The organism is Crossiella cryophila, assembly GCF_014204915.1.
In the GTDB taxonomy this organism is placed as follows: Bacteria; Actinomycetota; Actinomycetes; order Mycobacteriales; family Pseudonocardiaceae; genus Crossiella; species Crossiella cryophila.
The window spans coordinates 1-459,840 of record NZ_JACHMH010000001.1 but is presented as its reverse complement, the minus strand read 5'-3'; the positions used below and the strand labels follow the sequence as shown (position 1 = coordinate 459,840).

At 71.4% G+C, this 459,840-nt stretch carries 419 protein-coding genes, 2 tRNA genes, 1 pseudogene and 2 riboswitches (1 of these 424 only partly in view); of the genes and pseudogenes, 253 read left to right on the top strand and 169 right to left on the bottom strand.

Annotated elements, in window-relative coordinates; genetic code table 11:
- Together HNR67_RS02105 and HNR67_RS02100 are read right to left on the bottom strand one after the other, a co-directional pair.
- A protein-coding gene (locus HNR67_RS02105; RefSeq protein ID WP_185000366.1) for an AfsR/SARP family transcriptional regulator crosses the window boundary here: on the bottom strand, positions 1-1,541 show its 5' portion. 1,675 nt of this gene lie to the left of the window's left edge; only the first 1,541 of its 3,216 coding nucleotides appear in the window; it begins with the start codon at positions 1,539-1,541; its stop codon lies off the left edge, out of view.
- A 60-nt stretch (positions 1,542-1,601) separates the two neighbouring features.
- The gene (locus HNR67_RS02100) at positions 1,602-2,219 is read right to left on the bottom strand and encodes a GGDEF domain-containing protein (protein ID WP_185000365.1); all 618 of its coding nucleotides are present in this window, start codon (positions 2,217-2,219) and stop codon (positions 1,602-1,604) included.
- Between the two features lie 168 nt (positions 2,220-2,387).
- Between HNR67_RS02100 and HNR67_RS02095 the strand changes: the two genes are divergently transcribed.
- The 8 genes from HNR67_RS02095 to HNR67_RS02060 all read left to right on the top strand — a co-directional run bounded on the left by HNR67_RS02095 (position 2,388) and on the right by HNR67_RS02060 (position 8,064).
- Positions 2,388-2,840, top strand: coding sequence for a helix-turn-helix domain-containing protein (locus tag HNR67_RS02095; protein ID WP_185000364.1), 453 nt, complete (start codon positions 2,388-2,390; stop codon positions 2,838-2,840).
- A gap of 13 nt (positions 2,841-2,853) precedes the next feature.
- Positions 2,854-3,372 carry a hypothetical protein gene (locus HNR67_RS02090; RefSeq protein ID WP_185000362.1) on the top strand — a complete coding sequence of 173 codons (519 nt, stop codon included), beginning with the start codon at positions 2,854-2,856 and terminating at the stop codon, positions 3,370-3,372.
- Positions 3,373-3,389: 17 nt separating this feature from the next.
- Complete coding sequence (locus HNR67_RS02085; protein WP_185000360.1) at positions 3,390-4,487, top strand: MAB_1171c family putative transporter; 1,098 nt, start codon at positions 3,390-3,392, stop codon at positions 4,485-4,487.
- A gap of 289 nt (positions 4,488-4,776) precedes the next feature.
- Positions 4,777-5,220 (top strand): 50S ribosomal protein L13, encoded by a 444-nt coding sequence (gene rplM / locus HNR67_RS02080; RefSeq protein WP_185000358.1) that lies wholly within the window; start codon positions 4,777-4,779, stop codon positions 5,218-5,220.
- Between the two features lie 143 nt (positions 5,221-5,363).
- Complete coding sequence (rpsI, locus tag HNR67_RS46090; RefSeq protein ID WP_185009980.1) at positions 5,364-5,837, top strand: 30S ribosomal protein S9; 474 nt, start codon at positions 5,364-5,366, stop codon at positions 5,835-5,837.
- Positions 5,838-5,941: 104 nt separating this feature from the next.
- Positions 5,942-7,279, top strand: a complete 1,338-nt coding sequence (gene glmM / locus HNR67_RS02070; RefSeq protein WP_185000355.1) for a phosphoglucosamine mutase — start codon at positions 5,942-5,944, stop codon at positions 7,277-7,279.
- A 25-nt stretch (positions 7,280-7,304) separates the two neighbouring features.
- Entirely contained in the window at positions 7,305-7,565 is a 261-nt protein-coding gene (locus HNR67_RS02065) for a hypothetical protein (protein ID WP_185000353.1), read from the top strand.
- A gap of 70 nt (positions 7,566-7,635) precedes the next feature.
- Positions 7,636-8,064 (top strand): hypothetical protein, encoded by a 429-nt coding sequence (locus HNR67_RS02060; protein ID WP_185000351.1) that lies wholly within the window; start codon positions 7,636-7,638, stop codon positions 8,062-8,064.
- A gap of 16 nt (positions 8,065-8,080) precedes the next feature.
- On the opposite strand, the gene HNR67_RS02055 is transcribed toward HNR67_RS02060, so the two are convergent.
- The 3 genes from HNR67_RS02055 to HNR67_RS46085 are packed head-to-tail and all read right to left on the bottom strand — an operon-like array spanning position 8,081 to position 10,475.
- Positions 8,081-9,031 carry a beta-ketoacyl synthase N-terminal-like domain-containing protein gene (locus tag HNR67_RS02055; protein ID WP_185000349.1) on the bottom strand — a complete coding sequence of 317 codons (951 nt, stop codon included), beginning with the start codon at positions 9,029-9,031 and terminating at the stop codon, positions 8,081-8,083.
- Complete coding sequence (locus tag HNR67_RS02050) at positions 9,028-10,239, bottom strand: beta-ketoacyl-[acyl-carrier-protein] synthase family protein (protein WP_312986228.1); 1,212 nt, start codon at positions 10,237-10,239, stop codon at positions 9,028-9,030. The genes HNR67_RS02055 and HNR67_RS02050 overlap by 4 nt, the downstream gene beginning before the upstream one ends.
- Positions 10,236-10,475, bottom strand: coding sequence for an acyl carrier protein (locus HNR67_RS46085; RefSeq protein WP_312986227.1), 240 nt, complete (start codon positions 10,473-10,475; stop codon positions 10,236-10,238). The genes HNR67_RS02050 and HNR67_RS46085 overlap by 4 nt, the downstream gene beginning before the upstream one ends.
- A gap of 109 nt (positions 10,476-10,584) precedes the next feature.
- Here HNR67_RS46085 and HNR67_RS02045 point away from each other — a divergent pair, with 109 nt between their 5' ends.
- From HNR67_RS02045 to HNR67_RS02030, 4 genes are all read left to right on the top strand, one after another.
- Positions 10,585-10,857, top strand: a complete 273-nt coding sequence (locus HNR67_RS02045) for a hypothetical protein (RefSeq protein WP_185000345.1) — start codon at positions 10,585-10,587, stop codon at positions 10,855-10,857.
- A gap of 245 nt (positions 10,858-11,102) precedes the next feature.
- Positions 11,103-11,381, top strand: coding sequence for a hypothetical protein (locus tag HNR67_RS02040; RefSeq protein ID WP_185000343.1), 279 nt, complete (start codon positions 11,103-11,105; stop codon positions 11,379-11,381).
- Positions 11,381-14,338 carry a WXG100 family type VII secretion target gene (locus HNR67_RS02035; protein WP_185000341.1) on the top strand — a complete coding sequence of 986 codons (2,958 nt, stop codon included), beginning with the start codon at positions 11,381-11,383 and terminating at the stop codon, positions 14,336-14,338. Before HNR67_RS02040 ends, HNR67_RS02035 begins: the two co-directional genes overlap by 1 nt.
- Positions 14,335-14,922, top strand: coding sequence for a hypothetical protein (locus tag HNR67_RS02030; protein WP_185011796.1), 588 nt, complete (start codon positions 14,335-14,337; stop codon positions 14,920-14,922). The genes HNR67_RS02035 and HNR67_RS02030 overlap by 4 nt, the downstream gene beginning before the upstream one ends.
- Before the next feature lies 1 nt (position 14,923).
- Here the strand turns inward: HNR67_RS02030 and HNR67_RS02025 are convergent, their stop codons facing one another.
- A complete protein-coding gene (locus HNR67_RS02025) occupies positions 14,924-15,760 on the bottom strand; it encodes a dienelactone hydrolase family protein (protein WP_185000339.1) in 837 nt (278 codons plus the stop codon).
- Between the two features lie 97 nt (positions 15,761-15,857).
- On the opposite strand from HNR67_RS02025, the gene glmS reads away from it, so the two are divergent.
- From glmS to tsaE, 8 genes are all read left to right on the top strand, one after another.
- Positions 15,858-17,720 (top strand): glutamine--fructose-6-phosphate transaminase (isomerizing), encoded by a 1,863-nt coding sequence (gene glmS, locus HNR67_RS02020; RefSeq protein ID WP_185000337.1) that lies wholly within the window; start codon positions 15,858-15,860, stop codon positions 17,718-17,720.
- On the top strand, positions 17,717-19,159 hold the full coding sequence (locus HNR67_RS02015) for an NAD(P)H-hydrate dehydratase (RefSeq protein WP_185000335.1): 1,443 nt from the start codon (positions 17,717-17,719) through the stop codon (positions 19,157-19,159). Before glmS ends, HNR67_RS02015 begins: the two co-directional genes overlap by 4 nt.
- 98 nt (positions 19,160-19,257) lie before the next feature.
- Positions 19,258-20,841 (top strand): malate synthase A, encoded by a 1,584-nt coding sequence (aceB, locus tag HNR67_RS02010; RefSeq protein ID WP_185000333.1) that lies wholly within the window; start codon positions 19,258-19,260, stop codon positions 20,839-20,841.
- A 13-nt stretch (positions 20,842-20,854) separates the two neighbouring features.
- Positions 20,855-22,096, top strand: a complete 1,242-nt coding sequence (locus tag HNR67_RS02005) for a DUF6986 family protein (RefSeq protein WP_185000331.1) — start codon at positions 20,855-20,857, stop codon at positions 22,094-22,096.
- 71 nt (positions 22,097-22,167) lie between these two features.
- The gene (gene dctA / locus HNR67_RS02000) at positions 22,168-23,472 is read left to right on the top strand and encodes a C4-dicarboxylate transporter DctA (RefSeq protein ID WP_185000329.1); all 1,305 of its coding nucleotides are present in this window, start codon (positions 22,168-22,170) and stop codon (positions 23,470-23,472) included.
- A gap of 16 nt (positions 23,473-23,488) precedes the next feature.
- Entirely contained in the window at positions 23,489-24,631 is a 1,143-nt protein-coding gene (gene alr / locus HNR67_RS01995; RefSeq protein WP_185000326.1) for an alanine racemase, read from the top strand.
- Positions 24,628-25,734 (top strand): alpha/beta fold hydrolase, encoded by a 1,107-nt coding sequence (locus tag HNR67_RS01990; protein ID WP_185000324.1) that lies wholly within the window; start codon positions 24,628-24,630, stop codon positions 25,732-25,734. Before alr ends, HNR67_RS01990 begins: the two co-directional genes overlap by 4 nt.
- The gene (gene tsaE / locus HNR67_RS01985; RefSeq protein WP_185000322.1) at positions 25,731-26,204 is read left to right on the top strand and encodes a tRNA (adenosine(37)-N6)-threonylcarbamoyltransferase complex ATPase subunit type 1 TsaE; all 474 of its coding nucleotides are present in this window, start codon (positions 25,731-25,733) and stop codon (positions 26,202-26,204) included. The genes HNR67_RS01990 and tsaE overlap by 4 nt, the downstream gene beginning before the upstream one ends.
- Positions 26,205-26,226: 22 nt before the next feature.
- Here the strand turns inward: tsaE and HNR67_RS01980 are convergent, their stop codons facing one another.
- Positions 26,227-28,758: a M14 family zinc carboxypeptidase gene (locus tag HNR67_RS01980; protein WP_185000320.1), complete on the bottom strand. Its 2,532-nt coding sequence runs from the start codon at positions 28,756-28,758 to the stop codon at positions 26,227-26,229.
- A 143-nt stretch (positions 28,759-28,901) separates the two neighbouring features.
- Here HNR67_RS01980 and tsaB point away from each other — a divergent pair, with 143 nt between their 5' ends.
- Genes tsaB through tsaD form a run of 3 tightly spaced genes read left to right on the top strand, consistent with a single transcriptional unit; the run spans position 28,902 to position 31,095 of the window.
- Entirely contained in the window at positions 28,902-29,585 is a 684-nt protein-coding gene (gene tsaB / locus HNR67_RS01975) for a tRNA (adenosine(37)-N6)-threonylcarbamoyltransferase complex dimerization subunit type 1 TsaB (RefSeq protein ID WP_185000318.1), read from the top strand.
- On the top strand, positions 29,582-30,061 hold the full coding sequence (gene rimI, locus HNR67_RS01970; protein WP_185000315.1) for a ribosomal protein S18-alanine N-acetyltransferase: 480 nt from the start codon (positions 29,582-29,584) through the stop codon (positions 30,059-30,061). Before tsaB ends, rimI begins: the two co-directional genes overlap by 4 nt.
- Entirely contained in the window at positions 30,058-31,095 is a 1,038-nt protein-coding gene (gene tsaD, locus HNR67_RS01965; protein ID WP_185000313.1) for a tRNA (adenosine(37)-N6)-threonylcarbamoyltransferase complex transferase subunit TsaD, read from the top strand. Before rimI ends, tsaD begins: the two co-directional genes overlap by 4 nt.
- Here the strand turns inward: tsaD and HNR67_RS01960 are convergent.
- Positions 31,083-31,742: a MerR family transcriptional regulator gene (locus tag HNR67_RS01960; RefSeq protein ID WP_246492445.1), complete on the bottom strand. Its 660-nt coding sequence runs from the start codon at positions 31,740-31,742 to the stop codon at positions 31,083-31,085. The two genes, tsaD and HNR67_RS01960, sit on opposite strands and share 13 nt — an antisense overlap.
- Before the next feature lie 54 nt (positions 31,743-31,796).
- Here HNR67_RS01960 and HNR67_RS01955 point away from each other — a divergent pair, with 54 nt between their 5' ends.
- Entirely contained in the window at positions 31,797-32,735 is a 939-nt protein-coding gene (locus HNR67_RS01955) for a hypothetical protein (protein WP_185000311.1), read from the top strand.
- Here HNR67_RS01955 and HNR67_RS01950 read toward each other — a convergent pair.
- Positions 32,641-33,363 (bottom strand): M50 family metallopeptidase, encoded by a 723-nt coding sequence (locus HNR67_RS01950; protein WP_312986217.1) that lies wholly within the window; start codon positions 33,361-33,363, stop codon positions 32,641-32,643. The two genes, HNR67_RS01955 and HNR67_RS01950, sit on opposite strands and share 95 nt — an antisense overlap.
- 36 nt (positions 33,364-33,399) lie before the next feature.
- Positions 33,400-34,920 (bottom strand): alkaline phosphatase D family protein, encoded by a 1,521-nt coding sequence (locus HNR67_RS01945; RefSeq protein WP_185000309.1) that lies wholly within the window; start codon positions 34,918-34,920, stop codon positions 33,400-33,402.
- Between the two features lie 129 nt (positions 34,921-35,049).
- Here HNR67_RS01945 and HNR67_RS01940 point away from each other — a divergent pair, with 129 nt between their 5' ends.
- The 3 genes from HNR67_RS01940 to groL all read left to right on the top strand — a co-directional run bounded on the left by HNR67_RS01940 (position 35,050) and on the right by groL (position 38,552).
- On the top strand, positions 35,050-36,408 hold the full coding sequence (locus HNR67_RS01940; RefSeq protein ID WP_185000306.1) for a tetratricopeptide repeat protein: 1,359 nt from the start codon (positions 35,050-35,052) through the stop codon (positions 36,406-36,408).
- A 132-nt stretch (positions 36,409-36,540) separates the two neighbouring features.
- Positions 36,541-36,837: a co-chaperone GroES gene (groES, locus tag HNR67_RS01935; protein ID WP_185000304.1), complete on the top strand. Its 297-nt coding sequence runs from the start codon at positions 36,541-36,543 to the stop codon at positions 36,835-36,837.
- Between the two features lie 95 nt (positions 36,838-36,932).
- Complete coding sequence (gene groL / locus HNR67_RS01930; protein WP_185000302.1) at positions 36,933-38,552, top strand: chaperonin GroEL; 1,620 nt, start codon at positions 36,933-36,935, stop codon at positions 38,550-38,552.
- A 132-nt stretch (positions 38,553-38,684) separates the two neighbouring features.
- On the opposite strand, the gene HNR67_RS01925 is transcribed toward groL, so the two are convergent.
- Positions 38,685-38,993, bottom strand: coding sequence for a WhiB family transcriptional regulator (locus HNR67_RS01925; RefSeq protein ID WP_185000300.1), 309 nt, complete (start codon positions 38,991-38,993; stop codon positions 38,685-38,687).
- Positions 38,994-39,311: 318 nt separating this feature from the next.
- On the opposite strand from HNR67_RS01925, the gene HNR67_RS01920 reads away from it, so the two are divergent.
- From HNR67_RS01920 to HNR67_RS01875, 10 genes are all read left to right on the top strand, one after another.
- Positions 39,312-40,172 (top strand): MerR family transcriptional regulator, encoded by an 861-nt coding sequence (locus HNR67_RS01920; RefSeq protein WP_312989487.1) that lies wholly within the window; start codon positions 39,312-39,314, stop codon positions 40,170-40,172.
- Positions 40,169-41,089 (top strand): hypothetical protein, encoded by a 921-nt coding sequence (locus HNR67_RS01915; protein ID WP_185000299.1) that lies wholly within the window; start codon positions 40,169-40,171, stop codon positions 41,087-41,089. The genes HNR67_RS01920 and HNR67_RS01915 overlap by 4 nt, the downstream gene beginning before the upstream one ends.
- Positions 41,090-41,170: 81 nt before the next feature.
- Positions 41,171-41,767 carry a response regulator transcription factor gene (locus HNR67_RS01910; protein ID WP_086781717.1) on the top strand — a complete coding sequence of 199 codons (597 nt, stop codon included), beginning with the start codon at positions 41,171-41,173 and terminating at the stop codon, positions 41,765-41,767.
- Between the two features lie 290 nt (positions 41,768-42,057).
- Positions 42,058-42,630 (top strand): sigma-70 family RNA polymerase sigma factor, encoded by a 573-nt coding sequence (locus HNR67_RS01905; RefSeq protein WP_185000298.1) that lies wholly within the window; start codon positions 42,058-42,060, stop codon positions 42,628-42,630.
- A gap of 2 nt (positions 42,631-42,632) precedes the next feature.
- Positions 42,633-43,610: an anti-sigma-D factor RsdA gene (locus HNR67_RS01900; protein ID WP_185000297.1), complete on the top strand. Its 978-nt coding sequence runs from the start codon at positions 42,633-42,635 to the stop codon at positions 43,608-43,610.
- Between the two features lie 118 nt (positions 43,611-43,728).
- Positions 43,729-44,262: a hypothetical protein gene (locus HNR67_RS01895; RefSeq protein ID WP_185000296.1), complete on the top strand. Its 534-nt coding sequence runs from the start codon at positions 43,729-43,731 to the stop codon at positions 44,260-44,262.
- Positions 44,259-45,398 (top strand): PrsW family intramembrane metalloprotease, encoded by a 1,140-nt coding sequence (locus HNR67_RS01890; RefSeq protein ID WP_185000295.1) that lies wholly within the window; start codon positions 44,259-44,261, stop codon positions 45,396-45,398. Before HNR67_RS01895 ends, HNR67_RS01890 begins: the two co-directional genes overlap by 4 nt.
- On the top strand, positions 45,395-46,261 hold the full coding sequence (locus HNR67_RS01885; RefSeq protein ID WP_185000294.1) for a CPBP family intramembrane glutamic endopeptidase: 867 nt from the start codon (positions 45,395-45,397) through the stop codon (positions 46,259-46,261). Before HNR67_RS01890 ends, HNR67_RS01885 begins: the two co-directional genes overlap by 4 nt.
- The gene (locus HNR67_RS01880; RefSeq protein WP_185000293.1) at positions 46,254-46,907 is read left to right on the top strand and encodes a DUF1345 domain-containing protein; all 654 of its coding nucleotides are present in this window, start codon (positions 46,254-46,256) and stop codon (positions 46,905-46,907) included. Before HNR67_RS01885 ends, HNR67_RS01880 begins: the two co-directional genes overlap by 8 nt.
- 101 nt (positions 46,908-47,008) lie before the next feature.
- Positions 47,009-48,343 carry a metallopeptidase domain-containing protein gene (locus HNR67_RS01875; RefSeq protein WP_185000292.1) on the top strand — a complete coding sequence of 445 codons (1,335 nt, stop codon included), beginning with the start codon at positions 47,009-47,011 and terminating at the stop codon, positions 48,341-48,343.
- An 86-nt stretch (positions 48,344-48,429) separates the two neighbouring features.
- Here the strand turns inward: HNR67_RS01875 and HNR67_RS01870 are convergent, their stop codons facing one another.
- Entirely contained in the window at positions 48,430-48,816 is a 387-nt protein-coding gene (locus HNR67_RS01870) for a DUF5319 family protein (protein WP_247755625.1), read from the bottom strand.
- A 138-nt stretch (positions 48,817-48,954) separates the two neighbouring features.
- Here HNR67_RS01870 and guaB point away from each other — a divergent pair, with 138 nt between their 5' ends.
- The 6 genes from guaB to HNR67_RS01840 all read left to right on the top strand — a co-directional run bounded on the left by guaB (position 48,955) and on the right by HNR67_RS01840 (position 57,130).
- Positions 48,955-50,466, top strand: coding sequence for an IMP dehydrogenase (gene guaB, locus HNR67_RS01865; protein ID WP_185000290.1), 1,512 nt, complete (start codon positions 48,955-48,957; stop codon positions 50,464-50,466).
- 61 nt (positions 50,467-50,527) lie between these two features.
- Entirely contained in the window at positions 50,528-51,655 is a 1,128-nt protein-coding gene (locus HNR67_RS01860; RefSeq protein ID WP_185000287.1) for a GuaB3 family IMP dehydrogenase-related protein, read from the top strand.
- Complete coding sequence (locus tag HNR67_RS01855) at positions 51,652-52,164, top strand: GNAT family N-acetyltransferase (RefSeq protein ID WP_185000285.1); 513 nt, start codon at positions 51,652-51,654, stop codon at positions 52,162-52,164. Before HNR67_RS01860 ends, HNR67_RS01855 begins: the two co-directional genes overlap by 4 nt.
- A 58-nt stretch (positions 52,165-52,222) precedes the next feature.
- Positions 52,223-53,890 (top strand): FAD-dependent oxidoreductase, encoded by a 1,668-nt coding sequence (locus tag HNR67_RS01850; RefSeq protein WP_185000283.1) that lies wholly within the window; start codon positions 52,223-52,225, stop codon positions 53,888-53,890.
- A 163-nt stretch (positions 53,891-54,053) separates the two neighbouring features.
- Positions 54,054-55,598 (top strand): FAD-dependent monooxygenase, encoded by a 1,545-nt coding sequence (locus tag HNR67_RS01845; RefSeq protein ID WP_185000280.1) that lies wholly within the window; start codon positions 54,054-54,056, stop codon positions 55,596-55,598.
- Positions 55,599-55,660: 62 nt separating this feature from the next.
- Positions 55,661-57,130, top strand: coding sequence for an FAD-dependent oxidoreductase (locus tag HNR67_RS01840; protein WP_185000278.1), 1,470 nt, complete (start codon positions 55,661-55,663; stop codon positions 57,128-57,130).
- Here HNR67_RS01840 and HNR67_RS01835 read toward each other — a convergent pair.
- On the bottom strand, positions 57,120-58,577 hold the full coding sequence (locus tag HNR67_RS01835) for an aldehyde dehydrogenase family protein (RefSeq protein WP_185000277.1): 1,458 nt from the start codon (positions 58,575-58,577) through the stop codon (positions 57,120-57,122). The genes HNR67_RS01840 and HNR67_RS01835 overlap by 11 nt on opposite strands.
- Before the next feature lie 27 nt (positions 58,578-58,604).
- The gene (locus HNR67_RS01830) at positions 58,605-59,312 is read right to left on the bottom strand and encodes a phosphotransferase (protein WP_185000275.1); all 708 of its coding nucleotides are present in this window, start codon (positions 59,310-59,312) and stop codon (positions 58,605-58,607) included.
- Positions 59,313-59,390: 78 nt separating this feature from the next.
- On the opposite strand from HNR67_RS01830, the gene guaA reads away from it, so the two are divergent.
- Positions 59,391-60,965: a glutamine-hydrolyzing GMP synthase gene (gene guaA, locus HNR67_RS01825; protein ID WP_185000273.1), complete on the top strand. Its 1,575-nt coding sequence runs from the start codon at positions 59,391-59,393 to the stop codon at positions 60,963-60,965.
- Between the two features lie 113 nt (positions 60,966-61,078).
- Here guaA and HNR67_RS01820 read toward each other — a convergent pair whose 3' ends face one another.
- The 3 genes from HNR67_RS01820 to HNR67_RS01810 all read right to left on the bottom strand — a co-directional run bounded on the left by HNR67_RS01820 (position 61,079) and on the right by HNR67_RS01810 (position 63,948).
- Positions 61,079-62,116, bottom strand: coding sequence for a LacI family DNA-binding transcriptional regulator (locus HNR67_RS01820; protein ID WP_312986203.1), 1,038 nt, complete (start codon positions 62,114-62,116; stop codon positions 61,079-61,081).
- 124 nt (positions 62,117-62,240) lie between these two features.
- The gene (locus tag HNR67_RS01815; protein ID WP_185000271.1) at positions 62,241-62,444 is read right to left on the bottom strand and encodes a hypothetical protein; all 204 of its coding nucleotides are present in this window, start codon (positions 62,442-62,444) and stop codon (positions 62,241-62,243) included.
- Entirely contained in the window at positions 62,434-63,948 is a 1,515-nt protein-coding gene (locus HNR67_RS01810; RefSeq protein ID WP_185000269.1) for a PspC domain-containing protein, read from the bottom strand. The genes HNR67_RS01815 and HNR67_RS01810 overlap by 11 nt, the downstream gene beginning before the upstream one ends.
- Positions 63,949-64,172: 224 nt before the next feature.
- Between HNR67_RS01810 and HNR67_RS01805 the strand changes: the two genes are divergently transcribed.
- Entirely contained in the window at positions 64,173-65,423 is a 1,251-nt protein-coding gene (locus HNR67_RS01805) for an ATP-binding protein (protein WP_246492791.1), read from the top strand.
- Positions 65,420-66,112: a response regulator gene (locus tag HNR67_RS01800; protein ID WP_185000265.1), complete on the top strand. Its 693-nt coding sequence runs from the start codon at positions 65,420-65,422 to the stop codon at positions 66,110-66,112. The genes HNR67_RS01805 and HNR67_RS01800 overlap by 4 nt, the downstream gene beginning before the upstream one ends.
- A 37-nt stretch (positions 66,113-66,149) precedes the next feature.
- On the opposite strand, the gene HNR67_RS01795 is transcribed toward HNR67_RS01800, so the two are convergent.
- A complete protein-coding gene (locus tag HNR67_RS01795; RefSeq protein ID WP_312986200.1) occupies positions 66,150-67,079 on the bottom strand; it encodes a DMT family transporter in 930 nt (309 codons plus the stop codon).
- Positions 67,080-67,161: 82 nt separating this feature from the next.
- On the opposite strand from HNR67_RS01795, the gene HNR67_RS01790 reads away from it, so the two are divergent.
- Positions 67,162-68,067: a LysR family transcriptional regulator gene (locus HNR67_RS01790; protein WP_185000255.1), complete on the top strand. Its 906-nt coding sequence runs from the start codon at positions 67,162-67,164 to the stop codon at positions 68,065-68,067.
- On the opposite strand, the gene HNR67_RS01785 is transcribed toward HNR67_RS01790, so the two are convergent.
- The 6 genes from HNR67_RS01785 to HNR67_RS01760 all read right to left on the bottom strand — a co-directional run bounded on the left by HNR67_RS01785 (position 68,064) and on the right by HNR67_RS01760 (position 74,119).
- On the bottom strand, positions 68,064-69,824 hold the full coding sequence (locus tag HNR67_RS01785) for a serine/threonine-protein kinase (protein ID WP_185000254.1): 1,761 nt from the start codon (positions 69,822-69,824) through the stop codon (positions 68,064-68,066). The two genes, HNR67_RS01790 and HNR67_RS01785, sit on opposite strands and share 4 nt — an antisense overlap.
- 170 nt (positions 69,825-69,994) lie before the next feature.
- Positions 69,995-70,921, bottom strand: coding sequence for a hypothetical protein (locus HNR67_RS01780; protein ID WP_185000253.1), 927 nt, complete (start codon positions 70,919-70,921; stop codon positions 69,995-69,997).
- A 110-nt stretch (positions 70,922-71,031) separates the two neighbouring features.
- The gene (locus tag HNR67_RS01775) at positions 71,032-71,841 is read right to left on the bottom strand and encodes a hypothetical protein (RefSeq protein WP_185000252.1); all 810 of its coding nucleotides are present in this window, start codon (positions 71,839-71,841) and stop codon (positions 71,032-71,034) included.
- 220 nt (positions 71,842-72,061) lie between these two features.
- Complete coding sequence (locus tag HNR67_RS01770) at positions 72,062-72,937, bottom strand: hypothetical protein (RefSeq protein WP_185000251.1); 876 nt, start codon at positions 72,935-72,937, stop codon at positions 72,062-72,064.
- Positions 72,938-72,976: 39 nt separating this feature from the next.
- The gene (locus tag HNR67_RS01765) at positions 72,977-73,714 is read right to left on the bottom strand and encodes a PIG-L deacetylase family protein (protein WP_185000250.1); all 738 of its coding nucleotides are present in this window, start codon (positions 73,712-73,714) and stop codon (positions 72,977-72,979) included.
- Between the two features lie 102 nt (positions 73,715-73,816).
- Positions 73,817-74,119, bottom strand: a complete 303-nt coding sequence (locus tag HNR67_RS01760; RefSeq protein WP_185000249.1) for a hypothetical protein — start codon at positions 74,117-74,119, stop codon at positions 73,817-73,819.
- Between the two features lie 62 nt (positions 74,120-74,181).
- Here HNR67_RS01760 and HNR67_RS01755 point away from each other — a divergent pair, with 62 nt between their 5' ends.
- Positions 74,182-75,288: an arginase family protein gene (locus tag HNR67_RS01755; RefSeq protein ID WP_312986197.1), complete on the top strand. Its 1,107-nt coding sequence runs from the start codon at positions 74,182-74,184 to the stop codon at positions 75,286-75,288.
- A gap of 206 nt (positions 75,289-75,494) precedes the next feature.
- On the opposite strand, the gene HNR67_RS01750 is transcribed toward HNR67_RS01755, so the two are convergent.
- Positions 75,495-75,791, bottom strand: coding sequence for a chorismate mutase (locus tag HNR67_RS01750; RefSeq protein WP_185000248.1), 297 nt, complete (start codon positions 75,789-75,791; stop codon positions 75,495-75,497).
- Between the two features lie 279 nt (positions 75,792-76,070).
- On the opposite strand from HNR67_RS01750, the gene HNR67_RS01745 reads away from it, so the two are divergent.
- A complete protein-coding gene (locus HNR67_RS01745) occupies positions 76,071-76,541 on the top strand; it encodes a hypothetical protein (protein WP_185000247.1) in 471 nt (156 codons plus the stop codon).
- On the opposite strand, the gene HNR67_RS01740 is transcribed toward HNR67_RS01745, so the two are convergent.
- Entirely contained in the window at positions 76,525-77,139 is a 615-nt protein-coding gene (locus tag HNR67_RS01740) for a DedA family protein (protein WP_185000246.1), read from the bottom strand. The genes HNR67_RS01745 and HNR67_RS01740 overlap by 17 nt on opposite strands.
- 139 nt (positions 77,140-77,278) lie before the next feature.
- Between HNR67_RS01740 and pcrA the strand changes: the two genes are divergently transcribed.
- Entirely contained in the window at positions 77,279-79,675 is a 2,397-nt protein-coding gene (gene pcrA / locus HNR67_RS01735) for a DNA helicase PcrA (RefSeq protein WP_185000245.1), read from the top strand.
- A gap of 457 nt (positions 79,676-80,132) precedes the next feature.
- Here the strand turns inward: pcrA and HNR67_RS01730 are convergent, their stop codons facing one another.
- Together HNR67_RS01730 and HNR67_RS01725 are read right to left on the bottom strand one after the other, a co-directional pair.
- Positions 80,133-80,870 (bottom strand): M23 family metallopeptidase, encoded by a 738-nt coding sequence (locus HNR67_RS01730; RefSeq protein WP_312986195.1) that lies wholly within the window; start codon positions 80,868-80,870, stop codon positions 80,133-80,135.
- A gap of 233 nt (positions 80,871-81,103) precedes the next feature.
- The gene (locus tag HNR67_RS01725; RefSeq protein ID WP_185000244.1) at positions 81,104-82,105 is read right to left on the bottom strand and encodes an alpha/beta fold hydrolase; all 1,002 of its coding nucleotides are present in this window, start codon (positions 82,103-82,105) and stop codon (positions 81,104-81,106) included.
- Between the two features lie 140 nt (positions 82,106-82,245).
- Here HNR67_RS01725 and HNR67_RS01720 point away from each other — a divergent pair, with 140 nt between their 5' ends.
- The 8 genes from HNR67_RS01720 (at position 82,246) to purH (ending at position 91,341) form a co-directional block, all read left to right on the top strand.
- A complete protein-coding gene (locus HNR67_RS01720) occupies positions 82,246-83,910 on the top strand; it encodes a hypothetical protein (protein ID WP_185000243.1) in 1,665 nt (554 codons plus the stop codon).
- A 9-nt stretch (positions 83,911-83,919) separates the two neighbouring features.
- A complete protein-coding gene (locus tag HNR67_RS01715) occupies positions 83,920-84,318 on the top strand; it encodes a cobalamin B12-binding domain-containing protein (protein WP_185000242.1) in 399 nt (132 codons plus the stop codon).
- A 104-nt stretch (positions 84,319-84,422) separates the two neighbouring features.
- Complete coding sequence (gene sucC / locus HNR67_RS01710) at positions 84,423-85,592, top strand: ADP-forming succinate--CoA ligase subunit beta (protein ID WP_185000241.1); 1,170 nt, start codon at positions 84,423-84,425, stop codon at positions 85,590-85,592.
- Positions 85,593-85,595: 3 nt separating this feature from the next.
- Entirely contained in the window at positions 85,596-86,486 is an 891-nt protein-coding gene (sucD, locus tag HNR67_RS01705; RefSeq protein WP_185000240.1) for a succinate--CoA ligase subunit alpha, read from the top strand.
- Between the two features lie 162 nt (positions 86,487-86,648).
- Positions 86,649-87,338, top strand: a complete 690-nt coding sequence (locus tag HNR67_RS01700; protein ID WP_185000239.1) for a DUF5336 domain-containing protein — start codon at positions 86,649-86,651, stop codon at positions 87,336-87,338.
- A 139-nt stretch (positions 87,339-87,477) separates the two neighbouring features.
- Positions 87,478-88,983, top strand: coding sequence for a cell division protein PerM (locus HNR67_RS44025; RefSeq protein WP_185000238.1), 1,506 nt, complete (start codon positions 87,478-87,480; stop codon positions 88,981-88,983).
- Between the two features lie 121 nt (positions 88,984-89,104).
- Positions 89,105-89,722, top strand: coding sequence for a phosphoribosylglycinamide formyltransferase (purN, locus tag HNR67_RS44020; protein ID WP_185009963.1), 618 nt, complete (start codon positions 89,105-89,107; stop codon positions 89,720-89,722).
- A 41-nt stretch (positions 89,723-89,763) separates the two neighbouring features.
- Positions 89,764-91,341 (top strand): bifunctional phosphoribosylaminoimidazolecarboxamide formyltransferase/IMP cyclohydrolase, encoded by a 1,578-nt coding sequence (gene purH, locus HNR67_RS01685; protein ID WP_185000237.1) that lies wholly within the window; start codon positions 89,764-89,766, stop codon positions 91,339-91,341.
- A 53-nt stretch (positions 91,342-91,394) separates the two neighbouring features.
- Here the strand turns inward: purH and HNR67_RS01680 are convergent, their stop codons facing one another.
- A complete protein-coding gene (locus HNR67_RS01680; RefSeq protein ID WP_185000236.1) occupies positions 91,395-92,036 on the bottom strand; it encodes a hypothetical protein in 642 nt (213 codons plus the stop codon).
- 341 nt (positions 92,037-92,377) lie between these two features.
- Between HNR67_RS01680 and HNR67_RS01675 the strand changes: the two genes are divergently transcribed.
- The 3 genes from HNR67_RS01675 to HNR67_RS01665 all read left to right on the top strand — a co-directional run bounded on the left by HNR67_RS01675 (position 92,378) and on the right by HNR67_RS01665 (position 99,278).
- Entirely contained in the window at positions 92,378-93,496 is a 1,119-nt protein-coding gene (locus HNR67_RS01675; RefSeq protein WP_185000235.1) for a hypothetical protein, read from the top strand.
- An 818-nt stretch (positions 93,497-94,314) separates the two neighbouring features.
- Positions 94,315-95,985 carry a DNA polymerase Y family protein gene (locus tag HNR67_RS01670; RefSeq protein ID WP_185000234.1) on the top strand — a complete coding sequence of 557 codons (1,671 nt, stop codon included), beginning with the start codon at positions 94,315-94,317 and terminating at the stop codon, positions 95,983-95,985.
- Complete coding sequence (locus HNR67_RS01665) at positions 95,985-99,278, top strand: error-prone DNA polymerase (protein ID WP_185000233.1); 3,294 nt, start codon at positions 95,985-95,987, stop codon at positions 99,276-99,278. The genes HNR67_RS01670 and HNR67_RS01665 overlap by 1 nt, the downstream gene beginning before the upstream one ends.
- A gap of 19 nt (positions 99,279-99,297) precedes the next feature.
- On the opposite strand, the gene HNR67_RS01660 is transcribed toward HNR67_RS01665, so the two are convergent.
- Genes HNR67_RS01660 through HNR67_RS01635 form a run of 6 tightly spaced genes read right to left on the bottom strand, consistent with a single transcriptional unit; the run spans position 99,298 to position 107,543 of the window.
- Positions 99,298-100,206: a glycosyl hydrolase family 18 protein gene (locus HNR67_RS01660; RefSeq protein ID WP_185000232.1), complete on the bottom strand. Its 909-nt coding sequence runs from the start codon at positions 100,204-100,206 to the stop codon at positions 99,298-99,300.
- Entirely contained in the window at positions 100,206-103,256 is a 3,051-nt protein-coding gene (locus HNR67_RS01655) for an alpha-mannosidase (protein WP_185000231.1), read from the bottom strand. Before HNR67_RS01655 ends, HNR67_RS01660 begins: the two co-directional genes overlap by 1 nt.
- The gene (locus HNR67_RS01650) at positions 103,249-104,502 is read right to left on the bottom strand and encodes a glycoside hydrolase 5 family protein (protein ID WP_312989484.1); all 1,254 of its coding nucleotides are present in this window, start codon (positions 104,500-104,502) and stop codon (positions 103,249-103,251) included. The genes HNR67_RS01655 and HNR67_RS01650 overlap by 8 nt, the downstream gene beginning before the upstream one ends.
- 2 nt (positions 104,503-104,504) lie before the next feature.
- Entirely contained in the window at positions 104,505-105,323 is an 819-nt protein-coding gene (locus HNR67_RS01645) for a carbohydrate ABC transporter permease (RefSeq protein WP_185000229.1), read from the bottom strand.
- Entirely contained in the window at positions 105,320-106,237 is a 918-nt protein-coding gene (locus tag HNR67_RS01640; RefSeq protein WP_185000228.1) for a carbohydrate ABC transporter permease, read from the bottom strand. Before HNR67_RS01640 ends, HNR67_RS01645 begins: the two co-directional genes overlap by 4 nt.
- Complete coding sequence (locus tag HNR67_RS01635; protein ID WP_185000227.1) at positions 106,230-107,543, bottom strand: extracellular solute-binding protein; 1,314 nt, start codon at positions 107,541-107,543, stop codon at positions 106,230-106,232. Before HNR67_RS01635 ends, HNR67_RS01640 begins: the two co-directional genes overlap by 8 nt.
- A gap of 198 nt (positions 107,544-107,741) precedes the next feature.
- Here HNR67_RS01635 and HNR67_RS01630 point away from each other — a divergent pair, with 198 nt between their 5' ends.
- From HNR67_RS01630 to mdh, 10 genes are all read left to right on the top strand, one after another.
- The gene (locus tag HNR67_RS01630) at positions 107,742-108,776 is read left to right on the top strand and encodes a LacI family DNA-binding transcriptional regulator (protein ID WP_221489745.1); all 1,035 of its coding nucleotides are present in this window, start codon (positions 107,742-107,744) and stop codon (positions 108,774-108,776) included.
- A 270-nt stretch (positions 108,777-109,046) separates the two neighbouring features.
- Positions 109,047-110,276, top strand: a complete 1,230-nt coding sequence (locus HNR67_RS01625) for a reverse transcriptase family protein (protein WP_185000225.1) — start codon at positions 109,047-109,049, stop codon at positions 110,274-110,276.
- Positions 110,273-110,866, top strand: coding sequence for a pentapeptide repeat-containing protein (locus HNR67_RS01620; protein ID WP_185000224.1), 594 nt, complete (start codon positions 110,273-110,275; stop codon positions 110,864-110,866). The genes HNR67_RS01625 and HNR67_RS01620 overlap by 4 nt, the downstream gene beginning before the upstream one ends.
- Before the next feature lie 4 nt (positions 110,867-110,870).
- Positions 110,871-112,058: an MFS transporter gene (locus HNR67_RS01615; protein ID WP_185000223.1), complete on the top strand. Its 1,188-nt coding sequence runs from the start codon at positions 110,871-110,873 to the stop codon at positions 112,056-112,058.
- 46 nt (positions 112,059-112,104) lie between these two features.
- Positions 112,105-113,349, top strand: a complete 1,245-nt coding sequence (locus HNR67_RS01610; RefSeq protein ID WP_185000222.1) for an MFS transporter — start codon at positions 112,105-112,107, stop codon at positions 113,347-113,349.
- A gap of 47 nt (positions 113,350-113,396) precedes the next feature.
- Positions 113,397-114,365: a DMT family transporter gene (locus HNR67_RS01605; RefSeq protein ID WP_185000221.1), complete on the top strand. Its 969-nt coding sequence runs from the start codon at positions 113,397-113,399 to the stop codon at positions 114,363-114,365.
- A gap of 58 nt (positions 114,366-114,423) precedes the next feature.
- On the top strand, positions 114,424-115,407 hold the full coding sequence (locus tag HNR67_RS01600; protein WP_185000220.1) for a hypothetical protein: 984 nt from the start codon (positions 114,424-114,426) through the stop codon (positions 115,405-115,407).
- Between the two features lie 18 nt (positions 115,408-115,425).
- Positions 115,426-116,277, top strand: a complete 852-nt coding sequence (locus HNR67_RS01595; RefSeq protein WP_185000219.1) for a bifunctional methylenetetrahydrofolate dehydrogenase/methenyltetrahydrofolate cyclohydrolase — start codon at positions 115,426-115,428, stop codon at positions 116,275-116,277.
- Positions 116,274-116,591, top strand: coding sequence for a DUF3017 domain-containing protein (locus HNR67_RS01590; protein ID WP_185000218.1), 318 nt, complete (start codon positions 116,274-116,276; stop codon positions 116,589-116,591). The genes HNR67_RS01595 and HNR67_RS01590 overlap by 4 nt, the downstream gene beginning before the upstream one ends.
- A 185-nt stretch (positions 116,592-116,776) precedes the next feature.
- Complete coding sequence (gene mdh / locus HNR67_RS01585; RefSeq protein WP_312986194.1) at positions 116,777-117,733, top strand: malate dehydrogenase; 957 nt, start codon at positions 116,777-116,779, stop codon at positions 117,731-117,733.
- Position 117,734: 1 nt separating this feature from the next.
- Here mdh and HNR67_RS01580 read toward each other — a convergent pair whose 3' ends face one another.
- Complete coding sequence (locus HNR67_RS01580) at positions 117,735-118,553, bottom strand: alpha/beta fold hydrolase (RefSeq protein WP_185000216.1); 819 nt, start codon at positions 118,551-118,553, stop codon at positions 117,735-117,737.
- Positions 118,550-119,128 (bottom strand): TetR/AcrR family transcriptional regulator, encoded by a 579-nt coding sequence (locus HNR67_RS01575; RefSeq protein WP_185000215.1) that lies wholly within the window; start codon positions 119,126-119,128, stop codon positions 118,550-118,552. The genes HNR67_RS01580 and HNR67_RS01575 overlap by 4 nt, the downstream gene beginning before the upstream one ends.
- 120 nt (positions 119,129-119,248) lie before the next feature.
- Here HNR67_RS01575 and HNR67_RS01570 point away from each other — a divergent pair, with 120 nt between their 5' ends.
- Entirely contained in the window at positions 119,249-120,097 is an 849-nt protein-coding gene (locus tag HNR67_RS01570) for an inositol monophosphatase family protein (protein ID WP_312986193.1), read from the top strand.
- Here HNR67_RS01570 and HNR67_RS01565 read toward each other — a convergent pair.
- Entirely contained in the window at positions 120,078-121,409 is a 1,332-nt protein-coding gene (locus HNR67_RS01565; RefSeq protein WP_185000214.1) for an aminodeoxychorismate synthase component I, read from the bottom strand. The genes HNR67_RS01570 and HNR67_RS01565 overlap by 20 nt on opposite strands.
- 218 nt (positions 121,410-121,627) lie before the next feature.
- Between HNR67_RS01565 and HNR67_RS01560 the strand changes: the two genes are divergently transcribed.
- The 8 genes from HNR67_RS01560 to HNR67_RS01525 all read left to right on the top strand — a co-directional run bounded on the left by HNR67_RS01560 (position 121,628) and on the right by HNR67_RS01525 (position 130,958).
- Positions 121,628-122,437 carry a TatD family hydrolase gene (locus tag HNR67_RS01560; RefSeq protein ID WP_185000213.1) on the top strand — a complete coding sequence of 270 codons (810 nt, stop codon included), beginning with the start codon at positions 121,628-121,630 and terminating at the stop codon, positions 122,435-122,437.
- 250 nt (positions 122,438-122,687) lie between these two features.
- Entirely contained in the window at positions 122,688-124,136 is a 1,449-nt protein-coding gene (locus tag HNR67_RS01555; protein ID WP_312986192.1) for a transglycosylase family protein, read from the top strand.
- A gap of 10 nt (positions 124,137-124,146) precedes the next feature.
- Positions 124,147-125,037, top strand: coding sequence for a 16S rRNA (adenine(1518)-N(6)/adenine(1519)-N(6))-dimethyltransferase RsmA (rsmA, locus tag HNR67_RS01550; RefSeq protein ID WP_312986191.1), 891 nt, complete (start codon positions 124,147-124,149; stop codon positions 125,035-125,037).
- Positions 125,038-125,181: 144 nt separating this feature from the next.
- Positions 125,182-125,273, top strand: a riboswitch (SAM riboswitch).
- Between the two features lie 213 nt (positions 125,274-125,486).
- Positions 125,487-126,509: a methionine ABC transporter ATP-binding protein gene (locus tag HNR67_RS01545; RefSeq protein ID WP_185000211.1), complete on the top strand. Its 1,023-nt coding sequence runs from the start codon at positions 125,487-125,489 to the stop codon at positions 126,507-126,509.
- The gene (locus tag HNR67_RS01540; protein WP_312986190.1) at positions 126,506-127,189 is read left to right on the top strand and encodes a methionine ABC transporter permease; all 684 of its coding nucleotides are present in this window, start codon (positions 126,506-126,508) and stop codon (positions 127,187-127,189) included. The genes HNR67_RS01545 and HNR67_RS01540 overlap by 4 nt, the downstream gene beginning before the upstream one ends.
- 14 nt (positions 127,190-127,203) lie before the next feature.
- Positions 127,204-128,016, top strand: a complete 813-nt coding sequence (locus HNR67_RS01535; RefSeq protein WP_185000210.1) for a MetQ/NlpA family ABC transporter substrate-binding protein — start codon at positions 127,204-127,206, stop codon at positions 128,014-128,016.
- A gap of 130 nt (positions 128,017-128,146) precedes the next feature.
- On the top strand, positions 128,147-129,112 hold the full coding sequence (locus tag HNR67_RS01530; RefSeq protein ID WP_185000209.1) for a 4-(cytidine 5'-diphospho)-2-C-methyl-D-erythritol kinase: 966 nt from the start codon (positions 128,147-128,149) through the stop codon (positions 129,110-129,112).
- A 52-nt stretch (positions 129,113-129,164) separates the two neighbouring features.
- On the top strand, positions 129,165-130,958 hold the full coding sequence (locus HNR67_RS01525) for an ABC-F family ATP-binding cassette domain-containing protein (protein WP_185000208.1): 1,794 nt from the start codon (positions 129,165-129,167) through the stop codon (positions 130,956-130,958).
- Between the two features lie 8 nt (positions 130,959-130,966).
- Here the strand turns inward: HNR67_RS01525 and HNR67_RS01520 are convergent, their stop codons facing one another.
- Positions 130,967-131,977, bottom strand: a complete 1,011-nt coding sequence (locus tag HNR67_RS01520; RefSeq protein ID WP_185000207.1) for an NADP-dependent oxidoreductase — start codon at positions 131,975-131,977, stop codon at positions 130,967-130,969.
- Positions 131,978-132,042: 65 nt separating this feature from the next.
- On the opposite strand from HNR67_RS01520, the gene HNR67_RS01515 reads away from it, so the two are divergent.
- Complete coding sequence (locus tag HNR67_RS01515; RefSeq protein ID WP_185000206.1) at positions 132,043-134,952, top strand: BTAD domain-containing putative transcriptional regulator; 2,910 nt, start codon at positions 132,043-132,045, stop codon at positions 134,950-134,952.
- Here the strand turns inward: HNR67_RS01515 and HNR67_RS01510 are convergent.
- Complete coding sequence (locus tag HNR67_RS01510; RefSeq protein WP_185000205.1) at positions 134,918-135,334, bottom strand: histidine phosphatase family protein; 417 nt, start codon at positions 135,332-135,334, stop codon at positions 134,918-134,920. The genes HNR67_RS01515 and HNR67_RS01510 overlap by 35 nt on opposite strands.
- A gap of 33 nt (positions 135,335-135,367) precedes the next feature.
- Between HNR67_RS01510 and HNR67_RS01505 the strand changes: the two genes are divergently transcribed.
- The gene (locus HNR67_RS01505) at positions 135,368-136,951 is read left to right on the top strand and encodes a fatty acyl-AMP ligase (protein ID WP_185000204.1); all 1,584 of its coding nucleotides are present in this window, start codon (positions 135,368-135,370) and stop codon (positions 136,949-136,951) included.
- A 7-nt stretch (positions 136,952-136,958) separates the two neighbouring features.
- Here the strand turns inward: HNR67_RS01505 and pth are convergent, their stop codons facing one another.
- From pth to HNR67_RS01470, 7 genes are all read right to left on the bottom strand, one after another.
- Positions 136,959-137,537, bottom strand: a complete 579-nt coding sequence (gene pth, locus HNR67_RS01500; RefSeq protein WP_312986189.1) for an aminoacyl-tRNA hydrolase — start codon at positions 137,535-137,537, stop codon at positions 136,959-136,961.
- A 101-nt stretch (positions 137,538-137,638) separates the two neighbouring features.
- Entirely contained in the window at positions 137,639-138,244 is a 606-nt protein-coding gene (locus HNR67_RS01495; RefSeq protein ID WP_185000203.1) for a 50S ribosomal protein L25/general stress protein Ctc, read from the bottom strand.
- A gap of 304 nt (positions 138,245-138,548) precedes the next feature.
- Positions 138,549-139,520, bottom strand: coding sequence for a ribose-phosphate diphosphokinase (locus tag HNR67_RS01490; protein ID WP_185009953.1), 972 nt, complete (start codon positions 139,518-139,520; stop codon positions 138,549-138,551).
- Positions 139,521-139,536: 16 nt separating this feature from the next.
- Positions 139,537-141,024: a bifunctional UDP-N-acetylglucosamine diphosphorylase/glucosamine-1-phosphate N-acetyltransferase GlmU gene (gene glmU / locus HNR67_RS01485; RefSeq protein ID WP_185000202.1), complete on the bottom strand. Its 1,488-nt coding sequence runs from the start codon at positions 141,022-141,024 to the stop codon at positions 139,537-139,539.
- 79 nt (positions 141,025-141,103) lie between these two features.
- The gene (locus HNR67_RS01480; protein WP_312986188.1) at positions 141,104-142,750 is read right to left on the bottom strand and encodes a GGDEF domain-containing protein; all 1,647 of its coding nucleotides are present in this window, start codon (positions 142,748-142,750) and stop codon (positions 141,104-141,106) included.
- 153 nt (positions 142,751-142,903) lie between these two features.
- Positions 142,904-142,974 (bottom strand) — tRNA-Gln (locus HNR67_RS01475).
- Positions 142,975-143,101: 127 nt separating this feature from the next.
- Complete coding sequence (locus tag HNR67_RS01470; RefSeq protein ID WP_312986187.1) at positions 143,102-144,298, bottom strand: alpha/beta hydrolase family protein; 1,197 nt, start codon at positions 144,296-144,298, stop codon at positions 143,102-143,104.
- Between the two features lie 229 nt (positions 144,299-144,527).
- Here HNR67_RS01470 and HNR67_RS01465 point away from each other — a divergent pair, with 229 nt between their 5' ends.
- The 3 genes from HNR67_RS01465 (at position 144,528) to HNR67_RS01455 (ending at position 147,488) form a co-directional block, all read left to right on the top strand.
- A complete protein-coding gene (locus HNR67_RS01465) occupies positions 144,528-145,493 on the top strand; it encodes an acyl-CoA desaturase (RefSeq protein WP_185000200.1) in 966 nt (321 codons plus the stop codon).
- Positions 145,494-145,661: 168 nt separating this feature from the next.
- Entirely contained in the window at positions 145,662-146,261 is a 600-nt protein-coding gene (locus tag HNR67_RS01460) for a TetR/AcrR family transcriptional regulator (RefSeq protein ID WP_185009949.1), read from the top strand.
- Positions 146,262-146,270: 9 nt separating this feature from the next.
- Entirely contained in the window at positions 146,271-147,488 is a 1,218-nt protein-coding gene (locus tag HNR67_RS01455; RefSeq protein WP_185000199.1) for an MFS transporter, read from the top strand.
- Here the strand turns inward: HNR67_RS01455 and HNR67_RS01450 are convergent.
- Positions 147,475-148,647 (bottom strand): PQQ-dependent sugar dehydrogenase, encoded by a 1,173-nt coding sequence (locus tag HNR67_RS01450; RefSeq protein ID WP_185000198.1) that lies wholly within the window; start codon positions 148,645-148,647, stop codon positions 147,475-147,477. The two genes, HNR67_RS01455 and HNR67_RS01450, sit on opposite strands and share 14 nt — an antisense overlap.
- A 102-nt stretch (positions 148,648-148,749) precedes the next feature.
- Here HNR67_RS01450 and HNR67_RS01445 point away from each other — a divergent pair, with 102 nt between their 5' ends.
- The 6 genes from HNR67_RS01445 (at position 148,750) to HNR67_RS01420 (ending at position 156,543) form a co-directional block, all read left to right on the top strand.
- Positions 148,750-148,971: a hypothetical protein gene (locus tag HNR67_RS01445; RefSeq protein WP_185000197.1), complete on the top strand. Its 222-nt coding sequence runs from the start codon at positions 148,750-148,752 to the stop codon at positions 148,969-148,971.
- 80 nt (positions 148,972-149,051) lie between these two features.
- Positions 149,052-152,666 (top strand): transcription-repair coupling factor, encoded by a 3,615-nt coding sequence (gene mfd, locus HNR67_RS01440; protein WP_185000196.1) that lies wholly within the window; start codon positions 149,052-149,054, stop codon positions 152,664-152,666.
- A 65-nt stretch (positions 152,667-152,731) separates the two neighbouring features.
- Entirely contained in the window at positions 152,732-153,733 is a 1,002-nt protein-coding gene (locus tag HNR67_RS01435) for a SurA N-terminal domain-containing protein (RefSeq protein ID WP_185000195.1), read from the top strand.
- The gene (locus HNR67_RS01430) at positions 153,730-154,698 is read left to right on the top strand and encodes a MazG family protein (RefSeq protein ID WP_185000194.1); all 969 of its coding nucleotides are present in this window, start codon (positions 153,730-153,732) and stop codon (positions 154,696-154,698) included. Before HNR67_RS01435 ends, HNR67_RS01430 begins: the two co-directional genes overlap by 4 nt.
- A gap of 144 nt (positions 154,699-154,842) precedes the next feature.
- Positions 154,843-155,646: a lytic murein transglycosylase gene (locus HNR67_RS01425; RefSeq protein WP_185000193.1), complete on the top strand. Its 804-nt coding sequence runs from the start codon at positions 154,843-154,845 to the stop codon at positions 155,644-155,646.
- Positions 155,647-155,679: 33 nt separating this feature from the next.
- Entirely contained in the window at positions 155,680-156,543 is an 864-nt protein-coding gene (locus HNR67_RS01420) for a lytic transglycosylase domain-containing protein (RefSeq protein ID WP_312986186.1), read from the top strand.
- A gap of 7 nt (positions 156,544-156,550) precedes the next feature.
- On the opposite strand, the gene HNR67_RS01415 is transcribed toward HNR67_RS01420, so the two are convergent.
- Positions 156,551-156,937: a CDC27 family protein gene (locus tag HNR67_RS01415; RefSeq protein ID WP_185000192.1), complete on the bottom strand. Its 387-nt coding sequence runs from the start codon at positions 156,935-156,937 to the stop codon at positions 156,551-156,553.
- A 240-nt stretch (positions 156,938-157,177) separates the two neighbouring features.
- On the opposite strand from HNR67_RS01415, the gene eno reads away from it, so the two are divergent.
- The 11 genes from eno to HNR67_RS01360 all read left to right on the top strand — a co-directional run bounded on the left by eno (position 157,178) and on the right by HNR67_RS01360 (position 168,679).
- Positions 157,178-158,470 carry a phosphopyruvate hydratase gene (eno, locus tag HNR67_RS01410; protein WP_185000191.1) on the top strand — a complete coding sequence of 431 codons (1,293 nt, stop codon included), beginning with the start codon at positions 157,178-157,180 and terminating at the stop codon, positions 158,468-158,470.
- 5 nt (positions 158,471-158,475) lie between these two features.
- The gene (locus HNR67_RS01405) at positions 158,476-159,102 is read left to right on the top strand and encodes an FtsB family cell division protein (RefSeq protein WP_185000190.1); all 627 of its coding nucleotides are present in this window, start codon (positions 158,476-158,478) and stop codon (positions 159,100-159,102) included.
- A complete protein-coding gene (locus HNR67_RS01400) occupies positions 159,099-159,623 on the top strand; it encodes a DUF501 domain-containing protein (protein WP_312986185.1) in 525 nt (174 codons plus the stop codon). The genes HNR67_RS01405 and HNR67_RS01400 overlap by 4 nt, the downstream gene beginning before the upstream one ends.
- A gap of 144 nt (positions 159,624-159,767) precedes the next feature.
- Positions 159,768-160,328 (top strand): Uma2 family endonuclease, encoded by a 561-nt coding sequence (locus HNR67_RS01395; protein ID WP_246492441.1) that lies wholly within the window; start codon positions 159,768-159,770, stop codon positions 160,326-160,328.
- A gap of 208 nt (positions 160,329-160,536) precedes the next feature.
- On the top strand, positions 160,537-161,802 hold the full coding sequence (locus tag HNR67_RS01390; RefSeq protein ID WP_185000188.1) for a lytic transglycosylase domain-containing protein: 1,266 nt from the start codon (positions 160,537-160,539) through the stop codon (positions 161,800-161,802).
- A gap of 35 nt (positions 161,803-161,837) precedes the next feature.
- Entirely contained in the window at positions 161,838-162,791 is a 954-nt protein-coding gene (locus HNR67_RS01385) for a Ppx/GppA phosphatase family protein (protein WP_185000187.1), read from the top strand.
- Between the two features lie 246 nt (positions 162,792-163,037).
- Positions 163,038-164,669, top strand: coding sequence for a peptide ABC transporter substrate-binding protein (locus HNR67_RS01380; protein WP_185000186.1), 1,632 nt, complete (start codon positions 163,038-163,040; stop codon positions 164,667-164,669).
- Between the two features lie 71 nt (positions 164,670-164,740).
- Positions 164,741-165,667: an ABC transporter permease gene (locus HNR67_RS01375; protein ID WP_185000185.1), complete on the top strand. Its 927-nt coding sequence runs from the start codon at positions 164,741-164,743 to the stop codon at positions 165,665-165,667.
- Positions 165,660-166,619 carry an ABC transporter permease gene (locus HNR67_RS01370; RefSeq protein ID WP_185000184.1) on the top strand — a complete coding sequence of 320 codons (960 nt, stop codon included), beginning with the start codon at positions 165,660-165,662 and terminating at the stop codon, positions 166,617-166,619. The genes HNR67_RS01375 and HNR67_RS01370 overlap by 8 nt, the downstream gene beginning before the upstream one ends.
- 13 nt (positions 166,620-166,632) lie before the next feature.
- Positions 166,633-167,667 (top strand): ABC transporter ATP-binding protein, encoded by a 1,035-nt coding sequence (locus HNR67_RS01365; RefSeq protein WP_312986184.1) that lies wholly within the window; start codon positions 166,633-166,635, stop codon positions 167,665-167,667.
- Complete coding sequence (locus tag HNR67_RS01360) at positions 167,660-168,679, top strand: ABC transporter ATP-binding protein (protein ID WP_185000183.1); 1,020 nt, start codon at positions 167,660-167,662, stop codon at positions 168,677-168,679. The genes HNR67_RS01365 and HNR67_RS01360 overlap by 8 nt, the downstream gene beginning before the upstream one ends.
- A gap of 56 nt (positions 168,680-168,735) precedes the next feature.
- Here HNR67_RS01360 and HNR67_RS01355 read toward each other — a convergent pair whose 3' ends face one another.
- A complete protein-coding gene (locus HNR67_RS01355; protein WP_185000182.1) occupies positions 168,736-170,244 on the bottom strand; it encodes a S10 family peptidase in 1,509 nt (502 codons plus the stop codon).
- A gap of 89 nt (positions 170,245-170,333) precedes the next feature.
- Between HNR67_RS01355 and HNR67_RS01350 the strand changes: the two genes are divergently transcribed.
- Positions 170,334-171,035 (top strand): uracil-DNA glycosylase, encoded by a 702-nt coding sequence (locus HNR67_RS01350; RefSeq protein ID WP_185000181.1) that lies wholly within the window; start codon positions 170,334-170,336, stop codon positions 171,033-171,035.
- Positions 171,036-171,040: 5 nt separating this feature from the next.
- Here the strand turns inward: HNR67_RS01350 and HNR67_RS01345 are convergent, their stop codons facing one another.
- Complete coding sequence (locus tag HNR67_RS01345) at positions 171,041-171,214, bottom strand: hypothetical protein (protein WP_185000180.1); 174 nt, start codon at positions 171,212-171,214, stop codon at positions 171,041-171,043.
- 101 nt (positions 171,215-171,315) lie between these two features.
- On the opposite strand from HNR67_RS01345, the gene HNR67_RS01340 reads away from it, so the two are divergent.
- The 8 genes from HNR67_RS01340 to HNR67_RS01305 all read left to right on the top strand — a co-directional run bounded on the left by HNR67_RS01340 (position 171,316) and on the right by HNR67_RS01305 (position 178,410).
- The gene (locus HNR67_RS01340) at positions 171,316-171,837 is read left to right on the top strand and encodes an HAD domain-containing protein (protein ID WP_221489743.1); all 522 of its coding nucleotides are present in this window, start codon (positions 171,316-171,318) and stop codon (positions 171,835-171,837) included.
- A gap of 104 nt (positions 171,838-171,941) precedes the next feature.
- Positions 171,942-173,267, top strand: coding sequence for an NAD(P)/FAD-dependent oxidoreductase (locus tag HNR67_RS01335; RefSeq protein WP_185000178.1), 1,326 nt, complete (start codon positions 171,942-171,944; stop codon positions 173,265-173,267).
- Positions 173,268-173,572: 305 nt separating this feature from the next.
- The gene (locus tag HNR67_RS01330; RefSeq protein ID WP_185000177.1) at positions 173,573-174,766 is read left to right on the top strand and encodes an ATP-grasp domain-containing protein; all 1,194 of its coding nucleotides are present in this window, start codon (positions 173,573-173,575) and stop codon (positions 174,764-174,766) included.
- A gap of 122 nt (positions 174,767-174,888) precedes the next feature.
- Positions 174,889-174,962 (top strand) — tRNA-Leu (locus tag HNR67_RS01325).
- Positions 174,963-175,161: 199 nt separating this feature from the next.
- The gene (locus HNR67_RS01320) at positions 175,162-175,881 is read left to right on the top strand and encodes a response regulator transcription factor (protein WP_312986183.1); all 720 of its coding nucleotides are present in this window, start codon (positions 175,162-175,164) and stop codon (positions 175,879-175,881) included.
- The gene (locus HNR67_RS01315) at positions 175,878-176,888 is read left to right on the top strand and encodes a sensor histidine kinase (RefSeq protein WP_185000176.1); all 1,011 of its coding nucleotides are present in this window, start codon (positions 175,878-175,880) and stop codon (positions 176,886-176,888) included. Before HNR67_RS01320 ends, HNR67_RS01315 begins: the two co-directional genes overlap by 4 nt.
- 44 nt (positions 176,889-176,932) lie before the next feature.
- The gene (locus HNR67_RS01310) at positions 176,933-177,769 is read left to right on the top strand and encodes an oxygenase MpaB family protein (RefSeq protein ID WP_185000175.1); all 837 of its coding nucleotides are present in this window, start codon (positions 176,933-176,935) and stop codon (positions 177,767-177,769) included.
- Between the two features lie 38 nt (positions 177,770-177,807).
- On the top strand, positions 177,808-178,410 hold the full coding sequence (locus HNR67_RS01305) for a hypothetical protein (protein WP_185000174.1): 603 nt from the start codon (positions 177,808-177,810) through the stop codon (positions 178,408-178,410).
- 4 nt (positions 178,411-178,414) lie between these two features.
- Here HNR67_RS01305 and HNR67_RS01300 read toward each other — a convergent pair whose 3' ends face one another.
- Entirely contained in the window at positions 178,415-179,098 is a 684-nt protein-coding gene (locus HNR67_RS01300) for a response regulator (RefSeq protein WP_185000173.1), read from the bottom strand.
- 5 nt (positions 179,099-179,103) lie between these two features.
- Entirely contained in the window at positions 179,104-180,303 is a 1,200-nt protein-coding gene (locus tag HNR67_RS01295) for a sensor histidine kinase (protein WP_185000172.1), read from the bottom strand.
- Between HNR67_RS01295 and HNR67_RS01290 the strand changes: the two genes are divergently transcribed.
- Positions 180,302-180,577, top strand: coding sequence for a hypothetical protein (locus HNR67_RS01290; RefSeq protein WP_185000171.1), 276 nt, complete (start codon positions 180,302-180,304; stop codon positions 180,575-180,577). The genes HNR67_RS01295 and HNR67_RS01290 overlap by 2 nt on opposite strands.
- A gap of 297 nt (positions 180,578-180,874) precedes the next feature.
- Here HNR67_RS01290 and HNR67_RS01285 read toward each other — a convergent pair whose 3' ends face one another.
- Both HNR67_RS01285 and HNR67_RS01280 read right to left on the bottom strand, forming a co-directional pair.
- On the bottom strand, positions 180,875-181,837 hold the full coding sequence (locus HNR67_RS01285; protein WP_221489741.1) for a Fic family protein: 963 nt from the start codon (positions 181,835-181,837) through the stop codon (positions 180,875-180,877).
- 208 nt (positions 181,838-182,045) lie between these two features.
- Positions 182,046-183,005 carry an endonuclease/exonuclease/phosphatase family protein gene (locus HNR67_RS01280; RefSeq protein WP_185000169.1) on the bottom strand — a complete coding sequence of 320 codons (960 nt, stop codon included), beginning with the start codon at positions 183,003-183,005 and terminating at the stop codon, positions 182,046-182,048.
- A 144-nt stretch (positions 183,006-183,149) separates the two neighbouring features.
- Between HNR67_RS01280 and HNR67_RS01275 the strand changes: the two genes are divergently transcribed.
- Positions 183,150-184,121 carry an ArsR/SmtB family transcription factor gene (locus HNR67_RS01275; RefSeq protein WP_185000168.1) on the top strand — a complete coding sequence of 324 codons (972 nt, stop codon included), beginning with the start codon at positions 183,150-183,152 and terminating at the stop codon, positions 184,119-184,121.
- On the opposite strand, the gene pqqB is transcribed toward HNR67_RS01275, so the two are convergent.
- The 5 genes from pqqB to pqqA form a co-directional block, all read right to left on the bottom strand.
- Positions 184,118-185,014, bottom strand: coding sequence for a pyrroloquinoline quinone biosynthesis protein PqqB (gene pqqB / locus HNR67_RS01270; RefSeq protein ID WP_185000167.1), 897 nt, complete (start codon positions 185,012-185,014; stop codon positions 184,118-184,120). The two genes, HNR67_RS01275 and pqqB, sit on opposite strands and share 4 nt — an antisense overlap.
- A complete protein-coding gene (gene pqqE, locus HNR67_RS01265; protein ID WP_185000166.1) occupies positions 185,011-186,135 on the bottom strand; it encodes a pyrroloquinoline quinone biosynthesis protein PqqE in 1,125 nt (374 codons plus the stop codon). The genes pqqB and pqqE overlap by 4 nt, the downstream gene beginning before the upstream one ends.
- Positions 186,128-186,412: a pyrroloquinoline quinone biosynthesis peptide chaperone PqqD gene (gene pqqD, locus HNR67_RS01260; protein WP_185000165.1), complete on the bottom strand. Its 285-nt coding sequence runs from the start codon at positions 186,410-186,412 to the stop codon at positions 186,128-186,130. The genes pqqE and pqqD overlap by 8 nt, the downstream gene beginning before the upstream one ends.
- 5 nt (positions 186,413-186,417) lie before the next feature.
- A complete protein-coding gene (pqqC, locus tag HNR67_RS01255; RefSeq protein ID WP_185000164.1) occupies positions 186,418-187,119 on the bottom strand; it encodes a pyrroloquinoline-quinone synthase PqqC in 702 nt (233 codons plus the stop codon).
- Between the two features lie 96 nt (positions 187,120-187,215).
- Positions 187,216-187,305, bottom strand: coding sequence for a pyrroloquinoline quinone precursor peptide PqqA (gene pqqA / locus HNR67_RS01250; RefSeq protein ID WP_185000163.1), 90 nt, complete (start codon positions 187,303-187,305; stop codon positions 187,216-187,218).
- Positions 187,306-187,578: 273 nt separating this feature from the next.
- Between pqqA and HNR67_RS01245 the strand changes: the two genes are divergently transcribed.
- Both HNR67_RS01245 and HNR67_RS01240 read left to right on the top strand, forming a co-directional pair.
- A complete protein-coding gene (locus HNR67_RS01245; protein ID WP_185000162.1) occupies positions 187,579-188,571 on the top strand; it encodes a PQQ-dependent sugar dehydrogenase in 993 nt (330 codons plus the stop codon).
- 87 nt (positions 188,572-188,658) lie between these two features.
- Positions 188,659-189,660 carry a PQQ-dependent sugar dehydrogenase gene (locus HNR67_RS01240; protein ID WP_185000161.1) on the top strand — a complete coding sequence of 334 codons (1,002 nt, stop codon included), beginning with the start codon at positions 188,659-188,661 and terminating at the stop codon, positions 189,658-189,660.
- Here the strand turns inward: HNR67_RS01240 and HNR67_RS01235 are convergent.
- The 3 genes from HNR67_RS01235 to HNR67_RS01225 all read right to left on the bottom strand — a co-directional run bounded on the left by HNR67_RS01235 (position 189,657) and on the right by HNR67_RS01225 (position 192,786).
- Entirely contained in the window at positions 189,657-190,541 is an 885-nt protein-coding gene (locus tag HNR67_RS01235; protein WP_185000160.1) for a DUF6807 domain-containing protein, read from the bottom strand. The genes HNR67_RS01240 and HNR67_RS01235 overlap by 4 nt on opposite strands.
- Positions 190,542-190,608: 67 nt before the next feature.
- Complete coding sequence (locus tag HNR67_RS01230; RefSeq protein WP_185000159.1) at positions 190,609-191,358, bottom strand: class F sortase; 750 nt, start codon at positions 191,356-191,358, stop codon at positions 190,609-190,611.
- Between the two features lie 3 nt (positions 191,359-191,361).
- Entirely contained in the window at positions 191,362-192,786 is a 1,425-nt protein-coding gene (locus HNR67_RS01225) for a hypothetical protein (RefSeq protein ID WP_246492440.1), read from the bottom strand.
- 323 nt (positions 192,787-193,109) lie between these two features.
- Here HNR67_RS01225 and HNR67_RS01220 point away from each other — a divergent pair, with 323 nt between their 5' ends.
- Complete coding sequence (locus tag HNR67_RS01220) at positions 193,110-193,919, top strand: Bax inhibitor-1/YccA family protein (RefSeq protein ID WP_185000158.1); 810 nt, start codon at positions 193,110-193,112, stop codon at positions 193,917-193,919.
- 80 nt (positions 193,920-193,999) lie between these two features.
- On the opposite strand, the gene HNR67_RS01215 is transcribed toward HNR67_RS01220, so the two are convergent.
- From HNR67_RS01215 to HNR67_RS01205, 3 genes are all read right to left on the bottom strand, one after another.
- On the bottom strand, positions 194,000-195,220 hold the full coding sequence (locus tag HNR67_RS01215) for an acetyl-CoA C-acetyltransferase (RefSeq protein ID WP_185000157.1): 1,221 nt from the start codon (positions 195,218-195,220) through the stop codon (positions 194,000-194,002).
- A gap of 33 nt (positions 195,221-195,253) precedes the next feature.
- Positions 195,254-196,207, bottom strand: a complete 954-nt coding sequence (locus HNR67_RS01210) for an SGNH/GDSL hydrolase family protein (RefSeq protein ID WP_185000156.1) — start codon at positions 196,205-196,207, stop codon at positions 195,254-195,256.
- 182 nt (positions 196,208-196,389) lie between these two features.
- Positions 196,390-196,818, bottom strand: coding sequence for a hypothetical protein (locus tag HNR67_RS01205; RefSeq protein ID WP_185000155.1), 429 nt, complete (start codon positions 196,816-196,818; stop codon positions 196,390-196,392).
- 176 nt (positions 196,819-196,994) lie between these two features.
- On the opposite strand from HNR67_RS01205, the gene HNR67_RS01200 reads away from it, so the two are divergent.
- The 4 genes from HNR67_RS01200 to HNR67_RS01185 all read left to right on the top strand — a co-directional run bounded on the left by HNR67_RS01200 (position 196,995) and on the right by HNR67_RS01185 (position 202,189).
- Positions 196,995-198,365, top strand: a complete 1,371-nt coding sequence (locus HNR67_RS01200) for a cystathionine beta-synthase (protein ID WP_185000154.1) — start codon at positions 196,995-196,997, stop codon at positions 198,363-198,365.
- 90 nt (positions 198,366-198,455) lie between these two features.
- The gene (locus HNR67_RS01195; protein ID WP_185000153.1) at positions 198,456-199,583 is read left to right on the top strand and encodes a hypothetical protein; all 1,128 of its coding nucleotides are present in this window, start codon (positions 198,456-198,458) and stop codon (positions 199,581-199,583) included.
- A gap of 90 nt (positions 199,584-199,673) precedes the next feature.
- Positions 199,674-200,813, top strand: a complete 1,140-nt coding sequence (locus tag HNR67_RS01190; RefSeq protein WP_185000152.1) for a cystathionine gamma-synthase — start codon at positions 199,674-199,676, stop codon at positions 200,811-200,813.
- 86 nt (positions 200,814-200,899) lie between these two features.
- Positions 200,900-202,189, top strand: coding sequence for an erythromycin esterase family protein (locus HNR67_RS01185; RefSeq protein ID WP_185000151.1), 1,290 nt, complete (start codon positions 200,900-200,902; stop codon positions 202,187-202,189).
- Here the strand turns inward: HNR67_RS01185 and HNR67_RS01180 are convergent, their stop codons facing one another.
- Together HNR67_RS01180 and hppD are read right to left on the bottom strand one after the other, a co-directional pair.
- Positions 202,190-202,435 (bottom strand): hypothetical protein, encoded by a 246-nt coding sequence (locus HNR67_RS01180; protein WP_185000150.1) that lies wholly within the window; start codon positions 202,433-202,435, stop codon positions 202,190-202,192.
- A gap of 118 nt (positions 202,436-202,553) precedes the next feature.
- Positions 202,554-203,714, bottom strand: a complete 1,161-nt coding sequence (gene hppD / locus HNR67_RS01175) for a 4-hydroxyphenylpyruvate dioxygenase (RefSeq protein WP_185009936.1) — start codon at positions 203,712-203,714, stop codon at positions 202,554-202,556.
- 196 nt (positions 203,715-203,910) lie between these two features.
- On the opposite strand from hppD, the gene HNR67_RS01170 reads away from it, so the two are divergent.
- Genes HNR67_RS01170 through HNR67_RS46080 form a run of 3 tightly spaced genes read left to right on the top strand, consistent with a single transcriptional unit; the run spans position 203,911 to position 205,623 of the window.
- The gene (locus HNR67_RS01170; protein ID WP_407645106.1) at positions 203,911-204,402 is read left to right on the top strand and encodes an Lrp/AsnC family transcriptional regulator; all 492 of its coding nucleotides are present in this window, start codon (positions 203,911-203,913) and stop codon (positions 204,400-204,402) included.
- Between the two features lie 16 nt (positions 204,403-204,418).
- A complete protein-coding gene (locus HNR67_RS01165; RefSeq protein ID WP_185000149.1) occupies positions 204,419-204,766 on the top strand; it encodes a hypothetical protein in 348 nt (115 codons plus the stop codon).
- Between the two features lie 23 nt (positions 204,767-204,789).
- Positions 204,790-205,623, top strand: a complete 834-nt coding sequence (locus tag HNR67_RS46080; protein ID WP_185000148.1) for a CPBP family intramembrane glutamic endopeptidase — start codon at positions 204,790-204,792, stop codon at positions 205,621-205,623.
- Between the two features lie 53 nt (positions 205,624-205,676).
- Here HNR67_RS46080 and greA read toward each other — a convergent pair whose 3' ends face one another.
- On the bottom strand, positions 205,677-206,162 hold the full coding sequence (gene greA / locus HNR67_RS01155; protein WP_374205616.1) for a transcription elongation factor GreA: 486 nt from the start codon (positions 206,160-206,162) through the stop codon (positions 205,677-205,679).
- 179 nt (positions 206,163-206,341) lie between these two features.
- Positions 206,342-206,779 carry a DUF4307 domain-containing protein gene (locus HNR67_RS01150; RefSeq protein ID WP_185000146.1) on the bottom strand — a complete coding sequence of 146 codons (438 nt, stop codon included), beginning with the start codon at positions 206,777-206,779 and terminating at the stop codon, positions 206,342-206,344.
- Positions 206,780-206,906: 127 nt separating this feature from the next.
- Between HNR67_RS01150 and mca the strand changes: the two genes are divergently transcribed.
- Positions 206,907-207,788 (top strand): mycothiol conjugate amidase Mca, encoded by an 882-nt coding sequence (gene mca, locus HNR67_RS01145; RefSeq protein WP_185000145.1) that lies wholly within the window; start codon positions 206,907-206,909, stop codon positions 207,786-207,788.
- A complete protein-coding gene (locus tag HNR67_RS01140; protein ID WP_246492439.1) occupies positions 207,785-208,099 on the top strand; it encodes a hypothetical protein in 315 nt (104 codons plus the stop codon). The genes mca and HNR67_RS01140 overlap by 4 nt, the downstream gene beginning before the upstream one ends.
- Here HNR67_RS01140 and HNR67_RS01135 read toward each other — a convergent pair.
- From HNR67_RS01135 to HNR67_RS01110, 6 genes are read right to left on the bottom strand one after another with little or no spacing between them, the layout of a single operon-like run.
- The gene (locus HNR67_RS01135) at positions 208,096-208,875 is read right to left on the bottom strand and encodes a nucleotidyltransferase domain-containing protein (protein WP_221489738.1); all 780 of its coding nucleotides are present in this window, start codon (positions 208,873-208,875) and stop codon (positions 208,096-208,098) included. The genes HNR67_RS01140 and HNR67_RS01135 overlap by 4 nt on opposite strands.
- Positions 208,872-209,564: a nucleotidyltransferase domain-containing protein gene (locus HNR67_RS01130; protein WP_185000144.1), complete on the bottom strand. Its 693-nt coding sequence runs from the start codon at positions 209,562-209,564 to the stop codon at positions 208,872-208,874. The genes HNR67_RS01135 and HNR67_RS01130 overlap by 4 nt, the downstream gene beginning before the upstream one ends.
- The gene (locus HNR67_RS01125; RefSeq protein WP_185000143.1) at positions 209,561-212,095 is read right to left on the bottom strand and encodes a polynucleotide kinase-phosphatase; all 2,535 of its coding nucleotides are present in this window, start codon (positions 212,093-212,095) and stop codon (positions 209,561-209,563) included. The genes HNR67_RS01130 and HNR67_RS01125 overlap by 4 nt, the downstream gene beginning before the upstream one ends.
- Entirely contained in the window at positions 212,092-213,492 is a 1,401-nt protein-coding gene (locus HNR67_RS01120) for a 3' terminal RNA ribose 2'-O-methyltransferase Hen1 (RefSeq protein WP_185000142.1), read from the bottom strand. The genes HNR67_RS01125 and HNR67_RS01120 overlap by 4 nt, the downstream gene beginning before the upstream one ends.
- Positions 213,493-213,534: 42 nt before the next feature.
- On the bottom strand, positions 213,535-214,875 hold the full coding sequence (gene gabT, locus HNR67_RS01115; RefSeq protein WP_185000141.1) for a 4-aminobutyrate--2-oxoglutarate transaminase: 1,341 nt from the start codon (positions 214,873-214,875) through the stop codon (positions 213,535-213,537).
- On the bottom strand, positions 214,872-216,182 hold the full coding sequence (locus tag HNR67_RS01110; protein ID WP_185000140.1) for an amino acid permease: 1,311 nt from the start codon (positions 216,180-216,182) through the stop codon (positions 214,872-214,874). The genes gabT and HNR67_RS01110 overlap by 4 nt, the downstream gene beginning before the upstream one ends.
- 90 nt (positions 216,183-216,272) lie before the next feature.
- Between HNR67_RS01110 and HNR67_RS01105 the strand changes: the two genes are divergently transcribed.
- Positions 216,273-217,775, top strand: coding sequence for a PucR family transcriptional regulator (locus HNR67_RS01105; RefSeq protein ID WP_185000139.1), 1,503 nt, complete (start codon positions 216,273-216,275; stop codon positions 217,773-217,775).
- Positions 217,776-217,805: 30 nt separating this feature from the next.
- Positions 217,806-219,833 carry a thioredoxin domain-containing protein gene (locus tag HNR67_RS01100; RefSeq protein ID WP_185000138.1) on the top strand — a complete coding sequence of 676 codons (2,028 nt, stop codon included), beginning with the start codon at positions 217,806-217,808 and terminating at the stop codon, positions 219,831-219,833.
- On the opposite strand, the gene HNR67_RS01095 is transcribed toward HNR67_RS01100, so the two are convergent.
- The 5 genes from HNR67_RS01095 to HNR67_RS01075 all read right to left on the bottom strand — a co-directional run bounded on the left by HNR67_RS01095 (position 219,786) and on the right by HNR67_RS01075 (position 223,614).
- Positions 219,786-220,904, bottom strand: coding sequence for a pentapeptide repeat-containing protein (locus tag HNR67_RS01095; RefSeq protein ID WP_185000137.1), 1,119 nt, complete (start codon positions 220,902-220,904; stop codon positions 219,786-219,788). The two genes, HNR67_RS01100 and HNR67_RS01095, sit on opposite strands and share 48 nt — an antisense overlap.
- Positions 220,901-221,647, bottom strand: coding sequence for an ESX secretion-associated protein EspG (locus HNR67_RS01090; RefSeq protein ID WP_185000136.1), 747 nt, complete (start codon positions 221,645-221,647; stop codon positions 220,901-220,903). Before HNR67_RS01090 ends, HNR67_RS01095 begins: the two co-directional genes overlap by 4 nt.
- Positions 221,648-221,650: 3 nt before the next feature.
- Entirely contained in the window at positions 221,651-222,439 is a 789-nt protein-coding gene (locus HNR67_RS01085) for a hypothetical protein (RefSeq protein ID WP_185000135.1), read from the bottom strand.
- Positions 222,440-222,465: 26 nt separating this feature from the next.
- Positions 222,466-222,807, bottom strand: a complete 342-nt coding sequence (locus HNR67_RS01080) for a PE domain-containing protein (protein ID WP_185000134.1) — start codon at positions 222,805-222,807, stop codon at positions 222,466-222,468.
- Positions 222,808-222,933: 126 nt separating this feature from the next.
- Positions 222,934-223,614: a hypothetical protein gene (locus tag HNR67_RS01075; protein ID WP_312986182.1), complete on the bottom strand. Its 681-nt coding sequence runs from the start codon at positions 223,612-223,614 to the stop codon at positions 222,934-222,936.
- Between the two features lie 93 nt (positions 223,615-223,707).
- Between HNR67_RS01075 and HNR67_RS01070 the strand changes: the two genes are divergently transcribed.
- The gene (locus HNR67_RS01070) at positions 223,708-224,229 is read left to right on the top strand and encodes a hypothetical protein (RefSeq protein WP_185000133.1); all 522 of its coding nucleotides are present in this window, start codon (positions 223,708-223,710) and stop codon (positions 224,227-224,229) included.
- 59 nt (positions 224,230-224,288) lie between these two features.
- Here HNR67_RS01070 and trhA read toward each other — a convergent pair whose 3' ends face one another.
- Together trhA and HNR67_RS01060 are read right to left on the bottom strand one after the other, a co-directional pair.
- Positions 224,289-224,969, bottom strand: a complete 681-nt coding sequence (gene trhA, locus HNR67_RS01065) for a PAQR family membrane homeostasis protein TrhA (RefSeq protein ID WP_185000132.1) — start codon at positions 224,967-224,969, stop codon at positions 224,289-224,291.
- Positions 224,970-225,031: 62 nt separating this feature from the next.
- Positions 225,032-225,448, bottom strand: coding sequence for a CoA-binding protein (locus HNR67_RS01060; protein ID WP_185000131.1), 417 nt, complete (start codon positions 225,446-225,448; stop codon positions 225,032-225,034).
- A gap of 40 nt (positions 225,449-225,488) precedes the next feature.
- On the opposite strand from HNR67_RS01060, the gene HNR67_RS01055 reads away from it, so the two are divergent.
- From HNR67_RS01055 to HNR67_RS01035, 5 genes are all read left to right on the top strand, one after another.
- Positions 225,489-226,268, top strand: a complete 780-nt coding sequence (locus HNR67_RS01055; RefSeq protein WP_185000130.1) for an isoprenyl transferase — start codon at positions 225,489-225,491, stop codon at positions 226,266-226,268.
- 29 nt (positions 226,269-226,297) lie between these two features.
- The gene (locus HNR67_RS01050; protein WP_185000129.1) at positions 226,298-227,533 is read left to right on the top strand and encodes a DUF885 domain-containing protein; all 1,236 of its coding nucleotides are present in this window, start codon (positions 226,298-226,300) and stop codon (positions 227,531-227,533) included.
- On the top strand, positions 227,530-228,426 hold the full coding sequence (locus HNR67_RS01045) for a PfkB family carbohydrate kinase (protein WP_185000128.1): 897 nt from the start codon (positions 227,530-227,532) through the stop codon (positions 228,424-228,426). The genes HNR67_RS01050 and HNR67_RS01045 overlap by 4 nt, the downstream gene beginning before the upstream one ends.
- Before the next feature lie 397 nt (positions 228,427-228,823).
- Positions 228,824-230,107, top strand: a complete 1,284-nt coding sequence (locus HNR67_RS01040) for a PhoH family protein (RefSeq protein ID WP_221490289.1) — start codon at positions 228,824-228,826, stop codon at positions 230,105-230,107.
- 145 nt (positions 230,108-230,252) lie between these two features.
- The gene (locus HNR67_RS01035) at positions 230,253-230,438 is read left to right on the top strand and encodes a hypothetical protein (protein ID WP_185000126.1); all 186 of its coding nucleotides are present in this window, start codon (positions 230,253-230,255) and stop codon (positions 230,436-230,438) included.
- 101 nt (positions 230,439-230,539) lie between these two features.
- On the opposite strand, the gene HNR67_RS01030 is transcribed toward HNR67_RS01035, so the two are convergent.
- The 7 genes from HNR67_RS01030 to pdxR all read right to left on the bottom strand — a co-directional run bounded on the left by HNR67_RS01030 (position 230,540) and on the right by pdxR (position 237,053).
- Entirely contained in the window at positions 230,540-231,979 is a 1,440-nt protein-coding gene (locus tag HNR67_RS01030) for a GuaB1 family IMP dehydrogenase-related protein (protein ID WP_185000125.1), read from the bottom strand.
- A gap of 46 nt (positions 231,980-232,025) precedes the next feature.
- On the bottom strand, positions 232,026-232,865 hold the full coding sequence (locus tag HNR67_RS01025; protein ID WP_185000124.1) for an NAD(P)H-binding protein: 840 nt from the start codon (positions 232,863-232,865) through the stop codon (positions 232,026-232,028).
- 138 nt (positions 232,866-233,003) lie between these two features.
- Entirely contained in the window at positions 233,004-233,324 is a 321-nt protein-coding gene (locus HNR67_RS01020) for a DUF4288 domain-containing protein (RefSeq protein ID WP_185000123.1), read from the bottom strand.
- A complete protein-coding gene (locus tag HNR67_RS01015; protein WP_185000122.1) occupies positions 233,321-233,746 on the bottom strand; it encodes a DoxX family protein in 426 nt (141 codons plus the stop codon). The genes HNR67_RS01020 and HNR67_RS01015 overlap by 4 nt, the downstream gene beginning before the upstream one ends.
- A gap of 55 nt (positions 233,747-233,801) precedes the next feature.
- The gene (locus tag HNR67_RS01010; RefSeq protein WP_185000121.1) at positions 233,802-234,125 is read right to left on the bottom strand and encodes a hypothetical protein; all 324 of its coding nucleotides are present in this window, start codon (positions 234,123-234,125) and stop codon (positions 233,802-233,804) included.
- Between the two features lie 13 nt (positions 234,126-234,138).
- Complete coding sequence (locus tag HNR67_RS01005; RefSeq protein WP_185000120.1) at positions 234,139-235,641, bottom strand: ATP-dependent DNA ligase; 1,503 nt, start codon at positions 235,639-235,641, stop codon at positions 234,139-234,141.
- Positions 235,623-237,053, bottom strand: coding sequence for a MocR-like pyridoxine biosynthesis transcription factor PdxR (gene pdxR / locus HNR67_RS01000; protein ID WP_185000119.1), 1,431 nt, complete (start codon positions 237,051-237,053; stop codon positions 235,623-235,625). The genes HNR67_RS01005 and pdxR overlap by 19 nt, the downstream gene beginning before the upstream one ends.
- Before the next feature lie 48 nt (positions 237,054-237,101).
- Between pdxR and HNR67_RS00995 the strand changes: the two genes are divergently transcribed.
- Positions 237,102-238,028, top strand: a complete 927-nt coding sequence (locus tag HNR67_RS00995; RefSeq protein ID WP_185000118.1) for a DMT family transporter — start codon at positions 237,102-237,104, stop codon at positions 238,026-238,028.
- On the opposite strand, the gene HNR67_RS00990 is transcribed toward HNR67_RS00995, so the two are convergent.
- On the bottom strand, positions 237,967-239,364 hold the full coding sequence (locus HNR67_RS00990) for a class II fumarate hydratase (protein WP_185000117.1): 1,398 nt from the start codon (positions 239,362-239,364) through the stop codon (positions 237,967-237,969). The genes HNR67_RS00995 and HNR67_RS00990 overlap by 62 nt on opposite strands.
- A gap of 99 nt (positions 239,365-239,463) precedes the next feature.
- Here HNR67_RS00990 and HNR67_RS00985 point away from each other — a divergent pair, with 99 nt between their 5' ends.
- Positions 239,464-240,459 carry an NAD(P)/FAD-dependent oxidoreductase gene (locus tag HNR67_RS00985; protein WP_185000116.1) on the top strand — a complete coding sequence of 332 codons (996 nt, stop codon included), beginning with the start codon at positions 239,464-239,466 and terminating at the stop codon, positions 240,457-240,459.
- 60 nt (positions 240,460-240,519) lie between these two features.
- Here HNR67_RS00985 and HNR67_RS00980 read toward each other — a convergent pair whose 3' ends face one another.
- The 3 genes from HNR67_RS00980 to HNR67_RS00970 all read right to left on the bottom strand — a co-directional run bounded on the left by HNR67_RS00980 (position 240,520) and on the right by HNR67_RS00970 (position 243,057).
- Positions 240,520-241,158 carry a L,D-transpeptidase gene (locus HNR67_RS00980; protein WP_185000115.1) on the bottom strand — a complete coding sequence of 213 codons (639 nt, stop codon included), beginning with the start codon at positions 241,156-241,158 and terminating at the stop codon, positions 240,520-240,522.
- A gap of 173 nt (positions 241,159-241,331) precedes the next feature.
- The gene (locus tag HNR67_RS00975) at positions 241,332-242,102 is read right to left on the bottom strand and encodes a S1 family peptidase (RefSeq protein ID WP_185000114.1); all 771 of its coding nucleotides are present in this window, start codon (positions 242,100-242,102) and stop codon (positions 241,332-241,334) included.
- 187 nt (positions 242,103-242,289) lie between these two features.
- The gene (locus tag HNR67_RS00970) at positions 242,290-243,057 is read right to left on the bottom strand and encodes a S1 family peptidase (protein WP_185000113.1); all 768 of its coding nucleotides are present in this window, start codon (positions 243,055-243,057) and stop codon (positions 242,290-242,292) included.
- 257 nt (positions 243,058-243,314) lie between these two features.
- Here HNR67_RS00970 and HNR67_RS46075 point away from each other — a divergent pair, with 257 nt between their 5' ends.
- Genes HNR67_RS46075 through HNR67_RS00955 form a run of 3 tightly spaced genes read left to right on the top strand, consistent with a single transcriptional unit; the run spans position 243,315 to position 245,051 of the window.
- Entirely contained in the window at positions 243,315-244,571 is a 1,257-nt protein-coding gene (locus HNR67_RS46075) for a protein-glutamine glutaminase family protein (RefSeq protein WP_185000112.1), read from the top strand.
- Between the two features lie 13 nt (positions 244,572-244,584).
- Positions 244,585-244,842 carry a hypothetical protein gene (locus HNR67_RS00960; protein ID WP_185000111.1) on the top strand — a complete coding sequence of 86 codons (258 nt, stop codon included), beginning with the start codon at positions 244,585-244,587 and terminating at the stop codon, positions 244,840-244,842.
- 14 nt (positions 244,843-244,856) lie between these two features.
- Entirely contained in the window at positions 244,857-245,051 is a 195-nt protein-coding gene (locus tag HNR67_RS00955) for a hypothetical protein (protein ID WP_185000110.1), read from the top strand.
- 54 nt (positions 245,052-245,105) lie between these two features.
- On the opposite strand, the gene glpX is transcribed toward HNR67_RS00955, so the two are convergent.
- The 5 genes from glpX to HNR67_RS00930 form a co-directional block, all read right to left on the bottom strand.
- A complete protein-coding gene (gene glpX / locus HNR67_RS00950; protein WP_185000109.1) occupies positions 245,106-246,143 on the bottom strand; it encodes a class II fructose-bisphosphatase in 1,038 nt (345 codons plus the stop codon).
- A gap of 139 nt (positions 246,144-246,282) precedes the next feature.
- Positions 246,283-246,510, bottom strand: coding sequence for an exodeoxyribonuclease VII small subunit (locus tag HNR67_RS00945; protein ID WP_185000108.1), 228 nt, complete (start codon positions 246,508-246,510; stop codon positions 246,283-246,285).
- Positions 246,507-246,941 carry a hypothetical protein gene (locus HNR67_RS00940; protein WP_185000107.1) on the bottom strand — a complete coding sequence of 145 codons (435 nt, stop codon included), beginning with the start codon at positions 246,939-246,941 and terminating at the stop codon, positions 246,507-246,509. Before HNR67_RS00940 ends, HNR67_RS00945 begins: the two co-directional genes overlap by 4 nt.
- The gene (gene xseA, locus HNR67_RS00935; protein WP_185000106.1) at positions 246,922-248,187 is read right to left on the bottom strand and encodes an exodeoxyribonuclease VII large subunit; all 1,266 of its coding nucleotides are present in this window, start codon (positions 248,185-248,187) and stop codon (positions 246,922-246,924) included. The genes HNR67_RS00940 and xseA overlap by 20 nt, the downstream gene beginning before the upstream one ends.
- The gene (locus HNR67_RS00930; protein WP_185000105.1) at positions 248,184-248,888 is read right to left on the bottom strand and encodes a lipid droplet-associated protein; all 705 of its coding nucleotides are present in this window, start codon (positions 248,886-248,888) and stop codon (positions 248,184-248,186) included. The genes xseA and HNR67_RS00930 overlap by 4 nt, the downstream gene beginning before the upstream one ends.
- Before the next feature lie 140 nt (positions 248,889-249,028).
- Between HNR67_RS00930 and HNR67_RS00925 the strand changes: the two genes are divergently transcribed.
- Positions 249,029-250,003 (top strand): 4-hydroxy-3-methylbut-2-enyl diphosphate reductase, encoded by a 975-nt coding sequence (locus HNR67_RS00925; RefSeq protein ID WP_185000104.1) that lies wholly within the window; start codon positions 249,029-249,031, stop codon positions 250,001-250,003.
- Positions 250,004-250,073: 70 nt separating this feature from the next.
- Here the strand turns inward: HNR67_RS00925 and HNR67_RS00920 are convergent, their stop codons facing one another.
- The 3 genes from HNR67_RS00920 to HNR67_RS00910 form a co-directional block, all read right to left on the bottom strand.
- Positions 250,074-251,009 carry a DUF4436 family protein gene (locus tag HNR67_RS00920; protein WP_185000103.1) on the bottom strand — a complete coding sequence of 312 codons (936 nt, stop codon included), beginning with the start codon at positions 251,007-251,009 and terminating at the stop codon, positions 250,074-250,076.
- Positions 251,010-251,195: 186 nt separating this feature from the next.
- Positions 251,196-252,086, bottom strand: coding sequence for a DUF6542 domain-containing protein (locus tag HNR67_RS00915; RefSeq protein WP_185000102.1), 891 nt, complete (start codon positions 252,084-252,086; stop codon positions 251,196-251,198).
- 178 nt (positions 252,087-252,264) lie between these two features.
- Complete coding sequence (locus tag HNR67_RS00910; protein ID WP_312986181.1) at positions 252,265-253,221, bottom strand: DNA recombination protein RmuC; 957 nt, start codon at positions 253,219-253,221, stop codon at positions 252,265-252,267.
- Between the two features lie 57 nt (positions 253,222-253,278).
- Between HNR67_RS00910 and HNR67_RS00905 the strand changes: the two genes are divergently transcribed.
- Positions 253,279-254,424 carry an exonuclease SbcCD subunit D gene (locus tag HNR67_RS00905; RefSeq protein ID WP_185000100.1) on the top strand — a complete coding sequence of 382 codons (1,146 nt, stop codon included), beginning with the start codon at positions 253,279-253,281 and terminating at the stop codon, positions 254,422-254,424.
- Positions 254,421-257,378: an AAA family ATPase gene (locus tag HNR67_RS00900; protein ID WP_185000099.1), complete on the top strand. Its 2,958-nt coding sequence runs from the start codon at positions 254,421-254,423 to the stop codon at positions 257,376-257,378. Before HNR67_RS00905 ends, HNR67_RS00900 begins: the two co-directional genes overlap by 4 nt.
- Here the strand turns inward: HNR67_RS00900 and HNR67_RS00895 are convergent.
- Entirely contained in the window at positions 257,375-258,139 is a 765-nt protein-coding gene (locus tag HNR67_RS00895; RefSeq protein ID WP_185000098.1) for an alpha/beta fold hydrolase, read from the bottom strand. The genes HNR67_RS00900 and HNR67_RS00895 overlap by 4 nt on opposite strands.
- A gap of 119 nt (positions 258,140-258,258) precedes the next feature.
- Between HNR67_RS00895 and HNR67_RS00890 the strand changes: the two genes are divergently transcribed.
- Complete coding sequence (locus tag HNR67_RS00890) at positions 258,259-259,620, top strand: DNA-3-methyladenine glycosylase 2 family protein (protein ID WP_185000097.1); 1,362 nt, start codon at positions 258,259-258,261, stop codon at positions 259,618-259,620.
- Positions 259,617-260,120 (top strand): methylated-DNA--[protein]-cysteine S-methyltransferase, encoded by a 504-nt coding sequence (locus HNR67_RS00885; protein WP_185000096.1) that lies wholly within the window; start codon positions 259,617-259,619, stop codon positions 260,118-260,120. The genes HNR67_RS00890 and HNR67_RS00885 overlap by 4 nt, the downstream gene beginning before the upstream one ends.
- Before the next feature lies 1 nt (position 260,121).
- Here the strand turns inward: HNR67_RS00885 and HNR67_RS00880 are convergent, their stop codons facing one another.
- On the bottom strand, positions 260,122-260,703 hold the full coding sequence (locus HNR67_RS00880) for a class I SAM-dependent methyltransferase (protein ID WP_185000095.1): 582 nt from the start codon (positions 260,701-260,703) through the stop codon (positions 260,122-260,124).
- A 46-nt stretch (positions 260,704-260,749) separates the two neighbouring features.
- Between HNR67_RS00880 and HNR67_RS00875 the strand changes: the two genes are divergently transcribed.
- From HNR67_RS00875 to HNR67_RS00855, 5 genes are all read left to right on the top strand, one after another.
- Positions 260,750-261,148 carry a MerR family transcriptional regulator gene (locus tag HNR67_RS00875; RefSeq protein ID WP_185000094.1) on the top strand — a complete coding sequence of 133 codons (399 nt, stop codon included), beginning with the start codon at positions 260,750-260,752 and terminating at the stop codon, positions 261,146-261,148.
- A gap of 11 nt (positions 261,149-261,159) precedes the next feature.
- Positions 261,160-262,239, top strand: a complete 1,080-nt coding sequence (ychF, locus tag HNR67_RS00870) for a redox-regulated ATPase YchF (RefSeq protein WP_185000093.1) — start codon at positions 261,160-261,162, stop codon at positions 262,237-262,239.
- 74 nt (positions 262,240-262,313) lie between these two features.
- Positions 262,314-263,450, top strand: coding sequence for a Fic family protein (locus tag HNR67_RS00865; protein ID WP_185000092.1), 1,137 nt, complete (start codon positions 262,314-262,316; stop codon positions 263,448-263,450).
- A gap of 247 nt (positions 263,451-263,697) precedes the next feature.
- Complete coding sequence (locus tag HNR67_RS00860) at positions 263,698-264,393, top strand: CHAP domain-containing protein (RefSeq protein WP_221489736.1); 696 nt, start codon at positions 263,698-263,700, stop codon at positions 264,391-264,393.
- 190 nt (positions 264,394-264,583) lie between these two features.
- The gene (locus tag HNR67_RS00855; protein WP_185000091.1) at positions 264,584-267,526 is read left to right on the top strand and encodes an AfsR/SARP family transcriptional regulator; all 2,943 of its coding nucleotides are present in this window, start codon (positions 264,584-264,586) and stop codon (positions 267,524-267,526) included.
- On the opposite strand, the gene HNR67_RS00850 is transcribed toward HNR67_RS00855, so the two are convergent.
- On the bottom strand, positions 267,527-267,985 hold the full coding sequence (locus HNR67_RS00850; protein ID WP_185000090.1) for an NUDIX domain-containing protein: 459 nt from the start codon (positions 267,983-267,985) through the stop codon (positions 267,527-267,529).
- A 179-nt stretch (positions 267,986-268,164) separates the two neighbouring features.
- Between HNR67_RS00850 and HNR67_RS00845 the strand changes: the two genes are divergently transcribed.
- Positions 268,165-269,325: an alkaline phosphatase PhoX gene (locus HNR67_RS00845; RefSeq protein WP_185000089.1), complete on the top strand. Its 1,161-nt coding sequence runs from the start codon at positions 268,165-268,167 to the stop codon at positions 269,323-269,325.
- Here HNR67_RS00845 and HNR67_RS00840 read toward each other — a convergent pair.
- Entirely contained in the window at positions 269,322-269,618 is a 297-nt protein-coding gene (locus HNR67_RS00840) for a 4a-hydroxytetrahydrobiopterin dehydratase (RefSeq protein ID WP_185009926.1), read from the bottom strand. The two genes, HNR67_RS00845 and HNR67_RS00840, sit on opposite strands and share 4 nt — an antisense overlap.
- Positions 269,619-269,672: 54 nt before the next feature.
- A riboswitch (TPP riboswitch) is annotated at positions 269,673-269,785 on the top strand.
- Positions 269,786-269,829: 44 nt separating this feature from the next.
- Between HNR67_RS00840 and HNR67_RS00835 the strand changes: the two genes are divergently transcribed.
- From HNR67_RS00835 to HNR67_RS00825, 3 genes are read left to right on the top strand one after another with little or no spacing between them, the layout of a single operon-like run.
- Complete coding sequence (locus HNR67_RS00835; RefSeq protein ID WP_185009924.1) at positions 269,830-270,837, top strand: thiamine ABC transporter substrate-binding protein; 1,008 nt, start codon at positions 269,830-269,832, stop codon at positions 270,835-270,837.
- On the top strand, positions 270,813-272,408 hold the full coding sequence (locus tag HNR67_RS00830; protein ID WP_185000088.1) for an ABC transporter permease: 1,596 nt from the start codon (positions 270,813-270,815) through the stop codon (positions 272,406-272,408). The genes HNR67_RS00835 and HNR67_RS00830 overlap by 25 nt, the downstream gene beginning before the upstream one ends.
- On the top strand, positions 272,408-273,439 hold the full coding sequence (locus HNR67_RS00825) for an ABC transporter ATP-binding protein (RefSeq protein ID WP_185000087.1): 1,032 nt from the start codon (positions 272,408-272,410) through the stop codon (positions 273,437-273,439). Before HNR67_RS00830 ends, HNR67_RS00825 begins: the two co-directional genes overlap by 1 nt.
- On the opposite strand, the gene HNR67_RS00820 is transcribed toward HNR67_RS00825, so the two are convergent.
- From HNR67_RS00820 to HNR67_RS00810, 3 genes are read right to left on the bottom strand one after another with little or no spacing between them, the layout of a single operon-like run.
- Entirely contained in the window at positions 273,440-274,318 is an 879-nt protein-coding gene (locus tag HNR67_RS00820) for an ABC transporter permease (RefSeq protein ID WP_185000086.1), read from the bottom strand. It lies immediately after the preceding gene.
- Entirely contained in the window at positions 274,315-275,274 is a 960-nt protein-coding gene (locus HNR67_RS00815) for an ABC transporter ATP-binding protein (RefSeq protein WP_185009922.1), read from the bottom strand. The genes HNR67_RS00820 and HNR67_RS00815 overlap by 4 nt, the downstream gene beginning before the upstream one ends.
- A gap of 23 nt (positions 275,275-275,297) precedes the next feature.
- The gene (locus HNR67_RS00810; RefSeq protein ID WP_185000085.1) at positions 275,298-276,443 is read right to left on the bottom strand and encodes a LolA family protein; all 1,146 of its coding nucleotides are present in this window, start codon (positions 276,441-276,443) and stop codon (positions 275,298-275,300) included.
- Positions 276,444-276,587: 144 nt separating this feature from the next.
- Between HNR67_RS00810 and HNR67_RS00805 the strand changes: the two genes are divergently transcribed.
- Genes HNR67_RS00805 through HNR67_RS46070 form a run of 3 tightly spaced genes read left to right on the top strand, consistent with a single transcriptional unit; the run spans position 276,588 to position 279,517 of the window.
- Positions 276,588-277,286: a response regulator transcription factor gene (locus tag HNR67_RS00805; protein WP_312986180.1), complete on the top strand. Its 699-nt coding sequence runs from the start codon at positions 276,588-276,590 to the stop codon at positions 277,284-277,286.
- A complete protein-coding gene (locus HNR67_RS00800; protein WP_246492436.1) occupies positions 277,286-278,659 on the top strand; it encodes a sensor histidine kinase in 1,374 nt (457 codons plus the stop codon). Before HNR67_RS00805 ends, HNR67_RS00800 begins: the two co-directional genes overlap by 1 nt.
- Before the next feature lie 30 nt (positions 278,660-278,689).
- Positions 278,690-279,517 (top strand): (deoxy)nucleoside triphosphate pyrophosphohydrolase, encoded by an 828-nt coding sequence (locus HNR67_RS46070; protein ID WP_312986179.1) that lies wholly within the window; start codon positions 278,690-278,692, stop codon positions 279,515-279,517.
- Positions 279,518-279,523: 6 nt separating this feature from the next.
- On the opposite strand, the gene trpS is transcribed toward HNR67_RS46070, so the two are convergent.
- Positions 279,524-280,495 (bottom strand): tryptophan--tRNA ligase, encoded by a 972-nt coding sequence (gene trpS, locus HNR67_RS00790; protein ID WP_185000084.1) that lies wholly within the window; start codon positions 280,493-280,495, stop codon positions 279,524-279,526.
- A gap of 315 nt (positions 280,496-280,810) precedes the next feature.
- On the opposite strand from trpS, the gene HNR67_RS00785 reads away from it, so the two are divergent.
- The 8 genes from HNR67_RS00785 to dapC all read left to right on the top strand — a co-directional run bounded on the left by HNR67_RS00785 (position 280,811) and on the right by dapC (position 290,325).
- Entirely contained in the window at positions 280,811-281,119 is a 309-nt protein-coding gene (locus tag HNR67_RS00785; RefSeq protein ID WP_185000083.1) for a YciI family protein, read from the top strand.
- Between the two features lie 390 nt (positions 281,120-281,509).
- On the top strand, positions 281,510-283,426 hold the full coding sequence (typA, locus tag HNR67_RS00780; RefSeq protein ID WP_185000082.1) for a translational GTPase TypA: 1,917 nt from the start codon (positions 281,510-281,512) through the stop codon (positions 283,424-283,426).
- 186 nt (positions 283,427-283,612) lie between these two features.
- A complete protein-coding gene (locus HNR67_RS00775) occupies positions 283,613-285,379 on the top strand; it encodes an ABC transporter family substrate-binding protein (RefSeq protein WP_312986178.1) in 1,767 nt (588 codons plus the stop codon).
- A gap of 110 nt (positions 285,380-285,489) precedes the next feature.
- On the top strand, positions 285,490-287,286 hold the full coding sequence (locus HNR67_RS00770; protein ID WP_185000081.1) for an ABC transporter family substrate-binding protein: 1,797 nt from the start codon (positions 285,490-285,492) through the stop codon (positions 287,284-287,286).
- A 112-nt stretch (positions 287,287-287,398) separates the two neighbouring features.
- Positions 287,399-288,277, top strand: a complete 879-nt coding sequence (mshB, locus tag HNR67_RS00765; protein ID WP_185000080.1) for an N-acetyl-1-D-myo-inositol-2-amino-2-deoxy-alpha-D-glucopyranoside deacetylase — start codon at positions 287,399-287,401, stop codon at positions 288,275-288,277.
- Positions 288,274-288,729 carry a hypothetical protein gene (locus HNR67_RS00760; RefSeq protein ID WP_312986177.1) on the top strand — a complete coding sequence of 152 codons (456 nt, stop codon included), beginning with the start codon at positions 288,274-288,276 and terminating at the stop codon, positions 288,727-288,729. The genes mshB and HNR67_RS00760 overlap by 4 nt, the downstream gene beginning before the upstream one ends.
- A gap of 172 nt (positions 288,730-288,901) precedes the next feature.
- Positions 288,902-289,222 (top strand): ferredoxin, encoded by a 321-nt coding sequence (gene fdxA / locus HNR67_RS00755; RefSeq protein WP_185000079.1) that lies wholly within the window; start codon positions 288,902-288,904, stop codon positions 289,220-289,222.
- Positions 289,219-290,325 carry a succinyldiaminopimelate transaminase gene (dapC, locus tag HNR67_RS00750; RefSeq protein WP_312986176.1) on the top strand — a complete coding sequence of 369 codons (1,107 nt, stop codon included), beginning with the start codon at positions 289,219-289,221 and terminating at the stop codon, positions 290,323-290,325. Before fdxA ends, dapC begins: the two co-directional genes overlap by 4 nt.
- Here the strand turns inward: dapC and HNR67_RS00745 are convergent.
- Entirely contained in the window at positions 290,314-291,213 is a 900-nt protein-coding gene (locus HNR67_RS00745) for a CHAD domain-containing protein (RefSeq protein WP_185000078.1), read from the bottom strand. The genes dapC and HNR67_RS00745 overlap by 12 nt on opposite strands.
- Before the next feature lie 20 nt (positions 291,214-291,233).
- Positions 291,234-292,223 carry a 2,3,4,5-tetrahydropyridine-2,6-dicarboxylate N-succinyltransferase gene (gene dapD, locus HNR67_RS00740; RefSeq protein WP_185000077.1) on the bottom strand — a complete coding sequence of 330 codons (990 nt, stop codon included), beginning with the start codon at positions 292,221-292,223 and terminating at the stop codon, positions 291,234-291,236.
- A 91-nt stretch (positions 292,224-292,314) separates the two neighbouring features.
- Here dapD and dapE point away from each other — a divergent pair, with 91 nt between their 5' ends.
- Positions 292,315-293,394 carry a succinyl-diaminopimelate desuccinylase gene (dapE, locus tag HNR67_RS00735; RefSeq protein WP_185000076.1) on the top strand — a complete coding sequence of 360 codons (1,080 nt, stop codon included), beginning with the start codon at positions 292,315-292,317 and terminating at the stop codon, positions 293,392-293,394.
- A gap of 27 nt (positions 293,395-293,421) precedes the next feature.
- On the opposite strand, the gene HNR67_RS00730 is transcribed toward dapE, so the two are convergent.
- Together HNR67_RS00730 and HNR67_RS00725 are read right to left on the bottom strand one after the other, a co-directional pair.
- Positions 293,422-294,084: a response regulator gene (locus tag HNR67_RS00730; RefSeq protein WP_185000075.1), complete on the bottom strand. Its 663-nt coding sequence runs from the start codon at positions 294,082-294,084 to the stop codon at positions 293,422-293,424.
- Positions 294,081-295,229, bottom strand: coding sequence for a sensor histidine kinase (locus HNR67_RS00725; protein WP_185000073.1), 1,149 nt, complete (start codon positions 295,227-295,229; stop codon positions 294,081-294,083). Before HNR67_RS00725 ends, HNR67_RS00730 begins: the two co-directional genes overlap by 4 nt.
- 135 nt (positions 295,230-295,364) lie before the next feature.
- Here HNR67_RS00725 and HNR67_RS00720 point away from each other — a divergent pair, with 135 nt between their 5' ends.
- Together HNR67_RS00720 and HNR67_RS00715 are read left to right on the top strand one after the other, a co-directional pair.
- The gene (locus tag HNR67_RS00720) at positions 295,365-296,315 is read left to right on the top strand and encodes an ABC transporter ATP-binding protein (RefSeq protein WP_185000072.1); all 951 of its coding nucleotides are present in this window, start codon (positions 295,365-295,367) and stop codon (positions 296,313-296,315) included.
- Complete coding sequence (locus HNR67_RS00715) at positions 296,312-297,160, top strand: ABC transporter permease (RefSeq protein ID WP_185000071.1); 849 nt, start codon at positions 296,312-296,314, stop codon at positions 297,158-297,160. Before HNR67_RS00720 ends, HNR67_RS00715 begins: the two co-directional genes overlap by 4 nt.
- Before the next feature lie 52 nt (positions 297,161-297,212).
- Here HNR67_RS00715 and wrbA read toward each other — a convergent pair whose 3' ends face one another.
- Positions 297,213-297,827: an NAD(P)H:quinone oxidoreductase gene (gene wrbA / locus HNR67_RS00710; RefSeq protein ID WP_185000070.1), complete on the bottom strand. Its 615-nt coding sequence runs from the start codon at positions 297,825-297,827 to the stop codon at positions 297,213-297,215.
- A gap of 118 nt (positions 297,828-297,945) precedes the next feature.
- Between wrbA and HNR67_RS00705 the strand changes: the two genes are divergently transcribed.
- Positions 297,946-298,731: an LOG family protein gene (locus HNR67_RS00705; RefSeq protein ID WP_185000069.1), complete on the top strand. Its 786-nt coding sequence runs from the start codon at positions 297,946-297,948 to the stop codon at positions 298,729-298,731.
- A 1-nt stretch (position 298,732) separates the two neighbouring features.
- A complete protein-coding gene (locus HNR67_RS00700) occupies positions 298,733-299,287 on the top strand; it encodes an LOG family protein (protein ID WP_185000068.1) in 555 nt (184 codons plus the stop codon).
- On the opposite strand, the gene HNR67_RS00695 is transcribed toward HNR67_RS00700, so the two are convergent.
- The 3 genes from HNR67_RS00695 to HNR67_RS00685 form a co-directional block, all read right to left on the bottom strand.
- The gene (locus tag HNR67_RS00695) at positions 299,284-299,823 is read right to left on the bottom strand and encodes a hypothetical protein (RefSeq protein WP_185000067.1); all 540 of its coding nucleotides are present in this window, start codon (positions 299,821-299,823) and stop codon (positions 299,284-299,286) included. The genes HNR67_RS00700 and HNR67_RS00695 overlap by 4 nt on opposite strands.
- A 72-nt stretch (positions 299,824-299,895) precedes the next feature.
- Complete coding sequence (locus tag HNR67_RS00690; RefSeq protein WP_185000066.1) at positions 299,896-300,336, bottom strand: VOC family protein; 441 nt, start codon at positions 300,334-300,336, stop codon at positions 299,896-299,898.
- Between the two features lie 32 nt (positions 300,337-300,368).
- A complete protein-coding gene (locus HNR67_RS00685) occupies positions 300,369-301,946 on the bottom strand; it encodes a CocE/NonD family hydrolase (RefSeq protein ID WP_185000065.1) in 1,578 nt (525 codons plus the stop codon).
- Between the two features lie 130 nt (positions 301,947-302,076).
- Here HNR67_RS00685 and HNR67_RS00680 point away from each other — a divergent pair, with 130 nt between their 5' ends.
- From HNR67_RS00680 to HNR67_RS00650, 7 genes are read left to right on the top strand one after another with little or no spacing between them, the layout of a single operon-like run.
- Positions 302,077-302,694 carry a pterin-binding domain-containing protein gene (locus tag HNR67_RS00680; protein WP_185000064.1) on the top strand — a complete coding sequence of 206 codons (618 nt, stop codon included), beginning with the start codon at positions 302,077-302,079 and terminating at the stop codon, positions 302,692-302,694.
- Positions 302,695-302,704: 10 nt separating this feature from the next.
- Positions 302,705-303,637 carry a glucosyl-3-phosphoglycerate synthase gene (locus HNR67_RS00675; protein ID WP_312986175.1) on the top strand — a complete coding sequence of 311 codons (933 nt, stop codon included), beginning with the start codon at positions 302,705-302,707 and terminating at the stop codon, positions 303,635-303,637.
- A gap of 28 nt (positions 303,638-303,665) precedes the next feature.
- Positions 303,666-304,004 carry a PadR family transcriptional regulator gene (locus HNR67_RS00670; RefSeq protein WP_086783113.1) on the top strand — a complete coding sequence of 113 codons (339 nt, stop codon included), beginning with the start codon at positions 303,666-303,668 and terminating at the stop codon, positions 304,002-304,004.
- Positions 303,986-304,651: a hypothetical protein gene (locus HNR67_RS00665; protein ID WP_185000063.1), complete on the top strand. Its 666-nt coding sequence runs from the start codon at positions 303,986-303,988 to the stop codon at positions 304,649-304,651. The genes HNR67_RS00670 and HNR67_RS00665 overlap by 19 nt, the downstream gene beginning before the upstream one ends.
- 34 nt (positions 304,652-304,685) lie before the next feature.
- On the top strand, positions 304,686-304,997 hold the full coding sequence (locus tag HNR67_RS00660) for a DivIVA domain-containing protein (protein WP_185000062.1): 312 nt from the start codon (positions 304,686-304,688) through the stop codon (positions 304,995-304,997).
- The gene (locus tag HNR67_RS00655) at positions 304,990-305,439 is read left to right on the top strand and encodes an SRPBCC family protein (RefSeq protein WP_312986174.1); all 450 of its coding nucleotides are present in this window, start codon (positions 304,990-304,992) and stop codon (positions 305,437-305,439) included. Before HNR67_RS00660 ends, HNR67_RS00655 begins: the two co-directional genes overlap by 8 nt.
- Positions 305,436-306,002: a DNA-3-methyladenine glycosylase I gene (locus HNR67_RS00650; protein ID WP_185000059.1), complete on the top strand. Its 567-nt coding sequence runs from the start codon at positions 305,436-305,438 to the stop codon at positions 306,000-306,002. Before HNR67_RS00655 ends, HNR67_RS00650 begins: the two co-directional genes overlap by 4 nt.
- Positions 306,003-306,145: 143 nt before the next feature.
- Here the strand turns inward: HNR67_RS00650 and HNR67_RS00645 are convergent, their stop codons facing one another.
- Positions 306,146-306,928: an enoyl-CoA hydratase-related protein gene (locus tag HNR67_RS00645; RefSeq protein ID WP_185000058.1), complete on the bottom strand. Its 783-nt coding sequence runs from the start codon at positions 306,926-306,928 to the stop codon at positions 306,146-306,148.
- Positions 306,929-306,953: 25 nt separating this feature from the next.
- Positions 306,954-307,727: a PaaX family transcriptional regulator C-terminal domain-containing protein gene (locus HNR67_RS46590; RefSeq protein ID WP_185000057.1), complete on the bottom strand. Its 774-nt coding sequence runs from the start codon at positions 307,725-307,727 to the stop codon at positions 306,954-306,956.
- A gap of 162 nt (positions 307,728-307,889) precedes the next feature.
- Here HNR67_RS46590 and HNR67_RS00635 point away from each other — a divergent pair, with 162 nt between their 5' ends.
- Together HNR67_RS00635 and HNR67_RS00630 are read left to right on the top strand one after the other, a co-directional pair.
- Complete coding sequence (locus HNR67_RS00635; RefSeq protein WP_149848953.1) at positions 307,890-308,057, top strand: DUF3117 domain-containing protein; 168 nt, start codon at positions 307,890-307,892, stop codon at positions 308,055-308,057.
- A gap of 138 nt (positions 308,058-308,195) precedes the next feature.
- A complete protein-coding gene (locus HNR67_RS00630; RefSeq protein ID WP_185000056.1) occupies positions 308,196-309,710 on the top strand; it encodes a leucyl aminopeptidase family protein in 1,515 nt (504 codons plus the stop codon).
- Here the strand turns inward: HNR67_RS00630 and HNR67_RS00625 are convergent.
- Entirely contained in the window at positions 309,701-310,618 is a 918-nt protein-coding gene (locus tag HNR67_RS00625) for a LysR family transcriptional regulator (protein WP_185000055.1), read from the bottom strand. The two genes, HNR67_RS00630 and HNR67_RS00625, sit on opposite strands and share 10 nt — an antisense overlap.
- A 66-nt stretch (positions 310,619-310,684) precedes the next feature.
- Here HNR67_RS00625 and HNR67_RS00620 point away from each other — a divergent pair, with 66 nt between their 5' ends.
- Positions 310,685-312,040, top strand: coding sequence for an MFS transporter (locus HNR67_RS00620; RefSeq protein WP_185000054.1), 1,356 nt, complete (start codon positions 310,685-310,687; stop codon positions 312,038-312,040).
- 1,422 nt (positions 312,041-313,462) lie between these two features.
- Here the strand turns inward: HNR67_RS00620 and glgA are convergent.
- Positions 313,463-314,641, bottom strand: a complete 1,179-nt coding sequence (glgA, locus tag HNR67_RS00615; RefSeq protein ID WP_185009908.1) for a glycogen synthase — start codon at positions 314,639-314,641, stop codon at positions 313,463-313,465.
- Between the two features lie 28 nt (positions 314,642-314,669).
- Between glgA and glgC the strand changes: the two genes are divergently transcribed.
- Positions 314,670-315,884, top strand: a complete 1,215-nt coding sequence (gene glgC, locus HNR67_RS00610; RefSeq protein WP_185000053.1) for a glucose-1-phosphate adenylyltransferase — start codon at positions 314,670-314,672, stop codon at positions 315,882-315,884.
- Between the two features lie 201 nt (positions 315,885-316,085).
- On the opposite strand, the gene HNR67_RS00605 is transcribed toward glgC, so the two are convergent.
- Entirely contained in the window at positions 316,086-316,736 is a 651-nt protein-coding gene (locus HNR67_RS00605; RefSeq protein WP_312986173.1) for an O-methyltransferase, read from the bottom strand.
- Positions 316,737-317,029: 293 nt separating this feature from the next.
- Here HNR67_RS00605 and sigE point away from each other — a divergent pair, with 293 nt between their 5' ends.
- From sigE to HNR67_RS00585, 4 genes are read left to right on the top strand one after another with little or no spacing between them, the layout of a single operon-like run.
- The gene (gene sigE, locus HNR67_RS00600) at positions 317,030-317,623 is read left to right on the top strand and encodes an RNA polymerase sigma factor SigE (protein ID WP_185000052.1); all 594 of its coding nucleotides are present in this window, start codon (positions 317,030-317,032) and stop codon (positions 317,621-317,623) included.
- Positions 317,620-318,237, top strand: coding sequence for an anti-sigma factor family protein (locus HNR67_RS00595; protein ID WP_185000051.1), 618 nt, complete (start codon positions 317,620-317,622; stop codon positions 318,235-318,237). Before sigE ends, HNR67_RS00595 begins: the two co-directional genes overlap by 4 nt.
- Positions 318,238-318,295: 58 nt before the next feature.
- A complete protein-coding gene (locus HNR67_RS00590; protein WP_185000050.1) occupies positions 318,296-319,804 on the top strand; it encodes a S1C family serine protease in 1,509 nt (502 codons plus the stop codon).
- 36 nt (positions 319,805-319,840) lie between these two features.
- Positions 319,841-320,239 carry a sec-independent translocase gene (locus HNR67_RS00585; protein ID WP_185000049.1) on the top strand — a complete coding sequence of 133 codons (399 nt, stop codon included), beginning with the start codon at positions 319,841-319,843 and terminating at the stop codon, positions 320,237-320,239.
- Between the two features lie 24 nt (positions 320,240-320,263).
- On the opposite strand, the gene HNR67_RS00580 is transcribed toward HNR67_RS00585, so the two are convergent.
- On the bottom strand, positions 320,264-321,409 hold the full coding sequence (locus tag HNR67_RS00580) for an Mrp/NBP35 family ATP-binding protein (RefSeq protein WP_185000048.1): 1,146 nt from the start codon (positions 321,407-321,409) through the stop codon (positions 320,264-320,266).
- Between the two features lie 121 nt (positions 321,410-321,530).
- Between HNR67_RS00580 and HNR67_RS00575 the strand changes: the two genes are divergently transcribed.
- The gene (locus HNR67_RS00575; RefSeq protein WP_247755861.1) at positions 321,531-322,022 is read left to right on the top strand and encodes a MarR family winged helix-turn-helix transcriptional regulator; all 492 of its coding nucleotides are present in this window, start codon (positions 321,531-321,533) and stop codon (positions 322,020-322,022) included.
- Positions 322,023-322,043: 21 nt separating this feature from the next.
- Here HNR67_RS00575 and HNR67_RS00570 read toward each other — a convergent pair whose 3' ends face one another.
- Positions 322,044-322,610: a DUF1003 domain-containing protein gene (locus HNR67_RS00570; RefSeq protein WP_185000046.1), complete on the bottom strand. Its 567-nt coding sequence runs from the start codon at positions 322,608-322,610 to the stop codon at positions 322,044-322,046.
- Positions 322,603-323,898: a magnesium transporter MgtE N-terminal domain-containing protein gene (locus HNR67_RS00565; RefSeq protein WP_185000045.1), complete on the bottom strand. Its 1,296-nt coding sequence runs from the start codon at positions 323,896-323,898 to the stop codon at positions 322,603-322,605. Before HNR67_RS00565 ends, HNR67_RS00570 begins: the two co-directional genes overlap by 8 nt.
- A 50-nt stretch (positions 323,899-323,948) precedes the next feature.
- Between HNR67_RS00565 and HNR67_RS00560 the strand changes: the two genes are divergently transcribed.
- Positions 323,949-324,788: a PhzF family phenazine biosynthesis protein gene (locus HNR67_RS00560; RefSeq protein ID WP_185000044.1), complete on the top strand. Its 840-nt coding sequence runs from the start codon at positions 323,949-323,951 to the stop codon at positions 324,786-324,788.
- On the opposite strand, the gene HNR67_RS00555 is transcribed toward HNR67_RS00560, so the two are convergent.
- Positions 324,785-325,681: an aminoglycoside phosphotransferase family protein gene (locus HNR67_RS00555; protein WP_185000043.1), complete on the bottom strand. Its 897-nt coding sequence runs from the start codon at positions 325,679-325,681 to the stop codon at positions 324,785-324,787. The two genes, HNR67_RS00560 and HNR67_RS00555, sit on opposite strands and share 4 nt — an antisense overlap.
- The gene (locus HNR67_RS00550; protein ID WP_312986172.1) at positions 325,678-326,013 is read right to left on the bottom strand and encodes a hypothetical protein; all 336 of its coding nucleotides are present in this window, start codon (positions 326,011-326,013) and stop codon (positions 325,678-325,680) included. Before HNR67_RS00550 ends, HNR67_RS00555 begins: the two co-directional genes overlap by 4 nt.
- Positions 326,014-326,128: 115 nt before the next feature.
- Here HNR67_RS00550 and HNR67_RS00545 point away from each other — a divergent pair, with 115 nt between their 5' ends.
- The 9 genes from HNR67_RS00545 to HNR67_RS00505 all read left to right on the top strand — a co-directional run bounded on the left by HNR67_RS00545 (position 326,129) and on the right by HNR67_RS00505 (position 337,164).
- Positions 326,129-327,088, top strand: a complete 960-nt coding sequence (locus tag HNR67_RS00545; RefSeq protein ID WP_185000042.1) for an HpcH/HpaI aldolase/citrate lyase family protein — start codon at positions 326,129-326,131, stop codon at positions 327,086-327,088.
- A 105-nt stretch (positions 327,089-327,193) separates the two neighbouring features.
- Positions 327,194-330,574, top strand: a complete 3,381-nt coding sequence (locus tag HNR67_RS00540) for a patatin-like protein (RefSeq protein WP_185000041.1) — start codon at positions 327,194-327,196, stop codon at positions 330,572-330,574.
- Between the two features lie 98 nt (positions 330,575-330,672).
- On the top strand, positions 330,673-330,837 hold the full coding sequence (locus HNR67_RS00535) for a hypothetical protein (protein WP_185000040.1): 165 nt from the start codon (positions 330,673-330,675) through the stop codon (positions 330,835-330,837).
- 99 nt (positions 330,838-330,936) lie between these two features.
- The gene (locus HNR67_RS00530) at positions 330,937-332,133 is read left to right on the top strand and encodes an acyl-CoA dehydrogenase family protein (protein ID WP_185000039.1); all 1,197 of its coding nucleotides are present in this window, start codon (positions 330,937-330,939) and stop codon (positions 332,131-332,133) included.
- A 67-nt stretch (positions 332,134-332,200) separates the two neighbouring features.
- Positions 332,201-332,722 carry a general stress protein gene (locus HNR67_RS00525; RefSeq protein ID WP_185000038.1) on the top strand — a complete coding sequence of 174 codons (522 nt, stop codon included), beginning with the start codon at positions 332,201-332,203 and terminating at the stop codon, positions 332,720-332,722.
- A gap of 221 nt (positions 332,723-332,943) precedes the next feature.
- Positions 332,944-334,224: an ABC transporter substrate-binding protein gene (locus tag HNR67_RS00520; RefSeq protein WP_185000037.1), complete on the top strand. Its 1,281-nt coding sequence runs from the start codon at positions 332,944-332,946 to the stop codon at positions 334,222-334,224.
- A complete protein-coding gene (locus HNR67_RS00515; RefSeq protein ID WP_185000036.1) occupies positions 334,224-335,123 on the top strand; it encodes a carbohydrate ABC transporter permease in 900 nt (299 codons plus the stop codon). The genes HNR67_RS00520 and HNR67_RS00515 overlap by 1 nt, the downstream gene beginning before the upstream one ends.
- Complete coding sequence (locus HNR67_RS00510; RefSeq protein ID WP_185000035.1) at positions 335,123-335,965, top strand: carbohydrate ABC transporter permease; 843 nt, start codon at positions 335,123-335,125, stop codon at positions 335,963-335,965. The genes HNR67_RS00515 and HNR67_RS00510 overlap by 1 nt, the downstream gene beginning before the upstream one ends.
- A gap of 8 nt (positions 335,966-335,973) precedes the next feature.
- Positions 335,974-337,164, top strand: a complete 1,191-nt coding sequence (locus HNR67_RS00505) for an ABC transporter ATP-binding protein (protein ID WP_185000034.1) — start codon at positions 335,974-335,976, stop codon at positions 337,162-337,164.
- Positions 337,165-338,163: 999 nt separating this feature from the next.
- Here the strand turns inward: HNR67_RS00505 and HNR67_RS00500 are convergent.
- From HNR67_RS00500 to HNR67_RS00480, 5 genes are all read right to left on the bottom strand, one after another.
- Positions 338,164-340,335, bottom strand: coding sequence for a 3-hydroxyacyl-CoA dehydrogenase NAD-binding domain-containing protein (locus tag HNR67_RS00500; protein WP_185000033.1), 2,172 nt, complete (start codon positions 340,333-340,335; stop codon positions 338,164-338,166).
- Between the two features lie 14 nt (positions 340,336-340,349).
- The gene (locus HNR67_RS00495) at positions 340,350-341,564 is read right to left on the bottom strand and encodes an acetyl-CoA C-acetyltransferase (protein ID WP_185000032.1); all 1,215 of its coding nucleotides are present in this window, start codon (positions 341,562-341,564) and stop codon (positions 340,350-340,352) included.
- Between the two features lie 97 nt (positions 341,565-341,661).
- On the bottom strand, positions 341,662-342,513 hold the full coding sequence (locus HNR67_RS00490) for an oxygenase MpaB family protein (RefSeq protein WP_185000031.1): 852 nt from the start codon (positions 342,511-342,513) through the stop codon (positions 341,662-341,664).
- A gap of 16 nt (positions 342,514-342,529) precedes the next feature.
- A complete protein-coding gene (locus HNR67_RS00485; RefSeq protein ID WP_185000030.1) occupies positions 342,530-343,672 on the bottom strand; it encodes an acyl-CoA dehydrogenase family protein in 1,143 nt (380 codons plus the stop codon).
- 506 nt (positions 343,673-344,178) lie between these two features.
- Positions 344,179-345,285 carry a CaiB/BaiF CoA transferase family protein gene (locus tag HNR67_RS00480; RefSeq protein WP_185000029.1) on the bottom strand — a complete coding sequence of 369 codons (1,107 nt, stop codon included), beginning with the start codon at positions 345,283-345,285 and terminating at the stop codon, positions 344,179-344,181.
- Between the two features lie 81 nt (positions 345,286-345,366).
- Between HNR67_RS00480 and HNR67_RS00475 the strand changes: the two genes are divergently transcribed.
- The 3 genes from HNR67_RS00475 (at position 345,367) to HNR67_RS00465 (ending at position 349,440) form a co-directional block, all read left to right on the top strand.
- Positions 345,367-346,101: a MerR family transcriptional regulator gene (locus HNR67_RS00475; protein WP_312986171.1), complete on the top strand. Its 735-nt coding sequence runs from the start codon at positions 345,367-345,369 to the stop codon at positions 346,099-346,101.
- A 41-nt stretch (positions 346,102-346,142) separates the two neighbouring features.
- Complete coding sequence (locus HNR67_RS00470) at positions 346,143-348,473, top strand: ATP-binding protein (protein WP_185000027.1); 2,331 nt, start codon at positions 346,143-346,145, stop codon at positions 348,471-348,473.
- 223 nt (positions 348,474-348,696) lie between these two features.
- Positions 348,697-349,440 carry an STAS domain-containing protein gene (locus HNR67_RS00465; protein ID WP_185000026.1) on the top strand — a complete coding sequence of 248 codons (744 nt, stop codon included), beginning with the start codon at positions 348,697-348,699 and terminating at the stop codon, positions 349,438-349,440.
- Here the strand turns inward: HNR67_RS00465 and HNR67_RS00460 are convergent.
- Both HNR67_RS00460 and HNR67_RS00455 read right to left on the bottom strand, forming a co-directional pair.
- The gene (locus tag HNR67_RS00460) at positions 349,437-350,282 is read right to left on the bottom strand and encodes a chromosome partitioning protein ParB (protein ID WP_185000025.1); all 846 of its coding nucleotides are present in this window, start codon (positions 350,280-350,282) and stop codon (positions 349,437-349,439) included. The two genes, HNR67_RS00465 and HNR67_RS00460, sit on opposite strands and share 4 nt — an antisense overlap.
- Positions 350,272-350,949, bottom strand: a complete 678-nt coding sequence (locus tag HNR67_RS00455) for a metallophosphoesterase family protein (RefSeq protein WP_185000024.1) — start codon at positions 350,947-350,949, stop codon at positions 350,272-350,274. The genes HNR67_RS00460 and HNR67_RS00455 overlap by 11 nt, the downstream gene beginning before the upstream one ends.
- A gap of 70 nt (positions 350,950-351,019) precedes the next feature.
- Here HNR67_RS00455 and HNR67_RS00450 point away from each other — a divergent pair, with 70 nt between their 5' ends.
- The 6 genes from HNR67_RS00450 (at position 351,020) to HNR67_RS00425 (ending at position 357,623) form a co-directional block, all read left to right on the top strand.
- On the top strand, positions 351,020-351,517 hold the full coding sequence (locus HNR67_RS00450; protein ID WP_185000023.1) for a hypothetical protein: 498 nt from the start codon (positions 351,020-351,022) through the stop codon (positions 351,515-351,517).
- A gap of 91 nt (positions 351,518-351,608) precedes the next feature.
- The gene (locus tag HNR67_RS00445; protein WP_185000022.1) at positions 351,609-352,538 is read left to right on the top strand and encodes an SMP-30/gluconolactonase/LRE family protein; all 930 of its coding nucleotides are present in this window, start codon (positions 351,609-351,611) and stop codon (positions 352,536-352,538) included.
- A 92-nt stretch (positions 352,539-352,630) separates the two neighbouring features.
- A complete protein-coding gene (locus HNR67_RS00440) occupies positions 352,631-353,716 on the top strand; it encodes a DUF2332 domain-containing protein (RefSeq protein ID WP_185000021.1) in 1,086 nt (361 codons plus the stop codon).
- A gap of 195 nt (positions 353,717-353,911) precedes the next feature.
- Positions 353,912-355,633, top strand: a complete 1,722-nt coding sequence (locus HNR67_RS00435) for an ABC transporter permease (protein ID WP_185000020.1) — start codon at positions 353,912-353,914, stop codon at positions 355,631-355,633.
- 23 nt (positions 355,634-355,656) lie between these two features.
- Entirely contained in the window at positions 355,657-356,922 is a 1,266-nt protein-coding gene (locus HNR67_RS00430; RefSeq protein ID WP_185000019.1) for an ABC transporter ATP-binding protein, read from the top strand.
- Positions 356,919-357,623 carry an MgtC/SapB family protein gene (locus HNR67_RS00425; RefSeq protein WP_185000018.1) on the top strand — a complete coding sequence of 235 codons (705 nt, stop codon included), beginning with the start codon at positions 356,919-356,921 and terminating at the stop codon, positions 357,621-357,623. The genes HNR67_RS00430 and HNR67_RS00425 overlap by 4 nt, the downstream gene beginning before the upstream one ends.
- Before the next feature lie 322 nt (positions 357,624-357,945).
- On the opposite strand, the gene HNR67_RS00420 is transcribed toward HNR67_RS00425, so the two are convergent.
- The 3 genes from HNR67_RS00420 to HNR67_RS00410 all read right to left on the bottom strand — a co-directional run bounded on the left by HNR67_RS00420 (position 357,946) and on the right by HNR67_RS00410 (position 367,205).
- The gene (locus HNR67_RS00420; protein WP_185000017.1) at positions 357,946-364,476 is read right to left on the bottom strand and encodes a type I polyketide synthase; all 6,531 of its coding nucleotides are present in this window, start codon (positions 364,474-364,476) and stop codon (positions 357,946-357,948) included.
- Positions 364,473-366,227: a fatty acyl-AMP ligase gene (locus HNR67_RS00415; RefSeq protein WP_185000016.1), complete on the bottom strand. Its 1,755-nt coding sequence runs from the start codon at positions 366,225-366,227 to the stop codon at positions 364,473-364,475. The genes HNR67_RS00420 and HNR67_RS00415 overlap by 4 nt, the downstream gene beginning before the upstream one ends.
- A gap of 135 nt (positions 366,228-366,362) precedes the next feature.
- Complete coding sequence (locus HNR67_RS00410) at positions 366,363-367,205, bottom strand: alpha/beta hydrolase (RefSeq protein WP_185000015.1); 843 nt, start codon at positions 367,203-367,205, stop codon at positions 366,363-366,365.
- 17 nt (positions 367,206-367,222) lie between these two features.
- Here HNR67_RS00410 and HNR67_RS00405 point away from each other — a divergent pair, with 17 nt between their 5' ends.
- Entirely contained in the window at positions 367,223-368,425 is a 1,203-nt protein-coding gene (locus HNR67_RS00405) for an MFS transporter (protein ID WP_185000014.1), read from the top strand.
- On the opposite strand, the gene HNR67_RS00400 is transcribed toward HNR67_RS00405, so the two are convergent.
- The 3 genes from HNR67_RS00400 to corA all read right to left on the bottom strand — a co-directional run bounded on the left by HNR67_RS00400 (position 368,382) and on the right by corA (position 372,068).
- Positions 368,382-370,457, bottom strand: coding sequence for an MMPL family transporter (locus HNR67_RS00400; protein ID WP_185000013.1), 2,076 nt, complete (start codon positions 370,455-370,457; stop codon positions 368,382-368,384). The genes HNR67_RS00405 and HNR67_RS00400 overlap by 44 nt on opposite strands.
- 122 nt (positions 370,458-370,579) lie before the next feature.
- Positions 370,580-370,981 (bottom strand): hypothetical protein, encoded by a 402-nt coding sequence (locus HNR67_RS00395; RefSeq protein WP_185000012.1) that lies wholly within the window; start codon positions 370,979-370,981, stop codon positions 370,580-370,582.
- A 4-nt stretch (positions 370,982-370,985) separates the two neighbouring features.
- Positions 370,986-372,068: a magnesium/cobalt transporter CorA gene (corA, locus tag HNR67_RS00390; RefSeq protein WP_185000011.1), complete on the bottom strand. Its 1,083-nt coding sequence runs from the start codon at positions 372,066-372,068 to the stop codon at positions 370,986-370,988.
- A gap of 297 nt (positions 372,069-372,365) precedes the next feature.
- Here corA and HNR67_RS00385 point away from each other — a divergent pair, with 297 nt between their 5' ends.
- Complete coding sequence (locus HNR67_RS00385) at positions 372,366-372,869, top strand: MaoC family dehydratase (protein WP_185000010.1); 504 nt, start codon at positions 372,366-372,368, stop codon at positions 372,867-372,869.
- A gap of 5 nt (positions 372,870-372,874) precedes the next feature.
- Positions 372,875-373,966, top strand: a complete 1,092-nt coding sequence (locus HNR67_RS00380) for a DUF2332 domain-containing protein (protein WP_185000009.1) — start codon at positions 372,875-372,877, stop codon at positions 373,964-373,966.
- On the opposite strand, the gene HNR67_RS00375 is transcribed toward HNR67_RS00380, so the two are convergent.
- Positions 373,963-374,412, bottom strand: a complete 450-nt coding sequence (locus HNR67_RS00375) for an NUDIX domain-containing protein (protein ID WP_185000008.1) — start codon at positions 374,410-374,412, stop codon at positions 373,963-373,965. The genes HNR67_RS00380 and HNR67_RS00375 overlap by 4 nt on opposite strands.
- 140 nt (positions 374,413-374,552) lie before the next feature.
- Here HNR67_RS00375 and HNR67_RS00370 point away from each other — a divergent pair, with 140 nt between their 5' ends.
- The 5 genes from HNR67_RS00370 to HNR67_RS00350 are packed head-to-tail and all read left to right on the top strand — an operon-like array spanning position 374,553 to position 377,364.
- Complete coding sequence (locus HNR67_RS00370; RefSeq protein WP_185000007.1) at positions 374,553-374,714, top strand: hypothetical protein; 162 nt, start codon at positions 374,553-374,555, stop codon at positions 374,712-374,714.
- Positions 374,715-374,733: 19 nt separating this feature from the next.
- Complete coding sequence (locus tag HNR67_RS00365) at positions 374,734-375,294, top strand: PH domain-containing protein (RefSeq protein WP_185000006.1); 561 nt, start codon at positions 374,734-374,736, stop codon at positions 375,292-375,294.
- 19 nt (positions 375,295-375,313) lie between these two features.
- A complete protein-coding gene (locus HNR67_RS00360; RefSeq protein WP_185000005.1) occupies positions 375,314-376,171 on the top strand; it encodes a PHP domain-containing protein in 858 nt (285 codons plus the stop codon).
- 51 nt (positions 376,172-376,222) lie between these two features.
- The gene (locus HNR67_RS00355; protein WP_407645105.1) at positions 376,223-377,059 is read left to right on the top strand and encodes a RecB family exonuclease; all 837 of its coding nucleotides are present in this window, start codon (positions 376,223-376,225) and stop codon (positions 377,057-377,059) included.
- Complete coding sequence (locus tag HNR67_RS00350) at positions 377,056-377,364, top strand: hypothetical protein (RefSeq protein WP_185000004.1); 309 nt, start codon at positions 377,056-377,058, stop codon at positions 377,362-377,364. Before HNR67_RS00355 ends, HNR67_RS00350 begins: the two co-directional genes overlap by 4 nt.
- On the opposite strand, the gene HNR67_RS00345 is transcribed toward HNR67_RS00350, so the two are convergent.
- Positions 377,361-378,191: an NAD-dependent epimerase/dehydratase family protein gene (locus HNR67_RS00345; protein ID WP_185000003.1), complete on the bottom strand. Its 831-nt coding sequence runs from the start codon at positions 378,189-378,191 to the stop codon at positions 377,361-377,363. The genes HNR67_RS00350 and HNR67_RS00345 overlap by 4 nt on opposite strands.
- Positions 378,192-378,424: 233 nt before the next feature.
- Between HNR67_RS00345 and HNR67_RS00340 the strand changes: the two genes are divergently transcribed.
- Positions 378,425-381,220, top strand: a complete 2,796-nt coding sequence (locus HNR67_RS00340; protein ID WP_185000002.1) for an ATP-binding protein — start codon at positions 378,425-378,427, stop codon at positions 381,218-381,220.
- Here HNR67_RS00340 and HNR67_RS00335 read toward each other — a convergent pair.
- The 5 genes and pseudogenes from HNR67_RS00335 to HNR67_RS00315 all read right to left on the bottom strand — a co-directional run.
- Complete coding sequence (locus HNR67_RS00335; RefSeq protein WP_185000001.1) at positions 381,217-381,603, bottom strand: DUF3037 domain-containing protein; 387 nt, start codon at positions 381,601-381,603, stop codon at positions 381,217-381,219. The two genes, HNR67_RS00340 and HNR67_RS00335, sit on opposite strands and share 4 nt — an antisense overlap.
- Positions 381,600-382,448 carry a HipA family kinase gene (locus HNR67_RS00330; RefSeq protein ID WP_185000000.1) on the bottom strand — a complete coding sequence of 283 codons (849 nt, stop codon included), beginning with the start codon at positions 382,446-382,448 and terminating at the stop codon, positions 381,600-381,602. Before HNR67_RS00330 ends, HNR67_RS00335 begins: the two co-directional genes overlap by 4 nt.
- A gap of 10 nt (positions 382,449-382,458) precedes the next feature.
- Entirely contained in the window at positions 382,459-383,346 is an 888-nt protein-coding gene (locus HNR67_RS00325; RefSeq protein WP_407645104.1) for an alpha/beta fold hydrolase, read from the bottom strand.
- A gap of 44 nt (positions 383,347-383,390) precedes the next feature.
- Positions 383,391-385,082, bottom strand: coding sequence for an Rv3212 family protein (locus HNR67_RS00320; protein WP_184999999.1), 1,692 nt, complete (start codon positions 385,080-385,082; stop codon positions 383,391-383,393).
- A gap of 358 nt (positions 385,083-385,440) precedes the next feature.
- Positions 385,441-387,093: pseudogene (locus HNR67_RS00315) on the bottom strand (DEAD/DEAH box helicase); the annotation flags it as partial.
- A gap of 255 nt (positions 387,094-387,348) precedes the next feature.
- On the opposite strand from HNR67_RS00315, the gene HNR67_RS00310 reads away from it, so the two are divergent.
- Both HNR67_RS00310 and HNR67_RS44005 read left to right on the top strand, forming a co-directional pair.
- On the top strand, positions 387,349-388,002 hold the full coding sequence (locus tag HNR67_RS00310; protein ID WP_184999997.1) for a ferritin-like fold-containing protein: 654 nt from the start codon (positions 387,349-387,351) through the stop codon (positions 388,000-388,002).
- A 106-nt stretch (positions 388,003-388,108) separates the two neighbouring features.
- Positions 388,109-388,339 carry a DUF3107 domain-containing protein gene (locus tag HNR67_RS44005; RefSeq protein ID WP_184999996.1) on the top strand — a complete coding sequence of 77 codons (231 nt, stop codon included), beginning with the start codon at positions 388,109-388,111 and terminating at the stop codon, positions 388,337-388,339.
- Positions 388,340-388,413: 74 nt separating this feature from the next.
- Here the strand turns inward: HNR67_RS44005 and HNR67_RS00300 are convergent, their stop codons facing one another.
- Positions 388,414-388,740 carry a DUF4873 domain-containing protein gene (locus HNR67_RS00300; RefSeq protein WP_184999995.1) on the bottom strand — a complete coding sequence of 109 codons (327 nt, stop codon included), beginning with the start codon at positions 388,738-388,740 and terminating at the stop codon, positions 388,414-388,416.
- A complete protein-coding gene (locus HNR67_RS00295; protein WP_184999994.1) occupies positions 388,737-389,489 on the bottom strand; it encodes a TetR/AcrR family transcriptional regulator in 753 nt (250 codons plus the stop codon). Before HNR67_RS00295 ends, HNR67_RS00300 begins: the two co-directional genes overlap by 4 nt.
- A 69-nt stretch (positions 389,490-389,558) precedes the next feature.
- Here HNR67_RS00295 and HNR67_RS00290 point away from each other — a divergent pair, with 69 nt between their 5' ends.
- Positions 389,559-390,464, top strand: a complete 906-nt coding sequence (locus tag HNR67_RS00290) for an AurF N-oxygenase family protein (protein WP_184999993.1) — start codon at positions 389,559-389,561, stop codon at positions 390,462-390,464.
- A gap of 8 nt (positions 390,465-390,472) precedes the next feature.
- Positions 390,473-391,375 (top strand): alpha/beta fold hydrolase, encoded by a 903-nt coding sequence (locus HNR67_RS00285; RefSeq protein WP_184999992.1) that lies wholly within the window; start codon positions 390,473-390,475, stop codon positions 391,373-391,375.
- A gap of 43 nt (positions 391,376-391,418) precedes the next feature.
- Here the strand turns inward: HNR67_RS00285 and HNR67_RS00280 are convergent, their stop codons facing one another.
- Positions 391,419-392,054, bottom strand: coding sequence for a TetR/AcrR family transcriptional regulator (locus HNR67_RS00280; protein ID WP_184999991.1), 636 nt, complete (start codon positions 392,052-392,054; stop codon positions 391,419-391,421).
- A 115-nt stretch (positions 392,055-392,169) separates the two neighbouring features.
- Here HNR67_RS00280 and HNR67_RS00275 point away from each other — a divergent pair, with 115 nt between their 5' ends.
- The 24 genes from HNR67_RS00275 to HNR67_RS00160 all read left to right on the top strand — a co-directional run bounded on the left by HNR67_RS00275 (position 392,170) and on the right by HNR67_RS00160 (position 420,464).
- Positions 392,170-393,168, top strand: a complete 999-nt coding sequence (locus tag HNR67_RS00275) for an alpha/beta fold hydrolase (RefSeq protein ID WP_184999990.1) — start codon at positions 392,170-392,172, stop codon at positions 393,166-393,168.
- Positions 393,168-393,584, top strand: a complete 417-nt coding sequence (locus HNR67_RS00270) for a DUF7878 domain-containing protein (protein WP_184999989.1) — start codon at positions 393,168-393,170, stop codon at positions 393,582-393,584. Before HNR67_RS00275 ends, HNR67_RS00270 begins: the two co-directional genes overlap by 1 nt.
- A 65-nt stretch (positions 393,585-393,649) precedes the next feature.
- Entirely contained in the window at positions 393,650-394,678 is a 1,029-nt protein-coding gene (locus HNR67_RS00265; protein WP_184999988.1) for a DUF3152 domain-containing protein, read from the top strand.
- A 296-nt stretch (positions 394,679-394,974) separates the two neighbouring features.
- Positions 394,975-396,159: an adenylyltransferase/sulfurtransferase MoeZ gene (moeZ, locus tag HNR67_RS00260; RefSeq protein WP_184999987.1), complete on the top strand. Its 1,185-nt coding sequence runs from the start codon at positions 394,975-394,977 to the stop codon at positions 396,157-396,159.
- A gap of 100 nt (positions 396,160-396,259) precedes the next feature.
- Positions 396,260-397,057, top strand: coding sequence for a TIGR02569 family protein (locus HNR67_RS00255; protein WP_184999986.1), 798 nt, complete (start codon positions 396,260-396,262; stop codon positions 397,055-397,057).
- A gap of 111 nt (positions 397,058-397,168) precedes the next feature.
- A complete protein-coding gene (locus HNR67_RS00250; RefSeq protein WP_312986170.1) occupies positions 397,169-399,244 on the top strand; it encodes a molybdopterin oxidoreductase family protein in 2,076 nt (691 codons plus the stop codon).
- A complete protein-coding gene (locus tag HNR67_RS00245) occupies positions 399,241-400,707 on the top strand; it encodes an FAD-dependent oxidoreductase (RefSeq protein WP_184999985.1) in 1,467 nt (488 codons plus the stop codon). The genes HNR67_RS00250 and HNR67_RS00245 overlap by 4 nt, the downstream gene beginning before the upstream one ends.
- A gap of 95 nt (positions 400,708-400,802) precedes the next feature.
- Complete coding sequence (locus HNR67_RS00240) at positions 400,803-402,065, top strand: cytochrome P450 (RefSeq protein ID WP_184999984.1); 1,263 nt, start codon at positions 400,803-400,805, stop codon at positions 402,063-402,065.
- Positions 402,066-402,287: 222 nt separating this feature from the next.
- Positions 402,288-403,559, top strand: coding sequence for a cytochrome P450 (locus HNR67_RS00235; protein WP_184999983.1), 1,272 nt, complete (start codon positions 402,288-402,290; stop codon positions 403,557-403,559).
- Between the two features lie 97 nt (positions 403,560-403,656).
- Positions 403,657-405,180 carry a S1 family peptidase gene (locus tag HNR67_RS00230; RefSeq protein ID WP_184999982.1) on the top strand — a complete coding sequence of 508 codons (1,524 nt, stop codon included), beginning with the start codon at positions 403,657-403,659 and terminating at the stop codon, positions 405,178-405,180.
- Positions 405,173-407,284, top strand: coding sequence for a serine/threonine-protein kinase (locus HNR67_RS00225; RefSeq protein WP_184999981.1), 2,112 nt, complete (start codon positions 405,173-405,175; stop codon positions 407,282-407,284). Before HNR67_RS00230 ends, HNR67_RS00225 begins: the two co-directional genes overlap by 8 nt.
- 2 nt (positions 407,285-407,286) lie before the next feature.
- Positions 407,287-408,708 (top strand): VWA domain-containing protein, encoded by a 1,422-nt coding sequence (locus HNR67_RS00220; protein WP_246492733.1) that lies wholly within the window; start codon positions 407,287-407,289, stop codon positions 408,706-408,708.
- Positions 408,705-409,799, top strand: coding sequence for a hypothetical protein (locus tag HNR67_RS00215; protein ID WP_184999979.1), 1,095 nt, complete (start codon positions 408,705-408,707; stop codon positions 409,797-409,799). Before HNR67_RS00220 ends, HNR67_RS00215 begins: the two co-directional genes overlap by 4 nt.
- Positions 409,796-410,998, top strand: coding sequence for an ABC transporter substrate-binding protein (locus HNR67_RS00210; RefSeq protein ID WP_246492434.1), 1,203 nt, complete (start codon positions 409,796-409,798; stop codon positions 410,996-410,998). Before HNR67_RS00215 ends, HNR67_RS00210 begins: the two co-directional genes overlap by 4 nt.
- A gap of 15 nt (positions 410,999-411,013) precedes the next feature.
- Positions 411,014-411,373, top strand: a complete 360-nt coding sequence (locus HNR67_RS00205) for a CU044_2847 family protein (protein ID WP_184999978.1) — start codon at positions 411,014-411,016, stop codon at positions 411,371-411,373.
- Between the two features lie 121 nt (positions 411,374-411,494).
- The gene (locus HNR67_RS00200) at positions 411,495-412,823 is read left to right on the top strand and encodes a nitrate/nitrite transporter (RefSeq protein ID WP_312986169.1); all 1,329 of its coding nucleotides are present in this window, start codon (positions 411,495-411,497) and stop codon (positions 412,821-412,823) included.
- A gap of 128 nt (positions 412,824-412,951) precedes the next feature.
- A complete protein-coding gene (nirB, locus tag HNR67_RS00195; protein WP_184999977.1) occupies positions 412,952-415,441 on the top strand; it encodes a nitrite reductase large subunit NirB in 2,490 nt (829 codons plus the stop codon).
- Positions 415,438-415,776 (top strand): nitrite reductase small subunit NirD, encoded by a 339-nt coding sequence (nirD, locus tag HNR67_RS00190; RefSeq protein ID WP_184999976.1) that lies wholly within the window; start codon positions 415,438-415,440, stop codon positions 415,774-415,776. Before nirB ends, nirD begins: the two co-directional genes overlap by 4 nt.
- 17 nt (positions 415,777-415,793) lie before the next feature.
- Positions 415,794-416,918: a uroporphyrinogen-III synthase gene (locus HNR67_RS00185; protein ID WP_185009893.1), complete on the top strand. Its 1,125-nt coding sequence runs from the start codon at positions 415,794-415,796 to the stop codon at positions 416,916-416,918.
- Positions 416,915-417,574, top strand: a complete 660-nt coding sequence (locus HNR67_RS00180) for a sirohydrochlorin chelatase (RefSeq protein ID WP_184999975.1) — start codon at positions 416,915-416,917, stop codon at positions 417,572-417,574. Before HNR67_RS00185 ends, HNR67_RS00180 begins: the two co-directional genes overlap by 4 nt.
- A 21-nt stretch (positions 417,575-417,595) precedes the next feature.
- A complete protein-coding gene (locus tag HNR67_RS00175; RefSeq protein WP_184999974.1) occupies positions 417,596-417,991 on the top strand; it encodes a helix-turn-helix domain-containing protein in 396 nt (131 codons plus the stop codon).
- A 76-nt stretch (positions 417,992-418,067) separates the two neighbouring features.
- The gene (locus HNR67_RS00170) at positions 418,068-418,478 is read left to right on the top strand and encodes a VOC family protein (RefSeq protein ID WP_184999973.1); all 411 of its coding nucleotides are present in this window, start codon (positions 418,068-418,070) and stop codon (positions 418,476-418,478) included.
- A gap of 99 nt (positions 418,479-418,577) precedes the next feature.
- Complete coding sequence (locus HNR67_RS00165) at positions 418,578-419,372, top strand: chitosanase (RefSeq protein ID WP_407645103.1); 795 nt, start codon at positions 418,578-418,580, stop codon at positions 419,370-419,372.
- A gap of 102 nt (positions 419,373-419,474) precedes the next feature.
- Positions 419,475-420,464 carry a pirin family protein gene (locus tag HNR67_RS00160; protein ID WP_184999972.1) on the top strand — a complete coding sequence of 330 codons (990 nt, stop codon included), beginning with the start codon at positions 419,475-419,477 and terminating at the stop codon, positions 420,462-420,464.
- Between the two features lie 12 nt (positions 420,465-420,476).
- Here the strand turns inward: HNR67_RS00160 and HNR67_RS00155 are convergent, their stop codons facing one another.
- From HNR67_RS00155 to HNR67_RS00115, 9 genes are all read right to left on the bottom strand, one after another.
- Positions 420,477-420,797 (bottom strand): MGMT family protein, encoded by a 321-nt coding sequence (locus tag HNR67_RS00155; RefSeq protein ID WP_184999971.1) that lies wholly within the window; start codon positions 420,795-420,797, stop codon positions 420,477-420,479.
- A 31-nt stretch (positions 420,798-420,828) separates the two neighbouring features.
- Positions 420,829-423,996: an NACHT domain-containing protein gene (locus HNR67_RS00150; protein WP_184999970.1), complete on the bottom strand. Its 3,168-nt coding sequence runs from the start codon at positions 423,994-423,996 to the stop codon at positions 420,829-420,831.
- A gap of 94 nt (positions 423,997-424,090) precedes the next feature.
- Positions 424,091-425,137 (bottom strand): family 2 encapsulin nanocompartment cargo protein polyprenyl transferase, encoded by a 1,047-nt coding sequence (locus HNR67_RS00145; RefSeq protein ID WP_184999969.1) that lies wholly within the window; start codon positions 425,135-425,137, stop codon positions 424,091-424,093.
- A 1-nt stretch (position 425,138) separates the two neighbouring features.
- On the bottom strand, positions 425,139-426,548 hold the full coding sequence (locus HNR67_RS00140) for a family 2B encapsulin nanocompartment shell protein (protein WP_312986168.1): 1,410 nt from the start codon (positions 426,546-426,548) through the stop codon (positions 425,139-425,141).
- A 55-nt stretch (positions 426,549-426,603) separates the two neighbouring features.
- Positions 426,604-427,764 carry a family 2 encapsulin nanocompartment cargo protein terpene cyclase gene (locus tag HNR67_RS00135; protein ID WP_184999968.1) on the bottom strand — a complete coding sequence of 387 codons (1,161 nt, stop codon included), beginning with the start codon at positions 427,762-427,764 and terminating at the stop codon, positions 426,604-426,606.
- A gap of 7 nt (positions 427,765-427,771) precedes the next feature.
- Complete coding sequence (locus HNR67_RS00130) at positions 427,772-428,644, bottom strand: geranyl diphosphate 2-C-methyltransferase (RefSeq protein WP_184999967.1); 873 nt, start codon at positions 428,642-428,644, stop codon at positions 427,772-427,774.
- A gap of 45 nt (positions 428,645-428,689) precedes the next feature.
- Positions 428,690-429,781 carry a terpene synthase family protein gene (locus HNR67_RS00125; protein ID WP_184999966.1) on the bottom strand — a complete coding sequence of 364 codons (1,092 nt, stop codon included), beginning with the start codon at positions 429,779-429,781 and terminating at the stop codon, positions 428,690-428,692.
- Entirely contained in the window at positions 429,774-430,868 is a 1,095-nt protein-coding gene (locus HNR67_RS00120) for a terpene synthase family protein (protein WP_184999965.1), read from the bottom strand. Before HNR67_RS00120 ends, HNR67_RS00125 begins: the two co-directional genes overlap by 8 nt.
- On the bottom strand, positions 430,861-432,291 hold the full coding sequence (locus HNR67_RS00115; protein ID WP_407645102.1) for a family 2B encapsulin nanocompartment shell protein: 1,431 nt from the start codon (positions 432,289-432,291) through the stop codon (positions 430,861-430,863). Before HNR67_RS00115 ends, HNR67_RS00120 begins: the two co-directional genes overlap by 8 nt.
- A 737-nt stretch (positions 432,292-433,028) precedes the next feature.
- Here HNR67_RS00115 and HNR67_RS00110 point away from each other — a divergent pair.
- Together HNR67_RS00110 and HNR67_RS00105 are read left to right on the top strand one after the other, a co-directional pair.
- A complete protein-coding gene (locus HNR67_RS00110) occupies positions 433,029-436,232 on the top strand; it encodes an ATP-dependent helicase (protein ID WP_184999964.1) in 3,204 nt (1,067 codons plus the stop codon).
- Entirely contained in the window at positions 436,229-439,753 is a 3,525-nt protein-coding gene (locus tag HNR67_RS00105) for an ATP-dependent helicase (protein WP_184999963.1), read from the top strand. Before HNR67_RS00110 ends, HNR67_RS00105 begins: the two co-directional genes overlap by 4 nt.
- Here the strand turns inward: HNR67_RS00105 and HNR67_RS00100 are convergent.
- Positions 439,750-440,244, bottom strand: a complete 495-nt coding sequence (locus HNR67_RS00100) for a hypothetical protein (protein ID WP_184999962.1) — start codon at positions 440,242-440,244, stop codon at positions 439,750-439,752. The two genes, HNR67_RS00105 and HNR67_RS00100, sit on opposite strands and share 4 nt — an antisense overlap.
- A 39-nt stretch (positions 440,245-440,283) precedes the next feature.
- Positions 440,284-440,814, bottom strand: coding sequence for a hypothetical protein (locus tag HNR67_RS00095; protein WP_184999961.1), 531 nt, complete (start codon positions 440,812-440,814; stop codon positions 440,284-440,286).
- A gap of 182 nt (positions 440,815-440,996) precedes the next feature.
- Here HNR67_RS00095 and HNR67_RS00090 point away from each other — a divergent pair, with 182 nt between their 5' ends.
- Complete coding sequence (locus tag HNR67_RS00090; RefSeq protein ID WP_184999960.1) at positions 440,997-441,560, top strand: hypothetical protein; 564 nt, start codon at positions 440,997-440,999, stop codon at positions 441,558-441,560.
- Between the two features lie 8 nt (positions 441,561-441,568).
- Here the strand turns inward: HNR67_RS00090 and HNR67_RS00085 are convergent, their stop codons facing one another.
- Positions 441,569-441,940 (bottom strand): DoxX family protein, encoded by a 372-nt coding sequence (locus tag HNR67_RS00085; RefSeq protein ID WP_184999959.1) that lies wholly within the window; start codon positions 441,938-441,940, stop codon positions 441,569-441,571.
- Positions 441,941-442,002: 62 nt separating this feature from the next.
- On the opposite strand from HNR67_RS00085, the gene HNR67_RS44000 reads away from it, so the two are divergent.
- Positions 442,003-442,794: a zinc-binding metallopeptidase family protein gene (locus HNR67_RS44000; protein ID WP_184999958.1), complete on the top strand. Its 792-nt coding sequence runs from the start codon at positions 442,003-442,005 to the stop codon at positions 442,792-442,794.
- Positions 442,791-443,858: a potassium channel family protein gene (locus tag HNR67_RS00075; RefSeq protein WP_184999957.1), complete on the top strand. Its 1,068-nt coding sequence runs from the start codon at positions 442,791-442,793 to the stop codon at positions 443,856-443,858. Before HNR67_RS44000 ends, HNR67_RS00075 begins: the two co-directional genes overlap by 4 nt.
- A 10-nt stretch (positions 443,859-443,868) precedes the next feature.
- On the opposite strand, the gene HNR67_RS00070 is transcribed toward HNR67_RS00075, so the two are convergent.
- The gene (locus HNR67_RS00070) at positions 443,869-445,212 is read right to left on the bottom strand and encodes a HAMP domain-containing sensor histidine kinase (RefSeq protein ID WP_312986167.1); all 1,344 of its coding nucleotides are present in this window, start codon (positions 445,210-445,212) and stop codon (positions 443,869-443,871) included.
- Positions 445,209-445,895, bottom strand: coding sequence for a response regulator transcription factor (locus tag HNR67_RS00065; protein ID WP_184999956.1), 687 nt, complete (start codon positions 445,893-445,895; stop codon positions 445,209-445,211). Before HNR67_RS00065 ends, HNR67_RS00070 begins: the two co-directional genes overlap by 4 nt.
- A 129-nt stretch (positions 445,896-446,024) precedes the next feature.
- Between HNR67_RS00065 and HNR67_RS00060 the strand changes: the two genes are divergently transcribed.
- Together HNR67_RS00060 and HNR67_RS00055 are read left to right on the top strand one after the other, a co-directional pair.
- Positions 446,025-446,714 (top strand): DUF5666 domain-containing protein, encoded by a 690-nt coding sequence (locus HNR67_RS00060; protein WP_184999955.1) that lies wholly within the window; start codon positions 446,025-446,027, stop codon positions 446,712-446,714.
- 46 nt (positions 446,715-446,760) lie between these two features.
- Entirely contained in the window at positions 446,761-447,234 is a 474-nt protein-coding gene (locus HNR67_RS00055) for a hypothetical protein (protein WP_184999954.1), read from the top strand.
- Between the two features lie 9 nt (positions 447,235-447,243).
- Here HNR67_RS00055 and HNR67_RS00050 read toward each other — a convergent pair whose 3' ends face one another.
- Entirely contained in the window at positions 447,244-448,191 is a 948-nt protein-coding gene (locus HNR67_RS00050; protein WP_184999953.1) for a PI-PLC domain-containing protein, read from the bottom strand.
- A 266-nt stretch (positions 448,192-448,457) separates the two neighbouring features.
- On the opposite strand from HNR67_RS00050, the gene HNR67_RS00045 reads away from it, so the two are divergent.
- Positions 448,458-449,201 (top strand): ESX secretion-associated protein EspG, encoded by a 744-nt coding sequence (locus HNR67_RS00045; RefSeq protein ID WP_184999952.1) that lies wholly within the window; start codon positions 448,458-448,460, stop codon positions 449,199-449,201.
- Positions 449,202-449,203: 2 nt separating this feature from the next.
- On the opposite strand, the gene HNR67_RS00040 is transcribed toward HNR67_RS00045, so the two are convergent.
- Genes HNR67_RS00040 through HNR67_RS00030 form a run of 3 tightly spaced genes read right to left on the bottom strand, consistent with a single transcriptional unit; the run spans position 449,204 to position 452,564 of the window.
- A complete protein-coding gene (locus HNR67_RS00040; protein WP_184999951.1) occupies positions 449,204-450,079 on the bottom strand; it encodes a methyltransferase domain-containing protein in 876 nt (291 codons plus the stop codon).
- A complete protein-coding gene (locus HNR67_RS00035; protein WP_184999950.1) occupies positions 450,079-451,503 on the bottom strand; it encodes a neutral zinc metallopeptidase in 1,425 nt (474 codons plus the stop codon). Before HNR67_RS00035 ends, HNR67_RS00040 begins: the two co-directional genes overlap by 1 nt.
- A 14-nt stretch (positions 451,504-451,517) precedes the next feature.
- Positions 451,518-452,564, bottom strand: a complete 1,047-nt coding sequence (locus HNR67_RS00030; RefSeq protein WP_184999949.1) for a neutral zinc metallopeptidase — start codon at positions 452,562-452,564, stop codon at positions 451,518-451,520.
- Between the two features lie 69 nt (positions 452,565-452,633).
- On the opposite strand from HNR67_RS00030, the gene HNR67_RS00025 reads away from it, so the two are divergent.
- From HNR67_RS00025 to HNR67_RS43995, 5 genes are all read left to right on the top strand, one after another.
- Positions 452,634-454,334, top strand: coding sequence for a DUF2207 domain-containing protein (locus HNR67_RS00025; protein WP_184999948.1), 1,701 nt, complete (start codon positions 452,634-452,636; stop codon positions 454,332-454,334).
- Between the two features lie 18 nt (positions 454,335-454,352).
- Positions 454,353-455,636, top strand: coding sequence for a M16 family metallopeptidase (locus HNR67_RS00020; RefSeq protein WP_184999947.1), 1,284 nt, complete (start codon positions 454,353-454,355; stop codon positions 455,634-455,636).
- Positions 455,633-457,015, top strand: coding sequence for a M16 family metallopeptidase (locus HNR67_RS00015; protein WP_312986166.1), 1,383 nt, complete (start codon positions 455,633-455,635; stop codon positions 457,013-457,015). The genes HNR67_RS00020 and HNR67_RS00015 overlap by 4 nt, the downstream gene beginning before the upstream one ends.
- A complete protein-coding gene (nudC, locus tag HNR67_RS00010) occupies positions 457,012-457,920 on the top strand; it encodes an NAD(+) diphosphatase (protein ID WP_312986165.1) in 909 nt (302 codons plus the stop codon). The genes HNR67_RS00015 and nudC overlap by 4 nt, the downstream gene beginning before the upstream one ends.
- A gap of 4 nt (positions 457,921-457,924) precedes the next feature.
- Positions 457,925-459,840, top strand: a 1,916-nt coding sequence (locus HNR67_RS43995; RefSeq protein ID WP_312986164.1) for an ATP-dependent helicase, incomplete at its 3' end; no start/stop codon positions are given.

The window sequence follows — 459,840 nt, the reverse complement described above, 5'->3', positions numbered from 1 at the left end:
AAGCGAAACAACTGCCGGGCATCCGCGTCCAGGGAATCGTAGGAAAGGTCGAAAGCGGTGCGTACGGCGACCTGCTCGTCGCCGATGACCGCGAGGGCGGTCAAGCGGCTGCCCGCGCGGAGAGCGGCCACCGTGTCGTGCAGAGCCGTCGCGGACGGATCGGTCACATTCGCGGCCGCAATGCGCAGGGCGAGTGGCAGGTAACCGCACAGGCCGGTGAGTTCCCGCGTCGAGTCCGGGTTTGACTCGATGGCGGATCGGCCCAGCATTGAGATCAACAGTGACTGGGCCTCCGGATCGGTGAGCACGTCCAGCCGACGGTGTTCGACATCAGTCAGCCCGGCTGGCTCGTTCCGGCTTGTGATCATGACCGCACAGCCGGCCAGCGGCGGCAACAAGTCTCGGACCTGTTCCGCGGACGCGGCGTTGTCCAGTACGACCAGCACTCGCCGTCCGGTCAGGTGTTCGCGAAGGAGCTTGGCAAGCCGGTCCGGCGCGATGGGCGGCATTTCCCTCGGCATGCCGAAGCCGCGGAGGAACTGGGACAGCACCTCAGCCTGGGGGATCGGTGGGCTTGCCGCGAAGCCACGGAGGTTGACGTAGAGCTGGCCATCGGGGAACTCGCCGCGAACCGTGTGGCCGACATTTGTCGCCAGCGCGGTCTTCCCGACTCCCGGTGGGCCGGAAATGACCACCGACGCCGATCGGCGCAGCAGGTCGGCGAGTTCGGCGCGAAGCCTCGTCCGGCCGACGAAGTCGGGAATGGCCGGGGGCAGCTGCGTGGGTACGGCGGCCAACTGGAACGACCTGGCCGCCCGCGGTGCCAGTGACCGGTCCGCGGTGAGCACCTTCTGGTGCAGCTCGCGCAGCCGGGCACCCGGCCCGGCGCCCAGTTCGGCGGTCAGCACCGTGCCCGCCTCGGCAAAAGCCTCCAGTGCCTCCGCCTGCCGGTCGGCGCGATAGAGCGCCAGCATCAGCTGCGCCCAGAACTCCTCGTGCAGTGGGTTCTCCGTGGTCGCCGCGCGCAGGTCGGCCACCAGGTCCCCGCTGTGACCCAGTTCCAGCTCGGCCGCGAACCGCAGTTCCAGCGCCTGGACCCGGTCCGCTGCCAGCCGGACGCCGTAGTCCGCCCGCAACGAGGCCGATGGCACGTCCGCGAACGGCTGGCCCCGCCACAACCCCAGTGCTTCGCCGAGCAGCCGGGATCGGTCCGCCGCATCCGCCGTCTCCGCCGACCGGGTCAGGTCGCGGAAGCGGAACACGTCCACCGACTCCGGTGGGATGTCCGCCAGGTAGCCGCGGCCCGCGGTCTGGATCACCGTTGGGCCGAGGGACTGGCGCAGGCGTCGGATGTAGGTCTGGATCGCGGCTCGGGGTTGGGCCGGGGGGTCGAACTCCCACAGGTGGCCGGTCAGCTCCTCGACCGGGACGACCTCGCCTGCCCGCAGCAGCAGGCAGGCCAGCAGGATCCGGTGTTTGGTCGCGCCGATCGGGCCTGCTGGGGTCAGTAGTGGTCCGAGCACGCCGAATGCGGGTCTCATCAACAGCCCCCCTGTCGAGATGCTGTGATGCTAACCAGGGTCGGCGCCGGTGGCCTGGGGTCAGTCGCCTGCCAGGGCGATCTGGTCGCGGCCGCTGCGTTTGGCCTGGAGGACCGCGGCGTCGGCGCGGCGGACCAGGGACATCAGGTCGTGGCCCTGGTCGGGGGTGTGGACTGCCACACCGATTGAGGCGGCCATCCCAGTGATCACTACCGGCCTCCCGTCGGTAGAGATCACCGGGACGGCCATTTCCCTGATCTTGGCCCGGATCCGGCGCGCTGCCCTTATCGCCCGTTGCCGGTCGCTCGCCGGGAACAAGACCAGGAACTCATCGCCGCCGTGACCGCCGTATCGCGCCGCGATACCGCTGTCGTGGGCGACAGACCGTAAGACCTGCCCAACCGCCTGGAGCACCGAGTCCCCTGCCAGGTGTCCGTGTTCGTCGTTGACGAGTTTGAACCGGTCCAGGTCGACCACCAGCAGGACGCTTTCCCGGTTGCCCGCGTGGTGCAAGGCCGCTGGCGCCTGCTCGGCCCAGCCCCTGCGGTCGAGCAGGCCGGTCAGCGGGTCCGTCGCCCAGTAGCCGTACGGCTGGCCGCAGGCATGGCAGCTGAGGCCGTGGGCTGTGTCAGCAGTGGTTCCTGAGTACATCGCCGGATCGACCCCCACCGAGTTCATCTCGTATGCCGGGCACGTGTTGCGGTCATCAACCTGCTGGACGACGGTTGAGCTTGGTCACTTCCGAAGTCTATGGTTGGTGTACCAGGGTTTCAACTGAGGAAAAAGCCGTCACCCGGATGGCCCTTTCTATCAGTAAAATATTCGAAGTGGTCTAGTGGAGGCCCCATGGCTGAGCGGGCAGGTCAGAGCCTGGCCGGCAAGCTGAACCACCTCTTCGCCGTGTCGGCGCCGAGGGCGGGGCAGGAGTACAGCAACGAGCACGTGGCAGCTGCCATCACGGCCAGTGGTGTGACGATCTCGCAGAGTTACATCTGGCAGCTGCGCAAGGGAAACAAGGACAATCCGACCTTCAAACATCTGCAAGCTCTGGCAGGTTTCTTCGGAGTTCCTGTCAGCTACTTCTTTGATGACGAGGTTACGGATAGGGTCGATCGCCAGTTGGCCGATCTGAAGGAAGAGCGGCACAGGCTTCGCCAGCTCGCGGGCAGCAGTGAGGCGCAGCTCATGGCCATGCGTGCTGGAGAACTTTCTCCACAGGGACGCCGACAGGTCATGGACCTGCTCGACGTCGTCTACCGGCTCGAACAGGCCGAGCGGGGCGAGAACGCGGGCGGGTGAAAGGGGCGGTCCCGTGCGGGAACGCGATCTACGACGTCGGTGCCGGCGGTTGCTCAACGAACTGGACATCCGGCCACCGCTGGACGTCACCGAGCTGTGCCGTCGCGTGGGTGAGCGGCGCGGCAAACCGATCCGGCTGGTGGCGCACCCGATCCCGGTGCCGGGGCCCTTCGGGGTGTGGATCGCCACCGAGACGGCCGACTACATCCTGTACCAGGAACGCACCACCAAATCCCACCAGAACCACATCATCCTGCACGAACTCGGCCACCTGCTGGCCGGTCACCGCAGTGGTGAGGGGCATGACGACCCGATGCTGACCGCGCTCTACCCGGACATCGAGCCGGACGCGGTGCGCAGGGCGTTGCGCCGCACCAGCTACGACGACTCGCAGGAACTCGAGGCGGAGACCGTCGCGACGATCATCCTGGAATGGGCATCGGTGCTGGACCGGGTCGCGCCCGGGGACTCGGCCGACGTACCGACCAAGCGGATCGAGAACGCGCTCGGCGACCGGCTGGGCTGGTTGTGAACCCGACCACCATCGTCATGACCGTGCTCCAGGGCGTGCTGCTCTACGGCGCCCTGTTCTGGAAGCTCTACCAGTTCAGCCGGGCCCCGCACGACCGCTCACTGCGGATCGTGACGGTCTGCCTGGTGGCCGCCGGGTTCGCCTACCCGCTTGGCCTGCTCGCCGGCAGCACCGCGGAACCGACCATCGCGGTCATCTTCTACAGCTGGGCGCAGTACAGCCTGCTGATGACGGTGATCTACACCCTGGTGCTGTTCTTCATGTTCACCGCGCTGGACCCGGCGCGGGCCAGGGTGCGGGCCTGGTGGCAGGCGCTGCCGTTGCTGGTCTGCCTGGCCGGGCTGGCCGCGGTCACCTTCTCCGCGCCCGCCGACCCTGGGCCCGGCGGCTACTCGATCGCCACCGTGGCCGGCTTCTACCTCTTCGCCGACGCCTACCTGGCCTACGGCGTGGCCGTGGCGCTGCGCTGGACCCGGCGCTACGCCCGCGGCGCCACCGGCAGGCTGCGCACCGGGTTGCTGATCACCTCGATCGGCGAGGTGCTGCTGATCGCCGCTGCGGGCGGCACCTGCCTGACCGTCGCGCTGATGTGGGCCGGCGTGCCGATGCCGGACTGGACCCGCACGCTGTCCACCTTCATCCTCTTCCCCGGCATCCTGATGTTCATCATCGGCGTGAGCTACCCGGGTGTGCTGATGCGGCTGGCCGCCTTCCGGGTGTGGTGGCAGCACCTTCGCGTCTACCACCAGCTCCGGCCGCTGTGGACCACCCTGCACCGGGCCTTCCCGCAGGACTCGCTGACCCGCGGCCCGGTCCGGCCGGTCCGGGACGCGCTGAGCCTGCGCGGGGTGCACCGCCGCTACTACCGGCGGGTCATCGAGTGCCGGGACGGGCTGGTGCGGATCAGCCCCTACCTCGCGCACGTGCGCGCCGAGTCCGAGGCGCTCTCGCTGGCCGAGGCGCTGCGGGCCGGGCTGCGCGCGCACGCCGAGGGCACCGAGGTGGCCCCGCAGGCGATGTCGCTGGCGCTGCCGGCCGGGGACGGGCTGGACGACGACGTGCGCGAGCTGCTCGCGCTGTCCACCGAGCTGCGCCGGGCCCCGGCCACCGTCTGAACCAGCGGTGAACGGCCGGTGACGCTGCTCACCGGCCGGAGCGCCCCCACCCGTCAGGATCATCTCCGGCGTCATCTACACTGGTCGGGCCCGGTCACACCTGTGCAGTCCGGATCACGACGCCCGTTAGCGGCCGTTTTGACCCTACGCAGGGCCAGCGGGTAACCTGATCCGCTGTTGTGCGGTATACGGTGCGACTAGGGTCCGCCGCGCGTTTTCGAGTTGGTCCTCCAGCTGAAACGCATCACCGCAGTGACATCCCGTGATGTGAGGACGACGAGGTAGACCCGTGCGCACGTACAGCCCGAAGCCCGGCGAGGTGAAGCGCACCTGGCACGTCATTGACGCCCAGGACCTGGTGCTCGGCCGGCTCGCCACCCACGCCGCGACTCTGCTGCGCGGCAAGCACAAGCCCATTTTCGCTCCGCACATCGACACCGGCGACTTCGTCATCGTGATCAACGCGGACAAGGTGGCCCTCACCGGCCAGAAGCGCGACCAGGAGTTCGTGTACCGCCACAGCGGTTACCCGGGCGGCCTGCGCAAGCGCTCGTTCGGCGAGATGATCGACAAGCACCCCACCAAGCTGGTCGAGAAGACCATCAAGGGCATGCTGCCGAAGAACAAGCTCGGCAACGCGATGGGTAAGAAGCTCAAGGTCTACGCAGGCCCGGAGCACCCGCACGCGGCCCAGCAGCCGCAGCCGTTTGAGATCAAGAAGGTCGCCCAGTGACCGCGGCCGACGAGAACTTCGAGGAAGCCAGCGTGAGCACTGAAGAGACCGCAGCCGTCGAGGAATTCGACGCTGCCGCCGAGGTCGTCGAGGACGCTGTCGCGCCCGAGGTCGAGGAGTCCGCGGAGGAGGTCGCCGCCGAGGTGACCGAGTCCGACGAGGCTGCCGCCGAGGCGAGCGACACCGAGTCCGACGAGGACGCCGCGCCGGTCCGCACGATCCCCGTGCTGTCCAAGCCGGTCCAGACCGTCGGCCGTCGCAAGGAAGCCGTGGTCCGGGTCCGCCTGGTGCCGGGCAGCGGCAAGTTCCTCCTCAACGGCAAGACCCTTGAGGACTACTTCCCGAACAAGGTGCACCAGCAGCTCATCAAGGAGCCGTTGGTGACCCTGGAGAAGGTCGAGGCCTTCGACATCTTCGGGAACCTGCGTGGCGGTGGCCCCTCCGGTCAGGCAGGCGCGCTGCGCCTGGCGATCGCCCGCGCCCTGATCGAGGTCGACAGCGAGGACCGTCCCCCGCTGAAGAAGGCCGGCTTCCTGACTCGTGACCCTCGGGTCAAGGAGCGCAAGAAGTACGGTCTGAAGAAGGCCCGTAAGGCGCCTCAGTACAGCAAGCGCTGATTTTTCAGCCGCAAGGCAACCAGCGGGAGCAGCCATCCGTATACGGAGAGCTGCTCCCGCTTTTTTGTCATCCGCCGCCCCCAGTTCCCGGAGGACCCCTCGTCATGGCTCGACTGTTCGGCACCGACGGCGTTCGCGGACTCGCCAACGCTGACCTGACCCCGGAGCTAGCGCTCTCCATCGCCGCCGCCGCGGCGCAGGTCCTGGCCGAACACGACCGCTCCCACCGCCCGATCGCGGTGGTCGGCCGTGACCCGCGCGCCAGCGGCGAGATGCTGGAGGCCGCGGTCACCGCCGGCCTGGCCGCGGCTGGCGCGGACGTGCTGCGGGTCGGCGTGCTGCCCACCCCCGCGGTGGCCTTCCTGATCGCCGAGCTGGGCGCGGACCTGGGCGTGATGATCTCCGCCTCGCACAACGCGATGCCGGACAACGGGATCAAGCTGTTCGCCGCGGGCGGGCTGAAGCTGCCGGACACCGTCGAGGACGAGATCGAGGCCAAGCTCGCCGACACCACGGCGGGTCGGCCCACCGGCGCCGGGGTCGGCCGGGTGCGGGACATCGCCGACGCCGGTCAGCGGTACGTGGACCACCTGCTGCTGGCCACCGGTCAGCCGCTGGAGGGCATCAAGGTCGTGGTGGACTGCGCCAACGGCGCCGCGGCCGCGGTCGCCCCGGACGCCTACCGCCGGGCCGGGGCCGAGGTCATCGCGGTGCACGCGGACCCGGACGGCCTCAACATCAACGAGAACTGCGGCTCCACCCACATCGACGGCCTCGGCAAGATCGTGCTGGAGCACGGCGCCGACCTGGGCATCGCGCACGACGGCGACGCCGACCGCTGCCTGGCCGTGGACGCCGACGGCAACATCGTCGACGGCGACCAGATCCTGGCCGTGCTGGCGCTGGCCATGAAGGACGCGGGCGAGCTGGCCGAGGACACCCTGGTCGCCACCGTGATGAGCAACCTGGGCCTGCACCTGGCCATGCGCGAGCACGGCGTCAACCTGCGCACCACCGCGGTCGGCGACCGGTACGTGCTGGAGGAGCTGCGTGCCAACGGCTACACCCTGGGCGGCGAGCAGTCCGGCCACGTGGTGCTGCCGGGGCACGCCACCACCGGCGACGGCCTGCTCACCGCGCTGCGCCTGATGGCCCGGATGGCGCTGACCGGCAAGTCCCTCGCTGACCTGGCCGGTGTGATGCGCCGCCTGCCGCAGGTGCTGATCAACGTCAAGGTCACCGACAAGGCCGCGGTCGCCACCGCGCCCTCGGTGGCCGAGGCGGTGGCCGCGGTCGAGGCCGAGCTGGCCGGCAACGGCCGGGTGCTGCTGCGCCCGTCCGGCACCGAGCAGCTGGTCCGGGTGATGGTGGAGGCGCCGAGTCAGGACGCCGCCCAGGATGCGGCGCAGCGGCTGGCCGGGGTGGTTTCCGCGGTGCGCTGAGTGGTGCACCGCTAGGGTCGCTGGCATGAGTATCGGCGTGCCGGTGTTGCTGTTGCTGGTGATCCTGTTGCTGGTCGGCACGATCGTGCTGGTCATCGTGCTGTCCGCGAGCGCCAAGAAGAAGCGTGCGGCCCAGGGCTACCCGCAGCAGTGGGGGCAGCCTGGCCCCGGGCCGCAGCAGCAGTGGGGTCAGCCCGGTCCGCAGCAGGGCTGGGGTCAGCAGCCGCCGCCACCCGGGCAGTACCCGCCCCAGCAGTACCCGCAGCAGGGGCCCGGTCCGTACTGACGCCGCACGGCGCTGACGGGGGCCGGGTACATTTCTCTCCCGGACGTGGAAAGACCCTGGGGGCCGTGAGATGAGTGTTGAGGACAGGCTGGCCGCCGCGCTGCGGCAGCAGTACGAGGCCACCCGGGAGAACGAGCTGCTCCGGGACATGCGCGAGTCGCAGGTGGCCAAGGCGACCGCCTCGGCCAAGGAGGAGCTGGACCAGCAGGGCAAGGTCACCGACCGGGTCACCGCGCACATCACCGAGCTGGCCAAGCGGCAGCGCCAGGGCGGTGGCTGGGCCACCAAGTCGGTGATGGACCGCGGGGACGGTCAGTTCCGCTTCGGCGGTGAGGACGAGGAGGAGGGCTACCGGCCCCCGCCCGCCTACTCCGCGCCCGCACCGCCGCCGCCTCCGCCCCCGCCGCCGGTGGCGCCCCCGCCGGTGACCAGGCGGGCACCCGCCCGGCGGCCCGCGGACGACGATGACGACTACGAACAGCAGTCCTGGCTGAGCTGACTCAGGGCGGGCTGGTTCAGGGCAGCCGGAGCAGGGCCGCGACCACCGTGTGGTCCTGGTCGACCGAGACCACCACGGCCGGGCCGCCGATCCCGGTGGTGAGCACGCCGATCAGCTGGAACAGGCCGGCCGCCGCGCCGGTGTCGCCGAGCAGTCCGGCCGGGTCGACCACGGTGGCCGCGCCGAGCAGGCCGGACAGCTCGACCGGCGCGCTGACCAGGCCGACCTCGCCGGGTTCGATCCGGTGCCGGGCCAGCAGCCCGCGCACGCAGTCGGCGACCGCCTCCTGGACCGGGTCCCCGGCCACCAGCCGGGAGCCGAAGCCGAGCACCTCGGCCAGCACCGGCCGCGGGCCCGGCGGTTCCAGCAGCAGCACCCCGGCGCCCTCACCGAGTGGGCCTGCCTGCACCGGGTACTGGCCTTCCAGCCACTCGCGTTCCGGGGTCAGCTCCTCGGTGCCGCCGACCAGGGCCCGCGCGCACTGGCCGCCGCCGATCAGCCTGCTCGCGTAGCGCAGTGCGCTGAGCACCGCGGCCCGGCCACCGGCCACGGTCGCGTTCGGGCCGCGCAGCCCGTGCCGGATGGCGCAGATCGAGGCCGGGCCGTTCATCAGCGCGAACGGCACCAGCGAGGGTTCGATGAAGTAGGGCCTGCGCCGGGTCAGCGAACCGCGCACCACGTTGGCCTGGGTGCCGGCGCTGCCACTGGTGGTGCCCAGCACCAGCGCGGTGTCCGGATCGGCCAGGCCGGGGTGGGCGGCGAGCAGTTCGCCCACGGTGAGCACGGCCAGCGCGGCGGCCCGGTCCATCGAGGCGGTGCCCTTGAGCCCGAGTAACGCCTGGATGTCCACCTCCGGCACGGCGAATCCCCCTGGCGCCCGGCCGGTGCGGAGACCGGCCAGCAGTGCCGGGGTGGCCAGGCCGTAGGCCGAGGCGGCGGCGTGCGCGGTGAGCGCGAGGCCGCTCACGAGGCGGCCCCGAGCAGCACGATCGCGTTGTTGCCGCCGAAGGCCAGGCCGTTGCTCTGCACCACGCGCAGCCGGGCGGGCACCGCGGTGTTGGGCACGCAGTCGATCGGGCAGTCCGGATCGGTGACCCGGTGGTTGATCGTCGGCGGGATGAAGCCCTCGGTGATGGCCAGCGCGCAGGCGGCCACCGACAGCGCGGTGGCCGCGCCCATGGTGTGTCCGAGCATCGACTTGAGCGAGATCGTGCGCGGCGGGCGCGCGCCGAAGACCTCGCGGATGGCGGCGGTCTCGGTGACGTCGTTGGCCTTGGTGCCGGTGCCGTGCGCGGAGATCAGGTCGACCTGTGCCGGCGCGATCCCGGCGTTGGCCAGCGCGCGGGTCATGCCGAGCGCGATGCCGGTGCGTTCCGGCGCGACCTGGTGGTAGGCGTCGCAGCTCAGGCCGTAGCCGAGCAGTTCGGCGTGGATCCGCGCGCCCCTGGCCACCGCGGTCTCCCAGGGTTCCAGCAGCAGCACCGCGGCGCCCTCGCCGGTCAGGATGCCCTGGCGGTCGGCGTCGAAGGGGCGGCACACGTCGGGGGAGATGGTGCCGAGGCGGTAGAAGCTGGTGAAGGTGAGCCGGCACATCGCGTCCGCGCCGCCGCACAGCGCGAAGTCCGCCTCGCCCGAGCGGATCGCGTCGAAGCCGTTGCCGATCGCGTAGTTGCCCGCCGAGCAGGCCGTGCCCAGGGTGCACAGCTCGACCTCGCGCAGGCCGAGTTCGGTGGCGATGTCCAGGCCCAGCCGGGCGGCCGGCACCTGCGCCGCCAGCAGCGGGTCCCGGTGCCCGTGCTCGTCCGCCAGATCCGCGGCCACCAGCCGTTCCAGGGTGGGCGCGCCGCCGTCGGTGGTGCCCATCGAGATCAGCCCGTGCCCGGCGCGCAGCCGGTCGAGGTCGGCTTCGGCGTCACGGACGGCCATGGTCGCGGCGGCCGCGGCGAACTGCCCGGCCCGGCCCAGCGCGGCCGGATCCGCCACCCGCAGCCAGTCCGCCGGATCGAAACCGGTGACCTCGCAGCCCATCGTGCGGTCGAAGCCGGTGGTGTCGAAGGCGGTGATCGGCCTGGCCCCGCTACAGCCCGCGCGCAGGCCGTCCCGGAAGGCCCCGGCGCCGATCCCGATGCTGGAGACCACGCCGATCCCGGTGATCGCGACCCGCCGCCCGGTCACGCCTGGCGCGCCCTGGCCAGCACGTCCAGCACCGACCGCAGATCGACCAGGTGCGCCAGCTCGGACTCGTCCACCTCGATGTCGTACTCGATCTCCAGATTGGCCAGCAGCTCGATCAGCATCATCGAGTCCGCGCCCAGCTCGGCCAGGAACGAGGTGTCCGGCCCGACCCGCTCCGGCTCGACCCCGAGCACCCTGCTGATCACCGCGCGGATGCGTTCGACCTGGTCCTCCACGGGGTGTGCCGCCTTCCTCCGATGCGCCGACGTCGGGGCCCATTCAACTACGCCCCGCGCCTTCCCGCGGTAGGGTGCCCGCGCTGACGTCAACAGGGGTGGGGATGAGATGCCGAGGACAACGCAGGTGCTGGCCAGGGTGCTGCCCACCGACGTGTCGGACGTGCTGCTGATGGTGACCACGGCCGCCGCGCTGGGCGCGCTGGTGATCTCCATCCTGGTGCTGGCCAAGCTCGGCAAGACCGGTCGCGTCGGTCAGCCTCCCGTGTCCTTCGGCCCGCCGCCGGGGCCACCCGGACCGGTGGGACAGCCCTTCCCGCCGCAGCCGCAGGCCCACCCCGGCCAGCAGCCCCCACCCGGATGGGGTCAGCCGCAGGGCTGAGTCGACCCGGGGCTCCCTACCCGGAGTACTCGCCCGGTCGGCGGAACCGGCGAACCGTGTGTGCCGGGCAGGCCGGTATGCCACAGTGAGCGTTGGCCCGAGGCGGGCCAGGCGCCGCGTGCGGTGTGCGCGCGCAAACCGTTGACCGCGGCCGGGAACGGCGGGCGGAGCGGCGACGTCTGCGTTGTGAACACTCCAATGGGGAGGAAGGGACCGTGGCAGGTTACGGATCTGATCCGGCGACGATGAACAGGGTCGCCGGCTCCATCGCAGACGGCGCGACCAAGACCAGTGACGGGGTCAAGGACTTCGTGGCCAGCCAGGCCAATCCCGCTGACTTCGGCACCAAGCACCAGGAGAAGGGCGGCCCGTACCGCGACGGCGTGCAGAAGCTGGCCGACGGGGTCAAGGGCATGGTCGAGTCGATGACCGCCTTCTCCAACAAGGTCAAGCAGTCGGCGGGCACCTACCGCGGTTCCGAGTCGAGCAATGCCAGCACCGTGCGTAACTCCGGGGGCAAGTGATGGCCAAGGCCGACTGGAACGAAGTCAAGGCGATCCTGGACAACCCCAACGTCAATCCGGACACCAAGCGCGAGATTCTCGACGAATACCTCGACACGCGCGATGACGACCGGATCGACGACGAGCACAAGAAGTACATCAAGGAATACTCGCCGGGAAACGAACTCGACGATGAGGACGAGAGCGAGTTCGACGGCGACGATGACGACGAGGACGAGGAACAGGAACTCGACGAGGCCGTAGCCAAGGGCAAGCAGGAAGCCTCGGACGCGGACAACAAAGAGGGCAGCGACAAGAAGGCCACCGACGCCAACAACCAGGCGAAGGACAAGATCGGCAAGGCCCAGCCGCCCGCGCTCGGCGGGGTCGGCACCAAGAACTCCAACGAGCTGTTCGACGGTGCGGTCAGCAACCTGGAGATGTTCAAGCGCTATCTGCCAGCCTGGAACATGCGCGGCGTCAAGCACGTCGACTTCCAGTCCGGGATCCAGCTCCGGTGGGAAGAGCAGAAGGGCATCGACTTCCAGAAGTTCCTCACCGAGGCCGATGAGTTCACCAAGGCCAAGGCCGCGGTCGACCAGTACGTGGACGATGTCGACGGCCAGCTGATCGGCCTCTACGGCGCCTGGGACGGCAAGGCCGCCAGCGCCTCCAGCCAGCACTACAGCAGCGCGGTGCGCCCGCAGCTCGACCAGCTGGTCAAGCAGCTCGGCGGCGCGGGCGAGACGCTGTCCAAGGCGGTCGGCGAGATCTACCGGGCGTGCAAGCTCAAGTGCGAGGAACTGACCAACTCCTTCTCGCTGAACATCGGTGGCGCGCCGCCGGAGATGGCCAAGAAGATCGTCACCATCGCGATGCAGGGCCTCACCGGCGACGACGACGCGCAGCGCAACCAGATCAAGGAGGTGGCGAGCTGGCTGGACCGTACGACCGGCAGCGCCACCTCGCGCGCGCTGGACGACGACGACTGCGGTGACCTCGAAGAGTCCACCAAGACGATGGTGCGCGACACCTGCAAGAAGTGGGCCGACGGTCCCTTCGACAAGGAGTTCGGCGGCAGGCTCACCCAGTTCGAGAACTCCTGCAACGCCGCGCTGACCACGGTCAACGCCCAGTGGGACTCGGTCAACAACTTCCTCAAGGGCTACACGCCGAACTTCCCCAAGGACGGCACCGGCGGTGGTGGTGACACCGGCGGCAACGGCGGTGGCGGCACCGGCACCGGTGGTGGCGGCGGGGGCGGCACGGGCTCCGGCGGCGGTGGCGGGGGCGGCATGCCCAAGCCGCCGTCCATGCCGGAGCTGCCCAAGTCCGAGCTGCCGGGCGGGCCGCAGGATCCGTCCAAGCTGCTCGACCAGACCGACCCGTCCAAGGTGCCGGTGCCCAACGACCAGCAGACCGTCACCATCGACGACGGCAGCGGGCGCAAGATCCAGGTGACCGAGCCGACCGATGACGGCAAGGTCAAACTGATGATCACCGGGCCGGACGGCAAGCCGAAGCCCTACGAGATCGACTTCCAGCTGCCGGGTGAGAAGCCCGGTCAGCCGGGGATGCCCGGACAGCCCGGCGGACCCGGTCAGCAGGGTGGCCAGCCCGGCGTGCCGCACGAGCGGCTGGACGTCTCCGGCAAGCCCGGCGGTGAGCAGCCGACCCAGATCAAGCCGGGGCCGGACGGCACCGCCTCCTTCCGGGACGGCAACTCGCTGATCACCACCCAGCTGGTGCCGGGGTCGACCGACCAGATGAAGGTCACCATCGACAACATGGACGGCAAGCCGCCGACCACGTACACGGTGAACTTCGAGGACGAGGCGCCCAAGGGCGGACCGGGCCAGACCGGCCCTGGCGGCCAGGGTGGCGCCGGTGGTCCCGGTGGTCCCGGTGGCCAGGGCGGCATGCCGCGGCCGATGCCGTTGATCGGTGGCGAGCCCGGCGACATCCGCCAGGGCGGGCCGATGCGGGCCGAGCCGATGCCGTTCCAGCAGCAGGGGCCGTACCAGACCGAACCCGCCTTCGGGCGGATGGAACCGGGGCAGCACTTGCCGCCGGGGCAGCACATGCAGCCGGAACCGGCCTTCGGGCGCGGTGGCGAGCCGATGATGCCGCAGGGCGCCCAGGGTGGTCCGCCGCCGGGCTGGCAGGGTGGCCCGCCGCAGGGGCCGCCGCCCGGTTGGCAGCCGCCGCCCCCGCCTGGCTGGCAGGGCGGTCCGCCGCCAGGGTTCCCGCCGCAGGGGCCGCCGATGGGTCCGCCGCCGGGGATGCCGCACTGGCAGCCCGAGCCGATGCCGATGCAGCACGGCGGTCCGCCGCCGCCTCCGCCGCCCGGCTGGCAGCCGCCGCCCCCGCCACACATGCCGCCGCCGCCGCAGTTCGGCCACGAGCAGGGCTGGCAGGGTGGGCCGCCGCAGGGCAGCCCGCCGCCGCCTCCGCCGGGGTGGCAGCCGCCGCCCCCGCCGCCGCCGAACTGGGGTGGGCCGCAGCCCGGCTTCGCCGGCGGGCCGTTCCCGCCGCAGGGCTTCATCGACGGCACCGGGACGGCCTCGGCCGCCTCGGGCAGCTACGACATGGGACACACCACGACCTCGGCAGGCGGCAACCCGTCCGCGGGCAGTGCCTTCGGCAGTGGGCCGGACCAGCCCTCCGCCGGTGGCGCGGGCCTGTCGGACACCAACAGCCCGCAGGCCACCGGTTCCGGTGGCGCCGGGCTGGCCTCGGTGCCCGACGGCGGCGCGTGGAACCAGCAGCAGATGGGCGGTCAGCCCCCGGCAGGCGCGCCGATGGGTGGCGGCATGCCGATGGGCGGTGGCGCGGGCGCCGGTGGCGGCCAGGGCGGCGACCAGGAGCGGCAGGCCAGCAACTGGCGCACGCAGGGCCAGTACTTCTCCATCGACGAGGACGGCAAGCGGAAGTGGGTCAACCCCGTGCTCGGGGATGACGGGTTCCGCGACCGGTGACCGGACCGGTGCCGCAGTGGGGTCAGGCGCCGGGCGGTTACCCGCCGCCCGGCCTCGCCCCGGCTCAGCGGAAACCCTCGCTGGTCGCGGTGGTGATCGCGTTCGTCTGGGTGCTGGTCAGCGCCGGGGTCGAGGTCGGCTTCGGGCTCAGCGCGGCCGGCGGCAGCCGTCAGGGCGGGTTCCACCTCGGCGTCGGCCAGGTGAAGAACGACATCCTGGGCTACTACGCGATCCCCGGCGCGATGCTGCTCACCGTGGTGCTGGCGGTGCTGACCCTGTTCCGGCAGAACTGGGCCAGGTTCGTGCTGCTCGGGCCGTGCCTGGTCTTCGCGGGCGTGCACCTGTGGCGGCTGATCGAGCTGCTGCCGCGCGGGCTGGACGTGCTGGAGCTGGTGACCCGGATCTGGTTCGTGGCGTTCTGGCTGATCGGGCTGCTGCTGTACCTGCTGCCGCCGGTGAACCGGGCGCTGGGCAGGCCGCGGCCGACGGGCTTCCCTCCGCAGCAGTTCGGCGGGCAGCCGGGCTGGGGCGCGCCGCCGCAGCAGCCCCCTGGCGGAAACCCCGGCTGGCCGCCGCCGCGCTGAGTCAGCGGTGCGCGGGCGTGGGCAGCGGGCCGCGGGTGTAGTCGATGGTGCAGCCGCGGACCTCCTCCTCCAGCAGCGCGCTGTAGGCGCGGGTGCCGGTGAGGATGCGCAGCAGGAACGCGGTGGCCAGTGCCTTGGTCAGGCGCTGGGTGGTGTGGTGCGAGCGGCCGTCCAGCAGCAGGTCGCTCCAGTGCCTGCCCTCGGTGAAGGCCAGGTGGGTGGCCTTGGTGATCCCGCGCAGCTGCACCGGTCCGGCCCAGGCCTGGGCGACCGGCTCCACGTGGCCGACGGTGGGCGCGACCAGGTCCTGCGCCGCGGACAGGTGCAGGCCGGGCATGGCGCAGTCGTGCGCGGCGTCCAGCGCGGAGGGCCGGGTCTCGGCCAGCGCCAGGGTGACCACGGCGCGGATCCGGGTGTCCTCGGCCGCGGCCAGCACCGCGGCGCCCGCACCCATCGAGTGCCCGGCCACGGCCAGTCGTTCCGGGTGCACGCTGATGTCGCCCTCGCCGAGGCGGACGCCGGTGCAGACGTCCAGCGCGGTGCGCAGGTCGGCGGCGAAGAGCCGGTGACTGGGCAGCGCGCCGGTGTGCGTGCCGGGGGCGGCGACCACGATGCCCCAGCTCGCCAGGTGTTTGAACAGGCCGAGGTAGCGGCGGGTGGGCTGCAGCCAGCCGTGGCCGAAGGCGACCGCGGGCAGGCCGAGACCTTGCGCCGGGGTGACGATCACGCCGGGCAGGCCGATCAGGCCCAGGTCCCCGCGTAGCACCTTGTGCGGACCGGGGCGGGACAACGTCACCAGCGCCTGCTTGGCCGTCAGGGCCTTGACCGCGCGTGCCATGCCCCGGACGGTAGTGGATACCGGCCAGTCGGGCTGGTGTCGGCCCGAGGTTTGGACCAATCCGACTCCGCCGACGGCAGCGCCTACCCTGTCCCGAGTGTGTGGGATCGTGGGATACGTAGGACATCGGCCGGCCCTGACCGTCGTGCTGGACGGGTTGCGGCGGCTGGAGTACCGGGGCTATGACTCGGCAGGCGTGGCCGTGCTCGACGGTGACGGCGGACTGGCTGTGGAGCGCAAGGCCGGGCCGCTGGTCAACCTGGAGACCAGGCTGGACGAGGTCGGCAGGGACGGCTTCGCCGGGACCAGTGGCATGGGCCACACCCGGTGGGCCACGCACGGCGCGCCGACCGACCGCAACGCGCACCCGCACCGGGACACCAGCGCCAGGCTGGCCGTGGTGCACAACGGCATCATCGAGAACTTCATCGCGCTGCGGGTCGAGCTGGAGGCCGCCGGGATCGAACCGGCCAGCGACACCGACAGCGAGACCGCGGCGCACCTGATCGCCGCCGCCTACCTCGACGGTGCGACCGCCGGTGACCTGGCCGCCTCGGTGCGCCTGGTCTGCCGCCGGCTGGAGGGCGCCTTCACCCTGGTCGTCACGCACGCCGACCACCCAGACCTGATCATCGCCGCGCGCCGGTCATCGCCGCTGGTGGTCGGGGTCGGCGACGGGGAGAACTTCGTCGCCTCCGACGTGGCCGCCTTCATCGAGCACACCAGGGACGCGGTCGAGCTGGGCCAGGACCAGGTGGTCGAGCTGACCCGCGCCGGGTACCGGGTCACCGACTTCCACGGCGAGGACGCGCCGAGCACGCCGTTCCACGTGGACTGGGACCTCGCGGCCGCGGAGAAGGGCGGCCACGAGTACTTCATGCTCAAGGAGATCGAGGAGCAGCCCGACGCGCTGGCCAACACGCTGCGCGGGCACTTCCAGGACGGCCGGATCGTGCTCGACGAGCAGCGCCTGTCCGACCAGGACCTCCGGGACGTGGACAAGGTGTTCGTGGTGGCCTGCGGTTCGGCCTACCACTCCGGGCTGGTCGCCAAGTACGCCATCGAGCACTGGACCCGGCTGCCCGTCGAGGTCGAGCTGGCCAGCGAGTTCCGCTACCGGGACGCCGTGCTGGACCGCTCCACCCTGGTGGTCGCGGTCTCCCAGTCCGGCGAGACCGCGGACACCCTGGAGGCGGTGCGGCACGCCCGCGAGCAGAAGGCCAGGGTGCTGGCGGTCTGCAACACCAACGGCGCGCAGATCCCGCGCGAGTCCGACGCGGTGCTCTACACCCACGCCGGACCGGAGATCGGGGTCGCCTCCACCAAGGCGTTCCTGGCCCAGATCGCGGCCAACTACCTGGTCGGCCTGGCCCTGGCGCAGGCCCGCGGCACCAAGTACCCGGATGAGGTGGCGCGCGAGTTCCACGAGCTGGAGGCCATGCCGGCCGCGGTCGCCCAGGTTCTGTCCACTGTGGACAAGATGCGCGAGCTGGCCAGGGAGCTGGCCGACTCCAAGGCGGTGCTCTTCCTCGGCCGCCACGTGGGTTACCCGGTGGCACTGGAGGGCGCGCTCAAGCTCAAGGAGCTGGCCTACATGCACGCCGAGGGCTTCGCCGCCGGTGAGCTGAAGCACGGGCCGATCGCGCTGATCGAGGAGGGGCTGCCGGTCGTGGTGGTCATGCCCTCGCCCAAGGGCCGGGCGGTGCTGCACAGCAAGCTGCTGTCCAACATCCAGGAGATCAGGGCCCGCGGCGCGCGCACCATCGTGATCGCCGAGGAAGGCGACGAGACGGTGCGGCCCTTCGCCAACGACCTGATCGAACTGCCCGCGGTGCCCACCCTGTTGCAGCCGCTGGTCTCCACCATCCCGCTGCAGGTGCTCGCGGCCGAGATCGCCCGCGCCCGCGGCTACGACGTGGACAAGCCGCGCAACCTGGCCAAGTCGGTCACCGTCGAGTGAGCGGGGTCTGGGGCGCCGACCGGGTCAGGGCGGCCGAGGACGAGGTGTTCAAGCGGGTCCCCGAGGGCGCGCTGATGCGCCGGGCCGCCTTCGGCCTGGCCAATCACGCCATGACCATGCTGGCCGAGCTGACCGGTGGGGTGGCAGGGCGGCGGGTGACGCTGCTGGTGGGCGCGGGCAACAACGGCGGCGACGCGCTGTGGGCCGGGCACTTCCTGCGGCGGCGCGGGGTCGCGGTGGAGGCCGTGCTGCTCAGCCCGGACCGCGCGCACCCGGCCGGACTGGCCGCGCTGCGCCGCTCCGGCGGCCGGATCGCGGCCGACCACCTGGCCGCGGTGCGCTCGGCCGACCTGGTGCTCGACGGCATCGTCGGCCTGTCCGCCCGCGGCCCGCTGCGCCCGGCCGCGGCCGGGCTGGTCGAGCAGGTCGAGGCCCCGATCCTGGCCGTTGACCTGCCCAGTGGCGTGGACCCGGACACCGGCGTGGTCGCGGGGCCCGCGGTGCACGCGGACGCCACGGTCACCTTCGGCTGTCTCAAACCGGTGCACGTGCTGGCCGCCGGGCACTGCGGCGAGATCCACCTGGTGGACATCGGCATCCGCGCCGAACTGGGCGAACCCGAGCTGGTGGTGCTCTCCGACGCCGAGGTCGGCGCCCGCTGGCCGGTGCCCGGACCCACCGACGACAAGTACACCCAGGGCGTCACCGGCATCGCGGCCGGTTCCGCGGTCTACCCGGGCGCGGCGGTGCTCGCCGTCGGCGCGGCCATCCGGGCCACCTCCGGGATGGTCCGCTACGCCGGTGAGGCCGCCGATCCGGTGCGCGACCGCTGGCCGGAGGTGGTGGCCACCGGCTCGGTCACCGACACCGGCCGGGTGCAGTCCTGGGTGGTCGGCCCCGGCCTCGGCACCGGCAAGGCGGGTGCGGAGGTGCTGCGCCGGGTGCTGGCCGCCGGGGTCCCGGTGTGCGCGGACGCGGACGCGATCACCCTGCTGGCGGCCGAGGAATCGCGCTGGGACGACCGCGATCCGGACACCCCCATGGTGCTCACCCCGCACGACCGCGAGTTCGCCCGCTTCGCCGGTGCGGTCGGCGCCGACCGGGTCGCCGCGGCCCGCCGCGCCGCCGCCCGGACCGGCGCGGTAGTGCTGCTCAAGGGCCACGCCACCGTTGTCGCCGCCCCGGACGGCCGGGTGCTGGTCAACCCGGCCCGCTCGGCCTGGCTGGCCACCGCTGGATCGGGTGACGTGCTCGCGGGCCTGATCGGCGCCCTGCTGGCCAGCGGGCTGGACCCCTTGCTGGCGGCCGGTTGCGCGGTGCGCGCGCACGAGGTGGCCGGTCAGCTGGCCGCACGCGATGCGCCCACCTCGGCCTCGGTGCTGGTCGAGGTACTGCCTGAAGCTATTCGAACCCTGCGGCTAGCGGCTGGATTCAGGTAGAAAACCGGCAGTTCGATGACCTTTAAGGGTGCCGAGGGACCCCCGATGTCCATAGGGTGAGCCCAGGTGTGCGGCTTCGGACACAGCGGGGTGAGTGGATGAGTCAGGTCCGCGTCTTGGGCGAGTCGGTGGAGCGGGGCGAGGAGGTGCTCACCCCTGCCGCATTGGAGTTCGTGGCGGGGTTGCACCGGGCGTTCGGGGCGCGGCGGGCCGAGTTGCTCGCCCGGCGGGCCGAACGACGGGCCCAGGCATCCGGGGACCGGCGGCTGGACTTCCTGCCGGAGACGCGGGAGATCCGCGAGTCGGAGTGGCGGGTCGCCGAGGCGCCCGCTGATCTGCGGGACCGGCGGGTGGAGATCACCGGGCCGACCGAGCGGAAGATGGCGATCAACGCGCTCAACTCCGGGGCCAAGGTCTGGCTGGCCGACCTGGAGGACGCGAACACCCCGCACTGGCGCAACGTGGTCTCCGGGCAGGTCAACCTGGCCGACGCGGTGCGCAAGACGATCGAGCTGAGCACGCCGGAGGGCAAGCGGTACGCGCTGCGCGAGGACGGCGAGCACGCGGTGATCGTGGTGCGGCCGCGTGGCTGGCACCTGGACGAGGCGCACCTGCTGGTCGACGACGAGCCGGTGGCGGGCGCGCTGGTGGACTTCGGGCTGTACTTCTTCCACAACGCGGCCGAGCTGATCGCCCGCGGCAGCGGCCCCTACTTCTACCTGCCCAAGCTGGAGAGCCACCTCGAGGCCCGGCTGTGGAACGACGTGTTCACCCAGGCCCAGGCCGAGCTGGACATCCCGCTGGGCACCGTGCGGGCCACCGTGCTGATCGAGACCATCCCGGCCGCCTTCGAGATGGACGAGATCCTCTACGAACTGCGTGAGCACGCCTCCGGGCTGAACGCGGGCCGCTGGGACTACCTGTTCAGCATCATCAAGACCTTCCGGGACTCCGGGCCCGAGTTCGTGCTGCCCGACCGGGACAGCGTCACCATGACCGCGCCGTTCATGCGTGCCTACACCGAACTGCTGGTGCGCACCTGCCACCACCGCGGCGCGTTCGCCATGGGCGGGATGGCCGCGTTCATCCCGAACCGGCGCGATCCCGAGGTCACCGCGACCGCGCTGGCCAAGGTGCGCGCGGACAAGCAGCGGGAGGCCGAGGACGGTTTCGACGGGTCCTGGGTGGCGCACCCGGACCTGGTGCCGGTCTGCCGCGAGGTCTTCGACGCCAAGCTGGGCGATGCCCCCAACCAGCTCGCCAGGACCAGGGAGGACGTGCAGGTCAAGGCGGAGCAGCTGCTGGACGTGGCCTCGGCGGACGGCTCGGCCACGCTGGCCGGGCTGCGCAGCGCGGTGGACGTCGGCGTGCGCTACATCGCCTCCTGGCTGGCGGGCAACGGCGCGGCGGCCATCCACAACCTGATGGAGGACGCGGCCACCGCGGAGATCTCCCGGTCCCAGCTCTGGCAGTGGATCTACAACGACGTCGGCCTCGACACCGGCGAGCCGGTCACCGCGGACCTGGTGCGCCGGGTGCTCGCCGAGGTCACCGCGCACCTGCGCGGGGAGCACCTGGCCAACCTGGACGCCGCGGCCGAGGTGTTCGAGCAGGTGACCCTGGGCAAGGACTACCCGGACTTCCTGACCCTGCCCGCCTACCGGCGCATCGTGACCGGCTAGGGGAGAGTCCACAGTGGACCTGGACGGGATCGCGGGCGAGCTGGACCAGCAACTGTCCACTGTGGACTATGAGCGGGAACAGGCATATCCGGGCGATCCCGGCGGGCGGCAGCCGGTGCACACCGTCTACGTGCCTGCCGACCGGGTCCGGCCCGGCCTGGCCGCCGCCTGGGGCGCTCAGGCCAGGGCGGTGCTGGCCGAGCACGCGCCGGACGGGGCCGCGCTGGCCGCGGCCACCGGCGTGGACGGCGCGGCCGAGCTGCGCGGCCGGGTGCTGGCCAAGCTGACCGCCGAGCCGGTCGAGGACCTGCGGGTGGACCTGGAGGACGGCTTCGGCGCGCCCGGCGAGGCCGAGGAGGACGCGGCGGCCCGCTCGGCCGGGCGGGCGTTGCGCGAGGACCTGGCCGCGGGCACCGCGCCGCCGTTCTTCGGCGTGCGGCCCAAGGGCCTGGAACCGGCGTTGCGCCGGCGTGGGCTGCGCAGCCTGGCGTTGTTCCTGACCGAGCTGCTGGACGGGACCGGGCTGCCCGGGTTCGTGATCACCTTCCCCAAGGTCACCTCGGTCACCCAGGTCTCGGCCGCGGTGTGGCTGTGCGCGCGGCTGGAACGCGAGTTCGGGCTGGCCGATGGCGAGCTGCGGTTCGAGCTGCAGATCGAGACCACCCAGGCCATCCTCGGGCCGGACGGGCGGGCCACCGTCGCGGAGATGGTGCACGCCAGTGAGGGCCGCTGCGTCGGCCTGCACTACGGCACCTACGACTACAGCGCGGCCTGCGGGGTCACCGCGGCGCTGCAGAGCATGGCGCACCCGGTGGCCGACCACGCCAAGATGGTGATGCTGCTGGCCGCGGCGGGCACCGGGGTCCGGCTCTCGGACGGATCCACCAACATCCTGCCGGTGGGCGGGGCGGCCGAGGTGCACGCGGGCTGGCGGCTGCACGCCCGGCTGATCCGCCGCTCCCTGGACAGCGCCTACTACCAGGGCTGGGACCTGCACCCGCACCAGCTGCCGACCCGGTTCCTGGCCACCTACGCCTTCTACCGGGACGCCTTCCCGGCCGCGGCCGCCCGGCTGCGCGCCTACCGGGAGCGGATCGCCGGGACCGTGCTCGACGAGCCCGCCACCGCGCAGGCGATGGCGATCGCGCTGGTCCGCGGCCTGGACTGCGGGGCGCTGGAAGCGGCCGAGGTGACCGCGGCGGTGGGCGCGGACCGGGCCGAGCTGGACGCGCTGGCCCGGCGCCGGGTGGGCTGAGCCACTCCTGCCGACCGGCTGGTTCTCACAGTCGAAACCTGAGCGCAACGTGGGAAAGGCAGGGTCCGCCCATGGCCACTGACACCCCTGTGGAAACCGCTTCCAGGACCCGTCGGATCCTGTCCTCGTTATTCCTCCAGGTGCTGGTGGCCGCCGTGCTGGGCATCCTGGTCGGGGTGCTCTGGCCGGAGTTCGGCGCGGCGCTGAAACTGCTCGGCGACGCCTTCATCCGGGCGATCAAGATGATCATCGCGCCGCTGGTGTTCTGCGTGGTGGTCACCGGCATCGCCAAGGCAGGCGACCTGCGCTCGGTCGGCCGGATCGGGCTCAAGGCGCTGATCTACTTCGAGGTGGTCAGCACCCTGGCCCTGGTGCTCGGCCTGGTGCTGGGCAACCTGGTCCGGCCGGGCGACGGCCTCAACGTGGACCCGGCCACCCTGGACTCCTCGGCGGTGGAGAAGAAGACCGGCGGCGCGGCCCTGCCAGGGGTCGGCGGGTTCCTGCTGCACGTGGTGCCGGAGAGCGTGGTCGGCGCGTTCGCGGACAACCAGCTGCTCCAGGTGCTGCTGTTCGCGGTGCTCTTCGGCGCGGCGCTGGTGCACCTCGGGCCGACGCGGGCGCCGCTGGTGCTCAGCTTCGTCGAGCAGGCGGGCGAGGTGATCTTCAAGATCGTCGGCTACGTGATGCGGCTGGCCCCGATCGCGGTGTTCGGCTCGCTGGCCTACCTGATCGGCCAGTACGGGCTGTCCTCGCTGGTCACCTACGGCAAGCTGATCGGGGTCAGCTACGGCGCGGCCGCCTTGTTCATCGTGCTGCTCGCACTGCTGCTGCGGGTGCTCACCGGGCTGAGCCTGTGGGCCTTCGTGCGCTACACCCGGGCGGAGTTCGTGCTGGCCATCGGCACCGCCTCCAGTGAGTCGGTGATGCCGCGGATGATGGACAAGCTGCGCGCGGCCGGCTGCAAACCGGAGGCGGTCGGGCTGGTGCTGCCCACCGGGTACTCCTTCAACCTCGACGGCGCCTCCATCTACCTCTCGCTGGCCACCCTGTTCATGGCCCAGGCGGTGGGCATCGAACTGACCATCGGGCAGCAGCTCACCGTGCTGCTGGTGCTGATGCTGACCTCCAAGGGCATGGCGGGCATCCCCGGCTCGGCCTTCCTGGCGCTCTCGGCCACCGCGGCCTCGGTCGGGGTCATCCCGGCCGGCGCGGTCGCGCTGCTGCTCGGCGCGGACCGGATCATGGACACCATGCGGGTGGTGACCAACCTGCTCGGCAACTGCGTGGCCACCTTCGTCGTCGCCAAATGGGAGGACGGACTCGACACCAAGGCCGCGCGGGCCGCCTTCGCCGGGAAGCCCGACCGCTCCTTGTGACACCATTGAGGGTGTTATGGCTGACCAGACGCGCGCCGCCCGCGCCGAGACCGTGATCGACACGGACGCGCTGCGGCACAACTACGCCTACCTGTCCGCGCTCGCCGCCGAGTCCGAGGCGGCGACCATGGCCGTGGTCAAGGCCGACGGCTATGGGCACGGTGCGGTCGAGGTGGCCAGGGTCGCGCTCACCGCCGGGGTCACCTGGCTGGGCACGGCCGCCATCGAGGAGGCCCTGGAACTGCGGGCCGCCGGGATCACCGCACCGCTGCTGTGCTGGCTCTACCCGGCCGAGCAGGACTTCACCGAGGCCGTCGCGGCCGACATCGACCTGTCGGTGTCCTCGATGGCCGAGCTGGCCAGGGTGCTCGCCGCGGGCGCGGCGACCGGGCGCACCGCGCGGATCCACCTCAAGGTCGACACCGGCCTGTCCCGCAACGGGGCCGAGCCCGGCCGCTGGCGGGGCCTGTTCGAGGCCGCGGCCAAGGCCCAGGCCGACGGCGCGCTCAAGGTGATCGGTCTGTGGTCGCACTTGGCCAGCGCGGACGAGCCGGACAGCTCGGCAACCGGTCAGCAGTACCAGATCTTCCTGCACGCCTACCGGCTCGCGGTCGAGCTGGGCCTGACCCCGCTGTGCCACCTGGCCAACTCCGCCGCCACCCTGCTGCGCGACGATCTGCACTTCGACCTGGTCCGGGTGGGCATCGCGGGCTACGGCCTCAACCCAGTGCCCGGCCACGGCGGCGAGCAGCTGCGCCCGGCGATGACCTTCCGCTCCAGCGTGGCCAGGGTGAAGCGGGTGCCCGCGGGCACCGGCGTGTCCTACGGCCTGACCTGGACCGCGCCGGTGGAGACCAGCCTGGCCCTGGTGCCGGTTGGCTACGCCGACGGCGTGCCGAGGGCGCTGTCCGGGCGGATGGACGTGCAGATCAACGGCAGGCGGCTGCCGGTGGTCGGCCGGGTCTGCATGGACCAGATCGTGGTGGACTGCGGCGAGGCCGAGGTGGCCGAGGGCGACGAGGTCATCCTGTTCGGCCCCGGCGAGGCGGGCGAACCCACCGCGCAGGAGTGGGCGGACAAGATCGGCACCATCCACTACGAGATCGTCACCGGCATGTACCGGCCGCGGGTGCGGCGCAGCTACCGGGGCCGCGGATGAACCGGATCTGGCGCGCCGTCGGCATCGCGGGCGGCGTGATCGGCGCGGCCGTTGGCGCGGGCGCGGTCGGCGCGGCCACCCAGACCCGCCGGATCAAGGCCCAGCGCGAGGACGGCGCCGAGGACGACCCGTTCGCCGACGAGCCGCTGGGCGAGCTGCGGCCGGACCGGCAGTCCACGGTGGCCGCCGACGACGGCACGCCGATCGTGGTCGAGGAGATCGACCCGGCCGACGGCGGCAAGGCCGAGCTGACCGTGGTGCTGGTGCACGGCTACACCCTTGACCGCCGCTGCTGGCACTTCCAGCGTCGTGACCTGCCCGAACTGGTCGACCCCCGGGTCCGGCTGGTGCTCTACGACCAGCGCTCGCACGGCCACTCCGGCCGCTCCGGCCGAGACCTGGCCACCATCGAGCAGCTGGGCAGGGACCTGGACGCGGTGCTGCGCGCGATCGCGCCCAACGGTCCGCTGGTGCTGGTCGGGCACTCCATGGGCGGCATGACCATCATGGCGCTGGCCGAGCAGCAGCCGGAGCTGTTCGTGCAGCGGGTGCGCGGGGTCGCGCTGATCGGCACCGCCGCCGGCAAGGTGGGCAGCTCCGGCCTGCCCCGCCCGGTGCTGTCCCGGTACAACCCGGTGACCCTGGGCGTCGGCAAGATCGCCGGCACGCTGCCGGGCATGGTCGAGTGGGTGCGCAGGGTGGGCGGCGAGATCACCTGGAGCGTGGTGCGGCGGCTGGCCTTCGGCGACCGCCAGGTGAGCCCCTCGCTGGTCGACTTCATGGACCGGATGATCGATGACACCCCGGTCGAGGTGATGACCGACTTCCTGCCCACCCTGGAAACGCACAACCGGTACGCGGCACTGGCCGGGCTGCGGCACTGCACGGTGCTGGTGCTGGGTGGCGACGCGGACCGGCTGACCCCGTTCTCGCACTCCGAGGCCATCGCGGCCGAGTTGCCCGACGCCGAACTGGTGCGGGCGGCCGGTGCCGGGCACATGGTGATGCTGGAACAGGCCGACCTGGTGACCGGGAAACTGACCGAACTCATCCGGCGCTGCGCCAGCAGCGGCGGCGGAAAGCGCTGGTGGCGAAGGGCATGACCACTGTGGACAGTGCACTGTGGACGATCGAACTGCCTGAAGTGGCCGACACCGAGGCGTTCGGCGCCCGGCTGGGCGCGCTGCTGACCGCGGGTGACCTGGTGCTGCTGGCCGGGCCGCTCGGCGCCGGCAAGACCGCGCTGACCAGGGGAATCGGCGCCGGACTCGGGGTTCGCGGGCAGGTCAGCTCGCCGACCTTCGTGATCGCCAGGGCACACAAGCCGGGCGAGCGCGGCATCCCGCTGGTGCACGTGGACGCCTACCGGCTCAGCGGTTTCGACGAGCTGGAGGACCTCGACCTGGAGACCGACCTGACCAGCTCGGCGGTCGTGGTCGAGTGGGGCGAGGGCGTGGCCGAGGGCCTGGCCGAGCAGCACCTGCTCATCCGGCTGGACCGCCGCGAGGACGAGACCAGGATCGCCACCGTCTCCGGCACACCCCGGCTGCTGGCCGGACTCCGGCAGGGCTGAGCCCCACCGGAGCCCGGATCACTCAGCGGGTCGCCGACCAGTAGATGGCGTTGGCGACCTGGCTGTACAGCCCCTTCGGGTGCGCCCGGAACATCGGCTCGGTGCCGAAGAGCACCACCCGCGCGCCGGACTCGTCGGTGCCCGAGACCACCGCGGCCTGGCCACCGGCCGCCGTCGGGCCGCCCGAACCGTCCTCATTGGACGTCCAGTGCCCCGAGGCGAGCGGGTTCCCGTTGCCGTAGCGCTGTTCCACGCTCACCCCGGCGCCGATCTCGGTGAACCACTGCGGCGAGTAGATGAAGGAGTTGGGCAGCGCCTCGGCGCCGATGACCCCGGCCGCGTTGTTGGTCACCGTGACCACGCCGTTGGCATCGCCCTTGCCCTGCACCGCCTTGACCGGCAGCAGGCCGGCCTGGCTGTTGAACGCGCTGCCGGTGGCGCCGCGGGTGACCACGCCGCCCTTGGCCAGGAACGCCTGCAGCGCGGTCTTCGCGGCCGGGTTGAGGCCGGTGAAGGACAGGCCGGAGGAGGCGAAGAGCACGTCCACCCGGCTCAGGTCGAAGCCGTTGTTGAGCACCGTGGTGGACACCGGTCGCACGTCGAAGCCCATGTCCCGCAACGCGAACAGCTCGTCCGGGCCCACCGCGGCGGCAATGGTCAGCCTGCGCAGCGGGCTGCCCGGCTCACCGGCGGCGGCCAGGCCGAAGCGCACGCCGTGGCGGTCGGCCACCTGGATCGCGTCCACCCGCGCGGCGGCGGGCACGATGATCGAACCGTCCGCGCGGCGGCGCAGTTCGATGCCCCGGCCGAGCAGGTCGTTGACCGCGCTCGCGTCCTTGCCGTCCCGCACGGTCAGCGTGAGGTCCTTGCCCGGCGCGGCGTCCACGCCACCGGTCGGGGAGGCCGCGACCACCGGCTTGCCCTGCACCCGCAGGTCGCCGGAGACGGCCACGTCCACCGAGGCGCCCCAGAGCAGGCGGTGGCTCCAGCCGGAGATGTCGTACATCAGCGGCGCGCGTTCGGAGACGTCCCCGCCCTGCTCCAGCATCACGTTGGCCAGCGCCCGCTTCGGCTGGTGCATGTCCACCACGTAGGAGCCAGCCGGGTAACCGCGGCCGTTGAGCTGGAAGGCCCGCTCGGCCCTGGTCACCTTGACGTCGTGCGCGACCAGGTGGTCCACCAGCCGGGCCGCGGCCGAGCCGGAGCGCTGGGTGCCGCCTGCCGGGATGACGTAGGCGCGCGGGAACTTGGTGCTGTAGCGGTCCTCCGGGCCGAAGCCGGGCACGAACCCGTCCGGGATCGGCCGCAGTGCCTCACCGGCCGCGCCGCGGCGGAAGATCTCGATCTGGTTGGCCACCAGGTCACTCCGGTTGGCCGAGACGTAGTCCAGGGTGCTGCGGATGGTCGACTCGACCACGTCGGTGTTGATCGCGGACCGGCGGCGCAGCTCGCTCACCGGCAGGCTCTGGTACGCGCCGCGGTTGACCTGCAACGGGATCTCGATGGTGTAGGAGACCGCGCCGTGGAACATGGCGTACTGCGCGGTGAACACCGGCGCCCAGCCGTCCCACTCGCCGACCGGGTAGTCCCGGAACGGGATCTGCACGTTCTGCGCCTCGGCGTGGCCGAGCGCCTTGACGCCCTGCTCCATCTTCAGGCCGTTGGCGTAGCCGTGCTTGATGAACAGGTCGAAGTCGTAGTTCTGGCCGTGCGGCGGGCCGGTCGGCTCGATCAGGGTGCCGCCGACGTAGCCGTGCTCGTCCAGCATGGCCACCGGCTGGGTGCGGATCGCGATGTCCCGCATGGCCCGGCCCTCAGGCTGGGAGGAGGTGACGAAGTCCCGGTTGAGGTCGAAGTTGTTCGCGTTCGGCCGCACCCCGGTCACCCGGCCGTCCGGGTTCGCGGTCACGTTGAAGTAGACCCGGTGCGTCTTGAGCAGGTCCAGGGCCTTGCGATCGCCGGTGGTGGCCAGGTAGTCGATCATCCGCAGGGCGCCGTCGGTGCCCTCGTACTCATCGCCGTGGATATTTCCGTTGATCCACACCGGCGCCTTGTACTCCCGGCGCAGCCGGTTGTCCCGAGCCGCCGAGCGCGGGTTGTTCTCGATCTCCTCGCGCCAGGCATCCTGCTGCCGGGTCTCGTGCGCGCGCTCCGGCGCGGTCAGCGTGACCAGGTACAGGTCCCGGCCGAGGCCGGACTGGCCGACCACCTCCACCGAGACCCGGTCGCTGCGCTGCTGGATCTCGTTCAGCTTGGGCGCGATCGAGTGGTACGGGGCCAGGCCGAGCTTGATCGAGGAGTCGCTGGGGTCCTCCGGGTAGACCCGGAGCTGGGTCTGCCGCGGGTACCCGTCCTTCTTGGTGACCTTGTTCTCGCCGAAGGCCCGCAGCCCGCTGCGCCCGGTCGCGGTGTCGGTGGCCGCGATCTCGTTGCGCTCCGGCCCGTTGGCCGGGTCCTCGCCCTTGGTCACCCGCTCCGGCTGGGCGGGGGCGGCGTTGACGGCAGGTGTGCCCAAAAGGGCGGTGCCCGCGGTGAGCACCGCGGCGGCCAACACCGTCAAACGGTGTCTTCTACGGCTTGTCAGCACGAATTCGCCTCCCCAAAGTCCGGATGTCGGGTCGTGCTTAGCCGCTGGCCGATCGGCTGGTCAAGACCTCGGAGGGCCCTCGACACCCAGGTGGTCGTAGGCTTGAGCGCGTGCTCGTGCTCGCCCTGGACACCGCCACCCCCGCCATCACCGCGGGGGTGCTCGCGCTGGCCGGCTCCGGTCCGCGGCTGCTCGCCGAGCGGGTGACCGTCGACCCGAGGGCCGCCGGTGAGCTGCTCACCCCGCAGATCCACCAGGCCGCCGAGGCCGCCGGGATCGCGCTGAGCGAGCTGTCCGCCATCGTCACCGGCGTCGGGCCGGGCCCGTTCACCAGCCTGCGGGCCGGCATGGTCACCGCGGCCGCGTTCGGGCACGCCCTGGACAAGCCGGTGCACCCGGTGAGCACCCTGGACGCGATCGCCGCCGGCGCCGATGCCGAGGCCGGGCTGCTCGTGGTCACCGACGCCCGCCGCCGCGAGCTGTACTTCTCCGCCTACGACACCGACGGCCGCAACGTCACCGGCCCCAGGGTGGAACGCCCCGACGTGATCGCCGAACTGCTCGCCGGGGAACTGGCCGGACTGGGCATCACCCAGGTCGCCGGACACGTGGCCGCCCAGCACGCGGACCTGTTCGGCCTCAAGCCGCTGGACGCCGACTACCCCACCCCGCTCGGCCTGCTCCGCGCCGCCGAGTCCGCGCTCGGCGGTGAGCCAGCTCCGCTGATCCCGCTCTACCTGCGCCGCCCCGACGCGGTGGAACCCGCCGCGCGCAAGCGGGTGAGCCCGGCATGACCGTCCACATCGGACCGTTGCGCAAGCAGGACCTCAAGCGCTGTGCCGAGTTGGAGGCCGAGCTGTTCGCCGGGGACGACCCCTGGTCGGAAGCCGCCTTCGCCGGTGAGATCGACGGCGGGCACCACTACGTCGGCGCCTACGCCGGGGACGAACTCATCGGCTACGCGGGCATCGCGCTGCTGGTCAGCCCACCGCAGGCGGAGGCGGAGGTGCACACCATCGCGGTGCACCCTGACTGGCAGGGCAACGGCATCGGCAAGGCGTTGCTGCTGGACTTACTGGCGCACGTGGCGGAGGTCGAGGCCACCGTGTTCCTGGAGGTGCGCACCGACAACGAGGCCGCCATCGCACTGTACGAGCGGCAGGGCTTCGAGAAGCTCGGTGTGCGCAGGCGCTACTACCAGCCCTCCGGCGCGGACGCCTTCACCATGCGGCGACTGGCCAAGACGGAAACCGCGGGGAGGACCGCATGATCGTGCTCGGCATCGAGACCTCCTGCGACGAGACCGGCGTCGGCATCGTGCGCCGGAGTCCGGACGGCCACCTGGAACTGCTGGCCGACGAGGTCGCCTCCAGCGTCGAGGAGCACGCCCGCTTCGGCGGTGTGGTGCCCGAGATCGCCAGCCGCGCGCACCTGCAGGCCATGGTGCCGACCATGCGCAGGGCACTGGACACGGCGAAGATGTCACTGTCCGATGTGGACGCCATCGCGGTCACCGCGGGGCCCGGCCTGGCCGGTGCGCTGATGGTGGGCGTCGCCGCGGCCAAGGCCTACGCCAGCGCGGCGGGCAAACCGCTCTACGGCGTCAACCACCTGGCCGGACACGTGGCCGCGGACACCCTGGACCACGGCCCGCTGCCGAGTTCCTGCCTGGCCCTGCTGGTCTCCGGCGGGCACAGCCAGCTGCTGCTGGTGGACGACCTGGTCAGCAAGATCACCGAGATCGGCTCCACCATCGACGACGCCGCGGGCGAGGCATACGACAAGGTGGCCCGGCTGCTCGACCTGCCCTACCCGGGCGGCCCGCCCATCGACAAGCTGGCTCGGACCGGCAACCCCAAGGCCATCGACTTCCCGCGCGGCCTCACCGGCCCCAGGGACGCCAGGCACGGCTTCTCCTTCTCCGGCCTCAAGACCTCGGTCGCCCGCTGGGTGGAGAAGCGCGAACGCGCGGGCGAGCCGGTGCCGGTGGCCGATGTCGCGGCCAGCTTCCAGGAGGCCGTCGCCGACGTGCTCACCATGAAGGCGGTGCGCGCGGCCAAGGAACTGGGCGTGGGCACGCTGGTGATCTCCGGCGGCGTCGCGGCCAACTCCCGCCTCGGCGAACTGGCCCGCGAACGCTGTGCGGCCGCCGGCATCGAACTGCGGGTGCCCCGGCCCCGGCTGTGCACCGACAACGGCGCGATGATCGCCGCACTCGGCGCGCACGTGGTGGCCGCGGGCGCGGACCCGTCACCGCTGACGCTGTCCGCCGACCCGTCGCTGCCGCTGGTCTACGGCTCCTGAACCGGCTCGCCTGAGCCGAACCGCCTGGCCGCCTCCTGCTGCTGGGCGAGGCGGCGCAGCGCGGCGAAGAGCGCGTCGCCGAGCACGGTGCCCACCACCGCGGTCTCCACCACCGCCTCCGGACTGCTCAGCCCGTCGAGCTGGTCCAGATCGGCCTTGGCCACGCCCTCGGCCAGCTCGACGTAGCGCTCCAGCCGGTCCAGCAACCGCTCGTGGCCGAGTTCGCGGAAGGTGTTCAGCAGCCCGGCTGCGGTGCGCCCGGCCGGATCGGCCGGATCGATCACCCAGCCCCGGTCGGCGGCGGCCACCCGCAGTCGCTGGTAGGCCCAGTCCGCGTCCTCGGCGGCCGGGTGGGTCAGGCCGTACTGGGCCACCGCCAGGGTGTCGAACAGCCCGGCGCTGTTGTCCAGCGAGTCGACCACCCTGCGCACCTCGGCCACGGAGAAGCCACCGGTCTCCATCAGCGCGCGGACCAGCTTGAGCCTGCGCACGTGCTCGGCGGAGTAGCGGGCCTGGTTCGGGCTGGTCCGCTCACCCGGCGGCAGCAGCTGTTCGCGCAGGTAGAACTTGATCGTCCCGACCGGGACCCCCGATTCGGCGCTCAGCTCCGCCATCCGCATGCCGGTCAACCTACTTGTCAGCGCCATATGGATAGCGTAGCTTTCCAAAACGGAAAGTGAGACTTTCCATTTGGAGGGGACATGACCGGCTGGCACCGACCGTTGTTGATCTGCTCGGCCGCGATGGCGGTGCTGGCGGTGGTCTGCCTGGCCGGGCTGGTCCTGGACGAGCGGACCGTGCTGGGCGCGCCGCTGTGGCTCAAACCGTTCAAGTTCGCGGTGTCCAACGCGCTCTACGGCGTGACCTGGGCCTGGCTGGCCTCGCTGCTGGGCAGGGGTGCGCACCGCTGGTGCGTGCTGGCCGCGGTGATCATGGTCTTCGACTTCGCGATCATCCTCGGCCAGGCCCTGCGCGGGCGGCCCAGTCACTTCAACCTGGCCACCCCGCTGGACACCGTGCTCTACGTGGCCATGGGCCTCGCGGTGGTGGTGCTCTGGCTGGGCACGGCCGCGCTGACCCTGCAGGTGCTGCGCACGCCGATCGCCGACCCCGGGCGGCGCTGGGCGCTGCGGCTGGGCACCGGAATCTCCCTGCTCGGCCTGGCCATGGGCGGCCTGATGGTGCTGCCGAGGACTGGCCAGTCCGTGCCGGGCCCGGTGATCGGCGCGCACAGCGTCGGCGTGCCCGACAGCGATCCAGGTCTGGCGCTCACCGGCTGGAGCAGCACCGGCGGCGACCTGCGCATCCCGCACTTCCTCGGCATGCACGCGCTACAGGCGCTGCCGCTGTTCCTGCTGCTGCTCACCGCACTGGGCCTGCCCGCGCTGCTGCGGGCCCGGCTGGTGCTCGTCGCCGGGGCCGGTTACCTCGGCCTGCTCGCCCTGGTGACCTGGCAGGCCCTGCGCGGCCAGCCGCTGCTGCGCCCGGACGCGCTGACCCTGACCGCACTGGCCGTGCTGGTGCTCGGCCTGCTCGCCGCGGCGGTCACGGCCGCAGCGACCAGCCGTCCAGCACCTCGGCCAGCAGCCAGCTCCCGCCAAGGGCCAGCGCACCCAGCGCCACCAGCCCGAACACGGTGACCCAGAGGATCCCGGGCAGGCCGGTGAGCCGGGCCAGCTGGTCCGCGTCGGAGTCCCTGGCCCGGCCCCGCCGCCGCTTGCGCTGCAGCTCCGGCACCGGCCGCACCCCGCCGATGAGCAGGAACCAGGTCACCAGGTAGGCGAACCCGGCCTGCACCGCACTGTCGGCCAGCACCGAGATCGCCACCAGCGCGCCGCCGGTGACCAGCAGCAACAGTGCGCCGTAGACATTGCGGATCATGATCAGCACCAGCAGCAGCAACGCGGTGCACACCCACAGCAACAGCGTGATCATGCCCGCGCCGAGCAGTGCGGCCAGGCCGAGGCCGAGCAGGGACGGCGCGATGTAGCCGGCCAGCACGGTGAGGATCATGCCGAGGCCGGTCGGTTTGCCCCTGGAGGTGGTCACCCCTGAGGTGTCCGAGTGCAGCCGGATGCCACTCAACCGCCGTCCGACCAGCACCGCGATCAGCCCGTGCCCGGCCTCGTGCACGATCGTCACCACGTTGCGCGCCAGCAGCCACGGCCCGTTGGCCAGCACGACGATCAGCGCGACCAACGCCGTCACCAGTACGACCCACTGCGGCGGCGCCGGTTGCACACTGATCAGCCGTTCCCAGAAGTCCACGCCCCCACTGCTACCAGACGGGGTGGGGATCCTGCCTCAGGCGCGGTGCAGACCGGGCTCCCGGTCCCGCACCACGAAGCTGGCCGCGGTCGTGGCCGGGGCGTCCGGCTTGGTCACGTACGGCAGGGTGCGGAAGTCCGCGCGCAGCTCGTCGGCGGTGAACCTGGTCCGCACGTACCCGCGCCGGTTGCTGTTGAACTTCACGTGCGGGTTCTCCGCGAGCGTGGTCTCGTTGACCTTGTCGCTGCCGTCCCGGCCGCTGGTGATCGAAGTGGTCACCAGCTCGACGCCCGCCGTCCTCGAGGACCCCTCGTCGAAGACCACCGGGATGTCGGCGGCCCAGTGCTGGTGCACGTCGCCGGTGAGCACCACGCCGTTGCGGGTCTGCGCGAGCCCGGCGGCGATCTTGTTCCGGCTGGCCACGTACCCGCCCCAGGAGTCCATGTGGAACCCCTTCTGCGGACCGGCGGTGTAGTCCAGCCCGGCGAAGAAGACCTGCTGGCCCAGCACGTTCCAGCGCGCCCTCGACCCGCGCAGGCCGTCGAGCAGCCAGCGTTCCTGGGCCGCGCCGGTGATGGTGCGGGCCGGGTCCAGCCGGGCCGCGCAGTCCACCCGCACCCCGTCGCCGCAGGCCTGGTCGTCGCGGTACTGCCGGGTGTCGAGCATGTGGAAGTCGACCAGCCCGCCCCAGCGGATCCGCCGGTAGAGCTGGAGGTCGATGCCGTTGGGCTTGGCACCGCGGCGCAGCGGCATGTTCTCGTAGTAGGCCTGGAACGCGGCCGCGCGGCGGGTCAGGAAGTGCGGGTCCGGCTGCTCGGGGACCTCGTCGGCCCAGTTGTTCTCCGTTTCATGATCGTCCCAGACCACCAGGAAGGGCGCGGTGGCGTGCGCGAGCTGGAGGTCCGGGTCGGTCTTGTACTGGGCGTGCCGCTGCCGGTAGCCGGCCAGGGTGGTGGTCTCCGGGCCGAGCACCTGACGGATGTCGCCCGCCTTGCCCTGGTACTCGTACTGGTAGTCGCCCAGGTGCAGGACCAGGTCCGGGTGGTCCTCGGCCAGCCGCCGGTAGGCGGTGAAGTGGCCGTCCTCGTACTTCGAGCAGGAGGCGAAGCACATGGTCAGCTCGGTGCGCAGCACCTCGGGACCTGGCGCGGTGCGGGTCCGGCCGACCGGGGAGATCTCGCCGCCGGTGCGGAACCGGTACCAGTACTCCCGGCCCGCGCGCAGGCCGCCGACCTCCACGTGCACGGTGTGCGCGGCTTCCGGCCGGGCGTGCGCCACCCCGCGCCGGGCGATCCGGCGGAACCGCTCGTCCTCGGCCACCTCCCAGTGCACCGGGACCACCCGGTCCGGCATGCCGCCCAGCCCGTCCTCGTTGAGCGGGGACACCGCCAGCCGGGTCCACAGCACCACGCCGTCGGGGGTCGGGTCGCCGGAGGCGATGCCCAGGGTGAACGGGCCGATCAGCTTGCGGGAGGGGGCGGCCACCGCGGGTAGCGCGGTGGTCAGGGCCAGGGTCGCGGCGCTGCCGAGCAAGGCGGTGCGTCGGGTCACTCGCATGGTGGGAACCTCCGGGTCAGGGAACTTCCTGATCCCATGCCCACGGCGATGACATCCGCCAGCCACGATCGGTAGCCACATCGGCACGGCGAGGTTAATTTCCGGCAACTCCGGGCCTACGGTTGAGCCATGAGCTGGCTGGATGACCGGCTGCGCCGGGCAGAGCGCGACGGGGCCACCGCCATGCAGTGGAACGAACTGGGCATGGCGCTGGCCGACCAGAAGCGCTGGCCCGCCGCGGAGGACTGCTTCCGCCGGGCCATCGCCGCCGGTGGCGAGCACGCCCACTACAACCTCGGCAACGTGCTGCGCCAGCGCTACCTGCCCGGCCGGGACCGCGACCTGCTGCGCGCGGCCGTGCACAGCTACCGCAAGGCCGTGGTGGCCGGCTGCCTGGAGGCGCACCAGGCACTGGGCATGGCGCTGATCGAACTCGGCCAGTACACCGAGGAGGCCCGCGAACAGCTCGCCGTGGCCGCCCGGCTCGGCGACCGGTGGGCGGTGATGGGCCAGGCCCAGCTCGCCGAGGCCGACGGCGAACCCGGTGAGCAGGAGCGGCTGCTGCGCGGGCTGCTCGCCGACGAGGACCCGGTGCTGGCCGACTGCGCCCGCGCCGAACTGGGCATCGTGCTGCGCTTCGACACCCGCGCCGCCGAGGCCGAGACCTTGCTCGCCGAGGGCGCCGCCGGTGGCCAGCGGCACTCCGCCTACCAGTACGCGCTGCTGCTGGACGAGGACTGGCACGCCGCGGACCGGGCCGAACCCGCCTTCCGCCGGGCCATCGACCTCGGCGAGCGGCAGGCCCTGCTCAAGCTCGGCCGCCTGCTCCGCCGCAACCACCGGGCCAGGGACGCGGTCGCGGTCTTCACCGAGGCCGCCACCGCCGGACTGTCCGAGGCCTACGCCCAGCTCGCCCGCGCCCACCGTGACCTGGGCGAACGCCAGGAGATGTTCGCCGCCCTGGACCTGGGCATGGGCCTTGGCGACGCGGAGACCTTCTTCGAGGCGGCCGAGATCGCCGAACTCGACGACCGGCGCACCGAGGCCGAGCAGATCCTGTGGCGGGCGATGGCCGAGCTGGTGCACCCCGGCGACCTGGCCATGGCCCGGGTGCAGCTGGCCGACCAGCTCATCGACACCGGCCGCGAGCCCGCCGGGGTGGAACTGCTGCGCGCGGGCATCGCCGCCGGGGAGAGCGAGGCGGTCAACTCCCTCGGCAACTACTACAGCGAGCACCTCGGCGACTCCGCCGCGGCCGAGGAGATCTACCGCACGGCCATCGCCGGCGGGGACGACCTGGCCCGGTACAACCTGGCGCACCTGCTCTGGGCCGACGGCAGGCTGGCCGAGGCCGAGACCGAACTGCTGGGTCTGGTCACGGCGGGCGAGCCGGGTGCGTATCGTGACCTCGCGGAACTCGCCACGGCCAGGGGGCTGGCAGCGGAGGCGGAGAGATACCGCTCACTCATTCCCAGGGGTCGTCGTTGAGCGTTGGCACTCTCAGGGGTAGAGTGCCAATCGAACGGCGCTTCACCGCCCCGGCACCCGCGACGACGGGATGGTAGGAGCCGTAACTCAACTACCTGCCAACGCTTTCGAAGACCTACGGAGGTCAAACCGGTGAGCGTGAACATCAAGCCGCTCGAGGACAAGATCCTCGTCCAGGCGAGCGAGGCCGAGACGACGACCGCGTCCGGCATCGTCATCCCGGACACCGCCAAGGAGAAGCCCCAGGAGGGCTCCGTCCTGGCCGTTGGGCCGGGTCGCGTGGACGACAAGGGCAACCGAGTCCCCGTCGACGTCAACGTCGGCGATGTCGTCATCTACTCCAAGTACGGTGGCACCGAGGTCAAGTACAACGGCGAGGAGTACCTGATCCTCTCCGCCCGCGACGTGCTGGCCGTCATCCAGAAGTGACGACCTGCTGCTGAGCATGTGATCCGCCCCGGCGGCCCCTTCCGGGGTCACGGGGCGGTTTTACGTGCAGGGCACGAGAAGGAGATGGGAAGAAGATGGCTAAGCACATCAGCTTCGACGAGCAGGCTCGCCGCGCGCTCGAGCGTGGGGTGAACCAGCTGGCCGACGCGGTCAAGGTCACCCTTGGCCCGCGTGGTCGCCACGTCGTGCTGGACAAGAAGTTCGGTGGGCCCACCGTCACCAACGACGGCGTGACCATCGCGCGTGAGATCGACCTGCCGGACGCGTTCGAGAACCTGGGCGCGCAGCTGGCCAAGACCGTGGCCACCAAGACCAACGACGTGGCAGGCGACGGCACCACCACCGCCACCGTGCTCGCCCAGGCCATGGTCCGGGTGGGTCTGCGCAACGTGGCCGCCGGCGCGAACCCGGCCTCGCTGGGCCGTGGCATCCAGGCCGCCTCCGACGCCGTGGTGGAGGCGCTCAAGGCGCGTGCCACCCCGGTCAAGGGCCGCGACAACATCGCCCAGGTCGGCACCGTCGCCTCCCGCGACGAGTCGATCGGCGCGCTGCTCGGCGAGGCCATCGAGCGGGTGGGCGAGGACGGTGTGATCACCGTCGAGGAGTCCTCCAGCCTGCTCACCGAGCTCGAGGTCACCGAGGGGGTGCAGTTCGACAAGGGCTACATCTCCGCCTACTTCGCCACCGACGCCGAGGCGCAGGAGGCCGTGCTGGAGGACGCCTTCGTCCTGCTGCACCGCGACAAGATCTCCGCGCTGGCCGATCTGCTGCCGGTGCTGGAGAAGACCGTCGAGGCCGGTAAGCCGCTGCTGATCGTGGCCGAGGACGTCGAGGGCGAGGCGCTGTCCACCCTGGTGGTCAACTCCCTGCGCAAGACGCTGCGGGTCACCGCGGTCAAGGCGCCGTACTTCGGCGACCGCCGCAAGGCGTTCCTGGACGACCTCGCCGCCGTCACCGGTGGTCAGGTCGTGGCCCCCGAGGTCGGCCTGAAGCTGTCCGAGGTCGGGCTCGAGGTGCTCGGCAAGGTCCGCCGGGTCGTGGTCACCAAGGACACCACCACCATCGTCGACGGTGGTGGCGAGAAGGCCGACCTCGAGGCTCGGGTGGAGCAGATCCGCCGCGAGATCGAGGCCTCCGACTCCGACTGGGACCGCGAGAAGCTCGAGGAGCGGCTGGCCAAGCTGGCCGGTGGCGTCGCGGTGATCAAGGTCGGCGCGGCCACCGAGACCGAGCTGAAGGAGCGCAAGCACCGCATCGAGGACGCGGTCGCCGCCACCAAGGCCGCGGTCGAGGAGGGCATCGTGCCCGGCGGCGGTTCCGCCCTGGTGCACGCGGCCAAGGAGCTGGCCGGCAACCTCGGCCTGACCGGCGACGAGGCCACCGGTGTGGCCATCGTGCGCGAGGCGCTGAACGCGCCGCTGTACTGGATCGCGGCCAACGGCGGGCTGGAAGGCTCGGTCGTGGTGCACAAGGTCCAGGAAGGCGAGTGGGGCCAGGGCTTCAACGCGGCCACCCTCACCTACGGCGACCTGATCGCCGCCGGTGTGGTCGACCCGGTCAAGGTCACCCGCTCCGCGGTGGCCAACGCCGCCTCCATCGCCCGGATGGTGCTCACCACCGAGGCGTCCGTGGTGGAGAAGCGGGACGACGAGCCCGCCGGTGGCCACGGCCACGGGCACGGGCACGGCCACTGACCTTCACCAGGTAACGAAGCACGGCTGACAAACGACAAGGGCGGCACCTCCCGGATCCGGGGGTGTCGCCCTAAGTCGTCAAGAGGTGTTGAGCGGTGGCTGCGCTGGGTGCGGCGGCGGACTTCGGCGGAATCAGGCCGAAGCTGGGGTCAGGGCCAGCTTGCGCCGGCGGTTGCTGATGATCGACTCTCGTTCGGCCTCCGACATACCGCCCCAGATGCCGTACGGCTCCTGGACGGCGAGGGCGTGCCGACGACACTGGGCGAGCACTGGGCACGCCTCGCACACCGCTTTGGCCTTGGCCTCGCGCCGTGCCCTTGCTGGTCCCCGCTCACCGTCGGGGTGGAAGAAGAACGCACTGTCCATACCGCGGCAGGAGCCGCGCAATTGCCAGTCCCACAGGTCCGCGTTCGGGCCGGGGAGTCGCCGGGTGTCAGCCATCGCGACCACCTTCTTGCCGGAGTTGATGTGTCGTCGTGCCGTGGGGTGCCCGGATCTAACCTTGATCAACCGTAGAACCGCGCCAAAACTTGTTCAATCGCTCGGCTCGTCAGACCTTGTTGAACGCCGGGTGATCGAAATGGCATGTCAACGGCCTGCGCCACCTGACTCAGGTTGCCGACCGGGTGACCCCGACCCGAAACTGAACACGTGACGAGATCGACAGGTCCGGGTATACCCCGGCCGACGCGGCAAAATGCCACGTCGCCCGAACTCGTCCCGAGAACTGGCGACGAGGAGTCCTCCCTCCGGTTGACCGTGGCCGCGATGGCCGCCCGGCTCGGCGTGGCCCCGGCCACCCTGCGCACCTGGGACCGCCGCTACGGCCTCGGCCCCGGCGGGCACACCACCGGACGGCACCGTCGCTACGGCCCGGCCGACATCGCCCGGCTGGAGCGGATGCACCGCGCGCTGCTGCGCGGGGCCGCCCCGGCCGAGGCCGCCCGCTACGCCCGCAGCACCGCCGAGGACATCGAGCCGCCCGCCGAGACCCCGCGGAGTTCGGCGCACCGGATCGGCCGCGGCCTGCGGCTGCCCGGGGCAGGCCGCCGGGCCAGGGGGCTGGGCCGGGCGCTGCTGGCCATGGACGCCGCCGCCGCGCAGGAGGTGCTGGCCGAGGCGATCGCCGAGGACGGGGTGACCCGCACCTGGGAGCTGCTGGCCGGGCCGGTGCTGGCCGCGCTGGCCGACCGCGGGCTGCCGCCGGTGAGCCACCTGGCCGGGCAGTGCGTGCGGGCCGCGCTGGCCGCAGCCGAGGTGGGCGCCCCGCTGCCGGTCACCGACAACCCGGTGCTGCTGTTCTGCGCCGACCCCGGCGCGCTGCCGCCGCAGGTGCTGGCCGCCGCGCTGGCCCAGCGCGGCATCCCGCGCACGATACTGCTGGCCGCCTTCCCGGCCGAGGCGCTGGCCGCGCTGGTGCGCAGGCTGTCCCCGGCCGCGATCCTGCTCTGGGCGGGCTGCCCCGAACAGGCCGAGCCGCGCTTCTTCCACCGGACCAAGGGCCGGGTCCCGCTGTTCGCGGCCGGACCCGGCTGGGCCGAGATCGACCTGCCACCCCAGGTGCGCCGGGTGGGCGGCCCGGGTGACGCGGTGCAACGACTGGCAGCATCGCTGGGGTGAACCTGGACCGGGTGCGGGCGGCCGCCTTCGGCGACCGCCCGGCCGACAACGTCTTCGCCGAGGCCGCCGCCGGGGGCTGGGCCGCCTGGTACGCCGCGGTCGCCCTCGGCGGCCAGGGCCACTACGCCGCCGCGCTGACCACCCTCACCCCGCTCGGTCAGGGCCGGGACCCGGTGCTGGCCGCGGCCGCCTGGACCGCGCTGGCCTCGCACCGCCGCCAGCTCGGCGCGCACACCGCGGCCGCGGGCCACGACGGCGAGGCGCTGCGCAGACTGGCCCAAGCGGGGCTTTATCCGCTCACCCAGGACACGATCGCGCCACCCGCGCCCGAGCCACTGCGCTCGGTGGTCGTGGACGTCCTGCTCGGTCTGGCGGCCGACGCGATCGGCCGCGGCCGGCTGACCGCGGCGGCCCGGCTGCACGGCGAAGCGGTTTCGACTCTCGGAAGTGACCCGGACTGGCGGCCGAGGGTCCGGATCGGGTGGGTGGCGGCCGAGATCGCCCTCGCCAAGGGGGACCCGCACCAGGCCCTACCAGCGAGTAAACACGCATGTGACCTAGCTCACACCTCTTCTTCGGTGCGGCATCAAACCAAGTCAGGGCTGGTCCTGGGCGTGACGCAGCACGTTCTCGGGTTACCCACCGGAGTGGATTTTCTACGCAGTGTGATCAAAAACGGGGGTCAGCACGGGCTGCTGCCGCTCGTCTGGCCCTCTGCGTTACTGCTCTCGGAGGCAGAACCCGATCGGGTCGGATATCACCGGAATGGCGCTCGCGAGGCTCTGACCACGGTGTTAGGCCGGACTGACGCGTCCGGACGGCGGTTGGCCGCCCGATCTGCGTGGTTACCCTCGTGGTTGCTCCGTTCTAGTGAACCGGGGGATGCGGCCAGCCGGATGAATTTCTTGACGGATTAAGCACCAGATCGTGTCAAGGTTCCGCCGTCAGCGTCCGATAGGGGAGTTGGAACGTCACTCAGCTGTAGGAAGGAGTCCCCGGTGACGACGGTCTTGATCTGTGATGACCGGCGAAGCGTCCGGGAGGGTCTCACTCGCGTGATGTCGGCCGTCCCTGGGGTCAGCCGCATCGACTGTGTCGGTCACGGCGACGAGCTGCTCGCGCGCTTCTCCCGGCAGGCGGTCGACGTCGTCCTGGTGGGAACCCAGCGCGCGGTGCCGACCGGGGTGGAGGCCACTCGGCGTCTCGTCTCGGCGCACCCGCAGGCCAACGTGATCGTGTTCGGCGCTCCGGACGACGCGGGCAGCATCGCCGCGGCCATCGCCGGCGGCGCCCGCGGCTACCTGCGCTGGGACGCCTCGCGGCCCGAACTGGTCGCCGCGCTGGCGCACACCCTGGCGAGCACCTCGGTGCCCGCTCCCCGGCAGCCCTCCGACCCCGGCGTTCAGCTCACCGAGCGTGAACTCCAGGTGCTGCGGGGCATGAGCCAGGGCAAGAGCAACGGACAGATCGGTCGCGAGCTGTACCTGTCCGAGGACACGGTGAAGACGCACGCGCGGCGGTTGTTCCGCAAGCTCGGCGTCCGGGACCGCGCCCAGGCGGTCGCGCACGGTTTCCGCCGCGGTCTGGTCTCCTGACCGCAGCGGCCACATACTCGCTGACGAAGCAGGTAGCTCGGCGTCTCGCCGGGCTACCTGCTGCCATGCCGGGGTGTGTTCGGCGGACCTCCGCCAGGCACACCCCGTGACCTATTCGCGCGAGGCCAGACCCCCTGGGCGCTGGTCTCGCTTTCCCCACGGTCTGCGCCCCGGCACTCTGTTCTCCGGACCCCGGCGGGTACGGTGAAGCGGACCGGGAGGGCGGGCCACGGTCGGTGAATCGTTTTATGTCAGTCCGCCAGCGCGTAACACCAGGGCTACTCACCACGATGACCAACACGGGGGACGGACTGGACGCCGTCGTAGGCGCCGCGATCGGCGGCGACCGAGAGTCGATCGGCCGTCTGCTGGCGTCGATCCGTCCCTTGGTGGTGCGGTACTGCCGTGCCCGGGTAGGCAGGCAGGAACGTTCGTACGCTTCCGCGGACGATGTTGCCCAGGAGGTGTGTCTCGCCGTGTTGACGGCGTTGCCCAGCTACCGCGACCAGGGACGCCCGTTCCTGGCGTTTGTGTACGGCATTGCCGCGCACAAGGTGGCTGACGCGCATCGCAGCGCCGCCCGCAATCGGTCGGAACCGGTTCCCGAGGTGCCAGACGCCCCGGAGACCGAAGCCGGTCCCGAACAGCGGGCCATGCACGGTGAGCTGTCCGAACGGATGGCCCAGTTGCTCCGGGTGCTGCCCGCGAAGCAACGGGAGATCCTGCTTCTCCGGGTGGTCGTCGGGCTGTCCGCCGAGGAGACCGCGGACGCGGTCGGCTCGACCCCGGGAGCAGTGCGGGTGGCCCAGCACCGGGCACTCGCCAGGCTCCGCAAGACCTTGGCACCGGAGGAGGTGGTCTGAACATGGCCGAGCAGCACAACCAAGGTGACGTCGAACTGGCACGGCGGCGCGCCGGGGCACTGGCGCCCGAGGACCCGTTGACCACCGACCACGGCGAGGTCGACGGCCCGGTCGACCTGATGGCGGTCCGTGCGGACGACATGCTGCTGGACAGCCTGTCCGCCGCGCACCTGGACTCGAATCGCTCCATCGGCGATCAGGAACTCTCCGCACTGCTGCTGTCCTGGCGACGGGACGTGGACGCGGAGCCGATCGGCGAGCTGGTCGACCTGGACACCGCGCTGGCCACCATCGAGGCGGCCAAGACGCAGAGCCGTCGCCGCCACCGTTTTCTCATCCCGCTGGCCACCGCCGCCGCGGTGCTCGCGATCGGGTTCACCGGGGTCGGCCTCGCGGCCCGCTCCGCCGAACCCGGCGACACCCTCTGGGGACTGACCAGGGTGCTCTACGCCGACCACGCCCGGTCGGTGGAGGCCGCCGCCTCGGTGCGCGCGGACCTGGACATCGCCACCAACGCGTTGCGGCAGGGCAGGCCGGACATCGCCAAGGCCGCGCTGGACCGGGCCGCCGCCGCGCTGGCCGCGGTCGCGGCCGAGGACGGCAAGGACACCCTGGCCCAGCAGCACGACACGCTCAAGGAACAGGTCGGCGAGCCGCCTGCGCCGAACACCGGCAACCCGTCCCCGGTGCAGCCGCCGCCGGTGGTCGCGGCGACCACCACCTCCAAGTCGGAGCCACCACCGCCGCCGAGCCCGAGCACCACCACCCCGCCCGCGACCACCACGGTGCCGACCAGCACCACGCCGCCGTCGAGCACCACGAGCACCTCGCCGTCCGAGGCGCCAACCGGCAGCGGCGGCAACAGCAGCAGCGGTGGCGGTCGCAGCACCGAGAACAACCCGCCGCCACCACCGCCTCCGCCGCCACCGGCCACCGCGCCGCAGACGGTCCAGGAGACCCCGGCGGCTGTGGACAACTGAGAAAAGCTCCGCGCACCCCCTGTTCGACTCACTCGAACAGGGGGTGTTCGCGCTCTTGCCGCCGGGCAATCCCGGGTCCACTGTGGAGCGTCTGAATCAGCTGGCTGGGAGCGTGCGGATGACACGATGGCGCGGTCCGGGGTTCGAGTGGCGTGGGCTGTGGGGCGCGCTGGGACTGCTCGCCGGGGTGTTCGGCATGCTGGTCCTGCCGCTGCTGGCCGATGCCGTGCTGGTCGAGCCGACGGTCACCGTGCGTGCCGGGGACACCGTGGACCTGCGTTCGGACGGCGCCGGGAACGCGCGGCTGGACCTGAGTCCGCTGGCCGGGTTCCGGCAGCCGAGCAGCACTCCGCAGGACAGCTTCTCCGCCGGTCAGGACCAGGCAGGCGTCACCGTGGAGCTGAAGACCGGGGTGCTCGACCCGGCGGTGACCTTCGCCAGGATCGCCCGGTTGTACGAGTTGCAGGGGCGGCCGATCACCCCGCTGGGTGAACTACGCACCGCGACCGGATTGACCGGGCTGGCCGGTGAGTTCGGCGGCGGCACGCTGGTGCTGCTGGGCGGGCCGGGGCCGGTGGTGACGGTGTCCGCGCAGGGCCTGGGCGCGCCGGTGCTGCGGCGGCTGCTGGACGGGGTGGTGATCGAGCCGTGACGATCACCTCGCCGGTGGCCCCGCGCTCGGGCTGGACCGTGCTGCTGCGCCGCCCGATGTTCTGGGCCTACCTGATCCTGCTGCTCTTCGGCCTGCGCTCGTTCGCAGCCGGCGATCTCTACGCCGCGGGCGGGGCGCCGATCGCCGCGCTCACCGCGGTGCTGGCGCAGTGCCTGCTGGTGGTGCTGTTCACGGTGCTGATCCGGCGGCTGGATCTGTTCGAGAAGGAACCGCCGGTGCTGCTCGCGCTGGCCTTCCTGTGGGGCGCCTTCATCGCGCCGGCGGTGGCCGCCCCGGCCAACGGCGCGCTGCTCAGCCTGGCAGGCAAGACCGGCGGCGCGAGCTTCGCCGCGGACTGGGGCGCGGCGCTGGCCGGTCCGCTCTCCGAGGAGTGGCTCAAGGGGCTCGGCGTGGTGGCCATCCTGGTGATCGCCCGCGAGCACCTGCACCGGTCGCTGGACGGGCTGGTCTACGGCGCCATGGTCGGGCTGGGCTTCGAGGCGCTGGAGAACTTCGGCTACGCGGTCAACGCCGCGCTCACCGACGTCAACGACGACTTCTCCGCCGCGCTGGGCAGTTCGGTGGCCCGGCTGCTGTTCGGGGTCGGCGCGCACGTGATCTTCACCGGCATCGCCGGGTTCGGCCTCGGCTACGCGCGCACCGCGCTCGACCGCTCCTACGGGCACCGGGTGCTGGTCGCGGCCGGGGCGGTGCTGACCGGGTACGGACTGCACGTGCTGTGGAACTCCCCGCTGCTCGGGCAGCTCGGCGTGCTCGGCGCGCTGGCCAAGTACGCGGTGCTGGTGCTGTTGTTCGCGCTGGTCTACCGGTACACCGCGCGCAAGGAGTTCGCCTGGTTCGCCGCCACCGTGCACGAGGAGGAACCGGAGATCATCACCCCGCACGAGGTGTACGCGTTGCGCACCGGCCGGGCCAGGCGCAAGGCCCGCCGACTGGCCAGGCGGCAGTACGGAAGCGTTGGCGCGCAACGGATGCATCAGCTCCAAGATGCGCAGCTGGCACTGGCCATCGCGCTGGAGAACAGCCCGGACCACGAGCTGGACCCCTCCGTCGACCGGGCCCGGCACGACGTGCGGCATGCTCGTCTCGCCCTGGAGCAGCAAGGAGTCCGATGAGTTCCTTCCTCACCGGTATGGACACCGCGCGCCGTCCGACCGGCCCCTGGCTCGCCCTGGTCGTGGTGGCACTGCTGATGCTGCTGGTCGGTGGCGCCGGCGGGGTGGCGGCCAACCTGCTGCTGACCGGCTCGACCGCGCCGGAGGGCACCCTGCGCGGTCAGGTGGCGATGTTGTTCGGCGGGTTCGCCCCGGTGGCGCTCGTGCTGTGGCTGTGGATCCGGTTCAAGGAACGCCGTCCGTTCGCCACCGTCGGCTTCGAGGCGCCACCGCGCCGGGTGCTGGGCGGGATGCTGGCGGCGCTGCTGACCTTCACCGCGATCGTGCTGATCGCTGTCCTGAGTGGACAGATGGAGTTCGCCGGGCAGCCGAGGTGGTCGCTGCTGCCGGGCGTGCTGATCGCCCTGGCCGCGTACGCGATCCAGGGCTCCACCGAGGAACTGCTCTGCCGTGGCTTCCTGTTGCAGGCGCTCACCCGGCGCTGGGGCGTGCTCGCCGCGGTGCTGGTGCAGGCCGCGTTGTTCGCCGCGCTGCACACCGGGAACGTGGGCGGGCTGCAGGTGCTCGCGGTGCTGAACCTGGTGCTGTTCGGGCTGTTCACCGCGGGGTGGGCGATCGCGGAGGGCGGGCTGTGGGGGGTCTGCGGCTTCCACCTGATGTGGAACTGGGTGCAGGGCAACGTCTTCGGCGCCTCGGTCTCGGGCACCTCGGTGCAGACCGCGCTGCTGAGCCTGCGCAATGGCGAGCCCAGCATCCTCAACGGCGCGGCCTTCGGCCTGGAGGCCAGCGTGCTGACCACGGTGGCGCTCGCGGTCGGCTGCGCGCTGGTGTTCGCCCCGGCCCGGCGGGCGGTCCGTGGTTAGCCCGCGCCGGCTGGTCTACCGCCTCGGCGAGCTGGTACTGATCCTGCTCGGCCTGGCCGCGGTGCTTGGCGAGCTGGTCAGCGTGTCCAGTGTGCTGTTGCTGGCGGTGTGGAACCTGGTGGCCTTCGGTTACGTGCTGCTGCGCTGGCGCCGGGTGCGCGACGCGCGGCTGGGCATGGCCGAGCGGGAGGACGGCTCACCGGCCTGGCTGCGCACGGTCGCCGGGCGGAAACTGGGCTTCGTGGCCACCGTGCTGGCCAGCCTGGTCGGCGTGCTCTCCGGACTGATGATCGTGCTCTACGACCGGTTCGGCATGGACGGCGAGCTGACCTTCCTGATCAAGCTGATCGGCGCGCCGACCATCATCTTCGCCTGGCTGATGCTGCACCTCGGCTTCGCTGAGCGGTACGCACACCTGCACTACGAGCTGGCGGGCGGGCAGGGACTGGGTTTCCCGGACGAGGACGAGCCGAACCTGGCCTACTTCGCCTACTTCGCCTTCACCATCGGCACCTCCTTCGCCGTCTCCGACGTCACCGTGCGCCGCCGCGAGCTGCGCTACGCCGTGCTGGTGCACAGCACGATGTCCTTTCTGTACAACACCGCCCTGCTGGGCATCGCGATCGGCGTGCTGACCGGGCGATAGGGCAGGGCTGCCGCCCCAAGGTGCGGCAGCGCGGGCAGCTGCCCGATTAGTCCGTTTTCGCCGACTAGTTTCCGCTCCGCCAACTTCTTTGGAGGAGTGACGTGAGACAACGGCGGACATGGGCGGCGATGGCGCTGGCCCTGCTGGTGGGCGGCATCGGCCTGGTGCTGGCCAATCCGGCGCAGGCGGTGCCGGTGCGTGGGCAGACCGGCTGGTCGGTGCTGCTGTGCAAGTTCAAGGACAAGGCCCAGGAGCCGCAGAACCCGCAGTTCTTCCGCGATTTCCTGACCCAGGACGGCGCGGGGCAGGGCGGCCTCGCCGACTACTTCGCCGACCAGTCCCGCGGCCGGGTGACCCTGCACGGTTCGACGGTGCGCGGCTGGTACACGATGCCGTTCACCCTGGAGCAGCAGCGCCCGAAGAACCGCTGGGACAAGATCCAGGACTGCGTGAACACCGCCGCCAGCAACGGTTACACCGTGCCGGCCGGGCACCGGATCATCGCCATCCTCAACGACTGGGTGGACTCCGGCGCGGCCGGTGACCGGGTGCTGCTCGACCCAGGCGCCTGGAACGTCGGCTTCGCCGCGCACGAGATGCTGCACGGCTACGGCCTCGGCCACTCCTTCTCCGACGACCCGACCTACCGCAACGTCGAGTGGGCGCAGATCGGCGAGTACGACAACCCGTGGGACATCCAGTCCGCGATGAACATCCACACCTTCCAGACCGCGCGCTTCGGCACCAGCGCGGTCGGGCTCAACGGCTACTTCCGGGACAAGCTCGGCTGGCTGAGCCGGGACCGGGTGTTCACCCTGGGCGCGGACGGCGTGCGCACCCGCACCATCACCCTGTCCGCGTTGGAGACCCCCGGCACCGCGGGCACCCAGCTGCTGCGCATCCCCTTCGACGCCAACGATCCCTACCGCTACTACACGGTGGAGTTCCGCAAGAAGACCGGCTGGAGCGCGGGCATCCCGGCCGACATCGTGATGCTCAACGAGGTGCGCAACGGCACCCCGTACCTGCTGCGCACCCGCGGCGGCGACCGGCACCCGGTGCAGTCACTGGACGCCAACGGCGTGTCCGTGCGGATCAACGGCGTCAGCGGCAACACCGCCACAGTCACCGTGAGCACCAACACCGTGCAGGGCAACACCTACGGCCCCAACGCCTGCAAGAGCGGCTGGGTCTGGCGGGATGCCGACCAGCAGGACTACGTGTGCGTCAGCCACGCGGTCCGGCAGCAGAACGCCACGGACAACAACCTGGCCAACACCCGCTGGTACAACGGCCCCTACGGCCCGCACACCTGCGTGCAGGGCTTCGTCTGGCGGGATGCCTGGCCCGGTGACGACGTGTGCGTGACCCCGGCCAACCGGCAGCAGGCGCGCAACGACAACGCCGCGGCGCACAGCCGCATCGAACGGCCTTGAAAATCACCTTGAAGTGAAAAACCCGATGACCTAGGTCCCGTGTCCCCAGCCCGGGGGCGCGGGACCTGGTCACACCGTGAGCTGAATTACCGCTCGCCCTCGGTGTGAGTTACGCCATCCGCGTAGCCCCGGCAGTACTCCCAGCTCACGTAGCTGGCCGGGTCCGGGTCGTAGGCAGGCTCGTGCGGGCGCATCCGGCCGTCGTCGAGCAGCTGCTGCAGACTGGAGCGCAGCAACTCCCAGTCGTGGTAGTGCGGCTCCCGGCAGTCGCCGCAGTCCACCACGATGCCGCGGAGTCCACGCGGCTCCAGAAGTGCCTGGTAGACGGCCAGATCAGCCAGGTCGGCGAGCAGGTCGGCACGCTCGTCCTCGCCGAGTGGCTCGGCCGTTTCCTCCTCTGCCTCACCCAGCACCAGGGCCGGGTCCTCCGGATCCCCGGCGAAGGGATCGGGCGGCAACGCGTTGTGCGGCACGTGGGCACGGTACCTGGCTCGCGGCCGGAGGTGTTGCCGCCGGTCGGCCGGTTAGCATGTGGTCACCCGTTCCGCTGGCTCCACCGGGCCGGCGGGAACCACCGTGGGACCGGCGCACCAGGAAGGCCGACACCAGTCATGACCAGCGAGCTCACCGCTCACGGCATCCCGCCGAAGTTCGCCATGCTCGGCCTGACCTTCGACGACGTCCTCCTCTTGCCCGCCGAGTCCGACGTCGTGCCCGGCGCGGTCAACACCACCAGCCGCCTCTCCCGCAACATCACCCTGCGGGTACCGCTGGTCTCCTCCGCGATGGACACCGTCACCGAGGCCAGGATGGCCATCTCCATGGCCCGCCAGGGCGGGGTCGGCGTGTTGCACCGCAACCTCTCCGTCGAGGAGCAGGCCGCCCAGGCCGAGGTGGTCAAGCGCTCCGAGGCCGGCATGGTCACCGATCCGGTCACCTGCTCGCCGGAGGACACCCTGGCCGAGGTGGACGAGAAGTGCCGCCGCTTCCGCATCTCCGGCCTGCCGGTCACCGACGAGCAGGGCCGCCTGGTCGGCATCATCACCAACCGGGACATGCGCTTCGAGGTCGACCACACCCGCCCGGTGCGGGAGGTCATGACCCAGATGCCGCTGGTCACCGCGCACGTCGGCGTGTCGGCCGAGGCCGCGCTCGGCCTGCTGCGCAGGCACAAGGTGGAGAAGCTGCCGATCATCGACGGCGACGGCAAGCTGCGCGGGCTGATCACGGTCAAGGACTTCGTCAAGACCGACCAGTACCCGCTGGCCACCAAGGACCCGGACGGCCGCCTGGTGGTCGGCGCCGCGGTCGGTGTCGGCGATGACGCCTACCGCAGGGCGATGTCCCTGGTGGACGCGGGCGTGGACGCGATCGTGGTGGACTCCGCGCACGCGCACTCGCGCAACGTGCTGGACATGGTGGCCAAGCTCAAGCAGGAACTGGGCGAGTCCACCGACATCATCGGCGGCAACGTGGCTACCAGGGCCGGCGCGCAGGCGCTGGTCGAGGCGGGCGCGGACGGCGTGAAGGTCGGTGTCGGCCCCGGTTCCATCTGCACCACCCGGGTGGTCGCCGGCGTGGGCGCGCCGCAGATCACCGCGATCTACGAGGCATCGCTGGCCTGTGCCGCGGCCGGGGTCCCGGTCATCGGCGACGGCGGCATCCAGTACTCCGGCGACATCGCCAAGGCCATCGCGGCCGGGGCCAGCACGGTGATGCTGGGCAGCCTGCTCGCGGGCACCGCCGAGGCGCCGGGCGAGCTGATCCTGCACAACGGCAAGCAGTACAAGACCTACCGCGGCATGGGCTCGCTGGGCGCGATGCAGTCCCGCGGCCAGGCCAAGTCCTACTCCAAGGACCGCTACTTCCAGGACGACGTGCTCAGCGAGGACAAGCTGGTGCCAGAGGGCATCGAGGGCCGGATCCCCTTCCGCGGCCCGCTGTCCAACGTGGTGCACCAGCTCGTCGGCGGTCTGCGCTCGGGCATGGGTTACGCGGGCGCGGCCACCATCACCCAGCTCCAGCAGGCCCAGCTGGTCCGGATCACCGCGGCCGGGCTCAAGGAGAGCCACCCGCACGACATCACGATGACCGTGGAAGCGCCGAACTACACCACCCGCTGAGTCGTCCTGCCGGGACGATCGTGGGTGGACAGTGCATTTCGGACAGTAAGAGAGGATCGACGTGCGGGACCAGGTGGAGATCGGTGCCGGGCGCACCGCGTTGCGTGCCTACGGGCTTGACGACATCGAGATCGTGCCCTCCCGGCGCACCCGCTCCTCCAAGGACGTGTCGCTGGACTGGCGGATCGACGCCTACCGCTTCGACATCCCGCTGATCACCCACCCCACCGACGCGGTGGTCTCCCCGGCCACCGCGGTGCGTTTCGGTGAGCTGGGCGGGCTCGGCGTGCTCAACGCGGAGGGGGTGTGGGCCCGGCACGCCAACGCCGAGGACGCGCTCTTCCGCGTGGTGCAGGCGGCCGAGGAGGAAGAGGACCCGGCCGCCGCGGTGCGGCTGCTGCAGGAGCTGCACGCCGCGCCGATCCGGGTGGACCTGCTCACCGAGGCCATCCGGACCGTGCGCGAGTCCGGCAACACGGTGGCGGTGCGGGTCAGCCCGCAGCACGCCGAGGAGCTGACCCCCGACCTGCTGGCCGCGGGCGTGGAGATCCTCATCGTGCAGGGCACCATCATCTCCGCCGAGCACGTCTCGCGGGACGGCGAGCCGCTCAACCTCAAGCGGTTCATCGCCGACCTGGACATCCCGGTGATCGCCGGTGGGGTGGGCGACTACCGCACCGCGATGCACCTGATGCGCACCGGCGCGGCCGGGGTCATCGTCGGCTACGGCGAGTCGCACGCCAGCACCACCAACCGGGTGCTGGGCATCGGGGTGCCGATGGCCACCGCGATCGCCGAGGCCGCGGCCGCCCGCCGGGACTACCTGGACGAGACCGGCGGCCGGTACGTGCACGTGATCGCCGACGGCGGCCTGGTCTACTCCGGCGACATCGCCAAGGCCATCGCCTGCGGCGCGGACGCGGTGATGCTGGGCGAGGCGCTCACCGAGGCCCAGGACCTGCCCGGCCAGGGCTACTACTGGACCGCGGCCGCCGCGCACCCCTCGCTGCCGCGCAGCGACGTGGCCGGTTACACCAGCGGGCACAGCCTGGAGTCGGTCCTGTTCGGGCCTGCCACCAGCCCGTTCGGCACGCTGAACCTCTTCGGCGCGCTGCGCAGGGCGATGGCCAAGACCGGCTACTCCGACCTGAAGGAGTTCCAGAAGGTCGGCCTGACGGTGCGCACGTGACGGTCAGGGAAATCCTGGCGGAGAACGACCTGGTCGCGCTGGCCGAGTTCGCGGCGGGGGACAAGGAGCTGCTGGACAACGGCAGCGACGGCGCCTTCGACGTGGACCGGGACCAGCGCGAGCAGCTGATCAGCTTCGAGGCCGGGCACGCGGTGGTGGTGGACCAGATCACCGGCGAGCTGGTCGGCGACGTCTCCTGGCACCCGGTCTCCTACGGCCCGTCCTACGCCTGCACGGCGTGGAACTTCGGCATCGCGCTGCTGCCCTCGGCCCGTGGCCGGGGGCTCGGCGTGGCCGCCCAGCGGCTGCTGGTCGAGCACCTGTTCGCCAGCACCGACCTGGACCGGGTGGAGGCGTCCACCGATGTGGAGAACCGGGCCGAGCAGCGCGCGCTGGAGAAGGCCGGGCTGCGCCGGGAGGGCGTGCTGCGCGGGGCCCAGCTCCGGGACGGGGCGCGCCGGGACATCGTGGTCTACGGGATGGTCCGATCGGATCTGCCTTCGTCTTAATCGTTACTTCGGGTAACACCCTCTAGCGGCGGCGACGCGTTCTGCCTACCTTGGCTGCATGACCCAACTCGCCAGTAACAACGACTACGACGTCGTGGTGATCGGTTCCGGCTTCGGTGGCAGCGTCTCGGCGCTGAGACTGGCCGAGAAGGGTTACCGGGTAGCGGTGCTGGAGGCGGGGCGCCGCTTCGCCGACGAGGAGTTCGCCAAGACCTCCTGGGACCTCAAGCGGTTCCTGTGGGCGCCGAAGTTCGGCTGCTTCGGCGTGCAGCGGATCCACCTGCTGCGCAACGTGCTGATCCTGGCCGGGGCCGGGGTCGGCGGCGGGTCGCTGAACTACGCGAACACGCTGTACCGGCCGCTCAAACCGTTCTACCGGGATCCGCAGTGGGCGCACATCACCGACTGGGAGGCCGAACTCGCGCCCTACTACGAGCAGGCCACCCGGATGCTCGGCGTGGTGCCGAACCCGACCACCACCCCGTCCGATCAGGTGATCAAGGACGTGGCCGAGGACATGGGCGTGGCGGGCACCTACACCACCACCCCGGTCGGCGTGTTCTTCGACCAGCCGGGCAAACCAGCGGCCGACCCGTACTTCGGCGGCGCCGGGCCCGAGCGCACCGGCTGCACCGAATGCGGCTCCTGCATGACCGGCTGCCGGGTCGGCGCGAAGAACACCCTGATGAAGAACTACCTCTACCTGGCCGAGCGCAAGGGCGCCGAGGTCTTCCCGCTGACCACGGTCACCGGGCTGCGCCGCCGGGAGGGCGGGGGCTGGGTGATCGGCACCGAGCGCACCGGGTCCTGGCTGCGCAAGGGCCGCCGGACCTTCACCGCCGCCCAGGTGGTGCTGGCCGCCGGCACCTGGGGCACCCAGAACCTGCTGCACAAGCTGCGGGACAACGGCTCGCTGCCGGACATCTCCGGCAGGCTGGGCCAGCTCACCAGGACCAACTCCGAGGCGATCCTGGGCGCCAAGGCGTCCAAGATCGATCCGAGCCGGGACTTCACCAGGGGCGTGGCGATCACCTCCTCCTTCCACCCGGACGAGGTCACCCACATCGAGCCGGTCCGCTATGGCAAGGGCAGCAACGCGATGGGCCTGCTGCAGGCCCCGGCGGTGGCCACCATGCTGCGGCACCCGCTGCTGACCCTGCGCAACCTCTCGGTGCGGGACTGGAGCCAGCGCACGGTGATCCTGCTGGTGATGCAGAGCCTGGACAACTCGATCACCACCTTCACCCGCAAGACCTGGCTGGGCAGGCGCAAGCTGACCTCCAAGCAGGGCCACGGCGCGCCCAACCCGAACTCGATCCCGGCCGGGGTCAAGGCAGCCGAGCTGGCTGCTGACAAGATCGACGGCATCCCGGGCGGGGCGATCAGCGAGATGTTCAACATCCCGATGACCGCGCATTTCCTCGGCGGCTGCCCGATCGGCCTGGACGCCGAGCACGGTGTGATCGACCCCTACCACCGGGTGCACGGCTACCCGGGGTTGTCCATCGTGGACGGCTCGGCCATCTCGGCGAACCTCGGGGTGAACCCCTCGCTGACCATCACCGCCCAGGCCGAGCGGGCGCTCTCGCTGTGGCCGAACAAGGGCGAGCGGGACATCCGCCCGGCCCAGGACGCCCCGTACCAGCGGCTCGCGCCCATCCCGCCGGTCAGTCCGGCGGTGCCGACGGCCGCGCCCGGCGCGCTCCGGCTGCCCATCGTCAGCTGAGGCCGTTCCGCCCCTGGAGATCACGCTCAGTGGGCGGAATGGTGACGATCTCGGCCGTTGGGGTACGGCATGTAGCTGATCCATCACGGAATGTTCCGCGCGAGTGTGACCGCTGGCACAGTGTGGGGATGGATCAGCCGATAGAGGACGTCAGGGAGCGGGCATGAGTGCGGAGTGTGTGCTCGTGGTCGGCGGCGGCCCGGTCGGACTGATGGGCGCGCTGCTCCTGGCCAGGGCCGGAGTGCCGAGCATCGTGCTGGAGGCGGCCCCCCGGCGCTCCGCCGTCGGCAGCCGGTCCATCTGCGTGCAGGGCGATGTGCTGGACATCCTGGAGCGGGTCGGGCTCGGCCAGCGGGTGGCCGAGGCCGGGGTCACCTGGCACACCGGCCGCACCTACTACCGCGAGCACGAGGTGCTCACCGTCCGACTGCCGCACCGGCCGGGCTTCCCGCCGTTCGTGAACCTGCCGCAGACCGACCTGGAACGGCTGCTGGACGAGCGGGTCGCGGCCGAGCCGCTGATCACCGTGCACCTGGCGCACAAGGTGGTCGGACTGAGCCAGAACCGGGACAGCGTCGAGGTCACCGTGGCCGCGCCGGTGGGCGAACGCACCTTCCGCGGCAGCCACTGCCTGGCCGCCGACGGCCCGCGCTCGCTGGTCCGCCAGCTGCTCGACCTGCCGTTCCAGGGCTACAGCTTCCGGGACAAGTTCCTCATCGCCGACATCTGCGCCCCGCTCACCCACGCCGCGGAACGCCGCTTCTACTTCGATCCGCCCGCCAACCCCGGCCGCCAGGTGCTGGTGCACCCGCAGCCCAACGGCCGCTGGCGGATCGACTGGCAGGTGCCGGATGACTTCGACCTGACCGAGCAGCGCGCCAACGGCGGGCTGGAGACGCTGGTCCGCTCGGTGGTCGGGGATGCCGACTACGAGCTGGAATGGGCCTCGGTCTACCGCTTCCACCAGCGCTGCGTGCCCGCGATGCGGATCGGCCGGGTGCTGCTGGCCGGGGACGCCGCGCACGTGATGAGCCCTTTCGGCGCGCGCGGGCTCAACTCCGGCATCGCGGACGCGGAGAACGCCGCCTGGAAGATCGCCTTCGACCGGGCAGGCTGGGGCGGACCGGTGCTGCTGCACTCCTACGACGCCGAACGCCGGGCAGCGGCCAGGGAGAACCTGCGGGTCACCGGCGAGACCATGCGCTTCCTGGTGCCGCGCACCGGTGCCGAGCAGGCCTACCGCCGGGACGTGCTGGAACGCAGTGTGCGCGAGGCCGCGGCCCGCGCCAAGATCGACTCCGGCAAGCTGGCCGAGCCCTTCTACTACCTGGACTCCCCGCTGACCACGCCCGCCCAGCCCACCGAGATCTCCGCCTTCCCGCGTGATCCCGGCGAGGCCAGGCCGCCCCTGCCCGGCGTGCTCTGCCCGGATGCCCCGCTGACCGGCCACGGGCGACTACGCCCGCACTTCGGCCCCGAGTTCCACCTGCTCACCGTGGCCTCCCGGCCGCGCATCCCCAAGGGCCCGCCGGTGCACGTGCAGCCGCTGGAGGAGGCATCCGACGGCGGCGCGCTGGCCGAGGCGCTGCGGATGCCGCCGGGCTCGGCCGCGCTGGTCCGGCCGGACGGTCACCTGGCCGCGGTGCTGCGGGCAGGGGACCTCGGCGCCGGGCTGGTCAGCGCGTTGCGTCGCGCGACCGGGTGGTGACCGGGCTTACACCCAACGCGGGCACCCCATCAGGCGTCTCCTGTACGGCAGGAGGTGAACGGATGGACCGTCGTGGATTCCTGCGGCTGGCCGGGATCGGCGCCGCGGCACTGGCCACCGGCGCGTGCGGCAGCGGTGAGACCGCCCCGATCAGCACCACCACCAGTGGCAGCGCGCCGCCCCCGCCCGGCAGCACCGGCCCGCCCCCGCCGCCGGACTGGGCGGGTCTGCGCGGCAAGGTCAGCCTGCTGCTGCCCTCGGACCCGGAGTTCGGCAACGCCTGGTCCCCGTTCAACTCCGCGCTCAGCCCGGCCCCGCCCGCCGCGCTGGCCCGCTGCGGCACCCCCGAGCAGGTGCAGGCCTGCCTGGACGTGGTCCGCCGGGCCAAGCTCCCGGTGGCCGCGCGCAGCGGCGGGCACAGCTACGCCGGGTACAGCGCGCCTGCCGGCGGGCTGGTGCTGGACGTCTCGCCGATGAACGCCGTGCGGGTGCGGCCGGACGGCACCGTGAGCATCGGCGCCGGCGCCAAACTCGCCGACGTCTACACCGCACTGGCCCGCGCCGGGCGTGCGCTGCCCGCCGGGTCCTGCCCCTCGGTGGGCATCGCCGGACTCACCCTCGGCGGCGGGATCGGCGTGCTGGCCCGGAAATTCGGCCTCACCTGCGACCACCTCCGCTCCGCCCAGGTGGTGCTGCCGGACGGCTCGCTGCGCACCGCCTCTGCCGATTCCGAGCAGGAGCTGTTCTGGGCGCTGCGCGGCGGCGGTGGCGGCAACCTGGCCGTCGTCACCCAGTTCGAGTTCGGCACCGTGCCCGCGCCGGGGCTGACCGTGTTCTCGCTGCGCTTCCCGGCCGGGTCCGGGGCCGCGGTGCTCGGCGCCTGGCAGGACTGGATCACCACCGCCGCGCCCGAGCTGTGGTCGATCTGCCACCTGCTCGGCGGCGCGCCCCCGGTGCCGGTGGTGGCCGGGTGCTACGTCGGCGGCGCGGCCGGGCTGAACCCGTTGCTGGACCGGCTGATCAGCGCCAGTGGAGCCCGTCCTGGCCAGCGGCTGGTGCAGCCCAAGGGCTACCTGGACGCGATGCGGCACTTCGCGGGCAGCGGCGGCGGCAGGCGCGAGGGCTTCGCCGCCGCCTCCCGGATCATGGAACACAAGATCACCGGCCTGGACCAGGTGGTCGGCCAGATCCAGGGCCGCAAGATGGACCTGCTCTTCGACGGCCTCGGCGGCGCGGTCGGCGACGTCGGCGTGGCCGACACCGCCTTCCCGCACCGCAAGGCCCTGGCCAGCGTGCAGATCTACGCCCCGGCCGAACGCGCCGACGCGGCCAGGCAGACCAGCGCGGTCACCGACGTGCAGACCGCGCTGCCCGGCCTGGTCGGCAAGGGCAGCTACGTCAACTACCTCGACCCGGCGCAGCGGGACTGGGCGCAGGCCTACTACGGCCCGAACCTGGCCCGGCTGCGCGCGGCCGCCGCCCGGTACGACCCGGACGGCGTGTTCCGCTTCGCCCAGGGACTCACCAGCTGACGCCGGTGAGCACCACCACCCGCTCCTCGGTGAAATCGGTCATCGTGGTGCGCACGCCCTCGCGCCCGACGCCGGAGCCCTTCACGCCGCCGTAGGGCAGCTGGTCCGCGCGGTAGGACGGCACGTCGCCGATGATCACGCCGCCCACCTCCAGCTCGGTGCCCGCCCGGAACGCGGTCTGGATGTCGTGCGTGAACACCCCGGCCTGCAACCCGTACGCGGAGTTGTTGACCTCGGCGAAGGCCTCGTCCACGCCGTCCACCGCGGCCACCGCGAGCACCGGCCCGAAGACCTCCTCGCACCAGACCTTGGCGTCCTTGGGCACCTCGGTGAGCACCGTCGGCGCCACCGTTGACCCGTCCCTGGTGCCACCGGCCAGGATCTTCGCCCCGGCCTCGGCCGCCTCGGAGATCCACTGCTCCACCCGCTCGGCCGCGGCCACGTCGACCAGCGGGCCGACCTCCACGTCCGGGTCGTGCGGGCTGCCGGTGCGCAGCGCGCCGACCGCGCCGACCAGCCGGGGCAGGAAGTCCTCGTACACCGAGCGGTCCACCAGCACCCGCTGCACCGCGATGCAGGACTGCCCGGCCTGGTAGTTGCTGAACAACGCGATCCGCTTGGCCGCGAAGTCCAGATCCGGCTCGGAACTCCAGTCCCCGCAGACCACCGCGGCCGCGTTGCCGCCCAGCTCCAGCACCACGTGCTTGCGCGGCGCCGAGTCCATGATCGAGAAGCCCACCGGCCCGGAGCCGGTGAAGCTGACCACCGGCAGCCGCTCGTCCTTGACCAGCGCCGCGGTCGCCTCGTTGCCCACCGGCAGCACCGAGAACGCGCCGGCCGGCAGATCGGTCTCGGCCAGGATCTCGCCAAGGATCAGCGCGGTCAGCGGGGTGCGCGGGGCGGGCTTGATGATGATCGGCGCGCCCACCGCCAGCGCCGGGGCGACCTTGTGCGCGACCAGGTTGAGCGGGAAGTTGAACGGCGAGATGCCCAGCACCGGGCCACGCGGGATGCGCTTGATCATCGCCACCCGGCCCTCGGCGGCCGGATCGGTGTCCAGCCTGGTCAGCTCGCCGGTGAACCGGCGGGCCTCCTCGGCGGCCAGCCGGAAGGTGTGCACCGCGCGGCCGACCTCGCCGACCGCCCACTTCAGCGGCTTGCCGTTCTCGGCGGTGATGATCTCGGCGATCTCCTCGGTGCGCTCGGCCAGCCGCTGGGAGACGTGCGCCAGCGCGTTGGCCCGCAGGTGCGCGGGGGAGGAGCGGAACTCGGTGAACACCGCGGCGGCCGCGGCCACGGCGCGCTCGACCTGCTCCGGTCCTGGCACCCCGACGGTGGCGACCTCGCTGCCGTCGAAGGGATGGCGCACGACCAGTTCGGTGACCCCGGGTTCGGCGATGCCGGCGATCCAGGACGGGCGGGGTTTCGGGGGCTCGAGGTCGGTCATGGAATCACCGTAAGCCTGCCCCCGGCCTCAGCACAGGGTGATCCCGGCGATCCGCTCGGCGTCGGCCAGATAGCCCAGGTCGTGGCCCTCGGCCAGGTGCTGGCTGAAGGCCGGGTGACCCGCCGCGGCCTGCTCCCTGATCAGCCCGGCCAGCCAGCGCAGGAAGATCACCACCCGGCCGGGCAGCAGCTCCGGCTCGGCAAGCTCACGCCCGTAGGCCGTGCAGAACAGGTCCGCCCGGTGCGCGAAGTCCGGCAGCGGGCTGAACCGGTAGGCCGAGTAGGCGATGTCCCACCAGCGCGGACCCGGCCGGGCCGTGTCGAAGTCGATCACGCCGACCGCGTCCTGCCCGGCGAAGGCCAGGTTGTACGGCGCGAAGTCCCCGTGCACGATCACCTCGGCCGGGTCCAGCGCCGGGAACTGCCAGCCGGTGTGCGGCAGCCGGTCCACCAGGGTCGCGCTCGCGTCGTGGAACCGCCGCAGCAACCGGGCCGCCGAGATCACCGCCGCCTCGCCGCGCGGGTCGTCGCCGACCTCGCCCGGCACGAAGCTGAGCACCTCCCGGCCCTGCTCGTCGAAGCCCAGCGGCTCCGGCGCCTCGGTGAACCCGGCGGTGCGCAGACCACGCAGCAGTTCGTGCACGGCGGGTGTCCACCCGCTGGCGGTGCGTCGAACCGTGTCCCCGGCCCGCGCGACCTGCGTCACGCCCGCGCCCAGCTGCTGCTCCTGCTCCACCCCCGGACGTTAACCGGGCCCGTGCGGCTGGGAGAATCGATTTCCCCGATCCCGGTCCTGACCTGGAGGTTCGCCACGGTGGCCAGTAACACCGACCGCCCCGTGCTCGTCGTCGACTTCGGCGCGCAGTACGCCCAGCTGATCGCCCGCCGAGTGCGCGAGACCCAGGTGTACTCCGAGGTCGTGCCCTCCACCGAATCGGTGGACGAGCTGATCAAGCGCAACCCGGCCGCCATCGTGCTCTCCGGCGGCCCGTCCAGCGTGTACGAGGACGGCGCCCCGCAGGTCGACCCGAAGCTGTTCGAGGCAGGCATCCCGGTGTTCGGCATCTGCTACGGCTTCCAGGCCATGGCGGTCGCCCTCGGCGGGGCCACCGAGCACACCGGCACCAGGGAGTACGGCCGCACCGAGCTGGCCATCGCCGAGGACGGCGGGGTGCTGCACGAGGACCTGCCCGGCCACCACCCGGTGTGGATGAGCCACGGCGACTGCGTGACCAAGGCCCCCGAGGGCTTCACCGTCACCGCCACCAGCTCCGGCGCGCCGGTCGCGGCGTTCGAGAACGTCGAGCGGCGCTTCGCCGGGGTCCAGTACCACCCCGAGGTCATGCACTCCCCGCACGGCCAGGAGGTGCTGCGCCGCTTCCTGCACGAGATCGCGGGTGTGCGGCCGCAGTGGACCACCTCCTCGATCGTGGACGAGCAGGTCGCGCTGATCCGCGCCCAGGTCGGCGACGGCAAGGCCATCTGCGGCCTCTCCGGCGGGGTCGACTCCGCGGTGGCAGCCGCGCTGGTGAACCGGGCCATCGGCGACCGGCTGACCTGCGTCTTCGTCGACCACGGCCTGCTGCGCGCGGGTGAGCGGGGCCAGGTCGAGCGGGACTACGTGGCCGCCACCGGCGTCCGCCTGGTCACCGTGGACGCGCGCGAGCGTTTCCTCACCGCGCTGGCCGGGGTCACCGACCCCGAGGAGAAGCGCAAGATCATCGGCCGCGAGTTCATCCGGGTCTTCGAGCAGGCCGCGAGCGATCTGCAGACCGAGGCAGGCCAGTCCGGCGAGCACTACGACTTCCTGGTCCAGGGCACCCTGTACCCGGATGTGGTGGAGTCCGGCGGCGGCACCGGCGCGGCCAACATCAAGAGCCACCACAACGTCGGCGGCCTGCCGGAGGACCTCCAGTTCAAGCTGGTCGAGCCGCTGCGCGCGCTGTTCAAGGACGAGGTGCGCCGGGTCGGCCTGGAGCTGGGCCTGCCGGAGGTCATCGTGCACCGCCAGCCCTTCCCCGGACCGGGCCTTGGCATCCGGATCATCGGCGAGGTCACCGCGGCCCGCCTGGACCTCCTGCGCGCGGCCGATGCCATCGCCCGCGAGGAGCTGACCGCGGCCGGCCTGGACCGCACCATCTGGCAGTGCCCGGTGGTGCTGCTGGCCGACGTGCGCTCGGTGGGTGTGCAGGGCGACGGCCGCACCTACGGCCACCCGGTGGTGCTGCGCCCGGTCTCCAGCGAGGACGCGATGACCGCGGACTGGACCCGGCTGCCCTACGACGTGCTGGAGCGCATCTCCACCCGGATCACCAACGAGGTCAACGACGTCAACCGGGTCGTCCTGGACGTCACCAGCAAGCCCCCGGGCACCATCGAGTGGGAATGACCGCCCCATAACGGCCAACACCCCGTCCCACAACGGCCAACACTCCGGCAGCAGCCAAAACCGCCCGGAGTGTTGGCCGTTCTTGTACGGGGTGTTGGCCGTTGTGGGACGGGTCAGGCGGAAGCGCGGCGGATCAGCTCGGTCGGGAGGATCTCCCGGCCGGGCGGGACGTCCTCCCCGGCGACCAGCCGGAGCAGGATCTGCACCATCCGGCGCATCTGCTCGCCGGGGTGCTGCCGGATGGTGGTCAGCGGCGGATCGGCCAGCGGGGCCACCGCGGGCTGGTCGTCGAAGCCGATCACCGCGATCTCCTCGGGCACCCGGCGGCCCGCCGCGCGCAGCACCCGCAGCGCGCCGTCGGCCATCAGGTCGTTCGCCGCGAACACCCCGTCCAGCTCGGGCACCCTGGCCAGCAGTTCCCGCATGGCCTGCTCGCCACCCTGCCGGGTGAACTCCCCGCAGGCGCTCAGCCGCGCGACCCGGTCCTGATCCGCGCTCATCGCCTGCTGCCAGCCGGCCAGCCGGTCCAGCGCGGCCTTCTCATCCGACGGGCCGGTGATGGTCACCACGGTCCGGCGGCCCAGGCCGAGCAGGTGCTCGGTGGCCATCCGGGCGCCGCCCACGTTGTCGTTGTCCACCAGGTGCAGGCCGTCCTCCGGCAGCCACAGCTTGCCGCCGAAGACCACCGGGATGGGCAGGTTGGCCACCGCCTCCGGCAGCGGGTCCCGCTTGTGCGGGGCCAGCAGCAGCGCGCCGTCCACGTGCCCGCCGCCGAGGAAGCGCAGCACCCTGGCGTGCGTGGTCTCGTCCTGGGTCAGCATCAGCACCATCTGGGTGTCCATGGTGGACAGCTCCTCGGTGGCGGTGCGCACCACGGTGGCGAAGTGCGGGTCGTCGAAGACCTTGTTCTCCTTCTCCGACAACACCAGCGCGATGGCCTCGGTGCGCCGGGTGACCAGCGTCCTGGCCGCCTTGTTCGGCACGTAGCCGAGCTGGCGCACCGCCTCCTGCACCGACTCGCGCGCCTCCGGGCTCACCCTGGGCGAGTCGTTGATCACCCGGGACACGGTCGCGCGGGACACACCCGCCACCGCGGCCACGTCCTCCAGGGTGGGGCGGCCGATTCCGTGCAGGGCTGGCGGCGTCTTCACCCCGCTATTAATACAGAGAAGGATCGAAAAAGCCGAATGCGCCGCTCCGGTGGGAAGAAACCACCTGGGCGACGCAATCGGGTCAAACGTGAATTCAGTATCGATTTGATTTCCGGGAGGTCTCCTACCTGCGTGGACGCAGGGAGTTCCCGAGCAGTGCCAGTCCGATGAACAACGCGATGGCGGCGATCGCCCAGCGCACGTCCACGACCTGCCAGATGACCCCGTCGGTGAGCGCGTAGGCGGCGACACCGAGGCCGCACAGCCCGAACAACACCATGAACAGGCTTGCCTTCGGCTTGCGTTCGGTCTGCTGATCAGCCGACACGGTGCACCTCCACGCTTCCCGGTCCCTGTACTTCCGCGCGCAGCCGCAACTTGCCGCCGCCGGGGCCGTCGGCCCCGTTGTCGTCCAACTTGACCTCGCCGCCGCCGTCACGCTCGTTGCCAAGGCACTGGACCGAGCCGATCGCGGACTTGCAGAAGAGGTCGAGGTCCACGTCCTTGGGCACGACCACGTGGATCGTCCCGGCGCCCACCACGATGCTGGTGCTCGCGTTGACCTTGGGGTCGTTCAGGTCCAGCGCGCTCAGGTCCAGGTCGATCGAGCCCGCGCCGAGCCGGTAGTTCGGCTCCAGCTGGCTGGCCGAGGTGACCCGGAAGCTCCGCTCGCCGACGCTCTGCGTCCAGTACTGCGAGGCGGTCAGCCCGATCGCCACGATGGCCACCGGGAAGCCCAGCACCACCAGCAGCCTGCCGCCGCCGCGGAAGGCCCCGACCAGGGTGCCGATGGCCAGCACCGCGACCACCATGCCGACCACGTGCGGCGCGGTGAACCAGGGCACCAGCCCGGCCAGGATGCCGGACACGCTGCCCACGATGAAGGCCAGCGCCAGCGTCACCGAGGTGACCCTGGTCTTGCGCTTGGGTTCCGGCTCGGCCTCCACCTCGGTGGTGCGGCGCGGCTCCGGCAGGTCCCAGGCGAACGGCGCGGCGCCCAGCGGGTCCCACTGCGGCGGGGTGCCGGTGGCCGGGTAGGTCACCGGCGGGAAGCTCGGCGCGGGCAGCTGCTCGCGGCGGGCCTGCGCCTCCGGGGTCTCCGGCGTGCTGACCGACTGGGTGAACTGGGGCGCCCCGGCCGGGTGCTCGGTGGTCACCGGCGCGTCCGCGGCCTGGGTGCTCGTCTCGGCCACCGGCTCGACCCGGCTGGTCACCTGCTCCTGCTGGATGCCCAGGTCGACGGTGTGCGTGGTCTCCGTGGCAGCCGGAGTCTCCGGAGCCTCGGGCGCCGGGGTCCGCAGGTCCATGGTCGGCTGGTCCGGCGCGACCGGGGGCACGGGGTACGTCGTCGTCTCCGGCGCGGGGAAGGGTGGCATCGGCATCGGTGGCGGCACGTAGCCCGTCACCGGTGGCGGTGGCGGCGCCGGCATCTTGCCGCGACTGCGGTGCAGCAGGTAGGCCAGTCCGACCACCATGACCAGCGCGAAGATGCCGCCGATGAAGGTGGTGGCCGCCCAGCCGAAGGCGGGCAGCATGCCGAAGAGCAACAGCAGTGTCAGCACCTTGGGCGTGGCGCTGTGGCCCCGCCCGAGCAGCGACTCCAGCGGGGAGACCCGGTCCTCCGGACCAGGCAGCAACAGCCACCCGGCCAGGTAGACGATCAACCCGATGCCGCCGTACACCGCCGTCACCACGAGTCCGACCCGGATCACGACCGGATCGATCGCATAGCGATTGCCGATCGCGGCGGCCACCCCGGCGATCTTGCGATCGTCCTTGGGCCGCCGTGGCCGCGACGACCACAGGTCGCGCAGCGTCTCCTCGACGCGCATGTTTCCGTCCGTCCCGCTCACGATGAACAGCTTCGGTGATCCGGCCGCTCCGCCACATCAGGGAAGCCCCCCGACCTCACCCCGAGGCCGGGACTCCGGGTTCCGCCCCGATGCGGGCTCCGCTGCCCGCGTGTGACCATGCCATGGTGAACTCCCAGGCCACGTCGGGCAGCACCGACCGCAGCGGCGTGGGCCAGCCGCCCGTGATCACGGGCGAGGCCACCATGGTCCTCCCGCTGCGCATGTACCGCCGCCGCAACGGCCGCATCCTCGCCGGGGTCGCCGGCGGCCTCGCCGAGCACCTCGGCGTCAACGTGCTGTGGGTGCGGGTCGCCTTCACCGTGCTGGTCGCCTTCGCCGGCGCGGGCGTGCTCGCCTACGGCCTGCTGTGGCTGCTGGTGCCGCAGCGGATGGCAGGCGCCGAACCACAGACCGACACCCCGGTGCAGCGCCAGCAGGCCATCGGCGTGATCGCCATCGGCCTGGCCATGGCGCTCGCGCTGAGCATGTGGAGTGGCGCGGTCAGCGGCTGGGTGGTCGGCCCGCTTGGCGTGGCACTGGCAGGCGCCGCCCTGGTGTGGCGGGAGGCCGACGAGGCGCAGAAACGGCGCTGGCGGGACTCGGCCAAGTCCGGGATGCTCGGCCAGGGCGGCCGGATGGCCGTGCTCCGGATGGGCGCCGGCGTGCTGTTCGCCGCCACCGGCATCGTGTTCTTCCTGGTCGGCAGCGTGGACCTGAACCAGGCCCAGCTGGCCGTGCTGGCCGTGATCACCACCCTGCTCGGCGTCGGCGTGCTCACCGTGCCCTGGTGGCTGCGCCTGGTCCGGGACCTGAACGAGGAGCGCCGGGCGCGCATCCGCACCGAGGAACGCGCCGAGATCGCCGCCCACCTGCACGACTCGGTGCTGCAGACCCTCGCCCTGATCCTCAAGCAGTCGGACAACCCGCGCGAGGTCAGCCGCCTGGCCCGCGGCCAGGAACGCCAGCTGCGGAACTGGCTCTACGGTCCGGCTGGCTACGGCCGCGGCGCGGCCACCCCCGAGACCGAGGAACCCGCGCACGGCGTGGCCGGGGAGAGCGTGGCCGACGCGGTGGCCATCGCCTGCGGCCAGGTCGAGGACACCTTCGCCATCCGGGTGCAGCAGGTCGTGGTCGGCGACTGCCCGCTGGACGACCGGATGGCCGCGCTGGTGCAGGCCGCCCGCGAGGCCGCGGTCAACGCGGCCAAGCACGCCGGGGTCAGCGAGGTCAGCGTGTACGCCGAGGTCGAGCCCGAGGTGGTCTACGTCTTCGTGCGTGACAGGGGCGCCGGATTCGACCCGGAGGCGGTGCCTGCCGACCGGCACGGGCTCGCCGACTCGATTCACGGCAGGATGGAGCGCAACGGCGGGAAGGTGCGCGTGCGCACCGCGCCCGGTGAGGGCACCGAGATCCAGCTCGAGATGCCCAGGGCGAGCAAGGAGGCACGGACGTGAGCGAAGAGGTCGAGAACACCGGGACACCGGCGGAGGCCAAGGGGCCGGTCAGGGTCTTCCTGGTCGACGACCACGCGCTCTTCCGCGCGGGCGTGCGCGCCGAGCTGGAGGCGCACGCCGAGGTCGAGGTGGTCGGCGAGGCAGGCTCGGTCGGCGAGGCGGTCGCCGGCATCGGGCACTTCCGCCCGGACGTGGTGCTGCTGGACGTGCACATGCCCGACGGCGGCGGCAACGAGGTGCTGCGCCGCGCCCGCAAGGCCTTCCCGGACGTGGTCTTCCTCGCGCTCAGCGTCTCCGACGCGGCCGAGGACGTCATCGCGGTGATCCGCAACGGCGCCCGCGGCTACGTCACCAAGACCATCTCCGGCCGCGAACTCGTGGACGCGGTCTGCCGGGTGCGCGAGGGCGACGCGGTCTTCTCCCCGCGCCTGGCCGGCTTCGTGCTGGACGCCTTCGCCGACCGGCCGGGCGCCGCGCCGATCCGCGATCCCGAGCTGGACCTGCTCACCCCGCGCGAGCGCGATGTGCTGCGCCTGCTGGCCAGGGGTTACGCGTACAAGGAGATCGCCTCGGAGCTGTTCATCTCGATCAAGACGGTGGAGACGCACGTGTCCAGCGTGCTGCGCAAGACCCAGCTCTCCAACCGCTACGAGCTGTCCCGCTGGGCCTCCGACCGCCGCCTGGTGTGAGTGACGCGGCCCGGCGTCGAGCGCCGGGCCGCCCCGCTCACTTCCCGGCGGTGGCCGCCGCGGGCACCGGCAGTGGTTCCGGTGCGACAGCGGCCACCTTCGGCTGGCGCCGGGCCAGCATGACCCCGGCGAGCACCACGGCCATGCCCAGCACCACCCGAAGTCCGATCTCCTCCTGCAGCACCACCGCACCCAGCAGCACCGACACCAGCGGCATCAGGTAGGCCACCGTGGTCGCGCTGGTCGGGCCCTCATCGGCGATCAGCCGGTAGAAGAAGATGAACGCGATCCCGGTGCCCAGCACGCCGAGCACGGTCACCGCACCCACCGAGGCGAAGCTCAGGTGCACCGGCTGCAGCCCGGCGAAGGGCACCGCCAGCGCGATCAGCGCGGTGGCCGAGATCATCTGCGCGGCCGAGACCACCACCGGCGGCAGGCCCTCACCGGCCAGGAACCTGGCCATGTACAGCGCGCCGATGCCGTAGCTCACCGCGGCCGCGGTGATCGCCAGCGCGCCGCCGAGTTCCGAGGTCGCGCCCTGCCACGGGGCGAAGATCACCAGCGTGCCGGCGAACCCGATCGCCAGCCCGATCGCCCTGACCAGGCTGATCCGCCGTTCCTGGCCGACCACCAGGCCGAGCAGCACTGTCCACAGCGGCACGGTGGCGTTGAGCACGCCCGCCATGCCCGAGTCCACGGTCAGCTCGCCGATGCCGAACAGGGTGAACGGCAGCACGTTGCTGAAGAAGGCGGCCACCACCAGGTGACCCCACAGTCGACCACCGCGCGGCAGCCGGAGCCGCTGCACCCGCACCACCGCGAGCAGCACCAGCGCCCCCAGCCCCACCCGGATCAGCACGATCTGCACCGGGGAGAACCCGGTCAGCGCGAACTTGATCCAGAGGAAGCTGGAGCCCCAGAACAGCGCCAGCAGGCCCAACCGCACCAGATTGCCCTTGGATGTCACGTCAGCAACGGTGCGCTCCGCAACCTGTCAGCACAAGTGAATACTTCTACACGACCCTTTAGCGAATCTGTACAGTCGGGGCATGCTCGACGTGCGCCGGATGCGAGTCCTCCGAGCCGTGGTGACCAGCGGTTCGGTCACCGCCGCGGCCACCAACCTGGGCTACACGCCCTCGGCGATCAGCCAGCAGATCACCGCGCTGGAACGCGAGGCAGGCCTGCCGCTGCTGGAGAAGTCCGGCCGCGGCGTGCGCCCCACCGCGGCGGGCAGGCTGCTCGCCGACCACGCCGGGGTGATCACCGCCCAGCTGGCCGAGGCCGAGCGCTCCCTCGCCGACCTGCGCGAGGGCCGCACCGGACGGCTCGGCGTCAGCTTCTTCGCCACCGCCGGCGCCGCCCTGGTCCCGCCGGCGGTCGCCGCCTTCCGCCGGGAACACCCCACGGTCCGGCTCGACCTGACCCTCAAGGACCCGGAGAGCCCCCTCGACGAGGTGATCGCAGGCCGCTCCGACCTGGCCGTGGTGGTGGTCTTCGACGACGAGCCGGTGGTGCCGGGCATCCAGCTCACCCACCTCTTCGACGACCCCTACCGGCTGGTCCTGCCCAAGGGCCACCGGCTGGCCGCGAAACGGGTCATCGACCTGGCCGACCTGGGCAGCGAACCGCTGGTGGACAGCATGGCCACCAGCGGACCCTGCCGGAAGGCGGTGCTGGAGGCCTGCGCCAGCGCCGGGTTCAGCCCCTGCTTCGTGGTCGAGTCCGACGACTTCCCCACCGCCCAGGGCTTCGCCGCGGCCGGCCTCGGCCTGACCCTGGTGCCCAAACTGGGCCTGGGCGCGGTGCACCCCGGCGTGCTGGTGCGCAAGGTCCGCAACCCGGAGCCGGTGCGCCGGATCTACGCCGCGGTGCGCACCGCCGACGCGGGCCGGCCGGTGCTGCGCGCGCTGCTCGGCGCGCTCCAGGCGGCCGCGCGAACGGCCGCCCGCTAGTTGTTGCCGCCGCCGGTGCGCTGGTCGCCGTTGATCTGCGCCGCGCCGGTGTCCGCGTTGGGGACCATGGTGAGCACCCGGGTCTCGGAGGACTCGTTCTGCTCGCCGTTCTTCTTGGTGTAGGTCAGCTGCACCCGCACCTTGTCCTTGCCCTGCGCGGTGACATCGCCGACCTCGACGTCCTTGATCTCGTCCCAGAACTTCTTGTACGAGGCGAACGGCGTCTTCTGCTGCATGGCAGGGCCCAGCCGCTGCCATGCGGCCTCGGCCCGGTCCGGCAGCAGCGCGTAGTACTTCTTGACCTCCGAGACCATGTCCTCCGGCGCCAGCGTCGGCGCGGCCGAGGTGGTCGTGGTGCTGGTCGTGGTACTGCTGGAGGAGGTGGCCTCGGCGGTGGTCTTCTTCGGCGTGGTCTTCTTCGTCGGCGCGGCGGCGGTCGTGGGCACCAGCACGTCCGAGGTCTGCGGACCCGCGTTGCCGGTGTTGTTGTTGAACGCGTAGTTCGCGATCAGCACGCCGACCAGCGCCGCGACCACCACGGCCGCGGCGGCCAGCAGGATCGTCTTGCGCCGCGAGCGCTCCGGCGGCGGGGGCGGCGCGTTCTTGACCGAGCCGCCTGGACCCCCTGGCCCGATCGGGCCGATCGGGCGGCCGCCGGTGTTGGTGGCCGGGTGCGGGCGCGGCGGCGGGGTGGGCGGACCCACCCTGGTCATCGGCGCGTCCGAGAGCGGTCGCGCGTCCAGCCGGGTCATCGGCGGCTGGTTCTGGATCTGCGGGCCGGAACCCTGATGCAGCCGCGGCGACTGCAACGCCTGCGGGTGCGACTGCAGGGCGGGCGGCATCGACTGGGTCGGCGCGGACGGCCCGTTGGGCAGCTGGGTGGTCGGCGTCACCACGGTGGCCCAGCCGCCCGGAGGCGTGCTGAGCGCGCTCTGCCGCCCCGCGGCCACCGCGGAGAGGGCTTCGCTCGCCTGCGTCATGTTGGGGCGGTCGTTCGGCTGCGGCCGGAGCAGGTGCATCAGCACCGGCGTCAGCGGACCGGCCATCTGCGGCGGCCGGACCACACCGGCGGCCACCGAGTGCAGCAGCGCCAGGGTGTTCTCGTTCAGCCCGAACGGCGGCTCGCCCTCGACCACCGCGTACAGCGTGGAGCCCAGCGAGAACACATCCGATGGCGCGCCCGGCTCGTAGCCCTTGGCCACCTCGGGCGCCAGGTAGGCCGGGGTGCCCGCGAGCATGCCGGTCCTGGTCACCGTGACATCGCCCTGAGCACGGGAGATGCCGAAGTCGGTGATCTTCACCGTGCCGTCGTCGCCGATCAGGATGTTGCCGGGCTTGACGTCCCGGTGCACGATCCCGGCCTGGTGCGCCGCCCACAGCGCCAGCGCGACCTGCGCGCCGATCCTGGCGACCTCACGCGGCGGCAGCGGACCCTCGTCGCTGACCACCGCGGCCAGGCTGCGTGAGGGCAGGTACTCCATCACCAGCCACGGCGCGCCGTCGTCCTCGGCCACGTCGAAGACGCCGATCGCGTTGGGGTGCTGCAACCGGGCCGCGATCCGGCCCTCGCGCATCGCCCGCTGCTTGGCCTCTTCCGCCTCGGAGTGCTCCAGGTTGGGCTGGAGCAGCAGCTGCTTGACCGCCACGACCCGCTGGAGACGTTCGTCCTTGGCCTGCCAGACGACACCCATCGCACCGGCGCCGATCCGCCTGGTGAGTCGGTAGCGCCCGGAGACCAGGCGGCCTTCGTCGCTCACAGCTCCTCCGTCCTGCGCACCGGCAGGATCGGGGCGTGCCAGCGGCGCTCGTCAGCCCGGGTCCCGGTGTCGGTCACGCCACCTAGGTTAGGGGTATCACCCGGACGGGTTGACTTGCGGCTGGTCAACTCGGGTGCCGCCGCTACTGGAGGTAATGCCATCAGTGCTGGTCAACGGCCTTTGCTGGACAGAACCTTGGCGTTGGTGATTTTCCGCTGGACCTTGTCCACGGTCATCCGCTGCTCGACCCGCAGGGTGCGGCCGTCCTTCCAGCGGTAGTCCACGGTCACCACGGCCGCGTCCACGCCGTCGGCCCTGGACTCGGCGACGGTGGCCGATTCGACCCCGGCCCAGTCGGCCTTGAACTCCTCGACGCCGCCGGAGCGCATCTCCGGGCCGAGCATCGCGAATGCCTGCTCGGGCTGGTCGGGCGCCTTGCCCAGCAGACCGAGGATCGGGTCCAGGATCGGGTCCAGGATGCCGCCGCTCTTGCTGCTGGTGGGCGCGGCCGAGGTGGGCTTCGGCGCGCTGGAGGTGGGCTTGCCCGCGCTGGTGGCCGGGACGCCGGTCTGGCTGGTCTGGCCGCCGGTGGGCGCGGGGTCGGTGCTGCCGCCGCCGGTGTTGCCACCCTGCTGGCCGCCACCGTTGCCGGTGCCGCCGTTGCCGCCCTGCTGACCGCCGCCGGTCCCGGCGCCGCCCTGCTGGCCGCCCTGGCCACCCTGACCGCCGGTGCCACCGTTGCCGCCATTGGAGCCCTGGCCGCCGGGCTGGTCGCCACCGGTGCCGCCGCCTGGCTGCTCGCCGCCGCCCTCCTGGCCGGTCTGCGCGTTGATCGCGTTCGGCGAGAGCGCCTTGCCGCCGACGATGCCGGAGAGGTTCTGCTGCGCCGCGGCTGGCGTCTTGGGGCCGTCCTCGCCCGCGGCGTAGGTGATGCCCAGCGCCACCGTGCCGCACAGCACCGCGACACCCGCGGCCGCGCCGAGCACCCGCAGCGCCGTCCTCGGGCGGCGTTCCGCCTTGGGCGTCTGGCCCTCCCTGCGGAGCAGGTCGGTCACCAGGATCTGGGATTCGGTATCCCGTGAACTGCCCTTGCGCACCGCTGTCACCTTCCGGCCGGGGAGCTTCTCAACGGGGTTGAGATACCGGACTTGAGGTGTTGTGTGCCACCAATTCGGGTGAACTTATGCGCAATCTTCGGCCTAATGGCCTAACCGCGCTGGGCTGAAAGCAGCTCCGCGCCGGTGATCCGCATGGGCACCGAGTTCGCCAGTCGGAGCAGTTGCTCGACGTGCAGCCAGCTCCCGTCGGCCTGCTGGAACCGGACCACCGCGAGCACCGAGCCGTCCGGCCGGGTCTCGGTCTCCTTCAGCTCCAGCTGGCGCAGCTCGGTCCAGGACCGGATGAACGCGGCCAGGTCGCCGAGCAGGTTCGGGGTCAGCAGTCCGGCCGCGGTCTCCGGCTGCTTCTGGCCGAGCCGCTGGTAGAACTCCCTGACCACGCCGACCGGGGTGTTGAGCCCTTGGGCAGGCGGCTGGGTGGTCGCGGTGCGCTGGGCCACCGGCGTGGTGGTCACCACCGGTTTGCCCGGCCGCACGGCCAGCGGCGAGCTGGTCGCCTCGGCCACCAGCACCCCGGCCACCGGGGCCGGGCTCCGCTCGGCCGGGGAGCGCTGCGAGGTGCGCGAGCTGACGAGTTCGGCGGTGAGCAGGTCGGGCCGCAGCACCATGGCGCCGGTCAGCTCGGTCGCCCGCTGCACCGGGGCCGGACTGGCCTGCGGGCTGGTCCAGTTGTTCGAGGTGATCGCCGAGGCGGCGGTGACCGCGCCGGTGAGCACGATGGCGCCGATGAGCATGCCGATCAGCCGGGTCGAGCGCTTGGTGCGCTCTACCGGCTGCGGCGGGGCGACCGTCACGGTCGTCTCCTCGCCGAGCAGCTCGTCGACGAATTCCTCGGTCTCGACTACCTCGCGTGGCGGGATCCGGACCGGGCAGGGCTGCTGCCTGATCAGATCCGCCACGGTGACTGATCCGGCACGGTGGTGCCGACGACCAGTCGTCGAACGCTCCACGGTGGTGGCCTCCGTACGTTCTGTGGTCGTCAGGACTCGTACCGTCACATCGGCAGCGGGAGCCAGCGACTGGCCACAGTTCACCCGTTCGAGTCGACAAGCGGTCGAAAAAAGCCAGTCGAACGGATGAATGGTCACTGCGTGCATTGAGTCCGGCTGAGGTCCGGGCTCACCGTTCGGCGGCGGACACCAGCCGTTCGCCGTTGACCAATGGCACCTCGGCCACGGTGAACACAAGCTCGCGTTGCTGGGTGCTCAGCGAGCCGTCCTTGGCCTGCACCTCCACCACCGAGGTGGTCACCCCGCGGCCCGGATCGACCTGGATGGTCTTGACCTCGACCCGCTGGAGGTTGTCGAAACGCTGCTGGAAGGCGGGGAATCCGCTGTCCTTGATCGCCGGTCCGGTCAGCGCCTCGAACGCGCGCTGCGGGTCCTCCGGCAGTGCGGCGAAGAAGGCCATGGTCTGCCCGGCCAGCTTGTCCACCGGGACCAGCGGCACGGCCCGGTCGTTGGTCACCGTGGTCACCGGCGGCTGCGAGACGCTGCTGCCCGGCTTGCTCTCGCCCCCGGTGAGCCGCACCGGCCCGGACGGCGTGCCGGAGGTGCGCGGCGACTTGGGCGCGGCGCTGGGCGTGCGGCTGCCCGCGCGGGCGCCGCCGCTACTGGTCGGCTTCGGCGTGCCGGACCGGCTGCCATCGGGCAGCACCATGTCACTGGGATACCCGGGCAGCGCGTCGAGGCGGTCGTCCCCGCCCGGACTGACCAGCGCGGTGGCCGCGGCGACCAGCACCAGCAGCACGGTGGCCGAGGACAGCCCGGCGAACCAGGCCGCCCGCTTCCAGGTGCGCGGCGGGGTGACCGAGGCCGGGACCATGCCGAGGTCGAACTTGCGCAGACCGGGCGGCGCGGTGTCGGCCACCGGGTCCACCAGGGGTGGCGGCTCCGGCCGCGACACCTCCGGCGTCCAGGACAGTGCGTTGGCTTCCGGGCGGTGCCGGCCGTGGCGTGGCCGGTACCGCTCGGGGGGCCCCTGTCCGCTGTTCATCTCGCTGACCTCTTTCGCCCCAGCAGGGCGGTTTCCCGCCTATGCCGTGTTGACCACCTGGAACGTCTCGGCGAGCCTGCCCTCGGGCAGACCGGCGTAGTTCGCCTGGTTGGCGAACTCGCCGCGGAGCTGCTCCTCGAGCCCCGCCATTCCTCCGGTCTGTGACTGATGCGCGCGCAGGGCCGCCAGCTTGAGCGGCATCAGGTCGGTGATGTCGACGGCGTGGTTGCGTCGTTGCCGGGGCCCGTCGGCCAGCCACAGCTCGCGCACCGTCCAGGGCTGGAGCCCTTCCTGGGTGAGCAGCTCGGGATAGGCGTGCGGGTTGCGGGCGTCCGGGTAGACCGCGGCCAGGGTGGCCTCGCCCGCGGCGCGGTGGTCCGGGTGCGAGGTGACGATGTGGTCCCAGTTGATCTCCGGCGACCAGGTGAGCACCCGGTCCGGCCGGAAGGTGCGGATCACCCTGGTGATGTCGCGGCGCAGCGCGAGTCCCGGCACGACCCGGCCGTCGGGGTGCCGCAGGAAGTACAGGTTGGTCACGCCGACGATCTCGGCGGCCGCGCGTTGTTCCTGTTCGCGCAGGTCGGCGATTGCCGAGCGGGGGGTGGCCAGATCGCCGGTCGCCTCGCCGGAGGTGCACAGGCAGTAGGCGACGTCGACGCCCGCCTTGATCCAGGCGGCCACCGTCCCGGCGGCGCCGAAGTCGACGTCGTCTGGGTGAGCTGCGACGACCAGGGCGCGGGTGATGTCGTGGTCGTCGAGAGCGGGTCCGTGAGCCATCTCACCCAGGGTAGGTGTCCCGCCATCTGGTTGCGCTCCGGGTCCCTCTAACTACCCGGAGTGATACCCGGACGGGTGTATTCCACCCGCCCGGGAGCAAGATCAGCTTGCCTTGCCATACCGCTCGTGAGTGGAGCGCAGCTCCTTGGCCGCGGTGGCCCCGGCTCCGGCGGCGACCACGACGGCCAGCACGTCGAAGATGAACCCGCCGTTGGTCATCAGTAGCGCCAGCACGGCGAGCACGACGGTGATCCCGACCTTGGGCATCCGCTCCTGCACGTAGTGCACAACGGGTTCGCCGCCCGCCCGCTTGGTGGCGGCGGACTTCAGCATGGCCAGGTAGCCGCCGTTCGCCAGCGCGGCGAGCAAGGCGACAAGCGCGACGAGAACAGCGATGAGATGCATAAACCCAGTGTGCGCCGGTAATGCGGCGGCGGCATCGGTGACATCCCTGAAATGCTCCCCCGGTGATCGACGTCTACTGGCACCCGGACTGCCTGGCGCACGACACCGGCACCGGCCTGTGGGAACTGCCCGGCAGCTGGGACTGGCTGGACGAGCCCGAACCACACCCGGAGAACGCGGCCCGCCTGCGCACCTTCCGGCACGCCCTCCGGCACGGCCCGGTCGCCGGAGCCCTGCGCTGGCACCAGGGCAGGCACGCCACCTCCGCCGAGCTGACCGCCGTGCACACCCCCGCCTACCTGGCCGACCTCCAGGCGGCCTGCGGCACCGGCGAACTGGTCGCGATCGAGGAGAACACCGTCGTCGGCCCCGGCTCCTGGGACGCGATCCGCGCCGCGGCGGGCACCGCCGTGGCCGCCACCGAGGCGGTCCTGTCCGGCCGGGCGAACACCGCCTACGCCCTGGTCCGCCCACCCGGCCACCACGCCCAGCCCACCCAGGCCGACGGCTACTGCCTGGTGAACAACGTGGCCGTGGCCGCCGCGCACGCGCTGGCCTGCGGCGTCGAGCGGGTGGCGATCCTGGACTGGGACGTGCACCACGGCAACGGCACCCAGGAGACCTTCTACAACGACCCCAGGGTGCTCACCGTCTCGGTGCACATGCGGCACGGCCGCTGGGGCCAGGCCCACCCGCAGACCGGCGCGCCCGAGGAGACCGGCGCCGGCCACAACGTCAACATCGAACTGTCCCTCGGCGCGGGCGACGCGGCCTATCAACGAGCCTTCACCGAGATCGCCGAACCCGTGCTCCGCCAGTTCCGCCCCACCCTGCTGCTGGGCGCCTCCGGCTTCGACGGCTCCACCTTCGACCCCAACGGCAGGCACAACCTGACCGCCGCCGGCTACCGCTGGATCGGCGGCCGCGTGGCGGCGCTGGCCGACGAACTGACCGGACACGGCCCGGTCCTCACCCAGGAGGGCGGCTACCTGCGCGGCTACGCGGCCCTGTGCCTGCACGCCCTGGTCGAGGGCCTGCTCGGCCACACCGAACCGCTACTGGCCGACCCACTCGCCTACCTGCCGGACGATTCGGCGCGAAACCCCGACCGCACCACAGCCGATCTGGACCTGGTGCGGTCGGCGCTGCGCGAACACTGGGACCTCTAACGCCCCGAGCGGCCGCGGCCCACCCGTTCACTTGTTGCGAAAAGGCGTGGCGCGCCAGCGACACGGCGAGCCGTTCACCAGCGGCGGGGTTGATTTTTCGCGTTGCCTTGTCGTGTGCCCGACGCATCCGAAGCTTGCTTCGCGTGCGGCGGGTGCACGACGAGGCGACTTAGAGCGAAAAATCCCGCGCGCGGAGCGCGCCAATGTCACCGCCCGAGACGGCCGCGGCCGAGGCGGAGCAGGATCATGGCCAGCTCCTTGCCCTCGGGGCCGAGTTCGCGGAAGCGCGCCAGCACCGCCATCTCCCGGCTGTACACGATCTTGGGCCCGCCCGCGGCCATCCGCGCGGCGCCGATGGTCTGGGAGACCTCGGTGCGACGCTGTATCAACCGCAGGATCTCCGCGTCGAGGTGGTCGATCTCCTCGCGCAGCGAACTGATGTCGCCGTCGGTGCTGGTGGGCTGTGAGTCGCTGTCGAGCGCGGCGTTCATGGTGATCCTCATCTGCTCGGGTGGTCTGACCCGGCTATCCCGGTCCCCGCAGCACAAAGCCCCGGGTCCAAGGACTCCGGGGCATCGGTCGTGGTTCGGCTGGCGTCAGCTGACCACGGGTGCCGGAGTCCGGTACCCGTAGAAAAAATAGAACGCGCGGTGAGCCACGTCGCCGATTCTGGCACGATCATCGGCCCGCGTCGACCCGTGTCCCGGATTCCGGGCAACCTGACGCCCCGGTTGTGCGTGAATGTGCTGGGTAGCTAGATCCACTCACTGGGAGGAACCCACATGCGCAAGCTCGCCCTCACCGCGATCGGCCTGACCGTGCTCGCCGTCACGGCGCCGGTCGCCAACGCCGCCCCCGCACTGCAGTGGGACATCGCGATGGCCAGCAACGTCACCGACATCCAGGCATACAACGGGGAGGCGTTCAACTTCGAGCTGACCGTGACCAACCTGGGCACGGAGTCCGGCAGCGTGGGCGCGGTGCACGCGCCCAGGGTCAAGGGCCTGAAGCTGACCGCCACCGGCGAGGGCTGGGACTGCGTGCCCGAGCCCTCGGAGCCCTGGTCGTTCTTCTGCATGAACCAGGTCAACCTGCAGCACGGGCAGAGCCTGCCCAAGATCACGGTGACCGGGGTGACGGACGGCTCCACCTCGCACACCTTCATCCCGGTGACGGCGGACGGCCACCGCCGCTCCGAGCAGAACCACACCAACAACGTGGTCAACATCCAGGTGACTAGCTACGACCACTGACCTCGACCGGCAGGGCCCGGTTGGCGGCCCTGGTGAGCAGGATCCCGGCCACGACCATGCCGGCGACACCCAGCGCCAGGGCCATCAACTGGCTGTCCATCGCCTGGCCGAGGCTGCTGGCGAACAACCCGAGCAGCGCCCACACACTCGACCAGCCGATCGAGCTGACCGCGGCGAGGAAGAAGAACCGGCGCGGCGGCACCCGCATCGCACCGGCCAGGATCGGCGCCAGGGTGTGCCCGACCGCGACGAACCGGACCGCGATCATCATGCTCGGGCCCGCCGCCTTGACCAGCGCCTCGGTCCTGGCCCACCGGTGCTCGCCCAGCTTGCGCCCGGCCCAGCTGTACCTGATCCGGCCGCCGGTGCCGCGGCCCAGCAGGTAGCCGCCGGTCTGGCCGAGCAGTGAGCCCAGACCGGCGGTGATGGCCACCAGCGGGAAGTACTCCGGCCCCAGTGTCACCGCGCCGGCGATGACCACCAGTTCGCCCGGCACCAGGGAACCGATCAGCAGGGTCGCCTCGACCACGCACAGCGCGGTGATGATGAGCAGAACCGTGAGCGGTCCCAGCCCAGCGAGGTCCGGCATCAGGTTCATGACATCCCTACTTACTAGGTCGATCGGACTAGTAGTGATGTTGTCGCTGAACCTGGTGAGAAGAATCGGGGAACGACCCTGGACCGTCCCTGAACGCAAACCCTGGGGTGTCGGTGGCCCCGAGTACCGTGGTCTCCCGATGGACGCCTTGTTCGAACTCCAGGACCCACCCGCCCCCCGCCGCCCGGTCGTCGCCGATCCGGCCGAGCTGGTGCACGGGCTCAATCCACGGCAGCGCGAGGCCGTCGAACACAGCGGGGCGCCGCTGCTGGTGGTGGCCGGCGCGGGTTCGGGCAAGACGAAGGTGCTGACCAGCCGGATCGCCTACCTGCTCGCGGCCCGGGGGGTGCACCCCGGCGAGATCATGGCGATCACCTTCACCAACAAGGCAGCCGCGGAGATGAAGGAGCGGGTCACCGCCCTGGTCGGACCGCGGGCGCGGGCGATGTGGGTGTCCACCTTCCACTCCATGTGCGTGCGGGTGATGCGCCGGGAGGCCAAGTCCGCCGGGCTGAACTCCAACTTCTCCATCTACGACAGCGACGACTCCCGCCGGCTGATCACCCTGGTGGCGCGGGACCTCGACCTGGACCCCAAGCGCTACCCGGCGCGCAACCTGGCGATCCAGATCTCCAACCTCAAGAACGAGCTGCTCGTCCCGGCGGACGCGGCCGAGCGCGCGGGCAACGACCTGGAGCGCCGGGTCGCCGAGGTCTACGGGGAGTACCAGCGCAGGCTGACCCAGGCCAACGCGATGGACTTCGACGACCTGATCATGCGCACGGTGGAGCTGCTGCAGCAGCACCCCGGCATCGCCGAGTACTACCGGCGGCGGTTCCGGCACGTGCTGGTCGATGAGTACCAGGACACCAACCACGCGCAGTACATGCTGATCCGCGAGCTGGTCGGCACCGGGGCGGACGGCATCCCGCCTGCCGAGCTGTGCGTGGTCGGCGACGCGGACCAGTCCATCTACGCCTTCCGCGGCGCGACCATCCGCAACATCGAGGAGTTCGAGCGGGACTACCCGCAGGCGCGCTCGATCCTGCTGGAGCAGAACTACCGCTCCACCCAGACCATCCTGTCCGCGGCCAACGCGGTGATCGCGCGCAACACCGGCCGCAGGGACAAGCGGCTGTGGACCGACTCCGGCGACGGCGAGAAGATCGTCGGCTACGTCTCGGACAACGAGCACGACGAGGCCGCGTTCGTGGCCAACGAGATCGACCGGCTGGTCGACTCGGCCGAGGCGGTCAACGGCGACATCGCGGTCTTCTACCGCACCAACAACTCCAGCCGCGTCTTCGAAGAGGTCTTCATCCGGCTGGGCCTGCCCTACCGGGTGGTCGGCGGCGTCCGCTTCTACGAGCGGCGCGAGGTCAGGGACGCGCTGGCCTACCTGCGGGTGCTGGACAACCCGGAGGACACGGTCAGCCTGCGCCGCATCCTCAACGTGCCCAAGCGCGGCATCGGCGACCGGGCCGAGGCGGTGCTGGCCGCACACGCCGAACGCGAGCGGATCTCCTTCGCCGCCGCCCTGCGCGAGGCGGCCGCGGACCGCATCCCGCTGCTCAACCCGCGTTCCCAGCGCGCCATCACCGGCTTCGTGGACCTGATCACCGAACTGCGTGGCCTGGTCGAGGTCGGCCAGGACGTGGCCGAGGTGCTGGACACCCTGCTGGACAAGACCGGCTACCGCGGTGAGCTGGAGGCCAGCGAGGACCCGCAGGACGCCTCCCGGCTGGACAACCTGACCGAGCTGGTCACCGTCGCCCGCGAGTTCGTCCAGCTCCAGGTGGCCACCCCCGCCGATGGCGAGGACGCCGAGGACACCGCCCCCCTGCCCGAGGACGACGGCCTGCCCGCCCGTGACTCCCTGGCCGCCTTCCTGGAACGCGTCTCCCTGGTCGCCGACTCCGACCAGCTGCCGGACGAGGGCGACGGCGTGGTCACCCTGATGACCCTGCACACCGCCAAGGGCCTGGAGTTCCCGGTGGTCTTCTGCACCGGCTGGGAAGACGGCATGTTCCCGCACCAGCGCGCCCTCGGCGACCCGGCCGAGCTGTCCGAGGAGCGCCGACTGGCCTACGTCGGCATCACCAGGGCCAGGGAGCGTCTCTACGTCTCCAGGGCCCTGATGCGCTCGGCCTGGGGCCAGCCCATGATGAACCCGGCCTCCCGCTTCCTGGACGAGATCCCGGCCGAGTTGCTCGACTGGCGCCGGGTCGAACCCGACCGCGCAGGCCCGGCCGCCGCCACCACCTGGGGCCGCCGCGGCTTCGACCGCGCCGCCAGCAGCAGCCAGACGGTGACCTCGCCGCTGCGCAGCTCCCGCCTGCCCGGCGCCCGCAACTGGCAGAACACCCCCGCCATGCAACTCGACGTCGGCGACCGCGTCAGCCACGACAAGTACGGCCTTGGCACCGTGGTGGAGACCAACGGCACCGGCCCCCAGGCCACCGCCACCATCGACTTCGGCAGCTCCGGCAAGGTCCGCCTGATGCTCATCGGCGGCGTGCCGATGGTGAAGCTCTAACCCCGCGCCTCACCCGTTCGGGAACGCCCCAGTGCCGCCTCGGCAGTGCTGGGGCGTTCTGTTGTGCGCGTGGTGCGGCCGTTTGGCCCAACCTCAGGCAGCCGCTGCCCCTCCGGACATCCAAAACCGCCCCTGACCAATTCCGGCCAACCCCCTGACCTGCGGTTCCATCCCAACAGGAACTCGACAGGCAGCCGTCGACGCGGAGCGGGAAGTTTTGTCGGTGGGGCGGTGTTAGATCGTCATCGGCACCCGATCGGGCGGGAATAACCGGGGAGGACAACGGGTAGTTACCAAGAGACAGAGCTTCGGCGGTTGAGGGCTTGGGCGGCGTGTTTCGGGGGCCGCCGGGTCCGACGGGAGACAACCGGCCGGGGAACTGTGGGGACACGCGCCCGCCCGGGTGCCGCACGTGAATGCGACACCCGGGCGGGTGCGGTACAGGCTTGGGCGCCGGCTACTTGATGAACACGCCGCGCTCGTTCAACCAGGGCAGCGGGTTGATCTTCTTGCCGCTGGGGCTCCAGACCTCGAAGTGCAGGTGCACGCCGGTGCTGAAGCCGCGGTTGCCCATGGTCGCGATCTGCTGGTCGGCCTTGACCTTCTGGCCTTCCTTGACCGTGATGCGGTCCATGTGGCCGTAGACGGTGATGGTGCCGTCCTTGTGCTGCACGCGGACCCACAGGCCAAAACCGCTTGCCGGACCGGCCTCGATGACCTCACCATCGGCGACGGCCACGATCTCGGTGCCCAGTCGGTTGGCGATGTCGATGCCGTAGTGCGTGGTTCCCCAGCGGCCACCGAAGCCGGAGGTGAACACGCCCTTCGCGGGCGAGACGAACATGGGCCTGCGCGCCTCGGCGTCGCGGGCCGCGCGGTCCTGCTTGAGGCGCTCGCTCTTGGCCAGCTTCTGGTACTCGACCGAGGAGTCCGTGGACCGCGCGAGCGGCAGGACCTCCAGGGAGTCGCCGCCGACGGCGGTGAAGTTGGCCGACGCGTCTGCGCCGGAGGCCAGTGGGGTGACCTCGTCATTGGCCGAAGCAGTGCCGTTGCCGGTGCCCAGGGATGACCCTGCGGCGACAAACGCGCCTGCTGCGACTGCTGCTACGACAACCCTGCCACGCATAGCGGAGGACGGCGGCGGAAGCCGGTGCGCGCCACGGGGACGCACTTCGCCCTTCTGCTGGTCGACCACGTCGACAGCGTGGGAGGGATGACCGCCGCCGGGGGAGCGGTGCTGAGTCAATGCCTGCCCTTCCGTCTCGGGGAGTCCGATTGGACGAACCAGGCGGGGGATCCTGGTGGAGCTGGTCGGGGTAACCGGCTCCGTGTCCTCTTGTGATCGGACCGTGACAACGGACCCGGGGACAGTAACGGCGCGGCGCCCCTAGGGGCAAACCCCTGGGCGGAGATTCTGCTGAACGGGGGTTACTGACAAGTCTGAGACTTGCTGAGATGACACTCAGTATCCGTGATCATGTGACCCAGCTCACTTCTATTCGCTACTGGGTGGCGGCTCAATCCATCCGATCGAGTGAGATGTGTGAGCACCGTGTGCACGATCGCGGGATCCACCGGCAACGAGAGGTGCCCCACATCCCGGACCCGGTGGTTGACCACATCCAGGTCGGGGTGCTCCAGGCAAGCAGTCCGCTGCGGGATCATGATCTGGTCCAGCTCGCTCCACACCGCCAGGAACCGGGTCCGGCAGCCGGGTGCGGGCTCGGCCAGCTCGCCGAGCAGCTTGGAGCCCGGCCGCAGCTGCCGGGCCAGCCGGGTGGGCAGCAGGTAGGCGGTCATCGTGCCCGCGTGCGGCGAGCCCAGCGTCACCAGTGAGCGGACCCGGGCGTCCCCGCCCTGTTTCTGCACGTGGTAGCGGGCGATCACGCCGCCGAGGGAATGCCCGACCACGTGCACCGACTCCGCCCCGGTCTGCTCGCAGATCCGCTCCAGGTGCCTGCCCAGGTACTCCGCGGCGGCCCGGATGTCACCGGTCAGCGCGGTCAGCACGCTGTAGTTCACCGCGTGCACCACGCCGAAGCCGCGCCTGCGCAGCGCGGCGGCCAGGAAGGTGAAGATCGACCGGTTGTCGCCGATCCCGTGCACCAGCACGATCGGCGTGCCGGCCGCCTCCAGGTCCGAGCAGACCAGCCCGCGCTGCATCGGCGGCAGCCCGTCGGTGCGGTAGCTGCCGTAGGGACCCTCGGAACGCAGCTGCTCGGTCAGCGCGCCCCACGGGTAGAGCACCGCGTGCGCGGCCAGCCAGGCCGTCTCCATGGTCGCCCCGCGCAACCCGCCAGGGGTCAGCAGCGACCGGACGAACCGCAGCGTCTCCGACGAGACCTCGAACGCCTCGCCCACGCCATGCCGGGCCTGCTGGAGCAGCCCGCTGGCGAACCCCAGTAACCCGGTCGTGGCATCGTTGCCCATACAACTCACGGTAAGTGATCTGGACCATATTCGCCGCCCTCGATCGCATCGTTTTATGTGGGTTCCCACCAGCACGAACCAGGGTTGGCTGGAGATCATTCGCCGCGCCTGGGCCACCCGGCTCACCTACGATCTGCGCAGTGACGTCCGGATCCCCCGTCCCGCCCGCCCGGCTACGCGCCGCGATCGGTGTGGCCGCACTCGCGGTCCCGTTCGCCGCACTCGCTCCGCTGATCGGGTCGGTTTCCCCCGCGATGCCGCCCAGCTACCCATCCTGGCTGCTGTTGGGGCTGGTCAGCGCGCTACCGGCGGTGCTGGCGCTGATCTGGACCCTGCGTGGCGACCACGGCGGGGCGGCCGGGATCCTGCGTGCCGCCGCGATGCTCACGCCCGGACTGCTGCTGGCCGACCTCCAGGTGCTGACCGATCCGTGGAGCGTGACCCGGCCGGAGTTGTTCGTGCCGACCGCGCTGGTGCAGCTCTCCGCGAGCGGGGGCCTCTATCTACTGCTGCTGAGCAGGCTGCTGCTGGCCGCGGCCGGGGTGCTCGCGGGCAGCGGCGGGGAGGTCGAGGCCAGGGAGGCCGCGCGGTCCCGGCCGGGGCTGATGTTCGGCGCGCTGGGCGTGGCCTGCGCGGTCGTGCTGCTGCTGTTCCTGCCCTCCTTCGGCTCCACCGAGCCGTTCCTGCCGGTCCGGGCGATCACCGAGGCCCCGGTGCTGGTGTTCACCGGCACGCTGCTGCTGGCCGGTGCGGTGCTCTTCGCCGCCGGGTACTTCGCCAGCGCGGCCGATCCGGCGGTGGCCAGGGGCGGGCTGATCGGCCTGGTCGCGGCCGTGGCCGGGCAGACGCTGGTGCCGCTGATCTCCGCGCTGGCCACGCCCGGCCTGGAGTTCGACTTCCCGCACGGGGTCAGCGCGCTGCTGACCGCGTTGCTGCTCACAGCGCTGGTGATCTTCGCCTGGGTGGCCGGGCTGCGCCGGGACCTGGTCTTCGAGTTCGGACTGGCCGGGTACCAGAGGCTGCAGCTCGCCGCGGGTGTCCTGGCCACCGTCTCCGGCGTGCTCGCGGTGACCGCCAGCGCACTGCCGATCGCCCGGCTCGCCTCGGGCGCCACCCAGACCGTCGGCTCCTCCCGGATGCTCGCCCCGGCCGGGTTCATCCTGCTCGGGCTGGGCCTGCTGCTGCTCTTCCGGGACACCGCGACCGGCACCCGCCCCGCGCTCGCGGTGGCCTGGGTGGCGGTCCCGGTCACCGGTCTCGACGTGCTGGACACCGCGTTGAGCCAGGTCAACGGGACCTCGGTGGCGGTGCTCGCGGCGGTGCTGGTGATCGTCTCGGTGCTCTGCGCGGCGGTCGCCGGGCTGCTCACCCTGCTCGCGGGCGGGGTGGAGCGGGAGGACACGGTGGACCTGTCCGAGATCAGCGCGGACCGGGTGGTGCTGGTGCCGGCGCTGCTCGCGGCCGCGCTGGGGCTGGCCGCCTACCTGCTGCCGGTGGTGGACAGCCCGGACTTCGCCAGCGGGCTGCTCGGCGACTTCCGCACCGAGAGCTGGGGCCTGCTGCTGGGTGCGGCCGCCGTGGTCGCCGCCGCGCTGCTCGCCCCGCGTGCCCGGCCCATCCGCGGCGCCGCGCTGCTCGCCGGGGCCGCGCTGGTGATCGCGCTGCGGGTGGCGGAACTGCCGATCCGTGGCGGTGGTTCTGCCGGTATCGGGCTTTTCCCGGGGATCTGCGCGCTGATCGCGCTGCTCGCCGGGGCGGGTGTCGCGTGGTCGCGACGCTCGTCAGAAACACGCTTCACGGAGTAGCGTGCCGGCATGAGCGGTCGCATTCGCGTGGTGGTGGCCAAGCCCGGTCTGGACGGCCACGACCGGGGCGCCAAGGTGGTCGCGCGGGCACTGCGGGACGCCGGTATGGAGGTCATCTACACCGGCCTGCACCAGACTCCGGAGCAGGTCGTGCAGACCGCCATCCAGGAGGACGCCGACGTGGTGGGCCTGTCCGTGCTCTCCGGCGCGCACCTCACCCTGTTCGCCAGGGTGATCGAACTGCTCAGGGACAAGGGCGCGGCGGACGTGGTCGTCTTCGGCGGCGGCATCATCCCCGACGACGACCTGCCCAGGCTGCGCGAGATGGGTGTGGCCAAGGTCTTCACCCCCGGCGCGACCACCCAGGAAATCGTGGACTGGGTCCGCGGGAACGTGCCTGCGCAGTAGTGCCGTTGCTCACGGTGACGGACTTCACCGGGTAGGGGCGCGTGTCAAGGGTCTGGTGTCGATAGGGTCTGCCAGTCCGACACCGGCGTCGCAGGAGACTTCTAGTGGACCTGTACGAGTACCAGGCGAAGGATCTCTTCGCCGCCCACGGAGTGCCGGTGTTGCCCGGCAACGTGGCCAGCACCCCTGAAGAAGCCAGCGCGATCGCGGCGGACCTCGGCACGACCGTTGTGGTCAAGGCCCAGGTCAAGACCGGCGGGCGTGGCAAGGCCGGCGGCGTCAAGCTCGCCGAGAGCCCCGAGGACACCAAGGTCAAGGCGGAAGCCATCCTGGGCCTGGACATCAAGGGGCACATCGTGCACCGCGTCCTGGTCACCCCGGCCTCCGACATCGCGGAGGAGTACTACTTCTCCTTCCTGTTGGACCGGGCCAACCGCACGTTCCTGGCCATGGCCTCCGTCGAGGGCGGCATGGACATCGAGGAGGTCGCGGTCTCCAAGCCCGAGGCCCTCGCGAAGGTCCTGATCGACCCGATCAAGGGCGTGGACAAGGCCAAGGCCGACGAGATCGTCGCGCTGGCCAAGTTCCCGGCCGAGGTGGCCGACCAGGTCTCCGAGGTCATCGTGAAGCTCTGGGTGACCTTCGTCGCCGAGGACGCCACGCTGGTCGAGGTCAACCCGCTGGTCCGGGACCCCCAGGGCAAGATCATCGCCCTGGACGGCAAGGTCACCCTGGACGAGAACGCCGACTTCCGGCACCCGGCGCACGCCGAGCTGGTCGACAAGGCCGCCGAGAACGAGCTGGAGGCCAAGGCCAAGGCCAAGGGCCTCAACTACGTCAAGCTCGACGGCCAGGTCGGCATCATCGGCAACGGCGCTGGCCTGGTCATGTCCACCCTGGACGTGGTGGCCTACGCGGGCGAGCAGCACAACAACGTCAAGCCGGCCAACTTCCTGGACATCGGCGGCGGCGCGTCCGCCGAGGTCATGGCGAACGGCCTGGAGATCATCCTGGGCGACCCCGACGTCAAGTCGGTCTTCGTCAACGTCTTCGGTGGCATCACCGCCTGCGACGCGGTGGCCAACGGCATCGTCGCGGCGCTGGGCATCCTCGGTGACGAGGCCACCAAGCCGCTGGTCGTCCGCCTGGACGGCAACAACGTCGAAGAGGGCCGCCGCATCCTGGCGGAGGCCAACCACCCGCTGGTTACCGTGGTGGACACGATGGACAACGCGGCCGACAAGGCCGCCGAGCTCGCTGCTGCGGGGGCATGACCGATGGCTATCTTCCTGACCGAGCACAGCAAGGTCATCGTCCAGGGCATGACCGGTGCCGAGGGCTCCAAGCACACCAAGCGGATGCTGAAGTCCGGCACCACCATCGTCGGCGGCGTGACCCCCGGCAAGGGTGGCCAGACCGTCGACTTCGACGGCACCCTGCTCCCGGTGTTCAACTCCGTCGGTGAGGCCATGGCCGCCACCGGTGCGGACGTCACCGTGGTCTTCGTGCCGCCGAAGTTCGCCAAGGGCGCCGTGGTCGAGGCCATCGACGCCGGCATCGGCCTCGCGGTGGTCATCACCGAGGGCATCCCGGTGCACGACACCGCCTACTTCTGGGCGCACGCCAACGCCACCGGCAACAAGACCCGGATCATCGGGCCGAACTGCCCCGGCGTCATCTCGCCCGGCAAGTCCAACGCCGGCATCATCCCGGCGGACATCTCCGGCCCCGGCAAGATCGGTCTGGTGTCCAAGTCGGGCACCCTGACCTACCAGATGATGTACGAGCTGAGGGACTTCGGTTTCTCCACCGCGGTCGGCATCGGTGGCGACCCGATCATCGGCACCACCCACATCGACGCGCTGCAGGCCTTCCAGGACGACCCGGAGACCGCGGCGATCGTGATGATCGGTGAGATCGGCGGCGACGCCGAGGAGCGCGCGGCGGCCTACATCGCCGAGCACATCACCAAGCCGGTCGTGGGCTACGTCGCGGGCTTCACCGCGCCGGAGGGCAAGACCATGGGCCACGCGGGCGCCATCGTCTCCGGATCCTCGGGCACCGCCGCGGCCAAGCAGGAGGCCCTCGAGGCCGCCGGCGTCAAGGTCGGCAAGACCCCGAGTGCGACCGCCGCGCTGATGCGCGAGATCATGCAGAACCTGGGCTGAGCCCAATAGTCCTTTATGGACGGACACGGCCGGGTGCCCAACGGGGGCGCCCGGCCGTTGTCGTTCCGGGGTCCCGGGGCGTATCACCCGATCGATATCGGCTAGCGTTTCCGGCGCAGAGCCGTCACCCGCGGTCACCTCGAACGAGGAGGACAACCGGTCATGTCCGTGCCATTCGGCGTTCCGCCGCCGCAGCCGCCCCAGCAGCAGCCGGGGCAGCCAGCCGCCGGACCGAACTTCGGCCTGATCCTCGCGCTGGTCGCGGCCGGGCTCGGCCTGGTCATCTTCTTCTGCACCTTCTCCGATGACGTCTCCCGGCTCGGCCTGCCATTCGGCATCGCGCTGATGCTGGCCAGCGCCGTGCTGACCGGGATGACCCTGCTGCCCAAGGCGCCGCAGTTCCTGTGGGTGGCGGCCATGCTGGCCGTGGTCGGCATGCTCGACCTGCTGGTCAACATCACCAACACGGTGAGCGTGGCCGGGCTGTACGTGGTGGTGCTGATCGCCGCGGTGCTCCAGGCAGGCGCGGTCTCCGCGGCGTTGCTGCTGGACATCGGCATGATCAAGTTCGAGCCGAAGCCCTCGGCCCCGGTCAACCCCTACGGCGGCCAGCCCGGTGGCTGGAACCCGCCCTCGGGCGCGATGCCGCAGCAGCAGTCGCCCTATGGCCAGCAGCCGCCGCAGTACGGGCAGCCGCAGCCGCAGCCGGGTCAGTTCGGGCAGCCGCAGCAGTACGGCCAGCCGCAGCAGCCGCCGCAGGCCGGTGGCGCCTTCGGCTCGCCCGAGGCGACCCGGCAGTTCCAGCACCCGGGCACCCCGCCCAGTGGATTCGGCGGCCCGCAACAGAGTTGAGCCACCCGCACCGTCCACAGCGGACAGTGCGACGCCGGGGTGATTCCGAACACTCGGAGTCACCCCGGTGGTGTGCAGATACCTGGTCAGCTCGGCGTGCCTCGGTGAATCGCCCAGGTCGGGGTGCGATGGTGGCCGGGTGACCGTGCTCCGACCGACTACGCACGGCAGCGTTGCGGGCCCCGGCGTTGCCGCGCCGCCCGCCACCGCGGCGCAGCAGGTGCGGGCCGCGCTGGCGGTGTCCCTCGGCGTGATCGCCCTGGGCTACCTGGGATCGGCCGCGGTCATCGCGCTGGTGCTGGCGAGCGCGGACCGCGCGGTGATCTCGCTGGAGGCGGTCTCCTCGGCCGCCGGACCGCTGTGGCTGGCCGCCCACCACGTGCCGCTGACCATTCGCGGCTTCGACCTCGGCGTGCTGCCGCTGCTGCCAACCGTGCTGGTGTTCCTGTTGTCCGCCAAGGCCGCCGGTGGCCTCACCCGCCGGTTGCGGCTGGGCCGCCCCGCCGACGCGGTGCGGGTGATCGCCACCATGGGCGTGACGAACCTGGTCCTCGGCGGGATGCTGGCCGCCTTCATCGATCCGCCCTTCGCCGCCGCCCCGGCCACCGCTTCGGTGGCCTGCGGGCTGATCGCCGCGCTGGCCGCCACTGCCGGGGTGGCCCGTGGCTGCGGGCTGACCGGGCTGGTCCGGCGGCGGCTGGGCGATGGCGTGTGCGCCGGGCTGCGCGCGGCCCGGATCGCGCTGATGTCCTTGTGCGCCATGGGCGCGCTGCTCGTCGCGCTGGCGCTGGCGCTGTCCTTCGGCTCGGTGCGCGGCGCCTTCGCCGAGCTGGCGCCGGGGATCGGCGGCTTCGGGCTGCTGCTGGTGTGCCTGCTGTACCTGCCGAACGCGGTGGTCGCCGCACTGTCCTTTGTGGCCGGTGCGGGGTTCAACCTCGGCGCGGTGGTGGTGAGTCCGCTGCGGGTGATCGGCGGGCTGGAACCGCCGTTCCCGTTGCTGGCCGCGCTGCCGGAGTCCGGCACCCGGTGGTGGCTGGTGTGCCTGCTGCTGCCGATCGGCGCCGGGCTGCTGCTGGGCTGGGCCTGCCGCCGGGCGGATCCGCAGCCGCAGAACCGGGTGCTGGTGGTCGGCGTGGCAGGCGCGGTGGTGGCCGCGGCCGCCTTTGTCGCGGCGGCGCTGACCGGCGGGAACCTGGGCGTGACGAGTTTCCGGATCCAGGCCGGGCTGCTCGCGGTGGCGTTGTTCGTCTGGGTGGCCGGACCGGCCGCGGTGGTGGCCTGGATGGCCGGGCCGCGCGCGGAGACCGACGAGACCGAGGACGAGGATCCGGAGTCCGTCGAGGACGAGGACGCCGAGGCGGCCGAGGATGCCGCTGAGGACGCGGAAACCGACGGCGAGGCCGAGGACGCCGACGAAGTGGCCGCGGCAGCCGACGAGGACGCTGACGAGGCGGAGCCGGTGGCCGGGGACGAGCCGGATCAGGAGCCGGAGGTCGCCGAGTACGAGGCGCCCGAGGCGCCGTCCGAGCCCGAGCCGGTGGCCGAGGAGGTGCCGCCGCCAGCGGGTGAGGAGGCGGACTTCGTCGGCGAGGAGGAGCTGGAACAGGCCCTCCTGGAACCGCCGGAGGAACCGGGGAAACGCTAGGCCGAGCCCTGGCCGCAGGGCCGAACGGGGCAGCGCCTACGCTGGTCGCAGCCCCGGATCCGGCCCGCAGGAGACCACGCTGAGCACTATCGAACCGGACCTCGCCCCGGCAGTCCAACGGCTGCGGTGGAGCGCACCGGTCCGCATCGTCGCCCTCGTCTCCGGCTCCGGCACCCTGGTGCAGGCGCTGCTGGACGCCGCGGCCGCGCCGGACTACCCGGCAACCGTGGTGGCGGTCGGCGCCGACCGGGGCGGCATCGAGGGGCTGGCCCGCGCCGAGCGCGCGGGGATCCCGACCTTCACGGTCCGGCTGCGCGAGCACGCCGACCGGGCGGCCTGGAACACCGCGCTGGCCGAGGCGGTCCAGGCCCACCAACCCGACCTGGTCGTCTCGGCCGGGTTCATGAAGATCCTCGGACCCGACTTCCTGGCCCGCTTCGGCGGCCGGGTGGTCAACACCCACCCCGCGCTGCTGCCGGCCTTCCCCGGCGCGCACGCGGTGGCCGACGCCGTCGCCTACGGGGTCAAGGTCACCGGTTGCACCGTGCACCTGGTGGACGCCGGGGTGGACACCGGCCCGATCCTGGCCCAGGGCGCGGTGGACGTCCGGCCCGGCGAGGGCATTGACGAGCTGCATGAACGGATCAAGACGGTGGAGCGCGGCCTGCTGGTGGACACCATCGCCAGGCTGGCCGCACACGGCTGCACCGTGACCGGACGAGAGGTGAGCATTCCGTGACCGCTGCGCCTGATGCGACGGTTCGACCCACAGAGTCCCCGGTGGACGAACGACGTCCCGTGCGCCGCGCACTGGTGAGCGTCTCCGCCAAGGACGGCCTGCTCGAGCTGGCCACCGGCCTGCACGCGGCTGGCATCGAGATCGTCTCCACCGGCTCCACCGCGGCGCGGATCGCCGACGCCGGCGTGCCGGTGACCCCGGTGGAGGAGCTGACCGGCTTCCCCGAGTGCCTGGACGGGCGGGTCAAGACCCTGCACCCGAGGGTGCACGCGGGGCTGCTCGCCGACGTGCGGCGGCCCGAGCACGTCGAACAGCTCGGCCAGCTCGGCGTGGCCCCGTTCGACCTGCTGGTGGTGAACCTGTACCCGTTCGAGTCCACGGTCGCCTCCGGCGCCGGGCCGGACGAGTGCGTGGAGCAGATCGACATCGGCGGCCCGGCCATGGTGCGTGCCTCGGCGAAGAACCACGCCAACGTGGCCGTGGTGGTCGACCCGAGCCGCTACGGCTGGCTGCTGGAGCAGATCCAGGCCGGCGGCTTCACCCTGGCCCAGCGCCAGCGGCTGGCCGCGCAGGCCTACCGGCACACCGCGAGCTACGACGTCGCGGTCGCCTCCTGGATCGGCAGCACGCTCGCGCCCGACGACGAGGGCTCCGGCTTCCCCGGCTGGGTCGGCGCGACCTGGCAGCGTGCCTCGGTGCTGCGCTACGGCGAGAACCCGCACCAGAAGGCCGCGCTGTACACCGCTGGCCACAGTGGCGGGCTGGCGCACGCGGAGCAGTTGCACGGCAAGGAGATGTCGTACAACAACTACGTCGACTCCGACGCCGCCTGGCGGGCCGCGCACGACCACGAGCTGCCCTGCGTGGCGATCATCAAGCACGCCAACCCGTGTGGCATCGCGGTCTCCACGCTGCCCGACGGTGATCCCGGCGCCATCGCGGACGCGCACCGGCGGGCGCACGCCTGCGACCCGGTCAGCGCCTTCGGCGGGGTCATCGCGGTCAACCGCGAGGTCACCGTCGAGCTGGCCGAGCAGGTCGCGGAGATCTTCACCGAGGTGATCATCGCTCCCGGCTACGCCGACGGCGCGGTGGATGTGCTGGCACGCAAGAAGAACGTGCGCATCCTGGTGGCCGAAGCGCCGAAGCGCGGGGGCATCGAGATGCGCCCGGTCTCCGGCGGGCTGCTCGTCCAGCAGGCCGATGCCATCGACGCCACCGGCGACGACCCGGCGAACTGGACCCTGGCCTGCGGCACCCCCGCGGACGAGGCCACCCTGACCGATCTGGCCTTCGCCTGGCGGGCCTGCCGCGCGGTGAAGTCCAACGCCATCCTGCTCGCCGCCGACGGGGCCACCGTGGGCTGCGGCATGGGCCAGGTCAACCGGGTGGACGCGGCCCGGCTCGCGGTCTCCCGCGCCGGTGACCGGGCCAAGGGCGCGGTCGGCGCCTCGGATGCCTTCTTCCCGTTCCCGGACGGCCTGGAAGTGCTGCTGGCCGCCGGGGTGCGGGCCGTGGTGCAGCCCGGCGGCTCGGTCCGCGACGCCGAGGTCATCGCCGCCGCGGAGGCCGCCGGGGTCACCCTGTACCTCACCGGGACCCGGCACTTCGCACACTGAGCACTTCGCACACTGAGCACTTCGCACGCTGAGTTCCGCCGCGGCGGTCGTGGTCAGCGCAGGGCGTCCTGCGCGATCGCGACCGCCGCGGTTTTCAGGTCATCCAGGTTCGGCTGGCGCTTGCTGAAGGTGCCGACGTCGAAGCCGCTGTAGGTGACCTTGACGAACCCGTTCGCGTTGCGCGCGCCCACCTGGACCTCGATGGTGGTGATGCTGGTGGTGGCCGGCTTCTTCACCCCGAAGTAGGCCTCGTCGCCGAGGCCGTCGAGCTTGTCCACCTGCATGTCGCCGCCCGCGTACCGCTTGGCCAGTTCCAGCCGCTCCACCAGGTCCTCGGCCCGCCGGGTGTCGGTGCTGGTGGTGGAGTCGGCCAGTTCGACCTGCAGGAAGCGCTGGCCCTCGCCGTCCTTGCCCTTGGTCTGCCGCCAGCCGCACCAGGCGATCTGGCTGCCGTTGTCGTACTCGCGCAGCTCGGCCTTGTCCGGGTTGGTGGTCCGGGCGCGTTCCTTGGCCGGGCCGGACACCTTGTCGCACAACGGGTTCGAGCTGAGAGTGTTCGGCGAGGTGCCGTAGTCCTTGTGCGCGTACTGGTACTGGACGTAGGCGAAGATCCCGCCACCGATGATCATCAGCACCAGTACGACGAGCAGGATCACCAGCGGGATGGTGCTGCGATGCCTGCGAGGCTTCGGCATCCCCCAGCCGGGTGGTGGAACCGCGGTCATCAAACCCCCAGAGCGTGACGGTCGAACATCGTTCTGCCCGACAGTGTGGCCCTCGAACGCCAGTTCGAAAAAACGGGTGACGCGACTTGACCTCCACCCTCCAAACCCGATTGAATACCCCCATCGATCGAACACTTGTTCGATTGGATCGGGGAAACCGGCGCCGGGGTCCGGGGAACTCGATCAGCCGACTTCCCGCGGCTTGTGACGTGCACCTGGGTGCGTGCACGTGAGCGTGGGAAGGCGGTGTTGAGGTGGCAGTTGCCTCGCTGGCAGCGCTCGCTGAGGTGGTCACGGCAAATGGGGTTGCCGTGACCACCGGCGATCGCGCCTTGGGGCGGATGCTGCCGGTGCGCGCGGAGCTGGCCGCCATTCTCCCAGGGGGTGGCCTGCGCCGCGGCAGCACCGTAGCGGTGCGCGGGTCGACAGCACTCCTGCTGGGATTGCTGTCGACGGCCACCGCCGCCGGTTCCTGGGCCGCCGTGGTTGGGCTGCCGGGGCTGGGGCTCGCCGCCGCCGCGGAAGCGGGGGTGGCGGTACAACGCCTGGCCCTGGTACCACGGCCGCGCCGGGAATCGGCGGCGGTGACCGCCGCCCTGCTCGACGGCCTGGACCTGGTCGTCCTGGCCAACCCCACCGCCCTCGCCCCAGCCCAGGCCCGCAAACTGGAAGTCCGCGCCCGCCACCGAGGCTCAGTACTGCTCGCCTTCGGCACCTGGCCAGGCGCCGACCTCCAACTGTCCTGCGTGGACACCCGCTGGCACGGCCTGGAAAACGGCCACGGCCAACTAACCCGCAGCGACCTACTGATCGAGGTCACCGGCCGCCGCGCAGCCCCCCGCCCCCACCGCGACTGGCTGAGCCTGGAAGGACCGGGCACGCCCCCACCGGACGAGTTCGGCGAGGTGGGCCTCGCACCAGCGAGTGCCGCGGCAGTGGATGCTGCGACGGGGAGAACCCCCGCAGTGGGCGTCGCGACCCGGCGCGCCGCGGTGAGGAGTGTTCCCGCAGCGGGCACCGCGGCCCGGCGTGCCGCGGCGGAGAATGTTCCCGCAGTGGGCGCCGCGGCTCGGGATACCGCGGCGAGGAGCGTTCCCACAGCTGGCACTGCGCGGGGCGCCGTGGCGGGGAGTGTGTCCGCAGTTGGTGCTGCGCGGAGTGCCGCGGCGGGGAGTGTGCCTGCCGCGAGTGGTCCCGCGGTGGGTGCTGCGAGGGTGAGGGTTGCGGCGCGGAATGCCGTGGCGGTGGGTGTTCCAGCAGTGAGGGTTGCCGCAGCGGATGCCGCGCCGCCGGGTGCCGTGCCGGTGGGTGCCGCGCCGCCGGGGACCGTGGCGGTGGGTGCCGCGATGCCGGGTGTTGTGGCGATGAGTGCCGCGGCGGCGCGCGTTGCGGATGTTGGTGTCGCGGCGGACGTGGCGCTGACGGGCTGATGACGGCGGCCGAACCAGAGGCGGGACAGTCCGGCCGGGGCGGCGGCAGCACGGTGGGAGCCAGGCTGCCCAAGCCCGCGTTGCCCAAGCACGTGTTGCTCAAGCCTGCGCTGTCTGATGCCGCACTTCCCGAGCCCGCGTTGCCTGAACCCGCGTTGCCTGAACTCGCGGTGTCCGAGTCTGTGCCGGTGGCGCCGGAGCCGTCCGGCCAGCGGGGTGGCCGTGGGCCGGAGTGCGAGTCGCTGGGATTCGTGTCCGCGGAGTTGTGGCGGCCTGGCCTGGAGTCCGGCTCGCCAGGACCTGCGCCGTCGGCGTCGGAGTCGCTTGACCGGCGGGGTGGCTGCGGGCCGGAGGCCGAGTCGTCGGGGTCCGTGGTCTCGGAGTCGCGGCGGCCTGGCTTCGGCGACGGAGCTGGACAGGAGTCCGGCTTGCCACGATCCGCGTCGTCGAAGCCCGGCCTGCTCGGCGGTGCCGGGCTGGGGAGCGAGGCAGCCGCGTCGAAGCAACCTGACCAGAACCGCGTCCGCGGTTTGGCGGCCAAGGCATCGGGAGCTGCGCCCTCCCACCCGCGCGGTGGCACCGGGTCGGCGTCAAACCATCCGGGGCCCACGCCACCTGAGCTGGGCCACCCTCCCCGTCCCACCGGCAGTGGCACCAAGGTGACGCCAATCCCGCCGGGATTCGGGCCGCCCGAGCCGGACCATCACCCTCAGCCCATCGACGGCGGTGCCGCGGCGGTGCCAGTCCCGCCAGGGCTGGGCCATCCTCCCCATCCCACCGGCAATGGCACCGAGGTGACGCCAATCCCGTCGAACCCCATGCCGCCCCACCCTCCCCGCCCCACCGGCGGCGGCACCGGGCTGGCGCGCTACGCCGGGCTCGCGCACCGGGTCCCCGAAGCCCAACTACCCGCGATCCCCGCCGGCTACCACCCCCTGCGCCTGCTCGTGCTCTGGTGTCCGGACTGGCCGGTGATCGCCGCCATCGCCGCCGCCGGGCTTGATCCGCGCACCCCCTGTGCCGTGCTCGCCAACGGCAAGGTGCTCGCCTGCTCGGTCACCGCGCGGGTGGAGGGCATTCGGCGGGGGTTGCGGCGGCGGGAGGCTGAGGGGCGGTGTCCTGGGTTGGTGGTGTTCGAGGATGACCAGACCCGGGATGCTCGGCTGTTCGAGCCGGTGGCGTTGGGGATTGAGGAGCTTGCGCCGGGGATTGAGATCGTTCGGCCGGGGTTGGTGGCGTTGCCGGCCCAGGGGCCGGTGGGGTACTTCGGGGCGGCGGGGGCCGCGGAGCGGTTGGTTGACCAGGTGGGGGCGCTGGCGGGGGTGGAGTGCCAGGTGGGGGTGGCTGATGGGTTGTTCGCGGCGACGTTGGCCGCGCATCGGGGGGTGTTGGTGCCTGCCGGGGGGAGTCCGGAGTTCTTGGCGCCGTTGGGGATTGGGGAACTGGACCAGCCCGCTGAGCGGTTGAGTGGGCGGGGGGAGCTGGTGGATTTGTTGCGGCGGCTGGGGTTGCGGTCGTTGGGGGAGTTCGGGGCTTTGCCGGAGCGGGAGGTCGCCTCGCGGTTCGGGGCGGGGGCGGTGCGGGCGCATCGGCTGGCGCGGGGGTTGGAGGAGCGGCCTGCTGATCGGCGGTTGCCGCCCGCGGAACTGTCCGTGGCTCAGGTACTGGATCCGCCGGTGGAGCGGGTGGACGCGGCGGCGTTCGCGGCGCGGGGGCTGGCCGAACAGCTGCACGCCTTGCTGACCGCGCGAGGGCTGGCCTGCACCCGGCTGGGCATCCAGGCCCGGACCGAGCACGGGGAGGAGCTGAGCCGGGTGTGGCGGTGTGCGGAACCGTTGACCGCCAACGGGATCGCCGACCGGGTGCGCTGGCAGCTGGACGGCTGGCTGCGGGCTGGTGGGCCCACCGCCGGGATCACTCTGCTGCGGGTGGAGCCGGAGGAGGTGGTCGACGCGGGGGTGCTCCAGCTCGACCTGTGGAAGGGCGAGGGGGCCGCGCAACTGGCCGAGCGCGCGGGGCGGGCCTTCGTCCGGGTGCAGGGGATGCTGGGGCCGGACGCGGTGTGCACCGGGGTGCTCGGGGGTGGGCGCGGTCCTGGGGAGCGGGTCCGGTTGGTGCCCTGGGGGGATGAGCCGCGGGTTCGGCACGATCCGGAACCACCGTGGCCGGGGCGGTTGCCCGCGCCCTCGCCGACGCTGGTGCCGGAGGAGCCGGTGGCCGCGCTCGTGCGGGATCAGCGCGGCAACCTGATCGGGGTCAGCGCGCGGCAGCGGATCAGCGGCGTGCCGTACGAGGTGACTGTCGAAAGTGGACGGTCGCGGCTGGTGACCGCCTGGGCCGGGCCGTGGACGGTGGAGGAGCGCTGGTGGCTGCCGCCGGAACAGGGGGCGAACCGGGTGGCCCGGTTGCAGGTGCTGCTGGCTGACGGGCAGGCGTTGCTGCTGGCCTGTGTCAACGGGTCCTGGCAGGTGGAAGGGGTGTACGACTAGTGGGCTGGAACAACCCGCCGGTGCGCTGGCAGGAGTTCGAGCGGGCGCTCTCCGGCAAGCCCCGGGACGAGGAACATCCCGGTGACGGCGGGGACAGCCCGGCCTGGACCCGCCGCCGCGCCGCCTACGAACCGGACCTGCCCCCCAGTCAGCTGCCGCCGCGGGTGCCCTACGCCGAACTGCACTGCCACTCCAACTTCAGCTTCCTGGACGGCGCCAGCCACCCGGAGGAACTGGCGGCCGAGGCGGCGCGGCTGGGGCTGACCGCGCTGGCCATCACCGACCACGACGGCATGTACGGGGTGGTGCGTTTCGCCGAGGCGGCCCGTGCGCACGGGCTGGGCACGTTGTTCGGGGCCGAGCTGAGCCTGGGGCTGACCATGCCGCAGAACGGGATCCCGGATCCGGAGGGCAGTCACCTGCTGGTGCTGGCCCGGAACGCGGACGGCTATCGCTCGCTGTGCCGGGCGATCACCGCGGCACAGCTGGCTGGGCAGGAGAAGGGGCGGCCGGTCTACGAGCTGGAAGAGGTGGCCGCGCAGGCGAACCAGGACTGGCTGGTGCTGACCGGTTGCCGGAAAGGCATGGTGCGGCAGGCTTTGGCCACCGGCGGGGTTGGCGCGGCCGGGCGGGAGCTGGACCGGCTGGTGGCGTTGTTCGGGCGGGAGCACGTGGTGGTCGAGCTGACCGATCACGGACTGCCCGGCGACACCACCCGCAACGACCGGCTGGCCGGGCTGGCCGAGCGGGCCGGGCTGCGAGTGGTGGCCACCAACGCGGTGCACTACTCCGCGCCGCACCGGCACCGGCTGGCCACCGTGCTGGCCGCGGTGCGGGCCCGGCGCAGCCTGGACGAGATGGACGGCTGGCTGCCCGCCGCGGGCGCCGCGCACCTGCGGTCCGGGGCGGAGATGGCCGAGCGGTTCCGGCGTTATCCCACCGCGGTGCCCACCGCCGCCGAACTGGGCATCCGGTTGCGCTTCGACCTGCACAGCGTCAAACCGCGGCTGCCGCCCTACCCGGTGGGGCCGGGCCACGACGAGGACAGCTACCTGCGTGAACAGGTCTACCTCGGGCTGCGCAAGCGGGTCGAGGAGGGCGCGGAGTTCCTCGCCCAGCGGCGGCAGGTCGAGCACGAGCTGGCGGTGATCAAGGACCTCGGGTTCGCCGGGTACTTCCTGGTGGTGTGGGATCTGGTGCGGTTCTGCGTCAAGGCGGGGATCCTGTGCCAGGGCAGGGGATCGGCTGCCAACTCGGCGGTGTGCTTCGCGCTGGGTATCACGCACGCCGACCCGGTGAAGTACGGACTGCTGTTCGAGCGCTTCCTCGCCCCGGCGCGGGACGGGCCGCCGGACATCGACCTGGACATCGAGTCCGACCGGCGGGAGGAGGTGATCCAGTACGCCTACCAGAGGTACGGCCGCAGTCACGCGGCGCAGGTGGCCAACGTGATCACCTATCGCGGCCGGTCCGCGGTGCGGGACACGGCCAAGGCACTGGGTTTCTCCACCGGTCAGCAGGACGCCTGGAGCAAGCAGATCGAGCGCTGGGGTCCGATGGAGTCCACTGTGGATGACACCGAGATCCCGTTGCCGGTGCTGGAGCTGGCCGCCGAACTCGAAGGCGCGCCACGGCATCTGGGCATCCACTCCGGCGGCATGGTGATCTCCGACGAGCCGATCGGCGAGACCTGCCCGGTGGAGTGGGCGCGGATGGAGAACCGCAGCGTGCTGCAGTGGGACAAGGACGACTGCGCGGCCATGGGGCTGGTCAAGTTCGACCTGCTCGGGCTGGGCATGCTCTCCGCGCTGCACTACATGATCGACCTGGTGGCCGAGCACCACGACCGGAAGGTCACCCTGCACCAGCTCGGTCAGGACCTGGCCGATCCCGCGGTGTACGAGATGCTCTGCCGGGCCGACGCGATCGGCGTTTTCCAGGTGGAGAGCCGGGCCCAGCTGGCCACCCTGCCCCGGATGCGGCCGGAGAAGTTCTACGACCTGGTGGTGGAGGTCGCGCTGATCCGGCCCGGCCCGATCCAGGGCGGTTCGGTGCACCCCTACATCCGCCGCCGCAACGGCAAGGAGAAGGTCACCTTCGAGCACCCGCTGCTCGAACGGGTGCTGGCGAAAACCCTTGGTGTGCCGCTGTTCCAGGAGCAGCTCATGCAGATCGCGGTGGAGGTGGCCGGGTTCTCCGCTGCCGAGGCGGACGAACTGCGCCGGGCCATGGGGTCCAAGCGGTCCGGCGAGCGGATGGCCCGGCTCAAGGACCGGTTCTTCACCGGCATGGGGCACAAGGGGATCACCGGCGAGAGCGCCCAGCGCATCTACGACAAACTGCTGGCCTTCGCCAACTTCGGCTTCCCGGAAAGCCACGCGCTCAGCTTCGCGCTGCTGGTCTACGCCAGCAGCTGGTTCAAGCTGTACTACCCGGCCGCGTTCTGCGCCGCGCTGCTGCGCGCCCAGCCGATGGGCTTCTACTCCCCGCAGTCCCTGGTCGCCGACGCCCGGCGGCACGGGGTCACCGTGCTCGGCCCGGACATCAACGCCAGCCTGCCGCAGGCCGGCCTGGAACCCGGCGAGCCGGACAAACCCGTGGTGCGAATGGGTTTGGCCGCGGTGCGCACGGTCGGTCTGCCACTGGCCGAGCGGATCGTGGCCGAACGCGCCAAGGCCCCGTTCGTGGACATGGTCGACCTGGCCCGCCGCTGCCGGCTGACCCTGGCACAGCTGGAGGCGCTGGCCACCTCGGGCGCGTTCAGCGGTTTCGGGCTGAGCCGCCGGGCCGCGCTGTGGGCCGCCGGCGCGGTGGCCAGGGAGGGGCCGGAGAAACTGCCGGGCACCACGGTCGGCGACGCCGCGCCGCCGTTGCCTGGCATGGACAAACTGGAACAGGCCATCGCCGACGTGTGGGCCACCGGGGTCTCCCCGGACAGCTACCCGATCCAGTTCCTGCGCGGGAAACTGACCGAGCGCGGTGTGCTCAGCGCCGCCAAACTGTCCACTGTGGACAACGGTCGGCGGGTGGCGGTGGGCGGCGCGGTCACCCACCGGCAGCGCCCGGCCACCGCGGGCGGGGTCACCTTCCTCAACCTGGAGGACGAGACCGGCATGGTCAACGTGGTGTGCGTGCCGGGCGTGTGGGCCCGCTACCGGCGGATCGCGCGACTGTCCTCGGCACTGGTGGTGCGCGGGGTGGTGGAGCGGGTGGGCACGGTGATCAGTCTGCGTGCGGAGCACCTGTCCACACTGGACCTGCGGATCCCGGTGCGCTCACGCGATTTCCAGTGAGCGCACCGGGATGCCGGGTTCAGCGCATGGCCGCGGTGATCTCCTTGGCCCATTCCCACGGGCGGGCGGTGCCGCCGGGGTTGGAGTTGAAGTACTCCCAGCCGTCCACGCCACCGAAGGTCGGGTACTTGGCGACCAGCGCGCGGATGGTGGTCTTCAGCGTGTCCAGTTCCACGTACCCGCCGCAGGAGGCCGGGTTGGTGATCACGCCGGCGACCACCTTGGCCGCCGGGATGAGCTTGCGGTCGATGATGCGGTCGTAGCCGGTGGTGTTGGCCATGCTGCCCCAGCCGCAGTAGAACTGGGCGTTGAACCAGTCGATCTTGCTGCCGCGGTCCCGGTACAGCGTCTCGTAGTTGAAGCCGGAGATGTTGCCGCCGCCATACAGCGCGCTGGCCACCGGGGCCAGGGTGATGATGAAGCCGCTGCCGAAGTCGGTGCGCAGCTGGTCGATCAGCTTGTTGATGCCCGCCTGGGACATCTTCTCCTCGACGTCGAGGTCCACGCCGTTGAGGCCGTAGGTGGTGATCACGTGCTTCAGCAGCGGGTAGAAGGTGCCGAAGTCGCGTTCCAGGTTCGCGTAGGTGCCCTGGGCCGCGCCGCCGACCATGCCGATCACGTTGATGCCGCGGTCCTGCATTGTCTTGAGGTCGCGCCACATCTGGGTGTAGCGCTCGTGTGCGGGCGGGTGGTCGTTGAGGTGCACCGTCTGGTCCGCGTTGAGGTGGATCGCGGCCACGATGAGGTCGGTGACCCCGGTGTTGTTGGTCAGCAACGGCAACGGCGAGACGTAGTCACCGGTGGCCCCGTTGCTGTACTGGGTCTGGTAGTAGACGACGGTGCGCTGGTAGGGCGCGGCCTGCGCGGGCAGGGCCATGGCCAGCAACAGGACCAGCGCCCCGCCCACCGCCGTGAGCAGTTTCCGCATCAGTGATCTCCTTCGGTGACAGGGGTTCGAGGGAGTCGTACGGTGAGGATCTCGAAGGGCCGCAGGCTCAGCTCGAACCCGTTGCCGGTCACCTCGTACTCGGTGGTCTCTGCCCAGCGGCGTTCCAGCAGGTCGGTGGAGTACGCGGCGGCGACCTCCGTGCCGAGCACGAGCCGGGTCCTGGCACGGCAGCCCAGTGCCTCGTAGAGCCGCAGGACGAGGTCGCCGCTCTGGTCCTCGGCGAGCTTGACCGACTCGACCACCACGGCGGGGTTCTCCACCGTGACCAGCGGGCTGATGGCCGTGCCGGAACCGGGGACCACCCGCTCCGGCAGGTTGATCCGGTACCCGGCGCGCACCGCGTCGGCCTTGTCCGCGCCCACCACCAGCGCGTGCCGGAACCGGTGCACGCCGTGGTCGGTCTGCGGGTCCGGGAACCGCGGCGCGCGCAGCAGCGAGGCGCGGATGACGCTGACCGTGCCACCGCCCTCGCGGGCGCTCCGGCTGATGTCGTGGCCGTAGGTGGAGTCGTTGACCAGCGCCACCCCGTAGTCCGGTTCGCCGAGGTGCACCCAGCGGTGCGCGCAGATCTCGAACTTGGCCGCGTCCCAGCTGGTGTTGGTGTGCGTTGGCCGGTACACGTGCCCGAACTGGGTTTCCGCGGCCACCCGGTCGGACTGCACGTCCACCGGGAAGCTCAGCTTGAGGAACTTCTCCGTCTCGTGCCAGTCCACCTCGGTGTCGATCTCCACCGACCGGCTGCCCGCGCGCAGGGTGAGCAGCTGGGTGACGGTGGAGACGGAGAAGGACCGCTCGATCCGGATGGTGGCCAGCTCTGCCGAGTTGGTCTCCACGCTGACCCGCTCGGACCCGGTCAGGTCGGTGACCTTGTTGCGGTAGAAGGAGTCCACGTCCCAGGCGTCCCACATGTTCGGGAAGTCCGGGTGCAGCTGCAACAGGTTCGCCCGCGCGCCGGGGGCGATCACCTCGCGGTCGGCGAGGAGGTCGTGGATCGAGCTGATCAGGCCGTCGCCGTCCACGGTCACGGTGAGGAACTCGTTGCCCAGCACCGTCACACCGTCCACTGTGGACACTGTGACCGGGTGCCCGGTGAACTCGCCGCGGGTGAGCGCGCCGGCGGCCGGGACCTCGGCGTGGGCGTGCGGGGACGCGTTGAACACCACCGGCCAGTTGCCGTCGCCTGCCAGGGCCTGCTGGGCCACCGCGATGATCTCGTTCAGCTCGTCGGCGACCGCGGCGTAGGTCTCCTCGGCCTCCCGGTGCACCCAGGCGATCGAGGAGCCGGGCAGGATGTCGTGGAACTGGTTGGTGAGCACCAGTTTCCACAGCCGGTCCAGCCGTTCGTACGGGTACTCCGCGGCCAGCCGGATCGCCGCGGTGGCCGCCCACAGCTCGGCCTCGCGCAGCAGGTGCTCGCTGCGCCGGTTGCCCTGCTTGGTCTTGGCCTGGCTGGTGTAGGTGCCGCGGTGGAACTCCAGGTACAGCTCGCCCACCCACACCGGCGCGTCCGGGTATTCCTCCTCGGCCTTGCGGAAGAACTCACCGGGTGGCTCGACCGTGACCCGGGTCGAACCCTCCACATCGGACAGTCGGGCCGCCCTGGCCAGCATCTCGCGGGTGGGGCCGCCACCGCCGTCGCCCCAGCCGAAGGGGACCAGCGAGCGGGTGGCCTTGCCCTTCTCCTGGTAGTTGCGCGCGGCGTGCGCCAGTTCCTTGCCGCTCAGCTCGGAGTTGTAGGTGTCCGCCGGCGGGAAGTGGGTGAAGATCCGGGTGCCGTCCAGGCCCTCCCACCAGAAGGTGTGGTGCGGGAACTTGTTGGTCTGGTTCCAGCTGATCTTCTGGGTGAGGAACCAGCGGGAGGCCGAGGCACGCACGATCTGCGGCATCGCCGCGGTGTAGCCGAAGGAGTCCGGCAGCCACACCTCGTTGGTCTCGATGCCGAAGCGGGACAGGAAGTAGTTCTTGCCGTGCACGAACTGCCTGGCCATCGCCTCCGCGCCGGGCATGTTGGTGTCCGACTCCACCCACATCCCGCCGACCGGCACGAACTGGCCGGTGTCGATCTTCTCCTTGACCCTGGCGAAGACCTTCGGGTGGTGCTCCTCGATCCAGGCCAGCTGCTGGGCCTGGGACATCGCGAAGTGGAAGCCGGGGTGCTCGTCCATCAGGTTGGTCACGTTGGACGCGGTGCGCGCGACCTTGCGCACGGTCTCCCGCAGCGGCCACAGCCAGGCCGAGTCGATGTGCGCGTGCCCGATCGCGGAGACCTGGTGCGCGCTGGTGTGCGCGGGGCGGCTGAGCATGTCCACCAGTTCGGCGCGGGCCGCGGTGGCGGTGCCGTTGACGTCCTGCAGGTCCACCGCGTCGATGGCCCGGTCCAGCGCGCGCAGCAGTTCCCAGCGCCGGGCCTCGGTCAGCGGCAGCTCCAGCATGAGCTGGTACAGCACCTCGATGTCCTGCACCAGGTGCCAGACCTGGTGGTCGAACACGGCCAGGTCGGCGCGCGCGATCCGGTACAGCGGCGCGTCGCTGGAGGTGAGCCGGTCGCCCTCCTGGGTGGGCTGGAACGGGATGTAGTCCAGCAGCACCGGGTTGGCCGCGGCCTCCAGGTAGTAGACCACTTCCTCCCCGCCCTGGGCCGGATCGCCCACCGGCAGCCAGGTGTTGCGCGGGTTGAGGCCCTTCACCGGCGAGCCGTCGGCGCGGTAGGCCAGGCCCTCGCACTGGAAGCCGGTCATCTTCTCGTCGAAGCCGAGGTCGAAGACCAGCTCCACGGCCAGCCCGGCCCACTCCGGCGGCACCGTGCCGGTGAGCCGGAACCAGCTGGTGCCCCAGGCCGGACCCCATTGCACGCCAACGGAAGTGGGCTCGTACTCGGCGGCGAGGCCCTCGGCCGCCGGTACCGGCTCACCGGGGGCGTGCCATACGGCGAGGTCGACGCCGACCGAGCTGGGATAGACCGCGGGGCGGATCCGCTCCCGCAGCACCCGCTCGATCCGGCCCTCGATCAGCTTGTGGTCGTCATGCATGCTTGCTACTCCAGACGTCCGGCACGTGCACAACCTCGGAGATGCCGCGGGCGGCAAGGTGTTCGGCGTCGTGTGCGACCGATGCGCGCACGACGGCTGGTCGGGCCCCCTGCCGCGCCAGGCGCAGCCAGGCCTCGAAGAACTCCCCGCCGGGACCACAGGTGGACCTGGCGGGCGCGGTGTGCTCGTCGCCGACGTCGAGCACCAGCGCGGTCTTGCGCGGAATCCGTTGGGCGGGCGCGGTTTTCTGCGCGGCGACCGCGTCCGCGATGGCCTGCCCCGCGGGTTTGCGCTGGTTGTCGTTGGTGAACAGGCCGAGCCCGTACTCCAGCTCCGGGAAGTCGGCCAGCTCCCGGCTCACGTCGTGCGAGCACCACCAGGTGATGCCCCACAGGTTGGGGCAGGACAGCGCGTTGGCCACGGTGGCCGCGGCGAACTCGCCTGCGCGCTCGGCCGGGATGTGCGGGGCGGGCGCGCCGACCTCCTGCAACCACACCGGGTGCGCCGGATCAGTGGCCCAGGCGGCGGCCAGTTCGACCTGGTACTCGGCGTAGTGCGCGGTGGCCGCGGAGTCACCGCCGTAGCGCTGCGCGGTGCCGTTGAACACCCAGGAGTGCACGTTGGTGGCCGCGCCGATCCGGGCCGCGTGCGCCGGGGTGAACGGATGCCCGTCCTGCAACCACACCGCGTCGTAGGCGCAGTGCGTGTGGAACTTCCCTGGCGCGCCGTCCTCACAGGCCGCCAGCAACCGGTGCAGCCACGACTCGGCTTCGTCCACGCCGACGGGATCCGGGTCCGGGTGCGGTTTGTCGGAGAACTGGTTGACCTCGTTGCCCAGCGTCATACCGAGGAAGTTCGGCCGATCGGCCAGCGCGGTGGCCAGCGTGTTGAGGTAGAAGGCTTCCCCGGCAACGACATCCGGGTCGGTGAACATGTTCCGCCGGTGCCAGCTCACCGTCCACGATGGACGGAAGTCGAAGCTGGACAGGTGGCCCTGCAACCCGTCCACGGCCACGTCCAGACCGCGTTCGGCCGCCGCGTCCACCACCGCCAGCAGATCCCGGATCGCGTTGGCGCGCACCAGGTTCCGGTTCGGCTGGAACACCGGCCACAGCGGGAACACCCGGATGTGGTCCAGGCCGAGGCCCGCGATCGAGTCCAGGTCCCGCCGCACCGCGTCCAGATCGAAGTCCAGCCAGTGGAAGAACCAGCCCCGCGCAGGTGTGTAGTTGACGCCGAATCGCACGCTCAACCCTTCACCGCCCCCTCACCGACCCCGCGGAAGAAGTACCGCTGCAGGCTCACGAACATCAGGATCAGCGGCGCGACGGCGATGATGGTGCCCGCCGCGACCAGCCGCTGGTCAAGGGCGAAGGTGCCCTTGAGGTAGTTGAGGCCGATGGTGAGCGTGTAGTTCTCCGGGTTGCTCAGCACGATCAACGGCCACAGGAAGTCGTCCCAGCTGAACATGAAGGAGAAGATCGCCACCACGGCCACCGAGCCCTTCACCGAGGGCAGCGCGATCCGGGTGAACCGCTGCCAGGCGTTCGCCCCGTCGATCACCGCGGCCTCCTCCACCGCCGCGGGCAGCGCGCTGAAGGCGTTGCGCATCAGCAACACGTTGAGCGCGCCGATCGCCCCCGGCAGCACCACCGCGACCAGCGTGTCGGCCAGGTTGAGGCTGCGCATCATCAGGAACAGCGAGACCAGGATCGCCTCACCGGGCACCAGCAGCGCCAGCAGGAAGGCCAGCACCGCGAAGCCCCGGCCGCGAAAACGCATGCGGGACAAGGCGTATCCGGCCATGGCCGCGCCGAGGCAGTTGAGCACCACGTTCGCGCTGGCCACCATCAGCGAGTTCAGCGCGAAGTCCCACACCGGGACCACGTCGGCGACCTTGCCGAAGTTGGCCAGCGTCGGATCGCTGGGCAGGAAGGCGGGCGGGTAGCTGTAGATGTCCTCGCCGACGCCCTTGAGCGAGGTGGACAGTTGCCACAGGAACGGGCCGATGGCCAGCAGCAGCACCGCCACCAGCACCAGGTAGCGGAGCACGAGCCGGATCCTCACGCCTCGTCCTCCTTCCGGTTCAGCCGCAGCACCAGCAACATCAGGCCGAGGGTGAGCACGAACAGCACCAGGCTCAGCGCGGAGGCGTAGCCGAGGTCGCCGTTGAGGCCGGTGGCGGTCTGGCGCATCAGCATCACCAGCGTGATGTCCGCGCCGCCGGGCCCGCCGGAGTTGCCGGAGAGGATGAAGATCTCGGAGAACACCCGGAAGGCGGCCACCGCGGACAGCGCGGCCACCAGCACCATGGTCGAGCGGATGGTGGGCACGGTGATGGAGAAGAACCGGCGGATCGGCCCTGCCCCGTCCACCTCGGCCGCCTCGTGCAGTTCCTTGGGCACGTTCGCCAGCGCGGCCAAGTAGATGATCATGTAGTAGCCCAGGCCCTTCCACACCGTCACGACCATCGCGCTGATCAGCAGCAGCGTCTCGTCGGTGAGGAAGGGGATCGGCTCGGAGATGATCTGCAAACCCTGCAACAGGCTGTTCACCAGACCGCGGCTGTCCAGCAGCCAGGTCCAGATCAGCCCGACCACCACGATGGAGGCGACCACCGGGGTGTAGAAGGCCGAGCGGAAGAAGGTGATGCCCGGCACCTGCTTCTGCACCAGCAACGCCAGCAGCAGCGGCAGGATCACCAGCGGCGGCACCACCCCGACCACGTACAGCGAGGAGTTGGTGATCGCGGTCCAGAACTGCGGATCGTCCAGCATCCTGGCGAAGTTGTCCGCCCCGGTGAACTCTCCGCCGCCGAGCGCGGTCGCGTTGGTGAAGGACAGCAGCACCGTGTTGAGGAACGGGTAGACGCTGAACAGCAGCACCACCGCCAGGCCGGGCGCGAGGAACAGCCAGGGCGTCAGCCACCACTCCCGCTTGAGCGGCTTGCGTCGCCGCGCCCCCTGGACTAGCTCAGCCATTGGGGCGCAACAGCTTGTCGCTCTGCGCGACCGCGTTGTCCAGTGCCTGCTTCGCGGACTGCTTGCCCAGCATGGCGTTGGCGATCTCGTTGCGCAGGATGGTCTTCATCTGGTCGGAGAGCTGCACCGGGGTGTAGTTGACCGCGTTGGCCAGCTGCTTGGCCGCGGCCACCCGGACCCGGCCGACGTCGGTGCCGTCCTCGGCGGTGAAGAAGCCGTCGTCCAGGGTGCCGGCGGTGCTCGGGAAGACCGTGACGATCTTGGCGAAGGCGAGCTGGTTCTTGGCGTTGGTGACGAAGCGGGCGAAGGCGATCGCGGTCGGCTTGTTCTTGCTCTGCGCGGCGATGGACAGGCCCTGCAGGTACATGTTGGCCTTGCCGGTGTTGCTCATCGGCTCGGTGATGCCGATGTTGGCGTACAGGCCGGGCGCGTCGGTGCGGAACTTCTGCAGGTCGTAGGCGCTGCCCGAGGACAGTGCGATCTGCTGGGCGAGGAACTTCGCGCCGGCGCCGGTGTAGGTGGCCGAGAGCGCCTCCGGCAGCAGTGCCTTGGCGTCGTACATGGCCTTGTACAGCTCGAGCAGCTGCACGCCCTTTGTGTCGTTGTAGGTGAACTTGGTGCCGCCCTCGTCCATCAGCGGCACGCCGAAGAGGCCGAAGTCCTCGATGCCGGGGGTCTGGCCGAGCATGGCGACCTTGCCGCCGCTGACACTGGCCAGCCGCAGTGCCTGTTCCTTCAGCTCGTCGTAGGTCTTCGGCGGCTTGTTCGGGTCCAGGCCGTTCTGGCCGAAGAGCTGCTTGTTGTAGAAGTACGGGCCGGTGTTGAGGTACCAGGGGAAGCTCGCGTTGCGGCGCAGCGCCGGGTCGGCCGAGGGCATCACGTACCCGGCCCAGGCGTTGGGCAGGTAGTCCTTCTTCGCCTCCGGGGCCGCGGTGTCCAGGTCGAGCAGCAGCTTCTTCTGGTACAGCGGGTAGGCCAGGTCGGGCGAGAGGTTCATGATGTCGGGCAGCGTGCCCGCGGTGGCGTCCGCGCTCAGCTTGTCCGCGTAGCCGTCCGCGGGCTGGTCCAGCCACTCGATCTTGGTGCCGGGGTGCTGCTTCTCGAACTCGGCGATCAGGCCGGTGAAGTAGTCGCCGAACTTGCTCTTGAGGTTCCAGGTCTGGAAGCTGACCTGCCCCTTGATCTCACCGGTGACCGACTGGTTCCCGGGTTGGGTCCCCGAACCGCCGAGTCCACAGCCGGACAGCGCGAGCACCGCCGCCGTCATCGCGGCCAACACCGTTGTCGACCCTCTGGCAAGGCGCATGACGAGAACTCCTTCGGCGGGTTTCCAGGTGGGGTGAAAATTGCGCTGTCGGTCGGGCTGCGTCAACACCGGAGAGTAGCCCTGTCCACTTTCTTGTCCAGTGCTTGACAGGCCGTGTTCACCCGCGCGACAGTGCCGGAACTAATGCGCTTTATCTCGGAATCGATAAACCGCTTTACTTCGGGAGGTGTCCACCCGGTGGAGGCAGCGGCCAGACGGGTCACCATCAGGGACATCGCCCGCGCCGCGGGGGTCTCGGAGAGCGCGGTCTCGTTCGCGCTCAACAACCGGCCCGGCGTGTCGGAGGAGACTCGCCGCCGAATCCTGAAGGTGGCCGAGGATCTGGACTGGCGGCCGAACAGCGCGGCCCGCGCGCTGTCCGCGGCCAAGACCGACGTGGTGGGCCTGGTGTTCGCCAGACCGGCCGCCACGCTGGGTGTCGAGCCATTCTTCCTGCAGCTGGTCTCCGGAATTCAGACCGCACTGGCCCGCAGTTCCACCGCGTTGCTCTTCCAGGTGGTCGAGGACCTTTCCGCCGAATGCGAGCTGTACCGCCGCTGGTGGGCCGAGCGCCGGGTGGCCGGACTGCTCGTGGTGGATCCCCGGCTGGTCGATCCGCGCCCGGCGCTGCTGGCCAAACTCGGCGTGCCCGCACTGGTGATAGGAGGCCCGTGCCCCGGCGGCACGCCCAGCATCTGGGTGGACGACGCGGCCGCGATGGGCGCCATCGTCGATCACCTGGTCGGCCTGGGCCACCGCCGGATCGCGCATATCGCCGGACTGCCCAGGCTGATCCACACCGAGCGCCGGGTGCGCTCCTTCCAGCAGGCCATGCAGCGGCACGGCCTGACCGCCGAACCCTCGCTGGCCACCGACTACAGCGTGGAGGCCGGGGCAGGGGCCACCCGCAGGCTGCTCACCGCGCCCGAACGCCCCACCGCGGTCATCTACGACAACGACGTGATGGCGGTGGCCGGCATGAGCGAGGCCAGCAAACTCGGCGTGCGGGTGCCTGCCGAGCTGTCCATCGTGGCCTGGGACGACTCCGCGCTCTGCCGCCTGACCCACCCGCAGCTCACCGCGCTGGTCAGGGACACCGCGGCCTTCGGCGCCAGGGCCGCCCGGCGATTACTGGGACTGGTCGGCGGACTGCCCGCGCAGGACGTGCAGGACGAGCTGCCCAGGCTGGAGCCCAGGGGGAGCACCGCGCCGCCTGTCGGGGGTAGCGGCTAGCGTCACCGGGGTGCGGCGGGGCGGGAGCGAGACGAGGGGTGGCCCAGTGCTCGCCCTTCCCTCCGGGGATACCCCGGGGAGCAGTGTTTCAGCTGGTCAGTGCGCCCCGCGTGGATCGGCACGCTCCGCGTGCGAGCCCCACGCGGCTCACGATGGCAGAGGTCGCCCCGTCCCGCCGCACACCTGGCGCCGCCGCTCGGCACCCGCGCCCGACCGCCATCCGCCGCTGGTTGCCGTCGGCCACCCGCGCCCACTTCCGGCGGCCGCCGGATGACCTCCGCCGACCTCCTGCACCTCGCGCGCACCGCCCTCGACGGCGCCTGGACCCGCCCGGCCCTGGCCACCCGCCTGGCCGGGATCTCGTTGCACGCCGCGCCGAACCCCGATCCCGAGGATCTCGCCGCCCGCCTGCTCGACCTGAGCCCCAGCCCGTTCTTCGGCCCGCCCGAAGCCCTGGCCCGCCTGCTCGCCGACCTGCCCCGCCAGGTCGAGCCCGCGGCAGCACCCCGCCCGCGCTGGCGAGCCGACGTCCCGCGCTGGGAGACCCCGGCCGACCTCGCCGCCGCCCTGCGCCTCACCCCCGGCGAACTCGACTGGTTCGCCGACGCCCGCACCTGGAACCGCCGTGCCGCCACACCTTTGCGGCACTACCGGCACCACTGGCTCGGCCACCGCCCCCTGGAAATCCCCAAGCCCCGCCTGGCCGAGATCCAGCGCCGCCTCAACCGCCTGCTGCTCGCCCGCCTCCCACTGCACGAGGCCGCGCACGGCTTCCGGCCCGGCCGTTCCGCCGCCACCTTCGCCGCCCCGCACGCCGGGCAGCCACTGGTCGCCCGGTTCGACCTGGCCGGGTTCTTCACCTCGATCACCGCCGCCCGGCTGCGCGCCTACTTCCGCCACCTCGGCTACCCCGGCAACCTCGCCGTCGCCCTCACCGGCCTGCTCACCACCGCCACCCCGCCCGAGGTCCTGCGGGCCGCACCGCCCGGCGCGCAACGTCACCGCCTGGCCACGCCGCACCTGCCGCAGGGCGCGCCGTCCTCACCCGCCATCGCCAACGCGCTGGCCGCGCGGCTGGACCGCCGACTGGCCGGGCTGGCCGAACGGATCGGCGCGAACTACACCCGCTACGCCGACGACCTGGCCTTCTCCGGTGATCTCCCGGTGGACCGGCTGCGCGCCGGGGTACGCCGGATCGCCGCGGACGAGGGCTTCCGGCTGCACCCCGGCAAGACCCGGATCGCGGCCGCGCACCAGCGGCAGAAGCTGGCCGGGCTGGTGGTCAACGTGCGGCCCGCGGTGTCCAGGGCGGACCACGACCGGTTGCGGGCGGTGCTGCACAACTGCGCGCGGACCGGCCCGGACGCGCAGAACCACGTCGGGCACCCTGACTTCCGCGCGCACCTGCTGGGCCGGATCGGCTGGGTCGGGGCCACCCACCCGGCCAGGGCGGCCCGGCTGCGCGCGATCTTCGACACCATCCACTGGGGGCAGGCGTGACCGAGACGATCACCGGCGAGAGCTACGCGGACGCGGTGCTGGGGCGGCAGAGCTGGACCGGGCGGCACTTCGTGGCCTGCGATTTCACCGAGGCGGACCTGCGCGGGCTGGTCACCGCGAACTGCACCTTCACCGACTGCCTCTTCGCCGGCACCGACCTCGGCGAGTCCAGGCACACCGCCAGTGCCTTCCGCAGCTGCACCTTCCGCGGCACCGTGTTCAGTGAGTCCACAATGGACAACTGCTCGCTGGTCGGCTCCTCCTTCGAGCGCTGCCGGCTGCGGCCGTGGACCCTGCGCGAGACCGACCTGTCGCTGACCGCGCTCGGCGGCGCGGACCTGCGCAGGCTGTCCCTGCGCGGCATCCGGTTCCGCGAGGCCAACCTGGTCGAGGTCGACCTGCGGCACGCCGACCTCACCGGCGCGGACCTGATGGGCGCCCGGATGCAGGGCGCCAGGCTCGGCGAGGCCGATCTGCGTGAGGCAAGGCTGGACGCGCACGCCCTGGTGCAGGCCCAGCTGGTCGGTGCGCGGGTGGACCTGGGCACCGCGGTCGCCTTCGCCGCCGCGCACGGCCTGGTCGTGGACTGACCCGGTGCTCAAGCCCTACCGCGAGTTACTCCGGGTCCCGCACCTGGGACCGATCCTGTTCCTGTCCGTGCTCGGCCGGGTGCACGCCACCGGCGCCTCGCTCGCGCTGACCTTCCTGGTGGTGTCCTGGACCGACTCCTACGCGCTGGCCGGGCTGGTCATCGGCGCGCTCACCCTGGGCAACGGGGTGTCCGGGCCGTGGCGGGGCAGGCTGGCCGACCGCCGCTCCGCGCCCCGGCTGCTCACCACCACCTGCCTGCTCTACGCCGCCGGCATGATCGCCATGCTGAGCCTGCCCGGCTGGGCCTGGCCCGCCGCGCCGGTGCTCGCACTGCTGATCGGCCTGAGCACGCCGCCGGTCGGTCCGGTCGCCCGCGCCGCCTACACCCGGCTCGCCGACGGGAACACCCGCTCGGCGGTGTTCGCGGCCGAGGCCACCCTGTTCGAGCTGGCCGTGATGAGCGGTCCGCTGCTGGCCGCGCTGACCGTCGGCCTGGCCGGACCACGTGCGGCGGTCGGGCTGATCGCCGCGCTCGCGCTGGCCAGCGTGCTCTCCTTCGCCGCCGCCCTGCGCCGGGCCGGACTCGGCGAGCCGGTGCCCACGGCGGCCGGGGCCGTGGTGACCCGGGGTTCGGTGCTGGCGGTGCCGGGGCTGACCCCGGCGCTGGTCGCGGCGATGCTGCTGATGATGGGCTTCTCCAGCGTGAACCTGGTGATCATCGCGGTGGGCCGGGAGCTGGCGCTGCCCGCGGTGGCCGGAGCACTGGTCTCGGTCTGGGCGATCGGCTCGATGATCGGCGGCCTGGTCGCGGGCGGCCGTCCGGGCACACCCCGGTACGTGCTGCGGATGGCCCTGCTCACCGCGGGCGTGGCCATTCTGGTGCCCGCGCTGCCGCCGCTGAGCACGGCCTCACCGCTGCTGATCGGCGTCCTGCTCGCGGTCGGCGGGCTGGCCATCTCACCCACCGTGGCCGCGGCCAACCAGCGCATCGGCGAACTCGCCCCGGCCGACCGGGCCGCCGAGGCGTTCGGCTGGCTGGCCAGTTTCACCACCACCGGCACCGCGCTGGCCGCCCCGTTCGCCGGCTGGCTGCTGGACACCGTCGGCCCGGCCGCCGCGGCCGGGGGCGCGGCGGTGGCGGCGCTGATCGCCACCCTGTCCGCGCTGCTCTCCACCCGACGTAAGCCCTGAGAAAAACCAGGCGCGGAATGTCGGACCCCGTGGCCACACTGGGGCAGTGCTCCGTCCCTACCGGCAACTGCTCGCCGTCCCCCACCTGGCCTCGTTGCTGGTCTGGTCCGTGCTCGCCCGACTGCACGGCACCGGGACCTCGATCGCGCTGACCTTCCTCGTCGTGGCCTGGACCGACTCCTACGCGCTGGCCGGGCTGGTGATGGGCGCGCTGACCGTGGGCAACGGCGCGTCCGGGCCGTGGCGGGGCCGGATGGCCGACCGCACCTCGGCGCCGCGGCTGATCGTGATCAGCGCGCTCTGCTACTTCGCCGGGCTGGTGGTGCTGGTCGCGCTGCCGGCGTCGGTTTGGTACGCCGCACCGGTCATCGCCTTCCTCACCGGGCTGAGCACGCCACCGGCCACCCAGGTGGTGCGCGGCGCGTTCACCCGGATCGAGAACGCCCAGGCGCGCACGGCCGCCTACGGCGCGGAGGCCACCCTGTTCGAGCTGACCTTCATGCTCGGCCCGGTGCTCACCGCCTTCGCGGTCGGCGTGCTCGGCCCGCGCTGGGCCCTCGGACTGGTCGCGGTGGTCGCGCTGGTCGCCAACCTGGCCTTCGCCGTGGTGCTGCGGCGGGCCGGGATGGACAAGCCGGTGCCGCGGCCCGTCCTGCCCGCCGGGACCCGGCGGCGCTCGGTGCTGGCCACCCCCGGCCTGGCCCTCGCGCTGGCCGCCTCGCTGTTCCTGGTGATGGCCTTCACCATGGTCGACCTGGCCATCGTGGCGCTGGGCCGGGAACTGAACATGCCCACCGTGGCCGGTGCGCTGATCGCGGTGTGGGCGGTGGGCTCGCTGGCCGGTGGCCTGATCGCGGGCGGACTGCCGGGGCAGCCGCGGCCCGCGCTGCGGATGGCGCTGGTCGGCGTCGGCATGGCCGCGCTGATCCCGGTGCTGCCGCCGGTGCTGGACCCGACCTCGCCGGTGCTGATCGGCCTGATCCTGGCCATCGGCGGGCTGGCCATCGCGCCCACCATCTCCGCTGGCAACCAGCGCATCGGCGATCTGGCCCCGCCGGACCGGGCCGCCGAGGCGGTCGGCTGGCTGGCCAGCTTCACCACCACCGGCGGCGCGCTGGCCGCGCCACTGGCCGGCTGGCTGCTGGACCGCTTCGGCCCGGCCGCCGCGGCCGCGGGCGGCGCGGTCGTGATGGTCTTCGCCACCGCGCTGATGGCCCGCTCGGTCACTGTGGTCCGGCGCACAGCACCAGCGGCTGACCAGCGCGAACCCCAGGTGCCCAAGGCAGTGTGAGCAAACATGGGATGACCTGGCCACCAACTTGTGTTGGGCTGGGCGTGATGACCACCGCCGCACCGCCCCGGACCAGCCCGCCCCAGGTCAGCCCGCGCGCCAAACTGCTCGGGCTGCTCGGCGCGGCAGGCATCGGCGTGCTGATCGTGCTGCAGTCCCGGCTCAACGGTGAACTGGGCAGGCGGATGCAGGACGGCATCGGCGCCGCGCTGATCTCCTTCGGCAGCGGGCTGCTGCTGGTGGTCGCGCTGATCCTGGTGCTGCCCGGCAGCCGCCGGGCCACCCGCCGGGTCGGGGCGGCCCTGCGCACCGGCGAACTGCGCTGGTGGCAGACCCTGGGCGGACTCTGCGGCGCGCTGCTGGTGTTCTCCCAGGGCGTGGCGGTGGCCGCGCTCGGCGTCGCGGTGTTCACCGTGGCGGTGGTGGCCGGGCAGGCGCTGAGCAGCCTGGCGGTGGACCGCGCCGGCCTCGGCCCGGCAGGCCCGCAGCCGCTGACCGCGACCCGGATCGCCGGCGCGCTGCTCGCGGTGGCCGCCGTGCTGGTCGCGGTGTCCGAACGACTGGGCAACCCCGGCACGCTGGCACTGGCCGTGCTGCCGCTGCTGGCCGGGATCGGCATGGCCTGGCAGCAGGCGCAGAACGGCCAGGTCAAGGAGGTCGCGGGCGCCGCGCTGCCGGCCGCACTGGTCAACTTCCTGGCGGGCACCGCGGCGTTGCTGGTGCTCGGCGTGATCCACTTCGCCGCCGAGGGCCTGCCGGCCGAACTGCCCGGCGACCCGCTGCTCTACCTCGGCGGCGTGGTCGGCGTGGCCTTCATCGCCGGGGCCGCCGCACTGGTCAGGGTCACCGGCGTGCTGCTGCTCGGCCTCGGCTCGGTGGCCGGCCAGCTGCTCGGCGCGCTCGCCCTGGACCTGCTGTTCCCGGCCGCGGACACGCACCTGTCCTGGGTGGCCGTCACCGGCACCCTGCTGACCCTGCTCGCGGTCGGCGTGGCCGCGTTGCCCAAGCGCGGTTGAGTCACAAACCGGTTACGGTGCGTTGCCGCCCGTGGTCGCGGTGTGGGACCACGGAGGTATGAGCCTGAAGGTCGGTGACGTGGTCGAAGTCCTTGGCGCGCAAGAGATTCTGGCGACACTGGACGAACGCGGCGAACTGGACGAGTTGCCGTTCATGCCGGAGATGCTCCGTTACTGCGGGCAGCGGATGACCGTGCACAAGGTGGCCCACAAGCTGTGCGACTCGATCACCCAGACCGGGTTGCGCCGGATGGCCCGCGCGGTGCACCTGACCGGCGCGCGCTGCGACGGTTCCGCGCACGGCGGCTGCCAGACCGCTTGCTCGCTGTACTGGAAGGAACAGTGGCTGCGCCGGATCGAACCCGGCCAGCTCAACCTCCGCAGGCCCGAACCCCTTGGCAAGCCGAACCTGCCGCTGCTGGTCAACGCCACCACCAAGGGCGCCGACCCGGACGGTCAGGCCCGCTACTCCTGCCAGGCCACCGAATTGCTGCGGGCCGCGCCGATCTGCATGCCGGTGCTCAGCCTCGGCCAGTACGTCACCGATGTGCGCACCGGCAACGTCGGCCCGCTGCTGGCCCTGCGCGGACTGCTGGTCGGGGTGTTCAACCGGATCCAGGTGGAGACCCGCAAACGCCTGCCGGCCAAGGTGCTGTTCAAGGGCGGCCGCAACTGGGGCTTCCTCAACGCGGGCCAGCCGGGCAAGACCCCGACGGCCAAGCTCAACCTGCAACCCGGCGAGCTGGTGCGGATCCGGACCAGGGCGGAGATCGAGGCCACCCTGGACGACAACCTGCGCAACCGCGGCATGAGCTTCGACGAGGAGATGGCGCACTTCTGCGGCCGCACCGCCAGGGTGCTGGCCAGCGTGGACCGCTGCATCGACGAGCGCACCGGCCGGATGCTGCACCTGGGCAACCCGTGCATCGTGCTGGAGGGCGTGATCTGCCTCGGCCTCTACAACGGCAACTGCCCGCGCGAGTTCGTCCCGTTCTGGCGGGAGATCTGGCTGGAACGGGTCGAGCAGAGCCAGCCTGCGTGACATGGGATTATTGAGGTCGTGACGGCAACGATCCTGGACGGCAAGGCGACCAAGAACGCCATCTTCGAGCAGCTGCGGCCGCGGGTGGACGCACTGCGTGAGCGGGGCATCGTGCCCGGCCTGGGCACCGTGCTGGTCGGTGACGACCCAGGGTCGGCGATGTACGTGCGCTCCAAGCACAAGGACTGCGCGCAGCTGGGCATCAACTCGATCCGCCGCGATCTGCCCGCCGAGATCACCCAGGACGAACTGGCCAAGGTGATCGACGAGCTGAACGCGGACCCGGACTGCACCGCCTACATCGTGCAGCTGCCGCTGCCCAAGCACATCGACGCGAACGCGATCCTGGAGCGGATCGACCCGGCCAAGGACGCCGACGGCCTGCACCCGGTCAACCTGGGCCGCCTGGTGCTCGGTAAGGAAGCGCCGCTGCCCTGCACCCCGCACGGCATCATCCGGCTGCTCCGCCAGTACGAGGTGCCGATCAACGGGGCGCACGTGGTCGTGGTCGGCCGTGGCATCACCGTCGGCCGGTCCATGGGCCTGCTGCTGACCCGCAAGTCGGAGAACGCCACGGTCACCCTGTGCCACACCGGCACCAAGGACCTGGCCGCCGAGGTCCGCCGGGCCGACATCGTGATCGCCGCGGCCGGTGTGCCCGCGCTGATCACCCCGGACATGGTCAAGCCCGGCGCGGCCGTGCTGGACGTGGGCGTGAGCCGCACCGACAGCGGAGTCTCCGGTGACGTGCACCCCGACGTGCGCGAGATCGCCGGGTTCTTCTCGCCCAACCCCGGCGGCGTCGGCCCGATGACCAGGGCGCTGCTGGTCAGCAACGTGGTCGAGGCGGCCGAGCGAGCGGCGGGATGAGCGTGACCGCCGGCCTGCCGCCCGCCGGGAACCTGCCGCCCGCCCAGGACCGGCGGCCCGGCTGGCTGCGGGTGGTGCCGTTCCTGGTGGTGCTGGCCATGGTGATCTTCGGGTTCGTGCTGATCCTGATGTACCACTGGAAACGCGGCACGGTGACGCTGGCCGGCGGGCTGTTCCTGGCCGCGGTGTTCCGGGCCGCGCTGCCGCCGGAGGTCTGCCTGCTGCTGGCCATCCGGAGCAGGCCGATCGACGTGCTCACCTACGGCGGCTTCGCGACGATGATCACATATGTGGCCATGACCATCGGCCCCTGACGAGAGACGCTGCTCACCGGAGAACTCCGGCTCCCACCGGTGTTGGTAACCTCCGGGAGCCGGGCACTCAGCCCGGTGATGCGGTCCCGCGGTTGTGACCGCCGCCGGAGGCCTTACCGGTCTTTTCGCAGCGCGTCCGTGGACCCACCCCATGGAAGAACATGCGGATCGGAAGGACTTCCCCAGTGGCACGCTCCGGCAAGGTCGCCGTAATCGGCGCCGGTTTCTACGGCTCCACCACGGCGCAGCGGCTGGCCGAGTACGACATCTTCGACACCGTCGTGCTGACCGACATCATCGACGGCAAGGCCGAGGGCCTGGCGCTGGACCTGAACCAGTCCCGCCCGGTCGAGGGCTTCGAGACCAAGGTCGTCGGCCAGACCACCGGTCGCGACGGCAGTGGCTACGAGGCCATCGCGGGCTCGGACATCGTGGTGATCACCGCCGGTCTGCCGCGCAAGCCCGGCATGAGCCGGATGGACCTGATCGAGACCAACGCCAAGATCGTCCGCCAGGTCGCGGAGAACGTCGCCAAGCACGCCCCCGAGGCCGTGGTGATCGTCGTCTCCAACCCGCTGGACGAGATGACCGCGCTGGCCCAGCTCGCCACCCAGTTCCCGAAGAACCGGGTCATCGGCCAGGCGGGCATGCTCGACACCGCCCGCTTCACCAACTTCGTGGCCGAGACGCTGGCCGTGCCGGTCGGCTCGGTCAAGACGCTGACCCTTGGCTCGCACGGCGACACCATGGTGCCGGTGCCCTCGGCCTGCTCGGTCAACGGCAAGCCGCTCGCCGAGCTGCTGCCCGCCGACAAGATCGAGGAGCTGGTCACCCGGACCCGCAACGGTGGCGCCGAGGTCGTGGCGCTGCTCAAGACCGGCTCGGCCTACTACGCGCCGTCCGCCGCCGCCGCCCGCATGGCCAAGGCCGTGCAGGAGGACTCCGGCGCGGTCATGCCGGTCTGCGCCTGGGTCGACGGCGAGTTCGGCATCGAGGGCGTCTACCTCGGCGTCACCGCCGAGCTGGGCAAGGGCGGCATCAAGAAGGTCGTGGAGACCGAGCTGACCGACACCGAGCTGGCCGCGCTCAAGGAGGCCGCCGAGGCCGTCCGCGCCAAGCAGGCCGACGTCCAGAGCCTCTGATTCACCCGCTCTGCCGGGACGCGCCGCCCTCCGCCAGGAAGGCCAGCGCGTCCCGGTAGAACCGGCGGCTCACGTTCACCGCGTGCCCGGCGTCCGGGTAGAGCACCAGCCGCCCGTTCGGCAGCAGCTCAGCGGTCTCGGTGAACAGCTCCGGCGTCCAGAAGTAGTCCCGCGCCCCGGCCACCACCAGCGCCGGGGTGGTGATCTCCGGCAGCCGCGCACGCAGGTCGACCCGATCCTCGGCCTCGATCATCGCCAGCATGTCCACCGGGTTCAGCGGCCACGGTCCGAAGTTGCCGACCGTCCACATCAGCCCGCGCAACACCCGCAGCAGCACCGGGTTCCTGGTGAACCCCTCGGCCAGCAGGTGGTAACCGGGTTTGCGCTCGGCCAGCCGGTGCGCCATCTCCCACTGCGCCTTCCGCGCCACCGGTCCCAGCGTGTACGCGGTCGAGGCCAGCACCACCCGCGACACCACCTCCGGGTGATCGGCGGTGAGCTGCAGCGCCACCGTGCCGCCGGTCGAATGTCCAACCAGCGCAACAGGTTCGCCGAAGTGCGCGCTGATCGCCGCCGCGTGCTCGCCCGCGATCTCGGCCATCGACATCCCGCGGACCAGCCCCGGCCTGCGGTTGACCAGATAGACCCGCCAGCCACCCGAGGCCAGTGGCCGCACCGATCGGATCGCCATCCGCGCGGGCAGCCCGGAGGGGTTCACGTGCTCGGGGGTGAAGCCCGGCAGATAAACCAGTGGCCGCCCGGAACCCACTGCCAGATAAGGGAAACCGCCGGGCAGCGTGCCCACCTCGACGTCCTTCACCTGGTCAGCCCGGTCGCCACGAACTCGATCATCTGCTCCGCCACCTCGTCGTAGACCTCGCCGAACTCGTTGCGGTGCAACGGAAGCAACAGCACCGCGCGCAACAGGCCGAGCACCACCTCCGGCCGCCGACCGGTCAGCCCGGTGCGGGCCAGGAACTCCGCGATCGGCAGCATCGCCTGCCCGTGCAACTCCGCGGCCCGCTCCGGGGACAGCCGCGCGGTCACCGCGGCCAGCTCGGCCGGATGCGTGATCAGCCTGCGGTACAACGGATCCTCGTCCAGCACCGCCAGCACCGCGCGCAGGAACGCGCCGATCGCCGCCCGTGGCTCACCGTCCAGCGTGGCCAGCAGCCGGGTCCGGATGGCGGGCGCGTTGGCCAGCATCAGCTCGCAGTAGAGCGACTCCTTGGCCTCGAAGAAGGCGTAGAAGCTGGTCTTGGCGATCCCGGCGGACGCGGTCAGCTCGGCCAGGGAGGTCTTCCGCAGACCCTGCGCCACGAACAGCTCCCGGCCACTGGCCAGCAGCTCCGCCCTGATCCGGGCCCGGTCCCGCTCGTCGAAGTGGGCAGGCACGACCTCTCCTGTGAATCAATGAACGATCTATTCTTTCGTTCATTGTCCGCCTGATGCTTGCCGCGCGCCAGTACCGGGGTACGAACTAGGGGAGATGCCCGCCCCGAGAAGGAGCCAGCAGTGACCGATGTCGAGCTGACCAGCCCGCGGCGCATCACCTGGCCGGTGCCCGAGCCCGAGCTGCCCGACGCGGTGCACAACGCGCTGGCCGAGGCCGCTCGCGCCGCGGCCACCGCACTGCGTGCCGCCCGGCACCGCTTCGACCGGGAGGAACTGAGCGAGGTCGTCCGGATGGGCGCGGACGGCACGCCGACCCAGCGGGTGGACGACCTGGTGGAGAACGCCATCGCCGAGGCCGCCGCCCGCAACGGGGTCAACCTGCTCAGCGAGGAGGCCGGGTTCCTGGACCACGGCTCCGCGCTGACCCTGGTGGTCGACCCGGTGGACGGCACCGGCAACTCCGCCGCCGGCGTCCCGCTGAGCTGCTTCGCCGGCGTGCTCGCACTGGACGGCCAGCCCCTGGAGGCGCTGACCTGCTGGTTCGACACCGGCCACAGCTGGTACGCGCGCACCGGCGAGCCCACCGCCTACCGCACCACCGGCCGCACCACCCTGGACGGCGCGCAGCTCTGCCTGCAACGCCCCAAGAACAACCAGGACACCTGGTCCAGGGTGGCCGCCAGGGCGTCGCGGGTGCGGGTGCTGGGCACCACCGCGCTGGAGTGCGCGCTGGTCGCCGAGGGTTCGGTGGACGCCTACGTGGACCCGGGCTCGGACACCCACCGGATCATGGACCTGGCCGCGGCCATGGTCACCGTGCCCGCCGCCGGCGGCGTGGTGATCGACGCCAGGGGCCGCCCGCTGGAACTGGACGTGGACCTGACCCGCCGCTGGTCCGGCATCGCGGCGGCCACCCCGCAGCTGGCCGAGGAACTGGCCGCGCTGGTGCTCAGCGAGCCTGCTGGTTGACCGAACAGGGCACGGCCGCGCCGCTGGCCAGCAACCGCTCCAGCGGCGCCGCCTTGGCCAGGCACTCCTGCCACTCCGCCAGCGGATCCGAGTCCGCGGTGATCCCGCCGCCGACCCCGAGCCGCAGCTCGCCGCCCTGGATCTCCAGCGTCCGGATGGCCACGTTCAGCTCCATCCCGGCTACCGGCGAGGCCAGGCCGATCGCCCCGCAGTAGACCTGCCGTGGCTGGTCCTCCAGCTCGGCGATGATCTCCAGCGCGCGCACCTTGGGCGCGCCGGTGACCGAGCCGGGCGGGAAGGTCGCCTCCAGCAGCATCGCGTCGTCCACCTCCGGCCGCAGCTCGCCCTGCACGGTGGACACCAGGTGCCACACGCCCGGCGCGGGCCGCACCACCAGCAGTTCCGGCACGGTGACCGACCCCGGCACGCAGACTCGGCCCAGGTCGTTGCGCACCAGGTCCACGATCATCACGTTCTCCGCCACGTCCTTGGCGGAGCGGCGCAGCCGGGCCGCGTTGCCCTCGTCCTCCGGCCCGCGACGGGGCAGCGTGCCCTTGATCGGACTGGACCGCACGGTGCGCCCATGCCGGGCCAGGAACAACTCGGGGGAGAAGGACACCACCGCGCCCCAGTCCCCGGCGACATAGGCCGCGCGGGCCGGATTCAGCCGGGCCACGCCCTCGGCGAACAGCTCCGCCGGCTCGCCCTCGAACTCGGCGGCGAACTGGGTGCACACATTGGCCTGGAAGATCTCCCCGGCCGCGATGTTGTCCACACAACCGGCCACCGCGGCCTGATGCCTGCGCGCCGAGGCCCTGCGCAACGGCCCGGCCCGCCACGGCCGCGGCGCGGGCTCGCCGCGCGCGGCCACCAGCTCGGCCAGTTCCGCCGCCAGCGCAACGGGTTCGTCCCGGTTGTCCGGTACCAGCGCCTCGAACCACCACTGTCCACTGTGGTCCAGCCGGAGCACGTGATCGGCCCAGCCCCACACCGCGTTGGCCAGTCCACGCGGCTGCGTCCAGGACCCGGGATCGGTGAGCCCGTAACCGAGATAGCCGAACCAGCCCCCACCGACCGTGCCCGGCGGCACCGCCCCGGTCACCGTGGGTTGCAGACAGGGCACCGTTTCCGCCACCCCATCCACCACCGGGTTGACCTGCACCGAGGGCAGCAACACCGCCCGCGACCCAAACCAGTCGCCGGTCAGCGCGGCAGGCGGCGGCAGTCCCAGTTCGTGCGCACGCGCCACCAGCCGCCGGAACACCAGTTCCGGGGCGATGTGCCGGCCAACGGGCCGGGTGAGCACGTGCACGCGCGCATCATGACTGGTGAGCCCGTTTCAGAACAGCAAATGTGGCAAGCCGAACTCACCCCCACCCGGCGTGTTGGCCGTTGTCGTACGCAGTGTTGGCCGTTGTTGTACGCCACGTTGGCCGTTGTCGTACGCCGCCTCGGGCGCCGGGCTTCGTGGACCGTCTCCTAGGGTTGGGCTTCGTGGCTGAGCACGGACGTAAGGGTGACCCGCCGCCGATGCCGGAACCGCTTCCGGTGCCGGTGGTCGACGCGCACACCCATCTGGATGCCTGCGGATTCACCGACCCCGAATCGGTGCGGGCCGCGGTGGACCGGGCCGCCTCGGTCGGCGTGGGGCGGGTGATCACGGTGGCCGACGACCTGCCATCGGCGCGCTGGGTGGTGGAGGCGGCTGGCTGGGATGAGCGGGTGTTCGCGGCTGTCGCGTTGCATCCCACCCGGACCAGTGTGTTCGGCGACGCCGAGCGGACCGAGCTGGAGAAGCTCGCGGCCGCGCCGAGGGTGGTCGCGGTGGGCGAGACCGGCCTCGACTACTACTGGGACTACGCGCCGCCCGCTGCCCAGGACCCGGCCTTCCGGTGGCACATCGATCTGGCCAAGCGGCTGGACAAGGCGCTGATGATCCACGACCGGGACGCGCACGCGGACGTGCTGCGGATCCTGGACGAGGAGGGGGCGCCGGAGACCGTGGTCTTCCACTGCTTCTCCGGTGACGCTGCGTTCGCCCGGAAGTGTGTGGACAAGGGCTATGTGCTGTCTTTCGCCGGTCCGGTGACCTTCCGTAACTCCGCCGACCTCCGCGAAGCGGCCCGGCTGGTCCCGGACGACCAGTTCCTGATCGAGACCGACGCTCCGTTCCTGACCCCGCACCCGTACCGCGGCCGACCCAACGAGCCCTACGCCGTTACCTATACAGCGCGTGTCATCGCGTCACTCAGGGGAGTGGATGTGGCCGAACTCGCCGAGATCACCTCCGCGACGGCCGAACGAGTGTTCCGGCTGGCAGAGCGCTCGGCGATGCAATGAGGACGCTCAGTGACCCCGGTTCGTTGCTGTGCGCCGGATCACAAAACGCCAACGGGGTCTTTGCGCAACCCCCCGGGACTCGTTACTGTCCCGTGATCGTTCCCGGGACACCAGGTTTCGGGAGTGGTTCGCACCAAACAGGGAGACGTGTGTCGGGGCTCGTCGACCAGCCGTGGCGTGCCTTGCATGAAAACCGCCTCCTGGAGGTATCGACCCCGTGACAGGAACCGGCAGACCCCGTGGTGTTGCCGTGGGTACTGGAACGTTCGAGGACACCTCTTCTTCGGACTCCTGGTTTGAGCAGAACCCCGCGCAGAACGTGGCCGTGCTGGACCGGCCTGCGTTCCGGGGCGTCAACCTGGACCACCCCAGCCATCCGTCGATGTCCCTGAGCGTCACCACCGATGACGTGCTCCAGGTCCTCGGTCCGGACGCCTACGCGCTGCTGGACAGCGTGGACGTCGACATCGACGAACTCATCGGCCTGCTCAACGCCGAGACCACCATGCTCCCGGCACTGCGCGATCTGCGGCCGGAGGACGACGCGGACCGCGAGGCCCGCGCCAACGGCGAGGTCCCGCCGGTGCTGGTGGAGGCCGTCACCGACTGGAAGCGCCGCTTCCTCAAGGCCGGTGTGGCCGCCGCGCTGATCACGCTGACCGGCGGCGGTGCCGCGGCGGTCGCGATGGACAAGCAGGTCACCGTCGACATCGACGGCACCCAGCACACCGTGCGCACCTACGCCAGCACGGTCGCCCAGGTCCTGGAGGACCAGGGGCTGTCCACCAAGGCGCACGACGCGCTCAGCCCGTCCCCGCAGGCCTCCATCGCCGACGGCGGCAAGATCGTGCTCGAGCGCGGTCGCCAGCTGAAGATGACCGTGGACGGCCAGCCCACCGAGTCCTGGGTGCGCGCCCGCACCGTCGGCGACGCGCTCAACCAGCTCGGCATCAACCACGACGGCGCCTGGCTGTCCAAGGACCGCACCGCGGCCATCCCGGTGGACGGCCTGGCGCTGGAGATCAAGACCCCGAAGAACGTCACGCTCTTCGACGGCGGCAACGAGCCGCAGCGGATGAAGACCACCGCGCTGACCGTCTCCGAACTGCTCCAGCAGCTCCAGCTCAGCCTCGGCCCGTCCGACGCGGTCAACCTGGGCGCGGACGGCAAGATCAGTGACGGCGCGGAGATCCACGTCAGCCGGACCGGCGTGACGGTGGTGAACAAGAAGGAGACCATCGAGCCCCCGGTCGAGAAGACCGAGGACCCGACCATGATGCGCGGTGAGCAGAAGGTCGAGGACCCGGGCACGCCCGGCGAGCAGATGGTCACCTACCGGGTCACCATGAAGAACGGCAAGGAGACCGCCCGGGAGAAGCTGGGCACCAAGGTCGTCAAGGAAGCCAAGCCGAAGAAGGTCAGGGTCGGCACCAAGCTGCCCCCGGACGGCGCGGTCTGGGACAAGCTGGCCGGCTGTGAGGCCACCGGCAACTGGGCGGCCAACACCGGCAACGGTTACTACGGCGGCCTCCAGTTCAACGCGGGCACCTGGCGGGCCTACGGCGGCGCGCAGTACGCCGCCCTGCCGCACCAGGCGTCCAGGGAACAGCAGATCGCGGTGGCCACCAAGCTGCGCGACGCCCGCGGCGGCTATGGCGCCTGGCCGCACTGTTCCTCGAAGCTGGGCCTGCCCAAGTAGTCTCTGGCGCGTGACTGAAACTCCGGCACCGGCCGGGCCGCAGGGCGTCTCGCTCCTCGGCCCGGCCGATGTGCGTCGGCTGGCCGCCGAGCTGGACGTGCGTCCCACCAAGAAGCTGGGGCAGAACTTCGTGCACGACCCCAACACGGTGCGCCGCATCGTGTGGGAGGCCGGGCTCACCGCCGAGGACGTCGTGCTTGAGGTCGGGCCGGGACTCGGCTCGCTGACCCTGGCGCTGCTGCCCGCCTGCCGCTCGGTGGTCGCGGTGGAGATCGACCCGGTGCTGGCCGGACTGCTGCCGACCACCGCCGCCGAACGCGCGCCCGAGCTGGCGGCGAACCTGCGGGTGGTGCTGGCCGACGCGATGCGGGTGCGGGCCGCCGACCTCGGCGAGCCGGCGCCGACCGCGCTGGTGGCCAACCTGCCCTACAACGTGGCCGTGCCGGTGGTGCTGCACCTGCTCGCCGAACTGCCCTCGCTGCGCACCGGCCTGGTCATGGTGCAGGCCGAGGTCGCCGACCGGCTGGCCGCCGGTCCGGGCAGCCGGATCTACGGTGTGCCCAGCGTCAAGGCCGCCTGGTACGCCGGGATGCGCCGGGCCTCCGCGGTGCCGCGCGCGGTGTTCTGGCCGGTGCCCAACGTGGACTCCGCGCTGGTCGCCTTCACCCGCAGGGCCGAGCCAGAGGGTGCGGACAAGGCCGCGGTGTTCGCGGTGATCGAGGCCGCCTTCGCCCAGCGCCGCAAGGGCCTGCGGGCCGCGCTGGCGAACTGGGCGGGCTCGGCCGACCGGGCGGGCCGGGTGCTGGCCGCGGCCGGGATCGAGCCGACCGCCAGGGGCGAGCAGCTCGACATCCACGCCTTCGTCAAGATCGCCAAGACCGAGGCGGAGCTCGGGGAATAACCACGCTGGGTGCCGTGTTGACCCCAGGGGGTGTGCTCGTCACACCTGCTTGTTCGTTACAGCATGTGATCTGGCGAACGAACCACGGCCGAACGGGCGGACGCACTTGCTTTTCTTCGCCCCGTTCAGCTCTACTGTCCTAGTAATCCATCCCGAGCGGCCGAGAGACCTGGATCTGTGAAGCCGCAGCAACCGCCCAGTCACTGGGCAGGTGCTACCGCCAGGAGCGATGGAGCAGACATGAAGCTCATGCACGTACTTACGCGCCGACGCGTAGTCGATCACGGCCGTCGCACGGTCACCGGTTGTCGATCCTGACCGGTCTGCCGCCCGTCTGACGGCGCGCTCTCCTCCACCAGAACGCTCTACCCGCTTTCTGCCCGGGATTCATCCGGGCGACAGGTGTGCGCGGGCCGCCGAGCGCGGTTCCGCCCTGCCATGGAGACATCGTGATCACAGTTGAGAACCTGACCAAGGCCTACCGGGGCCGCAGTGGCACGACCGTCGCACTCGACGGCGTCTCGCTCCAGGTCCCCGCTGGAACGGTGTGCGGCGTCGTCGGCGAGAGCGGGGCGGGCAAGTCCACGCTCGCCCGGTGCATCGCATTGCTGGAACAGCCCGACTCGGGCGGCATCCTGGTCGACGGCACCGACCTGGTGACCCTGCGCGGCTCCGCGCTGCGCGCCGCCCGCCGCCAGATCGGCGTGGTGCCGCAGAACGACTCGCTGCTGCGCCAGCGCACCGCGGCCGGCAACATCGCGCTGCCGCTGGAGGCCGCGGGCGCGCCGGTGGAGGCCAGGCGCAAGCGGGTGGTCGAGCTGCTGGACCTGGTCGGCCTGGCCGACAAGGCAGGCAACTACCCGGACCAGCTCTCCGGCGGGCAGCGCCAGCGGGTGGCCATCGCCCGTGCGCTGGCCGCCAACCCCTCGGTGCTGCTGGCCGACGAGCCCACCTCCGCGCTGGACCCGGACACCACCGCCTCGGTGCTGACCGTGCTGGACCGGGCCCGCGCCGAACTGGGCGTGACCGTGCTGGTGGTCACGCACGACATGGGCGTGGTGCGCCGGATCTGCGATGACGTCGCGGTGCTCGACCGCGGCCAGGTGGTGGAGCACGGCAAGGTGCTGGACCTGGTCACCCAGGCCGGTTCGCGCACCTCCGGCGCGCTGCTGCCGGGCGTGGAGGACATCGTGCGCGCCGGGGACACCGACGCCCGCTTCGACCGGGTGGCCGACGTGGTGCTGGTCGGTTTCGCCGCGGTCGGCGCGCTGCTGCCCGAGGCGGCCAGCCGCTTCGAGGTGGACCTGAACCTGCTTGGCGGCGGGATGACCCGTCTCGCCGACACCCCCGTGGCCCGGTTCCGGGTCGCGTTGACCGGAGCCAACGCCGACTCGGCCTTCGACTGGATCGCCGAGCGCGGCGCCGTCGTCCGCCGCCGGCCCACCGTGCTCGCTGGAGGAGCAGCCGCGTGAAACAGGCAACACCCTGGGCGGAAGTATTCGACAAGCTCGCCCAGGCGGGGGCCGAGACCGGCCTGATGGTCGGACTCGGCACCCTGTTCGCGGTGCTCGGCGGCGTCCCGCTCGGCGTGCTGCTGCACGCCAGCGCGCCCGGCGGACTACGACCGCAACCGGTGGTCTACCGGGTGCTGGGCTTCATCGTCGACCTGACCAGGTCGCTGCCGTTCATCATCCTGCTGGTCGCGCTCATCCCGCTGACCCGCGCGCTGGTGGGCAGCTACATCGGCAGCGGTCCGGCGACCGTGCCGCTGACCATCGGCGCCATCCCGTTCCTGGCCCGGCTGGTGCAGTCCGCGCTGCGGGAGGTGCCGGTCGGCGTGGTCGAGGCCGCCCTGACCACCGGCGCGAGCAAGCCCAAGATCGTGCGCAGTGTGCTGGTCAAGGAGGCCGGTCCGGCGTTGATCTCGGCCATCGGGGTCACCGCGGTCGCGCTGATCGGCTACTCCGCGATGGCCGGCGCGGTCGGCGGCGGCGGCCTGGGCAACCTGGCCATCACCTACGGGTACCAGCGCTTCGACTCCCGACTGCTCTACACCTCGGTGGCCGCGCTCGCCGCGCTCACCTTCCTCGTGCAATACCTCTTTGATCTTGTTTCGCGCACGGTCGACCGTCGCCGCCAGATCACCGTCTAGATAGGACCAGTTCCATGCGCGTGAGCGCCCTCATCGCGACCGTCGTCACCGCCGCCCTCACCCTGACCGCCTGCGGCGGCGGCGCCGACAACGCCGCCAACCAGGAGGCCACCCTGCGGGTCGCGGTCAGCCCGGTACCGCACGCCAAGATCCTCAACTGGGTCAAGAACAACCTGGCGGCCAGCAAGAACCTCAAGATCGAGGTGGTGGAGTTCCAGGACTACGTGCTGCCCAACACCTCGCTGGTGGACAAGCAGCTGGAGGCCAACTACTTCCAGCACGTGCCCTACCTCACCGAGTTCCTCAAGGAGCGCGGCGGCGACCTGAAGTTCGTCACCCCGGTGCACATCGAGCCGCTGGCGGTGTTCTCCAAGAAGGTCAAGAACATCGCCGACCTGCCCAGCGGCGGCAAGGTGGCGCTGTCCCAGGACGCCTCCAACCAGACCCGCGCGCTCAAGCTGCTGCAGGCCAACGGCGTGCTCAAGCTCAAGCCGGGCACCGAGGCCGGCGCGGCGCTCAAGGACATCGGGGAGAACCCGAAGAACCTCAAGTTCGTCGAGCTGGAGCCTGCCCAGCTGGCCCGCAGCCTGGATGACACCGACGCCTCCATCGTCAACGGCAACTACGCCATCGACGCCGGGCTGGACCCGATCAAGGGCTCGCTCGCGGTGGAGAAGGCGGAGAACAACCCCTACGCCAACGGCCTGGTCACCCGGCCGGAGCTGGCCGAGGACAAGCGGATCAAGGCGCTGGCCGAGCTGCTGACCTCGCAGCAGACCAGGGACTACATCCAGAAGGAGTTCGGCGGCGCGGTCATCCCCGCCTGAACGGCTCCACCTGGGCACTGAGCGCGACCGTCCGGCTCCCGCCCGTGGCACACTTTCGCCAACCGGCAGAAAGTCGTCCGCGGAGCGGGAGCCGGACGTGTTTTGTCGATCGAGCACGTAGGCTGGGAGCGTGCTGGCAGTCGTTCCACCACCGGTCATCGTCCGCGCCCCGGCCAAGGTCAATGTGCATCTTGCCGTCGGGGATGTGCGCAAGGACGGCTACCACGACCTGCTGACCGTCTTCCAGGCGTTGTCCCTGAACGACGAGGTCACCGTCGCGGTCGCCGACGAGCCGGGGATCGAGGTGGTCGGCGACAGCGCGGAGATGGTCCCGGCCGACTTCTCCAACCTGGCCTGGAAAGCGGTGGAGGCGCTGGCCGAGTACGTGGGCCGCGATCCCAAGGACCCCAAGGTCCGGGTGCACATCCGCAAGGGCATCCCGGTGGCAGGCGGCATGGCCGGTGGCAGCGCGGACGCGGCCGCCACCCTGGTCGGGCTGGCCTCGCTGTGGAAGCTGGAGATCGGCAAGGACGAGCTGGCCGACGTGGCCGCCGCGCTCGGCGCGGACGTGCCCTTCTGCCTGCACGGCGGCACCGCGCTCGGCTCCGGCCGGGGCGACCGGCTGGTCCCGGTGCTGGCCAGGCACCAGTTCCACTGGGTGCTCGCGCTCGACCACGAGGGCCTGTCCACGCCCTCGGTGTTCAAGGAACTGGACCGGCTGCGCGCCGAGGGCGAACCGCCCCGCGTCGGCGCGGTCGAACCCGTGGTGGAGGCACTGGCCACCGGCGACCCGCGGCAGCTCGCGCTGCTGCTGGGCAACGACCTGCAGGCCGCCGCGGTCTCGCTGCGTCCCGCGCTGCGCCGCACCCTGCGGGCCGGGGTGGACGCGGGCGCGCTGGCCGGCATCGTCTCCGGCTCCGGCCCGACCTGCGCGTTCCTCTGCCAGGACGGCGAGTCCGCGGTCCGGGTCGCCGCGGAGCTGTCCGGGGTCGGCGTGTGCCGTACCGTGCGAGTGGCACAGGGGCCGGTGCACGGCGCCAGGGTGATGAGCGTCGAGGAAGCCCCTCGTGCCGCTCCGCCCGAGGTGCACGCCTAGGACCTGCTGGTCCTGCGCGGTCGGCAACTCAAGTGGAGAACGCGAACTTCTGATGGTCAACCTGGTCAACCTGGAGTCCGTGTCCAAGTCCTACGGCGTTCGGCCGTTGCTGGACGCGGTCTCACTCGGCGTGTCCCAAGGCAATCGCATCGGCGTGGTCGGCCTCAACGGCGGCGGCAAGACCACGCTGCTGGAGGTGCTCGCCGGGGTCGAACCGCCCGATGAGGGCCGGGTCAGCCGCAGCCGCGACCTGCGGATGGCCGTGGTCACCCAGCGCAGCGAACTCCCGGCCGGGGCCACCGTGCGCTCGCTGGTGCTCGACCCGCTCGGCTTCGCCGCCGAACACGAGTGGGCGGCCGATCCCAAGGCGCGCAACGTGATGGACGGGCTCGGCGTGACCGCGCTCGGCCTGGACAGCCCGCTGGATGAGATGTCCGGTGGCGAGCGCCGCCGGGTCGCGCTGGCCGCGGCGCTGGTCCAGGAGCTGGACCTGATCGTGCTGGACGAGCCGACCAACCACCTGGACGTGGAAGGCGTGCGCTGGCTGGCCGAGCACCTGCTCACCCGGCGCGGCGCGCTGGTGGTGGTCACCCACGATCGCTGGTTCCTGGACACGGTGTGCACCACGACCTGGGAGGTCGTGGGCGGCAAGGTCGAGCAGTACGAGGGCGGTTACGCGGACTGGATCTTCGCCCGCGCCGAGCGCGCCAGGGTCGCGGACACCCTGGAGGAGAAGCGGAAGAACCTGGCCCGCAAGGAGCTGGCCTGGCTGCGCCGCGGCGCGCCCGCCCGCACCGCCAAGCCCAGGTACCGGATCGAGGCCGCGGAGAGCCTGATCGCCGACGTGCCGCCGCCGCGGGACACCGTCGAGCTGGTCAGCTTCGCCCGCCGCCGCCTCGGCAAGACCGTGCTGGAGATCGAGAACGTCGACCTGTCCATCCCGGACCGCGCCCTGCTGACCGACGTCACCTGGCGGATCGGCCCCGGCGACCGGATCGGCCTGGTCGGCGTCAACGGTTCCGGCAAGACCACCCTGCTGCGCCTGCTCGCCGGCGAACGCGAACCCGAGGCGGGCAAACGCATCCAGGGCCAGACGGTCCGGCTGGCCCACCTGTCCCAGGAACTCACCGACCTGCCACCGACCCTGCGCGTGCTGGAGGCGGTGGAGGAGGTCGCCCGCCGGGTGACGCTCGGCAAGCGCGAGCTGTCAGCCAGCCAGCTGGCCGAACTCTTCGGCTTCCCGGCCCAGCGCCAGTGGACCCCGGTCGGCGACCTCTCCGGCGGCGAACGCCGACGGCTGCAGCTCGCCCGCCTGCTGATGGCCGAACCCAACGTGCTGCTGCTCGACGAGCCCACCAACGACCTGGACATCGACACCCTCCAGCAGCTGGAGGACCTGCTCGACTCCTGGCCGGGCACCCTGGTGGTGGTCAGCCACGACCGGTACCTGGTGGAACGCGTCTGCGACCAGGTCGTCGCACTCTTCGGCGACGGCAAGATCGCACACCTGGTCGGCGGCATCGACGAGTACCTGCGCCGGCGCGAGGAAAGCGGCCAGTTGGGCCTGATCGCCCGAGCCACCCTGCCCGTCGAACCCACCGCCCCAGCCCCACCCCCCACCGGCCCCAGCGCCGCCGACACCCGGGCCGCCCGCAAGGAACTCGCCCGCCTGGAACGCCAGTTCGAGAAGCTGTCCAAGCGCGAGACCCAGCTGCACGCCGCCCTGGCCGAGGCCGCGACCGACCCGTCCCGGCTGCTGGAGCTGGACGCGGAACTGCGCACGGTGCTGGCGGAGAAGGCGGACGTGGAGGAGCAGTGGCTGCTGGCGGCCGACGACGCCGAGTAGCCCCGACCTCACCCCGGCAACCGCACCAGCATCTTCCCGGTGTTCGCCCCCTCGAACACGCTCAGGAACGCCGACACGGTGTTGTCGAACCCCTCGACCACCGTCTCCGCGGTCCGCAGCGTGCCGTCCGCGAGCCAGCCCGACGCCTGCCCGAGCCACTCCGGGAACAGGTGGAAGTAGCTGGTCACCAGCATGCCGCGGAGGGTGGCTTCGCGGCTGGCGGCCAGGAACAGGTTGTCCGGGCCGGGGACCGGGGTGTTGTAGCCGCTGATCATGCCGACCATGGCGATCCGGCCGTGTGGGCGGATGGCGCCGATGGCGGCCTGCAGGTGGTCGCCGCCGACGTTGTCGATGTAGACGTCGATGCCGTCGGGGGCGGCCTTGGCCAGCTGGCCGGGCAGGTCGCCGGCGCGGTAGTCCAGGGCGGCGTCGTAGCCGAAGTCGCTGACCAGTTTCGCCGCCTTGGCCGGGCCGCCTGCCGAGCCGATCACCCGGGTGGCGCCGAGTTTGCGGGCCACCTGGCCTGCGACGCTGCCCACCGCGCCTGCCGCGGCGGAGACGAACACCACGTCGCCGGGCAGGACCGGGGCGATCTCCTTGACCGCGGCGTACGCGCTCAGGCCGGTGGTGCCCAGCACGCCGAGGTGGGCCTGCGGTGGGGCCAGGGCGGGGTCGATCACGTTGACCATCGGTGAGGCCGCGTCCAGCAGGGCGTGTTCCCGCCAGCCGTCGAAGTGCACCACGGTGGCGCCGACCGGGATCTCCGGCGCCGCGCTGTGCAGCACCTCGCCCACCGCGTGCCCCTGCAGCGGGCCGCCGACCGGGAACGCCCCGATGTAGCTCTCGCCCGCGTTCATCCGGCCGCGCATGTACGGGTCCACCGACAGCCAGGTGTTGCGGACCAGGATCTGGCCGGGGCCGGGGTCCGGCAGGTCGACCTCGGTGATGGTGAAGTGCTCCTGGCCGGGCGCGCCGGCCGGGCGGGCGGTCAGGTGGATCTCGCGGGTCTTCGTCGTCATGGTCAGGACTGTGGCAGCGGCCGCGCACGGTCCGCTGATGATTTTCTGACGGTTAGCGTGAGCGCATGCGTTTCGGGGTGCTGGGACAACTGGCCGTGTGGACCCGTGCGGGCAGCCCGGTGCGGGTGCCCGAGGCGAAGGTTCGTGCCCTGTTGGCTGCCCTGCTGGCCCACGACGGCGGGCCGGTGAGCGCGGACCGGCTGATCGCCGACCTCTGGCGGGAGCGGCCGCCCGCCAACGCGGCGAACACCTTGCAGACCAAGGTCTCCCAGCTTCGCCGGGTGCTCGGCCGGGACGCGGTGACGCACGAACCGGCCGGCTACCGGCTCCACCCGGCCGAGGTCGACGCGGACACCTTCGCCGAGCTGACCCGCCAGGCCGCCGCGAGCGCCGACCCGCGAACCAGGGCGGGGCTGCTGGCCGACGCGCTCGCTCTCTGGCGCGGGCCCGCCTACGCCGACTTCGCCGACGCGGAGTTCACCATGGCCGCCCGCACCCGCCTGGAAGAACACCGGCTGACCGCGCTGGAGGAACTGGCGCGGACCCGGCTGGAACTCGGCGAGCACGCCCGGCTGGCCGACGAACTCGGCCCGCTGACCCGCGAGCACCCACTGCGCGAACGCCTGCGCGCCACCCACCTGCGCGCGCTCTACCTGGCCGGGCGGCAGCACGAAGCCCTGGCCGCCTACGAGGACCTGCGGCACCGGCTGGCCGAGGACCTGGGCGTGGACCCAGGGCCCGAGCTGACCGCGCTGCACCAGGCGATGCTCACCCAGGACCCGGCGCTCACCCCGGTGCGCCGCGGCGGCAACCTGCCCGCCCCGCTGACCGGGCTGATCGGCCGAACCGAGGCGCGGCAACGGGTCCGGGAGCTGCTCGGCGAGACCCGGCTGCTCACCCTCACCGGGCCCGGCGGGGTGGGCAAGACCAGTCTCGCGCTGGCCGCCGCCGGTGAACTGGCCGCGCCGGACGGGGTCTGGCTGGTCGAACTCGCCGGGCACACCGGATCGCTGGCCGCCACCGTCGCCGCGGTGCTGGGTATCCGGGAGGAGTCCGGTGATCCGGCGCGCAGGCTGACCGAGGCGGTGCGCGGCCGGAACCTGGTGCTGTTGCTGGACAACTGCGAGCACGTGATCGAACAGGCCGCCGAACTGACCGCCGCCCTGCTGCGGGCCGCCCCCGGACTGCGAGTGCTGGCCACCAGCCGGGAACCACTGCGGCTGCCCGGCGAGATCCGGCACGAGGTGCCGCCGCTGGCCCTGCCGGACGCGATCAGCCTGTTCACCGCCAGGGTCGAGGCTTCCGGTGGGGTGCTGGACGATCCGGCCGCGGTCAGCGCGATCTGTGCCAGGCTGGACGGCCTGCCGCTGGCCCTGGAACTGGCCGCCACCCGGGTCCGCGCCCTCGGCGTGCGACTGCTGGCCGAGCGGCTGGACGACCGGTTCCGCCTGCTGGCCAACGGATCCCGCGGCGTCCCGGCCCGGCAGCGCACGCTCTGGGCGGTGATCGACTGGAGCTGGGACCTGCTCACCGAACCGGAACGCCTGGTGCTGCGCAGGCTGTCCGTGCACGCCGACGGCGCCACCCTGGCCGCCGCCGAGGCCATCTGCGCGCAGGACGGTCTGGACGTGCTGGACGCGCTCACCGGCCTGGTCGACCGCTCGCTGCTGCTCGCCCTGCCGGGGCCGCGCTACCGGCTGCTGGAATCCATCGCCGCCTACGCCCGCACCCGCCTGGCCGAGCACGGCGAACAACCCGAGATCCGGCAACGCTTCCTCGCCCACTACACCGAACTGGCCGAACAGGCCGAGCTGCGCGGACCGGACCAGCGGGACTGGCTGACCCGCCTGGACGCCGAGTCCGCCAACCTGCGCGCCGCCCTGGACCTGGCCGAGGAACCCACCGCCACCCGGCTGGGGACCGCCCTTGCCTGGCACTGGTTCCTGCGCGGCCGCTACCGGGACGCGCACACCGCGACCACCGGCTCCTGGCGGGCCGCCTTCGCCCTGCTCACCGACGACCCCGGTACTGATAAGTCCACAGTGGACAGTCCATTGGCGACCTGGTTCCTGGCCTGGGCACACCTGCACCTCGGTCAGACCGCCGCCGCCGAAGCCCTGCTCACCGAGCACCCCGGCGACCGCTGGCTGACCGCGGCCACCCTGGTCGCCAGGGCCAAGCTGGCCGGCTTCCGCGGTGAGCTGGCGGCCACCGAGGCGGCCGGGCGGGACAGCCTGGCGCTGTTCACCGAACTCGGCGACGACTGGGGCCGGTTGCAGGCGATGGACGTGCTGGCCTACGCCGCCGAGGTCACCGGCGACTACCCGGCGGCGGCCGAACTGCACGCCGCCGGACTGCGGATCGCCCAGGACCTGCGGCTGTGGACCGACGTCTCCTACCGGCTCTCCGGACTGGGCCGGATCGCCCTGCTCACCGGCGAGCCCGAGCGCGCCGCCGACCTGCACCGGCGGGCCCGCGACCGCGCCGTCGAGCAGGCCAACCCGTTCGCCGAGACCTTCGCCACCGTCGGCCTCGGCCTCGGCGCCCGCCGCCAGGGCGAGCTGGACACCGCCGAGCGGCTGCTGAGCGCGGCACTGGCCTGGAACCGCGGCCTGGCCCAGCCCTACTACGGCGCGCCGCTGCTACTGGCCGAGCTGGGCTTCCTGGCCGAGATCCGCGGCGACCGGGCGCAGGCCCTGGCCCTGCACCGGGAAGGGCACGCCATCGCCGAGCGCCTGGCCGACCCACGGGCGATCGCGCTGGCCCTGGAGGGCCTGGCCGGAGCGAGTGCGGACCCGGCCGAGGGGGCCAGGCTGCTGGGCGAGGCCACCGCGTTGCGGGCGGCCACCGGCACGCCGCTGCCGGTGGCCGAAGGCCAGGACGTCAGCCGGATCGAGCGGCGGCTGCGGGCCGAGCTGGGTGCGCGGTACGAGGCCGAGTTCAGCGCTGGTGGTACTCGCCGATCTCCGCGCTGAAGTGGGCAGGGTCCTCCGGGCAGGTCCACCTGGCTGACTCGGCGGCCACCGGCGTCACCGGGTGGTCGTGGCCCGGACAGCGCGGCGCGGCGAAACCGCGGTGCTCGCGGACCAGCTGCTGCAACTCCTCGGCGGCCCGCGCGACGAACTCCGGATCCGACTCCGCGGCGCCGGGAGCGTCCCGCCCGACCACCGATTCCCAGCGCTCCGGGTAGAAGGTCACCTCGTACAGGGCCAGGTCAGGGTGGTCGGCCATCAGCTCCGCGTACACCTTGAGGCTGGGGATGCCCTCCTCGGTGACCTCGCTCAGATCGGCGATGACCTTCTTGGCCGTGCCGACCACCAGTTCGGCAGTCTCGGTGGAAGATCGGTTCAACGCCACCAGAGGACGATAACTCGCGCTACTTTCGATGTTGTGAGCCGGTTCGTTGAGACGATGGTGGCCACCGCGGGGAACCCAGTGCGACGTGGCATCACCACGGGCGCCCCGCAGGAGCCGATCCGCCGCACCTGGTCCGAAGTCCACCTGCAGGCCCGCCGGATCGCCGGCGCCCTGCTCGCCGCCGGGGTCTCCCCCCGGGACTCGGTCGGCGTGCTGGCCGCCGACCCGGGCCTGATCGCGCCCGCGGTGCAGGGCATCTGGCTGGCCGGGGCCAGCGTGACCATGCTGCACCAGCCCACCCCGCGCACCGACCTGGTGGCCTGGGCCGGGGACACCGTGCGCACCCTGCGCATGATCTCCTCGGTCACCGTGGTGCTGGACGAGACCTTCGCCGCGCTGGCCGAGCCGTTGCGGGACAAGGGCATCCGGGTGCTGCCGGTGCTGGAGCTGACCGGCGGCGCACCCGCCGAGCCAGTGCACTCCGACGAGGACGACCCGGCGTTGCTCCAGCTCACCAGCGGCTCCACCGCCGAACCCAAGGCGGTGGTGATCAGCCACGGCAACCTGATCGCCAACATCGAGGCGATGACCATCGCGGCCGAACTCGCGCCGGAGACCGATGTGATGGTCTCCTGGCTGCCGCTGTTCCACGACATGGGCATGGTCGGCTTCCTCACCGTGCCGATGACGGTGGGCATGGAGCTGGTCAAGATCACCCCGGTGGAGTTCCTGCGCTCCCCGCTGAGCTGGCCCGAACTGATCACCACCTACCGCGGCACCATCACCGCCGCGCCCAACTTCGGCTACGCGGTCTTCGCCCGCCAACTGTCCAAAGTGGACGATGAGAGCCGGTTCGACCTGTCCCGGCTGCGGATCGCGCTCAGCGGGGCCGAACCCATCGACCCGGCCGTGACCCGTGGCTTCACCGAACAGGGCGCGCGCTTCGGCATGCCAGCCGAGTGCGTGCTGTGCGCCTACGGCATGGCCGAGGCCACCCTGGCGGTCTCGTTCGCGCCACTGCGCACCGGGCTGGTCCTGGACGAGGTGCGCGGCTTCCCGCTGCTCGGCCCGCCACTGCCCGGCCTTGAGGTACGCGCGATCGGCGCGGCCGGAGAGGTGTTGCCCGAGCACGAGATCGGCGAACTCCAGGTGCGCGGCGCCGCGGTCACCGCGGGCTACCTCACCGTGGACGGGCCGCTGGCCACCCAGGACGAGCAGGGCTGGCTCTCCACCGGCGACGAGGGCTACCTGGCCGGCGGTCAGGTGGTGGTCTGCGGCAGGCGCAAGGACGTGATCATCCTGGGCGGCCGCAACATCTACCCCACCGACGTGGAACGCGCCGCCTGCGCCGCCCCGGACGTGCGGCCGGGCAACGCGGTCGCGGTGCGCTGGGACGGCAACGGGCGGGAACGGCTGGCCGTGGTGGTCGAATCCCGCCGCGCGGGCGAGGCCGAGGCGGTACGGCTGATCCGCAAGAACGTGGCCGCCGAGGTCGTGCACGCACTCGGCGTGCGACCCAACGCGGTGGTCGTGCTGCCGCCAGGCGAGCTGCCCAAGACCCCCTCCGGCAAGCTGCGCCGGACCGAGGTGCGGGAGCGGCTGGGGGAGTGGCTCTAGCGGGCGATCACAGGGCGTGGAAGCGGTTCTGCGCGGCCTCCAGGCCGTCGGCGGCCAGTGCCTCGACCGCGTCGGCGCACTGGTCGATCAGCAGCGCCAGTTCCTTGCGCTCCACACTGGAGAAGTCCTTGAGCACGAAGTCGGCCGGGTCCTGGCGGCCGGGCGGGCGGCCGATGCCGAAGCGCGCCCGCAGGTAGTCCTTGGTGGCCAGTGACTTGGAGATCGAGCGCAGGCCGTTGTGCCCGTTCTCGCCGCCGCCGAGCTTGAGCCGGATGCTGCCGTAGGGCAGGTCCAGCTCGTCGTGCACGACCACGATCCGGGCCGGGTCGATCTTGTAGAAGCGCGCGGTGCCGGCGACCGCGCCGCCGGAGACGTTCATGTACTGGCGGGGCTTGGCCAGCACCACCCGGCGACCGCCCAGCCTGCCCTCGGACACGGCCGCGCCGCCCTTGTGCGCCTTGAACTTCCCGCCGATCCGTGCGGCCAGCTCGTCCAGCACCAGGAAACCGATGTTGTGCCGGTTGCCCTCGTACTGCGGGCCGGGATTACCCAGGCCGACCACCAGCAGCAGCTCGTCCTCGGACACGGAACCCCTCCTGAAGAAACCAGCGGCGCGAAGATGCCAACGGCGCGCCACCCCGGGCTGGGGCAGCGCGCCGTTCAAGCATGATGCCCGACGTCGAGGGCTCAGCTCTCGGTGGACTCGGCGGCGGCCGATTCCTCGGCGCCACCCTCCATCTGCTCGGCGGTCGGCGCGGCGACCACGTTGACCACGAGGGCCTCCGGGTCGATCGCCAGGGTGGTGCCCTCCGGCAGGATCACGTCGGAGGCGTGGATCTGGGTGCCCGGCTGGACGCCCGCGATCGAGACCTCGACCTGGTCCGGGATGTTCAGCGCGTCGGCCTCGACCTGGAGCTGGGAGATCTCCTGGGTGATCAGGGCGCCCGGCACGGCGTCGCCGGTGATGACCAGCAGCACCTCGACGGTGACCTTCTCGCCCCGCTTGACCAGCAGCAGGTCGACGTGCTCGATGTAGTTCTTCAGGGGGTGGGTGGTGACGGTCTTGGTGAGCGCCAGCTCGTTGGCGGCGCCGCCCAGGTCCAGGGTCAGCACCGCGTTGGTGCCGTGCTCACGCACGACGCGGGCGAACTCCAGAGCGGGCAGGGCTACATGCTTCGGGTCGGAGCCGTGGCCGTAGAGCACCGCGGGAATTTTTCCAGCGCGGCGGGTACGGCGAGCGGCGCCCTTGCCGAACTCGGTGCGCGGCTCGGCTGCGAGACGGACCTCGGACACGGCGATGCTCTCCTTGCATGACGTCGGGCAGAATAAAACTCAGTCGTGTGTGGTGACCTGCGGCGGCGTACCCAGCGCGGCGGAAAATGACAACACGCGGCGAATGAACGCCGCCGCGTCGATCACGGAGCCGCGAGAAGAACACCCTCGCCGAGGCAACCCAACCAGTGTATGCCTGTACGGGCTCCCGGTCCCAATCGGGGGTACCGCCATCCGGGTTTTACGCCTTGGGGCCCTTACGAAACACGCGCCGGGCACCCCTGGAGCGGGGGGCCCGGCGCGTGACGGAACTGCTACCGCAAGATCAGGCGTGACCGTCGAACAGGCTGGTCACCGAGCCGTCCTCGAACACCGCGTGAATGGCCTTGGCCAGCAGCGGAGCGATGGAGAGCACCTTCAGGCCGGGGAACTGCTTCTCCTCGGGGATGGGCAGCGTGTTGGTGAAGATGGCCTCGCTGGCCCCGGAGGCGGCCAGCTTCTTGGGGGCGTCGTTGCTGAGGATGCCGTGGGTGGCCGCGATGATCACGTCCGCCGCGCCCTCGGCCCGCAACTGGTCGGCCGCCTTGGCGATGGTGCCGCCGGTGTCGACCATGTCGTCGATCACCACGCACAGCCGCCCTCGGACATCGCCGACCACCCGGTTGGCGACCACCTCGTTCGGCTTGAGCGGGTCCCGCGTCTTGTGGATGAAGGCGATCGGACAGCCGCCGAGGGTGTCCGCCCACTTCTCCGCGAGCTTGGTGCGGCCCGAGTCGGGGGAGACGACCGTGATGTCCCGTCCCGCGTACTTCTCGCCCACGTAGTCGGCCAGCAGCCGCATCGCCAGCAGGTGGTCGACCGGACCGTCGAAGAAGCCCTGGATCTGCGCGGTGTGCAGATCCACGGTCATGATCCGGTCGGCCCCGGCCACCTTGAACAGGTCGGCGATCAGCCGGGCCGAGATCGGCTCCCGGCCGCGGTGCTTCTTGTCCTGCCGCGCGTACGGGTAGAAGGGCATGATCACGGTGATCCGCTTGGCACTGGCGCGCTTGAGCGCGTCCACCATGATCAGCTGTTCCATCACCCAGGTGTTGATCGGTTCGCAGTGGCTCTGGATGACGAACGCGTCGCACCCGCGCACCGACTCCTCGAACCGGACGAAGATCTCCCCGTTGGCGAACTCGTACGCCGACTGCGGGGTCACCGTCACGTCCAGGTGCTTGGCCACCTCGTCGGCCAGCTCGGGGTGGCTGCGCCCGGAGAAGAGCATCAAGCTCTTCTTGGGGGTCGCCGACATCGCGCTCACGGTCATTTCACTCCCCGTTTGGCTGGTGTTTGCCCCCATCATCGCTGGTGACAGCGAGTGCTCGCGCGGCAGCATCCGCGGCGGCGGTGCCGGGACGCTTGCGTTCCACCCAACCGGGGATGTTCCGCTGCTTGGCCCTTGCCACCGCCATGGACCCCGGCGGCACGTCGTTGGTGATCACCGATCCGGCCGCCGTGTAGACCCCATCGCCAATGGTCACAGGCGCGATGAACGTGTTGTCCGAGCCGGTCCGGCAGTGCGCGCCGATGGTCGTGTGGTGCTTGCTGACGCCGTCGTAGTTCACGAAAACTGAAGAGGCGCCGATGTTGGAGAACTCGCCGATCGTGGCGTCGCCCACGTACGTGAGATGCGGCACCTTGGACCCCTCGCCGATGCTGGCGTTCTTGGTCTCCACGAAGGTGCCGATCTTGCCCTTGACCCCCAGCCGGGTGCCCGGCCGCAGGTAGGCGAACGGGCCAACGCTGGCGTTCTCGCCGATCACCGCGCCGGTGCCGTGCGTGCGGATCACCTTGGCGCCCGCGCCCACCTCGGACTCGGCCAGCGTGGTGTCCGGGCCGATCTCCGCGCCCTCGCCCACCCGCACGCCCGCGCGCAGTTGCACACCGGGGTGCAGCAGCACGTCCCTGGCCAGCTCAACATCCGCGTCCAGCCAGACCGAGGCCGGGTCGATCACCGTGACGCCCTCGCGCATCCAGCGCTCCAGCAGCCGCCGGTTCAGCTCCGCGCCCAGCCGGGCCAGCTGCACCCGGTCGTTGACCCCCTCCACCAGCCAGGCGTCCGCGCTGACCAGCGCGCCCACCCGCAGCCCGTCGCCGCGGGCGATGGAGAGCACATCGGTGAGGTACAGCTCGCCCTGGGCGTTGTCGGTGGACAGCCTGCCGATCGCACCCCGCAGCACGGCCGCGTCAAAGGCGTACACGCCGGAGTTGATCTCCTGGATGGCCCGCTGCGCCTCGTCGGCGTCCTTCTGCTCCACGATCGCGGTGACCACGCCGGTGGCATCGCGCACGATCCGGCCGTAGCCGGTCGGGTTGTCCACCTTCGCGGTGAGCACGGTGACCGCGTTGCCCGCGTGCGAGTGCTCGGCGAGCAGGCCGCGCAGGGTCTCCGCGTCCAGCAGCGGCACATCGCCGTAGGTCACCACGACCACCCCGGCCAGCTCGGCTGGCAGCGTGTCCAGCGCGCAGCTGACCGCGTGCCCGGTGCCGTTCTGCTGGTCCTGCACGGCGATCCGGATCTCCCGGTCCAGGGCCTTGCCAACGGTGTCGAGGTGGTCCCGCACCGCCTCCCTGCCGTGCCCGACGACCACCGCGAGGTGATCGGGGCCCAGCTCGGCCGCGGCACGCACCGCGTGTTCGACGAGGGTGCGGCCGGCCAGCCGGTGCAGCACCTTCGGAGTGGCCGAGCGCATGCGAGTGCCTTCGCCCGCGGCGAGCACGATCGCGGTGATGGGGCCGACGTCGCCCTGGAGCATGGGGTTGCTCTCCCTGCCTGCCGTCTGGTGGAAAGTCCGAGCGCGGACCACCCCGCGACGGGGGCCGCGCCCGCCGATCCTACGGGGCCAGTGGCGGGAGCAGTCCGGGGCCGCTCAAGCTCTCCAGACCTGCCCCGGCCGGGCCGCCGTAGACCCGGTTGCCGCCCTCGCGCTTGGCGCAGTACATCGCCGAGTCCGCTCTGGACAGTGCCTGGCCTGGGCTTTCCTGCGGGAACACGGCGACGACGCCGATGGAGAGGGTGACCCCGCGGGACAGGTGCACGGGCAGCCGATCGACCGCGTCCACCGCGCGGTTGAGCGCGGCGTCGGCGGCCGAGATCGGCGCGCCGGGCAGCAGCACCACGAACTCGTCGCCGCCGTAGCGGGCCACCAGGTCGTCGCCGCGCAGCGCGTCCCTGATGGTGCTGGCCACCGCGCGCAGCACGTCGTCGCCCTCGGCGTGCGAGTGCCGGTCGTTGACGCCCTTGAACCCGTCCAGGTCGATCAGCGCCACCGACAGCGGGTAGGCGCCGGGGGCGTTGAACAGGGTGTCCATCCGCTCGTCCAGCGCACGCCGGTTCGGCAGGCCGGTCAGCGGGTCCTGCAGCGCCTGCTGGGCCATGGCGCCGTGCTTGCGGGTCAGCCGCTCGTGGTCCAGCCGGGTGCGCAGGGTGGACTCACGGGTGCGGGCCAGGCCCCACAGCTCGTTCTCCAGCTCGTTGGCGTACTCCGAGAGCGCGGTGTTGGTGGCCCGGCTGTCCGGCCCGGACAACCGGGCGAACTCGCGCACCAGGCACAGCCGCAGCGAGGGTTCGGAGCTGTCGTGCTCCAGCTGCATGCGCACCTTGGTCAGCGCGGACAGCGCCTCCTCGTGCCGGTCGCCCTCGGCGAGGCAGCGGGCCAGCGCGATCGAGGTCATGATCATCTCGGGTGGGTACATGGCCTGGTCGAGCAGGTCCTTGAGCCCCTCCACGTGTTCCATCCCCGGCCGGGCCAGCGCGTGCGCGGCGCCGAGCACCGGCACCTGGGCGGCCGCGGGCAGATCGGTGCGGCGCGGGAACAACGACTCCCGCCACGGGCCCTCCACGGCGACCGCTATGGCCGAGGCGGTGGCGAAGCGGTCCAGCGCCGCCTCGTCCCGGTCCACCCGTTCCAGCCGCAGGCCCCAGCCCAGCTGCAGCCGGACCCGGTTGATCAGGTGCACCGCGATGTCGTGCGGGCCGCCGGAGTGCCGGATGTGCTGGTTGGCCTTGGCCAGTTCCCGGTCGGCCATGTCGTAGACGCCGAGCTGGGTGAGCACCAGGCCGATGTCGACCAGCGCGGAGACCAGCAGCCGGTCCCAGGCGCGGCGCGGCAGCAGCGCGTCAGGGGCGGGGTCGTCGTCGAGCATGGCCAGTGCCTTGGCGATGGAGGACAGCGCCGCGTCCTCGCGGTCGGCCATCAGCGCGCGGCGGCCGGAGAGCGCGTGCGCGTCGGCCTCCAGCACCAGCAGACCGTGCCTGCGGGTGTGCGCGATCATCTCCTCGAGCAGTGGTTCCGCGTCATCGGCGATGCTGGGGGTGACCAGGCGGACCACCGCGGCACAGCGCAGGATCTCGCCGACCATCCAGGGTTCGCCGCGCCGCTGCGCCTCGGTGAGCAGCTCGTCGGTCTCCTCGGCGGCGTTGAGCTGGATGCCCAGCTCGCTGTTCTGCGCCACCGCGGCCAGTTCGCGGGCACGCCCCACCAACCACGCTTCGGATAGTTCAGACCGCGTGGGCAAGGGGCCGTCCCGCCTGTCGACCGTTTCCGAGGACAGTGGCGCACACCCCCTTACTGACGTGTCGCATAGCCGCCGGTTGTCCACCGTTCGGGTTGGACCCTCCCCGAGTCCGCACCGCTCCGCCGCCAGGATTCGAACCTGGACCATCGGAACCAAAATCCGAGGTGCTGCCGTTACACCACGGCGGATCACGGACACCGGCTGCGCGTCCGCCCGGACATCGTTACATATCCGGGCACCGGGCAGTGACATCCGGCTGGGTTTGGCACTCCGGAACGTCGCGTTGGCGACTTCCGGCCGGTCTTCTCCTGCCGGTCAGGACGGGCTCAGCAGCAGCATCCGGGTGAGGTAGTTGCTGATCAGCTGCTCGTAGGCGGCCGGATACAGGTTCCACGCGGCCACGTGGTCGGCGCCGGGGATCTCCACGTACTCCACCGGCCAGGCCAGCCTGCGGGACTGCTCGGCCAGGTCCCTGCTGGCCTGCACCGGCACCGTGCCGTCGGCCGAACCGTGGATGAGCAGGGTGGGCGGCTTGCGGGCAGGCGGGTGCTCGATCAGCTCCATGCGGTCGAAGTCGATGCCGGAGCGCCAGCTGGAGACGGTGGTCGCGATGGGGGTCAGGAACTTCGGCAGGCCGCGCTCGCCCGCCTGCCAGTCGAGGGTCTTCTGCCAGCTCAGCACGGGTGCGTCCAGGACGACCGCGGCCACCTGCCCGGCCAGTTCGGAGCGGGCCAGGAACTGGCCGATGATCGCCCCGCCCATCGAGTAACCGAACAGCACCACCCGGCGGGCGCCGCTCTGTACCGCGAACCGCACCGCGGCTTCCGCGTCCCGCCATTCCGTGTCACCCAGGTGATACAGCCCATCGGGTGAAATTGGCGCACCTTTGTCATTGCGGTAAGTAATCGAAAGGTTTGTCAATCCGAGTTTCCGGATCGTCGGGATCACCCGCAGCGTCTCGTCCCGGCTGGCGCCCCTGCCGTGCACCTGCACCGCCCACACCCCGGTGTCCCCGGCGCTGTCCGGCCGCACCAGCCAGGCGGGCATCGGGCCCAGCTCAGAGGCGATCGGCACCTCGGTGAAGTCCAGCCCGTGCGCCTGCTTCGGATCGCCGTCGAACACGTCGTTGTCGAAGCGCACCTTGGTCCCGGCGGTCACCGTGCCGGTGCCGATCAGCTTCCGCTCGACCTGCTCGCCGGAACGGCGCACCACGTCCCCGACCCTGGTCGCGCCACCCGGCCAGACCAGGGTGAACGTGCCCGGCTGGCGGGCGTTCTCGGTGTCCTCCAGGGTCACCGTGCTGGTGCTGGTGGCCACCACCAGGTCCCGGAACTGAGGTTCACCCGTGTAGGGGACGAGCAGTTCCCCGCTGTAGTACCAGCCGATGCCGCCGGCGCCGAGGGTCAGCACCACCAGGACGGCCACCACCGCGGCGACGATCCGCCGTCCGGTGCGGCGGCGGGGCCGGGCGGGTGCGGCTGGCGGGTCGATCCGGACCGAGGTGTTCTCCACCAGCGCATTGTCCTGATCATGTCCAGCACCCGCCGTCCAGGTGGTCGTCAGGCCGGTTCGGTTCAGTTCGGTGTGAACCGACACGCCCGGGGAAGCCGAAACACCGAGACCTGTGCCACGGGGTCTGGCTAGTTGGGCTGACCTTACTTACGCTTGCGTAAGTTACGGTGCCGTAAGTTGGACCGAGACCAGCCTCGACCTTCCCCCACATCGCTGAGGTAGCTATCGAATGACGACCACTGTCGAGACTCCCGCTCCCACCGAGGAGACCCCGCGCGGCCCCAAGCCCATGCTGGGCGAGCCGCGCTCCACCACCGCGCACATCACCATCTGCGCCTTCGTGATCATCCCGACCCTGGTGCTGATCGCGGCGGTGCCGCTGGCCTGGGGGTGGGGGCTTAGCTGGGTGGACATCGGCCTCGCCGTGTTCTTCTACTACCTGTCCGGTCTCGGTGTGACCATCGGCTTCCACCGGCACTTCACACACGGCTCGTTCAAGGCCAAACGCCCGGTCCGGATCGGGCTGGCGGTGGCCGGGATGATGGCCGTGCAGGGCTCGATCCTGCACTGGGTGGCCGACCACCGGCGGCACCACGCCTTCTCCGACAAGGAGGGCGACCCGCACTCGCCGTGGCTGCACGGCACCACGCCGTGGGGTCTGACCAAGGGCTTCTGGCACGCGCACATGGGCTGGACGCTCAACCGGGACAAGACCAACGCCGAGCGCTTCGCCCCCGACCTGCTCGCCGACAACGACATCAAGCTGGTCGACAAGTACTTCTCGCTGTTCACCGTGGCCACCTTCGTGCTGCCCGGTGTGCTCGGCGGCCTGATCACCTGGTCCTGGTGGGGCGCGCTGACCGCGTTCTTCTGGGCTGGCATCGTCCGGGTGGGCTTCCTGCACCACGTCACCTGGTCGACCAACTCGATCTGCCACCTGATCGGCGACCGCCCGTTCAAGTCCAAGGACAAGGCGGCCAACTTCTGGCCGCTGGCGATCCTGAGCTTCGGCGAGTCCTGGCACAACCTGCACCACGCCGACCCGACCAGCGCCCGCCACGGCGTCAAGCGCTGGCAGCTGGACACCTCGGCCCGGATCATCTGGATCTTCGAGAAGTTCGGCTGGGTGCACTCCGTGCGCTGGCCCTCTGAGCAGCGCCTGGCGCGCATCACGGTCACTGAGGCGGCGCACTGAATTTCCGGCAGTTTTCGCCTCGGCGGCCCAGTTCACGTGCGGCGTGAGCTGGGCCGCTGGCATATTGCGGTAGGAAAAGCATCTAGGGTGGGGGAGATGGCAGCACGACGACGCGAGCGGGCGCAGAGCGAAGTCGCCGCAGCGCGCCCGCCGGTGCCGCGGGTGCGCATGACCGGCAAGGAGCGGCGGCAGCAGCTCCTCGACGTCGGGCGGGCGCTGTTCGCCGAGAAGGGCTACGACGCGGCCAGCATCGAGGAGATCGCGCACCGGGCCGGCGTGTCCAAGCCCGTGGTCTATGAGCACTTCGGCGGCAAAGAGGGCCTCTACGCGGTGGTCGTGGACCGTGAGATGGACCTGCTGCTGGAAGGTGTCATCAGCGCCCTCTCCGGTGCCACCCACCCCCGTGAGCTGCTGGAACGTGCCGCCACCGCGTTGCTGGACTACATCGAGGAGTCCGCCGACGGCTTCCGGATCCTGGTCCGCGACTCGCCGGTGGCCAGTGCGACCGGCAGCTTCTCCAGCCTGCTCAACGACATCGCCAGCCAGGTCGAGCACATCCTCGGGCTGCAGTTCTCCTCCCGCGGCTATGACCCCAAACTGGCCGGGCTCTACGCGCAGGCGCTGGTGGGCATGGTCGCGCTCACCGGGCAGTGGTGGCTGGAGGTGCGCAAGCCCAAGAAGGAAGAGGTGGCCGCGCACCTGGTCAACCTGTCCTGGAAGGGTTTGTCACACCTGGATCCGGCACCCAAGCTGCGCATCTCTCGATAACTTGACCGGGTGCTCGCACCCCTGCGGTATCCCGCCTTCCGGCTGCTGACCGTGGGCCGGGTGATCACTCAGGTGGGTGATTCCGTCGCCACCATCGCACTGGCCTTCGCCGTGCTCGACCTCACCGGCTCGGTGGTCACCCTCGGCCTGGTTGTCGGCCTGCGCTCGATCATGTCCGTGCTCTCGCTGCTCTTCGGCGGGGTGATCGCGGACCGGTTGCCCCGGCATCTGGTGCTGGTCGGCAGCAGCGCGGTGAGCGTGCTCAGCCAGGCCGTGCTGGCCGCGCTGGTGATCACCGGCACCGCGACCGTGCCGGTGGTGGCCGTGCTGGCCGCGATCAACGGCACCGCGGTCGCCTTCTCCTGGCCAGCCTCCTCCGCGATCACCCCGCAGACTGCGCCCGAGGAGTCCTGGCTGCAGGCCAACGCGCTGATGCGGCTCGGGCTGAACGGCAGCAAGATCGTCGGCGCCTCGGCAGGCGGGCTGCTGGTGGCGGTGGTCGGGCCCGGCTGGGGGCTGGCGCTGGACGCGCTGACCTTCGCGGTGGCCGGGGTGTGCTTCTGGCTGATCAAGGTGCCGGCCGGGGTCACCGGCGGGCCGCGCACCAGCATGATCCGCGAACTGGTCGACGGGTGGCGGGAGTTCGTGGCCCGGCGCTGGGTGGTCGTGGTCGTGGTCGGGTTCATGTTCCTCAACGCAGCCGTGGTCGGCGTGCTGCAGGTGCTCGGCCCCGCGGTGGCCGATGCGACCATCGGCCGCTCCGCCTGGGGCCTGGTGCTGGCCGCGCAGACCGCGGGCATGGCGGTGGGCGCGGTGATCGCGATGCGGTTGCGGGTACGCAGGCTGTTGCTGGTCGGGTGCGCGTGCATGCTGCTGGACGCGGTGCTGCCGCTGACCCTGGCGATCAGCCCGCAGACCACCACGCTGGTGCTGATGGCCTTCCTGGCCGGGGTCGGGCTGGAGCAGTTCGGGGTGGCCTGGGAGACCTCGATGCAGCAGCACATCCCGGCCGACCGGCTGGCCAGGGTGTACTCCTACGACGCGATCGGGTCCTTCCTCGCGGTGCCGATCGGCGAGATCGCGATCGGCCCGGCCGCGCACGCCTTCGGGGTCACCGAGACCCTCTACGCCGCGGCCGGGGTGATCGCGCTGGCCACGCTGTTCATGCTGGCCAGCCGTAGTGTGCGCCGGCTGGAGAACACCGCGCCGACGGTCAGCGGCGGGTGATCCGCAGCAGCTTGTCGCCGGTGCCGTTGGTGGTGGTCACGTACAGCGCGCCGTCCGGGCCGCGGCGGGCCGCGCGCAGCCTGCCGTGCGTGTCGTCCAGCTCCCTCGGCGCGGAGACCGACTTCACCGCGCCGGTCGCGTCCAGGCTGAGCAGCAGCAGTTTGCTGCCCTTCAACGTGGTCATGGCCAGCACGCCGTCCAGCTCGCCCCAGTTCGCGCCGCTGAGGAAGTCCACCGCGCAGACCGCCTCGGTGGAGGAGCCCGAACTCCACACCGCCGGCACCGCGTCCGGGAACCGCTCGGTGTCGGTCATCGGCACGCTCTCGTCATAGCTGGTGACCGTGCCGCCCTGGGCCGGGTCCCAGCCGTAGTTGGCGCCCGCCTTGAGCAGGTTGACCTCGTCATCGCGGGTCGGCCCGTGCTCGGCGGCGAAGACCTGGTCCCCGCCCGGCCGCACCGCCAGCCCCTGCACGTTGCGGTGGCCGAAGGTGTGGATCAGCCGCTCCCGCGCGTCGCCGGAGGTGGCGAACGGGTTGCCCGGCGCGGCCGCCCCGGTGTTCAGGTCGATCCGCAGCACCTTGCCACCCAGCCCGTGCCGGTCCTGCGCGGCCGCGGCCTGCGCCGCGTCCCCGGTGCCGACCAGCAGCGCGCCGTCAGGGGCCAGCTGCAACCGGCAGCCGGAATGCCGCCCGTTGCTCACCGGCAGCCCGGTCAGCAACGGGTTCGGGCTCCTGGTCGCACTCCGGCCGTCCGCGGCCAGCGTCCAGGTGATCAGCCGGACGTCGACGGGCCGGTCGTCCTGCTGGTAGGTCTGGCAGGTGGTGAACCTGCGGCTGGTGGCGAAGTCCGGGTGCACCACCATGCCGAGCAGCCCGCCCTCCCCGCGCACCAGCACGTCGGCGAAGTCCGCGCGCACCTCGGTCACACTCGCCCCCGGCCTGGACCCGGACAGCAGCGCCAGCCTGCCGGGCCGCTGGCTGACCAGGACCTGCCCGTCCGGCAGGAAGCCGATCTCCCAGCCGTGCGTGAGCTTGTCGGTGACCACCTCCACCGCCAGGCTGGGCGAGGGACTCGTGGACGGCGCGCTACCGCCCACCCCACCCGCACAACCCGCCGTGAGCAGGACCGACACCCCGATGATCGCGAGCCGCGAGTACATGTTCTCCAGAGTGCGGCATCTGATGTGGTCTCGCCGTGAATGTCCGGATCACCGGAGGAAATCGCTGGGGCGCGCGGGGCCTGGCGTGGCACGCTGCGCGTGATGAGAGCGAGCCTGGCGGGAAATGTGCGGCGGATCGGGCGTTCGCTCGTCCGCCGCTGGTACCGGATCCCGGTGCTGCTGGCCGTGCTCGTGGTCAGCTTCTGGCTCAACGAGTTCCACTGGGGCTGGTTCAACCCCGGCCTGCTCATCGGCATCGCGGTGGCGCCGGGACTGCTCGACTGGTGGGTCGCGGGCGATGAGCGCGCGGCCGACGTAGGCTGACTGACGAGACCCCTCTCCGGGGCGATATCCCGGGCAGAGGTCTGTCTCGCGTTCGAACATCGAGGGGATCGCACTCCGTCATGACCACCTCCGCACCGCTGGCCGGTCTGCTGCTCGCCACCGCGAAGTCCGAGGCCCTCCGCAAGGTCGTCAGCGCGGTCGGCGCGCATGACCTGGAACTGGAAGGCCCGGCCTCGGCCCGGCCGCTGGTGGTGGCCACCCTCGCCGCGCCCGCCCCCATCGGCGCGGAGCGGATGGCGCTGGTCATCACCGCCACCGGGCGGGAGGCCGAGGAACTCGGCACCGGGCTGTCCGACCTGCTCGGCGCGGACACCGTGGCGGTCTTCCCGTCCTGGGAGACGTTGCCGCACGAGCGGCTCTCGCCGAGGGCGGACACCGTCGGCGGGCGGCTGTCCATCCTGCGCAGGCTGGCCCACCCCGAGGAGTTCGGGCCGCTGCGGGTGGTGGTGGCCACCGTGCGCAGCCTGATCCAGCCGATGGCGCCCGGCCTTGGCGAACTGGAGCCGGTGCGGCTGCGGGTCGGCTCCGAACACGACTTCCACACCCTGGTCGAGCGGTTCGTGCAGCTGGCCTACGTGCGGGTGGACATGGTGGAGAAGCGCGGGGAGTTCGCCGTGCGCGGCGGCATCCTGGACGTCTTCCCGCCCACCGCCGAACACCCGGTGCGGCTGGAGTTCTGGGGCGATGAGGTCACCGAGATCCGCGCCTTCGCCGTGGCCGACCAGCGTTCGCTGACCGAGGCGGTGCCCGAGCTGTTCGCCCCGCCCTGCCGGGAACTGCTGATCACCGACGCGGTCCGGGCCCGTGCGGCCGCCCTTGGCGCGGAGCACCAGGGCGATCCGCAGCTGGCCGAGATGCTGGACAAGATCGCCAACGGCATCCCGTGCGAGGGCATGGAGGCGTTGCTGCCGGCGTTGCTGCCCGGTCAGCTCGAACTGCTCACCGACGTGGTCCCGGTCGGCACGCACGTGCTGGTGGCCGATCCGGAGAAGGTGCGCACCCGCGCGCACGACCTGGTGCGCACCGGCCAGGAGTTCCTGGAAGCCTCCTGGATGGCCGCGGCCAGCGGCGGCAAGGCCCCGATCGACCTGGGCGCCTCCGCCTACCGCAGCCTCTCCGACGTGGCCGAGCACGCCCGCGAGACCGGTCGTCCCTGGTGGTCGCTGAGCCAGCTCACCACCGACGACGTGGACGGCGAGCGCCGCCCGATCCGGCTGGACATCCGCCAGGTCGAGGCCTACCGCGGCGAGGTCGAGCGGGCCTTCGCCGACCTGCGCGCGCACGCCGCGGCCGGCGGCGCCGCGGTGCTCGTGGTGCCCGGCACCGGCACCGGCCAGCGCGCCTGCGAACAGCTCGGCGAGGCCGAGGTGCCCTGCCGCTGGGCCGAGGACGGCCTGCCGGAGGCGCCGGCACCCGGCCTGGTCACCGTGGTCCGCGGCGCGCTGGAGGACGGCTTCGTGCTGACCGACCCGGCGCTGGTGGTGCTCACCGAGACCGACCTCACCGGCGGCCGCGGCGGCACCTCCACCAAGGACATGCGCCGGATGCCCTCGCGCCGCCGCAACGCCGTGGACCCGCTCGCGCTCAAGCCGGGCGACTTCGTGGTGCACGAGCAGCACGGCATCGGCAAGTACGTGCAGATGGTGCAGCGCACCGTGCAGGGCGCCACCCGGGAGTACCTGGTGCTGGAGTACGCCTCCGGCAAACGCGGCCAGCCCGGCGACCGGCTGTTCGTGCCGACCGACCAGCTCGACGACGTCTCCCGCTATGTCGGCGGCGAGCTGCCCGCGCTGAACAAGCTCGGCGGCTCGGACTGGAAGGCGACCAAGGCCAAGGCGCGCAAGGCGGTCAAGCAGATCGCGGCCGAACTCGTGCAGCTCTACGCGGCCAGGCAGTCCGCGCCGGGACACGCCTTCGGCGAGGACACCCCGTGGCAGCGGGAGCTGGAGGACGCCTTCCCGTTCACCGAGACCCCCGACCAGATGGCCGCCATCGACGAGGTCAAGGCCGACATGCGCCGCCCGGTGCCGATGGACCGGGTGATCTGCGGCGACGTCGGCTACGGCAAGACCGAGATCGCGGTGCGCGCGGCGTTCAAGGCGGTGCAGGACGGCAAGCAGGTGGTGGTGCTGGTGCCCACCACGCTGCTCGCCCAGCAGCACCTCAACACCTTCACCGAGCGGATGCGCGCCTTCCCGGTCACGGTCAAGGGCATGTCCCGGTTCACCGACCCGATGGAAGCGGAGAAGGTGCTGGCCGGGCTGGCCGACGGTGGTGTGGACGTGGTCATCGGCACCCACCGGCTGCTGCAGAAAACCGTGCGCTACAAGGATCTCGGCCTGGTCATCGTGGACGAGGAGCAGCGGTTCGGGGTCGAGCACAAGGAGCACATCAAGTCCCTGCGCACGCACGTGGACGTGCTCACCATGTCCGCCACCCCGATCCCGCGCACGCTGGAGATGAGCCTGGCCGGCATCCGCGAGATGTCCACCATCCTCACCCCGCCGGAGGAGCGGCACCCGGTGCTGACCTACGTCGGCGGGCACAACGAGAAGCAGGTCGGCGCGGCCATCCGGCGCGAGCTGTTGCGCGACGGCCAGGTCTTCTACGTGCACAACCGGGTCAGCACCATCGAGAAGGCGGCCCGCTCGCTGCGTGAGCTGGTGCCGGAGGCCAGGGTGGTCACCGCGCACGGGCAGATGAACGAGGACCGGCTGGAGAAGATCATCGAGGGCTTCTGGGAGAAGGAGTACGACGTCCTGGTCTGCACCACCATCGTGGAGACCGGCCTGGACATCTCCAACGCCAACACCCTCATCGTGGAGCGCGGCGACCTGCTCGGCCTCTCCCAGCTGCACCAGTTGCGCGGCCGGGTCGGCCGGGCGAGGGAACGCGGCTACGCCTACTTCCTCTACCCGCCGGAGTCCCCGCTCACCGAGCACGCGCACGACCGGCTGGCCACCATCGCGCAGAACTCCGAGCTGGGCTCCGGCATGGCGGTGGCCATGAAGGACCTGGAGATCCGCGGCGCGGGCAACATCCTCGGCGCTGAGCAGTCAGGGCACATCGCCGGGGTCGGCTTCGACCTCTACGTCCGGCTGGTCGGCGAGGCGGTGGACGCCTTCCGCAAGCAGGCTGGCGCGGGGGACGGCGAGGCCGAGGAGACCGAGCTGGCCGACGTGCGGATCGAGCTGCCGGTGGACGCGCACATCCCGCACGAGTACGTGCCGGGCGAGCGGCTGCGGCTGGAGGCATACCGCAAGATCGCCGCGGCCGGCAGCGCGGCCGACCTGGACGCGGTGCGCGAGGAGCTGACCGACCGCTACGGCCCGCTGCCCAAACCGGTGGAGCACCTGCTGGCCGTCTCCACCCTGCGCCAGACCTGCCGGGAGCACGGGGTCACCGAGATCGCCCTGCAGGGCAGCCAGATCCGGTTCGCCCCGATGGACCTGCGCGACTCGCAGACCATCCGGCTCAAGCGGCTCTACCCCAAGGCGCTGTACAAGCCGGGCACCCACCTGATCAACGTGCCGCGGCCGACCGAGGGCCCGGCAGGCGGGCGGATGGGCGCGCCCGCGCTGCGCGACGATGTGTTGCTGGACTGGTGCGCGCAGTTCCTGCGCAACCTCGCCGGAGCCACTCCGGGTACCCCCGTTGGGGCGGGAAGGGCCTGATGGGCAAGACTCGTGACGACCTGCGCCACCCGATCGTGAGAAGGTACGGAGCTGTGACGAAGGCCATGACTCGCACCCGCCTGGTCGCCGTGTCGATCACCGCGGGCCTGTTCCTGACCGGCTGTGCCGGTGGCCCCAGCAAGATCGGCAGCGCGGCGATCGTCGGCGACACCGCCATCCCGCTGGAGACCGTGCAGCAGCGCTTCGACGCCTGGCTGGCGGCCTACTCGGACGGCTCCGGGGAGCAGCGGGAGCGGCAGGGCCTGGCCAACCTGGGCCGGGCGCAGGCCAGCGTGCTGGTCAGCCGCGAACTGGTCCGCCAGGTCGCCAAGGCCGAGGGCGTGACCTACAGCGAGGAAGAGGTCCAGGCGCTGATCAAGCAGGTGGGTGGTTCCACCGAGGCGGCGGCGCAGACCCTGGAGACCCCGGCCAACTACCACCAGTCGGTGCGGGCCCAGCTGCTGGCCGCCGCGATCGGCCGCAGGCACATCCAGAACCTGCGCATCACCATGGACTTCACCACCGCGACCAGCCGCACCGAGGCCGAGCGCAAGGCCAAGGAGATGGCGCAGAGCGAGCAGGCCGCGACCGCGCTGGTGCGCAAGGACGTGGCGGGCATGCCCGCCAACCCGCAGACCGGGCAGACCGCCGAGCAGAGCAGGCTGAACCAGACGCTGCCGGTGACCAACTTCCTCGGCCAGCAGACCCCGCGCGCGCTGATGTCGCTGTTCACCGTGCCGGCGGGCACCGTGGTCGGGGTCTCGCTGAACTCCGGCCAGCAGGGCGGCGGCGCGCAGCAGTGGATCGTGGCCAGGGTGAAGAACCGCTCCGACCAGCCGACCTCGGGCACCTCGCCGGGTGAGGTCGCCGAGCAGGCCAGCCCGTCCCAGCTCGAACTGGTCGGCCAGGCCGTGATCTCGCACTACGCCTCGACCAAGACCATCGAGATCAACCCGCGCTACGGCGTCTGGGAGCCGACCTCCACCGACACCCAGGCCCGGATCACCGGCCCCGGCAACCCGGCCCCCACCTTCAGCATCCCGGCGCGGACCGAAGTCCAGAAGTGACGCCGGTGCGTCAGGGCTGCGCCGTCGTCCTGCTCAGCGAGCGCCTGGGCGCGGTCTTACCGCTGGCCGCGGTGCCCGCGGTGCGCACCGCGGCCGAGGTCTACGCCGACCCGGCCGAGCTGGGCTTCCCGGTGCCGCCCCCGGTGGCCGAGCTGCTCGCGCTGGCCGAGCAGGCGCCGGTGGTGCTGCTGACCCTGGACGCCGAGGGCCCGGCCGCGGCCGCGCTGGTGCGGGCCGGGGCCAAGCTGATCGGCACCCCGGAGCCACGCGGCGCCGGGCTGGTCGAGGCGGCCCAGGTGATGCACCGGCTGCGCTCGCCGGGCGGCTGTCCCTGGGACGCCGAGCAAACGCACGACTCGCTGCGGCAGTACCTGGTCGAGGAGACCTACGAGCTGCTGGAGGCGATCGAGGACGGCGACCGGGCCGCGTTGCGCGAGGAACTCGGCGACGTGCTGTTGCAGGTGCTCTTCCACGCCAGGGTGGCCGAGGAGGACGGGGCGGACCCGTTCTCCATCGACGAGGTGGCCGCCGAGCTGGTGGCCAAGCTGGTCGGCAGGCACCCGCACGTCTTCGCCGAGCACGGTGACCCCGCGGTCCGGGACAGCCACACCCAGCAGCAGCGCTGGGAGGAGCTGAAGCAGGTGGAGAAGCGCAGGGAGTCCGCGGTGGACGGGGTCGCCCTCGGCCAGCCCGCGGTGGCCCTGGCCGCCAAACTCGCCCAGCGTGCCGGTCGCGCCGGGGTGCCGGTCGACCTGCTGCCCGGCGGCGGCGACCCGGGTCAGGCCCTGTTCTCGGTGGCCGCGCTGGCCAAGCTCGGCGGTGCCGACCCGGAGTCCGAACTGCGTGCGGTGGCCCGTGGTTTCGGGCTCACCCTGCGCGCGGCCGAGGCCGCCGCCCGCGCCGACGGCGCCGACCCGGCCGCGCTGGACGCGGACGGCTGGCGCCACTACTGGCCGAAGAAGTAAGGCCCGTGTTAACCCCCGGCGATAGGTTTTCCGGCTGAACGGGGGAGATGGGCTACCCCTGATTGGGTTAATCGGAATGAATTCGTGACCCGCCGTGTGGGTTGACGATGACCTTGAGCGCGTTCCCAGGCACACTGGGTGGCGATGAACGCCGACGGCCACACCCGAAGCGAACGATGCTGGGCCTTCCTGTTGCTCGGGGCCACCGGAGCCGCGCTGGCCACCCTCGGCGCGGTGGTGGTGCGCGGCGAGCTGGCCGCCACGCCCGCGTTGCGGCAGCCACCGGTCGCCGAGTTCAAGTTGCCAGCCGCCCTCGCCCCGCCGAACGCGGGCGCGGCGCTGCCCGAGCTGACCCCGCAACCACCAGGCGCCCGCCCGCAGGCCCAGCTGGCCGGCTGGGCCGCCCAGTACTCGAACAAGCTCAACGTGCCCAAGGGCGCGCTGGAGGCATACGGCTACGCCGCCGCGCTCACCGCGGCCGAGCGGCCCGCCTGCCGGATCACCTGGACCGCGCTCGCCGGGATCGGCCAGGTCGAGTCCAACCACGGCCGGTTCAACGGCGCCCGGCTGGACGCCTCGGCCCGCCCCACCAGCGATATCCGCGGCATCCCGCTCGACGGGCGGCCGGGGGTGAAGGCGATCAGGGACACCGACGGCGGCAGGCTGGACGGGGACACCGTGTGGGACCGGGCGATGGGCCCGCTCCAGTTCATCCCGACCACCTGGCAGGCCTGGGGCGCCGACGCGGACACCGACGGCCGCACCGATCCGGACGACCTCGACGACGCCGCCCTCTCCGCCGCCCGCTACCTGTGCGCCAGCGGCGGCGACCTGGGCACGCCGGAGGGCTGGTGGCGTGCGGTGACCACGTACAACGAGAGCCGCCGCTACGGCCAGGAGGTGCTGGACCGGGCCGATCACTACGGCCGGGCCAGCCGCGAGAACTGACCCGCCCGCGCCGGGTGTGCGTAGCCTGGTCTGGTGGTCACCCCCGCAGCACCGTCACTGCCGACGCCCACCCCCGAGCCGCCGCGCCGCCGTGCCGGGCTGGCCGGGAGGCTGGTCATCGCCGGAGTGGTGGTCGGCGTGGCCGGGGCGGGCATCTGGGCGCTGACCCAGGTCACCGAGCCGGACCGGACCCCGCGCCGGGTGGAGCCGCCGATCGTGGCGGTGCCGGTGGAACCCGGCTCCGCGGTACCCGGCGACGTGCTGCCGGACCGGCAGCCGCCGCCGGATCGCAAGCCGCCGCCAGCGGCCCAGGGCGGTCAGGCGCCGGACCCGATCGGCGAGTGGGCCAACCGGGTCAGCGAGACCATCGAGGTCCCGGCCCGCGCCCTACGCGCCTACGCGGTGGCCGACCTGACCCTGCGCGCGGAGAAGCCGCGCTGCCGGATCACCTGGGCCACCATCGCCGCGATCGGCCGGATCGAGTCCAACCACAACCGCTACGGCGGCGCGACCCTGCAGGAGGACGGCCGCCCGTCCAAGCCGATCATCGGCGTGCCGCTGGACGGCTCACCCGGCTTCAAGGCCATCCCGGACACCGACAAGGGCCAGCTCGACGGCGACACCCAGTGGGACCGGGCGGTCGGCCCGATGCAGTTCATCCCGGGCACCTGGAAGCGCTTCGCCGCCGACGGCGACGGGGACGGCAAGGCCGATCCGCAGGACATCGACGACGCCGCGGTGGCCGCGGGCCGCTACCTGTGCTCGGCCAACCGGGACATGGGCACCGGCAAGGACTGGTGGGCGGCGACCTTCACCTACAACAACTCGGTGGAGTACGGCCAGAAGGTCTTCGGCCTCGCCGACCGGTACGCCCGCGGCAGCCTCGGCCAGCGCTGAGGCCGGTTCAGGTGCCGGTGTCCTTCTCCCGCAGCATCATCCGGGCCCTGACCTCGTTGACCGCTTCCAGGTAGTCCGGCTTCGGGTTCATCGCCGCGGCCATCCGCAGCTGGGTGATCGCCTCGGACAGCCTGCTCTGCCGTTGCAGGGTCCGGCCCAGCGCGAAGCGGGCGTAGTGATCGGTGGGATCCAGCTCCAGCACCCGCCGGAAGGACCGCTCGGCCCTGGTGAACTGGGCCGAGTGCAGATAACACCTGGCGGCCAGCAGATGAACACTCGGCAGGTCCGGATTGGACTCCAGGACGGGCTCCAGCCAGCGAAGTGCGTCCAGTGGCCGGTTCGCGGCCAGGAGCGACTCCGCCCTGCGATACGCCTCGAAGGTGCCCTCGGTCATAGTCACCCCACGGTACGACGTCTTCGCCGATCGCGCGCCCGCCATCCGGGCCATGATCCACACCCCACTCCACCGTGTTGGCCGTTCTCGTACGGTGTGTTGGCCGTTTTCGGGCGGTAGCCGTACCAGTGTGGCCAACACTGCGTACGAGAACGGCCAACACTGCGCACGGGTGACTCGGGGGTCCGGCTAGGCTCGGCAGTGGTCAAGTCCCAGGCTGGGTGATTAAGGAGAGCGCACGTGGCGGTCATCGAACAGGTAGGCGCCCGCGAGATCCTGGACTCTCGCGGCAACCCCACCGTCGAGGTCGAGGTGGCACTGGATGACGGCACGCTGGCCCGCGCGGCCGTGCCCTCGGGTGCGTCCACGGGCGAGCACGAGGCAGTCGAGCTGCGCGACGGCGACAGCAACCGGTACCTCGGCAAGGGTGTCGAGAAGGCCGTGACCGCGGTGCTCGACGAGATCGGCCCCGAGCTGGTCGGCATCGAGGCCGTGGAGCAGCGGCTGGTCGACCAGAAGCTGGTCGACCTGGACGGCACGCCGGACAAGTCCCGGCTCGGCGCGAACGCCATCCTCGGCGTCTCGCTCGCGGTGGCCAAGGCCGCGGCCGAGTCCAGCGGGCTGGAGTTGTTCCGCTACGTCGGCGGTCCGAACGCGCACGTGCTGCCGGTGCCGATGATGAACATCATCAACGGTGGCGCGCACGCCGACAGCGATGTCGACATCCAGGAATTCATGATCGCGCCGATCGGCGCGGAGAGCTTCCGCGAGGCGCTGCGCTGGGGCGTGGAGGTCTACCACGCGCTCAAGTCGGTGCTCAAGGCCAAGGGCCTGGCCACCGGTCTCGGCGACGAGGGCGGCTTCGCGCCGAACCTGCCGAGCAACCGGGACGCGCTGGACCTGATCGTGCAGGGCATCGAGAAGGCCGGTTTCCGGGTGGGCCGGGACGTCGCGCTCGCGCTCGACGCGGCCGCCACCGAGTTCTACCAGGACGGCTCGTACCACTTCGAGAAGTCCAAGCGCAGTGCCGAGCAGATGACCGGGTACTACACCGAGCTGATCAACAACTACCCGCTGATCTCCCTTGAGGACCCGCTGTCCGAGGACGACTGGGACGGCTGGGTGCAGCTGACCAAGGAGGTCGGCGACCGGGTGCAGATCGTCGGCGACGACCTGTTCGTCACCAACCAGGAGCGCCTGGAGGAGGGCATCGCCCGCCGTGCGGCCAACGCGGTGCTGGTGAAGGTCAACCAGATCGGCACCCTGTCCGAGACGCTGGACACGATCAGCCTGGCCCAGTCCTGCGGCTACCGCAGCATGATGAGCCACCGTTCCGGCGAGACCGAGGACACCACCATCGCCGACCTCGCGGTGGCGCTCAACTGCGGTCAGATCAAGACCGGCGCGCCCGCCCGGAGCGAGCGGGTGGCCAAGTACAACCAGCTGCTGCGGATCGAGGAGACCCTCGGCGACGCGGCCCGCTACGCGGGCGAGCTGGCGTTCCCGCGGTTCACCCCGGACACCCAGGGCTGAGCCCGATGGCGGGGCGCGAGCACGACAGGGAGCGGCGGCGCAGGCGGACGGAGAACTCCTCCGCCTCCTCGGCGCGCCGGCCGGAGCGCGCGCGCCGCAAGTGGCAACGACCGGACCGGACCGGCGCGGCAGCGGCCTCCTCGAGCACCGAGGAGGTCCGCTCCGCCCGGGACCGGTCCGCGCGGGACCGCAGTGAGACCACCCGCCGCGGCACGCCGGGCACCCGCTCGCGCAGGCCGACCGCGGGACCGGGCGGGGCGTTCAAGCTCTCCTCCACCCGGCGGGCCGCGCTGCTGGCGATCATCGCCTGCGCGCTGACGCTGTCCATCGCGGTGCCACTGCGCAACTACTGGAGCCAGAAGTCGGAGATGCAGGCCGAGACGGAGAAGGTCAAGCAGCTCAACGAGGTGGCCAAGCAGCTCGAGGAGCGCAAGACCCAGCTCTCGGACCCGACCCAGATCGAGGCCGAGGCCCGGCGCAGGCTGCGGTACGTCCGGCCGGGTGAGACGCCGTACGTGGTGCAGCTGCCGCAGCCGAGCACCCCGGCCGCGCCCGCGGAGTCCGAACAGCGCAAGAACGACAAGCCTTGGTACGACCGGCTATGGGACTCGATCACCGGGAGTGGTTCGTGAGCAAGGAGAAACCGTGCCTGGGACTGGACGTCCCGCCGGTGCGGGAGGAGCTGACCGAGGCCGATCGCGCGGCGGTGACCGCGCAGCTGGGCCGGTCACCACGCGGTGTACGGGCGGTGGCGTACCGCTGTCCGTGTGGCAACCCCGCGGTGCTCCAGACGAACCCCCGGTTGGACGACGGCACCCCGTTCCCCACCATGTACTACTCGACCTGCCCCCGGGTGAACTCGATGTTGGGGACGCAGGAGGCCTCCGGTCTGATGAAGGAGATGACCGACCGGCTGGAGACCGACGAGGGCCTTGCTGACCAGTACCGGAAGGCGCACGAGAGCTATCTCGCCGAGCGCGACGGGATCGAGTCGCTGGGCACCGGGGTCACCGCGGGCGGAATGCCGGACCGGGTCAAGTGCTTGCACGTACAAGTTGCACATGCACTTGCCTGTGGGCGGGGAGTGAACCCTTTTGGTGACGAATCGGCCGACCGGCTGACGGACTGGTGGCGCTCCGGTAGCTGCGTGTAGCCCACGCTGGGCTCTCTGGGGAACTCGCGGTCTTCGGCTGCACCGGTCGAGTCGCTACACTCGCGTATCTCGTGCTCAGCACCGGGGTTCGGCCAGGTCACCGCCTCGCAACGAGGGTGGAATGCAAGCGGGAGGGCAGCCACCATGGGTAGTGTCCCCGCGCTTCCCTACGGCAGGCCACTGACGCGGCTGGACCTGGAGGCGATGCCTCATGACGGTCATCGCTACGAGATCGTGGACGGGGTGCTCACCGTGAGCCCCTCACCCCGCCCACTCCACCAGCGCGCCATCCTGCGACTGATCATGGCGCTGGAACCGCACTGCCCGGAGGAGCTGGAGATCCTGCCCGCCCCGGTGGACGTGGTGCTGGCCGAGGACACCGTGCTGATCCCGGACATCGTGATCGCGCGGACGGTGGACTGGACCGATCGCGGGCTCTTCGGCCCGCCGGTGCTCGCGGTCGAGGTTTTCTCGCCGAGCACCCGGCGATTCGACCTGGAACTCAAGCGGGCGCGTATGCAGGCGGCCGGATGCCCGAACTATTGGGTGGTCGATCCGGACGAACCGGCGTTGCGCTGCTGGCATTTGCGTGATGACCGCTATGTGGAGGTCGCATTCGCCCGCGGCACCGAGTCGGTCACGCTGAGCGAGCCGTTCACGGTCACGCTCTCGCCGGCGGATCTCGTCTCGTTGCGCCGCCGATAAGCGCGCGTGATGACCCGGTTCAATTCAGTTGGACAGGTTCCGGCCGTGTTACGTGACATTCCTGGTACCCGCTCGTTGTGCTCAGTACGGTGAGAACCGGTGACACGGCTTCGCTGATCAGGCAGGCTTGCGGCGGCCCGGTGCGGTACGGGCCTGGGGGAGGCACGGCCGTCGACCGGCCGCGGGATGTGGTGAGGAGAGGTTGCAGGTGGGTGCTCCGAACGGGCCTGGCTTCGTGGCGGCGACGACACGAAAACGGCGCAAGGGTCGGAGACTGATCGCCGCGGCCACCGTCAGCGCGGCCCTGGTCGCCCCCGGCCTGCTGGCCGCGGGCGGCGGCGCGCTCGGCATCCTCCCGGCGGCCGACATCACCAGCCTGGATACCCCGCGCCCCGGCAACATCCTGGCCCTGTTGCAGGACAACAGCGGCGTCGGCGTGAACGGCGCGCTGCCCAGCGCGGACTCGGTCAGCCCGGAACTGGTCGCCGCGCTGCGCGACCCCAGCCAGCAGCCCCCGCCGGACCCGTTCGACCCCGGTTCGGCCGTGGAGGGCATCCCTGGCGAGGTGCTCAAGGCCTACCGCAGGGCCGCCGAGATCCTGGCCGGCACCACCCCCGGCTGCCGGCTGCACTGGTCGCTGCTGGCCGGTATCGGCAAGATCGAGTCCAACCACGCCCGCGGCGGCAAGGTCGACATCAACGGCAACGCCAGCCCGCGCATCCTGGGCCCGCAGCTCTCCGGCGGCCCCGGCTTCGCCGCGATCAGGGACACCGACAACGGCGCGCTGGACGGCGACACCGCGTGGGACCGGGCGGTCGGCCCGATGCAGTTCATCCCGAGCACCTGGCGGGGCTACGCCGCCGACGGCAACGCCGACGGCAGGTCCGACCCGAACAACATCTACGACGCGGCCCTCGGCGCCGGGAACTACCTGTGCTCGGGCGGTCTCGACCTGAGCAACCCGACCCAGCTGGCCGCCGCGGTGTTCCGCTACAACCACTCCAACGTCTACGTGAAGAACGTGCTGACCTGGATGGAGCGCTACGCCAAGGGCGTCACGATCCTGCCGGACGACCCGCTGGTGCCGACCGATCCGAACCTGACCCAGCCGCCGCCGCAGGGCGGGGTCACCCCGCCGCCGCAGAACCCGCCGCCGCCGGGCCCCGGCAACCCGACCAGCTCCAGCTCCAGCTCGAGTCCCAGCCCCAGCCCGAGTCCCAGCCCGTCCTCCTCGGTCTCACCGACGCCGCCCTCCAGCAGCACGCCCCCCTCGAGCAGCACCAGCCCCTCCTCGAGCACCTCGCCGACGCCGACCTGCACCACCCCGCCGCCGTCGAGCACCTCCCCGTCCAGCACCTCGCCGACGCCGACCAGCAGCTCCGGCCTGCCCGCCTGCGTCACCCCCACGCCCAGCTCCACCAGCAGCACCCCACCGCCGGTGGCCAAGACGGGCACGGTGCAGGCCCCGCAGTAGGGTTGCCGCGGACGTTTTCGAGGGTGGGGTGGGCGATGCCACGGGTAGGCGCGATCGACTGCGGGACGAACTCGATCCGGCTGCTCGTCGCCGATGTCTCCGAGCGCGAGGACGGCAGCCGCTGGCTGCGGGACGTGCACCGGGAGATGCGCATCGTGCGGCTCGGGCAGGGCGTGGACGCCACCGGCGTGCTCGCGCCGGAAGCCCTGGAGCGCACCAGGATCGCGCTGGCCGACTACACCGCCATCCTCCGCCGCAAGGGCGTCGAGCGGGTGCGGATGGTGGCCACCTCGGCCACCAGGGACGCGGCCAATCGCGAGGACTTCTTCGGCATGGTCCGTGAAACGCTCGGAGTGGACGCGGAAGTCATCACCGGGGACGAGGAGGCGACCCTCTCCTTCACCGGCGCTGTGGGCGATCTGGAGCCCGAAGAGGGGCCCTTCGTGGTCGTCGACCTGGGTGGCGGGTCCACCGAGGTCGTGCTGGGTGACTGGGACGGTGTGCGGGCCACGGTCACCGCGGCCAGGTCGGTGGACATCGGCTGCGTTCGACTGACCGAACGCTGCCTGCCGGACGACCCGCCCACCCCGGCCCAGCGCGCCGAGGCCGAGCGGGTCATCGCCGAGGGACTGGCCGAGGCATTCGCCGCGGTGGACGTCAGCAAGGCCCGCACCTGGATCGGCCTGGCGGGCACGATGACCACCATCTCCGGCATCGCCAAGGGCCTGCCGAGCTACGACTCCGAGGCCATCCACCTGTCAAGACTCCAGATGGGCGAGCTGCACGAGACGATCGAACTCCTGCTCACCCTTTCGCGCGCCGATCGGGCCGCCCTGCCGGTCATGCACCCGGGCCGGGTCGACGTCATCGGTGGCGGTGCGTTAGTGGTGGCCAAGATCGCCGAAGAACTGCGCGAACGGGCTGGAATCACCGAGCTGGTCGTCAGTGAGCACGACATTCTCGACGGCATCGCGTTGTCGACCGTTTGAAGGACACTCCGTCAATCGATTGACGGACATCTTTCCGTGAAGAATCCGGTCACGTTGCGTAGTTGTAACTTGTTATTCAGTTGACAAAATTGACGATCGTGACCGCTTTGTGACCGTACCCCGGTGTAGTTCGTTGGGTTGAGCCGATTACGGTCCCTCTCACGGTTCGGGAAGGGTTCCCGTGGCCGTTTGGGTGGCGCTCACGAACTTCATCGTGAGACGCGCCGTGTAGGTGGGAGGACGTACATGCGGAAGGGACGCGCGCTGTCCTTGATCGCGCTGCCGATCGCGGCTTCGCTGGTCTTGACGGCCTGTGGCGGCGGTGGCGGCAGCCAGTCGGGCGGCAACGAGAACACCGAGGTGAGCATCTTCGGCACTGAGCCGGAGAACCCCTTGGTGCCCGGCAACACCACCGAGACCGGTGGCGGCAAGGTGGTGCAGGCGATCTTCACCGGTCTGGTGAAGTACTCGAACTCGTTCGAGGTCAAGAACGCCATGGCCGAGTCGATCGAGCTGACCAAGCCCGACCAGTACACGATCAAGCTCAAGCAGGGCTGGAAGTTCCACGACGGCACCGACGTCAAGGCGAAGAACTTCGTCGACGCCTGGAACTACACCGCCTACTCGCCCAACGGGCAGCAGTCGGCCAGCTTCTTCGAGCAGATCAAGGGCTTCCGCGACGTCAACACCGTCGACCCGGACGGCGCCAACGGTCCGCAGAAGGCTCCTGAGCCCAAGGCCAAGGAGATGTCCGGCCTCAAGGCCGTCGACGACTACACCATCACGGTGGACTTCACCGAGCCGCACGTGATCTTCAAGGTCAAGCTCGGCTACTCGGCCTACATGCCGCTGCCCGACGCCTTCTTCAAGGACGCGAAGGCCTTCGAGGCCAAGCCGATCGGCAACGGCCCGTTCAAGTTCGTCTCCCGCACGCCCAAGCAGGACATCAAGCTTGAGCGTTACGAGGAGTACAAGGGCGACGACAAGCCGAAGATCAAGAAGGTCAAGGTCGCCATCTACACCGGCACCGAGGCCGCCTACGCCGCGGTGAAGGGGAACCAGCTCGACTTCCTCGACACCATCCCGCCGTCGGGCCTGGCCGGCAACCTCTGGAAGACCGACCTCAAGGGTCGCTCGCAGTCCTTCCAGGGCCTGTCCGTGCAGATCCTGAACTTCCCGGTGTACGACAAGAAGTACCAGAACGCGGACTTCCGCAAGGCGATCTCCATGGCGATCAACCGCAAGGAGATCACCGAGAAGATCTTCGAGGGCTCGCGTAAGCCCACCGACGGCTACGCGGTCGACGGTGTGACCGGCTGGAGCCCCGGCGGCTGCGGCGAGCTGTGCCAGCACAACCCGACCGAGGCCAAGCGGCTCTTCGACAAGAGCGGCTTCACCGGCAAGCTGGAGATCACCTCCAACGCCGACGGCGGGCACAAGGAATGGATCGAGGCCGCCTGTGGCCAGATCAAGGCAGCCCTGAGCCTGGAGTGCACCTTCGCCCCGGTCGCCACCTTCGGTGAGATCCGGAAGAAGATCAACGCGCACGAGATGACCCAGGTCTACCGCGGTGGCTGGCTCGCCGACTACCCGTCGGTGGAGAACTTCCTCAACCCGCTGTACCGCACCGGTGGCTCCTCCAACGACGGTGGCTACTCCAGCCCGGCCGTTGACGCGAAGCTGGCCGAGGCGGACCGCGCCGGCACCGAGGCGGAGAGCTACAAGCTCTACCACGAGGCCGAGAAGCTGATCGCGAACGACATGCCAGCCATCCCGCTGTGGAGCACTCCCAGCCAGGCCGGCTGGTCGAACCGCCTGAAGAACGCGACCATGAGCGCGTACCGCGAACTCGACCTGTCCACGGTCGAGGTTGCCTGATCATTAGCAACGAGGGGCTGGCCCACAACGTCGTGGGCCAGCCCCTGTCGCGGTAGAAGGAGTTCGCTTCCATGGGCCGCTATGTCATTCGGCGCCTGCTACAACTCATTCCCGTCTTCCTCGGCACCACGTTCCTGATCTACGTGCTGGTCTGGACACTCCCGGGTGATCCATTCGCCAGCATGTGCGGAGAGCGTCGGTGCCCAGACGCGTTCGTCGCGGTGATGACGGAGAAGTTCAACCTCAACGACAACATCTTCATCCAGTACATCAAGTACCTGGGTGGCCTGCTCCAAGGCGACTTCGGGGAGACCTTCAACGGCACCTCGGTCGGTGAGCTGATCTCGCTGCGGTACCCGGTCTCGGTCAAGCTCGCGCTGGTCGCGGTGCTGATCGAAGCCGTCATCGGCGTCATCGCCGGTGTGCTGACCGGTCTGCGCGGCCGTGGCTTCCTGGACAACCTGGTCCTGGTCTCCACCCTGTTCCTGATCTCCCTGCCCACCTTCGTCACCGGCTTCGTGCTGCAGCAGGTGCTGGGCTTCCAGCTGGAGATAATCCCGACCGTGGTGTCGGAGGATCCGACCTTCGCCGAGCTACTGGTGCCGGGCTTCGTGCTCGGCAGCCTGTCGATGGCCTATGTCACGAGACTCACCCGCACCTCGATCGCGGAGAACAAGCGCGCCGACTACGTCCGCACCGCGGTGGCCAAGGGCCTGCCGCAGAGCCGGGTGGTCGGGGTGCACCTGCTCCGCAACTCGGTGATCCCGGTGATCACCTTCCTCGGCACCGACCTGGGTTCGCTGATGGGCGGCGCCATCGTCACCGAGGGCATCTTCGGCATCCGAGGGATCGGCGGTCTGGTCTACGAGTCGATTCTCCAGAAGGAGGGCATCACCGTCACCGGTGTGGTCGTGCTCCTGGTGATCGTCTTCCTGATCGTCAACCTGTTCGTCGACCTGCTCTACGCCGTGCTGGACCCGAGGATCCGTTATGACTGACCCGTCTGCTGCCGCCGCCGGCTCCACCATCGAAGCGCACCAGATGGTGTCGGACGCCGAGCACGCTTCCACCACACAGGACAAACCCCGCAGTCTTTGGTCTGACGCGTGGGGCGACCTGCGCCGCAGGCCGCTGTTCATCATGTCCGCCACCGTGATCCTCTTCCTGATCATCGTGGCCGCCTTCCCCTGGCTGTTCACCTCGGTGGACCCGGACGCGGGCGACCTGCAGCGATCCCGGCTCGCGCCCTCGGCACAGGCCTGGTTCGGCTATGACACGCAGGGCAAGGACATCTTCGCCAGAGTCGTCTACGGCACCCGCTGGTCGATCCTGGTCGGCGTGATGTCCACCCTGGTCACCGTGCTCATCGGCGGGATCATGGGCCTGCTCAGCGGCTTCTTCGGCGGCTGGGTGGACGCGATCCTGTCCAGGGTGGCCGATGTCTTCTTCGGTCTGCCGTTCGTGCTCGGCGCGATCGTGATCCTCTCCGCCTTCCTCTCCGGCGGTGGCTCACCCGGCGCGTTCACCATCGTCAGCCTGGTGGTGCTCTCCATCGCGCTGCTGTCCTGGCCGGTGGCCATGCGGATCATGAGATCGGCCGCGATCACGGTGAAGCAGCAGGACTTCGTGAAGGCCGCGCGCGCCCTGGGCGCCAGCAACAGCCGGATCATCGTCAAGCACCTGCTGCCGAACTGCCTGGCGCCCGTGCTGGTCTACGGCACCATCGCGCTGGGCGCGTTCATCGGCGCCGAGGCGACGCTGTCGTTCCTGGGTCTGGGCCTGCGGGCACCGGCGGTGTCCTGGGGCGTGATGATCGCCGACGCGCGCGACTACATCCGGATCGCGCCGCACCTGCTGTACTTCCCCGCCGGTTTCCTGGTGATCACCGTGCTCGCCTTCGTGATGCTGGGCGACGCGGTCCGGGAAGCACTCGACCCCAAGCTTCGTTAGGAGGCAGTTCACAGTGTCGCAGAACGAGTCCACTGTGGACCCGACCGCCGGCAGCACAGCCGACGGCGAACCCCTGCTGGTGGTCGAGGACCTGCACGTGGAGTTCCGCACCAGGGACGGCGTGGCCAAGGTCCTCAACGGCGTCAGCTATCAGCTCGACGCCGGTGAGACCCTCGCCGTGCTCGGCGAGTCCGGGTCCGGCAAGTCCGTCACCGCCCAGACCATCATGGGCATCCTGGACATCCCGCCGGGTCACATCTCCCAGGGGTCCATCCGCTTCCACGGCGAGGACCTGCTCACGGCCAGCGACGAACGCCGTCGCGAGGTCAGGGGCAGCGGGATCGCGATGATCTTCCAGGACGCGCTCTCCGCGCTGAACCCGGTCTTCACCGTCGGGTTCCAGATCGAGGAGCAGCTCCGGGTCCGCAACGGGATGAGCAAGAAGGACGCCCGCAAGCGCGCGATCGAGCTGCTGGACCTGGTCAAGATCCCCAACCCCCAGGGCCGGGTCAAGCAGTACCCGCACGAGTTCTCCGGCGGTATGCGGCAGCGCGCGATGATCGCGATGTCGCTGGCGCTGGACCCCGAGGTGCTGATCGCGGACGAGCCGACCACCGCGCTGGATGTCACCGTGCAGGCCCAGATCATGGACCTGCTGCACGAGATCCAGCGTGAGCGGAACATGGGCATGATCCTGATCACCCACGACCTCGGCGTGGTCGCCGAGGTCGCGGACCGGATCGCGGTCATGTACGCGGGCCGGATCGTGGAGAAGGCGGACGCCAACTCGCTGTACAAGCAGCCGGGGCACCCGTACACGCTGGCCCTGCTCGACTCGCTGCCCCGGCTGGACCAGAAGGGCACCGCGCTCAACACCATCAAGGGACTGCCGCCGAACCTGATGCGGGTGCCCCCGGGCTGCCCGTTCCACCCGCGTTGCCCGCGGGCGCAGGACATCTGTTCGCAGTCGGTCCCGGTGCAGGTCCCGCTCGGCCTCGGCCGGGTCAGCGCCTGCCACTTCGCGGAGGAGGTGGTCAGCGGTGGCTGACACCGACAACGTGCTTGAGGTCCGGGATCTGGTCAAGCACTTCCCGGTCACCCAGGGCATCCTGTTCAAGAAGACCATCGGCCAGGTCAAGGCGGTGGACGGGGTCTCATTCGACCTCCGCCGCGGCGAGACGCTCGGCATCGTGGGCGAGTCCGGCTGTGGCAAGTCCACGCTGGCCCAGGTGCTGATGCGGCTGGAGAAGCCGACCAGCGGGTCGGCCAGCTTCAACGGCCGGGACATCTTCAAGATGCAGGGCGGCGAGCTGCGCAAGCTGCGCCGGAACATCCAGATCGTGTTGCAGGACCCGTACACCTCGCTGAACCCGAGGATGACGGTCGGCGACATCGTCGGCGAGCCCTACGAGATCCACCCCGAGGTCGCCCCCAAGGGCGAGCGGCGGAAGAAGGTGCAGGACCTGCTGGACGTGGTCGGGCTCAACCCCGAGCACATCCACCGGTACCCGCACCAGTTCTCCGGCGGCCAGCGGCAGCGCATCGGCATCGCCCGCGCGCTCGCCCTGCGCCCCGAGGTGATCATCTGCGATGAGCCGGTGTCCGCGCTGGACGTCTCCATCCAGGCGCAGGTGATGAACCTGCTGGGTGACCTGCAGACGGAGTTCGGGCTCTCCTACGTGTTCATCGCGCACGACCTGTCCGTGGTGCGGCATCTCTCCGACCGGGTCGGCGTGATGTACCTCGGCAAGATGGTCGAGCTGGGCACCGAGGAGCAGATCTACGAGCACCCGACGCACCCGTACACCCAGGCGCTGCTCTCCGCGGTGCCGGTGCCGGACCCGTCGCTGCGTGGTCGTCGCGAGGTCATCCGCCTCACCGGTGACGTGCCAAGCCCGGTGAACCCGCCCTCGGGCTGCCGGTTCCGCACGCGCTGCTGGAAGGCGCAGGACATCTGCGCCGAGGAATCGCCACTGCTGGAGATCCGGCTGCCCGAGCCGGGCGCCGCGCACCCCAGCGCCTGCCACTTCGCGGAGGAGAAGCCGCACGTGGTGGTGTGATCGTCTGATGTGGACAGTGGCGGGGCACGGGGATTTCCGTGCCCCGCCACTGTCTTTCAGTCCTGCGGCACCGAGTCGCGGATGAACTGGGCCAGGTCGGCCGACTGCTGGATCCGGCTCGGCTCGTGCACGTACATCATGTGCCCAGCCGGGTAGTGGCGGGTCTCGATGTTGGCGGCCAGCTCGTCCGGGATGGCCAGGTGGGCCAGCACGTGCTCGGAGGCGTAGTAGGGCGTGGCCCCGTCGTGGTAGCCGCAGGCCACGTGCACCCTGAGGTGGTTGTTGGCCCGCATCGCCTCGGCCAGCCGCCCGGCCACGTTCACGTGCGCGCCCTCGAACTCCTTGTAGGACCAGGGATGCACGTTGCCGGTGAGGATCTCGTAGGGCAGATCGTTGGCGTAGCCCAGTTCGGCCCGCACGTACTGGTTGAGCGCGGCCGAGTACGGGCCGAGGATGGCCGAGTAGGACGGGTCTTCGGCGAAGTGCTCGCCGCCGGAATCCGCGTCATGGCCGGCGAACCGGCCGTCCAGCCTGCCTGCCACCCGGCGTTCCGGGCGCAGCAGCTCGGCGAAGAAGCGCAGGTGCTCGATCCGCAGCCGCACCCGGTCCACGTAGTCCTCGGTCAGCCCGGTCAGCCGGGCCAGCTTGGCCACCGCGGTGGCCCGTTCGCCTGCGGTGAGCCGGTTCCCGCGGGCCAGCGCCCACGGGTAGTCCCGCTCGGCGTACTCCTCGGCCTCGGCGAGCACCTCGGCCAGCGGCCGGTCGCCGTGGCGGCCGTGGTGGTGCGCGATGGCCGCGTAGGTGGGCAGGAACAGCGGGTAGGGCAGGTCGTTGTCCTCGGTGAACCGGATGGTGCCCATGTCCAGCACCGCGGAGATCAGCATCAGCCCGTTGAGGTACATCCCGTGCCGGGACTGCAGGTGCTGGGCCAGCCCGGCCGCGCGCAGCGTGCCGTAGGACTCCCCGGCCAGGAACTTCGGCGAACCCCAGCGCCCGTTGCGCGAGGTCCACAGCCGGATCATCTCCCCGACGGACTCCAGGTCCCCGGAATAGCCGTGGTACTCCCCGGGCTTCTCGCCCTGCACCGCCCGGGAGTAGCCGGTGGAGACCGGGTCGATGAAGACCAGATCACTGTGCGCCAGCAGGGTTTCCGGGTTGTCGGCCAGCCGGTAGGGCGGCGCGGCCAGCGCGCCGGCGTCGCCGGTGAGCACCCGGCGCGGACCGAGCAGCCCCAGGTGCAGCCACACGCTGGAGGAGCCGGGCCCGCCGTTGAAGGCGAAGGTCACCGGCCGGGTGGCCGGATCGGCCTCGTCGAGGGTGTAGGCGGTCACGAAGACCTCGGCCTTGGCCGTGTGCCCGGTGAAGGTCCCGTCGGTGTGCACCTCCTGGCGGAGGACTATCCGGCCGGTGGTGGCCGTGTAGGAGAGGGTCCGCTCACCGGTGGAAAGCTCGTGGTGCGTGGTGACCAGGTCGTCGACCGGCTCCGGCCGTGGGACGACCGCCCCGTCGCGCTCCCCGGTTCCCCGCGCCGACTCGCCGTCGAGCGGCGTGTCCGTGACTGCCATGTGCGCACCCTAGACGGCGATTCCCGCACAGAAGGCACAACCCGACAACTGTGTTCAACACTTGGATAACACCGCCCCCAGGAGCCGCCGTGCGCACCCTTGCCGACCTTGACCGCGAGGTCACCCGCTGCCGCCGCTGCCCGCGCCTGGTCACCTGGCGGGAGGAGGTGGCCACGGTCAAACGCGCCGCCTTCCGCGAGCAGACCTACTGGGCCCGCCCGGTCCCCGGCTTCGGCCCACCGGACGCCGCGATCTCCCTGGTCGGCCTGGCCCCGGCCGCGCACGGCGCCAACCGCACCGGCCGGATGTTCACCGGCGACCCCTCCGGCGACTTCCTCTACCAGGCCCTGCACGCCACCGGCCTGTCCTCCAGCCCGGTCTCGGTCTCCGCCGACGACGGCCTGGAACTGCACGGCCTCCGGATGACCGCCCCGGTCCGCTGCGCCCCACCGGAGAACAAACCCACCCCGGCCGAATGCGACAACTGCCGCCCCTGGCTGACCACCGAACTCACCCTGCTCCGCCCCACCCTGCGCGTGGTGGTGGTGCTGGGCGCGTTCGGCTGGCAGGCCCTGCTCCCGGTGCTGGCCGCCGCGGACTGGCGGATCCCGAAGCCGCGCCCCAAGTTCGGCCACGGCGTGCGGGTGGACCTGGCTGGCCAGGAAGATCAGGTGTTGCACCTGCTGGGCTGCTATCACGTGTCCCCGCACAACACCTACACCGGCCGCCTGACCCAGGCGATGCTGCAGGAGGTGCTGACCCAGGCCAAAACCCTGGCGGGTGTGAGCTGAGGTGTTCATCGACGCCGCCGCGGGAGCGTGCGGAAGAACTCGGCCAGCGCGCGGATGATCGCGGGCCGGTCCGCGGGCGCGGCACCCTTCAGTGCGATGCCGAGCGCGAGCAACCGGCACACGCCGGTCACCGCGGCCACGGCCAACAAGGCCGGGACCACCTCTGCAATCACGAGCATGTTCCCGTCCTCTCCACAGACCGCGTGTTCCCCCTCGTCCACGCGGTCCCGGATGACCGGAACAAGCCCGACCTTACGCCCGTCCTGCCATGCTGGCCAGCATGCGGCCGCTGGTGCTCCTCGACGTCGACGGTCCGCTCAACCCCTTCGCCGCCAAGGCGGACGCCCTCCCGGAGGGCTACCGCGAACACCGCCTGCGCCTGTCCCGCTGGCGCCGCGAACCCCAGCTCCGCCTCTGGCTCAACCCCGACCACGGCCCGCGCCTGATCGAACTGGCCGGGCACGCGGGCGCGGACCTGGTCTGGGCGACCACCTGGGAGCACCGGGCCAACAGTCAGCTCGCCCCACTGCTCGGCCTGCCCGAGCTGCCGGTGATCTACTTCGGCGAGCCGGTGCTCGACTCGGTCTGGAAGTACCCGGCGGTGGCCAGGTACGCGCACGGCCGGACCCTGCTGTGGTTCGACGACGACTTCGACCTCTACCCCAGGGCCAGGGACGAGTTCCTCGCCGGGCGCGGGGACACCCCGACCGAGCTGGTCAGGGTCAACCCGCGCACCGGGCTGGGCGAGCCCGACTTCGACCACGCGCGGGAGTGGCTGGCCGGGGTGCGCCGGCCGGGGTGAGGTGCTGCGGCGTGTCGGAGAACACGGCCCGAAACGCCGCACTGCGGCGCAGAACACCCCGGTTCCGGTAAGCGGTCATACCTGGTGGGTGCGACGATTCAGGTATGGCTGCTGTGAAGTCGCAACCGACCCGGATCCTGGTCGTCGGTGGGGGCTACGTCGGTATGTACACGGCCTTGAAGCTCCAGGCCAAGCTGCGCGCGAGTGAGGCGTCCGTGACGGTCGTCGACCCCCAGCCGCACATGACGTACCAGCCGTTCCTCCCCGAGGCCGCCGCTGGCTCGATCGAGCCAAGGCACGTCGTCGTGCCGCTGCGCCGGGTCCTGAAACGCTGTCACGTGCTCACCGGGCGCGTGACCGAGATCAACCACGCCGACAAGCGAGCCACCGTCGCCTCGCCGACCGGCGACCTGGAGTCCGTGGCCTACGACGTGCTCGTCGTGGCCCTCGGCTCGGTCGCCCGAACCCTGCCGATCCCCGGTCTGGCCGAACGAGGCATCTCGTTCAAGACCGTGGGTGAGGCGATCTACCTGCGCAACCACGTGCTGTCCCGGATGGACCTGGCCTCCACCACCGATGACCCCGAGCTGCGCAAGAAGCTGCTGACCTTCGTGGTCATCGGCGGCGGCTACGCGGGCATCGAGGCACTGGCCGAGCTGGAGGACATGGCCAGGTACGCCACCCGCTACTACCGCAACGTCAAGCCCGAGGACATGAACTGGGTCCTGGTGGAGGCGGCCGGGCGGGTGATGCCCGAGGTCAGCCCGAAGATGGGCGTCTACACCGTGGAGACCCTCGAGGAGCGCGGCATCAAGTGCTTCCTGGACACCAGGGTCGAGTCCATGGTGGACGGGCACGTGGTGCTCAGCGACGGCACCGAGTTCGACGCCGAGACCATCGTGTGGACCGCCGGGGTCAAGGCCAACCCGGTGCTGGAGCAGACCGACCTGCCGCGGGACGCCCGCGGCCGGGTGCGCTGCACGGCCAGCCTGCAGGTCGAGGGCATGCCGGATGCCTGGGCGGCCGGGGACAACGCCGCGGTGCCGGACCTGTCCCAGACCGAGCAGGATCCCAACGCCACCTGCAGCCCCTCGGCACAGCACGCGGTGCGCCAGGCCATGCGCCTCTCGGCCAACATCCTGGCCTCGCTGCGCGGCAAGCCGCTCAAGCCCTACCGGCACAAGTACGCCGGTTCGGTGGCCAGCCTTGGCCTGTACAAGGGCGTCGCGGACGTCATGGGGATCAAGCTCAAGGGCTTCCCGGCCTGGTTCCTGCACCGCACGTACCACGTGAGCCGGATGCCCACGTTCAACCGGAAGTTCCGCGTCGTGATCGACTGGACCCTTGCGCTAGTCTTCCGGCGCGAGGTGGTGTCACTCGGTCAGATCAATGATCCGAAGGCCGAGTTCGCACGCGCCACAGCGAGTTGAGCAACCAAGGGTCAAAATTCCATACTTCGGGCGTAAGAGTTACTCCGTCTGGAGTTCCTCGACACAGCGACGTACGGAATGTAACTTGAGGTTGTCTTGACATTCTGTGAGTTGGAACTTGAGACTACGCCCGGTGCCGCACCTGAACGTGTGAAGCATCACACCGAAGAGAGGTGACCGCCATGTCGATCGAGGAGCTGGCCGCCCTGGTACGCGAGGGGAAGGCCAAGGACAGCGCGCTCGCCGACTACGCCGCGGAGTACGCCAAGGCGCGGAAGGTCTTCCGCAAGAAGGACGACTGACACGTGACCGCCGCCGGACGGGGGCAGGAGGCAGCACCAAGGCCACCTGGTCCGCCTGCCGCCACCGAGGTGATCGACCCCGAGTCGACGCCCACCGAGGTGACGCCTGCCGCCGTCCCGCTCCCGGCCAGTCCGTCCAGGACCACCCCGCTGCTGCTGCAGGGTCAGGACTACTACTACCGCTCGCCCAGCACCTGCCTGGACTTCCAGGAGCGGGTGCACGAGATGGGCCTCGTCGAGGAGGACGGCGGCGATCCGCTGCCCTGCGTGCTGGTGCTGGCCAGGGCCGCGGACATGGAGATGAACGAACTCTCCCTCGCGCTGGCCGAACGCGGCATCCGGATGGTCCGCATCGACGCCGACCGCTGCCTCAACCTGCCGCTGACCATCTACACCGACGCCCCGCTGGTCGAGCTGGATCTGCGGCTGCTGCGCCCGATCCTGGTCTGGCGGCGGCACTTCGACATCTCCGCGGTCCCGGTCGACCAGCGCACCATCAGCGGCGCCTACGCCGCCGACCAGTGGCGATCAGTGATCAACTGGCTGGCCCAGCGCACTGACTGGGAGCACGTCAACCCGACAAGGGCCACCTGCCAGCTCGACCGGCTCACCCAGCTCACCGACGCCGCCGCGTTCGGGCTCAGGGTGCCGCGCACCGCGGTGACCACCCAGCCCGGCCGCACCAGGCCCGGCGGCGGCCGCTGCATCGTCAAGACCGCCGGTCAGCACCTGCTGGAGCCCCGGCCGGGCGCGCTGCACGGGCTGTTCCCGCGTCCGCTGGACACCAGCAGGGCCAGTGACAGCCCCGAGTCCGCGCCGGTGATCGTGCAGCAGTTCCTCAACGCCGACGGCGAGCTGCGGGTCTTCGTGGTGGACGACAAGCTGATCAGCTACTGGGTGGAGAAGCTGGACCCGGCGCAGCTGTGGGTCGACCCGGACGCGGTCAAGGTGACCAGGGCGGAGATCCCGGACGAGCTGGCCGTCAAGCTGCTCGCGCTGGCCCGGCACTGGAACGTCCAGGTGGCCGCGTTCGACCTGCTCACCGTGGACGGTGAGCACGTCTTCCTGGAGATCAACGTGAGCTGTGACTGGCGCTGGTTCGAGCACCGCGCCGGCAGCACCGAGGTCTCCGACGCGGTGCACGACTGGGTGGCAGGCCGCTTCACCGAGCTACTCGACGCCCGTGCGGGTCTCTAGCCCGCACGGGCCTCGCGAGCTGCGCTTTCGTGCGGCCGGTCGGGCCAGATGTGTTCGGCCGCACGGGCGAGTTGTCGCGATTGAGACCCGAAAGCGACCTTCCACGGCTTAGGCTGCCCGCTGCCCCCGTAGCCCAATCGGTAGAGGCAGGCCCCTTAAAAGGGTCCGAGTGACGGTTCGAATCCGTCCGGGGGCACTCGACAGCGGCGCCGTCCGCCCAGGTCAGCACGATTCCGTTCGGCTGACACCTAGGCGAACGGCGCCGCTTCCGTCTTTCCTGATAACCATTACCAACTGTAGTTGATCATCAGGCGGAGTGATCGCCCGGTCATCCGAAAGAGAACCGTCATGGTTGTCGCCGGACCGGTGCGCGGGCGCCGTCCTAGGCTGATCCGGTGGAACAGAAGCCGGGACAGGCGCAGGTGCGCGGACGGGTGCTGGTCGTGGACGACGACCTCACCGTGCGCGACGTGGTCCGCCGCTACCTGGAGGGCGCCGGGCACCAGGTCAGGGTGGCCGGTGACGGCGAACAGGCGCTGGCCCTGTTCGAGCAGGCCGCGGCCGACCTGGTGGTGCTCGACCTGATGCTGCCCGGCATCGACGGCCTCGAGGTCTGCCGCAGGCTGCGCAGGCACAGCGCGGTCCCGGTGGTCATGCTCACCGCGCTCGGCGAGGAGGAGGACCGGGTGGCCGGGCTCCAGCTCGGCGCGGACGACTACGTGACCAAACCGTTCAGCCCGCGCGAGCTGGTGCTGCGGGTCAACTCGGTGCTGCGCAGGCTGCGGGTGCCCGCGCCGCCGCCCCGGCTGGACCACCTCGCCGACGGCGACCTGCGGCTGGACCCGGTGGCCCGCCGCGCCAGGCGGGGCGGCGCCGAACTCGCGCTGACCACCCGCGAGTTCGACCTGCTCGCCTTCCTGATCGCCCATCCCGGCGAGGTCTACACCAGGGCCAAGTTGCTGGAACTGGTGTGGGGCTGGGACTTCGGCGACGCGGCCACGGTCACCGTGCACGTGCGCAGGCTGCGGGAGAAGATCGAACCCGACCCGGCCAACCCGGTGCGCATCGCCACCGTCTGGGGCGTCGGCTACCGCTACGACCCGAGCCCGGCATGAGCGAACTCGTGCACGCGGCCACCTACGCGCTCGGTTTCTCCGTCCCGGTCGCGCTGCTCGGCGCGCTGTTCCTGCACTGGTGCCGGGACCGCTCGCTCACCGCGGCCATCACCGTCGCGGTGCTCACCCCGCTGCTGGCCACCCTGGCCGGGGTGACCGCGGTCAGCGGGTTCATGTTCACCAGCCAGCTCACCACCACCGTGGTGATCTGCGTGCTGGTCGGCCTGGTCACCGTGCCAGCCGCGATGCTCTTCGGCCGGGCCATCGCCCGGCGCAGCGTGTGGGAACGTGAGGCCAGGGCCAGGGAACGCGCGGCCGAGGCGGCCCGGCGCGAACTGGTCGCCTGGATCAGCCACGACCTGCGCACCCCACTGGCCGGCATGCGCGCGATGACCGAGGCGCTCACCGACGGCGTGGTCACCGAACCCGCCGAGGTGCGCGGCTACCTGCTGGGCATCGGCCGGGAGACCGAACGGGTCTCGGCCATGGTCGACGACCTCTTCCAGCTCTCCCGGATCACCGCGGGCGCGCTCAACCTGGAACTGACCGCGCTGCCCCTGCGCGACCTGGTCAGCGAGGAGGTCGCCGCGCAGGCCGCGATCGCGCAGCGGGCCGGGGTCACCCTGGCCGAGGTGCCCAGTGACTGGCCGGTGGTGCACGGCAGCGCGCGCGAGCTGGGCCGGGTGCTGCGCAACCTGCTCAGCAACGCCATCCGGCACACCGATCGCGGCGGCGTGGTCGCGGTGGCCGCCGGCGAGGTGGACGGGCAGGGCTGGCTGGCCGTGGACGACGGCTGCGGCGGCATCCCCGACGGCGAACTGCCCAGGGTCTTCGACGTGGCCTACCGGGGCAGCGCGGCACGGACCCCAGAGCCCGAGCAGGCCGCCGGAGCCGGTCTGGGCCTTGCCATAGCCAGGGGACTGGTTGAGGCCCACCACGGCCGGATCAGCGCCAGCAATCACGGTCCGGGGTGCCGGTTCGAGATCCTGTTGCCACTCGCGCGCTGAAAGGTTCACCCGAACGTGTCGTTGCGGTGCGACACTGAGTGGCAATGGGCGCGGAAGAGACAGGACTTTTCGGGCCGGACTCGGTCACCTGGCGGGTGCACTCGGATCCGGTGCTGTTCCTCGGCGGCCTGCGGGCGCTGTTCCTGCAGGCGCTGCACCCGCTGGCGATGGCGGGGGTGGCGCAGCACTCCCAGTTCCAGGCCGACCCCTGGGGCAGGCTGATCCGCACCGCCGAGTACGTCGGCACCGTCACCTACGGCTCGCTCAGCCAGGCCCAGGCCATCGGCGCGGTGGTCCGGCGGGCGCACCGCGGGCTGACCGGGGTGGAGCCGGAGACCGGCCAGTCCTACCGGGTCACCGATCCGGAGCTGCTGCTGTGGGTGCACAACTGCGAGGTCGACTCCTTCCTGGACACCGCCCGGCGCAGCGGTATGCGGCTGCGTCCCGACGAGGCCGACGCCTACCTGGCCGAACAGGTCCGGGCGGCCCGGCTGGTCGGTGTGCCCGAGGCGATGGTCCCGGACTCGGTGGCCGCGCTGGCCGACTACTTCGCCCGGATGCGCCCGGTGATCCGGTGCACCGCGGCCGCCCGGCGCACCGCCCGGTTCCTGCTGTTCCCGCCGATGCCGACCCCGGTGCAGCTGTTCACCCCGGCCCGCCCGGCCTGGGCCGCGCTGGCCGCGCTGAGCTATTCGCTGCTGCCGGACTGGGCCCGCCGCGGCTACGGCCTGACCGGGCTGCCCGGCACCGAGCTGACCGCCACCGCGCTGGCCCGCTCGCTGCGGCTGGTGCTGATGGCACTGCCCACCTCACTCCGGCAGGGCCCGCACTATCGGGCGGCGCAGGCCCGGATCGCCTCGGTGTGTGACCGAACGGCCTAGTGGGTATCCCCTCGCGGGGGTCACCCGAAAGGCAGGCCATGAGCGCACCCGAATCGAAGTCCAGCCGAGCCGAGGGCCCGGACCTGGTGGAGCAGGGACCCGAGGACGCCGACGTGCTCTTCGTCCTTGATCCAGCGGGCCTGGGCAGGCACGGCGACCTGCCAGCCAGCTGGCGCGGCATCGCCCGCTCCACGCACATCGCCTGGCTGCGCCTGCCAGCCGCCGAGGCCGCCATGCCCAGGGCCAGGGACGTGCTGGAACGGCTGGCCGAGGGCGGCGGCGCGATCGACCTGGTGGCCGAGGGCGCGGCCGCCGAACCGGCCATGCTGCTGGCCACCGAGTCCTTCGCCGGCGGCGAGCCCAGGACGGTCCGCTCGGTGCTGCTGGTCGACCCGGAACCCCGGTCCCGGCCGATCGAGCAGGTGCTCATCGGGCACGGGGTCCGGGTGAAGGTGCTCGACCGCGGTGCCACGCGGGTGCCGCTGGGGCATCCGAGGGTGGTGGCCGAGGTCGCGGGGGAGTTGCACGGCCGTCGCATGCCCGCGCGGCCGCGCCGCACCAGCAGGCGGCCGTCGGTGGCCGGTCAGGTGTGGCAGGCCGTGCGGATGCGGATCAGGGACCGGTTCACCCGGCCCCGCTGAGCGCTCAGACCCGGCCGCTGCCGACCACGCCGTACTCGTAGGCGAAGACCACCGCCTGCACCCGGTCGCGCAGGTCCAGCTTGGTCAGCAGGCTGCTGACGTGCGTCTTCACCGTGTGCTCCGACAGCACCATGGCCTTGGCGATCTCCGCGTTGGACAGCCCTCTGGCCACCAGCTCCAGGGTCTGCGCCTCGCGCGCGGTCAGCGTGTCCAGCCGAGGGTCCGGGTTGTCCGGGGTGGGCCGCAGCGCGCGGCTGACCACGTCCTGCACCAGGCGGCGGGTCATCGAGGGCGCCAGCATCGCCTCGCCGGTGACCACCACCCGCACCGCGTGCACCAGGTCGTCCCGGCGCACGTCCTTGAGCAGGAAGCCGCTCACCCCGGCGTGCAGCGCGTCGTAGAGGTACTCGTCCAGGTCGTAGGTGGTCAGCATGACGACCTTGGCCTCGGTCTCGGCGCAGATCACCCTGGCCGCCTCGATGCCGTCCATGGTGGGCATCCGGATGTCCAGCAGCACCACGTCCGGGCGCAGCATCCGGGTGGCGAAGACCGCGTTCGCGCCGTCCTCGGCCTCGGCCACCACCTCGATGTCGGGCTGGCTGTCCAGGATCAGCCGGAAGCCCGCCCGCACCAGTTCCTGGTCGTCGGCGATCACCACGCGGATCGGCTCTACGCTCTGCTCGCTCACCACGGTCAACTCCCCCGTCCTACCCGGCTCACCGGGAAGTCCTTGTGCGCCAGCGGAATCTCCGCCGTCACCATGAACCCGCCACCCTCGCGCGGGCCGATCCGCACCACGCCGCCGCAGGCGCCGACCCGTTCCCTGATCCCGACCAGCCCACGCCCGCCGCGACCCGGCGGCGGGCTGTCCCCGCCGATCCCGTCGTCGAGCACCAGCACCGCCAGCTCGGCCCGCGACCAGCTCAGCCGCACCTCGGCCCGGCCGGCCCGAGCATGCCGGACGGTGTTGGTCAGCGCCTCCTGGATCAGCCGGTAGACCGCCAGTTCGGTGTCCGGCGGCAATGGCGCCGGGGTGCCGGAGACGCTGTGCTCCACGTGCAGCCCGGTGGCCCGGACCGTCTCGATCATCCGCGGCACGTCGTCCATGGTCGGCTGCGGCGCCCGGCGCGATTCGGCCGGATCCCTGGGCACCATCCCGAGCAGCCGCCGGAGCTGGGCCATCGCGTCCCGGCCCGCGGTGGCGATGGCGTCGAAACTGGCCTCGGCGCGGGCCGGATCGGCCCGCACCACCAGCGGTCCCGACTCGGCCTGCACCACGATCAGCGCCACCGCGTGGGAGAGGATGTCGTGCATGTCCCTGGCGATCCGGGCGCGCTCCGCGCTGGTCGCCCGCTCGGCCTCCAGCTGCTGTTCCTGCTCCAGCCGGTGCGCGCGTTCCTCCAGCGCCACGGTGTAGGCGGCGTTGGTGCGCACCGCCCAGCCCAGCAGGTAGGCGGTCACCGAGCAGGTGGTCAGGAAGGTGAACTCCTGGAACTCCATGTGGTCGATCCCGGAGTGCACCACCACCGCGAGCAGGGCCAGCGCCAGCGTGATCCGGCGGATCAGCGGCTCGCTGTGCCTGCTCACCGTGTAGACGCCCACCAGCGGGCCGTAGATGCTCCAGATGTCGGGCAGGTCCAGCGCGATGTAGACCAATTCGGCCACGCTGACCGTGATCATGGTGAGCATCGGCGACTGCCTGCGGAACAGCAACGGCAGCGCGGTGGAGGCCGCGACCAGGTAACCCCACCACGGTGGCGGACCGCCGCCGAGGCCGAGGCCGAGCGGCAGCTCGACCGCGAGCAGCACGATCACCACTACCAGCAGGTCCGCCTGACGGGCACTCAGGTTTTGCAGCGGGCGCGGCGGACGCCAGCCGAGTGGTGTGGACATGCGGGCTCCGAACCACTGCGCGACCAGGGCAGTACCCCCCAACCTACCGCCGGTGTGCGCGCTGAGGTCAGGGGCGTTCGGGGTGCTGTTCTGCCGGTTCTGCGGGTTCGGGTCCCGATGGTCGAGTTGCCAGGGCATCGCCCTGGCCGGGACCGTGCCCGAGGTGGACGGTGGCCGGATCGCCCGCGAAGCCCACGGCCGCGCCCGCCGCGACCGTTCCGAGTTCGCCGCCTCCACCCAGTTCCTCCTCCCCCGCCCGCCTGACCTGCGGTGAAAGCCGCGGCCGTCCCGCCGCACGCAGCTCCGCCCGCCACGGCGGTGGGGCGTGGGCCGACAGCGCGCGCCAGTGCCGTCCCGGGCACGCACGCCAGGTCTGCCCCGTCAGCGTTCCCGGAACGACGCCCGCGCACCTCGGCTGACGGTGGCGAGTTCGGCACCCGCGATGGAGGTAGCCCCCGGAAGGTTTCCGACCTGGGGACTAGGCCGCATGGCGTCCTCAGAGCGAGGGGGCTCCGGACAACCGGCCATTGTGGACTGAGAAGGGTCGGCGGATGGGGTCCGTTGTGGACGGTCAACCCGCCGAACGGCGGCGTTTGTGCTTGTTGTCCTGGTACGCGGTTACTGCCTTGCGTGAACTTCGCCAGACACCATCTGGTCCTTGCACTGCGTCAAGTCGTCCGCGTTGCGCTGCCTGACGCAGAGCGGGCAGAGTGAAGTCCTCGGACACCAGGGCGGCGAGTGGGACCAGGCGGGCGGGACCTGCCACGTTGGGCACGATGAACCGATTGAGGTTGTCGTACATCGCCCTGGCGATCAGTTCGCCCAGTGCTCCGTAGTCACCGGTGTCAGCTCGTTGCAATGCGGTGAGGTAGGCGTCCCGCTGCCGCTTGAAGATGACCACCGGCGGGTGGCCGAGCCGGACCAGGATGAGGTTGAGGACAAGCCGTCCGGTGCGCCCGTTGCCGTCGAGAAACGGATGTACCCGCTCGAACTCGTTGTGCAGACGGGCCAACTCCTCGGTCAGTGGCCGGTCTGGTTGCTCGCCCGTGCTGAGTCGCTGACCCACCTGGCAGACTTCGTCGACCCATTGCTGCATCCGAACTGGCACCAGCGGCCAGGCCGGCGGTGTCATGCCGCCGGAGAACGGGCGGATGTCGTGTTCGCGAAAGCATCCCGGCCCTTCGTGATCGGTGGCGTCCTTGTGTGGGGCTACGTCCCAGACCGGCGTCATCGCGGTGTGGTGTACCTGCCGGACTTCGCTGAGGGTCAGCAACCTGCCGTCGTGCCAGCCGTCGGGTTCGAGCGCCTGCCCGTAGACCCAACGGGCGGCATCGGCGTAGCCGCGCACCTCGTTGTATTCCCCGAGCGGTTTGGCTCCGACCGCGCGGCCTTGGTCGAGCAGTGCCTGCACCTCACGAAGCACCAGCGTGTTGCCCTCCAGGGCCGTGGAGTGGTGGGCTTCCAGATGCCAGATGTCGTCCCAGATCGACTGGGCTTCTTTGGGGTTGGGCAGGCCGCCGAACCGGGTGTTCAACTCGGCCAGGGCGTGTTCCAATCGCTGGTAGACACTGGCCCGGCTCGGCCGTCCCCTGCCCGCCACTACTGCTCCGCTTCTGGCCCGCACCAGGCCCAGCTCATCTCGCCGCGAGTTTGATACACCTGCGCCGCATCTAAATAAACTTATCAAACAGGGCGTGAGATGTTACTCAGTGGCACATGATGTTGCGGAGAGTATCGGTTTTCTAGTTCACCCGAAGGCTGGTCAGCAGGGCCGCGTGGTCGGAGTAGAAGACCCCGGGCCCGTGCCGGGGCAGCCGGGTGTCCAGCACCTGGCCGCCGGTGACCACCGCGCCCCTGGCGAAGGTCAGGTCGATGCGCTGCGGTGTGATCATCCGCTCGGTGGGCTGCGGGCTCCAGGTGCGGCCCTCGGCGGTGCACGGGCTGGGGTGCGCGGCGCGGTAGGTGTCGGTGAAGCCTGCCTCGACGAGCAGGTCGGTGGTGCGCAGCGGGTAGGACATGCCGAAGTGGTTCGGGCAGTCCTTCCACTGCTCGGTCCAGTCACTGGCCGCCGGGGTGTTGAAGTCGCCGCCGAGCAGGGCCGGGCCCGGCGGGAGGTGCCGGGCGATGATCTCGGACAGGTAGGTGGTCTGCGCGGTCTCGGCCGCGGCGACCGCCGCCGGGGTGTGCCGGGGCGGCAGACCGGCCCGGATGGCGGCGGCGTTCTCGTCGATCAGGTAGCCGTTCCACGGGTCGGTGTAGGGCAGCCAGGTGTCGAACAGGTTCAGCCGGCCGCCGCCGGGCAGCCGGACCTGGACACCGCCGAAGTTGAACGCGGTCACCTTGCCACCGGCAGGCGCGGGATAGGTCCTGGTCACCGGGTAGCGGGTGAAGATCCACAGGTTGTCGCCGCCGGTGGTGCTGGGCGTGATCTGGGTGCCGGAGTAGGCGCCCTTGCCCGCGCGCCGGGTCAGGGCCTGGCGGATCTGCTCGCCCGCGCCGTAGGTCTCCACGGCGAACAGCACGTCCGGGCGGGTCGCCACGATCTGGTCCAGCAGCCGGGGCAGGTTGTCCGCGCCTGCGCCGAGGCCGCCGCGCCAGATGTTCCAGGTGAGCACCCGGACATCGGCTGGGGCGGCCGTGGCAGGCACGGCCAGGCCGATCGTGAGTGCCAGTACGGACAGGAACAGACGGGACCAGCGCATGCGCGCAGGCTAACGGCGACAGATGAACGGCCGGTGGATCGCTGCCCCCCAGAGCGGCAATCCACCGGCCGACAACAGAAAACCGCGTTCCGGCCCCCGGCGGAACTCATTCGAACCCAGTCGAATCCGCGCTATGTTCGGCCGGTGATCCTGCTGCGATGCGACGCCGTGACGGTGGCGAACATCCGGCTGTCGCACTCGCCGATCATGGAGGCGGTCAGCTGGCTCAGTCTGGCCGCGACCGGTGGCAGGCATCCCGTCTTCGGCGATCCCGGCGCACTGGCCAGGGACTCGCTCGGCGCGGCCGAGGTCGAGCTGGTCACCGAGTTGCTGCCGCTGGACGGCAACCACTACACCCCGGACCTGCTCACCCCGCAGCCCCGGCCGGGCACCGCGGGCGAGGCACTGGAGGCGCAGCTCACCGACCTGGCCGAGAGTCCGGCGGAGCTGGTGGCCGAGCAGCTGGGCTTCGCCGAGAAGCACTGGGGGCGGCCGATGTCGCCGCGGGTGCGCGGGCTGGCCGAGGCGGGCACCCTTGGCGGGCGGCTGGCGGCCGGGCTGGGCACGTTCTGGCGGCGGGCGCTGGCCGAGGGCTGGGGCGAGATCGAGGCGCTGGTCGAGGCCGACCTCGCCGACCGGGCCCGGCTGCTCGCCACCAGGGGCGTCGGGGAGGTGCTGTCCACCCTCGATCCGAAGTGCAGCTGGACCGGCGCGGCGGTGGCCATCGACAAGCCGTACCAGGCCGAGGTCGACGTGGCAGGCCAGCCGATCGTGCTGGCGCCCTCGGTGCTGAGCTGGCCGAAGTTCATGATCCAGTGCGACGACAAGCAGCAGGTCGCGCTGTACTACCCGGCGGCCAGGGTCGGCGTGCGGACCCGGCGGGATCCGGCCGAGCTGGCTCGGGTGGTCGGCAGCACCAGGGCCGCGCTGCTGGCCGACCTGGGCGCGCCGCGCTCCACCGCCGAGCTGGCGCTGCGGCACGAGCTGGCCCCGGCCACGGTGTCCTACCACCTGGGCACGCTGCGCCGGGCCAACCTGGTCACCGCCAGCCGGGACGGCCGGTTCGTGCTCTACCAGCGCAGCGCGCAGGCCGACGCGCTGGTGGCGGCGTCCTAAAGCTCGAACAGCGTGCCGTCCGGCGGTGCGGCCACCCCGGCGGCGACCACCTCGGCGTGTTCCGGCGAGGCCGGGTCCAGCACCGGGTTGGTGTTGTTGAGGTGGGTCAGGATCCGGTGTTTGCCTGGGAAGCGGGACAGCACGTCCAGTCCGCCGCCCGGACCGGCGATCGGGATGTGCCCCATGGACTTCTGGTCCGCGTCGGCCTTCTTGCCGGTCGCCCCGGACATCTCCGCCGCGGCGTGGAAGGTGCCGTCGATGATCACGCAGTCGGCGTCCGCGACGAACTCGTCGAAGCCCGCCGGCCACTCGCGCAGGCAGGGCGCGTAGACCAGCGTGCCGCCACTGGCCGGGTCGGTGATCCGGTAGGCCACCACCCACGGTCCGTCCATTGTGGACTTTGCCGCGTACCGGGGCCGCTTGCCGCTGACCGGGAACGCGGTCACCGTCAGCTCGCCCGCCGGGTGCACCGGCACGCCGGGGGAGACGGTGTGCCAGTCCCAGCGCCGGTAGTGCTCGACCGTGCCGCGCAGGCCGAAGTCCTCGGTCAGCCCGTGCAGCACCGCCTCGGGCGCCCACACGTCGAGCCGGTCGCCCTCGCGCAGCAGCATCAGGCCGAGCGAGTGGTCCAGTTCGGCGTCGGTCAGCAGCACGCCCTTGACCGGGGTGTCCCGCGGCGGCTTCGGCCGGAACTCCTGGTGCGCCAGCAGTTGCGCCCGGATGTCCGGACTGGCGTTGACCAGGAACCAGCGTTCGCCGGTGGCGCTGACCGCGATGCCGTCCTGGGTGCGGTGGGTCAGCAGGCCGTCGCGGCCTGCCGAGCACATCCGGCAGGCGCAGTTCCACTGCGGGAAACCGCCGCCTGCCGCCGTGCCCAGCAGCAGAACCTTCATCGTGCTCCTCGTTCGGCGGCCAGCCAGCGCATCGCCAGCGGTGCGTCCAGCGGTTCGGGCGCCTGGTGGTGACGGGCCAGGATGGTGTCGATGATCGGCCGGTCCGGCGACTTCGAGCACACCGGGTCGGTGGCCGCCGCGTCCCCGGTGAGCAGGAAGGCCTGGCAGCGGCAGCCGCCGAAGTCGGTCTCCTTGCGCGGGCAGACCTGGCAGGTCGGGCTCATCCACTCGGTGCCGCGGTAGGCGTTGAAACTCTCGCCCTGGTACCAGATCTCGGCCAGTGGCCGGTCCTTGACGTTGTCCAGTTTGAGCGTGCTGATCGCGGTGGCCGCCGGGCAGGGCAGCACATCCCCGTTGGGCGCCACGGTGAGCTGACGCGCGCCCCAGCCGTGCATGCAGGGCTTGGGGTAGTCCTCGTAGTAGTCGGCCACCACGTAGACCACCTGCATCCGCCCGGCCAGCCGCTTGCTCGCCGCGCGCACGATCGGCTCCGCGGTGGCCAGCTGCTCCCTGGTCGGCATCAGCTGGGCCCGGTTCTTCAGCGCCCAGCCGTAGTACTGGGTGTTGGCCAGCTCCAGCCGGTCCACGCCCATGGTCTCGGCCATGGTGATGATCTCGCCGATCCGGTCGTGGTTGAGCCGGGTGAGCACCACGTTCCCGGTCAGCGGCAGGCCGACCTTGTGCACCACCTTCGCCGCGGCCAGCTTGCGGTCGTGCGCGCGGGCCCCGGCCACCTGGTTGCCGCGCACCGGGTCGGAGTCCTGAATGGACAGTTGCACGTGCGCCAGCCCGCGATCGGCCAGGTCCTGGAGCACCGGTTCGGTCAGGCCGAGCCCGCTGGTCACCAGGTTCACGTAGCAGCCGAGGTCGCTGGCATGCTCGACCAGCTCGCGGATGTCATGGCGGGCAAGGGGTTCGCCGCCGGACATGTGCACCTGCAGCACGCCAAGCTCGCGCGCCTGGGTGAGCACCGTGCGCCACTGGTCGGTGGTCAGCTCGTTGTTCTTGGCGATCAGCTCCAGCGGGTTGGAGCAGTACGGGCAGTGCAGCGGGCAGCGGTGGGTCAGCTCGGCGAGCATGCCCAGCGGGGCCTCGGCAGGGGACACCGGGATCTCAGACATCGGCCACCGCCAGTTCCACGATCCGTCGCTCGATCAGCGCGGCCAGCAGCCCGGCCACGTCAGCCACCGCAACCCCTTGGTAGCGCTCGGAGAGCAGCTTCACCACCGCGTCGACGTCGTTGACCCCGTCGCAGTGTTCGAGCACCGCGGCCGCGGTCGGGTTGGGCACCAGCACGCCCTCGGGGAAGAGCAGCACGTGCGTCTCGCGCACCTTGTCGTAACTGAGCCGCACCCCGCGGCGCAGCCTCGGCCGGGAGGTCCCGGTGATTTCGCTCATCGGGGTCAGCCCTTCGCCGCGGCGCGTTCGATCGAGTCCAGCAGGCTCCACAGCACATCGCACTTGAAGCTCAGCGCGGCCACCGCCGCGTCCTGCAGTGCCCTGGTGTCGCAGTGCTCCAGCACCAGGTCCACGGTCTCCTTGCCCTCGCCGGAGACCTTGTCGATCCGGGTGGTGAAGTAGGCCAGGTCCTCGCGCCGGATCCAGCTGTAGCCGGCCAGCACGTCGGAAACCCGTTGCCGCATCAGGTGTCCGGAGAACATCTCGGTCAGCCCGGAGGCCACGCCGATGATCCACGGCTGCTGCCGGGCGAAGTTGACATAGGCGTCCACCGCGAACCGGGTGCCGGGCGCGATGTGCCGCTGGTCCAGCACTTCCTCGCGGGTCAGGCCAACGGCCTGGCACAGCCGCAGCCAGCTGGCCGCGCCGCCCTCGCCGTCGACCTTGCCGTCGTGGTAGACGATCCGGTCCAGCCACTGCCTGCGCACCTCGGGCAGCGGGCAGTTGCTGATGATGGCCGCGTCCTTCTGCGGCAGCATGCACTGGTAGTACCAGCGGTTGGCCGCCCAGGTCCGCAGCTCGTGTTCGGTCAGCTCACCGGCGTGCATCCGCTGGTGGAAGGGGTGCGTTCCCCAGTAGCGATGGGACAGGGCCTGCAACGCGGCGAGGAAGTCCTCACGCGACAACACATCCTGGCTGGTGGCCATCTCCGCACTACCTCTCGAGGAGAACTCCGACAGTGCTGGCGGCGGCGGAGGCGGGCGGGGAGCCACAGGGCCGTGGCTCCCCGCCCTTGATGAGCATCAGTCCATGCGGGCCGCGTACGCGGTGACCTCCATGGGCGTGTCGTACTCGGTGAATTCCGGACGGGTCCACACTTCACGAGTTTCCATAACGCTCACTCCTCGGATCACGGGCGGTCCGCCGCCGAACCGCCCTCTCCAGTGCTCATGGCGAGCGACACCACGCTAGACACGTTTTTCTTGATCCCGCTATGGGCCGATCGTATTTTTCAGGGAACTTTCCAGACGGCATTGACAGCCCTAGCGGTAAGCGCTTGCCTTGGGTTAGGGTCGGACCCACTGCAAGCGTTTACATCCGACACTGTGCCGCCACCCTTGCCGCCGCCGTTTCCGCACTCCACAGGCATGATCAGGAGGGGCACGATGCACGCTCGACGCAGGACAGTCATCGGAGCTTTGGTCGCGACCGCCACCGCTGCGGCCACGCTCACCGCACCGGTCGCCACAGCGTCCGAGGTCTCCCCGACGGCGATCAAACAGATCGCTTCCGGACTCAATCAGGCGTGGGCGGTGGACTGGCTGCCCGATGGCACCGCGCTGTTCACCGAGAAGGACAGCAAGAAGATCCGCAAGATTGACAAGGCGGGCAAGGTTTCCGACGTTCAGACCATCCCAGGGGTGAGCGTCACCAAGGAAGCGGGCCTGCTCGGCATCGCGGTCTCGCCCACCTACGCGGCCGACCAGCTCGTCTTCATCTACTACACCACCGGCAGCGACAACCGGATCGCCAAGCTCAAGCTGGGCGAGGCGCCGCAGCCGATCGTGACCGGCATCCCGCGTGGTTCCCAGTTCCACCACGGCGGCCGGATCGCCTTCGGGCCGGACGGTTTCCTCTACGCGGGCACCGGTGACGGCCAGAACGGGGCCAACGCGCAGAACAAGAACTCGCTGGGCGGCAAGATCCTCCGGATCACCAAGGACGGCGCGGCCGCGCCAGGCAACCCGTTCAACAGCCGGATCTACAGCCTCGGGCACCGCAACGTGCAGGGCCTGACCTGGGTCGGCGGCCAGCTCTACGCCTCGGAGATCGGCGCCAGCAAGGTCGACGAGCTGAACAAGATCGACTCCGGCAAGAACTACGGCTGGCCGAGCTGCGAGGGCCCCTGCGGCACCGCGGGCTACACCAACCCGGTGAAGACCTGGTCGACCTCCTCTGCCACCCCGAGTGGCCTGGCCCACTACAAGGGCAGCCTGTACATCGCCTCGCTCAAGGGCGGGACATATAAGACAAACCTCAGCGGCTCCGGTGGCAAGATCTACACCAACCTGGGCCGCACCCGCGCCGCGAACGCCGCGCCGGACGGTTCGCTGTGGATCATCACCCCCGGTGGGATCTACACCTCTGACGGCAACTGAGCCGGCCGTCACCTGATCAGGGGGCCCGTGACCTGGGACCGGACACGGGCCCCCACCCACATCCGCAGCACGCGCCAGGAGTTCGCCATGCCCGTTGCCCGGATCGCCACCCTCGCCGCCGCGGTCACCCTCGGCCTGCTGGCCGCGACCCCGGCCCAGGCCGTCACCCGGCCGCCAACCGAGGTCACCGGTGGACTGGCGGTGCCATGGGGTGTCGGATTCCTGCCCGACGGCAGCGCGCTGGTCACCGAACGGGACTCCGCCCGCATCCTGAACATCCGCGGCGGCCAGGCCACCGAGGTGCAGAAGATCGCCGACGCCCAGCCGACCGGCGGCCACGGCGGCCTGCTCGGCCTCGCGGTCTCACCGAGGTACCAGAGCGACCGCACGGTGTTCGTCTACTACTCCACGAGAACCGACAACCGGATCGCCAAGCTCCGCCTCGGCCAGCCCCCGGTGCCGCTGGTCACCGGCATCCCGGTGGGCGTCAAGCGCAACGGCGGCCGGCTCGCCTTCGGCCCGGACGGCCACCTGTACGCCACCACCGGCGACACCGCCCGTCCCGAACTCGCCCAGGACCCGAAGTCACTGGCAGGCAAGGTCCTGCGGCTGACCACCAGCGGCAAACCCGTGCTCGGCAACCCCTTCGGCACCCTGGTCTACTCCTACGGCCACCGCGACCCCCAGGGCCTGACCTGGGACCGCGACGGCAGGCTGTTCCTGGCCGAGGCCGGTGACGCCAAGTGGGACGAGCTGAACCGGGTGCTGCCCGGCCGCAACTACGGCTGGCCGCTCTGCGAGGGCAAGTGCGGTGACCCGCGCTTCGTCGACCCACTGGTGGTCTGGCGCACCGAGGAAGCCACCCCGAGCGATATCGCCTACTACAAGGGCAGTCTGTACGTGGCCGGACTGGTGGGCCAGCGACTCTGGCAGGTGCCATTGCGCGATGGCCGTACTGGCACGCCGAAAGCCTTGTACAACAAGGAGTTCGGCCGCCTGCGCACGGTGGAGCCCGCGCCGGACGGATCGCTGTGGATCACCACCTCCAACGCGCCGGCGCCGGACCGCATCCTGCGCAGCGAGGGCTAGCGGCCGAGGAAATCGGTGATCCGGGACTCGTCCCAGGCCCCGTCGGCGAAGACCACCGTGTACCGCAGCACCAGCTGCTCTCCCGGTGGCACAACGACTTCCGCACTATAGAACGGTGCCGGGCACAGCCCTGGGTAGTCCGAACTGCGGGCGAACCACTCGGTCGGATGGCCCGGATTCTCCGGTGCGTCAACAAAAAGCACCGTGGAGTGCGGGCCGCTCTCCCCGTGCTGACCGATGTACGCGGCCCAGCCCGCCCTGGCGCCCATGGGATCGTGCGCACCGGGGACCAGCACCCGGCCGCCGATGAACTCCCGTGGGCCGCGCCAGAACAGGCCGCCGTAGCCGGCGTTGGGGCGGCCGTTGGTGCTGGGGCTGCCGAAGTGGATCGGGGTCCGGGTGGTGTTGCGCAGCCGGGTCTCGAACCCCAACCGCCAGGCGTGCTCGGGGGCGGACGCGGTGACCTGGACGTGGCGGCGTTCGACCAGCAGTTCCGCGCCGGTCGGTGTGCGCCAGCTCAGGCGCTGGCACAGCCGGAAGGTCTCGCCGGTGCACTCGAGCTGGTCGAAGCCCAGGTGGACCTGGCTGCCGTTGTCGGGCAGTTCCAGGTATCCCGCACCGGCGCGGTAGGTCGGGCCGCCCCAGAAGTTGGTGTCGTGCACGTGTGCCACCGCGAGTTGCAGGCCCTTGTGCCAGGTGTGGTCGGACGGGCGGTAGTCCGAGACCAGTGCGCCGCGCAGGGTGCGCAGCGGGTGGAAGTAGGGCTTCGGGGATTCCCGTCGGGGGCACGCTGGGCGGTAGTGGTAGCTCAGCAGCCGGACGCCGGCGTGCCACAGGTCCACGGATCGGTCCGGTACGTGCCGCAGGGTCAGCGCGGTCATCGGCGCACCAGCCTCGGAGTCGGAGAAGGGCTTTCCGGCCGTCCGGGAACGGCCGGAAAGCCCTGTCTCACACGCGTTCGGCGATGATGATCCGGTTGTCGTCGTAACCCAGCCTGCCGCCGATCCACTGGCCACCACAGGTCACCAGTACCAGCCGGTGGTTGCCGCTCTGGGCGAACAACGACTCCGCGCGTTGCGGCAGCTGGTCCTTGTGCACGGTGTGCACCTCGGTGATGCGGTAGTTGTAGGTCTTGCCGGTGGCGTCCTTGACGGTGACCTGCTGGCCCTTGTCACTGCGCCACAGCTCGGCGAACGGCCCGGTCGCGCCCTTCCAGTTGACGTGCCCGGCCAGCACCGTGGCGCCCTTGGCCGAGTCCAGTCCGGCACCCCACCAGGTGGCGTCCCTGATGCCGTCGGGCACCGGCAGCACCCCGTCGGGGGCCACCTCCCTGCGGACCAGGGTGGCGGTGCCGCCCTCGGGCAGCCGGATCGTGCCGGGTCGCTGCCCGCCGGCCGGCTGCACGATCTGGTTGGGCTGACCCGGTTTGGCCGGGGTGGTGGTCTGCGCCGGGTTCCCGCCGCCGGGCTGGCCCCAGCGGATCAGCGGCGCGTCGCCGATGTCGGTCAGCGGACGGGCGCGCAGCGGTGACGGCGGAGGGGACTCCACCGCCACCGGCTCGCCGATGACCGTCGTGGTGAGCTGGGAGGCGCCGAGTCCGGCCGCCACGCACACCGCGGCCACCCCGAGCAGGCCGAGTCCGGCTACTCGGGCGCGGTTGTCGCGTTTGGTCTCACCGGGATACAGCGATCTCCCCATGGGTCACCGCTGGTGCAGACGTCGACGCAGAGCCATGACGCCCAGGGTAGCCATGACCAGCGTGAAAATAGCGAATCCGACCAGGCCTGCCGGTTCCACCTGGGTCACGGTCGCGGCCTGGGCCACCGGCAGCTCGGGCTCGTCACCCGCCGGGATCACCCTGGGCACCACCGGCTTCTTCGGCACGTTGGCCTTGTTGGTCAGCGACAACGCCAGCGTGTTGCCCGGTGCGACCGTGCCGCAGACCGTCGGCGGCTTCTTCGGGTCGAAGCCCTCCTCATAGCCCTTGGCCGGGATCAGCTCGATCAGGCAGATCTCCTGCGGGGTGCGCAGGTCGGCCACGGACACCTGACCGTCGTCGCCGGTCTTGACCACCAGCGGCTTGCCGTCCACGCCGGTCAGCGGGGAACCGTCCTGCTTGAGCGCGGGCGCTTCCTTGTCCGGCCCGGTGATCCGCAGCGTCACGCCGGGGATGGCCGCGCCACTGGCCGCGTCCACCTTGCCGATCTTGACGATGCCGGGCTGGGTCACCGCTGGCACGGTGGCCTCGGCCGAGATCGGGGTCTGCCCGCCGGTGGTCAGCGCCCGCTGCGCGGTGGGCTTGTTCGGCAGCAGCAGCACCGGATCGGCGTTCGGGCTCTCCACGGTGGCCACCAGCTTGGGGTTGGGGCCCTTCGGGATCACCGCGACGACCAGTGGTTTGCCGCCCGCCGGGGTCTTCACGGCGCCGTCACTGGCTTCCCCGGCCAGTTCGGCGTCGATCGCCTTCAGCTTGACCGGCACACCCGAGACCGGCTGACCCTTGGCCGAGGTGACCGCGATGGTCCAGTTCCCCGGCTTGCCGATCAGCTGCCCGTCCTTGGGCGCGGTCACGGCCAGCTTCCACGGCCCGTAGTGCGCGTCCGCGTCCGCCTGCAACCGGCCGACGGCCTGCCTGGCCTCGGCCGACAACCCGTTGAGGTGGAAGTCGACGTCATAGCCGATGCGGGTGAAGTTGTTGGTCTTGGCCAGCAGCTTCGGGTCCTTGGTGCCCGAGGTCCAGCTGTGCAGCAGGTGCGCCAGTGCGGCGGCCTCGGACTTCGAGGCGGTGTCCTGGTAGCGCAGCAGCAGGTAGGAGATCTTGGCCTTGGTCTCGGCGGGGAGGGGGGTGTTCCACTTGGTGGTCAGCCCGTCCTTGCTGGGCGTGTACTCGAGCGCGTCGCCCGGTTCGTCGAGGGCGAACCGGACGCACCACACCTGCCGGCCGCGCCAGGTGTACGAGCCGATCCAGTCATCTCCCTTGGGTCGGCCCTGATACTCCTGAGGCTTGGTGTACTCACCGCTGCGCTCCCCGGCGGCCAGCGCCGAACCGGGTATCACCAGCGCGAGGCCGCCGGCGGCGAGCGTCACGCTCATCGCCCCGACCAGCAGATTTCTAAGGCCTGGCATGAAAGCTCCTTGCTTGCTACGGCCTGTCGCCACGCATGCTCGCGGCCGCCCCGGGCGAGTCGCAATCGGCCTTTAGAGCTACGCAAGCAGGTGACTGTGTGGTGTCTCTCACCTTGACGTCTAGACCATTTGGCGCATCTGGCTGATCTTGTCGGCCTACGTTGCGCCCACGATCGGACTCGTCCTCATAACCCAGAGCGAAGACGGGGGCGCTCATGGGACGATGCGGGAGCGAGTAAAGTCAGCTTTACCTGTCATGGAACCGGTCCGCGCCTTCGGACGTTGTACCGGATGACGGCGCGAGCACGCTCCAGGAGGACCAGGTGCGCACTAGCAGTAACCCGGCGTTCCGTAACCTGCCCCACCAGGGGTCCGGCTACGCGACGTTCAACACCGGCGGCCAGCCCGCCGGCTACCAGGCTGGCTATCAGGAGCAGCCCGGCTACCAGCAGCAGTACGATTCGCGGCCCGGGATTTCCGAGCGTCCGATGACCGTGGACGACGTGGTCATGAAGACCGCCACGTCCTTCGGCATCACTCTGGTCGCCGGTTTCCTGACCGCCTTCTTCCAGGCCTACTACCTGGCCCTGCCCGCGGTGCTCATCGGGCTTGGTGTCGGTCTGTTCCTGTCGTTCCGTCCGCGGCCGTCCGCGCCGCTGACGCTGACCTACGCGTTGTCCCAGGGCGTGGCACTGGGCGCGATCAGCGCACTGGTGAACCTGCGCTTCCCGGGCATCGTGGTGCAGGCGCTGATCGGCACCGCCGGTGTGTTCGCCGGCATGCTGGTCGTCTACAAGACCGGTGCGATCCGGGTCACGCCGAAGCTCACCCGCTGGGTGATCGGCGCGCTCGTGGGCGTGCTGGTGCTGGTGCTGGCGAACCTGGTGGCGAGCTTCATCGTGCCCGGCGGCCTCGGCCTCCGCAGCGGTGGCGCCATCGCGATCATCTTCAGCATCATCGTGATCGGTGTGGCCGCGTTCGCGCTGCTGCTCGATTTCGACCAGGCCGACGAGATGATCCGCTCCGGCATGGACGCCAAGTGGGCCTGGTACGCCGCGTTCGGCCTGACCGCCACGGTGGTCATGCTGTACTTGGAGATCCTGCGCCTGCTGAGCTACTTCAGGCAGGACTGACGCTCCGGCGCGGTACCGCTTAGACACGAGAAGGCCCCCGGTTCGCCGGGGGCCTTCCTCGTTTCTTGGGGCTGCTCAGTTCAGCTCAGGCGCTCCAGCACCATGGCCATGCCCTGACCGCCGCCGACGCACATGGTCTCCAGACCGATGGTCTTGTCGTGCCAGGACAGCGAGTTGAGCAGGGTGGTGGTGATCCGGGCGCCGGTCATGCCGAAGGGGTGGCCGACCGCGATCGCGCCGCCGTTGACGTTGACCTTCTCCAGCGGGATGCCCAGGTCGCGGTAGGACGGGATCACCTGGGCCGCGAAGGCCTCGTTGATCTCGACCAGGTCCACGTCGTCCACGGTCATCCCGGCCCGCTTGAGCGCCTGCTGGGATGCCTGCACCGGGCCAAGGCCCATGATCTCCGGGGACAGTGCGGACACGCCGGTGGAGATCACCCTGGCCAGCGGGGTGATGCCGAGCTGCGCCGCCCTGGTGTCACTCATGATCACCAGCGCGGCCGCGCCGTCGTTGAGCGGACAGCAGTTGCCCGCGGTGATCCGCCCGTCCGGCCGGAACACCGGCTGCAGGGTGGAGACCTTGTCGTAGCTGGTGCCGGCCCGCGGGCCGTCGTCGGTGCTGACCACGGTGCCGTCGGGCAGCTCGACCGGGGTGATCTCGCGGGCCCAGAAGCCGTTGGCGATGGCCTTCTCGGCCAGGTTCTGCGAGCGGACGCCGAAGTGGTCCATGTCCTCGCGGGTCACGCCCTTGCTCAGGGCGAGGTTCTCCGCGGTCTGGCCCATCGGGATGTAGACGTCGGGCAGCAGCCCGGACTCGCGCGGGTCCACCCATTCGCTCGCACCGTGCTCGGCGGCGTGCTGGGTGCGCGCCTGCGCGTCGGCGAAGAGCGGGTTCTGGGTGTCCGGCCAGCCGTCGGAGTTCCCGCGCGCGTAGCTGGAGACGATCTCCACCCCGGCGCTGATGAAGACATCGCCCTCGCCTGCCTTGATCGCGTGCAGTGCCATCCGGGTGGTCTGCAGGCTGGAGGCGCAGTACCGGGTGATGGTGGTGCCGGGCAGGTGGTCGTACCCGGAGAGCACGGCCACCGCGCGGGCCATGTTGAAGCCCTGTTCCCCGCCGGGCAGACCGCAGCCCAGCATCAGGTCGTCGATCTCCCTCGGGTCCAGCTCGGGCACCTTCGCCAGTGCGGCCTTGACCATCTTCGCGGTCAGGTCGTCGGCGCGGACATCCTTCAGGGAGCCCTTGTTGGCGCGGCCGATGGGGGAGCGGGCCGTCGCCACGATCACGGCTTCAGGCATGTCGAGAACTCCTTTGTTCGCCTGAAGCGCAGCCTACTGTCCGGTAACGGCGGCGGAGTGTGACGTTGCCGGGGGCACCCGCTTGAGCCGCCGGTTCAGCCCGGCCACCAGCTTCGCGGTGGGCCGCCTGGCCTCGGCGGCGGCCGAACGGGTGGGCCGGTCGGGCAGTGGCCCGCCGTCCCAGACGCTGGCGGCCACGCACAGTTCGGGCAGCAGCAGGTCCACCGCGGCGGCGTAACCGGCCGCGGAGGGGTGGAACATGTCCTTGCTGAACAGCTCGCTCGGCCGGGTCAGGAACTCCGGCGAGAGCAGGTCGGCCAGTGGCACCGCCCGGCCGCCAGCGCCCACCACGGCCCGGCGCTGGGCCCTGGCCAGGGTGAGGCTCCAGGAGCGCACCAGCGCCCGCAGCGGCTGCGCGATCGGCCGGATCGCGCCCAGATCCGGGCAGGTGCCCACGACCACGGCCACACCGGTCTCGGTGAGTCGGCGCACCGCGGCGCCCAGCATCAGCGCGCAGGCGGCCGGTCCGAGCCTGGCGGTCACGTCGTTGCCGCCGATGATCACCAGCGCCACCTCCGGCGGGGTGAGCAGCGCGGCCTCGGTCTGCCCGGCCAGCTCCCGGCTGGTCGCGCCGCTGATCGCGTGGGTGAGCAGCCGCACCGGGCGCTCGGACTCCGCGGCCAGTCCACGGGCCAGCAGCACCCCTGGCAGCTCCTCGGTGGTGTCGCAGCCGACCCCGGCCGCGGAGGAGTCGCCGAGCACCGCGAAGACCAGTGGATCGCCGGTGATCCGCGGGTCGGCCGGCGCGTGCGGGCCGCTGCCGTCGGGCAGGTACACGCCGTCGGCGCGCAGTGGCGCGGCCGGCACTCCGATGATCTTCCGAGCCCGTTTGGACTGCTCGGAGAGCAATCCGTACGCGGCGCCGGACAGTCCGCCGACCGCACCCGCGGTGAAGACCGCGGCGCGGAGAATACGAAGTCCGAACACGGCTCGTGCCTCCCCTCCGCCTGGTGGTTCCCCCAAGGCCCCACACACCAGTTGTTCACCCAGTGTTCCGTAAGTAAGGCCAAACGGGTTAACGGAGGGTAGATGGTTTTACTTCCCACTTTTGGGTGGTGCGAACAATTTCGAAGCCGCCCAACAGGATTAGCCTGATCGTGAGTTTCGACTCAGGCGCGCTCGGCCGAGAAGGGGACCTCGGCCCGGTGCAGCGGGTCGTCGTAGTGCCCGAGCAGCGCGGACAGCTGGTGACCGAGCCCGGTCAGCGGGAACGGGATGGCCTTGCCCTCGAACTCCGGCTCCAGCAGCGCGGACTCCAGCAGCTCGGCCCCGCGCCCGAAGGTCAGCGCGAACAGGCGGCCGTTCACCTCGGCCAGCAGGGCGGAGTCGGCGCCCCCGGCCCCGGCCAGCGCGAAGTGCTCGGCCAGCTCCTCCGGACCCGGCTCGCCCTCCTGCGCGCGCACCGCCAGCGCACAGGAGAAGTCCAGCTCAGCGCGGGGGAGCAGGCAGACGATGTCCGGCTGGCCGCGGCCCGGCAGGGCCAGGGCGTCCCCGAAGGAGAGGGCCTCGGTGGTGAACAGGTGCACCGTGAGTTTCATGGCTACCCCCGACGCGAGACCGGCTCAGAACGGATCTTTCCGACAGGCCAAGAATACGTGACCTGGGGGTGGACGAGGGTGGCCAGGAGTGGCCCGTGCCACGGAGTAGCAGCGATCGGGTGACGCTGAGCCAGCTACGCTGACCCGGACGTCTCAACTACTGGGAGGACCGCGCGGTGGAGTACGCCGAGCACGTGATGGACCTGGTCGGCAACACCCCGCTGGTCAGGCTGAACTCCCTGACCGAGGGCCTGAAGCCGCTGGTGCTGGCCAAGGTGGAGTACCTCAACCCCGGTGGCAGCGTGAAGGACCGGATCGCGCTGCGCATGATCGAGGCGGCCGAGGCATCCGGCGAGCTGAAGCCCGGCGGCACCATCGTGGAGCCGACCTCGGGCAACACCGGCGTCGGCCTGGCACTGGTCGCCCAGCGCAAGGGCTACCGCTGCGTGTTCGTCTGCCCGGACAAGGTCAGCGAGGACAAGCGCAACGTGCTCAAGGCCTACGGCGCCGAGGTCGTGGTCTGCCCGACCGCGGTCGCGCCAGAGCACCCGGACTCCTACTACAACGTCTCCGACCGCCTGGTCACCGAGATCCCCGGCGCCTGGAAGCCCAACCAGTACGCCAACCCGCAGAACCCGGAGTCGCACTACCACTCCACCGGCCCCGAGCTGTGGAAGCAGACCGACGGCCGGATCACCCACTTCGTGGCGGGCGTTGGCACCGGCGGCACCATCTCCGGCACCGGCCGCTACCTCAAGGACGCCTCCGGCGGCAAGGTCAAGGTCATCGGCGCCGACCCGCACGGCTCGGTCTACTCCGGCGGCACCGGGCGGCCCTACCTGGTCGAGGGCGTCGGCGAGGACTTCTGGCCGACCACCTACGACCGCACCGTGTGCGATCAGATCATCGAGGTCTCCGACGCGGACTCCTTCGACATCACCCGCCGCCTGGCCCGCGAGGAGGGCCTGCTGGTCGGCGGCTCCTGCGGGATGGCCGCGGCGGCCGCGCTCAAGCTGGCCGAGGGCCTGACCGAGGACGACGTGGTGGTCGTGCTGCTGCCGGACAGCGGCCGCGGTTACCTGTCCAAGGTCTTCAACGACTCCTGGATGGCCTCCTACGGCTTCCTGACCGCCGACCACAGCAGCGCCTCGGTCGGCGATGTGCTGCGGCGCAAGGACGGCACCCTGCCCGAGCTGGTGCACGTGCACCCGAACGAGACCGTCGCGGACGCCATCTCGGTGCTGCGCGAGTTCGGCGTCTCGCAGATGCCGGTGGTCAACGCCGAGCCGCCGCTGATGGCCGCCGAGGTGGCAGGCGCGGTCAACGAGAAGGACCTGCTGGACGCGCTGTTCGCGGGCGAGGCCGCACTGGCCGACCGGGTGGAGACGCACATGTCGCCGCCGCTGCCGACCATCGGCGCCGGCGAGTCGATCAGCACCGCGATGAAGGCGCTGACCGACGCGGACGGCGCGATGGTGCTCATCGACGGCAAACCGGCCGGCGTTGTCACCCGACAGGACGTGTTGGGCTTTCTCGCGGGCCGATAATGCGCGTTGGGACTACGCCCGTTCGGAGCATCCGATAGCGTTGCCGCAACCACACGACGGCCAGCCACCCCGAAGGGGGTAAGGAACCCGATGAGCGCTCCGCAGCCGCCCCAGCAGCCGTATCCAGGCCAGGGTGGGCAGCCGCAGGCTGATCCGCAGAGTGGCGCGGCCGACCCGACGCCGTCCCCGGCGCAGGGTCTGCCGACGACCACGCACACGCCGCACGCCGACACCACCCAGGTGATCTCCTCGGCGTTGGGCGCTTCCGCGGGGCAGCCTGCGCAGCCCGCCAACCCGGAGGCCACCCAGGTGGTCCAGCCGGGCGGCGCCGCGCCTGCCGCACCCGCGCCGGATGCCACCCAGGTGGTGCCGCCGGGTCAGCAGCCGCCGGTGACACCGCAGTACGCGCCGCCGTCCTTCGCCCAGCCGCAGCCCGCGCCGCAGCAGCCGACCGGGCCGCAGGCCCAGCCGCAGCAGCAGTGGGGGCAGCCGCAGGCCCAGCCCGGTCAGCAGCAGTGGGGTCAGCAGCCCCAGCAGCAGCCCGGCTACCCGCAGACCGGCGGCCAGCCCCAGCAGCAGTGGGGTCAGCAGCCGGGCACCGGCCCGCAGCCGCAGCAGCAGTGGGGCCAGCCCCAGGCACAGCCCGGTCAACAGCAGGGCTGGGGCCAGCAGCAGCCGCAGCAGGGTTACGGCCAGCCGCAGCAGGGCTGGGGTCAGCCCCAGCAGGGCTACGGGCAGCCGTACGGCCAGGCAGGTGGCAGCAACACGCTGCCGGTGGCCATGTGGGTCTCGGTCGGCGTCGGCGGCCTGGCTTTGATCTTCAACATCATCAACCTGATCAACATCCTCGGCCTGCCGTCCCGCTTCGTGCCCGGCACCATCTACATCAGCGTCGTCATCGGCTTCCTGGTGGCGATCGGGGTCGGCGTGCTGGGCTTCATCGGTGGCTCGCAGGGCGCCAACTGGGCCCGGATCACAATCACCGTGCTCGGCGGCATCGGCGTGCTCGGCGGCCTGAGCGGCCTCGCCCTCGGCGGGTTCCTCACCATCCTGCCGCTGCTGCTCTGGATCGGTGTGCTGGTGGTCTGGTGGCTGCCTGGCACCACCGCCGGCATGAAGCTCAAGCAGGCCCAGCGGCCGCAGCCGATGGGTGGCTACGGCCAGCCGCCGCAGCAGCCGCCCTACGGCGGTGGCGGCGGGGGTTACCCCGGCTACTGAGCCGTAGCGCGAAAACCGTAAACGAAACTTCAGCCCCCGGCCCGCCAAGGCCGGGGGCTGATCGTTTCCCGAGCACGTAGGCTCGGCCCCATGAACGACGGCTTCGCGACCAGGGCCATTCACGCCGGCCAGGACCCCGACCCGACGACCGGGTCGGTCATCGTGCCGATCCACGCCACCTCCACCTACGCCCAGGACGGCGTCGGCGGGCTGCGCGGCGGCTATGAGTACTCCCGCACCGGGAATCCCACCCGGACCGCGCTGGAGACCTGCCTGGCCTCGCTGGAGGGCGGCAGGCACGCGCGGGCGTTCGCCTCCGGCATGTCCGCCACCGACGCGGTGCTGCGCTCGGTGCTGCGCCCCGGCGACCACCTGGTCATCCCGGACGACGCCTACGGCGGCACCTTCCGGCTGGTGGACAAGGTGCTCTCGCAGTGGGGCATCGAGCACACCCCGGTGGCCCTCTCCGATGTGGACGCCGTGCGGGCCGCGATCCGGCCCAACACCAAGCTGCTGTGGGTGGAGACGCCGACCAACCCGCTGCTCAACATCGCCGACATCGCCGCGCTGGCCACCCTGGCCGAGACCGCGGGCGCGAAGCTGGTGGTGGACAACACCTTCGCCTCCCCGTACCTGCAGAACCCGCTGGAGTTCGGCGCCGACGTGGTGCTGCACTCCACCACCAAGTACATCGGCGGCCACTCCGACGTGGTCGGCGGCGCGCTGATCACCAGCGACGACGAGCTGGCCGAGCAGTTCGCCTTCATCCAGAACGGCGCGGGCGCGGTGCCCGGCCCGTTCGACGCCTGGCTGACCCTGCGCGGCCTGAAGACCCTCGCGGTCCGGATGGACAAGCACAGCGACAACGCCGAGCTGATCACCCAGGCCCTGCTCGACCACCCGAAGGTCGGCGCGGTGCTCTACCCGGGCCTGGCCGACCACCCCGGCCACCACGTGGCGGCCAAGCAGATGCGCCGCTTCGGCGGGATGATCTCCTTCACCGTCACCGGTGGCGAACAGGCCGCGCTGGATGTGTGCGCCAAGACCCGGCTGTTCACCCTGGCCGAGTCCCTCGGCGGGGTGGAGTCGCTGATCGAGCACCCCGGCAAGATGACGCACGCCAGCACCGCGGGCTCGCTGCTGCAGGTCCCGGCCGACCTGGTGCGCGTCTCGGTGGGCATCGAGGACGGCGCCGACCTGGTCGCCGACCTGCTGCAGGCGCTGGACTGAGCACTCCGGGGGTAGAGCCTGCCCCCGCACGAAGTCGGCAGCCCGCGCCAGCGCCTGGCGCGGGCTCGCCGACCAGCATTGACCGCATGGCAACTCAGCTCAGCAGGCGGGCACTGCTCGCGACCGCGGTGGTCGTGACCGGGACGCTGCTCACTCCCCTGTCGGCCCAGGCCGCACCGGACCCGGTGCGTGCGCTGGAGCAGGCCGCGCATCCGTTGCGGCACACCGAACCCGGTCGTGACCACGCCGACCTGCGGGCGCTGGGCCGGATGATCGGCGCGGCCACGGTGGTCGGCCTCGGCGAGGCCACCCACGGCTCGCACGAGTTCTTCGCCATGAAGGAGCGGGTCTTCCGCTACCTGGTGCAGGAGAAGGGTTTCCGGGCCTTCGCACTGGAGATGAGCTGGCCGGCCGGGCTGAAGATCAACGAGTTCCTGCAGACCGGGAACGGTGACGCCCGCGCGATCGCCAAGGAGACGCTGAGCGGCAGCCCGTGGGACCGCGAGGAGTTCGTCAGCCTCATCGAGTGGATGCGCGAGCACAACCGGCGCAACCCCGGCCGCACCGTGCACTTCGTCGGCGACGACCTCGGCGCGCCAAGGGTGGGCGCGGAGTTCTTCGACCGGGTGACCGGCTACCTGCCCGCGCTCGCTGAGTACTACACCGGCCTGCGTCCCCTGGACGACGTCTTCGCCTATCTCGGCAAGCCGGTCCGGGAACGCAGGCTGCTGGCCGAGCGGGCCAGGCAGGCCCTGGACCTGATCAGCGGCCTGCCCCGGCACGGCGAGCAGTTCGAGCTGGCGGTGCAGAACGCCCGCTCCATCGCCGAGACCGCGCACTTCCTCACCGTGGACCCGGCCGATCCGGCCGGGCTCGCGGAGTTCCAGCGGTTCCGGGACGAGGTGATGGCGCGCAACGTGCTCTGGTGGCAGCGGCGCACCGGGCACAAGATCCTGGTCTCGGCGCACAACGGGCACGTCGGCTACGTCTCGGGCACCCCGGCGGCCTACCCGAAGACGCAGGGCGCGTTCCTGCGGGACCGGCTGGGCGCGGACTACCTGCCGATCGGCTTCAGCTTCGACCGGGGCTCGTTCCTGTCCAAGGACACCGCCCTCGGCGGCGACTGGAAGCAGTTCTCCGTTGGCGCGGCCGAGCCCGGCTCGAACGAGCACACCCTGGACCGGGTCCGGCACCGGGACTTCTACCTCGACCTGCGCACCGCGCCGCCGTCCGCGCGGGCCTGGCTGGACACCGCCCGGCCGACCAGGGACATCGGCACCGGATTCCCGGTCGAGCCCAGCGACCTCGCCCTGCGGCGCGCCTATGACGTGCTCATCCACCTGCACCAGGTGCGGGCGGCGGAACCGAGGAAGTGATCAGACGCCGGGCGGGGCGGAGCGGTCGTCCGGCTTGACCGGCTCGGACTGCTTGGGGCCCACCGGCAGGTCGTCCTGCTCCACACAGCCGCCGACCAGCTCGACGATGCCGCTGTGCTGGACGTACTTGCCAGGGTCGTGGCAGTTCACCCGCACCACGGTGAAGACCGCGGCCCCGGTCAGCAGCGCGGCGGTGCTCAGCGCGACCGCCAGGGGCAGCGCGCCGCTGCTTCGCACTCGTGCCATCCCGCCACCTCCGAGCCCATCCCTTGGGCAAGCCTACCGAACACCGCGCGGCCGGGCGGACGTTCCCCGGGATCGCTATCCCAGGCAACGGCCCGCCCGGCCGCGCGGTTCAGTTCCGTCAGAGGTTGCCGCGGCGGTCCTGCTCGCGCTCGATCGCCTCGAACAGGGCCTTGAAGTTGCCCTTGCCGAAGCCGAGCGAGCCGTGCCGCTCGATCATCTCGAAGAACACCGTCGGCCGGTCGCCGGTGGGCTTGGTGAAGATCTGCAGCAGGTAGCCGTCCTCGTCCCGGTCGACCAGGATCTTGCGCCGCTTCAGCTCCTCGATCGGCACCCGCACGTTGCCGATCCGGGCTCGCAGCTCCGGGTCGTCGTAGTAGGAGTCCGGGGTCTCCAGGAACTCGATGCCCGCGGCCCGCATGTGGTCCACGGTGGCCAGGATGTCGTTGGTGGCCAGCGCGATGTGCTGCACGCCGGGGCCGCCGTAGAACTCCAGGTACTCGTCGATCTGGGACTTGCGCGCGGCCACCGCCGGCTCGTTGAGCGGGAACTTCACCCGGTGGTTGCCGTTGGCCACCACCTTGCTCATCAGCGCGGAGTAGTCGGTGGCGATGTCGTCGCCGATGAACTCGGCCATGTTCACAAAGCCCATGACCCGGTTGTAGAACTCGACCCAGTAGTCCATCTTGCCGAGTTCGACGTTGCCCACGCAGTGATCGACTGCCTGGAACACGCGCTTGGGCGCGCCTTCGGGCTTGCGGTAGGCGCCCTTCCTCGGCTGGTAGCCGGGCAGGTAGACGCCGGTGTAGCGGCTGCGGTCGATCAGGGTGTGCCGGGTCTGGCCGTAGGCGGCGATGGCGGCGATCCGCACCGTGCCGTGCTCGTCGGAGACGTCGTGCGGCTCGTCCAGCACGGTCGCGCCCTGCTTGCGGGCCCACTCGATGCACTTGTCCACGTCGGTGACCTCCAGCGCGAGGTCGGTGACCCCGTCGCCGTGCGCCCGGTGGTGGTCGAGCAGCGCGCTGTCCGGGCGGACCCCGCCGGTGATCACGAAGCGGGCCGAGCCGGACTTGAGCACATAGGACTTGTGGTCCCGGTTGCCGGTCTCCGGGCCGGAGTAGGCGATCTGCTCCATGCCGAAGGCCACCTGGTAGAACAGCGCGGTCTGGGTCGCGTTGCCGACCACGAACACCACCGCGTCCATCGACTTCACCGGGAACGGGTCCCGGCTCTCGTCGTAGTCGACCAGGCCGACGAGCTGGCGGAGCTGGTCGAAGCTCACGTCGTCGATGCTCTTGTCCGGGCTGTGGCTGATCGTCTCGGTCACGTTTCCTCCAACTGCCCTGGCGGTCAATTCGGTAACCGCAGCATGCGGTCGTATGACAAGCTGTGCAACACTCAGTAAATTCACTGCGCAATCTGCCTAGTACCATCGGGTAATATCCGATCAGATTGAGCAGACTGACCAGGAGGTGCGCGTGCTGCCTGCCGACGACGAGGCGCTGGACGCGCTGGACGCCCGGCTGTTGCTGCTGCTCACCGACGAGCCGCGGCTGGGCGTGCTGGAGTGCTCCCGGCGGCTGGGCGTGGCCCGCGGCACCGTGCAGGCCCGGCTGGACCGGCTGGTCAGCCGGGGCGTGCTCGGCGGCTTCCCGCCCGCGCTGGACCTGGCCGCGATGGGTTACGGCCTGACCGCCTTCGCCGTGCTGGAGATCGCCCAGGGCCACCGCGGCGAGGTGACCGCGCACCTGGCCGCGATCGACGAGGTGTGCGAGGTGCACGCCACCACCGGCCAGGGCGATCTGCTGGTGCGCATGGTGGCCAGGGACAACGACGACCTGCAGCGGGTGATCGACGAGGTGGTCGACGTCGAGGGCGTGCGGCGCACCTCCACCTCGATCGCGCTGTCCACCCCGGTCCGCACCAGAGTGAGACCTTTGCTGGAACGGCTGGTCGGCGACGGGCATTGAGCCCATCCTGGGAGGTATGCGTGCGCACGAGGTGCAGATCGGCGCGACCTACCTGGTCCGGCCGCAGCACGACCACGGCACCCTGGCCTGGCTGTTCAGCGGGCCGGACGAGTTCGAGCTGACCGTCACCGGCGACGGCGAGACGCTGGGTGAGGTGCCGGCGGTGGTCGGCCTGCGGGTGATCGACCGGCACAACGTCAGCCTGCCGCTGCCGCCCGAGCAGGCCCAGCGGATGGGGCTGCCGCCGGGGGTGGATTATCTGGTGCAGGGCGTCCTGGTGGACGCCGCGTCCGGGGCGCTGGTGAGCAGGCCGACCATGGAGTCGGTCACGGTGCCGGTGAGCTGGCTGTCCCCGGTGGCCTGACCGAACTCTCGCGGGGAGCCCTGGTGCGGTGGTGGACGGCGGCGGGCTGGACCCTGTTCGCGGTCAGTTCGCTGGGGCTGCTGCTGACCGGGCACGGTTCGGTGCCGGTGGCGGGCGAGGGCGCGATCGGGGTGTCCGTGCTGGGCAGCGCGGTGACCGCGGCCGCCGCCCTGCTGCTGATCCGGCTGGTGCCACCGGCCCTGGACGGCGGTTTCCCCCGGCTGGACCGGACCCGGCTGCTGCGTCAGACCTGGCTGCTGGCCGGGCTGGCCGGGCTGACCCCGCTGGCCTTCGGGCTGCTGGTCGCGCTGGACCTGGACCGCAGCCTGGGCCTGTTGATCAAGCTGCTGATGTTCTTCCTCGCGCCGCTGGCCGGACTCGCGCTCAGCGGTGGCATCCGGCTGCCCCGGACCCGGCCCGCGGCGCTGTGGCGCTGGCTGGGCCCGGTGCCCGCGATCGTGGGCTACCTGTGGCTGTTCCACGGTCCGTTCGGGCGGCCCGAGGACGGTTTGGCGGTCAGCTCGCTGGGAACGCTGGTGGTGACCGTGTTCCTGGTCTTCCTCACCGCCAGCGTCGGCGAGGAGGTGTTCTACCGGGCGTTGTTGCAGACCAGGCTGGAGGCGCTGCTCGGCCGCTGGCCGGCGATCCTGCTCAGCGCGCTGCTGTTCGCGCTGATGCACCTGCCGACCCGGCTGCCCATCCTCGGTGATCTTGGTTACACGCTGGCCGCGGTGCTCGCCGTCCAGGGCGTCTTCGGGCTGGTCGCCGGCTACCTGTGGAGCCGGTACCGCAACCTGTGGGCGGTCATCGCGCTGCACGCCGGGGTCAACCACCTCAGCCTGCTCTGGCTGGTCTGAACACGCCGAACGGGCCCGGGGAAAGCCCTGGGCCCGTTCGGTGAAAGCGCTGGTCAGCTCTGGTACGGCACCGCGTCCAGCAGGGTGACCTTCATGGTGCGGCCATTCGGCGTGGCGTACTCGCGGGTCTCGCCCACCTTGGCCTGCAACAGGGCCGCGCCCAGCGGGGAACTCGGCGAGTAGACCTCGAGGTCCCCGTGCGAGCCCTCCTCGCGGGTGGCGAGCAGGAAGGTCTCCTTCTCGTCATCACCGTCGTAGCGGATGGTGACGACCATGCCCGGCTGGGCGATGCCCGAGTCGGTGGGCGCCTCACCCACCTTGGCCTGTCGCAACAGCTCCTGGAGCTGCCGGATCCGGCCCTCCTGCTTGCCCTGTTCCTCGCGCGCGGCGTGGTAGCCGCCGTTCTCCCGGAGGTCGCCCTCCTCGCGGCGGGCGTTGATCTCCGCGGCGATGACCGGACGGTTGGCAATGAGATCGTCCAGCTCGTGCTTGAGCCGGTCGAAAGCATCCTGGGTCAGCCAGGTCACGGTCTCGGCCACGGTCACCACTCCTCGTCTCCTCCAGGCCCACGGCTGTGGGCTGGTCGCTCCTGGCAGGGCTGCACCAGGAAACGGAAAAACACGGCCCACGCCGGGGCCGTGCTGTCAGGCGAGGGTAACATGGTTACGTGTTCAGCGGGGCGAAATTACGGCTGGCGAGGACCGCTGGCAGGCGCAGTTCACCCGCTTGGCCGCGTGGTGGTCGACAGGTACTCCGGGACCTGGTATGAGCACCCGAACACCACCGCGGTGATGCCCGGCCGAGAGGTCTTGATCACAGCGGACTCGATCACCGTGCTCTCGCTCGGCGCGATGTAGACCTCGCGCCGGCCGACCTCGTCGCCGTCCTTGGACCGGGCCCGGACAACACACACCGCAGGCCGCTCCGGCTGGTCCCGCGCGACCTCGAAGCTGATCTTCACCGCTGTGTTGTCGAGCACCTGGTACGCGGTCTGCTTGCCCTCGATCGGCGTGATGCCGAGGTTGCGGTAGCCGACGAAGGCCAGCACCCCGCCCACGGACACGCCCGCGACCAGCAGTGCGACCCGCACCCATGGGGGTGTCCTTCGATCGGAGGACCGGCCGTAGCGGCCCTCCGGCAGTGGACGCTCACCCATCGACGCGGACCTCCTGGCCGTCTTTGTCGTACCCGCAGGGAACAATGGGCGGCGACGCCCGCGTTGAGTATCCATGACCGCGCCGACTGGGGGTCGCGCCGGGCTGACGAGAGGACCACGAACACCCATGGCAGAGAAGCTGCGCCTGATGACGGTGCACGCCCACCCTGACGACGAGTCGAGCAAGGGCGCCGCCACCACGGCGAAGCTGGTGGCCGACGGGCATGAGGTCATGGTCGTGACCTGCACCGGGGGCGAGGCGGGCAGCATCCTCAACCCGGCGATGGACCGGCCGGAGATCGTGCAGAACCTGGCCGCGGTGCGCCGCGAGGAGATGGCCAGGGCCGCGGAGATCCTCAAGGTCCAGCACCACTGGCTGCCCTACGTCGACTCCGGCCTGCCGGAGGGCGACCCGCTGCCGCCGCTGCCCGACGGCTGCTTCGCGCTGGTGCCGCTGGAGGAGTCCACCGCCGAGCTGGTCAAGATCGTGCGCGAGTTCCGCCCGCACGTGATGATCACCTACGACGAGAACGGCGGCTACCCGCACCCGGACCACATCCGCTGCCACGAGGTCTCGGTGGCCGCCTTCGAGGCCGCTGGCGACCCGGACCGCTTCCCCGAGGCAGGCGAGCCCTGGCAGCCGCTGAAGCTCTACTACTCGCACGGCTTCTCCCGGAAGAAGCTGATCACCTTCCACGAGGCGCTGCTCGCCCGCGGCCTGGAGTCGCCGTATGAGGAGTGGCTCAAGCACTGGGACTCGGACAAGCCCGATGTGATGGAGCGGGTGACGACCCAGGTGGAGTGCGGGGAGTACTTTGAGGTCCGGGACGAGGCGCTGAAGGCGCACGCCACCCAGATCGACCCGACCAGCAGGTGGTTCGCGGTCCCGCTGGACCTCCAGCGGGAGGTGTGGCCCACCGAGGAGTACGAGTTGGCCCGCTCGCTGGTCGACACCACGTTGCCGGAGGATGACCTGTTCGCCGGCGTCCTGACCCAGGTGCGTACATGAGCTTGTTCGACACGGTTGGCCACCACGAGACGACCGCTCTCGTGGTGGCTCAGCCGAAGAAGCCGGAGGAACCCGGTGGCCGTGGCGAGGACTTCGGCAAGTCCAGCCCGGTCGGGTTGGTCCTGCTGATCCTGTTCTTCATCGCGGTGGGTTTCCTGGTGCGCTCGATGAACAAGCACCTGCGCAAGCTGCCCGCCAGCTTCGACAAGGACGCCCCGGCGGCCGAGCAGACCCCGGCGGCCCCGGAGTCGACGGAGGACAAGCCCGCCGAGTCCAAGGCCAAGCCGGAGGCCACCTCCGGCGCCTCCTAGGGCCGCAGTCGCAGCACCAGCTGGTGCATCTCCTCGTGCACGGACGGCTCCAGCGGCAGCGCGGAGCCGTTCTCGGCCACGTCCAGCCACTCCAGCCAGCTGAGCAGGTCCGCCGCGAGGGTCTCCGCGTCCGGCGCGCCGGAGACCGAGTCCAGCGGCCGGTGCTCGCCCTCGACCTTGGCCGTGATCAGCTCGGGCAGGTAGCCGGGTCCGCCCTGGGCCTCGATCAGGCTGGGCAGGTGGGCCAGCACCTGGCCGGTGCGCAGCAGGTGCACCCCGGTGAGCAGTGCGCGGAAGGTGTAGAGCAGCGGTTTCAGCTCGCCGTTGCGTTCGAAGAGCCGCCACTGGGTCTTGGCGAAGCCGCGGTAGTGGTGGGCGTGCCTGCTGGTCAGGAACCCCGGCGCGAGCGCGATCAGCTCCTGGTGGGCCTCCGTGCTGTGCACCACCAGCGGGGAGAGCAGTTGTTCGGCGACATAGCCGTTGGGGCGTAACAGCAATCGGGCGAACTTGGCGATGTCGTGGGTGACCAGGTCGAGTTCGGTCCCCTCGTGTTCCCACATCCGTTCGACCGTCTCCGGTCCGTAGCGCAGGCCGGCCAGCTCGCTGGTGGCCAGCAGGTGCACCCCGCGCAGGTCCACGTCGGAGTCCTTCGACGGGAAGCCGTACAGGTGCGCGCCGGAGACGGTGGCGAACACCAGCGGCCGGTCCTGGTCGGCGACGATGCCGGTCAGCACCGAGGCGTCCAGGTTGGCGGTGCTCAGGTCTTGCAAGCTCACGTCAGCTCTCCTTCCACAGACCGTCGACGCACCGAGACCAGCCAGCGTTCCACCGCGGCCCGATCCGGCATCGGCGGCAGCGGGCTCTTCTGCTCGGCCAGCTCGATATCGGCCTGCGCGCCGATCACCCTGGTGCGCACCGATTCCCAGTTCCGGCCGCCGGATCTGATCTCCAGCAGCTCGTCCCGGTAGGGCGTGGCGTCGATGCTCAGCTCGCCGGTGCGCACCAGGTGCTCGCACACCAGCAGCAGCCGCAGGCCGTGCATGACCTGCTTCCACTTCGGGTCCCCGCCCTCGGCCATGGCGGTCTGCGCGCGGGTGAACTGCTGCTCGGTGGCCCGGCGGAAGGTCTTCACCGCGCGCAGGGACAGGAAGGCCGGCAGCAGCGCCCGCAGCTCCGCGCCCACCTGCGTGCACTGCTCGACCCGGTCGGAGGCGAGCAGGTCGAGCACGCTCGGGTTGGCCTTGAGCGCGAGCAGGCAGAAGTGCTCGGCCTCCCAGCTCATCCGCTCCGGTTCCGGGCCCTCCACGCTGTCCGGGGGCTTGACCATGCCCCAGAACAGCTCGGTTGGCGCGGCGTAGACCCCGCGCCGGTCGACGTCGGAGTCCGGCCCGGCCAGCCCGTAGGCGTGCGAACCGATCACCGCGGACAGGATCGTGTGCTCCCGCACCAGGTCCAGGACGATCACAGCCGCGGGTCCACCGGCTCGGACTCCAGCGCGAGCACCGCGAACACGCACTCGTGCACCCGCCACAGCGGATCGCCGGCGGCCAGCCGGTCCAGGCCCTCCATGCCCAGCGCGTACTCGCGCAGCGCGAGCGATCGCTTGCCGGCGATCTTGCGCTGGCGCACGCGGGCCAGGTTGGCCGGTTCGGTGTAGTCCGGTCCGTAGATCAGCCGCAGGTATTCCCGCCCGCGCACCTTCAAGCCCGGCTGCACCAGTCCTCGCTTTCCCCGGCTCACGTTCGCCGCCGGTTTGACCACCATGCCCTCGCCCCCGGTGGCGGTCAGCTCCTCCCACCACGCGACGGCCTTGGCCACGGACACCGGATCCTCGGCGTCCACCGCGATGGTGCGGGTGGCGGTGAACAGACCGGGCGCCACGGAGATCATCTTGTCAGCCTGGGCCAGGTGCCAGGCGTGCGCGGTGCCAGCGTGGTTGCGGCCCTCGGAGGCCAGCAGCTGGAACGGGGCCAGCCGCAGCCCGTCCAGGCCGTCGGTCGGCCAGCAGTAACGCTGGTGCACCACGTCGAAGGCGGCCGCGTTGGCCAGCCGGGATTCGGTGCGGGCCAGCAACTCCGCCACGTCCAGCCCGCGTCCGGCGGCCTGGCGCAGGGTGTCGGCGGCCACCGGCAGCGCGGCGGTGGCCGCGGCGCCGACCGCGGCGTACTGCTCGCGGATCAGCCCACCGGCCTTGGCGCTCCACGGCAGCAGTTCGGCGTCCAGCAGCAGCCAGTCGGTGTCCAGTTCGGCCCACAGCCCGGCCTTGCCGATCGCGTCCCGCACCCCGGAGAGCAGCTCGTCGCCGCGGTTGTCGGCGAAGAAGGCGCGCCCGGTGCGGGTGTGGATCACGCCAGGTCCGGCCACGCCGAACCGCTTGAGCGCGGTGTCCTCATCGCGGCAGACCAGCACCACCGCGCGTGAGCCCATGTGCTTCTCCTCGCACAGCAGCTCACGCACGCCGTCGGCCAGGTAGGCGGTGAACGCCTCGGCCGGGTGCTCCAGCAGGTCCGGCACGGCCGAGGTGTTCACCGGGGCCATGGTCGGCGGCAGGTAGAGCAGCCAGCGCGGGTCCAGCGCGAACCGGCTCATCACCTCCAGCGCGGCCGCGGCGTGCTCCGCGGTCACCGTGACCCGGCCGTGCAGCTTGGTCTCGATCACCCGCTTGCCCGCCACGTCGGAGAGTTCCAGCAGGTCCGGCTCACGCTCCGGCGGCGCGGGCGGGAGCAGCGGTTTGGTCGGCTCGTACCAGACCTTCGCCGAAGGTACCGAGACGATCTCGCGCTCCGGGTAGCGCAGCGCGGTCAGCTTGTTGCCGAAGACCGCGCCGGTGTCCAGGCACATGGTGTTGTTGATCCACTCCACCTCCGGGGTGGGGGTGTGCCCGTAGAGCACCATGGCCCGGCCGCGATAGTCCTTGGCCCACGGATAACGCACCGGCAGCCCGTACTCGTCGGTCTCGCCGGTGGTGTCGCCGTAGAGCGCGAAGCTGCGCACCCGGCTGGAGGCGCGGCCGTGGAAGCGTTCCGGCAGCCCGGCGTGCGCGACCACCAGGTCACCGCCGTCGAGCAGGTAGTGCGAGACCAGGCTGTAGCAGAACTCCGCCACCTTGGCCCGGAACTCATCCGGCTGCCCGGCGAGCTGGTCGAGGGATTCGGCCAGGCCGTGCGAGACGGTGACCTTGCGGCCGGTGAGCGCGCGGTGCAGCTTCTGCTCGTGGTTGCCGCAGACGCAGATCGCGGTGCCGGCCTCGACCATGTTCATCACCAGCCGGAGCACGCCGGGGGTGTCCGGGCCGCGGTCGACCAGGTCGCCGACGAAGACCGCGATCCGGCCAGCCGGGTGGCTGGCGCCGACCGCCTTCTTGTTCTCCCACTCCAGCTCCCAGCCCAGCTCGACCAGCAGCGACTCCAGCTCGGCCCGGCAGCCGTGCACGTCGCCGATCACGTCGAACGGCCCGGTCAGTCCGGTCCGGTCGTTGATCAGCGGCTGCATCACGATGGTGGCCGCGTCGATCTCCTCCTGGCCGTGCAGGGTGTGCACCTTCTTCAGGCCCTCGCGGACCAGGTGCTTCTGCGAGCGGCGCAGCTGGGAACGCTGCCGGGCGATCACGTCCGCGCCGAAGGTCCGGTCAGCGCGCTCGGCGTTGCGCTGCACGCACACCGCCTCCGGCACGTCCAGCACGATGCCCACCGGCAGCACGTGGTGCTGTTTGGCCAGTGCGATCAGGGTGGCGCGGGCGCCGGGCTGCACGTTGGTGGCGTCCACGACGGTGAGCAGTCCGGCGGCCAGTCGTTTGCCTGCCACGTAGTTCAGCGCGTCGAAGGCGTCCGCGGTGGCCTCCTGCCGGTTCTCGTCATCGCTGACCAGACCGCGGAAGTAGTCGCTGGAGAGCACCTGGGTCGGCTTGAAGTGCTTGGCGGCGAAGCTGGACTTGCCGGAGCCTGACACGCCGATGAGCAGCACCAGCGCCTTGTCCGGGATGGACAGTTCGGTCATCGGGCCACCTCCGTGCGGCGGAACAGGGCGAGCTGGGTGGGCGGTCCGACCTCGGGGTCCTCCGGTCCGACCGGGCGGAACTCCACGAGGTAGCCGTAGCGCTGGGCGATGTCCTGTGCCCAGTCCCGGAACTCCGCGCGGGTCCACTCGAAACGGTGGTCCGGATGCCGGAACTCACCGGCCGGCAGGTCGGGGAAGCGCACGTTGTACTCCACGTTGGGCGTGGTGACCAGCACCGACGCCGGCTGGGCCGCGCCGAAGACGGCACGGGCCAGCGCGGGCAGCCGCGGCGGGTCGACGTGTTCGACCACCTCCATCAGCACCGCCGCGTCGAAGCCGCGCAGCCCGGCGTCCACATAGGTCAGCGCGGACTGGCGCAGGGTGAGCCGGGCCGCCACGTGCTCGGACATCCGGTCCAGGTTGAGCCCGCGTTCGGCCTTGGCCAGCGCCTGCGCGGAGACGTCCACGCCGAGGACGCGGGTGAAGTGCAGGTCCGCCAGCAGACCGCGCAGCAGCGCCCCGCCACCACAGCCGAGGTCGACCACCTGCCTGGCGCCGATCTCCTTGAGCAGCGCCAGGATCGTGTCCCGCCGGGTGGCCGCGAGCGGTTCCCTGGCCGGGGTCTCGGTGATCACGGCCGCGTCCAGCGCGTTGTCCAGCGCCTCGGGATCGGTGTCCTCGGCCTCGGCCAGCCTGGTCAGCGCGGCGTCCACCAGCCCGCGGCGGTGCCGCAGGTAGCGACGGCTGACCAGTTCGCGCTCCGGGTGCCCGGCCAGCCAGTCGGCGCCAGCCCGCAGCAGCTTCTCCACCTCGTCCTCGGCCACCCAGTAGTGCTTGACGTTGTCCAGCACCGGGAGCAGCACGTAGAGGTGGTTGAGCGCCTCGGCCAGCCGCAGCGTGCCGGTGAGCCGCAGGTCGACGTAGGGCGAGTCGCCCCAGCCGGTCATCGGGATCGGCCGGGCGTCCACGGTCCAGCCCAGCGGCTCGAACAGCCTGGCCACCAGGTCGGCCGGCCCGTGACAGGGCACCGCCGGCAGGTGCACTTGGAGTGGCAGCGGGGTGGCGGCCAGTTCCGGCTTGGCCTCGCAGCGACCGCCCAGCGCGGTGCGGAAGACCTTGCCCAGCGCCACCGCGAGCATCGAGGAGGCCACGTAGGGCCGGTCGTTGACGTAGCGGCCCAGGCTGAACGCGGTGTTCTCCCTGCCCCGCCGCACCAGCTCGATCGGGTCGAGTTCCAGCAGCAGCCCGACCGTGCACTGATGCTCTTCCGCCTGTGGGTAGAACACGTGCGCGGTCCCGGCGGCGACCTCGAAGGTCTGCACCTTGCCGGGATGCTTGTGCAGCAGGAAGCCGAGGTCCGTGGCCGGCTGATGGGTCGTGGTCAGGGTGAACAGCACGAGCAGGGAGTATTCCCGCTCGCGCTGCCCACCGCTCCCGCATTAAGCGGCTTCTGAAGCCGCTTCGCGGATCGCCGTCTCCAGCACGTCGAGTCCCTCGGCCAACAGGTCCTCGCCGATCACCAGTGGCGGCAGCAGCCGGATGACGTTGCCGAAGGTGCCGCAGGTGAGCACGATCACCCCGGCCGCGTGGCAGTCCGCGGCGACCCGCTTGGCCAGCGCCGCGTCCGGTTCGCCGCCGTCGCGGACGAACTCGATCGCCAGCATCGCGCCCTGCCCGCGGACCTCGCCGATGCTCGGCGTGGTGGCGGCCAGTGCGCGCAGCCGGGTGCCGGCCAGGGCTTCGATGCGGCGGGCGGCGGCGGCCAGGTCGAGTTCGCGCATCCGGCTGATGGTGGCCAGGCCCGCGGCGCAGGCGAGGGGGTTGCCGCCGTAGGTGCCGCCAAGGCCGCCGGGGTGCACCGCGGACATGACGTCGGCGCGGCCGGTGACCGCGGCCAGCGGCAGGCCGCCCGCGATGCCCTTGGCGGTGGTGATCAGGTCGGGGACCACGTTCTCGTGGTTGACCGCGAACCAGTCGCCGGTGCGGCAGAAGCCGGTCTGGATCTCATCGGCGATGAACAGCGCGCCGGATTCGGTGCACCAGGCCGACAGCGCGGGCAGGAAACCCGGCGCGGGGACCACGAAGCCGCCCTCGCCCTGGATGGGTTCGATCAGCACCGCGGCCACGTTCTGTGCGCCGACCTGGGTCTCGATGGCCTCGATCGCCCTGGTCGCGGCCTCCGGGCCGGTGAGCCCGTCCCGGTACGGGTAGGACATCGGCACCCGGTAGACCTCGGGTGCGAACGGGCCGAAGCCCTGCTTGTACGGCATGTTCTTGGCGGTCAGCGCCATGGTGAGGTTGGTGCGGCCGTGGTAGGCGTGGTCGAAGACGATCACCGCGGCCCGGCCGGTGGCGTAGCGGGCGATCTTGACCGCGTTCTCCACCGCCTCCGCGCCGGAGTTGAACAGCGCCGAGCGCTTGTCGAACTCGCCGGGGGTGATCGCGTTGAGCTGCTCGCACACCTCGACGTAGCTCTCGTAGGGGTTGATCATCACGCAGGTGTGGGTGAACCGGGCGGCCTGCTCGGCCACGGCCGCGACCACCACCGGGTCCGCGTTGCCCACCCCGGTCACCGCGATGCCGGAGGCCAGGTCGATCAGCGAGTTGCCGTCCACGTCCACCAGCACCCCACCACCGGCCTCGGCGGCGAAGGCGGGCACGGTCACCCCGATGCCGGGGGCGACCGCGTTCTCCTTGCGCGCCAACAGCTCCTGGGACTTGGGGCCGGGCAGGGCGGTGGCCAGCGTGCGCTGCTGGGGCGGTCCGGCCTGTCGGGTCATGACGTGACGCTCCTCTGGTTTCGTTGGCGCAGAAGGGAAACAACCAGCACGATGGCGGCGACCCCGAGGCTGACCAGCAGCTGCGGGCGGGCGCCGGGGTCGAAGAGCATGCCGATCAGCAGCGCGACCATGGCCAGGATGCTCAGCCAGGTCAGCGCCGCCCTCGACCGGACCGACCGCAGGTGCGACACCGCGATCACCAGCCACACCAGCAGTGCGATCGCGCCGGAGGAGTTGACCAGGAAGGTGAACACGTCCTGCGGCGCGAAGTAGTTGAGCGCCACGGTGCCGAAGCCGAACACGGTGGAGACCAGCACCGCCCGGCGCGGCGAGCCACTGCGGCTGAGTTTCTGCCAGGAGCGGGGCGCCTCGCCGCGTCCAGCCAGCGAGAAGGCCATCCGGGACGCGGTGTACAGGCCGGAGTTGAGGCAGGACAGCACCGAGGTCAGCACCACCACGTCCATCACGGTGGCCGCCCCCGGCAGGCCGAGCCTGGCCAGCACCGCGACGTAGGGACTGGTGGCCACGCTGGCGTCGTCGTAGGGCAGCAGGGTCACCACCACCGCGATGGAACCCAGGTAGAACACCAGGATCCGCCACACCACCGAGCGCACCGCGATCCGCACCGCGCGCTGCGGGTCGGCCGACTCGCCCGCGGCCACGGTGGCGATCTCCGCGCCGAAGAAGGAGAACACCACCACCAGCATCGCGGAGAACACCGGCGCGGCCCCGTTCGGGAAGAACCCGCCGTGGCCAAGGAGGTTGTCCGTGCCGGGGGAGCTGATCCCGGGCAGGGTGCCCGCGATGGCGGCCACGCCCAGCAGCAGGAACACCGTGATCGCGGCGACCTTGACCGAGGCGAACCAGAACTCGAACTCGCCGTAGGAGCGCACCGAGAACAGGTTGGTCGCGGTGAGCAGCACCATCAGCGCCAGCGCCCAGCCCCACTGCGGGATCGCGGGCAGCCAGCGGTGCACGATGGCCGCGCCCGCGGTGGCCTCGATGCCCACCGTGACCACCCAGAACCACCAGTACAGCCAGCCGATGGAGAACCCGGCCCAGCGGCCGATCGCGCGGTCGGCGTAGGTGGAGAAGGAGCCGGTCTCCGGGGTGGCCGCGGCCATCTCACCGAGCATCCGCATCACCAGCACGACCAGCAGCCCGGCCACCGCGTAGGAGATCAGCACGGCCGGACCGGCCTTGGCGATGGCCGCGCCGGAGCCGACGAACAGCCCGGCGCCGATCACCCCGGCGATGGCGATCATCGACAGGTGCCGCTGTCGCAGGGTGCGTTCCAGGGTGGCCATGGGCCCGAGTGTGCGAGCCGCCACAGTCGGCGGGAAGTCGACAAAGTGGCTAGGTTGGGCTGGCCATCACTCCACTGTGTAGAGGTTCCCGTGCCGCTGACCCTGCGTGCGCTGCTGGAGCTGCCCGAACTGGGCCTCCGGCTGCTGGCGGGCGAGCCGGGCCTGGACCGGCCGCTGCCCTGGGCGCACGTCAGCGAACTGGCCGATCCCACCCCGTTCCTGGAGGGCGGCGAACTGCTGCTGAGCACCGGGCTGGCGTTGCCTGCCGGGGCGCGGGAGCGGCGCTGCTACCTGGACCGGCTGGCCGAGGCCGGGGCGGCCGGGCTGGCCTTCGGCACCGGGCTGAGTCACCAGCAGGTGCCCGCCGAACTGGTGAAAGCCGCGCGGGCGCGGGATTTCCCGCTGCTGGAGGTGCCGAGGGCGACCCCGTTCATCGCGGTCACCAAGGCGGTCAGCCGGTCGCTGGCCGCCGACTCGCACGCCGAGGCGACCCGGATGAGCGGCGCGCTACAGGCCCTGGCGGGCGCGGCCACCGGCGTGGACGGACTCGGCGCGGTGCTGCGCAGGCTGGCCCGCGAACTCGACGCCTGGGTGGTGCTGCTCGACGTCGCCGGTGAACCGCTGCGGGCCGCCCCGGCCAGTGCCCGTGGCCGGGTGGCCGGGGCCGCCGAACTGCTGGACCGGCTGCGCGCGGCCCGGCCACCGGCCGCGGTCACCGTGCAGGCGCACGGCGAGCGGGTCACCGCGCAGGCCCTCGGCGCCGGTCGCCGGACCAGGGCCTTCCTGCTGCTGGGCAGCGAACGCGCCTGGACTGTGGCCGAACAGCACCTGCTCGGCGCGGCCGCCTCCCTGCTCGCGCTGGCCATGGAACAGACCGGCGGCCTGGACTCGGCCGCCCGCCGGTTGCGGGCCGGACTGTTCGAGCTGCTCGCCGCCGGGCAGCGGGACCTGGTCGCCGAGGTGGTCCGGCCGCTGTGGGGCGCGCTGCCCGCGCCGCCGCTGCGGGTGCTCGCGCTCACCGGCGCCGCCCCGGCCCGCACCGCCGCTGCCGACCTGCTCAGCGCCCAGGGCGTGGCCGAACCCTGCTTCTTCGCCGAGGTCGACGACCGGGTCCTGGTGCTGGCCGAATCACCCGCGCTGCTGGCCTGGTGCCGCGAACTGCCCGTCCGGGTGCCCGGCCTGACCCTGGGCATCTCCGACCCGGTCACCGAGGTCGCCGAAGGCCACCGGCAGGCACTCGCGGCCGCCGACGCCGCCCGCGGACACGGCCGGGTGGTCCTGGAATTCGCCGATCTCGGGGGTTCCGGACTGCTCGGGCTGCTCGACCCGCGCCGCGCCGCCGCCTTCGCGCAGGCCCTGCTCAGTCCGCTGAGCACGCACGATGCCACCGGCCGCGGCGACTTGCTGACCTCCCTGCGGGTGTGGCTGGGCCACCATGGACAGTGGGACCCGGCCGCGCAACAGCTTGGTGTCCACCGGCACACCTTGCGTAACCGAATGCGTAGGGTGGCCGATCTGCTGGGCAAGGACCTGGAATCACCCGGAATCCGCGCCGAGCTGTGGCTCGCCCTGCACCTGCATCGGCCAGACTGAACTCGCCACCGACGCTCGGGAGACGCACTCATGCCGAACCGCCTCGCCGCGGCGACCAGCCCGTACCTGCTCCAGCACGCCGACAACCCGGTGGACTGGTGGCCGTGGTGCGACGAGGCGTTCGCGGAGGCCCGCCGCCGCAACGTGCCGGTGCTGCTCTCGGTGGGCTACGCGGCCTGCCACTGGTGCCACGTGATGGCGCACGAGTCCTTCGAGAACCCGGTGATCGCCGAGCTGATGAACGCCGGGTTCGTCAACGTCAAGGTCGACCGCGAGGAACGGCCGGACGTGGACGCGGTCTACATGGAGGCCACCCAGGCGATGACCGGCCACGGCGGCTGGCCGATGACCTGCTTCCTCACCCCGGAGGGCGAGCCGTTCCACTGCGGCACCTACTACCCGCCGCAGCCGCGCACCGGCATCCCGTCCTTCCAGCAGCTGCTGGCCGCGGTGATCGAGGCCTGGACCGAACGCGGGGACGAGGTGCGTGAGGCGGCCCGCTCGGTGGTGGCCCAGCTGACCGAGTCCGCCCGGCCGCTGCCACAGTCCACTGTGGACGGTGAGGTGCTGGCGCACGCGGTGACCGCGCTGTCCCAGGAGTTCGACCCGGTGCACGCCGGATTCGGTGGCGCGCCGAAGTTCCCGCCGTCGATGGTGCTGGAGTTCCTGCTGCGCCACCACGAGCGCACCGGTTCGCCGGAGGCGCTCTCGCTGGCCGAGCGCACCTGCGAGGCGATGGCCCGCGGCGGGCTGTACGACCAGCTCGGCGGCGGCTTCGCCCGGTACAGCGTGGACGCCGCCTGGGTGGTGCCGCACTTCGAGAAGATGTTGTACGACAACGCTTTGCTGCTGCGGGTCTACACCCACCTGGCCCGCCGCACCGGCTCCGCGCTGGCCCGCAGGGTCGCGGTGGAGACCGCCGAGTTCCTGCTCACCGACCTGCACACGCTGCAGGGCGGCTTCGCCTCCTCACTCGACGCCGACACCGACGGCGTGGAGGGCCTGACCTACGCCTGGACCCCGGCCCAGCTCACCGAGCTGCTCGGTGCCGAGGATGGCGCCTGGGCCGCGAACCTGTTGCGGGTCACCGAGACGGGCACCTTCGAGGACGGCATGTCCACCCTCCAGCTGCTCGCCGACCCGGACGATCCGGCGCGCTGGCAACGGATCCGCGCCGTCCTGCGCACGGCGAGGGCGGCCCGACCGCAGCCCGGCCGGGACGACAAGGTGGTCACCGCCTGGAACAGCCTGGCCATCGCCGCGCTGGCCGAGGGCGGCGCCTACTTCGACCGGCCACAGTGGATCGACGCGGCCGTCTTCGCCGCCGACCTGCTGCTGGGCACCCACCTGGTGGACGGCAGGCTGCGCCGCAGCTCCCGCGAGGGCACCGCCGGCGAGGCGGTCGGCGTGCTGGAGGACTACGCCACCACCGCCGAGGCTTTCCTGGTGCTGCACCAGGTCACCGGCCAGTCCAGCTGGCTGACCCACGCCGGCGGCCTGCTGGACACCGCACTGGAGCAGTTCGCCGACCCGGACAATCCCGGCGTCTTCTTCGACACCGCCGCAGATGCGGAGAAACTGGTCCGCCGCCCCAGCGACGTCTCCGACAACGCCACCCCCAGTGGCGCGGCCGCACTGGCCGGTGCGCTGCTGACCGGCTCCGTGCTGGCCGGTTCGGACCGGGCGAGCACCTACCGGGTGGCCGCGGAGAGCGCGCTGAGCCGGGCCGGGGTGCTGGCCGCGCGGGCGCCCAGGTTCGCCGGCTGGTGGCTGGCCGTGGCCGAGGCGGTGCAGCACGGTCCGGTGCAGGTCGCGGTGGTCAGCTCCGGCGCGGACAACCGCCGCTGGGAACTGATGGCCGCCGCCCGCTCCGCGCTGCCCGCGGGCGCGGTGCTGATCGGCGGCGAGCCGGACGAGCCGGGGGTGCCGCTGCTGACGGCCCGCCCGCTGGTCAACGGCACCGCCGCCGGGTACGTCTGCCGGGGCTACGTCTGCGAGCGGCCGGTCACCTCAGTCGTGGAGCTGACCGGCGCCATTCGCCGCGCGGTCCGCAGCTGAGCCGGGGGCCGGGCCGATCCGCACCCCGTCCAGCCGCAGTGGCGCGGCGAAGAAGGTGCCGGCGAAGTCCGGCCGGTGGGCGAACCAGGAACCGGTCAGGCTGACCAGTCCGGCGAACCGGCAGTCGGTGAAGTCGGTCCGGTCGGCGAACCCGGCCATGCAGTGCACCGGGCCGTCGAAGCCGGCCTGCCGGAACTCCGCGGCCCGCTCGAACCGGGTCTGGGCGAGTTTCACCTGCTCGCGCACCCTGATCGAGGCGAACCCGGCGGCCTGCCGGAACTCGGCCCGGTCCGCGGTCAGCTCGCCCAGCCGCGCCTGCTCGAAGTGCGCCGGACCGTGGAAGACCGCGTCGCAGAGGGCGAGCCGCCTGCTCACCTGGATCTCGCGCAGGCTGGTCGGGCCGTGCAGCTCCGCGCGGCTGAGGTCCACGCTGGTGAAGGACAGCCTGGTCAGGGTCAGCCCGTCCAGCACCGTGTCGGACAGGTCCAGCACCAGCTGACCCGGCGCCGACCGCAGCACCCGGTCCAGCACCTTCTGCGTCTCCCGGCGCAGGTGCCGCGCGCCCGGCTCCTGCGCCGGGATCGCCTGCCGCAGGAACACGCACACGATGTCGACCACCTGCTGCGCCATCGCCGGGCGGGCCGCGGCGATCCCGGCCAGCGCGTACAGCGCGCCGACCCGCACCTGCGCGGCCGCGTTGCCCAGCAGTTCCACCGTGCCGACGAAGCTCTCATCGGCCACCCGCTGCCGCTCCTGCTCGTGTTTGAGCTGGTCCAGCTCGTGCCGCTGGAGTTCCAGCGCCTGCTTCTGCCGTTCGGTCTCGGCCTTCTCCCGGTCCAGCTGCGCGCGTTCCTCCTCCACCCGCCTGCGCCGGTCGGCCAGCCAGGCGGTGTACCCGGTCAGCACCATGGTGGCCAGCGCGGTACTGGTCAGCATCGGGCTCTGGCCGAACTCCTGGCCGGTGATCAGCAGCCAGGCCACCACGACCAGCAGCGGCAGGAAGGTCACCCCGATCACCGCCAGCGGCAGCCGCTCCCGCCGCCAGCGCCCCGGCGCCCACCGCCCGGTCACCGCGGCTCCAGCAGTTCCGCGACCGTGCGGGCCAGCAGTTTCGGATCGGCCCTGACCAGCGTGGTGTGCGTGCCCGCGGTGTAGACCAGGTGCCTGCCGCAGTGCTCGCCGTCGTTGACCAGCAGCTGCCGCTCGACCCGCCGAGGGGTGTCCCAGCCGGCCCGCACGGTGCCGCCGATCTGCGCGCGGCGCACCACCGGATCGGCCACCAGCGGGGCCAGCACACCCCGGTCCGCCCTGGACAGCGGCCGGTCCCACGGATCGGGGCCGCCCACGGTGAACGCGCGCAGCTGGCTGGTGGGCACGGAGAGCTGGCGCAGCGTGCCGCGCGGGTGCTCGGGCAGCTCGGCCAGCAACGCGGTGGCCAGCCCGGTGTCCCGCACCTCCCGCAGGCTCAGTCCGGCGGGGGACAGCACCGCCAGTCCGGCCCGGTCCGGCCCGCCGGCGGCGGCCAGCGCGCGCACCCAGCCACCCCGGCCGACCAGCCGCAGGTCCAGCGACCGGCTGGGCTCGGCGAGCAGCCGGAGCAGCGCCAGCACGTCCTCGGCGATCCGCCGATCGTCCCGGTACCCCTTGGCGGCCAGCTCCGCCATGCCCTGGCGCAGGCTGGCCGCCCGGTCCGGGTAGTCGCCGGTCTCCGGTGCCAGGTCCAGCACCACCGGTTGCGGCCGGTCCTCGTGCACCGCCTGCCAGAGCGTGCTGAAACCCAGGCGGGACAACGGTTCTCGGCTGAAGTACGACATGGCCTATTCGCCGATCACCGGGGGCGCGACGGTCAGGTCCGGGCTGAACGGATCGTCCGGGTCCGCCACCAGGTGCCGCAGATAGTGCTGTTCCGGCTCCTCCCAGCGCGGTGGCGGAGCGGTGGCGGGGGCGGGCGGTCGCGGGGGCGCGATCGGCCGCGAACCCCGGGGCCCGAAGTTGCCCGGCAGCGGGATCGGTTCGGTCGCCGCCTCCGCCGCGCGCACCACCCGGGGCACCGGTGGGGGCGGCGGGGCCGGGCGCACCCTGGTCATCGCGGGCCGGGTGGGCAGTCCGAACAGCACCGCCCGCTCGTACCCGCCGAGCACATCCCGCGCCCGGTCGGTGACCTGCCGGACCTGGAGTTCCGCCCCGTGCAGGTCCGGGGTGTGCAACCAGGCCGCGCTGGTGGTGTCCAGGAACCCGGTGCTGTGCGCGGGCGGCGGCGGCAACTGGCTGGGCACGCTGGTGCGCACCAGGTCGAACTCGGTGGCCACGGTGGACAGCAGGTTCCTGGCCGCGGCGGCCTGGGCGTGCGCGTCGACCAGCAGCGCGCTGGTGGTCGAGGCGAGGTCGGTGGCCACCGAGGCGCCGCGGTCGGTGTTGTGCCGGGTGAACTCGGCGAAGGCGCGGTCGTAGTCCCGGCGCAGCTCCTCCAGCTCGGCCCAGATCCGGTGCCAGTGCTCCGCGGTCAGGTACAGCGGACCCGCGCCGTCGCCGGTGTGCACATCAGCGCAGATTCGCGCGATCGGCGCTTCCGGCCACCAGGTAATTCCCTCGTTCCAGGTGGTCAAGATTTCCCCCAGCCCAGGTTCTCTGCTTATTTGTCACCCGGTAAACCCTGAACGTGCGAATTGTCACGCTCAACAGTCCGGTAATCGGTTGCCATGGTCGTGGCGGCAGTGAGTTGCCGCCGCAGTTCGATGATCGCCTGGTCCATCTCGGCCAGGAAGGAGTCCGGCCCGCGGTCGACCAGATCCCGGTACCTGGCCATGGCCAGCGCGCTGACCGGGTCTTTCGCCGGTGGCGCGAGCCTGGTCGCCTGCAGCCCCCTGCTGCGCAGCACCTCAAGGCGATCGAGTAGCAGCCGGAGTCGCGCCGCCAGTCTGGCCGCGCTTTCCGGACTGATCCGCATGGTGGCCCCGGAATCGGGAGGTGCCATCCGGTGTCCTTTCTCGACGGTCGAGAGTAGAGACACTACGACACGCCCCCGACAATCAAAACAACCCCATCGGGTTACCGGCCGGTCATCAAGTTGAATGACCAACAATTCCTTGATCGAATTTCCTCAGCGGGCCAGCATGCCCAGGTGAATGCGCTCGAACTCCAGCGCGTCCACCGCCGCCGGATCGTCCAGCAGCGCCAGCACCGCCCCGCTCGGGGTCAGCCGCAGCCCGGCAGGCGGGTTGGGCAGCAGGTCGGCGCGCTCGGCGTTGAAGTAGGTCCACCAGCCCAGCCGGTGCGGCCACTGACCGGGCGGCGGCACATCGTCCCCGAGGGGATCGGGCAGCAGCGACCACACCTGCTCCAGCGACCACTCGTCCTCGACCCGCCCGAACAACCCGTCGAACCGCTCACCCAGCTCCACCCACAACTCGGTCAGCCCCCGGTGCCGCAGCCGGTACCCGTCCGCCTCGGGCCGGGGCTCACGCCAGTTCCCACCGGAGAGGTTCACGCGCACCGAGGTGGGGCTGGTGTGCAGGAAGACCGAGTCTTCCTCGGCGTCCCACAGCGAGATGCCCCAGCGTGCCTCGGCCAGCCCGATGACCAGTTCCGCCCGGCCGACCTCCCGGAGTCCGTCCTCCGGACCGTCCTCGGGGCACAGCGGGTGCAGGCGCGGCGCGAGCCGCCAGCCGCCGTCGGCGAACAGCCCCAGCATCCGCTCGATCCGGGCAGGCGTCCACGGCACGGCGTGGTGCATCTCCCAGTCCCAGTCCGACCCCATGACCTCATCTTCGCTGTTCTCCACGGGCGAACGCGACCGCGAAACGAAGTACTCGCCAACCGTGTTGTAAGGGGTGTAAGCATGTAATCAGAGCAACGAGGACAAGAGGAGCAAGCCATGGGGCACCGATACGAGAGTGGCAAGGAAGCAGCAGGCTGGTTCGCCGGGAGACTCCCCGACGGCTGGTTCACCAGCGCCCCCGAGGTCATCGTCGACCGCGAGGAGATCACCATCCTGGGCGAACTCCCGGCCCTGGACGGCGAGTACACCGACGACGCCGAACGCGCCGCCGCCGAGGCGGGCCGGATCGCCCGCTGGCGCGAGCAGACCCGCGAGGAACGCATCGACATCGCCCGCCAGGCCGAGCACCGCTACGGCCGCAAGGTCGCCTGGGCGGCCCGCCTGGGCGGCACCGAGGAACGCTTCACCCGCCTGTCCGTCCCGGTCATGACCCGCCTCCGCCAGCCAGAACGCCTGATCCTGGACACCCTGGTGGACGCGGGCGTGGCCCGCTCCCGCTCGGAGGCACTGGCCTGGGCGGTGCGGCTGGTCGGCAAGCACGCGGACGAGTGGCTGGGCGAGCTGCGCGAGGCGATGACCAAGGTGGACGAGCTGCGCGCGAAGGGCCCTGGGCTGTAGTCACCGGAAGAGGTTGCCGGGGTGCGGGCAGGCGGCGGGCGCCCGCACCCCGGCAGGCATCAGGGGTAGAGCACCAGCCAGACCGCGATGTAGTGGCTCAGCGCGGCCAGTGCGGTGGCGGCGTGGAAGAACTCGTGGAAGCCGAAGACCTTCGGCCACGGGTTGGGCCTGCGGATGCCGTACATGATCCCGCCCACGGTGTAGAACAGGCCGCCGACCAGCAGCAGCACCAGGGCGGTCACGCCGCCGCGGGCGCCGAGTTCGGGCAGGACGAAGACCGCGACCCAGCCCAGTGCGATGTAGATCGGCACGCCCAGCCAGCGCGGGGCCTCCGGCCAGGCCAGTTTCAGCGTCACGCCTGCCAGCGCGCCGCCCCAGACCACGGCCAGGATCACGTTGCCCAGCCCCGGATCCATCGCCAGCAGGCAGAACGGGGTGTAGGTGCCCGCGATGAACAGGAAGATCATCGAGTGGTCCAGGCGGCGCATCCAGCGCAGTGCGCCCTCGGTCAGCCAGGTGCGCCGGTGGTAGAGCGCGCTGATGCCGAACAGGCCCAGGATGGTCACCGTGTAGATCGAGGTGGCGAGGGCGGCGCGGGCGGAGACCGTGCTGGCGGCCATCGCGATCAGGGTGGCGCCGGCGACCAGCGAGATGAAGAACGACCACTGGTGGATCCGGCCACGCATCAACGGCTTGTCGTACTGGGCCGGGGCAGTGGGCGGGAGGGTCGCAGCTGGCACCTGTCAAGGTTACGGCACCGTAGGTTACGCACCGGTTATGTTGTGGTCAGGTCCACACGCGCTCAGCCGGTGCGGTCGCGGTGGTCGACCATCAGGCAGCGGTTCACCACCACGTCCAGTCCGGCCGCCGCGGCCTTGGCACAGGAGGCTTCGTCCTCGATGCCCAGTTGCAGCCACAGCGCGCCCGCTTGCACCGCGATCGCCTGCTCGGCCACCGGCGCCACCACCTCGGAGCGGCGGAAGACGTCCACGATGTCGATGTGCTCGGGCACCGCGGCCAGGTCCGGGTAGACCTGGAGACCGAACACCTCCTGCAGCGCCGGGTTCACCGGGAACACCCGGATTCCCTGCCGGTGCAGGTAGTGCGCGATCTGGTGACTCGGCCGGTCCGGTCGCGCGCTGACGCCGACCACGGCCACGGTGCGGGCGGTGCGCACGAGTCGCGCGATCACCTCGGGGTCCTGCCACTGGGGGTGCACACGAACAGTGTGCCCGGGTGTCGGCGTACGCTGCGCGGACGTGGGTGTACGTCAGCGGGTCCGCGACCTTCTCGAAATCGGCTACGAATGGCGACTGCGCCGCGGCATGGTCGGGATGGAACATCCCCGCCACGTCGGGGTGATTCTGGACGGCAATCGCAGATGGGCCAAGGAAGCCGGGTTCGCCGACGTCAACGACGGGCACCGGATCGGCGCGATGAAGATCGAGCAGATGCTCGGCTGGTGCCGTGAGGTCGGTGTCGAGGTGGTCACCCTGTGGCTGCTCTCCACCGACAACCTGGATCGCCCGCCGGAGGAGCTGCACCCCCTGCTGGAGATCATCGCCGGCGTGGTGGACGAGCTGACCGAACCCGCCACCGGCCTGCGGGTGCGGATAGTGGGCGCGCTGGACCTGCTGCCCACCGAGACCGCGGCCCGGCTCTCCGCCGCCGCCCTGCGCACCAGGGACCGCAAGGGCATGGAGGTCAACGTCGCGGTCGGCTACGGCGGCCGCCGGGAGATCGCCGACGCGGTGCGCAAACTGTTGCTGCAGCACGCCGAGGCCGGCACCACCATCGAGGAACTGGCCGAGGTGCTCGATGTCGACCACATCGCCGAACACCTCTACACCTCCGGCCAGCCCGACCCGGACCTGCTCATCCGCACCTCCGGCGAACAGCGCCTCTCCGGTTTCCTGCTCTGGCAGTCCGCGCACTCGGAGTTCTGGTTCTGCGAGGCGTACTGGCCGGAGTTCCGCCGCATCGACTTCCTGCGCGCGCTGCGCGCCTACGCGGTCCGGCACCGGCGTTTCGGCTCGTAGTCCGGCCGCGCTGGCGTAGGGTCCGCGCGGTGGAGGGACACCAGCTCGTACGCGAGTACCTGTTGCTCGGCCTGCGCTTCGACCGCCTGGTCGACGGTTTCGTCGACGCCTACACCGGCGATCCGTTGCTGCGCAGGCAGGTCGGCGACGAACCCCGGCCCGACCCCGCCGCGCTGGCGGCCAGGGCGAGGGAACTGCGGGCCGAGCTGCCGGGCATCAACCTGGCGCCGGAACGCATCGCCTTCCTGGACTCGCACCTGATCGCGCTGGAGTGCTCCGGCCGCAAGCTGGCCGGGGAGGCGGTCTCCTTCGTCACGGAGGTCGAGTCCTACTTCCAGGTCCGCATCACCCCCGGCGACCAGGACGAGTACCGGGCCGCGCACGCCGAGCTGTCCGCGCTGCTGCCCGGTGAGTCCTCGCTGGAGACCCGGCTGAACACCTTCCGCGGCCGGGACCTGGTGCCGCCGGAGAAGCTGGCAACGGTGGTGCACGCCCTCTCCAGCGCGTTGCGGGACACCGTTCGCGGTACCTTCGGCCTGCCGGAGCAGGAGCTGGTCGAGTACGAGATCGTCACGGACAAACCCTGGAGCGGCTTCAACTACTACCTCGGCGGCTACCACTCCAAGGTCGCCATCAACGCCGATCTGGGCCACCGGATGGCCAACCTGCCGCACCTGGTCGCGCACGAGTCCTATCCGGGCCACCACACCGAGCACTGCCGCAAGGAATCCGGGCTGGTGGACAAGCTGGGCCAGGCCGAGCAGACCATCTTCCTGGTCAACACCCCGCAGTGCCTGATGGCCGAGGGACTCGCCGATCTGGGCCTGCACGCGGTGATCGGCGCCGGCTGGGGCCGGTGGACCCAGGAGATCGTCGGCGATCTGGGGCTGCGGATGGAGGGCGAGCAGCAGGAGCGGATGGAAGGCGCGCTCGGCAAGCTGGCCAGTGTGCGCCAGGACGCCGCGCTGATGCTGCACGACCGCGGCGCGGACGTGGACGAGGTGGCCATGTTCCTGCGCCGCTGGCTGCTGTGCACGGACGCGCGGGCCCGGCAGATGATCCGGTTCCTGTCCGATCCGTTGTGGCGGGCCTACACCACCACCTACGTCGAGGGGTACCGGCTGCTGCGGACCTGGCTGAACGCCCGGCCCTCCGGCCAGACCGTGGCCCAGCGGTACCACCGGTTGCTGGACGAGCCGTTGATCCCGGCGGGGGTGCGCGCCGAGATCGCCGCGGACATCCCGGCCGTGCCGCGGGTCGGATGAACCCGGTCCGCGGCCGCCTGCTCTGCGTTGGACTGGCCACCGTCGACCTGCTGCACCGGGTGCCGCGATTCCCGGCGGGCAACGAAAAGGTCACGGCACATCGACAGGACATTGCCGCAGGTGGTCCGGCATGTAACGCCGCGGTTACCGCCGCGGTGGCCGGATCGGCCGTCACTCTCCTGACCGCACTCGGAGATCACCCGTTGGCACGTCTCGTGCATCAGGAACTGGCTGGTTTCGGCATAACCGTGCGTGACTGCACGCCGGACCGGCACGACTCGCCCGCGGTCTCCGCGATCACCGTGCACGAGCGGACCGGGGACCGCAGCATCGTCTCCACCGACGCCGGTGGCGTCACCGCCCAGCCGCCGGCCGACCTGCCCGAGCTGCTCGCCGATGCCGACGCGGTGCTCATCGACGGCCACCATCCGGCCCTGGCCGCGGCCGCCGTCCGGGGCAGCGCACCGGTGGTCTTCGACGCCGGTCGCCACCGCCCGCACCACGACGAGCTGCTGGCCGCGGCCACCGTGGTGATCTGCTCCGGCGACTACCGACTACCAGGTCAGGACAGTCGCGAGGGCACCGTCGCCGGACTCCGGCGGATCACCCGCACCGGCGCGATGACCCGTGGTGGCGAGCCGATCGCCTACTGGGACCGCGAGCACGGGACCGGCGAGCTGGCCGTGCCGCGGGTGCCGGTGCGGGACACGCTGGGGGCTGGCGACGCCTTCCACGGTGCGTTCGCGGCCTCGGTCGCGCACAGCGGCTGGGACCCGGCGGAGTTCGTCCGGCACCTGGACTTCGCGGCGGCGGTGGCGGCGATCCGGGTGCGGAGCATCGGGCCGCGGGACTGGCTGGAACACGTACCGAGAGTGACGAAAATCCGACAATAAGGACATCATCGCTGCTCGCGGTCGCGGTATGTGTGCAGTACGTAGCGTTGCGGTGACAATTAAACAAATCACCTGTGTGGCTTCGTGCCGATTGTCAGTGCCCGCAGGTAGCTTGCCAATGACGGGTCGACCCGATCGACTCGTCCAGGGAGGCCCTGGTCGTGACGTTGACGCGCACGCGGGGGCCGGCACCCGGCCCTCGAGGCCGCGTGTTCCCGGCGCCGAAGCCATCGGCGTGGGAACACCGACCCGCAGGGTAGTGCCTGGCCCACCGAGCACCGAACGCGGGTGCCGCGTTCGTGAGGGAGTTGCCGTGAGCGCACGACGGTCCCCAGCACAGTCCTCGACCCGTTCCTCCCGCAGCGGTGCCCGCCGTGCGACAGCCAACAAGGGCTGTTTGTACGTGCTGGACACCTCGGTGCTGCTGTCCGACCCCTGGGCGATCACCCGGTTCGCGGAGCACCAGGTGGTGCTGCCGCTCGTGGTGATCAGCGAGCTGGAGGGGAAACGACACCACCCGGAGCTGGGCTGGTTCGCTCGCGAGGCACTGCGCTTGCTCGATGACCTCCGCGTCCTGCACGGGAGGTTGGACTCGCCAGTTCCGATCGGCGAGGACGGCGGCACCCTCCATGTGGAGCTGAACCACTCGGACCCGGAGGTCTTGCCCTCCGGATTCCGCACCGATTCCAACGACGCCAGGATCCTCGCCTGCGCGTTGAACCTGGCGGCGGAGAACAACCAGGTCACCCTGGTCACCAAGGACATGCCGCTGCGGGTCAAGGCCAGCGCGGTGGGTCTGGCGGCCGATGAGTACCGGGCCCAGGACGTCACCCCGTCCGGCTGGACCGGCACGGCTGACCTGGAGGTCGGCCCGCACATCGTGGACACGCTCTACAAGGAGAGCGTGGTCGACCTGGACGAGGCAAGGGATCTGCCCTGCCACACCGGGTTGCGCCTGCTGGCCGGCACCGCGAGCGCGCTGGCCAGGGTCACCCCGGACAAGCGGGTGCGGCTGGTCCGCGGCGACCGGGAGGCATTCGGGCTGCACGGCCGCTCGGCCGAGCAGCGGATCGCGCTGGATCTGTTGCTGGACCCCGAGGTCGGCATCGTCTCGCTCGGCGGGCGAGCGGGCACCGGCAAGTCCGCGCTGGCGCTGTGCGCCGGGCTGGAAGCCGTGATGGAGCGGCGACTGCACCGCAAGGTGGTGGTCTTCCGGCCGGTCTACGCCGTCGGCGGGCAGGAACTCGGGTACCTGCCGGGCAGCGAGAACGAGAAGATGATGCCCTGGGCCCAGGCCGTGTTCGACACCCTGGGCGCGATGGTCAGCAAGGACGTCATCGACGAGGTGCTCGACCGCGGCATGCTGGAGGTGCTGCCGCTGACCCACATCCGAGGGCGGTCGCTGCACGACTCGTTCGTGATCGTGGACGAGGCGCAGTCGCTGGAGCGCAACGTGCTGCTCACCGTGCTCTCGCGGCTGGGCACCGGTTCCAGGGTGGTGCTGACCCACGACGTGGCGCAGCGGGACAACCTGCGGGTCGGCAGGCATGACGGCATCGCCGCGGTGATCGAGAAGCTGAAGGGGCATCCGCTGTTCGCGCATGTCACCCTCACCCGCTCGGAACGCTCCCCGATCGCGGCCCTGGTCACCGAGATGCTGGAGGGCGACTACCTGAGCTGATCGTCGCGCCCCTGCTCAGCCGATCGGCCGATCGGCTGAGCAGGGTGGCCGATCGGCCGGGTGCACAGTGGCCGTAGTGCCGATCCGCCGGTCCCCGGTCCTGGGCGAAGCTGGGTTCACAACACAGCGAGCCCGAGGAGAACCGATGATCGAGATGGTGCTGACCTGGACCGGAGCCGTGCTGAGCGTGCTCGTGGTGCTGCTCATGCTGCTCCCGGTCGTCGTCTCCGGCACGGGCCGGACGGTCAAGCTCGCCAAGCCGGCTCGGGGGCCGGAAGAGCACACCGGGGTGCAGCCCGTGGTTCGCGCCGCGGGTCCGGTCACCGTCTGAGGGTAGGAACCAACAGGGCCGCTCGGGGCGGCCCGCCACCCACGGGCCCCATGCCTCCTTCGGGGGGAGGCATGGGGTCCGTTTTCGTGTACCAAATTCGGCTACCAGCCGGTCGGCAGCGGCCTGCCCTCGGCGAAGCCCGCCGCGGACTGCACGCCCAGCAGCGCGCGCTGGTGGAACTCGGTCACCGTGGTCGCGCCCGCGTAGGTGCAGGAGGAGCGCACGCCGGAGCAGATCGCGTCCAGCAGGTCCTCCACCCCGGGGCGCACCGGGTCCAGCCGCATCCGGGAGCTGGAGATGCCCTCCTCGAACAGGCCCTTGCGGGCCCGGTCGAAGGCCGAGTCGGTGCGGGTGCGCGCGCTGACCGCGCGCTTGGAGGCCATGCCGAAGGACTCCTTGTACAGCCTGCCCTGCTCGTCGTGGTGCAGGTCGCCCGGCGACTCGTAGGTGCCTGCGAACCAGGAGCCGATCATCACCGAGGCGGCGCCCGCGGCCAGCGCGAGCGCGACGTCCCTGGGGTGCCGGACACCGCCGTCGGCCCACACGTGCTTGCCGTACTTGCGGGCCTCCTCGGCGCATTCGGCCACCGCGGAGAACTGCGGGCGGCCCACCCCGGTCATCATCCGGGTGGTGCACATCGCGCCGGGGCCGACGCCGACCTTGACGATGTCCGCACCGGCCTCGATCAGGTCCCTGGTGCCCTCGGCGGTGACCACGTTGCCCGCCACCAGCGGCACCGCGGGGTTCAGCGCGCGCACCGCCTTCAGCGCGGTCAGCATCTTGTCCTGGTGGCCGTGCGCGGTGTCCACGACCAGCGTGTCCACCCCGGCGGCCAGCAGTTCGGCGGCCTTGGCGGCCACATCGCCGTTGACCCCGATGGCCGCGGCCACCCGCAGCCTGCCCAGCTCGTCAAGGGCCGGGCGGTAGATGTCCGCGCGCAGCGCGCCGACCTCGGTCAGCACGCCGGCCAGCCTGCCCGCGCCGTCCACGGCCAGCGCCACCTTGGCCGGGCGGCCGTGCAGCCGCTCGAAGACCTCCCGCGGCTGCGCGGTCAGCGGCAGCACCAGCAGGTCCTCGTTGAGCACGTCCTCGACCCGCGCGAAGCGGTCCACCCCGGTGCAGGCGGCCTCGTCCACCACGCCCAGCGGCGCGCCATGGGCGTCGACCACCACGACCGCGCCGTGCGCCCGCTTGTGCAGCAGGTTCAGCGCGTCGGCAACGGCCGCCCCGGCCTCCACCACCAGCGGGGTGTCCCACACCGGGTGCCTGCCCTTGACCCAGGAGACGATCTCGGCGACCGCCTCCGGGGCCACGTCCTGGGGCAGCACGGTGATCCCGCCGCGCCGGGCGATGGTCTCGGCCATCCGGCGGCCCGCCACCGCGGTCATGTTGGCCACCACGATCGGGATCGTGGCGCCCGATCCGTCCACAGTGGACAGGTCGACGTCGAACCTTGAGGTGATGCCGGAGCGGCGGGGCACCAGGAAGACGTCGTCGTAGGTCAGGTCGTATCCGGGGCTGACCCCGTCCAGGAAGCGCACGAGAGTCCAGGATACGGATTCGCGCGCGACCTGGACGGGGATCAGCTCACTGGAACCAGTCGGCGTGATCCTGGACCCACTGGCGGTAGGTCAGCCCTGGACGGCCCAGCACCCGCTCGGTGGCGTCGCTGACCTCGTCCGCCCGCTGGGTGGCCTCGGCCCGGTAGCCCTCGATCATGGTGATGACGTCCTCCGGCCAGCCCTGCGCCAGGAAGAAGGCCACCGCCTCGGCCGGGGTCTGCTCGACGAACTTCAGCTCCCGGCCCAGCACCTCGCCGATGATCTCCACTTGTTCGACCCTGGTAAGTGCCTCCGGGCCGGTCAGGTTGTATCTGGCATAAGCGTGGCCGTCCTCCAGCAATGCCGCGATACCGACCTCGGCGATATCCCGTTCGTGAATGGGCACCATCCTGGCCTGCGGATAGGCGCCATAGGCCAGGCCGTTCAACTTGATGCTCTCCGCCCATTCGCCGGTGTTCCCGGCGAACATTCCCGGGCGCAGGTGTGTCCATTCCAGACCGGTGTCCTCCACCGCCTGTTCCACGTGCAGGTGCCCGTCCCCTGCCTCCTTGTTGGTGCGCAGCCGCTGCACCGTGGAGGAGGAGGACAGGGTGACGATCCGGCGCACCCCGGCCTTGCGCACCTGCTCCAGGAAATATTCCAGGCGCTCGAAGTGCGGGAAGAGGTAGAGCTTCTCGACGCCTTCCAGTGCAGGCAGGAAGGTGTCCGGGTCGGTGATGTCGGCCTTGACCACCTCGGCCGCCGCGGGCAGTTCGGCCGTCTCCGGGGTCCTGGTGGTGGCCCGGACCTGCTGCCCTCTGGCCAGTAGGCCGTCCACCACGTGCCTGCCGACCGAGCCGGTCGCGCCGGTCACCAGAATTGGCATGAGTCCTCCAGTGCTTTCGATTTCCCTCGGCCGCCGACCGTAGAGGAAAAAGAAGTCCACACGCACATAGGACTTTGCTAAAACAAATCCGGCCGAACTATTTGACAGATCGCGATTTATGCTGTCTGCGGGTGTGTGTCAGAGCGGTTCGCCGTCCAGGAGCGGCTCGAATCGGCGATAGGCGGCGTAGTCGCGGAAATGGCGGGTGTAGACCTCGGCGCCGTCGCCGAGGGCCTGGTCGTCCACCTCGGCCACGTCCACCACCGCGGTCAGCCGCCAGACCACCAGTTCGCCGTCGCCGTTGCGGTACTCGTGCTCGCCTGCCCGGCCGTGGGCCTGCGCGCGTGCCCGCGCCGACTCGAGCGAGTCGGCGTCGAGCAGCACGATGTTCTCCTGGTGCAGCGTCGCGGTGTCCCCGATGTGGGCGGACAGGATGATCACCGCGCAGTACCGTGTCATGTCCGGGACAGTAGGCCGTCCAGGCTCGCCTTCCCGGCTCCGACGCAGGCCAGCAGGCCGAGCAGGCAGATCAACAGCCATTCGGGGCTGTAGAAGAGATAGCTCGGGAAGTGGAACGCGTCCGGGTACTTGGCCAGCAGCGGCGGCGCGACCACCACGACCAGCGCGCCGACCATGGTCGCGGCCAGCAGCAGGGCGGCGATCCGGGTGGCCAGGCCGAGCATCAGCGCCAGCCCGCCGACCAGCTCGACCACCGCGGTGGCCGGGGCGGCGATCTCGGGCAGCGGGATGCCCCACTCGCGGAAGTCGGCGGTGAACTTGCCGAGTCCGCCGAGTTTGCCCACCGCCCCGCTGGCGAACATGAAGCCGACGGTCAGGCGGGCGAACAGATTGGGCAGCCAGGCGAAATTGTCGAGTTTCATCACACACTCCAGTGGAAAAGGGCGTCGTCAGGTACTTGCGGAAAACCGGGTCGGTTTAAATCCGCAAGACAGACAGGACGTGCAGATCCACGGCGTGCGGGGTGCCCCTGGCCTGTGGCGGGGCGGGTAGGGCGGGTGGAACCGGTGTGGTGGGCGCGGACAACACCGCGACCACCTTGTCCGGACTGTGCGGTGCGGCGGCCTTGACCTGCGGGTTTACCTCGGCCGCTGCGCAGTCCGGCACGGGCTGGGGCTGGCTGAGGTGCAGGCCAGCGGACTTGGCCGCGGCCAGTGCCACCGGGCAGGCGGCGGGCGCGAACGGCACGGCGGCCAGCACGAGTGCGATGAGCACCGCGAATACCACCGGAATCCTGCGCATTGCGGCCAACCTATCAGGGCAGCAAATCCCGGACCGAATCGATGGTGTCCGCCTCGGCCGCTTCCTTGTCCGGCCGGTACCGCAGCACCCTGGCGAAACGCAGTGCCACCCCGCCGGGATAACGCGGACTGACCTGCACCCCGTCCAGTTCGATCTCCACCACCAGTTCCGGCCGCACGTGCACGGTGTAGTCGTCCGTGCCGGTGGCCAGTTCGCGCAGGGCCGCGGTCTGCCAGGCCAGCAGTTCGTCGGTGAGGCCCTTGAAGGTCTTGCCCACCATCACCGGCGGCCCGCCGTCCGGGTCGCGGGCGCCCAGGTGCAGGTTGGACAGCGAGCCGGTGCGGCGGCCGTGCCCCCATTCCGCGGCCAGCACCACCAGGTCCAGGGTGTGCACGGGTTTGACCTTCTGCCAGGACTTCCCGCGCCTGCCCGCGGCGTAGGCGGAGTCCAGCGCCTTGACCATCACGCCCTCGTGCCCGGCGGCCAGTGCGTCGTCGAGCAGCGTTGCCGCGGCTGCTGGGTCCATTGTGGACGGTATGCGGTGGCTGCCAGCAAGTTTGTCCAATGTGGACAGTCTTTCGCGCAGGGGCGCGTCAAGGTAGTCCACGCCGTCCAGGTGCAGCAGGTCGAAGAAATACGGGTGCAGCAACAGTTCCCGGGCGGAGGTCGCGCCGAAGCGGCTCATCGTCTCCTGGAACGGGCGCGGTCGGCCGTCGTCGGTCAGCGCCAGGGTCTCGCCGTCGAGCACCACCGAGGTGCAGGGCAGGCCGCGGACCACCTCGACGAGTTCGGGCACGGAGGCGGTGATCTCGCGCAGGGTCCTGGTGAACACGCGCACTTCATCGCCGTCGCGGTGCACCTGGATCCGGGCGCCGTCCAGTTTGTACTCCACGCTGACCTCGCCCAGCTCGGCCAGCGCGCTGTCCAGGGATTCGGCCGGGGAGGCCAGCATCGGCCGGACCGCCCGCCCGACCTGCAACCGGAACTCGCTCAGCACCGCCTCGCCACCGTCGCGGGCGGCCTCGGCCACCGCGGCCAGGTCGCCGCGCAGCATGTGCGCCCGGCGCACCACGGCCGCGGGCACCTCGAAGGCGGCGGCCACCGCGTCGGCCATCACGCCTTCGAGGGCGCCCTGGCGCAGTTCGCCGGTGAGCAGCCGGATCAGGAAGTCCTGTTCGGGCTGCCCGGCCTGGGCGAACAACGCGGTGAGCAGGTCCTTGCGCCGCTGGGCCGACCCGCTGCCGGAGGTGCTGGCCAGTGCCGCCAGGGTGTCGTCCACCGCGTGCAGGGTCAGGTTCGATGCCGCGGCCGGTGGGGTGTCCAGGGTGGACAGCGCCCGCCAGCCCACGCCGGTGCGGCCCTGGGGTGGCACGCCGATCAGGTAGGCGGTGGCCAGCCGGACGTCGCGGGCGTCGGTGGCACCGCGCAGCAGGGCGGCCAGGGTCTCGATCTTCGCCTTGCGCCCGCGGGTGCCCGCGACCGTGGCGGAGGTGTGCACTAGCTCGGCGAGGCGCATGCCTCCATCTTCGCCACGGCACCGACAATCCGCGCGATCTCGCCGACCGCCGCGCGCAGCCGGTCCGGGCTGAGCGCGGCGTAGCCGAGCACCAGCCCCGGGTAGGGCGCGGGCACCGGCGGGTGCGCGTAGCCGGAGAGCGCGGGCGCGTTGATCCCGGCCGCGGCCAGCCGGGCGGACAGCGCCGCGTCGTCCAAACCCTCGGGCAGCCGGACCACCAGGTGCAGCCCGGCCGCGATGCCCACGGTGCGCCAGTCCGGCAGGTGCTCGGCCAGTGCGGTCAGCAGCGCGTCCCGGCGGCCGCGGTAGAGCAGCCGGGTGCGCCGCAGGTGCCGGTCGTAGCCGCCCTCGCGCAGGAACCGGGCCAGCGCGGCCTGCGGGATCGGCCCGCAGCCCAGGTCGTGCAGGCGTTTCCGGTCCGCGATGGCGCCGCGCAGTTCGGCTGGCAGCACCAGCCAGCCCAGCCGCAACGCGGGCGCGAGGATCTTGCTGACGCTGCCGATGTAGGCCACCCGGCTCGGGTCCAGGGACTGGGTGGCGCACACCGCGGGCCGGTCGTAGCGGTGCTCGGCGTCGTAGTCGTCCTCGATCACCACCGCGTCCCGCTCACGGGCCCAGGCCAGCAGCGCGTGCCTGCGTGCCGCGGTCAGCGCGGTGCCCAGCGGGAACTGGTGCGCGGCGGTGACCAGCACCGCGCGCACGCCGGTGCGGGCCAGCGCGTCGACCCGCACGCCGTCGCAGTCCACCGGCACCGGGACCGGCTGGAGTCCTTGGGCGGCAAGGAGTTCGGCCTGGCCGTGGTGGCTGGGGTTCTCCACCGCGATCTCGCGCAGGCCGCGGTCCCGCAGCACCTGGGCGAGCAGTGACAGGGCCTCGGCGGCCCCGTGCGTGACGGTGATCCCGGCCGGATCGGTGACCACCGAGCGCACCCGGCCCAGGTACCCGGCCAGCTCGGCCCGCAGTTCGGCCAGGCCGCACGGGTCGGGGTAGCCGAGTGCGGCATCCGGCATCTCGGTCAGCGCCGCCTTGGTCGCGGCCAGCCAGGCCGCGCGCGGGAAGGCGCCCAGCGCGGGCAGGCCAGGCCGCAGGTCGAACCGCCACTGCCGGTCGGTCTCGGGCGCGGGCGCCGGGGACTCGGCCGCGCCGACCGCCTCGGCGATCCGGGTGCCGGAGCCGTGCCGGGCGGTGAGGTAGCCCTCGGCCACCAGCTGCTCGTAGCTCGCGGTCACGGTGCCCCTGGCCAGCCCGAGCTGGGCGGCCAGGTCCCGGCTGGAGGGCAGCCGCACACCCGGCCGCAACCGGCCCTCCCGCACCGCCTCCCGGATCGCCTGCTCCAGGGCCTTGCCGCGGGCGCCCGGTCCGGACACGGCCGGGAGCAGCAGCTCCCGCAAAGTGGTCCAATCCTTCGCCATTGAAGTGGAGCTTATGGCCAGACCACTTTCCGGTCCAGGCTGTCCGGCATGACCACCTCGAAGTCTCCGGCGCTGGCCATTGGCGGCGGCATCGCCGCGCTGTGCCTGGTGGGTGGCGCGGTGCCGGTGAACGGGTTGCTGAGCGGCTACCCGGTGCTGTCCGCGCAGGCGATCCGGTACGCCATCGGCGCGCTGGTGCTGCTCGGCTGGCTGCTGTGCCGCGGCGGACTGCCCAGGGTCGGCGGGCGGGACCTGCTGGCACTGCTCGCGCTGGCGGTGACCGGGATGGTCGGTTTCAACGTGGCCATCATCGAGGGCCAGCGCTACGCCGAGCCCGGGTTCGTCGCGGCCATCATCGGCGGATCGCCGCTGGTCATCGCGCTGGTGGTGCCGCTGGCGCTGGGCAGGCGGCCGCGACTGACCGCGGTGCTGGGCGCCGGGCTGGTCTTCGCCGGGGTGCTGGTGATCTCCGGCGGCGGGCGCTGGTCGCTGCCTGGACTGGGCCTGGCGTTGCTGGCCATGCTCGGCGAGGCCGGGTTCACCCTGTTCGCGGTGGGGGTGGTGCGCCGGATCGGCGGGATCGCCACCTCCGCCTACGCCTGTGTGGTCGCGGCGGTGGGCAGTGCGCTGCTGAGCCCGTTCTTCGCCGCGGACCCGTGGCCGATGCCGACCGCGGTGGAGTGGAGCGCGCTGGTGGTGCTCGGGCTGCTGGTCACCGCGGTGGCCTTCGGCCTGTACTACCGGTGCGTGTCGGTGGTCGGCCCGGAGCGTTCCGGGGTGCTGGCCGGGGTGATCCCGGTGTCCGGTCTCGCGGTCTCGGTGCTGCTTGGCGCGCAGCCGCTGACGATGACCGCGGTGGCGGGCGCGCTGACCGTTGCCGTGGGCTGTGCCCTTGGTCAGCGCGCCCGGCTGGTCAGCGGCCGCCGTGCGCCATCTTCAGCACGTCCAGCGCCTCGTCCAGTTGAGCGAGTGTGAGCTTGCCGTTGTCCACGTGCCCGCGTTCCAGGACCACCTCGCGGATGGTCTTGCGCTCCTTGAGCGACTGCTTGGCGATCGCGGCGGCCTCCTCGTAGCCGATGTAGCGGTTGAGCGGGGTGACCACCGAGGGCGAGGACTCGGCGTACTCGCGCAGCCGCTCGACATCGGGTTCCGCGCCCACGATGACCTTGTCCGCGAGCAGCCGGGCCACCGCGGCGAGCAGCCGGGCCGACTCCAGCACGTTGCGGGCCATCACCGGCATCATCACGTTCAGCTCGAAGTTGCCAGCCGCGCCGGCGAAGGCCACCGTGCCGTCGTTGCCGATCACCTGGGCGGCCACCATCATGGCCGCCTCGCAGATCACCGGGTTGACCTTGCCCGGCATGATCGAGGAGCCCGGCTGCAGGTCCGGCAGGTGCAGCTCACCCAGGCCGGTGCGCGGGCCGGAACCCATCCAGCGCAGGTCGTTGGCGATCTTGAACAGGCTCACCGCGACCGTCTTGAGCTGCCCGGAGACCTCGACCAGGCCATCGCGGGCGCCCTGGGCCTCGAAGTGGTCCACCGCCTCGGTCACCGGCAGCGCGGTGGACTTGATCAGCTCCTCCACCACGGCCGCGCCGAAACCGGCCGGGGTGTTGATGCCGGTGCCGACCGCGGTGCCGCCGATGGGCAGTTCGGCCAGCCGGGGCAGCGTGCCGTCGAGCCGGTCCACGCCCAGCCGGACCTGCCGGGCCCAGCCGCCGACCTGCTGGCCCAGCGTGATCGGCACCGCGTCCATCAGGTGCGTGCGCCCGGCCTTGACCAGCTCGGCCCAGTCCGCCGCCCGCCGCTCCAGGGTCTGCGCCAGGTGCGCCAGGCCGGGGATGGTCTCCCGCAGCACGGCCTCGGTGGCGGCGAGGTGGATGGTGGTCGGGAAGACGTCGTTGGACGACTGCGAGGCGTTGACGTGGTCGTTCGGGTGCACGTCGGCGCCGAGGGCCCTGGTGGCCAGGGTGGCGATGACCTCGTTGGCGTTCATGTTGGAGGAGGTGCCCGAGCCGGTCTGGAAGACGTCGATCGGGAAGTGCGCGTCGTGCCCGCCGGCGGCGACCTCGTCCGCGGCGGTCGCGATGGCCGCGGCCACCTCGGGGCTGAGCACGCCCAGCCGCCCGTTGACCCGGGCCGCGGCCGCCTTGACCAGGCCAAGGGCCCGGATCTGGGCCCGCTCCAGGCCGCGTCCGGAGATCGGGAAGTTCTCCACCGCGCGCTGGGTCTGCGCCCGCCACAGCGCGTCGGCGGGCACCCTGACCTCGCCCATGGTGTCGTGCTCGATCCGGAATGCCTCGTCGCTCATACCCGAATTCTGCGCTTACTGCGCATTGCTGGGCACCGTGGTGCGCACCACCTACGCTGGATCGGGTTCCCAGGACTGGCAGAGAGCGAGAAGGTGTCGATGAGCGCACCGTCCGAGCACAGCCATACCGAGGTAGACCTGTTGATCGTCGGCGCCGGGCCAACCGGGCTGTTCGCGGCCTATTACGCGGGCTTCCGGGACCTGTCCATCGCACTGGTGGACTCGCTGCCCGAACCGGGTGGTCAGGTCACCGCGATGTACCCGGAGAAGATGATCTTCGACGTGGCCGGTTTCCCCGCGGTCCGCGGCCGGGACCTGATCAGCGCGCTGGTCGAGCAGGCTGCCCAGTACAAACCCAACTACCTGTTGGGCCGCAAGGCCCGCACCCTGTCCACAGTGGACGGAGGCGGGTTCGACGTCGGGCTGGCCGACGGCAGCACGATCCGCGCGGCCGCGATCCTCATCACCGCCGGGATGGGCGAGTTCCGTCCCCGGCCACTACCGGTGGGTGAGGACTGGGCCGGGCGCGGGCTGTCGTATTTCGTGCCCTCACTGGAGGTGCACCGGGACCAGGACGTGGTGGTGGTCGGCGGCGGTGACTCCGCCTTCGACTGGGCACTGGCCCTGCACCCGATCGCGCGCAGCGTGACCCTGGTGCACCGGCGGGCGCTCTTCCGCGCGCACGAGGCGACCGTCCGGCAGGTCCGCGAGCTGGGCGTGGCCATCCTGACCGACGCCGAGGTGGCCGGGATCCGCGGTGGCGAGACCATCACCGAGGTCGAACTGTCCTTCAAGGACGGTGACCGCAAGGTGCTGCCAGCCCAGGCCGTGGTGGCCGCGCTCGGTTTCCTCGCCGACCTCGGTCCGCTGGAGAGCTGGGGCCTGACCCTGGAGAAGCGGATGGTGGAGGTGGACAGCACCTGCCGCACCAGCCGGGAGCTGGTCTACGCCGCCGGCGATGTGGCCAACTACCCCGGCAAGGTCAAGCTGATCGCCACCGGTTTCGGCGAGGCGGCCACCGCGGTGAACAACATCGCGGTCGCGCTCAACCCGGACGCGCACCTGTTCCCAGGGCACTCCAGCAACCTGCCCTGAGCCACAACGGAGAACGGCCCCGGTCGCACTGACCGGGGCCGTTCGTCCATTGTGGAGTGATCAGGGCACGACCTGGACGATGTCGTGGACCGACAGGTGGCCGAAGAAGCGCTGCGCCGCCGAGGGCGACAGGTGGATGCAGCCGTGCGACTTCTCCCGCAGGCTGCCCTGGTGGAAGGCGATGCCGCCGTTGAAGAAGACCGACCACGGCATCGGCGCGTTGGCGAAGATGCTGCTCTTGTGGTTGCGGTTCTTGAAGCTCACCTTGAAGGTGCCGGGCGGGGTCAGCCAGCCCTTGCGGCCGTGCGTGATCGGCACCGGGCCGAGCACGACCTTGCCCTCTGACATGATCCACGCCTTGTTGGCGGAGAGGTCGATGCAGGCCCGCGCGGCCGCGTTCTTGCACGGGGTGGCGTTGTCCGACACCGGTTCCGGGGTGTCCTTCTTCGCCTCCGGCTTGGGCTTCGGCTTGGGCGGCGTGGTCGTGGCCGGCGCCGGTTTGGTGGTCGAGGAGGACGGCTGACTGCTCGCCGGCTCCGAAGTGGACGGTGCGGGGGCCGCGCTCGACGACGAGCTGCTGCTCGTGGCCGATCCGGTGTTCCCGGCCAGCTGCGGCTGTTCCGGCGTGCCGCACGCGGCCAGCAGCAGACCGAAGGTCGCGGTCACCGCCAGCACCAAAGAGCTTTTCCTGCCTCGCATCGCTCACCCCAAGTTCTTCGCCCGGCATCGCGGGCGGCTAATCACTCCAGCACACACAATGACGTCACTTGGGATCCCGAGGTTGCCCTACCGGCCTACCCGTTTCGAACTGTGACAAAACGGCCCGCCGCTACAGGAGGCGGCGGGCCGTTCGGTCAGGTGCTGCGGAGGGGTCAGAGCCCGCCCACGTTCGTGCTGATCCAGGAGCGGTAGAACGACACGTCGACGTAGATCGACGGCGCGGTCGCGCAGGTCGCGCCACCGCCGGAGCGGCTGGTCGCGCCGACCAGCGTCCAGTTGCCCGCCGTGCCCTTCACCTGCGGGCCGCCGGAGTCGCCGTAGCAGGCGCCCTTGTTGCCGCCGGTGTTGTTGGTGCAGATCTCCGAGGCGGCGCTGATGCCGGAGCACCGGCTGTCAGCCACGATCGAGGTGTTGAGTTCCTGCAGGTTGATCGGCGCGGAGCCACAGCCGCGGGTGGGACAGGTCTGGCCCCAGCCGATGATGCGGGTCGCGGTGCCGACCGGGCCGGACTCCGGCGCGATGGAGATCGGCTTGACCGTCACCGAGCTGGACAGCTGCAGCACGGACAGGTCGGCGCTCGGGTGGTTGATGATCCGGGACACGCCAGCGGTGACGCCACCGGTGGTGCGGTTGGTGGTGGCGATCCTGGTGCGGATCGAGGACGGCTGGCGGCCCTGCACGCAGTGCTTGGCCGTCACCACCCAGTTCGCCTTGACCAGCGAGCCACCACAGAAGTGGCTGCCGGAGGTGCTCTGCAGGGACACCATGAAGCTGTAGGTCTCGGTCGCGTTCGTGCCGCCGACGATCAACGGATCGACGTCACCGGCGGTGGTCGCCGGCGCCGCGGCGGCCGGCATCGCGAGCCCGCCAAGCGCGGTAGCGGCCGCGGCCAGGATTCCGACGATCAGAGAACGTGCCCTCACGGTTCTCTCCTCTCAACTTCCGGCGGATCCGCCGGAGGTGAGGTGCACCGTAAGTACCGCTGATCACAACCGAGAACCCTGCATAAGTAGGGCGGCCGACCGGCTTTGGGTCCCCATAAAACGGTGTATGGCCGCTGACCGAACGGGCCCGCGGCGAAACACCGCGGGCCCGTTGGCTATCGATTCGTTATACGGGACCGGCGATTCCGCTGATCCACGGGCGGAAGACCGGCACGTCCACGTAGATCGACGGGTTCACCGCGCAGGTCGCGCCGCCGCCGGAACGGCTGGTGGCCCCGATCAGCTGCCACACGTTGCCGACCAGCTTGATCTGCGGGCCGCCGGAGTCGCCGTAGCAGGCGCCCCTGGTCCCACCTGGGTTATTGGTACAGATTTCCTGGGCGCCGAAGATCCCGCTGCACAGGCCGTCGGCCACGATCGAGGTGTTCAGCTGCTGCAGGATCACCGGCGCGCCACACCCGCCGGGAGCCGGACAGGTCTGGCCCCAGCCGAGCAGCCGGGTCCCGGTGCCGACCGGGCCGGAGGCCGCGGCCACCGCGATCGGCGCCTGCGGCACCGCCGCGGCCAGTCGGACCAGCGCGATGTCCCTGGTCGGGTTGAGGTGGATGGCCGCGGCGGCGACGTAACTGCCGCCGGCGGTGCGGTTGGTGGTGCCGATCCGCGCCCGGACGGAGGCAGGCGCCTTGCCCTGGACGCAGTGCTTGGCGGTGACCACCCAGTTCGACTTGATCAGCGAACCACCGCAGAAGTGGCCGCCGGTGGTGTTCTGCAAGGACACCATGAAGCTGTAGACCTGGGTGGCGTTGACGCCGCCGACAATGAGTGGATCGACATCGGATGAGGTGTTCGGGGACGCGGTGGCGGTCCCGGTCAACCCGGCAAACGCGGTGGCCACGGCCGCGAGTAACCCGACGACCATTCTTTTCGCTCGCACAGGGATTTCTCCTCTCAGCCCCGGCGCCCTCTGCCGAGGCTGACACGGACGGTAATCGTACGTAATCAGAGCGTGGTACCGCCTGATGGCCGCTGTTGGATGCCTCTTCGGGCGGTCGTGTGGGCAAAGGCCCGATGTTAGGTGAATAGCGCGATAAGGCAAACAGGTGGTCAGCGGTTGGGGCATTCGGTTGATTTGATCTCGCCGGGTGCAAAATCGTGGATCCCGTGCCCCGAATAAATGCATTGGTCGACACTGTGGTCGATCCGCCGGCGGCCATGACGGCCGCCGCGGAGTCGGCGGGAAATTACCTGGACATCGCATTCTCCAGTGGCCGGGCGGCGCGGGTGGACCTGCGGGACCCCCGGGCGCGCGGCTGGACCGGCGCGATCGGCGAGCTGCGCGCGGCCGGTCTGGACGTCTACGTCGAACTCGATCCGGACACCGGGCTGGTCACCGAGGTGCTGGTGCCGCACCGGGTCGCCGTGATCGCGCTGAACCCCGGCGAGGACCTGGTCGAGGTCGACCTCGAACCCTCGCAGGCCCACCACTACCTGCGCCGGGACAACCCGGACTTCGCCGAACTGCTGGCCCTGCTCGAAGCGGCCATGGCCGGCCAGGACACCGTGCTGGTCACCGAGACCCTCGACAAGCACGCGATCATCGATGTCCGCCCGGCCCCAAAAGAGGCCGCGCCTGAGCAGCTCACCGAGGGCGTTCCGGAAGCACTCGGCACCCCGGTCAGCTACGCCCAGGTCGTGCAGATGTATCGCCTGGTGGCCGGTCAGACCGCCTGCTCGGCCAACCCGACCGCACCCGGCATCCCGTTCACCTACCCCGACGACGGCTGCTGGGGCCGGGCGCACGAGATGGCCCGGCTGATGATCGCCAACGGCATCACCCCGGACAAGGTCTGGATCTACGGCAGCCTGCGGGTCAACAGCGCGAACAAGCCGGACTGCGTGGTCGGCTGGGGCTGGCACGTGGCCCCGACGCTGGTGGCCGACGGGGTCACCTACGTGATCGACCCCGCGCTGTTCGACGGCCCGGTCACCCAGGACACCTGGAAGGGCGTGCAGGGCGATCCCGCCGCCCGGCTGCAGCCCACCGGCTGGGACATCTTCCACAACCACTACGCCCCGCACCGCTACGACCCGGACTACCGCCTCACCAACGAGGTGCTGGCCAAGTACCGCGGTGACCTGCAGCTGCGGTCCAACTCCGCGACCGGCCCGCCGCCGTACGCGAACTGCCAGCCTGCCGCGCCGGGGGTGCAGTTCCGGGCCAGCCTGGCCGGCGGGCAGACCGCGCGCTGGTTCACGCACAGCTGGAACGCCGCCCGGCACGTGCTCTGGACGGTCATGCCCACCTCGATCTGCTCCGGTGGCCCGCAGGTGCGGCACGAGGTCGCGGTGCAGCGCACCGACGGGAACCTGTGCACCTACTGGATCACCGTGCAGAACCTCACCGGGCGAACCGTGCGGTTCGAGGCCCGCTTCGACTACCTCAACTGACCTGGAGCCGTTGATGAGAACCGGAACAGCGTTCACCGTCACCATCGGCGCCGGGGCCACCGTGCGCTACTTCAACCACAGCTGGAACGCCGCCCAGCACGTGGTCTGGTACCTGATGCCGATCACCCCGCAGACCGGCGGACCCGAGCTGGACTGGGACGTCGCGGTCGAGCGGACCAGCGCGGCGCTGTGCACGTACTGGATCACCGTCCGGAACCTGACCGGGATCCCGGTCACCTTCGAGGGCCGCTACGCGGTCCTGAACGCGTGAACGGGGAGAAGAGCATGCGCATCGAGATCGAGCTGGACAGCGCCGAGGTCGCGGCCGGTCTGGTGATCCGGATCGGCCGGGAGCGGACCGGTCAGCAGGCCGCGGCCCAGGTGCTCGTCGAGGACCAGGACGCGGGTGCGGCGCCGGTGAGCCTCGCGGTGGCCGAGGCCGAGGCTGTTGACGCGGGGGCCGCGCCGCGGCAGGACTGACAAAAAGAACCGGGCTGCCCGTCGACTGACTGGCGGCCCGGTTCATCGGCTCGTTCAGGGCAGCGGCGGGACTTCCGGGTCGCCGCCGAAGTCGACCGAGGAGTACTCGCGCAGCTTGGTCAGCCGGTGGTAGCCGTCGATCATCCGCAGCGTGCCGGACTTGGACCGCATCACGATGGACTGGGTGGTGCAGCCGCCGGAGCGGTAGTGCACGCCGCGCAGCAGGTCGCCGTCGGTGATGCCGGTGGCGCAGAAGAACACGTTGTCCCCGCGCACCAGGTCGTCGGTGGTCAGCACCCGGTCCAGGTCGTGCCCGGCGGCCAGCGCGCGCTCGCGCTCCTCGTCGTCCTTCGGCCAGAGCCGGGCCTGGATCGCCCCGCCCATGCACTTGAGCGCGGCCGCGGCGATGATGCCCTCCGGGGTGCCGCCGATGCCCAGCAGCATGTCCACGCCGGTGCTCGGCCGGGCCGCGGAGATCGCGCCCGCCACATCGCCGTCGCTGATGAAGTGGATCCGGGCGCCCGCCTCGCGGACCTCCTTGACCAGCGACTCGTGCCGGGGCCGGTCCAGGATGCACACGGTCACGTCGGCCACGTCGGTCTGCTTGGCCTTGGCCACCCGGCGGATGTTCTCCGCCACCGGCGCGTCCAGGTCCACCACGTCCGCGGCGTCCGGGCCGACCGCGAGCTTCTGCATGTAGAACACCGCGGACGGGTCGTACATCGCGCCCCGCTCGGCCACCGCCAGCACGGCCAGCGCGTTGGGCATGCCCTTGGCCATCAGCGTGGTGCCGTCGATCGGGTCCACCGCGACATCGCAGTCCGGGCCGTCGCCGTTGCCCACCTGCTCGCCGTTGAACAGCATCGGGGCCTCGTCCTTCTCGCCCTCCCCGATGACCACCACGCCACGCATGGAGACGGTGCCGATCAGCTTGCGCATGGCGTCCACCGCCGCGCCGTCGCCGCCGTTCTTGTCACCGCGGCCGACCCAGCGGCCTGCCGCGATCGCGGCGGCTTCGGTGACCCGGACCAGTTCCAGGGCGAGGTTGCGATCGGGTGCCTCACGACGTCGCGGGGCAGTGTTCGCGGCCATGTTCCGCCTCCAGAGGTCTGCGCAGGTCGACGCTGAAACTGCTTACCGATCCTGGCAGACCTTGACGACGGAGCGTGAGCTGAGCAGGGGGGACAGTGACGATTCGCACTCACTGAACCGATTGCTGAACCGAGTCAGGTCAACCGTTCGGCTCAGCGTTGTCCACAGTGGCCAGTGCCTGCTCGACCCGGTCCCGCGCCCCGGCGAGATGCTTCTCGCAGACCTTCGCGAGGGTCTCGCCACGCTCCCAGAGCGCGAGTGAGTCCTCCAGCGAGAGACCGCCGGCCTCCAGCTTGCGGACGACCTCGACCAGCTCGTCGCGCGCCGCCTCGTAGCCGAGCGCGGCGTCGGTGTTGTTCTGTGTCACGCGGTGGGGCTCCCCATCGTGCTCTGCACCCGGACCACGGCGGTGGCCACCGCCTGGTCGTAGCCGATGAAGGCCTCGGCGAACTCGGCGCCGTCGCCCTCCATGGCGGCTTCGTCGATGCGATTCTCCGCCTCGCTCACCCGGCGGCGGTGCGGGGACCCCGTGCTGAACCACCAGTGGCTGCCCACGTAGCCCGAGGTGGCCTCGGAGAGCGCGCGCAACCGGGACGGCAGGGCCCGCCTGCCGGGGGCGTCGCAGCCCGCCAGCAGCGCGGCCCAGCACTCGGCCGCGGCGGAGTTGGCCTCCTCGGCCCTGCGCTGCACCACCCCGGCCGCCATCCGCGCGGGCGGGTCGGCCTGGCTCTGCGCCGCCGTCCTGGCCGCGGCGACGGTCAGCGGGAGAAAGGTCGGCTCATGGGCCAGCGACGCCACCGCTACCTCCGTTCACCGCATCGGTGTCTTCGGGCACGATCGCGTGCACCGCTCCGTCAACGACTCGGACCCGCAGCAGCGTTCCCGGCGGCGCGTCGGCGACCGAGCGGAGCACCCCGTCCGGGGCGCCGTCGGCGACGCGCTGCACGACTGCGTATCCGCGGGCCAGAGTGGCCGCCGGTCCCAGGGTCGTCAAGCGTGCTTTGACACCGTCCAACCGGCTCTGTTCGTGCCCGAGCCGGGAGAGCGTGGCCCGGCGGGCCCGCTCGAGCAACGCGTGCACGTCCTCCATTCGGCGCTGCAAGGGACCGAACGGGTCGGAAAGCACTGGGCGGGAACGCAATTGAGCGAGCAACCGGTGTTCCCGATCCACCCAACCGTGTAGTGCCCGGCGGGCCCGGTCGCGGAGCTGACCGATTCTGGTCGTTTCCTCCGCCACGTCCGGAACCACCCGTTTGCCCGCGTCCGTCGGAGTAGAGCAGCGCAGGTCGGCGACGTGGTCCAGCAGCGGGGTGTCCGGCTCGTGGCCGATCGCGCTGAGCACCGGGGTGCGGCAGGCCGCGACCGCCCGGCAGAGCGCCTCGTCGGAGAAGGGCAGCAGGTCCTCCACGCTGCCGCCGCCGCGGGCGATCACGATCACGTCGACCTCGGGGTCGGACGCCAGCGTGGACAGCGCTTCCAGCACCTGCGGCACGGCCAGATGTCCTTGCACCGCAACGTTGATCACCCGGAAGTGCACCGCGGGCCAACGGTGTTTGGCATTGGTGAGCACGTCCCGCTCGGCCGCGGAGGCCCGGCCGGTGATCAGCCCGACGCACTGCGGCAGGAACGGCGGTTTCCGCTTCCGCCCCGGCTCGAACAGGCCCTCGGCGGCCAGCAGCCGACGCAGGCGTTCGATCCGGGCCAGCAGCTCGCCGATGCCCACCGCGCGGATCTCGTCCACCCGCAGGCTGATCGTGCCGCGGCCCTCGTAGAACACCGGCCGCCCGTGCATGATCACCCGCGCGCCCTCGGTCAGCGGCGTGTCCAGGCTCCGCAGCAGCGCGGTCGCGCAGGTCACCGTCACCGAGAAGTTGGCGGAGGGGTCCCGCAGGGTGATGAACGCGGTCGAGGTGTTCGGCCGGTTGGAGATCTGGGTGACCTCGCCCTCCACCCACACCGAGCCCAGCCGCGCGATCCACTCCGCGATCTTGCGCGCCACCGTGCGGACCGGCCACGGCTGCTCCGCGGTGCTGGGCGCGGTCACGACTCGCGCACGGTGGCGATCCGCCGGGTCAGCATCCGGACGAACTCCTCGCGGCCACGACCGGTCAGCTCGTAGGCGAGCAGCTCCTCGAGCTGGTCGACGGAGAGCCAGCGCAGCCGGGCGCGCACCTGGGCCAGGGAGAGGTCGTCGTAACCGGGCACACCTGCCGGTCCGTCGGCGGGTTCGTCCACATCGGACGGCTCGGCCGCGGAGGTGACCTCGCCGGCCTTCTGCCGGCCGGGCAGCCGCTCGACTCCGCCGGTGACCTCGCCGGCCTTCGGTCGGCCTGGCAGCCGTTCGGCCTCGTCGGTGCCGGTGACCTCGCCCGCCTTGGGGCGGCCGGGCAGGCGCGCGGCGCCGTTGGCGGCAGGCTCGTCCGGACGCTCGACGGTCACCTCACCGGCCTTCTTCCGGCCGGGCAGGCCCTCGGCAACGGCGGGTGGCGCGGGCGCGTCGTCCAGGTCCTCGTCGAAGGTCGCCCATTCGGGGGTTTCCTCGGCTGGGCGCAGCGTGGCCAGGATCTCATCGCCCTTGATGGCGAGTTCGGTCACGTGTTGCTGGGCTCGCATGGACAGTTGCATCGCGGTGCTGGCCACCGTGACGGGCAGTCCGGCGAGTGAACGCGGCAGCTTGCGGGCCTGCTCCACGGCGGCCGCGGCGAGCCCGGCGGCCACGCGGACCGGCAGTGGCAGCGGTTTCATGTGGTACAGCCTGCCGCAGTCCGGCGGATCAGGGAAACTCTTCGCTGGGCCATCCGGGTGACTGGGCGGGGTGCACCCTAATTCTTCTGGTCAACCGATCGAATCGACTTGCCGCCAAAACGCTCCGTACCCTGGAGACCATGACCACTGCCAAGCCCAAGCGCGTGCTGCTGGCCAACCCTCGCGGCTACTGCGCCGGCGTGGACCGGGCCGTGATCACCGTCGAGAAGGCGTTGGAGACCTACGGCGCTCCCATCTACGTCCGCAAGGAAATCGTGCACAACAAGCACGTCGTGGACACGCTGCGCGAGCGCGGCGCGATCTTCGTCGACCAGACCGACGAGGTGCCCGAGGGCGCCATGGTGGTCTTCTCGGCACACGGCGTGTCCCCGATGGTGCACGCGGAGGCGGCAGACCGGAACCTCCGCACCATCGACGCCACCTGCCCTCTGGTCACCAAGGTGCACCAGGAGGCCAAGCGCTTCGCCAAGGAGGATTACGACATCCTCCTGATCGGCCACGAGGGGCACGAGGAGGTCGAGGGCACCGCTGGTGAGGCCCCCGACCACGTGCAGCTCGTGGACACCGCCGAGGACGTGGACAAGGTCACCGTCCGCGACCCCAACAAGGTCATCTGGCTGTCCCAGACCACGCTGTCGGTCGACGAGACCATGGTGCGGGTGAACCAGCTCAAGGGCCGGTTCCCCGAGCTGCAGGCCCCGCCGAGTGACGACATCTGCTACGCCACCTCCAACCGGCAGACCGCGGTCAAGGTGATGGCGCCGCAGTGCGACCTGGTCCTGGTGGTCGGCTCCAAGAACTCCTCCAACTCGCTCCGGCTGGTCGACGTCGCGCTCGACTACGGCGCCAAGGCCTCCTACCTGGTCGACTTCGCGCACGAGGTCGACGACGCCTGGCTGGAGGGCGTCGGCACCATCGGCGTCACCTCGGGCGCCTCGGTGCCGGACGAGCTGGTGATGAAGCTGCTCGTGCACCTGGAAGAGCGTGGCTGGGCCGACGTGGAAACCGTCACCACCGCCAACGAGAAGATCACCTTCTCGCTGCCGCGGGAGCTGCGCAAGGAAATGAAGGAGAAGGCGGCCAAGGAGTCCTGACCGGCCTTCCTGAGGTTTCGCGCCGCCCGGCTGGGGTCTCCCAGCCGGGCGGTTCGCGTTCAGGGGCCGGTCACTTCGCGGCGGTGGCCAGCGGCGGCGTCTCCGCCGCAGCCGCCGCGGCGGCAGCCTCGGCCTCAGCGGCCGCGGCGCGCGCGTTGGCCCGCTCCACCCGGTAACCGGTGATCACGGTGGTGATCAGGGACAGCGAGACCAGCGCCTCGGCCATGAAGAACGAGGCGAAGTCGACCACCGAGCCGATCGGCGGCGACCCCGGCACCGCGTTGCGCAGCGGCACCAGCGCGAACAGCAGCGCGCCCATGAAGCTCATCGACGGCCACAGCAGGCCGCGCCGGTCCCTGATCACGAACCAGGCGGCGATGACCGCGGCCAGGCTCAGGAACCACATGAACGCCATCACGAACAGCGCGAAGGCGAAAGTGCCGGTGGAACGGACGGCCTGGGCGGAGAAGACCAGCCCGCCGCCGAGGTCCTTGACGTCCTTGGGCTTGATCTTGAAGAACGAGTCGGCGTTGACGAAACTCAGGCTGATCGGCACGTTCTTGCCAGCCACCTCGGCGGCGAAGCCGAAGTCGATCTGGTAGCTGTCGAACGGGTAGTCGGTGATCACGCCGTCGTTCAGCGCCACCCGCAGGTCGGCCACGCTCGGGCTGCGGCCCGCCTTGAACGCCAGGGTGTCGCCGCGGACGCCGTTGGTGTGCACGGTGATGTCCTGGCGCGGGAACCCGTCCTCATCGGCCAGCGAGCCGACCGGGTCGATCTCCACCTGCGCGGAGAGTTCCTGCAGCACCGGGTCGGTCTTCTGCACGAAGACGCTGATGTCGATGCGGTCGGCGGAGTTCTGATCGCCCAGGGTGATCTGACTCTGGCCGTCCTGCCGTTCGAGCAGGTAGACCACGATGCTGCCCGCGGTGAGCAGTGCGATGACGATCGCGAACACGATCACTTTGAGCGCCGGATTGCGTACCGGCCGGGAACTCGGACCCATCTGAGGCTTCTTACCCTTCGGGAGCCGTGCCGCGGCTCCGGTGGTAAGCGCATTCCAAGGGGGCCGCGCCACGTGGTGCTGGTTGGCGGACCGGCAGCATAACTGACCGATTTACCGGGATTTCCCCAGTTCAGCGGCCGTGCCTGGCGATCACGTACGGCACCGTCCCGGTCACCAGGAGTGCGTTTAGTAGTCGTCCTCGCGGGGCGGGCGGCGACGGGGTGCGGGCGGCTGCTGCCGCGGCTGACCGCCGCCACGGGGCGCGGGACCACCGCGCTGCGGCGGGGGCGGCTGCTGACGGCCGGGCTGGCCACCGCGCGGCGGCACCGGACGGCCACCGCCCGCGCCACCCGCGGCACCACCTCGGCCAGCGGCACCGCCGCCTGCCGCGCCACCACCGCCTGCCGCACCGCCACGGGGCGCGCCGCCGCCACCACGCGGGGCGGGGCCGCCGTCCCGGGGCGCCGGACGGCCGCCGGACTGCGGACGCGGCGCGGGCGCGCGGCCACCGGCCGGACGGCGCTCCTCGGCCACCGGCCGGGCCGGGCGGCGCACGGGTTCGTCCTCGTCACGGGTGCTGCGCGGCTTGGCACCGCGCGCGGGCTCGGCCGGGGCGGCCGGGCGCTTCTGCAGGAAGATCCGGACCACGCCCAGCAGCACCGTGGCCGCGGTGGTGACCGCCATCGCCGGGAACGAGGTGACCAGCGGCTGGGCCACGGTCAGCAGGCGCGCGGCCATCCCGCCGGTCGGCGAGGCGTTGGCGGTCAGCAGGGCGACCGTCGGCACCACGACCACCGCGACCAGCGGCGGTTGCACCATCGGCCCGAACAGGCTCTTGCGCTGTACCCAGCACACCCCGAGCACGCAACTGAGGAAGTAGCCGCCCTTGAACAGCCAGCCGAGTTCGCCGTTGGGCGCCCGGCTGACGAAGGCGGTCAGGATGGACACCCCGAAGGCGAGCAACGCCGCTGCCCACCAGGGCACGCCCCGGGAGGAGCCGAACAGGGACAGATAGGCCCAGTCGGACTCCGCGCGGTCCTGTTCCACGTCGCCTCGACGGTCGCGGGTGGTGGTCACGCGTGACACGTTAGCCCGTCCGGTAAGGGGTGTGCCCGGACGCGCGCTGGACTGGGTGCGATCGAGTCTGCTGGGTAACCGCCGAGTAGGGCAACCGGCTTCCACCCAACAGGCACGAATCGGACCTCAGTCAGCGAGTCCAGAACGCCCTGACCAGCGTCGATATTCAATTAGAAGATCAACTTTCCAGTCGGTCCACCTCGTCCCCCTCATTGGTGACACCACCCACGGTCAATTCCTCGGCCCGGCGGATCCCCGGAACGGGTGTCGGACTGGCCGCCGCCTCGGTCAGCGGCTGGGCCGCGCTGCGGAAGCTCTCCAGCGCGTCCAGCTCCCGCCGCCGGGCGGAGAGGAACCGCTGCAGGTGCGTGCTGGACAGGTTCACCGCGTCCACCGCGCCGGTGGCCGCCCGGTGCGCCTTGGCCGCCTGCCCGCGCACCGCCTCCACGTCCTCGGCCAGCGTGCGCTCGGTGGCCGCGAACAGCGCGGCCGAGGCCAGCACCGCGAACCCGGTCGGCCCGCACAGGAAGATCCGCCGGTCCAGCAGCCAGGGCAACAGGTTCGGATCGGTGTCCATGGCCGAGACCACGGCCGCGTCCGAGGGCACGAACATGATCGTGCCGTAGATGGCGTCCGCCCAGCGCTGGTAGCCCTTGCCTGCCAGATCCGCCGCCCTGGACCGGATGTTGCGCACGTGCACCCGCAACGCCTCGGCCCGCTCGCCCGCGTCGTCGGTCTCGGCCGCCTCCATCCACACCGCGAGGCTGGCCTTGGCGTCCACCGGCACCTGCCGCCCGCCGCCGACGTTCAGCACCAGGTCGGGTTTTGCCGCGCCACCACCGGCCAGATCCGCCTGCACGGAGAAGTGCAGCCCCTCCCGCAACCCCAGCGCGCGGGCGGTCTCCACCAGCACCTGCTCGCCAAGTTCACCCCTTCCGGTGACCGAGGAGAACGCCACCTCCCACCGGTGCAGGGCTCGCTGGTGCTGCGCGGCCCGCTCCCGCTCACCCTCGACCATGGCCATCGCGGCGTCGGTGCGGCGCACGGAGTCGTTGTACAGCCGCCACAGAAGCACCAGCGCCCCAACGAGAACCAGCGTCAGGACGACCAGCGCGGTGGTGATCACTTCGGTCACCCCACGATGATGGACCCACCCACCGACAGTGTTCGCGGGCGGCCTACCTTGTCTGTCATGCGGCTCCTGCACACCTCGGACTGGCATGTCGGTCGCACCTTCCACGGCCGCGATCTGCTGGCCGAGCAGGAGGCGGTGCTCACCGGGCTGGCCGATGTGGTGGTGGACGAGCGGATCGACGCGGTGCTGATCGCGGGCGATCTCTACGACCGCGCGGTGCCCTCGGCCGAGGCGGTGGAGACCTGCGTGCGGATCCTCACCGCGATCAGGGCCGCTGGCGCGGACATCGTGCTGATCAGCGGCAACCACGATTCGGCGCAGCGGCTGGGCGCGTTCGGCGGCTTCGCCAGCGCGGGCGGCCTGCACCTGTGCACCCGGATCGCCACACTGAGCGCGCCGGTACTGCTGGCCGACGCGCACGGACCGGTCGCCTGCTACGGAATCCCTTACCTGGACCCGGATCCGGCCCTGCACGCACTCGAACTCACCGGCTGCCGCGGGCATGAGGCGGTGCTCGGCGAGGCCATGCGCCGCATCCGCGCCGACCTGGCAGGCCGCGGCGAGGGCGTGCGCTCGGTGGTGCTCTCGCACGCGTTCGTGGTCGGCGGCGAGGTATCGGAGTCCGAGCGGCGGATCACCGTCGGCGGGGTGGAACACGTGCCGGGCGGCACCTTCAGCGGTGTGGACTACGTGGCACTGGGTCACCTGCACGGCCCGCAGGTGCTGGCCGAACACCTGCGCTACTCGGGCAGTCCGCTAGCCTACTCCTTCTCCGAGGCCCGCCACCACAAGGCGGTCTGGCTGGTCGAACTGGACGCCAGCGGTCTGGCCGGGGTGGAGCGCAAGGCGTTGCCGGTACCGAGGAAACTGGCCACCGCGACCGGGCGGATCGACGAGCTGCTCACCGAACCGGACTACGCCGAGCTGGAGGACTGCTACCTCTCGCTCACCCTCACCGACCCGGTCCGCCCGCTGGAAGCCATGCGCCGCCTGCAGCAACGCTTCCCGCACGCGGTGCACCTGGACTTCCGGCCGGACGGCGGCGGCGCGAGCCAGCTGTGTTACCGGGAGGCAGTGCGCGGCCGCACCGACCACCAGATCGCCGAACGCTTCGTCGACGACTGCCGCGGCGCGCCACCCGGCGAACGCGAACTGTCCCTGCTCACCTCGGCCATCGAATCGGTGCGGGGGCGGGAGGCATGAGGCTGCACGTGCTGGAGATCGAGGCGTTCGGCCCCTACCCGCGACGGGAGACCGTCAACTTCGAGGCGCTAGGCATCGACGGGTTGTTCCTGCTGCACGGCGACACCGGCGCGGGCAAGACCACGCTGCTGGACGCGGTCGCCTTCGCCCTCTTCGGCAAGGTCCCCGGCGCGCGCAACGAGGCCAAACGGCTGCGCTGCGACTACGCCGACCCCGGCGATCCCACCGAGGTCGCGCTGGAACTCACCGTGCAGGGCCACCGGCTGCGGCTGGCCCGCTCACCGGAGTACCAGCGGCCCAAGTCCCGCGGCACCGGGGTCACCAAGCAGCAGGCCAAAGCCTCGCTGACCTGGATCGACCAGGTGCCCTCCGGGCAGAGCGCCGAGGGCCTGTCCCGGATCGACGAGATCGCACGCACGGTGGAACGCCTGATCGGCATGACCGCCGAGCAGTTCTTCCAGGTGGTGCTGCTGCCGCAGGGCGAGTTCGCCCGGTTCCTGCGCTCGGACACCGACGAGCGGCAGAAGCTGCTGGAGAAGTTGTTCGGCACCGAACGCTTCGGTGAGATCGAGCAGTGGTTCACCAAGCGACGCAAGGACTCCGCGGACAAGCTGGAGGAGCGGCAGCAGGACACCAGGGCGCTGATCGCCCGGCTCGGTCAGGCTGCTGGCAGTGATCCGGCCGAGGGGCAGAGCGAGCAGGACTGGCTGGGCGCGGTCACCGCCGATGCGGCCGATCGACTCGCGGAGACCGTTGCGGTGGAAGGGAAAGCGCACGCCGAGCGGGAGGCGGCCGAGCAGCTGCTGGCTGAGCGGACCGCACTGGCCGAGCGGGTGCGCCGGGTCCGGCGGGCCGGTGCGGACCTGGCCGAGATCAAGGCCGCCGCGGCGAACCGGGCCAACTGGGCCGCGGAGCTGGCCCAGGCCCGGCGGGCACTGCCGGCGCAGGCAGCGCAGCGGGTGCTGGTCCGGATCGAGCGGGACCTGGGCGCTGCCGACGGCGAGGCGACCAGGGGCAGAGCGGCGGTGGCTCGCTTTGACGAGTCCATTGTGGACAGTGAAGCTGCGGAGCTGCGGGCACTGGCCGCCGGGCATCGGGAGTCGGCCGGTGAGCTGGCCGGGCTGGTGGCCGAGGCGCAGCGGCAGCAGGTCGACCAGCGGCGGCTGATCCAGCTGCGGACCGAGGCCGACCAGGCGCGGGGGCAGGTCAAGCAGGTCGGCGCGGCCCTGGGCACGTTGCCCGAGCGGCTGCGCACGGTCAGGACGGCCCTGGAGGCCGCCCAGGAGGCCACGGCGCGGCTGGACGGGGTGGCGGCCCGGCGAGCCGAATTGGCCGCGTTGCGCGAGGACGCCCGGCGGCTGCCCGCGGCGGCGACCCTGGCCGCCAGGCTGGCCGATGAGCACCGGCACGCGGTGGACGAGCACCAGGCGGCCAGGGACAGGCGGCAGCTGTTGCGGCAGCGGCGGTTGGACGGCATGGCCGCCGAACTCGCCGAAGGGCTGCGGGCGGGGGAGTCCTGCCCGGTGTGCGGTGGCACCGAGCACCCGGCGCCCGCGGGTGCGGTGGCCGACCGGGTGCGCGCGCAGGACGAGCGCACCGCCGAGGTCGCCGAGACCCGCACCGGTGAACGCCGGGACCAGACCGCGCGCGCCGCCCAGCAGGCCGAGCAGGACCTGGCCGCGTTGCGCGAACGCCTGGGGGACAACGAACCCGCCGCACTGGAGACGGACTTCGCCGAGGCCGAGACCGCGCTGCGGCTGGTGACCGCGGCCAAGGCCACCGTGCCGGCCAAGGTCGCCGCGGTGGCCGAGCTGGAGGCCGAGGCGGAGCGACTGCGGGAGCGGCTGGCGGTGGCGGAGAAGGCGGTGGCCACGGCCGAGACCGAGCACGCTTCGCTGACCGAAACCGTTGCGACACGGGCGGATCGGCTGACCGCGGCGCGTGGTGAGCACCCCGATGTGGCGGCCCGGCGGCAGCACCTGCTGGACTTCGCCACCGCCGTCGAGGCCCTCGCCCAGGCTCGCGCCACCCTCGCGGACACCCGGCGGCGGGCCGAGGACCAGCGGCGGGAACTGGCCGAGGCGGTCAGCGCGGCCGGATTCCCCGACCTGCCAACGGCTTTGGCCGCGGTGCGGGCCGAGGCCGAGCTGGCCGAGGTCGAACGGCGGCTGCGCGGGTTCGACGACCGGGAGGCCGCGGCCAGGGCGGTGCTGACCGAACTCGCCGAGGTCAGCCCGGACACCGAGGTCGAACTGGATGCCCCGAGGGAAGCCGCCCGGCTGGCCCGCGAGGCAGCCGAAGCGGCCGTCGCGCTGGCCAGTGCGGCCGCGGATCGGAAACGGCAGGTCGACGAGTTGGCCGCGCGGCTGACCAACGCGCTGGCGGCGCTGGCCCCGGTGCAGGCCGCGCACGCCGAACTGGCCGCGCTCGCCGACGTGGTCAACGGGCGCGGCCAGAACAACCGCAAGATGTCGCTGCATTCCTACGTGCTGGCGGCCCGGCTGGAGGAGGTCGCCGAGGCGGCCACGCACCGACTGCGGCGGATGAGCCAGGGACGGTATTCCTTCAAACACAGCGTTGAGGCCGGTCCGCGCGGCACCCGTGGCGGGCTCGGGCTGGACGTGCTGGACGAGTACTCCGGTAAGGAGCGTCCGGCCAAGACCCTCTCCGGCGGCGAGTCCTTCCTGGCCTCGCTCTCGCTGGCACTGGGCCTGGCCGACGTGGTGGCCGCGGAGACCGGCGGCGCGGTGCTGGACACCCTGTTCGTTGACGAGGGCTTCGGCACCCTGGACGCGGACACCCTGGACCTGGTCATGGACACCCTGGACGAGCTGCGGGCCGGGGGCAGGGTGGTCGGCCTGGTCTCGCACGTGGAGGAGCTGCGCAGCCGGATCCCCACCCGGCTGCGGGTGCGCAAGGCACGCACCGGCTCCACCCTGGAGATCACCGTCTAGGCGGGCTCGGGCAGGAACTCCAGCAGCGCGGCCAGCAGCTCCGGCCCGGCCTCGATGAACACGTTGTGCCCGGCGGCCAGTTCGACCAGCTTCGCGTCCGGGATGCCCTCGGCCAGCGCCCGGGAGAAGTGCGGCTGGGTCAGGCTGTCCTGGCCGGTGGCCAGCACCAGCGTGGGTGCGGTGACCCTGGGCAGCAGCGGCCGGATGTCCACCCTGGACACCAGGTCGAACTGCTCTGGCGCGCCCGGCGCGAGCGAGTTGCCCACGGTGGCGGCCAGTTCGTCCGTGACGCCCTCGGCCAGCGCGTCCGGGCTCGCGGCCATCAGCAGGCTGAAGTGGCCCAGCGGCACCGGATCGCCGTCGAAGAGCACCTGCCAGGTGCGGATCGCCTGGCTCAGCCACGGATCGGCGTGGGTCAACCCGGCGATCAGCGCGAGCCTGCGCACCCGGTCCGGGTGCCGGACCGCCGCGGTGGTGGCCACCGCGGTGCCCAGCGAGTACCCGGCGATGGCGAACTCGTCCAGTCCGGCCGCGACCGCGGTGGCCACCAGGTCGTCGGCGAGCGACTCCAGCTGGAGGGGTTCGGTGGCGCGCGGGCTGTCGCCGGAGCCGGGGTAGTCGGGGGCGACCACGGTGAAGTGCTCGGCCAGGCCGTCCAGGATCGGCGTCCAGTTCGACACCGCGCCGCCGCCCGCGCCGTGGGCGAGCAGCAGGCCGGGGCCGGAACCGCGGATGAGGTAGGGAAGGGGTGCGTCAGTCATGCCGTGAGCCTGAACCTTGACGTTAGTGTCAAGGTCAACTCAGGGTGCCCCGGATCACGCCGAGGGTGGTGTCTGATTCCCGCCAGCGGCTCCGCGTTGGCGCTGGCAGGATCGGTGTCATGCTCCTCGATCCGGAACGCGCCTACCGCTCCGTCGCCGCCCGCGACGCCCGGTTCGACGGCTGCTTCGTGTTCGCGGTGCGCACCACGGGCATCTACTGCCGCCCGTCCTGCCCCGCGGTCACCCCCAAGCGGCGCAACGTCGAATTCCACCTGACCGCGGCCGCCGCGCAGACCGCGGGCTTCCGCGCCTGCCGCCGCTGCCTGCCGGACGCGGTGCCCGGTTCCCCGGAGTGGAACCTGCGCGCCGACCTGGCCGCCCGCGCCATGCGGTTGATCACCGACGGGGTGGTCGAACGCGACGGCGTGCCCGGCCTGGCCACCCGGCTCGGCTACTCCGAACGGCACCTGACCAGGGTGCTGACCACCGAACTCGGCGCCGGTCCGCTCGCGCTGGCCCGCGCGCACCGGGCGCACGCGGCCCGGCTGCTGATCGAGACCACCGAACTGACCTTCGCCGACGTCGCCTTCGCGGCCGGGTTCGCCAGCGTGCGGCAGTTCAACGACACCATCCGCGCGGTGTTCGCGGTCAACCCGACCCAGCTGCGCGCCGAAGCCCAGCGCCGTCGCCGCAAGGAACTGCCCGCCCCGCCCGGCGCGATCAACCTGCGACTGCCGTTCCGGCCGCCCTTCGACGCCGCCGGCCTGCTGGAAACCCTGGCCGCCCAAGCCATCCCGGGCATCGAACACGCCGAACCCGGCCGGTACGGGCGCACCCTGCGGCTGCCGCACGGCCCGGCCACGGTGTGGCTGGAACCCGGTCCGACGCACGTGGCCTGCACGCTCACCCTGACCGACCTGCGTGACCTGGGCAGCGCGGTGTCCCGCGTCCGGCGCCTGCTGGACCTGGACGCCGACCCGTGCGCGGTGGACGAACTGCTCGGCGCCGACCCGCTGCTGGCCCCGCTGGTGACCGCCGCCCCCGGCATCCGGGTGCCCGGCAGCGTCGACGGCGCGGAAACCGTGCTGCGCACCCTGTTGCCGGACCTGCCGCCTGGCGAACAACTGTCCACTTCGGACGGTCAGCTGACCACGTTGTTCCCGACCCCGGCCGCCGTGCTGGCGACCGGGCTGAGCGCGGAGCGACGCGAGGTGGTGGCCGCGCTGGCCGACGGCTCCCTCGATGTGCACTCCGGCCGCGACACCGACGAGCTGATCGCCGAGTTGTCCGGCTACCCCGCGATCACCCCCATGATGGCCGCGGAGATCGTCACCAGGGTGCTGGGCGCGCCGGATGTCTGGCGGGTGTCCGACCCCGCGCTGACCGCCCGCTCCCGGGCCTGGCGGCCCTGGCGCTCCTACGCCACCGCCCACCTGCTGCGCACCCCCGGTGCGGAGAACGTTGACAGGAGAACCGCATGACCACCACCGCGGCTGTGTCCACAGTGGACACCGAGGCCGGTCCGTTCACCACCATCGTCGACACCGACGGCGCGGTGCTGGCCTCGGGCTGGACCGCCGACCCCGGCGCCCTGCACCCGCTCATCCACGCCTCGATCCGCCCGGCCGAGCTGATCACCCGGGCCGACCTGGGTGCGGTCACCAAGGCGGTGATCGCCTACCACGAGGGCGAGCTGGCCGCGGTGGCCCAGACCCCGGTCCGCCAGCGCGGCGGCGAGTTCATGGAGGCCGCCTGGCTGGCCCTGCGCACGGTGCCGGCGGGGTCCCCGGTCAGCTACGCCGAGTACGCCGCACTGGCCGGCCGCCCGGCCGCGGTGCGCGCCGCCGCCACCGCCTGCGCCCGCAACCCCGCGGCCCTGTTCGTGCCCTGCCACCGGGTGCTGCGCACCGGCGGCGGCCTCGGCGGGTTCCGCTGGGGGCCGGAGGTCAAGCGCTGGCTGCTCACCCACGAGGGCAGCTGACTCAGCGGGTGGCGGCGAAGACCTCGCAGTGCCTGGTCCTGCTCAGCTCCGCGCTGGCGAACCGGGCCCGCAACCCCGCGAGCACCCGCTCGGCGGCCGCGGCGGGCAGCAGCATGCCGAGGGTCCGCCGGGTCGGCTCGGTGCCGCCGTGCCAGGCCAGCACCAGCCGCCCACCAGGCCGGACGACCCGGTGCAGCTCGTCCAGCGCCGCGTCCAGGTCGGGCCACATCGGCAGGTTGTTCATCGACACCACCACCTCGAACTCGCCGTCGGCACCCCCGGTCCGCTGCGCGCTGCCCAGCCGCAGCCGGGCGCCGGGGGCGCGGCGGCGGGCCTGCCGCAGCATCACCCCGGACGGATCAACGCCGGTCACCCTGGCGCCCGCGCCGGTCAGCGCCCTGCTGAGCAGCCCGGGACCGAACCCGACCTCCAGCACCGCCCGGCCGCGCACCGGCCCCAGCTCCCCGAGCACCTCGGCCACCTCGGTCCCGTTCGTCCTGGCCATCACCCAGCCCGCGAGCCTGCCGCGCCAGCCACGGGGCAGGGCGAACTGGTTCAGCGGGCGATCCGTCATCCACGACATGCCCCGAGGCTTCCGCTTGAACCCAGGTTCAAGTCAAGATGCCGGGATGGACACCCTGGTCCCGATCGGCGCGGCCGCCGCCAGGCTCGGCCTGGCCACCTCGGCGCTGCGCTACTACGAACGCCGTGGCCTGCTCGAACCCGCCCAGCGCCGGGGCAACGCGCGCTACTACGACGAGGACGGCCTGCGTCGCCTGGCCTTCATCCAGGCCGGCCAGCAACTCGGCCTGAGCCTGGACGACCTGGGCGCGCTGCTGACGGCCGACCGGGCGGAGTGGCAGCGGATCATCGAGGCACACGTGGCCGAACTCCAGGCCAGGATCGCCCGCGCCCAGCGCGCCAGCGACCTGCTCCGGCATCCGCTCAACTGCGTTGCCGAGCACCCGGCCGCCGAGTGCGAGCACCTGCGTGGCCTGCTGGACGAGTGGCTCCGGGCCACCCCTTAGACTGGCTGGTCGTGAGCCTCACCCTCGGCATCGTCGGCCTGCCCAACGTGGGCAAGTCCACCCTGTTCAACGCGCTGACCCGCAACGACGTCCTGGCCGCGAACTACCCGTTCGCCACCATCGAGCCCAACGTCGGCGTGGTCCCGCTGCCGGACGCGCGGCTCGGCCAGCTCGCCAAGGTCTTCGGCTCCGAGCGCGAGGTGCCTGCCGTGGTGTCCTTCGTGGACATCGCGGGCATCGTCAAGGGCGCCTCCGAGGGCGCGGGCCTCGGCAACAAGTTCCTCGCCAACATCCGCGAGGCGAACGCGATCTGCCAGGTCATCCGGGTCTTCGACGACCCGGACGTGGTGCACGTGGATGGCCGCGTCGACCCCAGCTCGGACATCGAGACGATCAACACCGAGCTGATCCTGGCCGACCTCCAGACCCTGGAGAAGGCCATCCCGCGGCTGGAGAAGGAAGCCCGCACCCAGAAGGAGCGCCGCCCGGTCCTGGAGGCGGCCAAGCAGGCCAAGGACATCCTGGACAGCGGCCGGACCATGTTCGCCGCGCAGAAGGAAGTCGACCTCGAGGACCTGCGTGAGCTGAGCCTGCTCACCACCAAGCCCTTCCTCTACGTCTTCAACGCCGACGAGTCCGTGCTCACCAACGAGGCCCGCCTCAAGGAACTCCGCGAACTCGTCGCCCCGGCCGACGCCGTCTTCCTGGACGCCAAGGTCGAGTCCGAACTGCTGGAACTCGACGAGGAGTCCGCCGCCGAACTGCTGGAGTCCATCGGCCAGCACGAACCCGGCCTGTACTCCCTGGCCCGCGCCGGCTTCCACACCCTGGGCCTGCAGACCTACCTCACCGCGGGCCCCAAGGAATCACGCGCCTGGACCATCCCGCAGGGCGCCACCGCCCCGCAGGCCGCAGGCGTCATCCACACCGACTTCGAGCGCGGCTTCATCAAGGCCGAGGTGGTCTCCTTCGCCGACCTGATCGAGGCCGGGTCGATGGCCACCGCGAAGTCGGCCGGCAAGGTGCGCATCGAGGGCAAGGACTACGTGATGGTCGACGGCGACGTGGTGGAGTTCCGCTTCAACGTCTGAGGGCGGCAGGGGCCGGGCCTCGCGGTCCGGCCTGACGCATTGACGTAATGATTGCGTCAATCTATCGTTGGGGCATGCTTTACCCCACACCTGCTCTCAACGCTGAGGACCAGCGCGTCCTTGGGGAGATCGACGGCCTTCGTCGCTCGTTGCGCCAGCAGGTGCGGAACACTCCGGCCAAATGGGCTGAGGGGTTGCGCAAGTTCTTGACAGCTGACGCGGTTGCGGCCTCCAATTCGATCGAGGGCTTCAAGGTGGCCACAGTCGATGTCGAGGACCTCCTGGAGGGCGAGCGGGACGTCGACGTCTCCGAGGAAGATCGCGACGAGACGCTCGCCTATCAGCGGATGATGACCTACATTCAGACGCTTCACGATGTCTCGGACTTCCGTTATGGCAAGGAGTTCCTCAACTCGCTCCACTGGATGCTGCAGGGGCACCGGCACACTCGGCGGAAGCCGGCCGGGCAATGGCGCCATGGTGCGGTGTACGTGACGGACGCGCGTGACCCCAGCATCGCGGTGTACACGGCGCCGGACGCGGTCGACGTGCCGTCGTTGATGGGTGAGCTGGTCGAGTGGCTGAACACGGATGACGGCAGCCATCCGCTGGTACGGGCTGCCATGGCGCATCTGCATCTCGTTTCCATTCACCCGTGGGCGGACGGCAACGGCCGCATGTCCCGGTCCCTCCAAACACTCATGATCGCGAGAGAGGGAGAACTGGCCCCGGAGTTCTCCTCAATCGAGGCTTGGCTGGGGCGGCCTGGCAATACCTGGGAGTACTACCGCGAACTGCAACACCGAGGGGCGACCTACCTCCCCGGCCAGGACGTTTCTGACTGGGTCCGCTTCAATCTCACCGCGTATCACCAGCAGGCGCAGACCGTGCGTGGCCGACTGGATCGTTCGAGCCAAGTGTGGGTTCTGCTCGGTGAGTTCGCGGAGGCCCGAGGGCTGGAGCAGAGGGTGGTGTCGGCGCTGTATGACGTGGCGATGTCGGGCCGGGTGCGCCGGACGCGCTACGAACGAGCCGAGGACCTGGGGTTGCAGCGAGCCCAACGTGACCTGCGGGACCTGGTCATGGCAGGCATCCTGACACCGGTCGGTCGTACCCGCGCCCGTTTCTACACCGTCGGCTCCGCTTTTCCGGCTTCAGCCCTGGAATCAGCCCGGACACCACTGACACTGATCGATCCGTACAAGCGCTGACGTGGTGGAGTTCCGCTTCAACGTCTGACCCGCTCAACGTGCTCAGCGCGGCGTGACGGACCGCGCTGAGCACGCATGGGTAACCATTGCGGGAGCGCTCTCGCGGACTGGTCCTTCTTCAGTGCACAAACTTGCCGGTATTCACCAGAACGAGAGCTTAACCGTTTCTTTGGCGGGTATTAGGCGGGCTGGCCGACCCTGACCTCGCCGCGGAAAGCGCGGTGATGCCGATGAGGGGAAACCTGCCATGGAGAAGACCATCCCGCGGCGCCTCGTTCGCGGTCTGACCGTACTGGGGGTCGGGGCCAGCCTGTTGCTGGCCTCGTCCGTGGTCACCGGCCCGGCGATCGCGGCAGAGGATCCGGACACCGTGGCGCCCGCCGTGCTCGCGGTCGAGGATCTGGACGGCCGCCCGCTCACCGGCGAGGCGCTGCGGGAGTTCCTGGCCCAGGACGCGGCCAGGACGGCGGCCACCCAGCCCGACACCGTGCCGGTGGCCGCCGCGCCGGCCGGCACCCTGGCCGACCGGGACCAGATCGTCCGGTTCGCCGCGGCCGAGCTGGGCAACGGGGAACGGCCCGCCGGCAGCAACTGCACCAAGTACTCCTCGCAGTGTGTGGCCTGGTGCGCCCTGTTCAGCACCTGGGTCTGGCGCAAGGCGGGGGTGAGCATCCCGCAGTACCCGTTCACCGGCGACGTCTACAAGTGGGGCCAGCGCAACGGCAAGTCCTACAGCAAGGCGAACCTGGGTTCGGCGGTCAAGGGTGACGTGCTGCTGTTCGGCACCGGGCCGTCCAGTCCGTCCACCAGCACGCACATCGGCATCATCGAATCCCGCTCCGGCAGCACGGTGAAGATGATCGAGGGCAACCAGCAGAACGCGGTCCGCCGGGTCACCCGCACGCTGAGCGGGAGCACCTTCTACGGCGGCACCAGGCCGTAAGGGCAGCGCGGGAATGGTCAGCCGGGCGGCTGGGGTCGAAAATCCGCCCGGCTGATCGTTTCGATATCAGGTTCTTGAGTGCGCGGGGCGACCCACGGGGGCAGACAACCGGCTGAATCGGGCCCAACAATGGCCGTTCAGCCGTCTGCGCCGGGGGCCAATGGTGGAGGAATTTCGCATTCTCGGTCCGGTGGAGATCTGGGCGTCCGGGCTGCCGAAGGAACAGCCGCCGCCGCGCGCCCGGCAGATCCTGGCCCTGCTGTTGCTCAACCCCGGCGTGATCACCTCGACCGACCGGCTGATCGACGCGGTCTGGGGCGAGGCGCCGCCGCCGAACGCGCGCAAGGCGCTCCAGGTGCACATCTCGCACCTGCGTCAGCTGCTCGCCGTGCCACTGCGGCACAGCCCACCCGGTTACGTGTTGTCCGTCCGGCCGGAGCAGGTCGACCTGCACCGCTTCCGGGCCTGGACCGCGGCCGCCCGGCGGGAGTCCGACCCCGAACAGGCGGGCATCCTGCTGCGCAGGGCGCTCTCGCTGTGGCGGGGCAGACCACTGGCCGACATCGGTTCGGACCGGATGCGGGAGCGGTTCTTCGCCGGGCTGGAAGAGGAACGACTGGCCGCGCTGGAGGCCAGGATGGACGCGGACCTGCGGCTGGGCCGGCACGCCGAACTGGTCACCGAACTGCCCGCGCTGCTGGCCGAGCACCCGCTGCGGGAACGGATGCGCGCCCAGCTGATGACCGCGCTCCACCACAGCGGACGGCGGGCCGAGGCACTCCGGGTCTTCCACGAGGCCCGCGCGCTGACCGTGGCCGAACTGGGCGTGGAACCCGGCCAGGAACTACAGCGCCTGCACCGCGAACTGCTCGCCGAACCCCGGCCCGCGCCCGCTGCCCCCGCGCCGGTCAGCCGCAACCACCTGCCGCGCGACGTGCCCGACTTCACCGGCCGCGTCGCCGAGCTGACCAGGCTGTGCGCGGTGGGCGGCCAGGACTCCGGGGTGCTGCCGGTGTGGTGGCTGGACGGGCCGACCGGGGTGGGCAAGACCGCGCTGGCGGTGCGGGCCGCGCACCGGCTGGCCCCGCGCTATCCGGATGGGCAGCTCTTCGTCGAACTGGGTTCGCTCGGGCCGGAGGAGGTGCTGGACGCGCTGCTGCGCGCGCTGCGGGTGCCGGGGGAGCGGATCCCGGAGGGGCTGCGGGAGCGGGTCGCGCTGTGGCGGGCCGAGCTGTCCGGGCGGCGGGTGCTGGTGGTGCTCGACGACGCGGCCGCGGCAGGCCAGGTCCGGCCGCTGCTGGCCGGCGGCGCGGACTGCCTGGTGCTGGTGACCAGCAGGCACCGGATGTCCGGGCTGGAGGGGGTGCGCCGGGTCGCGCTGGACGTGCTGCCGCCGGTGGACGCGCGGGAGCTGTTCACGCGGCTGCTGGGCGCGGAGCGGGTGCACGCGGAGACCGCGGCGGTGGCCGAGGTGGCGCAGCTGTGCGGGTACCTGCCGCTGGCGATCCGGATCACCGGGGCGAAGCTGGCCGCCCGCCCGCACTGGCCGGTGTCCCGGCTGCTTGGCCGGTTGCGGGACGAGCAGCGGCGGCTGGACGAGCTGTCCGTCGGCGACCTGGCCGTGCGCACCGGGCTGGCCGTGAGCTACCTGGGCCTGGACGAGGCGAGCCGCCGGGCGTACCGGCTGCTGGGCGCGCTGGGTTACGGCAACCTGCCGGGCTGGCTGGCCGCGCCGCTGCTGGGCGAGCCGGAGGAGACCGCGGAGGACGTGCTCGACCAGCTGGTGGACGCCCAGCTGATCGAGGTCAGCAGCGAACCGGCCGAGCCACTGCGGTACCGGATGCACGACCTGGTCCGGCTGCACGCCAGGGAACGCGCCGAACTGGAGGACACCGCCGGGGAGCGGCGGGAGGCGGTGCGCCGGGCGGTGACCGCGCTGCTGGCCGCGGTGGACGAGCTGGCCGAGCCACTGCCGCCCGCGGTGCCCCGGCTCTGCCACACCGACCTGAGCACCCAGCCCCGGCCGCGGATCACCGGCGCCGAGCGCTGGTTCGAGCAGGAGGAGGCCGCGCTGGTGGCCGCGGTGTCCAGGGCGGCCGAACTGGACCTGGCCGAGCTGGCCGCGGCACTGGCCGAGGCGCTGGTGTTCAGCTTCTTCGCGGTGCGCAACCGCTACGACGGCTGGGCCCGCACGCACGAGGCCGCGATCAGCGCACTGCGCCGCACCGGGCACCGCAGGGGCGAGGCCGCGCTGGAGTGCAGCCTGGGCCAGCTGCACTACAAACGGGACCGCTACGAGCTGGCCCGCACCCACTTCCGCACCGCGCGGGCGCTCTTCGCCGAGGTCGGCGACACCAGGGGCGAGGCGGTCGCGCTCAACGGCATCGGCATGGTCGGCCGCGAACTCGCCGACCACGCCGCCGCGCTGCCCGCGTTGCGCCGGGCCAGGGACATGCTGGCCACCAGCGGCGATGAGGAAGGCGTCGCGCACGCCCTGTACGGCATCGGCTACGCCCACCGCGAACTCGGCGAGGACCCCGAGGCCATCGACACCCTGACCGCCGCCGCCAGCTCCTACCGCGCCGCGGGCAACGAGCGCGGCGAGGCCCTGGCCCTGCGTGGCATCGGCCTGGTGCACCGCGCCGCCGACCGCTGGGACGAGGCCGAGGACTACTGCCGCCGCAGCCACCGCATCGTCAGCGCGGTCGCCGACGACCTGCTCGGCTGCTACACCACCCAGGCCCTGGCCAAGGTCTGGATCCGCCAGCATCGCCCCGAACAGGCCGAGGCCGCCCTGCTCACCGCCGCCCAGACCAGCCAGTCCCTGCACGACACCTTCGGCCTGGCCCTGCTGCACCGCACCCTTGGCGAGAGCCGCCTGGCCCAGGGCCAGGTCGAACCCGCCCTGCGCTACCTGGACCTGGCGCTGACCGGCTGGGCCGAGCTGCGCCTGCCGGTGTGGCGGGCCAGGACGTTGCGCGACGTGGGCGCGGCGCACGCGGCGGCCGGGGACGAGCCCGCGGCGCACCGGGCCTGGCGGGAGGCCAGGGAGGTCTTCGACCGGCTGGGCATCCGGGAGTCGGCCGAGGCCCCGCACTGGCACCGCCGGTGGGCCTGCCCGTGCGTGAACTGATCAGGCCAGTTCGCCGTCCCGCACCACCAGGTGCCGGGGGTCCCGGTGTCTGCCTGCCGCGATCAGGTCGCGGACCGGGTGTGGGGCCAGGTCGGACTCGGCCAGGGTGGCCAGTGGCAGCCATTCGTAGTCCTGGCCGGGGGTGCGGCTGCTCACCGCGACCCGGTCCACCGAGGCCCACAGGTAGTGCTCGACCGCGTGGGTGGGCTGGTCCGCCTCGGTGCTGAAGTGCTCGACCACGAACAGGTACTCGGACTGGACCAACCGGGTGGTGGTCTCCTCGTCGATCGCCTGGCGCAGCCGGGTCTCGAAGGTCTCGCCCGGTGCGCACGGGCCGCCGATGAAGGCGTAGCCGGTGCCCTCCGGGGAATCACTGGATCGCCGCACCAGTAGGCGGTCGCCGTGCAGGACGACCGCGTGGACAGTGGGCCTGACGAGTTGACGCTCGGGTTCAGACACGTCCACGACCATAGCCAAACTCGGCGCGCCTGTCCCCCTGTGTCCACAGTGGACAGTCGCTCGACGGCGCTCATCCTTTTGCCGCACTTCATCTTTCGTTCACCGGACTTTTGCCCGTACCGGTGACCCTTGGCGCTCGCAAGACTCCTGAGTGTCACCCGAACTGACGGGAGTTCACCGTGGAACGACGCAACTTCCTGCGAGTCGCCGTGGTCGGCGCCGCGGCCGCGGCCTTCGGTGGGGCGGCCTGGCGGGACGCCTTCGCCGACGGGGCGCAGCCGGGGGCCAGTCCGTATGGTCCACTGCTGGCCGCGGACGGCAACGGCATCCAGTTACCGCAGGGCTTCACCAGCCGGGTCATCGCGCGGACCGGGCAGAAGGTGACCGGGACCAATTACACCTGGCACCCGGCGCCGGACGGCGGGGCCTGTTTCACCGACGGCAGTGGCTGGATCTACGTCTCCAACAGCGAGGTCTCCAGCACCGGCGGGGTCGGCGCGGTCAAGTTCAACGCGAGTGGCCAGATCACCGGGGCTTATCGCACGCTGGCCAACACCAACGTCAACTGTGCCGGGGGCGCCACCCCCTGGAACACCTGGCTGTCCTGCGAGGAGGTCGACCGCGGCTACGTCTACGAGACCGACCCGTGGGGCGTCAAGGCCGCCATCCGACGGCCCGCGATGGGCCGGTTCAAGCACGAGGCCTGCGCCGCCGACCCCGACCACGGCTACGTCTACCTCACCGAGGACGTCTCGGACGGCTGCTTCTATCGCTTCAAACCCACCACCTGGGGCGACCTCTCCAGTGGCACCCTGGAGATCCTCAAGGGTGGCAGTTCGCAGACCAGTGGGCCGGTGACCTGGGGTGTTGTCTCCGACGTCGACGGCAGTCCGACCGCGACCCGCAACCAGGTCGTCGGCGCGAAACGCTTCAACGGCGGCGAGGGCTGCTACTACGCCGGCGGCACCTGCTGGTTCACCACCAAGGGCGACAACCGGGTCTGGGCCTACAACGCCGACACCAGCTCGATCAGCCTGACCTACGACGACAACCTGGTCACCGGCGGCGCCGCGCCGCTGACCGGGGTGGACAACGTCACCGGGACCAGCAGCGGGGACCTGTTCGTGGCCGAGGACGGCGGCAACATGGAGATCTGCATCATCACCCCGGCCGGGGTGGTCGCGCCGTTCCTGCGGATCAGCGGGCAGAGCGGGTCGGAGATCACCGGGCCCGCGTTCAGCCCGGCGGGCAACCGGCTCTACTTCTCCTCCCAGCGCGGCACCAGCGGGTCCAGCAGTGGTGGCATCACCTACGAGGTCACCGGGCCGTTCCGGACCTAACCGGCGATCGCCTCGATCACGCCGTCGATCTCCTGCGCCAGGGCCGCGTCCAGCGTGGTGATGCCGCCCTTGGAATGGGTTGAACAGCGGAAGGTCAGGGTGCGCCAGCGGATGTCGATGTCCGGGTGGTGGTTGTCGTTCTCCGCGATCTCCGCCACCCGGTTCACCACCTGGATGGCCTGCGGGAAGCTGTCCAGTTCGACCGTGCGGACCAGCTCGCGGCCCTCGGCCAGCCACTGCGGCAGCCGTTGCAGGTGATCATGGATCTGGTCGTCGCTCAGCAGTTCGGCCATGCCTTCATGGTCCTCGTGCGGGTGCGTCCGCGCGACCCGGCGTAAGGTCATGCCCCTAGATGCCACGGGAGTCCGGTGTAGCCGGGCTGAGAGGAGAGCGGTCAGCTCTCGACCGTCCGCACCTGATCCGGATCATGCCGGTGTAGGGATTGCGTCAGGAGGAACTTTGCGTCGCACCACGGCCGCGTTCGCGCTGGTCACCACCCTTGCCATGCTCACCGGCTGCTCGCTGATCGGCGGTTCCGGGGCCACCCCGGCCCCACCCGGCGAGACCAAGGTGGTGCTGCTCACGCACGAGTCCTTCGCGGTGAGCGAGGGGCTGTTCGCCGAGTTCAAGAAGCAGACCGGCATCACCGTGGAGCAGCGGGCGCTGGGCGACGCGGGCGCGCTGACCAACCAGCTCGTGCTCACCAAGGCCAACCCGCTCGGCGACGTGGTCTTCGGCGTGGACTCCACCTTCGCCTCCAGGGCCATCGACAACGGCCTGCTGGATCCCTACCAGAGCCCGGAGGCGGCCAAGGGCCCGCAGCGCTACGCCGTCGACGGCTCCGGCGCGCTGTCCGCGGTGGACCTGGGCGATGTGTGCATGAACGTCGACCTGGCCTACTTCGCGCAGAAGGGCCTGGCCGAGCCGAAGTCCCTGGACGAGCTGGCCGACCCGAAGTACAAGGACCTGCTGGTGGTCTCCGACCCGGCGACCTCCTCACCCGGCCTGGCCTTCCTGCTCAACACGGTGGCCAAGTTCGGCGAGGACGGCTGGGCGGGCTACTGGAACCGGTTGAAGGCCAACGGGGTCAAGGTGGTCAACGGCTGGGAGACCGCCTACAAGCAGGAGTTCTCGGTGGGCGGCAAGGGAAACCGGCCGATCGTGCTCTCCTACGCCTCCTCCCCGGCTGCCGAGGTCGGCCAGGACGGCAAGCCGAAGACCAAGGCGCTGCTGGACACCTGCTACCGCCAGGTCGAGTACGCCGGCGTGCTCAAGGGCGCCAAGCAGCCCGAGGCCGCGCGCAAGCTGGTCGACTTCCTGCTGGGGGAGAAGTTCCAGGCCCAGGTCGCCGAGCAGATGTACGTCTACCCGGCGCGGGAAGGCGTGGCGCTGCCCGCGGTGTGGCAGCAGGTCGCGCCGCAGCCGCGGCAGGCCGCCGCACTGCCCGCGGCCAAGGTCGCCGAAGGCCGGGAGCGCTGGGTGGAGCAGTGGCGCAAGCTCGTTCAGGGCTGACCCGGCTGGGCCTGGGGGCCGCGGCTGCGGTGCCGCTGGGTTTCCTGGCCGTCTTCTTCGCCTGGCCGGTGGCCGCGATCATCGGCCTCGGCCTTGGCCGGACCGGGGTCGGCAAGACCCTCGCCGACCCGGCCACCTGGGACCTGGTCGCCTTCACCCTCGGCCAGGCCGCCGCGGCCACCGCGGTCGCGCTGCTGGCCGGGATGCCGGTGGCCTACCTGCTCGCCCGCTGCCAGGTGCGCGGCCGCGGCTTCGTCCGGCTGGCCATCACCATCCCGTTCGTGCTGCCGACCGTGGTGGTGGGCCTGGCCTTCCGCGCGGTGCTCGGTGACGCCGGCGCGCTGGGCATCGTGCTGGCCAACGCCTTCTTCAACGTGGCCGTGGTCGCGCGCACCGTCGGCGGCCTGTGGGCGCACCTGGACCGCAGGGCCGAGGACGCCGCCCGCGCGCTGGGCGCCTCCCGCTGGCGCACCTTCCTCAGCGTCACCCTGCCCGCGCTCGGCCCGGCCATCGGCTCGGCCGCCGCGGTGGTGTTCCTGTTCTGCTCCACCGCATTCGGTGTGGTGCTGATCCTGGGCGGCTCCCGGCTGCGCACCCTGGAAACCGAGATCTACCTGCGCACGGTCAACCTGCTCGACCTCTCCGGCGCGGCCGCGCTGTCCCTGCTGCAACTCGCCGCGGTGATCGCCGCCCTGGTCATCGGCGCGGTCGCGCGCCGCCGCCGGGAGGCCCAGCTCAAACTGCGCGCGGCCGAGGAAAGCCTGCGCAGGCCGCGCGGCGGCGAGTGGTTCGTGGTCGCGGGCGCCGCCCTGGTGGTGCTGGCCCTGCTGGTGCCGATCTTCGGCCTGCTGCTCCGCTCACTGTCCACAGCGGACGGTTGGAGCTTCGACGGCTACCGGGCGCTGGCCACCGGCGGCACCCAGGGCACGCTGGCCGTGTCCGGGTTCGAGGCCGCGCTCAACTCGCTGCGTGCGGCAGGCGATGCCACCCTGCTCGCGCTGGTCATCGGCCTGCTGGCGGCGATCGTGCTCTCCCGCGTGCGCCGCCGCGGCGCGGGGGAGGCCCTGGACCTGGTGCTGATGCTGCCGCTGGGCGTGTCCGCGGTGACCGTCGGTTTCGGCTACCTGGTCACCATGGACGCCCTGCCAGGGGACTTCCGCACCTCGCCGCTGCTGGTCCCGCTGGCCCAGGCGCTGGTGGTCACCCCGCTGGTGGTGCGGCTGGTGCTGCCGGTGCTGCGGGCCGTCGACGACCGGCTGCGCCAGGCCGCCGCCACCCTGGGCGCCGGACCGTTCCGGGTCTGGCGGGAGGTGGACCTGCCACTGGCGCTGCGGTCCATGCTGGCCGCCGCCGGGTTCGGATTCGTGGTGGCACTTGGCGAATTCGGCGCGACCAGCTTCCTGGCCCGGCCGGAGGCGCCCACGCTGCCGGTGGCCATCGCCCGGCTGATCGCCCGGCCCGGCGAACTCAACGAGGCCATGGCCTACGCGGCCTGCACCTTGCTCATGGTGGTGACCGGCCTGGCGGTGCTGGTGATCGAGAAGCTCAGAGTCGGCACCGGGGAGTTCTGATGGGTCTCAACGTCGACGGCCTGACCGTCAACTACGGCGCGGCCACCGCGGTGGACCGGGTTGATCTGTCCATTGTGGAGGGTGAGGTGCTCGCCCTGCTCGGCCCGTCCGGCTGCGGCAAGTCCACCCTGCTGCGGGCCATCGCCGGACTCGAGCAACCCACCGCGGGCACGGTGTCCTGGGACGGCGACGACCTGGCCCCGATCCCGGTGCACCGGCGTGGTTTCGGCCTGGTCTTCCAGGACGGCCAGCTCTTCCCGCACCGCGATGTCGCGGGCAACATCGCCTTCGGCCTGCGCATGCACGGGGTGCCAAGGGCCGAGCAGCGGGTCCGCATCGACGAGCTGCTGGAACTGGTGGGGCTCAGCGGTTACGGCCCGCGGCGGGTCACCGAACTCTCCGGCGGCGAGCAGCAGCGGGTGGCACTGGCCCGCGCGCTGGCGCCCCGGCCGCGGTTGCTGCTGCTGGACGAACCGCTCTCCGCACTGGACCGGGCCCTGCGCGAACAGCTGGCGATGGACCTGGCCACCTTGCTGCGCAAGGCGGGCGCGACCGCGCTGGTGGTCACGCACGACCACGACGAGGCGTTCACCCTGGCCGATCGGGTCGCGGTGATGTCGGCCGGGCGGATCCGCCAGTTCGGCACCCCCGAGTCGGTCTGGCGCGCGCCCGCGGACACCGAGGTGGCCCGCTTCCTGGGCTGCGGCACGCTGATCCCGGCCCTGGTGCGCGACGGCGTTGCCGAATCCGCGGTCGGATCCGTTGCCGCCCAAGACTTCCCGGACGGCCCGGCCCGGCTCGGACTGCGCGCGGCCGCGCTGCGCGCCGACGCCGACGGGCCACTGCGCGGGCTGGTCGTGCGCCGGGTGCACCGCACCGATCACATCAGGCTGGTGGTACGCCTCGACCTCGCCGATCTCCCGGAGATCAGCGAGGTCGAGGCGGTCGGGCCGGTCCTCGGTGCACCGCCCGCCGGGGATCCGGTGCGGCTGCGCCTGGATCCCGAGGCGGTCGCGGTGCTGCCCGCCTGATCATCCGTCCTTTGTGGACATACGCAGGAAGGTCAGCGACAACCCGATCACCAGGTAGCAGGCGGCCTTCGCGGTGCTGTCCACCAGTCCGTCCCATGGCATCGGGTCGCGCAGCACGTCGGCCACCGCGGTCCAGCCGTTGGGCAGCAGGTACGGCTGCAGCCACTCCATGCCGGGGATCGCGCCCAGCACCTGCACCACGATCAGCCCGCCCAGGGTGGCGGCCAGCACCACCAGCGGGTGTTCGGTGAGCGCGGAGACGGCCAGTGCGATCGCGGCCAGCGCCATCATCTGGAACGCGGCCCAGCCCGCGGCGAGGCCGATCTTGCCGAGGGCCTCCCCGATCGGCAGCGTGGTGCCGGAGATCGAGACCACCTCGGTGCCGCCCACGATGATGATCCCGGTGAGCATGCCCAGCAGCGAGATCAGCGACACCGCGATCACGATCACGGTGGCCACGCCCGCGGCCTTCACCGCGACCAGCCGCACCCGGCTCACCGGGGCGATCAGCAGTCCGCGCAACGTGCCGTGCGATGCCTCGCCGGCCAGCGCGTCCGCGGCGGACATGGTGGCCACCAGCGGCAGCAGCATGGTCATCGAGATGGTCAGCGCGGCCAGTGGCAGCACCATCCCGTTGCCCACCGCGGCCATGATCATCCCAGGCCCTCGGCCCGGCATGTTGCCACCGATCACGGTGACCCCGATGCCCAGTGCGATCGGCACCAGCGACATCAGCACCAGCGCGACGATGGTCCGCGGCCTGCGCAGGATCCAGCGCAGCTCGGAGGCGTAGAGCCGCCAGGCGGAAGCTTGCTTGGGGCCGGTGGACACCGCGACCGGGGTGGCCGCGGGAGTCGGTTCGGCGAGTGTGGCGGTCATGCCCCGTCCTCCTCGGTGAGCCGGGCGAACAGCTCCTCGAGACCGGTGCGTTCCCGATGCGCCTCGTGCACCGAGACCCCCGCCCGAACCAGGGTCTCGATCACCTTCGGCGCCTCGGCGCCGGTCAGCTCCACCCGCACGCCACCGTCGGCGGCGCGAGCGGGGATCTTGGCCGAGCGCAACGCCTCCACCGCTTCGGCGATGTCCGGGGTGGACACCGTCAGCGTGGGCGCGCCCGCCTCCAGCAGGTCGGCCAGCGGTCCCTGCCCGACCACGGTGCCCTGGTGCAGCACGGCCACGTGCGTGCAGGTCGCCTCGACCTCGGCGAGCAGGTGCGAGGACACCACCACGGTGGTGCCAACCGCGTGCAGCTGCGCCATCACCTTGCGGATCTCCCTGGTACCGGCGGGATCCATGCCGTTGGTCGGCTCGTCCAGGATCACCAGGCGACGCGGCACCAGCAGTGCGGCGGCCAGGCCGAGGCGCTGCTTCATGCCGAGGGAGTAGCCGCGGAACTTGCGGTCGGCGGCGTGCGCGAGCCCCACCCGCTCCAGCGCGTCGGCCACCGCGCCCTTGATCGCCCTGGTCTCCAGCAGCGGTTCGGCCGCGCCGAGCCGCCGCAGGTTGTCCCGGCCGGTCAGGAAGGGGTGGAAACCCGGTCCCTCGACCAGCGCGCCCACCTGGGCCAGCGCCGCGGTCGACTCGTCCGGCATCCGGTGTCCCAGCAGCTCCACCTCACCGGCGGTGGGCCGGACCAGGCCGAGCAGCATCCGGATGGTGGTGGTCTTGCCGGAGCCGTTGGGGCCGAGCATGCCCAGCACCGCGCCCTGCGGCACGTCCAGGTCGACCCGGTCCACCGCCACGGTCTTGCCGTAGACCTTGCGCAGACCCCTGGTGCGGGCGGCCAGGGTGCCGGAGGGGGCGGGGGCGGCCGGAGCCACCCCCGCCTGTCCGATCTCCGTGCCCGCCAGTCCGGCGGTCACTTCACCTGACCGATCGCCTCAGTCAGCACCTGCTGCGGCACCGCGCCGACCGCGAAGCGGCCGTCGGAGGTGACCAGCGCGGTCCCGACCTTGGTCTCGATGACCCAGCCCGAACCCCAGGAGCCGTTGACCTCCTTGCCGAGCTGCTTGACCAGGTCCAGCGGGTTGCCCGCGGCGTTGCCGCCACGCTGACCCCTGGTGCCCTCGGCCGGCTTGGGCGCGTTCTTCAGCGCCTGCTCCGGCAGCTTGCCGACGATGGTGGTGTCCCAGCCCTCGCCGACGACCTTGAAGGCCTTCTCGGCTTCCTTCCGGGCCTTGTCCAGCTCAGCCGGGGTCGGCGCCTTGTGCTCCTTGACCTTGTCGTCGAGCTTCTGCTCCTCGACGGTGGCCCCGGCCGGTGGGGTGAACTTGAACAGGTTCGCGTCCTGCGGACCCACGTTGAGCTGGCTGAAGCCCACCTGGAGCGCCGGGGTGTCGGTGCCGTTGGTCAGCACGGTCACCCGCAGCGGGATGCGCTTCTCCGCGTCCACCGCGACCCGGACGCCACGCAGCAGCGTGCGCTCGTTCGGCTTCGGCGTCAGCACCAGCTCGTAGGCCGGCCGCCCGGCCACCTCGGCGGTCCCGTCCACGGACAGGTCGCTCTGCTGGCGGACCAGGTTCACCAGCTCCCGGGCGGCACTGGCCGGATCGGTGGGCTGGACCTTCTTGTCCTTGTCGAACTCGGCCTTCTTCTGCTCCAGCGTCTTGGCGTCCACGCTGGACTTGGTCACCTTGCGCTCGGCCGAGTCCCAGCTCCAGACGGTGGTGCCGTCCTGGACGATGGTCTTCTCGTTCTGCCCGTCCGGCAGCGAGGCGCGGCTCTTGCCAGCCCCGTCGGTCCAGACCCGCAGCTTGCTGTTGCCCGCTGCCACCTGCGGCGCGCCGGGGATCGCGGGCAGGCCGAGGTTGTTGGTGACCTCGACGGTGCCCCCGAGCGCGGGCGGCGTGGTGGTCAGCACCGACTGCACCAGGTCCTCGGCGGCCACCGACGGCAACGTCGGCGCCGCGCCGGCCCCACCGGGCAGCGCCAGCAGCGCCAGCCCGACGACACCGGCCATCGCGCCGGCCGTGGCCGCCGTGACTGTGGCCTTCCTTCGGTCCATGTCTCCTCCTAGCCAATCGGGGTCGTCCCGTGCAGCCGAGACTGGCCCCGCCCTGCTGAGACACCACTGAGAATGCCGGGTTTTCGCTGAGAGAGCACTGAGAGCCTCCCGCACGACCTGCGTGAACACCGGCATGCTTGCCCGGTGAGCGCACGAGTGCTGGTGGTGGACGACGAACCAGGGGTGCGCCGGGCGCTGGAACGCGGCCTGCGCGCGGAGGGCATGGAGGTGGTGACCGCCGCCGACGGCAACTCCGGCCTGCGCGCGGCGCTGACCGGCTCCTTCGACGTGGTGCTGCTGGACATCATGCTGCCCGGCCTGTCCGGCTACCGGGTGCTGGAGCGGCTGCGCGCCGAGGGCGTGCGCACCCCGGTGCTGATGATCTCGGCCAAGGACGGCGAGGTCGACCAGGCCGACGGGCTGGACCTCGGCGCGGACGGCTACCTGGTCAAACCCTTCTCCTTCGTGGTGCTGGTGGCCCAGGTCAAGGCGCTGCTGCGGCGCAGCGGCGCGGACAACGGGCCACGGGACGTGCTCCGGCTGGGCGAGCTGATCGTGGACCGGGCGGTGCGCGAGGTGAGCTGGGCCGGTGCGCCGGTGGCGCTGAGCCCGCGCGAGTTCGCGGTGCTGGCCACCCTGGCCGGGCGGCCGGGCGTGGTGGTCAGCAAGGATGAGCTGCTGCGCGCGGCCTGGGGCGATGAGCAGGCGGCCACCCGCAACGCGGTGGAGGTCTACGTCGGCTACCTGCGGCGCAAGCTGGAGGCGGTGGGTGCCGGGCACCTGGTGCGCACCGTGCGCGGGCACGGCTACCTGGCCAGCGCCGAAGCCCCCCGGGAGGCGTGATGTTCCGGGCGATGCGCCAGTGGTGGGTCCGGCGCACGCTGCGCGCCCGGATCACCATGGTGGTCGCCACGGTCGCGCTGCTGGTCTTCGGCTGGATCGCCCAGGTGACCTCGGCGATCTTCGCCTCCGCGCTGACCGACCAGGTGGACGGCCAGCTCCGGGCCACCCTGGACAGCGTCTCCGCCGACATCACCGCCGGCCGCCCGGCCGGGGCCGGGCCGAGGGACCAGCGGATCCGGGTGCTGGACAGCTCCGGTGGCGTCGCCGACGGCCTGCAGCCGGTGCCGCTGCACGACTGGCAGGTCCGGCAGCTGCGCGCGGGTCAGGGCGTGTCGGTCTTTCCCGGCTTCTTCAACCCGGACGAGGACCAGGCCGAGGGCCAGGAGCGGTTCGGGCCCGCGGTGCGCTGGGTCGGCAAGGTGGTCAGCGGGCCGGACGGGGTGCAGCGGCTGGTCGTGGTCGGCACCGAGTTCACCGCCTACCTCAGCGTCTTCGAGCGCGCGGGCTACTGGTTCCTGCCCGGCGCGCTGCTGTCCATGCTCGCGGTGGCTGGCACCGCCTGGCTGGCGGTGCGGCTGGCGCTGCGCCCGGTGCAGCGGATGCGGGCCGCCGCAGGCGCGCTGCCACCCGGTCAGCGGCTGCCGGTGCCCGAGGCAAGGGACGAGCTGCGCGCGCTGGCCGAGGAGCTGAACGCGCTGCTGGCCAGGCGGGACGAGGCGGCCGAGCGGATGCGCCGGTTCAGCGGGGACGCCGCGCACGAGCTGCGCTCCCCGGTGGCCTCGCTGCGGGTGCAGGCCGAGGTCGCGGTGGCCCACCCCGATCCGGAACTGGCCCAGGAGACGCTGGCCGACATCGCGGTGGAGGCCGAGCGGCTCTCCCACCTCGTCGACGACCTGCTGATGCTGGCCCGCGCGGACGCGGTGGACCTGCCGGAGGCCGAGCCGGTGGACCTGGTCGCGGCGGCCAGGGCCTCGGCCGCCCGGCTGGGCGAGCGCGGCATCGTGGTCAGGGTGGAGGCGCCGACCCCGGTGCTGGTGCTGGCCGCCCAGCGCGAGGTCGAGCTGGTGGTGGACAACGTGCTGCGCAACGCCGCCCGCTATGCCCGCGCGCTGGTCAGGGTGCTGGTGCTGCCCGCGGGCGCGCAGGGCCGGTTGCTGGTGGAGGACGACGGCCCCGGCGTGCCCGAGGAACACCGGGACCAGGTCTTCGAACGCTTCCACCGGGTGGACGAGGCCAGGGACCGGGCCAGCGGCGGAGCCGGCCTCGGCCTGGCCCTGGTGGCCGATCTGGTCCGGCGGCGCGGTGGCACGGTGCGGGCCGCCGGTTCGCCGGAGGGCGGCGCCCGGTTCGAGATCCGCTGGCCCAAACCCTGACCCGTCAGGCGCGGCTGACAGGATTCGGCCATGGGTGTGTTGCGGTCCACGGTCCTCATCGACGCGCCGGTGCGGACGGTAGCGGCGGCGCTGCGGGAGGTCACGACCTGGGGGCAGGCGGTGGCGGCCGCCGGTGGCCGGTTGCAGGTCAACGCCGAGGGCGCGCTGCTGGTCCTGGGGGATGAGCTGAAGTGCGCGTTCCCGCTGCTGCCCGCGCAGCGGCTGCGGGTGGACCACGTGGACGAGCACGGGCTGAGCCTGGTCACCGACAACGGCGGCGGGGTCACCGTGCGGGTGGCCGACACCGGCGGCGGCGTGCTCGTCACCGAGAGCCTGAGCTGGAACAACCCACTGGGCAAACTCGGCGATCTGCTGATGTTCCGCAGGCTGGTGCTGCGCCTGCTGGCCGCGCACCGCACCCAGGTGGAGCTGCGTTCGCTGGAGCTGGCCGCGGCGAAGATCGTGGTGGCCGCCGCGGTGGTGCGCGAGGGCAAGCTGCTGGTGCAGCAACGCAGTTACCCGATGAGCCTGGCCGGGAAGTGGGAACTGCCCGGCGGCCGGGTCGAGCCGGGGGAGACCGAGGTCGAGGCGCTGGTCAGGGAGTGCCACGAGGAGATGGGCGTGGTGGTGCGCCCGCTGGGCAGGCTCGGCCCGGACATCCCGCTGCCCGGGGTCGGCCTGCTGCGCACGCACACCGCGTGGCTGGACGCCGCGGACGTCCAGCCACGCGCGGTGGAGCACCGGGCGGTGCGCTGGGTGGCGGCGGCGCACCTGGCCGGCCTCGACTGGGTCGCCGCCGACCGGGTGCTGGTGCCCGCCCTGGTCGCGCTGACCGAGCAGGTCAGCGCGGACCAGTGACCTCCTTCACCGCAGACCGGTGACCTTCAGCACCGCGTCCAGCCGGTGCCGGCAGCGGGCCCTGGCCCGTTCCGCGCCGTGCGCGCGGATCTGGTCCAGTTCGGCCGGATCCGCCAGCAGCGCGGTGGTGCCCTCGCGCACCGGCCGCAACTCCTCGATCACCGCCTCCGCGGTCCGCTCCTTCAGCTCCGCGTAGCCGCGGATCTCCCCGGCCAGCAGCCGCGGATCCGCGCCGGTGCAGGCGCCGAGGATGTCCAGCAGGTTGGTCACGCCCGGCTGGTGCTCCGGGTCGTGCCGGACCTCGCCGATCTGGTCGGTCACCGCGCGCATGATCTTGCGGCGGACCAGTTCCGGCGGATCCATCACCAGCACGGTGCCGGACTGGTCGCCGCTGGACTTGGACATCTTCCGCTCCGGCGCGGCCAGGTCGGCCACCCGCGCGCCGACGGCCGGGGTCACCGCCCTGGGCACGGTCAGCACCTCGCCGTAGCTCGCGTTGAAGCGTTTTGCCAGCGTGCGGGCCAGTTCCAGGTGCTGCCGCTGATCATCGCCGACCGGCACCGCGTCCGCGCCGTGCAGCAGGATGTCCGCGGCCATCAGCACCGGGTAGGTGAACAACCCGGCCCGGACGCCGTCCTGTCCCTTGGCCTTCTCCTTGAACTGGGTCATCCGGGCCAGCTCGCCGTAGGACACCACGCACTCCAGCACCCAGGTCAGGGCGCCGTGCTCCTCGATGAGGTCCGATTGGGTGAAAACGCACGCGATGTCCGGATTCACGCCGGCCGCGATGAGCATCGCCAGTTGCTCTCTGGCACGGGCTCGCAACACGTTCGGGTTGTGCCGAATGGTCATCGCATGCAGGTCAACAACGCAGAAAAGATCATCCGGACCGTGCCGCAGCGCCCACTGCCGGAGCGCGCCGAGGTAGTTGCCGAGGTGGGTCAGGCCGGTCGGCTGGATGCCGGAGAACTGGGTCATCGAGGGTCTCCCCGCGGGTTAGTGCGCCGCCGCGGGACCGGGATGTGCTGCACATACACCACAGGCCGCCTCGCAGCGGCGGCCTGTGGTCAGGATGGGTGCGCGTGACTAGGGCCGCCGGTGGGCGGCCCGCCAAAGACTGGACATCAAGCGCATGAGGCACATCCTAGACCATCACGGTTCGGCCGAACGTGTCCGATGACACATCGTGCTCGCCGACACGGTGGTAGTACCCCCGCTAGGGGGTGTTAAGAAAGCGTATAAGTCGAAATGGCCATGTGATCCAAACTCGGCTCACGGGCGTATTTTCAAGTTATGTACATCGTGCTGCTGAACTACACCGTCTCGACCGACGAGGTTGATTTGGTACTGCCGGAGCATGCAGCTTGGCTCGACCGGCAGTACGCGGCAGGCAACTTCCTGCTCTCCGGCCGTTGCCGGACCCTGGGTGCCCGGCATGACCGGCTGATCGTCACCCGCCCCATGGTGCGCGGTCACCTGGACGCCATCCTGGCCACCGACCCCTTCAAGCTGCGCCGAGTGGTCCGCCACGAGGTGATCGACTTCGAGGCATCCCGCACCGCGCCCGCGCTGCTCGCCTACAACGAGTTGCTCGCGAGCTGAGTCCAGCAGTCCCTTCCTCGCCCGTGAACCCGCTTCGTCCACCATTCGCCGGCTCCCGTCGGCAGCCCCCGGCAGGTATTCCTGTCCGCTGTGCCCGGCGGGGCCACAACTCCATGTTTCTTGCTATTTCTTTAACTTCTCTTTGGCCTTTTTGAGAGCCAGTACCGGACATCGCTTACAACGCGGTTTCGAGCGGCAGCACTTCTTCTTGACCTTGCCCACGCGGTTGCTCCCACTCCCTCGGGTACGCCTCATAGTAGGTTAGGCTTACCTGATCAACTAGGGGATCCGTCCGGCGAGGTGCTTCCGGGCGGATAGCATGGGGTGGGCTACGAAGCGGCGCAGAAGCCGGTGGCCATCTCCCAACAGGCAGATTCCGAGGAGTTTCGCGTGCCCACCGCCGCGCCGGCCACCGTCAGGACCGATCTTCGCAACATCGCCATCGTCGCTCACGTCGACCATGGCAAGACCACTCTCGTCGACGCGATGCTCCGGCAGTCGGGAGCCTTCGCGGCCCGTGCCGAGCTGGTCGACCGCGTCATGGACTCCGGTGAACTGGAGCGCGAGAAGGGCATCACCATTCTCGCCAAGAACACCGCCGTGAAGCGCCTCACCCCCGAGGGTGTGATGACCATCAACGTGGTCGACACCCCCGGCCACGCCGACTTCGGTGGTGAGGTCGAACGCGGCCTGGCCATGGTCGACGGCGTGGTGCTGCTGGTGGACGCCAGCGAGGGCCCGCTGCCGCAGACCCGGTTCGTGCTCCGCAAGACCCTGGCCGCCGGTCTCCCGGTGATCCTCGTGGTCAACAAGGTGGACCGGCCGGACGCGCGCATCTCCGAGGTCGTGGAGGAAACCCACGACCTGCTGCTGGAGCTGGCCTCCGACCTGGACGCCGAGGGTGTCGAGCACCTGGACATGTCGGCCGTGCTCGACCTGCCGGTCGTCTACGCCTCCGCCCGCGCCGGCAGGGCCAGCCTGGAGCAGCCCGCCGACGGCGGCCTGCCGGACACCGAGAACCTGGACGTCCTCTTCGACGTGCTGCTCAAGCACGTGCCGCCGCCCACCGGCGACGCCGAGGCCCCGCTGCGCGCCCTGGTCACCAACCTGGACGCCTCCGCCTTCCTCGGCCGGATCGCGCTCTGCCGCATCCACGCGGGCCAGATCCGCAAGGGCGAGTGGGTGGCCTGGTGTCGTGAGGACGGCAGCACGCAGCGAGTCAAGATCACCGAACTGCTGATCACCGAGGCGCTGGAGCGGGTGCCTGCCGAGGTCGCCTCCGCGGGCGAGCTGGTGGCCATCGCGGGCATCCCGGAGATCACCATCGGCGACACCCTCGCCGACCTGGACAACCCGGACCCGCTGCCGCGGATCACCGTCGACCAGCCCGCGATCTCCATGACCATCGGTGTGAACACCTCCCCGATGGCCGGTCGCAACGGCGGCGACAAGCTGACCGCCCGCCTGGTCAAGGCCCGGCTGGACACCGAACTGGTCGGCAACGTCTCGATCAAGGTGCTGCCCACCGAGCGTCCCGACACCTGGGAGGTGCAGGGCCGTGGCGAGCTGGCGCTGGCCATCCTGGTCGAGCAGATGCGCCGCGAGGGCTACGAGCTGACCGTCGGCAAGCCGCAGGTGGTCACCAGGACCATCGACGGCAAGCTGTGCGAGCCGTTCGAGCGCCTGACCGTGGACACCCCCGAGGAGCACCTCGGCTCGGTCACCCAGCTGCTGGCCAACCGCAAGGGCCGGATGGAGAACATGTCCGGCCACGGCTCCGGCCGGATCAAGCTGGACTACGTGGTCCCGGCGCGCGGCCTGATCGGCTTCCGCACCGAGTTCCTCACCGAGACCCGTGGCGCAGGCATCGCCAACCACGTCTTCGAGGGCTACTTCCCCTGGGTGGGCGAACTGCGCACCCGGCACACCGGCTCGCTGGTGTGCGACCGCACCGGCGCGGTCACCAGCTACGCCATGATCCAGCTGGCCGACCGCGGCACCTTCTTCGTGGAGCCGGGCGCCGAGGCGTACGAGGGCATGGTCGTCGGTGAGAACCCGCGCTCGGAGGACCTCGACGTCAACGTCTGCCGGGAGAAGAAGCTCACCAACATGCGCTCCTCCACCGGTGACGAGCTGGAGCGCCTGGCCCGCCCGCGCAAGCTGAGCCTGGAAGAGGCCCTGGAGTTCTGCTCCAGCGACGAGTGCGTCGAGGTGACCCCCTCGACCATCCGCGTCCGCAAGCTCATCCTGGACTCGACCCTGCGTGGCCGCGAGCGCTCCCGCGCCAAGACTCGCGACAAGGCCTGATATCCCAGCCTGATCGAACGCCCCCGCGGGCCGCTGTTCGCGGGGGCGTTCGCTTTTCGAACCACTCCCCGCACAACCTGAAGCGGGGTTCAGACGTCCCGTTCACAGGGCTTCGACTACGGTCTGGGAGCCTCTGCACCACCAGCCTGGCGTTGGCTGGGGTGATCATCCAGGGAGGAGTGCCGAGTGGGCTCGGCCGCATCCAGGGCACGGCGTTTCGCCTCCGTCCTGCTGGGCGTCAGCGTGCTGGCCGCCTGCACGAGCACCCCGCCGCCGCCGTTGGTGACCACCGGCGCGCAGGGCGGGCCGACCAAGGTGATCGACGTCAACGAGGTGCTGGTCGGGGTGGACCGGCTGGCCCGGGGGTTCAACCCGCACGCGCTGGCCGACCAGTCGGTGGCCACCACCGCGCTGGCCACGCTGATCCTGCCCTCGGCCTTCCGGCCCGGTCCTGACGGCGTGCCCAGGCCCGATCCGGCGGTGCTCAACAGCGCCCAGGTCACCAAGAGCGAGCCGTTCACCGTCACCTACTCGCTGCGCAAGGACGCCTCCTGGTCCGACGGCGGGCCGATCGCGGCCGAGGACTTCGACTACCTGTGGCGGCAGATGACCACCCAGCCGGGCACGGTCAACCCGGCCGGTTACCGGCTGATCAGCAACGTGATCTCCCGGGACAGCGGCAAGACGGTCGAGGTGGTCTTCAGCAAGCCCTACCCGGGCTGGCGCTCGCTGTTCCGCAACCTGCTGCCCGCGCACCTGCTCAAGGACGCCTTCGGTGGCTGGAACGCGGTGCTGGACACCAGTTTCCCGGCCTCCGGCGGCCGGTTCTCCATCCGGCAGCTCGACCTGGTCCGCGGTGAGGTGGCGCTGGAGCGCAACGACCGCTACTGGGGCACGCCCGCCACGCTGGGCCGGATCGTGTTGCGCCGCACCGATGTGCCCGGCCTGACCGGGGCGCTGCGCAGCGGCAACGACCAGCTCGTGGTGCTCACCCCCGACCAGGCGGCGATGGAGCAGCTCAACGCGCTCGGACCGGTGGCCAAGCTGACCACCGTCCCGCGCGGCAGCACCGTGCAGCTGCTGCTGCGCCCGGTCAGCCCGGTGCTGGCCGATGTCCGCATGCGCACCGCGCTGGTCAGCGTGATCGACCGCAACGCGCTGATCGCCGCGGGCACCGGCAACGGTCCCGCGGCCAACCAGCGGGCCGACGCCCAGGTCTACGGGCCGGTGCAGGCCGGATACGCGCCCACCATGCCCGCGGACAGCCCCGCGGCGCGGCCGGACCACGGCCGGGCGGACGCGCTGCTCACCGAACTCGGCTACCGCAGGGACGCGGCAGGCAAGTGGGCCAGGGAGGGCAGGCCGCTGGGCATCACCATCGGCGCGCCGACCGACCGCGAGCCCTACGCCTCGCTGGCCAGTCTGATCCGGCGGCAGCTGGCCGATTTCGGCATCGACGCCAAGATCACCAACTCCGGCGGCGACCAGCTCTTCGGCGAGATGCTGCCCAGCACCCCGCCCACGGCCACCAGCACCGCCCCGACCAGCTCCGCCAGCACCCCGCCGACCTCGGTCACCGGCACGCCCAGCGTGGACGCGGGCGTGGTCGACCTGGCGGTGGTGCCGCAGGTGGTGGACAGCGATCCGGCCACCGTGCTGGCCTCCGGCTTCGGCTGCCCGGCCGTGCCGACCGACCCGCCCGCCAACCCGGCCGGGTTCTGCGACCGCACCCTGCAGCCGGTGATCGACTCCGCGCTGACCGGGGCCGCGCCGCTGGCCCAGGTGCTGCCCGGGATCGAGACCACGCTCTGGCAGCAGGTGGTCGCGGTGCCGCTGTTCCAGCTCGCCGACGTGCTGGCCACCGGGACCGAGGTCACCGGGGTGGACCCCGGCCCGCCGTTCGCGGGTCCGTTCACCACGGCCAACACCTGGAAGCGCAACCCGCCCAAGTAACGCTCCGCATAACGGCATCACCCTTTGGTCACGATCCGTGGCCTGATGGTGACCGCCGCTGCGGGTCTCCATAACCTCCGCACGTGTCCCTGTCAACGGTAGGAGTACCCGTGCGCGCGTTCGTGGCGGTCCTGGCCGGCCTCGCGCTGGTCGCGGGCGCCTGTTCCTCCGCGACAGACGACGCCGGTCTCAACGGCGACAGCCAGCGCACCGGCGCCAAGGGCCGCGAGGCAGGCGCCGACCGCTACAAGCTGCCCGCGGTGCGCTCCGGCGGCGAGGTGGTCATCGGCCACGACCTGCCCTACACCGTGTTCAACAACCAGGTCGCCGACGCGGGCAACTTCAACAACACCCTGGTGCTGACCCCGGTGCTGGCCGGTCCGTTCGTGCACGACGACACGCTGCTGCCGCTGCTCAACACCGACGTGATGCTCGGTGTGGAGCTGACCTCCACCGCCCCGCAGGTGGTCACCTACCGGATCCGGCCCGGCGTGCAGTGGTCCGACGGCTCGGCCTGGGACTGCGACGACTTCTACCTGGCCTGGCTGGCCCAGAGCGGCAAGGCGGTGCGCAGCGACGCCACCGGCGCCCCGGTCTCCGGCCCGGACGGCAAGCCAGCCAAGTACTTCCGGCCCGCGGCCACCACCGGCTACGAGCTGATGACCCCGCAGTGCAAGGACGACCTGACCTTCGTCACCACCTACGACAAGCCCTTCCCCGACTACAAGAGCCGCTTCGACGCCACCCACCTGATGCCGGCGCACGTGCTGGAGCGGGAGACCGGCATCGCCGACATCACCAAGGTCGGCCCGAACTCCCCGGACGCCGAGCTGGAGAAGGTCTCCAAGTTCTGGAACACCGGCTGGACCGGGTTCAGCCCTCGGCTGATGCCCGGCTCGGGCCCGTACCGGATCGAGAGCTGGCAGCCCGGTTCGCAGGTCCGGCTGGTGCGCAACGAGAAGTGGATCGGCAACCGGGGCGGTCCGGCCTCGGTGGTGCTGCGCAGCGAGGCCGATCCGGCCAACCAGGTGCGCGCCCTGCAGGAGAACAAGATGCAGGTGATCGCGCCGCAGCCGGATCCGAACACCGCGGCCACGCTGCGCGGGCTGGGCGCCCAGGGCGTGAAGTACTCCGCGGGCGGTGGGCTCACCTTCGAGCACCTGGACCTGAACTGGCGGCGGGCGCTGTTCCAGGACAAGGCGGTCCGGCACGCCTTCGCCCAGTGCGTGCGGCGCGGGGAGATCGTGCAGAAGGTGGTGCGCGGCGTCGACCCCTCGGCCAAGCCGCTGAACAGCCTGCTGTTCCTGCCCAGCGAGGACGGCTACCGGGACAACTACGGCAACTTCATGCTGGACAGCCCGGAGGAGTCGGTGAAGACGCTGCTGGCCGCGGGCTGGCGGCGGGACGGCCGCTACTTCGACAAGGGCGGCAAGACGCTGGAGATCCGGATCAGCCACAACGGGCTGCCCCGGCGCAAGCAGACCGTCGAGCTGATCCAGGCCTCCTGCGAACAGGCCGGTATCAAGATCGTTGATGACACCGATCCGGCCTTCCTGGACGGGCGCAACAGCCGGGGCGACTACGACGTGGCGCTCTTCGGCTGGGTGGGCACCCAGTGGAAGTCGGACAAGAAGGGCATGTACGCCAGCACCGGCGGGCAGAACTGGAGCGGCTGGTCGAACCAGACCGTGGACGCCGAGCTGAACCAGGTCGGCTTCGAGCTGGACGCGGCCAAGCGCACCGAGCTGCTCCAGCACGTGGACCGCACGCTGGCCGAGGAGATCACCTCGTTGCCGCTGTTCCAGGTGCCGACGATGGTCGGCTACCGGGACACCATCGACAAGGTCACCTACCACCCGCGGCTGGGCGTCACCTGGAACGTGGCCGAGTGGGAAGTCAGCGACTAGTCCACTCCACAACCCCTGATGGCTGAATGTCGCGCAGCGTCACACTGAAGAGTTACCGCGCTGTGGTGACATCTGGCAAAACGGTTCAACTCTGAGCCACTAGGCTATTCCGGTGACACTGACCGCCCCACCACGGTTGCTGCTGGTACACGCTCATCCGGACGACGAGAGCCTGTGGACCGGTGGCACCATCGCCCGTTATGCCGCCTACGGCGCGCATGTGACCGTTGTCACCTGCACCCTGGGCGAAGAGGGCGAGGTCATCCCCGAAGGCCTGCGCGGCCTCGGTCCGGAGGCCGCCGACCAGCTCGGCGGGTACCGGGTCGGTGAACTGCGCGGGGCCTGCGCCGCCCTCGGCGTGATCGACCACCGCTTCCTCGGCGGCATGGGCCGCTGGCGGGACTCCGGCATGGCCGGGACCGCGGCCAACAAGCACCAGCGCTGCTTCGTCGCCGGTGACCTGCAGGAGCAGACCGCGGCCCTGGCCGCGATCCTGCGCGAGGTGAAGCCGCAGGTCGTGGTGACCTACGACAGCTTCGGCGGCTACGGCCACCCGGACCACATCCGCGCGCACGAGGTCACCATGGCGGCCACCGCCGAGGTGCCCGGCATCGACCGGGTCTTCCACACGGTGACCGCGCGGGCGCACCTCGACCTCGGCGTGGCCGGGCTGAAGGAGCTGGAAAGCCTGCCCTTCCGGCTGCCCGCCGACGGCGAGCTGCCCGCGGTGGACGACGCGCTGATCACCACCTCGGTGGACATCACCGATCACGTACCTGCCAAGCTCAGTGCGCTGCGCGCGCACGCGACCCAGGTGCAGGTGTGGCAGGGCAACGACGGCGCGGCCGCGTACGCCCTGTCCAACGGCATCGCCCAGCCGGTGCTGGCCACCGAGCACTTCGTGCTGGCCCGCGGCAGCGCCGAGGGGATCGCCACCGACCTCTTCGGCGGGGGAGGTGCACCCGGTACGGACGGAGGCGGGACACGGTGACCGAGGTCGAGGAGCTACCGGTCGAGCAGCGAGCGCGACGGCCGCTCCTCGAACGCGTCGCCGTGCTGGCCAACCCGGTCGTGCTGGCGGTGCTGGTGCTGGACGCGGTGCTGCTGGCCTGGGTCGAGCTGATGTTCCTGCCGCTGCGGGTGTGGGACTTCTGGCCGGAGGTGCCACCGGTCTACAACTGGCCGCTGCCGGTGACCATCCTGGTCGCGGCGGTCACCACGCCCTGGCTGGTGCTGGCCGCCGCCCGGTGCACCAGCCGGATGATCCTGGTCGCGCTGCCCTTCCTGGCCTGGCTCGGCGCGGTGATCGTCTTCGGCGTGGCGGGGCCCGGCGGGGACGTGCTGCTGACCGACGACTGGCGCTCGCTCGTTCTTCTGTCAGTGGGTTCGCTGGCCGGAGCGGCCGCGCTTGGCACCCGATTGACCCTGCCGCAGCCCCGCTGACCTGGGCACTATCACCTCTTTGTTCTTCTGGCGGCAGAAGATAGGCGCACCTAATTTCGCTGTGAGCGAGCCCACCAGGTGTGATTGTCACCGGCGGGCAAGGAATACTTGCCTGGTGTCGCGCTGAGCCCGACAGCGCGGCTGGAACGGACCAAGGAGCAGGAGACCTGCTGTGACCTACGTGATCGCCGAGCCCTGCGTCGACGTGCTGGACAAGGCCTGCATCGAGGAATGCCCGGTCGACTGCATCTACGAGGGCGACCGGATGCTCTACATCCACCCGGACGAGTGCGTCGACTGCGGCGCCTGCGAGCCGGTGTGCCCGGTGGAGGCCATCTACTACGAAGACGACACCCCGGATCAGTGGAACCAGTACATCAAGGCCAACGTGGACTTCTTCAGCGAGCTGGGCTCGCCGGGTGGCGCCTCGAAGGTCGGCAAGGTTGCCGCTGACCCTGACTTCATCAAGGCGCTGGAGCCCAGGGGCGAGTGAGCACCTCAGCCACACCGGACCGCTTCACGCTGCCCGACTTCCCGTGGGACTCGCTCTCCGGCCACGCCGCCCAGGCGCGTAAGCACCAGGGCGGGGTGGTCGACCTGTCCGTCGGCACCCCCGTGGACGAGGTCGACGGGAAGCTCCAGGCCGCGCTGAACTCGGTCGCCGGGATCCCGGGCTATCCGACCACGCACGGCACCGCGGAACTGCGCGAGGCCGCCGTCGCCGCGATGGCCCGGCGCTTCGGCGTGACCGGCCTTGACCCGGCGGCGGTGCTGCCGACCATCGGGTCCAAGGAACTGGTGGCCTGGCTGCCCACCCTGCTCGGGCTGCGGCCCGGCGATGTGGTGGCCCTGCCCGAGCTGGCCTACCCGACCTACGAGGTCGGCGCGCGGCTGGCCGGGGCCGAGGTGGTCCGGCTGGCCGATGGCCAGGCCCCGCCGCCTGGCACGAAGCTGGTGTGGCTGAACTCCCCGTCCAACCCCACCGGCCGGGTGCTGCCCGCCGAGGGGCTGGCCGAGGCGGTGCGCGCCGCCAGAGCCGTCGGCGCGGTCGTCGCCTCCGACGAGTGCTACCTGTCGCTGGGCTGGGACGCGCAACCGGTCTCCGCACTGCACCCGCGGGTCCGCGACGGCAGCCTGGACGGGCTGCTCGCGGTGCACTCGCTGTCCAAGTCCTCCAGCCTGGCCGGCTACCGCGCCGGGTTCCTCACCGGGGACCCGGTACTGGTGGCGCGGCTGCTGGAGATCCGCAAGCACGCCGGGATGATGGTGCCCCGGCCGGTGCAGGCCGCGGTCACCGCGGCGCTGGCCGACGACGAGCACGTGGCCGTCCAGCGGGAGCGGTACCGGGCCCGGCGCGAGGTGCTGCTGCCCGCGCTGAAGGCGGCCGGGTTCACCGTGGAGCACTCCACCGCCGGCCTGTACCTGTGGTCCACCCGTGGCGAGGACGCCTGGGACACGGTGTCCTGGCTGGCCGGGCGCGGCATCCTGGTCGCCCCCGGCACCTTCTACGGGCCCGGTGGCGGCAAGCACGTGCGGGTGGCGCTGACCGCATCGGACGAGCGGGTGGCGGCCGCGGCGGAGCGGCTACAGGGCTGAGCGGCCGGTCTGCTCCAGCGCGAGCCAGACCGTCCACCAGGCGGCCCGGCGGCTGACCCGGCGGGCCTCTTCCCGCTCGACCAGCCTGCCGCCGACGAAGGCCAGGTCGAAGTCGATCACCTCGCCGTGCGCGGCCAGCAGCGCCCGCACCCGGTCCTGGGCCACGCAGGCGTCCTGGTGCTCGCCGAGCACGTCCTGGAAGTCGGTGGTGGCCTTGAGCAGCGGCCGGATCTTCTTGCCCAGCAGGGGCAGTGCGAGTTCGGCGGTGTAGCGCAGGCGTTTGCCGTCGATGCGCAGCGCGTGCAGCACCTCGTCCACCGGTTCCGGCCCTGCCTTGGCCACCGCGCGGGCCAGCCGGTCGAATTCGCCCCGTACCAGCCCGGAGAGCGCGGTCAGCGTGTCCACGGACGGTCCGGGCTCGGTGCTGGCCGCCTCGGCCGCCAGGGCGCTCAGCAGCCGCTGGTAGCGCTTGGCGTCCAGGGCCTGGTGCAGGGCGGCGCGGGCGTCCTCGCGTTCGGTGTGCAGCCCGGCGACCAGGGCCCGCACCGCGGCGCGTTCGTCCTCGGGGAAGTTCTCGGCCTCGGCGGTGAGCCGTTCGAGGAGCACGTCCAGGTCGCGCACCGGGCCGAGTGCCCGGCCCAGCCAGCCCAGTTCGGCCCGCAGCCGGTCGGCGATCCTGCGGTCCAGGAACGGCCGGGCCGCCTTGAGCATGGCCCGCAGCCGCCGCACCGCGACCCGCATCTGGTGCAGGTCCTCGGCATCGGCCCCGGAGCGGGTGCCCGGCTCGTGCTGCTTCAACGCGGCGAGCCGGGCCTCCAGTGCCGCCCGCACATGCAGGTGCACCGGATCGCCCGGCCCGAGCTTGGGTTTCCGTGTGATCTTCGGCACCCAGCCGATGCTAGTGGCCGTCAGTCGTTCGCATGCAAGGCCGAGTTGAGTTCCACCCCGGTGCCCTTGCGTGCCTTCACGATCACCGCGCCGGTCACCGAGTCGCGGAGGAACAGCAGCCCGTTCGACCCGGACAGCTCGCCCGCCTTGACCGTGCTGCCGTCCGGCAGCGCGACCTTGGTGCCCGCGGTGACGTAGAGCCCGGCCTCCACCACGCAGTCGTCGCCGAGGGAGATGCCGATGCCCGCGTTGGCCCCGAGCAGGCAGCGCTTGCCGATGCTGATGGTCTGCTTGCCGCCGCCGGAGAGGGTGCCCATGATCGAGGCGCCGCCGCCGACGTCGGAGCCGTCGTCCACCACGACCCCGGCGGAGATCCGGCCCTCGACCATGGAGGCGCCAAGGGTGCCGGCGTTGAAGTTGACGAAGCCCTCGTGCATCACGGTGGTGCCGCTGGCCAGGTGCGCGCCCAGCCGGACCCGGTCCGCGTCGCCGACCCGGACGCCGGAGGGCAGCACGTAGTCGACCATCCGCGGGAACTTGTCCACGCTGTACACGGTCACCGGGCCACGGGCCCGCAGCCGCAGCCGGGTCGCCTCGAAGCCGGGGACGGGGCAGGGGCCGTGGTTGGTCCACACCACGTTGGCCAGCAGCCCGAACATGCCGTCCAGGTTCTGCCCGTGCGGCTGGACCAGCCGGCCGGAGAGCAGGTGCAGGCGCAGGTAGACGTCGTGCGCGTCCACCGGCTTGTCGGTCAGCGCGGCGATCGCGGTGCGCACCGCGACCACCTCGACGCCACGGGCGGCGTCCGGGCCGAGCAGCGCGGCCACGTCCGGCCCGAGCGCGGTCGCGGCGTCCGCGGCGGAGAGCCGTTGGGTGCCGCCCTCGCCCGCTTCGCCGAGCCTGGGCTCGGGGAACCAGGTGTCCAGCACGGTGCCGTCGGCGGCGATGGTGGCCAGGCCGACGCCGTACGCGCCGGTGACCTGCGAATCAGTGGTCTGCTCGGTGCTCACCGGGTCATGGTAACCGGTGCACCCGGGTAGCGGTCCTTACCGGGTCGGTTGCCCGCGCGTCCCGGTGCTCCCCCTGGGTAGCCTGCCGGGCGTGACCACGCGCCTTGACCTCGCCGCTGACCCGATCGAGCTGACCGCCGCGCTGGTGGACGTGCCCAGCGTCTCCGGCAACGAGGCCGCCCTGGCCGATGCCGTGGAGGCCGCGCTGCGCGAACAGGCCCCGCATCTGGAGGTGCTGCGCAACGGCGACACCGTGCTGGCCCGCACCAACCTCGGCCGGGCCTCCCGGATCATCTTCGCCGGGCACCTGGACACGGTGCCGATCGTGGACAACGTGCCGCACCGCCGCACCGGTTCCGGCGACGACCTGGTGCTGCACGGCTGCGGCACGGTGGACATGAAGAGCGGCGACGCGGTGATGCTGCACCTGGCCGCCACCGTGACCGAGCCCGCCTACGACCTGACCTTCGTCTTCTACGACTGCGAGGAGATCGAGGCGGTCCGCAACGGCCTCGGCCGGATCGAGCGCGAGCTGCCCGAGTGGCTGGCCGCGGACCTGGCCATCGTGTGCGAGCCCAGCGGCGCGGTGATCGAGGCCGGTTGCCAGGGCACCATCCGGATCGAGGTGCGCACCCGAGGCAAGCGCGCGCACACCGCGCGGGCCTGGATGGGCAGCAACGCCATCCACGCCGCCAGCGAGGTGCTCAACCGGCTCACCGGGTACGAACCGCGGGTGCTGGAGATCGACGGCTGCACCTACCGCGAGGGCCTGCAGGCGGTGAAGGTCGGCGGCGGCGTCGCGGGCAACGTGGTGCCGGACGAGTGCGTGGTCACCATCAACCACCGCTTCGCCCCGGACCGCACCCCTGAGCAGGCCGAGGCGCACCTGCGCGAGCTGTTCGCCGGCTTCGAGGTCGTGGTGGTGGACGTGTCCCCCGGCGCGCTGCCCGGCCTGCACGCGCCAGAGGCCAAGCAGCTGCTGGCCGCCTCCGGCGCCGACCCGGTCGGCAAGCTCGGCTGGACCGACGTGGCCCGCTTCGCCGCGCTGGGCATGCCCGCGGTCAACTTCGGCCCCGGCGACCCCTCGCTGTCGCACACCCCCGAGGAGCACGTGCCCGCGGTCAAGATCACCCACTGCGCCGACGTCCTCCGCCGCTTCGTCACCGGCTGACCCGCTATCGCACGGTGCGGGGATGGGTTAGGTCGGGGCGAGGCCGGACTGGAGGGCGAAGACGACCAGCTGGGCGCGGTCGCGGGCTTGCATTTTCAGCATCGCCCTGCTGACGTGCGTGCGGACGGTCTCGCTGCTCACCACCAGCTGGGCGGCGATCTCGTCGTTGGACCGGCCGGTGGCCACCCAGCCGAGGACCTCGCGCTCCCGTTCGGTCAGGTGGGCCACTCCAGGGTGGCTCACCTGCGGCGGGCCGCCGGGGCTGGCGAAGCGGGCGATCACGCTGCTGGTCACCGAGGGCGAGAGCAGCGAGCCGCCGGTGGCCACCACCCGGACCGCGCGCAGCATCTCCTCGGGTTCGGCGTCCTTGAGCACGAACCCGCTGGCCCCGCTGCGCAGTGCCGCGAAGACGTACTCGTCCAGCCCGAAGGTGGTCAGCATGACCACCCGGACCTCGTTGAGCGCGGGGTCGGCGGTGATCTCGCGCAGTGCGGCCAGCCCGTCCATGTCGGGCATCCGGATGTCCATCAGCACCACGTCCGGCTTCAGCTCGCGCACCCTGGCCACGCCGCTGCGGCCGTCCGCGGCCTCGCCGACCAGCTCGGTGTCCGGCTCGCTGCCCAGCAGGGTGCGCACGCCGACCCGCACCAGCGCCTGGTCGTCCACGACCACCACCCGGATGACCTTCACGCGCCCTCCCCGTCCAGTGGCAGCCGCGCCGCGACCGCGAAGCCGCCGCCGGCGCGGGGGCCCGCGGACAGTGTGCCGCCCAGCGCCTCGGCCTGGGCGTGCATGCCGCGGATGCCCGAGCCCGCGCCCGCCGGGACGCCGCCGCCCGCGCCGCCGGAGTCGGTCACCTCGACCAGCAGCGCGTCCGCGGTCCGGGTCAGGCTGATGTGCGCGGTCGCGCCCAGTGCGTGCCGGAGCACGTTGGTCAGCGCCTCCTGCACGATCCGGTAGGCGGCCGCGTCCACCGGCTGCCGCAGCTCGCCCGCCGCTCCCGCCAGGGTGATCTGCACCCCGCCGGCCAGCAGCCGGTCGATCAGCCGGGGCAGGTCGGCCAGACCGGGCGCCGGGCGCAGTTCGGCCGTGCCGGGACTGCGCAGCGCCTCCAGCGCGAACCGCAGGTTCTCCAGCGACTCCCGGCTGGTCGCGCGCACCGCCTCCATCGGGGCCCGCGCCTCACCGGGACTGCGTTCCAGCACATGCAGTGCCACCCCGGCCTGCATGGCGATCACCGCCAGTCCGTGCCCGATGGAGTCGTGCAGGTCCTGGGCCATCCGCAGCCGCTCATCCGCGACCGCCCGCCGGGCCTGCTCGACCAGCACGTCGGCGCGGGCGGCCCGGCGCACCCGGATCGCGGCGCCCAGCACCAGCGCGGTGGCCAGCACCAGCGCCCAGACCATGGTGATGACCAGCTGCTCGACCGGACCGATGATGGAGCCTCCCCTGGTGTTCTTGACGAAGAACGCCACGATCAGCACACCGCAGTAGGCGGCCGCCGCGAGCAGCGCGCGCCGGACCGGCCAGCGGATCGAGACCAGGCAGACGACCGCGGGCACGGTCAGCAGGATCGGCCCGAACGGATAGCCCATGGCCAGGTACGCGGTGACCGCCGCACCGTTGGCGGCCAGTGCGTGCGCGGGCCAATGCCGGGCGGCCAGTGCGCCGGCCGCCAGCCCGATCAGCAGGTAGGCCAGCACATCCGGCACCCGTGCGCTGGGCTGGTAGATGCCGGCGGCCTGGGTGCCGATCAGGCCCACCGCCAGGAACGGCAGGGCGGGCCAGACGTCGCCGAGGGACGGCCGCCGCGGCCGGGCGGAAGCAGTGCTCATGGCAGCTGACGATAGGAGCGCACGGCCGATCCCGCGTCCCCGTCGGCGCGTACCCGGGCTACGCGATCCCGCGTAGGCGAGCGGCCGCCGTCACGGTGACGACCCGGCAGCACCCGTCCGCCCAGGCTTCCCGGCATGACAACGCAGCTGAGTGCGGCAACCCTGGCGCCACCGGAGACACCGGCGGTGCGCACCCGGAAACTGACCAAGCGCTACGGCGCGCACCTCGCGGTGGACGGGGTCGAGCTGACCGTGCGCCGCGGCGAGGTCTACGGCTTCCTCGGCCCCAACGGCGCCGGCAAGACCACCACCCTGCGCATGGTGCTCGGCCTGGTCCGGCCCACCGCGGGCTCGGCCACCGTGCTCGGCGAACGCGCGGGCACCCCGGCGGCCAACCGCCTGATCGGCGCGCTGATCGAGGGCCCCGGCTTCTTCCCCTACCTCAACGGCCGGGACAACCTGCGAACGCTGGCCAGGCACCGCGGCCTGCCCGACAGCCACGTCGAGGCGGCCCTGGACAAGGTCGACCTGCGCGGCCGCGGCAAGGACCGGTTCACCTCCTACTCCCTGGGCATGAAGCAGCGGCTCGGCGTGGCCGCGGCCCTGCTCGGCGACCCGGAGCTGCTGATCCTGGACGAGCCCACCAACGGCCTTGACCCGGCCGGGGTCAGCGATATGCGCGCGCTGATCGCCGAGCTGTCCGCGGCCGGGCAGACCGTGCTGCTGTCCAGCCACCAGCTCAGCGAGGTGCAGGAGATCTGCCACCGGGTCGGAGTGATCTCCCGCGGCAGGCTGGTCACCGAGTCCACCGTCGGCGAGCTGCGCGGCTCCGGACGGCTGCTGGTGCGGGCCGACCCGCTGGATGTCGCGCTGGCCGTCGGCATGCGGGTGGCCGGCGAGGACAACGTGTCCATTGTGGACGGTGCGCTGCAGCTCCGGGTGGACCCGGTGCGCGCGGCCGAGATCAACCGCGCGCTGGTGACCGCGCGGGTGGACGTGCACGAGATCCGGCCGTCCGAACGCTCGCTCGAAGAGGTTTTCTTCGAGATGACCGCCGCCCCGGCGGCCGAGGAGGGAACCCGATGACAACCCTGGTCGCCACCAGCCGGGCGGAACTGTTCCGGCTGCGCAAATGGCCCGCGGTCTGGGTGATCGGCGGCGCCTGGCTGGTGCTCAACATCATCTTCGTCTACGTCTTCAACTACCTGTCCTATGTGGACGGTTCCGGCTTCGCCGCGGGCACGCCCAAGGAGCTGCTGCTGGAACGGCTGCTGCCGGCCGGGGTGCCGGTCGGGCTGGCCCAGGGCACGCCGATGTTCGGCGGCGCGATCATGCTGACCCTGGGCGCGCTCGCCGCGGGCAGCGGATTCGGTTGGGGCACCTGGAAAACCGCGTTCACCCAGGGCCGAGGGCGGCTCAGTGTGCTGGCGGGCACGGTGGCCGGGCTGGCCGCGGTGGTGCTGACCGTGGTGCTCACCACCCTGGTCGTGGACCTGGGCATCTCCACCGCGGTCGCGCTGGCCGAGGGGCAGGAGCTGGTCTACCCGGGCCTCGGCCAGGTCCTGCGCGCGGTGGCGGGCGCGTTGCTGGTGCTGGGTATGTGGACCTCGGCCGGGGTCGCGCTGGGCACGCTGTCCCGCAGCCCGGCGCTGGCGGTCGGCCTTGGCGTGGTGTGGGTGCTCGCGGTGGAGAACCTGCTGCGCGGGGTGGCCGGGGCGCTGGACTGGCTGGCCCCGATCACCGACGTGCTGCCGGGCTCGGTGGCCGGCTCGCTGGTGGCCGCGCTCGGCGCCACCCCGGTGTCTCAGGGCGGCGCGCCCGGTGTGGTCGACACCCTCACCGCCTGGCCCGCGGTCGCCCTGGCCTGCGGATACACCCTGGCCTTCGCTGCGCTCACGGTGTGGCTGGTACGCCGCCGGGATGTCGGCTGAGCCCGATCGAGACCGGCCCCGGGGACACGAACCCCGGGGCCGGTCCGCGTGCTCAGGCCTGCGCGCCCGCGAGGAACCGGCCGGTCAGCTCGGCCACCCGCCTGCCCTGGAACCGGGCCGAGGCGTGCGTGTCCTCGCTGATCGGGTTCTGGCCCTGCGCGTCGGCGTGCGAGGCGCCGTAGGGGGTGCCGGTGGCGAACTGGATCGGGTCGGTGTAACCCGGGGTGACCAGGATGCCGCCGAAGTGGTGCACGGTGTTGTACAGCGCCAGCAGGGTGGACTCGCGGCCGCCGTGCAGGGTCGCGGTGGAGACGAAGCCCGAGTAGACCTTGTCCGCCAGCAGGCCCTGTGCCCACAGGCCGCCAAGGGTGTCCAGGAACTGCTTGAGCTGGCTGGCCACGTTGCCGAAGCGGGTCGGGGTGCCGAAGATGACCGCGTCCGCCCACTGCACGTCCGCGGCGGTGGCCACCGGCACGTCCTTGGTGGCCTCGGCGTGCGCCTGCCAGGCCGGGTTGCTCGCGATCGCCTCGGCCGGGGCCAGTTCGGGCACCCGCAGCACCCGGACCTCCGCGCCGGTGGCCTTGGCGCCCTCGGCCACGGACTGGGCGAGGGAGTACACGCTGCCGGTGGAGCTGTAGTAGATGACGGCGACCTTGGGCTGGCTCATGACGGGACTCTCCGAAGCATGTTGTCCAACTTTCAACCTCTTACGAGAAAGATAATGCACCCGCCGCCGGAAGCCCGCAATCCGATCTCAGTTGTTGGGCCTCACTAGGCTGTGTGCTATGACGCTCGACCCCAAGGACCTCGCGTCCAGCCCCGAACCCGATGTCCGCGAGAAGCAGCGAGGCCCGGTCACCCTGCGCCGCTCCAGCAGCGTGGAGGCCACCACCACCGACCAGCGCCTGCTCGACTCGCGCGGCCCGTCCGACTGGGTGCACACCGACCCGTGGCGGGTGATGCGCATCCAGGCCGAGTTCGTCGAGGGCTTCGGCGCGCTGGCCGAGCTGCCGCGCGCGGTCACCGTGTTCGGCTCGGCGCGCACCCCGAGGGACCACCCCGAGTACGAGACCGGCCGCCGGCTGGGCAAGGCGCTGGCCGAGGCCGGGTTCGCCTCGATCACCGGCGGCGGCCCCGGCGCCATGGAGGCGGTCAACCGCGGCGCCCAGGAGGCGGGCGGCAAGTCGGTGGGCCTCGGCATCGAGCTGCCGTTCGAGCAGGGCCTCAACCCCTGGGTCGACCTCGGCGTCAACTTCCGCTACTTCTTCACCCGCAAGACCATGTTCGTGAAGTACTCCCAGGCGTTCATCTGCCTGCCCGGCGGCTTCGGCACCCTGGACGAGCTGTTCGAGGCGCTCACCCTGGTGCAGACCAAGAAGGTCACCAAGTTCCCCGTGGTGCTCTTCGGCACCGAGTACTGGCAGGGCCTCTACGACTGGCTGCGCGACTCGGTGGCCAAGTCCGGCAAGGTGGGGGACAAGGACCTCGCCCTGCTGCACCTGACCGACGACATCGACGACGCGGTGCGCGTGGTCGAGGAGGCGTACAAGGCTTGGGAGGACGCGCACTGACATGAGGGTCTGCGTCTTCTGCGGGTCGTCCCCGGGTAAGGGCGAGAAGTACGTCGAGGCCGCCACGCGGCTCGGCACGGTCCTGGCCGAACAGGGCGTGGAACTCATCTACGGTGGCGCCAGCGTGGGCACCATGGGCGTGGTGGCCGACGCCGCGCTGGCCGCCGGCGGCCGGGTGCAGGGCGTGATCCCACAGGGCCTGTGGGACCGCGAGGTGGCCCACCACGGGCTCACCGAACTGCACGTGGTGGCCGACATGCACGAGCGCAAGGCCAAGATGGCGGCCCTGTCGGACGCCTTCATCACCCTGCCCGGCGGCCTCGGCACCTTCGAGGAACTGTTCGAGGTCTGGACCTGGGCGGTGCTCGGCATCCACCGCAAGCCGATCGCGCTGCTGGACGTGGACGGCTACTACCAGCGGCTGCGCGAGTTCGTGAACCACGCGGTCGAGGAGGAGTTCGTCGCGCCCGAGTACCGCGACCTGGTCTTCGTCGAGGAGGACCCGCTGCGTGTGCTGAAGACCTTCGCCGAGCGCGGCGCAGGTCAGCCCGGCTAGCCCAGCGGGTGGCAGGTGACGCAGTGGCGGTCCGGCGACAACCGGGCCGCCTCGGCGTCACTGAGCCGCCGCTGCCCCGGGTGCCAGGAGTAGCGCGCCTCGTGCACGTACTGCTGCAGGCTGCGCCCCGGATGCGTCGGCCCCGCGCCGGGCACGGTCGGGCAGTCCCAGCGGTGCAACGTCCCGCTGTTGACCAGGAACGGATACCGCCCCGCGTCCGCGAATCGCCGCCGCGCCTGCTCGAACTCGGCCAGCGCCCGCCGGTACCCCTCGGCCCGATCCTCACACCGGGGACAGCACCCGCTGTTGGGCACACAGGCCAGCGCCGCCGCGAGCAACTCCGCCCGCGCCTCAGCCGCCGAGGTCCGCCCACCCTCGATCGCCTCCAGCAACCGCACCACGACGGGCAGCTCGACATCCCAGCCGAACCCCGGCACATCCCGCCGCCGCTGCGAGGACCACCCACCCCAACTCAGCGCCACATCCTCGTGACGCGACTCAGCCAGCTCAATGTCCACCCGGAAGCTGCGCGACATGGCCCCGCACTCTAGGAACCCAGCCCAGACCCGGACGGGTGAACCCCCTTGATTGCGGAGCGTGGCCACGGTTCAGGCCACGCAGAACTGGTTGTCCTCCGGGTCCAGCATCACCACGCCGTCCAGTTCCCCGTCCCACTCCATCCGCCGCAACACCCGCCCGCCCGCGGCCTCCAGCCGAGCCACCTCGGCCTCGATCAGCGGTGTCCGCTCCGCCGCCGGCCGGGTCCGCCCGCCGCTGACCTTCAGATCCAGGTGGAACCAGTTCTTCCCGACATGTTCTTCCGGGACCTCCTGGAAAAAGATGTTCGGCCGGTGGCCCTCCGGATCGCACAGGTAGGTGCCGTCGAACCAGTCGTCGGTGTCGTCGTAGCCCTTGTGGTCGAAGAACGCCTGCCAGCTGTCCCAGCCTTCCGGGGGTGGCTGCTTGACGTAGCGCAGCGCCACCTCCCAGAAGGTGGACATGGGGACCGCGTCCCGGCAGTCGATGGTCAGGTTCCAGGTGGTCGGCATGGCGCGACGCTAGACCCGGCCACCGACAGAACTCAGCCCAGCGGCAGGTCCAGGCGGGACGGGTTGTTCGCGGGGGAGCTGAAGGTGACCGAGCCGCCGATCTTGCTCTCGCCGCGGTAGAGGCCGTCCACGGTGTCCAGCACGACCGCGATCCGGTGACCGGCCGGCACCGGGTGCACCAGTGGGTCCAGGCTGATGTCGATGGTCCTGGCGGCGCCGGGGGTGACGTCGAGCAGGGTGTACGGCTGGTGGGTGAGCAGGCGGCCGGTGCCGGTGAGGCCGACGTCGTACAGGTAGGCCACCACGGTGCTGCGGGCGCTGCTCGGGGTCACCGTGACGTGCAGTTTCGGCGTGCCGCGGACGGTGGCGGGGCTGGTCAGCACCGGGGTCTGCCAGACGCCGGCGTTGGTGCGCAGCACGCCGGGGATCCAGGCGAACTGGGGGATGCCAAGGGCTTCCGCGCCGCCGGTGAGGATCGCGGTGCCGCCGTTGGCGATGGTGTCGATGCCCGCGCCGACCTCGTGCGACCAGCCGGTGCGGGCCGAGCCGGTCAGTTCGCCGGTGCGGTCCACCACGGGGGTCAGGCCGGAGAGGTAGAGCTTCTTCGGCGCGGCCTCCAGCGCGGCCCAGTCGGAGTAGCCCTTCCAGCTGCCGCCCAGGGTCGGGCGGACCTGCACGGGGGCTTCCTTGTCGATGCCGTTGGCCGCGCCGCGCAGGTGCCGGTCGAACCAGCGGTGCACCGAGGTCCAGGTGTCATTCGGCAGGCCGATCAGGCCGGTCAGCTCCGGGACGGCGTGATCACCCGGCTGGAACTCCAGCCGCTTGGGGACCTGGAGCTTGGTGTAGAAATCGGCGATCTGGCCTGCCGGGAACAGGCTGTCCGACCAGCCGTTGGCGATCAGCACCGCTGGCTTGTTCGCGTTCAGCCCGGCCAGCTGCTGGGCGGCGCTGCGCTCGGGCGCGAGCTTCATCGCCTCGACCCGGTCGTTGCGGTCGTAGGCGGCCAGGGTGTCGTTGAGCTTCTGGCCGGGGCGGCCGGTGATCTTGCCGGCCAGCGCGAGCAGGCCGATCGCCTGCTGGCTCCAGGTCTGGTTGGGCAGCAGCGCGGCGGCCAGATCGGCCCAGGCGCTCAGCGCGGCCACCGCGCGCACCCGCTTGTCCTTGGCCGCGGTCAGCATGCTGATCCCGGCGCCGTAGGAGACCCCGGCCAGACCGATCTTGCCCGGATCGGCGCTGGTGTTGGCCAGCACCCAGTCGATCGCGCTGGAGGCGTCCGAGAGGTCCTCCGGCCCGGCCACCTCGATGGTGCCGCCGGACTCCCAGAACCCGCGGGTGGTGTAGCTCAGCGCCACGTAACCCGCGTCGGCGAGCTTGCGGGTCTGCGCGATGTACTCCAGGTTGTTGACGCTCCAGCTGGAGATCAGCACCACCGCCGGGTGCGGGCCGGGCCCAGCCGGGCGGAAGACGTGCGCCCCCAGCTTCGTCCCGTCCTTGCCGGTGATGGTCAGGAACTCCGGTCCCGCCGGAGCCGCACTCGCCACGGGAGCGAGCGAACCGCTGGTCACCAGCGCGGTCAGCGCTGCCAGCAGGAGTAGGACGAACCGACGCATGTGACCTCCATTGGCCCTTACCGGTCAGTAGGACAAAGTGACGGGGACCACAAAGGTGACGCTGTTGTGTCTGAAGTCACAGCAAGGTCGCCGGTGCCACGCAGTCGATGCGGGGTGGCACGATCGAGGGGTGACGCCACTCCGCTTCGGGTCAGCCGACCGCGATCTGCCGGGTGACCGCGCGCTGGTGCTGGCCGTGGTCGACCCGGACGTGGCCGCGGTCGAGACCGCGCTGGCCGAGGGCGCCGACCTGCTCGACCTGGGCGTGGCCGGACCGGATCTCATCGCCGAGGTCCGCGCCCGGCACCCGCGCCTGGTGCTGGCCGCCACCCCCGGCGACATGTACGCCCAGTGCGAGGCCGGGGTCGACCTGCTCGACGGCACCGGCGGTGACACCGAGATCCCGGAGACCGCCGCCCAGTACGGCGTCGGCCTGATCGCGCCCACCGCCAAGGCGGCCGACTGGTCGCAGTGGTTGCAGGTGCCCGCGGCCGGGGTGCTGCTGGACTGCCCGCCCGGACCGGACCTGCTCCGGCGGCTCGACCAGCCGACCGCCTGGCCGCGACTGATCACGTTGCCGGACAACGGCTTCGGCGACGAGGCACTGGCACTGGCCGCGCTGGCCGCCTGGCGCGGGGTGCGGGTGTTCCGCAGCCGCGAGGTGCCCAGGGTTCGGCAGGCGCTGGAAATGGCCGCCAGTATCCACGGCAGCCGGCCACCCGCCGCGGTGCTGCGCGCCCTGACCTGAGAGGACCCTTGTGCGGCAACGGATCGAGGACTGGTTCGGCGCGCGCTCCTGGCAGAGTCCACAGTGGACTGTCGAGGAGCTGGTGGCGGCCAAGGCCGGGCGCACGGTGAGCGTGGTGCTGCCCGCGCTGAACGAGCAGCAGACGGTGGGCGCGATCGTGGCTGCGCTGCTGCCCATGGTCACCGGCCCGCTTCCGCTCGCCGATGAGCTGGTGGTGCTGGACTCCGGCTGCACCGACGCCACCGCCGAGGTGGCCGCGGCGGCCGGGGCCAGGGTGGTGCGCCGCGAGGACGTGCTGCCGGAGCTGCCGCCGCGACCGGGCAAGGGCGAGGCGCTGTGGCGTTCGCTGGCGGCCACCACCGGGGACCTGGTGGTGTTCCTGGACTCCGACCTGGTCGACTTCGACCCGGGCTTCCTGCCCGCGCTGCTCGGCCCGTTGCTCACCGAACCCGAGGTCGCGCTGGTCAAGGGTTTCTACCGGCGGCCACTGCGGCTGGAGAGCGAGGGCGGCGGCCGGGTCACCGAACTGCTGGCCCGCCCGGTGCTCAACGCGCTGCGCCCGGAACTGGCCGGGATCGTGCAGCCGCTGGGCGGGGAGTACGCGGCCCGCCGGGACTTCCTCTGCTCGGTGCCCTTCGCCCCCGGCTACGGCGTGGAGATCGGCCTGCTGCTGGACGCGCACGCCCGGTACGGCCTCAACGGCCTGGCCCAGGTGAACCTCGGCGTGCGCAAGCACCGCAACCGCTCGCTGGCCCAGCTCGGCGTGATGGCCCGGCAGATCCTGGGCACCGCGCTCTCCCGCTGCGAGGTGGCCGCGGATGCGGGGCCCTACATCCAGTTCACCCAGGTCGCCGGCGAATGGCTGCCCGATGCCACCGAGATCGCGCTGGTAGACCGGCCGCCGATGAGTGAGATCCATCGCATGTGTAGTGGGGCTACCTGATCTACTTAGGCTCCCCTACACTCAACGTGTGAAGTCGGACGCTCTACGTGGGCACCTGGACGCCCTGCTGCTGGCCACTCTCGACGGCAGGGAGCTCCACGGTTACGCGATCATCGAGGCATTGCAACTGCTCAGCGGCGGAGCACTCGACCTGCCGACCGGGACGGTCTACCCGGCGCTGCGCAGGCTGGAACGGGCCGGATACGTCCGCAGCGAGTGGAGTACGGTTGCCGGGCGGCAACGGCGCACCTACCAGCTGACCGGCGCCGGGAAGCGGGCACTGGCCGCGGAACGCACCGCCTGGCGTGAGTTCACCGCGGCCATCGAGGGTGTACTCGGAGGCGGACCATGGCCTGCAAAGGCTTGATCGAGTCCTACCTGAGCGAGCTGGACTCGCGACTGAGCGGTCCGCGGGCGGCCAAGGCCGACCTGCTGGCCGAGGCTGAGCACAGCCTGCGCGATGTCGCCGAGGCGTACTCCGATGCCGGCATCGCCGATGCCGAGGCGCGGGCGGTGCGCGAGTTCGGCCCGATCCCGATGATCGCCCGCGAGTACCAGGCCGAGCTGGCCGCCGCGCACGGCACGCACGCGATCCGCTCGCTGCTGCTGGCCATCCCGCTGATCCACGTCATCCACCAGGCCTCCCGTCAGTTGTGGGAAGGCGCGTCCTGGCAGGGCGGGGCCCTGCCGCCGGACTGGTTTCTGATGCTCACCAACGCCATCGACTACGTCTGGGTGCTCATCGCGGTGTTCTCCGTGCTGGCCCTGGTGGTCGGTAAACGGGTGGCGCAACGCTGGGTGTCGGCCCGGATGCTCGGGCGCTCGGCAGGCGCGTTCATGACCATCATGCTCGGCGGTTACCTGGTGCTGCAGTTGCCGATCGTGATCGGCGGGCTGGCCATGGACGGCATGCTGCTACACCCCTCGGCCATGCTCACCTCGCTGGCCGCGGCGTTCGTGCTGGCCTACCTGGTGCACCTGACCCGCCGCTGCTTCGTGTTGTCAGCCGCCTGAGACAGCACAGCGTCTTCATGCCACCATCTCTGGCGTGACCACCGCCCTCATCTACCTCGTCGTCATGGTCTTCGTGGCGGCCGTGGTGTTCCTGGTCGCCTCACTGGTCTTCGGCCGTGGTGAGCAGCTCGCGCCGCTGGCGCCGGGGGCCACCCCGACCGAGCTGCCCGCTGGCGAGGTCAGCGGCGAGGACGTGCGCGCCGTGCGGTTCCAGCAGGTCGTGCGCGGTTACAAGATGTCCGAAGTGGACTGGGTGCTGCAGCGGGCGGCCGATGAGCTGGACGCGCTGCGGGCCAGGGTCGCCGAACTGGAAGAACAGAGGCAGGAGGCCGTCGCCGGTGAGTGAGGAAGTGACCCTGACGGTGGCCGTGCCCGCCGCCGCCGAGGTGGCCTGGGCGGTTGCCTCGGACTGGTCCAACCAGGGCGAGTGGATGCTCGGCACCGAGGTGCACCGCACCGGTGGTGACGGGCGCAGCGCCGGGTCGACCATGGTCGCCTTCACCGGCGTGGCCGGGCTGGGCTTCTTCGACTCCATGGAGATCACCGGCTGGGACCCGCCGCGCAGCTGCGAGGTCCGGCACACCGGCAAGTTGCTGCGTGGCCAAGGCGGCTTCCGGATCGAGCCCACCACGGACAAACTGTCCAAGATCATCTGGTGGGAGCGCCTGGAACTGCCCTACGGCCCGCTGGGCAAGGCGGGCTGGCCGCTGCTGCGCCCGGCCTTCACCTGGGGATTGCAGCGCTCGCTGGACCGCTTCGCCAGGCTGTGCCGGGACCGCCGCCCGTGACCGGCGCGGTGGCAGGCCCTGACGGGCGGCTGCGCTGCGCCTGGGGCGCCTCCACCCCGGACTACCTCGACTACCACGACACCGAGTGGGGCCGCCCGCTGCGCGGCGAGCAGGCCCTGTTCGAGCGGATGTGCCTGGAGGCGTTCCAGTCCGGGCTGTCGTGGATCACCATCCTGCGCAAGCGGGAGAACTTCCGGGCCGCCTTCGCCGGGTTCGACCCGGTGGTCATCGCGGCCTACGGCGAGGCCGACATCGACCGCCTGCTTGGCGATCCGGGCATCGTGCGCAACCGGGCCAAGATCCTGGCCACCATCCGCAACGCGAACGCGCTGGCCGGACTGGACCAGCCCCTCGACGAGCTGCTCTGGTCCTTCGCGCCGCGACCAGGTCCACGGCCGAAGACCATGGCGGAGGTCCCGGCGATCACGCCCGAGTCCACCGCCATGGCCAAGACGCTGAAGAAACGCGGCTTCGCCTTCGTCGGCCCCACCACCTGCTACGCCCTGATGCAGGCCACCGGCATGGTCGACGACCACCTGACCGACTGCTGGCTAGCCCCATAACGGCCAACACTCCGTACGAAAACGGCCAACACGGCGTACAACAACGGCCAACACGCGGAGAGCTTGAAACCCCTCGCGCGTGTTGGCCGAACTCGTACGGGGTGTTGGCCGTTCTTGTACGGGGTGTTGGCCGTTGTGGGCGGTCAGCGGCCGGTGAAGGTGGCCTTTCGCTTGGCCACGAAGGCTTCCACCGCCTCACGGTGATCGCTGGTCTGACCGGCCTCGGCCTGGGTGCGGCCCTCGGTCTCCAGCGCGGCCTCCAGATCGGCGCCCGCCGCGGTCAGCATGGCCTCCTTGAGCATGGCGTAGGCCGTGGTCGGCCCGGCCGCCATCCGCGCGGCCAGCTCCTGGGCCGCGGCGAGCGCCTCGCCGTCGGGCACCACCCGGTTGACCATGCCGATCTCCTTGGCCTCCGGCGCGCCGATCGGCTGGGCCAGCAGCATCAGCTCCATCGCCCGGCCGTAGCCGATCAGCCGGGGCAGCGTCCAGGACGCGCCGGAGTCCGCGGTCAGCCCCACGTTGGCGAATGCCATCAGGAACTTCGCCGACTCCGCCGCGATCCGCAGGTCGCAGGCATAGGCCAGGGAGGCGCCCGCGCCCGCGGCCATCCCGTTCACCGCGGCGATCACCGGCTTGGGCATCCCGGTCACCGCGCGCACCATCGGGTTGTAGTGCTTGCGCACCGTCTCCAACGGCATCGGATCACCCTGCGCCAGCAGCGAGATGTGCTCCTTGAGGTCCTGACCGGCGCAGAAGGCCCTGCCCGCGCCGGTGATCACCACCGCGCGCACCGCAGGGTCCTGGGCCGCCTCGTGCAGCGCGGCCAGCAGGCCCTCCTTCAACTCCACGGTGAAGGAGTTGAACGACTCCGGCCGGTTCAGGGTGAACGTGCGGACCCCGTCGGAATCGTCGATGAGCAGCGACACTGTGGACTCCTCAGCGTTGAGTTGGTCAGTCGAGACAGCTCTCCAGGAACGCGACCGCGCCCCTGGCCAGCTTCTGGGTGCTGGTGTCGAAGAACCGGGCCGCGGTATGCCCCGGCCAGTCCGCCGGCAGCAGCTGCGGCGGCAGGCCAGGGTCACGAAACAAGAACTTTCTCCACGCGTGCAGCAGCTCCTGGCTGGCGGCGAAGGCCGAGGGCGGCGAGGCCGGGTCCACAGCGGACAGTCGGGGCTCCCAGTCGGCCACGAAGTGCTGGTAGTCCGCACCCAGTGCGCCCAGGTCCCAGGCCTTGCTGGCCAGCTCCACATCGCTGCCCTCGTGCGCGGCGAAGAAGGTGCGCGCGGCGATCCGCTCGGTGCTCAGCAGCTCGGAAAGCTCAGGTGAGGACCGGGGTGCGACCCAAGTCACTGGACCCAACTCTCCGTAACCCAGCAACTTCAGCGAGGAAGTGAGTTCCTCCCGCGCGGGCCGGGCCGGCAGCTCCTCCAGGACCACCAGATGCCACTGGCCGTCCCATGTGGACGGACGCGTTCGATAGATTCGCGCACCCGCCTCGTCGAGCCTCCGCTCGGCTCGCGGGGTGAGCGCGTAACCTGGGCTCCCGTGCAGCCGAACGGGCTTCAACCAGCCCTGACGGACCGTCCGCGACACCGCGGTACGCACGGCAGGAGCGGCGAAACCCAACGGCTCCAACAGCCGGACCAGCGCGGCGACGGTCGCCGCACCGCCCCTGGCACGAAGATGTCCGCCATAGACGTCGAACAACGCTGAACGAGCCCGCACGACGGCCGAGTCTGTCAGTCCGCAGACTCCTCGACCAGCCCGAGCGCGACACGAGATGATCGGTTCGGTTTCGCAGGTGCGTACATATGGGGGACAATGGAGACCTACCGGTATGTCGGGGGATGTGCCGGCGGGGAAGGTTGTTGACGGAGGGAGCACGCGATGGCGGCCATGAAGCCCCGGACCGGTGACGGTCCCCTGGAGGTCACCAAGGAGGGCCGCGGCATTGTCATGCGCGTTCCGCTGGAAGGTGGGGGGCGCCTCGTCGTCGAGATGTCGGCGGAGGAGGCAAGCAACCTGGGCGATGCCTTGAAGGCCGCCGCCGGCTGACGCCGTTCACCAGGTTCCGCTTTCTTTCAGTCCCCGGTTTGCCTCACGCAAGCCGGGGACTTGTTACGTTCACACGACGGTGTGCGAAGGTTCAACTCCGCCGCACGTTCCCAGTCGTTTCGCCCTGGAGGTCCTTCAGTGCCATCCGTGGTGCCCACCGCGCCCAGCCCGGTGCCCGAAGTCACGATCGCGCGCAAACGGCGTAAGGCCGCGCCGCCGGTTGTGTTGGCGCACAAGGGCGAACAGGGTCTGGAGGTCGGCACCGGCGCGGACTCCCTCGACCTGCCCGCAGGCTGGAGCGACGCGCTCGCGCTGACCGGTTCGGCCGGTGAGACCCGGGTGGTGCCGGCCGCGGGCAGCGGACTGGCCTGGGTGCTCGGACTGGGTGCCGGCACGGTGAAGGACTGGCGTTCGGCGGGCGCGGCACTGGTCCGGGCGGCCGACGCGCGGGCCGCCGCGGATGAGGAGAACGGCCGTACCCCGGCCAAGCAGTTGCAGGTGCTGCTGCCCTCGGATGCCGACGCCGAGCGGGTGGCCGCGTTCACCACCGGGGTCTCGCTCGGCGGCTACAAGTTCAAGGTCACCGGCGGCAAGCAGGCCCCGGTCACCAAGGCGGTCGAGCTGGTGCTGCCCGAGGGCGTGGACGCCCCGGAGCTGTCCGCGGCGGTCGCCGGAGCCGCGCAACGCGCCCGGGTGACCTCGATCGCACGTGATCTTGCTAACACCCCCTCGGATGTCAAGGACCCGGCCTGGCTGGCGAGCACCGCGGCCCGGCTCGGCAAGGGCGTCGACGGCCTGACCGTGACCGTGCGGGACGAGAAGTGGCTGGCGAAGCAGGGCTTCGGCGGCGTGCTCGCGGTCGGCGGCGGTTCCTCCCGCCCGCCCCGCTTCGTCGAACTGACCTGGCGGCCCGAACAGGTCACCGCCGACTCCCCGCACCTGGTGCTGGTCGGCAAGGGCATCACCTTCGACACCGGCGGCATCTCGATCAAGCCCGCGGCCGGCATGCACCTGATGCGCACCGACATGGCAGGCGGGGCCGCGGTGATCGCCGCGCTGCTGGGCATCGCCGCGCTCAAGCTCCCGGTCAAGGTGACCGGCCTGGTGCCGTGCGCGGAGAACCACGTCTCCGGCACCGCCTACCGGCCCGGCGACGTGGTCCGGCACTACGGCGGCACCACCACCGAGGTCACCAACACCGACGCCGAGGGCCGGATGGTGCTGGCCGACGCGCTCGCCTACGGCGTGGTCACCCACCAGCCTGATCTGCTCCTCGACGTGGCCACGCTGACCGGCGCGATGAAGGTCTCCCTCGGCACCCGCACCGGCGGCCTGTTCGCCACCGACGAGGACCTGGCCGAGCGGATCACCGGCGCGGGCGCCCGGGTTGGCGAGGCATGGTGGCGGATGCCGCTGCTGGCCGCGCACGAGGACGACGTGCGCAGCGAGCTGGCCGACCTGCGGCAGTGCCCGCCGGGACCGGGCGGGGTCACCGCCGCGCTGTTCCTGCGCGAGTTCACCGCCGGACTGCCCTGGGCGCACCTGGACATCGCGGGCCCGGCCCGCGCGGAGAAGGCCTACGACGAGGTCACCGGCGGCGCCACCGGCTTCGCCGCGCGCACCCTGGTGGAACTGGTCGCCGGTTACGCCTGAGCCGGGGCGGCGCGCAGCGTGAAATCCCGGAAGGCGCGGACCGCGGGCGGCAGTCGCTGACCCGCGGCCCAGACCAGTTCCACGGTCCGGACCAGCCGCGGCGTCAGCTCCACCTCGACCACCCCCGGCGGGCGCATCCGCTCGGCCGGGGGTAGCAGGGACACGCCCAGCCCGGCCGAGACCAGGCCGCGCAGGGTCTCGGTCTCCTGCCCCTCGAAGGCGATCCGCGGCGTGAACCCGGCCGCCGCGCACAGCTCGTCGGTGATCAGGCGCAGGCCGAAACCGGGTTCGAGCTGCACGAAGTCGTCCTCGGCCAGTTCGGCCACGCCGATCTCGGCCCGGCCGGCCAGCGGATGCTGCTCGGGCAGCACCACCACCAGGCGCTGGTCCAGGATCGGCACCCGGTGCAGCCGGTCAGGGAATCCGCTGGGCGTGGCCGCGGTGAGCACCAGGTCCAGTTCGCCGGTGAGCAGCTTGGCCACGATGTGGATGTGCGCGGCCTGGGCCAGGCTGAACCGGACGCCGGGGTGTTCGGCGCGGAAGCGGCGCAGCAGGTCCGGCACCAGCGAGCGGCCGAAGACGTGCAGGAAGCCCAGTGCCACGTGCCCGCGTTCCGGATCGACCTCCTCGGCGGCCCGGCGGCAGCCGCCCTCCAGTACCGCGAGCGCCTCGGTGGCCGCCTCGGCGAGCAGTTGACCGGCCCTGGTGAGCCGGATGCCGCGGCCCTGCCGGGTGACCAGCGGGGCGCCCAGGGTGCGGCCCAGTTCGGCCACCCATCGGGTCACTGTGGGCTGGGGCACGCCGAGGGACTCGGCCGTCCGGGTCACATGGCGGTGCTCGGCCAGTGCCCGCAGCAGTTCCAGGCGTGGGGCCAGCGCGTTGACCAGCGGTTCGGTCGACTCATCCATGAGGGTATGGATCGTCGCACATTCCGACATTGGACGTATTAGAAAACGATTCCTACGGTCGGGGCCATGACCTCGGAGCGCTGGCGGCAAGCCCGGCTGACCCTCGGTGTGGCCGCCGGCGGGTTCACCGTCTTCGCGCTGCTCTACGCGCCCCAGTCGGTGCTGCCGGTGCTGGCCACCGGTTTCCGGCTGACCGAGGCGGAGGCCGCGCTCTCGGTCACCCTGGCCACCCTCGCGCTGGCCGTCGGCGTGCTGCCGCTGGCCATGCTGTCGGAGGCGGTGGGCAGGCGGCCGGTGATGATCGGCGCGCTGGTCACCGCGGTCGCGATCGGGCTGCTCTGCCCGCTGGCCGGGGACTTCGGCACGCTGCTGATCCTGCGCGCGGCCCAGGGCCTCGCGGTGGCCGGACTGCCCGCGGTGGCCATGGCCTACCTGGCCGAGGAGATCGAACCGGGCCGGGTGGGCGCGGCGATGGGGCGCTATGTCGGGGCCAACTCACTCGGCGGGCTGTCCGGGCGGCTGATCTCCGGGCTGGCCACCGGCTGGGGCGGCTGGCAGAGCGGACTGACCGCGGCCGCGGCGCTGGCCACGGTCAGCGGCCTGTGCGCGATCCTGCTGATGCCGCGCTCCAGGGCCGGGCGGCCGGGGCTGCGGCTGCCGGCGGTGCTGGGCGGGGTGCGCACCGCGCTGCGCGATCCGGTGCTGTTCGGGCCGTACGCGGTGGCCATGCTGATGACCGGGGTGTTCGTCGCGGTGCACAACGTGGTGACCTTCCGGCTCACCGACGCCCCGTTCTCGCTGGCCCCGGCCGTGGTCTCGCTGGTCTTCCTCTGTTACGCCGCGGGCAGCGGCGGCTCGGCGCTGGCCGGGAAACTGGCCGACCGGCGTGGCCGGTTGCCGGTGCTGCTGTGCGCGATCGGCTTCGTGCTGACCGGCCTGTTGCTGACGCTGCCGGACAACCTGCCGCTGATCGTGGTCGGCCTGACCGTGTTCACCGGCGGGTTCTTCGCGGTGCACGCGGTGGCCAGCGGCTGGGTCGGCGCCCGCGCCCCGGCCGCGGCGCGCGGTCAGGCATCAGCGATCTACCTGCTCTTCTACTACCTGGGCAGCAGTGTCGGCGGCACCCTCGGCGGCCTGGTCTACGCGCCATTCGGCTGGAGCGGCGTGGTGATCATGTCCTGCTGCTGGGTGCTGGCCGCCGGTGGCGCGGCGGTGGCCGCGGGCCTGGCCTGGCGGTCCGACCGAGGGGTGCGGCTGGCTCAGAAGTCCAGGGACAGGGTCATCGCCGGACTGGCCGCGGAGAAGCTGAACGAGCCGCGGCTGGGCAGGGTCACCGTGCCGGTGGACAGCGACACCGTCACCGAGGGCACGTTGGCCGGGACCTCCACCACCAGCGCGGTCGGGAAGACGTCCCCGCCGTAACGCAGGCCCTTGAGCGGGGCCTTGCTGCCGTTGGGCAGCTTCACCACGATGTGCTCGCCGGTGAGCGGTCCGCCGAGTGCCTCCGGCAGGCTGCCCTCGCCGCGGACCCTGATCTCCAGCAGTGCCTTGCCCGGATCCGCGGTGATCACCTGTAGCCGTCCCGCGCTGTCCAGCACCGGCCGTTGCAGGCCCAGCCGCACGCCCTGCACGGTGAGCCGGGCCGTGCCGGAGCTGCCCTTGTGCTGGAAGGTCAGGTCCTGACCCGCGGTGGTCGGGGCCGCCCCGTAACCCGCCCGGCGCAGCGCCTCCGGCAGCGGGTAACTGGACTTGCCGCTGGGCAGTTCGATCTGCTGCTCCACCCCCGGACTGGGTTTGGACCGCAGCACCAGCTTGGCCGGGGCCTGGCCGGTGTCCTTGGCAGGCAGGGTGAAGACCAGGAAGAAGCCGCCGAAGGTGGGCAGCTGCGAGTCCGGCACGTCGTGCCAGCCATCCGGCAGGTCCAGTGCCAGCTCCGGCCGCGGCGGCGCGCCCCTGGCCCAGCTCAGCTCGGTCAGCTCCTGGTCGAGCTGGCTGATCCGGTCGCTGTGCAGGCGCAGCACCGCCAGCCTGCTGCCCGGTTCCGGGCTGAGCACCCCGCCGTCAGGCAGGGTGAACTGCTGCGGGTTGCCCCAGCCGGTGGCCTTGATGCTGAGGAAGTCGTCCCTGACCTTGATCGCGTCGGCCGGGATGAGGCCCAGGTCGCCGTTGGTCTTGCCGCCGGTGTCCGCGACCACCGCGAAGAAGCCAGGACCGGCGCTGCGCTGCTCGGACCCGCTCGGCTTGGCCTCGGTGCCGTCCACCCGCACCATCTCGGTGGACGGCGTGCTGGAGGTGCCCGGCTCGGGCAGTTTCGGCTCGCCGACGGCGAACTGGCCGTTCTGCTGGGTCAGCGGCACCGGGATCCAGTCCGGCGCCGGTCCGGTGCCGGGCACCTGCACCGGACCGCACCAGAGCGTGTCGGTGACGTTCACCGCCCGGCCCTGCTGGGTCTGGGTGTTCGGGTCCACCTTGGCGAACCAGCAGTGCACGCTGCCGTCCCCGGAGCGGGCCACCTTCTGCTGGGCCAGCGCCCTGGTGATGGACGCCTCGGCCGCGGCCTGCAGGTGCTGGCCGCCGCTGAGCCGCTTGCCGCCGATGGCGACGTCGATGGGCACCGGTGCGGGGTCGGGCTTGGGTGCTTCCGGCGGCGCGGCACAGCCCGCGCCAAGGAGCACCACCGCGAGCACGCTCGTACGCAGCACTCCGTCGGCACACACCGCCACGACAAACCCCTCCGGTAGTGGAGATCAATTCCCTCTACCGGCTAATGCGCAGAATCGGGTTGCGGGGTTGTATGGTTACAGAAAGATCAAACTGTGATGGCGGTCACGGCCATTCGGCGTACTACTGTCCGAGCGCGCTTCGGTACACGTCAACGGTCTGCGCGGCCATCGTGGCCCAGGAGAACTCCGTCTCGGCCCGCCGACGGCCCGCCTCGCCCATGGCGTGCGCCCGCGCCGGATCGGCCAGCAGCTCGTTCACCGCGTCGGCCAGTCCGGCCTCGAAGGCAGCGGGTTCGGTCTCCGCGTAGTGCACCAGCAGCCCGGTCTCACCGTCGTTGACCACCTCCGGGATGCCGCCCACGTCCGAGGCCACCACCGCGGTGCCGCAGGCCATCGCCTCCAGGTTCACGATGCCCAGCGGCTCGTAGACCGAGGGGCAGACGAACACGGTGGCGTGCGAGAGCACCTGCCGGACCTCGTGCTGCTCCAGCATCTTCTGGATCCAGAACACCCCCGGCCGGACCGCGGACAGCTCGGCCACCGCGGCCGCGGTCGACTCGGCGATCTCCGGGGTGTCCGGCGCGCCCGCGCAGAGCACCAGCTGGGCCGCCGGGTCGATCCGGTGCGCGGCCGCGACCAGGTGCCCGACGCCCTTCTGCCTGGTGATCCGGCCGACGAAGGCCACGATCGGCCGGTCGGGGTCGATGCCGAAGCGCTCCAGCGCGTCGGTCTCCCGGACCGGGTGGTACTTGGCGCTGTCGATGCCGTTGCGCACCACGTGCACCCTGGCCGGGTCCAGCTCCGGGTAGCAGTCCAGCACGTCGGCCCGCATGCCCTCGCTGACCGCGATGATCGCGTCCGCGGCCGCGTAGGCGGTGCGCTCCACCCAGGAGGAGAGCCGGTAGCCGCCGCCGAGCTGCTCGGCCTTCCACGGCCTGCGCGGCTCCAGCGAGTGCGCGGTGATCACGTGCGGGATGCCGTGCAGCAGCCCGGCCAGGTGCCCGGCCATGTTGGCGTACCAGGTGTGGCTGTGCACCAGCTCCGCGCCGCCCACCGCGTCCACCATGGACAGATCAACGCCCAGCGTGCTCAGCGCCGGGTTGGCGTGTTCCAGTCCAGGTGGGACGGAGTGCGCGACCGCATCCGGCCTCGGTTCCCCGAAACAGTGCACGTCCACCTGCACGATGGACCGCAGTTCCGGTGTCAGGAACCCGACATGCACACCAGCCCCGCCGTAGACGTCCGGCGGAAATTCCCGTGTCAGCAACGCAACTCGCACGCTTCGGGAGGCTAGTCGCAGCGAAGCGGCACATATAGGGTCGGTGATCGTGAGAGGCCAGCCGCACGTCCTCGGAATCGTGCTCGCGGGCGGGGAAGGCAAGCGGCTGTTCCCGCTGACCGCGGACCGGGCGAAACCAGCGGTGCCGTTCGGCGGCAACTACCGCCTGATCGACTTCGTGCTGTCCAACCTGGTGAACGCCGGGCTGACCCAGATCTGCGTGCTGACGCAGTACAAATCCCATTCCCTGGACCGGCACATCTCCACCACGTGGCGGTTGTCCAGCGTGCTCGGGCAGTACATCACCCCGGTGCCAGCCCAGCAGCGGCTCGGTCCGCGCTGGTACACCGGCAGCGCGGACGCGATCTACCAGTCGCTCAACCTGGTGCACGACGAGCGGCCGGACCACATCGTGGTCTTCGGCGCCGACCACGTGTACCGGATGGACCCGGCGCAGATGATCCGCCAGCACGTGGAGTCCGGCGCCGGGGTCACCGTGGCAGGCATCCGGGTGCCGAGGGCGGAGGCCAAGGCCTTCGGCTGCATCGACGCCGACGCCAGCGGCAAGATCACCCGGTTCCTGGAGAAGCCCAGCGAGCCGCCGGGCACCCCGGACGACCCCGAGGTGACCTTCGCCTCCATGGGCAACTACGTCTTCCGCACCGAGACGCTGCTGGAGGCGCTGCGCCAGGACTCGGCCAACCCCGACTCCGACCACGACATGGGCGGCGACATCATCCCCATGCTGGTGGAACGGGACCAGGCCGCGGTCTACGACTTCGCCGACAACAACGTGCCCGGCGCCACCGACCGGGACCGCGGCTACTGGCGCGACGTCGGGACCCTGGACGCCTACTACGACGCGCACATGGACCTGGTCTCCATCCACCCGGTGTTCAACCTCTACAACCAGGCCTGGCCCATCCGCACCGCCACCCCACCGCTGGCCCCGGCCAAGTTCGTGCAGGGCGGCACCGCGCAGGAGTCCATCGTCGGCCCTGGCTCGATCGTCTCCGGCCTGGTCAGCAACTCGGTGATCAGCTCCGACGTGCTCATCGAGGCAGGCGCCCAGGTCCAGGGCAGCGTGCTCATGCCCGGCGTCCGGATCGGCCGCGGCGCGATGGTCCGCGGCGCGATCCTGGACAAGAACGTGGTGGTCGAGCCAGGCGCGGGCATCGGCGTGAGCCTGGCCGCCGACCGCGAGCGCTACACCGTCTCAGCAGGCGGCATCGTCGTCCTCGGCAAGGGCGTCCGAGCCGACTAACCCGCCCACAACGGCCAACCTGGCGTACAACAACGGCCAACACTCCGTACGAAAACGGCCAACACGACGTACGAAAACGGCCAACACGCGGTGAGCTTGAAACCCCTCGCGCGTGTTGGCCGAACTCGTACGGGGTGTTGGCCGTTCTTGTACGGGGTGTTGGCCGTTTTCGTACGGGTGTTTGGCTGTTGTGGGCGGGGGTCAGCCTGCTTTGGCGGCCAGTAGGAGGCCGTCGCCGAGTGGGAGCAGCACCGGGACCAGGCGTTCGTCCGCGCGGACCAGCCGGGCCACCTCGCGCATGCCGTTGGTGTCCGGGTCCTTGTACGCCGGGTCGACCACCCGGCCGTGCCAGAGCGCGTTGTCGAAGGCGATGACGCCGCCGGGTCGCAGCAGCCGGACGCCTTCCTCCAGGTATCGCGGGTACTCGGCCTTGGCCGCGTCCACGAACACCAGGTCGTAGCCACCGTCGGTGAGCCGGGGCAGCACGTCGAGGGCCTGGCCCAGGATCAGCCGGGTGCGACCGGGGCTGACGCCTGCGGCCACGAACGCCCGCCGGGCAGCCCGCTGGTGCTCCGGCTCCAGGTCGATCGAGGTCAGCACGCCGTCGGCGGCCATGCCGCGGAGCAGCCACACCCCGCTCACCCCGGCGCCGGTGCCGACCTCGACCACCACCCTGGCCTGCAGGGCGGCCGCGAGGAAGCGCAGCGCTGAGCCGCCGCTGGGCGCGATGGGCATACAGCCCAGCTCGCGGCCGCGGGCTCGGGCGGAAGCCAGCACCTCGTCCTCGGCGAGGTAGTCCTCCACGTAGTCGCGCAGGGCCGATGCAGAGGTGGTCGGCGTCTCCGGTGTCACGAGCGGGAAGGTTACTGGCAGCAACCCATCGCGCGGGTGTACGCGCCGTATCGAACGCCCATCAGGGCAGTGCCCGGCGGGTAAGTACACCCGGACGGCGGTTCCGGAGGATTCTCAGGCTGTTCTCAGCTCGCTCTAACCCCGCCCTCACCGGCCTCGGACACAGTAGGTCGAACAAGAAGCAGAGGGTGAACCAGAAGTACCCGTGGCGCGTCCTGGGAACTAAAGACAAACCCCGAAGCGTTGACTCGACAGGGCGGAGCAACCGCCCGCAGGAGGTGCCAACCCGCACGATGCGTACCCAGGAGAGAGGCCTGGCCACCGGCACGGCGACCGCCGTCCCGGCTGAGGTGGCCGAGTGGAAGGTCCCCACGTGGGACGAGGTGGTGCGTGAGCACGCCGACCGGGTGTACCGGCTGGCCTACCGCCTGACCGGTAACCAGCACGACGCCGAAGACCTCACCCAGGAGACGTTCATCCGCGTCTTCCGGCACCTGACCGCGTACAAGCCGGGCACCTTCGAGGGCTGGCTGCACCGGATCACCACCAACCTGTTCCTGGACATGGTCCGGCGCAAGCAGCGGGTCAAGATGGAGGGCCTGCCGGACGACCAGGACCGCATCGCCGACGACGGCCCCACGCCGGAGGAGGTCTACGAGGAGACCCACCTCAGCCCGGAGCTGCAGGCCGCGCTGGACGAGGTCCCGCCGGAGTTTCGCGCCGCTGTTGTTCTTTGCGACGTGGAGGGGTTGTCCTACGAGGAGATCGGCGCGACGCTGGGCGTGAAGCTCGGCACCGTGCGCAGCCGGATCCACCGGGGCCGGCAGGCAATGAAGGCGGCGCTGGAACGGCACCGCGAACTCGCTTCGTTGGAGGAGAACGGATGACGGACCTGCGCGGTTGGGTCAGGTCGGAACAGCACCTCACCCCGGACGCGATCGTCGCGTTCGTCGACGGGGAGCTGTCACCGGTGGCCCACGACCGAGCGTCCGCGCACGTGGCCAGGTGCCCACGGTGCGCGGCCGAGGTCTCCGCCCAGCGTTCGGCCCAGGCCGCGGTCCGCGCCGCGGGCACCCCTGGCATCTCCAACCGCCTGATGGCCTCCCTGTGCGCGATCCCGCAGGAGGTCGAGCTGCCGGCGATGCCGGACGAGCTGGCGGTCACCGCGGACGGGCAGCTCGTCACCGTGCAGCGGCCCAACGCCGCCCGTGCGGCCGCCGCGGCCCGCCCGGTCAGCGGCTTCGGCTCCGGCCCCGTGCTGGGTGGGAGCACTCCCTTCGGCGCGGGCCCGTCCTTCGGGAGCCAGCGCCGCTTCGGTCTCGGCAACCGCCGGGTGCGCAACGGCGCGGGCATGGTCGTCTCCGGCTTCATGCTCGGCGCGCTCGCCCTGGCCGTCCCGGCCGCCTCCGCGCCGGTCGCCGACGTCAACCAGCAGCCCTCCCAGGGCGGCCTCATCGGCAAGGTCCCGTCGGGCATCCCCGCGCAGCTGACCGGCCGGTAGACCGCACACTTCCTCCGCGTACGAGGACTTCACCAACTCTTTGGCAGGCTCGAGGACGATGAGCGAGCAGCAGCCCAGCACAGGTCAGCCCGGCGCGGGAGAGCGGCCGCGGCTCGAGCCGCGCCCGCTGCACCGTCCCGCCGTCGATCCGGCGCAGTCCGCGGTGTTCAGCCGCCCCACCGGGGTGGACAGCGCCTTCGACCCGCATCGTCCGGAGACGCCCGGCAACGGCATCCGGCTGTCCGCGCCGCCGCCCGAGGCGCTGAGCAAGGCCTTCGGCCGTCCGGCGAACTCCCCGGAACTGCTCCAGCGCCCGCCCGGCGAGCAGCCGGTCGACCCGCGGCCCGAGCCGGAACCGGTGCTGTGGTCGGCCAACGGCCAGCCCGAGGGCCCGGCCTGGCGCGATCCGGCCGCCGGCGCCGTGCTCGGCCCGCCAGCGGGTGCCGCCAGCGCCGCGCCGTCCACGCCCCGCCCCGCGCTCACCGGACCCGGTGCCCGGCTCAGCCTGCGTGAACTCGCCTTCGGCAAGCGCCTGACCCCGGCCGCACTGCTCGGCCTGGTCGGCTTCGTGCTGGTGATCAGCCTGGTCGGCGGCGTCGTCGGCAGGCTCACCGCGGAGGGCGCCAACCCGCTCAACGACCCGGACGCCACCCTGGCCGAGGTCTCCCCTGGCAAGGAACGCGAGCCAGGCTCGCTGGCCAGCCTGGCCAAGAAGGTGCTGCCCTCGGTGGTCTCCATCGAGGTCCGCCTCGGCGACAGCGGCGGCCTCGGCTCCGGCGTGGTGATCGACGGCAAGGGCTACGTGATCACCAACAACCACGTGGTCGAGATGGCGGCCAACGCGCAGAACGCCAAGGTCGAGGTCGTCTTCCACGACAGCCAGCGGGCCCCGGCCCGGATCGTGGGCCGCGACCCCAAGAACGACCTGGCCGTGCTCAAGGTCGAGGTCTCCAACCTGACCGTGGCCCAGATCGGCAAGTCCGGCGACCTGCAGGTCGGCGACAAGGTGATCGCCATCGGCAACCCGCTCGGCCTGGCAGGCTCGGTCAGCGAGGGCATCGTCTCCGCGGTCAACCGGCCGTTCCGGATCGAGGACGTGGTCTTCAACGCGGTGCAGACCGACGCCGCGATCAACCAGGGCAACTCCGGCGGCGCGCTGGTCGACTCCACCGGCGCCCTGATCGGCATCAACACCGCGATCGTCTCCCGCAGCGGCGGCTCGGTCGGCCTGGGCTTCGCCATCCCGATCGACGACGCCAAGGTCATCGCCGAGGCGCTCATCCGCGGCGGCACGGTCAAGCACCCCGACATCGGCCTGAACCTCAAGTCGGTGATGAACGCCACCGTCAGCGGGGCCCAGGTGCAGAACGTGGTGCAGAACGGCTCGGCCGCGGCCGCGGGCATCCAGGAGGGCGATGTGATCCTCAAGCTGGGCGAGCGCAACATCAAGAACGCCGACGAGCTGCTGGTGGCGGTGCAACAGCACAAGATCGGCGAGACGGTGCCGGTGCTGCTGGCCCGGCAGGGCCGCCAACTGACCCTCAACGTCACGCTGAAGTCCGACTAGTCTGAGCTTGTCAGGCAAGGGCTAGGGAGGCTTGGGGTGTTCGAGAGCATCGGGTGGGCCGAGATCCTCGTGCTCATCGTGGCCGGCCTGTTCATCCTGGGCCCGGAACGCCTCCCGGAGGCCGCGGCCTGGCTGGGCAAGACGCTGCGCAAGGTGCGCGAGTACGCCACCGGCGCGCGCGAGCAGCTCAAGTCCGAGATCGGCCCGGAGTTCGAGGAGTTCCGCAAGCCGCTGGAGGACCTGCGCAAGATCCGCGATTTCGACCCGCGGCGCGCGGTCACCAAGCACCTGCTCAACGACCTGGAAGACGACTACCACCACAAGCCAAACGGCCACGCGCCCAGCACGTCCGGCCAGGCCCCCGTGGTGCAGCCGCCGGTGCAGCGGCCCCTGGGTTACAACGAGCGCCCGCCGTTCGACCCGGACGCGACCTGAGAGAGATCGCGCCCGGGTTCAGCCTCAGCGGCCTGCCGGGCTCACGCTCAGCAGGCGGCCGGACAGGCCGCGGGAGCGCACGCTCAGCTTGTCCGCGATGCCGTTGAGCACCTTCGCGGCAGCGGTCTCCGGCGCGGCCAGCACGATCGGCTCGCCGGCGTCGCCCTGCTCGCGCAGGCGCGGGTCCAGCGGCACCTGACCCAGCAGCGGGACCGGGGAACCGATCACCGTGCTCAGCGAGTCGGCCACGATCTGGCCGCCGCCGGTGCCGAAGATGTCCATCCGCTCGCCGTTGGGCAGTTCCAGCCAGGACATGTTCTCGATCACGCCCGCCACCCGCTGCCGGGTCTGCAGCGAGATCGCGCCAGCCCGCTCGGCCACCTCGGCGGCGGCCTGCTGCGGGGTGGTGACGACCAGGATCTCCGCGTTCGGCACCAGCTGGGCGATGGAGATGGCCACGTCGCCGGTGCCCGGCGGCAGGTCGAGCAGCAGCACGTCCAGGTCGCCCCAGAACACGTCGGCCAGGAACTGCTGCAGTGCGCGGTGCAGCATCGGGCCGCGCCACACCACGGGGGTGTTGCCGGGGGTGAACATGCCGATGGAGATCACCTTCACGCCGTGCGCGGACGGCGGCATGATCATCTTTTCCACCTGCGTCGGCTTGCCGGTGGCGCCGAGCATGCGCGGGATGGAGTGGCCGTAGATGTCGGCGTCCACGATGCCGACGGACAGGCCCTTGGCGGCCATCGCGGTGGCCAGGTTGACCGTCACGCTGGACTTGCCCACCCCGCCCTTGCCGGAGGCGACGCAGTAGACCCTGGTCAGCGACCCCGGTTCGGCGAAGGGGATGCGCGGTTCCTCCTGGCCGCCGCGCAGGCTCTTGCGCAGTTCGGTGCGCTGGGCGTCGCTCATGACGTCCAGGTGCACCCGCACGCCGGTGACGCCCGCGACCGCGGACACCGCCTCGGTGACATCCTTGGTGATCTTGTCGCGCATCGGGCAGCCGGCGACGGTGAGGTAGACCGAGACGTCAACCGACCCGTCCTCGGCCGCCTCGACGTCCTTGACCATGCCCAGCTCGGTGATCGGTTTCCGGATCTCCGGGTCCTGGACGTGGGACAGGGCCTCGCGGATGGCGTCGACGGAAGGGCTGACACGTGAAGAGGTCACGCGTCCATGCTACGTCCAGCGGCAGTTCAAACCCGCCCACCGGCAGCTTCGACCACTTTTTCGGACCGAATTCACGGGGCACTCCGCGACCGGTTTGCAGCTCTCCGTAACATGGTGGATCGTGTCGGACCCCGGTACGGCTCGATTACCCACCAGCAGCGAGCTGGCGACCTGGCGTGCGTTCCTGCGCGCCCACGCCCGCATCACCCGTTGGCTGGAAGCCGAGCTAATCACCGAACAGCGCCTGTCCCTTGCCGCCTACGACGTCCTCGTCCAGCTCGCCGAGGCTCCGGAGCGTCAGCTTCGGATGACCGAGCTGGCCGAAGCCGTGCTGCTCTCCCGCTCCGGGGTGACCCGTCTGGTCGACCGCCTGGAGCGAGCGGGGCTGGTCTGCCGTGAGCGGGCCGACGGCGATGGCCGGGGGGTGGTCGCCGTGCTCACCGACCGCGGCCTGGACCGGCTCCGGTCGGCCGCGGACACCCACCTGAGCGGCATCAGCAAGCACTTCGTGTCGCTGCTGGGCAACGCCGAGCTGGACTCACTCGGCAGAACCTGTGCCCAGCTCGCTGACGGCGAGCTACCGGTGGCCTCGAACCGCCGCGCCCAGGCCTAGCGCGAGACCCGCCGCCTCGCCCTAGACCCGGTCCTCGGCCCACCGGGGGTCCTCGCGGACCCGGTCGGCGGTCTTGTCCCGCTGCTTGTCGCGCTTGGGCTTGCGCTCGCCGTTGCCGCTGAGCGCGGCCAGGTCCGAGCGCAGCCGGTCCAGTTCGCCGCGCAGGTAGTCCCTGGTGGCCACCTCGCCGACCGCGATCCGCAGCGCGGCCAGTTCCCTGGCCAGGTACTCGGTGTCGGCCTTGGTGCGTTCGGCGCGGGCCCGGTCCTCCTCCAGCGAGATCCGGTCCCGGTCGTCCTGGCGGTTCTGCGCGAGCAGGATCAGCGGCGCGGCGTAGGCGGCCTGGGTGGAGAAGGCCAGGTTGAGCAGGATGAACGGGTAGGGGTCCCACTGCAGGGACACCGCGAGCAGGTTGATCGCGATCCAGACGATCACCAGCATGGTCTGCCAGAACAGGAACGTGCCGGTGCCGAGGAACCGGGCGATCCGCTCGGAGAAGCGGCCGAAGGCCTCCGGGTCCACGTCGAAGGTCAGCCTGCGTGGCCTGCGGGGCTGGTCGAGCCTGCGGCGGGGCAGCAGCTCAGGCATGGGAACGGTCCTCCGTGCTCGGATCCTCGGTGACCTCGGTGTCGGGCAGCCCGCTCTCCCGCCAGTCCTCCGGCAGCAGGTGGTCGAGCACGTCGTCCACGGTGACCGCGCCGAGCAGGTGCTCGCCCTCGTCCACCACCGGCGCGCACACCAGGTTGTAGGCGGCGAAGTAGCGGGTGACGTCGGAGAGGGTCGCGGTCGGGGACAGCCGGGACAGGTCCTTGTCCACCATGCCGGCCACCAGGTCCGACGGTGGTTCGCGGAGCAGTCGCTGGAAGTGCACGCAGCCCAGGTAGCGGCCGGTGGGGGTGGCACTCGGCGGGCGGCAGACGAAGACCATGCTGGCCAGCGCCGGGGTCAGATCGCTGTTGCGCACCCTGGCCAGCGCCTCGGCGATGGTGGCGTCCGGGGTGAGCACGATCGGCTCAGGCGTCATCAGACCGCCCGCGGTGTCGAAGGAGTACGCCAGCAGCCTGCGCACCGGCGCGGACTCCTCCGGCTCCATCAGCTCCAGCAGCCGGTCCTTGTCGGTCTCGTCCAGCTCGGCCAGCAGGTCGGCCGCGTCGTCGGGGTTCATCGCCTCCAGCACGTCCGCGGCCCGGTCCTCGCCCAGGTGCCGCAGCAGCGACTTCTGGTCCTCCTCCGGCAGCTCCTCGATCACATCGGCCAGCCGCTCGTCGTCCATCGCGTCGGCCACCTCGAACCGGCGTTTGGTGGACAGCTCGTGCAGGGCCGAGGCCACGTCCACCGCGCGCATCCCGTCGAAGACGGCCAGCAGCTGCTGGGTGCCCTGTGGCTGCTCGGCGATCTGCGCGCGGGCCAGTCCGCTGACCTTCTCCCAGGCCAGCACCTGCACCGGTCCGCGCCGCCCGAGCCTGCCGGTGCGCTGGCGCACGGCCAGCTTGAGCACCAGCCAGTCCCTGGTGCGGGTGGGCTCCAGCCCGGCGTCGACCACCACGGCCGACCCGCCGTCGGGCAGCGTGACGTGCGCGTCCAGCAGTTCGCCGATGATCAGCGCCTCGTTCGGCCGCTGGTGGAAGTGCCGCAGGTTCACCGAGCCGGTGGCCAGCGCGACCGCGCTCGCCTCGATCGAGGTGACCCGCAGCATCGGCACGAAGATCCGCCGCCGGGTGATCAACTCCACCACCAGCCCGAGCACCCGGGGCGGCGAGCGGTCGACCCGTAGGCCCACCACCACGTCCCTGACCTTGCCGATGGACTCCCCGTCCGGCCCGAAGACCGTCAAACCGGCTAGCTGTGCGGCGAAAACCCTGTTCGGACCGGCCATGACCGCAGGCTAACGTCAGGGCCGTGGCACTACCGGGTAAGACCCTCCGCATGGATCTCGTGGACGTGTTCACCAGCACCCCGTTCGCCGGGAACGCGCTGGCCGTGGTGCACGGGGCCGAGGAACTGAGCACGGCGGCCATGCAGGCCATCGCACGTGAGCTGAACCTGTCCGAGACGGCCTTCCCCTTGCCGCCCACCCAGCCCGGCGCGGACTACCGGCTGCGTGCGTTCAGCCCGCTGGTGGAACTGCCCTTCGCCGGACATCCCAGCGTGGGCACGGCCTGGGTGCTGGCCAGGGACGGCGTGCTCGGCCACGGCACGGTGACGCAGGAGTGCGGCGCCGGACTGCTGCCGGTGACGGTGGACGAGCGCGGCGCCCGGCTCACCGGCGGTGCCCCGCGACTCGGCGCGGACCTGGACGCGGCCGTGCTGGCCGCCGCCCTCGGCCTGCGCCCGGCCGAGCCGGCGGTGGTCGCCGGGATCGCGGGCTGCGGCCTGGACTTCAACTACTTCCTGGCCGACCCGGCCGGACTGCCAGCTGCCGCCGCCCGTCCGGACCAGGTGCTCGCCGCCGTGGTCGGACGCGGGATCGTGCCGGTGGCCTGGGACGCGGCCACCCGGACCGCGACCGTGCGGATGTTCCGCGGCACCGGCGGCGAGGATCCGGCGACCGGATCGGCCGCGCTCGGCCTCGGCGTGTGGCTGGTGGCCCGCGGCCTGCTGCCCGCCGACGGCCCCGCCGGGTACCTGGTGCGCCAGGGCGAGTGGCTGGGCCGCCCGTCCGAACTGCACTGCACGGTCACCGCGGCCGCGGGCCGGGCCACCGAGGTCACCGTGTGGGGCGGGGTGGCCGAGGTCGGCGAGGGCCGGATCCGGATCCCCGGCTAGCTCTCGGCCAGCCACTCCGCGACCGTGCGCACCACCGCGGCCCGCTCCTGACCGGCCGGCCCTCGGCCGACCGCGCTGATCCACTCGTCCACCGCCCTGGCCAGCGCCCACTCCCGGGAGCGGGCCAGGTCCAGTCCGCTGGCATCGGCCAGCAACGCGATCCGCCGTCGCAGGCCAGCCGCGTTGCCGAGTTCGGCGAACCGGCCGCGCAGCAACGGCAGCAGCTCGTAGTGCGGGTCGCCGGAGATCGGTTTGGGGTCGATGGCCAGCCAGGGTTCGCGGCGGCCTGCCAGCACGTTGGTGAAGTCCAGGTCGCGGTGCAGCAGGGATGGCCGGTAGCCGCCGGAGGTCAGCTCGATGTGCGCGCGCACCGCCCGCCCGACCAGCCGGTGCGGCACCGGCTGCCCGACCCGGTCCCACTCGTGGTGCGCGTCGGCCGCCCACAGCAGCGCCTCGTCGATCAGCCGCGGCACGCTCGGCGGCGGTGGCACCCACAGCCGCCTGGCCAGGTTGCCGACGATCTCGCAGGCGTCATCGTGGCCTTCCCCGGCCAGCGACCGGGTCTCGTCCAGCCGTTCCAGCAGCATCGCGCCGTGCACCGGGTCCTCGCCGAGCAGCCGGACCGCGCCGTTGCCCGCCCAGCGCTGCAACGCGGTGGCCTCGTGCCGGGTGTCCTCGTCCAGCCAGGTCACCTTGATCGCGTAGCGCTCCTCGCCGCTGCGCACCGGCACCACCAGCGCCAGCCCGCCGTGCGTGGCCTGCCCGTCCGGCTCGACACCCCAGTACCCGCACAGCCCGCGCAACACCTCGGGCAGCCGGTCCAGCCAGGGCCGCGCGTCCTCGCCCTGCCTGGCGATGGTCTCGGCGGCGAAGCGGTCGGGTACCGCGATCACGTCGGTTCGACCCGGAAGACCTGGGTGTAGCGCGGTTCCGCGTTCAGCCGGGCCGCGGCCAGCGCCGCACGGAGATCCGGATCCGGTTCGACCAGGTGCGCGATCGCGGACACCTCGGTCAGGTGCGAGTGCGTGCTGGGCGAGCGCACGGTGACGGTGCAGCCGATCCCATCGGCCAGGCCGGGCACTTCCTGCTCGCCACCCCCGACCGCGACCCACACCGCGCCGTCCCGCCACAATGCCCACACCAGGGTCGCGCGCCGACCGTGGGGCGCGACCCACACCGCGGCCGCTTTGCGGAGGGCCGCGTCCAGCAGTCGGGTGGTCTCCACCGGTTCAGCATCGCACGCGTTGTGAGAGAGACCTCAGCGGAGTGGCCGAGTCTTGATCGGCGTGCCAGCATTCGCCCAAGCCGCGTTGTTACTGGTCGGTACAAGGAGGTCCGCAGTGGTCGACCGCAGGCGTTCCCGTCGTTCCTGTCTCGCCGTTCCCGGCTCGAGCCAGAAGATGATCGACAAGGCCCGCACCCTGCCAGCCGACCAGGTGTTCCTGGACCTGGAGGACGCCTGCGCCCCGCTGGCGAAGCCGGCGGCGCGCAAGACCATCGTGGCCGCGCTGAACGAGGGCGGCTGGGAGGGCAAGACCAGGGTGGTCCGGGTCAACGACCTGACCACCGAATGGACCTACCGCGATGTGGTCGAGGTGGTCGAGGGCGCGGGCGCGAACCTGGACTGCATCATGCTGCCCAAGGTCCAGACCGCGGATCAGATCGCCTGGCTGGACCTGACCCTGACCCAGATCGAGAAGACCATGGGCTACGAGGTCGGCAAGATCGGCATCGAGGCCCAGATCGAGAACGCCAAGGGCCTGGTCGAGGTCGACGCCATCGCCACCGCGAGCCCGCGCATCGAGACCATCATCTTCGGCCCGGCCGACTTCATGGCCTCCATCAACATGAAGTCCCTGGTGGTCGGCGAGCAGCCCCCCGGCTACGACGTCGGCGACGCCTACCACTACATCCTCATGCGCATCCTGATGGCCGCCCGCGCCACCGACGTCCAGGCCATCGACGGCCCCTACCTGCAGATCAAGGACGTCGACGGCTTCCGCCGGGTAGCGGGCCGCTCCGCCGCACTCGGCTTCGACGGCAAGTGGGTCCTGCACCCTGGCCAGCTCGACGCGGCCAACGAGTCGTACAGCCCCAACCAGGGCGACTACGACCACGCGGAGAACATCCTGGACGCCTATGACTGGTTCACCTCGGAGGCGGGTGGCAAGCGCGGGGCGGCGATGCTGGGTGATGAGATGATCGATGAGGCTTCGCGGAAGATGGCGCTGGTGATCAGCGCGAAGGGCCGGGCGGCGGGGATGGCGCGCACTGATCGCTGGACGCCGCCCGAGAGCTGACCCGCTGCCCGATCGGGCACCCGACTGCGCGGCCCCGCTCGGCCAACCGTGTGTACTTCCCGCGCGGCAACCCGAACGTGTCCCGTCGATCACACACTGGTCCGCATGGGCCCACTCGACCCCGCAGCCGAGACCGTCCCCGCCGAGCCTGGCCACAACCGCCAGGAGCTGCGGCTCGCCCTGTCCATGCGGGGTGGGGTGTCGCTTGCCGTGTGGATTGGCGGGGCGGCTTCGGAGATCGCGCGGTTGCGGTGCGCGCTGGCCGCGGATGAGCCGGGGAATCCGTGGGCGGGGCTCGCGGGGCTGGCCGGGTACGAGTCGGTGCGGATCGATGTGCTCACCGGGGCCTCGGCCGGCGGGTTGAACAGCGCGATCATGGCGGCGAGCCTGGTGTACGGGTTCCGGTTCGACGCCATTCGGGATCTGTGGGTGCAGCTCGGGGATCTGGACGCGATGTGCCGGGCCACGCCTCGGCTGTTCCAGCCCAAACCGCAGTCGTTGCTGGAGGGGGACGGGTACTTCGGCAAGGAACTTCGGCAGCGGCTGCAGAAGCTGGTCGCCGAACCCGCGCGCGGACCGCTCGCCGACCGGGTCGACCTGCTGCTCACCGCGACCTTGCTGGACCCGGTGACGGTGACCCGCTGGGACGACCGGCTGGCCACCATCCGGGAGCGGCGGCGCTCGGCCGCGTTCCGGTTCCGGCACCGCGGCTGCGCCGGGGATCCGTTGTCCGACTTCGCCGCGGGCAGCGAGGCGCGGCGGACCGCGGCCCAGCTCGCCCAGGCCGCGCGCACCACCTCCTCCTTCCCGCTGGCCTTCGAACCCGCGAGCGTGCGTGCCCAGCCGGACACGCCCTCCGGCGAGGTCGACCTGATGGGCTGCTTCTCCGAATCGGCCCCGGCCCAGGGCAAGGCGTTCCAGGTGATCGACGGTGGGGTGCTGGACAACATCCCGGTGGCCGCGGCGATCAAGGCCATCGCGGCCTCGCCCGCGGACGGGCCGACCGATCGCTGGCTGGTCTACCTCAACCCGGAACCGATCGTGGGCACCACCGCCAAACCGGTCAGCGAGCGGCGGCGCGGGCTGCCGGTCGGACTGGCCGCGCTGGCCGCGCGCTACAACCAGGAATCGCTGCTCACCGACATCGAGGAGCTGGACGCGCACAACCGGGAGGTGCGGCGGATCGAACTGCGCCGCCAGGCCCTGTTCGCGCCGTTGTCCGCGTTGCCAGCCACCGAACGCGCCGCCGGGCTCACCGAACTCATCGGCCGGGTCGGGCCGGTGCACGCGCACCTGCGGGCCTGCCTGGACGCCGAGCGGATCACCGGGGTGCTGCTGGACCCGGCCAAGCGTCCGCCCGGCCTGCTGCGCCGGGCCCCGCTGCAGGACGATCCGGTGGCCGCCTGGTCCGCGCAGGCCCGGCGCTCCCTCGCGCCGCGGCTGACCGAGGTGCTCGGCAGTGCCGCGGCCGAGGATCCGGAGACCGTCTTCACCGACGTCACCGCGCTGGGTGCGGCCGTCGACCTGTGCATCCGCTGGGCCCGTGAGCTGGAACGCTGGGCCGAGGAGCACTATCTGCCCGCGATCGGCGAGGTCAAGGCGGTGCTCTACCGGCTGCGCCAGATCGCCGATGTGCTGGCCGATCACGCCGACGGGCGCTGGCTGGCGCTGGCCGCGGCGGAAGGCGGCGAGCCGACCGATCTGCGGGCCTGGGCGCAGACCGCCTTCACCGAGTACCGCCAGGCCCAGCGCGAACTCGGGCCGGGCGTGCGCGATCCGCTCGGCTGGGTGCTGGAGGCCGCGCTCACCCCCGATCCCGGCGACGAGCAGGAGCAGGTCGAGGCGAACAAGCGGTTCCAGGAACGGCTGCTCGAACTCGCTGAGGAGCTGGAGGCCGACGGCGTCGAACAGCGCGCGGAGGACCTGGAACCACGGTCGGTGGACGCGCTCGCCCTGGCCTGGCCCGCCGTGTACACCGCGGCCACCCGGCTGGCCGAGGCCGCGCCGCGCCGCCCGCGCAGCACCGAGAGCGAGCTGGACGCGGTGGTGCACCAGCTGCTGGAGACCGCGCCGGACCTGCCCATCGTGCTGGCCCAGGTGGTCGCGCTGACCGCGCCGTTGCACGCGGCGCAGAGCGCGGGCGGGCGGATCAGGTTCATGCGCATCGCCAGTGACGCGCCCACCCCGATCGACTTCCGGAAACTGTTGGCGGGCAAGGAAACCCTCACCCCCGACGACAAGCTGTGCGGCACCGACCTCGGCGCCTTCGCCGCGTTCTGCTCGGCGAAGTGGCGGGCCAACGACTGGATGTGGGGCAGGCTGGACGCCGCCGCCAGCCTGGTCTCGCTGCTCACCGATCCGGCCCGGCTGCGTGAGTTCGCCCGCGGCCGGGACCTGGACGAGCTGTTCGCCGACATCGAGCGGATCGCCACCACCCCGCCCGGCGCGGCCGAACTCGGCAGCACGAATCCGGTGCCGGACAAGGAATGGCGGCGTTTCCTCGGGCAGCGCTTCGAGGCCCGCAAGGCCGATGTGCGACTGGAACTGGCCGAGGTGCTCGCGCCCAACCCGGTGCCGCCCGCGTTGCGCCAGACCAGGGCCGCGCTCACCGAACGCGTGCAGTGGGCGGTGCTGGCCGCCGAACTGTCCTTTGTGGACGATATCGAGCTGGGTGCGCACCCGATCGTCTCCGAACCCGTGCCGCCGCTGCCGCCGGGCGCGCTGGAGCAGAAGGCCGCCGACTACGAGGTCGGCCACCAGGAGATCAGGGACCTCGGCGACGTACGGGTCGCGCGCACCGCGATCCGGCTCGGATTATTGGCCCACCGCACGGTGAAACCCGAGTCCTACACGGTGCCGATGATCGCCGCCCGGGTGGCGATGACCGTGTTCAAACCGCTGCTGCTGGCCTTCCTGTTCTTCTTCGCCGCACCCGAGCGCGCGCTGCTGGCCGTCTCGGTCGCACTGGCCGGACTGCTCACCGCGCACCGCCCGGACGACTGGATCGACATCCCCTGGTGGACCCGGCTCGGCCCGACCAGCTGGGACTTCGGCCGCTGGGCACTGGTCGGTGTCACCGGGCTGGTGATCTTCCTGGCGGCCAGGGCCGCGGTGCGCGCGGTGCGCCGCAGGTCCTCCGGCGGGGTGCGGCGACCGGCCGAGCTGGCCGGACTCGCGGTGCTGGTCGGCGTCGGCGGGCTGTACGCGGCCTCGGCCGGACTGTCCTTCGGTCCGGCCGCGATCACCGTCGGCGCGGCGCTGACCACCTGGCTGGCCACCCGCTGGATGCGGATGGACCGCCGGGTGCTGGCCACCCTGCTCGGCGCGGCCGTCTTCGCCGGTGGCGCGCTGCTCTTCGCCGACTCCGCGCTGCCGATCGGGTGGTGGCTCACCACCTGCGCGGTGCTGGCCGGCTACGCGGTCACCGCGCTGGCCAGCCTCACCGACCCGCTGCCGGAACGCCGTCCGCACGAGTTCTCCAGGTAATTCATGATCGAACTACTCGGCAGAATTGATCGAATACTAATTGTGGCCGGATTTGGTGAGATGGCGCACGAAAACGCAACCTGATTTGCCTTCCGGGGGTGCTGACCAGCGACTCTGCTGGCATGTTCTTTTTCCGGAAACGCACCGACGATGATCTTTTGGAACGCAGTCTGCGGCCCTGTGGCGATTGCGACGCCCAGGTCCACGTTTTCGCCGAGACCTGCCGGCACTGCGGCGCGAGCCTGGAGCTTGTCGCCAGCTGACCCGCTGTGGTGAGCACCTTCACAGCGCGCGACCACCCCGCAGCAGCCATACTCGCCGGTAACAAACCGTGCCTACAGTGCTGTAGAAAGGGGAAAGTCGTGGCCAGGCTTGCCCAGACCGCCGGTCTCACCGAGATCCAGCAGGACATCCTCAGCACCGTCCGCGCGTTCGTGGACAAGGAGATCATCCCGCACGCGCAGGCCCTGGAGCACGGCGACAGCTACCCGGCCGACATCGTCGAGGGCATGAAGGAGATGGGCCTGTTCGGGCTCACCATCCCCGAGGCCTACGGCGGACTCGGCGAGTCCCTGCTCACCTACGCGCTGGTGGTCGAGGAGATCGCGCGCGGCTGGATGAGCGTCTCCGGCGTGATCAACACCCACTTCATCGTGGCGCACATGGTCAAGCAGCACGCCACCGAGGCGCAGAAGCAGGACCTGCTGCCCCGGATGGCCACCGGCGACCTGCGTGGCTCCTTCTCCATGTCCGAGCCGGAACTGGGCTCCGACGTGGCCGCCATCCGCACCCGCGCGGAGCGGGACGGCGAGGACTTCGTGATCAACGGCCAGAAGATGTGGCTGACCAACGGCGGCACCTCCAACCTGACCGCCGTGCTGGTGCGCACCGACGAGGGCGCGCCCAAACCGCACCAGAACCTGACCACCTTCCTGGTGGAGAAGCCCACCGGCTACGGCGAGGTGCTGCCCGGCCTGAAGGTGCCCGGCAAGATCGACAAGATGGGCTACAAGGGCGTCGACACCACCGAGATGGTCTTCGACGACTTCCGGATCGGCGCGGACAAGATCCTCGGCGGTGAGTCCGGCAAGGGCTTCGCGCACATGATGGACGGGGTCGAGGTCGGCCGGGTCAACGTGGCCGCGCGCGCCTGCGGCATCGCCATCCGCGCCTTCGAGCTGGCGGTGAACTACGCCCAGCAGCGCAGCACCTTCGGCAAGCCGATCGCCCAGCACCAGGCCATCGCGTTCAAGCTGGCCGAGATGGCCACCAAGGTCGAGGCCGCGCACCTGATGATGGTCAACGCGGCCCGGCTCAAGGACTCCGGCGCGCGCAACGACGTCGAGGCGGGCATGGCCAAGCTGATCGCCAGCGAGTACTGCGTGGAGGTCACCCAGGAGTCCTTCCGCATCCACGGCGGCTACGGCTACTCCAAGGAGTACGAGATCGAGCGGCTGATGCGCGAGGCGCCGTTCCTGCTCATCGGCGAGGGCACCAGCGAGATCCAGAAGACGATCATCAGTCGGGGCTTGCTGCGTGACTATGGACTCCGTGGGTAGTTCCGTGCGCGTCGCGGCGGCGTAAACCGGGCAACCTTGGCAGGATTGCGGTATCAGTCCTGCGGAGGTGCTTGTCGTGACCAGTTCGTTCTCCGGTGCCCGGCCCGGTGGCCTGCCCACCCCGCCCACCGGGTGGCCGATCGGCTCCTACGTCAAGTACGAGGAGGCGCAGCGCGCGGTCGACCACCTCGCGGACAGCTCCTTCCCGGTGCAGGACGTGACCATCGTCGGCGTCGACCTGATGCTGGTCGAGCGCGTCACCGGGCGGCTGACCTGGGGCAAGGTGCTGGGCACCGGCGCGGCCTCCGGCGCCTGGTTCGGCCTGTTCGTCGGTGTGCTGCTCAGCCTGTTCAACCAGGACGGGATCGCGCTCGGGCCGATCCTGATCTCACTGGTCACCGGCGTGGTGTTCTTCATGATCTTCGCCGCGGCCGGGTACGCCACCCAGCGCGGCAAGCGGGACTTCGTCTCGGCCAGCCAGCTGGTGGCCGGTCGCTACGACGTGCTCTGCTCGCCGCGCAACGCCGAGCAGGGCCGGGACATGCTGGCTCAGCTCGCCCTGCGCGGGCCGGGTCAGCAGCCGGGATGACTGGGCACTTCCTAGGCCGAACGGGTAGGAAAATTTTCCCACTTCCGTGTATCTGAATCGTTGCTGCTTGCCGGTTGCGGCCACTGATCAGCAGCTCTAGGTTCGGGTCCCAACTCCGGAGGGCACGACGAGGTGCCCGACTTCTCGCTTCGTCGGTCCGGGCCGTCTGCACGCGGTCCAGGCTTGCCTTCCGGGTTTCAGCAGGAAGGGAGGCAGGGCGCATGGATGGCCCCTGGCGAGGCGCTAGGTCCAGAAGTACTCGGGTAGTTGGGTTGCTCACCGCCGCCGTGGTCGCCGCACCCGTGCTCGCGGCATGCGGCACCGGCGAGTCCGGTGGCAACGTCATCAACCTCTACGGCGCACCGGAGCAGAACTTTCAGAAGGTGGTCGACACCTGCAACCAGCAGGCGGGCGGCAAGTACCGGATCGTCTACAACAAGCTGCCCCGCGGCGCGGACGGTCAGCGTGAGCAGATGGTGCGCAGGCTGGCCGCCGACGACACCGAGATGGACATCCTCTACCTGGACAACCCCTGGCTGGCCGAGTTCGCCGAGGCGGGCTGGCTGCGTGAGTGGACCGGCCAGGACAAGGCGGCGGCCGAGGCAGGCGTGCTCGCGGGCCCGCTGCAGTCCACCCAGTACAAGGGCAAGACCTACGCGGCCACCAAGAACACCAACGTCCAGCTGCTCTGGTACCGCGACGACGTGGTGACCACCCCGCCGGCGACCTGGGACGAGATGATCGCCCAGGCCAAGCAGCTCAAGGCCGCCGGCAAGCCGTACACCGCGCTGATCACCGGCAAGCAGTACGAGGGCCTGGTGGTGCAGTACAACACCCTGGTCGCCTCCTACGGCGGCAAGATCGTCTCCGATGACGGCAGCAAGGCCGTGGTGGACGAGGGTGCGGTCAAGGCCCTGCGCACGCTCAAGGAGTTCGCCACCGCCGGCATCGCCAGCGCCTCGCTGACCAGTTCGGAGGAGGGCGACATCCAGCGTGAGTTCGAGGCCGGCAACGCCGCCTTCGAGCTGAACTGGCCGTTCGTCTACCCGGCCATGCAGAAGGGCAACCCGACGCTGGCCAAGAACTTCAAGTGGGCGCGCTACCCGGGCGCGGTGCCCGGCGTGCCGAGCAAGGTCACCCTTGGCGGCGCGAACTGGGGCGTGAGCAAGAACTCGCGCAAGCCCGAACTCGCCTTCGCGGCCACGTTGTGCCTGCGCAGCCCGGAGAACCAGCTGTTCTCCGCGATGAACGACGGGGTGCCGCCGACCATCGACTCGGTCTATGACAAGCCCGAGATGATGGAGGCGTACCCGATGAAGGAGACCATCCGCGAGGAACTGCGGGACGCGGCGAACCGGCCGCTGACGGCGTCCTGGCAGAACGTCTCCTCGGTGCTCTCCACCGTGCTGTCCCCGCCCTCGGCGATCGATCCGGAGAAGACCGCGGCCCGGCTGCGGACCGAGATCCAGGACGCCATCGACTCGAAGGGGGTGCTGCCGTAATGGGGAAAGCTGTTCTGAGCGAAGGAAAACGGGCTGAGCGGCGGCTGGGTCTGCTGCTGTGTGCCCCCGCCGCGCTGGTGATGGTCGCGGTCACCGGCTGGCCGATCATCTACTCGGTCTGGCTGTCCCTGCAGCGGTTCGACCTGAAGTTCCCGGACAAGCAGGAATTCATCGGGCTGGACAACTACATCGCGGTGCTCGGCAACAGTTACTGGTGGACCGCCTTCGGGGTGACCTCCATCGTCACCATGGCCACCGTGGTGGTGGAACTGGTGCTGGGCATGGCGCTCGCGCTGGTCATGCACCGCACGATCGTCGGCAGGGGGCTGGTGCGCACCGCCGCGCTGATCCCGTACGGCATCGTGACCGTGGTCGCGGCGTTCTCCTGGAAGTACGCCTGGACCCCCGGCGCCGGCTACCTGGCCGAGTGGTTCGCCGGTGGCGGCGCGCCGCTGACCGAGCGGGTGCCGTCACTGCTGATCATCTCGCTGGCCGAGATCTGGAAGACCACGCCGTTCATGGCCCTGCTGCTGATGGCTGGCCTGGCGCTGGTGCCGGATGACCTGCTCAAGGCCGCCGCGCTGGACGGCGCGTCCGGCTGGCAGCGGTTCACCAGGATCATCGTGCCGATGATGAAGCCGGCCATCCTGGTCGCGCTGCTGTTCCGCACCCTGGACGCGTTCCGCATCTTCGACAACATCTTCGTGCTCACCGCGGGCGCGCAACAGACGTCCTCGGTGTCGATGCTGACCTACAACAACCTGATCAAGGGGTTGAACCTCGGCATCGGGTCCACCATGTCGGTGCTGATCTTCATCGCGGTGGCGATCATCGCCTTCGTCTTCATCAAGGTGTTCGGCACCGCGGCACCCGGCAGCGACCCGCAGGGGAGGCGTTGATGGCTATCGGTGGAGCCGTGACGACCGGCCGTAAATGGGGCTGGGGCCTGATCAACACCATTGTCGTGGTGTACGCGATGTTCCCGGTGCTGTGGATCGTGTCGCTGTCGTTCAAGACCAAGAAGGCAGTGGTCGAGGGTGGCCTGTGGCCGACCGAGTGGACGCTGGCCAACTACAGCGCGATCTTCGGCAGCACCGGGTTCCTCCGGCCGCTGTTCAACTCGATCGGCATCGCGATCATCGCGACCGCCATCGCCGTGGTGCTGGGCACCATGGCCGCCTACGCGATCGCCCGCCTGGACTTCCCCGGCAAGCGGTTGCTGGTGGGCGTCTCGCTGCTGATCGCGATGTTCCCGCAGGTGTCCCTGGTCTCGCCGTTGTTCGACATCGAGCGCTCGCTCGGGTTGTTCGACACCTGGCCCGGCCTGATCCTGCCGTACATCACCTTCTCCCTGCCGCTGGCGATCTACACGCTCTCGGCGTTCTTCCGGGAGATCCCCTGGGAGCTGGAGAAGGCGGCCAAGATGGACGGGGCCACCCCGAGCCAGGCCTTCTTCAAGGTGGTGGCGCCGCTGGCGGCGCCCGGCGTGTTCACCACCGCGATCCTGGTGTTCATCTTCTGCTGGAACGACTTCCTGTTCGCGATCTCGCTGACCTCCACCGAGACCTCGCGAACCGTGCCAGCCGCACTGGCGTTCTTCACCGGCGATTCGCAGTTCGAGGACCCGACCGGGTCCACGTCGGCGGCCGCGGTCGTGATCACCGTGCCGATCATTCTGTTCGTGTTGTTCTTCCAGCGCCGCATCGTCGCCGGACTGACGTCCGGTGCCGTGAAGGGGTGAGGTGAGTCGTGGCCGACATCGTGTTGGACAAGGTGACCAAGAAGTACCCGGACGGCGCACTCGCCGTCTCGGAGGTGAACGTCGAGATCGCCGACGGCGAGTTCATCATCCTGGTGGGTCCCTCTGGTTGCGGGAAGTCCACGACGCTGAACATGATCGCGGGGCTGGAGGACATCACCTCCGGTGAACTGCGCATCGGTGGTGAGCGCGTGAACGAGCGGGCGCCAAAGGACCGGGACATCGCGATGGTGTTCCAGTCCTACGCGCTCTACCCGCACATGACCGTGCGGGAGAACATGGCCTTCCCACTGCGGCTGGCCAAGGTGGACAACGCCACGGTGACCCGCAAGGTCAACGAGGCCGCCGAGGTCCTTGACCTGGGTCAGCACCTGGACCGCAAACCGGCGAACCTGTCCGGTGGCCAGCGGCAGCGGGTGGCGATGGGCCGGGCGATCGTCCGTAGCCCCAAGGCGTTCCTGATGGACGAACCACTGTCCAACCTGGACGCCAAACTGCGCGTGCAGATGCGCACCGAGGTCTCCCGGCTGCAGAAGAAGCTGGGCACCACCATGGTCTACGTGACCCACGACCAGACCGAGGCGATGACCCTCGGCGACCGGGTAGTGGTCATGCGAGGCGGCCTGGTGCAACAGATCGGCGCTCCGCAGTTCCTCTACGAGAACCCGGCGAACCTGTTCGTGGCAGGCTTCATCGGCTCCCCGGCGATGAACTTCGTCCCAGCGATGCTGGAAGAGGGCAAGGTCCGCAGCGGCCTGGGCGACATCCCGCTGTCCGACCGGGTACGAGCACTGGTCGAACAGGCCGGAGCGGGCCGAGAGGTGATCATGGGCGTACGCCCCGAACACTTCGAGGACGCCGCCGTCGTCGACCCCACCAGCAAGGCCCGCGGCGCGGTGTTCACCGCACACGTGGACGTGCTGGAGTCGATGGGCTCGGACAAGTACGCCTACTTCACCGTCTCCGGCGAACGAGCCAGCTCCGCGGAACTGGAAGAACTGGCAGCCGACGCAGGCCTGACCGACCTCGCCTCCAGCGCAACCGAAGGCAGCGCCATCATCACCCGCCTGTCAGCGGCTTCCGCCGCCACCGAGGGCCACCAACTGGATGTCTGGTTCGACCCAGACAAAATCCAGCTCTTCGACCCCCAATCCGGCAAAAACCTGACCTACTCAGCCTGATCCCCAACCCCCATAACGGCCAACACGCCGTACGACAACGGCCAACACGCCAGCGAGGGTTTCAACCCTCCGCGCGTGTTGGCCGTTCTTGTACGCCTTGGGCGATTGCGGCCGGGCGAAGCCCGGACAGGCGGCTGGGGTGGCTTTTCAAACATCCCCGAGCGGTTCCCCCATCCCCGTCAGCCTGGAGAGGACACACCACATCCCGGGCAAGCAGACCGCAACCTGCCGCCGCCCTAGCCTCCCAACCGCACGGTCTGCTTGTTCGGGATGTGGTTTGGTATCGGAAGGCTGACGGGGATGGGGGAACCGTACGAGCACTGCGTCTTTGCTCTTGTCTTTGACTTTCCCCCCCATCCTTTGATTTCTGCCCGTCCGGCGAGGACGCCCTTGATCTTGATTGTGAGACCAGAGATCAAAAGACAAAAGATGGCCTCGCCGGCCGGGCAGACCACCGGAGGGGGGAGGGCAGATCAAGAACCGGGATGAGCAGGTTGCGGGGCTGGGTTTGTGTTGCCGGGGCCGGTTCCAGCGTGGCTCCGAGGGCTCGCGTGTTCTCCGCACGGCCTTCCGCAAGCCAACCACACCTCACCGAGTGGCCCCCGTCGCGTTGGGAGGCTAGGGCGGCGGCGGGTTGCAGGGGCCACTCGGCGAGGCGCGGTCAGCAAGCTCCAGGCCGTACGGAGAACACACGAGAACCCTCGTCGTGGGGTTTTCACCCCCTGCCCCGTCATGGGTCGCGAACCCCTGAAGATCGCCCCCCGCTCCGCCCCGCTCCGCCCCGCTCCGCCCCGCTCCGCTCCGCTCCGCCCCAGCCCCGTTTCGCCTCGCCTCGCTTCGGGCCCCCGCCCCCGCTCCCGGCTTTGAACCCCGGACAACCTCGCCCCAAACCCCACCTCGCCCCGTCCCACAACTGCCAACGTGCCGTCCCACAACGGCAAACACTCCGGCGAGAGGGTTTCAAGCCTCTTGCCGGAGTGTTTGTCGTTGTTGTGGGTGCTAGGCGCCCAGGAGTTTTTCTCGGGCTGAGGGGTCGGTGAGGACGGCGGGTGGGGTGAAGCGGGTGCCGTATTTTTCGGCTAGTTGGGTGGCTCGGGTTGCGAAGCCTTCTGGGCCGCCTTCGTAGCCGAAGATGTACTGGATGACGCCGCCGGTCCAGGCTGGGAAGCCGATGCCGAAGATGGAGCCGATGTTGGCGTCCGGTACGGAGGTGAGTACGCCTTCCTCGAAGCAGCGGACCGTTTCGATCGCCTCGATGAAGAGCATTCGCTCCTTGAGGTCGGTGAAGGGCAGCTCGTTCGGGGTGGCTGGGAAGTGCTCGGCCAGGCCCGGCCACAGGCCGGTGCGCTTGCCGTCGGCGTAGTCGTAGAAGCCGGCGCCGCTGGACTTGCCCTTGCGGTCGAACTCCTCGACCAGGCGGTCGATGATCTGCTCGGCGGGGTGGGACGCCCAGGGCTGGCCCGCGGCCTCGAAGGCGGCCTTGGTCTCGTTGCGGATCTTGCGAGGCAGGGTGAGGGTCAGCTCGTCCATCAGTTGGAGCACGGGGGCGGGGTAGCCGGCTTGGGCTGATGCCTGTTCGATGCTGGGTGCGGGCACGCCCTCGGCCAGCATGGCCACGCCCTCGTTGAGGAAGGTGCCGATCACCCGGCTGGTGAAGAAGCCGCGGCTGTCGTTCACCACGATGGGGGTCTTCTTGATCTTGAGCACCACGTCGAAGGCCTTGGCCAGCGCCTCATCGCTGGTGTGCTCGCCGCGGATGATCTCCACCAGGGGCATCTTGTCCACCGGGGAGAAGAAGTGCAGGCCGACGAAGTCCGGTCGCCGGGACACACCCTCGGCCAGGCCGGTGATCGGCAGCGTGGAGGTGTTGGAGGCCAGCAGCGCGTCCGGCTCGACCACCGGCTCCACCTCGGCGAAGACCTTGTGCTTCAACGAGACGTCCTCGAAGACCGCCTCGATCACCAGGTCCGCGCCCGCCAGGTCGGCGGCGTTGTCGGTGGGCGTGATCCGGGCCAGCACCTCATCCCGCTTCTCCGCGGTGAGCTTGCCCCGGGAGACCGCCTTGTCCAGGATGCCCTCGGAGTAGGCCTTGCCCTTCTCCGCCGCGGCCAGCGAGACGTCCTTGAGCAGGACCTCGATCCCGTTGCGGGCGCAGACATAGGCGATGCCGGCGCCCATCATGCCCGCGCCGAGCACCGCGACCTTCCGCGGTTCGTACTTGGCCACACCGGCCGGGCGGGAGCCGCCGTTGTTGATGTGCTGCAGGTCGAAGAAGAACGCCTTGATCATGTTCTTCGAGATCTGCCCGGCGGCCAGCTCGGTCAGGTACCGGCTCTCGATCACCAGCGCGTTGTCGATGTCGACCTGGCTGCCCTCGACCGCGGCGCACAGGATGTTGTGCGGCGCCGGGTAGTGCGCGCCCTTGAGCTGCTTGCGCAGGTTGGCCGGGAACGCGGGCAGGTTGGCCGCGAACCTCGGGTTCGACGGGGTGCCGCCGGGGATCTTGTGTCCCTTGACGTCCCAGGGCTGCACCGCGTCCGGGTTGGCCTTGACCCACTCCTTGGCGCGGGCGATCAGCTCTTCCCGGTCGCTCACCAGCTCGTCCACGATGCCGGTTTCCTTGGCCTGCGCCGGGCGCAGCTGCTGGCCCTGCAACAGCAGTTTCAGCAGCGCGTCGGCCACGCCGAGCATGCGCACGGTGCGGGTGACGCCGCCGGCGCCGGGCAGCAGGCCCAGGGTGACCTCGGGCAGGCCGAACTTGCTGCGGCCGTCGTCGATGGCGATGCGGTGGTGACAGGCCAGCGCGATCTCCAGGCCGCCGCCCAGCGCGGTGCCGTTGAGCGCGGCCACCACCGGGCGGCCCAGCTTCTCCAGCCGCCGCAGCTGCGCCTTGATCTCGGTCAGCCCGGTGAAGAACCGCTGCGCGTCGGCCGGGGTCACCTGGCGCAGGTCGTTGAGGTCGCCGCCGGCGAAGAAGGTCTTCTTGGCCGAGGTGATCACCACACCGGTGATCTGCTCGCGCTCGGCCTCCAGCCGGTCGACGGTCTCGGCCATCGAGCGGTGGTACCGCTCGTTCATCGTGTTCGCGCTCTGCTCGGGGTCGTCCAGGGTGAGCAGGACGATGCCGTCCTCGTCGACGTCCCAGCGGATGGTGGAGGTGTGTTCCGACATGTCGCCTTCCGCTCTCAGAGTCGCTCGATGATGGTCGCGACGCCCATGCCGCCGCCGATGCACAGGGTGACCAGGCCGTACCGGCCGCCGCGCCGCTCCAGCTCGTCCAGCACGGTGCCCAGCAGCATCGCGCCGGTCGCGCCCAGCGGGTGGCCCAGCGCGATCGCGCCGCCGTTGACGTTGACCTTGTCGTGCGGGATGTCCAGGTCCCGCATGAACTTCAGCACCACCGCGGCGAATGCCTCGTTCATCTCGAACAGGTCGATGTCGGCCGCGGTCAGCCCGGCCAGGCCGAGCGCCTTGCGGGCGGCCGGGGCCGGACCGGTGAGCATGATCGTGGTGTCCGCGCCGCTGAGCGCGGCCGAGACGATCCGCCCGCGCGGGGTCAGGCCCAGTTCGGTGCCCGCCCGCTCGGAACCGACCAGCACCAGCGCGGCGCCGTCGACGATGCCGGAGGAGTTGCCGGCGTGGTGCACGTGGTTGATCTTCTCCACGTAGTGGTACTTCTGCAGCGCCACCGCGTCGAAGCCGCCCAGCTCGCCGATGCCGGCGAAGGAGGGCTGCAGTCCGGCCAGCGCCTGCGGGGTGGTGCCGGGGCGCAGGAACTCGTCCCGCTCCAGCACGGTCAGCCCGTTGCGGTCGCGCACCGGGACCACCGAGCGGTCGAAGTACCCGTTGGCCTGGGCCTTGCCCGCACGGCTCTGCGACTCCACCGCGAAGGCGTCCACGTCATCGCGGCTGAAGCCCTCGATGGTGGCGATCAGGTCCGCGCTGATGCCCTGCGGCACGAAGTCCACCGCGTAGTTGGTCTCCGGGTCGTTGAACCAGGCGCCGCCGTCGGAGGCCATCGGCACCCGGGACATCGACTCCACGCCGCCGGCGATGACCAGCTCCTCCCAGCCGGAGCGGACCTTCTGCGCGGCCAGGTTCACCGCCTCGAGGCCGGAACCGCAGAACCGGTCGATCTGCAGCCCGGCAACGGTGTCGGGCAGGCCGGCCTTGAGCGCGGCGATGCGGGAGATGACCGAGCCCTGGTCGCCGACGGGGGAGACCACGCCCAGCACCACGTCGGAGATCCAGTTCGGGTCCAGGTTCGGATGCCGGGCGCGCAGCTCGTCGATGAGCCCCACGACCAGGCTGATCGGCTTGGTGCCGTGCAGCGATCCGTTCTGCTTGCCGCGACCCCGCGGGGTGCGTACGGCTTCGTAGACAAAGGCCTCTGACGTCATCGGCGGGGAGCCTCCCTGATCGCGGCTCGTGAATCGTGCACTGGTGATGTGACAGTAATGATGTCATGGTAGCCGGGGGAGGCCGTTGAGAGCCAACTCACTGCGGAGGTACCCCCAGATCGGTGATCCGGTAGCCCTCGGGGTAGCCAGGGTAGGTGCGGTTGCCAGGGTCCCGCGCGCTGCGCGAGTACCGCCGCACCGGCAGGTGCCGCACCAGGCGCCCGCGCCCGGCCAGCCCGCGCTCGACCGCCCGCTCCAGCCAGGCCGGCTGGCGCGGGAAGCCGAAGGCGCGCAGCAGTGGTTCGTCCATGGCCGCGTACACCGCGCGGCGCACCGCGGGCCTGCCGATGGCCGGGTACCAGGAGCAGAACAGGTCCACGGTGGCGGTGCCGACCCGCTGGTTGCTGTCCCGGTAGTGGAAGTGCTCGCGCTCGTAGTCCCGGTTGAACGCCTCGAACTCGCGGTAGCCTGCCGGGATGTCCTTGATGCCCATCCGGCTGCCGACCTCGCGGTAGAAGTGGAAGGCGGCCAGCCGTTCGTGCTCGTGCGGCGCCCGCCAGCCGTACTTGCCCAGCCACCGGATCGGTTCGTAGACGAAGGTGGACAGCACATAGAGCATGTCCTCGTTGCCGATGGCGTAGCGGCCGTGCATCTGGTTGATCCGGCGCAGTGCGGCCCGGCCGGGCGCGGAGTCGTAGCCGTGCTCGGTCAGCGCGCCCATCAGCAGCAGGGTGTCGTCGTAGCGCCGTTGCGGGCGCCGCGCGAACTCCCTCGTCTTGTCCAGCAGCGCGGAGATGCTCGGCACCGCGTAGGTGCGGAACAACGCGAACTCCAGCGCCTTCCGGTAGTCCCAGGGAAACTCGAAACTGGCGGACAGGCGGTAGATCTCCCAGTGGTCCTCGACCGGGTCGAGTCTTCGGATGATCTCCAGCCGCCGGTAGCGCGCCATGGCCTGATCCCTCCCGCTAGAACCCCATCGAGCGGCCGATGATCTCTTTCATGATCTCGGTGGTGCCGCCGTAGATCGTCTGCACCCGGCCGTCCAGGAACGCCTTCGCCACCGGGTACTCGGTCATGTAGCCGTATCCACCGTGCAGCTGCAGGCAGCGGTCCGCCACCTTCGTCTGTAGCTCGGTTGTCCACCACTTGGCCATCGCGGCCTCGTCGATGGCCAGCGCGCCGTTGTTGTGCTCGCTGATGCAGCGGTCCACGAACACCCTGGCGATGGTGATCTCGGTGGCCATCTCGGCCAGCAGGAACCGGTTGTGCTGGAACTTGCCGATCGGCCGCCCGAACGCCTCGCGGTCCTTGCAGTACTGCTTGGTCAGCTCCAGCACCCGCTCGGCGCCTGCGACCGCGGCCACCGCGATGGACAGCCGCTCCTGCGGCAGGTTCTGCATCAGGTAGAAGAAGCCCTTGCCTTCCTCGCCGAGCAGGTTCGCCGCGGGCACCCGGACCTCGTCGAAGAACAGCTCCGCGGTGTCCTGTGCCTTCTGCCCGATCTTGTCCAGGTTCCGCCCCCGGCTGAACCCGGTCATGCCGCGTTCGACCACCAGCAGGCTGACCCCGTGCGCCCCGGCGGCCGGGTCGGTCTTGGCCGCCACGATCACCAGGTCGGCCAGGATCCCGTTGCTGATGAAGGTCTTCTGCCCGTTGAGGACGTAGTCGTCCCCGTCCCGCACCGCGGTGGTCGCGATGCCCTGGAGATCACTGCCGGTGCCGGGCTCGGTCATCGCGATCGCGCTGATCAGCTCGCCGGAGCAGAACCCGGGCAGCCACCGGCGTTTCTGCTCCTCGGTGGCCAGGTTCAGCAGGTAGGGCAGGATGATGTCGTTGTGCAGCGGCAGGGCCAGCCCACTGGCGCCCGCCCGCACGAGTTCCTCGGCCAGCACGGTGTTGAACCGGTAGTCGAGCGCGCCGCCACCGCCGTGCTCCTCGGGCACGGCCATGCCGAGCAGGCCGATCCGTCCCGCGGCCAGCCACGCCTCGCGGTCGACGATGCCGTTGTCCTCCCAGCGGGCGTGGTTCGGCTCGATCTCCTTGGCGATGAAGGTGCGGGCCAGCTCGCGGAACTCGTCATGCTCGCTGGTGAAGATCTCCCGGCGCATCGGGCCCTCCCGTCGGTGCGGCCGCGGCGGTGCGGCCGGAAGTGGTGTCAGGGGCTTGGTGTTCGGGGGCGGGCGAGGTGGCCCGGCCTGGAGCTGGGGGCGCTGCCCGGGGCGTGTGGGTGCGGAGCGGGTGGCCCGCACCGGGGGCGGTGCCGCGGAGTGCCAGGGGCGGTGCGTCGGGCGCGGTGCGGCGGGGTGCTTGGGACGGTGCGGGTGCCGATGCCCGGCGGGATTTCCCTGGCGCGTGGGTGCGAAGCGGGTGGCTCGCGCCGGATGTGGCGGGCCGGGTGCCTGGGAAGGTGCGTCGGGCGCGGGATTCCGGGGTGCCGGGGATGGTGCGGGCGCAGGTGCTCGGTGGTGCTGCGCGGGTGGCTGCCGGTGGCGCCGGGGAGTTCGAGGGCCGGTGGGGATCTCCGGGGCGTTGGCGGTGGGGCGGTTGGGCCGCCGCGTGCGGGAGTGGCCGCTCGTCCGCCGGGTGGGCGCGGGTGGTTTTGGTGGCGCGGGGGTCAGGCATCGCGGGGGACGCCCCAGTCCGAGAGGACTTCCTCGGTGTGCTGGCCGGGGGTGGGGGGTGCGGCGGTGGGGGTGTTCGGGGTCTTGGAGAAGCGGGGGGCGGCGGTGGGCTGGGGCACGCCGTCGCGGGTGGTGAAGGTGTCGCGGGCCACCAGGTGGGGATGGGTCTGGGCTTCGGACAGGGTCAGGACGGGGGCGACGCAGGCGTCGCTGCCGTCGAAGACCTTGGTCCAGTGGGACAGGGGGTGGGCGGCGATGGCGGTGGCGATCAGGGTGCGGAGTTCCGGCCAGCGGGCTGGGTCGTGCTGGGGTGGGGCGGTGCCGGTGAGGTCGAGTTTGGCCAGCAGTTCGGCGAAGAACTGGGGCTCGATCGCGCCAACGGCCAGGTGGCGGCCGTCCGCGGTGGGGTAGACGTCGTAGAACGGGGCGCCGGTGTCGAGCATGTTGACGCCGCGCTGGTCCTGCCAGCCGCCGCTGGCGAGCATGCCGAAGATCAGGGTGGACAGGTGGGCGGTGCCGTCCACGATGGCGGCGTCCACGACCTGGCCCTGGCCGGTGGTCTTGGCGTTGAGCAGCGCGGCCAGCACGCCGACCACCAGGTACATGCCGCCGCCGCCGAAGTCGCCGAGCAGGTTGAGCGGGACCTGGGGTGGGCCGTCGGCGCGGCCGATGGCACCCAGGGCGCCGGTCACCGCGATGTAGCCGATGTCGTGGCCTGCCATGGCCGACCAGGGGCCGTCCTGGCCCCAGCCGGTCATCCGGCCGTAGACGAGTTTCGGGTTGCGGGACCAGCAGTCCTCGGGGCCGAGCCCCAGGCGTTCGGTGACGCCGGGGCGGAAGCCCTCGATCAGCACGTCGGCGCGTTCGACCAGGTCGAGCACGGTGTCCCGGTCGGCCGGATCCTTGAGGTTGGCCAGCACCGAGCGCTTGCCGCGGTTGAGCAGGTCGTAGCGGCCACCGCCGCCGGTGAGCGGGCCGCCGCCGGGGCGCTGCACGATCACCACATCGGCGCCGAGGTCGGCGAGCAGCATGCCGGCGAAGGGGCCGGGACCGAGCCCGGACAGCTCGACCACCCGGATCCCGCTCAGCGGGCCAGCCATGCCGTACCTCCATCAGGTCAATGTGCCGTGATGAGTGTGACACCGATACTGTCACACCAACTGGGGTGTATTGTCCAATCCGTGCTCAACGCCGCCGATCCGATGCTCACCGTGGACGAGTTGGCCGCTCGCGCCGGGATGACCGTGCGCACGGTCCGCTTCTACGCGGGCAAGGGCATGCTGCCGCCGCCGCAGCTGCGCGGCCGGGTCGGTCTGTACGGCCCCGAGCACCTGGCCCGGCTGGACCTGATCCGCGAACTGCAGAACCTGGGCTTCACGCTGGCCGCGGTCGAGCGCTACATGGCCCGGCTGGAACCGGATGCCACCGTGCAGGACATCGCCCTGCACGGCGCGCTGGTCGCGCCATGGGCGGCCGATGAGTACGAGGAGATGGACCGGGACGCGGTCGACCGGCGGGCCGGGCGGCGGCTCACCGACGCTGAGCTGGGCAGGCTGGTCATGCTGCACGTGCTGGAGGACCTGGGCGAGGGCCGGTTCCGGGTGGCCAGCGCGGTGGAGTTCTCCCTGGCACTGGAGCTGGTCGATCTGCCGATGCCGTTCGAGCTGCTGATGGACGCGGGCGAGGTGATCAACAAGCACGCCGATCGGATCGCGCTGGACCTGCGCAGGCTCTTCGCCGAACGGGTGCTGCGGCCTTACCGGGAGCACGGCGGTCTGCCCGAGGAACGCGAGCAGTTGATCGTCGCCCTGCGCAAGCTGCGCCCGGCCACCACCCGGGCCGTGGTGACCGCTTTCCAGCAGGCGGTCGACCGGGCGATCAAGGAAGCGGTGGACCGGTCGGGCGCACCACGCTGACCGTGGTTGATTGGCTACCCCCGGCGACCTAGGGTCGTCACGTGGGGAGCGCGCTGTCACCGCGACCGGCGGGGAACCTGCCGGCCGAGGTGAACACCTTGGTGGGGCGCCGTCCGGATATCGCCGAGGTCAAACGACAACTCAGCGGCACCAGACTGCTCACCCTGACCGGGGTGGGCGGGGTCGGCAAGACCAGGCTGGCCGCCAGGGCCGCCGCCGAACTGCGCCGCTCGTTCCGGGACGGGGTCTGGCTGGTCGAACTGGCCGATCTGACCGGTCCGGAACTCGTGCCGCACGCGGTGGCCACCGCCCTCGGCCTGCACGACGACACCGGCCGGGACCGCCTGGAGGTGCTCGCCGAACAACTCCGCGCCCGGACCCTGTTGCTGGTGCTGGACAACTGCGAACACCTCCTCGACGCCTGCGCCACCCTGGCCGCCCGGCTGCTGCGGGCCGCGCCGGGGCTGCGGGTGCTGGCCACCAGCAGGCAACCGCTGGGCGTTGCCGGGGAACAGGTCTGGCCGGTGCCCCCGCTGGTCGTGCCCGATCCGGCCGCGGACTGGCAACCGGACACCGCGCTGACGCTGTTCGCCGAACGGGCCGCCGCGGTGGCCCCGGACTTCGCGCTGACCGCGGAGAACCGGCCCACCGTTGCCCGGCTGTGCCAGCAGCTCGACGGCCTGCCACTGGCCATCGAACTGGCCGCGGTGCGGGTGCGCGCGCTGACCGTCGGCGAGATTGAGGAACGCCTGCACGACCGCTACGGCCTGCTCACCGGTGGCAGCCGGGCCGCCTTACCCAGGCACCAGACCCTGCGCGCCGCGGTGGACTGGAGCTTCGAGCTGTGCGCCCCGCGCGAGCAACTGCTGTGGGCCCGGCTCTCGGTCTTCGCGGGCACCTTCGACCTGGCCGCGGCCGGTGCGGTGTGCAGTGGCGACGGGCTGCTGGTGGAGGAGGTCTTCGACCTGGTCGCCGGGCTGGTGGACAAGTCGATCCTGAGCCGGGAGGACCACCCCGGTGGCGCCCGCTACCGGCTGCTGGAGACCCTGCGCGAGTTCGGCAGGGAGAAGCTGGGCGCCCCGGCCCGGACCACCGTGCGGACCCGGCACTGCGCGCACTACCTGCGGTTGATCGAGCGGGCCGAGCACGAGTGGTTCGGGCCGCGGCAGCTGGAGACCTTCCGCTGGCTGGAGTCCGAGCACGCCAACCTGCGGGCCGCGCTGGAGTTCTGCCTGGCCGAGGCGGACCGGACCGAGCACGGGCTGCGGCTGGCAGGCGCGCTGTGGTGCTACTGGGCGGGCTGCGGCTACCTGGCCGAGGGCGGCTACTGGCTGGGCCGGGCGCTGGAGCTGAGCCCGGCGGACCACCCGGCCCGGCGCAAGGCGTTGTGGGTCAACGGTTACGTGGCCACCCTGCAGGGTCGGGTGGACATCGCGGTGGCCACCCTGACCGAGGTCAGGGCGCTGGCCGAGGCCGACGGCGACGATGTGGTGCTGGCCTACGCCATCCACCGGCAGGGCTGCCTGAGCCTGATCGGCGACGACCTGGACCGGGCGGTGGAGCTGTTCGACACCGCGATGGCGCACTACCACCGGCTCGACCTGCTCGATGGGCACGTGCTGATGTGCTACGTCGAACTGGCCGTGGCACTGGCCTTCCAAGGCGAGTTCGACCGCGCCGCGCAGCTGTGCCACGCCGCCTGCGCGCTGAGCAACGCCGCGGGCGAACGCTGGGCCAGCGCCTACGCCACCTTCTGCCTCGGCCTGGTCGACTTCTGCCGCGGCGACCTGGCCGCCGCGCGCGAGGGCGCCTGCGCCGCGCTGCGGGCCAAGCGGGACTTCCACGACCTGCTCGGCATCGTGCTCGCGGTGGAGCTGCTGGCCTGGGTCGCCGCGGCCGAAGGTCAGCCGGAGCGGGCCGCGGTGCTGCTCGGCGCGACCGAGGCGCAGTGGGGCGCGGTCGGCTACCCGCTGTTCGGCTCGCGCTACTTCACCGAACCGCACGCCCGGTGCGCGGAGACCGCGCAGGCGGCCATCAGCGCGGCCGCCTTCACCGCCGCGCACGAACGTGGCCGGGACCTGACCACCGACGCCGCCATCGACCTGGCCCTTGGCCAGCGCCCGCCTGCCCGGCCCCGGCCGGACCGGGCGGCCGAGCCCAGCCTGCTGACCAGGCGGGAGCGCCAGGTCGCCGAGCTGGTCGCGGAGGGCCTGTCCAACAAGGAGATCGCCGAACGACTGGTGATCGCGGTGCGCACCGCCGAGGGCCATGTGGAGCGGATCCTGCAGAAGCTGGGCTTCAGCTCGCGGGCCCGGATCGCGGCCTGGGTCGCCGAACGGCGCAGCCAGTCCGGCGGTTCGGGGCAAAGATAGGTATTTATCCCGTCCTTTCGACGGCGCGCGGGACCGACGATGTCAGGCAGAGGGTTCCACCCCCCCCGGGAGCCCTCAGAACCGGCGCGACGCGTTTGCTGACCCCTGCGTGTCGGCGCCGGAGGCGGGTGGCGTCGATGTCTGAACTCCCCCCTCGAATCGACGCCACCGCCACTAATCCCTGATCAGAGTCCTCGCGGGCCGCCCGAGAGCGAGGCTGGAGATGATGTCGGTCGAGGACAGCGTCCTGGCGACCAAGATCGAGCCCCGGGGCACAGCCGCGGTGCTGCGGGTGGACGGTCTGCTGGACTCCAGCTCCTACCCGCAGCTGCGCGATGTGCTGCTGCACGCGGTGGATCCGGCCCCGCACGCGCTGGTGGTCGACCTGTCCAGGCTCACCGCGCACACGCCCGCGCCGCTGTCGGTCTTCGCCGTGGTCCGGCTGTCCGTGGCCCGCTGGCCTGGCGTGCCGCTGCTGCTGGCCGAGCCAGGCCCGGAGTTGCGGGCGGTGATGGAGCGCAGCACCGTGCTGGAGTTCGTGCCGGTGTTCCCGACCGTGGACGCGGCGCTGGCCTCGGTGCTGGACGCGCCACCGCGCGAACGGGTGCGGTTGCGCGTGCCGGTGCACCGGGTCAGCCCGCGGTGGATCGCCGAGGTGATCGGCGAGGTGTGCCGGAACTGGGGCGTGCCACAGATCGAGGGCCCGGCGACCACGGTGGCCGAGCAGCTGATCTTCGAGGCGCTGGCCGGGGACGCCTCCTGGGGCGATGGCCTGCTGCTGCGGGTGGAGCTGTGCGACGGGCTGCTCACCGTGGCGGTGCGGGTGGACGACCCGTTCCTGCCCCAGCTCGGCGGCGGCTTCGACCGCGGCCGGGAGCTGGCCGCGGTCGCGCACACCTGGGGCTACACCCCCACCGGCGACGGTCGCCGGGTCGCCTGGGCCACGATCAGGACTTCTTCTGGCTAAGACCGCATCCGGTCCCGCAGCGCGTTGACCACCTCATCGCTCCACCGGTGCGTGCGGATCAGCCGGTAGCGTTCGCCGCTGACCACCAGGTACGCCTCGGCCTCGGTGCGCTCGCCGACCAGGTCGGCCTGCCGCAGCATGCCCACCACCGGGGTGAACTCCTCGGCGAACCAGCGTTGCGCGATGACGGCCCGGTCGCTGAACCTGCCCTCGTCCTGCATCAGCCGGAAGCCCCAGGCCTCGATCGACTCGCCCAGTTCAGCGTAGTCCCACGGATCGCTCATCACCACCGCGGCCCGCGCCTGCCCGACCAGCGGCACCCGCTCCAGGAAGATCCGCCGGTAGTCCTTGACGATCAGGTCGCCGCGGTGCCGCACACCGTAGGGGTCCAGTTTGGTGCGCACCTCGGTCACGTAGGCGTCGATGGTGCGCAGGCCAAGCGCGTGCGCCACCGACACCCGGTGGTGCCCGTCGTTGACGAAGTGCAGGTCGCCGATCCGGTAGACCTCGATCGGCGGCACGCTCTCGCCGCGCCGCTGGGCCAGCGCCAGCCGCTGCCAGCGTTCCCGCACCCTGACCGAGGTCGGCCGGAACCGGCGGTCGAAATCCCTGGTCCGGTCCACACTGCCGACGATCGAGTCCAGCCGGATCACCTGCAGCCCGAGCCGCCGCTCGCTCTGCCTGCCCAGCGCGGCCACCACCTCGTCGAAGGGCAGCATGATGTTCACGTCGTCGGGCTCCCTGCGCAGCCAGGCGGCCAGCCGGGACAGCACCTGCCGCCGCCGGGCGCGCAGGAAGTCGTGCTCCGCGTCGGCCCGCGGGAAACCGGTGTCACCGCGCACGCCGAACCTCCTCGGTCGATCCGATGTCCAGCAGGTGATAGCCCACAACGTTGCGCACCAGGGTGTCGCCGAGCCGACGATCGGGTGTCGTCTCACCGTGCGGGTGAATGTGGCCGTGCAGCAGCAGCCGCGGGCGCAGCCGGTGCACGGTGTCGTGCAGGCAGGCGAAACCGCGATGCGGCGGGTCGTCCCGGTCCCCGCAGTCCAGCGGCGGGGAGTGGGTGAGCAGCAGGTCCACCGGTTTGCCGTCGCGCAGCCTGCGCCAGTTCGCCTGCCGGACCAGCCGCCGGGCCCGCCGGGACTGCTGGCGTTCGGTCCACTGGTTGGGCCCGGTGTTGTACCGGATCGAGCCGCCCAGTCCGGCGATGCGCAACCCGGCCACGTCCACCACGGTGCCGTCGATGTTGGCCGCCCCTGCCGGGCCCGGCCAGCGCGCGGGCATGCCGTCCCTGGTCCACAGACCGCGCACGTTGCTGTAGCCGGACAGGTCGGGATCGTGGTTGCCCGGCACGAACACGCACGGCCGGTCCAGCGCGCTGACCAGGTATTCCAGGTAGTCGAACGGCAGGTCGCCGGCTCCGATGATCAGGTCGACCCGGTGCTGGCGGACTTGCTCGGTCCAGAGCTGCGCCACCACCTCGTCGGAGACCACCAGCACCCGCGTCATGGGCCCGAGGGTAGGCCGTTCGGCCGCCGGGTGCGGTAGCTTGCCGGGGCAGTCCAGCCAGGGGGAGACGATGACGCAGCCGGGTTACGGGGTCCGTCCGGGGCAGGCGAACCGGCCGAGCGAGGTCTCGATCGCGATCGGGCTCAACTACCTGCTCGCACTCGGCATGCTGGTCTTCGGCGGCGTCATCCTGGCCGCGAGTGTCGGCGGCGAGGGCAGCCTGGTCGTGATGATCCCGATCGCGGTCATCGTGGCCGGTCCGGGCCTGCTCAACCTGCTCGGCGCGCTCTCCCTGGCACACCGGGACTTCCCCAACCTCCAGCAGTCCCAACTGGCCACCGCGCTGCCGATCCTGATCTGCTCGATCGGCCTGGTCCGCTCGCTGATGCGGGGCGTCTCGGTCGGGCTGCTGCCCGCGCTGGGCACCTTCGCCATGCTCGCGGTGTGCGTGGCGGTGCTGGTCCTGCTCAGCCGCCCCCGGGTGCGGCTGTGGGTCCGGCTGACACATGAGGATTCCATCCGGCGGGGTGCCGTTCCGCGCAACGGGCCGCGCACCATGAACCCCTGAATCGCCGTCGCGGCAACATCTTCAGCGGATCATCAGGTCGGTCCGAGAGGGTCCAGGCGTCAGGTTTCGCCCTGGGTGAGAGGAACAAGCGATGCGCGTTCGGAGACTGTTGGCGGGGACCGCGGTGGTGGTGACCGCGCTGGCCGGGGCGCCGGTCGCGGTGGCCGGGACGGCGCCATTCCCGACCGAGTTCGCGCTACCGAACGGGTTCCAGCCGGAGGGCGTGGCCATCGGCGGGGCCAGCGCCTACTTCGGGTCCAGAGTGGACGGTTCGATCTACAAGGTCGACCTGGCCAGCGGCAAGGGCACGGTGTTCAGCAAGGGGCCCGGCACGCCCTCGCTTGGCCTCAAGACCGACTGGCGCGGACGGCTGTTCGTCTCCGGCGGCACCGGCGGGGACGCGCGGGTGGTGGACACCCGGACCGGCAAGGTCCTTGCCAGTTACGCCTTCGCCGAGGCCGGCAAGAGCTTCATCAACGACGTGGTGCTGACCCCGGGCGCGGCCTACTTCACCGACTCGCGCAACCCGGCGCTGTACCGGCTGCCGCTGGGTCGCGACGGTGCGCTGCCCGCAGCGGACAAGTTCACCAAGATCCCGCTGACCGGGGACTTCGCCCAGGTCGGCGAGGGGGTCAACGCCAACGGCCTGGTCACCACGCCCGCCGGGGACGCGCTGCTGGTGGTGCAGTCCAACACCGGCAAGCTGTTCCGGGTGGACCCGCGCACCGGTGTGGCCAGGACGGTGGACCTGGGCGGCGCGCTGCTGACCAACGGCGACGGCCTGCTGCGTGACGGCCGCACGCTCTACGTGGTGCAGAACCGGCTCAACGTGGTCACCGAGTTCAAGCTCGCCGCGGACGGCGGCAGCGGCAAGCTGACCCGTTCGATCACCGACCCGCGCTTCGACGTGCCGGCCACCGTCGCCCAGTTCGGTCACCGGCTGTACCTGCCGAACGCCCGGTTCACCACTCCGCCGACGCCGACCACGCCCTACAACGCGGTCGCGGTCGACATTCGGTAGTGATCAATGGCACCCCCGGCGTCGCTGGGCAGCAGGGTGAAAACCCTTGGGGGGACTGCCGATCAGCGCGCCGGGGGACTAGCCTCGCCTCTGTGCTCGTGGAGCTTTTCCAGGATGCCGCCCGTGGTTGCCGCCAGCGGAGTCCGCTCAACCACGCCTTGCTGACCGCCGCTGCCGAAGATCTGGCCGCCGGTGGCGTCACGGCGTCGGTGATGGCCGGATCCGAGCGGGACCGGCGCGGAACTGTGCCCGGTCTGCGATTCGCAGGCTCACTGCATCGGCTGGTGCTGGAGGGCAAGGCCCCCGGCCTGGCAAAGCATTACCCCAGCGTCGGTGGTGCCACCGATCTGGGCAATCTCTGGGCGGACGTCGAACCGGTGCTGGCCGAGTACGCCGACGAACTGCGCGGCCTGGTGCGCTCCACGGTCGTGCAGACCAATGAGCCCGGCCGCACCGCCCCGCTCTACGGCGGGCTGCTGGTGGCCGCGGGCCGGGCGGCCCAGGCCGCCGGGCGCACCGAGCCGTATCCGGTGCGGTTGCTGGAGATCGGCGCGAGCGGCGGGCTCAACCTGCGCCCGCACCGGGTCGGCTACCGGCTCTCCGACGGCCGGGTGCTCGGGGACAAGCGCAGCCGGTTGCAGCTCGACCCGGAGTGGACCGGCCTGCCGCCCACCGACCTGGACGCACCGCTGGAACTCGTCGAGCGCGCCGGTTGTGACCTCAAGCCGGTGGATGTGTCCACTTTGGATGGCCAGCGGCAGCTCTCCTCCTTCGTCTGGCCGGACCAGCTCGATCGCTGGCGCCGGTTGCAGCGCGCGATGCGGCTGGCCGTGGACGATCCGGTGAAGGTGGAACGCGCCGCCGGACCGGACTGGCTGCGGCGGCACCTGGCCCAGCCGCGGCCGGGCGTGCTCACCGTGGTCTGGCATTCGGTGGTGTGGCAGTACGTCTCGCCCGCGCAGCGTGCGCAGGGCCGGACCGTGCTGGCCGAGGCGGCCGCGCAGGCCACGCCGGAGAGTCCGCTCGCGCTGCTGGTCTATGAACCCCGGGAACGGGTGGGCGGATTGTTCCGGTTCGACCTGTTGCTGCGGTTGTGGCCTGCCGGAATTTCGCTCCACCTCGGCAGCGGGTCCGGACATGGGATCCCGTTCACATGGGACGAGCAACGCTGGAGCTGATGCGGAATCGCTGCTAGCCTGCTGAAGGTTTGCTCGATTTCGCGCGCTAGGAGGTGATCGCCCATGACTCTCGGTGATCCTCCTAGTAGTCGCTTCTGACTTCTTTCTTTCCTTATTTCCCGGTGCGCCCTGAGCTGGCGTAGCCGGTGACTTCTGCTGCCCTTTTCCGGCTTTCGCACAGTTCGGAACTTTGTCATGTTCGCAGTCCTTGGCGTGCCCGCACGCCGTCGTACCGTCCTGGTTGACGCCGCCGTCGCACTCGGCGTCGGCCTGCTGCTCTACCTCGCCATCCGTCTCGGCGCTGGCACCCTCGACCCGCTGCCCGAGGACCACTCACTGGCCCGGATCAGCACTGATCCCGCGGTGCTGCCCTACTACGCGGGCCGCACGCTGCTGCGGATGTTCGCCGCGTTCGCGCTCTCGCTGGTCTTCACCATGGTGGTGGGCACGCTGGCCGCGCGGTTCCGGCGGGCCGAGCGGGTCATCCTGCCCGCGCTGGACATTCTCCAATCGGTGCCGATCCTGGGCTTCCTGTCCATCACCATCACCGGTTTCATCGGGCTTTTCCCCGGCTCCACGCTGGGGGTGGAATGCGCGTCGATTTTCGCCATCTTCACCTCGCAGGCGTGGAACATGACCTTCGCCTGGTATCAGGCATTGCGCGCCCAGCCACGGGAACTCGGTGAGGCCGCGACAATGCTGCGACTGACCCGCTGGCAACGGTTCTGGAAGCTGGACGCGCCGAGCACGGTGATTCCGCTGTTGTGGAACGGAATGATGAGTTTCGGCGGCGGCTGGTTCTTCGTGGTGGCCGCCGAGGCGATCAGCGTGCTCAACCAGACCTACGCGCTGCCCGGCATCGGCTCCTACGTGGCCGCGGCCACCGAACGTGCGGAGGACGGCAGGCTGCTGCTGGCCATCGGCGCGATGGTGTTGCTGGTGCTGGCGGTGAACCTGCTGTTCTGGCGGCCGCTGACGGCCTGGGCCGAGCGGTTCCGGATCGAGGAGGCCGAGGCGGCGACCGCCCCGCGCAGCCTGGTGCTGGACCTGCTGCGCCGCTCCAGCCTGCCCCGCCGCCTGGCCGCGTTGCTGCGTCCACTCGGCGCGGGCCTGGACCGGGTGGCCAGGGTGTTCGGTCGGCCGAGGGCGGACTGGTCGGTCGCGCCGGGTCGCCGCCGGTTCGGCGACGCGGTGCTGCTGGTGGCGGTGCTGGCGTTGCTGGGCTGGGGCACGGTGTCCGCGGTCGGCTACCTCGCCGGCACCGCGAGCTGGGCCGATGTCGGTGAGGCTGCCTGGCTGGGGCTGGTCACCTTCGGCCGGGTGCTGCTGATCGTGGCGGTGTCCTCGCTGGTGTGGGTGCCGATCGGGGTGTGGATCGGGCTGCACCCGAAGGTGTCCCGGCTGGCCCAGCCGGTGGTGCAGGTGCTGGCCAGCTTCCCGACCAACTTCCTGTTCCCGTTCGTCACCGCGTTGCTGATTGGCACCGGCGTCACCCTGGACTGGGGCGGCATCCTGCTGATGAGCCTTGGCGCGCAGTGGTACGTGCTGTTCAACGTGATCGCCGGGGCCAGCGCGATCCCGGCCGACCTGCGTGAGGCAGCCGCGGACCTGCGGTTGCGTGGCTGGCTGCGCTGGCGGCGACTGATCCTGCCCGCGGTGTTCCCGGCCTGGGTGACCGGCGCGCTGACCGCGGCGGGTGGGGCGTGGAACGCCTCGATCGTCTCGGAGTACGTCTCCTACGGCGGGGACACGCTCACCGCCACCGGCCTGGGCGCCTACATCAAGACCGCCACCGAAGGCGGGAACCAGCCGCACATCCTGATCGGCGTGGTGGTCATGAGCGGCTACGTCGTCGCCCTCAACCGGCTTTGCTGGCGGCCACTGCAGGCCCACGCCCAGCGCCGCTACCACCTCTGAGCACGCGAAAAAGGAGTACCGAGATGACCATCGTGGCGCTGGAGCACGTCTCCAAGAACTTCACCGGCCTGCCCGTGCTGGCCGACATCAACCTGGAACTGCGCGCAGGCGAGGTGGTGGCGCTGCTGGGCAAGTCCGGTTCGGGCAAGTCCACCCTGCTGCGCACCATCGCCGGACTGGTCGAGCCGAGCAGCGGCCGGGTCAGCTACCGCGGCGAGGAACTGCGCGGGGCCAACCCCGGCACCGCCATGGTGTTCCAGAGCTTCGCGTTGCTGCCCTGGCTGACCGTCCGGGAGAACGTCGAACTCGGCCTGCAGGCCCGCGGCGTCGCACCGGCGGAACGGCGGCGGCGGGCCGAGGAGATGATCGACCTGATCGGCCTGGACGGTTTCGCCGGGGCCTACCCGAAGGAACTCTCCGGCGGCATGCGGCAGCGGGTCGGCTTCGCCCGCGCGCTGGTGCTGGAGCCGGACGCGCTGCTCATGGACGAGCCGTTCTCCGCGCTGGACGTGCTCACCGCGGAGAACCTGCGTGGCGAGCTGATGGCGTTGTGGGGCAGCGCGCAGTTCCCGACCAGGGCGATCTGCGTGGTGACGCACAACATCGAGGAGGCGGTGCTGCTGGCCGACCGGGTGTTGGTGCTGGGCGCGAACCCGGGCCGGATCACCGCGGAGATCACCGTGCCGCTGAGCAGGCCGAGGGACCGGCGCGGCGCGGGCTTCCTGGCCGTGGTCGACCAGATCTACACCGCCCTCACCGGGTCCGCGGCCGGTCGCACCGCGCCGGACCCGCGCACCCCGCTGATGCGCCCGCTTCCCGAGGCCACCGTCGGCGGACTGGCCGGCCTGGTCGAGCTGGTCGCGGGCAGCGGCGGCCGGGCCGAACTGCCCGAGTTGGCCGCCAAGCTGTCCTTCGAGGTCGACGACCTGATGCCACTGGTGGACGCGGCGGGCATGCTCGGCCTGGTCCAGGTCGCGGGCGCGGGCGCGCACCTGACCCTGGAGGGCCAGGCCTGGGCCGAGGCCAACATCCCGGACAGCAAGCGCCAGTTCGCCAAACTCGCCGAGGCCAACGCCCCGCTGATCGGCATGATCACCCACGCCCTGCGCACCAGCCGCACCGGCCGCCTCCGCCAGACCTTCTTCCTGGATCTGCTGCGCCGCGGATTCACCCAACAGGAGGCGATGCGGCAACTCGCCGTGGCGGTGGACTGGGGACGCTACGGCGAGCTGTTCGACTTCGACGCGGTCGCACACGAGCTGGTGCTGGCGGACGGGGAGCGGTCATGACGTTGCTGTGGTGGGAGGTCGGCGCCCGCCTGGGCTCGGCCCTGGTACTCGGTTCGATGATCGGCCTGGAACGCCAGTGGCGGGCCAGGATGGCAGGCCTGCGCACCAACGCACTGGTAGCCACCGGCGCCGCGCTGTTCGTCCTGCTCAGCGTCCTGACCCCAGGCGAGGGCAGCCCAACCCGCATCGCCGCCCAGGTGGTCTCCGGCATCGGTTTCCTGGGCGCCGGCGTGATCATCCGCGACGGCGTCAGCCTCCGCGGCATCAACACCGCGGCCACCATCTGGGGTGCCGCGGGCGTCGGCTGCCTCTCCGGCGCGGGCCTGTACCCCATCGCCGCCGCGGGCGCGGTGGCGATCGTCCTGGCCAACGTCGTCCTGCGTTCCCTGGCCCGCAAGGTGGACCGAACCCAATCCGAAACAGACCGCCGCTACCTGTACGACTTCAAGGCAGTCTGCCGAGACGCCGAGGAAGCCCACATCCGAGCCCTGGTCGTCCAGTCGGTGACCTCGGCGGGCTTCGTGTTGCAGGGCCTGGAAAGCGAGGACCTGGGCGCCTCCGGCAAGGTCGAGGTCACCGCGAGGTTGTCCGGCAAGGGCAAACAAGGCACGGAGCTGGAATCCGCGGTCAGCCGGATGAGCCTGGAACCCGGGATCAGCTCGGTGAGCTGGAGAGTGGTGGAGTCCGACCCAGAACTATGACCACAACGGCCAACACGGCGTACAACAACGGCCAACACGCCGGCGAGGGGTTCGGGTTTGAACCCCCTCCGCGCGTGTTGGCCGTTGTTGTACCCAGTGTTGGCCGTTGTGGGACACCACGTTGGCCGTTGTTGTACGCCTTGGGCGATTGCGTGCGGGTGAAGCCCGAGGACGAGCAGCCGGGGTGGCTTTTGAGGTCTGCCCGTCCGGCGCGGACGCCTTTGATCTTGGCTCTTGCCACAACCCGTCCCACAACGGCCAACGTGGCGTACGAGAACGGCCAACACGCCGTACAACAACGGCCAACACGCGGACTCGAGGTTCAGGGGTGGTTCGGGGTGGGGGCGAGGGAGCGGAGTAGGTCGCGGAGGTGCGCGCCGATGGTCTCGACGTTGGGCGGGTCCAGCACCGACAGGTGGTGGCCCGGCACCCGGACCACCTCCAACCCCGGGCAGAACTCATCCCACCCCAGCGGCGCGTCATCCCGGTCGAACCGCGGATCCTTCAGCCCACCAGGCGTCTTCTCCGCTGCGCTGTACAGCACCACCCGCCCGTCATACAGCTCGGGCTGATACCGCTCCAGCACCCGGGTATCCAGGAACGAAGTCCGCTGGTGATGCAGGATCGCCGTGCTGACCTCGACGTTGACCAGCTCGTGCGTGGTCATCTGCTCGATCAGCAGATCGATCTGCTCCTCATCGCCCAACCTGGCCAGCACGTCGTACGGCAGCTCGATCCGCCTGCCATAACTGGCCTCCAGGAAATCGGCGAACCGTCGGAAACGAAGCTCGGCCAGCCGCACCTCGTCCAGGCCGGCTGGCAACGGCAGCGGGTTCAGCGAGTCGATCATCGCCACCAGTTCCACCTCGGCACCGGCCGCCGTGAGTTGTTGCGCGACCTCGTACGCGAGGAACCCACCCAGCGACCACCCGGCCAACCGATACGGACCGTGCGGGGCAACCGCCCGGACGTGATCCAGATAGCACCCGGCCTTCTCCGTCAGTTCGCGCACGTGGTCGACCCGGTCCAGGCCATACGCCGGTTGATCGGCGTCGAGCAGGTCGACCAGCTGCCGGTACACCGCGGTGTCCCCGCCAGCCGGGTGGAAGAAGAACAGCGGTGGCTGACCGCCGTCGCGGCGCAGCACCCGCAGCGGGGACTGCCCGCTGCCGACCTCCCGCTCCCGCACCCAGCGCGCCATGCCCTCCACCGTCGGCACCCCGAACAGCTCGTCCACCCGCAGCGTGCGACCACTGCGCTCGGCCAGCAGTGCGGCGATCCGCTCGGCCTGCACCGGCGTGCCGCCGGCGGCCTCGAAAGTCTCGGTGACGCCGACCGGCCGCACCAGCACCTCCTGCCACACCGCGCTGACCAGCCGCTCGGCCGCGTCCCTCGGCGGCACCAGCACCGGTTTGGCCGGGCCGGACTCCCGCGCGCCCAGGGTGAGTTCGGTGAACAGCCAGCTCTCCAGCTCGGCGACGCTGGCCCCGCGCAACAGCACCGCGGTGGCCAGGGTCAGGCCGAAGTCGTGCTGCACCGCGTTCTTCACCCGCACCGCGAGCAGGGAATCCAGACCCAGCCCGGTCAGCGCGGTGTCGGCGGGCAATGCCTCGGCGGCGAAGCCCATCAGCCCGGCGATCCGGGCCCGCAACTGGCCACCGGCGATCCGGCGGGCCTCAGCTTGGTCCACTGTGGACAGTGCGTCGACGCCGGGCCAGTCCGGGGTGACCGCGGGTGCGGCCGGGACGAGTTCGGCGAAGAACGGTGACTCGGCCGCGGCCGGGAACAGCTCCGCCAGCGCCCGGACGTCCAGGCGCAGCACGCCGGTGGCCGCCCGGCCCGAGGCGAGCACCGCCTCCAGCGCGGCCAGGCCCTGGTCCGGGGTGATGGGGGCGACCGCGCCGACCTCGCGGTCCGCGGCCAGGCCGACCTCGGCCCAGGTGCCCCAGTTGATGGTGGCCGCGAGCTGGCCCTCGCCGCGGCGGCGGGCGGTGATCGCGTCCAGGTAGGCGTTCGCGGCGGCGTAGGCGGCCTGGCCGGGGGAGCCGAGCAGGGCGGCCGCGGAGGAGAAGCCGAGCCACCAGTCCAGTGGCAGTCCGGCGGTGGCCTCGTGCAACCGCCAGGCGCCATAAGCCTTGGGGCGCCACACCCGGCGCACGTTGTCCGCGTCCAGCCTGCCCAGCACCCGGTCGTCGAGCACCGCGGCCGCGTGCACCACTCCGCGCAGGCTCGCGCCGTCCTGGGCGGTGGCCACGATCCGTTCCGCCACCCCGGGATCGGCGATGTCCCCGGCGACCACCTCGACCAGCGCGCCGCCTGCCCGCAGTTCGGCGATCACCTGCTGGGCGGCCGAGTTCGGGTTGGACCGGCCGTTGAGCACCACCTTGCCCGCGCCGCGGTCGACCAGCCAGCGGGCCAGCACCAGGCCCAGCCCGCCGAGTCCGCCGGTGACCACGTACGCGCCGCCGGAGCGCACCACCGGGGCCTCGCCCGGTTCGGGCAGCACGGCCCGGCGCAGCCTTGCCGCGTAACGGATCCCGCCGCGCCAGGCCACCTCGTCCTCGGTGCCGCCGCCGAGCAGTTCGGCCAGCAACCCGGTCACCGCGGCGGTGTCATCGACGTCGACCCAGCTCGCCCGCAGCGCTGGTTGCTCGAAGGTCAGCACCCTGGCCAGCCCACGCAACGCGGCCGCGGCCGGGCGCACCAGCTCCGCGCCCACCACATCCGCGCCACCCACGCCGAGCAGCCACAACCTGGGCGTGAGCCCGCGGTCGGCAAGCGCGCCGACCAGGGTGGAGGCGGCCACGGTCAGCCGCAGTGCCGCGTCCAGGCCCTCGGGGCCGTCCGGTTCCGGCTGCACCAAGACGATCCCGGCCGGTGTGGTCTGGTCGAGCACGCTGGTCAGCAGCTCGGGGGTGAGGTCCACAGTGGACAGCAGGATCGGGTGCCGTCCGGCGGCGAGCAGGCCGTCGGTCAGGTCGCAGGTGAGCCGGTCGTCCTCGCCGATCACCAGCCAGGTCCCGCTGGTCTCCGCGACCGGTCCGGGCGGCGGATCAGCGCGCTGCCACACCGTTTCCAGCAGCAGCTCACCCAGCGGAACGGTCAGTTCGGTGCGCTGCACCCGGCGCACGAACACGCCGTTGATCTCCAGCACCAGCCTGCCGTCCGGATCGCTGAGCCGCACGTCGGCCAGCACGCCGCCGTCCTCGCCGGAGACCGTGACCTGGCACAGCCCGCCCTGCCCGACCTCGCCGTAGACCCGGATCGCGCCGAACTCCATCGGCAGGTGCAGCTCGTTGTCCGCGGCCGGGGGCAGGGCCGCGCCGAGCACCTGCAGGCAGGAGTCCAGCACCGCGGGGTGTGCGGCGAAGCGCGGGTTGGGCGGGGCCTGTTCGGGCAGCACCACACTGGCCGCCGCGGTGCCGTCGCCGGTGGCGTGCACCTCGGTGACCCCGGCGAAGGCCGGTCCGTGCTGCTGGCCAAGCGCCCGCAGCCGCCGGTACAGCTCGGCCCGCTCGATGCCTTCCCCGGCAAGCACATCCGAGCCGTCGAAGGGATCTATGTCCACAGTGGACACTGGCTCGGCGGCGGCGACCTTGGCGGTGGCGTGCAGCAGCCAGGCGTCGTCCTCGGCCCGGCTGTAGATGTTCACCAGGCCACGCAGGTCGCCGCCGGGGATGAGCACGGTGGTCAGTCCGGTGCGCGCGCCCAGGACGAGCGGCCGGTGCAGGGCCACGTCACTGGCCTGCACCTGGCTGACCGGCAGGCCGAAGGCGGCACTCGCCGCGGACAGCGCGATCTCCGCGTAGGCCACGCCGGGCAGCACCGGCACGTCGTCCACCCGGTGATCGGTCAGCCAGGGCAACGCGTCCAGGCCGATCTCGGCCGACCACAGGTGCCGACCGTCCTCGGGCAGCTCCAGGTGGGTGCCCAGGAACGGGTGCCCGGCGGGCAGCACGCCGCGGCGGCGGCTCGGCGCCACCCAGTACGGCTGGTGCCGCCAGGGCGTGGTGGGCAGCTCGGCCAGCGCGCCCTTGGTGCGCGGCAACGGATGTCCGGCCAGACGCAACCGGCCCAGCTCATGCCGCAGCTGCGCGCGCTCGGGTTCGTCCCGGCGCAGACTGGCCAGCACCACCGGCTCGGACTCGTGTGCCCGCGCGGTCTCGGTGATCGCCTGGGCCAGCACCGGATGCGGCGCGATCTCCAGGAACGCCCCGAACCCGTCGGCCAGCGCCGCGGTCACCGCGTCGGCGAAGCGCACCGGCCGGCGCAGGTTGGCCACCCAGTACCCGGCGTCGAAGGCGGGCTGCTCGGACACCGTGCTGTAGAAGGGGATCTCCGGTTTGCGGCCGCGCAACCCACGCAGTTCGGCGGCCAGTGCGGGCAGCACCGGTTCGACCCTGGCGGAGTGGCTGGCCACGTCCACCCGGACCAGCCGGGCCATCCGCCCACCCGCCTCCACTCGCTCGACCAGCCGCGCCACCGAATCCGAGGGTCCGGCCACCACGGTCTGCTCCGGCGCGTTGTGCACCGCGATGTCCACATCGGACAGTCCTTCGGCTGCCGCGGCCACCTCCTCGGCCCGCAGCTCCAGCACCGCCATCACCCCGGGTTCGGCAAGTGCAGCGGCCAGCCGGGACCGGGCTGTCACCACGTGCACCCCGTCGGCCAGCGACAACGCGCCGCTCACCACGGCGGCCGCCACCTCGCCCACCGAATGCCCGATCACCGCGTCCGGCCGCACACCGTAGGAGCGCCACAGTTCGGCCAGGGCCACCTGCACCGCGAACAAGGTCGGCTGCACCACGGCGAACCCGTCCAGCTCGGCCCGGTCCAGCAGCAGTCGCTTCGGTGAGAACCCGGCAAGGGCCTGCACCATTTCGTCCACTTCGGACAGTGCGTCGGCGAAGGCCGGTTCGGTGGCGAGGAGTTCCGCGCCCATGCCCGCCCACTGCGAGCCGTGCCCGGAGAACACCCACACCACGCCAGCGCCCAGCCGGTCCCCGCGGCCGGCGGCGATGTTCGGCGCGACCCGGCCCGCAGCCAGTGTGCGCAGTCCGGCAAGCAGTTCTGCCTTGTCCGCTGCGGTGATCAGGGCCCGGCTGGGTCCGGCGAACCGGCGGTGCAGCGCGTGCCGCACCGCGCCGAGATCGGCCTCCGCGGTGACCAGCCATTCGGCCAGGCTGCCCGCGGTGTCCCGGATGCGTTCTGGAGAGGGGCCGGACAACAGGTAGCCGTCCGGCCCCTCCGCCGTCGAAGCGGAGGCAGTCGCGGCTACCTCCTCGACGATCACATGCGCGTTGGTGCCGCCGAAACCGAAGCCGGAGACTCCGGCGCGGGCAGGGCGGTCCTGACGCGGCCACGGCCGGGAAACACTGGCCACCGCCAGGCCCAGCCGGTCGAACGGGATGTGCGGGTTGGGCTCGGTGAAGTGCAGGCTGGCCGGGATGGCGTCGTTGGCCAGCGCGAGCACCACCTTGATCAGCCCGGTGATGCCTGCCGCGGCCTCCAGGTGGCCAACGTTGGTCTTCACCGACCCGATCAGCAGCGGCGCCTCCGGATCCCGGCCCGTGCCGAGCACCGCACCCAGGGCGCCTGCCTCGATCGGGTCTCCGAGCAACGTACCCGTGCCGTGCGCCTCCACATAGTCCACTTCGGACGGTTCGATGCCAGCGTTGGCATAGGCGGTGCGCAACAGGGCTTCCTGCGCCTCGGGATTGGGCGCGGTGATGCCGTTGGACCGGCCGTCGGAGTTGACCGCGGAGCCGCGCAGCACCGCGAGCACCCGGTCCCCGTCCCGCCGGGCGTCGGCGAGTCGCTTGAGCACCACCACGCCCGCGCCCTCGGCCCGCACCATGCCGTTGGCCGCCGCGTCGAAGGCCCGGCACCGGCCATCCGGCGAGGTCACGCCCATCTGGTCGAAGTTGACCGTGACTCCCGGTGACAGCAACAGGTTCACGCCCCCGGCCAGCGCCACCGCGCTCTCACCCGCACGCAGGCTCTGCATGGCCAGGTGCACCGCGACCAGCGAGGATGAGCAGGCGCTGTCCACCGCGACACTGGGTCCGCGCAGGTCCAGCACGTAGGAGAGCCGGTTGGCCGCGATGCTCAGCGCCGCGCCGGTGCCGCTCCAGGCGTCGATCCGCTCGGCCTCGCTGATCGCCAGCTGCCCGTACTCGTTGCCGCTGATCCCGACGAACACCCCGGTCCGGCTGCCGCGCAGCCCGGCCGGCGCGATGCCCGCGTGTTCCAGGGCCTCCCAGCTCACCTCCAGCAGCAGGCGTTGCTGCGGGTCCATCCCGGCGGCCTCGCGCGGGCTGATGCCGAAGAAGTCGGCGTCGAAACCGGTGATGTCGTTGAGGTAGCCGCCCCAGCGGGTGGTGCGGGCCAGCACCTCGGCCGCCTCCGGCGAACCGGCGTGCCCGGCCCAGCGTTGTTCCGGCACCTCGGAAATGGCCTCCCGGCCGCCGGAAAGCAGGTCCCAGAAGGCTTTCGGGCCGTGCACCCCGCCGGGCAGGCGGCAGCCGAGCCCGACCACCGCGATCGGTTCGGCGCTGGGTGGGGCCGCTGACGCCGCGGGCGGGGCGGCGTCAGCGGCCTTCGGCGCGGCCACACCGAGCAGGGCCGCGCTGATTCCGGCGATCGTCGGGTACTCCCAGACCAGCGTCGCCGGAAGACTGCGGTCGAGGTGTTCTTCGAGCTGCCCGGACAGCGCGACCGCGTCCCGGGAGGACAGCCCGTAGCTGTCCAGCGGCTGGTGCACGTCGATCTCACCTGGCGCGCGGCCGGTGGCCTCCGCGACCCGGCGCAGCAGCCAGTCCCGCAGCTGCTGCTCGGTGCGCACGGGGCTCATGGCCGCTCCCCGTAAACCCCGCCGAGGTACTGCTCACGGGTGGCGTTGCGGGCGATCTTGCCGCTGGAGGTGCGGCGCACCTTGCCCGGCGGCACCAGCCGGAAATCGGCCAGCCGCAGGTCGTGGTGGGCCGCGACCGCCTGGCGCACGGCCAGCCCGACCAGGTCGGGATCGCGATCCTCCGCCGAGGCGTGCCGCGAGTACTCCGCGATCACCACCACCTGCTCGGAGTCATTGTCCGACAAGGCGAACGCGGCCACGTAGTCCCGCCGGATGGCCGGGTGCGCCTCGTGCACGGTGCCCTCGATGTCCTGCGGGTAGTGGTTCTTGCCGTCGATGATGATCAGGTCCTTGGCCCGCCCGGTGATGAACAGCTCGCCCTCGTGGAAGGCGCCCAGGTCCCCGGTGCGCAGCCAGCCGCGCTGTGGGGCCGAATCCGGGCCGCTGGTCAGATGGCCGTCGAAGTCCTCGGCGGACTCCTCGGGCTTCTGCCAGTACCCGTCGGCCACGTTCGGCCCGTGCACCCACACCTCGCCCACCGTGCCCTCGGGCCGGGCCGCGCCGGTGGCCGGATCCACCACCAGCACCTGCAATCCGATCCCGCTGCCCGCGCCGACCAGTGCCAGCGCGGTGTCCGAAGTGGACGGTGTGAGTCTTCCGGCGCTGAGGTCGGTCCGGTCCACGTGCAGCACGGTCGGTCCGGCCGGTCCGGTGGCGGTCACGTACACGGTCGCCTCGGCCAGCCCGTAGGACGGCCGGTGCGCCTCGGGCCGCAGCCCGGCCTGCCCGAAGGCGGCGTTGAACCGCTCGATCGTCTTGGCCCGCACCGGTTCACTGCCGTTGATCATGATCTTGACCCGAGACAGGTCCACAGTGGACCTGAACTCCTCGCTGGTGCGCGCGGACGCGTAGTCGAAGGCGAAGTTGGGTGCGGCGGTCAGCGTGTTCGGGTGCGCGGCGAGCTGGCGCAGCCAGCGTTCCGGCCGCTGCAGGAAGGCGAACGGCGTGCAGAACACCCCGCGCGCGCCCAGCAGCACCGGCACCGCCAGCATCGACATCAGGCCCATGTCGTGGAAGAACGGGATCCAGCCGGAGCAGGTGAAGCTCTGGTCCATGCCGTACGCGGCGGCGATCTGGGCCGAGTTGACCACCAGGTTCCGGTGCGTGATCACCGCGCCGCTTGGCGCGCGGGTGGAGCCGGAGGTGTACTGCAGGTAGGCCGGATCGTCCATCGACACCACCGCCGGGCGGAAGCCCACCGCGGCCAGCGGATCCACCTTGTCCACCGCGAGCACCTGCTTGGGGCTGGGCGCCAGCTCGCCGTCCAGCAGCTTGCGCACCTGTGGCAGCGCGTGCTCGGTGGCCAGCCACACCTCGGGATCGCAGTCGGCCAGCGCGCCGACCAGCCGGGAGCCGTGCAGGCTCACCTCGGGCGCGAACAGCGGCACCCCGATCACGCCCGCGTACAGGCAGCCGAGGAAGGCCACCACGTAGTTGAGGTCGTGCGGGGTCAGGATGGCCACCCTGGCGCCGGGCGCGGTGGCCTGGCGGAGCTGCGCGGCCAGCGCCCTGGCCAGCACGTCGAGTTCCCGCCAGGTCAGGGTGTGCTCGATCCCGGCCCGGTCCACGCTGTAGTCGACGAAGGTGAATGCCGGACGGTCACTGTCGGCGTTCCGGTGCAGAAATCCGGTGAGCGGCATCGACCCGGTGAAGTCGTGCTGTTCGGGCACGGCGAATTCGATGGGGGTCATCGGGGTCACCCTTTTCAGGAAGGGAGGCAGGAGTACTGGCCGCGCGTCGTCGAATGGCCGGTGTGAATCCATTGTCGAACGGATCCCGTGGAAGGCAAGATGCTTGGGTATGTGAACCCTCGCACGCGGCAGAACCTACTTTCGTAGTGCCGCCAGCAGAAATGGGAAGGAGGTGTTCAGTTCCCGTCGCCAATAGGGCCAGGTGTGGGTTCCGGCGTAGGCGTGCACGGTGGCCGGAATGCCCAGCTCGGTGAGGCGCGCGGCCAGGTCGAGGGTGCCGGGTCCGATGATCCATTCCAGTACCGAGCCGCCGGAGAATCGCCGGTCCAGCGGACCCCGCCGGCCGTCCCCGGTACTCAGGTGGAGCGGGGTGCCGCGCAGCGCCTCGGCGTTGCGGTAGGGGTCCTCGGCCAGCCAGTTCGCCCGCGAGGACCACAGTGAGCTGGTCTTTTCCCCCTCGCGACGGAGCATCGCGCGGGCGAAGGCCGGCATGCCGCGGCGGGTGGTGTGCAGCAGCCCGCTGTAGGAGGCCACCGCGCGGAAGAAGCCGGGATGCCGCTGAGCGCCGCGCAGCACGCCGTAACCACCCATCGACACCCCGGCCCCGGCGCGCACCTCATTGGCCCGGTAATGCTTTTCCAGAAGTGCGGGCAGTTCGCTGAAAACGAATTCATCCCAGTGTGGGATCGTTCCCATCCGATCCGGTGCGATCCAGTCGCTGTAGAGTCCGACCCGGCCGCCCGGTGGCATCACCACCAGGATCTCCGCCTCGTCGGCCAACCGAAGGATATCTGTCCAGTGCAGCCAGCAGGTATGGTCATCGCCCGCGCCGTGCAGCAGGTACAGCGTCGGCCAGCTATGCGTGCTCTTTCGCCACTGCTTGGGAACGAGCAGGGTGAGTTCCGTCTCCCGCCGGAGTGCGGAAGATTTCACCTGGATGTCGACCACTCGTTCGTCACGCCAGCGTTCACTGGGCATGCCACCAGCCTCCATTCATGCCGAAGGACAAATACGTGAATACCGTGGAACGGACTCGATCGCCCTGGCTGACCCTGGCCGCGGTGGCCGTCGGCTCGGTGATGACCGGCGTGGACGGCACCGCGCTCACCATCGCCGGCCCGGACCTCGCCGTCGACCTTGGCGCCTCCATCACCGACCTGCAGTGGGTGGCCAACGCCTACCTGCTGGCCACCGCACTGGCGCTGCTGCCGGCGGGCGCGCTGGCCGACCGCTACGGCCGCCGCGCGGTTTTCCTGTGCGGGGTGGCCGGATTCACCCTGACCTCGCTGGCCATCGCGCTCTCCGGCCAGGTGTGGCTGGTGATCGCGTTGCGGGCCCTGCAAGGGGTGTTCAGCGCGATGCTGCAACCGGCGGCGCTCGGCCTGATCCGGGCCGGTTTCCCTGCCAGGACACTGGGTCCGGCGATCGGCGTGTGGAGTGCGGTGGCCGCGCTCGGCCTGGCGGCCGGACCACTGCTCGGCGGGCTGCTGGTGGCGGCAGGGGGCTGGTCGGCGATCTTCTATGTCAACCTGCCGGTCGGCCTGCTCGCCATCGGCCTCACCCTGACCTTCGTCCGGGAATCCCGCTCCGGCCAGGCACTCCGGGTGCGCACCGTGCTGAACCTGGTGCGCCCCAGGCAGTTCCGGGTCGGGGTGGCCCTGGTCGCGGTGAACTTCGGCGCGTTGTTCGGGGTGCTGTTCCTGCTCACCCTCTACCTGCAGACGCACAAATCCCTGGACCCGGTGACCGCCGGGCTGTGGCTGGTCCCGGTGACCGGTGTGGTGGTGCTCAGCGCCCCGCTCGGCGGCCTGCTCACCCGTCGCCACGGCCCACTGCCGCCAGCCAGCGCCGGTCTGCTGCTGCTCGCGGTCGGCCTGGGCGCGATGGCCACCCTGGACCTGCACTCCGGCGCGGCCCAGGTCGCACTGGCCACCGTCCCGCTCGGCCTGGGTGGCGGACTGGCCCTGGTGGCGGCCACCGAGGCGATCCTGGCCGCCGCCCCGCCGGCGGAGGCGGGTCTGGCCTCGGCGGTGCAGCAGGTGGCCGGTCAACTCGGCGGCCTGGCCGGGATCGCCGTGCTGGGCTCGATCCTGGCCGGTGGTCGCGACTTCACGCACGGGATGCACCTGGCCGTGCTGGTGGCCGCGGCCGCGGTCATCCTGAGCGCGCCGCTCGCCGTGCTGCTGCGGCGTCATTGAGCACCGACACCGGTCGAGGGCGGGAAAGCCTGCTGGGCCACCAGATCGCCCGGCCCAGGTCCACCGCGAGCGCGGGCACCAGCAGCGAACGCACCACCAGGGTGTCCAGCAGCACGCCGAAGGCGACCAGGAAGGCGATCTGGGCCAGGAACAGGATCGGCAGCACCGCCAGCGCGGCGAAGGTCGCGGCCAGCACCACCCCGGCCGAGGTGATCACCCCGCCGGTCACCGACAGCCCGACCAGGGTGCCGGCCTCGGTGCCCCGGCGGGCGGCCTCCTCGCGCACCCTGGTCATCAGGAAGATGTTGTAGTCGATGCCCAGCGCGACCAGGAACACGAAGGCGTACAACGGAACCCCGGGATCGGCGCCGGGGAAGTCGAAGACGTGGTTGAACACCAGCGCGGAGACTCCCAGGGTGGCCGCGAAGCTGAGCACCACGGTCAGCATCAGCAGCAGCGGGGCCAGCAGCGAACGCAGCAGCAGGGCCAGCACCACCAGGATCACCAGCACCACCAACGGGATGATCAGCGCCCGGTCCCGCAACGCGGTGTCCTGCACGTCCAGCTGGGCCGCGGTCGGCCCGCCCACCACCGCCGAGGCCCCCGGCACCGCGTGCACCGCGGTCCGCAACGCGCGCACCGCCTCGATCGCGGCCTCGCTGTCCGCGGCCGAGCGCAGGGTGGCGTTGATCTCCACCCGGCCGTCCACCACCTTGGGCAACGCCGTCGCCTCGGCCACGCCCGCCACCCCACGCGCGGCCACCAGCACCGGTTCCACCGTGTCCGCCGCGGTCACGATCACCGCGGGCGAGCCGCTGCCGCCGGGGAAGTGCCGTCCCAGCGCCTGCTGCCCGTACACCGAGTCCACTGTGGACAGGAACACGTCGGTCTGGGCCACCCCGTCCGCCTTGAGCTGCGGCACGAAGGCCACCCCGAACAACAGCACCGCGGTGGTCAGCACCCAGGTCCAGCGCGGCCTGCGGCCCACCAGGTTCGCCACCCGGCCCCAGATCCCGTCCTTGGCCGCCGCCGGTTTCCGCGGCCAGAACGCACTACGCCCCAACAACATCAGCGCGGGCGGCAGGAAGGTCAGCGAGGCCAGCAGCGAGGCGACGATGCCGATCGCGGCCACCGGGCCGAGGCCCTTGTTCGAGTTGAGATCGCTGAACAGCAGGCACAGCATGCCCAGCACCACGGTCCCGGCCGAGGCGCAGATCGGCTCCAGCGAGGCCCGCCAGGCCCGCCGCATGGCCAGTCGCGGCCCGGCCTGCCGCAACTCCTCCCGGTAGCGCGCCACCAGCAGCAGCGCGTAGTCGGTGGAGGCGCCGAAGACCAGGATGAACAGGATGCCCTGGCTCTGCCCGTTCAGCGTGAGCACCCCATCCCTGGCCAGCCGGTACACCACCGCGGCCGCGCCCAGCAACGCCAGTCCGGCCGTGGCCAGCACCACCACCGGCAGCAGCGGACTCCGGTAGACCAGCACCAGGATCAGCGCCACCACCGCCGCGGTCACCCCCAGCAGCAACCCGTCGATGCCGCCGAAGGTGGCCGCGAAGTCCCCGACGATCCCGGCCGGTCCGGTCACGTGCGCGCTCAACCCGCCGGGCAGGCCCTCGCGGACCTTGTCCCGCAACGCCTTGACCGTCTCCCCGGCCCGGAACCCGTCACTGCCGTCCACCGGCAGCAGCGCCTGCGCCGCCCTGCCATCCGGCGCGGGCACCACCGGTGAGGCTGTTCCCTTAAGTCCGTCCACAGTGGACGCACGCTGTACCGACCGGGCGATCGCGTCCTGATCCGCTTGCGTCAGGCCGGAATCGCGTTCGAAGACCAGCACCGCGGGCAGCACATCGGCCTCGGTGAAGCGCTTCTGCTCGTTCGCCGCCCTGGTCGCCTCCGCACTGGCGGGCAGGAAGGAGGCGTTGTCATTGCGTTGGACCTGGGACAACTTCCCCAGGTCGGGCAGGCCGACGGCGCCGATCACGATCCAGGCGAGCAGGGCGAACGCGGGCAGCACAAGGCGAAGACGGGACACCGGGACCCCCTGGCGGCTGGGCGAGGAAACCCGATGATGAACGCCGCCACCAGAGCGCAGACCAGCCGAAGGTCGGGTGCGCCCGGTGTCCTGTCACACAGCCCGTCCGGTCACCCCAGGTTTCAGGGCAGCGACACCGGCGTCATCGTCCAGCGGCCGTCCATGTGCACCGTTGGCAGGTGCAGGATGCCCCTGGAGCCCTCCGGCCGCCGGAACTCGACCGCGAGCTGCATCCGCCCCCTGACCAGCTCGGAGCGGGTGGAGATGTCGGTGACCCCGGCCTCGGCGAAGCCGGCCACGGTGGCCTGGGCGGCTTCGTCGGCGCCGGATTTCAGCGAGACAAGTTCGGCCAGTTGCCCCGAGTCGGCGGCCCGCAGGGCCTCGGTGACCCGGTCGGCCAGTTCCTCGACCGTCTGGGTGCCGTGCTCGGGCCGGTTGGAGATCATCAGGACGATCGCGATGATCCACCCGATGCCGAAGAGCACCATCCAGGTGCGCGGGCTGCGCGCTGCCTTGGTCAGCATCTCGTCACAGCCACTGGTTGCGGCGGAAGATGCGGTACAGGACCGTGCAGGCCACCAGGACCACGCCCAGCACGACGGGATACCCGTAGGTCCACTTCAGCTCGGGCATGGTGTCGAAGTTCATCCCGTAGATACCGGCGACCATGGTCGGCACCGAGATGATCGCCACCCAGGCGCTGATCTTGCGCATGTCGTTGTTCTGCCGCATGGTGATCTTGGCCAGCACCGCGTCGATCAGCGTGGTCAGCATCTCGTCGAAGGTGACGATGCGGTCGTGCACCGTGGTCAGGTGGTCGTCGACGTCCCGGAAGTAGGACCGGACCTCATCGGGCACCAGCGGGATGTAGCCCTCGGCCAGCCGCCGCAGCGGGGTGGCCAGCGGGCCAACCGCCCGGCGCAGCTCCATGACCTCGCGCTTCATCAGGTAGATCTGCTCGGGGTCCACCGCGCTGCGCGGGTCGAAGACCTCCACCTCGAGGGTGTCGATGTCGTCCTCGACCGCGCTGGTGACCTCCAGGTAGGTGTCCACCACGTGGTCGGCGATGGCGTAGAGCACCGCGGCCGGACCCAGCGCCAGCTTGGCCGGGTCCTGCTCAAGCTCGGCCCGCAGCCCGGCCAGCGCCTGGTGCTTGCCGTGCCGGACGGTGATCACGAAGTGGCGGCCGACGAAGACCATCACCTCGCCGGTCTCCACGATCTCATTCGCCGTGGTCGGCGACTCGTGCGCGACGTAGCGGACCGTCTTGAGCACCATGAACAGGCTGTCGTCGTAGCGCTCCAGCTTCGGCCGCTGGTGCGCGTGCACCGCGTCCTCCACGGCCAGCTCGTGCAGCCCGAAGGTCTCCGCGATGCTCTGGATCTGCTGCTCGTCCGGCTCGTGCAGGCCGATCCAGACGAAGCCGGTGCCGCGCTTGCGGACCTCCTCCACCGCGCCGGTGTGGGTCCAGCGGCCGGGCAACCGCTTGCCGTCCACGTAGACACCGCAGTCGACCACATAAGCGGAAAGCGGCACGGGAATCTGCTGCGGCATGGCACTTCCGTTACGGGGAGCACGGCCGCGCAGGCCGAGCGTGGGCAGAACGGACATGGAGGGCTCCAGTCGAACGCGACGCGAACACGGGTGTGCGGCCGGAACCTGGCTGGGGTTCCGGCACGAGAGCGCGTCCCGACCGGTCGATGGGTCCTACCTCGTTGTAGAAGGCCCACCGGTGAGGACGCGGTCGGTACTGGGAGGGTTGCTGTCCGTACTCATCGCATCTCACCTCCTCGGGGCCGTGGCCGGAACGGTGGATTCGCTCACAGACCGGTTGTCGAGACTACCCGTACCCGGGCAACACTGTCCTCCCCGGTCCTGCTGGTCCGGGCACCACCCTTGGGAGGCAGCGTGCAGTTCGGGCGGTACTTCGAGGAGTTCGAGGTCGGCGCGGTCTATAAGCACTGGCCGGGAAAGACGGTCACCGAGTACGACGACCACCTGTTCTGCCTGATCACGATGAACCACCACCCGCTGCACCTGGACGCCCACTACGCGGGGGAGACCACCGACTTCGGCAAGAACGTGGTGGTCGGCAACTACATCTACTCGCTGCTGCTGGGCATGTCGGTGGCCGATGTCTCCGGCAAGGCCATCGCCAACCTGGAGGTCGAGTCGCTGCGGCACATCAAGCCGACCTTCCACGGTGACACCATCTACGGCGAGACCGAGGTGCTGGACAAGACCGAGTCCAGGTCCAAGGACGACCGGGGAGTGGTCTACGTGGAGACCAAGGGTTACAAGCAGGACGGCACCGTGGTGTGCGTGTTCCGGCGCAAGGTGATGGTGCCCAAGCGCAGCTACGGCGAGGCTCGCGGTGGCGAGCAGCCCGGCCGCCCCGAGCCGAAGGTCTGAGCCCGATGAGCGCACCGGCCGCCGAGCGGCTGCGCCAGTTCGCGGCGGAGCAGTCCGCCGCCTCCCCGCTGTACGAATGCCTGGCCGCGGGTGCGGCCGAGGACGCCGGGGTGACCGCCCTGGTTGGCGATGCCTCGCCCGAGTTGTTCCTGGCCGCGGCCCAGCGGGTGCTCTTCCGCGAGCCCTGGCACGCCCTGACCCGCTACTACCCCGCGCTGGGCGGGGCCGATGGTCCGGACGGCGAGCTGTGGCCGCTGTTCCGCTCCTTCGTGCTCGAACGCGCCGACTCGATCCGGCCGCTGCTGGCCGAGCGCTCGGTGCGGGAGGAGCTGGTCCGCCCGGCCGCACTGCTCTACCCGGGCCTGGCCGTGGTGGCCAAGGAGGCGGGCAAGACCCCGATCGGCCTGGTCGAGGCCGGGGCGGGGGCCGGGTTCCGGCTGGTCCTGGACCGCTACGGCTTCCGCTACTCCGTCGAGGGCGGCGGACCGGACATCAGCCGCGGCAAGAAGACGGCCCGGCTGGTGCTGGACTGCCAGGTCATCGACCAGGCGGGCAAACCGGCCGAGGCCTTCGGCAAGCAGGCCAAGCTGCCCGCGATCGCCGAGCGGGTCGGCCTGGACGCGGACCCGGTGGACGTGGCCGACGAGGACGAGCTGACCTGGCTGGAGGCCTGTGTCCGGCCCGACCAGCCCCGGCGGCTGCGGCTGCTCCGGCTGGCCGCGGACGAGGTCATGGCGGCCAAGCCACCGCTGCTGCGGACCGACCCGGTCACCGGACTGGCGGCTGCCGCGGCCCGGATTCCGGCGGAAAACCCTCTGGTGGTCACCAGTTGCGGGCTGCTCGACGGTCGTTCCGGGGACTTCGCGACGGCCTGGGTGGACGCGTTGCGCACGCTCGCGAGTCACCGTCCACTGTGGTGGGTCAGCCAGGAGAGTTACCAGGGCTTCCCGGCCGAACTCCGTGACGGGGCGGCTCACCTGGCCGAGGCCGACCGGGTGCTGAGCGTGATCAACTGGGCCGACGGCAAGGTCCGGGTGCGCAGACTGGCTACCGCCGATCGGTTGACCCGAGGACTCACCTGGCTCGGTCCGAACTAGTCGGGCGTGGTTCCGGCCCTGGCGCCGGCGGGGAGCGCTCCCCACCCGGCGAGCGCCTCCGCCAAACCGGGCGAAAGGGACCCTGCGCTGTGCAGTGCGTCGAAGATCACACCGTCGATCCAGGCCACCGCCGAAGCGTCGTCACCAGCCCGGATAAGCCCGGCGTTCGCCCGTACGGAGTAGTCGTGGATCACATAGACGCCGGTCAGTGACGGCCGCTCCACCGAACCGATCCAGCGATCGATCGCCCCGGTCAGGCCGGTCTCCTCGGACAACTCCCTGATCACAGCCCTGTGATCATCTTCTCCCGGCTCCACCCGGCCCCCCGGGATGGACCAGGAACCGGCCGCCGGGGGCTGGCCTCGACGGATCAACAGAATGCGTCCGATCGGGTCGAAGACGACTGCGCCGACACAGCGGACGCGCTGGTCCTGGGCCTCCGGCATGACCACGGAGAGTAGTTCACCTGGGAAGGCCACGTGATCCGCTGCCCCAAGTGCGGTACAAATCTGCCATAGCGCGGCGGAGTGCGGTACAACGGTTCCGCAGGCGCCAACAAGGCCGTTAGCGGACGGGGTTGGTTTACATGAACTTGAAGAAGATCCTGATCTTCGCAGGTGTTGCTCTGGTTCTCTTCTTGCTCGTTACACAGCCAACGCAGGCAGCGGACGGCGTCACCGGCATCCTCGGCACGCTTCGTGGCGCGGCAGAGTCGATCATCACCTTCGTCCGGTCGCTGTTCAACTAGCGGCCGGGGGTAGCCACACGTGTTCTCGCCTCGTGACTCAGACGAGTACCTGCTCGACACCGAGCGGCGCGTCATCCGCGTGCGCCGGCACTGGGCCAGTCTGCTCTGGGACATCTTCGAGGCGATGGCGCTGCTCGCCGGAGCAGTGATGATCTCCTACCTGCTGCCACCGGATGCCTGGATCATCCAGAACCTCCTGTGGTACGCGGCGCTGGTCATCCTGCTCCGGTTCGCCTACATCGTCATCGACTGGTGGGTCGAACGACTGGTCATCACGGACAAGCGCTTCATGATCACCAGTGGGGTGTTCACCACCAAGGTGGCCATGATGCCGGTGACCAAGGTGACCGACCTGACCTTCGAGCGGACCATGACCGGGCGGATGCTCGGTTACGGCACGATCGTGGTCGAGTCGGCCGGTCAGATCCAGGCGCTCAACAAGATCGAGTACCTGCCGAAGCCGGAGCAGATCAACGACGCCATCTCCGAGCTGGTGTTCGGTGACAAGAAGGCCCAGGCCGAGCGCTTCACCATGATGAAGGCCAAGAAGCAAACAGCCGGTAAGAAGATCATCGGCTGAATGGTCCACACTCGTGGGTGTGCTCATCGACCTGCACGCCCACACGACCGCGTCCGACGGAACCGACACCCCGGCCGAACTGATGGCCGCGGCGTCGGCCGCCGGACTGCACGCGGTGGCGATCACCGATCACGACACGACAGCCGGCTGGGCCGAGGCTGAGCAGTCTCGCCCGGCCGGCCTTCGCGTGGTCAGGGGCGCTGAGCTGTCCTGCATCGCGCCGGACGGCCGGGGCAGCCGGGTGACCGTGCACCTGCTGGCCTACCTGTTCGACCCGGACTCGCCCGCGATCGTGGCCGAACAGACCCGGCTGCGCGCCGAGCGCCGCGCCCGGCTGCGGCTGATCGCCGAGCGGATGGCCGCCGACGGGGTGCCGGTGGACCCGGACGCGATGTTCGCCGGGCTGGCCCCCGACGCCTCGGTCGGCCGCCCGCACCTGGCCCGCGTGCTGGTCAAGGCCGGGCTGGTGAACACGGTGGACGAGGCGTTCGCGAAGTACCTGCGCGATGGCGGGGCCTACTACCTGCCGCGCACCGACACCCCGGTCCAGCGCGCGGTGGAGATGATCGCCGAGGCGGGTGGGGTGACCGTGTTCGCGCACCCCTTCGCCCGGCGGCGCGGTCCGGTGGTCGAGGCCGAGGTGATCAGGGACCTGGTCCGGCACGGGCTGACCGGGGTGGAGGTCGACCACCCCGACCACGAGCCCGCCGACCGGGACGAGCTGCGTGCGCTGGCCCAGGCGGAGAACCTGGTGATCACCGGCTCCAGCGACTACCACGGCACCAACAAGACCGTCCGGCTGGCGGCCGAGACCACCGCGCCGGAGCAGCTGGAGGCGCTGGTGGCCAAGGCGAGCGCGGTGCCGGTACTCGGCTGAGTGTGACCGCCGACGCGGAGAGTGTCGGTGGGGGTGCGTACGGTGGGCGTCGTGGGTCAGCTTGGACTGGAACTGGAAGGCATGCCGCGCAAACTGGTGCGGGTGACGCCGGCGAAGCTGGCCACCTGGACCGGGTGTCCTCGGCGGTACCGGATGAGCTACCTGGACCGCCCGGCGCTGCCGCGTGGCGGGGCCTGGGCGCACAACACGCTGGGCGCGGTGGTGCACAACGCGCTGCGTGCCTTCTTCGACCTGCCGGTGGCCCGGCGCACCCCGGAACAGGCCGAGGCGCTGGTGGTCCGGCACTGGAAGGGCGACGGCTTCCAGGACGGCGAGCAGGCCGGGACCTACCGGGAGCGGGCCCGCGGCTGGGTGCACGAGTACGTGGCCAACACCGATGTGAGCATCGAGCCGGTCGGGCTGGAGCGCTGGGTGTCCGCGCCGACCGGGCGGATCGTGGCCGAGGGCCGGGTGGACCGGATCGACGAGCGGGACGGCGAGCTGGTCATCGTCGACTACAAGACCGGCAGGCACGCGCTGACCACCGATGACGCCAGGGGTTCGCAGGCGCTGGCGCTGTACGCGCTGGCCGCGGCCCGCACGTTGCGGCGGCCCTGCCACCAGGTCGAACTGCACCACCTGCCCACCGGTCAGGTGCTGAGCTGGGAGCACACCGACGAGTCGCTGGCCCGCCAGGTCCGCCGCGCCGAGGAGGCCGCCGACGAGCTGGCCACGGCCGGGGAGGAGCTGGCCGCCGGTGGCGACCGGGAGGCGTTGTTCCCGACGGTGACCGGACGGCACTGCACCTGGTGCGATTTCCGCAGGCACTGCCCGGAAGGCCGGGCGGCCGCACCGGAGATCGAGCCGTGGGCGATGCTGGCCCCATGACCGGAGCATTGGACGAGACACCGCGCCGGGTCCGGCTGGGTGCGGTGCTGCGCGGCCTGAGCGGGTCGGTGGCGGCCGCGGTGGTGCTGCTGGCGGTGCTGGTGATCGGCGCGCAGATCTTCGCCGCCACCGAGTCCTGGGCCGGGCCGGGCTGGTTCGCGGTGATCGGGCACGTGGTGGCCGCGGTGCTGGCGGTGCTGCTGCAGTTCTTCGCCGACCGGCGGACCGGGGCCGGGGCCTGGGGCGCCGGGATCGGCGTGCTGGTGGTGGCCGGGGCCGCGCTGTGGCTGTGGTGGTGGAGCTAGACCGCGTAGGCCAGGTCGTCGCGTAGTTCGGCCAGGCCCTGACCGCGGGTGCGCACCGGTTCGTAGCCGAGCTGGACGCGGGCCTTGCTGATGTCCAGGGTGCCGGTCAGGCCCGCACGCCACAGCGTCAGGTAGTCCAGCGGCGGCGGGCCGGGCAGCCGCAGGGCCTGCCAGCTGGTCTCGCTGAGCGCGGTCAGGGCATGCGCCCGGCGGTAGGAGATCGACCTGGTCGGGGCGGTCAGGCCGTCGGCGGCGAGCAGGTCGGCGATGAAGTGCCGGTAGGCCACCGGGTCGTGGTCGGTGACGAAGTAACTCTCGCCCGGACGGCCACGCCGGGCGGCCAGCAGCAGTGCGTGCACCGCGTTGGCCACGTGCGTGGTGTCGGTGAGCTGGGAACCGCCGCCGATCCAGCGGAACCGGTCCGCGCGCACCGCCGCGCGCAGCCGGGGCGTGCGTGCATCGCCCGCGCCCCACAACAGCCTTGGCCGGATCAGCACCGGGGCCAGGCCGGTGGCCAGCAACGCGGCTTCGGCGCGGGCCGTGGCGGCGGCCCTTGGTGAGGGCGAACGGGGCTGGCGCGGGCTGAGTTCGGTGGCCTCGACCAGGGGTTGGCCGTGCTGCACGGCGGCGTCCGAGCTGAGGCAGACCAGGCGGCGCGGGGCGCAGGCCAGGATCCGGCGCAGGATGGCCGGGCTGAGCCGGGCGGTGAGGAAGAGGACCTCGATCTCCCGGGCCGCCGGGCTGAGCACGCGGTGGCCCTGGGCGGCCAGCTCGGTGATCAGGCGGGCGCCGACGAACCCCGCGCCCCCGATCACCGCCACCCGCACCGGCACGTCCTTTCGTCCGGGTCCATCCAGGCACCGGCGAGCGGTCCTGGCAACCGTGGGGTTTGCCGGTGGCACAACGGGTTCGGCCGGGCCAGGCGGACGGGGGTGCCGACCTGCGGCGGCGGCCTATGGCTTCGGTAAGTCCTTCGGTTGGGGTATTGACTCGAAAATCGGATGTGAGCGGTCGCACCCGCGGCCGCTCACTAGCATCGGCACAAAGCCGAGGGGAGCGCATGCCGGAGCGGACCGTGCTGGAACGGGGGGCCGAACTCGCCGTGCTCGAGGACCTGGTGCGCCGGGTGCGGGACGGTGGCTCGGCGCTGGTCGTGCTCGACGGCCCGGCCGGGATCGGCAAGACCACGCTGCTGCGTTCGGTGCGGGCGCGGGCCGAGGTGGCCGGGCTGCCGGTGGTGACCGGGGTGGGCAGCGAGCTGGAGCGGCAGTTCGGCTTCGGCGTGGTGCGCCAGCTGATCGAACCGCGACTGGCCGCGGCCGGGGCGGCCCGCCGGGAGCAGTGGTTCACCGGCCCGGCCCGGTTCGCCCGGCCGGTGCTGGAGGAGGCGCCCGGTCCGGTGGACGCGGTGCCCGCGGACGCGCTCGGCGCGGCCCTGCACGGGCTCTACTGGCTGCTGGCCGGATTCGCCGACCACGGGCCGTTCCTGGTGCTGGTCGACGATGTGCACTGGGCCGACCTGTCCTCGCTGCGCTGGCTGGCCTACCTGGCCCGGCGGCTGGACGGGCTGCCGGTCGGCCTGCTGCTCGCGGTGCGCGCGGGGGAGACCCCGGCCGATCCGCGGGCGGTGGAGGAGATCCTGGCCAGTCCACTGTGTCAGGTGCTGCGGCCGGAGCCGTTGAGCGCGACCGCCGTCGGGGACCTGGCCAGGGTCGAGCTGGGCGGGCCGGTGGCGGCCGAGTTCGCGGCCGCCTGTGTGGACTCCACCGGCGGGAATCCGTTGCTGCTGACCGAATTGCTCCGCGGCCTGCGCGCGCACCGGGTCACCGGGGCGGCCGAGGAGACCGGGCTGGTGCCGGAGTTCGGGGTGGCCGCGATCGCCACCGGCGTGCTCGGGCGGCTGCGCCGGTGCCCGCCGGAGACCGGCCAGGTCGCCGACGCGGTCGCGGTGCTCGGTCCGGCGGCCACCCTGGCCCAGGTCGAGCGGCTGACCGGGCTGGGCGGGCCGCAGGTGCAGGCGTGTGTGCGGCGGTTGGTCGCGTTGGGACTGTTCGCTGTGGACGGTCCGCGGTTCGTGCATCCGATGGTGCGCGAGGTGGTCTACCGGGATCTGCCGACCGGGGCACGTTCCGCGCTGCACGAGCGGGTGGCCGAGCTGATGCAGGCCCGCGCGGCCGGGTTCGAGCGGGCCGGACCGGACCAGGTGGCCACCCACCTGCTGCCGGTGGCGCCCGCCGGCGTGACCTGGCGGGTGACCGCGCTGCGGGCGGCGGCCGCGGTGGCCAGGACCAGGGGCGCGCCGGAGACCAGCGCCGCCTACCTGGCCCGCGCGATCGAGGAGGGCCCGGAGGTCGCGCCGGAGCTGCACGCCGAACTGGGCCGGGCGCAGCTGCACTTCGACGGACTGGCCGCGGTGCGCACCCTGGGCATCGCGCACGAGCGCGCCGAGGACCAGGCCAAACCGGGGCTGACCGTGGACCTGGCCAGGGCGCTGCTCACCGTCGGCCGCGGTGCCGAGGGCCTGTCCCTGATCACCGCCGCGGTGACCGCGGCCGAGGGCGGCAGCGCGCACGGCTACCTGCAGAGCGAGCTGTACTTCCTGGGCTGGCAGCACAGCGGCACCGCGCCGATGATCACCCAGCGGCTGGCCGCGGTGGCCGAGACGGATGAGTCCGGCCTGCTCGGCCTGCGCTCCTGCCACGAGGTGTTCCGGCTCGGCTCACCCGCGCTGGCGGTGGCCCAGGCCCGGCGGGCACTGGCCGGTCCGGCGCTCTACACCGAGCACTGGGGCCCGCACATGTCCGCGGTGATGACCCTGATCCGCTGCGACGACCTGGACCGGGCCGCCGCGGTGACCAGCGAGGCGGTCACGCACGCCCGGCGGCAGGGCTCCTTCCTGCGCTACGCGCTGTCCACCTGCCTGCGCGTCCAGGTCCGGCTCCGCCAGGGCAGGCTCGACCTGGCGCTGGCCGACGCCGAGGAGTCCATCGGCGACCGCGATCCCGGCTGGCAACCCCTGGCCGCGCACCGGTACGCGCACTACCTGGACGTGCTGCTCGCCCTGGACCGCACCGACGACGCCCTCGAACTGCTCTACCGGATGGAACTGGACGGCGAACTCCCGGAACTCTGGCACTTCAACCAGGTCCTGGACGTGCGCGGCAGGCTCCGGCTGGCGCTGGGCGACCTGGACGGCGCACTGGCCGACTTCACCGAATGCGGCCGCAGGCTCGCCGTCTGGGACGTGCGCAACCCGGCGGTGATCCCCTGGCGCGGCTACCAGGCCCTCGCCCTGCACGCCGCGGGCCGCCGGAGCGAGGCACTGACCGCCCTCGCCCCGGAGCTGGCCGCGGCCCGGCAGTGGGGGCTGCCCTGGACGCTGGGCACGGTGCTGCGGGTGGCGGGTACGGTCACCGGCGGCCGGGCCGGGGAGGCTTTGCTGGCCGAGGCGCTGGCCGTGGTCGAACAGGCCGAAGTGGGCCTGGTGCACGCCGAGGTGCTCGCCGACCTGGGGCTGCTGCGGCACCGGCTGGGCGCGGAGCAGTCCGCGCGGGAGACCCTGCGCCGGGCGCTGGCCGTGGCCGAGCAGTGCGGCGCGATCGCGGTGGGCCGCCGGGCAAAGGCCGGGTTGCGGGCGGCCGGCGGGCGGCAGCGGCGGGCCGAGCACACCGGTCCGGCGGCGCTGACCGGCACCGAGCGGCGGGTGGCCGCACTGGCCGCGGACGGCCGGTCCAACCCGCAGATCGCGGCCGAACTGACCGTGGGCGTGCGCACGGTGGAGATGCACCTGACCAACGCCTACCGCAAGCTCGGCGTCTCCGGCCGGACCGAACTGACCGCCGCGCTGGGCGGCTAGGGCAGCACCAGCAGGCGCAGCAGGCGTTCGGTCTCCGCGGCCGGGTCGGTGGTCAGGCCGGTGTGCACCGGACCGGGCTGGATCACCGTGCTCTTCGGCGCGGTGAGCTGGCGGAACCGCTGCCCGATGCTCTGCTCCGCGGTCGGCCCGACCGCCGCGTCCGAGCACACCCCGGCCAGCGAGCGCAGCACCGAGGAGATCGCCACCGGATCCGCGGTGGGATCCAGCGCCCGCAACCGGTCCTGGTCCAGGTGCACCCGGGAGCCCAGGTAGCCAAGGCGGTGGCAGTAGACCAGCACGCCCGCGTTGATGGACTCACCGCGTTCGACCCGGGGGATCACCCGCAGCACGGCGTACTCGAAGGGGTAGCGCTGCTCGGTCATCGCACGTCCCCCGGCAGGTGCTTGAGCCACTCCGGCCGGTTCTGGCCCCGTTCCGGGACCACCCGGTCGTTTCCCCGGTTCACCGCCGTCTCCACCAGACCGGGCAGCCAGGCTTCGCGGGCGGCGAGGCGGGCGCTCAGCTGGTTGACGTAGGCCCGGCGCAGCTCGTCGGTGCTGTCGAAACCGGGTTCGTCAGCGAGCCAGTCGTCCGGGACCTTGGCCAGCACCTCGGTGAGCAACTCGGTGGTGACCAGCGGGGCCAGTGCCGCGTCGGCGGCAGGCACGTCCGGGCCGAACTCGATCAGCAGGTGGTCGGAGGCCTTGTACGGCCGAGCCGCCGAGGCCGCCGCGCCCGGCCAGTTGTGGTGGAAGATCAGCGTGGCGCCGTGGTCGATGAGCTGCGGTTTCCCGTGCCAGTACAGCATGTTCGGGTTCTTCCAGGACCGGTCCACGTTGCCGGTCAGCGCGTCGAACCACAGCACCCGCCCGGCGAAGTCCGGCTCGGCGGTGAACGCGCCGGGGTCGAAGTCCAGCGCACCCGGCAGGAAGTCCATACCCAGGTTCAGCCCGTGGCTGGCCTTGAGCAGGTCCTGGACCTCCTCGTCCGGCTCACTCGGCGCCAGCGCCTGGTCCACCTGAGCGGTCACCAGCTCCGGCACCGGCAGCCCCAGCGCCCGCGCCAGCTCCCCGGTGACCACCTCGGCGACCAGCGTCTTGCGCCCCTGCCCCGCACCCCGGAACTTCACCACGTAGGTGCCCAGGTCGTCGGCCTCCATCAGGCCGGGCAGCGAACCACCCTCGCGCAGCGGGGTGACGTATCTGGTCGCGGTGACGTGGCGGAGCACGGTCGCGACTTTAGGCCAGCCAGGCCCGCCAGGTCGGGAGCAGGGTGGCCAGCAGGGTTTCCGGGTTCTCGGTGTTGGCCGAGTGCGCGGCCCCGGCGACCACGGCGAAATCGGCGTCCAGGCGGTCGGCCATGTCCCGCTGGGTGGCCACCGACCAGGCGTCGTCGTGCTCGCCGCAGACCACCAGCGCCGGGGTGCCGCCGGTGCGCAGGGCCGCGGCCAGCCTGCCTACCAGGTCCGGTTCGCGGCGCAGGCCCTCGGCCATGCCGAGCAGGCCGGCCGCGCTGGACTCCAGGAATCGGACCCGGAACAGCTCCTTGAGCGATTCGGGGGTGTTCTCCCAGTTCGCCGAGGCGGCGTCGCGGGCCTCGCGGAGTTGCTGGGCCGCGGGCACCCCGCCGGCGCGCAGCAGGGGTTCACCGGCCTCCAGCGCGCGGCGGCGTTCGCCCTCGGGCAGTTCGTTCGGGCCGGAGGAGAGCAGCGTCAGCCCGTCCACCCGCACCCCGGAGAGTACCGCGCCCCTGGCCACCAGGCCGCCGAAGGAATGGCCGAGCAGCAGCACCTTGCGGCCGCCCGCGGCGAGCTGGGTGAGCAGTTTGGCGATCACCCCGCCCAGCGCGGCAGGCAGGTACGCCGACGGGTCGTCCGGGCCCGGCGACTCGTACTGGCCGGGCAGATCGATGGCGTAGGCGGTGAAACCCGCCTCCGCCAACGGGTCCAGCAGCGGCACGAAGTCCTCTTTGGACCCGGTGTAGCCGGGCAGCAGCACCGCGATCGCACCCCGGTCGGCCGCGGCCGACGGCACCGCGTGCAGGGCGGCGATCGGTCCGTAGTCGCCCGCCAGGTCGACGCGACGCGCCCGGTGCGGGCTGAGCTGGGAGTACGGCAACACGCTCACGTGCTGAGTCTGCCTCACCGAAGCCCGGAAATCGCGAAACCTGCTCAGCGCAGCGCCACCAGCGTGCCGCCGCGCTGCTCGACCAGGACCGGCCCGGCACTGGCCAGCGTCACCAGCCCGCGGTAGCCCTCCCGGTTGAGCGGCAGCCTGCCCAGCAGCGCGCCGGAGTTCGGGTCCGCCACGGACAGTCCGGCCGGGGTGGGCACCATCAGCCTGCCCGCGAACAGCGTGCCGGGGCCGAGCGTGTTCTCCATCGTCCACAGTGGAGTCATGGTGGCCGAGGCCAGCGCGATCGTCCTGGAGCCGGTCCACCAGTAGACGACGGTCGGCACCGTGGAGGCCGGTTCCCCGCTCGGGCAGGTGGTGTTCGCGGCGAAGGTCAGCGGGGTGGCCGTGCCGTCCGAGCAGCGCGCGCTCAGCGCGACCGTCGTCGGCGCCACACCACCGTCCGGATCGCCCTGGAGGTCGCTCGCCGGCAGGTTCAGCGGCACCTCGGAGACGGGCGCGCCATTGCCGTCGTAGATGGCCAGCCGCGCCGGGTCGGGCAGTGCGGCGGCCACCCGGTCCGGCCCGAGCGCGATCACCCTGGCGCCACTGCCGCTGAGCACCACGCTCATCGACGCCTCTGGCTTGTCGAAGTCCTTGGGGTTGGGCTTGAACACGGTGAGCCGGTCACCCGGGTCGTCCGGGCAGCGCTCGATCACGCCGACCCGGTTGGGCGTCACCGCCACCGAGCCGTAGGTGCACCCCGTCCGCAGCTGCTTTCCCGGCTGCACCATGGCCCTGACCTGGCCGTACTCCTGGGTCTTGACCAGATCCGAGCGCCAGCCCTCAAGGTACTTCTTGCCGGTGGTGGTCAGGTGCACCCCGTCGACGAGCAGCCGGGTGCCCACCTCCGCGTCCCCGTTGCGCTGCGCCCCGCGCTTGCCGGTGGCCGGATCCAGCGCGGTGACCTCGCTGCAGGTGTCCCCACGCTGGAAGACGGCCAGGATCTGGCCGAAGGCCGGGGCCACGGTGCACAGCGGCAGATCCCGCTGGTACCGCCAGCGCTCCTGCCCGCTGAGCGGATCCCGGCCGACCACGGCGCCGTTGTCCGCGGTGACCACGACCTGGGCGGTGGTCACGGCGTTCTGGGTCGCGGTGCTGGGCGCGCGCCAGACCTCGGCCAGCGTGGGCGGCAGGGAGGTGGGGGCGTCGAGCAGGGGGAGCGGGGGGTTGCTGGTCTGGGAGACGGTGGCGCGGGCGTCGCTGAAGGTCCAGACGAGCAGGGCGGCGACCAGCAGGGTGACGGTGATGACGGCGGTGGCGACCAGGTCCCAGCGGGTGACGAAGGAGCGGGGCGGGACGGGGGGCGGGGGTTCGGCGTCGCTCGGGGTGGCGGCGGACTCGGCGAGCAGGGCGCCGGGGAGCAGGGGAGCGGCCAGGAGTGGCTCGGCCGGGACGGCCTCGGCGGGGGCGACGGCCGGGGCCTCCGCCGAGAGGGCCGGGGGCTCGGACGCAGCGGCCGATGGCTCGGTGGGTGTGTCGCCCGGGATCGCGGCGGACGCTGGCTCTGCCGGGGTTGCGGCGGGCTCGGCCTGGACGGCGGCGGGTTCGGCGGGGGCCTCGGTCGCGGGCTCGCCCGACTCGGCGCTGGGCTGCTCGGGGTTGGCCGGGGTGCCGGGCTGTTCCGGCTGGGCCTGGGCGGCGTCGCGGGCGGCGGGGTCCTCGGGCGCGGCGTTCTGCTCGGGCGGCACGGGGACCACCGTAGTCCCCTCGGCCCCCCGGGTACGCGGAACGGCCCTCCCCGCTGGGAAGGGCCGTTCGTGGTGGCGCTGGTTACTCGGCCGGGGCCTCGCCGGTGCGGCGGCGACGCCGCCTGCGGGCCGGGGCGTCGCCGTCGGCGGCCGGGGCCGCCTCCGGGGCGCTGAAGGCCGGGGCCTCCGGGGCGGTGAAGCTGACCGCGGTGCTGGCCTTGCGGACCCTGGGCTTCGTGGCCGCCTCGGCCGGAGCCTCGGCCGTGACCTCTGCCTTGGCGCTGACCTCGGCCTTGGCCGCGACCTTCGCCTTGGCCGGGGCCTTGACGGCGACCTCGGCCGGGGCCTCGGTGCTCACCTCGGCCTTGGCGGGGGCGTCGGCGGTCTTGGCGCGGGACCGGGTGCGGGTGCGCGTCCTGGTCTTGGCCTCGGCGGGCTCGCCCGACTCGGTGGCCTCGGCGGGAGTGGCCTCGCCGCCGACGTTCTCCCCGCCCCTGGTGCGGCGGCGGCTGCGGCGCTTGGTGGCCGGGCGCGCGCCGGGGTCGTCGGACTCGGGCTTGTCGGGGCTGCCGCCGACCGGCTTGTCACTGCCCGCGCCCCTGGTGGGCCGCTTGCTGCGGTTGCGGCCGCCGCGCTTGGGGGCGTCCTCTTCCAGGTGCTCGGCGTCCAGACCGGCCCTGGTGCGCTGGGACAGCGGCAGCCGGCCCGTCGACTTGGGGTCGATGTTGAGGTCGGTGAACAGGTGGTCGGAGGTGGAGTAGGTCTCCACCGGCTCCGGCTTGCCGAGGCCGAGGGTGTCGCTGATCAGCTTCCAGCGCGCCTCCTCGTCCCAGTCGACCAGCGTGACCGCGACCCCGGTGCGACCCGCGCGGCCGGTCCGGCCGATGCGGTGCACGTAGGCCTTCTCGTCCTCGGGGCACTGGTAGTTGATCACGTGCGTGATCCCGCCGACGTCGATGCCGCGGGCGGCCACGTCGGTGCAGACCAGCACGTCCACCTTGCCGCTGCGGAAGGCGCGCAGCGCCTGCTCGCGGGCGCCCTGGCCGAGGTCACCGTGCACCGGGGCGACCGCGAAACCGCGTTCGGCCAGGTCGTCGGCGAGCTTCTGCGCGGTGCGCTTGGTCCGGGTGAAGATCATGGTCAGGCCGCGTTCGGTGGCCTGGAGCACCCGGGAGACGACCTCGATCTTGTCCAGCGAGTGCGCCCGGTAGGCGAACTGCTCGGTCAGCTCGTGCGTCTGCCCGGCGTTGACCTCCTCGGCCCTGATGTGCGTGGGCTGGGTGAGGAAGGTGCGGGCCAGGGTGATGATCGGGCCCGGCATGGTCGCGGAGAACAGCATGGTCTGCCGCTTCTCCGGCACCATGCGCAGGATCCGCTCGATGTCGGGCAGGAAGCCAAGGTCGAGCATCTCGTCGGCCTCGTCCAGCACCAGGGCGCGGACCTTGCCGAGCACCAGGTCCCGGCGTTCGGCCAGGTCGAGCAGGCGGCCGGGGGTGCCGACGATCACGTCGACGCCCTTGCGCAGCGCCGCCACCTGCGGCTCGTAGGGACGGCCGCCGTAGACGTCGAGCACGCGCACGCCGAGGTGCTTGCCCGCGTCCCGGAGGTCGTGCGTGACCTGGAGGCACAGCTCCCTGGTCGGCACCACGACCAGCACCTGCGGGGTGCCGTCGCCGGGGATGGTCAGCCGGTGCAGCAGCGGCACGCCGAAGCCAAGCGTCTTGCCGGTGCCGGTGCGGGCCTGGCCGATGAGATCCTCACCACGCAGGGCCAGTGGGAGGGTCAGTTCCTGGATCGCGAAGGTCCGCTCGATGCCTGCCTCGGCCAGCGCGCGGACGATCCGCTCGTCCACGCCAAGCTCGGCGAAGGTCGGCGCGTCCGGCGGAACCGGGGCGTCGCCACGCAGCGGATGTGAGGTGTCGCCCTCATCGGGCAGCCCGGCCTCGCTGTGATCGAGTTCGCGCAGGTCGGTGGTGTTGTCGTCGAAGGTCAGCGTGATCGCCTCTCTCATACCAGCACGTACAGCCACTGGATGCGCTCGACCGAGCCGGGCGGTGACCGGGGTCGGTCACTCCTGCCTGCGGCACGGGAGGGCGAGGCGTACGCGCACCTTTCCGTTGGGCGACTGCTGTCGCCGTCTTCCACTCGCCCCGCGCCGCGCAGTGTCCTCATCGTCCTTCTCGGCAGCGCGCGCCGGGCGTCGAGAGGCATTCTAGCGGCTGGAACGCCTCTCCAGGGGGTGTCGTGGCCGGATACGCTCTCCCGCATGACCGAGACGGGCAGTGCCGACGCCGGCATCGTCGATCTACTGGGTGTGCTGGCCTACGGCGAGCTGTCGGCCTTCGACCGCCTGGCCGAGGACGCGCGGACCGCGCCGACGCTGGCCGGCCGGGCCGCGCTGGCCACCATGGCCTCCGCCGAGATCGGCCACTTCCGGCTGCTGGAGCAGCACCTGGCGCTGCACGGGGTGGCCGTGGAGACCGCGATGACCCCGTTCGTGGCCCCCTTCGACGCCTTCCACGCCTCCACCGCCCCGCACAACTGGCTGGAATCGCTGGTCAAGGCATACGTGGGCGACGGGCTGGCCGCTGATTTCTACCGGGAGATCGCCGGCTGGCTGGAATCACCGGCCAAGGAGCTGGTGCTGGAGGTGCTCACCGACACCGGCTACTCCGCCTTCGCCGAACGCGAGGTGCAGGCCGCCTGCGCGGATGACCGCAAGGTGCGCGACCGGCTCGCGCTGTGGGGCCGCCGCCTGCTCGGCGAGGCGCTCACCCAGGCCCAGCACGTGGTGGCCGAACGGGACGCGCTAGCCGAGCTGCTGGTGCGGGCTTCCGGCGACCTCTCCGGCATCGCGGCCCTGTTCAAGCGGCTGCAGACCGGTCACTCGCAGCGGATGAGCGCACTCGGCCTCGGCTGATGCCCGATCGTGTTCGCCAAGGGCGGAGCGGGCGGTCCACGGCGGTGGCGTGGACGCGACTAGGCTGACGATCAGTACAAAACACTTTGAGCACACGGAGGTCGGTGTGGAGGTCAAGATCGGCGTCGCGGACAGCCCGCGGGAGCTTGTCGTCTCTAGCGCGCTGTCCCAGGACGAGGTCGAGGCCGTGGTCACCGAGGCGCTGCGTGACAGCAAGGGCCTGCTGAGCCTGGTCGACGACAAGGGCAAGCGGTACGTGGTGCCCTCCGCGAAGGTCTCCTACGTGGAGATCGGCGTGTCGGACGCGCGTCGGGTGGGCTTCGCCGTCGGGAGCTGACGCCCCCGCGAATCACAGCTGACGGCCCGGTGACCATGAATTCGGTCACCGGGCCGAGCTGTGTCCGGGCCTGGTCACTCCGCGGGCGGCACCGTGTTGACGTCGTCCACCTCGAACGGCGGGCGGCCCAGCCCGGTGATCCGGTACCGGCCCCACGGGTCCTGGTCGGAGACCTCGCCCGCGGCCTCGCCGACGGGGGTGCGCAGGGTGGCCTCCGGACGGCTCCGCTGGACCAGATCGGTCAGCTCGGTGTGCGCGGCGATCCGGCCGTACCAGTGATAACGCCCGTCGATCGGCTCGAAGTGCCCGCGCAGGCGCACCTCCACCGGCAGCTCCCGGCCGGCCACCAGCAGGGTGGCGCTGCCCTGGTAGCCCTCTTCGTCGTGCTCGTGCTCGCTCATGAGGTCTCCCGGTTCTCCTGCTGGTCGGGGTTCTCCCGCACCAGGCGCAACTGGGTGGACGGCAGGTCGAAATCCAGCGGCATGTCCGGGTCGATCTCGACGCCGCTGATCCGGGTGAAGCCGTCGATGGCGTGCCAGACGATGTTGACCAGGTAGTCGCGCAGGTTCTCCCGGCTCATGGTCTGGCGTTCCAGCCACCAGTCACCGGCCTTCTCCACCGCGCCGACCACGGCGAAGGCGTAGGGCTCTGCCGCGCCGGAGTCCAGGCCGAGCAGCCGCATGTACTCACCGAGCAGCCTGGCCAGCCGGGAGGCGATCATCGCCTCGGTACGGCTGGCCGGGTCCGCGTCGACCGGGCGGTCGGCGAAGGAGCGGCGGGTCATGAAGCGGTACAGCTCGGGCCGCTCCTCGATGGTGCACAGGTAGGCGTCGATCACCGCGCTGATCCGCTCGCGCGGGCTGCCCCGGCGTTCGATGGCGGGCACGATCTGCTCCATCAGCAGGTCGGTGGCCCGCGCGCCGACCGCGAGGTAGAGGTCGGCCTTGTCCGAGAAGTGCCGGTAGATCACCGGTTTGGTCACCCCGGCCTCGGCCGCGATCTCGTCCATGCCCACGTCAGGGCCGTGCGTGGCCAGTGCCCTGATGGTCGCCTCCACGAACTCCGCGCGACGCACGCTGCGGTGTTCCTTCCAGCGCTCGCGCCGGGCATCGCCCCGCTTGCTCGGTTGCCCCTTGACAGAATCCGCCATTCACGGGACGTTACCACTGGTAGCTGTTACTTCCGGTAACACTTCATCCAGTTGGAGGGTGGCGACGCCATGAGCCGGAGCTTGCAGGTCGGGGACCGGGAGAAGACCGCCGAACGGCTGCTGAACTCGTCAGCGAAGAACTCCTACGACCCCGATGTGGACATCGACTGGGACGCGCCGCTGGCCGAGGACAAGTTCTTCGTGCCCGAGCACCGGGTCTCCCTCTACGGCACGCCGCTGTGGGAGCGGATGAGCCGGGAGCAGCGGATCGAGCTGTCCAAGCACGAGGTCGGCTGCGTGGCCAGCGTCGGGATCTGGTTCGAGGTGATCCTGATGGAGCTGCTGGTGCGGCACGTCTACCACCTGGACCCCAAGCAACGGCACGTGCAGTACGCGCTCACCGAGATCGCCGACGAGTGCCGGCACTCGATCATGTTCGCCAAGCTGGTGGAGAAGCTCGGGGTGCCGGCCTACGGCCCGCAGCGGCTGCCGCACGTGCTGGGCAACGTGATGAAGACGATCGGCCGCGGCCCGTCGATGTTCGCCAGCATCCTGATCGCCGAGGAGATCCTGGACCGGCTGCAGCGCGAGTCCACCACGGACGAGACCGTGCAGCCGCTGGTGCGCATGGTCAACCGCATCCACGTGCTGGAGGAGGCGCGGCACGTGCGCTACGCGCGGGAGGAGCTGCTGCGTTCCATGCAGAAGTGCTCCGGCGCCGCCCTGCGCTACCACCGGTTCGTCACCGCGCGGGCCGCGTTCGTGGTCTCCCGCTCGCTGGTGCACCCCGAGGTCTACCGCGCGGTCGGACTGGACCCCAAACAAGCGCGCAGGCAGGCGCTGGGCAACCCGAACTTCCGCACCACCATGGGCTGGGCAGGCGAGCGGATCACCGGCTTCCTGGACGAGGCAGGGCTGATCGGCTCACCCGGCCGGGCGTTGTGGCGGGCCTCCGGTTTCCTCGGACAGAAGTGAGCGGCGACATGGGCGTGTCCACCTTCATCACCCGCGACGGCACCTGCCTCGCCGTCGAGGAACAGGGGCGCGCGGATGCCCCCGTCACGGTCGTGCTGGCCCACGGCTGGACCCTGGACCGGCAGAGCTGGCGCCGGGTCGCGCACGCGCTGCCCGGCCGGTGCGGGGACATCCGCGTGCTCCGCTACGACCTGCGCGGCCACGGCCAGTCCGACCAGGCCCAGCCCGGCGGCACCACCATCGAACAGCTCGCCGACGACCTGGCCGAACTGCTCGTCCAGCTGGTCCCGGACGGCCCGATCGTGCTGGCCGGACACTCCATGGGCGGCATGACCACGATGGCCCTGGCGCAGCGGCACCCGGTGCTCTTCGCCGAGCGGATCGCCGCGGTCGCGCTGGTGGCCACGGCCAGCGGCGGCCTCAGCCGCAGCACCCTCGGCCTGCCGAGGCCGCTGGGCCGGGCGGCCATCCGCGGGCAGAGCGCGTTCGGGAAAGCGCTGGTCAAGCGCAAGGTGCGGCGACTGAGCAAGTACCCGGCGGCGATCCGGCCCGCGATGAAGTGGATGTTGTTCGGCCGTCGGCCGGAGAAGGTCGACGTGGCCGAGACCACCGCGGTGATCGCCGGGTGCAGCCCGCTGACCCTGACCGGCTACCTCGACGACCTGTTCCTGCACGAGCGCCGCGAGGCCCTGGCCGCCTTCCGCGGGTTGCCGGTGGTGGTGCTGGCCGGGAGCAACGACCGGCTGACCCCGCAGAAGCACGCCGAGCGGATCGCGCGGGAGCTGCCGCAGGCCGAGCTGATCGTCTTCCCCGGTGCGGGGCACATGCTGCCGCTTGAGCGGGACGTGCAGGTCACCGAGCGGATCGCGCGGCTGGTCAACGTGGTCGTCGAGGCGCCCGCGCAGGTGTGACAAAGGCGCGCGTCAGCCTGGCTGACGCGCGCCTTCCGCGGTCTCAGTGCTGGAGCGGGAAGCCGCCGCCGATGCCCTTCCAGGCCAGCGTGTACATCAGGCCGATGGCCTCTTCCTTGGGGATCGCCCGCTCGCCGTCCAGCCAGTACCTGGCGGTCACCTGGCTCAGCCCGACCAGCCCGACCGCGACCAGTTTCGCCTGGTCGGCGGTGAGTCCGGCGTCGGCGACCACCACGTCGGCGATGATGTCGATGCAGGAGGCCGTGGCCCGGTCCACCGCGTCCTGCACGGCGGGCTCGCGGCGCAGGTCGGACTCGAAGACCAGCCGGAACGCCTGGCCCTCGCCGTCGACGAACTCGAAGTAGGCGGCCACCGCGGCGTGCACCCGCAGCTTGTTGTCCGTGGTGGACTCGATGGCCCCGCGGACCCGCTGCACCAGTGCGTCGGTGTGCGTCTCCAGCAGCGCCAGGTACAGCTCCAGCTTGCCGGGGAAGTGCTGGTAGAGCACTGGTTTGCTGACCCCGGCGCGCTCGGCGATCTCGTCCATGGCCGCCGCGTGATAGCCGTTGGCCACGAAGACGTCCTGGGCCGCGGCCAGCAGCTGGGCGCGTCGCGCGGTACGCGGCAGTCGTACGCCGCGCACGACCTGGTCGGTGCCTGGTTGCGCCGTGTCGGTCATGCTGCCCTCCACACCCTGGTGCTCGTTCCGCACGAACCTTACTCGCAAGTAGACCCGGGTTGGGCAAGCCTTTCCCACTCAGGCGTCTCTCAGGTCGATCACGCATCCTGGACGGATGACCGAACCGTCCCTGCGGACGGCCGGTGGCGCGGGCCTGGCCCCACTGAGCCGCGCGCCGCTGTCCGTCACCCCGCTGCCGGAACCCGACTTCACCCGCAAGCCCTGGCCGGGGCAGGTGCGAAGTTCGGGCGGGGTGCGGCTGCACGTGCGCGAGACCCCTGGCCCGGCCGAGGAGACCGCGGTGTTCATCCACGGCCTCGGCGGCTCGTCCACGAACTGGACCGACCTGGCCGACCTGCTCTCCGGCCGGATGAACGGCCTGGCCCTGGACGCGCCGGGCTTCGGCCGGAGCGAGCCGCTGGCCGGGCACGACTACTCGGTGCGGGCCACCGCGGCCCTGATGACCAGGTTCATCGAGGGCCTGGACCGCGGCCCGGTGCACCTGTTCGGCAACTCCCTCGGCGGCGTGGTCTCACTGCTGGTCGCGGCGGGCAGGCCGGACCTGGTGCGCACGCTGACCCTGGTCTCCCCGGCAGTGCCCGACCTGCGGCCGGACCCGCGCCGGTTCTCCGACCCGCGGTTCTTCCTGGCCCTGCTGCCGCTGGTCGGCCGCCGGGTGCGCAGGCAGCTGGCCGAGGTCACCCCACGTCAGCGGGCCGAACAGCTGGTCAGGCTGTGCTTCGCCCAGCCCGAGCTGGTGCCGGAGCACCGGATGGCCGAGGCCGAGGCGGAGTACCTGGAACGCAGGCAGATGCGCTGGGCTGGCGAGGCGCTGGGCCGGACCACCATGGGCTTGTTCCGGGCCTGGCTGGAGTTCTCCCAGGGCTCGCTGTGGCGGCTGCTGCCGAAGGTGAGCGCGCCCACCACGGTGATCTGGGGCACGGAGGACCGGCTGGTCAGCGTGGGCAAGGCGCCGCGCACGGCCCGGCTGCTGCCCAGCGCCCGGCTGCTGGTGCTGCCGCGCACCGGGCACGTGGCCCAGATGGAGAAGCCGCTGACGGTGGCCAGGGCCAGCCTGGGCATGATGGAGGCCGTGGACCGCGGGGAGTGGTGATGGTCGAACTGGAGCTGACCGGGCTGGCCGGGCCGGGTTCCGGCGGGCACTCGGCCGCCGAGATCAGCGAGAACGTCGAGGGCACACTGCGGCTGCTGGACGACGGGCGCGAGCTGTACGCCGAACAGGACTTCCCGGTGGTCAAGCTGGCGGCCGCGCTGCGCCGCTGGCTGGCCGTGCCGGCGGCGGGCCGGGCGAGCTTCAGCTTCGACGACGACTCCTTCGCGATGTCCCAAGGCGTGCTGGTGATCGACCGGGTCCCGGACGGCTGGCGGTTCGGCTCGGTCTACGCCCCAGGCGAGTTCTCCGCCGCGCTGCCCGACACCGCCGCCGACCAGGTCGTGCTGATCTTCCTGGCCACCCTGCGCCGGGAGTTCGCCCAGCTCCTGGGCCGGGAATTGGAGCAGTACTGCTGACCGGCACTCGTCCGTGAGGCGTGGTGCGTCCGGGCCACGCACGCCTGGTGTGGCAATCTGGGTGCGTGGCCCGGACGACGCAAGGACCCCGTGACGCCGCGACGCGGCGTGGTGGCAACCCGGATGAGGGGCGCTATCAGCGTGGCCAGCGCCGCACCGCGGGCGAACCGCTGACGGCGTCCTGGCGCCCGGACCCGGACAAGCAGGACACCCCGCCGCCGCGGCGGAAGAAGAGCGGCGTGCTGGGCACCTACGGCTGGCGGATCTACGCCGTGCCGGTGCTGGTCGTGCTCACCGTGCTGGCCCTGATGAACATGAACGACCCGGCCCCGGACAGCGCCGCCCAGCCCGGTGCCAGCACCGGCGCGACCAGCACCAGCGGTGGCGAGGAGCCCGAGCCCAACATCATGGGCGAGGCCCCCTCCGGCAAGCTCAACGCCGACATCCCCAGCGCCGAACTGCCCGGGATCAAGAACTACAAGGACAAGGGCAGCGGCTCCTGGGAGGTGGTGCGCGGCACCACCAACCTCTTCGGCCGGGGCGGCAAGCTCTACAAGTACACCGTGGAGATCGAACAGGGCATCGACGCCTCCACCTACGGCGGCGCCGACGCCTTCGCCAGGACCATCGACGGCACCCTGCAGGACCAGCGCAGCTGGGTCGGCGGCGGCAACATCCGGCTGCAGCGGGTCGACAACGGCACCGCGGACATCCGGATCAGCCTGACCACCTCCGACACCGCCCGCCGCCCCGACTACTGCAACTTCTCCATCCAGTACGAGGCCTCCTGCTGGAACAACGGCAAGAAACGCCTGGTGATCAACCTGGCCCGCTGGCGCTACGGCGCGGTCGCCTTCGAGAGCGACCTGCTGCTCTACCGCCAGTACGCGATCAACCACGAGATCGGCCACGCCTTCGGCCAGCGCCACAAGCCCTGCGGCGAGAACGGCGCCCTGGCCCCGGTGATGATGCAGCAGTCCTTCGGCACCGCGAACAACTACGTCTGGCAGCTCAACCAGGTCGACGGCGGCGACAAGAACGCGGTGCCCAAGGACGGCAAGGAGTGCAGACCGAACCCCTGGCCGGTCACCTGATCCACCCACCCCACCGAGTGTTGGCCGAAGTCGTACGGGGTGTTGGCCGTTCTGGTACGGGGTGTTGGCCGTTGTGCCCGCTCCGGCGGACTGATCCGGTCCGGGCCGGGACGCGACGGCCAACACCCCGTACGAGAACGGCCAAGACCCCGTACGAGAACGGCCAACACTCGGGTGAGGTTTGTGTCCACTGGCTGGGAAGTCGTCCCAGGGTGGAAGAAGTGGTGTATCCAGGTCGTTGCAGCCAAGGGAGGCCGGACACCCGACTCCCGTGCACCGGACTAGGAGGAGCGCCCATGTCGGGCTCGACGTTGCCGCCCCTGGTGGAGCCAGCCGCGGAGCTGACCAAGGAAGAGGTCGCCCGCTACAGCCGCCACCTGATCATCCCGGATGTCGGGGTGGACGGGCAGAAACGCCTCAAGAACGCCAAGGTGCTGGTGGTGGGCGCCGGTGGGCTGGGCAGTCCGGCGCTGATGTACCTGGCCGCGGCCGGGGTGGGCACGCTGGGCATTGTCGAGTTCGACGTGGTGGACGAGTCCAACCTGCAGCGGCAGATCATCCACGGGCAGTCCGACATCGACCGGCCGAAGGCCGAGTCGGCGCGGGACGCCATCGCCGAGCTGAACCCCTACGTCAAGGTCAACCTGCACCAGCTGCGGCTGGAGTCGGGCAACGTCCTCGACGTGTTCCGGGACTACGACCTGATCCTGGACGGCACCGACAACTTCGCCACCCGCTACCTGGTCAACGACGCGGCGGTGCTGCTCGGCAAGCCCTACGTGTGGGGTTCGATCTTCCGGTTCGAGGGCCAGGCCAGTGTGTTCTGGGCGCAGCCGAGTGACGGCCGGGAGGGGATCCAGTACCGGGACCTCTACCCGGAGCCGCCGCCGCCGGGCATGGTGCCCTCCTGCGCCGAGGGCGGCGTGCTGGGCGTGCTGTGCGCCTCGATCGGGTCGATCATGGTGACCGAGGCGATCAAGCTGATCACCGGCATCGGCGAGACGCTGCTCGGCAGGCTGATGGTCTACGACGCACTCGAGATGACCTACCGGACCATCAAGATCCGCAAGGACCCGCAGGGCGACCCGATCACCGGGCTGATCGACTACGAGGCGTTCTGCGGCGTGGTCTCCGATGAGGCGCAGAGCGCGGCGGCGGGCAGCACCATCACGCCGCAGGAGCTGAAGGACAAGATCGACCGGGAGGACAAGTTCCTGCTGGTCGACGTCAGGGAGCAGCACGAGTTCGAGATCGTGCGGATCCCCGGCTCGGTGCTCATCCCCAAGGACCGCATCCTCTCCGGCGCGGCACTGGCCGAACTGCCGCAGGACCGCCAGATCGTGCTGCACTGCAAGTCCGGCGCGCGGTCCGCGGAAGCACTGGCCGCACTGCACCAGGCCGGTTTCCGGGACGCGGTGCACGTCGGCGGCGGGGTGCTCGCCTGGGCCCGGCAGATCGATCCGAGCCTGCCGACCTACTGACGTTACGTGATCATGGCGATGTGACTTTCCCACTGTGGGTAAACGGGAAGGTCACATCGCCTCCCACACAACTCGCGCGCCAGCAGGTAGCGTCCCTGCCGTGACAGCCACCCCGGAACCGCCCCCCGCCCACGTGCGAGCGGCTTTCGGCGCCCGCACCGCGGAACCCGAGCTGGTCGGCTCCGGTCCGGCCTGGCTGTGCGGGGACGCGGTGATCCGCCCGGCCATGAATCCCTCCGAGGCGGCCTGGGTCGCGCAGACCCTGGACAACCTGGACGTGGAGAACCTGCGCCTGGCCCGGCCGTTGCGTTCCACCGACGGCCGCTGGGTGGTCTCCGGCTGGTCGGCCACCCGGCATCTGGCCGGACAGCCCGAACCCCGGCACGACGAGGTCGTCTCCGTCTCGCTGCGGCTGCACAACGCCACCGCGGGCCTGCCCCGCCCGCGTTTCCTGGAGGAGCGCAGGGACATCTACGCGCTGGCCGACCGGATGGCCTGGGGCGAGGACGGCGTCCCGCTGCCGCCGGACAAGGGCGGCAGGCTCTTCGGCGCGCTGGCCGGGTCCCGGCGGCCGGTCAAGCTGGCCCCGCAGGTGGTGCACGGCGACCTGTTCGGCAACGTGCTCTTCGCCGGCAACGCACCGCCGGGGATCATGGACTTCAGCCCGTACTGGCGGCCTGCCGAATGGGCCGCCGGGGTGGTCGTGGTGGACGCGCTGGCCTGGGGCGGAGCCGACAACGGCCTGCCGCAGCGCTGGTCGCACCTGATCGACTGGCCGCAGGTGCTGTTGCGGGCGTTGCTGTTCCGGCTGGCCGTGCACGCGCTGCACCCGCGCTCGACCACCACCTCGCTGACCGGTCTGGACCGCGCCGCCAACGTGCTGCTCGACCTGATCTGAGTCACACCACCCCCGGTCTCACCGTGCCGACCTGCGCGTTGTGCGGGGGCGTTGGCACAAACGCAACAGGGGGCTATCCGAGGGTTACCGGCTGGACCTAGCGTCGCAGAGGTGACCGCCATCGCCACCGCCACCGCGACCCACTGCCCCTACTGCGCGCTGCAGTGCGGCATGGCCGTCAGCGGGAACGAACAGGCCCCGCGCGTCGACCCCCGGGAGTTCCCGACCAACCGCGGCGGGCTGTGCCAGAAGGGCTGGACCGCCGCCAGCCTGCTCACCACCCCCGGCCGCCTGACCACGCCGCTGCTCCGCGAGGACGGCGTGCTGCGCCCGGTGACCTGGGACATCGCCCTGGACTTCGTCGCGGACAAGCTGCGCGCGCTGCGGGCCGAGCACGGTCCGGACTCGGTCGCGGTCTTCGGCGGCGGCGGGCTGACGAATGAGAAGTCCTACCTGCTCGGCAAGTTCGCCCGGCTCGCGCTGGGCACCTCGCAGATCGACTACAACGGCCGGTTCTGCATGTCCTCGGCCGCCGCGGCAGGCAACCGGGCCTTCGGCCTGGACCGAGGGATGCCGTTCCCGGTCACCGATCTGGACACCGCGGACGCGGTGGTGCTGGTCGGCGGCAACGTGGCCGAGACCATGCCGCCGTTCACCCAGCACCTGCGGCAGGCCGCGGACCGGGGCGGGCTGATCGTGATCGACCCCCGGCGCACCGCCACCGCCGAACTGGCCAGCCTGCACCTGCAACCCGCGCCCGGCACCGACCTGTGCCTGGCGCTGGGCCTGCTGCACCTGGCGGTGGCCGACGGGCACTTCGCCGCGGACTACGTGGCCACGCGCACCACCGGGTTCGAGGCGGCCTGGCGGATGGCCGCGCGCTGGTGGCCGGAGCAGGTGGAGCGGGTCACCGGGGTCAGCGTGGCCGACCAGCGGGCCGCGGTCCGGCTGCTGGCCCAGGCCGGCAGCGCCTACGTGCTCACCGGCCGCGGCGCGGAACAGCACGCCAGCGGCGCGGACACGGTCTCGGCCTGGATCAACCTGTGCCTGGCACTCGGCCTGCCCGGCGTCGCAGGCTCCGGCTACGGCTGCCTCACCGGCCAGGGCAACGGGCAGGGCGGGCGCGAGCACGGGCAGAAGGCCGACCAGCTGCCCGGCTACCGGATGATCGCCGACCCGGCCGCCCGCGCGCACGTGGCCGGGGTCTGGGGGGTGGGCCCGGACGAGCTGCCCGGTCCCGGCCGTTCCGCCTACGAGCTGCTCGACGCGCTCGGCCAGCCCGGCGGGCCGAAGGCGATGCTGGTCTTCGGCAGCAACGTGCTGGTCTCCGCGCCGCGCTCGAACCGGATCGCCGAACGGCTGGACGCGCTGGAGTTGCTGGTGGTGGCCGACTTCGTGCTCTCCGAGACCGCGGCCCGCGCGGATGTGGTCTTCCCGGTCACCCAGTGGGCCGAGGAGGACGGCACCATGACCAACCTGGAGGGCCGGGTGTTGTTGCGGCGCAAGGCACTCACCCCGCCGCTGGGGGTGCGTGGCGACCAGGACCTGTTGGCGGAGCTGGCGATCCGGCTCGGCCAGCCGGCCGAGCGGTTCCCCACCGAGGCCGAGACCGTGTTCACCGAACTGCGCGCGGCCAGCAAGGGCGGCCCCGCCGACTACTCCGGCATCGACTACGACCGGCTGCGCGCGGGCGAGGCGCTGTACTGGCCGGTGCCCGAAAACGATCATCCCGGCACGCCGCGGATGTTCCTGGAGCGCTTCAACACCCCCGATGGCAGGGCCCGGTTCATCCCGGTCGACCACCGCGGTCCGGCCGAGGCGCCCGACGCCGATTTTCCCTTGTACGCCACCACCGGACGGGTGCTGCAGCACTACCAGTCCGGCGCGCAGACCCGGCTGGTGCCCGAGCTGAACGACGCGGTGCCCACCATGTTCGTCGAGGTGCACCCGGACACCGCGGCCCGTGCCGGGCTGGAAGACGCTTGCTGGGCCAGGGTGATCTCGCGGCGCGGCACGGTGCTGGCCCAGGTGCGCACGGTGCCCAGCCTGCGCACCGACACCGTGTTCCTGCCCTTCCACTTCCCCGGCGACCAGCGGGCCAACCTGATCACCAACCCGGCGCTGGACCCGACCAGCCGGATGCCCGAGTTCAAGGTCTGCGCGGTCCGGCTGGAGGCCCTGTCATGAACGCACGCCGGGTGGTCGTCATCGGGTACGGCATGGCAGGGGCCAGGGTGGCCGAGGAGATCCGCCGCCGCGATCCGGACGGCGCGCGGATCGCGCTGACCGTGATCGGCGAGGAGCCGGAACCCGCCTACAACCGGGTGCTGCTCTCCAGCGTGCTGGCCGGATCCCTGGACGCGGCCGCGGTCCGGCTGCACGACGAGAGCTGGGCCGGGACCCACCACGTCGACCTGCGTCCCGGCGTCACGGTGACCGCGATCGACCGGCCGCGCCGGGTGGTGCGGCTGGCCGACGGCGCCGAACTCCCTTACGACGCAATCGTTCTGGCCACCGGCAGCCGGGCCTGGCTGCCGCCCACCGACGGACTCGTCGACGAGACCGGCGCACCGGCGCAGGGCGTGGTGGCCTTCCGCACGCTGGCCGACTGCGCCCGGATCGTGGCCGCGGCCAAACCCGGCGCGCCGGTCGCGGTGCTCGGCGGCGGGCTGCTCGGGCTGGAGGCGGCCAGGGGCCTGGCCGGGCGCGGCAACCTGGTCACCGTGATCCACCCGGTCGGGCACGTGATGGAGCGGCAGCTCGACGCGGGCGCGGGCCGGGTGCTGGCGAAAACGTTGGGCGCGCTGGGGATCGAGTTCCGGCTCGGCGTGCTCGCGGCCGGGTACGTGCCCGGTGACGGGCTCAAGCTCGACGACGGCAGCAGTGTGCCCGCCGACCTGGTGGTGGTTTCCGCCGGTGTGCGCGCGGAAACCAGGCTGGCCGAGGCCGCCGGACTCGCCTGCGATCGCGGTGTGCTCATCGACGATGCCTTGCGCAGCAACGATCCGCGCATCCACGCCATCGGCGACTGCGCCAGCCACCCCGGCACGATCAGCGGCCTGGTGCAGCCCGCCTGGGAACAGGCCGCGGTGCTGGCCGACCTGCTCACCGGCGCCGATCCGGCCGCCCGCTACCACGGCACCCCGGTGGTCACCCGGCTCAAGGCCCGCGATGTGGACCTGGCCGCGCTCGGCGAGGTGCACTGCGAGGTGGACGCGCCCGGCGCGGAGGTGCTGCGGCTGGAGGACCCGGCCCGCGGCCGCTACGCCAAGCTGGTGCTGCGCGAGGACCGGGTGACCGGGGCGATCGTGCTCGGCGCGCCGGACGCCGCGGCCATCATCACCCAGCTCTACGACCGCGGCCTGCCCGCGCCCGCGGACCGGCTCGGCCTGCTGCTGGGCCGCACCGCGCTGGACACGCCAAGGGCGGCCAGTCCGGCCGATCTACCGGCGGCCGCGGTGGTCTGCCGGTGCAACACGGTGAGCAAGGGCCGGATCGTCACCGCGTGGAAATCAGGGGCGCGCACCCTGGGCGCGGTGGCCAAGGCCACCAGGGCCAGCACCGGCTGCGGCGGCTGCACGGACGCGGTCTGCGGCATCCTGGACTGGCTCGGCGCGCAGGACGGCGAACCGGCAGAAAGATCAGCCTGATCTCTGGAGTGCTGTTTTTCGTACACCATTCCCTCTGCTATAAAAGGAACCAGCCCGCCCATGGCTGATTTCCTCTGGGGGAAAGCATGACAATCATGGGTGACGTGCGCCTGGCTGCCGGCCTGCGGGCCGAACAGCTCACGGCCTGGCTGTTACGCCAGTTCGGTGACGTGATCGGCGAAATGTCAAGGCCGTTGACCGGCGAATCCCCATATCCGTTCTTCGCCGGTGTCCGGGAACGGGCGCCAATGGTGCGCAGCAGGTCCGGGGTCTGGCTGACCGCCCGATACAGCACCTGCAACGCCATCATGCGGGACCGCCGATTCGGCGTGCGCACGACCGCCGGCGTGTCCTCGGCCGCGGTGCTGGCCAAGGCGCTGGCCGAACTGGAGATCGAGGAGTTCCTCGGCCTCGACCCGCCGGGCCAGACCCGGATGCGGGCGCTGATGGCGCCCTCGTTCTCCCCGAGCGCCAACAAGATCTACCGGGACCGGGTGACCGCGATCGTGCACCGGACGCTGGACCGGGTGCCCGGCCGAGGGCCGTTCGACGTGATCACCGACTTCGCCGAGCCCATCCCGCAGGCGGTGATCGCCGAGGTCATCGGCGCGCCACCGCGCTACCACGCCCGGCTCGGCCACATCGCCAAGCGGGTCGGCCTGCTCACCGACCCGGTAATGGGCTTCGCCCGGCTGCGCGAGATCCGCAGGCTGATGACCGAGACCAAGGCGATGTTCGGCGAGATGGTCGAGCAGCGCAGGGCCGAGGGCGTCGACGAGCGGCCGACCGACATGATCGGCTCGCTGCTGCTGGCCTCGACCAAGCAGGAGGTGCCGCTGGGGGAGATGCAGTCGCTGCTGATCGCCACCCTGATCGCGGGCACCGAGAACACGGTGAGCCTGCTCGGCAACGCAGTGCACAACCTGCTCGAACACCCCGCCCAGTGGGACCGGCTGGTGGCCGATCCGACGCGCTCACCTGGCGCGATGGAGGAGACCATGCGGTTCGACTCCACCACCCTGTTCACCATCCGCTACCCGCACGAGGACGTGCGGATCGAGGGCTGCCTGATCAAGGCCGACAGCCCGGTGCTGGCGCTGATCGGCGGGGCCAACCACGACCCGGCGATCTTCAGTGACCCGGAGACCTTCGACATCACCAGGCCCAACGCCAGTGATCACCTGACCTTCGCGGCAGGCCGGTACTTCTGCATCGGCGCGCCACTGGCCCGGCTGGAAGGCGAGCTGGCGTTGCGCGCGCTGGCCGAGCGGCTGCCGGGGCTGCGGCGGGCCGGGCATCCGGTCTACCGGACCTCGGCAGGCTTCCGCGCGCTCACAGCACTTCCGGTGGCCGCCTGATACCCGTCGAAGGGTGTAACTGAGCCGAGTGGACCCGGGCCGAAGATCGTCCCGGGTCCCACTCTCGCGAGCCATTCGGCACTTCAGGCTCCCCTGCTATACAGGAATTCGTACGCATTTACACCGTCCGGGTCAATTTGCGTACGAATTCTTCCGCCGATTGTGACATGTTTTCTGGGGAGCCCGTCCAGCGCTGGCGGCTGCCCGGAAATGGGGAGCCAGATGACATTTGCGACTGACCTCCGACTCGCCGCCGGCCTACAGGCTGACCGGGTCGGGGCCTGGCTGCTACGCCAGTTCGGTGATGTGGCCGGTGAGCTGACCAGACCGCGCGCCGGTGACTCGCCCTATCCCTATTTCGCCCGGCTACGCGCGCAGGCGCCGCTGGTGCGCAGCAAGGCCGGACTGTGGACCACGGCCCGGCACGGCACCGCCAACTCGATCCTGCGGGATCGCCGCTTCGGCGTGCGGGACAGCAACAACCGCTCCTCGGCCGGGGCGATCGCGACCGCGCTGGAGGGGCTGGACCTGGACCCGTTCATGGGCGTGGACCCGCCCGTGCACACCAGGATGCGCAGCCTGATGAACCCGACCTTCTCCCCCAGCGCCAACACGATGTACCGCCCGCGGATCGAGCGCATCGTCGATGAGGTGCTGGACAAGGCAGCGCGGCAGGGCTCCTTCGACCTGGTGCGGGACTTCGCCCAGCCGGTGCCGCTGCTGGTGATCGCCGACGTGCTCGGCGTGCCAGAGCAGTACCGGCAGCGGCTGGGCGAGTGCGCGATGCGGGTCGGGCTGGTCACCGACCAGCTCAACGGGGTGGCCAAGATCCGCGAGTTGCGCGCGCTGCTGATCGAGCTGAAGGAGCTGTTCGCGACCCTGCTCGAACAGCGCCGGGCCGAGGGCATCGACGAGGCGCCGACCGACATGATCGGCTCGCTGCTGCTGGCCTCGACCAAACAGGAGGTGCCGGTCAGCGAGATGCAGGCGCTGCTGGTCACCGCGCTGATCGCGGGCTCGGAGAACTCGGTGAACGTGATGGGCAACGCGGTCAACGCGCTGCTCGACCACCCCGAGCAGTGGGCCCGGCTGATCGCGGAGCCGGAGCTGTCCGGCAACGCGCTGGAGGAGACCATGCGGTACGACTCCGCCACCCTGATGGTCCCGCGGATCACCCACCAGGAGGTCGACATCGAGGGGCACCTGCTGCCCGCGGACACCCCGGTGCTGGTGCTGCTCGCCGCGGCCAACCACGACCCCTCGGTGTTCGAGGAGCCGGAGCGCTTCGACATCACCAGGGCCAACGCGGCCGAGCACCTCACCTTCACCGCCGGGCGCTACTTCTGCATCGGCGCCCCGCTGTCCAGGGTGGAGGGCGAGATCGCACTGCGCGCGCTGGTCGAGCGGATGCCGAACCTGCGCCGCACCGGGGAACCGGTCTTCCGCAGGTCGGCGGCCTTCCGAGGGCTGACCGGGATGCCGGTGGCCGCCTGAGTGGTTGCGCTGTCCGGGTGCTGCCGGGCTGGTCCGCGCGGAGTGAGTTGCGCTGACTGCCCGGCATCACCCGGCTACGCACCGTATCGTCGAGGACATGGGGGCCGGCTCTGGGGAAACGGCGGTCGGCGCGCGGGCGGAGCAGCCCTGGCGGCTGCGCCTGTGCGCGGCCGACGGCGTGGTGCTCGGCGCCGGTGCGCTGCTCGGCGGGAAGTACGCGCTGACCTGCGCGCACGTGCTGCCCGACCGCGAGGTGCTGGTCGACCTCATCGGCGTCGGCGGACGCACCCCGGTACCGGCCAAGGTGCTCGAGAACCAGCTGGCCCCGCTGCGGCCGGACGGCGGCGGTGATCTCGCGCTGCTCGCGCTGGCCGAGGACCAGCCGCCCGGCTGGGGTGCGCGGCTGCGCGCGGGGCAGCCGGCGCCGGGACGTCCGGTGGCCGCCTACGGGTTCCCGGCCGGGGCGCCGCACGGGATGTGGGCGCGGGCCGAGCTGTCCAGGGCGGCCGGGCCGGGCGCGGAGTGGGTGCAGCTGGACGCGGTGCACCAGGGCAACCGGCTGCGCCGTGGGTTCAGCGGGGCCGGGGTGCTGGACGAGGCCAGCGGCGATGTGGTCGGGCTGGTGGTCAGTGAGTACAGCGCGGACGGGTCGGTGGTGGCCTGGATGCAGCCGGTGGCCACGATCCTGCGGTACCTGCCGGTGGTCTCGGAATGGACCGACCACACCCCGCTGCCGCCGGTTGACCTGCCGGGACTGCTGGACTGGCTGCGGCAGCGCAGGCCAGGCGACATCGGCGTGCTGCGCATCGGCGAATCCGACTCGGCAAGGGCCGAGGCACTGCGCGAGATCGCCCGGCGGCTCGGGCCCTCGGCGGTGGTGATCGAGGCCAGTGGGCGCACCCCCGGCGAGGTGTCCGGGCTGATCGCGACGCTGGCCGGGCTGCGGGTCGGGCAGCAGGCGAGCAGGCAGCTGACCCTGCTGCTGGTCGGCGTGGACGAGTCGGCCGAGCCCGAGGCGCTGGTGCGGCAGGTGCTCAACCCGTTGGCGGAACAGGGGACCGCGGTGGTCGCGGGCTACCGGGCGCTGGACTCGCCGAGCCTGGCCGCGTTGCGCTCGCCGGGCACCGTCAGCTCGGTCGAACCCCCGCAGCCCCGGCCGGACTCGCTGGTGGCCCGGATCGGCGCGCTGGCCGCACTGGAGGAGGACGTGCGCAGGCTGTGGGGCGGGGCCGAAGGACCGCGGTTCGCCGGCCTGCCCGAGCCGCCGGACCGGGCCGGTCAGCTCCGGCCCTGGCTGAGCGCGGTGCGCGGGATGCCAGCGGCCGACCGCGGGCCGCGGCTGGCCGAGTGCGCGCTGCGGGTGGACCGGGGGCTGCGCAAGGCCACCGAACTGCGCAACCGGCTGGTCGTGCACCGGGAACGGCTGCGCGAACTGCGTGGGCTGACCCAGGCGTACCAGCGGATGGCCGCCGAACACGGACTGGCCGAGGACCCCGGGCTGGACACGTTGTACCGCAACGCTTTCGACCGGATGCTGGCCCGGCCGTGCGTGCTGGCCGAGTGCGAGGCCGCGGTGCAGGCCTACCTGCGCGCGGTGGTGCGGCGGGTGCGGGATGACTGAGCCCGCCGGGCGGATGCGCTGGACCAGCGGGGAATTCCTGCACCTGCCCGCGCTGCCGGTGCCCGATCCCGAGGACACCGTGGTGGAACCGCGGCCGGTGGCGGAGGACCAGCGGGTCTGCGGGCGCTGCGGCCACCCGGTCGGCCGCGGTTACGCCGGCCGCCCCGGCCGCACCGAGGGCCACTGCGCGAACTGCGGGGCCCGCTACGCCTTCCTGCCCAGGCTGGCGCCGGGAGAGCTGGTGGAACAGCGCTACGAGGTGCTCGGCTGCCTGCCCCGCGGTGGGCAGAGCTGGGTGTACCTGGCCAGGGACAACCACTTGCACAGCCACGTGGTGCTCAAGGGGCTGATCAACACCGGCGGCGCGGCCACCGCGGCGGCCGAGCTGTCCGCGCGCGAACGGGACACCCTGACCACGCTGGACCACCCGAACATCGTGCGCATCCACAACTTCGTCCGCCATCCCGACCCGATGCTCGGGCAGGACAACGAGTACATCGTGATGGAGCACGTGAGCGGACTGTCCCTGCACGAGCTGTGCCTGCGGGTGCGCGCGCACCGGGCGGAGCTGCCGCTGGAGCACGCGCTGATGTACCTGCTGGAGGTGCTGGCCGCCTTCCGCTACCTGCACGAGCGCGGCCTGCTCTACTGCGATCTCAAGCCCAGCAACGTCATCCGCGGCCAGGACCGGATCAAGCTGATCGACTTCGGCGGGGTGCGGCTGATCGGCGACCGGACCGGCGTGCTCACCTACACCGAGCAGTTCCAGGTCGGCGCGCGGGAATGGGCGGCCACCGGGCTCAACGTGGGCTCGGACCTGTTCGCGGTCGGCCGGACCCTGGGCGCGCTGTTCGAGGTCACCCCGGAGGGCCGGGCGCTGACCGAGGGCGACCGGCCACGCGGACCGCTGGCACACACGGTGGACTCGCTGCTCGCGCTGCTGGCCAGGGCGGCCGATGCGGATCCGGCCCGCCGGTTCGACTCGGCGGCCGAACTGGCCGGGCAGCTCACCGGGCTGCTCTTCGAGGTCCAGTCCCTGCGCGACGGGCAGGACCGGCCGTTGCCCAGCAGGCTGTTCCGGCCCAGCGCGCAGGTGCTCGACGCCGGACTGGGTGCGGTGCCGCTGCTCACCGCCTGGTCAGGGCCGCGGCCGGAACCGTTGGCGGCACTGGACTTCGGCCTGCCCACCCTGCCCGAGGCGGCCAGTCGGTTGCCGGTGCCGCGGCCCGATCCGCTCGATCCGGAGGCCGCCTTCCTCACCGTGGTGCGCGCCGGTGAACCCAAGGCGCTGCTGGCCAAACTGCGCACCGCCCGGCAGCGCACGGTCGGCGTGCTGCTCGCCGACTGCCGCGCCCAGCTCGAACTCGGCCAGCCCGAACCGGCCGCGGAATCCCTGGCCCAGGCAAGGGATCTGGACCAGCGGCCGGCCGGTGCGAACTGGCGGATCACCTGGCACGCGGCCCTGGTCGCACTGGCCCGCGCCGACCTGCCAGCCGCGCTGGCCTGCCTGCGGGAGATCACCGGGCGGCTGGCCGGGGAGGATTCGGTCAAGCTGGCACTGGGTTTCTGCGCCGAGCACCGCGGTGATCACGCGGAGGCCGAGGGCCGGTACCAGGCGGTGTGGTCACGCGACCGGGTGCGGGTGAGCGCGGCCTTCGGCCTGGCCCGGCTGCGGTTGCGGGCCGGACAACGGGCCGAGGCGGTGCGGGTGCTGGACGAGGTGCCGCAGGCCTCCCTGCACCACGCGGCCGCCCGGATCGCCGGGTTCCGCATCCTGTGCGGCACCATCGGTTCGGCCGAGCCCGAGGCGGAACAGGTGCGGGAGGCGGCGCTGCGGCTGCCCGAGCTGTACCTGGACGCGGGCGAGACCGACGGCTCCGGCCGGGCCCGGCTCACCGCGCTGGTGCAAGAGGTCGCCTTGCGCGGCAAGGACTTCAGCGCACTCGGTGCGACCGAGGTGCTCGGCCCGGCACCGGCCGAACCCGGGTTGCGTCGGCTGCTCGAACGCTCCTACCGCAGCCTGGCCGGGCACGCCGGGACCGCCGCCGAGGTGACCCGGCTGGTCGACCAGGCCAACCGGCTCCGGCCGAAGTCGTGGTGGTGACGATGGAATTCCGCACCAGGGTCAACTCGCACCGCTGGCTGTCCACATCGGACAGACAGCTCTCGGTGGTGCTGGAAGTCGACGCCACCGGACTCGTCAGCGGGGACGCGCCGCCCGCGGCCGCCGAGGTGATCGTGGTGGACTGCTCCGGCTCGATGTCCCTGCCACCCACCAAGATCGCCGCCGCCCGCCGGGCCACCGCGGCCGCGGTGGACGCGCTGCGCGACGGTGTGCGCTTCGCCCTGGTGCAGGGCACCGACACGGCCCGGCTGCTCTACCCACAGGCGGCCAGGATGGCCACCGCGGACGCGGAGTCCAGGGCGCAGGCGCGCCGGGCCGCGGCCGACATGATCGCCAGTGGCGGCACCGCGATGGGCAGCTGGCTGCTGCTGGCCCGCGACCTGCTCGCCGCGCACCCCGGCGCCATCCGGCACGCGATCCTGTTGACCGACGGGCAGAACGTGGGCGAGACGCCGGAGCAGCTCGGCGCGGCACTGCGTGAGTGCGCGGGCGAGTTCGACTGCGATGCCAGGGGGATCGGCGCGGACTGGGCACCCGCCGAACTGCACCGGATCACCAGCGCGCTGCGCGGCAGGGCGGACGCGGTGCGGGCCGAGGCCGACCTAGTCGGCGACTTCGCCGGCCTGATCACCGAGGCCATGCGCAAGGTGGTGCCGGAGGTGCGGATCCGGGTGGAAACCCGGCCGGGCACCCGGATCCGGTTCGTCAAGCAGGTGTTCCCGACCGAGCTGGAGCTGACCGCCGAGGCGGTGAAACCGGACGAGCACACCACCGAGTTCGCCACCGGCTCGTGGAGCGCGGACATCCGGCACTTCCACCTCGGCCTGACCGTGGACCCGGCAGGCGCGCCGCTGCGGACCGACGTCGAGATCGGCTCGGTGCGGCTGGCCGCGACCCGGCCCGGCCGGACCAGGGCCGAACCGGTCGGCGCGGCCCAGCCGTTGCTGGTGCACTGGAGCGCGGAGGAACCCGGCTCCCGCCAGGGAGATCCGGCGGTGGGCCACTACCTCGGCCAGGCAGCACTGCGGCAACTGGTGCTGGCGGGCTGCGAGGCCCTGGACCAGGGGGACAGGAGCCGGGCCGCGGAGCTGCTCGGTGAGGCGGTCCAGCTGGCCACCGCCTCCGGCAACACCGAACAACTCACCCGGATCGGCCGCCTGGCCGAGATCCTGGACGCGGCCAAGGGCCGGATACGGATCCGGGACCGGGTCGAACCGGTGGACTTGCTGGCGGCCGAGGCGGGTTCGGTGCTCTCGGTGATCGCCCCGGCCGGTGCGCCGGAACCAGCCCCGGAGCCCGCGCCCGAACCGGACCGGCCGGACCGGCGTTGTGCCTGCTGCGACCTGGTCTGGCCGGGCAGCGCCAACTTCTGCGAGATCACCGGGCGGGAGCTGACCGGATGAGCCTGGACACCCGGCGGCTGCTGCACCTGCTGCGCGCGACCCTGCTTGGGCTCACCGCGATCATGCTCACCGGCGCGACCATCGGCTACCTGCGGGTGCACGACGCGGCCGAGTCGGCGGGCCGCCGCTCGGTGCCGGTGCTGCGGGAGATCAGCACCGCACGCACCGCGCTGGTGCGTGCCGACCGGGAGGTGCTGCGCAGTTTCCGCACCGGCGCGGCCGCGCTGATCGGCGCCGGGGACGGCTACCGGGACCAGCTGTCCATCGCCGCGCAGAGCCTGACCAGGGTGGCCGAGGCGAACCTGGCCGGGGATGCAGGCGGCAGGCAGTTGCAGCTGGTGGACAGCCTGCTGGCGACCTACGCCGCCTCGGTGGAACAGGCCGCCACCCAGCACCGGCTGCCCGGCGGCGGACCGGTGCTCGGCGCGGCCGACCTGTGGCAGGCATCCCGGCTGCTGCACAGCGCGGACGGCGTGCTGCGCCAGCTCGACCAGGTGGCGCTGTCGCAACGGGAGGCCTTCCGCGGCGCGCTCACCCAGGCCCGGCCGACCACGGCCAGCGTGCTGTTCTGGCTGCTGCCGGGCGGCGTGCTGCTGCTCGGGCTGCTCGGCGTGCAATGGCTGTTCTGGCGTCGGTTCCGCCGCCGGTTCAATCCGTGGCTGCTGGCCGCGACCGGCGCGGTGGCCGGGTTGCTGCTGCTGACCACCACGGTGTTCGGCTCGCAGCGGGAACTGGACAGTGTCCGGGACGGCCTGGAGCACAACGTCGCGCAGCGGCTCCGGCTGGACGCGGAGATCGACGCCGAAGGCCAGCGCTGGCTGGGCGAGCTGGTGCGGCAGCAGTGCAAAGAGATCCGGGACTGCGGACCCAGCGTGGGCACGTTCCTGGCCGGACTGCACCCGACCCCGGACGGCCCGGCCGAACCGGGTCTCACCGAGGAGGCCGGTCGACTGGCCGGTCAGGTGCGCGAGGTCGGCGGCCGTGGCGCCTGGTGGCCGGGGATCCCGGTGCTGGCCGCGCTGGTGCTGGCCCTGGTGCTGCGTGGTTTCCAGGCCCGGCTGGCCGAGTACCGGTCCCGGGTGCGGCCATGAGGCGGCTGACCGCGGTGCTGGCCACCGCCCTGCTGCTCACCGGCGGCTGCACCGCGCAACCGGGCGCCGGTCAGGTGAGCGTGCTGGCCACCTGGACCGGTGAGGAGGAGCGGGTTTTCCGGGCCAGCCTGGACGTGTTCGAGCGGGAGACCGGGATCAAGGTGGAGTACCGGGGCACCCGCGCGCTCGGCCAGGTGCTCAAGGCCGAGGTGGCCGGTGGGCGGCCGCCGGATGTCGCGGTGCTGCCCGGCTTCGGCGACCTGCTGCCCTACATCAGGGACAAGCTGGTCAGCCCGTTGCAGACGGTGCCGGAACTGGCCGAACGGGACGGCCCGCAGTGGGACCGGCTCAGCCGAGGCGGCCTGCCGCACCTCTACGCGGTGCCGGTGAAGAAGGACCTCAAGGGCCTGGTCTGGTCCAGGCCACGGCCGCCCGGCACACCCGCGCCCACCGCCGAGGGCCTGCTCGCCGCCGGGGACTGGTGCCTCGGCCTCGGCTCGCCGACCACCTCCGGCTGGCCGGGCACCGACTGGGTGGAGAACCTGCTGCTGCAACGCGCCGGACCCGCGGTCTACCAGCGCTGGGTGGCCGGTGACCTGCCCTGGACCAGCCCGCAGGTGCACCAGGCCTGGACCGACTTCGGCCGGATCGCCGGCCCACGCGGTTCCGCCGCCCTGCTCACCGACTTCGCCGACGCCGGCCGCGGCATGTTCGACGCCGAACCCGGCTGCCACCGCGAACACCAGGCCTCCTTCATCGCCGCCGGCTACCAGACCCGGCGCCCGGACGGCCGCACCCCGGCCTACCGCGCCGACTTCGACTACCAGCCCTTCCCAGCCTTCTCCGGCGCCCAACCGGCCAGCCCGGTCGCCGCCGACCTGGCCGCCCGCTTCACCGCCAAACCGGCCGCCGAACGCCTGATCCGGTTCCTGGCCGGCCGCCAGGCATTGCAACCGGGCCCGCCCGCACTGGACGACCGACTGCGCGAACGACTGCTCGGCCAGGACACGCTGTGCTTCGACGGCTCCGACCTGATGCCGGTGGAACTGCGCACGATGTTCTACCGCGCGGTGCTGGAGTACGTTGCGGACCGGGACAAGCTGCCCGAACTGCTCAACCGGCTGGAACAGGTGCGGCGGACCCTGCAGGACGACCAGGACCGGCGTTATGACTGGGTGACCGTCTCATGTGGACGGTGAGTCGAGGGGAGCACAGTGAGCGAACTGGTTCGATTCGAGCTGGCCGAGGGCGGCGAGGTCACCGTCGAGGTGGAGGAACAACCCGGCGTGGTCCGCGCCGCCCGCCCCGGCCAGGTCCTGCAGAAAGCCCGCTCCAGCTTCGAGTCCGCCCTTGGCGAGGTCCAGGTGGCCGCGATGGCCGCCCTCCGCCAGTTCCAGACCCTGGCGCCGGACGAGGTCGAGCTGAAGTTCGGCGTGAAGCTGGACGCGCAGGCGGGGGCGGTGATCGCGCGGACGGGGATGCAGGGGCATTTCGAGGTCAAGTTGAAGTGGCAGCGGTTGCCTGGGGCGGTTGAGGACGTGGTGGAGGAGCAGGGCGGGGCCAAGGAGGGCTAGCCGCCTCACACCCACCCGCCCGCCGCCGTGCGGAGGAGTTCGCGGCCGTGTCACACGCCGCAACACCCCGGGTAATCCCCACTGCCTAACTTCGGCGCGTCCCCGAGAACTGGAGGCCGCCGTGACCACCGCCGTCCGCACCCCGCGCCGAGGCTGGATCGACCACTGGGAGCCCGAGGACCCCGGGTTCTGGGCGCGTACCGGGCGCCGGGTGGCGAACCGGAATCTGGTGTTCTCCATCCTGGCCGAGCACCTGGGCTTCTCCATCTGGCTGCTCTGGAGTGTGGTCACAGTCAGCCTGCCCGCCGCGGGCTTCGCCTTCTCCGTCGACCAGTTGTTCTGGCTGGTCGCGTTGCCGACTCTGCTCGGGTCGCTGCTGCGGCTGCCCTACACCTTCGCGGTGCCGCGTTTCGGCGGCCGGGCCTGGACCGCGGTCAGCGCCAGCCTGCTGCTCATCCCGACCGGCCTGCTCGCCTGGTGCGTCTCCGACCCCGGCACGCCGTACTGGATGTTCCTGATCGCGGCGGGCACCGCGGGCCTTGGCGGTGGCAACTTCGCCTCCTCGATGGCCAACATCTCCTTCTTCTACCCCGAATCCCGCAAGGGTTTCGCGCTCGGGCTGAACGCGGCGGGCGGCAACCTCGGGGTGGCCGTGGTGCAGTTGGCGGTGCCGCTGGTGATCTCCACCGCCACCGGGATCAACCTGGTCTGGGCGGGGCTGATGTGGCTGCCGGTGATCATCATCGCGGTGGCCTGCTCCTGGTTGTTCATGGACTCGCTGACCGTGGCCCGCTCCGACTTCCGCTCCTACGCCGCGGCCATCTGGCAGCCGCACACCTGGGTGATGTCCTTCCTCTACATCGGCACCTTCGGCTCCTTCATCGGCTACTCCGCCGCGCTGCCGCTGCTGATCAACCGGACCTTCCCCGAGTCCAAGGCCGGGTACTTCGCCTTCCTCGGCGCGCTGGTCGGCTCGCTGTCCCGGCCGATCGGCGGCTGGCTGGCCGACCGCTGGGGCGGCGGGCGGGTGACGCTGTGGACCTTCGTCACCATGGGCTTCGGCGTGGCGGGGGTGCTGGCCGGACTGGCCCAGCACAGCTTCCCGCTCTTCCTCGGCTCGTTCCTGTGGCTGTTCATCACCGCGGGCGTGGGCAACGGCTCGACCTACCGGATGATCCCGGCCATCTTCGCCGCCAGGGTCGCCGATCCCGCGCAGGCCAAACGCCAGGCCGCGGCGGTGATCGGCATCGCGGGCGCGGTCGGCGCGCTCGGTGGCTTCCTGATCACCAGGGCCTTCGCGATGTCGCTGACCAGCAGCGGCTCGCTGGCCCCCGCGCTCTACACCTTCCTCGCCTTCTACGGCCTGTGCCTGGCCGTGACCTGGTGGTGCTACCTGCGGCGACGGGTGTTCGCGCTGCGGGTGCCCAGCCTCGCGCACGCGGGCGTGTGACGCACAGCCTCCTGACCAGGAGTGGGAGTTTTTCGTAACGCGGGTGCAACACCGGTGACCCGGGTCCGACACGGCCGCTCGTGACGATGGCGGCAGGACCCGGCCACCGGCGGATGAGGAGGAAGTGCATGTCTCGCACGCTCGTCGTCGTCGGCAACGGCATGGTCGGCCACCGCCTGGTGCAGGCGGTCCGGGAACGGGATCTGACCGGGGCCTGGCGGATCGTGGTGCTGGCCGAGGAACCACGCCCGGCCTACGACCGGGTCGCGCTCTCGTCCTATGTGGACAGTTGGGATGAGCTGGCGCTGCGGTTGCCCGGCGCGGAGTTCGACGGCGATGAGCAGGTCGAACTGTGTCTGGGTGATCCGGCGACCGCATTGGACACCGTCGCCCGCACGGTCATCACCGCGAGCGGTCGGGTGCTGGCCTACGACGCGCTGGTGCTGGCCACCGGTTCGGCCCCGTTCGTGCCGCCGGTGCCCGGTCACGACCTGCCGGGCTGCTTCGTCTACCGCACCATCGCCGACCTGGACGAGATCCGGGCCGCGGCCAAGGATGTCGGCTCCGGCGTGGTGGTGGGCGGCGGGCTGCTCGGCCTGGAGGCGGCGAACGTGTTGCGCGGCCTTGGGTTGACCACCGCGGTGGTCGAACTGGCCCCTCGGCTGATGCCGGTGCAGGTGGACGAGGGTGGCGGCGCGTTGCTGCGCAGGCAGATCGAGAGCCTGGGTATCACTGTCCACTGTGGAGTGTCAGTGCAGTCGGTCGAACCCGGACTGCGGCTGGCTCTCTCCGACGGCGGCGCGCTGGAGACCGGGCTGCTGGTGTTCTCCGCCGGGATCCGGCCGCGGGACCAGCTCGCCCGAACGGCCGGGCTCGGGGTTGGCCAACGCGGTGGCATCGTGGTTGATTCCTCCTGCCGCACAACGGCTTCGGACGTCTACGCGATCGGCGAGTGCGCGCTCGCGGGTGGCCAGGTCTACGGCCTGGTCGGACCCGGGTACGCGATGGCCGAGGTGGTCGCGGACCGGCTGCTGGGCGGCGCGGCCGAGTTCACCGGGGCGGACACCGCCACCAAGCTCAAACTGCTCGGCGTGGACGTGGCCAGCTTCGGCGACGCGCACGCCACTGCGGCCAACGCCCTTGAGGTCGTGCACAGCGATCCGGTCTCCGGCCGCTATCAGAAGCTCGTGATCTCCGACGACGCGTCCACCCTGCTCGGTGGGGTCCTGGTGGGCGACGCCTCGGCCTACGCGCTGCTGCGCCCGCTGGTCGGCCGCCCGCTGCCCGGCGAACCCGGCGCGTTGCTCGCCGGACCCGGCGCGGGCGCGGGTGTGGGTATCAGCGCGATGCCCGACGACGCCCAGGTCTGCTCCTGCCACGCCGTCACCAAGGCCCAGATCCGCTGTGCCATCACGGAAAGCGGCTGTGCGGACGTACCGGCGCTGAAGTCCTGCACCAAGGCCGGCACCGGCTGTGGCTCCTGCGTGCCCATGCTCAAACAACTGCTCACCGCCTGTGGCGTCGAGCAGTCCACCGCGCTGTGCGAGCACTTCAGCCACTCCAGGGCCGAGCTGTTCGAGATCGTGCGGGCCACCGGCGTGCGCACCTTCAGCGAACTCGTCGGCAAGCACGGCACCGGCCGCGGCTGTGACATCTGCAAGCCGGTAGTGGCCTCGATCCTGGCCTCGCTCGGCTCCCGGCACGTGCTCGACGGCGAACAGGCCACCCTGCAGGACACCAACGACCACTTCCTGGCCAACATCCAGCGCAACGGCACCTACTCGGTGGTGCCGCGCATCCCCGGCGGCGAGATCACCCCGGCCAAACTGCTCGTCATCGCCGAGGTGGCCAGGGACTTCGACCTCTACACCAAGATCACCGGCGGTCAGCGGATCGACCTGTTCGGCGCCACCGTGGACCAGCTCCCGCTGATCTGGCGGCGGCTGGTGGACGCGGGCTTCGAGTCCGGGCACGCCTACGGCAAGGCGTTGCGCACGGTGAAGTCCTGCGTTGGCCAGACCTGGTGCCGCTACGGCGTGCAGGACTCGGTCGGCCTCGCGGTGGAACTGGAACTGCGTTACCGCGGCCTGCGCTCCCCGCACAAGATCAAGGCCGGCGTTTCCGGCTGTGCCAGGGAATGCGCCGAGGCCAGGAGCAAGGACTTCGGCGTGATCGCCACCGAGGAGGGCTGGAACCTCTACGTCGGCGGCAACGGCGGCTTCACCCCTCGGCACGCCGACCTGCTGGTGTCCGATGTGGACAGAGAGACACTGATCCGGCTGATCGACCGGTTCCTGATGTTCTACGTGCGCACCGCGGACCGGTTGCAGCGCACCGCGGGCTGGATCGAGGCCATGGACGGCGGCCTGGACCACCTGCGCGCGGTCGTTGTCGAGGACAGCCTTGGCATCGGCGCCGAGCTGGAAACCGCGATGGCCCAGCACGTCGAAGGCTATGCCGACGAGTGGCGCGGGGTGCTGGAGGACGAGGAGAAGCTGAGCCGCTTCGCCTCCTTCGTCAACGCGCCCGGCACCCCCGATCCGAGCATCTCGTTCCGCAGCGAGCGCGGGCAACCAGTGCCCGTGCTGCTGGGTATACCGGAGGTGACCGCACCATGACCGCAGTCGACGCCTGGGTTCCGGTGTGCCGCTACACCGCCCTGCTGCCCGAACGCGGGGCCGCCGCCCTGCTGCCGGGCGGTGTGCAGGTGGCCCTGTTCCGCACCCACGACGGCCAGGTGCACGCACTGGGCAACATCGACCCGTTCAGCCAGGCGGCCGTGATCTCCCGCGGCATCGTCGGCGACCGGGGCGGCGAGCCGGTGGTGACCTCGCCAATGCACAAGCAACCGTTCGCGCTGCGCACCGGCGAATGCCTGGACAGCCCAGCGGTCTCACTGCCCCGCTACGCGGTCCGGGTCGACGCCGGGACCGTCTACGTGGAGCTGCCGTGAACACCACACCGTCCGAAATGGACGGTGCGCTGCCCGCCCTCGCCGGGTTCACGGTCGGCCTGACCGCCGCCCGCCGCGCCGAGGAGCTGGCCGCACTGCTGGAACGCCGGGGCGCCACCGTGCTGCACGCCCCGGCGATCCGGATCACCCCGGTGGCCGACGACGCCGACCTGATCGCGGCCACCAGGGATGTGCTGGCCGCGCCGGTGGACGTGGTGGTGGCCACCACCGCGATCGGCTTCCGCGGCTGGCTGGAGGCGGCCGAGGGCTGGGGCCTGGCCCCGGCACTGCGGCACCAGCTCGGCGGGGCCACCGTGCTCGCCCGCGGCCCCAAGGCCCGCGGCGCGATCCGGGCCGCCGGACTGGTCGAGTCCTTCTCGCCTGCCTCGGAATCCAACGCGGACCTGTTGCAGCACCTGCTTTCCCTGGGTGTGGCGGGTAGCCGCATCGTGGTCCAGGAACACGGCGCGCCGGTGCCGGAGTTCGTCGACCCGCTCCGCGCGGCCGGCGCCGAGGTCGTCCCGGTCCCGGTCTACCGCTGGTCCCGCCCTGCCGACGTGGCCCCGCTGGACCGCCTGCTCGACGCGATCAGCCTCGGCCAGGTCGACGCGCTGGCCTTCACCAGCGCCCCCGCCGCGATGAACCTGTTGTCCCACGCGGAAACCCGCAACCGCCGCGAGGACCTGCTCGCCGCACTGCGCACCGACCTGTTGGTCGCCTGCGTCGGCTCCATCACCGCCGCCCCGCTGGTCGCCCTCGGCGTGCCGGTGATCGCCCCCGAGCGGGGCCGGATCGGCGCGCTGGCCCGACACCTGGGCGCCGAACTCGCCGCCCGCGCACCACGGCTGCGGGTGGCCGGGAAGGCCCTCGAACTCCGCGGCCAGGCCGTCGTCGTCGACGGCGAGTACCGCCCGGTCGCCCCCGCGCCGATGGCCGTGCTGCGGGCCCTGGTCAGCCGCTGCGGCCGGGTCGCCACCAGGGCCGAACTCCTCGACGCCCTGCCAACCGGCGGCGAGGAACACGCGGTGGAGACCGCGGTCGGCCGCCTGCGCACCGCCCTCGGCGAACCCCGGCTGATCCAGACCGTGGTCAAACGCGGCTACCGGGTCGCCCTGGACACCCCGGCCGGAGCCCTGCGATGAGGCCCCTGGTCCTGGTCGCGCACGGCACCAAGGACCCGGCTGGCGCGCTCACCACCGAGGCCCTGGCCACCGCCGTCGGCCACCAACTCGGCCTGCCGGTCACCGTCGCCTACGCCGACGTCCGCGAACCCCGGCTCGCCGAGGTGCTGGTGGATGACGCCGTCGTGGTGCCCGCCTTCCTGGCCAGCGGCTACCACGTCCGGGGCGACGTCCCGGCCGAGATCACCCGCAGCGGCCGCCGCCACATCACCCTTGCCCCGGCACTGGGCGCGGCCCCCGAACTCATCGCCGTGGCCGCGTTACGCCTGGTCGAGGCGGGCTGGCGGCCCGGCGACGCGGTGGTCCTCGGTGCGGCCGGATCCTCTGATGAGGGCGCGCTGGCCGAGGTGCGCACCGCGGCCGCCCTGCTCGCCGACCGCCTCGGCGACGAGGTCGCCATCGGCTACGTGACCACCGCCGCCCCCGGCCTCGGCACCGCGCTGGAGACCGCCCGCCGCACCGGCCGCCGGGTGTCGGTGGCCTCCTGGCTGCTCGCCCCCGGCCTGTTCCACCAGGCACTGCGGGTGGCCGGGCACGCGGTGGTGGCCGAACCACTCGGCCCGCACGAGCGGGTGGTGGACCTGATCGTCCGGCGCTACCGGGACGCGATTGTCTGACCCGGCGGCGACAATGACCGCATGGGCCGGGATGTGCCGCTGGCGCGACACCTGTTGCGGGCGCGGGACCTGATCGACAGCAGCTACGCCGAACCACTGGACATCCCCGCGCTGGCCCGTGCGGCCCGGGTCTCCCAGTCCCACTTCAGCCGCTGCTTCAAGCGCGCCTTCGGTGAGACCCCGCACCGTTACCTGCTCACCCGCAGGCTGGAACGCGCCCAGGCGTTGCTGCGCAACCGGAAACTCACCGTCACGCAGGTCTGCCTCGCGGTCGGATTCACCAGCCTCGGCTCCTTCAGCACGCAATTCCGCCGATTTGTCGGGGAAAGTCCCAGTTCCTACCGGGAACGGGCACATCCGGCATTTCTCCCGGTGCCCGGGTGTTTTGTCCGGATGATGACCCGGCCGCGGGAGTGAGCAGTTTTGGAGAAGCCAGTCGGCGGGCTGCCTGCCTACGGTGAGTGCACAGCAAGCGGCTAGCGGAAGGTTTCACATGATCACGGGTGTCGGCATGGTGCACGTCTGGGTTCTGGACCAGGACGAGGCGTACGACTTCTACGTCAACACACTGGGCTTCAGCCCGCACGGCGACGTGCGGTTCGAGCACATGCGCTGGCTTTCGGTGACCGCCCCCGGCCAGCCGGACCTGCCGATCGCGCTCAACCTGCCGCTGCCGCCGCTGATGGACGAGGAGACCGTGGCCACCGTGCGCGGGCTGGTCGCGGCCGGGCACATGTGTCCAGGCGGGTTCGCCACCAAGGACGTCTGGGCCACCTACCGGGACCTCAAGGCCAAGGGCGTGGAGTTCATCGGCGAGCCCGAGCAGCACGACTACGGCATCGACGTCGGCCTGCGCGACCCCTTCGGCAACCACTGGCGGCTCACCCAGCTCCCGGCGGAATAGGTTTGTAAGTTTTCCTATCAAAGCTCTTGTGGTGGGCGGTGCGGGCCGTTTACCGTGACCGCACCGCCGCCGAGTCCCTGCAGACTCGGAGGAAGCCACGTGAGGATTCCTGGTCGAATCGCGGCCACCCTGCTCGCCTGTTTCGCATTGGTCACCGGTTCGGCTCAGGCCGCGCCGGCGGCGCCGGACCTGAATGACCCGCGCATGAAGGACATCGCCATGCAAATCGTGGCCAGCGCGGAGAACTCCACGCTGAACTGGCGGGGCAGGTTCGGCTACATCGAGGACATCAACGACAAACGCGGTTACACCGCGGGCATCATCGGTTTCTGTTCCGGCACCGGGGACATGCTGGACCTGGTCGAGCTGTACAAGAAGCGCAAACCGGGCAACGTGCTGGAGAAGTACCTGCCCGCGCTGCGCAAGGTCAACGGCACGCCCTCGCACGAGGGGCTGGATCCCAGCTACACCAAGGACTGGCAGACCGCGGCCAAGGACGCGGCGTTCAAGGCCGCCCAGGAGTCCGAGCGGGACCGGGTGTACTTCAACCCGGCCGTATCCCAGGCCAAGAAGGACGGCCTGTCCAGGGCGCTCGGCCAGTTCATCTACTACGACGCCATCGTCATGCACGGTGACGGCTGGGGTTCGCCGGACTTCACGCACATCCGCAATCGCGCGCTGAGCAACGCCAAGCCGCCGTCCCAGGGCGGCAACGAGACCACCTGGCTGAACGCGTTCCTGGACGCGCGGGTGTGGGCGATGAAGCAGGAGCCCGCGCACAGCAACACCAGCCGGGTGGACACCGCGCAGCGGGTCTTCCTCAAGAACGGCAACCTCGACCTGAAGACGCCGCTGAAGTGGAAGGTCTACGGCGACAGCTACGAGATCAGGTAGGCACGGCAGGCCACTGCCCCCGGGAATAGTTGACGTGTCAACCTCGTTGACGGGGGCAGTGGCCGCCACCCCAGGGCGGCCGGTGGATCTCAGGAGGCAGCCATGCCAGCCGTCACCGCCGACACCCTGACCCTGCCCCGCCTGCCCGAACTGCCCCAGGAACTGACCGCCTGGCGGCCGGTCCGGCGCACGGTGACCGCGACGCATTCGGTGGAGGGCGAGGGTTTCGCGGTCCGGCGGCCCTTCCCCGGCCTTGACCTGCCCGCGGCGGACCCGTTCCTGCTGCTGGACCACCTCGGCGCCACCGAGTACGCCCCCGGCGAGGCCAAGGGCGCGCCCTGGCACCCGCACCGCGGCTTCGAGACGGTCACCTACGTCATCGACGGGGCCTGGCAGCACGCCGACTCCACCGGTGGCGGCGGCGTGATCGCGGACGGCCAGACCCAGTGGATGACCGCGGGAGCGGGCGTGTTGCACTCGGAGCTGCCGACCGAGGAGCTGGTGGCCAAGGGCGGCCTGTTCCACGGCGTGCAGCTGTGGGTGAACCTGCCCCGTTCGCACAAGTGGACCCCGCCGCGCTACCAGGACATCGGCGCTGACGACGTCGGCCTGGTGTCCAGTGTGGACGGTGGCGCGCTGGTCCGGGTGATCGCCGGTGAGCTGGACGGCCACGCCGGTCCCGGCGTCACCTGGACCCCGATCACCTACCTGCACGCCACGGTCAGCCCCGGCGCCCGCCTGGACCTGCCCTGGCCAGAGGACTTCACCGCCATGGTCTACGTGCTCTCCGGCCGCGGCACCGTCGGCGCGGAGGCCAAGCCCCTGGAAGAGGGCCAGCTCGCGGTGCTCGGCCACGGTTCGGCGGTCACCCTGCGCGCGGCCGACACCCAGCCGCTGGCCAGTAAGAACGGCTGGGAGGTGCTGGTGCTCGGCGGCAGGCCGATCAACGAGCCGGTGGCCCGCTACGGCCCGTTCGTGATGAACACCCGCGCCGAGATCATCCAGGCGGTGGAGGACTACCAGGCGGGGCGCCTGGCCACGGTCCAGCCGCGGCAGGTCCCGCACCTGGGCGCGACTGACGAGCGGATCTAGCACAGGCTGGCTTTAGAAAAGACTGGGCGGCTCCTCCGGCGGGGGCACGGCCGCCCAGCGGTACTGCCGGAGGTTGATCTTCCCGTCATCGGCCAGCACGCCCTCGGCCCGCAGCAGCTCCAGCTGTTCGCGGGCCAGGTGTGGTGCACAGGTGCCGTTGGCGCGCAGCACCCGGTGCCAGGGCAGGTCGTGCCCGTCCTCGGACAGCACCCGTCCCACCAGTCGCGGCGATGGTGCCCGCGACACATCGGCCACGTCTCCGTAGGTCGCGACCTGGCCGGGCGGGATCGACTGCACGGCGGTGCGCACGCGTTCGATGGTCTCCTCGTCCACGCGGCCATTGTGGCGCACGGCACCGACAGGGCTACCGGCGCACGATCCGGATGTTGGGCCCGAGCTTGTCCAGGTTGCGCACTTCCTGGTCATGCAGCAGCAACAGGTTCATCCGCTGGGATAGTCCGGCCAGTGGTGCCAGGTCGTGCTGGTGGCTGTCCTGCAGGTTCAGCCGTCGCAATGTGTCCAGTCCGGCCAGCGGGGTCAGGTCTGCCACCTTGGTGTAGCCCAGGTCCAGGTCAACCAGCTTGCCGCCGGTCAGCGGGGCGAGATCGTCGACCGGGGTGTTGTTCAACGACAGCCAGGTGAGTCGCGGCAGCACCGAACCCAGCCCGGCCAATCCGCCGGGCAGCTCGGACATGATCAGGTGCAGTTCGGTGAGCGCGGGCAGCAGTTCCAGCGGCGCGAGGTCGGTCAGCGACACCGCCCCGTGCAGGCGCAGGGTTTCCAGGTTCCGGGCGGTGGCCACCCCGGAGATCTCCCGCAGGTCCGCGCAGTCGGCCAGGGCCAGCTCGCGTAGTTCCGGCAGGTCGGCTACGAACCACAGGTCGGTGATGGGCGGATACCACAGCTCCAGCGTGCGGAGCCTGGGCAGGCTGGCCAGGAAGCCCAGGCCGGCGCAGGGGTTGTACAGCCGCAGGTAGGCCAGTTCGGGGTGCTCGGCCAGCTCGTGCAGGTCGGCCTCGGGGTCGTTGTGGTGGTTCAGCGAGCGCAGCCGCGGCACTCCGGCCAGGAAGTCCAGATCGTTCCTGGAAGGATTCCGGATGTCGATCCGGGTCCAGCGCAGGTTCCGCAGGTGGTGCAGGTGCGGAATCTGGTTGTACTCCTGCACCATCGCACTGCCACCCGGCAGCGGAGCCTTGCCGAGCACCTGGATCGCGTACTCCTCCGGATCAAAATGCCGCCAGGCCCAGGCCAGATCCCGCTGCACCGAGATCCGCGGATCCGAGGCGTACCGGCTCAGCACCCGCAACCCGCCCGGCCCGTTGATCAGCGCCGCCGCCTCCACGCAGGCCGTCGCCACCGCGTCGCTCAAACCATCCAAAGTGGATGGAAGCTTGCGCAACACCTGTTCTCCGGCAAGGACCAGCGACCGCACCTCGCGGCTGTCCCGCGGCGGCACCAACTGCTCCAGCACCGCATCCACCCGGGCCGCGACCTCCTCCGGCACGGTGTGCGTGGTCTCCAAGCACGACACCGCGAGCAGCCGCAGCTTCCGGGCATGCCGCCGCTCGGCGTCCGCCCGGTCCAAGATCCCGTCCAACAACTCAGCCCGCAGTGGCACCGAGCAGTGCCCGGCGGCCAGCACCACCGTTTCCCGCCAGGTGTCCAGATGTGCTTGTCCCACCAGGAATCCGGCCAGATGGTTCTCGGCGATCTCCTTGCCGGTCAGGTATTCCTGGAAGGTCCGGTGGATGAAGTCGACCTTGCCCTCCACCGGCTCGCGCAGCACCCCGCTGCGCTCCAGCAGGTGCTGCAACACCGTGGCCGGGTGCAGGTCCACCGAGGGCATCCGGGCCAGTGCCCGCTGCACGTGCTCCACCGCGGCGTCCAGGTCGAGCTGGGTGCGCCCGCACATGCTCAGGCTCCAGGCCAGGTACTGCAACACCCCGAGCTTGGTCGCGCCTTCCAGTGAAAGCTCTTGCGCCGCAGGCACTTCCCGCTCGGCGTCGCGGCGGTCGAGCAGTAGTTCCAGTGCCGCCTCGTACAGCTTCATCCGGTCTGGCGGCAACTGCTTGCGGCGGTCCAGGTTCAGCGCGCACAACAGCGCGCACAGCAACGGGTTGGTGGCCAGCATGCGCAGCGCGGGCCGGGATTCCAGGTGCCGCAACAACGCCGTGCGGTACTCGTCGAGTTCCTCCGGTTCACACGGCAGGGCCGCGCCGCGGATGGCCTCGTGCCAGCGGGCGGTGAACTCGGCGATGTCCAGCGGGGTCATCGGTTCCAGCCGCACCGCGCGGAAACCCTCGGCGTCCAGCCAGCCCCGATCCGCCGCACTCGGCCGCGCGGTGACCACCACCCGCAGGTCCGGGTAGGCCACCAGCAACCCCTTGAGCCAGCGCCGCACCCGCGGCCGCCGGTCCGCGGTCAGCTCGTCCACCCCGTCCACCAGCAGCAGCGCGTGGCCGTCGGAGAGCAGCCGGTGCACCCAGCCGGTCGGCGCCAGCCCGGCGATCGGCCCGGCGTTGGCGGCCACCAGGTCCTGCGGTTCGGGTAGTTCGGCATCCGCGTAGGCCCGCAGCCGCACCAGGAACGGCACCAGGTTGTTCCACGAGGCCAGCTTGTCGGTGAAGGTGCCGCGGGCCGCGGAGACCGCCAGCCACTGCATCAACGTGGTCTTGCCCGATCCGGCGTCCCCGCGCAGCAACGTCCGGGACCGGTCGGCCAGCGCCGACTCCACCCGCAGTCCGCCGTCCGCGCTCTCCCAGCCGCGGCCGGACCAGTCGTCGTCCTCATCCACCGACCGGGTCACGCTCAGGCTCAGGTAGGCCACCGACACCGAGGTGCGCGGCCGGTAGCGCCGGGTGTCCACCCCGAACAGCTCCAGCTCGTCCAGGGTCTCGCTGAGGAAACCCAGGTACCGCCTGCGGAACTCGGCGTCCTGCCCGCTGCCGTGCGGGGCGTCCAGTGAGGTCCTCGGCAGCCGGTGCAGCAGCAGTTCGATCTTCTCGGCCACCGAGGAGAACCGGCTGAGGAACTCCGCGTCCGCGCGCTCGCCGAAGGCAGGCAGCTGGCGGACCACGCTGACCAGGGCCATGCAGCTCTCGTCCAGCACCGCCGAGTACAGATCGGCCGCGGCATCGCTCAGCCCGGCCCGCAGCACCGCCGAGGGCACCCGGTCCCGGACCAGCCTGGCGAGTTTGGCCGGGTCCAGATCGGCCTCGAACAGGGTCCGGTCGGACAGGTCGGCCTCGCCGAGCGCGTCGGCCACCGCGGCCAGCGCGGCCTGCCGCTCGTGCTCGGGCAGGTGCCGGAATTCCACGTCGTACCAGGGCTGCAACCGGTGCGCGGCCTGGTCGCCGATATCGGCCAGCCTGCGTTCCAGCTTGCGCCGGGAGAAGGCGTCCGGCACCGCCACGGTGATCAGCTCGGCCAGCGGGAGGCGCCGGTCAGCCTCCGCCCGGCGCTGGCTCAGCCAGGTCCGCAGCACGTGCCGGACCACCTGCCGACCCACCGCCAGTGCGGCCTCGTTGAGCATTCATCCACTCTATCGGGGGACAAAAGGGGAAAGGCCGCCCTCGCTGCGAAAGAGCGAGGACGGCCTTTGCCTTGCCGCCTGCGGAGAATCCGGTTCAGCGATCTCGCTGGGTGATCAATCGAGCGAGCATGGTCAGTTGACCGCCCGCCCTGGACCGCGGTGAGCTGGCCTGCAGGTGTGCCAGCCCCTGCGCGAGCAGGTCATCGGCCTTCTGCTGCGCCCAGTCCCGGCCGCCCGCGGCCTCCACCAGCGCGGCCGCGTGGGCCAGCTCGGCGGTGTCCAGCGGATCGGTGCGCTGATACAGCGCGGCCAGGTCGCGGGCCGCCGGGGTGCCGGAGGTCAGCGCGAAGACCACCGGCAGCGACTTCTTGCGGTTCTGCAGGTCCGAGTAGATCGACTTCCCGGTGGCCGCCGGATCGCCCCAGATGCCGAGCAGGTCGTCCACCAGCTGGAAGGCCAGCCCGACATCCTCGCCGAACTTGGCCAGGTGCGCCACCTGCTCCGCGCTGCCGCCGCCGTACATGCCGCCCAGCGCGCAGGCCACCCTGGGCAGGGCCGCGGTCTTGCCGATGGCCATGGCCAGGCACTCGTCCACGTCGACGTCGCTGCGGTCCTCGAAGGCCAGGTCGGCGAACTGCCCGTCGAGCAGTTCGAGCACCGCGGCGCTGAGCAGTTTGGTGGCCGCCTTGGCGTCGGGGAGCTTGCTGGTGGCCACCACCTCCATGGCCACCGCCAGCAACGCGTCCCCGGCCAGGATCGCCGCGTTCAGCCCGAACACGCTCCACGCGGTGGCCCGGTGCCGCCTGGTGGTGTCCCCGTCCATCACGTCGTCGTGCAGCAGGGAGAAGTTGTGCACCAGCTCCACCGCGACCGCCGCCGGGACGGAGGCGGCCGGGATGCCGCCCACCGCCTCCGCGGTCAGCAGCACCAGGGCCGGGCGGATCACCTTGCCGCTGCTGCCCTCGCTCGGCCTGCCCTGCTCGTCCCACCAGCCGAAGTGGTAGCCGGCGATGCGGCGCATGGACTGCGGCAGGCCCTCCACCGCGTCCCGCATCGCGGGCTCGATCATGCCCCGGCTCCAGGCCAGCACCTCACCGATGGTGTCCGCGCCCAGAACCGGGGTTGTTTCCGCACTCGCCATGTCAGTGCCCGATCTCGACGTTCTCCAGCACGCCCAGCGCGTCCGGGACCAGTACCGCGACCGAGTAGTACGTGCTGACCAGGTAGGAGGTGACGGCCTTGTCGTTGACGCCCATGAACCGCACGTTCAGCCCCGGCTGGTACTCATCCGGGATGCCGGTCTGGTGCAGGCCGATCACGCCCTGGTCCTCCTCGCCGACCCGCATGGCCACGATCGAGGTTGACCCGGTCTCGCTGATCGGGATCTTGTTGGTGGGCAGCAGCGGCACCCCGCGCCAGCCCACCACCTGGGCGCCGCCGAAGTCCACCGTCTCGGCGTAGACCCCGCGCTTGTTGCACTCCCGGCCGAAGGCGGCGATCGCCTTGGGGTGGGCCAGCATGAACTTGGTCTTGCGCCTGCGGGTGAGCAGGTCGTCCAGGTCGTCCGGGGTGGGCGGGCCGCTGTAGGTGGGGATGCGCTGCTTGAGGTCGGCGTTGTGCAGCAACCCGAAGTTCGGGTTGTTGAACATGTCGTGTTCCTGGCGCTCGCGCAGTGCCTCGATGGTCAGCCGCAGCTGCTGGTCGAGCTGGTTCATCGGCTGGTTGAACAGGTCGGTGACCCTGGTGTGCACGCGCAGGATGGTCTGCGCCACCGCGAGTTCGTACTCCCTGGGGGACAGCTCGTAGTCCACGAACGTGCCCGGCAGCTCGTACTCGCCGTCCTGCCCGGAGGCCAGGTCGATCTCGGCCTCGCCCTTGGCGTTCTGCGCCTTGCGCGGGCTGAGCCGGTAGGCGGTGACCTGGTCGCGCAGTGCCTCGGACTGGCTCACCACCTGCTCGAACACACTGCGTGGCAAGGACAGCAGGGTGCCCGCCGTGGCCGCACGGGCGGTGAACTTCCAGGTGCTCTCACCCAGCAGCGCCTCATCGCCGAAGTGGTCGCCGTCGACCAGGGTGCCCAGCGAGGTGGTGTTGCCGAACTCGCCGGTGCCCAGCTTGGTGATCCGGCCGTGCGCCACCAGGATCACCCGGTCCGCCGGCTGGCCCTGGGTGACCAGCACCTCGCCCGCGGCGAAGCTCTGCTGCTCGAACCGGTCGGCCAGCGCGGTGAGCACCTCCTGGTCCTCGAACCCGCGCAGCAGCGGCAGTTCGCCCAGTTCCGGCGGCACCACCCTGATCTGGGTGCCCACGTTGCTGAAGCTGAGCCGCCCGTCGCCGACCGCGTAGGTCATCCGCCGGTTGACCCGGTACGCGCCGCCGTTGGCCTCCACCCAGGGCAGCACCTTGAGCAGCCAGCGCGGGCTGATGCCCTGCATCTGCGGCACGGACTTGGTGGTGGACGCCAGATTCCGCGCCGCCGCCGTGCCCAGGCTCAGTTGAGCGCCGTTGCCGTTGCCATTGGTCCGGACGCCGGACTCCAACGCTTCTGTCACCGTGCACACCGCCAAGTTCTCTTGTACGAGCAGGAATCAAAGGAGGATCGGGGTTCTAGCTGTGGTATCTCGGGTTGGTGGCGTGCCATTCGAAGCCGCCGCCCATCCAGGCCCGCAGCCCGCGCAGGAACCGTTGCAGCTCAGGCGAGGGCACGGCCGCCAGGCGCTGGTGCGCGGCCTCGAAGTCCCGGACGATCTGGTTGTGCAGCTCCACCGTGGCCTCGGTGGCCTCGGCGATCGAGCAGCCCCGGTCGGCGGCGATCTGCAGCACCATGTTGCACACCGGCACCTCGTCCGCGGCGTCCTTGGCCACCGAGAACAGGTCGTTGACCAGCACGGCGGCCACCCCGGCCTGGAACGCGGCCTCGCGCACATCCGGGGCGTAGTAGACGTTCGCGGTCACCTCGTAGCCGCCGACCGCGTCGATCAGCGTCATCGAGGTGTAGAAGTTGTCGTGCTGCCGCGCGGTCAGGTACTCCCACGCGGTCGGGTACTCCCCGGTGTGCCGCCAGGCCGCGTAGGCGGTCCAGCTGACGAACATGGAGAAGGTCGAGTAGTTGGACCGGTGCACCACCGCGGGCGTGCTGCGACCGGCCAGGTAGGCGGTGGCCGAGCGCAGCGCCACCAGCACCCGCTCGGAGGCGATCTTCTCTTCCAGCGGCGGGGTGAACTCCCCGGCAGGCGGCACCGGGTCCATCGCCGCCATCGCCAGGGTGAGCCGGAACGGCAGCTCGGTGGGCACCGCCCCGTGCTCGGTGCTGTCCGCGTAGAGGTCGTCGGCGGCCCACCAGGCCGCGTTCAGCTTCGCCGCGATCAGCAGCTGGTCCGGGTCCTCGGTGTCGGTGTGGGTGAGCATGGCCAGCCTGCCGAACCCGGCCTTGCCCATCAGCTCGCTCTCCGGCTCGGAGAACCCGCACTCCTCGGCCCAGCTCACCAGCCGGTCGTCCACCTCCTGGCCGAGCGCGGGGTTGATCCGCTCCACCATCGGCACGTACAGCGGGGAGTAGCTGCCATCTCCCCAGGACCGCACGGCGTAGGCCGGATCACCGCCGCCGGCCGCCGCCACCGGGACGGGCGCCGGCGTGACCTCCGGCGCCGGCGCGGGCGCCGGGACCTTGCCGAACACGCTGGCGATGCGAGCCGCTGAGGTGCCCAGGCCGGACGGCCCGGCCAGCGAACTGGCCGGGACCGTCTCGGTGGCGACTGTGTCGCTCATCGGCTCGTCAGATCCGATCGGCCGCGATGAGCAGGTAGTGGAAGCTGCCCTCGCGGTATGCCTGCAGGAACGGGGCCTCGACGCCGGTGGCCACCGAGGACTTCTCCCGCAGCTCCCAGTACGGGATGGTGGCCGCGGTCAGGTCGATCACGCTGATCGGCACCAGGTTGTTGGCCTGCATGGCCTTGAAGTACTGGCTGCGCGGGTGGATGTTGCAGGTGTAGTGCTGGTCGATCTGGCTGACCGCCTTGGACCGGCCACCGGTGACGTCGTTGTAGCAACCGGTGATCGTGACGTAGCGGCCGCCGATCTCCAGCTGCCTGGCGTGCTCGGCGAAGAGCTGGTGCAGGTCCACGTACATGGTGCTCTCGTTGTTCCAGATGGCCTTGCGGGAGGCCGTCTCGAACCCGGTGTCGAGCATGTTCTTGAAGTGGTACCGCACCCGGTCGGCCACTCCGCGCTTGCGCGCCTGCTCGTTGGCGAAGTCCACCTGCTTCTGCGAGATGGAGACGCCGTCGACCTCGCAGCCGAAGCGCAGGTTGGCCATGATGCTGCTGCCACCGCGGCCACAGCCCGCGTCCAGCAGCCTGTCACCGGGCCGGACATCGCCGAGGTGGTCCAGCAGCACCTCGGCCTGCGCGGTCTCCAGCCGGTGCATCTCGTCGATGATGGCCTGATCCCGTTGCGCCGCCGGGGTTTCCAGTACCGCGGGGTCGTAGTCGCCGAGGCCGTAGTGGTGGTGGTAGAGGCCGTCGACATCGCCCAGCCGAAGGTTGACCGGGTCCTCCTCGGCATTCCAGTACGCCGCCACCGAGCGCTGGTAGTCGCTGCGCAGCACCGGCTTGCCGTACTCGGTGTTCCGTGGCTGGACTGTGGTCATCTTTCGGCTCCTCGGTTGTTGTTGCGCTGCAAGAGAAAAGCTTGGTCAGCGGTAGCGCGCGCAGCGTGGCGCCCAGTGGCAGTCACCGGCCAGCCAGTCGCGCAGCGCGTTCACCACCGCGGCCACCGTCGCCCGGTCGGTGGCGTCCAGGTCCAGTTCCCTGGCCATCCTGGGCACCTCGATCGCGGCCAGCCGCTGGAACTGCCTGATCCGTCCGGTGAGCAGGTCGTTGACGATCGAGGTCGCCCGTTCCCGGTCACAGCCGAAGAACTGCTGGGTGATCAGCACCGCGTTGTGGATCTCGCCCTCGCGGTGGATCTCCTTGTCGTAGGAGATGATGTCGTTGCGCAGCGGTGGCACCTCGGCGAAGATCTCGCCGAGCGCTTTCATGGTGCGGTGTTCCCACACCGCGGCCGGCAGGTCGCCGCCCAGCCCGGCCATGGCCAGCGCGTAGGCGAACATCCCGCCGCCGGTCTGCCGCCGCATCTCCACGTAGTCCACCGGATCCGGGCTCCGGCCCTGGATGACGTTGTGCACCTCCCACAGCGGCCCGTAGAGGAACTCCCCGAGCTGACCGGGGAAGGCCGCCCGGCCCGACGGCGGCAGGTTCGGCGCCATCCGGGTCCACAGGTCGGCCAGTCCGGCCTGCACCGGGTCCTCAGGTGCGGGCATCTTCGCCAGGTCCTGCGGCAGGAAGGTCATCAGCCGGTCGACGTAGGCCCGCCCGGCCAGGATGTTGCGGGTCCGCTTGAACCGGTCGTCGAAGAAATCGTCCCAGTGGAAACCCCAGACACCCCAGGCCGCCACCAGGTCCACCGCGGCGGCTGGCGCGTCCGGCACCGAGACCGCGGCCCAGTAGCCGTAGTCCTGGGCATCGGTCCAGTGATCGGTCCACACCCCGGCCCTGGCGATGCCGATCCGCCTGGTCCAGTCCGCGGCGAAGGTCCTGGCCCGCTCCAGGTGCGGGCTGGTCCTGGCCGGGTAGGGCATGTAGAACTCCGGCAGTGCGCCGCCGCCGAAGTGGATCCCGTTGGGCTGCAACGGTTCGGTGTTCACCGCGGGGGCGAAGGCGGCCATCCGGGTCAGGCCCATGCCCGGTCCGGTCAGCCCCAGCATCGTGGTCGCGGCCTCAGCCATGCGCACCGCCAAGGCCGATCGAGCCGGTGCCGATCCCGCTGAGGAACCGGCTGCCCCGCCGCCGGCCGGGCATCGGCGGCGCGTTCTCGTTCATGTACCGGTTGGAGCGCAGGTGCCACTGGTGCCCGCCGGACTGCCAGTCCTGCAACCCCTTGACGTAGCGGGCCACCGCGATCTGCTCGTCGGCCAGCAGCCGGTGCTCGGCGAACAGCGGCGGCAGTTCGGTGATCACGGTGTTCTCGAACTGCTTGAGCCGGGAGGTGATGATGTCGCTGACGGTGTCCGCGGCCTGCTGGGTGTCGCAGCCCAGGAAGGTCTCCATGACCAGCACGCCGTTGTTCACCTCGCCCTCCTGCTGGGTTTCCCGCTGATAGCTGAAGATGTCGTTGCGCAGGTGCACCCCGTCGGAGAAGGTGTCCCGGAGGACCCGGAGCGGGCGGCTGTGCGCCACCCGTTCCGGGACCTCCGCGCCTTCGGTGTACTCGACCAGTCCGGCCGACCACGGCGCGCCGCCGACCTTGCGGCGCATGCCGATGTAGTCGATCGGGTTGGGGATGCGGTCGTTGGCGATGTTGTCCAACTCCCAGACGCAGTCCACCAACAGGTTCTCCGTGCTCACCGCGAACCGCTTCCGCCAGTCCATGGACATCTGCGGTGCGGTCCGCTGCCAGAGGTCGGCCAGTCCGCGCTCCACCGGGTTCGTCCACTGTGGAGGGTCGGACAGGTCCAGCGGCATGAAGGCCATCAGCCGGTCCAGATAGGCCTTGGCCCCCTGCTGGTCCCTGGTCCTCTTGAACAACGCCAGGAAGTGGTCGTCGAAGTAGAAGACCCAGGTGTACCAGTCGGTCACGATGTCGAGCCGGTCGCCGGGCGTGTCCGGATGCGCCCAGGCGCACAGCCCGGCCATGTCCATGCCGTCGAAGTAGGCCTCGCTCCAGATCTCCGGTCCGCCGTCCTTCGTCGGCCCGATCATCTCCATCTCGAAGGCCCACCGCTTGTCGTGCGCCCTCGCCGATTCCAGATGCGGGTTCAACCGTGCCGGGTGCGGCACGTAGAAGTCAGGCAGTTCGAAGGGCTGGTCAGCCATCGGTGCGGCCGAGTTCCACGTTCTCCAGGATGCCCAGCGCGTCCGGCACCAGCACCGCGGCCGAGTAGTAGGCGCTCACCAGGTAGGAGATGATCGCCTTCTCGCTGATCCCCATGAACCGCACCGAAAGGCCCGGCTGGTACTCATCCGGGATGCCGGTCTGGTGCAGGCCGACCACACCCTGGTTGTGCTCGCCGACGCGCAGCAGCATCATCGAGCTGGTGTTGTTCTGGGTGACCGGGATCTTGTTGCAGGGCAGGATCGGCACCCCGCGCCAGGACGGCACCTTGTTGCCGTTCATGTCGATCGCGGTCGGGTAGATGCCGCGCTTGCTGCACTCCCGGCCGAAGGCGGCGATCGCCTTGGGGTGGGCCAGGATGTACCCCGGCTCCTTCCACACCGTGGCGAGCAGGTCGTCCAGGTCGTCCGGGGTGGGCGGGCCGGAGCGGGTGTGGATGCGCTGCTTGAGATCGGCGTTGTGCAGCAGGCCGAAGTCCCGGTTGTTGACCAGCTCGTGCTCCTGGCGCTCGCGCAGCGCCTCGATGGTCAGTCGCAGCTGCTGGTCGAGCTGGTTCATCGGCTGGTTGTAGAGGTCGGCGACCCGGCTGTGCACCCGCAGCACGGTCTGCGCCACGCTCAGCTCGTACTCCCGCGGGGCCAGCTCGTAGTCCACGAAGGTGCCGGGCAGGTCGAACTCGCCCTCATGCCCGGAGGCCACCTCGATCTCGGCCTCGCCGTGCGGGTTGCCCTTGCGCGCCTGGCCGGCCACGAAGGCCGCGATGTGCTCCTGCAGCGCGGGGGACTGGCCGACCACCTCGTCGTAGGCACGCTGGTCCAGGGTCAGCACGGTCACCGGGGTGACCGCCTTGACGGTGAAGTCCCAGATGCTGCTCGGGTCGGTCAGCGACTCGTCGCCGAAGTGGTCGCCGTTGGCCAGCGTGCCCAGCACGGTCTGGTCGCCGAACTCGCCGAGGCCGAGCTTGTTGACCTTGCCGTGCGCGATCAGGAACGCCTCGTTCGACTCGTTGCCGAACTCCACGATCACGTCACCGGGCTGGTACTCCCGCTGCTGGAACCGGTTGGCCAGCGCGACCAGCACGTCCTCGTCGTCGAAGCCACGCAGGATCGGCAGCTCGGCCAGCTCCGGCGGCACCACCCGGATGGTCCCGTTGGAGGTGAAGGTGACCCGGCCGTCGCCGACGGTGTAGCTCAACCGCCGGTTGACCCGGAACGCGCCACCCTTGGCCTCCACCCAGGGCAGCACTTTCAGCAGCCACCGGGAGGAAATCGCCTGCATCTGCGGGACGGACTTGGTCGTCGTCGCCAGGTTCCGCGCCGCCGCCGTGCCAAGGCTGAGCGGGGCATGCCCGTTGCCGTTGCCGTTGCTGTCGGTCCGGACGTCGGACTCCAACGATTCAGTCACCGCGTACACCACCAATTTCTACGCATGCGAAAAAGGGCAGGAATAGCTGAGGTTAAAAAGAGAAAACGATTGGGGAACAATGGCTGTCTGAGCGCGTGACACAACCTCTCGGGTAGCGGTCCGAGAGGTTGTGTCGTTCAATCACGTCCGGTCAGGGCGAAGCTAGCACCGCGTGTTCGGCCGCGTGAAGTCACCTGACCGGGGGACTTGTTAGTTGTCTGGACGCAAACATTGCAGGGTGCATGACCACTCGAATCGGTGGTTGAGTTAGCGCTCGGTGACGGCCTTGCGGCATTTCTGACGAACGGTCGGCGGTGTGCCTACCCGGTTGCCGCAGAAAAACGAATGCGACAGCACACAGAACGCGTCAGCACTGCTCCAAATGGGCAGGCGTGACGCATGTCGCAGATGGCTTTGCAGATCGTGTGTTATCGAATCGGCACCCATCCCATGATCCGCACGGGAATGATTCGCCGCTTGTGTGCGCAAACAGCCGAACGGGTACGTCCGTAGGGGCATATCGGACATGTGCGCATTCGTGCGCATGGCCCCGGATGGGGGTGCGCCGGAGCGGGTTGGCAGTTTGTCGCCATCGCTGGGACTAGGTACAGCTGGTCTGCACCACTGGGCGTTCCGCCGTGCTCCAGCGTGCCCGCGACGTCACCGACCGCTTCCGTTAGCCCAACGCGCCGGGCCCAGTTCACCCGCACCACCACCCGGCGTGATTCGATGCCGGGGTGTCTCTCCGTCCGCCCGCGCTCGTTCGCCGGACGGCCGAGCCGGTTCCGCCGCCGCGGTGGGACGACGCGGCCCGTGCGGTGCTCGCGCACACCGGCGGGTTCCTGCGGGTGCTGGGCGGACCGGGCACCGGCAAGACCACCCTGCTCGCCGAGGTCGCCGCGGACCGGATCCGCCAGGGCGAGGACCCCGAACACGTGCTGGTGCTGGCGGCGAGCCGGAAGTCCGCGATCACGCTGCGGGCCCGGATCACCGCGCTGCTGACCGCTGATCAGCCCGACGGGCTGCGCACGATCCGGGAGCCGCTGGTGCGGACCGTGCACTCCTATGCCTTCGCCGTGCTCCGGCTGCAGGCCGCGCGGGACGGGTTGCCGCCGCCCCGGCTGCTGTCCGGGCCGGAGCAGGACACGGTGGTGCGGGAGCTGCTGGCCGGGGACATCGAGACGGGGGCACTGGACTGGCCGGAGCGGTTGCGGCCCGCGCTGGGGTTGCCTGGCTTCGCCGCGGAGTTGCGGGATCTGCTGTTGCGGGCGGCCGAACGCGGGGTAGGGCCGGAGGAGCTGATCGAACTCGGCGAGCGGCACGAGCGGCCGGAGTGGGTCGCGGCCGGGACCTTCGGCCTGCAGTACGAGCAGGTGACCTTGTTGCGCGGGGTGGTCGGCTCGACCGGGCCGCAGGCCGCGGCGCCCGCGCTGGACGCGGCCGAGCTGGTCGGCTCCGCGCTGCTGGCCCTGCAGACCGACCCGGACCTGCTGGCCGCCGAGCGGGCCAGGGTGCGGCATCTGCTGGTCGACGACGGGCAGCACCTGGATCCCTTGCAGTACACGCTGATCCGCAGGCTCGGCGACGCCGCCCAGGAATGCCTGCTGTTCGGCGACCCGGACCAGGCCGTGTTCACCTTCCGCGGCGCGGATCCGCGCAGGCTGCTGGCCGAGGTGCCGGGGGAGCGCGGCACCGTGGTGCTCACCCAGGAGCACCGGATGGCGCCCGCGGTGCGGGCCGCGGTGTCCCGGCTGGCCGGCCGGCTGCCGGGGGCCGGGCCGCAGCGGGAACTGCGCGGGCGTACCGACGGGCGCTCCGGGTCGGTGCAGATCAGGGTGCTCGCCTCGGCCGCGCAGGAGGCGACCTGGATCGCCGACCAGCTGCGCCGGGCGCACCTGCTGGAGGAGGTGCCCTGGTCGCGGATGGCGGTGCTGGTGCGCAGCACCGGGAACACGCTGCCGGTGCTGCGCAGGGCGCTGCTGGCCGCGGGTGTGCCGGTGGCGGTGCCCGCCGACGAACTGCCGCTGCCGCAGCAGAACGCGGTCTGGCCCTTCCTCACCGTGCTGCGCTGCGCGGCCCGGCCGGACCTGCTCGACCCCGACCTGGCCGCCGCCCTGCTCACCGGCCCCTTCGGCGGTGGCGACCCGCTCGCCCTGCGCAAACTCCGCCGCGGCCTGCGTCGACTGGAACTCGCCGCCGGTGGCGACCGGGCCAGCGGCGAACTGCTGGTCGAGGCGCTCAACATCGACGAGAAGCTGGTCGCGCTGGACGAGGCCGCCGCACCCGCCCGCCGGGTCGCCATGCTGCTGCGGATCGCCCGCGAGGCGGTGGCCGCCGGTGAGGGCGTGGAGCAGGTGCTGTGGCAGGTGTGGCAGGCCAGTGGCCTGGAGCAGCGCTGGCTGGCCCTGGCCGGACGGCACGGACCCGTTGGCGCGCAGGCCGACCGGGACCTGGACTCGGTGGTGGCGCTGTTCGACGCGGCCGCCCGCTACGCCGACCGGCTGCCCGGCTCCGGCGTGGCCGGATTCGCCGATTACCTGACCGGACAACAGATCTCCGGCGACACCCTGGCCCCGGCCGCACCGCAGGGCGAGGCGGTGGCCGTGCTCACCGCGCACGCCGCGGTCGGCCGGGAGTGGACCCTGGTGGCGATTCCCGGTGTGCAGGAAGGCATCTGGCCCGACCTGCGGCTGCGCGGCTCACTGCTCGGGGTGGAACGGCTGATCGACCTGCTGGCCGGGGTGCGGGTGGAGGACAAGGTCTCCGCGGTGGCCCCGATCCTGGCCGAGGAACGCCGGTTGCTGCTGGTCGCGGCCAGCCGGGCGCGGCAGTCGCTGATCGTCAGCGCGGTGCGCGGCGAGGACGACACCCCGTCCCGGTTCCTGGACGAGCTGGACGGCGCGGACTTCGAGGGCAGTGACGAGGCCGACGCGATCCGCCCGGTGTTCCAGCCCAGCCGCGGCCTGATCCTGGCCGACCTGGTCGGCGACCTGCGCCGGGCCGTCTGCGATCCGCGGGCCGAGCCCGCACAGCGGGAACGCGCCGCCACCCAGCTCGCCCGGCTGGCCGCGGCCGGCGTGCCCGGCGCGCACCCGGACTCCTGGTACGGCCTCGGCGCGACCAGCACCGAACGTCCACTGTGGACCGATGTGGAGGCCGTCGGCATCTCACCGTCCACTGTGGACATTCTCTCGCGCTGCCCGTTGCGCTGGATGGTGGAGCGGCACGGCGGCCAGGATCCGGCCGAACTGGCCTCCATCACCGGCTCGCTGGTGCACGCCCTGGTCCAGGCCGCCTCCTCCGGCGCCGACCCGGACGCCCTGCAACGCACCCTGGACGAGGCATGGGCCGCGGTGGACGCGGGCGCGCCCTGGTTCTCCCGCAAGGAACGGGCCAGGGTGGAGGGCATGGTCGACTCCTTCCGCGCCTGGCTGGTGCGCAGCCGGGCCGAGCTGACCCAGGTCGCGGTCGAGCACGAGATCACCGTGGAACTGCCGCCCAAGGAGGAGGGCGGGCCCTGGCTGCGGGTCAAGGGCCGGGTGGACCGGCTGGACACCGACACCGAGCACCGCCCGGTGGTGGTCGACATCAAGACCGCGCGCACCGCGGTCAGCAAGAAGGAGGCCGAGGAGCACCCGCAGCTGGCCGTCTACCAGCTCGCCGCCGCACTCGGCGCGTTCTCCTCCCTTGGCCTGGGCACCCAGCCCGGCGGCGCGCGACTGCTCTACGTGGCCAAGCCGGACAAGAAATCCGGTGCGGCCGAACGCAACCAGGCCCCGCTCAACGAGGAGGGCGTCAAGGTCTGGCTGGACGCGGTCTACGCCGCCGGACAGGCCTGCATCGGCCCCACCTTCGTCGCCACCGAGAACACCGACTGCTCCCGCTGCCCGGCGCGAACCTGTTGTCCCACACAGGATTCCGGCAGGCAGGTGAGCGAGTGACCGAGTTCGCCACGCCGCACGAGGTCGCGGCGGCACTCGGCCTGCACCCACCGACCCCGGAACAGGCCGAGGTCATCGCCGCCCCGGCCGAACCCGCGCTGGTCATCGCGGGCGCGGGCGCCGGCAAGACCGAGACCATGGCGGCCAGGGTGGTGTGGCTGGTGGCCAACGGCCTGGTCACCCCGGAACGCGTGCTGGGCCTGACCTTCACCCGCAAGGCCGCCCGCCAGCTCGGTGACCGGGTGCGCGCCCGGCTGCGTCGGCTGGCCGGGGCCGGGCTGCTGGACCGGCTCGACCCCAGCGGCGACCGCAGGGCCGCGGTCACCGCTGGTGAGCCGACCGTGCTGACCTACCACGCCTACGCGGGCAGGCTGGTCGGCGAACACGGGCTGCGGCTGCCGGTGGAACCCGGCGCCCGGCTGCTCACCGAGACCGCGGCCTGGCAGCTCGCGCACCGGGTGGTGGCGGGCTGGACCGAGGACATCGACACCGACAAGGTCCCGGCCACCGTCACCCAGTACCTGCTCTCCCTGGCCGGTGAACTCGGCGAGCACCTGGTCAGCCCGGACCAGCTGCGCGCGCACGCGCTGGAGTTCTGCCGCCTGATCGAGGATGCCCCACGCGCGCCCCGGCAACGCGAGGGCCTGCCGGTCGCCCTGCAGGAGATCGTTGCCGCGCAACGACTCCGGGTCGCACTGCTGCCGCTGGTGGAGGCATACGCCAAGCGGAAGCGGCGGGAGGCGGCGATGGACTTCGCCGACCAGATGTCCCTGGCCGCCAGCCTGGCCGAGACCGATCCGGACGTGGTGGCCATCGAGCGCGAGCGCTACGGCGCGGTGTTGCTGGATGAGTACCAGGACACCGGGCACGCCCAGCGGGTGCTGCTGCGCGGCCTGTTCGGCGGCTCGCACCGGCCGGTGCTGCCGGTCACCTCGGTCGGCGACCCAGTGCAGGCCATCTACGGCTGGCGCGGCGCCAGCGCGGCCAACCTGCCCCGCTTCGCCACTGACTTCCCCACCCGCGACCGCAGCGGGAAATGGGTGCCAGCGACGACTTACGGCCTGCTCACCAGCTTCCGCAACCCGCCGGAAGTGCTCACCCTGGCCAACCAGGTCTCCGCCCAACTGCGCTCCGGCGTGGCCGAACTGCGGGCCAAGGACAACGCGGGCGTCGGCGACGTCCGGATCGCGCTGCTGCCCGACCTGCACGCCGAACTGGCCTGGCTGGCCGACACCGTGGCCGCCCGCTGGGAGTCCACAGTGGACGCCACCGGTGCGCCGCCAACCGCCGCGGTGCTGGTCCGCCGCCGCGCCGACATGGCCGGGATCGCCGCCGCCCTGCGCGAGCGCGGCCTGCCGGTGGAGGTGGTCGGTCTCGGCGGCCTGCTGGACGAACCCGAGGTCCGCGACCTGGTCAGCGCCCTGCGCATGCTCACCGATCCGCTGGCCGGCACCGCGGCCATGCGGCTGCTCACCGGCGCCCGCTGGCGGCTGGGTGTTGCCGACCTGGCCGCGCTGTGGCGGCGGGCCCGGCTGCTGGCCACCCCGGAGAGCAAACGCGGTGGCCCTGACCCGCTCGACGCCCTCGCCGACGCGCTGCCCGGCGAACACGCCGAACAGGCCGGCCTGGTCGACGCGCTGGACGATCCCGGCCCGCCCGAGGAGTACAGCGCCGAGGGCTTCCGCCGGATCCGCCGCCTCGGCGGCGAACTCGCCGCGCTGCGCCGCCGCGGCGACCAGCCACTGGGCGAACTGGTCGCCGACGTGGAACGCACCCTGCTGCTGGACATCGAATCGCTGTCCCGGCTCTCCGGCGTCGGCCGCGCGCACCTGGACGCCTTCGCCGACGTGGTCGCCGAATTCGCCCGCAGCAGCGCCAACCCCACCCTCAACGGCCTGCTCGACTACCTGGCCACCGCCGAACGCGCCGAGGACGGCCTGGAACCCGGCGAGGTCGAGGTCTCCCCTGACCGGGTGCAGATCCTCACCGCGCACGCGGCCAAGGGCCTGGAATGGCACGTGGTCGCGGTGCCACACCTGGTCAAGGACGTCTTCCCGGGCCGCCGCAAATCCGCCTCCTGGCTGCGGGTGCCACACCAGCTGCCTGCCGTGCTGCGCGGCGACGCCCAGGACCTGCCCGGCCTCAACCTGCACTCCTGCGAGAACCGCAAGGAGATCGAGGAAGCCCTGGCCGTGCACTCCGAGGAGTTCGAGGAACGCAGGCTGGCCGAGGAACGCAGACTGCTCTACGTCGCGCTCACCCGCTCCGAGGAAACCCTGCTGGTATCAGGACATTGGTGGGGCGAGACCGGCGAGAAACCCCGCGGTCCATCGGAATTCCTCACCGAGATCCACGAGGTGATCACCGCGGGCGACCGGGTCGGCATCGTGCACCACTGGGCCCCGCACCCCGAAGAGGACGAGGCCAACCCGCTGGCCGCGCAGGGAAACAGTCTCACCTGGCCGGTGGACCCGTTGGCGCGCAGGCGCTCCGCGGTCACCGACGGCGCGGACCTGGTCAGGGACGCACTGTCCACAGTGGACCAGTATCAGTCGCCTGCCGAACCGGAACCCGCCGACGAGGACACCCCGGAACCCGAGACCTACCTGGCCCCCGACGAGGACTACCAGCCACCGGACGACGACTACCTCCCGCCGGAGGAGGACTTCGTGCCCCCGGCGGACGACGAGTACCCGCCGGAGGACCCCTACTACGACGAGCCCACCGCCGAGCCAACCCCGCCCGCGACTCCCGAACCCGCTCCGGAACCCGGAACCGAGCCCGCCGAAGACCCCGCCCCCGAGTCCGCCGACACCCCGGAACCCGCCCCCGCCAACGAGTTCGACCCCGAAGGCTGGGCCCGCGACGTCGACGTCCTGCTCGCCGAACGCGCCGCCGCCGCCAACCGCCGCGAACAGGTCCTGCTGCCCGAACAGCTCTCCGTCAGCCAGCTCGTCGAACTCGCCAAGGACCCCGACGCCCTGGCCCGCCGCCTGCGCCGCCCACTCCCGTTCCCGCCGAACCCGTTGGCCCGCAGGGGAACCGCCTTCCACGCCTGGCTGGAACACCGCTACCAGGCCAGCCGCCTGCTCGACTTCGACGAACTACCCGGCGCGGCCGACGCCGACCTGCCCACCGAGGAGAACGTGGACGCCCTGCAGCGCGCCTTCCTGGCCAGCGCCTGGGCCGACCGCACCCCGCACGACGTGGAGGTCCCGTTCGAGACCGAGGTGGACGGCATCACCGTGCGGGGCCGGATGGACGCCGTCTTCGCCGACCCCGACGGCGGCTGGACCGTGGTCGACTGGAAGACCGGCGCCGTCCCCGACGAAACCCACCTGCCCGCACTGGCCGTGCAACTCGCCGCCTACCGGCTGGCCTGGGCCGCGCTGGCCGGGGCCGCGCTGGAGACCGTGCGCGCCGCCTTCCACTACGTGCGCACCGACACCACCCTGCGCCCGGCCGACCTGCTCGACGCCGAGGGCCTGCGTGAACTGGTCAGGGAGATCCCGCTGATCTAGAGCTGCCCCACCGTCGTCTCGTAGTTCAGCCACTGCACCAGCGCCAGCCTGCCGATCGTGGCGCACAGCTCGGACTCGTTCTTGCCCGGCTTCTTGTCCGCGCCGTTCATGGCGTAGCAGTTCATCCTGCGCACCAGCGACACCGACCGGATCGCCAGATCCGCGGTCTCCTTGCTCTTGCCCAGATCCCGGCCGGGGAACAGCCGGACCAGCTCCGCCTGCACCTTGGTCAGCGTCTGCTCGACCAGGGTCAGGTGCTCGCCGCAGGTGGGGTCGGTGGGCGGCACGCTCTGCCCGCAGGCCGAGGCGCCAAGGCCGATCGTGCTGTTCCTGGTCTCCGCCCGCAACACGTCCACGGGCTGGAGCTGCCTGGTCGTCGGTGCGACGGAGGCGGAGGTGGTGGTCGCGGGTGGGGGTGGCGGCGCGGGCTCGGCCGAACAACCGGCCAGTGCGAGTGCGACGCCCAGCGGGACCAGCGCGGAACGGACCATGCGGCAGGGTAGAACGCGCCGCCGGGGAGGGCTCCCGGCTCAGTTTCGGGTGCGCACCGTCTGCGTGGTCAGCTTCAACGCCTGCTCGTAGAGCACTTCCTGCAACCAGCGCCCGAACAGCGAGGGCCCGAACTCCCGGGAGCGGTCCTCCGGTGCGATCAGCACATCCGCGCCGTCGGTGTCCGCGGTGACCACGCCGATCCCGTAGTAGTCCAGCTCGATCAGCGGCCAGGCGTCCGCCGGCTGCGGCGCGGGCAGCACCACCGCGCACGGGGCCAGCGTCATCAGCGTGCCGCAGGAGTTCAGCGCCGACTCCACCGAGGACTCGATCACCAGTACGCCCAGCAGTTCCACCGCGGGCACCGGGATCTGGTCGTGGAAGTCCGGCTCGAACCAGGAGCGGAACCAGGACGGGTCCGGCTCCGGTGGCCAGCCGTTCTCGGTGCGCCACTGGTGCACGTGGTCCAGGACGCGGACCACCGCGGACACCTGCTGGCCGAGCACGGCGACGTCGGGAATGACCACGCCGCGCCAGCCGAGCGCCGTAGCGGCGTGTTGGAGTGGCGGCACCCAGGCATCCTAGGCCGATTGCTCGTTGATCGGTGCGTCGGCCGCCTGGCCGAGTGGAGTTTTCCTCCGTTCTGTCCAGCGGGTTGCCCCATTTGGTGGGTTTTTTCTTATCTCTGCGTCAACTTGTGACCATCCAACCATTCGGCACCGCATGGTTTCGTCCCCTGCGAATTAGGAGACCCATGCGTACACAAATTCTCGGAGGCCTGTTAGCCGTCACCCTGTCGGCCATCGGCCTGGTCACCGCCGCCCCCGCTGCCTCGGCGACCGCCGTCCCGTCCACCGAAACGAGCACGCCGGAGCGTGTTCGACTGGCCGGATTCGACATTCCGGCCCAGCCGCGTGGCGGGGTCAAGATCAGTCACGCCACCGCCACCGCCCGGCTGAGCGCGGCCGGGATCACCTGGGGTTCCAGCGGCAACTGCTCGGACCGGCTCAACCCCAACTGCACCTCGTTCGAGCAGGTCTTCTCCGGCACCATCGACCAGGTCATCACGCTCAAGCGGGCCAGCGGCTGCGCGGTGCACCTGACCGGCGGCACCGAGACCGGCCACGGCGGCGGCACCTACACGCACTGGAACGGCTACAAGGTCGACATCCGCCGGGCGGACTGCGTCGAGAGCTACATCCGGCGCAGCTTCACCCAGCGTCAGCCGACCTTCGGCGTGGAGCAGTGGGTGTCCAACGCGGGCAACATCTACACCCGTGAGGCCAACCCGCCGCACTGGGACGTGCTCTACTTCTGAGGCCTCCGCTACTGACCGGCGTTGCGGCGCACCCGTAGCGCCCACAGCACCAGCGGGATCTGCAGCGGCAGCCTGCCGAAGGCGATCAGCTTCTGCTTGAGTGGCTTGTCCCGCCAGTCCCAGGCCATCTTCACGTTGGCCGGGAACACCGCGATGAACAGCGCCGCGGCGGCCAGCGCGCCCAGCTTCCTGGTCCTGGGCACGGCCACCGCGGCGCCCACCGCCAGCTCGGCCACCCCGGAGAGGTAGGTCCAGGTCCGCGGCCCGCCGGGCAGGGCCTTGGGCACCAGTTCGTCGAAGGGCTTCGGGTGCACGAAGTGCAGCACACCCATCCCGCTGAGGAACCCGGCCAGCACGACCGCGGCCTTGGCACGCTTCATGACGGTGAGCATAGGTCGTGTCGGCGGCGCGCGGTCCGGCCGATGCCATAGCCTGCTTCGCCGTGACCGACGAGCACCATCCGGGCGCGGGTTCCGCCGAAGCACAGGCGGTAGCGGCCCTGGCCGAGACCTACCTGGCGGACCTGCGTGAGTGGACCACCATCCCCGCGATCAGCGCCGATCCCGCACACCGGGCCGACCTGACCCGCTCAGCCGACGCACTGGCCCGCGGCCTTGACCGCGACGGCTGGCCGCGGATCCGCCGCTGGGACCTGCACGGCGTGCCCTCGGTGTACGCCGAGTGGCCGGGTGATCCCGGCGCGCCGACCCTGCTGCTCTACGCCCACCACGACGTGCCGCCGCCTGCCGCGCTGGCCGACTGGCGGTTCCCGCCGTTCGAGCCCACCGTGCGCGCGGGCAGCCTGTACGGACTGGGCGTGCGCGGCGGCCGTGGCCGGATCGCCGCGCTGCGCCTCGGCGTGCGCGCGCACCTGGCCGCCACCGGCGGGCGAGCCCCGATGGCGAGCCTGCGGCTGCTCGCCGACGGCGCCGGCGTGCCCTCGGCGGGGAGCCTGTACGAGCTGCTCGGCGAGCATCCGGCCGAGCTGACCGGCGATCTGCTGCTGTGCTGCGCGGCCGAGGACGTGCGCGTGCGTGCCGTGCCGCTGCTGCGCACCGCGCTGGACATCCGGGAGCTGGCCGGCCCGCCGCCGCTGTCCGCGGCGCCGGGGCCGGGCGCCGACGAGCGCGTTGAGCTGCCCTCGCTGCACGGGTACGCGGAGGCACTCGCCACACTGGTGCGGACCGCCGGCGCCCGTGCGTCCGGCCTGACCGATCGGGGGAGTGCGGCATGATCCGGCGTAGGTGGTCGGTGAGCCAGCTGACCGACCGTCCCGACCACGACCTGGTGGGGGTCATCAAGATCCCCGAGGGTGGCCGGGGCCCGGTCCGCTCGATCGTCACCAGGGTGATCGGCGCGTCGATCGCGCTGGCCGTCACGGTGGTCATCGTGTACCTGGACCGCGAGGGCTACCGGGATGTGGACGAGAACGGGCTGACCCTGCTCGACTCGATCTACTACGCCACGGTGTCCCTGTCCACCACCGGCTACGGCGACATCACCCCGATCTCGCCAACGGCCAGGCTGACCAACATCCTGGTGATCACCCCACTCCGGGTGCTCTTCCTGATCGTGCTGGTCGGTACCACCCTCGAAGTCCTCACCGAACGTTCCCGGCAGGCTTTCAAGATCCAGAAGTGGAGGGCCAACGTGCGTGACCACGTGGTCGTCATCGGCTACGGCACGAAGGGCCGCTCGTCGGTCAGCGCCCTGCTCGGCGACGGCGTCGACCCCGGCAACATCGTCGTGGTCGACACCGACCACGAGTCCCTGGAAGCCGCCACCCAGCAGAAGCTGGTCACCGTGCACGGCTCCGGCACCCGCTCCGACGTGCTGCGCATCGCCGGGGTGCCGCAGGCCAAGGCGGTCGTGGTCGCCACCAACCGCGACGACACCGCGGTACTGGTCACCCTGACCGCCCGCGAACTGGCCCCCACGGCCCAGATCGTCGCCTCCGTCCGGGAGGCGGAGAACGTGCACCTGCTCCGCCAGTCCGGCGCCGACTCGGTGGTGGTCTCCAGTGAGACCGCCGGTCGCCTGCTCGGCATGGCCACCACCACCCCGTCCATCGTGGAGATGTTCGAGGACCTGCTGACCCCGGACGCCGGCCTGGCCATCGCCGAACGCGATGTGGAGCCGAACGAGATCGGCGGCTCGCCCCGGCACATCTCCGACATCGTGCTGGGCGTGGTCCGCGGCGGTCAGCTCTACCGGGTGGACGCGGCCGAGGCGGACGCGATCGAGGCCGGGGACCGGCTGCTCTACGTCAAGAAGGTGACCCCGCCCGAGGGGGAGTGAGCCAGCAGGGTCAGCCGGTGGGCGGGCGGATCGGCAACGTCAGCCGGAACAACGCCCCCGGCTGACCCGGCGGCGGCTCAACGCACTCCAGGTTCCCGCCGTGTGCCCGCGCGATCCCCTGCGCGATCGCCAGCCCCAGCCCGGCCCCGCCCGACCCCTGGTCGCGTGCGGCGTCCAGCCGGACCAGCCGGTCGAAGATCCGCTGCCGGTCGGCCATCGGCACCCCCGGCCCGGCGTCGGCCACCTCCACGAAGGCCCACGGTCCGTACTGGCCCACGTGCACCGACACCACGCCGCCGCGTTCGGAGTAGCGGCGGGCGTTGCCGAGCAGGTTGGCCAGCACCTGGGCCAGCCGGTCCGCGTCGCCGGAGACGGTCACCGCGGTGCCGGCCACCACCACCTGCACGTGGTTGGCCAGCAGCCGGATCCGTTCGGCCTCCGAGCGGGCCAGCGCGAGCAGGTCCACCGGTTCCCAGCGCAGTTCCAGGCCCTCGTCGATCCTGGCGATGGACAGCAGGTCCTCGACCAGCCTGCCCGCTCGCCTGGCCTCGCGGGCCATCAGCACGTTGAGCCGTTCCCGGTCCTCGAAGCTGCTCTCCGGACTGCTCTGCACCACCGCCTCGGCCGCGGCCTGCACCCCGGCGAGGGGGGTGCGCAGTTCGTGCGCGGCGTCGGCCAGGAACCGGCGGACCCGTTCCTCGGACTCCCTGGCCTGGCGTTCGGCGCCTTCCAGCGCGTCCAGCATCTCGTCGAAGGCCGCCGCGGTGCGGCCCATGTCGGTGTTCTTCTTGGTCGGCGCCAGCCTGCCGCCGCGGTGCCCGCCGGCGATGGAGCGGGCCAGGCTGGTCATCCGGTCCAGCGGGCGCAGCGAGAGCCGGATCACCAGTGCCTGCACCAGCGCCGCGGCGCCGAGGGTGCCCACGCCGAGCAGGGCGAGCAGCTGGCGCAGCCTGCGCTGGGCGGCGGAGGTCTCGGTGCGGTCGGCGACCAGGATCAGGTTGCGCTTGCCGGAGAGCTGGCGTTCCACCCGCAGCGGGTCCACCGGCTCGCCCTGGCCGGGGCCGGTGAACTCCTGGCCGTTGGGCAGCACGATGGTGCCGCGGATGCCGTTGCCGGTGGCCTTGTTCGCCAGGTAGTGGTTGTCCCTGCTGTCCCTGGCCGCGCTGACCACCAGGTCCCCGCGGGCCTGCACCCTGTCCTTCAGCTCCCTGGCCGACTGCACGCCGAAGCGCCAGTCCACCAGCACGATGAAGGCGATCACGGCCAGCGCGAACACGCCGAAGGAGGCCCAGGACACCCGCAGGCGCAGTGATCCGGTGCGCAATGGCGGCGGCACGCCGTCGGGCGTGCTCACGGCTCGTTCGCGCGCAGCACGTAGCCCAGCCCGCGCACGGTGTGCAGCAGCCGGGGCCCGTGCGCCTCCAGCTTGCGGCGCAACGCGCTCACGTGCACCTCGACCAGGTTCGCGTCGTAGTCCTCATAACCCCACACCGCGGTGAGGATCTGGGTCTTGCTCACCACCCGCCCGCGCTGGGCGGCCAGGTAGGACAGCAGCCGCAGTTCGGTCGCGGTCAGCTCGATGCTCACCCCGACCCGGGAAACGATTCCGCCGTCCGCGTCGATGACCAGATCGGCGATCTGGGTGGTGGAAGGCACCCGGTTGAGTCGCCGCAGCACCGCACCCACCCGCGCGATCAGCTCGGCCAGCTCGAACGGCTTGACCACGTAGTCGTCCGCGCCACCGCGCAGCCCGCGCACCCGATCATGCACGCCGTCCCGCGCGGTGAGCAGCACCACAGCCGAATCGCACCGGCTGCGCACCACCTCCAGCAGGGCGAACCCGTCCCGGCCGGGCAGCATCACGTCCAGGATCACCAGGTCCGGGCGGAAGGAGTCCAGATCGGTCTCCAGGGTCCGGCCATCCGGCCTGGCCTGCGCCGCGTAGCCGGCGGCGGACAGCGCGGAGGCCACCGCGACCCGGATGGCCTCGGCGTCCTCGACGAGCAGAACTCGTGCAGCGGTGCTCACCGGTCCCATTGTGGGCCCACCAGGCTGAAGCATGGCTGAAGGCACTCGTGCGAAACGGGGTGTTTCAGCTCGGGTTCAGCTTCGCCGAGGAGTGTCGCCGCTGCCCCACCCAGCCACCCAGTCCGTCGTGGAGGAACCGTGAACGAGGAGCCGTTGATCGTGCCCGTCCCGGAACAGCCACCCGTCGAGTCCGCCCCGCCGCGCAGGCGAGGGCTCAGGGCACTCGGCCTGGTCGCGGTGATCGGCGTGGCCGGCGCCGCGGTCGGGGCCGTGCTGCTCGGCGGACTGACCGGGTCGGCCGAGCCGAGGGGCGAGATCGCGCTGGCCGCCGAGCCCGAGGTGCTCCAGGTGGCCGCGCAGGACCGGCAGGCCCGCGGCCCCAAGGAGAACAAGCACCGCCGGGTGCCGGCCGACACCACGCTGCTGCTCGGCACGGTGAAGTCGGTGACGCCGGGCAAGCTCACCGTGACCAGGGACGGCGGCGGCGAGGTCACCGTGGACACCGACGCCCGCACCAGGGTGCGCGGCAACGGCCAGGACGCGCTCACCGGTCTGCAGGCGGGTGACCGGGTCGCGGTCCGGGTGACCAAGGAGAACAAGGCGCTGCGGGTCAGCGCGCCGAAGGCGCACGTCACCGGCACCGTGACCAGGCTGGACGGGGACCGGGCCACCGTGCTCGGCCAGTCGGGGCTGGCCGTGCCGGTGGACCTGTCCGCCATCCAGGACAAGCCCAAGGTCGGCGATCTGGTCTCGGTCCGCGGTGACGCGGCCGACGGCGGCGCGCTGCTCAAGGCCGAGCGGCTGGTCCAGGTCCCGGCCAAGCGGTAGCGCTCCGGTTGACCGGGCCGGGGAGCCGTCTGCCACCATCGACAGAGTGGCTCCCCGACCCGCTCCCGTGCGCTGGGGACTGATCCTGCTCGCGGTCGGGCTGGTCGGTCTCGGCACCGCGCTGGTCGTGTGGCTGCGCCCGGTGCTCGCGGGCAGCCCCACCCAGCTGCAGACCCGCGAGGTCAGCGCGGTGGTGGTCACCTCGACCCCGTGCACCGGCCAGGCCGCCAGGGACGTGGTGGAGATCGAGGTCGAGGGCCAGAAGCGGCAGGCCAAGCTGGACGGCTGCGGCCACCGCCAGGGCGAGACGCTCAAGGTCGCGCTGCCCGTGCCGGTGGCCGCCGGTGACCTGGTCGTGCTGCCGGCGGGTGCCGCGCCCACCGGGCCCGGCCTGGAGGGCAGGCTCAGCTCGGTGCTGCTCGCGCTGGCCTGCGTAGCCGGCGCGCTTTACGGCTTCCTGCTCCGGGTCCGGCTGCCGATGCCGCGCCGGGCCAAAGTCCAGCCGGTGAGCCAGTCCTAGCCTGCCTGGCTAGTAGAAGAGCCGGTCGCCCGCGTTGGCCATCCGGTGCGAGCCGCTGTGCCCGGCCACCCAGTCGCGGACCTGCCGGACGGCGTTGCCGCACTGCCAGGAGTTGTCGTAGTCCTTGGCCCCGGTCTGGGCGCCGTACCCGGCGATGATCCCGTTCACGCCCGCCACGCCCAGCAGCCGGTCGACGTACCAGTTGTCGTGGTAGGTCGTGGTCCAGGAGAACGTGGCCGCGAACCGGCCGGCGTCCCGGTCACCGGCCGCCTTCTTCAGTTCGGCGCAGGTGTTCCAGCTCGCCTCGGTGCAGTTGCCGAACCCGTTGCGGATGTCGGTGTCGCCGTAGTCCAGCACCCGGCGGCCGTTGGGCAGCCCGGAGCCGTGCTTGGCGTAGATGCCGCGGACCTTGTCCAGCGAGCCGGTGGTGGTGATCCCCTCCAGCGTGCTGAGCCGCCCCTGCAGGCTCTGCCAGCCGCGGCCGCCCACGTCCGGATCGCTGGGGTGGTATTCGAGGAAGCCCCAGAGCACCGGGATGCCCGCCCTGGTCAGTCGTTGCGCCATGTCCCGCAACCCGGCCACGCTGCAGCCGCGGTTGGGCTGCTCACCGCAGTAGTTGGGATCCTTGAGGTCCAGCCACACCAGCGCGAGCTTGCGACCCCGGCCGGCCTCCTCCAGGATCCGGGTGATCATGCTGTCCATGCTGGGCCCGTACCGGTTGTTCCCGGCAGTGCTGCAGTCGTGCCAGGCCCGCCACTCGTTCGGGTTCCACCAGGCGCAGGCGTCGATCTCGATCGCGTTCGCGCCGTGGTCCAGCGCCGCGCTCACCCCGCTGAGGGTGTTCACCTGGTGCGCGATGGCGTACACCGGCCGCTGCGCCGCGGCCGCCGCCGGCGATGCCGCCAGCAAACCCGTCCCCACCACACCCGACACCACGGCCAGGACCGCTGCCGCCACCCGTGCCCACCGCGTCCGGCTTCCCGCTGATCGCACTGGAATTCCCCTCCCGTTGTGCTGCGCTGACCACACCAACAGTCCCAGCGCTTCATGATCGGCAACCACTCGCCGGAGATTGTCAATGCCTTGCCGGGCAGCTCCCGTGCACCTTCGGGTCGATCGTCTGACAGGTCAGGTGAGTTCTTAGGGAACCTGGGAGTCCCGTTTTCCGTCCCATCCCCGCACCGTCGCAACAGCGGAGAGGGGCAGCCCATGGGGACGTTGCCGTGACCGCGGGAACCCGCCGCGCCGAACTGAGACTCGACCCGCGCCAGTTCACCCAGAGCTGGCAGCGGCTGGGGCTGGGCGTGCCCCCGGCCGCACTGGCCATCCCGGCAGGCCCGGAACGGCCCGGACCGCCGATGCCGCACGAGGACGACCTGGCCCCGGCCCTGCGCCTGCTGGCCACCGCCCAGCGCGAGGTCACCGTGCTGGTCTCCCGCCAGCCCGAGATCTGGGCGGTCGCGGTGGCCTCCGGCGACGCCGGCCTGCTGGCCACCCGCAGCGCGGGCCTGATCCGGCTACGCCCCGCCTTCGGCACCGCGCTGCCCAGGCTGATCGTCTCGGTCGCCCCCACCCTGCGCGGCGGCCCCGGCCGCTCGGTCAGCCTGCCCAGCGGCGTCTTCGACGAGGCCTGCGGCCGCGCCTACACCGGAGCCGAGGACCTGGCCAGCGCCCTGCGCGCGCGCCGGGTCCGGGCCACCGACGCCGAGGCACTCGGCCACATGCTCACCGGCATCACCGGCGGCGGCCAGTTCGGCGCCGCCATGCGCGACCGCACGGGCCGCAGACACGTGGCCGCCCACACGGTCAGCTTCCTGGACACCGACCGCGGCCGCTACCTGCTGGAACAACGCGGCACCTACGACGGCGCCTCCTGGACAACGGTCGCCCCCGGCAACCCGGCCAGGGTGACCGCCCAGGTCCAGCGAATGCTGGCCGACCTGGCCCGCACGCTGGGGTGGGACTGAGGTCAGCCCGGCAGCTCCCACCAGTGCTCCGCGTCCAGCCGAACAACCTGCCGCCCCCCGGCGATCACCAGCCGATACCGCCCGATATCCGGCCTACCCAACCCCTGCCACCGCGCGTACTCCGCCTCGACCTCGCTCCACAACCGCCGAGGCCCGCCCTCGACCACGGTCCACCCACCGTCCCCGCCGGTGTTCACATTCGCCCACGACCCGTCCGCCCACCGGAAGCCGCTGTAACTCACACCCCCGCTCCACCCCCAGGTCCGATACCCGATCTCGCCCAGGGTGAGCGCGACGTGCAGCCGGAATCCGGCGGACGCGCCGTGGTCGCACTCGGTCGCGCGCACCGCGGTGCGCCGCTCCGGGTGCATCGGCTCCGGCGTCTCGTCCGCGGCGTTGAACGCGGGCTGCAGGTAGACCGGCCATGGGAAACGCCCGGTCCCGTGCTCCGCGTCGGTGACGGTGACGAGCACCGCGATCCCGGTGCCGGACACCGCGAGGATCTTGCCCCCCGGCTCGCACCGCGCGAGCAACTCCACCGGAATCCGCAGCCCGCGCAACGGTGCCGCCACGATGATCCGCTGGTAGGGCGGGCTGATCCGACTCGACGGCCGGTGACCAACCCTGGCCAGCCGATCCCGCACCCGGCGCACCGCCTTGGCATCCGCACCCGTGACGGTGACGTGCTCACTCCCGTACCGCTCGCACACCAGCGCGGCGGTGTAACCCAGGCCGGGCCCGGTCACCAGGACGCGGTGACCGGGCTTTGCCTTGGCAGCGTTGAGCAACCGGGTCAGCTCGTGGCCGGGCATCCGGCAGATCGAGTCGGACTGCTCGTCGCCCGCCGGCACGAACCGGTCCCTGGGCACACTCGCCACTAGCTCACGATGTCCGGCTTGGCGTTCCAGGTGTTGCAGTCGCGGCTGTTGTTGTACTTCGCGCCGTGGGTGGCCCAGGCCTTGTTGTTGCCGGGGGAGCCGTGGTCGCGCGGCCGCTTGTTGTTCGGCCAGTCACCGCGCTCGCCGAGGTCGGCGATCGCCGAGTTGGCCAGGTTCCGGTTCACCGAGGCGCGGCCGGAGGCGGCGGCCAGGAACATGCCGGCGAAGCAGCTCGCCTGGAGTTCCTTGCGGCGGGACAACTCCAGCCCGCGGGCCGAGGTCTGACCGGCGTCGTACATCTGGTCCCAGGCCGCGCCAAGGATGCCGCTCATCGACTGCACGTGGTGGCCGTACTCGTGCGCCAGCACGCCAAGGCTCGGACCGGCCTGCACGTTCTGCCCGTCGTTGCGCTCGACACGCGCGTTCATGTAGATCGTGTGGTTGCGCCCGCAGTAGAACGCGCCGCTGGAGTAACCACCGGAGCTGCACGGGCTGTTGTCCTTGCCCACCACCACTTCCAGCCCCGGCGGGTCATCCGGCAGGTTGGCCGCGCGCATGGCGGGCGCCCACGCCTCGTGCATGCAACGGATCGCCGCGCCGTAGAAGGCACGCAGCGCCTCCGGATTGGACTTGAACGCGGGCAGGTTGCAGTTGGCCGCCGAAACCGGCTTGCCTGCCAGGTGCAGCGGGTTGTCCACCAGCTTGGGCACCGGGCGCGGTTGCGGTGGCGCCGAACTGGTCGCGCTGGTGCTGCGCAGCGTGGTGCTGCGACCGGTGGTGGTGCCGGTCGTGGTCGTGGTGGTGGTCGTGCCGTAGCCGGTGGTGCGGGACACCCCGGTGAAGCTCGGGTAGGTGTAGCCGGGTTCGGCGATCGGGGCCTTGCGCCCGGTGCCGACCACCAGCGCGATCAGCCCCACGCCCACCACCAGCGAACCCACCAGCACCAGTGCGACCACCGGTCCGGCTGACTTGCGGCGCGGCGGCGGGTACCCGATCGGCCAGGCCTGCTGCGGCGGCATCCACGGCGGCGGCGGGCCACCGGGACCACCGTGGCCGGGCGGCCGCGGCGCGCTGTGCGGCGCGGCCATCGGCGGCGGCATCACCGCCCGCGGCGGCGGCGCGAACCCGCCACTGGGCATCGGCGGCGGCATCCCCGGCCGCATCCCGCCGGGCGGACCCGGCGGCATCGGCGGTGGCATCGGCTGCGGACCGCTGGGCATCGGCGGCCGCTGGTACGGGCCCGAGGGCATCGGCGGCGGCTGCACCACACCGGGCGGTGGCATCCGGCGGGTGCCCTGCGGGGCGATCGGCGCGGGCCGCGGTGGTCGGCCGACCGGCGCGGGCGGCGGCCAGCCTGCGCGCGGACCCTGCTGCGGTCCGGCGCCCGGCGGCGGCCACGAGCCGGGAGGAGGCGGCGTGGTCATGCTCGGTGCTCAGCTCATTTCACGTCTGCGGGCTTGGCCGCCCAGGTGTTGCAGTCCTTCGCGTTGTTGGACGTGTAACCCCGCTTGGCCCAGGCTCCCTGGTTCTTGCCGGTGCCGTGACTGGACTGGCTGTCCGGCGAGTCGTCAGCCTGCCGGAAGTCGTTGACCGCCTTGTCGGCCAGCGCCTTGGTCACGGTGCCGCGGCCGACCGTAGCGGCAAGGAACATGCCCGCGAAGCAGTTTGCCTGCATTTCGATGCGGCGGGACAACTCGGCCGAGACCGGCGTGCCCTCCCCGGCCTCCTCCTGCTTCTGCCCGGCCGCGGCCAGCATCCCGCTCAGCGCCTGGATGTGGTGGCCGTACTCGTGCGCCAGCGTGGCCAGGTGCCCGCCGGGGGAGTTGGTGCCGTAGACCCGCAGCAGCCGCTTGGTCGGCATGTAGATCATCGAGTTCCGCGAGCAGTACATGGCCACGAACTGCTCGTCCTTGTCCGCCTTGCCGCAGGCGGTCTCGGTGATGTCGGCCGAGGTGTCCAGCTCCACCTTGTGCGTCGGCAGGTTGGCCGCCTCCAGCAGCGGCGTCCAGGCCCGCTCCAGGCAGTCGATGCCTGCCAGGTAGTAGGTGCGCAGCTGGTCGGTGGCCCGGCCGATCTTGGGCAGATCGCACTGGGCGAAGGCGAGCTTGCCGCCGTCGACCATCAGCGGGTGGTCCTCCAGCTTGCGGGTGGGCCGCGGCCGCAGCGGGGCTGGCGAGGGCTGGGCGGAGTCCGGCGCCGCGGTGGTGCCGGGGCTGCTCGGCGAGGACTGCCCGGCGGCGTCCGGCTCACCGGCGTTGTCCCCGGTGACCTTGGCGTAGACCACCACCGACCCGACCAGCACGACCAGTACCAGCAGGATGGTCAGCGGCGAGTTCTTGCGGCGGCGCGGCGGCTTCGGCGGCTCCGGATCGAGGTAGCCGGAGTAGTCGGCATAGCTCGGATACGGGTCGTGGTACCCGGGGTAGCCCGAGCCCGCGGACCCGCCGTATTCCGGCGGCTGACCCGGCCCTGAAGGCGCCGTCATCGCGTCTCCACCCCTCTTTTCCCACTCGATGGCCCGAAGCATAGGTCGATGCCGCTATTCTCCGCTGCCGTGTTGACGAACTGGGGCGCCGTGCTCTCCGCAGCCGTGCTGGCACCTGTCGCGTTCCTCGCTGTGCCCCCGCCACCGTCGGGCGGAGTCGAGCCCAGCGGCCCCCAGGGGCTGCCCGGCACGATCGCCGCCGACGTCTCGCTCCGGCTGGAGCGCGACGGCAAGCTCAGTGTGACCGAGCAGGTCGCCGTGCCGGAAGGACAGACGGTCACCCGGACCGTGCCACTGCGCATCGCCGCAGGTGACGACGTGGAACGGGTCTTCACCGTGAGCAAGGCGGCGGTGGAGGGCAAGGGCAGCGTCGAGCAGAACGCCGAGGAGCTGACGCTCCGGCTCAACGCGGGCCAGAGCAAGATCACCTACACCGTCGAGGGCGCGGTCAGCGAGTCCGGCGACGCCCAGGACGTGCGCTGGCAGGTCTCCGGCGGCTGGAGCGCGGACCTGGACTCGGTCTCGGTCAGCTTCGTCTCGCCCAAGCCGCCCACCTCGGTCACCTGCCTGGCCGGCATGCCCGGCTCGGCCACCCTGTGCACCAACGCCCAGGTGGTCGCCGGTGAGGCCGCCTCGGCCCGCAACATCGGACTCAAGCAGGGCGAACGGGTCGACCTGGCGGTCGGCCTCGAGCCGGGCACCGTGCCGGCCAACGCCCGCTTCGACCAGGGCTCCACCCTGGCCAGGGCGTTCGCGCTCACCCCGCTCACCCTGGGCGGACTCGGCGGCCTGGCACTGCTGCTGCTCGGCGGCGTGGCCCTGCTCTGGTTCGCCCGCGGCCGCGACGCCAAGGCGCTGGCCAGCGATGTCGGCCCGGTGCAGGTGCTGGTCGCGGACGAGGAGCAGCGGGTCAGCTTCGCCTCCCCGGACGGCGTGCTGCCCGGCCAGGTCGGCACCGTGGTGGACGAGCACGTGGACGTGGTCGACGTCTCGGCCACCGTGGTCGACCTCGCGGTGCGCAACTACCTGTGGATCGAGGAGATCCACGGCGGCAGCGGCGTGGCCAACTGGCGGATCGTGCGCCGCAACCCGCCGGATGACTACCTCACCGACTACGAGCGCGCCGTCTACGACACCCTGTTCACCGGCGACCGCGAGCAGGTGCTGCTCTCCCAGCTGCGCGGTGGCGGCGGCCTTGACCTGACCGGCGTGCGCGACGCGCTCTACACCGACGTGGTCGAGCGGCAGTGGTTCACCAGCCGCCCGGACACCGAGCGCACCCGCTGGTGGTGGATCGGCCTCGGCCTGACCGGCCTCGGCATCGTGGCCACCCTGGTGATGGCCTTCACCACCACCTACGCCGTGCTCGGCCTCGCGGTGATCGTGGCCGGGGTCGCGCTGACCGTCGGCGCCCGCTCCATGCCCGCCCGCACCCGCCGGGGCAGCGCGCTGCTGGCCCAGGTCCGCGGCCTGCGCGGCTACCTGCACACGGTCCAGGTGGACGACATCCCGCCCGCCGACCGCGAGATGGTCTTCTCCCGCTCGCTGCCGTACGCGGTGGTGCTCGGCGAGACCGACCGCTGGCTGCGCGCCTTCGCCACCCTGGACTCCGACGCGGACGGCACGCCCGGCCTGTACTGGTACGGGGAATCGGCCCAGGGCGAGGAGTCCACGCCCGACCTCCGCCGGTTCGCGGCGCACTTCCCGCTGTTCCTGGCCGCGGTGGACGGGGTGCTCGCCGAGGCCGGGCACCTGCGCGCACTTCGGTAGGGCCCGTAGTCTTACGTCATGTCAGATCCCCAGCTGCACCGGGTGACTCTCGCCAACGGACTGCGCGTCCTGCTCGCGCCCGATCGCACGGCTCCCGTGGTGTGTGTCAGCGTGCACTATGACGTGGGCTTCCGGTCGGAACCCGAGGGCCGCACCGGTTTCGCGCACCTGTTCGAGCACCTGATGTTCCAGGGCAGCGAGAGCCTGGAGAAACTCGCCCATTTCCGGCACGTCCAGGGCTCCGGCGGGGTGTTCAACGGTTCGACACATCCGGACTACACCGACTACTTCCAGGTGGCGCCCTCCGCGGCGCTGGAGCGGATGCTCTTCCTGGAAGCCGACCGGATGCGCGCGCCCAAGCTGACCGAGGAGAACCTGCGCAACCAGGTCGACGTGGTCAAGGAGGAGATCCGGCTCAACGTGCTGAACCGGCCCTACGGCGGGTTCCCGTGGATCACCCTGCCGCCGGTGCTGTACTCCACCTTCGCCAACGCGCACAACGGTTACGGTGACTTCTCCGACCTGGAGCAGGCCAGCCTGCAGGACTGCGCGACCTTCTTCGACACCTTCTACGCCCCTGGCAACGCGGTGCTCACCGTCGCCGGTGACTTCACCGTGAACGAGGCGATCGACCTGGTGCAGAAGCACTTCGGCGACGTGCCCGCCCGCCCGGTGCCGGTGCGGCCCTCCTTCGCCGAGCCGTTCCCGCAGGGCGAGCTGCGCGGGGAGTACACCGACGCGCACGCCACCCTGCCCGGGGTCGCGGTCGGCTACCGGCTGCCCGACCCGGCAGGCGATCTGGACTCCTACCTCAACTACGTGGTGCTCACCGCGCTGCTCACCGACGGGGACTCCTCCCGGTTGCAACGCCGGATGACCCAGGACGAGGAGCTGGTGGTCGAGGTCGGCGCCCGCTGCGGCCTGCTGGGCAGCGCGCTGGACGCGCGGGACCCCGACACGCTGACGGTGACCGCCATCCATCCGTCCACTGTGGACGTGTCAAGGGTGATCGGCGCGCTGGACGAGGAACTGCACCGGCTGGCCTCCGACGGTCCGGACACCGACGAGCTGGCTCGGGTGGAGGCCCGCTGGGCCGCCGCGCTGTACTCCGAGCACGACCGGCTGATGTCGCGCACGCTCGCCCTCGGCGCGGCCGAACTGCTCTTCGGGCGGGCCGAGCTGATCAGCGAACTGCCGCGGCGGATCGCCGGGGTCAGCGAGGAGGACGTGGTGACCGCGGCCAAGGCGCTGCGCCCCGACTCCCGCGCCGTGCTCGTGCTCAACGCCGGAGGAGACCAGTGACCGAGTCCACTGTGGAACGTCGCTTCCGCACCGCAGAAGAAATCGGTCGCACTGAAGCGGGTCCGCGCCCGCTGCCGCCGCTCGGCGAGCAGAACGTGGCCACCGAGGTGTCCATTGTGGACACCACGCTGGACAACGGACTGCGGGTGGTGGCCGCCCAGCGCGCCACCGTGCCACTGGTCGGCATGCGGTTGTTCGTGCCCTTCGCCGGCACCGATCCCCAGCACCCGGCCATCGCCGAGCTGCTGGCCGCCACCGTGACCACCGGCACCGGCAGGCGCGACCGGCTGCAGATCGCCGACGAGCTGGCCCTGGTCGGCTCCTCGATCAGCGCCACGGTCGACCCGGAACGGCTCTCCTTCAGCGGCGAGGGCCTGGCCAGCGGCCTCGACGTGCAGCTGGACGTGCTCGGCGACCTGCTCACCGGCGCCAGCTACCCCGAGGACGAGCTGCTCCGCGAACGCGAGCGGCTGGTCAACGCGATCGCGCTGGCCCGCAGCGAACCGGGCACCATCGCCCGTGAGGCCCTGCAGAAGCACCGCTACGGCGACCACCCGTTCGTCAAGGAGGTGCCGCTGCACTCCGACGTCGCGGAGGTCACCGCCGAACAGGTCCGCGCGCTGCACAAGAACAACCTGCTGCCGCGCGGCTCGATCCTGGTGCTGGTCGGCGACGTCGACCCGGACAAGATGATCGAGGTCGTGGCGGACAAGCTCGGCGGCTGGCAGGGCGAGGGCAGCGCGACCCCGCTGCCCGCGCTGCCCGAGCTGGCCGGCGGCGACCTGAAGCTGGTGCACCGGCCCGGCGCCGTGCAGTCCCAGTTCCGGCTCTCCACCCAGGCCGTGCCGCGCAACCACCCCAAGTACGCCGCGCTGCAGCTGGCGAACCTGGTCTACTGCGGGTACTTCTCCTCCCGCCTGGTGGAGAACATCCGCGAGGACAAGGGCTTCACCTACTCGGCCCGCTCGGCCTTCGAGTACACCCCCGGCAACGCCACCCTGTTGCTGGACGCGGACACCGCCAGCGATGTCAGCGCGGCCGCGCTGCTGGAGATCCGCTACGAGCTGGGCCGGATGGTGGTCTCGCCGCCGACCCAGGCCGAGGTGGACTCCGCCCGCAACTACCTGATCGGCATGCAGCTCATCGCCGAGGCGTCCCAGGCGGGGCTGGCGAACACGCTGCTGTCGCTGACCGCCTTCGGGTTGGACTTCGCCTGGCTGCGCGCGCATCAGCGCAGGCTGGCGGAGGTCAGTGTGGCCGAGGTGGCCGAGGCGGCCCGCGAGTTCTTCGCGCCGGATGCCTGGACCGGGGTCGTGGTCGGCGACGCGGAGGCGCTGGCCGGAACAATGGGCGCCCTTGGCGGGGTTCTTCTTCCGTGACCCAGGAATTCCAGCTCGACCGACTGCCCGCACTGTCCAGGTCCACGGTGGACCGCGACGATCTGCTGCGGGACGACGCGGCCCGCCTCGCCGAACTCTGGCGCACGGCGGAGCTGCTCGTTGTCGACAACCGGGGCCGGGTCGAGCTGCGCGAGGGCGGTGCGGGACTGCGGTTGCGCGCCGCCGTCGAGCACTCGCCCGAACCCGGTGACACCGCGGTGCTGCTCGGCACCCAGGACGGCCGCTCGTACTGGGCCGTGCCTGCCGAGCAGGAGCTGGAACACGAGGACTGGCAGGACCTCCGGATGACCGGCGCCCTGCTCGATGACACCGACGCGGGTCTGCTGACCACCGCGGTCGGCTTGCTGACCTGGCACCGGCACTCCGGTTTCTGCGCGCGTTGCGGCGCGTCCACCAAGCCCGAACGGGCCGGGTGGGCGCGCCGCTGCACCGGGTGCGGGCGCGAGGAGTACCCGCGCACCGACCCGGCGGTGATCTGCCTGGTGCACGACGGCGCGGACCAGGTCATCCTGGCCCGCCAGCCGATCTGGCCGCCGGAGCGCTACTCGGTGCTGGCCGGTTTCGTCGAAACCGGCGAGTCCCTCGAAGCCTGCGTGGTGCGCGAGGTCGCCGAGGAGGTCGGCGTCAAGGTCCGCGAGGTGCGCTACCTGGGCAGCCAGCCCTGGCCGTTCCCGCGTTCGCTGATGGTCGGCTTCGCCGCACTGGCCGACCCGGGCGCCACCCTGACCCCGGCCGAGGGCGAGATCGAGGAAGCCAACTGGGTGCACCGGGACCAGGTGCGGGCCGCGATCGCCGCCGGCGGCGAGATCCCGGGCCTGCGCCTGCCGCCGGAGACCTCCATCGCGCGCCGCATGCTCGAGGGTTGGGCGGCAATGCGAGGATGACCCGGTGGGTGACGCCGAGACGCTTCTTGCGGGACTGGATCCGGAACAGCGCGCGGCGGTAGAGGCTCCACGGGGCCCGGTCTGCGTGCTGGCCGGGGCGGGCACCGGCAAGACCCGCACCATCACCCACCGCATCGCCTACCTGGTGCACCGCGGCCTGGTCGCCCCCGGCCAGGTCCTCGCGGTCAGCTTCACCAGCCGCGCCGCCGGCGAGATGCGCACCCGCCTGCGTGACCTGGGCGTGCACCAGGCCCAGGCCCGCACCTTCCACGCCGCCACCATGAAGCAGCTGCGCTACTTCTGGCCGCGAGTCGTAGGCGGCGACCCCTGGCAACTCATCGACGGCAAGATGCGCGCCATCGCCCAGGCCGCCCGCCGCGTCGGCATGTCCACCGAAACCGAGATGCTGCGTGACCTGGCAGGCGAGATCGACTGGGCGAAGTCCTCACTCGTCGCCCCCGTCGACTACGCCATGGCCGCCGCCAAGGCCACCCGCGACCTGCCAGCCTCCGCGGAGCAGATCGTCGCGGTCTACGAGTGCTACGAGAAGCTCAAATCCGGCGCCCGCATGCTCGACTTCAACGACTACCTGCTGCACACCGCCGCGGTCTTCGACGAACACCCCGAGGTGTCCACCGAGTTCCGCGACCGCTACCGCTGCTTCGTGGTCGACGAGTACCAGGACGTAACCCCCCTCCAGCAACGAGTCCTCGATGCCTGGCTCGGCGGCCGAGACGACCTCACCGTCGTCGGCGACGCCAACCAGACCATCTACTCCTTCGCCGGCGCCGCCCCCCACTGGCTGCTGAACTTCCCCCGCCGCTACCCCGAAGCCACCATCGTCCGCCTGGAACGCGACTACCGGTCGACCCCCGAGGTCGTCTCCCTGGCCAACCAGGTGATCAGCGGCGCCAGGGACCGCCCAAGCGGCTCCCGCCTCAAACTCATCGGCCAGCGCCCCAAGGGCCCCCGCCCGCACTTCGCCGAGTTCGACGACGAACCGGCCGAGGCCCACGCGGTGGCCCGCCGAATCGGCAAACTGCTCAAGTCGGGCGTTCCGGCCCACGAGATCGCGGTGCTGTTCCGCGTCAACGGCCAGTCCGAGGTCTACGAACAGGCCCTCACCGAGGCCGACATCCCGTACCTGGTCCGCGGCGGCGAGCGCTTCTTCAACCGCCCCGAGGTCCGCCAGGCCATGCAACTAATCCGCACCGCGGCCCTGACCCGCCCCCGCGCCGAACCCCGCCCGGCTGACGTCGCCGCCGAGCCCCACTCCGCCGACCGGGCTCACCTGGCCGCCGAGCCCCGCTCCGCCGAACTGGGCCACCCGGCCGCCGAGCCCCGCCTCGCCGACCCAGCCCGCCCTCTCGCCGAGCCCCGCCCGGCCGACCAGCGCAGCTCAGCCGACTCCGCCCATCCCACCGGCGAGCCCCGCCCCGCCAACCTGGCCCACCCGGCAACCGAGTCCCGCCCCGTCGCCGAGCCGCGCCACCCCGCCGACCTCACCGCCGAGCCGTACGCACCCGGCCCCCACTCCGCGACCGCCACCGCCCTGGCCCAGCGAGCCGCCGGTGTCCACTCCCGCGTCGCCGACCCCGAGGCCCCGCCTGCCCCCGCCGATGCCGAGCCCCACCGGCCCGTCCCACCCCGGCCGCGCCCGTTCGACCTGCTCGCCGTGCTCCGCATCGTGCTCGCCCCCCTCGGCCTCACCCCCCAGCCCCCCGCCGGCGGCGCCGCCCGCGAACGCTGGGAATCCCTCTCCGGCCTGCTCGGCGTGGCCGACGAGCTGCTCACCGCCCTGCCAGAAGCCGACCTGCGCCGCTTCTCCGCCGAACTCGACGCCCGCGCCGAGGCCCAGCACCCGCCAACCGTCGCCGGCGTCACCCTCGCCTCCATGCACGCGGCCAAGGGCCTGGAGTG

Excerpts from the sequence above, each read along its gene's own strand:
- HNR67_RS02100 (WP_185000365.1), bottom strand. The coding sequence starts at position 2,219 with ATGAACTCGGTGGGGGTCGATCCGGCGATGTACTCAGGAACCACTGCT.
- HNR67_RS02095 (WP_185000364.1), top strand. The coding sequence starts at position 2,388 with ATGGCTGAGCGGGCAGGTCAGAGCCTGGCCGGCAAGCTGAACCACCTC.
- HNR67_RS02085 (WP_185000360.1), top strand. The coding sequence starts at position 3,390 with ATGACCGTGCTCCAGGGCGTGCTGCTCTACGGCGCCCTGTTCTGGAAG.
- glmM (WP_185000355.1), top strand. The coding sequence starts at position 5,942 with ATGGCTCGACTGTTCGGCACCGACGGCGTTCGCGGACTCGCCAACGCT.
- HNR67_RS02065 (WP_185000353.1), top strand. The coding sequence starts at position 7,305 with ATGAGTATCGGCGTGCCGGTGTTGCTGTTGCTGGTGATCCTGTTGCTG.
- HNR67_RS02060 (WP_185000351.1), top strand. The coding sequence starts at position 7,636 with ATGAGTGTTGAGGACAGGCTGGCCGCCGCGCTGCGGCAGCAGTACGAG.
- HNR67_RS02045 (WP_185000345.1), top strand. The coding sequence starts at position 10,585 with ATGCCGAGGACAACGCAGGTGCTGGCCAGGGTGCTGCCCACCGACGTG.
- HNR67_RS02040 (WP_185000343.1), top strand. The coding sequence starts at position 11,103 with ATGAACAGGGTCGCCGGCTCCATCGCAGACGGCGCGACCAAGACCAGT.
- HNR67_RS02035 (WP_185000341.1), top strand. The coding sequence starts at position 11,381 with ATGGCCAAGGCCGACTGGAACGAAGTCAAGGCGATCCTGGACAACCCC.
- HNR67_RS02025 (WP_185000339.1), bottom strand. The coding sequence starts at position 15,760 with ATGGCACGCGCGGTCAAGGCCCTGACGGCCAAGCAGGCGCTGGTGACG.
- aceB (WP_185000333.1), top strand. The coding sequence starts at position 19,258 with ATGAGTCAGGTCCGCGTCTTGGGCGAGTCGGTGGAGCGGGGCGAGGAG.
- dctA (WP_185000329.1), top strand. The coding sequence starts at position 22,168 with ATGGCCACTGACACCCCTGTGGAAACCGCTTCCAGGACCCGTCGGATC.
- alr (WP_185000326.1), top strand. The coding sequence starts at position 23,489 with ATGGCTGACCAGACGCGCGCCGCCCGCGCCGAGACCGTGATCGACACG.
- HNR67_RS01990 (WP_185000324.1), top strand. The coding sequence starts at position 24,628 with ATGAACCGGATCTGGCGCGCCGTCGGCATCGCGGGCGGCGTGATCGGC.
- tsaE (WP_185000322.1), top strand. The coding sequence starts at position 25,731 with ATGACCACTGTGGACAGTGCACTGTGGACGATCGAACTGCCTGAAGTG.
- rimI (WP_185000315.1), top strand. The coding sequence starts at position 29,582 with ATGACCGTCCACATCGGACCGTTGCGCAAGCAGGACCTCAAGCGCTGT.
- tsaD (WP_185000313.1), top strand. The coding sequence starts at position 30,058 with ATGATCGTGCTCGGCATCGAGACCTCCTGCGACGAGACCGGCGTCGGC.
- HNR67_RS01960 (WP_246492445.1), bottom strand. The coding sequence starts at position 31,742 with ATGGCGCTGACAAGTAGGTTGACCGGCATGCGGATGGCGGAGCTGAGC.
- HNR67_RS01955 (WP_185000311.1), top strand. The coding sequence starts at position 31,797 with ATGACCGGCTGGCACCGACCGTTGTTGATCTGCTCGGCCGCGATGGCG.
- HNR67_RS01945 (WP_185000309.1), bottom strand. The coding sequence starts at position 34,920 with ATGCGAGTGACCCGACGCACCGCCTTGCTCGGCAGCGCCGCGACCCTG.
- HNR67_RS01940 (WP_185000306.1), top strand. The coding sequence starts at position 35,050 with ATGAGCTGGCTGGATGACCGGCTGCGCCGGGCAGAGCGCGACGGGGCC.
- groL (WP_185000302.1), top strand. The coding sequence starts at position 36,933 with ATGGCTAAGCACATCAGCTTCGACGAGCAGGCTCGCCGCGCGCTCGAG.
- HNR67_RS01925 (WP_185000300.1), bottom strand. The coding sequence starts at position 38,993 with ATGGCTGACACCCGGCGACTCCCCGGCCCGAACGCGGACCTGTGGGAC.
- HNR67_RS01905 (WP_185000298.1), top strand. The coding sequence starts at position 42,058 with ATGACCAACACGGGGGACGGACTGGACGCCGTCGTAGGCGCCGCGATC.
- HNR67_RS01900 (WP_185000297.1), top strand. The coding sequence starts at position 42,633 with ATGGCCGAGCAGCACAACCAAGGTGACGTCGAACTGGCACGGCGGCGC.
- HNR67_RS01895 (WP_185000296.1), top strand. The coding sequence starts at position 43,729 with ATGACACGATGGCGCGGTCCGGGGTTCGAGTGGCGTGGGCTGTGGGGC.
- HNR67_RS01885 (WP_185000294.1), top strand. The coding sequence starts at position 45,395 with ATGAGTTCCTTCCTCACCGGTATGGACACCGCGCGCCGTCCGACCGGC.
- guaB (WP_185000290.1), top strand. The coding sequence starts at position 48,955 with ATGACCAGCGAGCTCACCGCTCACGGCATCCCGCCGAAGTTCGCCATG.
- HNR67_RS01850 (WP_185000283.1), top strand. The coding sequence starts at position 52,223 with ATGACCCAACTCGCCAGTAACAACGACTACGACGTCGTGGTGATCGGT.
- HNR67_RS01845 (WP_185000280.1), top strand. The coding sequence starts at position 54,054 with ATGAGTGCGGAGTGTGTGCTCGTGGTCGGCGGCGGCCCGGTCGGACTG.
- HNR67_RS01840 (WP_185000278.1), top strand. The coding sequence starts at position 55,661 with ATGGACCGTCGTGGATTCCTGCGGCTGGCCGGGATCGGCGCCGCGGCA.
- HNR67_RS01835 (WP_185000277.1), bottom strand. The coding sequence starts at position 58,577 with ATGACCGACCTCGAGCCCCCGAAACCCCGCCCGTCCTGGATCGCCGGC.
- HNR67_RS01810 (WP_185000269.1), bottom strand. The coding sequence starts at position 63,948 with ATGCGCGTCGAGGAGACGCTGCGCGACCTGTGGTCGTCGCGGCCACGG.
- HNR67_RS01805 (WP_246492791.1), top strand. The coding sequence starts at position 64,173 with ATGGTCCTCCCGCTGCGCATGTACCGCCGCCGCAACGGCCGCATCCTC.
- HNR67_RS01790 (WP_185000255.1), top strand. The coding sequence starts at position 67,162 with ATGCTCGACGTGCGCCGGATGCGAGTCCTCCGAGCCGTGGTGACCAGC.
- HNR67_RS01770 (WP_185000251.1), bottom strand. The coding sequence starts at position 72,937 with ATGAACAGCGGACAGGGGCCCCCCGAGCGGTACCGGCCACGCCACGGC.
- HNR67_RS01765 (WP_185000250.1), bottom strand. The coding sequence starts at position 73,714 with ATGGCTCACGGACCCGCTCTCGACGACCACGACATCACCCGCGCCCTG.
- HNR67_RS01760 (WP_185000249.1), bottom strand. The coding sequence starts at position 74,119 with ATGCATCTCATCGCTGTTCTCGTCGCGCTTGTCGCCTTGCTCGCCGCG.
- HNR67_RS01750 (WP_185000248.1), bottom strand. The coding sequence starts at position 75,791 with ATGAGGATCACCATGAACGCCGCGCTCGACAGCGACTCACAGCCCACC.
- HNR67_RS01745 (WP_185000247.1), top strand. The coding sequence starts at position 76,071 with ATGCGCAAGCTCGCCCTCACCGCGATCGGCCTGACCGTGCTCGCCGTC.
- HNR67_RS01740 (WP_185000246.1), bottom strand. The coding sequence starts at position 77,139 with ATGAACCTGATGCCGGACCTCGCTGGGCTGGGACCGCTCACGGTTCTG.
- pcrA (WP_185000245.1), top strand. The coding sequence starts at position 77,279 with ATGGACGCCTTGTTCGAACTCCAGGACCCACCCGCCCCCCGCCGCCCG.
- HNR67_RS01725 (WP_185000244.1), bottom strand. The coding sequence starts at position 82,105 with ATGGGCAACGATGCCACGACCGGGTTACTGGGGTTCGCCAGCGGGCTG.
- HNR67_RS01715 (WP_185000242.1), top strand. The coding sequence starts at position 83,920 with ATGAGCGGTCGCATTCGCGTGGTGGTGGCCAAGCCCGGTCTGGACGGC.
- sucD (WP_185000240.1), top strand. The coding sequence starts at position 85,596 with ATGGCTATCTTCCTGACCGAGCACAGCAAGGTCATCGTCCAGGGCATG.
- HNR67_RS01700 (WP_185000239.1), top strand. The coding sequence starts at position 86,649 with ATGTCCGTGCCATTCGGCGTTCCGCCGCCGCAGCCGCCCCAGCAGCAG.
- HNR67_RS01680 (WP_185000236.1), bottom strand. The coding sequence starts at position 92,036 with ATGCCGAAGCCTCGCAGGCATCGCAGCACCATCCCGCTGGTGATCCTG.
- HNR67_RS01670 (WP_185000234.1), top strand. The coding sequence starts at position 94,315 with ATGCCGCCCCACCCTCCCCGCCCCACCGGCGGCGGCACCGGGCTGGCG.
- HNR67_RS01660 (WP_185000232.1), bottom strand. The coding sequence starts at position 100,206 with ATGCGGAAACTGCTCACGGCGGTGGGCGGGGCGCTGGTCCTGTTGCTG.
- HNR67_RS01655 (WP_185000231.1), bottom strand. The coding sequence starts at position 103,256 with ATGCATGACGACCACAAGCTGATCGAGGGCCGGATCGAGCGGGTGCTG.
- HNR67_RS01640 (WP_185000228.1), bottom strand. The coding sequence starts at position 106,237 with ATGGCTGAGCTAGTCCAGGGGGCGCGGCGACGCAAGCCGCTCAAGCGG.
- HNR67_RS01635 (WP_185000227.1), bottom strand. The coding sequence starts at position 107,543 with ATGCGCCTTGCCAGAGGGTCGACAACGGTGTTGGCCGCGATGACGGCG.
- HNR67_RS01625 (WP_185000225.1), top strand. The coding sequence starts at position 109,047 with ATGACCTCCGCCGACCTCCTGCACCTCGCGCGCACCGCCCTCGACGGC.
- HNR67_RS01605 (WP_185000221.1), top strand. The coding sequence starts at position 113,397 with ATGACCACCGCCGCACCGCCCCGGACCAGCCCGCCCCAGGTCAGCCCG.
- HNR67_RS01600 (WP_185000220.1), top strand. The coding sequence starts at position 114,424 with ATGAGCCTGAAGGTCGGTGACGTGGTCGAAGTCCTTGGCGCGCAAGAG.
- HNR67_RS01590 (WP_185000218.1), top strand. The coding sequence starts at position 116,274 with ATGAGCGTGACCGCCGGCCTGCCGCCCGCCGGGAACCTGCCGCCCGCC.
- HNR67_RS01560 (WP_185000213.1), top strand. The coding sequence starts at position 121,628 with ATGCCGGAACCGCTTCCGGTGCCGGTGGTCGACGCGCACACCCATCTG.
- HNR67_RS01535 (WP_185000210.1), top strand. The coding sequence starts at position 127,204 with ATGCGCGTGAGCGCCCTCATCGCGACCGTCGTCACCGCCGCCCTCACC.
- HNR67_RS01525 (WP_185000208.1), top strand. The coding sequence starts at position 129,165 with ATGGTCAACCTGGTCAACCTGGAGTCCGTGTCCAAGTCCTACGGCGTT.
- HNR67_RS01520 (WP_185000207.1), bottom strand. The coding sequence starts at position 131,977 with ATGACGACGAAGACCCGCGAGATCCACCTGACCGCCCGCCCGGCCGGC.
- HNR67_RS01515 (WP_185000206.1), top strand. The coding sequence starts at position 132,043 with ATGCGTTTCGGGGTGCTGGGACAACTGGCCGTGTGGACCCGTGCGGGC.
- HNR67_RS01490 (WP_185009953.1), bottom strand. The coding sequence starts at position 139,520 with ATGTCGGCGACCCCCAAGAAGAGCTTGATGCTCTTCTCCGGGCGCAGC.
- glmU (WP_185000202.1), bottom strand. The coding sequence starts at position 141,024 with ATGCTCCAGGGCGACGTCGGCCCCATCACCGCGATCGTGCTCGCCGCG.
- HNR67_RS01465 (WP_185000200.1), top strand. The coding sequence starts at position 144,528 with ATGACGACCACTGTCGAGACTCCCGCTCCCACCGAGGAGACCCCGCGC.
- HNR67_RS01460 (WP_185009949.1), top strand. The coding sequence starts at position 145,662 with ATGACCGGCAAGGAGCGGCGGCAGCAGCTCCTCGACGTCGGGCGGGCG.
- HNR67_RS01450 (WP_185000198.1), bottom strand. The coding sequence starts at position 148,647 with ATGTACTCGCGGCTCGCGATCATCGGGGTGTCGGTCCTGCTCACGGCG.
- HNR67_RS01445 (WP_185000197.1), top strand. The coding sequence starts at position 148,750 with ATGAGAGCGAGCCTGGCGGGAAATGTGCGGCGGATCGGGCGTTCGCTC.
- mfd (WP_185000196.1), top strand. The coding sequence starts at position 149,052 with ATGACCACCTCCGCACCGCTGGCCGGTCTGCTGCTCGCCACCGCGAAG.
- HNR67_RS01435 (WP_185000195.1), top strand. The coding sequence starts at position 152,732 with ATGACTCGCACCCGCCTGGTCGCCGTGTCGATCACCGCGGGCCTGTTC.
- HNR67_RS01425 (WP_185000193.1), top strand. The coding sequence starts at position 154,843 with ATGAACGCCGACGGCCACACCCGAAGCGAACGATGCTGGGCCTTCCTG.
- HNR67_RS01415 (WP_185000192.1), bottom strand. The coding sequence starts at position 156,937 with ATGACCGAGGGCACCTTCGAGGCGTATCGCAGGGCGGAGTCGCTCCTG.
- HNR67_RS01405 (WP_185000190.1), top strand. The coding sequence starts at position 158,476 with ATGGCGGGGCGCGAGCACGACAGGGAGCGGCGGCGCAGGCGGACGGAG.
- HNR67_RS01395 (WP_246492441.1), top strand. The coding sequence starts at position 159,768 with ATGGGTAGTGTCCCCGCGCTTCCCTACGGCAGGCCACTGACGCGGCTG.
- HNR67_RS01385 (WP_185000187.1), top strand. The coding sequence starts at position 161,838 with ATGCCACGGGTAGGCGCGATCGACTGCGGGACGAACTCGATCCGGCTG.
- HNR67_RS01380 (WP_185000186.1), top strand. The coding sequence starts at position 163,038 with ATGCGGAAGGGACGCGCGCTGTCCTTGATCGCGCTGCCGATCGCGGCT.
- HNR67_RS01375 (WP_185000185.1), top strand. The coding sequence starts at position 164,741 with ATGGGCCGCTATGTCATTCGGCGCCTGCTACAACTCATTCCCGTCTTC.
- HNR67_RS01370 (WP_185000184.1), top strand. The coding sequence starts at position 165,660 with ATGACTGACCCGTCTGCTGCCGCCGCCGGCTCCACCATCGAAGCGCAC.
- HNR67_RS01355 (WP_185000182.1), bottom strand. The coding sequence starts at position 170,244 with ATGGCAGTCACGGACACGCCGCTCGACGGCGAGTCGGCGCGGGGAACC.
- HNR67_RS01345 (WP_185000180.1), bottom strand. The coding sequence starts at position 171,214 with ATGCTCGTGATTGCAGAGGTGGTCCCGGCCTTGTTGGCCGTGGCCGCG.
- HNR67_RS01340 (WP_221489743.1), top strand. The coding sequence starts at position 171,316 with ATGCGGCCGCTGGTGCTCCTCGACGTCGACGGTCCGCTCAACCCCTTC.
- HNR67_RS01335 (WP_185000178.1), top strand. The coding sequence starts at position 171,942 with ATGGCTGCTGTGAAGTCGCAACCGACCCGGATCCTGGTCGTCGGTGGG.
- HNR67_RS01315 (WP_185000176.1), top strand. The coding sequence starts at position 175,878 with ATGAGCGAACTCGTGCACGCGGCCACCTACGCGCTCGGTTTCTCCGTC.
- HNR67_RS01310 (WP_185000175.1), top strand. The coding sequence starts at position 176,933 with ATGGGCGCGGAAGAGACAGGACTTTTCGGGCCGGACTCGGTCACCTGG.
- HNR67_RS01305 (WP_185000174.1), top strand. The coding sequence starts at position 177,808 with ATGAGCGCACCCGAATCGAAGTCCAGCCGAGCCGAGGGCCCGGACCTG.
- HNR67_RS01290 (WP_185000171.1), top strand. The coding sequence starts at position 180,302 with ATGCGGGCTCCGAACCACTGCGCGACCAGGGCAGTACCCCCCAACCTA.
- HNR67_RS01295 (WP_185000172.1), bottom strand. The coding sequence starts at position 180,303 with ATGTCCACACCACTCGGCTGGCGTCCGCCGCGCCCGCTGCAAAACCTG.
- HNR67_RS01280 (WP_185000169.1), bottom strand. The coding sequence starts at position 183,005 with ATGCGCTGGTCCCGTCTGTTCCTGTCCGTACTGGCACTCACGATCGGC.
- pqqB (WP_185000167.1), bottom strand. The coding sequence starts at position 185,014 with ATGAAGGTTCTGCTGCTGGGCACGGCGGCAGGCGGCGGTTTCCCGCAG.
- pqqE (WP_185000166.1), bottom strand. The coding sequence starts at position 186,135 with ATGTCTGAGATCCCGGTGTCCCCTGCCGAGGCCCCGCTGGGCATGCTC.
- pqqD (WP_185000165.1), bottom strand. The coding sequence starts at position 186,412 with ATGAGCGAAATCACCGGGACCTCCCGGCCGAGGCTGCGCCGCGGGGTG.
- pqqC (WP_185000164.1), bottom strand. The coding sequence starts at position 187,119 with ATGGCCACCAGCCAGGATGTGTTGTCGCGTGAGGACTTCCTCGCCGCG.
- pqqA (WP_185000163.1), bottom strand. The coding sequence starts at position 187,305 with ATGGAAACTCGTGAAGTGTGGACCCGTCCGGAATTCACCGAGTACGAC.
- HNR67_RS01245 (WP_185000162.1), top strand. The coding sequence starts at position 187,579 with ATGCACGCTCGACGCAGGACAGTCATCGGAGCTTTGGTCGCGACCGCC.
- HNR67_RS01240 (WP_185000161.1), top strand. The coding sequence starts at position 188,659 with ATGCCCGTTGCCCGGATCGCCACCCTCGCCGCCGCGGTCACCCTCGGC.
- HNR67_RS01235 (WP_185000160.1), bottom strand. The coding sequence starts at position 190,541 with ATGACCGCGCTGACCCTGCGGCACGTACCGGACCGATCCGTGGACCTG.
- HNR67_RS01230 (WP_185000159.1), bottom strand. The coding sequence starts at position 191,358 with ATGGGGAGATCGCTGTATCCCGGTGAGACCAAACGCGACAACCGCGCC.
- HNR67_RS01225 (WP_246492440.1), bottom strand. The coding sequence starts at position 192,786 with ATGCCAGGCCTTAGAAATCTGCTGGTCGGGGCGATGAGCGTGACGCTC.
- HNR67_RS01215 (WP_185000157.1), bottom strand. The coding sequence starts at position 195,220 with ATGCCTGAAGCCGTGATCGTGGCGACGGCCCGCTCCCCCATCGGCCGC.
- HNR67_RS01205 (WP_185000155.1), bottom strand. The coding sequence starts at position 196,818 with ATGAAACTCACGGTGCACCTGTTCACCACCGAGGCCCTCTCCTTCGGG.
- HNR67_RS01195 (WP_185000153.1), top strand. The coding sequence starts at position 198,456 with ATGAGCGCTCCGCAGCCGCCCCAGCAGCCGTATCCAGGCCAGGGTGGG.
- HNR67_RS01190 (WP_185000152.1), top strand. The coding sequence starts at position 199,674 with ATGAACGACGGCTTCGCGACCAGGGCCATTCACGCCGGCCAGGACCCC.
- HNR67_RS01185 (WP_185000151.1), top strand. The coding sequence starts at position 200,900 with ATGGCAACTCAGCTCAGCAGGCGGGCACTGCTCGCGACCGCGGTGGTC.
- HNR67_RS01180 (WP_185000150.1), bottom strand. The coding sequence starts at position 202,435 with ATGGCACGAGTGCGAAGCAGCGGCGCGCTGCCCCTGGCGGTCGCGCTG.
- HNR67_RS01165 (WP_185000149.1), top strand. The coding sequence starts at position 204,419 with ATGCGTGCGCACGAGGTGCAGATCGGCGCGACCTACCTGGTCCGGCCG.
- HNR67_RS01150 (WP_185000146.1), bottom strand. The coding sequence starts at position 206,779 with ATGGGTGAGCGTCCACTGCCGGAGGGCCGCTACGGCCGGTCCTCCGAT.
- mca (WP_185000145.1), top strand. The coding sequence starts at position 206,907 with ATGGCAGAGAAGCTGCGCCTGATGACGGTGCACGCCCACCCTGACGAC.
- HNR67_RS01140 (WP_246492439.1), top strand. The coding sequence starts at position 207,785 with ATGAGCTTGTTCGACACGGTTGGCCACCACGAGACGACCGCTCTCGTG.
- HNR67_RS01125 (WP_185000143.1), bottom strand. The coding sequence starts at position 212,095 with ATGACCGAACTGTCCATCCCGGACAAGGCGCTGGTGCTGCTCATCGGC.
- gabT (WP_185000141.1), bottom strand. The coding sequence starts at position 214,875 with ATGACCCGACAGGCCGGACCGCCCCAGCAGCGCACGCTGGCCACCGCC.
- HNR67_RS01110 (WP_185000140.1), bottom strand. The coding sequence starts at position 216,182 with ATGGCCACCCTGGAACGCACCCTGCGACAGCGGCACCTGTCGATGATC.
- HNR67_RS01100 (WP_185000138.1), top strand. The coding sequence starts at position 217,806 with ATGCCGAACCGCCTCGCCGCGGCGACCAGCCCGTACCTGCTCCAGCAC.
- HNR67_RS01090 (WP_185000136.1), bottom strand. The coding sequence starts at position 221,647 with ATGTCGTACTTCAGCCGAGAACCGTTGTCCCGCCTGGGTTTCAGCACG.
- HNR67_RS01080 (WP_185000134.1), bottom strand. The coding sequence starts at position 222,807 with ATGGCACCTCCCGATTCCGGGGCCACCATGCGGATCAGTCCGGAAAGC.
- HNR67_RS01070 (WP_185000133.1), top strand. The coding sequence starts at position 223,708 with ATGGGGCACCGATACGAGAGTGGCAAGGAAGCAGCAGGCTGGTTCGCC.
- HNR67_RS01045 (WP_185000128.1), top strand. The coding sequence starts at position 227,530 with ATGAACCCGGTCCGCGGCCGCCTGCTCTGCGTTGGACTGGCCACCGTC.
- HNR67_RS01035 (WP_185000126.1), top strand. The coding sequence starts at position 230,253 with ATGATCGAGATGGTGCTGACCTGGACCGGAGCCGTGCTGAGCGTGCTC.
- HNR67_RS01025 (WP_185000124.1), bottom strand. The coding sequence starts at position 232,865 with ATGCCAATTCTGGTGACCGGCGCGACCGGCTCGGTCGGCAGGCACGTG.
- HNR67_RS01020 (WP_185000123.1), bottom strand. The coding sequence starts at position 233,324 with ATGACACGGTACTGCGCGGTGATCATCCTGTCCGCCCACATCGGGGAC.
- HNR67_RS01015 (WP_185000122.1), bottom strand. The coding sequence starts at position 233,746 with ATGAAACTCGACAATTTCGCCTGGCTGCCCAATCTGTTCGCCCGCCTG.
- HNR67_RS01010 (WP_185000121.1), bottom strand. The coding sequence starts at position 234,125 with ATGCGCAGGATTCCGGTGGTATTCGCGGTGCTCATCGCACTCGTGCTG.
- HNR67_RS01005 (WP_185000120.1), bottom strand. The coding sequence starts at position 235,641 with ATGCGCCTCGCCGAGCTAGTGCACACCTCCGCCACGGTCGCGGGCACC.
- pdxR (WP_185000119.1), bottom strand. The coding sequence starts at position 237,053 with ATGGCGAAGGATTGGACCACTTTGCGGGAGCTGCTGCTCCCGGCCGTG.
- HNR67_RS00995 (WP_185000118.1), top strand. The coding sequence starts at position 237,102 with ATGACCACCTCGAAGTCTCCGGCGCTGGCCATTGGCGGCGGCATCGCC.
- HNR67_RS00990 (WP_185000117.1), bottom strand. The coding sequence starts at position 239,364 with ATGAGCGACGAGGCATTCCGGATCGAGCACGACACCATGGGCGAGGTC.
- HNR67_RS00985 (WP_185000116.1), top strand. The coding sequence starts at position 239,464 with ATGAGCGCACCGTCCGAGCACAGCCATACCGAGGTAGACCTGTTGATC.
- HNR67_RS00980 (WP_185000115.1), bottom strand. The coding sequence starts at position 241,158 with ATGCGAGGCAGGAAAAGCTCTTTGGTGCTGGCGGTGACCGCGACCTTC.
- HNR67_RS00960 (WP_185000111.1), top strand. The coding sequence starts at position 244,585 with ATGAGAACCGGAACAGCGTTCACCGTCACCATCGGCGCCGGGGCCACC.
- HNR67_RS00955 (WP_185000110.1), top strand. The coding sequence starts at position 244,857 with ATGCGCATCGAGATCGAGCTGGACAGCGCCGAGGTCGCGGCCGGTCTG.
- glpX (WP_185000109.1), bottom strand. The coding sequence starts at position 246,143 with ATGGCCGCGAACACTGCCCCGCGACGTCGTGAGGCACCCGATCGCAAC.
- HNR67_RS00930 (WP_185000105.1), bottom strand. The coding sequence starts at position 248,888 with ATGAAACCGCTGCCACTGCCGGTCCGCGTGGCCGCCGGGCTCGCCGCG.
- HNR67_RS00925 (WP_185000104.1), top strand. The coding sequence starts at position 249,029 with ATGACCACTGCCAAGCCCAAGCGCGTGCTGCTGGCCAACCCTCGCGGC.
- HNR67_RS00920 (WP_185000103.1), bottom strand. The coding sequence starts at position 251,009 with ATGGGTCCGAGTTCCCGGCCGGTACGCAATCCGGCGCTCAAAGTGATC.
- HNR67_RS00905 (WP_185000100.1), top strand. The coding sequence starts at position 253,279 with ATGCGGCTCCTGCACACCTCGGACTGGCATGTCGGTCGCACCTTCCAC.
- HNR67_RS00900 (WP_185000099.1), top strand. The coding sequence starts at position 254,421 with ATGAGGCTGCACGTGCTGGAGATCGAGGCGTTCGGCCCCTACCCGCGA.
- HNR67_RS00895 (WP_185000098.1), bottom strand. The coding sequence starts at position 258,139 with ATGACTGACGCACCCCTTCCCTACCTCATCCGCGGTTCCGGCCCCGGC.
- HNR67_RS00890 (WP_185000097.1), top strand. The coding sequence starts at position 258,259 with ATGCTCCTCGATCCGGAACGCGCCTACCGCTCCGTCGCCGCCCGCGAC.
- HNR67_RS00885 (WP_185000096.1), top strand. The coding sequence starts at position 259,617 with ATGACCACCACCGCGGCTGTGTCCACAGTGGACACCGAGGCCGGTCCG.
- HNR67_RS00880 (WP_185000095.1), bottom strand. The coding sequence starts at position 260,703 with ATGTCGTGGATGACGGATCGCCCGCTGAACCAGTTCGCCCTGCCCCGT.
- HNR67_RS00875 (WP_185000094.1), top strand. The coding sequence starts at position 260,750 with ATGGACACCCTGGTCCCGATCGGCGCGGCCGCCGCCAGGCTCGGCCTG.
- HNR67_RS00865 (WP_185000092.1), top strand. The coding sequence starts at position 262,314 with ATGCTTTACCCCACACCTGCTCTCAACGCTGAGGACCAGCGCGTCCTT.
- HNR67_RS00860 (WP_221489736.1), top strand. The coding sequence starts at position 263,698 with ATGGAGAAGACCATCCCGCGGCGCCTCGTTCGCGGTCTGACCGTACTG.
- HNR67_RS00840 (WP_185009926.1), bottom strand. The coding sequence starts at position 269,618 with ATGGCCGAACTGCTGAGCGACGACCAGATCCATGATCACCTGCAACGG.
- HNR67_RS00835 (WP_185009924.1), top strand. The coding sequence starts at position 269,830 with ATGCTCACCGGCTGCTCGCTGATCGGCGGTTCCGGGGCCACCCCGGCC.
- HNR67_RS00825 (WP_185000087.1), top strand. The coding sequence starts at position 272,408 with ATGGGTCTCAACGTCGACGGCCTGACCGTCAACTACGGCGCGGCCACC.
- HNR67_RS00820 (WP_185000086.1), bottom strand. The coding sequence starts at position 274,318 with ATGACCGCCACACTCGCCGAACCGACTCCCGCGGCCACCCCGGTCGCG.
- HNR67_RS00810 (WP_185000085.1), bottom strand. The coding sequence starts at position 276,443 with ATGGACCGAAGGAAGGCCACAGTCACGGCGGCCACGGCCGGCGCGATG.
- HNR67_RS00800 (WP_246492436.1), top strand. The coding sequence starts at position 277,286 with ATGTTCCGGGCGATGCGCCAGTGGTGGGTCCGGCGCACGCTGCGCGCC.
- HNR67_RS46070 (WP_312986179.1), top strand. The coding sequence starts at position 278,690 with ATGGGTGTGTTGCGGTCCACGGTCCTCATCGACGCGCCGGTGCGGACG.
- trpS (WP_185000084.1), bottom strand. The coding sequence starts at position 280,495 with ATGACCCAGTTCTCCGGCATCCAGCCGACCGGCCTGACCCACCTCGGC.
- HNR67_RS00785 (WP_185000083.1), top strand. The coding sequence starts at position 280,811 with ATGTACATCGTGCTGCTGAACTACACCGTCTCGACCGACGAGGTTGAT.
- HNR67_RS00725 (WP_185000073.1), bottom strand. The coding sequence starts at position 295,229 with ATGAGCACTGCTTCCGCCCGGCCGCGGCGGCCGTCCCTCGGCGACGTC.
- HNR67_RS00720 (WP_185000072.1), top strand. The coding sequence starts at position 295,365 with ATGACAACGCAGCTGAGTGCGGCAACCCTGGCGCCACCGGAGACACCG.
- HNR67_RS00715 (WP_185000071.1), top strand. The coding sequence starts at position 296,312 with ATGACAACCCTGGTCGCCACCAGCCGGGCGGAACTGTTCCGGCTGCGC.
- wrbA (WP_185000070.1), bottom strand. The coding sequence starts at position 297,827 with ATGAGCCAGCCCAAGGTCGCCGTCATCTACTACAGCTCCACCGGCAGC.
- HNR67_RS00705 (WP_185000069.1), top strand. The coding sequence starts at position 297,946 with ATGACGCTCGACCCCAAGGACCTCGCGTCCAGCCCCGAACCCGATGTC.
- HNR67_RS00700 (WP_185000068.1), top strand. The coding sequence starts at position 298,733 with ATGAGGGTCTGCGTCTTCTGCGGGTCGTCCCCGGGTAAGGGCGAGAAG.
- HNR67_RS00695 (WP_185000067.1), bottom strand. The coding sequence starts at position 299,823 with ATGTCGCGCAGCTTCCGGGTGGACATTGAGCTGGCTGAGTCGCGTCAC.
- HNR67_RS00690 (WP_185000066.1), bottom strand. The coding sequence starts at position 300,336 with ATGCCGACCACCTGGAACCTGACCATCGACTGCCGGGACGCGGTCCCC.
- HNR67_RS00685 (WP_185000065.1), bottom strand. The coding sequence starts at position 301,946 with ATGCGTCGGTTCGTCCTACTCCTGCTGGCAGCGCTGACCGCGCTGGTG.
- HNR67_RS00665 (WP_185000063.1), top strand. The coding sequence starts at position 303,986 with ATGGCCTGCAAAGGCTTGATCGAGTCCTACCTGAGCGAGCTGGACTCG.
- HNR67_RS00635 (WP_149848953.1), top strand. The coding sequence starts at position 307,890 with ATGGCGGCCATGAAGCCCCGGACCGGTGACGGTCCCCTGGAGGTCACC.
- HNR67_RS00625 (WP_185000055.1), bottom strand. The coding sequence starts at position 310,618 with ATGGATGAGTCGACCGAACCGCTGGTCAACGCGCTGGCCCCACGCCTG.
- HNR67_RS00620 (WP_185000054.1), top strand. The coding sequence starts at position 310,685 with ATGACCTCGGAGCGCTGGCGGCAAGCCCGGCTGACCCTCGGTGTGGCC.
- sigE (WP_185000052.1), top strand. The coding sequence starts at position 317,030 with ATGCGTACCCAGGAGAGAGGCCTGGCCACCGGCACGGCGACCGCCGTC.
- HNR67_RS00595 (WP_185000051.1), top strand. The coding sequence starts at position 317,620 with ATGACGGACCTGCGCGGTTGGGTCAGGTCGGAACAGCACCTCACCCCG.
- HNR67_RS00590 (WP_185000050.1), top strand. The coding sequence starts at position 318,296 with ATGAGCGAGCAGCAGCCCAGCACAGGTCAGCCCGGCGCGGGAGAGCGG.
- HNR67_RS00570 (WP_185000046.1), bottom strand. The coding sequence starts at position 322,610 with ATGCCTGAGCTGCTGCCCCGCCGCAGGCTCGACCAGCCCCGCAGGCCA.
- HNR67_RS00565 (WP_185000045.1), bottom strand. The coding sequence starts at position 323,898 with ATGGCCGGTCCGAACAGGGTTTTCGCCGCACAGCTAGCCGGTTTGACG.
- HNR67_RS00560 (WP_185000044.1), top strand. The coding sequence starts at position 323,949 with ATGGATCTCGTGGACGTGTTCACCAGCACCCCGTTCGCCGGGAACGCG.
- HNR67_RS00540 (WP_185000041.1), top strand. The coding sequence starts at position 327,194 with ATGGGCCCACTCGACCCCGCAGCCGAGACCGTCCCCGCCGAGCCTGGC.
- HNR67_RS00520 (WP_185000037.1), top strand. The coding sequence starts at position 332,944 with ATGGATGGCCCCTGGCGAGGCGCTAGGTCCAGAAGTACTCGGGTAGTT.
- HNR67_RS00515 (WP_185000036.1), top strand. The coding sequence starts at position 334,224 with ATGGGGAAAGCTGTTCTGAGCGAAGGAAAACGGGCTGAGCGGCGGCTG.
- HNR67_RS00510 (WP_185000035.1), top strand. The coding sequence starts at position 335,123 with ATGGCTATCGGTGGAGCCGTGACGACCGGCCGTAAATGGGGCTGGGGC.
- HNR67_RS00500 (WP_185000033.1), bottom strand. The coding sequence starts at position 340,335 with ATGTCGGAACACACCTCCACCATCCGCTGGGACGTCGACGAGGACGGC.
- HNR67_RS00495 (WP_185000032.1), bottom strand. The coding sequence starts at position 341,564 with ATGACGTCAGAGGCCTTTGTCTACGAAGCCGTACGCACCCCGCGGGGT.
- HNR67_RS00490 (WP_185000031.1), bottom strand. The coding sequence starts at position 342,513 with ATGGCGCGCTACCGGCGGCTGGAGATCATCCGAAGACTCGACCCGGTC.
- HNR67_RS00485 (WP_185000030.1), bottom strand. The coding sequence starts at position 343,672 with ATGCGCCGGGAGATCTTCACCAGCGAGCATGACGAGTTCCGCGAGCTG.
- HNR67_RS00480 (WP_185000029.1), bottom strand. The coding sequence starts at position 345,285 with ATGGCTGGCCCGCTGAGCGGGATCCGGGTGGTCGAGCTGTCCGGGCTC.
- HNR67_RS00465 (WP_185000026.1), top strand. The coding sequence starts at position 348,697 with ATGATGTCGGTCGAGGACAGCGTCCTGGCGACCAAGATCGAGCCCCGG.
- HNR67_RS00455 (WP_185000024.1), bottom strand. The coding sequence starts at position 350,949 with ATGACGCGGGTGCTGGTGGTCTCCGACGAGGTGGTGGCGCAGCTCTGG.
- HNR67_RS00450 (WP_185000023.1), top strand. The coding sequence starts at position 351,020 with ATGACGCAGCCGGGTTACGGGGTCCGTCCGGGGCAGGCGAACCGGCCG.
- HNR67_RS00445 (WP_185000022.1), top strand. The coding sequence starts at position 351,609 with ATGCGCGTTCGGAGACTGTTGGCGGGGACCGCGGTGGTGGTGACCGCG.
- HNR67_RS00435 (WP_185000020.1), top strand. The coding sequence starts at position 353,912 with ATGTTCGCAGTCCTTGGCGTGCCCGCACGCCGTCGTACCGTCCTGGTT.
- HNR67_RS00430 (WP_185000019.1), top strand. The coding sequence starts at position 355,657 with ATGACCATCGTGGCGCTGGAGCACGTCTCCAAGAACTTCACCGGCCTG.
- HNR67_RS00425 (WP_185000018.1), top strand. The coding sequence starts at position 356,919 with ATGACGTTGCTGTGGTGGGAGGTCGGCGCCCGCCTGGGCTCGGCCCTG.
- HNR67_RS00420 (WP_185000017.1), bottom strand. The coding sequence starts at position 364,476 with ATGAGCCCCGTGCGCACCGAGCAGCAGCTGCGGGACTGGCTGCTGCGC.
- HNR67_RS00415 (WP_185000016.1), bottom strand. The coding sequence starts at position 366,227 with ATGACCCCCATCGAATTCGCCGTGCCCGAACAGCACGACTTCACCGGG.
- HNR67_RS00410 (WP_185000015.1), bottom strand. The coding sequence starts at position 367,205 with ATGCCCAGTGAACGCTGGCGTGACGAACGAGTGGTCGACATCCAGGTG.
- HNR67_RS00405 (WP_185000014.1), top strand. The coding sequence starts at position 367,223 with ATGCCGAAGGACAAATACGTGAATACCGTGGAACGGACTCGATCGCCC.
- HNR67_RS00395 (WP_185000012.1), bottom strand. The coding sequence starts at position 370,981 with ATGCTGACCAAGGCAGCGCGCAGCCCGCGCACCTGGATGGTGCTCTTC.
- corA (WP_185000011.1), bottom strand. The coding sequence starts at position 372,068 with ATGTCCGTTCTGCCCACGCTCGGCCTGCGCGGCCGTGCTCCCCGTAAC.
- HNR67_RS00380 (WP_185000009.1), top strand. The coding sequence starts at position 372,875 with ATGAGCGCACCGGCCGCCGAGCGGCTGCGCCAGTTCGCGGCGGAGCAG.
- HNR67_RS00375 (WP_185000008.1), bottom strand. The coding sequence starts at position 374,412 with ATGCCGGAGGCCCAGGACCAGCGCGTCCGCTGTGTCGGCGCAGTCGTC.
- HNR67_RS00370 (WP_185000007.1), top strand. The coding sequence starts at position 374,553 with ATGAACTTGAAGAAGATCCTGATCTTCGCAGGTGTTGCTCTGGTTCTC.
- HNR67_RS00350 (WP_185000004.1), top strand. The coding sequence starts at position 377,056 with ATGACCGGAGCATTGGACGAGACACCGCGCCGGGTCCGGCTGGGTGCG.
- HNR67_RS00340 (WP_185000002.1), top strand. The coding sequence starts at position 378,425 with ATGCCGGAGCGGACCGTGCTGGAACGGGGGGCCGAACTCGCCGTGCTC.
- HNR67_RS00335 (WP_185000001.1), bottom strand. The coding sequence starts at position 381,603 with ATGACCGAGCAGCGCTACCCCTTCGAGTACGCCGTGCTGCGGGTGATC.
- HNR67_RS00310 (WP_184999997.1), top strand. The coding sequence starts at position 387,349 with ATGACCGAGACGGGCAGTGCCGACGCCGGCATCGTCGATCTACTGGGT.
- HNR67_RS00300 (WP_184999995.1), bottom strand. The coding sequence starts at position 388,740 with ATGAGCGAGCACGAGCACGACGAAGAGGGCTACCAGGGCAGCGCCACC.
- HNR67_RS00295 (WP_184999994.1), bottom strand. The coding sequence starts at position 389,489 with ATGGCGGATTCTGTCAAGGGGCAACCGAGCAAGCGGGGCGATGCCCGG.
- HNR67_RS00290 (WP_184999993.1), top strand. The coding sequence starts at position 389,559 with ATGAGCCGGAGCTTGCAGGTCGGGGACCGGGAGAAGACCGCCGAACGG.
- HNR67_RS00285 (WP_184999992.1), top strand. The coding sequence starts at position 390,473 with ATGGGCGTGTCCACCTTCATCACCCGCGACGGCACCTGCCTCGCCGTC.
- HNR67_RS00280 (WP_184999991.1), bottom strand. The coding sequence starts at position 392,054 with ATGACCGACACGGCGCAACCAGGCACCGACCAGGTCGTGCGCGGCGTA.
- HNR67_RS00275 (WP_184999990.1), top strand. The coding sequence starts at position 392,170 with ATGACCGAACCGTCCCTGCGGACGGCCGGTGGCGCGGGCCTGGCCCCA.
- HNR67_RS00270 (WP_184999989.1), top strand. The coding sequence starts at position 393,168 with ATGGTCGAACTGGAGCTGACCGGGCTGGCCGGGCCGGGTTCCGGCGGG.
- moeZ (WP_184999987.1), top strand. The coding sequence starts at position 394,975 with ATGTCGGGCTCGACGTTGCCGCCCCTGGTGGAGCCAGCCGCGGAGCTG.
- HNR67_RS00245 (WP_184999985.1), top strand. The coding sequence starts at position 399,241 with ATGAACGCACGCCGGGTGGTCGTCATCGGGTACGGCATGGCAGGGGCC.
- HNR67_RS00240 (WP_184999984.1), top strand. The coding sequence starts at position 400,803 with ATGGGTGACGTGCGCCTGGCTGCCGGCCTGCGGGCCGAACAGCTCACG.
- HNR67_RS00235 (WP_184999983.1), top strand. The coding sequence starts at position 402,288 with ATGACATTTGCGACTGACCTCCGACTCGCCGCCGGCCTACAGGCTGAC.
- HNR67_RS00230 (WP_184999982.1), top strand. The coding sequence starts at position 403,657 with ATGGGGGCCGGCTCTGGGGAAACGGCGGTCGGCGCGCGGGCGGAGCAG.
- HNR67_RS00225 (WP_184999981.1), top strand. The coding sequence starts at position 405,173 with ATGACTGAGCCCGCCGGGCGGATGCGCTGGACCAGCGGGGAATTCCTG.
- HNR67_RS00220 (WP_246492733.1), top strand. The coding sequence starts at position 407,287 with ATGGAATTCCGCACCAGGGTCAACTCGCACCGCTGGCTGTCCACATCG.
- HNR67_RS00215 (WP_184999979.1), top strand. The coding sequence starts at position 408,705 with ATGAGCCTGGACACCCGGCGGCTGCTGCACCTGCTGCGCGCGACCCTG.
- HNR67_RS00210 (WP_246492434.1), top strand. The coding sequence starts at position 409,796 with ATGAGGCGGCTGACCGCGGTGCTGGCCACCGCCCTGCTGCTCACCGGC.
- nirB (WP_184999977.1), top strand. The coding sequence starts at position 412,952 with ATGTCTCGCACGCTCGTCGTCGTCGGCAACGGCATGGTCGGCCACCGC.
- nirD (WP_184999976.1), top strand. The coding sequence starts at position 415,438 with ATGACCGCAGTCGACGCCTGGGTTCCGGTGTGCCGCTACACCGCCCTG.
- HNR67_RS00185 (WP_185009893.1), top strand. The coding sequence starts at position 415,794 with ATGGACGGTGCGCTGCCCGCCCTCGCCGGGTTCACGGTCGGCCTGACC.
- HNR67_RS00180 (WP_184999975.1), top strand. The coding sequence starts at position 416,915 with ATGAGGCCCCTGGTCCTGGTCGCGCACGGCACCAAGGACCCGGCTGGC.
- HNR67_RS00175 (WP_184999974.1), top strand. The coding sequence starts at position 417,596 with ATGGGCCGGGATGTGCCGCTGGCGCGACACCTGTTGCGGGCGCGGGAC.
- HNR67_RS00170 (WP_184999973.1), top strand. The coding sequence starts at position 418,068 with ATGATCACGGGTGTCGGCATGGTGCACGTCTGGGTTCTGGACCAGGAC.
- HNR67_RS00160 (WP_184999972.1), top strand. The coding sequence starts at position 419,475 with ATGCCAGCCGTCACCGCCGACACCCTGACCCTGCCCCGCCTGCCCGAA.
- HNR67_RS00150 (WP_184999970.1), bottom strand. The coding sequence starts at position 423,996 with ATGCTCAACGAGGCCGCACTGGCGGTGGGTCGGCAGGTGGTCCGGCAC.
- HNR67_RS00145 (WP_184999969.1), bottom strand. The coding sequence starts at position 425,137 with ATGGCGAGTGCGGAAACAACCCCGGTTCTGGGCGCGGACACCATCGGT.
- HNR67_RS00135 (WP_184999968.1), bottom strand. The coding sequence starts at position 427,764 with ATGAGCGACACAGTCGCCACCGAGACGGTCCCGGCCAGTTCGCTGGCC.
- HNR67_RS00130 (WP_184999967.1), bottom strand. The coding sequence starts at position 428,644 with ATGACCACAGTCCAGCCACGGAACACCGAGTACGGCAAGCCGGTGCTG.
- HNR67_RS00125 (WP_184999966.1), bottom strand. The coding sequence starts at position 429,781 with ATGGCTGAGGCCGCGACCACGATGCTGGGGCTGACCGGACCGGGCATG.
- HNR67_RS00120 (WP_184999965.1), bottom strand. The coding sequence starts at position 430,868 with ATGGCTGACCAGCCCTTCGAACTGCCTGACTTCTACGTGCCGCACCCG.
- HNR67_RS00100 (WP_184999962.1), bottom strand. The coding sequence starts at position 440,244 with ATGGTCCGTTCCGCGCTGGTCCCGCTGGGCGTCGCACTCGCACTGGCC.
- HNR67_RS00090 (WP_184999960.1), top strand. The coding sequence starts at position 440,997 with ATGCGTACACAAATTCTCGGAGGCCTGTTAGCCGTCACCCTGTCGGCC.
- HNR67_RS00085 (WP_184999959.1), bottom strand. The coding sequence starts at position 441,940 with ATGAAGCGTGCCAAGGCCGCGGTCGTGCTGGCCGGGTTCCTCAGCGGG.
- HNR67_RS00075 (WP_184999957.1), top strand. The coding sequence starts at position 442,791 with ATGATCCGGCGTAGGTGGTCGGTGAGCCAGCTGACCGACCGTCCCGAC.
- HNR67_RS00065 (WP_184999956.1), bottom strand. The coding sequence starts at position 445,895 with ATGGGACCGGTGAGCACCGCTGCACGAGTTCTGCTCGTCGAGGACGCC.
- HNR67_RS00035 (WP_184999950.1), bottom strand. The coding sequence starts at position 451,503 with ATGACCACGCCGCCTCCTCCCGGCTCGTGGCCGCCGCCGGGCGCCGGA.
- HNR67_RS00030 (WP_184999949.1), bottom strand. The coding sequence starts at position 452,564 with ATGACGGCGCCTTCAGGGCCGGGTCAGCCGCCGGAATACGGCGGGTCC.
- HNR67_RS00020 (WP_184999947.1), top strand. The coding sequence starts at position 454,353 with ATGTCAGATCCCCAGCTGCACCGGGTGACTCTCGCCAACGGACTGCGC.